Here is a 341807-nt window from a genome sequence, read left to right on the forward strand (position 1 = left end):
CCCGGATACCGAGGCCGGTGTACCAGGACATTCGCTCCTTCATCCAGTACTGGTGCCACTCTTCGTCCGTGCCGGGCTCCACGAAGAACTCCATTTCCATCTGCTCGAATTCACGGGTGCGGAAAATGAAGTTTCCGGGGGTGATCTCGTTTCGGAAGGACTTGCCGATCTGGCCGATACCGAACGGCGGCTTCTTCCGCGAGGTGGTAAGGACGTTGTTGAAGTTCACGAAGATGCCCTGGGCCGTTTCCGGGCGGAGGTAGTGGAGGCCTTCGTCGTTGGCAACGGGGCCCAGGAAGGTCTTCAGGAGTCCTGAGAACTCCTGGGGTTCGGTCCATTGACCGCGCGTGCCGCAGTTGGCGCAGGCGATGTCCTTCAAGCCGTTTTCCGCCGGGCGGCCCTTCTTTTCCTCGTACTCTTCCTCGAGGTGGTCTGCCCGGTAGCGCTTGTGGCATGACAGGCATTCAACCAGCGGATCTGAGAAGACCTCCACGTGGCCGGAGGCTTCCCAAACCTGGCGGGGAAGGATGACGGAGGAGTCCAGGCCCACGACGTCATCGCGTCCGCGGACCATGGACTGCCACCACTGACGCTTGATGTTTTCCTTCAGCTCCGCGCCCAGGGGCCCGTAGTCCCAGGCAGAACGCGAACCACCGTAGATTTCACCGGCCTGGAACACGAAGCCCCTGCGCTTGGAAAGGGAAATGACCTGGTCGAGAACGGATTTTGCTGCCATGGTGGAACTCCAATTTCTACAGGGCCGCTGGGTGCGGTCCGCGGTTTCTGGCCCCGATGACACCATTGGTGTGGCACCACTGGTTGCCGGGCGGGGCGGGCGAAGGAAGTAGATGCAGAAAGCTGCGTGTCCTAGCCTACCGGCCACTACCTCCGGAAGGCGCCCCGCGGCCACGGCAAGGTTGCCAGAATGATGGCCGCCAGGGTGAGCAGGGTGCCCAGGACGGTGGCCGGCGCCACAATGGAGCCCGGGGCGGGCACCAGCAGGTCAAGGCCAAGGGACCCCAGAAGCTGCCCGGCGATCATGCCTAATCCGGTGACCAGCACGCCGAGGCTCCGGACCAGCATTGCGCCCAGCCCAATAAACACACAACCCATCGGGCCGCCGAGGTAGTACCACCACTCCCCTGGCAGGGCATTACCGGCCCCCAGCCAGGCCACCTTGAGGGCCCAGGCAATCCACAGCACCACACTGCCCGCCACAAAGTTCACCAGCGTGGCGGCGATGGGCGTCCCGTAGGTGACAGTCGCGGTGCCGTTCATGGCCTGTTGGAAACTCATGAGGAAGCCGGCCAGGATGGGAAGCAGGAGTGGAAGAATCAGCGTCGCCGGCCCGCCGGACCCGGCGCCATCCGGGCCGGCTGAAGCACCAGCGCCGTCGAACCTGGGCGAAACCGCCCAGGCCACGGCGGCAATGGTGAGCACGCAGCCGATGACCCTGATGCCGGTCACGGATTTCTTGCCGGCCGGGCCGATTCCCAGCCGGTCAACCAGCAGCCCGCTCACCGTCTGGCCCGTCACCGTCGCGACAGTGAACAGCGCCACCCCCAGCAGCCCCACGGTGAAGGATTGCGCGAAGACAAACAGGGCACCGATCCCGCCGGCCAGGACGTACACACGGGGGAAGGCGCGGCTGCGGACCGCGGGAACGATCCGGGCCAGCCCGGCACGGCCCGCGGGGAGGATCAATGAGATCAGGATCATCAGGACCAGGCCGGTGCTGAAACTTACTACCGCCGCGGCAATGCCATCGTTGAGACGGGCTCCCAGGGCACCGTTGATACGCCCCTGGACCGGGATCGCGAGCCCTGCTCCTACCGCCAGCGGGAGCCCCGCGAGCAGCGGCAGCCGTGGGGTGTGGGTCATTGAATTCACCTTACGTCAGGCATCATTGGTTGTATGAGCAACCAGGACATTGAAGAGATCCCGATCCGCGACAGCATGATCCGGCTTGGCCAGCTCCTGAAGCTCGCCAGCCTCGTGGAGGACGGCGTCGAGGCCACCGATCTCATCAGGAACGGGCTCGTCAAAGTCAACGGGGAGATCGACGACCGCCGCGGCCGCCAGCTGCACAACGGCGATACCGTCACCGTCAACGGGCAGACCGTGAGGGTCGTGGCGCCGGCAGCCTGATCCGCAGCGGCCTCCCCCTGACTGGCCTCCTCTGACCGGCCTCCGAGGAGCGGTGTGTCCGACGGGCTTTTACTTCTTCAGCACCTCATGGGTCAGGAACTCGGAAACATGCCCGATCTCCTGCTGATTGATGCCGTGCCACATTCCGGTGTACAGCACCTTGGTGAGCTTGACGTGTTGGCGTACCCAACCCATGGTGTAGTCAATCTTGTCCGGCGTAATGACCGGGTCCTGCTGGTCCCTGCCCCAGAACAGAGGGACGGAGCCATCCAGTTCATGGTCCCGGAAGGTGGGATCGTCGCCGGCATCCACCACAAACCCCGACAGTCCGACGACGGCGGCAAAGTCCGTGGGCCGCTGCCGGAGCAGCGTGGTGGCCATCGCCATTCCCATCGAAAACCCGAGCAGCGTCACCGACGGGTGTCCGGCTTTGATGGTGTCGATCCAGTCCAGCACGTAGCCGGAAGCCTTCTTGACGCCGTCGAGTGAATAGTCGATGGACGCCGTCAGCGGGAACCAGGTAAATCCCGGGCCCATCGCCAGGGGTGCACGGACTGAGGCCACGGCAAAGTCCCCGGGCAGCATGTCCGCCAGGCTCAGCAGGTCCTGTTCGTTGGCGCCGTAGCCGTGCAAGAGCACCAGCAGCGGCTTTCCGGCACGCTGGTTTTCAGGCTGGGACCACAAAACAACGGGGGCGGGAAATACAAGGGCATCAGTCATGGTTTCCATTGTTACAGTTACTGGCGAGCAGGAAGGGGCAGGAACCTACGGTGGCGTAGCTTGCGACAGGGAAGGCAGGATAGGACCGTGAGTGAAGCAAGAGCCATGCAGAATCCCACGGCAGCCGTGGAATCCCACCCCTGGAGCCGGTATGTAGCCCTCGGGGATTCCTTCACGGAGGGCATCGGCGACCCCGAGCCCTCAAGCCCCGGCGGCTACCGCGGCTGGGCGGACCGGGTGGCGGAAGAACTGGGCCGCGGGCAGAGCGATTTCGCGTACGCGAACCTCGCGGTCCGCGGCAGGCTCCTTCAGCAGATCGTGGACCAGCAGCTCGCCCCGTGCCTGGCTCTGAAGCCGGATCTGGTGACCCTTTCGGCTGGCGGCAACGACCTTATCCGGCCCGGCGGCGACCCCGATGCCCTGGCGGAAAAGCTCGATTCGGTGGTCCAGATCCTTGGCATGGGCGGCGCCACCGTGGTGCTGTTCAACGGTCCCGATACTGGTTCCTCCGTGCTGGGCCGGGTCCGCAGTAAAGTGGCCATCTACAACGAGAACCTTCGGACAGTTGCCGCCCGTCACGACGCCGTCATCGCGGACATGTGGTCCCTCCGGCAGCTCAGCGATCCGCAGATGTGGGACGAGGACAGGCTGCACTTCTCACCACTGGGCCATCACACCATCGCAGCCATGGTCCTCGACTCGCTCAACGTGCGCCACAGCCTTGAACCGCTGGTGCCCAAGCCTTTGCCGCAGCGGACCTGGCGGGAAGCCCGCACCGGCGACCTGGTGTGGGCGCGTGAATACTTCGTCCCCTGGGTGGTACGGCGGCTGCGCCACCGCTCGTCGGGTGATGGGATCACGGCAAAGCGTCCGACGGCGGGGCCCGTGTTCGGCCCCGGTGTCCCGATGGGATCCGGCGAAGGTCCGCTGGGCACTACCGACGCCCACCGCTAGCGCGGACCTCAAGGCAGGAAACCACATGACGCGGAGTATGGATCCGGACGAGCCCGGTATGGATCCGGATGAGTTGGTACGGCTCCGGCTCCGGGCCCAGATGCTCCGCGGGCCAGCGGCGGCCTCCCCCGAAGACTCCCTCCGGAACCTGCTTGCCGTGCAGGCGCAGGAATTTCCCTATGCCCGCTGGAGCCTGGCCCAGCGGACATCGTCCGCCACCGCGGCCGATGTGGAGCAGGCTGTAGCCGACGGGCGGATCCTGCGCACGCATATCCTGAGGCCCACCTGGCATTTCGTCCACCGGGATGATCTGCGTTGGCTGATGGCGCTGTCCGCACCCCGGCTTCACCGGGGCAACGCAGGTATGTACCGGCGGACCGGTATTGACGCGGCAGCCGCCTTCCGGGGAGGGCAGGCCATGGCCGAGGCTGTCAGAGGCGGACGCCATCTGACCAGGGAGCAGCTCGCGGCCACTCTGCAGGACGCGGGTTTCGAAGCGAAGGGGCTCGAACTGGTCTACCTGATCATGCATGCGGAGATCACCGGGGTCCTTGCCAGCGGCTCACCTGTGCGGAGTGCGGGCGGAGCGCTGAAGCAAACGTACGCCCTCTTCGAAGAGCGGGTGCCGGCCGGGCCGGCGGTGCCCATGACCCGGGCGGAAGCCCTCGCCGAACTGGTCCGGCGCTACTTCACCAGCCGCGGTCCGGCCACCATCAAGGACTGTGCCGACTGGTCGGGGCTGACCATGGCCGATGTCCGGCAAGGCCTGCAGCATGCCTTGGACGCCGACCCGGCTGTACTGGCCACTGCGGTGATTGACGGCGTCGGGTTTTATTTCGGACCGGGGATGGATGCTGGCGATCCCACCGGCCAGGCACGGCCCCGCATCGACCTGGTCCAGTGCTACGACGAATACGTCATGGGGTACTCCGCCACCAGGCACTACTTGGGCGGCAGGGCACCGGCCTTGCCCGTGGCTGACGCCCCCATCCATGTGGTGCTGCTGGACGGACGGATGATCGGATCGTGGCGGCATACCCTGCTGCCCGGCCGCTGCGAAGTGGATGTCCGGCTGTCCGCGTCCGCTGAGCCGCTCAATGCTGCGGTGGAATCTGCGGTGGCAAGATACGCGGCCTTCCTGGGAATGCCGGCCGTGCGTGTGCAGCCCGGGGCTAAGCTGGAGGCACACATATGAGAGGCGCGGCACCGTGAACAGTCTGTTTTTCTGGATCATCGTTTTGTCGTTCGTGATTCCCATGGCGATGCGGATGTACCGGAAATCCGTCCACCGCCGGAACCAGGAACAGAGTTTTTCCGGCCGCTATCCGGAACAGTTTCCGGGTGCGGACCGCGGGCCGCAGAGCAGCCAGCCCCGTGACGGCTACACGCAGCAGGACTACATGGCGGGCGGCTTCCGCCAGATCGGAAGCCCCCAGCCGTTGCCGCCCGCCCAGCCCCTGCCGCCGTCAAATGAGCCGTTTCCGCCGTATGACCAGCCGATGACTCCCCAGGAGCAGGCACCAGAGCAGGGAACGCCGCAGCAGCCGGCAGCCCCCGTGACTCCCCCGCCGCCGTCGGCGCCGCAGGGCTACCGCGCCCGGAAGCTCGCCGAACTGGACCAGCAGTACAGCAACGGCGAACTGGCGATGGAAGACTACATGGCCCGCCGCGCCGAAATCATGAACGGCTAGTTCCTTGCTACGGCAGGGGCCTTATGACAAAAAGGGCTAAACCAGGAATGTCTTCCGGAGCTGGCCGCCGAGCTGTCCGATCTCGGTGAGGAACCCGTCGTGGCCGATCGGCGCTTCAATCAGGTGCACGTCCACGTCCCCCGGCAAGGCAGCAGCGAGCTCATGTGACTGGGACGGGAAGTACAGCCGGTCACTGTCTACGGCAGCCACGAAAAACCGTGCGGTGGCCCGGCCGAGCGTCTCGTCCAGGGAACCGCGCCCCCGGCAGACGTCGTGGCTCATGAGGGCCTCTGTGATGGCGATGTAGCTGTTCGCGTCAAAGCGCCGGACAAGTTTCGTGCCCTGGTGGTCCAGGTAGCTTTCCACTTGGTAGCGGCCACGGTCCGCCAGGGACCCGGCCTGCAGCGGCGTTTCCGTCGGCTGGGCCGACCGTCCGAAGCGCCCGTCGAATTCCTGGGCCGAGCGGTAGGTGATATGGGCGATCCGCCGCGCCAGCGCCAGGCCGTCCTCCGGGAAGGGACCGCCGTAGTAGTCGCCGTCGTTGAAGTTGGCATCCTGCCGGATCGCCAGGGTCTGCGCCTGAGCAAACGCGATCTGTTCGGCGGTGCTCGCGGCTCCAATCGAAATCACGGCGCAGCGCCGCACCCGCTCCGGATAGGTGACCGCCCACTCCAGGGCCCGCGCGCCGCCCATCGAGCCGCCCAGGACCGCGAACCAGCTCTGGATGCCCAGCTGGTCAGCCAGCCTGGCCTCGGCCACCGTGCTGTCTCGGAGGGTGACCAGGGGAAAGCGGGAGCCCCAGGGCCTTCCGTCCGGCGCAGGCGATGACGGCCCGGTGGATCCGTAGCAGCCACCCACGATGTTAATGGAGACGACGAAGAACCGGTCCGTGTCCACGGGAGCCCCGGGGCCGGCCAGCTGCTCCCACCAGCCGGGCTCGTCGCTGTCGCCCCGGGTCACGTGCGTGCTGCCTGTGAGGGCGTGCTCAACGAGGACGGCATTGGAACGGTCGTCGTTGAGCGTGCCCCACGTTTCGTAGGCCAGTGTGACGTCCGGGAGGTAGCCGCCGGCTTCGAGCGACAGCCCCCCGATGGTGGCATAACGGAGCACGCCGTTTTCGGGTACGGCGGTGCGGGAGACGGTAATCGTCATATGAGGACCTTTTCTACGCGCTTGCCTGCCGTCAAATGACCGGCAGGCCAGGTCTTCACCCGGGGCACCCCACCGCGGAAGGAGGGTTGCCGGCCAGCAAGCCGGGGCTGTCACTGGCACTCATGACCTCCCTTGAGTGTACGAAACAGCCGACGCCTATGGCCAAGAATGTGACTGGTTTATGACTTTCCGGCCTTTGGAAACGTCGACCGGTCTTTTGTCAGCATCCACGCTGCAGTTTCATTGGATTCGCGCAGGTTCCGCAACATCCGCGCAGGATCTTCTGAAATCCGTCCGCAGCATGCCGCCCCCGCTAGATTTAGGTCTGGGAAATCATTGCCCAGCTTCATCCTGACCGCACAGAAAGACCGAGATTCCCTTGCCCCAGTTTCTGCGTCTGGCCCGTCATGCTGTCGTTCTCCTGTCCTCCGCTGCCGTTTGCTCCACCTTGCTGGTAGTGGGGACCGGAACCGTAACTGCGGCATCCGCAGCCCCTCAGGTCAGTGCGAGCGGGCGCTACCTCGTCCGGTTCGCTCCTGGGGCGGATGTCCCAGGCGAGGCGAGGGCGCTGCGAGCCCAGGGGATCGGCGTCACCCGCACGTTTGAAACGGCGGTGCAGGGTGCCTCCATCAAGGCGAACGCGGCGCAGGCTGCTGCCCTTGCCGGCTCCGGAAGGGCTCTATCGGTGGAGCCGGACCTGCCGGTCACGGTTTCCGAAACCCAGCAACCCGCCCCCTGGGGACTCGACCGGTCCGACCAGCGGACCCTGCCCCTTTCCGGGTCCTACACGCCTCCGGCGTCCGGACTGGGCGTCAGCGTTTACGTTCTCGACACCGGAATCCTCTCCTCACACGCCGACTTTGGAGGCCGGGTTGCCTCCGGGTGGTCTGCGATTGCCGACGGTACCGGGTGGAGCGACTGCAACGGGCATGGGACGCACGTGGCAGGGATCATCGGTGGAGCTGTCTACGGCGTGGCCAAAGCCGTCACCCTCATCCCCGTGCGCGCCTTGGGCTGCGACGGTACGGGCCTTTATTCTGATGTCATAGCCGGGCTGGACTGGATTGCCGGTAACCACAAAGCCGGAACTCCGGCGGTGGTCAACCTCAGCATCGGCGGCCCAAGCAGCAGCACCCTTGACGCCGCAGTCCAAGCCGTCATCGACGACGGCGTCACTGCAGTCGTCGCCGCAGGCAACAGTGCTACCGACGCCTGCACAGCATCCCCGGCAGACACGCCGAACGCCCTGACGGTTGCGGCCAGCGATTCCTCCGATCGGCAGGCCTCATTCTCCAATTTCGGTACATGCGTGGACATCTACGCTCCAGGAGTAGGGATTAGTTCCGATTGGAACACCTCGTCGTCTGCCACGGCATCACTCAGCGGTACGTCAATGGCCACCCCCCATGTGGCTGGCGCTGCAGCGCTACTTTTGTCCCAAAACCCCCTCCTGACCCCTGCCCAGGTAACGGACGCAATACTTTCTTCTGCCGACACGGGAATGATCACAGGCGCCGGTAACGGAACCCCTAACCGGCTGCTTTACATTGCCCCAACGGCGGGAGGAAGCGACTCCCCTGCTGCCGGAGCGTTTTCATCCCAGGCCCCGTTCCGGCAACTGGACACCCGCGACGGCACCGGCGGCGTCACCGGAGCCGTCGGACCCGGGGCGACCATCCGCGTCCAGGTCACCGGCCGCGGCGGGATCCCCGCCACCGGCGTCTCCGCCGTCGCCGTGAACATCACCGCCACCCAAGGCCAAAAACTCGGATACATCACCGCCTACGCCAGCGGCACCGCCCAACCAGGAACCTCCAACCTGAACTACCTCCCAGGCCAGGACATCCCCAACCTCGTCATCGCCCCCGTCGGCGCAGACGGAAAAATAGCCCTCACCAACACCTCCACCGGCACCGTCCACCTCATCGCCGACACCGCCGGCTACTACCTCGCCGGAACACCCACCGCCGCCGGAACCTATGACGCACTAGCCCCGTTCCGGCAACTGGACACCCGCGACGGCACCGGCGGCGTCACCGAAGCCGTCGGACCCGGGGCAACCATCCGCGTCCAGGTCACCGGCCGCGGCGGGATCCCCGCCACCGGCGTCTCCGCCGTCGCCGTGAACATCACCGCCACCCAAGGCCAAAAACTCGGATACATCACCGCCTACGCCAGCGGCACCACCCAACCAGGAACCTCCAACCTGAACTACCTCCCAGGCCAGGACATCCCCAACCTCGTCATCGCCCCCGTCGGCGCAGACGGAAAAATAGCCCTCACCAACACCTCCACCGGCACCGTCCACCTCATCGCCGACACCGCCGGCTTCTACCTCGCCGGATGAAGGCCTCCTGTGATGCTGCCGCCGCACCCGCATATGCCGCACCCGCATATGTTGACAAGAAAGGGCCCCCATCCAGTAAGGCAACCCTTAGCTGAGAGCCCGATCACAAAGTGCCAAGATGTTGGCATGCGCATGGATCACGTCTCTTACGCCTGTGAACACGATGGCCTCGCGGCCACTACCGAACGTATATCTTCTGCCCTCGGAGTTGAGGCAGTGAAGGGAGGGGTGCACCCACGTTTCGGAACCCGGAACATGATTATCCCGCTCGCCGGCCACAAATATCTTGAAGTGGTCGAGGTGCTCGACCACCCCGCCTCGGACAAGGCCCCGTTCGGACAAGCCGTCCGGGCACGCTCCGCGGCCGGCGGCGGATGGATGGGCTGGTGCGTCGAAGTAGACAACCTCGCCCCCTTCGAACAGCGGCTGGGACGCGCGGCAGTCAACGGCAACCGCAAGTTCCCTGACGGCCGCGAACTCGTCTGGAAGCAGATCGGAATCCTGGGTCTCATTGCTGACCCGCAGGTTCCGTACATGCTGAAGTGGGAAGGCGACCCCGCCCTCCACCCGTCCAACGCCTACACGAGCAACGTTAAGATGTCCTGCCTCACCATTGCCGGATCGGCCGAACGGGTCACCGAATGGCTGGGCGAACCTGTCGAAAAGCCCCTTGAGGACGTGGCCGTTGACTGGGTGGCTCCGCATGGAACACCTGGCATCCTGTCCGTCACGTTCGAAACCGCCACCGGAGCAGTCACCATCTGATTCTTTCTCCGGGCGGATTCCCAGCGGGACTCCGACCATCCCGGGCGACGATGCCCGGATAGCCGTCCAATCTTCGGCCGCCATCAGCGGGTGCCAACGACGTCACCTACCGATGGCGGCCGAATTACTTTAAGACAGCCGCGAAGCCAAACCCACTGGCATCGAACCCACGGCCGTCAACCCAGGCCAACGGACTTGCCAAAGAGGCTGAAGCCCACGAAGGCCACGATGTCCAGCAGGGAATGCGCGATGACCAGCGGCATGACGCGCTTAGTCCTGGTGTAGATCCAGGCGAAGACCACACCCATCACGGCATTGCCGATGAACGGTCCGAAGCCCTGGTAGAGGTGGTAGCTGCCCCGCAGCATGGAACTGGTAAAGATCGCCAGGGGCATGCTCCAGCCGAATTTCCCAAAGCGGTCAAGGAGGTAGCCCACCACTATGACTTCCTCGACCACAGCATGCCGCACCGCCGACAGGATCAGCACCGGAATGGTCCACCAGTAGGAATCAAGCGCGCTCGGGATGATGGCGGTGGTGATCCCCAGCGCCCGGCCGGCGGCATACAGTCCCAGGGACGGAATTCCGATCGCGGCGGCCAGGCCAATACCCTGCAGGAGGTCACGCCCCGGCCTGGCGAAGTTAAAGCCCAGCTTCCGGAAGGCCGAACCGCTGTGGGCTCCGTCCCCCGCACCTGGCTGCCGCTGATCCGTGAGGAAATAAATGACCAGCAGCACCGGCACCAGGGCGAAGATGATGTCCAGCAGCTGGTACGTGAGGTCGAAGTATTCACGGGTGCTTTGCGACGGGTTCAGCGTAGACGTGCCTTGCGCGAGCGGAGCGCGCGTCATCTTATCGAGCAGCTGAACCACGGAGTAGACAGCGGACTGCCCCAGTGACAGTCCCAGTACTATCCAGACTTCGATGCGCAGCCGACGGCGTGAGGGAACCAACATGTTCCCATCTTGCCTGCAGTTTCTGGTTCTTTGCTGAGGCTCCGCCTTTTGGCAGGCTTCAGGCGATGTGGGGCGCCACGATGACTTCCGTACCTGAAGCCTCGAAGGCCGCCTTGTCCTTGGCGGATATGCCGGCATCCGTAATCAGGCGGGTGAATTCATAGCCGTCCATCGTGGCGAAGGCCCGGACGCCCACCTTGGATGAGTCGGCCAGCACGTAGGAGACCCTGGCCCGGCTGGCCAGGAGGGCGTTCACGGAGGCCTCGCCTTCTCCTGTGTTGGTGGGCCCCACCTCGGGGTCGATGCCGTTGACACCGATGAACGCTATGTCCAGGACCACCTTCTGCATAATGATGTCGGTATACGGCCCCACCAGTTCATAGGAGCGCGGATTGAGGATGCCGCCGGTCACCATGACTTTGATGTTGGGGCGTACCGCCAGTTGGGCCGCGATGTTGATGGCGTTGGTAACCACTGTCAGTGTGGGCTGGTTGGACGGTGAATTGAGGTCTTCACGGGTCGCCAGGATCTGGGCCAGGGCCGTGCTGGTGGTGCCGCCGCAGAGCCCGATCACCGAGCCGGGGGCGATGAGCTCGGAGGCAGCCCTGGCAATGTCTTCCTTGGCCTGCCCATGGTCGTCCCTGTTGTACCGCCCGGGGAGGTCGTAAGCCAGGGCGCCGGTTGTGGCGCCGCCCCGGGTCCTGGTCAGGAGGCGCCGTTTGGCGAGGCTGTCCAAGTCCCGCCGAGCGGTGGCCGGTGAAACGCCGAGGCTGCCGACGATCTCCTCCACTTCGACCTGGCCGGTCTTGGCCAGGAGGTCCAGGATGGCGGTCAGGCGGTCGGTGCGGGTCATGCGGGCCTCTCGGGTTTCAAGAGTCACCAGGGAAGTGACGTTTTCTGATCATAACAGAGGTCAAACAATCAAGTAACGTCATATAGCCGGTTGGCGTCAGCGCGCCCGGACTCCTGCCCGCCACACAGCGTACGTGAGCGGCATGCCCGGACGGTAGGCGAGGTGCGTAGCGGACGGAGCATTAAGCATGTGCAGGTCCGCGCGGTGTCCGACGGCGAGGGAGCCCACCGCCCGTCCGCCGTCGACGTCGTTCCCGGTGTCGCGGTGCAGCGCCAGCGCGCCGCCGTACGTCGCGGCCCGTACCGCCTCGTGGACGGTGAGCCCCATCTGCAACACTGCCGTGGCCACGCAGAATGCCATGGAGCTGGTGTAGGAGGTGCCGGGGTTGCAGTTGGAGGCGAGCGCCACCTGCACCCCCGCGTCCAGGAGCCGGCGTCCGGGAGCGAGCGGCTGCCTGGTGGAGAGGTCGCAGGCCGGTAGGCACGTAGCCACCGTGCCACGGGGTCCAGCGCCCGTGCCGGGGTTCCAGCCGGACCAGCTGCCGGCGAGCGCCGCCACGTCGTGGTCAGATAAGTAATTCACATGGTCAACGCTCGCGGCGCCGAACTCCACAGCAAGCCGTACCCCGGGGCCTTCGCCCAGCTGGTTGCCGTGGACGCGCAGGCGCAGCCCGGCGTCGCCGCAGGCCTGCAGGACCTGGCGGGATTGTGCTTCGCTGAAAGCACCCTCCTCGCAGAACACGTCCGCCCAGCGCACATAGGGCCGGACGGCGTCCAGCATTGGCCCGCAGACCAGTTCCGTGTACGCATCCGCATCCCAGCCTGCCGGGACCAGGTGTGCTCCGAGGTAGGTCACGTCATCCGCAACGGTGGAAGCGATGCGGGCACTCCGGGCCTCGTGCTCGACGTCGAGTCCGTACCCTGTCTTTGTTTCGACATAGGTGGTTCCCTGGGATACCGCCTCTGCCACCCGGCCCATCGCCAGGCGCGTCAGCTCAAAATCCGACGTACGGCGCGTGGCGTCCACGGTCACGGCGATGCCTCCCGCCGAGTACGACTCGCCTGCCATTCGCGCCTCGAACTCAGCGGTCCGGTCTCCGGCGAAGACCAGGTGGGTGTGGGAGTCCACCCAGCCGGGCAGCAAGGCACGGCCTCCCGCGTCCACTGCGTCATCAGCGGCCGGGGCACTGCTGGCCGCCCCGATCCAGGCAATCCGTTCGCCCTCGACCACCACGGCGGCGTCCTTCAGGATCCGGTGCTCCAGGTCCTGGGTCATCAGCTCGGCAATGTTGGTGATCAGGGTGCTCATGAAACCATTCTTCAGCGCCGGATGGACCAGCGGGTGGCGGCGAGGGCCTGCTCTGTCCGGGATGCCGGACGGTTGGCCGCATCCGTGGTCTGTCCCGCCAAGATCTGGGCTGCCGCCAGCTCCGCCATGGCCGCGGAAGTCTGGAAGCCGTAGCCGCCTTGGCCGGCGAGCCAGTAGAAGCCGGGAGCCTCGGCGTCGAATCCTGCCACCGGGATGCCGTCGGCCGCCTCGGTCCGGAGCCCGGTCCACGCCGTCCGGACGCCGCGGATCCCGAGCGTGGTCACCTGGTTGAGCTTCGCCACCAGCCGCTCCACATCCCCGGGGCGGGGCCGCGCGTCCTCCGGCCCGCTGGGAACCGCCTCCGACGGCGATATCAGCACATCGGCGCCTTCGCGGCGGAAATAGAAGGAGTTGTCCGCAGCAGCCACCATGGGGCTATGCTCCGGCAGCGGATGTTCGACGTCGACAATCGCCGCTGTGCGCCGGTACGGCTGCAGGCCCAGCTTCTCCACTCCGCTGGTCACCGCGAGTTCGTCCGCCCAGGCACCGGCTGCGTTGACCATCACGCCGGCCTGGAATGCTTCCGGCCCTGCCCCGATCTCCCAGCCGGAACCCAGCCTTTGGCCCGAGTGCACGCGGGCGCCTGTGATGATGTCGGCTCCCGCTGCTTCCGCCCGCTGCCTGTGGTCAGCCAGGAGCAGCGGCGCGTCGCAGCCAAAGGAACCGGTATCCAGGCCGGCCGCAGAGAAAGACTCAGGAACCAGCTCGGGGCACAGTTCCAGGGCTTCGGCATGGGTGATGATGCGCATCTGCCCACTGGCCTCCGACCGGACTGTTTCCTCGGTGCCGATGAGCATGAAGCTCCGCGGGGCCAACACGGGTTGCGGCAGTTCCGCGTCCCGGGCGGCAATCAGTTCCAGGGTCCGGGCTGTCAGCTCCTGGACCACAGCGGGGCCAAAACTGGGGATCAGCTGGCGGGCGGAGCGCGAGGACGTATGGTAGCCGAGCTCCTGCTCCGCTTCCACGAGGGCCACACTGCAGCTGCCTGCGAGCGCCGAGGCAAGGGACAGGCCGGCAATGCCGCCGCCCACGATCAGGACATCGTACCGTGCTGTCATGGCTCCATCCTCGCAGAGTCCGCGCTGGCAGAGCCGCCGCGTGAGCAGTTGCCGCCCAGCGGCGTCGGCGGATTAGGCTGCCACTGCCGCCCGGCTGGCGACGAAGGCATTCACGCACGCTTCGACGTCGTCCGCCGAGTGCGACGCCGAGAGCTGCACCCGGATGCGGGCGGCACCACGCGGAACCACAGGGAAGCTGAAGGCGGTGACAAAGACGCCATGCTGGAGCATTTGGTCAGCCACCTTGGCGGCCTGCACAGCGTCGCCGAACATCACCGGAACGATCGCGTGCTCGCCGTCCAGGAGTTCAAATCCTTCCTCCGTCATCCGCCGGCGGAACAGCCCGGCATTCTCGAAAAGCCGGCTGCGCAGCTCGCCGGAGTTTTCCACGAGGTCCAGTGCCTTGATGGTGGCAGCCACGATGGCCGGGGCCAGGGAGTTGGAGAACAGGTAGGGGCGTGCCTTCTGGCGGAGCATTGCCACCACCTCACGGCGACCGGAGACATAGCCGCCAGACGCACCGCCAAGCGCCTTGCCGAACGTTCCCGTGTAGAGGTCCACCCGGTGTGACACTCCCGCGTGTTCGGGCGTCCCTGCTCCGGTTGGGCCCATGAAGCCGACCGCATGCGAATCGTCCACCATGACCAGGGCGTCGTGCTTTTCCGCGAGGTCGCAGATGGCTTCCAGCGGGGCGAGATATCCGTCCATGGAGAAGACGCCGTCGGTCACGATGATCCTGCGCCGGGTATCCTTCGCCGCCACCAGTTGGGCCTCAAGGTCCGCCAAGTCCCGGTTGGCGTAACGGAACCGCTGCGCCTTGCAGAGGCGGATGCCGTCAATAATCGATGCGTGGTTCAGGGCGTCGGAGATGATGGCATCCTCCGGCCCAAACAGCGACTCGAACACTCCCCCGTTGGCGTCGAAGCAGCTGGAGAACAGGATGGTGTCCTCGGTGCCCAGGAATGTCGAGACCCTGGCTTCCAGTTCCAGGTGCAGGTCCTGGGTGCCGCAGATGAAGCGGACGCTCGCCATGCCGAATCCCCGCTCGTCCATCGCGGACTTGGCGGCAGCAATGATGTCCGGGTGGTCGGCCAGGCCCAGGTAGTTGTTGGCGCAGAAGTTCAGAACATTGGCGCCCGGGCGGCCGATCTGCCCTGCCGTGATGTGGCTGGACTGCGGTGAATTGATGCTTCGTTCGGTCTTGAAGAGTCCGGCGGAGCGGATCTCTTCGAGCTCTGCCTGCAGTTGGTCCTTGATCGAGGTGTACATGGTGCTCCTTAGAATTCGGTCCAGTCGAGGACAACTTTGCCGCCCAGGCCGGCGCGGGCGATGTCGAAGCCCTTTTCCCACTCGGCGGCCGGCAGCGTGTCAGTGACCACCGCCGAGACGGCTGCGTGCAGCACCGGATTGGAGGAGAGCATGGCGCTCATGGCGTACCAGGTCTCGAACATCTCGCGGCCGTAGATGCCCTTCAGGGTCAGCATATGGGTGACAACCTTGCCCCAGTCGATGGTGATGGACTCGCTGGGCAGGCCGAGCATGGCGATGCGGCCGCCGTGGTTCATGTTGTCGATCATCTCAGGCAATGCGGCGGGGTGGCCGGACATCTCCATGCCGATATCAAAGCCCTCACGCATCCCGAGTTCCCGTTGCGCATCCCGGACCCGAGTGGTGGACACGTCAATGGCAAGGTCCACGCCCAGCCGGCGGGCCAAGTCCAGGCGCGGCCGGGAAACGTCCGTGATGGCGATTTTGCGCGCGCCCGCGTGGCGGGCCACGGCAATGGCCATCAGGCCGATGGGGCCGGCACCGGTGATGAGGACGTCCTCGCCCACGAGCGGAAAGCTCAGGGCGGTGTGGACGGCGTTGCCGAAGGGGTCGAAGATGGCACCGAGCTGCGGAGTGACCGACGCGTCGTGGTGGACCCAGACGTTGGTTTCGGGGATCACGACGAACTCCGCGAACGCGCCGTCGCGCTGGACGCCCACGCTCACCGTGTGGATGCACATCTGTCTGCGCCCGGCGCGGCAGTTGCGGCAGATTCCGCAGACGACGTGGCCCTCACCGGACACCCTGTCGCCTACCTTGACGTCGCGGACGTCCGCGCCTGTTTCCACCACTTCGCCGTAAAACTCGTGGCCGGCAATGAGCGGGGTTTCGATGATGCCCTGGGCCCAGGCATCCCACGCCTGGATGTGGAGGTCGGTTCCGCAGATGCCGGTGGTCATGACGCGGATTTTTACTTCGGCGGCGCCTGCCTCGGGCTCCGGACGGTCCACCAGCTCGAATCCCGCTTGCGGGCCGGCCTTGTACAGAGCCTTCATCGGCTTCCTCACTCTAGAAACGCTAAACCTTCGGCAACGTGCTGCCCGTCCCATTACAACGAGTAGAAGGCATTAGCACAACGGCAATCTTCTCAATCGACGATGTAGAAACAGCTAAAGGATAGGCTGGTCCGATGGAAATTCATCAGCTGGAGATTCTTCGGGAGCTCGGCGCCCTGGGGAGCGTTAAGGCGGTGGCGGAAACCCTCATGGTCACGCCCTCGGCTGTGTCCCAGCAACTGGCCCTGCTGCAGCGGAGTGTGGAAGTTCCACTGACCCGGAAGGACGGGCGAAACCTGGTTCTGACCGAAGCCGGCCGGGTACTCGCCGACGCCGGTGCCGCCGTCGTCAGCGCCATGGCGGATGCCAGGACGGCGATCGGCGCGTATCACGGCTCCCCCGTCGGCCCGGTGAAGGTCAGCGGCTTCCACAGCGCCGGGCAGGCGCTTTTCGCTCCGCTCGCCAGGATGCTCGATGCCCCCGGCCAGCCTCGGCTCCAACTGTCCGACGAAGACGTGGCACAGCACGACTTCCCCGCGCTCACGGCCAGGTACGACCTGGTGCTGGCGCACCGCATGGACCACAGCCCGCGCTGGCCTGTGGAAAGGGTGGCGGTGATCCCGCTGGCCCACGAGCCGCTGGACGTGGCCCTGCCGGCCGGGCACCGGCTGGCAGGCCAGGCTGCAGTGACCGCTGACGACGTCGTCGGCGAACCATGGGTGACCAGCCACACCGGTTACTCCCCCGCGGACGTATTGTCCGCCGTCGCCGCCGTCTCCAGTAAGGAGCTGAACATCGTCCATCGGATCAACGACTACTCCACCGTTGCTGCCCTGGTGGCGGCCGGGGGCGTGGTGGGTCTGCTGCCGCGGCACACGGCGCGGCCTGTTCTCAATCCGGACATCGTGTTGCGTCCCCTGGAGGGCATCAGCACCCGCCGGCGCATCGATATCCTGGCACGGCCGGAGAACCTGAAGCGCCGCTCGGTCACGATCGTCTGTGAGGCGCTGCAGGCAATCATGACCGGACTCGTCCACGACAGCTGAAAGGGGTGCGCGGACCTCGCCCGGAATACGGAGCCGGTTCAGTCGTCCGTATCGCTTTCCTTGGGCTTGTCCGGTCCGTGGCCTTGCCCCTTCCCGAGGCCCAGCCCCTTGCCGAGGCCCTTGCCCAGTCCAAAGCCGTTGCCGGGTCCCGCAGCGGCACCCTCCACCAGCCGGCGGGCGGTGACGTCGCTGCCGTTCTTGACTCCGGAAACCCTGACAGTGTCGCCGGTGGCGATGTCCTTGATAGTGGCCTCTGAGGGCTTAAGCCGCTTGCCGTCGTCGCCCTTTGCCGGGGAGCCGTCCGCTGCCGCAGCCGGGACCTTGACGATCCTGGTGTCGGCGTTGACGGCGTAACTCTGCGTGAACCCATCCTCGCTCTTGACGGTCACGGAAGTTTCGCTGACTGCATCCACGGTCCCTTGCTGGCTGAGCTCCGTCTCGAACGTGCCGTCGGCCTTCTTTACGGCGCTCTCGCCGTGCAGGTGCTGCGGGCGCTGTGCCTTGTCTTTGCCGTTGGCCTTTCCGGAGGCGGATTCCGATGGTGAAGGTGAAGGTGAGTCCCCGGCGGACCAGGCAATGGCCACCCCTGTCCCGGATAGGGCAACGGCCACAGCACCGGCCAGCAGTGCTTTGCGGATTCTCAGCGGCTCTCGGACTGACATGGCGATCCCTCTCGCACGGCAGGGCACCGGTGCCCTGGAATTTCAGTGTACGGCCGGCAGCGGCCCCTGCACACGAGTACTTTGCGGGGCCGGATGTGAGTACTTAAAGCCCAACTGGGTCGCAGTTGATGTCGTATGAGCGCTCAAAACGACATTAACTGCCACCCAGGTGGGTTAAAACAGGTATTCAGGCGTTGACGCCGAGCCTCTCCATGATCAGTTCACGGACGCGCCCGGTGTCGGCCTGCCCGCGGGTTGCCTTCATCACGGCGCCCACAATGGCACCGATGGCCTGGACCTTGCCGCCGCGGATCTTGTCGGCCACGTCCGGCTGCGCCGCAAGGGCGGCATCGATGGCTTCCAGCAGGGGGCCGTCGTCTGACACCACGGCCAGGCCACGCTTCTCCACGATCTCCGCCGGCGTGCCTTCTCCGGCAAGCACATGGTCCAGCACTTCCGTGGCCATCTTGTTGTTGATCTTGCCGTCTTCCACCATCTTGGAAAGCTCCACGATGGTGGCCGGCTCCACGCCAAGCTGGCCGGGATCCACGTCCGCGTTCTTGGCGCGGCCCACGATCTCGCCCATCCACCATTTGCGGGCCACCGACGCCGAGGCACCGGCGGCGATGGTTTCCTCGATCTCGTCCATGACGCCGGCGTTGACCACGTCGCGGAATTCCAGGTCCGAGTAGCCCCAGTCGGCCTGCAGCCGCTTGCGGCGGGCGGCCGGCGGTTCGGGCAGGGTAGCCCGGAGTTCCTCGACCCATTCGCGCGACGCGACCACGGGAACCAGGTCAGGCTCCGGGAAGTACCGGTAGTCATCGGCGTCGGACTTGGGACGCCCGGACGTGGTGGTGCGCGTGTCCTCGTGCCAGTGGCGGGTTTCCTGGACCACCGGGATGCCGGAGTCCAGCACGGCGGCGTGCCGCTGGATCTCGTACCTGACGGCATGCTCGACGGCGCGCAGCGAGTTCACGTTCTTGGTCTCGGAGCGGATGCCGAAGCGTTCGCGGCCGTGCGGCCGCAGCGAGACGTTCGCGTCGCAGCGCACGTTGCCGCGTTCCATCTTCGCGTCGGAGACGCCCAGGTTCTTGACGATCTCCCGGACGGCAGCCACGTAGGCCTTGGCCAGTTCGGGCGCCCTGGAACCGGCACCCTCGATGGGCTTGGTGACGATTTCCACCAGCGGCACACCGGCGCGGTTGTAGTCCACCAGCGAGAAGTCCGCGCCCTGGATTCGGCCGGTGGCCCCACCCATGTGGGTCAGCTTGCCGGCGTCCTCTTCCATGTGGGCGCGTTCGATCTCTACCCGGAAGACCGTGCCGTCCGAGAGTTCGACGTCCAGGTAGCCGTCGTACGCAATGGGTTCGTCGTACTGGGAGGTCTGGAAGTTCTTGGGCGTGTCCGGGTAGAAGTAGTTCTTCCGGGCGAAACGGCAGGCTTCGGCGATCTTGCAGTTCAATGCCAGGCCGATCTTGATGGAGGACTCCACCGCGGCCCTGTTCAGCACAGGCAGGACGCCGGGCATGCCCAGGTCAACCTCGTTGACGTTGGTGTTGGGCTCGTCCCCGAAGACGTTCGGCGCGGAGGAGAACATCTTGGTCTTGGTGTTGAGCTCCACGTGGACCTCGAACCCCAGGACGGGATCGTACTTCTCCATCGCCTCTTCGAAGGTCAGGATTGCGTCTGTGCTCATTATTTTGCCTCCTGGGTATCAAGGGCCGGTGAACCGGCCAGTTCGGGGGCCTGGGCAAGGAGCGGGCCGCCCCACTTGGCCTCGAGCAGGGACTCCAGGACGGCACCCACCCGGTAGAGGCGGGCGTCTTCGCGGGCTGGAGCCAGCAACTGGATGCCGACCGGCAGCCCGTCCTCGTCCGCCAGGCCGCCCGGCAAGGACAATCCAGGGACGCCGGCAAGATTGGCCGGGATGGTGGCAACGTCGTTGAGGTACATCGCCAGCGGATCGTCCAGCTTCTCCCCCAGCCTGAAGGCCGTGGTGGGCGCCGTGGGCGAGATCAGGACGTCGGCCACGGTGAAGGCGGCGTCGAAGTCGCGCTGCACCAGGGTGCGCACTTTCTGGGCCGAACCATAGTAGGCGTCGTAGTAGCCCGCACTGAGAGCGTAGGTGCCCAGGATGATGCGGCGCTTGACCTCGTCACCGAAGCCTGCGGCCCGGGTAGCTCCCATGACGCGTTCGATGGTCATGGGCCCGTCCTCGGGCAGGACGCGCAGTCCGTACCGGACGCCGTCGAACTTGGCCAGGTTGGAGGAGGCCTCGGAAGGCATGATCAGGTAGTAGGCGCCCAGGGCGTACTGGAAGTTGGGGCAGGAGACCTCGACGATTTCCGCGCCGGCCTCCTTGAGCAGCGCCAGGGCATCGTTGAAGCGGTTCTCGACGCCGGCCTGGTAGCCCTCGCCGTGCAGTTCCTTGATGATGCCGATCCGCATTCCCTCGACATTGCCAGTGCGCGCGGCGGCCACGAGGTCGGCGAGCGGTTCCGGCAGCGAGGTGGAGTCGCGGGGATCATGCCCGCCGATGACCTGGTGCAGCAGCGCCGAGTCCAGGACAGTCCGCGTAACAGGGCCGATCTGGTCCAGCGAGGAGGCCATGGCAATGGCGCCGTAGCGCGACACGCTGCCGTACGTGGGCTTGACGCCCACGGTGCCGGTGACGGCGCCGGGCTGGCGAATGGAGCCGCCCGTGTCGGTGCCGAGCGCCAGCGGCGCCTCAAAAGCGGCCACGGCCGCGGCGGAACCGCCGCCGGAGCCACCGGGGATCCGGTCGAGGTCCCACGGGTTGCGGGTGGGACCATAGGCGGAGTGCTCCGTGGAGGAGCCCATGGCGAATTCGTCCAGGTTAGTCTTGCCCAGGATGGGCATCTTTGCGGCCCGCAGCCGGGCCACCACGGTGGCGTCGTACGGGCTGTGCCAGCCCTCGAGGATCTTTGATCCGGCCGTGGTGGGCTGGCCGACCGTGACAATGAGGTCCTTGACCGCGATGGGCACACCGGCGAGTTCGTGAAGGGCTTCGGCTTCTGCACCGCCGGCGGCACGGATGGCGTCCACCTCGGCGGCGACGGCGAGCGCTTCCTCGGTGTTGACGTGCAGGAACGCGTTGATGCCGCGATCACCGCCGTCCACCTGGGCAATCCGGTCCAGGTAGGCCTGGGTGACCTCCACGGAGGTAACTTCGCGGGCGGCCAGTTTCGCGGCAAGCTGTGCCGCCGACAAACGGATCAGGGTTCCGGCGTCGGTTCCGGCGGGGTTCAGTTCAGTCATGGTTATGCCTCATCCAGGATTGCCGGGACCTTGAAACGGGACTCGATCGAATCCGGGGCCCCTGAGAGTGCCTGTTCCGCGGTGAAGGTGTGGCCCACGACGTCCTCGCGGAACACGTTGTTCAGCGGGATCGGGTGGGAGGTTGCCGGGACGTCGTCACCGGCGGCTTCACTGACGGATTTGACCGAATCGACGATGACGGCAAGTTCGCCGGCCATCCTGTCCAGCTCTTCAGCACTCATCTCGATGTGAGCGAGCCGCGCGAGGTGCGCGACGTCGTCACGGTTGATCGCAGCCATGGATCTCCCCTGCAAGTTCGAATTGTTTTCCGAACCAGTCTAGTGGGGAAACGTCGGTGCCCGTCTGACGACCCCCAGCGGGCGTCAGACGGGCACGTCGGTGCCGTGGTCCCGGCCACGAGGGCCAGCCACAGGCAGATCCAGACTAGCCGATGCCGATGGCTCCAGTCAGCATCCCCACGCCGAGCATGACCAGGGAGATCACCGCGGTACGCCACAAGACCTTCTTGTGGTGGTCGCCGAGGTCCACCTTGGCAAGGGAAACCAGCAGCAGGATGGCCGGAACCAGCGGGCTCTGCAGGTGGAAGGGCTGGCCCGTGATGGAGGCCCGGGCCATTTCGGCGGCGCTGATGCCATAGTGCCCGGCGGTCTCGCTCAGGACCGGAAGGACGCCGAAGTAGAAGGCATCATTGCTCATGAAGAACGTCATGGGGATGCTGAGCACGCCGGTGATGACGGCCATGAACGGACCCATGCTGGACGGGATGATCTGGACCAGCCATGCGGACATGGCCTCCACCATCCCGGTGCCCTTCAGGACTCCCGTCAGGACCGCGGCGGCCATGACCATGCTGACCACGGCAACGATGGACGGCGCGTGGGCAATGAGCTGCGCACCCTGTTCCTTGACCCTGGGGAAGTTCACCAGGAGGGCGATGGCGGAACCCACCATGAACACAAACGGCAGGGGCACGAGGTTGGCGACGAGCATAACCATCATCGCGATGGTCAGTCCCAGGTTGAACCAGAGGAGCTTGGGCCGGAGGGTGCTGCGGTTGGGATCCAAAGCTGTGTCGGCCATGGCGGTGTCCCGCTCGTCAACGAGCGTTTCGGTGCGTTCGAGCAGGGCGAGTGGTGAACCGGCAATTTCGGCTCCGCCGACGGCGGGAACTCCCGTGACGGGAGAAGGCGTGGGGCCGGAACCCTTGCGTCCGCGGCCCGCACCGGATGTGCCGGCGGCAGTGCCGCCGTCGAACTCTCCAGCGGCGAACTGCTCAGCCGTCGACGGCGTTCCCCAGATCTCGGGAGCGGCGGCGCGGAGGCGGTTGCGTTCCTGCAGGCCCAGCAGCCAGGCGAAGACAAACACCACAACCAGGCCGGCAATCAGTGACGGGACCATGGGAACGAAGACGTCGTTGACGTCGATCTTCAGGGCGGTGGCGGCGCGGGCGGTGGGACCGCCCCACGGCAGGATGTTCATGGTGCCGTTGGCCAGGCCGGCCACGCAGGTCAGGACCACGGGGCTCATCTTCAGCCGGAGGTACACGGGAAGCATGGCGGCCGTGGTGAGGATGAAGGTGGTGGAGCCGTCGCCGTCCAGCGACACGGCCGCGGCCAGGATCGCAGTCCCCAGCACCACCTTGGCGGGGTCATTGCCCAGCTTGCGGAGGATGAACTTGACCAGCGGGTCAAACAGCCCGACGTCGATCATCAGGCCGAAGTAGATGATGGCGAACATCAGCAGGGCCGCGGTGGAGGTCATGGACTTCATCGAATCCAGGACCATGTCCCCGATGCCAAGTCCGGCACCCGCAAAGAGACCAAAAACGGTAGGGACGATGATGAGCGCCAGCACTGGCGTCAACTTCTTCGTCATGATCAGCACCATGAATACCGCGATCATGGCGAATCCAAGTAATACCAGCACGGCCGGCTCCTTCTTGTGAACAGCGCCACAACGGTGTGACGCGTGCTACAGACGTTATAGTGGCGCCCGTCACGGCAGTGCCTTTGGTTCAATTGATTGGCATACTGCTTATTGGGAGCATTTTGCGCATTGTGCTCACGCTGGCCCAAAGCACTGAATCAAGGAGGATCATGCAGCGTTCCGCGCCCCGGACGCCCCTGCGGTTCTCCACCCAGACCCTGCTCCTGCAGCTCGGGGTGGTCCTGCTGGTGGTTCTGCTCAGCGCGGCCGTCCACGCTTGGCTGACCTACGACAGGGTGGGCCGGGAGGCTGAAAGCCAGGCATTGACACTGGCCCGGGCCGTCGCCTCGGATCCGTCCGTGCAGGCTGACGTCCTGGCCGTCAGTGAACGGCAGGGCACTCCCCCGCCGTCTGAGCTCCGCGCCGGGCCCCTGATGGCGGTGGCCGAGGGAGCCCGGATCCGGACCGGAGCGCTTTTCGTCGTCATCACCGACGAAACCGGCCTGCGGCTGGCGCACCCCGATCCGGCGCGCCTGGGCGAGAAAGTCAGCACTGATCCTTCGGAGGCCTTGTCCGGCCAGGAGATCACCACCCGGAACACCGGGACCCTGGGACCCTCCGCCGGGGCCAAGGTGCCGGTGTACGCGCCGGGCACCGGCAACGTGGTGGGCGAGGTCAGCGTCGGCTACTCCATGGAAACCGTGGGCCAGAGTGTGGCCCGGGACATCGGTCCGGTGGCGCTGACCGCCGCGGGTGCCCTGCTGGCCGGCGTCCTGGCGTCCTTCCTGCTGCGCCGCCGCCTGCAGCGGCTCACCCTGGGACTGGAGCCAGAGGAGATCAGCACCCTGGTCCACGACCAGGTGGCCGTGCTGCAGGGCGTTGACGACGGCGTCATCGGCGTCTCCGCGGATGGCCGGATCAGTGTATTCAACGCCGCGGCGCAGCGGCTCCTGGGGCTGCCGGACCTGTCCGGAACGCCATGGGCTGACGCTCCGGTGCCGGAGCAGCTGAAGTCCCTGACACGGCCCGACGCGGGCGAGGCAGACGCGCAGGAGCTGGTGGCCGGGGCACGGGTGCTGGTGGCGAGCGCGCGAAAGGCCCTGCACCGGCGTGAGGACCTGGGCTGGGTGGTGATGCTCCGCGACCGCACGGAGCTGCAGCAGCTCACCCGGCAACTGGATGCCGTGGGGACCATGTCCACCGCGCTGCGTGCCCAGCGCCACGAGTTCGCCAACCAGCTGCACACCATCGCCGGCTTCATGGGCATGGGCCAGCATCAGCAGGCGCGGGACTACCTGGCACGCCTGGCCGCCACGGGCCCGCTGAAGTTCCCGGTGGATCAGGCAGAGCTGCTGCAGGACCCGTACCTTCAGGCCTTCGTGGGCGCCAAGGGCGTGGAGGCGGACGAACGCGGCGTCACGCTGCGCATCGGCCCCGAGACCCTCGTCCGCGGCCAGGTCACAGAACCCCAGGACGTGACCACCGTGCTGGGCAACCTGATCGACAACGCGGTGAACGCCGCCGTCGCCGGCTCCTCGCCCGACCGCTGGGTTGAAGTGGAAGTCCTGGATGAGCAGGCCGACGGCGGCGGGACCCTGCACATCGTCGTCGCGGACTCCGGCGATGGATTGGGAAACGCAACGGACCCCGAGGCAATATTTGCCGAAGGATTCACGACCGCGTCCGGTCCGGTGGCAGCAGGTCCCCTCCGGGCCGGCGGCCAAGGGCTTGGGCTGGCACTTGCCCGGCAGCTTGCCCGCCGCCGCGGCGGGGACGTCCGGGTTCTGGAGCCCGGCTCGGCCGGCGGACCGGGGGCTGTCTTCATGGCATCGCTGCCGCGTACGACGGCCGCCAATTTAGCTGGAAAGGACAACGATGCCTGAGGATTTCAGGGTGCTGATCGTGGACGACGATTTCCATGTGGCCAAGCTGCACGCCGCTTATGTGGACTCGGTGGCAGGATTCCTGGCCCTGGCACCGGTGGGCTCGGCGTCCCTGGCGCTGCAGGCCATTCACAGCCTGCGCCCGGACCTGGTGCTGCTGGATGTCTACCTGCCGGATGCGTCGGGACTGGACCTCCTGCAACAGCTGGACGTGGACACCATGATCCTCAGCGCGGCATCCGACGCGGCCTCGCTCCGGACAGCGTTCCGCAGGGGTGCCCTGGGATACCTGCTTAAACCCTTCACGGCCGAGTCCCTCTCGCAGCAGTTGCGGTCCTACGCCCGGTACCGCCGCATCCTGGGCCAGCCCGGAGTACTGGACCAGGACTCGGTGGAGCGCGCTAAGCGGGCACTGATCCCGGGAGACGTGACGCCGTCGGCCAAGCCCCGTTCCGCCACGGAGGCTGCGGTACTGGAATCACTTCTTCCCGGCGAGCAGTACTCGGCGGTGGAAGTGGCCACTCGGGTGGGCGTCTCCCGGGCCACGGCGCAACGGTATCTGTCCTCGCTGGCCGATGACGGCGCCGTCGACATCCAGCTGCGCTACGGAACCACCGGACGCCCCGAGCACCGCTACGGCCTCCCCGCGCAATAACCTGCCGCCCCCTGAGCCACCAACCCCCCGGCGCGAACTGGCACGTAATCCCCTCAAAATGCGGATTTGAGGTCATGACGTGCCAGGTCGCGCGGGAGCGGGAGTGGGAGAGGAACTAGCTGGCGCTCTTGTGGGCCACGACCTCGATCTCCACCAGCATCTTCGGGTCCAGGAACGGCAGCACGTGCACCAGAGACAGGGTGGGGCGGGTTTCGCCGAAGACCTCTCCGTGTGCCCGGCCGGCCTCTTCCCACTTGCTGATGTCCGTCAGGTACAGCTTTGACTGCACGACGTCGGACAAGCTGAACCCGGCATCGGCCAGCACCGCCCCGAGCTTCTGCAGAATGTACTGGGTCTGCGTATAGAAGTCATCGCCCACGATGCCGTCCTCACCGCTGGCTGCTGTGGCGGAGATGTAAAGCGTGTTGTCCACCTGGACTGCCCGCGAATAGCCTAGGGTCTGCTCCCACACGGAGCCGGTGCCGAACGTTTTGCGCATGATGGGCCTTTCACTGCCGAAATGAGTCGGCACCACTTTAGGGTGGCTAAACCTCCAGCCGGTAAACCAGCAGCTTTATGTCGGTACCGGGAACAAACCAGTCACGCTCCGGGACACGCTGGAACCCGGTTTTCCGGTACAAGCCATGGGCACTCTCCCAGGTCTTGCCTGTGGTGAGGGCCACCGCCTTGGTGCCCTTGAGCGACTTAGCGTGCTCGATGATGGCACCCACCATGGCCCTACCGGCTCCGCTGCGCTGAACCTCGGGATCCACCACGAGCATGCGGAACTCCAGCTCATCTTCAAGGGCAATGTCCGCATATGGCTCTCCGGCCACGGCCAGCGTCACCGAACCCACCACCTTGCCTGCGCGCTCGGCGACCCAGATGGTCGCCATAGCCGCCCGGCGGGCAACGTCCTGGACCTGCACCATATAGGGATGGTCCGGGCTCTCGAAGTAGCCGGCAGCCAGGTAGGAGTCCCGGGTGATCCTGGCAACGGCGTCGAAATCGGCTTCAACAGCGGGACGGATGGTTATCTGCGGCAGCACCAGACAATGCTAGCGGCGGCCACGGCAGGCGCCGCGTAAAAGAGCGCTTTCCGTGACTGAACTATCACTCCGGACGCAGCCAAGAGCGATCAGAGCGGAAAACGGCCGGAGAACTCGATACTGCCGGCACAGGTCCAGGACGCCAACCGCTCGGCATCCGGAGGGCCGCCGTCCAGAGGGCTGGTGAGCCGGGGCCTGCGGACCCAGCAGCCGGCTTCCTCCGCGATCAGGGCGCCGGCGGAAAAATCGTGTTCGTTGAGTCCGCGCTCGCCAAAGGCATCGTGGGTTCCGTCCGCCACCATACACAGGTCAAGCGCGGCGGAGCCCAGACGCCGGACATCGGCGAAACCGTCCATCAGGCCGCCGAGCAGCAGCGCCTGCTCGGCGCGGACTTCCGGATCGTAGCTGAAGCCTGTGGCCAGTATCTGCCCGGTGCGCCCGGTCACCGGGCCGGTGAGCCGGGCCTGGTTGCCCTGCTGTTCCAGCCAGGCGCCGTGTCCCCTGGACGCATAGTAGACGCGTCCGAGCGCAGGGGCGTTCACGACGCCGGCAAGCCAGGCGCCGTCGGGATCGACGACAGCAACTGACGTGGCGTAGTAGACGATGTTACGGATGAAGTTGGTGGTGCCGTCCAGCGGATCAATGGACCAGCGGTAGCCGCTGGGCTGCTCCGGGAGCGTGGTGCCGTGTTCCTCGCCGGTGATGGTATCCCTCGGCCGTGCGGAAGTGATGACTTCCCTGACGGCGTTCTCGGCGGCGATATCAAAGGCTGTAACCCAGTCCCCTGCTTCACCCTTGTTACTTGCGTCCAGCGCAGCGCTGTTCCGGGCGGCCAGGACGGCGGCGCCGGCAGCTGCCGCCGCCTTGGCCAGGTCAAGCAGCTCTAATGGATCCGGTTTCATGCGGAACCCTCCGCGGCGTCGGTGATGGCTTCAACGTCCAGGGACCCACCGGAATCCGGGGTCTTCGCCGGCCCGTTGGCCAGAAGCTCGCGGAACCCGTCCTCGTCCAGGACAGGCACGCCCAGCTGCTCCGCCTTGTCCAGCTTGGTGCCAGCGTTCTCACCGGCCACCACATAGTTGGTGTTCTTGGATACCGAGCCGGCCGCCTTGCCGCCCCTCATCAGGATGGCCTCCTTGGCTTCATCCCGGCTGAAGTTCGGCAGCGAGCCCGTGACCACGACAGTCAGGCCCTCAAGCGTGCGCGGCATGGATTCGTCGCGCTCGTCCGCCATGCGGACCCCGGCTGCCTCCCAGCGGTCGATGATCTCGACGTGCCAGTCCTCGGCGAACCACTCCTTGAGCGCCGCTGCAATGGTGGGTCCTACGCCGTCGACACCTGCAAGCTCCTCCTCGGACGCCTGCCGGATGGCATCCATGGTGCCAAAGGCGGTGGCCAGCGCCCGGGAAGCGCGGGGGCCCACGTGCCGGATGGACAAGGCCACCAGCACGCGCCAGAGTGGCTGGGTCTTGGCTTTCTCAAGTTCCCTGAAAAGCTTCTCGGTTGAAGCCGTGGGCTTCGACGGTGACTTGGCGGTGCCCTTGCTGTAAAAATACGGGACCAGTTCGTACTCCCCGGTGGCCACGCCCTTGGAGCGCTTCTCCCGTCGGATCCGGACATCCGCCAGCCGGTCCGGGGTGAGGTCGAACAGTGCCGCCTCCGACGTCAGCGGCGGCACCTCCGGCTCGGCAGGCTGGGTCAAGGCGATGGCCGCTTCCCAGCCCAGTGCCTCAATGTCGAAGCCCCCGCGGCCGGCCAGGTGGAAGACCCGCTCACGTAGCTGTGCCGGGCACGAAAGGGCATTGGGGCAGCGGATGTCCACATCCCCTTCCTTTGCCGGAGCCAAGGGGGTGCCGCAGGAAGGGCACACGGTGGGCATGACGAAATCCCTTACCGGCGGACTCTGCTGGTCCCGCAGGGCGAGCACGGGACCAACGATTTCGGGGATAACGTCGCCGGCTTTGCGCAGGATGACGATGTCGCCGATTTTCACGCCTTTGGCCTTGACAACGTCCTGATTGTGGAGCGTGGCCATCTCCACGGTGGAGCCGGATACCTTTACGGGCTCCATCACCCCATACGGCGTCACGCGTCCTGTACGTCCGACGTTGACAGCGATGTCCAGCAGCTTGGTGTGGACTTCCTCCGGCGGGTACTTGTAGGCCACCGCCCAGCGCGGCACCCGGGACGTGTAGCCAAGGGCGCGTTGGGTGGCGAAGTCATCCACCTTGACCACAATGCCGTCGATTTCGTGCATGAGGCTGTGCCGCTTCTCGCCGTACCGCGCGATGAAACTGAGGACCTCCTGCAGACTTCCGAGGACCTCGAAATACGGGCTGACGGGCAGGCCCCACTTTTCGAGTTGCTCATACGTCCCGGACTGGCTCACGGTTCCGAGGCCTTCACGGGCACCGATTCCATGGACGAACATCCTCAGCGGCCGCTTGGCTGTTTCGGCAGGGTCCTTTTGCCGGAGGGAGCCGGCCGCCGCGTTGCGCGGGTTGGCCAGCGGCGCCTTTCCTGATTCAATCAGGGCGTCATTGAATTCCGCGAAGGCCTTCGAGGGAATGAACACCTCGCCCCGGATCTCCATTTCGGCGGGAAATCCCGTGCCGCTGAGTTCCTGCGGGATTTCCTTGATGGTCAGCACATTGTGGGTGATGTCTTCGCCTGTGGTGCCGTCACCGCGCGTTGCTGCCCGGACAAGTTTCCCGTCACGGTAGAGCAGGTTGACGGCAAGGCCGTCGATTTTCAGCTCGGTCAGCCAGGCCGGCTCCAGCGCGCCGTCGCCCAGCCTGCCGATGCCGGCCGTGGCCTTGTTGATCCAGGCTTCCAGTTCTTCCAGGGAAAAGACGTCCTCAAGGCTGTACATCCGCTGCAGATGTTCGACGGCGGCAAACGCCGACGAGACTTCGCCGCCCACTTCCTGGGTGGGCGAGTCATTGGCCACCAGTTCCGGGTGCAGCGCCTCGATCTCCTCCAGGCGCCGGAACAACGCGTCAAATTCTGCGTCCGAGACCAGGGGATCGTCCTCCTGGTAGTACGCAAACCTGTATTTCCTGACGAGGTCAACCAGGTTCTCGTATTCCTCACGCACCGACTCAGACGGCACCACTTCCGGTCCCGTGAATTCCTCTGTGCGGGTTGCTGTCTCTTCTGCGGGGCCGGGTGCTGTGCTCACAGACCTATCTTGCCCTACACCCCGGACATTGTGCTGGCTCTTTGCGGAGCTGGTGTGGCCAGCCGGTGTCAGTGGGAGGAGAGACGGTTTCGGCTCCACCAGGCAAAGGACAGGCCTCCGATGCCAACAAGCAGCAAACCCGCAGTGACAGGCAGCAGCCGTCCGTTTCCGAACCCTGGTCCGTCACCTGTGGACGAGGCGGCCGCCTGGGTGGGCTTTGAGGACTTGGTGATCGGCTTGTTCCAGTTCGATTCCGCTGACGGGCTTGCGGGGGGCGACGTGGCACTCGGGGCGCTCGCGGTCGCCTCAGCCGATGGCATTGCGGCATCGATGCTAGGTTCCGGAACGAGACTCGGGACAGGCACAGGGGCGGGAGCCGCGGGTGGCCGAGCTGCCGGAGGCGCGGGCGGTGCCGGGGCGGGGACGGCGGGCTGCCCGGAGCCTGGAGGATCGGGCGGTGGTTTCGGCTCGGGTTTTCGCTGGACGTCGGGGACGCCAGGATCAGTCGGGCCCTGATCAGGCGAGGGTTCGCAGGACCCTGCGCATGTTGGAGTGGGGTCAGTCGTGGGCGATTCCGCACGCACCTCCCCCGCCGCTGAAAGGCCAATCGAGAGCGCCAGGACCGCAGCTCCGGCCGTCGCCGAAACAGCGCGGAGTACGGACGCGAGCAGGGTCATGGGTTACCTTTTCGACGGCGGGCGGCCCCCCTCCGCAGTGAACTGGTGTTCCACGGTAGTCTGCTACAACACGCCCGGAAGCCGCAAATCCCCCGGACTCACCGCCCCGTGCGCATGTACCCGCACCCGCCTGTCTTCGAGGGCGGCGACCGCGGCTTTCCTTAGTGCATGAAGTGGCGGTTCCGGCTCCACCAGGCGAAGGCCAGGCCGCCGAGGCCCACCAGCAGCACCCCTGCCATGATGGCCAGCAGCCCGGGGTTGCCGAAGCCCGGACCGTCTCCCGTCGAAATTGCGGCGGCCTGGCTGGCCTTTGCGGATTTGGTGATCGGCTTATTCCAGTTCGATTCCGCCGACGGGCCCGCCGTGGACGCAGTGGTGCTGGGAGTAGCGGTTGCGTCCGGGGAAGGGGTCGCCACAAAGGCGGCGTCGCTGGATTCCTGGGCAGGCGGAGGGACCGGGTCAGCGGCCGGCGGCCGTGGCGGTGCGGGGGCCTGCGTCGGCGGTTTCACCGGCGCGGAAGGTTCCTGCGAGGTGGGCTTCGGGCTGGGACTGTGCGGAACCTCGGGTTGGGGTTCCGCTGGAACCGGAAGGCAGATCAGTCCGCAGGGCGGTGGCGGTTGGGATGTTTCCGCGTTGGCTGGCGCCACTCCGGAAAGGTTGGTCGAGACCGCCAGAACCGCTGCTGCAGCCGTCGTTAACATGGCACGGAGCACGTACGGGGATCGGGTCATGGATACCTTTTCGAGAGCGCGCGGCCCCCTCCGCACCGAACTAGTGTCCACGGTAGTCTGCTACACGTGTCCCGGCTGGCCCGCCCCAACACGCCGAGGGGCCGAAAATCCCGGATTCACGGCCACCCGGCCCGGGCCCGCTCAGTCCCTGTTTTCGGGCGGGAGCGCGATCTGCAGTTTGCGTGCTTTGCCGCGGCCCACGATGTAGCCACGACCCGGGATGAAGTCAGGGCTGACCCGCCCCAGCGAGGTGTTGAGCAGGCTGTCCCCTTCGATATCGCCGGGGTTGATCAGCAGGCCGCGCCTTCCGGATTTGAACGGCTGCGACAATGACCATGCGGACGACCAGGTGGACGTTTCGGATTCCCCGATGACCCACTGGTCGGCCTTGATGGAGGCCGCTACAAGCTGGGCCACCCCCGATTCAGCGACCGTGTCCGTGAACTCGGTCAGGCCTTCGATGAAGATCGCCAGTCTGCCGGGATTTCCGGAAGAGTGCTCAGTCAGGTCCTCGATGACATCGGACACGTCATCGGCTCCCACTACCGAGCGGTTCCAGATGGGCAGCGAGGCGACCGCGGACCGCCGCGAGCCTACGTAGATCAATTCCGTCTCCGGGTTGGATTTCCGCAGCGCGTACGCCAGGGTCACCAGCGCCACGGTCCGGCCCGCTCCCGGCGGACCGGCCAGGAGCAGCGTGCCCTTGGCCATGATCTCCGCTGGCCGCAGGGTTTCGTCGTCGACGCCGATCACCGGCAGGTCCGGCCTGCCGGCAGGAAGTACGTCGAGCTCCACCTGTTCCGGCAGCCGTTCGATCCCCGGTGCCCTGTCCAGTCCCTGGCGCAGCATCGCTTCGCTAAGTTTGTGGACCTCACGGGCCTGCAGTGCCAGGTTTGAGTTACCCCCTAGCACCGCCAGCTGGACTTCAAAACCGCCCAGCAGTCCGCGGCCGGGAGGCGACGTCGTGCTGAGGACATCTTTGGGCACGTCCATGGAGAGGTAGTCGTCTTCGGACGAGAGGCGCAGCACCAGCCTGCGCTGAATGGACGCAAGCAACGACGCCGGAACAGAGTTGGGGCGGTCACCGGTCACCACGAGGTGGATACCGAGGGGACGTCCGTCGGTTGCCAGCTGCAGGAAGATGTCCCACAGCGCGGACAGGCGGCTGTATTCGTACGTCTCGCGGAAAGCGGACATGCCATCCACCAGCACAAAGATCCGCTTTTCGTCAGGCCGGTCCGCGAGCGTCCGGAAGTCGACGATCGTCGAGGCCCGGACCTCGGCGAAGCGGGCGGAGCGTTCGTCGGCGATATCCCGCAACAGGCGCAGGAGACGCCCGACGCGTTCCACGTCGTCTCCGTTGATGATCTCGCCGACGTGTGGCAGCTCCTCAAGCATCTTGAGCCCTGAGGATCCGCAGTCGATGCCATAGACATGGACGGGGCCGCCGCGGGGCGTGACCGCCGCGGCAATCGCAATTCCGCGCAGCGCTGCCGATTTACCGGACCCGCCGGTGCCGTAGATGGCCATGTTGCCGTCTCTGTCCGGTTCGTAGAACACCGTGGGCTGGTCCTGGCGGCCCGGATCGTCCGCAACTCCCAGGAGCAGCCGCTCATCGGTCCGCGGATTGGGCAGCTTCGACAGGTCATAGGTCTTGGCGAGCTCGTCCAGCCAGGGCTTCCGTGGTGGCTCGATGTTAAGCGAGTCCGCCGCCCTGACGATGTTGGTGGTCATCCTGGCGATGTCGTTAGGGCCGGCCGGTTCTTCCTTTACCGGTTTTTGCGGAGCAGGCGGCTCCCAGCTCGGCCCGGACCCGAACGCCATTTCCACAATGTCCATCTGCGGCCGCTGCGGTTTCTCCGTGGTCCAGCCGCCGGCATATCCGGTCTGGAATCCCTGGATCCTGCCGGGGCCTGTCTTTGCGGCTCCGCGGCCGGGGATGGACGGATCAAAATACGCCGCGTCAGGTACTCCCAGGATGTCCGTCGCATCCTCTTCGTCCGCCATCCGCAGGGCCACGCGGAGGTTGGTGTTGGCACGGAGGCTGTCCTTGATCACGCCCGCGGGGCGCTGGGTGGCCAGGATCAGGTGGAGCCCGAGTGACCGTCCCCGGGCAGCCACGTCCACAACGCCGTCGACGAATTCTGGCACTTCTGTGGCCAGCGCTGCGAACTCGTCCACGATGATGACCAGGTACGGTGGTGCGTCCGGATCAGCCTCACGTTGCAGTGCCAGCAGGTCCTTGGCCTTTTTTCGGTTCAGCAGGTGCTCGCGGTAGCGGAGTTCAGCCCTGAGCGAGGTCAGGGCCCGGCGGACCAGGTGCTGGGAAAGGTCCGTGACCAGGCCTACGGTGTGAGGCAGGTGGAGGCAGTCGGCGAACGCCGCTCCGCCCTTGTAATCCACAAACAAAAAGCTGACCCGGTCCGGGCTGTACGCGGCGGCCATCCCCATGACCCAGGACTGCAGGAACTCGGATTTTCCGGCGCCGGTGGTACCGCCCACCAGGGCGTGCGGGCCCTCGTTCTTCAAATCAAGGTAAAGGGGTTCGATGCCCTTGGATCCCACCAGGGCGCGGAGCGTTCCGTTGTCCTTGCGGTTGGCCACCGCCGTCGCGTGCACAGAGTTGTTCTCTGTCCAGCGTTCCGCGACAGCCTGGGGGTTGTCCAGGAAGTCCTTGCCGATCAGGGTGGCGTAGGACACCGCCCGGGGCAGGTCCGAGTCGTCACTCATGGGCTTGCCGACGTCCACCACCGGCGCGAGCATCCTGGCCAGCTGGGCAGCGAGTTCGGCATCGAGGCTTTCGCAGCTCACCGGATAGCTGTGGCGGCCCAACCGGACGTGGCCTGTGGTGGTGCCATGATCGCCGTCCACCACCATGAAGTCCCGGCAGGCGGCGGGAAGTGCCTGGATGTGGGTGGCCACCCACATGACGTGGACGCCCGAATCCGGACCGCGTTCCGCGAGCCGCGTCAGCCTGCCGCGGTCAACGGGGGCGTCGTCCTCCACGATGACCAGGACGGCAGGAACCACCGGTCCCGGGATTGCATCCTTGGCGGGGTCAATGTCCGGCCTGAGGTCCGGCCCGGACCGCCGGGCTGACGCTTCCCTGACGTCAAGCAGGTCCTCCAGGCGGGCCAGCAGGGACGACCCGCTGGCGGAGCCAGCGGCCAGATGGTCGCCGCTGAGCGGGGTGTGGCCGGACCCTACGTGGGGCAGCCACTGCAGCCAGTTCCACCGTTCCCTTGACTGGGCGGAGGTGATGGCGGTGACAACTGCCTCGGCCGGCGAGTGGAGTCCCACGAGCTGCAGGACCATGCCACGGGCAACGTCGTCAACGAGCCCCCGGGCTCCTGCCACACCGAACGATCCGGCCGTGCGCAGCTGGGAGACCACAGGCACGCCCTCGATGTCCTTGAACTGCTTCAGGCAGTCCTGGATCTCGCGCATGTGTTCAACTTCGGTTTCGTTACTTGCCGGCTCCTCGAGGATGATGCGGGAGGGGGCCGTGCCCACCCCGAACCGCAGGCCCAGGAAGCCGGTGTGCTCGGGGCGGTGGGTCCAGAGCAGCGGCCCGAGTTTGTAGATGGAATCAACGGTGTCGCTCACTGACGGCGCTTCCTGCAGGCGGACGGCGCGTTCCACATGCTGCAACTCAGTGATGTCCTGCCGGAAAGCGGCCATGGATTCCCGGAAGTGCTTAAGTTGTTCTTTCTGCTGGCGCTTGGTCTGCATTTTGTGGTCTACGTAATGGCCCACAATGAAAAGTGGCATCATCATCATGAACACGACGGACAGCAGGTTCGCGGTGACGGCGAACATGATGCCGCCCATGAGCAGAGGCGCCATCAGCATGATGTACGGAAATGGCTGGTGGTCCGGGCGCTTCGGTCCCGCAGGCAGCACCCGCTTGGGCGAATCGAAGCGGGGCACCACGCGCGGCGACCTGTTGAAATCGACAAGGGGCGACGACGGCGCTGCCGCGTGGTTCCGCGCCAGCGGAACCACCGTGACAGTGGTGTCGCCAAGGGTCACCGTGTCTGAGGAATTCAGCGTGGCCCGGGTGACCGGGAGGCCGTCCATCAGCAGGCCGTTGGCCGAGTTGGTGTCCACGATCTCCACGCTTTCGCCCACCGTGATGCGGGCGTGGCGTTTTGACGTCATGGGATCGGAGAGGCGGATGTCCACGTCACGGTCCCGGCCGATGTAACTGGTGCCGGATGGAAGCGAGAACTCCTGGCCGACGTCGGGCCCGGAAAGGATCCTCAAGGTGGCAGCGGCGGGGCCGCGGTTGGCGCCGGGGACGTCAAAGTGGTCGCTGATCTGGGTCAGCGACACCACGGAGCCGGGGCGCAGTCCCGATTCCAGTAGGTTGTCAGTGCGGGTCAGGACGTTGCCACGCATCCCGCCGGCCACAAAGGCTTCGTCAATGCGCAGGGAGAGGTTCTCCGGCACGGGCGTCCCCTTCCGGTCCGGGTCCGCGGCCCAGAGCTGGGTGGCGATGTCCGCCACGGTCGCAAGTCCATCCACGGTGACCGCAAGGTCCTTCGTTTCTGCCGGGTCCCGGCGCAGTGTCAGCCGGATCCTCATCCTTCGTCCGCTCCCCGCATCTTTTCGAGCAGGTGCAGGTCATCAGCGGTGACCAGGTGGGACGTGACGGCATGTTCCACGAGTCTGGCTCGGCGGTTGGTGGCCAGCTTTCCGCCGCCGCCGCGCAATCCCACAACGCCTACCCGGTCCAGCTTGTCGCAGACGTTGTCCAGCTTCCGGTTGAAGCGCGTGAGCGCCCAGCCGAGGGTTTTGGCGGCAGCCGCGGAGGACGGGATGGCGCTGAACCCGGTCCCTTCGCGCCGGAGCATGGGTTCGGCGAGCGCGACGATCAGGGCCTTCTGGGAGTCAGTGAAAACCACTGGGCCGATGGTGGTGTCCCCGTTGCTGTCGTCGTCCCGCGCCCCCTGGCGGAAGGCCGGAGTCTTGAGGTGGACCGCGAACTCGTATGTGGTGGGGCCCGCGGTGAAGATGACGCTGGTATGGCTGAACACCAAGGGTATCCGTGCCCCAGGCGAAAGCCAGGCCTGCATGCCGCCCGAGCCGTCCGCCACGGTGGCCGAGAGCATGCTGCCCACGTTGCTGAGCCACCAGATCCCGTCGTACCGGGCCACCTGCAGGAACTGCCGGTGCAGATAGGGGTTGTCATCCACTTCGAGGTCGCCTTCGCGGCCGATGTTGAACACATCCTCATCCGACGGTTGGTACCACTCACCACAGAAATCTATTGCTAGATCCCCCATTTTCCGTGCCTCCTTGTAGGGCAGTTACCCATGCGTTTTGCGTGCCTGCTGTGCCGTGCCGTCCTCAGTTACGGATGCAGCCGATCGAGTCTTTCTCCAGGGGCGAGGACGATCCGTCGCTCCTGATGATCATCACCTGGATGCAGGTGGGTTCGGTCGGGTTCACGGCCACCTGGGCGGTGGGACTGGGCGTGGATTGGTACTCGCCGCTTCCGCCCACTGTGTAGACCCGCCACTTGTAGGCGTCGCCGGACTTCGGCTGAGGGTTGGTCCACGTGAAGGTCGCCTTGCCGTTTCCGTCGATCTTGCCCGCCAGGCCGGCGACGTCCGGGACGGTCCCGTTGTCCAGGGCATCCGCCGGAGCCTTGCTGACCTGGTCGGTGGCCACCGCCTTCGGCGGCGGGGCTGACGTTCCCAGCACGATGCCCACGATGATGGCAAGCACCAGCAGGGTGCCGCCGGAGATGGCAAGCCACAGGTTCCGCCTGCCGTGGTCCGCAGCGGTTTCAGGCGTGGCCGCTTCGGCCGCTTCGGCACGGGCCGGCCGGCTGACGGTGGCGTCCAGTTCCGGTTCGGCACGGCCAGTCAGGCTGGCCGGCGCTTCCTGCCGTCCAACCTGACGCAGCGCGTCCGGAGGCAGGGCAGGTCGCTGAACTGTTGCGTCCTGAATGAGTGCGTCCTGGATGACTGCGTCCTGAGCACGGGCATCCTGAGCCGAGGCATCGTGAACCGGGGCATCGTGAATGGGTGCGTCCCGGACCAAGCCGTACTCTGCAGCCGGTGCGCTGCCCCGGAGCATGGTGGCCTGTGCCCACTCCCCTGAGGTGTTCCCGCCAGACCTGTGCGCGCCGGGCTGCTCTTCCGTGAAGGGTTGGCCTGTGAAGACGTGGCCCGGGAGTTGCGGCCTGGTCCTTGCGGGGAAGGTGGGGGCGCTGCCGGTCCGCTCCGGATCAATGGCGGCAATGTTCCGCACGCGGGTCTCTTCGAAGCCATCGTCGGGGTGGTTTTCCTCGTGGCGCGGTTCTTCGAGTACCTCAAACGGGGTGACGGACAGGTTGAGTTCGGCCTGGGTCCTCTGCAGGGCAAGGGCGAAGGCATGGGCGGACGAATACCTGGACACTGCGGACTTTGCCATGGCCGTGGATAGTGCCAGTTCGAGTGACTCCGGAACGTCCGGCCGGCCCAGTCGCGGCAGCGCCATGGTGGTGATGCGGGAGATGAGCTCGCGCTGGGAATTATCGGCGCCGGGCATCACAAACGGGGAGCGGCCTGCCAACAGTGTGTAGAGCGTGGCCCCGAGCGCCCAGACGTCCACCAGCACGCCGTCGATGGCGCCGCCGGTGAACTGTTCCGGAGGGGACCACGGAATGGACATCCCGGCGTCCTCGTCGGCATCGCTCCCCAGTGTTCCGGAAATGCCGAAGTCCGTCAGTGCCGGGCGGTTGTAGTCGGTGACCAGGATGTTTGCCGGCTTGATGTCCCGGTGCGCAATACCGGCCCTGTGGGCGGTCTCGACGGCGGACGCCACCTGAATGCCCACGGCCAGGACCTCATCCACGCTGAAGCGCTGCCGCCGGTAGCGGACATCAAGGCTGGGGCGGGAGCAGTACTCCATCGCCAGGTAGGAATGGCCGGCTTCGGTCACCTCCGCCTCGAAGATGGTCACAATGTACGGGTGGGAGGAGAGCTGGGCCATCAGGTTGGCCTCTGACTCGAACCTGCGCCGGGCGCCCTCTGTCTTGAGGTCGGACAGCAGGACCTTAACGGCCACCTTCCGACGCGGCCGGTCCTGCTCATAAAGGTAGACGTCGGAGAACCCGCCGGAGCCGAGCAGGCTGACGTAGGTGAACCCCGGGAGGTGGGGCGGCGGGGCGGCCGGCCGTTTGAAACTCAAAGAATCTCCTCAAAACGCAATGAGATGTCGTCACCCAGTTCGGCGATGTCGCCGTCGAGCAGGATAGCCATTTCATTCTGGGCCAGGCGCCGGGGCGGCTGGCCTTCGCGCACGAGGACGGTGCCGTTGGTGGCTTTGAGGTCGCAAAGCATCACGTGCCAGCCCTCGAGCCGGACCTCCACGTGGGACCGGGAAATATCTCCGCTGGGACTGGATACCTGGACGAGCCTGGGCATCACGCCGCCCTGTACGCGGGACACGGATGGCTGCCGTCCGATGACCAGTGACTGGTCAAGGTCCACCAGTTCGCCCGTGGAAACCCGCATCCGGCCCAGCCGCGGCCGCGCCACCTGGACCGCATCGGACGGTAGGGGCAGCCCGCACGTGGCGCACTTCGCATGGGTGGGCGGACTGGCGTGGCCCTGGCCGCATATACGCGCCAACACCAGGGGGCCCCTGGCGGCATCCCCATTCGGCGTTGCCACCGATACGGGTCGAGCGGTCAATCCGGCGAGGTCGGCCTTCATGACCGTTTGACCGTCATGGTCTCCGTCGAATCCGGAGGGTTCCCCGGCCACAGGCTCCCCTCTTGCCTGCTCCACGGCCGCAGCCTGGGACTGGCTTCCGGGACTTTCGGCCGGGCCGGGGACAGAAACGCTGAACGACGGCGGAGTCTTGGCATTCGGAGCTCTCTCACCCCCAGTCCGCCACGGGATTGAGTCGATGAGTCCGCCACCGGTCACGCCGCCGGTTGGCGGCGCCGCTGCTGCCTGAGCCGCTACACCGGGCATCGGGGGCGTCGTGGGCGTCGGGAGGACGGTCATGCCAGGTAGGACACTACCTGTCTGTGGCTCCGCTGCTGCGGGCGATTCAAGTGCTCCCTGCTCGTCTGCGTCTTCCCGGGCCGACGCAGGCACAGCTGGTGCGTCGGCGTCCGGGGCCTCCGGATCCTCGCGCACTGCGGCATCTTCGATGTTACGGACCACGGTGCGTTCCCAGAGGTGGTCGTAGGTTCCGGTGAGTTCGTGCGCAGGTACTTGGTCGGAATCAGGCAACTGGTCCGGCTGCGACGCGGGTTCCCCGTCCTGGGGGGATTCAGGCATTTCGGTTGTGTGGCTGGACTCGTCATCAAGAACACCGATGACCGTCTCCGCAGAAGCACCGTGTTCATCTGTTGCCTTTTCCTGTTCAAGCACAGGCTCCGGTTCAACGGGCTCCGGTTCAAGCACAGGCTCCGGTTCAAGCACAGGCTCCGGTTCAACCAGCTTTCGTTCAACCGGCTCCGGTTCAACCAGCTTTCGTTCAACCGGCTGTGGGTCAATGGGCTGCAGTTCAGCAGCAGGGCGGGTCAGGGCCATGGTCAGGGACTGCAGCAGGACCACACCGTCCCCAAGGGGCAGCTCCGGGGCGGGCCGCATGCCTTCCGGGACGGTGAGGCGGAACCATTCAGGCCCCACAAAATGGCGCTCCGTCCACGTGGTCACGTCGCGTCCATTCAAGTCCACGGATGCGCCGGGCAGGCGGACCGTCAGATCCAGGTCGCCGCGCAGGAAGACCCGGAGCGGACCACGGAAGTCCACTATTCCGAAACACGGAATGTTCGCAAGTGAAACACCAAAACTGCTCGTGACCGCGGACAGTACTTCGTGCGCTTCCGCCCCGTTTTCGAGGAGTTCCCACAGTGAGTGGACCATTGCGGGTGGCGTATCGGATCCTAGAATGACGGCAGTCCGGGACCGGACAATCCCGAGCCAGGTCCCGGGCACGTAGCTACCGGCTGCCATCTCCGGGCTCCCCGCTTTCTTCGTCGTCGGATGATGAGTCGGAGGAGGACCGGTGCACGTCCGCAACCTGCGCCCGGGGCAACGTCGTTTCTTCTTCCGCGTCCGCGGCGGTGCGCGGGGCGGTGGTGGCGATGCCGCCGTCGTTCATCACGTTCCTCGCGTCCACCACAATGACGGTGACGTTGTCCCTGCCCCCGTTACGGAGCGCAGCCTGGATCAGAGCATCCACGGCTTCCTGGGGGTCCAATACCGTGCTGAGGATGCGGAACATGTGTTCGTCCGTCAGTTCAGCATTGAGTCCGTCAGAGCAGACAAGGATGCGGTCACCTTCCTGGACAGGCAGCAGCCAGTAGTCGGCTTCCGTCTCGTCGCCGGTCCCCAAGGCCCTGGTCACAACGTGGCGCCGGGGATGGACGGCTGCCTCCTCAGGCCTGATTTCGCCAGCGTCCACCAACTCCTGGACCTCGGAGTGATCCACGCTGACCTGGACCAGCTCTCCCTGGCTCAGCAGGTACGTCCGGGAATCGCCAATGTTCATGACCAACCAGTACGGCATGCCCATCTGTTCAACTACCACGGCTCCGGCCAGGGTGGTTCCGGCGCGTGCCCCGGTGGCCTGCCGGATGGAACTGTCGGCCCGGACCAGGTATTGCTGCAGGACCGCGGCCGTGACGTTCCGCTCGCCGGTGGCCACCTGTGGCATCGCCGCCAAGGCGCGGACGCACATGCCGCTGGCGATCTCGCCGGCTTCGTGGCCCCCCATGCCGTCAGCGACGGCAAAGACAGGGTCTGACGCTATGAAGGAATCTTCATTGAGTTCGCGGCGCAGGCCCCGGTCCGTTCCGTAGCCGTAACTCAGGCTTAGCCCGGGTTCATGGCCGGCGGCAGGGGAAATACTGGCGGGCTGGGAATTCATGCCTGTCCTAGGTGGAAGGAGCGGTCACCAAAATGAACAGTGGATCCCGGGTTGACAAAAGCGGGCACGCCCGGCAGCAAGGGCGTTCGGAGCCCGTCCGGCGTGGTGACGGCGCTCCCGTTGGTGGAGTTCCTGTCAGTCACCCAAATCCCGGGGCCGTCGGTCAGAAGGTGGAGGTGTGTTTTGGAGATCGTGCGGCCGGGGTCGGTGACAGCCAGGAGTTGGGCCTGCTGCTCACCTGCCCGCCCTACCGGGTTCCTCCCCAGCAGGACGTTGCGGTCGAGCTGGAAGTCCCGGCCGTCGTCGAGCTTTATCCGCAGGACCGCGACTGGAACGGGCTCGCGGCCGCCTCCGCGCATCTGCGTGCGGTCGTGATCGTCGTCGGGATGGACCAGGCTCAATGGCGCAGGGGCGCTAACAAGCTGCGGCGCCTGGGCATGAATAACCTGCCGGCCGTCGATAACCTGCGGCACGTCACTAACTTGCGGCGCGGCACTGACCTGCGGCTTGGCGGCACCGACCTGCGGCTTGGCGGCACCGACCTGCGGCTTGGCGGTACCGGCCATGGGTGAGGCCACCTGCTGGACCGGCGGCAGGTCAAGGGGCGCAAAACTGTACGGGCCCTGGATGCCGCCGGAGGTGACGGGATTGCGGCCGGCATTAATGTCGAACACCAGGGTGCCGGGGGCGGTATCGTTCCAGCCGCGGAGGCCGCCGTTCTTGTCCCAGGCGTTGGATACCACCACAAGGATCGCCCACACGGCGCCGAGTAAGGCCAACGGCCCAAGGATTATGAAGGCCACGTCGAACCACTTGAAAATGACCACGACGATTGCTGCCACTATCGCCAGGAGGATTCCTGCGCCGGTAATGAGTCCCCGAAGGAAGACGGCCCCGACGCCTGGTGCGTAGCCGTCCTTGTCGGCGCTGCGGATGCCCATGAGCCGGTTGCCGATGGAGTTCCCGGAGCGGCCCTCCATACCCAGCAGGACAAACACGTAAACCAGTGTCAGTCCGGTACCGATGCCGCCGAACAGGACCAGCGATCCGGTGTCATAGACGATGAACCCGCCACTTTGGGTTCGGGTGACGCCAGCGAGGCCGATGGTAAAGGCCACCACCAGGACGGCGACGGGAGCCAGCCAGTCGAGCACTGCTGCGCCGAGCCGCTTCCCGGCAGAGGCCGGAACCAGCTCAAGCTTTACTGCCATTCCTGTTCCTCCCCCTGGACCCTGACCCGCCAGCTGTTCAGCCGCCGGAGCCCGTTGTACTACCGGGATAGTACCGGGAATCTGCTCCACATGCTCAGCCCCTCCACCCATCAGCGCCCTCTGCGTGTGATCAATATTGCGGACAGTGCGGGCGGCCCTATTGGGCAGCGGAGCTCCGCAAGCCAGGCAAAACGTAGCCCCCTTGCGGATCTGTTGGTGGCAGCGCTGGCAGCGTTCGGCGTCGTGTGTCATGGTTCGCTGTGGTTCTTCCTGCCGGGGTTGCCGGGGTTCTCGGGGTTGCCGGGAGCAGTGGGCCCGCCAGGCTCAACGGTTCCCCGGCCGGTCTCCACACTACCGACGGCTCGTAGCCCAGGCCGGGCGCCCCGCAGCTTAAGGGCGTTACGGCCGTCAGCCAGCAGGGACCGGGGCGAAAACCGTGCCTGCTGCCTGCGCCAAAAGCCCACAGTCGCGGTCATTTCCTTCAGTGAGCCGTCCACGATCGTCCAGTACTCCTGAACCTCTTCCTCACTCGGCTGGCCGGCGCCGAAGATGGAGGCATCCGCCCGCTGGGCAAGCATGACGGTGGTCGGCCCGGACCGGGGGAAGGCGTCAGCAACCACCGTCGCGCTTTCACGCCTGGTGGAGCGGGTGTCGATTCCGGCTCCCATGTCCGTCGCCAGGCTTACCACTTCATTCCAACCGCCTCCCACGCGCTGGGCAGGGTGGCCCTCGGTGAAACGGGCCTTCCGACGTCGGGATTTGAGCAAGGCGATGAGCAGGAGCGGTAAGGCAAGGATCGACAGCGGAACAAGGGCAACTCCCAGGGCTCCGAGCAGTGCTCCCCAGAAGAGCCAGGGATTGTTCTTCTTCTGGTCGGCGTCCAGGGCGTCCGGGGAGGAGTCCGGCGGCAGGTCCGCCGGCTCCTGGGGCGGGGGCGGCGGCTGGAGTACCTGTGGCTTCGGCTTGGACTTGGTTTCGGGATCCGGCGGGATGGGGACATTGTCCTTTGGCGGAGTGGGATCGAAGTTGACCCAGCCCACCCGCTCGAAGGCCACTTCCACCCACGCATGGACGTCCTTGCCCGTGATCTTGACTTCGCCTGCACCGTTTTCCGGACTTGTGGGCTCCGGGTAGAAGCCCATCACCACGCGCGATGGGATGCCCAGGTGGCGGAGCATCAGGGACATGGCCACGGCGTACTGCTCGTCGTCGCCCAGCATTTGCTTGGCGGTCAGCAAGCTCTTGATCCTGGCGGAGCCGTGCCCGGAGACGCTGGGCAGCTGCCCTTCGGTGACCAGCCCGTTGCTGAAGGCGCCGGTCTTCTGGAAGTGGGCCTCGATCTGGCGGACGCGGTCAATCGCGGTGGGGGCATCGGCCGAGAGGTCATTGGCCTGGGAGTCCACAACCGGGGGAACGTCCTGCGGGTCCGGAAGGATGATTTTTGCGAAGTCGTACTGTGTCAGCTGCCCGTGCTCAAGCTTGACGGGGTCGGAGACCTGGACGCTGTAGGAATCTCCTTTGGACAATCCCTTGGTGGTGACGGCTGTGTCCGTGCCCGAATTGAAGTAGAGCCCGGAAGCAGCTGTCGAGGAACTCTGGTCGAAGCTGATGCCTGTGGTCTTCCGCCCCCCGGGGACGAAGTAACCCTGGTAATCCTCGATGGTGATGTCCAGCGAATAGTCGTGGGTCGGCACGATGCCGGAGGTATCCGCGAGAGTGTTAATGGACTTGGTGTCCCCCACCTTGCTGAAGTTGCCGGAGCCTTTGGGGTCCATGTTGTAGTTGGTGCCGTTGAAGGCGTCCAGTGCACCCAGCCTGACGCGGCCGTCCCGGGGCAGGCCGTTGACAACGAAGAGGGTGTCGTCTTTCTTGTCCTTGACGAAAGTCCGGAAGCTCGCCAGCGGCGTGACGTAGTCCTTGGGATCGAACGGTGGAACCACCAGGTTTCGGAGGACCTTACGGTCGTCACTGGCTGTGACCAGCGGTGCTGCCACCGCCGTGATGGCCACGCTTGCCGCGATGACGGCCGCTGCCGTACCGAGCCGGCGGACCCTGGCACGTCTTGCGGTGGCGGTATCACCCTGGGGACGGTTGACAGACACCTTCCGGGTGTCGCTGCGCCGGAGTGCATCCCGCCGGAAGGTTGCCCAGGCGATGGCCACGACCGTGAGGCCTATGCCGCGCTCGACGGTCAGGAAGGCGGCGTTGGTACTGAAGGCGATGCCGGTGACAAACAGCGCCAGCACCGGCAGCAGCGGCCAGTAGGGTCCCTTCAGCCGCCAGATCAGGATCCCCGCGACGAGCGAGGTGAGCAGTGAACTCAGGAACGGGACAATCAGGACCCCGCCTGAAGTTCCCACGGGCACGCCGACAGTAAGCATGTCCTTCCAGGCCAACACCACACCCAGGAGCAGGGTCCGCAGCGAGTCGAGGCTGGGAAGGAATCCGGCGATGGCCGAATCAGGCACGGCCAGTGCTGTCCCGAACACCAGATACGCCGCCAGGGCCATTGCCGTGGTGATCAGGAGCCCCAGCCGCAGATGAGCGTTGCAGGCGGCTACTGCGAGTCCCAGGAGGATGCCTCCGAACCCGGAGACGAGGTAGTAGGGATCGCCGCCGAAGCTGAGGCTGAAGCCCAGGACACCCAGCCCCAGCAGGACGGTGAGGGCGCCGGCGTCGAGCATGAAATGCCAGATGGGCTGGCCATCAGCAAACGCTGATTCTTGCTGCAGGCGCTGCGTCCGCCGCGGGCGGAGGCCGGATGCGGAGCTCATGCGGCCGCCTTTCTCAGGACGATGGCAAGATCGGAAAGATCGCCAAGCGTCAGGACGGTCAGGTCGCCGATGTTGGCACGGGCCGGGGCCGCGCCGGGCTGGAGCCGGACGGCAAGGCTGCGGACCCCCATCGGCACCGAGGCCGAGGCGGAGCGAAGCTGGGTGGGCGTCACATAACTGCCCACCACCATGAAGACCACCGAGGCGTTGGGTACGGCGTCAGTGAGTGTCCGGGCAAGGTCGACGGCGGTCCGGCGCATGGGTGCTCCCACGATTCTGGTCATGTCGTCCAGCATGGTGCGGCCGGTTTCGCAGCGCAGCGGGCCCTTTTGGGTGAGGATGTCCAGCTCGCGCTGGTCACGGATGGCCTGGCGTCCGATCGAGGCGGCCGCGGAGATAGCCATCTCGAATTCCTGCTCGGAGCCGTATTCATCTGTGTTGATGGAGAGGGAGATTGCCAGGTGGGCGCGGCGGGTTTCCTCGAACTGGCGGACCATCAGTTTGTTGGTCCGCGCTGTGGTCTTCCAGTGGATATGCCGCCGGTCGTCCCCCGGCACGTAGTCACGCAGGGCATGGAAAGAGACGTCGGCGCTGGAAAGGTCCGTGGTGGGCATGCCTTCAAGGTCGCGAATGAAGCCCGCGGCTGATCCGGCCAGGGCCACGGTGCGTGGATGAACATAGAGATCTTCGGGCTCCGTCCACAGAACCTGGCGCCGGAGCAGGTGCAGGGGGTCTGCCCGGACGGAGCGGACCGGCCCCACCACGATCACGGCCCGGCGGGCGGTGGGAATAGTGAAGAGGTCCTCGTGGACCTGCTGCGGCTTCATCCGTGGCAGGTGGAAGATAGCGGTCGCGGTGCCGACCGGAAGTTCCAGGGCGGCCGGGAGCAGCGGCCGGGCAGAGGTGTTGGCGACGGCGATGCTTCCGACGGCGGTGTCCCCCACTGCCACCCTGGTCCGGGAGAGGTCCAGGACCACGCCGTAGGAGGAACGGCCCAGGATGAAGCCGATGGCAATGACGAAGAGCACAAAGGCCGCTATTGCCGCAGCCTTGGCTTCCTGCCAGCCGAAGGCCTGCCCGGCTGTCCACAGCAGGACAGCCGCGCCCAGGACCGACCAGCCCAGGACGCTAACCACCGAGAAGACCGGCCAGGCATACCGCAGCCAAAGGTCGCGGGTTTTCTGCCAGGCCGGGGCTAGTGCGAGGCCGGCGGCGCTGGTGGCTTCGGCCCAGACGGCCGAGGGCTGGAGCCTGCCGGAGCGGAGCGCGCTGGGCCGGCCGGCCCGGAGGAACGGCTGCCGGAGGCGGTCAGCAAGCCGGGTCAGCGGGGTGCCGGTTGACATATGGGTGCCTTCGATCGAGCTGGTGGTGGTCTGATTAAGCCCGGGGTCAGGCGTTGGCCCGCTGCTGCGGCGCGGCAACGTCTGACAGAACCCGGGCCAGGACCGCCTCTGCTGTGGCCCCGGAGAATTCGGCTTCGGGGTCCATGACGAAGCGGTGGGTCCACACCACCGGGGCGAGCTCCTTGACGTCATCCGGCAGGACAAAATTCCTCCCCTGGCCGGCCGCCCAAACCTTGGCGGCCCGGACCATGGCCAGGGCACCACGCACGGAGACCCCCAGCCGGGTTTCAGTGGCGTTCCGGGTCTCCTCGCAGAGCCGGGAGATGTACTCAAGCACAGCAGTGTCCACGTGTGCGGTGGCGGCGAGGTCAGCCATGTCCGCGACGGCCTGGGTGGTGATGACGGCTGAGATTTCCTTGGAGCGGTCCTTCAGATTGGCCCCGCCCAGCAGCCTGACCGTTGAGGCATGGTCCGGATAGCCGATGGAGGTCTTGATCAGGAACCGGTCCAGCTGCGCCTCGGGTAGCCGGTAGGTACCTGCCTGCTCGATCGGGTTTTGCGTGGCCATCACCATAAAGGGCCTTCCGGCCTCATATGTCACGCCGTCAACGGTCACGCGGGATTCCTCCATGACCTCCAGCAGGGCCGACTGCGTCTTGGGCGAAGCGCGGTTGATTTCGTCGGCAAGGACGATGTTGTTGAAGATGGGTCCCTTGTGGAACTCGAACTTCTGCGTCTTCTGGTCATAGATGGTCACACCGGTGACATCCGAGGGCAGCAGGTCAGGAGTGAACTGGATGCGGTTGTTGGATCCTTGGACGGTGGCGGCCAGGGCGCGGGCCAATGATGTCTTTCCGGTTCCGGGGGCATCCTCGAACAGCACGTGGCCCTCAGCGAGCATGGCGGTGAAGGTCAGGCGGATGACGTGTTCCTTGCCGAGCACCGCCTGCCCCACGTTGGCAACCAGCGTGTCTAAGGTGCCTGCAAACCATACGGCCTGCTCGGTTGTCATGGTCATGGAGTGGGTCCTGTTCTGTGTTCGGGTGAAATGATCGGGATGCGCCAGTTTCATCCGGCAATTAGTTCAACTGCATCCGCCGGGCTTCGGGCCCTTGAGAGTGACGGTCGTGGACTTCACGTACCAGCCGCTTTTTGCCGACTCAGTGAGCCTGTACCAATCGGTGCCGTTGCCGTAGATCTCTTTGGTGCAGTCAACGTTTAGCCAGCCCCAAGAGCGTTCGACCCAGCCGACGCCACATGTCGGGCCGCTCGGATTGTAGGTATCCGTCTGGCCGGGCTTGCCGGGGCACGTGCTGTTGTCCGCTTGGATCTGGGACAGGGGCGGGGCGGGGTCCGCGCCGGACGTGGAGCGGGCCGACCCGTCAGCACCGTAGACCACTGTGAACGCCCTGACTTCGAGAGTACGCGTGTTGCTCCAGCCACCACCCGAGGCGTCGAAGCTGTTCGCCTTGCCCACGTCCCGCCACGCTCCGCCGTCAACCCGGACTTCATAGTGGTTCAGCGGGCGTCCGTTGGTATTGGGGTTGTTCCAGGTCCAGTGGACTTCACCGTCACCCTTCGAGGACGTGCCGCCGTCCACGTTGGGCGCGCTTGGCGGACCGTACGGGTTGCCGGTGCCGATCGCACTGGCGTCACCGGAGATGTTGTTCTTGGTGGACGTGGCAATGATGGTCACCGTAATGTCCCGGCCGTTTGTCATCCCACCTATGGTGGCGCCGCCGGCCGGGATACTTCCCGTTTTTCCGTCCGCGTTGTAGCTGTAGCGGATTTCGTTTTCGGTGGAACCATTGCGCTGCGCCTGCGTCAGCGGCGTGAACGTCACCTTCAGTTGGCCGCTGACTCCTGTGTCCGCCACCGTCCCGCTGCTCACCCGGTCCGGCTTTCCGGCGGCGCGGATGGGTGCCGACGGGTTACTGGTCCCGCTGGTTCCCGCCTTGTTGGTCGCGGACACCGTGAACGTGTAGTCGGCCTCCGAGTTATCCACCGTAATGTTCTGCGAGGTTCCGCCAGTCACCGTCTGTGTGGCGACGACAGCGCCGCCCCGGATCGTGTTGAGCGTGTACGACGTAATTCCGTCACCGTTGTTGTTCGGCGCCGCCCAGCTGACCTTCAGCTGGCTTTGGGGTCCGACGGGCCCGGCTTGGGAGGCCGCCGGTGCCGCTGGCGTGGCGGGAGCACCCGCCGGCACCTCCGCCGCCGAATAGGCGCTCCACTCGGAAGGTTCCGGGGCATTGCTCCGGGCCAGGACACGCACCTTGTAGGACACCCCGTTCTGAAGCCCCTTCCAGACGTAGCTGACCGCTGTCAGATTCTGGATCTGCGCGTTCTGGCCGGCGGGAGCGGGAGAGATTTCAAGGTCGTAGGACTTGACCGGTGATCCCTTGGTGGCAGGGGTCACCCAGTTGACTGCAAGCTCCTTGTCGCCGAACTTCAGCGTGGGTGCCAGCGGCGTATCCGGCTTGGCGTCGGGCCTGACTTCCGCCGAGGCGGGGGACCTGTCGGACTCATCTATGGCGTTGGTGGCCGTGACCTGGAAGTGGTACTTGGTGTCGTTGGTCAGGCCGTTCAGGGTGCAGGTGTTTGCCGGGCAGTCCTGCCGGAAACCGGCTTCGCCGAACACCGTGTACTTAGTGATCGGCGAGCCCCGGTCTGCGGGGGCGGCCCAGGTCAGCAGCGCCGTACCGTCCCCCACACTCTGCGCCTGGGGGGTCGTCGGTGCCACCGGCTTGTCCTTCACGGTCAGCCGGATCCGGGCCGTAGCGTTGCGGGACTCGTCCCCCGTCTTGTCCGCTACGGTGTAGGCCACAATCATGCTTCCGGTGAATCCCGCGGCAGGCGTCACGGTCACGGAATCCCCTGTTACTTCGGCGCCTCCTTGCCCTGTTTCGGTGGACGCCGAAAGGATCTTCAGGGCGGACTCGGGGAACGGGTTGGAGTCGTTGGCCAGGACTTTGACGGTGACCGGTTTCCCGGCCGCAGCGTCAGGCTCCAGGTCATCGTTGGCCACCGGTTTTGGCCGGTTGGAGGCTGTGACGGCCAACTGGTAAGTGGCCGTTGCCTCCAGTCCGCGGGAGTCCTTGGCCTTGACCTGGACCGCCCCGGTCGTCCCGGAGCCGGTGCCGTCGGCAACGGAAACCTTCAACGATTTGCCATCGATGGTCGCGTTGAAACCCGAGGGCGCTCCCCCTGTCACCTCGTACTTCATTTTCTCAAGATCGTCGCGGTCCGGGTCTGCCGTCAGCTTGCCCAGATCGGTGCTGGCCGTATCGCCCTTAGGCACGTCGATATTTGCGCCCAGCAACGTCGGCGGGTTGTTGCGGTTGGGATCGGGCAGGACCTTGGTGCGGATGCTCAGGGTCGATTTCAGGCCGGCCGGATCATCCGGGCCGGTGCCGTCTGTCACTTCGAAACTCAATGAGCCAGGACCCACATAATCCGTTCCGGCGGTGTACTTGAGGGCGGCGCCGCCCCCGGAAACGGGGTCGCTGCCGTCCGAACCGATGAGCTTGATGTGGTCTGCCTGGCTCAGCCGGGGTGAGCGCCCTTCACGGACCTTCACCCACTCGTTCAGGTTCACCGTCACGGACTGCCCGGCAATGACCTCAATGACGTCATTCTTGGCCAGGGTGGGCACCTGTTGCCCGATGCCCGGTACCCAAATGATGGCCGTGGACTTCTGACCGTCCACGTCTTCCACGGCGTACGGGATCAGCTGGGGCTGTTCGGTCAGGTCCACGATCATGTTGCCGTCGGCGCCGGGACGGGCCGTAGCGGACTCAGTGCTGATCTTGAGGTTCTCGCCCACGCCGTCGGGATCCTCATCGTTCTTCAAAACAGGAACATCCACGGCAGTTTTACCGAGCGTCTGGGCAGACGTCACCCTGTCGTCACGGGCAATGGGGGCCTGCAGCGGAACGTCGTTGTCCACCACCACGCGGATGGTGGCCTGGGCCGAAGCGTCCCGGTCATCGGCGACGGTGTACCGGACATTGACCGTTCCGGCTGCGTCCGGGGCCAGCAGGATGATGCGTCCACTTGCTTTGCTGACGGTGGCTTGCAGGGCCGGGTCCGCGTCGATGCCGTCGCTGAGGATCCTGATCAGGTCGCCGTCCGGATCAGTGTCGTTACCCGTCGCGTCAACAGCGATCTGCCGGCCGGGACGGACTTTCACCTCGTCGTCCACAGGCGTGGGTTTCTGGTTCGTGTCACCGCGCGGGGCGATGCCCACCGTCACTGTTCCGGTGTTCACAGCGCCCTGGCGGTCCACCACCTTGTAGCGGAAGGAGTCAGTTCCGGCGCCGTCCCCAGCCGCGGTGAAGTCAATGAAGCTGCTGCCTACAGTGGCAGTTCCCATGGCGGGCGTGCTGTCGATTCCTGTGAGCTGCACCGAGTCGCCGTCGGGATCGATGCCGTCCAGCGGAACCGGGATGCGCACCGTTCCGGCAGCCACGACGCGGGCAGTCAAGTTCCTTGGCTGGGGCCTGGAGTTCTCGGCTCCCTCAAGCGGCAGAATGTGGATGGTCACTGCGGCGGCGCTCTTCTGCCCCTGCGGGTCCACCGCGTTGTAGATGGCCCTGACGGTCTTGGGCTGCGGTCCGGCAATGAACCGCAGGGTGTTCTCCGACACGAAGCTCTTGCCGTCGGCTTCGTCCACAGCCTGCGGCAGGACGGGGTCGACGGTCAATTTCTGACCCTGCGGGTGCGTGTCGTTGTCCAGCACCGGAATGGTCACGACGTCGTTGACGCGGACGTTCACTTCGTCGGGTTTGGGCTGCGGTGCTTCGACGACGGCGGGCGCGGGGACGGGGACCACCGACACGCTGCCGGTGGCCGACTTCTTGCCGTTGGACATGGTGTATTCGAAAAGGAAGGGATCCTTGGTGCCCAGGATGTCGGTAATGCGCAGCACGCTGTGGTCGATGACGCTGACCGACGCCGTGGTGTTGTCCGGAAGTTTCACAGACTGCAAAACCAGCACTCCTCCGGACGGATCGGAGTCGTTGGCCAGCGGATCCAAGAGAACGCTGCCGCCCACCGGCATCAGGGCGACGTCGTGCACGGCAACGGGGTCGCCGGCATCATTACCGGATTCCACATCGACGCGGATGAGGCCTTGGCTGCTTTGCGGGCCGTTGCTCGCGATGTAGGTCAGGTACACGGGGCCGGGGGTGATGCTGCGGAACGTGAAGGTCCCGCCGTCGGTGACGGGTCCGAGCTCGGCCGGCCCGCTGGCTTCCACCTGGGCGAGGCGCAGGGCACCGCCGTTGGGGTCGACGTCGTTCTTCAGGGGCGCGATCACCATGTCCTGGCCCACCACGGCTGTCACATGGTCGGCGTTGACGACGGGTGCCAGGGCCCCTGGCGGCTGGACGTTCACCACAACTTTGCCGGTCACCGTGGCGCGGCCGTCCCAGATCGTGACGGTGACGTTCTTCTTCCCCGCGGTCGCGCCGGAGTCCTGGAAGGTCAACAGTCCATCGCGCCGGACTTTCACCTGGTCCTGCTCATTGTCCGCCTTGGCATCCATCAGGACCAGGTCGTCGCCGTCGGGATCCACCCAGTCGGTGAGGATGTTCTGGCTGACGGTCTTGCCTTGTTCGACCAGCATGGTGGTGGCATTGCCACCGCGCTTGAACTGCGGCGGACGGTTTTCATCCGGGCCCACCACGCTGAGGGTGACTTGTCCGCCGGCGGACAGGCCCCGGCCATCAGCCGCGTTGTAATCGAACGTCTCAGTGCCCGGCTTCGCATCCGCCGGGACGGAGATCTGGAAGGCCGTGCCCCCGTAGATGCTCTCAAGGCTGCCTGCCTTGGGCCCGGCGTTTCCGACGGCTGCCGTCAGGACATCGCCGTCGGGATCGGAGTCGTTGTCCAGCACGCTGAGGACGGTGGTGCGTCCGGGCCGCACGCCGAGCGCATCCGGTTTGGTTTCCGGCGGCCGGTTCGGTTTGGTGCGGTCCGGGAGGACATTGATGGTGTTGTTGTCCGCCGACTCCTGGTCCTGTTCATCGGACTGGTTCTTCGGCGGGATGACGTCGTCCCAGTTGTCCACGAGCTGCATGTTCTGGTTCACCAGCCACACGTTCCCGGAATTGACGTCGTTCAGGACCACCAGGTCACGGTTGACCCGGAAGACATACGACGGCGAGGCGCTCGCCTTGGGAACGTCCACGTTCTTGTCATCGGCGTCGTTCTTACAGTCACGCACATACTTATTCGCGCCGGACCACGCCGCATGCACACAACCGCCCAGCTGCACCGGCGCCGCCGGCACACCCTCCCCGCCGAACGTCACTGTCTTCGCAGTGGAACCGTCCAACGGCTGTTCCAGCAGCGCCTTTTTGGTCGAGATCGCCACGAAGTCACTGGCGGGGCCGCCCTGCTGCAGTTTCGCGTCCCCTGCGCCGTCAAGCTGCAGGCGCTTGCCGCCAGGCAGGAAGAGGCTTCCGTTAGCCGCGTCAAGGACCACCGGCTTATCCCCCACCACCGCCAGTTGAAGATCTCCTGCGCCTTTGAGCTCCCCCCAGGTGCTGGACTCCGACGACGTGACCTCGCCATTGGCATCCACGGCCGTCACCGTCACCGCTCCGGACTTCGGATCGGCAGAGTAGATCCGGTTGTCCGCGCCCACTCCCGAGACCAGGCCCTCCGAGCCCACCATCACCGGTTCGCTGGATTCCTGGTCAAAACCGTTCACCGTGGACGGTGACACTGCCCAGACCTTCCCCGACGCCGGGTCCGTCACCGAAATGACCTGCGAACCGAAGCTCACTTCCGCCGCTCCCGGCAATTGCTTATCCCCGCCCAGGCGCATGTTCGCAGGAGACACCTGGTTCAGCGTCGAACCCGTCTCATCATCGACAAACACATTCCCGGCGTTCTGCAAAATGTCGAACGTCGTACTGGCCGGGGTCACCGCACCGTCCAGAACGCGCGACGGATAGTTCAACCGCCCCACAGCATTCCTTGACTTACTGACAACCCACACACCGCCGTCGTTCAGGTCCACCTCTGTGGTCTTGAACCCGGGGTACAACACCGCGGCAGTAGCCAGCACCACCGCTGCTGCCCCAAAGGCAGTACCTGTTATGAGTTTGTTGTGTCGCTTCTTCAGCCCAAGCTTCCCCAGCAGAGTTGTCACAGCGTTACTTTTCCCCTGAAATCACCGCTGCCCGGACGGCAGCTACTTCGCCCCCGGCGCACGCCGCGGACCGTAAAATTCCGCCACTCCCCCATAGAGACGCCGGAACACTCCTGATCGGCAGCTTACCCAGCCCCGCGTCCTCCCGCGATGGGGAGCACTCCCCACCGGGGGCACTACCGTTCGCCACCACATCGAACTATATCGCTGCACACCAACAACTGGATAAACCCACTAGGCCCGAAAGCCCAACGCCGCCGCCCCACCAGCAGTTGACTGGTCCTTTAGCCGGTACGCCGCCCCCGCCACAGACCTGCACCCTAGGATTAGGGGCAATAAAACCTTGACTGGGAAACCTTGACCCAACGGGCAGCCTTCAAGGCGCGCAGTTCATCCCGCGACAGGAAACCTCAATAGGTAGCCTTCGAAAAGGCCTCAGCGGAAGGCACGGGAAAGAACCTGGCTTTTTCATTTGAGGACAGCTAGGCTCCTGACAAACTATGGGGGCTAAAATGGTAAACCGATTAAGCATGATGCCGTCCTGGGCTCGCGTTATTTCAACGATTACCGCTGCAGGTAGCATCTTTTTCATTTGTTCGGCCATATTGTCATTGTTCGTTGGAGCTGGCGTGACAGATGTCTTTTTCGACCTTATTGCAGCGGGGGCATTGTTCTTGCTGACCGCGGCAGTCGCTTTCAAGGGTAATCCATCCGTATTTAGGAGTGGCAATAGCTCTTATAAGCGCCAGGGTCCATTGCATTTTTAGCACCCTCATCCGTAAGAAGCGGCCGGGTGACTCTCGATGAAAAGATGGCAGCTGCCTATGATCACACTGCTTTTCGTCGCGGCAGTTGTGATTCTCTATTTCAACGGGCTTTTAGGAAATACGGCGGTTCCCTAGTCGGCACCTGCCCGTTCCGTTTGCTCCGAAAAGATCCTTTCTCTACGCGACCACTTGCGCTGGATGCGCTATTGACTTCCGTCTTCCCATCCGGATGCGGGTACCTCCGGTCGCGCACCAGAAATCTCCACCTTCATGTCGACCGGCCCTGAATACAGTCCGGTGGAAACTAGCGGAATCCTCAGCGACAAGTCCGGCCTCTCGCCACGCATCGACGCCTGCAGGCCAGCTAAAGGGTCTACCGGGGGAAAAGGCTCCATCACGAAATCCACGACGCGGCCCGACGCACTGATGACGAAGGCTGCCGCGTCGATCACAGATCCTGCCTAGGGCGCGGAGTCCACCACGGACGTCCGCACGGAAGTCCAGGACATGACGGTTCCGGCGGGTTCGCCTGGGTAATCTTTCACAAGGATGTCCCGTTCTCCGATCACGAGGCCCGAGGTGGGATCGATGATGATGTCCTGCCGGGAACCTCCTCCGGGAATGTCCATGCCGATGGCTATCCCGGTCCTGCCGTCGACTGTAGCCTGTTTGTCTGCCACTATGACGCCGGTGATGAGCGCGGCCGCCTTGTAGAGGGCGGCGCGCAGATCTGCGGGGACAACACCTGTGCGCAGGCCATCCGCGATCGTCACGAAGGCCTCCATTTCAGGAGACTTCCCGGCCCCCTTCGTCCGCTCAAAGATGAGATCCAGGAGGGCCCGCGGATCCCGGGGCAGGCTGCCGGCCTCGCTCAGGGGCGTGCCGATAATGACTGTTGGCTCGTTGCCGTAGAAGGCGCCCTTTAAGGCTCGCTGATCCTCGTACGGAGACCGCCCTTCCGGTCGTGCCTTCCGGATTTCGGCTTCTGCGGCCTTGGCGGCTTCACTGGAGAACTGAAAAGGGACGCTATCTTCGCGGTTCCAGAACCATTCCCCATCCCGGTCTGCCGGGATATAGACCTGGCTACCGGTCTTCTCCAGCCACGATGCGTGGCTTCCGTCCGCCGCATCGGTGCTTGCGCCGTAGACGGCCGTCGTTTCGATCTTCAGGTACTGGCCGGGTCCCACCACCGGGTCGGAGGTCCGGATGGTTGCAGCCGCGGCGTCGTTCAGGAACTCGGCAGCCTCGGCGGTTGCTCCCGGACGGTCGGGCATGATGACGTCAGCGGCCACGATGACGCCCACGAGAAAAGCCGCAGCCGCCGATCCCATCACAATACGGCGCCGGATGCGCATCGGGTTGGCTTTGAATGAGGTGTGCAGCGGAGTGACCAGGTCGAGATGAGAAGCTGAATCGACCTTGGACTCGGCATCTGAATTCAGGAATGAAAGCGATCTGGCCCGGCTCTTGGCCAGTTCAGACTCGCTGACGGAGTCTGCGGGATCGACAGCTGAAAGCAGACGTCCGATGCCACCTGACGTGTTGGTTTTACTCATCTTTCTGCTCCCTCTGGCTGTGGCTCTGTGTTTAGCAGGCGGCTAAGTGCCTTGCGGGCTCGGTGTAAACGCATCCTGACCGCGGTGGCGCTGGTGTTGAGCAGGTCCGAGACCTCGCTGGAGCTAAAGCCGTCCCAGTAGGTCAGGAGGAGGACTTCGCGGTCGTCGGGACCGAGTTGCCTCAGTGCCTCACGGATCGGGGATTCATCTCTGTGGCTCTCCTGGTCTCGTTCGAGCTGAAGAGCACCGAGGAGACTGGCGAAGCGAAGGGCTGACCGGTCATGGTTGCGGAGCACGTTTTTCGCAATACCGAAGAGAGTCATGACCGAAAGGCCGTCGTTGTCCCCTGTCTTTTCCCAAGCGATCCTGAAGACTTCGGCACAAAGGTCCTCAGCGGTAGCGGCGTTTTCTGTTCGACGGCGGAAATAGCGGTAGATGCGGTCGTGGCCGGCGGCATGGGTGGCCAAGAAGCATTTCTCCCTCTCCAAGTCCCCTCGTTCCTTCCGGACAGTTTGTAAGCTCATGCCCTGTTAATGTCCGGCAGCCCCCAAAGTGTAACCAAGCGACCCAACTAGACTTTCGCTGTCCTTCTTATCGGACGTTCCGCAGCGTCGACGCCAGACCGGATTCCTAAGCTCTGACGTCTGTTGGCTACCTCTCGGCGGTGATCGCTTCGAAGCAGGTATTTTGGGTCCGGAGCAGAGTCCCTTTGAACGGACCCTGCACCGTGCAACGAACCTCACACGACGAAGGACCGGGCGCTATGGCTTCTTGGAATCAAAGCCACCGCACCCGGTCCCTCTTTCGGACTACTTACGATCGAAGTCGGTCACTCACTCAGATTTGCGTCGCTTTGCCGAGCGTGCCATGAAAGCGATCACGATACCTGCGAGCAACGCGATACCGGCCCAAATGGCCAACGACTCAACACCACCGGCACCGGTGTAAGCCAACGCCTCCTGGTTGCCACTATCGGAAAGGGCACTCGCTGGAACCGGCAATAGCGAAGCAGCGGTTGGGTTCGCGTTCGCCGGCGTTCCAGTATTGACGCTGTTTGCGGCAGGGGTGTTGATGTTCAGTGATGCGGTGATGTCTGTCGGGGAGAACCCGGCCGGTGAGTAGCGGAATACGCCGCTGCCGCCGGTAAGGGCGGCTCCGGCGGGTGCGGCCGCGTCGACCGTCACCGTGGGATTAAACCGTTCCAGTACTGTCGGGTCCCAACTAAGGTTGTTATAGCCGGCCGCACAGGTCAGCGTGTGACCGGCGTTCGAAACCGTGCAGCCACTCACCACGATGTTCGACAGACCCCAGGTGGCGCCGTCATCGGAAGAAAACTGTGCAGGCACACTCGCCTGCACCGGGAACGTCGTATTCACGGGAGCGGTAAACACCACCGTGTCGCCGACAACCCCGCTGCCGTAGCTGTTGACGGACGTGTTCTTCAGCGTCCAGGGCACCACAACAGACTGCCCCGGAGCAGCTGTCACCGCGGACGGAACGTCCACCAGACCTGAGACAGGTTGAAGATCCTGGACGTTAAGGGCGAACGGATCCGACACCACCGTGTTATCGGTCTGAGTGACCGCCGCCGTCCCGGAAATTGTTCCCGAAGCCGCCGAATTGCCGACACTGACACCCAGGGTGATCGGACCGTTGTAGATCGATGGTCCGAGGCAGGTAACGCTGGAGGTTGGCACGACAGCGCCTGGACAACCATCGGCACTAGTAATCGTCACACCCCCCGGGGCGTCAAAGGTTTGCGAATTCACTGCCCCTGTTGGGACGGGGTTGAATGTCACGGATCCGGTTCCGCCGCGAACCAGGTTCGGAACGGACTCCTGCACCGAATGAACAGGGTCCGTTACCGCGTTGGCCGCTACTGTACCCGACAGCGTCAGCCCGACAGCGAGCAACGCAACTGCCGTGAATCTCAGATCTTTGAATCTCAAATGCCACCTCTTTCAGTCTAAATTCAACAAAATGCGAACGGTCCCACATGAAACTCCTTCAGGCTCCAAAGACCAGGGCATACCAAACAGTTGCGCGTCGAGGTTCTCCTCCTGCATCGGAGAATCACCGTGTCCGCGCAACCCTCTCCCCTGGCCTATGGCAGACCTGCAATCACAGGTGAAGGGCGGGACCTCCCGGCCCCGCCCTTCACCGCTATGCATGATCCCGCGGAACCGAAACGGACCATCTAAGGGAGTCAGTTCTTAAACCGCCGACATCGGGAATCGTGACGCGGGTCTCCAGCCCGCTGCTGGCTTCGGTCCCCATGAAGCAAGGGTGAGTCTTCAAGCGCCAGGAGCCCGGGTAATGGCCTTGACGCTCACGACGTGACCAGGCAGGAGATCGCAGACTTTGCTGCCGGATCTTCTGCGAGGATTTTGCAACCACCCACGTTATCCGGCAGGCCTGCGCGATGGACCCCTTTTGATCCCCGCCTTGACCTGATCCCGCCAGTGCTCTTCCTCGGGTGGACCCTTGGTTTAGACGGTTGGTTCGGCGTTCCGTTTGCTGTTGCGGCGCCGGGTGATGGCCGTGAAGATCAGTCCGAGTGCGAGCAGGGCAGCGGCGATCCAGACGAGCGGCTGGGAATTTACTCCGGTGTACGCCAGGGCCGCCTCGGGTGCCACTGCGGGACTCGCGGCTTGGCTGGAAGTCGCAGTCGGAACCGGAGCCGCCGTCGTCGCAGTCGCAGTCGGAACCGGAACCGGAGCCGCCACCGTCGCAGTCGGAACCGGAGCCGCCGTCGTGGCCGGCGCAGTCGGAACCGGGGCCGCCGTCGTGGCAGTCGCAGTCGGAACCGGAGCCGCCGTCGTCGCAGTCGGAACCGGAGCCGCCGTCGTCGCAGTCGGAACCGGAGCCGCCGTCGTCGCAGTCGGAACCGGCGCAGGCGTGATCGTCGCGCACGTCTCAATGAATCCGCCGAACGGGAAGTAGTGTTCTTCGGAGCCGCCGAGAATGGCATCGCCTACGATTGCGGTCCCTTGAAGGTTCGCGCTGGTCTTGGTGTAGGCGGCGCGAGGAGCGAGCAGCGATCCGTCGATTGAATCTCCCCCCTGTGTGATGGATGAGGCATCGGGGAAGTTGTAGAGAATTCCTCTGGGATCCCTTGCGCCCGCCAGTGTGAGGCTAAGGTCGGCCGGTCCGTTACCCGAGACGTTGATGATCAGGGGGTTTTGCGGGCTGGGAGTGACGGGCCCGCCGAAGGTGACCTCGTCCAGGGATGACAGTTCGGCTGTCGTTAGATTCCAGTAGTTCGCACCCGGCGCCATCGCCAGCGAGACACGACCATTCACGATGGGGGTGGTGAGGACGTGTTCAGCGTTACAGGTTCCGGTCGCTGCTGCCGAGACGAGGGCCGCGGCGGCGATCGCGTCAGACTGTGCGAAGGTCCCTGCGAACTGCCCGGGAGCTGAGACCGTCGAGGCCGCCTGGCGGTGGTTGGAGACGACGGCGGGGTTGCTCCCGTAAGGGCTGCCGGCTTCTACGACCTGTGTGTTGACGGCGGCGTTGTTCTGGTCGGTGTCGAGCACGGTGGTTCCGGTGAGATCGCCGATCCTGATCGCGCCTTGGCTGAGGACCTGCAGCGTTCCGGTGGACTGGGAAAGATCTACTTTCCCTCCGACCAGCAGCGCGACTGCAGTGCTGGTCTTGAACGCCACATTGGTTCCGGAGAAGCTCAGGTTGCCGCCGACGGCGACGGGTCCTTCGCTCTCCGCGTTCATGGTGACATCGCCAAACGAGACCACATTCCAGTCGGAATAGGCGGCCAGCGGATTAATGGGTGTTGTCGCGGGGCCGGCGACCGCGGGGCTCATGGAGAGCAGGCCAGCGGTGAGAGCGGATACGCCTGCTAGGGCGAATGAGATATTGCGGAGCCGTCCGTTGCGGTCAGCGTGGGTTGAGGGGGCAAGGGTACGCAAAATATTTATCCTCTTGTGAAAAGTGTGTTTTGCTCCATCCTTGGGCCGCGGTGTGACCTATTCGATCGGTGCGGCTGTGAAATGGAGCCGGGAATGCCGGCCGGGCAAGGACTAGGTCCAGCTTGATAACGGGGCCGGACGGTTTCATGACGCGGCGAGCAGAAACTTTTTTTGGCGGGGCGAAGGACTTGCACATCGAGTGAGGGTCTGGGGGCGCCGGAGTGTTCGCCGGGCCAGTCAATGTTGATGGCCCGGGCCTGTCAGGGCAGCGCCCGCTGGCCCGCTCGTCCTTACTTGTTTGCCGTCCGGTGGCAGGAGGTCATCCGCCACTGCGCGAGGCTTATCCCGCCGAATATCTTCGCGGCACTAGAGATTCCCTTACCCGGATTCGAAGCACCGTCTGGCTAATTGTCAGCCTTAGTCGTTGGGACCGTCGCTGCCGGCGAGTACTCACTTCGTCCCCCTATGACACGAAGCCCCGCAGCGGCTAAGGCCACTCCCCGGGCGGATGTGAACGTTACCTGTTCCATCGAGTAACGGACGCACGCATCGTGCGGAAATCTGTCAAGAACAGTGCATCAACAACGCTGAATCAACATCCGAAGAGAAAGGAGCAGCTGGGGCTAGCCGTGGCCGTCGCTGTCGGGGCGCTGCTCGCGCCCGGACTTGGGGTCGGCGATGAAGTCAGGGTGGATGTACTACTCGGGACTGGCGTCGTGGCGGAGGGTGTTGGCGTGGCGGAGGGTGTTGGGGTTGGCATCGGTGAGATCAGGGTCGTCGCAGGATTGGGCGTCTGGCCGGTCGTGGGGGTTAGCGTGGGGAAACCCGGAATGCGGATGCTTGGCGGAGCTGCCGGCGTGATGGTTTTGGGCCTGCCGACGCTAGGGCCCTGGATGGGCACTCGGATGGGTCCGGCAGGAAGCGTCAAGGGTTCAGCTTCTGAGGATGCGGCAGGGAGCGTTTGAACCTGTGGCGCCGTTCCGGGTGCAGAGGGTTCCAGCGAGGCGAGAGCAGCGGGCGGTTCCGCGGCAGGGGCCGATGACGATTGATTCGGCGTAATGGAACTCGAAGTCCCGGCGGGCGTGAGCACCACGATCCCGCCAACGGCCGCGGCCGCCACTAGTGCGACGCCGGCGAGCCACAGCCCGGAGGAGACTGACACCGTTGCGTGTGATCCGCGACGGTTCAGCCAGGAGTAGACCCCTTCCAGCATGGAAACCGGAACGGACCCGGGAACAGGAGGGAACAGGGGCAGGCCAAGGAACAATGGTGCGATGGCCTTGCGCATGGTGGAACGGACATCTTGAAGCTCCAGCAGGGCTTTGGTGCATTTGAGGCAACCGTCCGTATGCGCCTCGAGGCGGGCCCTATCCCGCGAAGCCAAGCGTTCCGTGGCGGATTTGGACAGCAAGGGCAGGGTCGGCTGGCACTCGGGGTCCAAGGACCCGGCTACATATGCCTGCAGATAGGCCTGACGCAAACCCTTCCGTGCGCGCACTGCGACGGCGGAAACAGCGTTCGGTTCCAGGCCCAGCAGGGGTGCCACACGACGGGGCGGCTCGCCTTCGACGTCCACATGCCACAGCACGGTCTGCCAGCGCACGGGCAGACTCGCGAACGCGGACCCTGCGAGGGAGTGGTCATCTGCGTTTAGGACGGCAGCAAAGCCTGCATCTTCGTGTGGCGGGGCTTCGATCTCCTCGGTCGGGGTCTGCCTGGATTGCGCGACCCAGTGATCGGTGGCGCAGGTCCGCACGGCCCGGAACAGGTAAGGGCGGAACGGGCCCTGGGGTCCTTTGCCCCGGCGGATGGCCGAGACGACCTTGACGAACGCCTCGGACGCGATGTCCTCGGCGTCAAAGGTATTGCCCACGAGCCTCTTGGCGAACCTCAGACCAGCTTCCCAATGCCTGGTGTAGAGCAGCGCCATCGACTGGGACTCTCCATCCTGGGCCGCTGCCAGGACCAGGTCTTCGTCAGATATTTCCAGGCTTTCAACACTCACGGGCACCGCATCCTTGGCAACGAAGGATGCCGCCCGTGCCCCGCGGGAGACCCAACCTGAACAGTGGCAGCAGCTTGCCCCTGACACCCCAAATTGCCATCATCTAAAGACCTCACGTCTCGATACACCCCGACCCCGTTGTCACTGCCCGCCCGGCTCAGCAAAAACCTGATACGAATCTCTCGACAGTCGGCTTCCTATGACTATTACCGGCGAGATCGTAAATCGTGACGCGGTTTGAACGCAGGGAGGTTTGCCGGCCGCGACGTCGATAGTCCAGCGGGACCTTGCCGCGCCGAGGAATTGCCCTCCGGCCCACGGTCAACTGAAGTGCAGGGCCGTTTGCACGTCACGAAATACCGAATGGGCTGTTAAGCACATATGCAGGAGAACAACCGCCCGGACTCATATTCCCCGGCCCCGGTCACCCTGGAGCGCACGGAGCCAACAACCGCCGAAAGGATCAGGACCACCATGCGGTTTGACGAGATTGTGACCCCGGTCTACAGAAGAGGGGATCTTGGGTCACGGGCCAGTACTCGTCCACTGGCAGGAGAGTCGCGTGAACTGCTTGAGACGGATTTCATCCCCGACCGGAAACTACTGGCCAAAGTCCTGGCCAGCAATTTTGGTGACTATATGAGCCTTGCGCTGTTCAGCCACCTCGTCTCCGGCCCAGCCCCCGTGTCGGCTCCCCGTCACCGCACCAAAGCCCTGGACTACTTGGGCCATATGCTTAGCGAAGGCTATCTGACCATCGGTGACGTGCACGAAAACGGATTCGTTCCGTGGGATTGCGGGGCTGCCGAGGCCTTGTCATGGGTCTGCATTCAATGGGGGCCGGGCCAAGGAGCGCGCACCCGCGATAACCTCCGGGAGATCGCATGGCTTGGCAACACACCCCATGGGAACGACCTCGCCACCTCGCTGAATCGGCGGCGGAACCGGCGATTGTTCTGACACAAGCCCTGCCGGATGCGGCGCCCCAGTCCTGGCCGGGGTGAAGGAAAGCGCACTAGGTTCCACATGCACTCCGGCCTCGAAGAGCGCCCTGGCCGGGATCTCGGTCTTCCACCCAGTCGTTGCGGCTTTACTCAGGCCCACCGGGTACCGCAGGGGAGCCGCTGTTTCCGCACATGGTGGCATGCACTTCCCGCATGGACTCCAGGGTGGCTGGGCAGTGCGCGCACGTAACCAGGTGCCTTTCCAGGGACTTCGCGTCGCGGGTCCCGGCTGTGCCGGTGAGAGTACGTGCCATGACCGAACTGTACTGACGGCATTCCTCATGGTGACCGGTTGCCGTGTATTCGGTCAGGTATGCCTCCCGCAGGCCCGTCCGGGCCCGCCTGAGCAAAGCAGAGACCGCGTTCGCCGCTATCCCTAGAACCGGAGCGAGCTGCCGGGGCCGCAGCCCCTCGACGTCGGCATGCCAGATGGCCCGCTGCCACCTTTCGGGCAGGGAAGCCAAAGCCCTGGCAGCCAATTGCATGTCCCATGCGTCCTCGACTCTTGCCAACCCCGGGTCCTCAACGCCGGTCTCCGGAAGCTCGTCGGTGGATTGCTCGCGCCTGGCACGCACCCAGTGATCTGCCGCGCAGGTCCTGATGCTTCGGTACAGGTAGGGCCGAAACGGTCCCACAGGTCCCTTCCCTGCCTTGATCGCGGCAAGAATTTTCACGAATGCCTGCGCTGTGATCTCCTCAGCCACGAGCTGGTCCCTGACCACCTCGTAGGCAAATCGGACACCGGCGTCCCAGTGCCACCGGAAAAGATCCGCATCAGAGCCGCCGTGAGGCTTGTCATGATCAGCTACGGGAACTGCAGCATAGGTCCCATGTTCGAAAGCAGTCCCGGGATCACGTAGAAGCTGGCGGGATGCAGCATCTGTCCCCCTGTTCACCACGCTCACTTCAGCCCAAGGCCTGATTCTGCTTAGCGGCGGGAGCAGGAAAGCCCAGGGTGCGGCTGGCTTCTGGTATGGACGGACGACAGACGGTGTTCATATGGATCCCAGCGGTGAGAGGCGTGTCTTTTTCCAGCACCTATAGCCGATTGTTATCGCTAACAATTTGAACATACATGTCGGTTCGTTTATCTGCAAGACCGGGTTCGGGTCGTCAGAACGCAATGACCGGGCATTGAATGAGCATGTCCCGCCACTGACAGTCGCCGGAGCAGGAGCAGGAGCAGGAGCAGGCGTGCGGTGAGGCACTCGAGAACCAAGGCCCGTAGACATGCAACCTCAGGCATGCGGCTGGCTTCGCCGATTCGCCGGAATGGCGGAACCGGCGAAGCCAGGTGCATCTTCTATTGGCGCGTCCTGCGGCGCCTTCCGAAGATCAGGAACAATGATCCTCCCAGGAGCAGGGCCAGTGCCAGTGGGACCCCGATTAGCGACGCACCGGTGGAGGCAAGATCAGCAGGTGCACCCGGTGCCGGTGCTGGTGCCGGACTTGACGGCGACGGCGTCGGAACCGGTGTGGCTTGCAATTCGACTACGGCTGTACTCCTTTGCCTCGTCAGATCGTTAGGCTCCGCGCTGGACGCCACTGCCGTGTTGGTGACGTGTCCGGCATCAATATCGGCCTGGGTGATCGCGTATGTGGCGGTAGCGTTCACGGTCTGTCCGGGCAGGAGGGTTCCCGCGGTTCCGGGCCAGGTGTAGACCAGGGGCGAGAGTCCGGCCATCGTGTCGGTGATGGCCACGTTCGTCAGTGTGACGTTGCCCGTGTTCGAGGACGCGAAGTTGTAAGTGATGACCTGCCCGGCCTGGGCCGGGGATGTCACCGCCGACGCGTCAGCAGTCTTCGTCAACGTCTGTCCCGGTGCCGGGGGCAGCGGGGTGTCCGTAGTAGGCGGTGCCGGCGGGATGACCGCCGGTGAGTTCGGCGGAACATCAGCCTCCACCATGGCGGTGTTGGTGACGTGTCCGGCATCAATATCGGCCTGGGTGATCGCGTATGTGGCGGTAGCGTTCACGGTCTGGCCGGGCAGGAGGGTTCCCGCGGTTCCGGGCCAGGTGTAGACCACAGGCGAGAGTCCGGCCATCGTGTCGGTGATGGCCACGTTCGTCAGTGTGACGTTGCCCGTGTTCGAGGACGCGAAGTTGTAAGTGATGACCTGCCCGGCCTGGGCCGGGGACGTCACCGCCGACGCGTCAGCAGTCTTCGTCAACGTCTGTCCCGGTGCCGGGGGCAGCGGGGTGTCCGTAGTAGGCGGTGCCGGCGGGATGACCGCCGGTGAGTTCGGCGGAACATCAGCCTCCACCGTGGCGGTGTTGGTGACGTGTCCGGCATCAATATCGGCCTGGGTGATCGCGTATGTGGCGGTAGCAGTTACGGTCTGGCCGGGCAGGAGGGTTCCCGCGGTTCCGGGCCAGGTGTAGACCACAGGCGAGAGACCGGCCATCGTGTCGGTGATGGCCACGTTCGTCAGTGTGACGTTGCCCGTGTTCGAGGACGCGAAGTTGTAAGTGATGACCTGCCCGGCCTGGGCCGGGGACGTCACCGCCGACGCGTCAGCAGTCTTCGTCAACGTCTGTCCCGGTGCCGGAACCACAGGAACCAGCGCTTGCGAGGGTGGGCTAGTGACCGACGGGCTACCCGGCGGAGTGCCGGTTGCTGTCGCCGTGTTGCTTACCTGACCGGCGTCAACATCCGCCTGAGTCAGCGTGTACGTCGCCGTACAAGAGACCTGACCGCCGACCGGGATGGTGTCCGCCCCGGCCGGGCAGTCGATCGGGGACAACGTTCCCGTCCCCGAAAAAGTAGAGTCATCAATGCTGACCGCGGCCACTGGCACGTTGCCGGTGTTCGTTATGACGAATGTGTACGTCACGACCTGGCCGGCGTTGAACGATGCCGGATCCGAAGGCGATGCCGACTTCACGAGCGACAGACCCGGCGCAGGCGCCGTCGTCGAGGTGTGCGTGACCGACGGGGAGGACGTAACCGTGATGTTCGTCCCGGTCGCGGTACCAGATACGGTAGCGGAGTTATCCACGCCGCCCGCTGTCACATCCGCCGCAGTGATCGTATAAACAGCCACCGCTGTGCAGGTGATCGAGGCCCCGGGAGCCAACGCTCCTGGCGCGCACGTCACCGCGCCAATTTTCGGGTCAGTCACTCCGGGATTCGTGATTGGCACGTCACCGGTGTTGCTAACAGTGAAGGTGTACAGGATGGTGTCACCGGCATCGGTGACTCCGTTGCCGTTCACATCGGTAGGTGCGGCATTCTTCACGAGAGTAAGTTGGGGGTTCACCACGGTTACGGGGTAGTCCTCAACTTCACCGCCGACAGCGTTGCCGGTGGGTTGCGGGTCAGCAACCACAGCGCCATAGACGCGGAATCGGGCATGGGAGGCCGAGGTGACTGTGCCGGCAGGGAAGCTAAGCGTGTAGCTGGCCGTTCCGGAATTCGGCGGCACCGTAGCGGTGGCCCGCTCGGCGCCCTGGAACTGTCCGTCCCCATTCAGGTCTATCCAGCCAGCGAGGGTTAGGGCCTGGCTGGTGTTGTTGGTAGCGGCAACAGAAACGCTTGACGCCGTACCCTGGGCGATCACTATCGGTGTAGCGACACCGTCCTCATCGGCGCCATCGCCGGAGGCACCAGCGTTCGGCTGCCCATCCGCTTCGATGTCAACCGTGGATCCGAGCATGACCGGCGCGGTTTTCGTCGCCGGGGCGTAACCCGAAACGACATGGCGTGCCCCATCAGCAGCAAACGTCGTGCCGTAAGTATCGGGCGCATCGCCGAAGTCCTGGCACGGTCCACTTCCGGCGAAGGTGAAGTTATCGATAAACAACCCCGTGTTTTGTGCCGCCGGCGCGACCACATTTTGCAGTCGAATTGTTGCCGATGTGCCTATCGCAGTAAAGGTGTTCGTGTACGTCGACCAGGTGACCGTGTAATCCCTCGTCGAAGGCAGTCCATTGGTGCCGTTGAAAACGGCGTCCACCGGCGGAGTCAGCGAGGCCAACGAGGCGAAAGGCCCACCCTGGCTGAGTAACACGGAAGCACGAGAGGCCCCCGCTTGGAGGCCGCTGTAATCGATGGAGAACGTGTACTGGTTGCCAGGGGTGAGCCCTGTGAACGTCTGCTGCATCGTTGCGGGCGAGCTGCCCCAAAGATCGATGCTTTGATCTCCGTCGCTGGCATTGCTGTAATAGCGGAGAATGTCGACCGTGCCGGCGATCGTGCTCCAGCCGCTGATCGTGGGTTGCCCAGTGCGAAACATGTTGTAGTTGCCGATGTAGGCGTCGGACGCCGTCCGGTTTGCCGGGTCTTGAATATCCGGCGACTCGAAGGAGCCGTTGCTAGCCACGCTGCACTCACTCTGCGCGCTGACCGCCGCCTGCACAGGGGCAGCAAAGGCCAACGACGTCAGTCCACTGACCATGAACCCTAATACCAGCGCCAGGACCAGCGACCCGGCTATTGTGGCGTTGACACCGAATTGCCTCAGCAAAAAGCCGCCCAGCGGTGGTGCCAGGGACCGGTTTCGCCCCGTTTGCACTTTTGTCAATTTGTTCCCCTCATTTTCGTCCGGCTCAGGGAAAGCGAGACCTCGACCGGGAAAAGGAGCCGGCCGCCGGATCAAGACGCCATCAAAAAGACGCCTCGAGCAAACCCTGGAGCCGTAAGTTCAGACGCAAAGACTTCCCCTGCGCCGTGTCTCACACCCGGATAACCTGCGCGGCCTTAATTCGTGACGCGGGGTCTAGCTGGCCCTAGGGTTTACGGAACCGCAGGACAACCAGGACAACCAGGACAATTCTTGGTCGCCGTGTCGCGAAGGGCGGACCGGATACTTACGCTCACTCGCTTGCCCTTGTGCATCAGGAACGGCCGCTTGACGAATACAGAAGCATCCATAGGAACCGAGCCCGTCAGTCCAGGACCAAGCCCCTGCCGCGCCCCCGTGCGAGCAGGACCGGGTGGATCTCACCGAAGCCGCGGACGTTTTCCGCCGGCTGCGGGAGCAGCACAAACCTGTCATCCTGGTCGAGTGCCGAAGCAGTCATCGAGTCCACCAGGACAGTTCCCGGGTCCGCGAGGGTGGTGAGCCGCGCTGCGAGGTTCACTGTGGGCCCGTAGATGTCCCCGAGCCGGGACAAAATCCTGCCCCAGACCATGGCCACCCGCGCCTCCGGGAGGATCTCATCCTCTGTGAAGGCCTGTGCCAGGGCCAGGGAAATCTCAGCGCCCGCGGCAGGAGTCTCGGCGATGTAGAGCACTTCATCGCCTACGGTCTTAACCAGCCGGCCGCCGCCCACGGAGATGATCTCGGCGCACTTGTTCTCGAAGCGCTGGACCAGCCTGGCGAGCGTCTTTTCGTTCATCCGGCGGGACAGGCTGGTGTAGGACACCAGGTCTGCGAAGCCCACCGCACGCGCCAGTGGCAAGGGGGCGTCATCCTCGTCGCCTTCGCGGCCCTCTTCGCTGGCCTGCAGGCCCGCTTCGGCCCGGACGGCCAGCCGCTGGACGCCTGCGTTCAGCTGGCGCCGCCATGAGTAGACCAGCATGTCCTCCAACGCGTCCACCAGGGCGGGAAGTTCATTGACGAGTCTCTTGCGCGCCACGGCATCACTGACACCCTGCTCATGGACCATGTCCTCAACTAACGCCTCAATCTGCCAGACCACCATGCGGTCCGTCATCTGGCCTATGGACCGGGTCACGGAAATCGCCGCCTCTTCGGTCAGCATCCCAGACCGGACCAGGTCAACCACGGTGGAGAGGGCAGCCTGGTCACGTTCGGTGAAGGCGACATCCTCATCGCCGAAATTGGGAAATCCGAGGGCACGCCAGAGCTTGCGCGCTGAAAGGAGGGAGAGACCGGCGCCAGCCGCAACTTCCCGACGGCGGAGCTTCCGCTCGCCGCCCAGCAGCCTTGTTTCAAGGGCCTTGGCAGCCAGCCGTTCAGTGGACAAGGTGCCAGTTGCGGGGTGGGCAGAGCCAGGGTTGGCAGGCGCAGGGTAGGCGGGCGGCGGGCTGGCAGGCTCAGCGGCGGTGGGAGCAAGGGTTCCCTGGTGCTCCTGCGGGTCCTCATCGTTCATCTCGTCCACCTTCTCTCAACTCCCACGGAAAAGCTTCGTCGGTGTAGTCCGACATGTCGTCCGTCCCCGGTTCCGCATGCTCAGGAAGTTCGTCGATCGCATCCAGAACGAAGCCCCGGAACCGCACGGCCTCCGGCACGTCCTGGAGCGTGACAACAGCCTGATATCCGGTCTCCAAGGATATATTCCCTGACCGCAATATGCGTTGCAGGACCGACTGGTGGACCGTGACTCCGCGCACAGCCGCCAGGTTCACCTGCTGGTCCCGCCGCCTCAACATGCCGTACCGGGCAACTATCCTGTGGCTAGTAAGCGTGTAGCGGGTGCCCTGCCACCGCAGCAGCCGTGGAAGGCAATATGCCAACCATATCCACGCGGCGGCGAGGACGCACCCCGTGACCAACCAGGGTGACCAGGCTGTGGACACCGCAGGCACCAGACGGGCGGCCTCACCGCGGATGATCCACGCGCTGGTAAACGCCGCGGCGGCCGGGGCTGCTACGAAGGCTAGTGCGGCGCCAACCAGCTTCCTCGGCTGCGGGCGGGTGGTCACGATGACCTGCTCACCCGGCGCGAGGTCTTTACGCATAACCGCCTTCGCCGCCCTGGCCCGGCGGGGTCCAGGGCCGCAGGTGGACCACGTCGCCGGCCGTCACCACATGTTCGCGCCCGTCACCGTCCACCACCAGGAGCGAACCGTACTCATCGAGTCTGGAAGCATGTCCGATAATCTCGTGGTCGCCGGGCAACTGGGCTCGGACCGGTTTGCCCAGCGTCACCATGACTGCCTCGACCCGCTTGTGCAGGGACGGGCCGCCGGCCAGCCCGGCGGAGGGGTCGCCGTCGGCATTGCAGAAACTGCGGTAGAGGACTGTGAACTGAGAGAGATAACTCTTGAGCAGCAGGGTGCGGTCAATGGTACGTGGCTGTTCCAGGGCCACGGACGTGGCCGTGGGGACTGGAAGTTCAACCGAACTAAGGGTTACGTTCAGGCCGGTACCCAGGATCACCGGGGGCGCCAAGCCGTCGACCATGGGTCCCAGCTGCGCCAGGATTCCGGCAATTTTCCGGCCCCGGACAAGGACGTCGTTGGGCCATTTGAGCTCCGCCGGGATGCCTGCCGTTTCCAGCAGCATCTCCCTCAGCGCCAGAGCAGCCAGCAGGGACAACCAGGAGTAGCTCTGGGTGGGAAGCGGCCTGCCCTCGGCATTGGCGGGCCGTAGAACAAGGGAGACCGATATGGAACTCAGGGGAGGAGCTTCCCAGCGCCGGTCCAGGCGGCCGCGGGCAGCCGTCTGGTATTCCGCCGTCAGCACGGAAAGATCCGGCCACGACGCAGGTTCCACCGACGCAGAGCGCAGGAGATCGGCATTGGTGGAGCCGGTGGAGTCCACAACTTCGAGCTTGGAGATGCCTGTGGCAGAGAGAAAATCCTGATCCGCCAGGGCTCCGCGGTTTAACGGGGCTCCTTGGGCTCCTTGGGCGTGTGCGTCATCCATAGTTGAATCCTATCGACTTGCACCTGAGTGTCTGCTGACCTCCGCGTTCAACTTCTCCCGTCCAAAGCGCTTAGCCACGGCCCGGGGCGGCTCAGAGAAAGATGTCCGGAACCAGCTCGTCCTCGGAAGCTCCAAGGCTGTAGGGACGGAAGTCGGTGACACCCGCGGCCGCCAGCACCTGCTCGTCTGTATAGAAGTTGCCGGTGGGTGAACCGCCGGGAGCAGGGTTCCCGGCCAGGTTGCTGCCCGTGAGTACGGCGTGGGCAGCGTCCGCCATGATCTGCGGCCCACGGGCAGCCTGGACCATGGCCTTGCCGCCGGGCATGTTGCGGATCGCCGCGGTATCAATCAGGGTGCACGGCCAGAGCGAGTTCACGCTGACTCCGTCCTCCCTGAGCTCCTCGGCCAGGCCAAGGGTGGTCAGGCTCATCCCATACTTCGCCATGGTGTACGCCAGGTGCCTGCCGGCCCATTTTGGATCCAGGTTCAGGGGCGGAGACAGCGTCAGGATGTGGCCGTTGGCCGACTTGCGCAGAGCCGGCAGCGCAAGCTTGGACAGCAGGAACGTGCCCCGGACGTTGATGTCCTGCATGAGGTCGTAGCGTTTCATGTCCACGTCGTCAGTCTTGGACAGGTCAATAGCTGACGCATTGTTAATCACGACGTCGATCCCTCCGAAGCGCTCGGTTGCGGCGGCAACAGCGCCGGCAACGTCGTCGTCGTTGCGGACATCGCCCACCAGGGGAAGCGCCTGCCCGCCCGCCGCTTCCAGCTCTTCGGCCGCACTGTAAACAGTTCCGGCGAGCTTTGCGTGCGGCTGGCCCGTCTTGGCCATCAGCACAATGTTGGCGCCATCGCGGGCGGCCCTGGCGGCGATGGCCAGCCCGATGCCACGGCTGCCGCCGGACATCAGGATGGTGCGGCCCTGAAGGGAACCGGCGGCCTGGTACGGCGCTGCAGCGGCACCCGAAGCATCGTTGCTCGAAGTCATGGGACAACTGTAGCCGAGTTATGTTACTGGCGAGTAACTTTGTGCTCTCCGTCGCGGGAGGCACCGAATATTGTAGGTTTTCTACAGCTGTCCCCGTCACAAGCCTCACTAGACTAGCCAGCAGGGTTCGTCCTTTGTGTGGAAGCTACTTAATTCCGCGCCGGGCGGACCGACCACGAACGCAGCACCCAAGTACGAGCATTACATTCTTAAAGCGCCAATCTGCTACAGAGCCGGAGACACTTGATGAGCCACGATCTGACAACGACAGCGGGAAAGATAGCCGATTTCCGCGACCGCCAGGCCCGTGCAGAGCAGCCCTCCGGCCCCGAAGCCATCGAAAAGCAGCATTCGCGCGGCAAGAACACGGCACGCGAGCGCATCGAGCTCCTGCTCGACGAGGACTCTTTCGTGGAATTCGACGCGCTGGCCGTACACCGCTCCACCGCCTTCGGGATGGACAAGAAGAAGCCGCTCGGCGACGGCCTGGTCTCCGGCTACGGAACCGTGGACGGCCGCCCGGTGGCCGTCTACAGCCAGGACTTTACGGTTTACGGCGGCTCCCTGAGCCAGGTCAACGGCGAGAAGATCGTCAAGGTCCAGGAGTTCGCCCTGCGCAACGGGTGCCCGGTTGTGGGAATCCTCGACGGCGGCGGCGCCCGGATCCAGGAAGGCGTTGCCTCGCTGGCGATGTTCGCGGACATCTTCCGGAACAACGTCCATGCCTCGGGCGTAGTGCCGCAGATCTCGCTGATTATGGGTCCGTCCGCCGGCGGCGCAGCCTACTCCCCCGCCCTCACCGACTACGTGGTGATGGTGGACAAAACTTCCCACATGTTCATCACGGGCCCGGACGTCATCAAGACAGTCACCGGCGAGGACGTGGACATGGAAACACTCGGGGGCGCCCGCCAGCACAACGCCACCACGGGAACGTCAACCTATCTGGCCTCGGATGAAGCGGACGCCATCGAGTTCGTGCGCGAACTGCTGGACTTCCTCCCCTCCAACAACCTGTCCGAGGCGCCGGTGCTGGAGCACCAGCAGGAGCTGGAGATCGACGACGACGACCTGGCACTGGACACACTCATCCCGGACTCCGCGAACCAGCCGTACGACATGCGCACCGTCATTGAGCAGATCGTGGACGACGCCCACTTCCTGGAGATGCAGGCGCTCTACGCCCCGAACGTGATGATCGGCTACGGCCGGGTTGAAGGCCACACCGTAGGGATCGTGGCGAACCAGCCACTGCAGTTCGCCGGCACGCTGGACATCGCCGCCTCCGAAAAGGCCGCACGCTTTGTCCGGCACTGCGATGCGTTCAACATCCCCATCATCACCCTGGTTGACGTTCCCGGGTTCCTGCCGGGCAAGGACCAGGAGTTCCAAGGCATCATCCGCCGTGGCGCCAAGCTGCTGTACGCCTATGCCGAGGCGACAGTTCCCAAGCTGACAGTTATCACGCGGAAGGCCTACGGCGGCGCGTACATCGTGATGGGTTCGAAGAAGCTTGGCGCGGACCTGAACCTCGCCTGGCCCACCGCGCAGATCGGTGTCATGGGCGCCCAGGGCGCCGTCAACATCCTCTACCGGCGCGATCTTGCCGCCGTGGCGGAGGCAGGCGGCAACGTGGAAGCCCGGCGGACCGAGGTCATCCGGCAGTATGAAGAGGAACTGCTGAACCCCTACCAGGCCGCCCAACTGGGATATGTGGACGCAGTCATCGCCCCATCGGAGACGAGGCCCCAGATCATCAAAGGGCTCAGGGCGCTGCGGGACAAGCGGGCCAGCCTACCCACCAAGAAGCACGGGAACATTCCGCTGTGACCGAGCCGACCAGCGACGCAGTGCAGCCCGAGGCGCCACTGTTTTCTGTTGTCAAAGGGCAGCCGTCAGCCGAGGAGCTCGCAGCCCTGACCGCCGTCGTGCTTTCACTCGGAGGTACGGAAAGTGCGGAAATCCGGCAGCCAACCGTCCGCGACTGGGTGCGCCGCCAGCAGCTGAGGCTGGCACCCACACCTGGACCCGGGGCATGGAAGCGGAGCGGCCGCTAGCGAAACGCGCCGCCTCCATGGTTTCAAACCAGAACAGCCGCCGTTAGTCTCGTTGGGTGACTACAGAGATTGCACCTGCCGCCCGACCGCACACCCGCATCGACGCCGTGGCGGATGACTACACAGACACGCTCATCCGCCTGAATCCCTCATTTGCAACGACCCTCGGTCTGCCGGGGCACGAGACCGAGTACCCGGACTACTCCCCCGCCGGAATTGCGGAATTCGCCGAGGCAGCGCGTGGAGCGCTTACCGCCCTTGACGGCCTCGAACCCCAGGATGACGTCGACGCCGTCACACTGGATGCGATGCGCGAGCGGCTGGGCCTTCAGTTGGAAATCCACGACTCCGGCTGGGATGAAGCAGAGCTCAACAACATTGCATCGCCGGCGCAGGACATCCGCGCCATCTTCGACCTCATGCCCACCGAGACCGGCCAGCACTGGGAACACATCGCCGGCCGCGCCCTCAACGTTCCCGGCGCACTCAGTGGCTACATCGACTCGCTGCGGCAGGCCCGCGACGCCGGTCATGTTTCGGCAGCGCGCCAAGTGTCCATCGTCATCGAGCAGGCCACCAAGTACGCTGCCGCTGACGGATTCTTCGCCAAGCTGGCATCCGGAGCGAAGACTGCCAACGGACCCCTCGACGCTGCCATACAGGAAAGGCTCGACGCCGGCGCTGCCGCCGCCCGGAGGGCCTATGCGGAGTTGGCCGGTTTCCTCCGGGCGGAGCTGCTGCCCGCCGCGCCACAGAAGGACGCTGTGGGCAGGGAACGTTATGCCCTGGCCTCGCGGTCCTTCCTGGGTGCCGCCGTTGACCTTGAAGAAACGTACGACTGGGGTGTGCAGGAACTCGACCGGCTGATTGCCGAACAGGAACAGGTGGCAGCCGCCATCAAAGCCGGTGCCACCATTGCCGAAGCCAAGGAGATCCTGAACAACGATCCCGCCCGCCAGCTCAAGGGCACCGACGCGCTCCAGGCCTGGATGCAGGAACTCTCGGACAAGGTGGTAGCCGAGCTTGCAGGAGTGCACTTCGACGTCCCGGACGTCATGAAGAAACTGGAGTGCCTGATCGCCCCCACCGACGAGGGAGGCATCTACTACACCGGCCCCTCCGACGACTTCAGCCGACCCGGAAGGATGTGGTGGTCGGTCCCCGCTGGCGAGGACACCTTCACCACCTGGGCCGAAACAACCACCGTTTTCCACGAAGGCGTCCCCGGCCACCACTTGCAGGTGGCCACGGCGACCTACAGGCGGGAGCTGCTCAATAACTGGCGGCGCAACGTCTGCTGGACCTCCGGCCACGGTGAGGGCTGGGCCCTTTACGCGGAAAAACTCATGCAGGAACTGGGCTACCTGTCCGACCCGGGTGACCACATGGGCATGCTCGACATGCAGCGCATGCGTGCCGCCCGGGTGGTCTTCGACATCGGCGTCCACCTGGAACTGGAGCTCCCGGAGCGTTGGGGATCCGGAACGTGGACTCCGGAGAAGGGCTACGGATTCCTAAGAGAGAACCTGCCCATCAGCGAAGGCCAGCTCAACTTCGAGTTCACCCGTTACCTCGGATGGCCGGGGCAGGCCCCCTCCTACAAGGTGGGCCAGCGGCTCTGGGAACAGATCCGCGCCGAACTCGAAACCCGGCCGGGCTTTGACCTCAAGGCTTTCCACACCAGCGCCCTGAACGTCGGCTCCGTAGGGCTCGATACCCTCAGGCGGGCGCTGCTTTCCTAACAACCCTCGAGCAAGGGAGGGCAGACGCCCTCGGCGAGACATTTGCCACACCCCGGCCGGGAATACTTAACAATGGTCTCGGAAACTGTTGATTCTGCGCGGATCGTGGTCCCATCTCGAACCAGTGGCCACGTAACATTTCTCAATGTTCGTTCGCGGTGGTATATGCGATGCCTCTAGCGTAGTCAGGTGACCACTCAAACCCGCACCCCCGATTCCGCAGGAAAGACCGGTTTCCAGCTGCCCAAGTGGGCTGGCTCTTTCGGCTTCCAGATCATCGCCGCCCTCATTGTTGGCCTGGGCCTCGGCCTGCTGGCCAAGTACACCGGCAGCACCAAGGCCAGCCCGAACGGCCTTGGGGCCACTCTCCAGACCATCGGCTCCAGCTACGTGTCGTTGCTGCAGACCGCCGTGGTGCCGCTGATCTTCACCGCCGTCGTCAGTTCAATCTCCAACCTGCGACAGGTGTCCAACGCCGCGAAGCTGGCCTGGAACACCCTGCTCTGGTTCGCCATCACGTCACTGATCGCCGTACTGATCGGCATCGGACTGGGCGTCCTCCTGCAGCCCGGCGCGAATACGGGAATCACCGAGCAAGCCAAGTACGCCGGCAAGTCCGGTGACTGGTGGTCCTTCCTGGTCGGACTCTTCCCAAAGAACTTCCTGGGCCTGGGCGCCAGCACCACCGTGACCGAGGGCGTGGCCACCACTTCCGTCAGCTTCAACGTGCTCCAGATCCTGGTAATCGCCATCGCCGTCGGTGTTGCAGCGCTCAAAGTGGGCAAGGCAGCCGAGCCGTTCCTGAACCTCAACGCCTCAGCCCTGGCCGTCATCCAGAAGGTCCTGTGGTGGATCATCCGGATCGCACCGTTGGGGACCGTGGGCCTCATCGGCAACGCCGTGGCCGTGTACGGCTGGGACACCATCGGTTCCCTGGGGAAGTTCGCCGTCGCCATCTATGTAGGCCTGGCCCTTGTCCTCTTCGTCGTCTATCCCGTGCTGGTCCGCACCCACGGCCTCTCCGTGAAGCAGTACTTCTCCGGTGTGTGGCCAGCCGTTCAGCTGGCCTTCGTGTCCCGCTCTTCGGTGGGAACCCTCCCGCTGACCCAGCGGGTGACTGAACGCAGCCTGGGTGTTCCCCGCGCCTACGCATCCTTCGCGGTACCCCTTGGTGCCACCACGAAAATGGATGGCTGCGCCGCGATCTACCCCGCTGTCTCCGCGATCTTCGTGGCCCAGTTCTTCGGCATCCAGCTGGACTTCAGCCAGTACGTGCTCATCGCCCTCGTCTCGGTTCTGGGTTCCGCGGCAACTGCGGGCACCACCGGCGCCGTCGTCATGCTCACGCTGACCCTCTCCACGCTGGGACTGCCGCTGGCCGGCGTCGGACTTCTCCTGGCGATTGATCCGATCCTGGACATGGGCCGTACTGCAGTCAACGTCGCAGGCCAGGCGTTGGTCCCCACCATCGTGGCCAAGCGTCAGGGCATCCTGGACGAGGCGCTTTACAACGCGCCCCGCAACGGGACCCCCTTTGTGGATGACGACGCCGATTCCGCCGCTGCTGATCCCTCAGCGGCCGCGGCTCCCGCGGCAGGCCGCGAGCTGGCCGACGCGAAGTAAGGTCACGGCCCAACACGCCACAGCGCAGGAAGTCCCCGGGAATTTCCCGGGGACTTCCGTGTTTGTGGCGGCGTTCGACGGCGGCGGGCCAAGGTTCCGCCTTAGCTCTTAGCGGCCGCCTCCCCCGATCACCCCGCTCTGCACGGCTTTGGTCACGGCGTCGGCTTCAGCCTGGGTCAGCTTGCCATCCGTGACTGCCTTGTCCAGCCTGGTCTTCAGGGCCGCGGCCCGCTCTGCCTGTTCAGCGGTGCGCAGCTCATCCAGCGCTGCGGTGACTTTGGCTTCGTCGATGCCCAGCGAGGCTGCGAGCGACTTTGCCAGGGCAGCCTGGGTGGCTGCCGGGTCTGGCCGGGTTCCTTCCGCCGGACTAGCCGGTGGAGTAGCTGGCTTGTTGGCATCGCGGAATGCCTTGAGTGCGTCGGTGACCTTACTCTCGTCCACTCCAAGCTTGGCGGCCAAGTCTGCTGCCTTTACACCGCCGAAACCGCCGCGGCCGCCGTGCCTGCCCCCGCCGTCGGCCGGAGCGGTTCCATCCGGTGAGGCAGTGGAGCTTGCGCTCGGGGCAGGCGTAACGGTGGTGGTTGCCGAGGCCATGCCTGCAACTCCGATCCCGGTGCCCAGGGCGAGGGCCGCGGCCGAGAGGCCGAGGGTGATTCTCTTTTTGCGTGACATACCTTGTCTCCTGGATCTGCCGTCTGGTGACGGCGGCTCGTCGTGACGGACCCTTTCGGGATAGTCCAAGTCTTCAACGGCAGGATTTCGAGGAGCTGTCGGGAACCTTTCATCTTCCTGTGAATGCGGGCGCCTACACCTAGTCCACCCAGCAAGAATTGCGCATCGTGCAAAATTGCACATAGTGTAAGAAAATGCAGTCAGACTCACTGGAGTCCGGAACTCCCGGCACCTCACCAACCCCGCCGTCGCGTCGGGAAAAGAACAAAGCGGCCACCCGCCAGGCCATCACTGATGCAGCCCTGGCGCTGCTTCGCAGCAAGGGCGCCGGAAACTTCACCGTGGAGGACATAGCGGACTCCGCGGGCATCTCCCGGCGAACGTTCTTCAACTACTTCGGCAGCACCGATGCTGCACTCGCGTCCATGACTTATGGCTTTCTGGACAGCGCCCTCCAGCAGTTCCGGCGGCGCCCGTCCCGAGAACCCATCCTCGAGTCCGCCCGGGCCGCACTGCTGGAACTGGCAGACCCCATGACTGTTGCCCCCCTGGCGGAGCTGTTTACCCTCATCCAGCAGAACCCGCAGCTGTCCCGCTCAGAATTGGAGGCGTGGGACCACTGCACCGAACAGATCATCACCGCTGCACGGGAACGCTTCGCTGCAGCTCCGGGCGCCGTGATCGATGAACTGTATCTGCGCGCCCTTGCAGGGTCAGTGATTTCCTGCGGCAAGGCCGCTATGGACGTGTGGTTTGCGCGCGGGGGTGCTGACATGTCGCCAGCATCACTCTCCGTGCTCCGCCAACTGCTGATCGATGCCATCGGCCACCTTGGCTCCGGCTTCGACGGCCACGCACTCTCCGAATCCACTCCCCTCGAAGATCGGCACTGACATGGCTCTATTGCTGTACCGCCTCGGCAAGTTCTCGTACCGCCACCGGTGGCTGGTCGTTTCAGCGTGGCTGGCCGTGCTCGTCGCCGCCGGAGGCTCAGCGGCCGCCTTCCATGGCACCTTGTCGAACAGTTTCCAGATCCCTGGTACCGAGACCCAGCAGATGGCGGACAAGCTCAAGAAGGAGCTGCCCTCATCCTCGGGCGGGTCCGCCAGCATCGTGTTCGAAGCCAACGGTGCGCAGTTCACCCAGGCCGGCAGGGATGCTGTATCCGCGGCCCTGACCAAGCTCAAGACCATCCCAGATGTGCAGGGGACTGTTGATCCGTTCACCACCCAGGCCCAGCTGGACGAGGCCGGCCAGGGTATTACCGACGGCGAGCAGCAGATCGCGGCCGGCCAGGCGCAGCTTGACGCGTCGCGCGCCCAGCTCGAGGCCGGAACAGCTCAACTCACGGCCGCCGAGCAGCAGCTTGCGGCCTCCGGCGCCCCGCCGAGCGTCATCGAAGCCCGGCTCGGACAACAGAGGACCGCGCTCGCGACGGGACAGCAAAAGCTCGACGCCGGAACGCAGGAGCTTGCAGCCGCCAAGGCCCAGCTGGAGCTCGGCAAGCGCCAGGCCGGGTCGTCTGCCGGGTTGCGGTTCGTCTCCGAGGACGGCAAGGCGGCCATCGCGCAGGTCCAGTTCAAGACCTCGATCAACGGCCTCACGCCAGAGGTCCGCCAAGAAGTCCAGGACATCGTCAAGGAGGTCTCCTCCGCGGACGTCACCGCACTGCCCAGCAAGGAGATCAGCGAGGACATCTCCGAGCTCTTCGGCACTGCAGAGATCATCGGCATCGCCGTCGCGGCCCTGGTCCTGGTCCTCATGCTGGGTACCCTGATCGCCGCCGGGCTTCCGCTGCTGATGGCCATCGTCGGCGTCGCCGTGGGGGTTGGCGGTACCTTCGCCCTGAGCGGCGCCGTGGACATGAGCTCGATCTCCCCGATGCTGGCCCTCATGCTCGGCCTGGCCGTGGGCATCGACTACTCCCTGTTCATCGTCAACCGGCACCGCGGCCAACTGCTCGCCGGTATGGACGCGGAGGAATCGGTGGCGCTGGCCACCGGAACCTCCGGCAATGCAGTCCTTTTCGCCGGCCTGACCGTCATCATTGCACTCGCAGCCTTGGTGGTTCCCGGCCTGCCCTTCCTGGCCGTGATGGGTCTATCTGCCGCCGCCACGGTGGCTGTCGCCGTCGTCGTCGCCCTGACCCTGACGCCAGCCATCCTCTCATTCGTGGGCCGGAAGCTGATTTCCAAGCGGGCGTGGGCCAAGGCGGAGAAGCACAACGCCAGGCCTTCCCATGACGAGGAAGACCGTGCCAAGGACGAATACCGCAGCAGCCACGGCTGGGGCGGCATGGTCACCAACCACCCCTGGCTGGCATTGCTTGCCGGCGTTGTCCTGCTCGGCGTCATGGCCCTGCCCGCCAGCCAGCTGCGCCTCGCCCTGCCGGACGCCAGTTCCGAGCCGGTCGCCTCGCAGGCGTTCCAGGCCTACGACGTCACGAAGCGCAGCTTCGGCGAGGGCATGACCGGACCGATCATCGTCGTCGGGGGCCTCCCGGAGGGCCTGAGCGCAACCGAGGCGCAGGCCAAGCAGTTCGACGTCGCGGACATACTGCGCGGGACGGAGAACGTCGCAGCCGCGGTGCCACTGGCACTCAGCCAGGACCGCCGCACTGCGGTCTTCCAGGTCATCCCTCGAGAGGGCCCAGCCAGCGCCAGCACCGTCCAGGTGGTTTCCGAACTGCGCGCCGAGAAGGGGCAGATCAAGGACACCACTGGCGTCAGTATCGGCCTGACCGGCCAGACCGCCGGCAACGTGGATGTCTCCACCAAGCTCGGCAACGCCCTGCCGCCGTATTTGGCGATCGTCGTCGGACTCTCCCTGCTCCTGCTGCTGCTCGTCTTCCGTTCCATCTGGGTGCCGCTGTTGGCCACCGGTGGCTTCCTGCTCTCGCTCGCCGCCTCCTTCGGCGCCGTCGTCGCGGTCTACCAGTGGGGCTGGCTCGGAGCCATCTTCGGCGTGGAAAACCCGGGCGCCGTGCTGAGCTTCCTGCCCATCATCCTGATCGGAGTGCTTTTCGGACTGGCCATGGACTACCAGGTGTTCATCACGTCCGGCATGCGCGAGTCCTATATGCACGGCGAACTGGCCAGGCACGCCGTCCGGACGGGCTTCAGCCACGCATCCGCAGTAGTCACAGCCGCCGCGATCATCATGGTCAGCGTGTTCTCCGGCTTCATCTTCAGCCATCTGAACATGGTCCGGCCGCTGGGCTTCGCGATGGCGTTCGGTGTGCTGATCGACGCTTTCGTGGTCCGGATGACCATCGTGCCCGCCGTGATGTACCTGCTGGGAAGCAAGGCCTGGTGGCTGCCGAAGTGGCTGGAGCGGATCCTTCCGGACGTCGACGTTGAAGGCGCCAAGCTGCGGCAGGGCACCACCGCCGCACAGTCATCGACGGAGCTGGTCCACTAGGCTGCAGCAGGCCTATTAAGCTGGAGCCGTGACCCGCCTCATCCTCGCCTCCCAGTCTCCCGCCCGCACCAAGCTCCTGGCCGACGCCGGTATCAGCCACTCCGTTCTGGTCTCCGACGTGGACGAGGACGCAGTCCAGGCCCGTTACGGCGTCACGGATCCGCACGATACCGCACTGCTGCTGGCCCGGGCCAAGGCGGAGGCCGTCGCGGCGCTGCCGGACGCCGAGGGCGCCCTGGTACTTGGTTGCGACTCCGTGTTCGAGTTCGGCGGCGAGGCGCACGGCAAGCCCTACACTGCCGGCGTCGCACGCGAGCGGATGCTCAGGATGAGCGGCAACAGCGGCGTGCTGCACACCGGGCACTGGCTGGTGGACTGCCGGGACACCATGCCCGACGACGGCGATGCAGCGCCGGGGTCCGGCGCCACTCTGGGGGCCGTCACCTCAGCCGAAGTCCACTTCACCGAGATGGAGCCGGACGAAATCGACGCGTACATCGCCACAGGCGAGCCGCTGCACTGCGCGGGGTCGTTCACCATCGACGGCCTGGGAGGTGCGTTCATCAGGAAGGTGGACGGCGATCCCCACGCCGTCGTCGGGCTGTCCATCTCCACGCTCCGCAGTCTCCTGGCCCAGGCGAACGTTCGCATCACGGAGCTTTGGCCCGCCCGATAAAGGACCCAATTTCGAAGACATTTGTAGCTTCCCTACAAAGCCTTCGCCGTTTACACGCGGAATCCGCAAGTAAAATCGGCTGAACCCTCAAAATCGCGCTAGGCTCCCACAAGGAAAGAAGGAGACGCCTTGTCAGCAAATTTGGAGCAGTCCGCAAGTCCCGTGCAGTCGAACCTCACAAAGGTGCTGATCGCCAACCGTGGCGAAATCGCAGTGCGGATCATCCGCGCAGCACGTGATGAAGGCATCGCCTCAGTGGCTGTCTACGCTGATCCCGACCGCGATGCACTGCATGTCCGGCTTGCCGACGAGGCCTACTCCCTGGGTGGCAACACTGCTGCCGAGTCATACCTGGTCATGGACAAGATCATCGACGCTGCCCGACAGTCCGGCGCCGACGCCATCCACCCCGGCTACGGCTTCCTCTCAGAGAACGCCCAGTTCGCCGCCAAGGTCATCGACGCCGGCATCACCTGGATCGGCCCTTCCCCCGAGGCGATCTCCGCCCTGGGCGACAAGGTCCAGGCCCGCCACATCGCCGAGAAGGTGGGCGCACCGCAGGTTCCCGGCACCGCCGACCCGGTGGAGTCCGCCGAGGAAATCCTCGACTTCGTGGACAAGTTCGGCCTGCCCGTGGCCATCAAGGCTGCCTTCGGCGGCGGTGGCCGGGGAATCAAGGTCGCCCGCACCCGCGAAGAAATCCCCGAACTGTTCGAATCTGCCGTCCGTGAGGCCGTCGCCGCCTTCGGCCGGGGCGAATGCTTCATCGAGCGCTTCCTTGACGCGCCCCGGCACGTCGAAACCCAATGTCTGGCAGATGCGCACGGCAATGTGGTGGTCGTATCCACCCGTGACTGCTCGCTGCAGCGCCGCAACCAGAAACTCGTCGAGGAAGCCCCCGCACCGTTCCTCACCGAGGAGCAGAACCGCCGCCTCTATGAATCCTCCAAGGCGATCCTGAAGGAAGCCGGTTACCTGGGCGCAGGCACGTGTGAATTCCTGGTGGGCCAGGACGGCACCATCTCCTTCCTGGAGGTCAACACCCGGCTCCAGGTGGAGCACTGCGTCTCCGAAGAGGTCACGGGAATCGACCTGGTCCGCGAGCAGTTCCGGCTGGCCCGCGGCGAGGAACTCGGCTATGACGACCCCGAGGTCCGCGGCCACTCGTTCGAATTCCGCATCACCGGTGAGGATCCCGGCCGCAACTTCATGCCGGCACCTGGCACCGTGCGTGTACTGAAGAACCCCACCGGCCCCGGAATCCGCATCGATTCCGGGATCGAGCAGGGCGATGTCATCAGCGGCAACTTCGACTCCATGCTTTCCAAGCTCATCGTGACCGGAGCCAGCCGCCCCCAGGCGCTGCAGCGCGCCCGCCGTGCGCTCCAGGAAATGGTGGTGGAAGGGATTCCCACGGTCATCCCCTTCGACCTCGCCGTCGTTTCGGACCCGGCCTTCGCCCCGGTGGAGGGACCGTTCAAGGTCCACACCCGGTGGATTGAAACCGAATTCGTCAACAACCTTCCCGCCTGGACCCCGGACGGAGCCGGACACACAGATGACGACGCCGGGTCGCGGCACCGCGTGGTGGTTGAAGTCGGCGGCAAGCGCCTCGAGGTCGTGCTGCCTGCCTCCCTGGGCTCCCTCGGGTCGGGTTTCGGCGCCGCTGCAACGAAACCCGGAAAGTCCAAAAAGCGCGCGCGCTCGGGCGGGCCGGCCGCCACTGCAACCGGTGACGCCCTCACCTCACCCATGCAGGGCACCATCGTGAAGGTGGCCGTGGCCGACGGCGATGTTGTCTCTGAAGGCGATCTGGTGGTGGTGCTCGAGGCGATGAAGATGGAGCAGCCCCTCACCGCCCACCGATCCGGGACCATTACCGGACTCAGCGCGCAGGCCGGTGAGACGGTTTCGGCCGGCGCCGTCATCGCCACGATCGAAGACTGATTTACTGCCGGAGGCACCCATGATTGCACCAAGTTTTGAAGAAGAAGTTGACCGTTACCACCTGGCCGTTCCGGAGATCACCCGAGGTAATCCCGCCCCGGTCAAGGAACTTTATTCCCGGCTCGACGACGTGACCCTGGCCAACCCGTTCGGCGGCATCGCCCGAGGGTGGGCACAGGTGGAGGCCCGGCTTGACCAGGCTTCCCGGCACTATCATGAGGGCGAGATGCTCGGCTTCGACACCGTCACGTCCTACACGGCCCGTGACACTGCCTACCTCGTTGAGACGGAGCATTTCCGCGCACGCCTCGACGGTGCCGCGGTCGCGGAGGAGTTCGCACTGCGGGTGACCAGCATCTTCCGGCGCGAAGAGGGTTACTGGAAGCTCGTCCACCGGCACGCGGACCCGGCTGCCCAGCCGCAGTCGCGGCGGTCACTGGCACCAGCTGCCGCTCTCTGATCGCCGCTGTTGTTCCGGCACGGCCCTGGGTCTGCCGTCGGGCCTCGGGCGTCGCCCTCTGGCATCCCGACGGGGCCCCGGGCAGACTTAGCGTGTGAAGCCTTTCCTGCTCCTGGCATCCCGGGCCGAAGACGCCGCCGCCGAGGATGAGTACGCGGCATACCTGAAGTACGGTGGCCTGGCGCCGGCGCAGTTGCGACGCATCAGGCTGGAGGCCGCTCCCCTGCCCGAACTGGAGCTGTCTGACTATGCGGGCGTGATCGTGGGCGGCAGCCCCTTCACGTCCAGTGACTCGGACGATCATAAGAGCCCTACCCAGCACCGGGTGGAAGGCGAGCTGTCAGGTCTGCTGGACCGAATCGTGGCCGCGGACTTTCCCTTTCTGGGCGCATGCTACGGCGTGGGGACGCTCGGGGCGCACCAGGGAGCCGTTATCGACAGGACGTTCGGAGAGCCGCTGGGCGGAGTGGAAATTGAACTGACGGAGGCCGGGCTCGCCGATCCTCTGCTGCAGGGGATGCCCCGCCGCTTCACGGCCTTCACCGGACACAAGGAGGCATGCACCTCGCTGCCGTCCCACGCCGTGCTGTTGGCAACATCCAAGGCCTGCCCCGTGCAAATGTTCCGGATCAGGGAGAATCTGTACGCAACCCAGTTCCACCCAGAGCTGGATGTGGGCGGCCTGGTGACCCGGATCGACATCTACCGCCATGCCGGGTATTTTCCGCCGGAGTCCGCCGAGGAACTCATGGAGAACGCGCGGCAGTTCACGGTCACGGAGCCCACCAACATCCTGAAGAATTTCGTGGCCAGGTACGCCGTCGGCTGAAACTGCGGTGCGTTCCTGCCCGGTTACCTGGCCCCGGACAGCCAAATGCCCGGCGTACTCCCCCGAATCACAGAGAGAACGCCGGGCACTTTGGCCACTAACCGGGCTGGAACGTACAGACTGTCAGTAACAGGATAAAGCGTCAGGCGACGTTGTTCTCGTAGTCCAGGTCCCTGGTTTCCTTGCTGACGAACAGGGCGATAAGCGTCAGCACGGCCATGACAGTGAGGTAGACGCCCACCAGCACCGGGCTGCCCTTGGCCGATTCCCACAGCCAGACGGCGATGAAGGGGGCAACCGCTGCACCCAGGATGCTGGACACGTTGTAGCTGACGGCGGAGCCTGTGTACCGGACGTTAGTGGGGAACAACTCCGGCAGCAGGGCACCCATGGGTCCGAACGTCAGTCCCATCAGGGAGAAGCCGATGATCAGCAAGGCCATGGTGCCGACGAACCCGCCGCTGAACAGCGGGACGAACAGCAGGCCGAAGGCGAAGATGCCCGGAGTCACGGCGATCAGCATCTTCCGGCGGCCATACTTCTCGGCGAGCGGACCCGAGACCAGGGTGAAGATGCCGAAGAAGACGACGCCTGCAATCAGCATCCAGAGGAAATCGTTGCGGGTGTAGCCCAGGCCGGGCACGAACGTGGCGACGGCCGCCTCGGTCATGGGCTTGCCGGACTTCTCTGCCGCTGCCTTGGCGGCGTCCAGGCTGGAGGCGCGGGTGCCGTAGGTCAGCGTGAACGTTGTCATCAGGTAGAAGAGCACATAAGTGGCAAGCATGATGAATGTACCCAGGATGAGCTGGCGCCAGCTGGACCTGAAAACACGGCCCAGGGGCAGCTTGGCCACCTCGTTGGATTCGATCACCTTGGTGAACGCGGGAGTCTCGATCAGCTTGAGGCGGACGTAGAGGCCGATGATGACCATGACGGCGCTGAGCAGGAACGGCACGCGCCAGCCCCAGTCCGCGAAGGCGGCCGGTGAGAGTGCGTAGCTGAAGACCAGGAAGATCACGTTGGCGATGATGAAGCCGATGGGAGCGCCGAGCTGCGGGAAGGTGCCGTAGATGGCCCTCTTGTTCGCCGGAGCGTTCTCGGTGGCCAGCAGGGCAGCACCGCTCCATTCGCCGCCGAGGGCGAGGCCCTGTGCGAAGCGCATGACCACCAGCAGTGCCGGAGCCCAGAATTCCCAGCCCGGGACAAGCGCGGTGGGCAGGCAGCCGATGAGGAAGGTGGCAATACCCATGGTGAGCAGCGACGCCACCAGGGTGCCCTTGCGGCCGAACTTGTCTCCGAAGTGGCCGAAGACGATGGAGCCAACGGGACGGGCAACGAAGGCGACGCCGAAGACCGCGAAGGAGCTCAGCAGCTGGGTGGTTTCGTTCTGGCCGGGGAAGAACAGCCTGGGAAACACCAGGACGGCGGCCGTGGCGTAGACGTAAAAGTCGTAGAACTCAACGGTGGTGCCTATCAGGCTGGCAACAATCACGCGTCCGCGCGAGTTCACCGCCTTGGCAGAGCCTGGCTCCGCCGAAGTTTCAATGGATGGCATGTGGGGCACTTTCGTGAAGACCGGCCGGACACAGCAATGCCGTGTCTGGAAAGGAATAGTTAGAGTTCAATATTAGTTCCGGACGTCCAGTCAATGGACAAAAGGTCCGCTATTTGGACCCGAGCGATCCGTCTCATTTTCGGCTCCTCACGCCGTCCCGGAGCCTCCGATAGGCAAATGTCACAGCGCGTTAACAATCCGCGACCATCCGCGAAACGCGCCTTCCCTACCGTGGTAGTACAACATCCCCCCAGAGGAGGTACACCGTGACTGTTGACCGCACCGCAGATGCCGGCACCGGCAATTCCGTAGATCTTGACGTTGAACCCTTACACGGAGGCGTGCCTGCATCCGCCAGCGCCCAGCTCGGCTCCACCGGTACAACCACCGCCCCCGCCCTTGAATTCCGCCCCGGCCGCTGGATCGCCAACTGGGATGCCGAGAACAAGGAGCAGTGGGAATCCGCAGGGCGCTCCATCGCCCGCCGCAACCTTAACTGGTCCATCTTCGCCGAGTTCCTCGGCTTCGTGGTCTGGCAACTGTGGTCCATCGTCGTGGTCCAGCTCCCCGGGGCCGGCTTCAAGATCGACACCAACCAGATCTTCTGGCTGATCTCCATGCCCAGCCTGGTAGGCGCCACGCTCCGCATCCCGTACACCTTCATGGTTCCGCGCTTCGGCGGACGGAACTGGACCATCGTGTCCGCCCTCCTCCTCCTGATCCCCTCGATCGGACTGGCCCTCTGCGTCTCCAACCCGGAAACCCCGTTCGGCGTCATGCTGCTGGTGGCGGCCCTGGCCGGCTTCGGCGGCGGCAACTTCGCCAGCTCCATGGCCAACATCACCTTCTTCTACCCGGCCCGCGAGAAAGGCTGGGCCCTGGGCCTGAACGCCGCCGGCGGTAACATGGGTGCGGCCATTGCACAGCTTGCCGTCCCCATCGTTATCACCCTGCTGGCGGCAGGAAGCGTCAACCTGCCCATGGCAGGCTGGATGTGGGTGCCCTTGATCCTGATCGCAGCATTCGGCGCCTTCAAGTACATGGACAACCTCTCCAGCGCCAAGGGGGACGTTGCCGGCTCGGTGGCTGCCCTCAAGGAACCGCATCTGTGGATCATGGCCCTGCTGTACATCGGCACCTTCGGCTCCTTCATCGGCTTCGCCGGCGTGTTCCCCAAGCTCATCAAGGACTACTTCCCCGCGTTCTCCTCCATCGGAGTGGGCACCGTGGCGCTGTCCCTGGCCTTCCTCGGCCCGCTGGTCGGTTCCCTCGCACGGCCCTATGGCGGCCGCATGGCTGACCGCATGGGCGGCGCCCGGATGACCGTTGCAGCCTTCGCTTCCATGGCCGTGATTACCCTGACCATGATCTGGACCCTTCCGCTGAAGAACTTCTGGCTCTTCCTGGTCTTGTTCCTGCTCCTGTTCACGGCGAGCGGCTTCGGCAACGGCGCCACATACCGGATGATTCCGATCATCTTCGCCACCTCCAGCCGCGCCGCCAAGTCCGGTGCCAGTACTGTAGCCACGCAGCGCCTGGCATCCTCGGCACTCGGCCTCATCTCCGCCATCGGCGCCTACGGCGGGTTTGTTATCCCGCAGGTGCTGAACGCGTCCAACACCGCCAGCGGATCCTACACGCCGGCCTTCTACGGATTCGTCGGAGCCTATGTCCTGATGCTGGTTGTCTGCTGGGCCTTCTACATCCGCAACGCCAACCGAAATGCGATGGGACACGTCTAACATGACCAAAAGCGCCGACACGCACTGCCCTTACTGCGCCCTGCAGTGCGCCATGACGCTCAAGTCTCCAGCGGAACTGACCCCGGCTTCCCAGCCGGGGTCAGTCCCCGTGCCGGCTGAATCCGCCGCAAACGGCACTGCCCTTGAGGCGCCGCTCCTGGAAGTCAGCGGGCGGGAATTCCCCACCAACCGTGGCGGTCTCTGCCGCAAGGGCTGGACCTCAGCCACCCTCCTGAACCACCCCGGCCGCGTCACCGAACCGCTCCTGAAGGGGCCGGACGGGATCCACCGGCCCATCGGCTGGGATCAGGCCCTGGCACTGGCCACCACTGCCGTTAAGGCCGCCCGCGCGAAGTACGGGGCGGACGCCGTCGGAGTTTTCGGCGGCGGCGGCCTCACGAACGAAAAGGCCTACATGCTGGGCAAATTCGCCCGCCTGGCCCTGGGCACGTCCCGGATCGACTACAACGGCAGGTTCTGCATGTCCTCCGCTGCGGCCGCCGGTATGCGCGCCTTCGGTGTGGACCGCGGACTCCCCTTCCCGCTTCAGGACCTGGACAACGCCAGCACCATCATGATGCTCGGCTCCAACGTCGCCGAAACCATGCCCCCATTCGTCCAGCACCTCAAAGGTGCCCGCGACGCCGGCGGGCTGATCATCGTCGATCCCCGCCGCTCCGCAACCGCTGCCTTTACGTCCGACGGCGGCGGCATCCACCTGCAGCCCCAGCCCGGCACCGACCTCACCCTCCTGCTGGGCTTGTCCCACGTCGTCGTCCATGAAGGCCTGGCCGACACCCGCTTCATCGAAGAACGGACCTCCGGCTACGAGGCCGTGGTCCGCAGCGTGAACTCCTTCTGGCCCGAGCGTGTACAGTCCCTCACTGGTGTCCCGGCAGAGCTCATCCGCGAAGCCGCCCGCAGGCTCGCCGACGGAGCCAGCAAAGGCGGCAGCTACATCCTCACCGGCCGCGGGGTGGAACAGCATGTGGACGGAACAGACACCGCCACCGCAGCCATCAACCTCAGCCTCCTCCTCGGCCTGCCCGGTTCGGGCCGCAGCGGCTACGGCACGCTCACTGGCCAGGGCAACGGCCAGGGCGGCCGCGAACACGGCCAGAAGGCCGACCAGCTTCCCGGGTACCGCAAAATCACCGACCCCGCCGCGCGCGCCCACGTGGCCGGCGTCTGGGGCGTCCCGGAGGAATTGATCCCGGGCGCTGGCCTGCCCGCCGTGCAGCTCCTGAAATCACTCGGAAAGCCCGACGGCGTCCGTTGCCTCTTCGTGCACGCCTCCAACATCGCGGTGGCCTCCCCCGACGCAAACTCCGTCATCGAAGGTCTCCGCAGCCTGGACTTCCTGATGGTTTGCGACTTCTTCATGTCCGAGACGGCTGCCGAAGCCGACCTCATCCTGCCCGTGCTCCAGTGGGCGGAGGAGGAAGGCACGCTGACCAACCTTGAGGGCCGCGTCCTGCGCCGCCGCCGTGCCCTGCAGCCGCCGTCCGGGGCACGCAGTGAGCTGTGGATCATGGCGCGGCTGGCCGAAGCCCTGGACGCCCCGTCCACCTACAGCGAGGACCCGGAAACGGTGTTTGAGGAGCTGCGGCTCGCCTCCGCAGGCGGGCTGGCCGACTACTCCGGGATCGACTACGCGATGCTGGACCGGGGCGAGGCCGCCTACTGGCCGTACCCCGCGGGCAGCACCGGGACCCCGCGGCTCTTCCTGGATGCCTTTGCGCACGGCGACGGCAAGGCGGTCATGACCCCGGTGACCCCCCGCCGCCGTCGTACTCCTGCCGCCAACCCCGACCCCGCCGCCAAAACCATGACCCTGATCACCGGCCGCCTCCTGGAGCACTACCAGTCCGGGGCGCAGACCCGACGGGTAGCCGAGCTGCTCGCCACCCAGCCCGAGGCGAAGATGCAGATCCATCCTGCGGCCGCGGCCGGAATGGGCATCACGGAGGGGTCCTTTGTCTCGGTGGCCAACGAGCGCGGGGAGGTGGTGTGCCGGGCGGAACTCAGCACGGCCATCCGACCCGAAACAGTCTTCCTGCCCTTCCATTTTCCTGAGCTGGAAAGCGCCAACCGCCTGACGGAGGCCGCCACGGACCCCATTTCCGGGATGCCCGAATTCAAGTTCAACAAGGTGTGGGTGCGGCTGGCCGCGAGCCAGACCCAAAATTCGCCCCAGAACAGTGTTCTTCAGACGACGGAGGCCTCATGAGTGAGCAGATTGTCATTGTGGGCTTTGGCCCGGTTGCCGCCCGCCTGGTCGATGAGCTGATGCCCGCGGTCCGCGACGGACAGGTCCAGCTCACGGTTGTGGGTGAGGAACCAGAGGCAGCGTACAACCGCGTCCTGGTGGCCGACCTCGGGGTCGGACGCACCACCGCCGATGCCCTGGCACTGGCCGATGCGGAAGCGCTGGCAGCCGTTGGCGTCGACGTCCGGCTCGGGGTCCGTGTGCGCCGCGTCGACCGTGCGCGCCAGCAGGTGGTCCTCACCGACGGCTCCGCGGTCCACTACGAGCGCCTGGTGTTTGCCACGGGGTCGCGTCCAGTCATCCCCAACCTCACAGGCATCAACCCCGACCCCACCTCCCCTGTGCTTCCGGCAGGGGTCACGGCTCTCCGCGACCTGCGCGACGCCGGGTTACTCCGGCAGGCCGTCGACGGCGGCAAGCGCGTGGTGGTGCTGGGCGGTGGCGTCCTGGGCCTTGAGACAGCGCTGGCCGCGGCCGAAGAAGGCGCCACCGTGACGGTGGTCCATAACGGCCCGCACCCCCTGGGCCGCAACATCGACCGCGGCGGGGGCGCGGTGCTGGCCGCCAGCCTGCGCCAGTGCGGTGTGCGGATGGCCGGCAACGCCAGGTCCACCGGCGTCGAACATAACGCTCCCGACGGCGGGTTCTCGGCTTTGCTGCTGGACGACGGTTCGGCGATCGACGGCGATCTCCTGGTCATCTCCTGCGGCGTCCGGCCACGAACCGAGCTCGCCGAAGGCTGCGGCCTCTCCACGGCCACGGGCATCCTGGTGGACCACCGGCTCCGCGCCCACCACGAGCCGCACATCTTCGCTATCGGCGACTGCGCCGAGGTCCGCTGCCCTGATGCGGCGTGCCCCGAATGCCGCACCGCCAAGGGCCCGTCAGGCCTGGTGGGGCCCGGCTGGCGGCAGGCCGAATGGCTTGCCGAGTACCTCACCCTGCTGGCCACCGGAACGCAGGAGGAAGCGGACACCCTGCCCGCACTCCCGCAGGAGCAGGCCGGCGTGATTGTGCTCAAGGCCCGGGGCCTGAACATGGCCGTGGCCGGCGAGAATGGCGCCGAGCCGTGGGACGAAGACGCCCTCACAGCGGGCGCCGTTAATGGCCGCGCCCGGCTGCAGGTCGCCCAGTGGTCCGATCCCGAACACGGCCGCTATGTGAAGATGACCACCCGCGGAGGGGTGCTGGAAGGCCTCGTGTCCGTCGGCATGCCCCGTACTGCTGCGGAACTTGTGGGCCTCTTCGAACGAACAGCGGAGCTGCCGGCGGACCGTTCGCTGCTGCTCCGCCTGGACGGCCCGGACCAGCTGGTCTCCGGCCCCGCCGACCCGCAAGGTACTGTCTGCCGGTGCGCGGGAATCAGCGGGGCCAAGATCCAGGGCGCGGTCGAGGAAGGCTGCTCCACGGTGGCGGAGGTCTCCAAGGCCACCCGTGCCGGAACAGGCTGCGGCAGCTGCCATGAGGACATCAAGGGGCTCATCGAAAAACACTTCCAGGCGGCTCCTGCCGCCTGAGTGAGGCTAAATAAGTCTTGCCACGACCGGGGTCTGCCCTACTCCCGAGCTCTGGCCTCCACGCCGGTTCCGGGCCTGGTCAGCGGTGGATGGATCGGACTCCGCGTGGCTGTGAAAAGAGCTGCAGGCGCCCCGGTTGCAGCTCTAGACTTCCGTCCGGTGTCCTGAAGGTGGGGCATCATCTTCCGTGTGAAGTTACCTGCTGCCAGGCGCGTATTCCATGTTGCCTCGTAGACCGTGCGGAGCTGTGTCATCGTGAACTCTTCGGGCACCAACTGGGCGGCTACGGTACTGTATTCCATCTTGCCTGAAAGCCGGTCCAGGCCATCCCGGAGGATTATGGCGTGGTCGAACGCCATGGTGCTTTCAAGTACCTGATGGACGGGGTGCCACGCGGCGGCAGCTGCGTCTGAGCCCGCCGACAATGCCGGCAGGATCCGGCCGTCGGTTGCCAGCAGGGCCAGATGGGCGACGGAGACTACCCGCATCCGCGGGTCCCGGTCCGGGTCGCTGTATGTAGCCAACTGCTCGACGTGCACAGGCATCCGGCCAAGGTCCAAACCGGTTTCTTCTGCGAGCTCCCTGTATGCCGCCTGCCCTGTGGACTCACGTGGGCCGACGAACCCTCCAGGCAGAGCGAGACCGCCCATGAACGGGTGCATGCCTCGGTGGACCAGAGCCGAGTGCAGCGCTCCCTCCGCCACGGCCAGAACCACCAGGTCCACCGCCAATGCAACGGAAGGGTAATCGTTCGGCGCATAAGCCTGGAGGAAATCCTGCTCTGCATCCCAGTCCCTACTCAAAGTGGCGCTCCTTCCAGGACGGTACGCCTGGCCCATGGCGGCGAGTCGAAAGCGTGCCTTTGGGCCAGAATGGCGTCGATGACGTCGATCGATGTGCGCATGCGCCGGTCCGGGGTTCCCGTGACCAGGATCCACGAGTGCCCTTCCTTAGTGAGGGTCTCCTTGCACCATTCGGTCATTTCGGCCCGGCGCCCTACGCCTTCGCGCCAGCCGTCGTCTTCGAAGTCCACTCCCTCATGATCGGTGACCAGGTAAAGGTCGCGACGAGGCAGGCGGCCAGCTGCGGCATAAGAGCCATAGCTTCGTTCGCCCATGTAATAACGTTCCCACAGCGTAGTCGCCAAGGCGTCGGTGTCGGCGATAACCAGCGGACAGGCATCGGCCGCGTCATTCTCCATCTCGTTTTGCCGTGCCCCGATGAGTCCAAAATCCGCCGCAGTCCAGACCATCTCCGCCAACACGGCGTTCGGCCTGTCGGCGCGGAGGGCATCGAACTTCTCATAGGTGTGCTGTCGTCCGTATTCCGGCACGTCGGCGATGTGAGGGAACCTGTGCCGGTAGTGGTCTGTCAGCGCCCTTGCCAGAGTTGTTGTGCCGGTGGATTCGGCACCCACAACGATGATGCGGGTGCACATGTCCTGCCTGGCAGAGGGAATGATGGCGGGCCACGCAGCGCTAAGATCCTCACGGCATAGGGTCCCGCTGACCGGGTAGGTGGACCGGGCAGGGTCCACGGAGACATGCTCGGCGCCGAAGGCGGCAGCCAGCCGGGGTCCATACTCCTCGGAGCTGAACACCGCGTCGATGTGGTTAACGCCGCGACTCTTTAGAGCAAGGCGCATCAGCTCGGTTTCTGCTTTCCAGATCTCGTCAGACCCGTAGTCCTCCGGGCAATCATTGCGCATGCTGAGTACCTGTATCGCAGCGTGGCCAGATAGTTCTTCCTCAAGCCACCGGGTGCGTTCCGCCACATCCAAGGATTCGAACCTGCTACCGAGGACCACGACAGAAACCCGCTTTGCCTGTGCTGCGGCCGTTGCGATGAGATGGACGTGGCCAGCGTGGGGCGGGTAGAACTTTCCGATGACCATGGCGTTCGTGTACACGTCAGGCTCCTGCGGTTACCGGTGCAGGAAAAGGAGCCGGAGCTTCGGCCGCATAGGCGCGCTTCCAGCCAATGAGCCCGTAAATGCACAGGAAAAGGAATCCGATATAGAGGACAGCGGTCAGCGTAAGCCCGCGGCTGAAGTACAGCGGGACTGAGACCACATCGATGAGGATCCAGACGTACCAATGCTGGAAAATCTTCTTTGCCTGCCCGTAAGTGGCCACTAGGGAGGCAGTTAGGACAAAGGCGTCAGGCCAGGGAACCGCGGAGTCTGTGCCATGGGTGAGCACCATTGCGACGGCGGCGGTGCCCGCGGCTGTTGCGCCGAAACCAACGAAGGCCTCTGTCCATGAGGCGTGCCGGATAGGCAGGTCGTTCTTACCGGCAGTCCTCGCGTTACCGCGGATCCAGTTGTACCAGCCGTAGCATGCGATGGCAGCAAATATCACTTGGAGAACTGCCTCACCGTAGAGCGCAGCGCCCAGGAACAGAATCATGAAACAAGCGTTGTTCAGGATACCTACGGGCCAGTTCCAAAGTTCTTGCCGGGCGACTCCGTACACACAGGCCGCGCCGGTGAGGAAGCCTATGACCTCGATCCAGCTGACCGGAGCGTTGAAAAGTGTGAATGCTGGGGAGTTCATCCACGCGATCAGGTGGTCCATAGCGGTTCCCATCGTTATTATCAAACTGATAACAGCACCATAGCAGGCTTTTTATCAGTCAGACAATAACCGGTAGGTCCCCGGCGGTTGACCCTTATTTTCGGGCCTTTGGGGCCCAGTCCAGGGTCTAAGCAGGAGCCTTGGGGATCATGATCCACAGCGCAATGTAGACGAGCTCACCAACGCCCACCACGCCAAAGATCACAAAGCCCAGCCGGACGAGGAACTTTGGAACCCCGAACCGTGCTGCCAGCGCTGCACACACGCCACCGATGATCTTTCCACTGCGCGGCCGCTCAAGAGCTGTAGTCATGCCGCCACGGTACCCCGATGAGCCGGCTGCCACCAGCGCTCTTGGCACCGGCTCACAGAAGGCTACAAGTGGACGTGCAGGCGCCGTGCTGCCTCGGAGATCGAACCGCTCAGCGACGGGTAGACAGTGAAGGTGCTGGCGACGTCGTCGACGTGGAGTTTCTGCTTCACGGCGATGGAGATAGCGAAGATCAGCTCGGACGCGTTCGGTCCCACCACGACACCGCCGATCACGGTGCCCGACCCCTTGCGGGCGAAGATCTTGATGAAACCGTCCTTGTGGTTGCGCATCTTGGCCCGGGCGTTGCTCTTGAGGGATAGCTTGACGATGTCACCCTGGTACTTGCCGGAGTGGATGTCGGCCTCGGAAACGCCCACCGTGGCGATCTCCGGCGAGGTGAAGATGTTGGACGCCACCTGGTGCAGCTTAATGGGCGTTACGCTGTCGCCCAGGTAGTGCGCGATGGCGATCCTGCCCTGCATCGCGGCGACCGAGGCCAAAGGCAGCACGCCGGTGCAGTCGCCCGCGGCGTAGATGTTCGGCGCAGTGGTGCGCGAAACGCCGTCGACCTTAATATGGCCGCTTTCGGTCAGCGCCACCCCGGCTTCCTCCAGGCCAATGCCGGCCGTGTTGGGGATGGAGCCCACGCAAACCAGGCAGTGGCTGCCGGTGACCTTGGAGCCGTCACTCAGCGTGACCACAACGCCGTCGTCGGTGCGCCCCACTGTCTCCGCGCGTGAGCGGGACAGGACGGTCACGCCCCGGCGTTCGAAGACCTCTTCCAGCACCACCGCGGCGTCGGTGTCGGAACCGGGGAGCACCTGGTCTCGGCTTGAAATCAAGGTGACCTTTGAGCCCAAACCGTTGTAGGCGGAGGCGAACTCTGCACCGGTAACGCCGGACCCCACCACGATGAGTTCCTCTGGAAGCTCGTCAAGGTTGTAGATCTGGGCCCAGTTCAGGATGCGTTCCCCGTCGGGCCGGGCGGTGGGGAGCTCACGTGGGTGCGAACCGACGGCAAGCAGAATGGTGTCCGCTTCGATGGTTTCGGTGCCGTCCACAGTCAGCACCTCGATGGTGTGGCTGTCGATCAGCTTGCCTGAACCGATCAGTATCCGGACGTTCTGGTGTTCCAGGGCGGTGGTGATGTCCCTGGACTGTTGGCGTGCAAGGCCCAGCAGGCGGTCGTTGATGTGCTTGAGGTCCGCGCGCATCACGGGAACAAAGTCGCCGCCGTCGACGTCGAACTTCACTCCCAGCTCCCCCGCCTCACCGACGCGGGTCATCAGGTCCGCTGTCGCGATGAGGGTCTTGGAAGGAACGACGTCGGTCAGCACCGCAGAGCCGCCCAGCCCGGCGCGTTCGATGATGGTGACCTGCGCTCCCAGAGAGGCGGCGACCATGGCGGCTTCGTAACCGCCCGGGCCACCTCCGAGGATTGCGAGCCGGGGTGAGCTGAAATCAGGATGCGTAGTCACAATCATCCATTCTCGCCTATCCGGCGCCGCACCACCAATAAGGGAGTGCAGCTCCGGTCCCGCTGCCGGTTCGTCCGGCACTGTATCCGGCGCTGTGCACAATGGCAGCGGCACGATAGCTTGTACCAGTGAGTAATACAGATTTCCTGACCACAGATCCTTTCGCCGCCGCGCGCGCCGCCGCCGACTACATCGCCGAGGAGACGGGGGTGGACAGCCATGACGTCGCCCTGGTCCTGGGCTCGGGCTGGGGTGAAGCGGCAGAGCTGATCGGTGACACCACCGCCACGCTCTCCGCGGACGAGGTCCCCGGCTTCCACGCCCCGGCGGTGGAAGGCCATGTGGGCACCATCCGCTCCGTCCTCACCAAGGAGGGCAAGCGTGCACTCGTGCTGGGGGCCCGCACCCACTTCTACGAAGGCAAGGGCGTTCGCGCCGTGGTGCACGGCGTGCGAACCGCCGCCGCTGCCGGCTGCAAGACCCTGGTCCTCACCAACGGGTGCGGGGGCCTCAATGAGAGCTGGACTCCGGGCACTCCGGTACTCATCAAAGATCACATCAATCTCACCGCCGCGTCGCCGCTGGAGGGCGCCACGTTCGTTGACCTGACAGATCTTTACTCCTCCCGGCTCCGTGAGCTGGCCCGTGAAGTGGATTCCTCGCTGGACGAGGGCGTCTACGCGCAGTTCACCGGCCCGCATTATGAGACCCCCGCCGAGGTGCAGTACGCCAAGCGGATCGGCGCGGATCTGGTGGGCATGTCCACTGCATTGGAAGCCATCGCCGGACGTCACGCGGGCATGGAGGTGTTCGGCATTTCGCTGGTGACCAATCTGGCCGCGGGCATCAGCCCCGTACCGCTCAGCCACCACGAGGTCATCGAGTCAGGCCAGGCCGCGGGCCCTCGAATCTCCAAACTGCTGGCGGAGATTATCGCCAGGCTTTAGATCCAACGCGGGGTGAAAAGGTAACCCGCCCGGCCCGATCAGCAGGTTTTTATGGATCGAAACCCATCCGCCGGCTTCCAGATCGTGCTTGTCGAACTGGTCCGGAACCAGGAGCGCCTCCCGGCCAGAGGGATCTGAAAGGCGGGTCACCTCGTCCCTCCCATCGACGAGCGGCGCACAGGAGGCTCGCCACGAACCGCCGCCGTTAACTGGTTCGGCAACGAGGCAGAAGGTTCGCTTGGCATCGGAGCTCGGCGACGCGTAATAGTTGGTGTTCCCATACATGGCAAGAAACCGGGCATTCTCCGGCTCCACGTGCCCGGCTGTCTTCGAATATTCACCGGTCAGCACGTCCTGCTCGGACCCGGCCCGGTTCAATACGTCCAGGGTGCCCGGCTGCACGATGAACATGGCACTGAAGAAGCCGAGGGCGACGCAGGTACCCACACCAAGGACTGCAGCGAAAGCGATGACCAGCTTCCAGGTGCCGGTCAAGGGGGCCACCTTGTGCGCGGTCATCTCTTGTGGGTCATGGTTCATGCTGGCCCCTCAGGCTGATTGATTTTTTTGAAGGCTACACTGTGATCCCCTTGGGCCCGCTATTGGGCGCATACATTCGGAGTTTCGGCTGTATTGGGCGCCCATGCCGCTTGCTGTTCCAGCGGTATATTCAAGCGATGAACTCTCAGGTACGCGCGGCTACCTTGGCGGACACGTCAGGCTGTCTAGAGCTGGCGGCCGAGGTTGAGGATCTCTTTGGGCCGATGCCTCACTTCGACAAGCAAGTCCGCAACTCAATCGGGCGCGGCGTCGTCCTGGTCGTTGCCTGCGAAACCAAAGTGCATGGTGCTGCTTTACTCAGCCGTGACGATCAGCCTCACCACATCAACTGGCTGAGCGTGCGATCAACGTCGCGCCGCACAGGCATCGCTTCACTCCTCATGGAGGGTATTTTGAATCGGTGGCCTACTGATGCTATCGAAGTAGTGACATTCGGATCAGATGTCGCCGGTGGTCTGCCGGCGCGCCGGTTCTACGAGCGCCACGGATTTCGGAGCCTGGGACCTGCGCAACCAGCGGAGGACGGAAGCCCGCGCGATCGTTTCGTTAGGCCCGCAGAATTTTTTATGGACTGACTCCCGCGATGCACCACGCATTGGCCTAGATGGTCCGGGCTTCCTGCCGGCCCCTGACCCCGGTGAGCTGCCTAACGGTTTCCTCACGGGCGTCCGGGAAGCGCCGTTCGATGGACTGGGCGATCCCGGCGATGGTTTGCCGGGAAAGCTCCGTCCGCCAGGTCACCTCGGCGTGGCGCATGGTCTGCGAAATGAGGCAGGAGCGGGCATAGTCGGCCTCCATTGCGCCGTCGGGGGCGTCCTTAAGGATGCCCCCGCACCGGAAGGCGTCGTCTTTTCCTTCGATTGCAAGGACCACATCCAGAACGGAAATCCTGTCCGCCCGCCGGGCGAGCTGGAAGCCGCCCCTTGGTCCTGAAACGGAGGCCAGGATTCCGGCACGCACCAAGGCCTGCAACTGCTTGTTCAGGTACGCTGCCGGAAGCTTGTAGAAGGCGGCCAGGCGGACGCTGCTCACAGCCTCCCCCACTGGTGTCCAGGACATGTTGACACAACTGTGCAACGCCCACTCCACACCCTGCCCCATCTTCATATCCGCGACATTACTTGTCCAGAAAAAACCATGTCAAGGAATCGGCGCGCTTTTCCGGGTCACGGCGGTGTTCGAAGGAGTTTTCAGGGAGCAATAACGATAGCGTTGTGCCCATGACCTCCTCCGATGCCGATTTGCGACTCTTCAGCCAGGCCCGCGAATGGGCTGCCCACGACCCGGACTCGGCGACCTCCGCTTCCCTCACGGAACTGCTCCGGCGCTCGGAGGACGGCGTCCCGGCGGCGCTGCAGGAACTGGCCGACAGCTTCAATGGAACCCTGCAGTTCGGCACCGCAGGGCTCCGCGCAGCATTGGGTCCAGGCCCGAACCGGATGAACCGTGTGGTGGTGCGCCGCGCTGCGGCCGGGTTGTCTGCATTCCTGCTCGAGGCGGTCGGTGAGGCAGCGCCAGGAACCCGGCCTCGCGCCGTCGTCGGCTATGACGCCCGTTATAACTCGGACATCTTTGCCGAGGAAACTGCGGCGATCTTCACAGCCGCCGGGATCGAAACGTTCCTGATGCCTGCCGCGCTGCCCACGCCGCTGCTGGCTTTTGCGGTGCGGGCACTCGATTGCGATGGCGGCGTGATGGTCACCGCGAGCCACAATCCCCCGCAGGACAACGGGTACAAGGTCTACCTCGGCCGCCATGCGGTGGAGGAAAGTGGCAGGGGTGCGCAGATCGTCGCCCCGTACGATGCGAAGATTGCCGGCAAAATCGACGCCGTGGGCTCCCTGGACTCCGTCAGCCTGGCGGCCGGAGGCTGGACCGTCCTGGACCCCTCGATCGCCGCGGACTACAAGCGCGCGACGGCGGCACTCGCCTTTCCCGCCGGCTTTCCCGCGCGTCACCTGCAGATTGTCCTCACGCCCATGCACGGCGTCGGCGGGGAAACGGCGGTGGCTGTGCTGAATGAAGCAGGCTTTGCCGATGTCACGCTCGTGGCCGAACAGGCCGCGCCGGACCCTGATTTTCCCACCGTAAGTTTCCCCAACCCGGAAGAACCCGGTGCGCTGGACCTTGCGCTGGAAACGGCCGCCGGCGTGGGTGCGGACATCGTGCTGGCCAACGATCCGGATGCGGACCGGGCTGCCGTTGCCGCTAAGGATCCGGACTCGGGCACATGGCGCATGCTCCGCGGTGACGAGGTGGGGGCTCTTCTGGGGGCTCACATTGTGGCGCGGCTTGCGGCCCAGGATAAGGACAAGGCTGGCGGTGAGGAAAAAGCCGCTGGTGTGTTCGCTAATTCAATAGTTTCCTCGCGGCTGCTCTCGCGGATAGCCGCCTCGGCCGGTTATGAGCACAAGGAAACGCTGACAGGGTTCAAGTGGATTTCCCGGGTGCCCGGGCTGCTGTACGGCTATGAGGAAGCGCTGGGTTACTGCGTTGCGCCTGAACTGGTCCGGGACAAGGACGGCATTTCAGCGGCCGTCCTCATCGCGGAACTGGCTGCCACAGCCAAGGCGGAGGGTAAAACCATCTTCGACACCTTGGATGAGCTCTATCTGCAACATGGCCTGCATGCCAGCGACCAACTCAGCATCCGGGTGGCCAACCTGGGCCTGCTGGACGCCATGATGAACCGGCTCAGGGTCAGTCCGCCGGAGTCATTCGGTTCATCCGCCGTCGAGACCCTGGTGGACCTGGCCAAGGGCAGCGACCATTTGCCGCCGACCGACGGACTTCTCTTCTTGACCAGGGACTTGACCCGGGTGATCATCCGGCCCAGCGGGACAGAGCCCAAGCTCAAGTGCTACCTGGAAGTGATACGTCCGGTGGAGTCCGCAGCCCAGCTGCCGGAAGCAAGGCAGGCAGCCCGCGCCGCCCTGGACCACGTGCTGGAAGACGTCCGCGAAGCGCTGGGTCTTTAGGGGTTACAGCTCGACTTCGACATAGCCGTCGGAAATGCGCGTGCTGAAGGTGTCCAGGCTGAGCCCTGCAGTTCCAAAGCATTCACCGGTTTCAAGGTCGTAAACCTCTTTGTGCAGGGGTGAGGCGATGGTGGGACGGGTGCCACGCGAACCGATGATGCCGCGGGCCATAACATGGGCCCCTGTGGCCGGATCCTCATGTGCCACCGCAAAAACCTCACCGGGACCGGTGCGGAAGAGGGCTACCTGGCGGCCCCCGATGAGGGCTGCCTCGCCCCAGGCGAGCTCCAGCTCGTCGAGTGCGCAGACGCGGTGCCAGCCGGTAACGGTTCCGGTTGCCAGTTCCTCAAGTTCCACTGTTGCCGTCATGTCGGCTCCTCTCCCTGTGCTTCAAATTGCCTGTGCTTCACATACTTCGCAGGTGCTCACTTGCCACCTCCGTGGCCGTATTACCAAACTAGGCGGCAGGTGTTTCATCGGCATGCAGTGAATGTGTCCGGCGCGTAAAAGAGACCTCACCCGCCCGGAAATGCGTTCGTGATGCAGAAGTTAAGTTCACGAAACAATTGGGAAACTGAAGCGAAACTGCGGCTGCCTAGTCTGGATGTACACCTCGTCAAAGAGAAGGTCGCGGAGCACCGTCTGCGGCCCATGCGAAAGGCCCACAGTGACCGAACAGACTTACAGCACAGAGAACCCGCGCCGCATTGTCGTCGCCGGCGGCGGCCCGGCAGCCCACCGCTTTGCGGACGCGATGCATGCCCGTGGCCTCGATGGCTGGCACGTCACGGTCCTCACTGAGGAGGCTCACCTCCCCTATGACCGCGTGGCCCTGAGCAAGGCCCTCACGGAGACGGACTACGACCTCACCCTGGGCGAGGCGTCCATGTGGGACCACGCGGCCCTGGATCTGCGCACTGGAGAGCGTGTAGTAAAGGTCAACGTCGAAGCCAAGTCCGTGGAGACCGCGGCCGGCAACAGCTATGCCTATGACGCCCTCGTGGTCGCGACGGGTTCGAATGCGGCCCGCCTGCCGATCCCCGGCGCAGAGCACACACACGTCTACCGCACGCTCGAAGACGTGTGGGCCATCAATAAGGCCATCGCCGAACTCACGGAAAAGCTTGGCCGCAAGGTCAAGGCAGTCACCATCGGCGGCGGCCTCCTGGGACTGGAGTCGGCTGCCGGCACGGAGCAGTTGGGTGCCAGCCCGATCGTCATCGACGGCGCACAGTGGCTGATGGCCACGCAGCTTGATGAGGGCGCTGGCCAGGCGATGGGCCGTCTCATCAAAGCCAAGGGCTTCGAAGTCCACAGCGGGGTGTTCCCCTCAGAAGTACTGTCCGACGACGAAGGCCAGGTCACCGGCGTCCTCATGGCCGACGGCCGCATCATCGACGCTGATCTTGTGATCGTCGCGATCGGCGTCAGGCCGCGCGATGAGCTCTTCCGCGCCGCAGAGGGCGAGGAACAGATCTTCTCGCTGGGCCAGCGCGGCGGCGTTGTAGTTACCGACGGTTGCGAAACCGAGATCCCGGGCATCTTCGCCATTGGTGAAGTGGCCAACTTCGGCGGCATGTGCCTGGGCCTGGTTGCCCCGGCCAACACCATGGCGGAGATCGTCGCTGACCGCCTCCACGGCGGTGAGGCCACCTTCCCGGGCTTCGACACCGCGACCAAGCTCAAGCTGTCCGGCGTCGACGTGGCGAGCTTCGGTGACGGATTCGCCAAGACCGAGCACGCCCTGGAAATCGTCTACGCCGACCCCGCCCGCGGCGTTTACCAGAAGATCGTCACCACGGACGATGCCAAGACCTTGCTGGGCGGCATCTTCGTCGGTGACGCGGAGCCCTACACTAGCCTGCGCCCGCTCCTGGGCCGCGAACTCCCAGCCGAGCCCGGAGCGTACCTGACGGCAGCCGGTGGCGGCGACGCCCCGGACACTGAACTCCCGGACGACGCAACCCTGTGCTCCTGCAACAACGTGACAGCAGGAACCATCCGCGACACAATCAACGGCTGTGGCGCCTGCGACGGCAATGCGCCCGTCCGGGAACTCGGCGAGCTCAAGGGCTGTACCCGTGCCGGAACAAGCTGCGGTTCCTGCGTGCCGATGCTGAAGAAGCTGCTCGAAGGCGAGCTGACCAAGTCCGGCATCGAGGTCTCCAAGGCTCTTTGCGAGCACATTGAGCTGTCGCGCCAGGAACTCTTCGACGCAATCCGAGTTCTGGAGCTGACCTCCTTCGAGGAGATCATGGCCAAATACGGCACCGGCGCCGGCTGCGATATCTGCAAGCCGACCATCGCCTCCATCCTGGCCTCCCAGCACAACGCCTACGTCCTCGACGCCGGCCGCGGCACCCTGCAGGACACCAACGACCGCGCCCTCGCCAACATGCAGAAGGACGGCACCTACTCGGTGGTCCCCCGCATCGCCGGCGGCGAGATCACCCCGAAGAAGCTTGGCGTCATCGCCGCGGTCGCGGAGAAATACAACCTGTACACCAAGATCACCGGCGGCCAGCGCATCGATATGTTCGGTGCCCGGCTGGAACAGCTTCCGGAAATCTGGAAGGAACTGGTTGACGCCGGCTTCGAGTCCGGCCAGGCCTACGGCAAGAGCCTGCGCACCGTGAAGTCCTGCGTCGGTTCCACGTGGTGCCGCTTTGGCGTCCAGGACTCGGTTGCTATGGCCATCCAGCTGGAACTGCGCTACCGCGGGCTGCGCAGCCCGCACAAGCTCAAGATGGGTGTTTCCGGCTGCGCCCGTGAATGCGCCGAGGCCCGAGGCAAGGACGTCGGCGTGATCGCCACCGCGGACGGCTGGAACTTGTATGTCGGCGGCAACGGCGGTGCCACCCCGGCGCACGCCCAGCTGCTGGCAAAGGACCTCGACGACGAAACCCTGCTGAAGTACATCGACCGCTACTTCATGTACTACATCCGCACCGCCGACCGCTTGCAGCGCACCGCGCGCTGGCAGGAAGAGCTCGACGGCGGCATCAAGCACGTCGAGGACGTCGTGGTGCACGATACCCTGGGCATCGCCGAGGAGCTCGAGGCCGCCATGGCCAAGCACGTTGACACGTACGTGGACGAGTGGGCGGACACCCTGAAGGACCCCGAGCGCCTGCGCCGGTTCCGCTCCTTCGTCAATGCCCCCGATCAGAAGGACGATTCCATCACCTTCGTTTCGGACGAGCGCGGCCAGTTCCGTCCGGCCACGGCCGAAGAGAAGGCGACAGCCGTTCAGCAGCCAGTACTAATCGGGGCTTCCATCCCGATGAGGCCCCGCGATGAGAACGAGGTATAGGCATGCAGCTCAGCATTGATCTCACCGGCCGCGAAGTCCTGGTCACGGGTTCGGACCACGCCGCCCGCCAGGCGGTCCGCCGCTACCAGGCCGCCGGCGCCGTCGTCTACCGGCTCAGCACGCCTCAGGGTGCCGCGCATGACGGCGCGCTGCCCGAGCGCCCTTTCCTGGTGGCAGCGGTTGACGACGGCCAGCCCGGCTGGGGAGCCCTGCTGGACCGGTGCCGTGAAACCGGCATTCCAGTTTCCAATGAGCCGGCAGCCGGACCCGTCGGCCATGTGACCCTCGTTGGCGGCGGCCCGGGCACCACCGAACTGCTGACCGTGGCGGCCGTCAAGGCTCTGCGCGATGCCGACGTCGTGTTCTTTGACCGGCTGGCGCCCTACCAGGAGCTGCCTTCCCTGACGTCGGCCGAACTGGTGGACGTGGGCAAGAAGCCCGGCCATCACAAGGTCGGCCAGGCCGACATCGAAAAGCTCATGGTGGAAAGTGCCCTCGCCGGGAACAACGTGGTCCGGCTCAAGGGCGGGGACCCTTACGTCTTCGGCCGTGGCGGCGAGGAAGTTGCCTCCTGCGTCGCGGCCGGCGTGCCCGTACGCGTGATCTCCGGCGTGACGAGTGCCATCTCCGTTCCGGCGGCCGCCGGGATCCCTGTGACGCACCGGGAAGTCAGCCACATGTTCACCGTGGTTTCCGGCCATGCCCCCCTGACAGAGAAAGAGCACATGCATCTGGCCGGCCTCGGCGGCACCATCGTGGTGCTGATGGGCATCGGCACCCTGCACCAGCTGGCAGCCGGCCTGCGCCGGGCAGGGATGCGTGCGGACATGCCCATGGCTGTCGTTGAACGTGGCTACCGGCCCGGCCAGCGCACCACCATCGCGGACCTGGGCACCATCGCTACCGCGGCCGCTGGCTGCAGTAACCCCGCCGTCCTGGTTATTGGCGAGGTGGTTCGGGTGGCTGAAGCCAACCGCGGGCATGCTGAGGCCGCCGCCGACCTGGACAGGCTGGCGGCCTCGCTGCTGGGTTCGTGAAAGGATTGAACCCCATGAATGCACTTGCACCGGCCGAAACGCCGCAGCTTGAAGAGGTACCGGGGCAGGAGGCATCGGACTCTCCGCTGGAAGGTTTCCGCATCGGAGTCACCTCACACCGGCGCTCCCGGGACCTCATCGAGGCGCTCGAACGCCGCGGCGCGGAGGTCCTGCATGCCCCCGCACTGAAGATCGCCCCCGTGCAGGAGGACATCCGCCTCATTGAGGACACCAGGGCCATCATCGCTGCCCGCCCGGATCTCTGCATCGCCACCACCGCCTACGGCATGCGCCGCTGGTGCGAGGCCGCTGATTCATTCGGCATCGGCGAGGAACTTTTGGAGACCCTTGGGGCCTGCCGGATGTTCGTCCGCGGGCCCAAAGCCCGTGGGGCCGTCCGCGCGGCGGGCCTTGCCGACGTCGGAATCAGCAGTGACGAAACCACAGCGACTCTCGTGGACATGCTGCTCGCCGAAGGCGTGCGCGGCAAGACCGTAGCCGTGCAGCTGCACGGCTACACGGACGTCCGCCAGCTGGAGCGCCTCCGCATGTCCGGGGCCACCGTCCTCACAGTCACCCCCTATCGCTGGGTCAAGCCCGACGGCGAGGACCGGCTTCCCCGGCTCATCGAAGCGGCGTGCAGCGGCAACTTGGATGTGCTCACCTTCACGAGCGCCCCCGCCGTGGATGCCATGTGGAGCACCGCCCACGAAATGGGCGTCTACAAGCAACTGATCGAGAGCCTCAAGACGACGGTGACCACCGCCGTGGTGGGCCCGGTAACGGCACAGCCGCTGCTCGACGCCGGTGTGACGCCCCTGATACCCGAGCGCTTCCGGATGGGCGCGCTCATCCGGCTGGTCTGCGAGCACCTTGCCCTCAACCACGTCCGCCGCCTCGATACCAGGTCCGGCAACATCGAGCTGCGCGGTCGCAGCCTCAGGATCGACGGCCAGCCCGTGGAACTGGCGCCCGCGCCGCTTCTGCTGCTTCGTGCCCTGCTGGGCGCGGGCGGGGCCGTGCTTTCCCGGGAGTCGCTCTCCGATCTGCTGGAGCTCAGGGGCTCAGTCCATGCCCTGGACATGACCGTCAGCCGGCTTCGCTCCTCCCTGCCGGACGGCCGGCTGGTGGAGACGGTGGTCAAGAGGGGTTACCGGATTCGGGTCTAGCTGTCTTAGCACGCAGCCAGGGACCGGACAGGCTCCCCCGTGTCATTAGCCGTCGGGATGAGACGCAGGTCACCGGATCTGTTACCGGCCGGTAAACGTTGGCGAACAAGGACCGTCCTGACGGCAACAGCGGGGAAACACCACGGAAAAGGCGGACGCCTACGCTGGGTTCATCACGAACTTCCCGGCCCGTGCACCACACACGGCCGCCAGCGAAAGGGCCAGCACATGTCCGCTCCGGCACCATCCACTTCCTCCTCCCCCGCTACCCGCATCGTCATCGCCGGCGCCGGGCCGGCGGCGCAGGCCCTGGTCAGGCACCTGGAGCGTGCCCGCTTCAGCGGGCACATCACCGTGCTGAGCAACAGGGACGACGCGCCCGAGGAGCTGCTGGAACTTTCCGGCCTGCCCCAAGTGTCGGTCCGGTTCGGCCAGCCGGCCAGCTTCATCGATTCAGACAACCGCCGAGTGATCACCGCGGATGGCATGGAGTTCAGCTACGACCAACTGGTGATCGCCACCGGCTCCACGCCTGTTGCGTCCCCCGTCGAGGGCGCAGGCCGGTGCCTGAGCTATTCCACGATCGATGACGCCACCCGCATTGGTGAGGCAGTTCAGGAAATCACCAAGGAACTTGGCCGGCGTCCCCTGGGAATCCTTGTGGGCACCGGCGCATCAGCGGGTCAGGCAGAAGCGGTGCTCCGCGCCGGCGGTGTCCGGCCGGTCCGCACCACCGTCCGGCCCACCGCGGTTGTCCCGGCCATTTCAGGATCAGGCCTTGCAGCGTCCGGCATCGTCTTTGAAGACGGCAGCAGCATGAACGGTGACCTGGTGGTGTTAGCAGAGGAGAGGGTTTCCCGCGACAGCCTGGCTGCCAGCGGCGGCCTCCGGACCGCGCCCAACGGCGGGATCGAGATCGGCCAGGACTTCCGGACCTCGGTCCCGGGCATCTGGGCCATCGGCGATGCAGCAGCTTTCGACGGCGTCCGGCTGGGACTGCTGGTGGCGGCCGCCTCCGCCGCCGGTGCCTGTGCCACCCAGCTGATGACGGCATCCTCGGCCGGGCAGCCTGTGCAGGTTGCCGCCTGAGCCCTGGCTCCAGGGGGCCAGGGCTCAGGCGGCACCATGCCTGCCGCGACGTGGCAAGATGGTCATCTGAAGAGCCATGGACGTCGTGGCGCCTGCGGCCCACAAGGCCCAATGAAAGGCCTCCTGAGAGGCCGCCCGGAAGGAACAATATGAGCAACGAAGCCACTCCCGCCGTGCAGCCGGCCGCCGGAACCGAGCCCGTGCCCGGCGACATCGCCTCCTTCATCGACCACACGCTGCTGAAGCCGGAGGCCAGTGAGTCGGATATCCTCAAGGTCTGCGCGGAAGCTGCCGAGTACCACTTCAAGTCGGTGTGCGTGAACCCCATCTGGGTAAAAACCGTCCAGACGGCCCTCAAGGGAACCGGCGTGCTGGCCTGTTCTGTTGTCGGCTTCCCTCTGGGTGCAACGCCCAGCGACGTGAAAGCCTTCGAAGCCCGGGGCGCCGTGCTGGACGGTGCGGATGAAATCGACATGGTCATCAACATCGCCGCGGCCCGCGCCGGAGACAAGGGTGCCCTCGTGGAGGACATCGCTGCTGTGGCGGAAGCCGTCCACGCGGGCGGGGCCATCCTGAAGGTCATCATCGAAACGGCGCTCCTGGATGATGCCCAGAAGGTCCTCGCCTGCGAGGCCGCAGTGGAGGCGGGCGCTGACTTCGTCAAGACCTCCACCGGCTTCAATGGCGGCGGTGCGACTCCTGAGGACGTGGCGCTCATGCGCCGCACCGTGGGACCCGGCCTGGGGGTCAAGGCCTCCGGCGGCGTACGGTCCCTGGCCGACGCTCAAGCTATGATTGCTGCAGGTGCAACACGTATTGGTGCCAGCTCCGGGATTGCCATCGTCAAGGGTGAACAGGGTTCATCCGCCTACTGACCGCAGCCCCATGCCGCCACAGTTTGAGCCCCGCGGGGCCGAGGAGGAACGAATGTCCAGCAAGACCACAGCGACCAGCACAAACACTGTGCAGACACCGGAGAACGAGAACAGTCCCGTAACGAGCATCGTCCTGTTCGTCGTCATGATGGCGCTGTTCCTGGGCGCCATCTACTCCCTCTCCTTCCTCACCCTGGGCAACCCCTGGCCCATGGCCGTTTGCCTGGTTCTCTTCGCCCTCGCGTTCTGGATCCCGCAGACCATCCTGGGCCGCTCCGACTCGGCCGGCGAGCACTAGGACCAGTCACTAGGACCAGTCAGGACGTCAAGAAGTCTGACGCCCCGGATATTCCGGGGCCTCAGGTCTTTAAGTCCGCATTATTTGATGCCGCTCCGGTTCAGCCCGAGCGGAACAGGCTGCTGACCAAGGTGCTGCCGAGAGCAAGGGCGGACGGAAAATGCGCCTTGGCCAGTGCCCACACCGCGAGGGACATCCCCACCATGGCGTAGGCGCTCACAGGAATCAGCACGAGCCACTCACGGCGGGAGCCGGCTTTTCCCAGCAGCGGCAAGGAAAAGGCACCGTTGGCCTTCCAGACATCATTGAACACCGGCAGTTTCCGCAGGAACCTGGGTGGCTTGATCACCAGTGGCCACAGCAGCGGCACCCCTCCGGTGGTGATCATGTCCCCCACGATATGAACCACCACCCCGGTCAGCATCGAGACAGGGAGCCAGGTCCACTGGTCCGGCGCGAACCAGGTGACCAGCCCGGCCATCGTCAGGGCGAAGATCCAGTTGCTGACAAAGCCTGATTTTGGAAACAGCTTCAGGGCCTTGGCCGCGATGTTGATCATGAACATGCACAGCAGGCCGGCACCCACCGACAACAATCCCCAGTCCGTCTGGAGCTGGAATTGTCCGGCCATGGTGGCGAGCACCACGAAAAAGGCAGCCCCGAGCACGGAGTGGGTTCCTTGCCGGTGCCCTCCGCTCGCGTTCTCGATCCCCACGGCTATGGCATTGGACAATGGCGGCAGAGAGTGGGCGACCGTGCTATGGCGGTGGTCCCAGTCGCATACCAGCGCCGTTCCGGCCGTGGCCATCCCGCCGATCAGGATGCCGGTGGCGTCCAGCGGATACCAGCCCAGGGTGTACGGCCCCGTCGACGCGACAGCCACCCACGCCGCGGCTCCCGACGCGGCGTGGTGTCCTCCCATCACGTCAGTTCACCGAGGGTGAGACGGCAATAGGCGCGTCGGAGAAGATGTTGCGGATGACCCCATTGGCCCACTCCAGGATGTCGGCGTCCTGCAGGTCCCGGCCGCCGATTTTCGCCGTCTTCGGCTTGGGGATCAGCACGGCGTCCAGCGCAGGCTTGGACTGGGCACCGGGGTACATCCGGGCCAGGCGCATGAGCTTGGACTCCGGGAGCTGCGCCGGAGAGAACTTGATGAAGTTCCCCTGCAGTGCGACGTCGGACAGGCCTGCCTCCCGGGCACCAACCCGGAACCGTGCCACGGAGATGAGGTTCTGTGCCGGGAGGGGAAGCTCGCCGTAGCGGTCCACCAGTTCGGCCAGCACCTCGTCGATGGCCTCGTAGGTCAGCGCCGAGGCGAGCTTCCGGTAGGCCTCCAGCCGCAGCCGCTCCCCCGGGACGTAGTCGTGTGGCAGGTGCGCGTTCACGGGCAGCTCGATCTTCATTTCGGCGGCCTTCTCTTCGGCATCGCCGCGGTAATCGGCCACGGCCTCGCCCACCAGCCGGATGTAAAGATCAAACCCCACCCCCTGGATGTGGCCCGACTGCTCGCCGCCCAGCAGGTTGCCGGCCCCGCGGATTTCGAGGTCCTTCATGGCCAGCTGCATGCCCGCCCCGAGTTCATTGTGCGCGGCCACGGCCTTGAGGCGCTCCAGGGCCACCTCGCCCAATGGCTTCTCGGACGGGTACAGGAAGTAGGCATAAGCCCGCTCACGCCCACGGCCCACACGCCCGCGGAGCTGGTGAAGCTGGGACAGCCCGTACTTGTCCGCTCCGTCAACGATAAGGGTATTGGCATTGGAAATATCCAGGCCGGTTTCGATGATGGTGGTGCACACCAGGACGTCAAAGCGCTTCTCCCAGAAGTCCACGATGATCTGTTCCAGCCGGCTTTCGGACATCTGTCCGTGGGCCACTTCCACCCGGGCCTCGGGGACCAGCTCGCGGATCTTGGCGGCGGTTCGTTCAATGGTAGACACCCGGTTGTGGACGAAGAAGACCTGGCCTTCGCGCATCAGTTCACGGCGGATGGCCGCCGACGTCTGCTTGTCCGTGTACGGCCCCACGTAGGTGAGGACCGGATGCCGTTCCTCCGGCGGCGTGGCCAGGGTGGAGGTTTCGCGGATACCAGTCAGGGACATCTCCAGGGTCCGGGGAATCGGCGTGGCGCTCATGGCCAGCACATCCACGTTGGTGCGCATCTTCTTCAGGGCTTCCTTGTGCTCCACCCCGAAGCGCTGCTCCTCGTCCACGATCACCAGGCCAAGGTCCTTGAACTCAAAGTCCTTGGACAGCAGCCGGTGCGTCCCGATCACCACATCCACGGAGCCGCTCTTCACACCCTCCACCGTCTCCTTCGTTTCCTTTGAACCCTGGAACCGGGACAGTGGCTTGACCCGGAGCGGGAATCCAGAGAAACGCTCAGTAAAGGTCTCATAGTGCTGCTGCGCCAGCAGGGTGGTCGGCACCAGCACGGCCACCTGCTTCCCGTCCTGCACCGCCTTGAACGCAGCGCGGACGGCGATCTCGGTCTTGCCGTAGCCCACGTCTCCGGAGACCAGGCGGTCCATGGGGATCTCACGCTCCATGTCAGCCTTGACCTCGTTGATGGTGGTGAGCTGGTCAGGCGTTTCCACGTAGGGGAAGGCCTCCTCCAGTTCACGCTGCCACGGCGTGTCCGGCCCGAAGGCGTGGCCCCGGGAGGCCATCCGTGCCGAGTACAGCCGGATGAGTTCGCCGGCGATCTCCTTGACGGCCTTGCGGGCCTTGGATTTGGTGCTGGCCCAGTCGGAGCCGCCCATCTTGCTGAGCACCGGCGTATCTCCGCCAACGTAACGCGTCACCTGGTCCAGCTGGTCGGTGGGGACAAAGAGCCTGTCGCCTGGCGCACCGCGCTTGGACGGGGCGTACTCCAGCACCAGGTACTCCCGCACTCCTTCGCCACCGCCAGCTACCTTTCGCTGGATCAGTTCAACAAACCGCCCGATGCCATGCTGCTCGTGGACGACGTGGTCGCCTGCGATGAGCTGCAGCGGGTCCACGGCGTTCCGCCGCTTGGACGGCATGCGGCGCATATCCTTGGTGGACCCTGCGGATGTCCGGCCCAGCAGGTCCGCTTCCGTCAGCAGCCCCAGTTTGAGGTTGTCCAGGACAAAACCGCGTCCGACGGCGGCGGTAGTGATCTCGATGATGCCCGCCTGGGGTTCCTGATCCAGGGTGTCCACCCGGGCGCATGGGATATCGGCGTCGTGGAACAGTTCGGCCAGGCGCTGCGCGGGCCCGGGGCCTTCGGTGGCTATCACGATGCGCCACTGGTCGCGGACGTGCGTGCCGATGAAGTCCATCATTTCGGCCACATCGCCCTGGTAGCCGCGGGGTTCGCGGGCGTGGAGGGTCAGGACGTCGATCTCCGGGAGGAGTTCCTCGTCCTGGGCAAGCGAGGTGATGGACCACCACGAAACGTCATGCGCAAGGGAGGAGCTGCGGGTCTCGGTCAGGGAGCGGAAGCTGGCCGAGTGGAGGGCCGCAGAGGCCTGGGAGCTCAGATCCAGGGGCGCGGTGCCCCCGTTAGACGCCGTGGACCACGCAGCTTCCAGGAACTCCTCGTTGGTGGCGGCAAGGTCGTGCGCGCGGGTGCGGACCTTCTCGGGCTCGATCACCACGGAAATAGATCCGGCAGGAAGCTGCTCCACGAAGGGGACCATCGAGTCCACCAGCACGGGCGCCAGGGATTCCATGCCTTCCACGGCGATGCCGCCCGCGATCTTTTCCAGCATGTCCGCCGCCGCGGGCAGCTGCGACTTCAGTGTGGCGGCGCGGGACATGACCGACGGTGTGATCAGGATTTCGCGGCATGGCGGGGCGTGCAGCTCGGTGGGATGATGGACGCCCGGCGCGGACAGCGAGCGCTGGTCAGCCACGGCGAACCAGCGCATCTGATCCACCTCGTCGCCGAAGAAGTCCACCCTGATGGGGTGGTCCTCAGTGGGCGGGAAGATATCGAGAATCCCGCCGCGCACCGCAAACTCGCCCCGGTGAGTGACCATGTCCACGCGTGAGTAGGCTGCGTCCGCAAGGCTCCGCACCACGTCCGAGAAGGGCACCTCCTGGCCTACTTTCAGCGTGACCGGAACCAAGTCCCCGAGCCCTGCCACAATCGGCTGGACCACGGCGCGGACGGGAGCAACAACCACCCGCAACTGACCCGCCGTCGAGCTTTCCGGGTGCGCCAGCCGGCGCAGGACGGACAGCCGCCGGCCCACCGTGTCGGAGCGGGGCGAGAGCCGTTCGTGCGGAAGGGTTTCCCAGCTGGGAAATTCTGCTACCGAATCGGCGGGCAGGTAGGCCCGGAGAGCCGCTGTCAGGTCTTCAGCCTCACGCCCGGTGGCGGTGACGGCCAGCACCACAGCCGGCGTCCCGCCGTCGGGCGTCCGGCCGTCCCCCACCTGGTCCGCGGAGAAGGCCGCCAAGCCTTCTGCCATTTCCGCGAGGAGCACGGCCCGTAGTCCGGCGGGCGCGCTGATCTGGTAGTCCTGGCCGCGAACGGCAAAGCCGCGGGCAGCCTCTGCTTGGACGCGGGCGAAGGTCTGGTCCGCGGCGAGGACGCGGCGCAGTCCGTCAAGCGATGGACCGTGTTGGGACTGGCCGTTGCGGCTCATGGCAGAAGCTCCTGTGGTGTTCATGGGGATCGCAGGCAACACGAAAACCCGAAATCCGCAAGAATTCCAGGTGCTTCCAGCCTACCCCTGCCTCGGGGAAGCCGGTTCCAAGAAGATGCTGACGTCCCCGTAGGATGTGGGAAGCAAAAAGCGTACTGACCCCGAATCACTGGAGGATCCATGGCACTGAGTGCAACCACCACCCTTCCCCACGCCGTCGGCAGCGTCGCAGCTGTCTTCGCCGACGAGGATTTCCAGCGGCACACGAGTGAGCTGGTCGGGGGGACGCTGGAGTCCTTCGCGGTGGACGGGGACACCACCGGGGCCTTCAGCACCACGTCCGTCCGTACACTTCCCACCACCCGCCTGCCGGAAATTGCCCGCAAGTTCGTGGGGGAAAAGCTCACCGTGACGCAGGTCGAGAACTGGGACGCCCCGGCGGCCGACGGGTCCCGCCAGAGCAACATCACCCTGAAGATCGCCGGCGCCCCCATCGATGTGACAGCGGTCCAGCGGCTCGTGGCCGAGGGCGGGAGCACCCGCGTTGAGCTGGAGGGCAACGTGACCTCGTCAGTGCCGTTCCTGGGCGGCAAAATCGCCGAGGCAGCGGAGCCCATGGTGGCCAAGGCCCTGAACATCCAGTCCCAGCAGGCCCAGGCCTGGCTGGAAAGCCACTGAAACCATGCAGCTTCCCTTGTTCGCATCCTGGATCCTGATCATCGCCGGGGCGTGGTCGCTCGTGGTCTGGCCGCAGTTCCTGCGCCGCGTCATGAAGGACCCGCGGGCCCGGGACTCAGCCGGCAATGCGACTAGATTCCTCACGGTGCACATGGTGCTAGTGGGCATCTCGATGCTGCTGGGGGCCGCCACCGCTGCCATCGGTCTTATCGCCCTGATGGGCTGACCTGCGGCACGTCCCGGCTAGACTGGGGGCAGGTGCGCCGGGAAGTCTGGTCGGCAAGAGTTTTGACGACCCCTCAGATACCAGGAGCCCACATGGTCAAGCGCCCTGCCCGTCCAGCCCTCACCGCCAGGGTCCTCAGCCGTTCGAGCTACCCCGAGTACCTCCGGATCACCGAAATCCTCCGCTTGGAGACCGTCGGCGGCGCCCTGCTCCTGGTTGCCACCGCGGCAGCCCTCATCTGGGCCAATTCTCCGGCGGCGGGAGCCTACTTCGGGCTGCGCGACCTCGAACTGGGGTACGAACCGTGGCACCTCAGCCTTTCGCTGGGACACTGGGCCTCGGACGGGCTGCTGGCCGTCTTCTTTTTCATCGCCGGCCTGGAACTTAAGCGTGAGTTCGTCTCTGGCGAGCTGCGCAGCTTTTCCAAGGCCGTGGTGCCGGTGGCAGCGGCTGTCGGGGGTGTGGCGGTTCCGGCGCTCATCTACACCCTGGTCAACGCTGGCCAAGGCGCGGAAAGCCTGCGAGGCTGGGCCATCCCCACCGCGACCGATATCGCGTTTGCCCTGGCAGTGCTGGCTGTCATCAACACGCACCTTCCTGCCGCCCTCCGGACCTTCCTGCTGACGCTGGCCGTCGTGGACGATCTCCTGGCGATCGGCATTATCGCGTTTTTCTACTCATCGGGGCTCCAGCCCCTCCTGCTCCTGGCAGCGTTGGTGCCCCTGGGCGTCTTTACGGTGCTCGTCCAAAGGAGGATCCGGACCTGGTATCTGCTGCTCCCGCCGGCCGTGGCAACCTGGGCCCTTGTCCATGCCTCCGGGATCCACGCCACGGTGGCCGGAGTGCTGCTCGGTTTCGCTGTCCCAGTGCTGGCCTCCCGAAAGCGGGGCGAAACGGGGACAGGCATGGCCGAATCCCTGGAGCACAGGCTCCGCCCGTTGTCGGCCGGGTTCGCGGTGCCGGTGTTTGCCTTTTTCTCGGCCGGCGTCGCCGTGGGCGGCTTCGAGGGCTTCCGCTCGGCGCTGGCGGATCCAGTGGCACTGGGGATTGTGGCCGCACTCGTGGTCGGGAAGACGCTGGGAGTGTTCGGCACCACCTATCTGGTCACCCGGACAACCCGTGCAGAGCTCGACGACGGCCTGGCCTGGATCGACGTCGCGGGCCTGGCGCTGCTGGCCGGAGTGGGCTTCACCGTCTCGCTGCTCATCGCGGAACTGAGCTTCGGCTCCGGTTCAGTCCATGATGGGCACGCGAAGGTGGCCATCCTGGCCGGTTCGCTGACCGCGGCACTGCTGGCCGCCGTCGTACTCCGCCTCCGGAACCGGCACTACCGTGCCCTAGAAAAGGCAGAACAGCGTGATGCCGACGGCGACGGCGTTCCGGACCTATTTGAAAGCAAGCCCTGAGGACGCGAGCCTGAATCCGCCGCAGACAGAGCCTGGCTGCGCCGTTTGTCTACGAGGCCTGGTTCAGGGCATCCTCGGCCGCAACCCACGAGATCATGGCACATTTGACCCGCGCCGCGTAACGGGCCACGCCTTCGAAAGCCGCGGCGTCGCCCAGGATCTCAGGGTCGGCGTGGATCTTTCCACGCGAACGCAGGACTTCCCGGAATTTCCCGATCACCTCATGGAGTTCTGCGACCGACATTCCTTCGGCCAACTCGCTCAGGACGGAGGCCGACGCCATGGAGATGGAACAGCCCGCGCCGTCCCACGAAATCTGCGCAACTTTGCCGTCCTCAACAGCCACCCGGAGGGTGACTTCATCCCCGCAGACGGGGTTGAGCTGGTGCGACTGCCCCGTTGAAGCGCCCTCAGGGGCAGCGATCCCGGCGAGTCCACTGCCGTGACGGGCCTTGGAGTGGTCAAGGATAATCTGCTGGTACAGCTGGTCAAGACTCATTGTTCACACACTTCCAGGGCCGCGTTACACGCGGAAGTAGGAGCGGACGCCGGCCACGGCATCCAGGAACGCATCGACGTCGTCGGTGGTGTTGTAGAGGTAGGCGCTCGCCCTGGTGGTTGCGGTGAGGCCCAGGCGGCGGTGCAAGGGCTGGGCGCAATGGTGCCCCACCCGGACGGCGATGCCCTGCGCGTCCAGGAACTGCCCGACGTCGTGGGCGTGCACCCCGTCCACGTCGAAGGCCGCCAGCCCGATCCTGTCCAGCCCGGCTGCAGGCCCGAGGACCCGGATTCCTGGAATGCTCTCCAGCCCTGCCACCATCCGCTGGCCGAGGTCCGACTCCCAGCGATGCACGCGCTCAAGTCCCGTTTCGGCGAGGTAGTTCACGGCGGCGGCCAGGGCAACCGCCTGGGAAATGCGCTGGGTGCCCGCCTCGAAGCGTTGCGGCGCCTGCAGATACTCGGCCCGCTCCATGGTCACGGTGGTGATCATGGACCCGCCTGTGAGGAACGGCGGGAGGACGTCCAGGAACTCCTGCTTCCCGTACAGCACTCCGATGCCGGTGGGCGCGAGCATTTTGTGGCCGGAGAGGACGGCGAAGTCGACGTCCAGCTCCTTGACGGCCAGCGGAAGGTGCGGGGCGGACTGGCAGGCGTCGAGGACCACGAGGGCGCCAACCTTCCGGCCCAGTGACACCAGTTCCTGCACGGGGTTGATGGTTCCCAGCACGTTCGAAGCGTGGGTAAAGGCCAGCACCTTTGTCCGCTCCCCCAGGATGTCCGGGGCGAGGTCCATCCGCAGGGCGCCGGAATCATCGACGGGGATGTAGCGAAGTGTAGCGCCGGTCCGGAAAGCGAGCTCCTGCCAGGGAATCAGGTTGGCGTGGTGCTCCATTTCCGTGACCACAATCTGGTCACCTGGACCAACGGCAAGGTCCTTCAGCCTGGCATCACCGCGTCCCTGCGCAGCCCACAGCGCCGCGTTGGACAGGGCATAGCTGATGAGGTTGAGGCCTTCCGTGGCGTTGGACGTCCACACTGTCTCGGCAAAGTCCGCCCCGATGAAGTCCGCTACCGTCTGGCGGGCGTCCTCGAAGACCTCCGTGGCTTCGACGGCGAGGTAGTGCGCGCCGCGGTGCACGGCCGCGTTCCGCTGCTCATAGAATTCCTGCTCGGCCTCGATCACGCTGACCGGGTTCTGCGACGTCGCGCCGGAATCGAGGTAGACAAGAGGCCGCCCGTTCACGAACTGGTCCAGCACCGGGAAGTCGTTCCGGATCCGCAGGACTTCAGCGTTATCCATGGCCGGCAGTGCGCGTTCCAGGGTGGCAGGCGTTGATACTACAGCCAAAGCTAACTCCTTGAGATGCCAATGGATTGACACTCAATTGTCCCACAGCACGGCTGTGGCGGCGTCCCCGGGGGGAGCCGCCACAGCCGCTCCGGGCTTCAGCCGTCGGAGCTGAGGGCCGGCGACGGCTGGGGGGAGAGCCTCGGTCTCAGAAGACTCTGACGTCGCCGGCCCCGTCTGGCATCCGGCCCTTGCGGACCGGAAGTTGAAATACGAGGAGGCCTGTTATGTTCGGGTGGCTTGGTCTTCAGCCCCTTGGACCGCTTCCTTTTGCCTCTCCTAGTAAATCGCGTGTGGCAGCTGAGTACACGAGTAGGCGGTACTCGTCTTTAATGCCCCATAGCTACGGGGGTACCCACCCCGCATACGCGTATTTGGACTGCCACCACTTGGAGGTGCCCTCCGGACGCCGGGCAGCGCCGTCGGCGGGTTGTCAGGAGGGCAGGAGTGACAGCACAGAGGGCAGTGCCGCAGGGCTGGTGCAGGGCTGGTGAGGGCTCGAAACGGGGCTTGCCGAGGCTACTTCGGCAGCGCGGAGGAGAGCTCGTCGCGGCTCCGTACCCCGAGCTTGACATAGGTACGGTACAGGTGGCCCTCCACCGTACGCACCGAGACCATCAGCCGCTGTGCAATCTCGCGGTCCGTCAGTCCCTGCAGTGCGAGTTCCACGATGTCCTGCTCACGGCGGGTCAGATGCACAGCAGGCGCGGCGGCGATGAAGTGTCCCTCCCGGAAGCGCTCGCCCAGTTCATGGTCGCATTTCTCCCGCAATGCGACTGCCTGCCTGGAGCGGCGGCGTTCACCGGCCTGCTCCAGCAGGGTGCTTGCCTTGGCGTATGCCTCCCTGGCCAGGTTGACGAATCCGGAGGCCTCCAGGTCGGCAGCCGAAATCATCAGGTCATCGGCGTCCTCGGACTCCCAGTTCTTCGCCAGCGCCAGCATCGCGGCCGCCCAACGGCCTTCGACGTCCCTCGCCAGGGAGTGCACGAGTGAAATGACCGAGTGATCGCCCAGGTCCCAACAGAGGGACAGGAACTCGAGCAGGGTTCCCGCCCTGGCGGATACCTCAGGGGTAGTGGCCAGGGTGTGAAGCGAAGCCAGGCCTTTTCCGTCGCGTGCAAGGTACTCTGACGCCGCCGCGGCATAGGCCGCCGACAGCAGTTCGTAGGCTGGCCCGTGGGTTGAGTCCTTATAGTCCTGCTCCAGCCGTTTCGCCTGGGCGGAGTCCCCTAGCCTCGCCGCCACGTAGAAGCCCAAGGCCGAGCCGAAGCGTAACAGCTGCTGCGGGTCGTTGAGCCTTAGTGCTTCCACGGCCGGCAGGATCATCTGGTAGGCGCGTTCCATCCGGCCTTGGCGCAGCAGCGAGTAGCCGCGCAGGATCTGGACGCTGCCGCCGAACGTGGCGGCTGCCTGCGTCTGCTCCGCGGCGTAGTTGGCCAGCTCCCGTTCGGCGGACTCCCACTCGCCCATGGACAGGTAGCCGGTGACGAGCCTGCCCAGCACGTATTCGTTGAAAAAGAACAGGCCATCCCGAAGCGCGGGAAGTTCGGAGGCCGCCAGAAGCGCGGCATCCAGCCCCTGGACGGATCGTCCGGCGGCTGAGAGTGTGTGTGACAGCAAGGCCATCCCAACAGCCCTGAGGGCGTCGTCGGCGGGTCCTCCGGGGTTGCGGTTCCTCAGGTCGTGGACTTCGGTTGCGAGGGTCTCGTGGTCGCCGGCTGCTCCGAGTTCCAGCAGGTAAAGCATCTGGTCCTGCCAGGACCTGGCTCCCGCCCCGGCGGGGTGGCTGTCAGTTCCGCCGGCAGAAGAGCCAGGCGCCTGAACAGTGAGCCCGGCACGGTGGAGGAGCTCCCGTGACTCTGCCGCGAGCGCTTCGAGGGATTTGCCAAGGGCTTGATGGCACGAGGCCCTGAGCATCAGCACGTGGGCAGCGTCGGGGCTGTCCGCAAGCTGCAGCCAGGCTCCGTCCAGGATCGTTGCCGCCTCCTCGTACTCGCCCTGGTTGAACAATGCACGGGCCTGCACGGCCCGGGCGTGCGGTACGAGGTCCGGATCGTGCACTCTGGCCGCCATCGTCCTGGCACTCAGGTTTCTCAACCGCCCGACGGCGGCGCGTGCTGCTTCGAGCAGGTCGGCGTCCGGGACCCGCTGCCCACATTCGAGCGCCCATTCCACAGCCCTCAGCCGGCCATCGGCCCCAACATGTGCAACTTCACCCTGGCTGCGGATCCTTTCCAGAAGCTGAAGGCTTCGTGAGACGGACACATTTTTCCTCAGCGCCTCGCCGATCAACGCGTTCCACATCCGGAGCTCGGCGGGGTGCCCGGAGCTCTCAACGATCATTTGCTGGTCCAGCAGGGACCTGACCACGTCGGCTCCGTTGATGTCCTCGATGACCTTGCGGGCTACGGGTTCGGCCAGGGCAATGAGTTTGAGGGCATCCTGTTCCTGGGGACGGCGCCGGAGGAGGTCCTTTGTGAGAACCGCCGTGAGCCTGGCGCCGTCAGAGGGCAACGGTCCCAGCAGCACCCAGATACCATTCCGCTTGGCCAGCACTCCCAGCTCGGCTGCGTCATGGAGCAGCGCGTCGAGGATCCGCGGGTTACCGCCGGAAGCGATCCAGATTGTGTCAACCGTGCCGGAAGGAACCGTTCCATCAAGAACATGGGAGAGGACTTCCTCGATCTGTTCCCGGTTCAGCGGCCGAAGGTCCACCCGGTCCGCCAGGCCGTCATACCAGAGCTGAGCCAGCGGCTGTGGCAGTCCCGGACGTGGCCTGCCGGCCGCGACCACGCTGACCCAGCCAGCCGAAATCATGTCCGCCACGATGCTCGCTGTTGCTTCGTCAAGGTGGTGGGCGTCATCAACCACCAGAAGGAGCGGAGTGTCTTTGCCGGCCTTGAGCTTCTCAAAGTAGGCCCACACGGACCTCAGGACTGCCACCGGGGAAACTGAGTCCTCAGCAGTCAGCTCCGCCGTGTAGGGGGCCAGGACACCGAAAGGGACCGCCGACAAGGATGAGCTTCCATGCATCTGCACGACGATCATTTCCGCTGAAAGGCGCTCGGTAATTGCTTCGGCCAAGGCGGACTTCCCGACGCCGGGCCCTGCCATCAGGAAGACGGCCTGGCTCGTCCGGCTGCGGATGATGTTGCAGGTCCGGTCCAGCGGCTCGCGCCTGCCGGTGAGCAGACGCGATGCCGGTCCCGCTTTCGGGTTGTGGCCGTTAGACGAGTCCAGTCAGATCACCCCTGGAAGTTACACCTAGCTTGGTGAAGACCTGGTACAAATGGCCTTCGACTGTCCGGACCGAGACGCCCATCTCCAACGCGATGTCCCGGTTTGATGCCCCGCGGCCTGCGAGCCGTGCGATCTGCCGCTCCCTGCTGGTCAGGAGAGGGCTGCCGCTGCTGGGCACGATCGGCAGGCTGGCCACGGTGGCAGCCAGCACATCGAGCCGTGCCTGGGCTGTCCTGGCGGAGGCGGAATCTCCGGCCTGGCGGGCGTAATCCACTGCCAAGGCCATACATCTGGCCTCCACAGCATCGAGTTCAAGCGTCGCGGCGAGTTCCCCGCCTGCCAGGAGGGTTTTGGCGTCCTTGGTCCTGCTGCCCACGGCGATCAGTCGCGAGATTTCCGCGAGCGGGCCCTGACGGTGACCCGCGACGTCCTCCATGAGCCGGAAGTCGGCCTCACTACCGTTGACGGTGGCCCCGAGCAGGCTGATCCCGGCCAGGGTGTATCTTCCAGCCGCGATGTTCCGCCGCGCCGACTCTTTCAGGCGGGCCGCGGCGTCGGCCTCACCCAGCCAGCGGCCGGCCATGTCCGCGCAGAATTCGATGATGCTGCGGGTGGGGAAGCTGCAGGGCCCGACGGGCCTCCGGAGCTTCTCCAGATACTTGCGGGCCTGCCCGGCATTGCCGATCTGCGCATAGGCCAAAGCGGTGGCGGCATAGGCTGCATGAAGCGAACTATGGACGGGCCGAAGCTCCAGTTGCGCTGCTGCGGACAACAGGGAATCCAAGGCGGCCGCACCACGGCCGGAGTAGACGTAGGCGATTCCCGCTGACAGCTCGGCAGCGGAGCTGCGGTACGGCAGCCGGTGCGCTTCCCGGGTAGCCGGCGGATCCAGGAGGTCGATGCACCGGTGCCATTGTCCGGCCGTCAGCAGAACTGAGTATGCCTCGGCAGCAAAGTGCTCACGGAGGCCTACGATGTGGCCGGCGTCCGAGATTTGGCCTCCGAGCTGCCGCATGAGGCGCAGCGCGTCCATTTCACGTCCGGTCAGGGACAGGGCGGTCATCAGAATCACAGCGGAGTTCATCCGGAACCTGGTGTCCGGGTTCCGGACGGGATCCGCGGCGGCTTCGAGGGCTGGAATCATGGAGGCGTAGTCCCCGACGAATGCCTTGTACTCGAACTCGCTAAGACTGATGCGGTTTGCGGCCACAGCCAGCGGGGCCGGCCAATCCTCGGCCACCCCCGCGTTTGCTCCAAGCCGGCTCCTTGCCTCCCCCAGCAGGGCGGGAACCCGGTCGGTGTGCTCCGGCAGCCACACCATCACCCGGGACTTCGCGGCTATGACATGGGCGTATTCGTCCACGCCCAGGCTGTCCAGCTGCGGCCGGGAGATGTCGTCGAGGGCCGCCATCGCCTGGATGGGAAGGTCGAGCAGCAGGTACGCCGCCGCTTTCTGCCGCTGGGCGGGCACCCACTGGGGGGCATCCCGCTTGAGCGTGTCTGCGTAGGTGAGGGCGAAATTCGGGTCAAAGAGCTGTACCGCAGCCTCGGCGGCGGCCAAAGCCATGTCCGGGCTCAGTTCAGCTTCGCATTCGTGGGTCCAGGCAGCGAAGGCCATGAGCTCGTCCACCGTCATGGACGAAGGATCCGGCTCCGCGCCCTCCAGGAGCAGGTTCCGAAGCTCCCGGCGCCTGGCGATGCTGAGCCAGGAGCGGACCACATCCCCAACGTACTTTTCCCGGAGTGATACCCAACGGCTGTCCGAATCGTCGATGTCGAGCAGGCCGGCGTCCTCCATGTCAGCCACGATCCCGGCACCGTAAAGCGTGGTGAGCCTGGAAAGCTCCACGCTCCTGGCGCAGGACAGCATCTCGATGACTTCCCGGGTCTCGGGAGATTTCCTCGCCCAACGAGACCGCACGATATCGTCCAGGCTGGCCGCTCCGTCGAGCACCACCTTGTCGCGGAGGGTCCATACCGAGTCCGCGAGCACCAGGTTTCCGGATTGCTGCTGTTCGGTCACCAGCGCCTTCAACAGCAGAGGGTTTCCGCCGACAATGCTGTGATAGGTGCTGACCAGGGAGGCGGAGACGCGGTGCCCCAGCAGGGACAACAGCACCTGGCGGGTCTGAAGCTCGTTCAGATTGTCCAGCCTGACTTCGGTCAACCGGCGGTCTGTAAGGAGCCAGTGGAAATCGGCGGGAAGGTCGCTGCTCTTCGGTGCCACTGCCACGATGCGTGCTGTACCGGTGAGGAGGACGTTCAGGAGTACACCGGCGCTCATGTCGTCGATGCTGCCGGCGGTGTCCAGGGTGATGATGCACTGGCGTCCGGCTGCATCGCTCTTAATCAGGGATGTGATACCGCGAAGAATTGCCGTGGGGGAACCCATGTATGCCTGGGGAAGCCGTGCCAGCAGGAAAGCGAGGCACCCGTAGGGGGTTGTCGCAGCGGCGGGCCCGCTGCGCAGCTGCAAGGTCCAGACGTCGGCGCCAAGTTCAGCAACAGCGGTCCGCGCCAGGGAAGACTTGCCGACGCCGCGCCCCCCGGTGATCACCACGCCCAAAGATTCCTTGCTGGTGAGTGCTGTGCGGACGGCTTCCAGGTTGGCGCTTCGGGCTGGAACAGACCAGCGCTGAAGCTCTGACGTGCCGGAGGTGTCCGTGTTCGACTCAACAGCGTTGAGCGTTGACCCACGTCCCCAGCTGAGTGGCTCGATTGACATGAACTTATCCCCTACATCCCGCTATAACGGGATAAAGCCCCATCGCTCCCCCGCTTACGAAGAAGACTACCCCTTGGCACAGACAGTAAAACAGGGAAGCCGGGTATTAAGTTTTTTCCTAGAGCTCTGACTTCGCGGGATGGAACTTCTGCTGGGCCGCCGTCAGCCCGTCCCGGACCAGTACGTCTACGGCGTCCGCCGCCTCGTCCAGCAGGAACGGAAGTTCCTTCCGCTCGGTCGCCGCGAAATCGCGCAGTACATAGTCAGCGGTGTCCATGCGTCCCGGGGGCCTGCCCACCCCGACCCGCACCCTCAAATAGTCCTTGGTAGCGAGGGCCTTGGATATGTCCCGGAGCCCGTTGTGGCCGCCTTCCCCGCCGCCGCTCTTCAATTTCACAGTGTTAAAGGGGATGTCAATTTCATCGTGCACAGCCACGATGTGGTCGGGCGCGATGCCATAGAAGTTGGCCAGGGCCGACACCGGGCCGCCGGAGACGTTCATGTAGCTCATCGGTTTGGCCAGCACAACCCGGGGTCCGCCGATCCCCAGCCGTCCTTCAAGTACCTGGGCGCGGGCTTTATGGGTCTTGAAACTGGCGCCCAGCCGGCCCGCGAGTTCATCCAGAACCATTTGGCCGACGTTGTGCCTGTTGCCTTTGTATTCTGCTCCGGGGTTTCCGAGGCCAACGATCAGCCAGGTGTCAGTCATGGGTTAATCCTAAGGTGGTGCTGAAAACGGCAGCGGCCGGACCCCAACAGGGATCCGGCCACCCAGCCAGCGGCTGTGGATACTCGCGTGATTACTCGGCTGCGGCTTCGGCGCCAGCTTCAGCGTCTTCTTCAGCCGACTCGTTGGCCTCGGAGATGTTGACGACAAGTGCCTCGGGCTCGGCGAGCAGGATGGAGCCCTTCGGAAGGACCAGGTCGGAAGCGTGGATGTGCTGGCCAGCGCTGCGGCCCTCGATGTCGACCTCGATGGCGGTGGGCAAGTGGGTTGCCTCGGCCTCAAGGGAGATGACGGTGAGTTCCTGGTTGTAAACGTTGCCCGGAGCAAGTTCGCCGACAATATGGACGGGGATGTCCACCGTGACCTTCTCGCCCTTGCGGACGGTCAACAGGTCGACGTGCTCGATGATCTGCTTGACGGGATCGCGCTGGATGTCCTTAACCAGGGCAAGGTGGTCTTCACCGTTGATGTCCAGGGACAGCAGCGCGTTGGCGACGCGCACAGCCAGGGTGGTGGACCTGGCCGGCAGGGTGATGTGGATCGGCTCGGCTCCGTGGCCGTAGATGACAGCCGGGATCTGGCCGGCGGCACGGGCGCGGCGAGCAAAACCCTTGCCGAATTCGGTGCGTACTTCTGCTGCGAGCTTCTGCTCAGACATGTGTATCTCCTCGGAACTAAAACGGTGTTCAGCAAGGGCGGAGGTCTGTTTGCGACCTTCAACGCCGGACGGCCCGCAGGCTGTCCTTCACGAAGGGAGATTCAGACCCAGTCGATAACGGAGACCTGCAATCCGGTTTCCGTGTGTGCGGCAACCAGATGCTCTCCCTCGCCAAGGTATCGTCAAGTAGCTTACCAGCGCCCGGCCTGATTACTGAAAACGGGCCGGGGCGCCGGAGCTGCGGGTCGTCGTCCGGAACGGTTCAGGCGTTGCCATCGAACAGGCTCGTGACGGAGCCGTCGTCGAACACTTCACGGATGGCACGCGCGATCAACGGCGCGATGGAAAGCACGGTCAGCTGCCGGAACTGCTGGGATGAGTTGATGGGCAGCGTGTTGGTGACTACGACTTCCCGTGCCCCGGATTCTGCGAGCCGCTGGGCGGCAGGATCGGAGAACACGGCGTGCGTCGCAGCGATGATGACATCCTTGGCTCCGGCGTTCTTGAGCACCTGGACGGCACCGGAGATGGTTCCACCGGTGTCAATCATGTCATCGATCAGGACGCAGGTGCGTCCTTCGATCTGGCCCACCACGGTCTTGGAGATGGCCTGGTTGGGAACGGTCAGGTCGCGGCTCTTGTGCACGAACGCCAGCGGCGCGCCCCCCAGGCGCTCAGCCCACTGCTCCGCGACGCGGACCCGCCCGGTGTCCGGAGAAACCACGGTGATGTTTTCAGCGTCCACTCGGGTGCGGATGTAGTCCGCCAGGAGCGGGATGGCCATGAGGTGGTCTACGGGTCCATCGAAGAAACCCTGGATCTGCGACGTGTGCAGGTCAACGCTCATGATGCGGTCGGCGCCCGCCGTCTTGTAGAGGTCCGCCACCAGGCGGGCCGAAATCGGCTCGCGCCCGCGGCCCTTCTTGTCCTGGCGGGCGTACGGGTAGAACGGCGACACCACCGTGATGCGCTTGGCGGAAGCCCGCTTCAGCGAATCGATCATGATCAGCTGTTCCATGAGGTGGTTGTTCAGCGGCGCAGGGTGGGCCTGGATCACGAAGGCGTCCGTGCCTCGCACGCTCTCCCCGGCCCGGACGTAAATCTCGCCGTTCGCGAAGTCGTAGGCATCAATGGGCAGCAGTTCTGTTCCGAGCTCTTTGGCGATCTCCCGCGCAAGCTCAGGATGGGCCCGCCCAGCGGCAAGCACCAGCTTCTTCTCGCCGCGCGCCGTTATTTCGGTCATTATTGCTTGCCCTCTTCTGTAGGTGCGTGTTCTGTGGGTGCATTGTTACGTGAGGAATCCGTGGAGGCAGCCTGGGCCAGTTCGGCAGAGCGGGTGCCGGGGCGGTTGGCCTGGACCCAGCCCTCGGCATTGCGCTGGGCGGTAAGGGACAGGGCAAGGGCACCGGCCGGGACATCCCTGCGGATCACTGCGCCGGCGCCGCTGTAGGCGCCGTCCCCAACGGTGACCGGCGCAACAAAGACCGTGTTCGAACCCGTGCGGACGCCCGAGCCGATCACCGTGCGGTGCTTCTTCTCGCCGTCGTAGTTGGCAGTGATGTTGCCGCAGCCGATGTTGGTGTCCTCGCCGATTTCGGCATCCCCGGCATAGCCGAGGTGTGAGAGTTTGGAGCCGCGGCCGATGGTCACGTTCTTGGTCTCGTAGAACGCACCGATCTTGCCGGTCTCACCCAGCACGGTGCCGGGCCGGAGGTACGTGAAGGGTCCGACGGCGGACTCCGCGCCGATGACCGCCCCGGAGCCGTGCGTGCGGGTCACCGTGGCTCCCGCGCCGATGCGGACGTCGGTCAGCGTTGAGTCGGGTCCGACGACGGCGTCCCTGGCCACAGTGGTGCTGCCGTGCAGCTGTGTGTTGGGGAGGATCCGGACGTCTTCCTCGAGGGCCACCGTGGCGTCGATCCAGGTGGTGGCCGGGTCCACCACGCTAACGCCCGCGCGCATCCAGGCCTCCACGATCCGGCGGTTCAGCTCGGCGCCCAGGGCGGCCAGCTGCACCCGGTCGTTGGCGCCCTCGACCTGCCAGCGGTCTTCGGTGACGACGGCGGCGACCCGCCCGCCTGCCTGCCTTGCCAGTCCGAGGACGTCTGTGAGGTACTTTTCGCCCTGCGAGTTGTCGGTGGTCACATGGACCAGCGCGTCACGGAGGACGCCTGCGTCGAAGGCGTAGATGCCGGAATTGACCTCACGGATAAGGCGCTCCGTTTCTGAAGCGTCCTTGTGCTCTTTGATGCCGGTCACTGAGCCGTCTTCGCCGCGGAGGATCCGGCCATAGCCGGTGGCGTCATCGAGCAGGGCGGTGAGCACCGTGACCGCGTTGGCTTCCCGCTCGTGGGTGGCCACGAGTTCGGCCAGCAGGGCGCCGGTGAGCAGCGGAACGTCGCCGTACGTCACCACGACGGTACCTATGAGAATTTCCTGTGCGTCCAAGGCGTGGAGCGCGACTTCCACTGCCCGGCCCGTACCGGGAACGTCGTCCTGATCGACGATGATGGCGCCGGGGTCAAGCTCGGCGACGTGGCCGGCCACAAGGTCACGCTCATGACGGACCACCAGGGCCAGCTGCTTCGGATTGATGCTGCGGGCCGCCAACAAGGCGTGTCCCACCATGGAGAGCCCGCCGATCTCGTGGAGGATCTTGGGGGTACGGGATTTCATCCGGGTACCGGCACCTGCTGCCAGAACGATGACGGCGGCTGGGCCGGTAGTCTCGGGGATCACGTACGGCCTCTCCTTGCATGGTTGCGCATTGCGCCGGGCGCTGTGCCATCCGGACCAGCTGCCCGGCGCGGCACCGCATCAATCCTACTTGACGCTCATCGCACAGCAGTTCCGCCCATAGGATTCGAACCTATACTCCACGGCTCCAAAGGCCGGGGTGCTGCCGTTACACCAGGGCGGACCATGCCGCTGGCACGAGGCCCGGGCACAAGTACCTATTTTGCCACGGGTTCAGGCCAGGAAGCGACACGGAAGGGAATCGGGCCACGTCAGCCCCTGCGATGTCCTTCAAACTCAGTAGGGCATGATGGAAATGTGAGCAACAACGTTCCTCGGACCCGGATGACAGGCATGCAGCGGCGCAGCCAGCTGATCGAAGTGGGACGTGGCCTCTTCGCCGTCCGTGGGCTCGACGGAACCACCATTGAGGAAATCGCCGCCTGCGCCGGCGTCTCCAAGCCCGTGATCTACGAACACTTCGGCTCCAAGGAGGGCCTCTACACGCAAGTGGTGGACTTCGAGTTCCGGATCCTGCTCGACGCCATCAACGCCGCCCTTGCCGAGGAGGCCAAGCCACGTGTGCTGGTGGAACGCGCGGCCCTGGCACTGCTCACCTACATTGAGGACCGTACGGACGGCTTCCGGATCCTGATGCGGGACGCGCCGCCCTCCCAGCCGGAAGGCGCCTTTTCTACGCTGCTGTCGCACGTCACTGCACGGGTGGAGCACATCCTGTCGGACGAGTTCCAACGGCGTGGCTTCAGCTCCGAGGACGGCGCCATGTACGCCCAGATGCTGGTCGGCATGGTGGCAATGACCGGCCAGTGGTGGCAGGACAGCCGCATGCCCGACAAGCACACCGTCGCGGCGCACCTCGTGAACCTCGCATGGAACGGCCTGACCGGGCTCAAGAAGGATCCGGAGCTTAAGAGCGAGGGCTAGCTACTCCCTGTGGTTCCGTTCGCGGCGGAGGGCCGTCCTTCGAAGATGAGCTTTACTCGCCCAGAACCTCCAGGGCTTCGAGCCATTCGAGTTCCAGGGCCTCCCGTTCGCCCGCGAGGTCCTTGAGCTTTTTGTTCTGCTCGGCCAGGGCGTCGAAATTGCCGTCAGCGGTGCTCTTCACCATCTGGTCGTGGACCTTCTTTTCCTGCTGTTCAAGTTTGCCCAGCTGGCGTTCGATCCGGTTCTTGGCCTTGCGGGCATCGCGCTTTTCGGCTTCGGATGCTCCCGTAGCAGCTGGAGCGGAACTCCCGCTCGCAGCGGTGACCGGGTTGCCACCTCCGGTGACGGTGGAACCAGCGAGGGCGGATTCGCGCAATTCAAGGTACTGGTCCACGCCGCCGGGCAGGCCGCGGATCTTGCCGTCGCCCAGCAGGGCCATCTGGTGGTCCGTGACCCGCTCCAGGAGGTAGCGGTCGTGACTCACCACCACCAGCGTGCCGGGCCAGCCATCGAGCACGTCCTCCACGGCGGCGAGTGTGTCGGTGTCGAGGTCGTTGGTGGGCTCATCGAGCATAAGCACGTTGGGCTCGCCCACCAGCAGGCGCAGCAGCTGGAGGCGGCGGCGCTCACCGCCGGAGAGGTCCTTGACCGGGGTCCATTGTTTCTGGTTGGTGAAGCCAAGCTGCTCCACGAGCTGGCCCGCCGTGAATTCCTTGCCGCCCACGTTGAAGGACCGCTTTTCGCGCTCGATGACCTCGATCACCCGCAGGTCCGCCACGTCGTCGAGCTCTTTCACCTCTTGCGTGAGCACGGCGGTGACAACGGTCTTGCCGCGCTTGACTTTGCCCGAGCTCGGCTGGATCTCGCCGTTCAGGAGCTTGAGCAATGTGGTCTTGCCTGCGCCGTTGACGCCCACGAGGCCTAGCCGCTCGCCCGGTGCAAGCCGCAGCGTGATGTTGTCGAAGAGTTTCTGCCCTTCGGCGCCGCCGAGGAAGTCCAGCGAGACGTTTTCAAGGTCCAGGACGTCCTTGCCCAGGCGCGCGGTGGCCATCTTGCTCAGCGCCATCGAATCGCGTGGAGCCGGGACATCGGCAATGAGCTCGTTGGCTGCTTCAATACGGAACTTCGGCTTGGCGGTCCGCGCCGGTGCGCCACGGCGGAGCCAGGCCAGCTCCTTCTTCACGAGCTGCTGCCGCTTGGTTTCCATGACGGAGGCCGAGCGGTCACGCTCCGCCCGGGCCAGCACGTAGGCGGCATAACCGCCGTCGAACGGGTCCACGATGCCGTCGTGGACCTCCCACGTCTTGGTGCACACTTCATCCAGGAACCAGCGGTCGTGGGTGACCACCAGAAAGGCTCCCTGGTTCGCGCGCCAGCGGGTCTTCAGGTGCCGGGAGAGCCAGGCCACGCCTTCGACGTCGAGGTGGTTGGTGGGCTCATCAAGCATGATGACGTCGTGGTCCTCGATCAGGAGCTTGGCCAGGGCCACCCGCCGTTTCTGGCCGCCGGAAAGGGCATGGACGTTTGCGTGCCAGTCGACGTCGGAGACCAAGCCGCCCATCACCTCGCGGATCTGCGGGTTTCGGGCCCATTCGTAGTCTGCCTGGTCGCCAACAATGGCGGCGCCAACCGTCAGGTCGCCGTCGAGGACGTCACTCTGGTCCAGGTACCCCACGTTGACGTCACCGCGCTTGGTCACCCGGCCGGAATCAGGGGTGGCGCGCAGGGACAGCAGCCGCATGAGCGTTGACTTGCCATCACCGTTCCGGCCTACCATGCCGATCCGGTCACCCTCCTCGAGCCCGAGGGTGATGCCGTCCAGGACGGTGCGCGTTGCGTACGAGACGGTGAGGTTCTCGCCGCCAAGAAGGTGTGCCAAGGAGACTGCTTTCTGCTGCTGAAGATGTACCGGGGATCTTAAAGGAGGGTATCGGAGATGATGCGGGCCCCGTGCACCGGCCCGTGAACGGCGATGGCCGTCAGCCCGTAGTGCAGCAGGTCCTCGGCGAGGCTTTCGGCGGCCGCAGGGCTGTGCGTCAGCAGCGCCACAGTTGGCCCTGAACCGGAGACGATGCCTGCGATGGCTCCGTGGGATTCGCCGATTCCCAGCGTATCGCGGAGCGCCGGTGCAAGTTCAATGGATGCCCGCTGGAGATCGTTCACCAGGACGCGGCTCAGGGCATCGGCGTCCCCGCTCCGCAGAGCCTGCAAGATCTTGGGATCCACTGCCTCCGGCTCGGGTGCGTCCACGCCTTCGGCATCGCGGAGACGGTCGAGGGTGTGGTAGACCTCGGGCGTGGGCAGCCCATAGTCGGCCGCCACCAGCACCCAGTCCGTCTGGGCCTTCGCCAGGGCGGGTGAAAGCTCGTCGCCCAGTCCGAGCCCCACCGCGGTTCCCCCGAGCAGGGAAAAAGGGACATCAGCGCCGAGTTCAGCGGCCAGGTGCGCCAGCTCGTCCCGGGAGAGTCCGCTGTTCCAGAGCGCGTCGCACGCCACGAGTGTGGCCGCCGCGTCCGCCGAGCCTCCGCCCATTCCGCCGGCCACCGGAACGCGCTTGGTGATCTCCAGGTGGACGCCGGTGGGGTGTTCTGACACATCTGCCATGATTGCTGCTGCCCTGTACGCAAGGTTTTTTTCATCCAGCGGGATGTCCACGCCGTCAAGGTCCAGCGTGCTGTCCTGGCTGATGCTGATCGTGATGCCGGGGGCCTCCGTGCTGGTTGCCGCCACTTCCTCGTAGAGGGACACAGCCAGGTAGACACTGGCCACGGAGTGGTACCCGTCAGGGCGCAGCGGGCCCACGTCCAGGGAAACGTTAACCTTGCCGGGCGCCTTCACCCGGACGGTCCGGGCGGCAAAACGGCCGGCCAGTGCATTCATGCCCTGGCCTCGTGGGCTTCGGCAATCCGGGCGAAGGCCGCAATGTCAATGACTTCACCCCGGGCCGTGGGATCGACTCCTGCTGCAAGCAGGCACCGTTCGGCCTCGGTGGCGCCACCGGCCCAGCCGGCAAGGGCGGCCCTCAGGGTCTTGCGGCGCTGGGCAAACGCAGCGTCAATCACGGCGAACACCTGCTCGCGGGTTGCCGTGGTCACGGGCGGTTCCCGCCGTGTGAAGGACACGAGCCCGGAATGGATCTTGGGCGCCGGCCAGAACACGTTCATGCCAATCACTCCGGCCTTGCGCATGCTGCTGTACCACGCCGCCTTTACGGACGGCACCCCATACGTCTTCGATCCGGGGCCGGCGGCCAGCCTGTCTGCCACCTCGTCCTGGACCATCACCAGTCCATGCCGGAGGCTGGGGAAATGCTGGAGCAGGTGGAGGACCACCGGAACGGCCACGTTGTAGGGGAGGTTCGCCACGATCGCTGTGGGCTCCACCGGCAGGGCTGTCACTTTCATGGCGTCGGCCTGGACGAGGTGGAAATCCCCTGCGGCCTCCGGTCGCCATTCGTTCACTGTTTCGGGCAGTTTGGCGGCCAGGACGGGATCGATTTCGACGGCGACCACCGCCTTGGCGGCGTCAAGGAGCCCCAGGGTGAGCGAGCCGAGGCCTGGCCCAACTTCCAGGACGGTCTCATCAGGGCCGATGTTGGCGACAGAGACAATCCTGCGGATCGTATTGCCGTCGATGACGAAGTTCTGGCCCAGCGTCTTGGTTGGGCGGATGCCGATTTCCTCCGCCAGCCGGCGTATGTCGGATGCACCGAAGAGGGGCGCGGGCGCGGCGGAGTTCGGTTCAGTCACCTAGGTATCCTATCCCGCCCGCCCTCACGGGCCGCGCGGGTTAACGGCAGCGGCCGGACCCGGAAATTCCCGGGTCCGGCCATTTATGCCCTTGATCATTGCCCTTGCGCGGCCGTCGTCAGCTGCCACGGAAGGCGGACTGCTTGCCTTAGCTGCTGGCAGCCCAGCCGCAGCCCCAGGGCTGCAGTCCACGCTGGGCGTACACGCGGTTGGCGATGTCGATCTGCTGGGCTTTGGTGGCAAGGCTGGCGTTCGGGGCATAAGCGCCGCCGCCTGAGCCGATCCAGGTCCTGACATCGAACTGCAAGCCGCCGTAGTAGCCATTGCCCGTGTTAGCGGCCCAGTTTCCGCTGGACTCGCACTGGGCGATCTTGTCCCACATGGCCTCGTTCATCATGGCAGGAGCAGCAGCACCGGTGTTGGTTCCCGCCGGGCTGGCCGCAGCCTCGGCCACGGGCTTTGCCTTGGTGCCCACCGTGACTTTCTCCGTCACAGGCTGGACTGAAACTGTTTCGGCAACCAGGGTCCGGGAAGCTTCGCGTCCGTCCACCAGCACCAGCTTGAAGGTGCGGTCCACCTTTCCGGGTGTCCCGGCCTGGGTCACTTTCTTATCGCCCTTGAACAGGTCGGCGCTTTCGGTCGTCAGAGTCTCGAACGGGACGTTCTCGGAGGTGGCGTCAGTCTTGCCTGTGTCCACGCGGGACACCTTGACCACCATGTTGTTGACCACATTGGCATTCCCCGGCTGGGAGGTGCGGTCGTTGGCGCCGAGCGTCACACCGGCGTCCTCAAGCACCTGGGCGACTGTTCCCGCCGTCGTGGTCGCCGTGGATGCCTTGCCGTCGGCAATGATGCTGACGGTCTTCGGCGTCGAGATGGACACAAACGATCCATCCACTGCCAGCTGTGCGTCTTTCGGGACCGAAACGGCTGAGGCGCTGGCCACGCCGAGTTCGGTCACCAGGCCGGCAACATCCGGGGCCGTTGTGCTGACGGTCTTTTCCGAACCGTCGAGACTTACCTTCACAGCCTTTGCCATGTTGACGTTGATGACTGTGCCGTTCTCCAATGTGGCGTCCACCGACGGCGATACCCGGTCAGCGGGCTTCAGGTCCAGCTTGGCGCTCTTCACCACTTGGCCCACAGTGCCGCCAAAGGTCTGGACCGAAGTCACTTTCCCGTCGACGTTGAGCGTGATGGTTTTGTTATTTCCGACGAAGGCGACGAGTCCGACAACCAGGGCGCACAGCACCACCAGCTGGGTACCAACCTTGACGAAGCTGAGCTTGCCGTCCGATGTGAAGAACTTGACCACGATTGCCCGTAACTCTAGGACCATCCGGGCACGGGGAAAAACACAGTGAAATGCCCGGGGCATGACCCACGAAGGGGCAGCTCCGGGCACCATTGCGCCGCCACACTCGTCGCGCAGGCGCGCAGGGCCAAAGCCCTTGCACAGCCTGCTGCGATGAAGTGAAATTCTCCGAAGGCCTTCCCCGACCCCGGCTAATAGTTCTCCACTGTAACCGTAGCGTTATAAACTGGCCAAGAATTCTACATACCGGGTATTTCGCCGCGGCCTGGCCTCACGCCCCTCAGGAGTCCCAGGAACCGTATGCCTTCACGGTATTCTCACTGATCCTGCTGCACAGCTCCGCCAGGTCCGTGCCTGTCAATTCGGCCATGGCGCGCACGGTATACGGCACCATGTAGCTGGCATTGGGGCGCCCCCGGTGCGGGTGGGGCGTCAGGAAAGGCGCGTCGGTTTCGACCAGCACGAGGTCAGGGTCCGCCATTGAGAGCGCCGCACGCAGGTTCGCAGCATTCCTGAAGGTCAGCGTCCCGGCGAAGGACATGTTCCAGCCCGCCTCATTGCAGATCTTCGCGAGTTCCTCATCGCCTGAGAAGCAGTGGAAAACCACCCGTTCGGGCGCCCCTTCTTCGCGCAGTACCTTCACAACGTCCTCGTGGGCGTCCCTGTCATGTATCTGCAGGGTCAGGTCCAGCCGCTTGGCAATGTCAATGTGCCGCCGAAAAGAGTACCGCTGGGCTAGCAGGCCCTCCCCTTCTGTGCGGAAGAAGTCCAGCCCGGTCTCGCCGATGGCACGGATCCTGGGATGGGCGGCCAGCTGCTCAATCTCCGCCAACGCGTCGTCCAGCTCTCCGCGTAAGGCGTACTCCGGGGCGTCATTGGGATGAAGAGCCACGGCTCCCAGCAAACGGCGGTCCAGGCCAACGGCCTCGACAGTGAAACGCGAGGATGCCAGGTCGCAACCCACCTGTACAGCTCCCTGGACCCCCACGGCCTGGGCTGCGTCAAGCGCCGCGGCCACTCCCACCGGCGCCTCGCCGTCGGGGAAGTCGAGGTGCGTGTGGTTGTCCATCACGGGTACCGGCAACGGCTCGGGCGCAGGCGGAAAATCCCGCTGTCCCGGACGCCCGGCTACGGCAGTGCCCTCCGTCCGCGAATCGCGATAGGCGGCGGGAATCAGCGAATTGCACATCCCCCTAGCCTAGCTTCGGCGGATGCCCGCAGAATTACTGGAACTCTCTGTCAGGCATGGCAGTTGTGTTAGTAGTCTGGTTACGAACAGTATGCGAACGCCCACCGACGGGCGAAGGCAGGCCTGCTGTCCCGTCCCAGGTGATACCCGGGCTGAAAGGTTGCCGATGGATACCCAGCGACGTACCGCCGTCAATGAAATTGAACCTGCCAGCCGCAACTTCGCCGAGGTCACGGAACCGGTCAGCCAGTTGAACGGGCACAAGGCGCCGGCCATGGACGCAGCATCATTCCATTCGGCCAGCCAGCGCATCCTGGACGCGGTCAACACCGTGATAGACGGAAAATCGGAAGCAGCCCGGCTGGCCCTGACCGTCCTGCTGGCACAGGGCCACCTGCTGCTCGAAGACGTACCCGGCGTGGGCAAGACCCTCCTGGCCAAGACGTTGGCAAAGACCATCGACTGCACGGTCAGCCGCATTCAGTTCACCCCAGATCTGCTGCCGTCCGATGTCACGGGCGTTTCCATCTACAACCAGTCATCCCGGTTGTTCGAGTTCCGTCCAGGCGCGGTGTTTGCCAACATCGTCATCGGGGATGAAATCAACCGTGCCTCGGCCAAGACGCAGTCAGCCCTGCTTGAGTGCATGGAGGAGCACCAAGTTACGGTGGACGGCAACTCCTACAAGCTTGACGAGCCCTTCATGGTGGTGGCCACCCAGAACCCCATCGAGATGGAAGGCACGTATCCGCTCCCCGAGGCCCAGCGTGACCGTTTCATGGCACGGATTTCCATGGGCTATCCGGATAGAGACTCGGAAATCGAAATGCTGGAGACCCACCAGGCAACGTCGCCTCTGGCCAAGGTCTCAGCGGTGGTCACAGCGGCCGACGTCGCCGCAATGATTGCCACGGTCCAGCAGATTTACGTGTCACAGGCAGTCAAGGAGTACACAGTGTCCGTGGGCAGGGCCACGCGTCAAAGCCCCCTGCTCCGTCTGGGCGCCAGTCCACGCTCCATGCTTCAGCTGCTCCGCGCCGCGAAAGCCACCGCGGCACTTGACGGACGCGACTTCGTGCTCCCGGACGACGTCTCCAATGTGGCCGAATCCGTGCTGGCCCACAGGATCATCCTGGACCGCAAGGCTAGCAGCGCAGGTGAGACCCCGCGCAGCGTGCTCCACGGCATCCTGTCAAGGCTTCCAGTGAGCCAGGACCTGGCGGATGCCCCTGCCCGGTCTGCACCCCGGACGCCTCCCGCTTCCCGGCTGCGCGGGAACCACTAGGCAAGAAACCCCATGGCGCTCCTGGACCGGCTGCCTAGGCACATCTTCAGCCAACGTGGTTGGGGACTCCTCGCTGCCGGCGCTGTGTCCCTTCTGCTGGCCCAGGTCATGGGCCGGCGGGACCTGCTAAGCCTGAGCGTCCTTCTCATCGCCCTTCCCCTGGTTTCGTTGGCCGGAATCCGGCTTGTCAAGCCCCGCTTCCGCGTTTTTCGCGAGTTCAACCCGTCACCTGTGGAAACGTCATCTGCCACCAGCGTGCGGCTGGCGGTGGCAAGGACCGGGAATGGTGCGGGCCGGGCGGCGATGGAGGAGCGGCTTCCCCCACGGTTCGGGGAATCTCCGGCGTTCCGGTTCCCGGCACGGTCGGCCACCGGCGGCACCAGCAGGTATGAATACCAGCTGCGCTCGGCAAAACGCGGCCAGTTCGTCATCGGCCCGGTAACGGCAGAGTTCACGGACCCCTTCGGGCTCGCCCTGCATCGCCAGGCCATCGACGACGGCGATGTGCTCACCGTCACACCGGCCGCCGTCGAGCTCCCCGTCACGGGCCTCGCCGGAGCGCGCGGCAACGACGGCGTCACAGCCACCAGGATCCGGGCAAACCCCAGCGACGACGACGTCATGACCCGGGAATACCGCCACGGCGACCCTATGCGCAGGGTCCACTGGGCTGCGACCGCCCGGCACGGTGCGCTGATGGTCCGGCAGGAAGAATCCGTGACTACGCCTGAAGCCACCATCATCCTGGACCAGAGGTTCATGGCATTTTCCGGCGGGTCCGCGTCCGGCTTCGGTGGATACGCAGGGGCGGATGGCCACGAGATGGTCAGCAGCGACGACTTTGAGTGGGCCGTGGTGGCCACCATGTCCATCAGTGCCCACCTGGCGGAGCGCAACTATGCACTGCGCCTGCTGGATGTCCGCGGCGATGCTGCTTTCCTGCGGTCGCCGTCGGCGCCGGAACCTGAGACCGAGGAGTACTCGGGCACGGGAGGGCTGCAGTCAATTGCAGAAAGCCTTGCGGCCATCCAGCTCTCGGGACCGCATCATGGGCGCCGCGGCTCCGGCCACAGGGACGCCAGTGGTTCCGGCCGGGAGCACGGCGGTGCGCAGGACTCCGGTCCCGCGCCGTTCGACGACCACCTGATGGACAAGCTCTCGGCGCACCGCATGCGCGGGCCACTCATCGCCGTCCTCGGCCAGATCCCGCTGGCTGAAGCCACCGCGCTTGCTCCGGCGGCCGGCTACGGAGCCAACGCCTTCGCCATTATTGTTGCCGAGCGGCCTTCGGAATTCGAGGATGTGCTGGAGGCGCTGCGGCAGGGCGGCTGGCGTGCCGTCGCGGTGGCACCGTCCGTTTCCGTCCCCACGGCGTGGAGCCACTTTGACCAGGGCGGACCGGCCCTGGCCGCGGCTGCGGCTGACGTCCGGCGTGGTGCGGGGGTGGCGCGGTGACACTTGCACCTGAACGGAATGCGTCCCGGACACAGCCTGAACCTACCGTCGGCACTGAATTGGCGGCCAGCCGCGGGCGGGTGGGGGCGTACCCGTGGGCCATGGCCGGGGCCATCGCACTGTCCGTATGCGGCGCCGCGCTGTCCCTCAACGGGGTCCTCAGGGGCTGGGCATGGTACTTTCCGGTCCTGACCACCGTCTTGGTCGTCTGCCTGGTCATGGCTGCCCTGCGCGCCGTCAGGGCTCAGCCCCTGATGGTCACCGCCGGAGGTTTCGCCTCCCTCGCAGCCATCCTGACCTTCACCTTCTTCCGCGGTTCCAGCATCGCCGGGTTCATCCCCTCCGGGACTACCATCGAGGACCTGCAGCGTTTCATCCGCCGTGCCAGCGAGACGGTACTGGCGGAAAGCGCACCGGTAGCCCCGAACGCAGGGATAGTGATGGTGACGTGCGCCGTACTGGGCCTCGCCGTGATCCTGGTCGATGCCCTGGCTGTCCCACTGGGCATGCCTGCAACCACAGGGGTGGGACTCCTGGCCATCCTTGTGGTTCCCGCGATGGTTAAGCCGCAGAGTGCTGGCTTCTGGGGCTTCAGCGCCACCGTGGCCGGCTACTTGCTGATCCTCGCGTGCAGCCAATGGTTTACTCCCGATGCCCGGACCCCCGCGGACACCGCCCGCAACCCCGGCCAGCTGAAGCGTGCTGTACTGACCGGGGCAGTAGCGCTCGTTGCCACCCTCATTGTTCCCCTGGCCATTCCGGGCTTTGACCAGGGAACATTTCCGCAGGGCTCACGGATGAATCCTTGGGGTACATCCACGGGCCTTAATCCCATGATCACGCTGGGTAACAGCCTGCGCACTCCATCAGGGAGCGGACGGATCACCTACGCCACAAACGCTGCCACTCCGCTGTACCTGCGGTCAGTCACTGTGGACAATTTCGACGGCGACTCCTGGGGCCCGGACGACCGAGACGGGACACGGTTACCCCTGGCGGGACAGATCGAGACCGGTTACGAGATCCTCGCCGAGGAACAGCTCCGCCAGGTCACGGCGGTGGACACCGGAACCTTCACGAGTCCCTATCTTCCGGCGCCTTACGCGCCCGAATCCGTGGGCGGGCTCAACGGCCGCTGGACCTGGGACCCGGCGACCCTGAGCATCAAGGCAACTGACACCAATTCAAGGAGCCAGCAGTACATCGTGGTGTCGTCCGTCCCCAAGCTCACGGCAGCGCTCCTCGCGCGTTCCTCCGGGGCGGTGCGCGGCATCTCCGAGGACTTCACCAGGATTCCAGGCAACATGCCGGATATCGTCCGGACCACCGCCGATTCGGTGACCAGCACCAGCGGGACGTCCTATGCGAAGGCAATGGCCATCCAGAGATATCTGCGATCTGCTGAATTCAGCTATTCCCTCCAGTCCCCCGTCCAGGGCGGCTATGACGGCAACGGCCTGTCGGTACTCGCGGACTTCCTGACACAAAAAAGCGGGTACTGCATCCATTACGCGTCTGCCATGGCAGTGATGGCGCGGCTCGAAGGCATCCCCAGCAGGATCGCGGTCGGCTACGCACCGGGCAGGCTGACCGGAGCTACCGTCACGGTAGCCGGGCAGGGAGCTCTCAAGGAGTTTGAGGTAGATGCCCGGGACGCGCACGCGTGGCCGGAGCTCTATTTCCAGGGCCTCGGCTGGGTTCCTTTTGAACCCACGCCTTCACGGGGCGTGGTTCCGGACTACGCTACCGAGTTGTCCGCGCCGGATTCCACAGCAATTCAAAACAACGACGACCTGTTCCTGTCGGACGCAGCTTCCGCGAGTCCGGCACCGAGCACTACGCCGCTCCCCGTGCCTGGCGCCGGCGGCGGCAGCGCCGCAGGGCCGTCCCAGCTGCTGCCTTGGCTGCTGGGGACGGCAGGCTTCCTTGGCCTGATGCTTGTTGCGGCATCCCCCCGACTGGTCCGGGTGGGTGTGCGTGCCAGGAGGCTGAGACGCCGGGACCCTGGCGCCAGCGACCCGGTTCCGCCGGCCTGGTCCGAACTCCTGGACCTTGGCGCCGACTACGGACTCCCGCCGGGCCCCAGCGAGACGCCGCGAAGGTACTCCGAGCGGCTCCGCAGCTCGTCGCTCCTAGGCGAAGCCCGCGGAATTGACGACGCCGGGCACCAGGCTGTGAGGTCGCTCACCGCCGAGTTCGAACGCCGGAAGTATGGCCCGCCTTCCCGGCAGGATGCACCGCCGGCCGGTGGGACAGCAAGTGACGGGGCAGCAGCTGGTCCGGCGACAGGCCGGCAGGCTCCAGCTGTCGCCTCCGGCGGGGAAGAAAGCATGGCCCTCCGGATCGCAGCGGTGCAACAGTCTTTGCGGGGCAATGTCCCGCTGTCCCGGCGGCTCCGTGCCGACTGGCTTCCGCCGTCGATCATGGGCCGGTGGGGACGGATCCTGACCGCACCGTTAAGGGCGCTGGGCCGGCAGTCCCGGCGTACGGCGCAAGCCGCCGCGCGGGCGTGGTCCAAAGGGCTCAACGGGTTACGGCACTTGAGTGAAGGCTAGCCTGATGTTAGGGGCCAGCAGTGATGGACCCCTTGCTGCGGTCAGCCAGCGTACGGGTCGGCGATGCCGATGTACTGGGTGTAGAGGTATTCCTCAATGCCTTCGAGTCCGCCCTCGCGCCCCAGGCCGGACTGCTTGACGCCGCCGAACGGTGCGGCAGCGTTGGAGATCACGCCGGCGTTGAGGCCCAGCATGCCGGTCTCGAGCCTCTCGCCCATCCGCAGTCCCCGGTTGAGGTCCTTGGTGAAGACGTAGGCCACCAGCCCGTACTCCGTATTGTTGGCCAGCCTGATGGCCTCCTCCTCGTTGGTGAAGGTGGTGATCGGGGCGACGGGGCCGAAGATTTCCTCGGACAGGATGCGGGTGCCCTCGGCCACGCCGGCGAGGATGGTTGGCTGGTAGAAGTAGCCCGGCCCGTCCACGGGTGCGCCGCCCAGGACGGCCCGCGCGCCGGAGGCCACGGCGTCGGAGACGAGTTCGTGGACCTTGTCCCGGCTCTTGGCATCGATCAGCGGCCCCACCTTGGAGTTTTCCTCCGTGCCACGGGCGGTGGTCATTGCCGCCATTTTCGCGGCGAACTTCTCCGCGAACTCTTCTGCCACGGACTCATGGACGACGAAACGGTTGGCGGCGGTGCAGGCCTCTCCCATGTTCCGCAGCTTCGCCAGCATCGCGCCGGCGACGGCGGCGTCAAGGTCGGCATCCTCGAACACGACGAAAGGGGCGTTGCCGCCGAGTTCCATCGAGGTCCGCAGGACGGTCTCCGAGGCGTCCGACAGCAGGCGCCGGCCCACCTCGGTTGAACCGGTGAAGGACAGCTTGCGGAGACGCGAATCCTTGATCAGCGGGCCCGTGGTGGCGCCGGCGGTGGAGGTGGGGATGACGTTCAGGACACCGGCGGGCAGCCCCGCCTCCATCATCACCGCTGCGAAGAGCTGCGAGGTCAGGGGCGTCAGGTTCGCGGACTTAAGGACCATGGTGCAGCCAGCGGCCACGGCCGGGGCGATCTTGCGGGTGGCCATCGCCAGCGGGAAGTTCCACGGCGTAATCAGGAGGCAGGGGCCAACCGGCTTCTTTGTCACGAGCAGCCGTGACTTCCCGTCCGGGGACACGGAGTAGCGGCCGAAGGCGCGGACGGCTTCCTCGGAAAACCAGCGCAGGAACTCGGCGCCGTAAGTGACCTCACCGCGGGCTTCGGCCAGCGGTTTGCCCATCTCGAGGGTCATCAGGAGCGCGAAATCCTCGGCCCGCCCCGTAACCAGCTCAAACGCCCGGCGCAGGATCTCCCCGCGCTCACGCGGCGGGACCTTCGCCCAGGACTCCTGCGCGGCGGCGGCGGCGTCGAGAGCAGCAGCGCCATCTTCCGGGCCGGCGTCGGCAAGGCTCAACAGGACCTTGCCCGTCGCTGGGTCCTCAACCTCGAAGGTCTTCCCCGAAGCAGCGGGCCGCCACTCGCCGTTGATCAGCAGGCCGGTGGGAACGGAGGCCAGCAGTTCGCTCTCGCGCTCTGCGGTAACAGCTGGCAGTGCAGTGACAGTCACGATGACTCCCTCGTCAGTAAGGTTAATTGCAGCCTCGTGTCGTGGACCGAATGGTCCGCCAAGTGGCTGATTAACTGCCAGACTACTGCCGCACCCGCTCAGGGTCTACGCCTGGACGCACTACGGAATCCCGGGACCTTTGTGCAGCTGCACAGTAACGGCGGGGGTCTTGCGGACGGTTTGTCCCACGGTTTTCAGAGGTGAGTCAACGCTGATTTCAGCGCGCCGCCAGCACCGCCGAGTAGAGCTCACGCTTGCTCACGCGGACGTCTTCCGCGACGGCGGCCACCGCTTCCTTGAGCCGGATTCCCTGTGATACCAAGTCATTCACCGCCGCGACATGGTCTTCCGGCGTGCCGGGGGCCTGCTCGGGTGCACCGCCGAGGACCACTGCGATCTCCCCTCGGACCTCGTTGCCTTCTGCCCATAGCAGCAGGTCACCCACGGACCCCCGGATGACCTCCTCGTAGGTCTTGGTCAGTTCACGGCAAACTGCGATCCTCCGGTCCGTGCCGAAGCGCTCCCGCAGTGCCCGCAGCATTGATTCAAGGCGGTGTGGCGCTTCGAAAAACACCATCGTCCGGCGCTCCGCGGCGAGATCCGCGAGACGCGCTGCCCGCTCCCCTGCTTTGCGCGGAAGGAATCCTTCGAAACAGAACCGGTCGGTGGGCAGGCCGGACAAGGCGAGGGCAGTCAGCACAGCCGACGGGCCGGGGACCGCCGTCACAGTGAGCCCGGCAGCCACGGCGCCCTCCACCAGCCGGAAGCCGGGGTCCGAAACTGAGGGCATGCCGGCGTCGGTGACCATGACCATCGTTTTGCCGGTCCGCACCTGGTCCAGCAGTTCCGCCGTCTTGGTGGCCTCGTTGTGCTCGTGGTAGCTGATCACGCGGCCGCCTACGGTTACTCCCAGGCTTTGAACCAGCCGATGCAGGCGCCGGGTGTCTTCCGCTGCCACAATGTCCGCAGTGGCCAGCAATTCAATAAGGCGGGCGGACGCATCCCCGGTGTTCCCGATCGGTGTAGCCGCCAGCACAATCCGGCCGGGGCCGGAAGATCCTGTTGCACTGGAGGAGTTTGTTGCGCCGGAATCGGGGGAAGTGCTCGGGTTAGGTTCCACGCCACCAGCCTACTGCTGGCAGGCGGTACCAGTTGCAAAAGGTAGCATGGGGCACGTGACGCAGACCTCCACGCGGCCTGCCGAGGCCGGCCAAGCCGCCCCGGCCGCATCCCCCGGCTCACGGGAAACGGCAGCCCAAGGAGGCAGCCTTGGCAGCCGGCCCTGGATCAGCCGCCCGGACCAGGCTTTCTCCGCCGAAGCCCTCCAGGAGCGGCTTGTCGGTTGCATCCGCAGCTGGCGCGACTATCCGCCGTCGTTGCGGCTGTGGTTCTGGCTGGTGCCCGTCCTGACCACGGTGATAGGCGGAATTCTCCGCTTCGTCAGACTGGACACACCGCACAGCCTGGTCTTTGACGAGACCTATTACGTCAAAGATGCGTATTCGTTCCTTATCAGCGGTTATGAACGGAGCTGGCCCGACAAGGCCAACGACTCCTTCAACGCCGGGAATCCGGCCGTCCTCTTGAACACGCCCGAATACGTGGTCCACCCTCCAGTGGGCAAGTGGATGATCGCCGGCGGCATGTGGCTCTTCGGCGCCGACAATCCGTTTGGCTGGCGTTTCGCTGCGGCGCTGGCGGGCACTGTGTCCATTCTCCTGCTCACCCTCATCGCGCAGAAACTCTTCCGTTCGCTTCCGCTCGCCGCCGCTGCAGGCCTGCTGCTGGCCGTTGACGGCCATCATGTGGTGATGTCCCGGACGTCGCTGCTGGATATCTTCCTGATGTTCTGGATCCTGGCTGCGTTCGGCGCACTGCTCATGGATCGCGACGACGGGCGCCGCCGGCTCGCCGTCCGGCTGGGCCGGCAGGCGGCTGCAGCCAAGGACGGGCGACCCTCCCCCAGACAACTGCTGGCCGGCCCGTGGCTCGGCGTCCGGTGGTGGCGGATTGCGGCGGGTGTCTGCCTTGGCCTTGCCGTGGGTACCAAATGGTCCGGGCTGTTCTTCCTCGCCGGGTTCGGGCTCCTCACTGTCCTGTGGGATCTCAGCGCCCGCCGCGTCGCGGGCATCCGAGGCTGGACCAGTGGCGGCATCATCAAGGACGGGCTACCGGCCTTCCTGAGCATCGTGCCGGTGGCCGCGTTGGTGTACATGGCAAGTTGGACGGGCTGGTTCCGTTCGGACGGTGCCTACTTCCGCCACTGGGCCGAAAGCAACCCCTCGGCCGAGTGGGGGTGGCTGCCAAATTCTCTGCGCTCCCTGGCCCACTACCATCTTGAGGCGTACAACTTCCATCAGGGGCTCAGCGCGGACCACCCTTACAAGGCCAGCGCGTGGACTTGGCTGGTGATGGGCAGGCCGACCTCGTTCTTCTACGAATCGCCGCAGCAGGGAACCCCGGGCTGCAACGTAGCCAACTGCACGTCTGCCATCCTCTCAGTGGGAAACCCGATCGTCTGGTGGAGCGCAGCGATCTCCCTGGTGGTGCTCCTCTTCTGGTGGGCCGGGCGCCGGGACTGGCGGGCCGGGGCGGTGCTGGCGGCCGTGGGCGCCGGCTACCTGCCGTGGTTCATGTACCCCGAACGCACCATGTTCTACTTCTACGCCGTGTCCTTTGAACCATTCCTGGTCCTGGCCCTGGTGTATTGCCTGGGCCTTGTCCTGGGCCGGGATACTGATCCGCCCTGGCGCCGGCGCTCCGGGCTCTACCTCGTGGTGCTTTTCGTGGCCGGCGCGGTCCTGCTGTCCGCCTTCTTCTACCCGGTATGGACCGCCGAAGTCATCCCCTACCAGGACTGGCGATACCGGATGTGGATGCCATCGTGGATCTAGGCCAGGACGGCATCAGACCGCGGGCACGGCCGTACGGTCGATAACCAGACCCCGCCGGCGGCGCGTGGGCCACGTGAGGATCAGTGTCAGCACTGAGGCAAGGAACACCAGCGCGCCGATGACGATTCCCGCGTCAACCCAGAACTGCCCCGGGAACAGCCTGATGAGCGTGTCGTCCAAGGAGAACGTCCATGTCCCGTTGGCGAAGAAAATATGGTGGAAGTCCGTGAAGAACTGCTGCCAGCCCAGAACAGCCAGCGTGCCCAGGCCCAGGATGACCACCAGGGTAACGATGGAACCTGCGAACAGTCCCCGGCGCACTCCGCCCGTGCTGCGGCGGTGAAGGTAAACGATGGCCACGATGCTTAACAGGATCAGGACCGCACCGGCGCCGAAGGTGGACAGGATCACAGACTTCACGTCCGCCATGTGGCTGACTTCGCCATCCTTGAAGAGCTTGTCGCCACTGCGGTTGACCAGTTCGCCGAGGTAGCGAGGCCCTGCCCAGTTGCTCAGGTAGTCAACGGAGTACGAGCCGTAGGTCATCCTGTCATCGGTGCTGAAGCCATAGCCGTCACCGGGAAATCCGGGCCGGGTGTATTCCGCCCAGAGAAACAGCGGGCTGGTCACCGCCCGGACCGCCAGCACCAACAGGATGACCGGATAGAACACGGCCAGGAGGATCTGCATGATGCGCGGGGCGATTGGCTTGGCGTTCGCAGCACTTTCACGCTGGGCATTGCGCCGCTCCACTTCCTCCTGTGGGGGACGTACCTGCAAAGCCGACGTGGGGAGCGGCTCGTTGAACGGCTTACTTCCATGCCTGGCAGGTCCGGGAGCGCTGCCAAGTCCGGTGGTGCCGGAAGGTTCAGAGGCGCCGGAAGGTTCGACGGCGGCCTCCGCCGCTTTCCGGTCGGCCCGGCTTTCAGACTGCTGGAGCGTGGCAGAGTCTGCATCGGACACTGCGTCGGAAGGGGCGGCTCCCTGTGAGGCGCGGGGGCTGCCGGAGCTGCTGGTGGCGTTCATCCAGGCGAACGCGGGCTCTTCCGTGTCCGCCGGGTTGTCCTGGTCGGGATCCGGCTGCGGTTCCGCGCGTTTGGCAGGTGTCGAAGAATTGTCGTTCACTGCAGCGTCACTTCCGTTGGGGTCCGCGCCCCGGCTCAAGTCCGGCAGCGCCAAGTATCTGTTGACGAGCCTACCGTCCGGCCCTCGGGGACGGCGAGGTGCCACACCCGAGGCTTCGGATTCAGGCAGCTATTTCGGTGTAACCGGCGTCCCCGGCGCCAAGGTCCCCGCGGGCACCGGCCAGGTAGGCACGTCTGCCCCAGACCAGGACATAGAGCCAATACACAGCGAGCACGATGGAGCCAATGCCGATTTTCGCCCACACCGGGAGCGGGCTGGGCGTGACGAATCCTTCAACGAGACCCGAGACGAACAACACGAGTACCAGCCCCAGTGCCACGGTGATCAGGGATCTGCCTTCCTCGGCCACGGCCCGGCCCCTGGTGCGCGCACCGGGCGAGACCATGGCCCAGAAGATCCGCAATCCGGCAGCGCAGGCAATGAATACTGCGGTCAATTCCATCAGCCCATGCGGCAGGATGTAACTGTAAAAAACATCAGATTTGCCTGTCGCAGCGAAGATCCCGGCAGCGATCCCCACGCCCTTGGCGTTGCTAAACAGGATCATGGGCACCCATATCCCCGTGATGCCCAGGGCGACCGCCTGCGCGCTGATCCACGCATTGTTAGTCCACACCGCACCTGCAAAGGACGCCGCCGGGTTTTCCGAGTAATAGCCGATGAAGTCCTCCTCCACGTACTGCCTGACGGAGGAATCGGAAGCCAGGGAGCGCAGGGCATCCGGGGAGCTGCCTATCCACAACGCATAAGCGCTGCCGACCAGGATGAACACGGTTCCACAAGCCAGCGTCAGCCAAGTCAGCCGGTACAGCGCAGCCGGCAGCGCGACCACGAAAAAGCGCGCCAGGTCCGCCGTGAAATTCGATCGGGCACCCGTGAAGCGGGTCCTCGCCTGCGCGAGGGTAGCTGACAGCGACGCGGACAGGCCGCTTTCCGGTTCGAGCGACCTGATGAGAGACAGATGCGCTGATGTCGCCTGGTACAGCCGGAGCAGTTCGTCGGCGTCCGGGCCGCTGAGCCGCCGTTTGAAGGCGAGTTCACGCAACCTGGACCATTTGTCCGCGTTCACTGCGGAGAAGGCATCCATATCCACGGCATCAGCCTAGCCGCACCCCACTAGACTGTGAGCGTCCGCAGGATGAATCGCGAGGAATGGGAACCTGCCTTGAGTTCAATCGTCACGGGCGAGGCCGTTGTCCTGGAACTGCGCCCCGCGTCTTTCGCCGCCCGCGCCTTAGGCCTTCTGCTGGATGTCCTGGTCAACGTCGTGCTGCTGGTGCTGGTCCTGATAGGCCTTGCCGCTGCCGGCCCGGAACTTGATGACGCCGCTGCACGCGCCCTGGCGCTGGTCAGTATCGTGTTCTGTTTCGTGATCATCCCGGTGGCCGTAGAGACCCTGAGCAGGGGGCTCTCGCTTGGAAAACTGGCGGCCGGGCTGCGGGTTGTCCGTGACGACGGCGGGGCCATTCGCTTCCGGCATGCCGTGATCCGTGGGCTGACGGGCTTCCTGGAAATTTACCTCACCCTCGGCGGCCTGGCCATTGCAGTGGCTCTTTTCAACGACAGGTCCAAGCGGCTGGGCGACATCCTCGCCGGAACGTACGCGCTGCGCTCCCGCGTGCCGGTCGAAGCTGCGGTGCCGGTTTTTGTCCCGCCGCGGCTGCGGCCATGGGCAGCGGCCGCGGACATCGGGCGGATTCCTGATACGACAGCCCGTCAGGCCTCCCAGTTCATTCGACAGGCGAGCCGGATGTCTCCGCTGTCGCGGGCGGGAATGGCCAACTCCATTGCCTCCGAGCTCGCCCGGCATGTGGCACCGCCCCCGCCGCCGGGAACGACCCCGGACGACTATCTGGCGGCTGTCATCGCGGAGCGGCGCAACCGCGAACTGACGAGGCTACAGCATGCCCGCCGCCGTAATTCCGCAACGGGTGAACGGCTGGACCGCCTGCCGTTCGGATCCTGACGCTAGTTGTCGTGCCCGGTCTCTAGTTGTCGTACTGAGCCCAGGGGATGTTCCAGTCGCCGTAGCCGTCGTCATAGGCGGCGTAGTCGCCCTCGGTATTGATGACCTGAACAACGTCACCTGTGGTCATGGCGTCGAAGACCCAGGCCGCCCCGTCCGGGGCGAAGCCGATGCAGCCGTGCGAGACATTCGTGTTCCCGATGTAGGGGAACGCAGAGTCCAGCGCTTGGTGGATATAGGCCCCGCTCAAGGTGAGACGGATGGTGTACTGCACGTCCACTTCGCCATAGTAGGCAGGGTCACCTGGCTTGAGCCCGATACTGTCGGCCACGAAGTGGTCGTACCGGTGTTTGTCCATCAGCACCAGGTAGCCGCGGGCCGAGGGAAAGCGTGTGGACCCCATGCTGACAGGGACTGTCTTGACCACCTGGTCATTGACGCTCAGGGTAAAGGTGTGCGCCGCGGCGTCGGCAACGGCCACCCGTTTGTCCCCGATGTGGACGTTGACTTTCTTGTTGAAGTTGGCGATCTGTCCGTTGCCGAGGTCAACGCCGAAAAGCTGCATGTCCATGGTAACGGTGGAGTTTGCCGCCCAGAATGCCTCCGGACGGTAGCGGACCATGGTGTCGCTGAACCAGTGGAAGGCACCCGTCTGGCCGGAGGTGGAGGTGATCTTGATGGCATTTTCCACCGCGGCCCGGTTCACCACGGGTTCGCTGAAGATGACCTGTAGCGGCTGGGCAACTCCCACCTTCATGCCGTCAAGGGGGTAGATGGCGGCGTCTGCTTCGTGGGTGCTGGAAACGGTGCTGAATTTGCGCGTGGTGCTGGTTTCACGCGCCGCGCCGTCCGTTACGACGTAAGTGAAGCTGTAGTCCGCGTTGAACTTCAACGGGCCGGCCGCCGACCAGGTGGTGCCGTCTGCACCGAAGGCACCTTGAACCGCTTCCCCGGCCATGCTGGTGAGGGTCACACGTTCAATCTTGCCGTTCGCCACTGTGAGCGATACCGGCGCCGCCGGGTTGACCTGCTTTGCGCCGTCCGCCGGCGAGACGTCCAGCTTGACTGGCGCAACTACCGGAGACGCCACACCGGGGGCCGAACGGACGGCAGACCCTGCTTCCGACTCCATGGACCCGCGCGCAAACCCGGGGGCGACGGCAGCGAACACGCCACCGCCGGCAGCAAGGATGCAGACCGCGGCCAGGAGGGCAATCTTCTTGAAAGTTCCCCTGCGGCGCGGTGCTGGCCCGGACGTTGACCCGGGCTTAGACTCAAACTCCATGCAATGATCTTAAGCCTTGCTGCAGGGCGCCCCGCACCGGCCTGGGTCCTGGGGCGTCACGCCTCAATAACGATAGTGCTCCGGCTTGTACGGGCCGGCCACGTCGATATCGAGGTAATCCGCCTGATCCTTGGACAACTCAGTGAGCTCAACACCCAAGGCATCGAGGTGCAGCCTGGCCACTTTTTCGTCCAGGATCTTGGGAAGCACGTACACCTGGTTGCCGTACTCGCGGTCGCCGTCGGGCTGGTCTTTCTTGGTCCACAGCTCGATCTGCGCGATGGTCTGGTTGGCAAACGAGTTGCTCATCACGAAGGAGGGGTGGCCCGTTGCGTTGCCCAAGTTCAGGAGGCGGCCTTCGGAAAGGACGATGATGGACCGCCCGGGGCCTTTCGCGGCGTCCCCGTCGAATACCCATTCATGGACTTGCGGCTTGATCTCCACCTTCCGGATCCCGGGGATCCTCGCCAAGCCGGCCATGTCGATTTCGTTGTCGAAATGGCCGATGTTGCCCACGATGGCCTTGTTCTTCATCGCGGCCATATGCTCGGCCATGATGACGTCCTTGTTGCCAGTGGTGGTGATAAAGATGTCGCCCTGTGCGAGCACTGACTCAAGTTTGGCGACCTGGTAGCCGTCCATGGCGGCCTGCAGGGCGCAGATGGGATCAATCTCCGTGACGATGACACGTGATCCCTGTCCGCGCAGGGCCTCTGCCGCGCCCTTGCCAACGTCGCCGTAGCCGCAGACCACCGCGACTTTTCCTCCCATCAGGACGTCGGTGGCCCGGTTCAGTCCGTCTGGCAGGGAGTGGCGGATACCGTACTTGTTGTCGAACTTGCTTTTGGTCACGGAATCGTTGACGTTGATGGCAGGGAACAGGAGTTTCCTCTGCTCGGCCAATTGGTAAAGGCGGTGCACGCCTGTGGTGGTTTCCTCGCTCACGCCCTTGATGCTGCGGGCGGCTCGGGTCCACTTCTGCGGGTCCTGCGCGATGGACTTGCGCAGGACTTCCAGAAATATCGCGTATTCCTCGGAGTCCGCCTCGTCTGTTGCGGGGACTGCCCCTGCGGCCTCGAATTCGACACCCTTATGGACCAGCATCGTGGCGTCTCCGCCGTCGTCCAGGATCATGTTGGGACCAAGCTCCGGATTGGTCGCGGCACCCGGCCAGGTAAGGATCTGCTCGGCCGTCCACCAGTACTCTTCCAGCGACTCACCCTTCCAGGCGAACACCGGCACACCCTGGGGATCTTCGATGGTTCCCTTGCCGACAACGACGGCGGCGGCCGCTTCGTCCTGGGTCGAGAAAATGTTGCAGGAGGCCCAGCGGACCTCGGCTCCAAGGGCCGTGAGGGTTTCAATGAGCACTGCGGTCTGCACCGTCATGTGCAGCGAACCGGCGATACGAGCGCCCTTGAGCGGCTGGGTTGGGCCGAATTCCGCACGGAGGGACATCAGGCCTGGCATCTCGTGTTCGGCTAGACGGATCTGGTGGCGGCCAGCCTCTGCCAGCGAGATGTCGGCGACCTTGTAATCAAAAGTCATGGGTAATCCTTTGCTCTGTCCGATGGAGGCGACGTCATTAAACGTCGGCGGTAAGTCGTGGAGGTAGCGCTCAGGCGGTTTCGGCCGGACGGGCAACAGCGTCGTGCTGGGCTGGGTCGTGCTCGGCAGAGCTGGCAGCGTTGGCAGCCTGCAGCAGTTCCGGAGGCAGGAGCAGTGGTATGCCGTCCTCGATCGCGTAGCGCAGTGGGACGCCCGACTCCCCTGCCGCCGTCGAGACGAGTTCGTCGCCCTCCTGGACCAGGGGCGAGCCGGTCACGGGGCACCGCAGGACGGACAACAGTTCAGGACTGATCTTTGGCATGGATGATGCTCCCTGACGGGCGCGATTGCGCCGGTGGCTGACTTATTAGCAGCTTCCAGCCTACCGCCAGAGGGCCTCAGGACGGTTCACGCAGGACGCGCAGGTGGCCGCGACGGGTGCCTTCGGTCCCTGCGGGCGCTTCCAGGACTGAGTGGACGGAGCGCTGGGTCTGCGAGGGCTGGGCGTCCGCGGGAAGGGCGGCCGCTTCACGCACTGCGTTGGCGAGGGCAAGGAGGTCATCAGGCCCTGGCTGCTGGGGTGTGGTCGGCAGGGCAAGGCGCAGGACCTCCCACCCCCGCGGCACGGTCAGGGACCCGGCATGCTGCTCGCACAAATCGTAACAATGCGGCTCAGCGTAAGTGGCCAGGGGCCCCAGCACGGCTGTGGAATCGGCATAGACGTACGTCAGGGTAGCCACCGCCGACTGGCGGCAGGCTGACCTTGAACATTCACGGATAGCTCCCACGACATCCCAGACTACTCGGTGTCCCTTCAGGTTCGGCGTATTTGCCCGCCTTACGCCGCGCCACTGTGTGTACGTGGATTGTGTCGCGTAAATCTTCCGCCGGGTTTAGAGTCAATGTATGCAGTCATCGAACCACGATTCAGCTTTTTCGGTCCGGTTGGCTGACCCGGGTGTCCCCAGTGACGGCACCGGTTCGGGCACGTTGGGCAAAAGCTTTGCGATGCGCCGCCGCAACCGGCACGGCCGTGGCCTGCGTGGCGAACTGATGCTGCCGACGCATCCCGGCTACCGCACCCGCTCAGACCGCTTTGACGACATGGTGCTGGACTCCGCACAGCGCCTGCACGATATCTGGGGCAAGACACTGGACGGCGTACGGTTTGCCGTCGACGAAATTCCGCCGCAGCTGGAACAGCTCGTGGCCGATGCCCAGGCGGCTCCGATGGGTTCCTACACCCCGGCAACCGCCGACGAAGGACCGGTCATCACCTTGTACCGCAGGGTAGTGGAACAGGGCTGCGCCAGCCGCGAGGAACTGCAGGACCTCGTCCATGACGTTGTCGTGGAACACACCGCCGAGATGCTCGGCGTGGCGCCGGAAACGCTGGATCCGGTCTACAGGCGCCGTTACTGACGCAGTTGCAGCGGTATTCACATCTCGAGCACGAACTGCTCTATAACCCGGAGCCCCACCAACCCAGCGCCTCGGTAATGCCGGGACTCAGTAACCCAGCGTGACGGGGACCTTCTCCTGGCCTGAAGCCGCGGGCATGAATGCAAGTGACGAGATGTCCTCCCGTCCGCCTTGCTCAAGGAGCAAGGCGCCGTAGGCGGCGTCGCCGGAAGCGGACACCACGTACCCCACCACCACTGACTCATCTACCTTTTCCGGCACTGTGATGGACGTGGTGGTTTCCCCCGCGATGTCCGCTGATGCAGCGGGGTGGATCTTGCCATCCGCGGTGATGGCTGCATACGAGATGGTGGCCCGGCTGTCCAGTGCACCGAATACCAGGATGCGTTCCCCGCCCTGCGGCACCGGCACCACATGCTGGCTGCCCAACCTGCCGCCGGATGCGGACCAGGCGACGTCGGAAGGCCCGTCACTCTTAACTCCGCGCGTGACCCGTGCCGCAGCCACAAATGACACGTCAGAGCTCGCGGAAACCGTGTAGTGGCCTGCTGGAACTCCGGCGAGGGAAATCTCAGTCACCGCCCCTGCCTTTGCCGTGACCACACCGCCGCCAGGAAGGGCCTCCTGGCCTGCCCGTCCGAACATTTTGACCTCCACTACAGCGTCCGAGGGCCCCGGGACGGTCAGCTGGAGAGCAGGACCGGCATCCGCAAAGCCTTTCTGTCCGGTCATTGCAGCGATACCGCCGGCATCCTGGATATCCACTCCGGTCATCACCTGGCGAGCGGCCGGGCCTGTCCCGGGCGCGATGAAGTCAACGCCGCCGGCCGTGAGTCCCCGCAGGACGCTCTGTTGGATGGTTGCAGCAACCGGACCGCCCGTGCTGCGCACATGGACACTGAGCTGGGCCTCTGCTGGTGCCAGGCCGGCCAGGACAACGGACCGGGTGGTCCCCGGGGCAACCAGCAGACCCCGGCTTCCGGGAGCCTGGACCTGGCCTTTGCTTCCAAAGAGTTCCAGGCTGACGGTGGCCGGGGTACTGGAAGCGTTGCTGAGGACCAGGACCGAGGTCCGTCCCACCGTGGTGCTGGCACCGGCGAGCCACAGGTCGTTGGACGGCTGCTGGCAATTGGCGGCCGCCGAACCCTGCAGGTCCCCGTCGGTGGCTTTGTATTCCATCAGGGCGGCAGCAGAGGGTTTCTGGTTCGACTGGGGATCGGCCCTCAGGACGCTGACGCCGTTTACGGCTTGCCCTGCGACCACCCCGGCAAGCATCTCCTGCGGACCGGCAGCCGCGCTTTGCTGGCCGTTGTCCTTGGCGATTTCGACGGCGGTTGTGCCGTCCAGTGCAGACAGCCGGCTGCCCGGCAAGGTGCCACCGGCGGCGCTTAGGACGGCGCCCGTGACGGCGCTGGCGGCCGTCGCGGACACAGGACTGAATTGGGGATCAGTTCCTGCCTCGGTGCCTTCAAGCAGCCTGGCGGGCCCGGGACAAACGCCCACGCTGGAGCCCGCCGGCACTGCGGCCAGCGCGGGCTGGATGCTGCGGTTTCCAAGCGGCTGCGGTGCAAGCGATCCAGCAATCGCCACTCCCCCGGCGGCAGCCAGGATCGCCACAGCCGACAGGAGGCCCGTGAAGACCCCCCTGCGCGCGGCCGTGCGTCCTGCCGGACGGTTCTTTGCCCGGGCATCCGTGTCTCCAGCGTCCGTCTGAGTTCCATCGATCTGGGACTCATCAGTGCGGGCGGTGTCCTTATGCATTCTGGTGTTCCTTACGCAAGGAGCCCTCGTCCCTTGACAGGCCTGTATTGGGCCTGCGGGCAGGCATCGGGATCGCGAGCATGACCGTGAGTGCGATTACGGTTACCTGCACGATTCCGGACCACAGCGCCCATGGGTTTTCGTAGCGGATGGTCAACTGGCCGGCGGAGGGTGGCAAGGTGAATGCCTGGGCCCAGCCGGACGTTGTGGCTGTGAGCTTCCGGCCGTCAAGCCAAGCGGTCCAGCCGGGATCGGCCCGTTCGGCAAGCACAACCAGCCGTCCGTCCGATCCCGCCGGAACCGCTGTGTCGACGTCGTCATATCCTGACGGGAGCAGCGCGACCGGAGCTCCCTTGCCATCGACTATCCGTACACGATGGGCCACGTCGGCGGCCTGGAGCACCGGCTGCTTCAGGGGCGTTATCCGCCAAAGCCAGCCGACATCCGTCAGCCCCACGGCGACGAGCCCGGGCACGGCGTCCATCCTGCTGGCAGTCAGCTGGGCGGCGGTGTCAGCCGAGCGAAGGACGACAAACCCAATGCCCAGCTGTTCAAGCTCGGGCCTGGGGTCAACGCCCTGCCCAGCTACCAGGGTGGCAACGACAGTACGGATGGCGGACGTTGCGTCGTCATCCTCCCTGACCGTTTCATTTCCCGGTTCCCCCAGGATGTTCCGGGCGGCTGCAATGGCAGACAGGCTGTCCAGTGTGGTTCCGGCGCCGCGCATCAGGGCCGCGTCAAAGGTCCCGTTTTCCCTCGTGGTGATGATCAGGGTGCGGGTCTGCTCAGGTCCGGTTCCGCGGTCAATGGCCGTGGCAGGGAGGGTCCGGCTGCCGCCGGCCTGAACCAGCCGGGGCGTGCCGAGTGCTTCCTGGCCCGCTGCCTGCGCCGGAGGGTCCGCGACGGCTGAACGTAACAGATTCTGCGCGGACCAGGCGGCCATACCGGCCAAAGGCCCGGCCAGCAGGAGGACCATGGACAGTGCGACGGCGGAACGAAGCAGAACGTTCCGCCGCGAGCTTGTGGAGGAGGCACGGTCCGCGAAGCCGAGCAACCGTTCGGCACCGATGAGACCGGCTCCGAGCAGGGCGAATCCGGCGGCGGAGACCGCAGGTCCGGTGAAGGGCGTCACCAACGTATCCGCGCTTGCGCCGGTGGCAACATGACCGGCCAGCCAACTGCCCGTGAGGATGATCAGCGCGGCGACCCAGAGGGCCCGTGCGGTCCGGATCCGTTTGCCGGGGATAAAGAGGGCCACGGCTGCGAGGAGCAACACGGGAACCCCCACCAGCAGCGCCAGCAGGAGGGCCCAGGGTACTGGCTGGCCGCTGAAATACGGCAGGCCCGCCAGGCCGCCGTCGGGGGTGAAGGGAAGGGGCCGGCCCAACATTTGCTGCCACAGCGGCGCGGCGTCGAACCCGAGCGGAACGCCGGGATCGGCAAGTACCGCACGCGGCCTGTCGAGAACGGACAGCGTAAAGGGGATGAACAGCGCTGCCGCGGGAAGTAGCGCCCACCACACCGTTCGGCCACGGCGGCCAAGCGTGACTCCGCACAGGACGATGATGACAGCCGAAGGGATCAGTAGCGATGGCGCCGAGGCGCAGACAACAGCCAGGGCCAGGCCGGCAGCTGCAGCCGCGGTCCAGGACGGCATGCCGTTGATTCCCGGCCTGGCCGGCGGCTTATCGGCAGATCTCCGGTCTGCGGGGGAAGGCAGCACAAACCTGCCGTGGCCCACCGCGGTCCCCGTAGCCCGCAGCAGCGCCAGTACCAGAAGGGGAAGCATGATGTGGGCCAGCATTGCCCCCACGCGGCCCTGGTTCAGCGAAACCTGCAATGCGGGTGCCGCAGCCCAGAACAGAGCGGCGACCAAGCGCAAACGGCGCCGCACGGTCAGCGCCCCTGCTGCGAACCAGGCCGTAAGCGCGGCCAGTGGCGCAGCAAGCAGGAGCAGCCAGGCCATGGCGCTGTTGGCGTCGCCTCCTCCGACGAGGCCTAAGATCCACAGCACATAGCCAAACGGGTCTCCGCGACCGGGAAGCCCGGCACCCAGGCTGATCCACCAGCTGGAGGCATGGTGCCAGATTTCACCGAGCGTTGACGAGACCGGGATGAGGGCACCGCCGGACACTGCCTCGGCCCGGAACAATCCGGAGAGCCCGAGGAGGGAGGCAACGGAGGCGATGAGGAGGGCAGCCAGCGCACCGTTCCCCACCCAACCCCGCTCGGTGGTCGTCAGGGCCGCGAAGTCATCGGCCGAATCGCCGCTGGGCTGGTCTGCGAGGGGATCCTGCTCCAAGTCATCGGACGAGTCATCGGCCCCCAGCGCTTCGATCAGCGACCGGCGGTGGTTCCAGACATCGCGCCTGGGGGTCTGCAACTTCCTGATCACGGAGCGCCGGATCCGCCGCGTCCTCGCGGCTGCGCGCCTGGCCCTCGCCACGGCCGCGGGACGCCCCAGAGCCGCGAAGGTGGCAACCAACTGGGTGAAGCCATGCCCGGGATCCTTGACCGCGATGCTGAGCACGAGTTTGAAGATACTGCCCAGCAGCGCCCCCACGGCATGGAGCGGAACCTTCCATAGTGGCGCGTGCTTGAGCCGGAGATGGACCTGCGCCTTCCGGGCTGCCGAGGCGCTGCCCAAGGCATGGGGCCGGTGCGCAACATGGAACATCCGCGCCGTGGGCACCACCACCACCCGGTGTCCGGCCAGTCGGTTTCGCCAGCAGAAATCGACGTCGTCGCCAGTCCCGGGCAGGGCCGGGTCAAAGCCCTGCAGGTGCTCCCAGACGTCCCTGCGGACCAGCATGCCAGCTGAATTCACGGCGAATGTGTCACTGCGGCCGTCGTATTGACCCTGGTCAAGCTCATCGGCATCTATCAGGGTGAGGCGTTCGGCCCAGCCGCTGGTGGAGAGGCCGACATCGATGAGCCGGCGTCCGGCGTGCCAGTCCAGCTGCTTGCAGCCGGCGACGGTCACAGAGGGTGCGCGCTCGACTGCGCCCAAAAGCTCAGCGAGAGCCTCCGGGGCAGGGGCGGCATCGTCATGGATAAGCCAGATCCACTCGGAGACGGCAAGCTCGGATTGACCGGTCCAAGGCGCAAGCGCGTCAAGACCGGCGCGGACAGCGCCTCCCATACCGCCTTTGCCGTGCGCGACGTTGATGACGTTCGCTGGGCCGAGAGCCTGCTCAAGGAGGACCGCGGAATGGTCACGGGATCCGGTGTCAATACCGATGACAGAGTCGGCCGGCCGGGTCTGGCCGGCCAAAGCAGCCAAGGTTCTGGGGAGATAGCCACTGCCGTTGTGGGATACCACAACGGCAGTAACGTGCACTTCCTGAAGAATCAGATCGCTCGCTTCCTTAGCCGCCGGCGCTCGCGCTCGGAAAGGCCTCCCCAGATGCCGAACCGTTCGTCGTTTGCCAGCGCGTACTCAAGGCATTGTGACCGCACGTTGCACGCCCCGCACACCTTCTTGGCATCGCGCGTCGATCCGCCCTTTTCGGGGAAGAAGGCTTCCGGATCTGTTTGTGCGCACAGCGCGTCAGTCTGCCAGCCGAGTTCGCCCTCGTCGTTAAAGTCCTGCCCGAAAGGCAACCCGATCCACACCGGCTGGGAGGTCCCGGCGTTGCGGGTCTGCAGTTCCATGGGCGGATCCAGGTCGTCCTCGTCCGGATCATGTCCGCCATCAAGGAGGGCTTCGTGCGCCGCGAGGAAAGCCGTAGCCTGATCCTGGAGGGAGTCCTTGTTGCGGTTGTACCGCTCCGCAGCGTCAGGATCCGCGGGATCCACGTACCAGTCGCTGGGCACTCCCCGTGCACGGTATTTTGCTGTTGCCTGTCCGGCAACGACAGCATCTTCATGGATACGCTCTACGTGCCCCAATGCGACCCTCCTGATGTTGCAGCCCTTGCCTGAATACTTCGACGCTCGGTTGTGTGCCGGTTCTGCGCAATGGCCTTCGATGTCTAATTACACGCGTGTAACTAGCGGTGAGTCAAGCCGTGGCCGGAATAATAATCAACTTCTCCGGCCAACAGGGGCACGCCACGCCCGAATATTTTTCCGCGGCCCCCGCATTCCGGCCAGCCGAACTCTGGTCGTCGCCGCCGAAACCTACGGATAGCGGGGGAAACTACAGCCCCGGTGACTATAAGGCAAGCGAAAGGAGAAAAGTCTGTGACTAGAATCACAAGGTTTTCGTGAAGCCATGGAGTCTCAGGGCGGCCCCCTGTGAGCGATGGATGCCGGTGACCGCCGGCGGCCACCGTGGCAAGATGTAGCCATGAGCATCCCGGCGATCGAACTGATGACAACCCTGCGCTCCGGCCACTCCACATCGCCCCGCTTAACCTGGTACGGGCCCGAGGCTGAGCGGGTGGAGCTCTCTGGCAGGGTGCTGGACAACTGGGTGGCTAAGACCAGCAACCTACTGCAGGACGAACTGGATGCCGAACCAGGGATGCGGGTGCGCCTTGACTTGCCCGTCCACTGGAAATCGTTGATCTGGGCCCTTGCTGCCTGGCAGGTGGGCATGGAAACAGTTCTCGACGGCGGCGAGGCGGATTTTCTTGTCACTGATCAGCCCGGCTCCACGGAAGGAGACTACGACGCCGTCATTGCGGTTGCGCTGCCTGCCCTCGCCATGCGGTGGCCTGGAGATCTGCCGGCCGGCGCGATTGACTATGCCTCCGAAGTGCGCTCCCATGGCGACGTGTTTATGGCCCACGCCGAGCCTGCCGCAACCACCTGTGCCGTGACCGGCCGTGATGGCCAGCAGCACCTCCACGAGGAACTGCTGGATGGGTTCGCTGCGTCCCACGAGGAAGGAGTCCGGCTCCTTGTCCCCGCGGCAGACGGCCTGGAAGCGGCCCTGTCCGACTCACTGGGCGCCTGGCAAAGCGGCGGTTCAGTGGTCCTTGCCCACCCCGACGTCCAACTGACGGACAAACTCCTCGCCGCTGAACGGATCCATGGCGACTAAGCCTTGAACGCTAAGCCTTGAACGCTACGGGCGACCGGGGCCTTCCGGTGCACCTTCGCGCGCACCTTCAGGCGACCGCACGTCCTGGCCCGCTGTTGCGGCTGGGTGATGGTGATGGAGCTCGATGAGCTCGTGGTCGTGGGAGAACTCCGGTTCCTGGTCCAGCTCCTCGTTGAAAACCCAGAACCGGTAAGCGAAGAACCTGAAAATGGTGCCAAGCACAAGGCCCACCACGCTGCCGGCAACAAACAGCGAAGGCTTGTCGTTGAGGTCCAGGATGTACTTCGCGAACCAGACGCAGCCTGAAGCGATGAGGAGCCCCACCAGGTTCATCACGGCGAACAGGACCGCCTCGCGAACCACATTGGCCTGCTTCCGGTGGCGGAAGGTCCAGAACCGATTGGCCACCCACGAGAAAATGCTGGCCACGACGGTGGCCAGGGCCTTGGCCCAGACTTCGCTGCCGTGCATGGGCCCGGTGAACAGCCAAATGTAAACGGCAGAGTCGATGACAAAAGCCACACCGCCCACGGCTCCGAATTTGGCCACCTCACGCCAAAAAAGTGAGGCAAGCCCCCGGATACGATCTGCAAGTGCGCTAAACATGACCCTCCATGGCCGTACGAGTTGTGGGCCACACGGCCACAGGCCATTTTAGCCCTGATTTCTGTGGACCAGCCCATGGACTCCCTGTACTCCAGCCCCATAAACCGGGAAGTAAGGGGCCGGACTACCGGAAAAACGGCCCGGATGGCGGGCGAAAGCAGGGAACGCGTGAGCTTTTCGGTAGGCTGGCTCTTGTGACTTTTCCAGTAATCGGTGTGGTTGGCGGCGGCCAGCTCGCGCGCATGATGGCCCCCGCCGCCACCGCCCTTGGCTTTGAACTCCGCGTCCTGGCTGAAGCAGAGGATGTTTCAGCCGTTTCGGCCGTTTCCACCTCTCCAGTAGGCGACTACAAGGATCTCAATACCCTGCTTGAGTTCGCCGAGGGCCTGGACGTGATGACCTTCGATCACGAACACGTGCCCACCGGCCACCTCCGCGCTCTTCAGGAAGCAGGGGTGAACGTCCAGCCCGGACCGGATGCCCTGGTCAACGCCCAGGACAAGCTGGTGATGCGCGCCGCCGTCGACAGGCTGGAACTTCCCAACCCGGTTTGGGCTTCAGTTGCCGATGTGGAAGCCCTCATCAGCTTTGGCGACGAGACCGGCTGGCCCGTCGTCCTGAAGATGCCCCGCGGCGGCTATGACGGCAAGGGCGTCCGGATCGTCGGATCCGCGCAGGATGCCGCCGCCAGTGCAGAATGGTTTGAGGCCATGAGCCCTTTGCTTGCGGAGGCCAAGGTTGAGTTCAGCCGGGAGCTGTCAGCGTTGGTGGCTCGAACGCCCGACGGTGAAGCCCGCGCCTGGCCTGTCGCGCACACCATCCAGGTTGACGGAGTGTGCGATGAAGTGATCGCACCTGCCTTGGATATCCCCGTGGAAGTGGCCGCGGCCGCTGAGGAAGCGGCACTACGAATCGCCAATGAACTCGGCGTCACCGGAGTCATGGCCGTGGAACTTTTCGAAACTCCAGGAAAAGGTGCCGGATTCCTCATCAACGAACTCGCGATGCGCCCGCACAACACGGGCCACTGGACGCAGGACGGCTCGGTGACAAGCCAGTTCGAGCAGCACCTCCGGGCCGTCCTCAACCTCCCCCTGGGTGCCACGGATATCCTCGGCCCGGTTGTGGTGATGAAGAACTTCCTGGGCGGGGATAACCAGGACCTGTTTTCGGCCTATCCCGCCGCATTGGCCAGCGAACCGGCCGCCAAGGTGCACTGCTATGGCAAGTCCGTGCGCCCGGGCCGGAAGATCGGCCACGTCAACCTGGTGGGAACTTCAACAGCAGACGTCGACTCCCTGCGGGAACGCGCCACCCGGGTAGCGGGCATCATTCGGGACGGCCGGGTGCCGGCCGAAGAATCACCACGGATTTCAGAGGAGAACGCATGACCGCCGGACCCACCCCCGCCAGCAGTTCTCCCCCCAGCCCGATAGTGGGACTGGTCATGGGCTCCGATTCAGACTGGCCTGTGATGGAAGCGGCCGCAGAAGCGCTGGCCGAATTCGGGATTCCTTTCGAAGCCGACGTGGTTTCGGCGCACCGGATGCCCACCGAGATGATCCGTTATGGCCAGACGGCGCACCAACGTGGCCTGCGGGTCATCATCGCCGGAGCCGGGGGTGCTGCCCACCTGCCCGGCATGCTCGCCAGCGTCACCCCGCTGCCTGTCATCGGCGTCCCCGTCCCCTTGAAGACCCTGGACGGCATGGATTCGCTCCTGTCCATTGTCCAGATGCCTGCCGGGGTTCCTGTCGCCACCGTTTCAATCGCCGGCGCACGCAACGCCGGTCTCCTCGCGGTGCGCATGCTCGCTTCAGGGACTGACGAGCTGGCGGCCTCCCTTCGCGCGGACCTCCTCGAGTTCGCCCAGGACCTCAACGACGTCGCAACGCGCAAGGGCGCCAGCCTACGGCAGAAGGTCAGTGAAGTCTTCGCGGACGGCAACGGCGTCTTCCGGGGCAGCCGCTAAGGCCCGCGACATGTCCAGAAGCGAACTGCAGAAGGCCAGCCCCGTCAATGCCATGACCGACCCCGTCAGGTATCCTGCGGGCGCCTCCTTCCCTGTCAGGACGAAGCGCGCCTTCGTCCTGCTGCTCATGACCCTCGTGGTTCCGGGCAGTGCACAGATTGTCGCCGGCGACCGCAAGCTGGGACGAATTGCACTGCGGGTCACCCTGTGCGCCTGGGCGCTGCTGCTGCTGGCCCTGCTGCTGCTGGTGGTTAACCGGCCGCTGCTCATCAACATCGTTACCAATCCCTTCGCCTCGCTGCTGATTGTCCTCCTGCTGACCGCCCTGGCCGTCGGCTGGGCAGTCCTGTTCATCAACACCCTGCGGCTCATCCGCCCGGTACTGCTGGCACCGCCGATGCGTCCCGCCGTCGGCATTGCACTAATCCTGGCGCTGGTACTGAGCAGCGGATCGCTGGGCTACGCTGCCTACCTGCTGAACGTGGGCCGGAACGCTATCGGCAGCATATTCAACGCAACCGGGCCCTCGATCGAGCCCGTTGACGGACGTTACAACTTCCTCATGATGGGCGGCGACGCCGGCGCAGACCGCACCGGCCGGCGGCCGGACAGCCTCTCGGTGCTCAGCGTGGATGCCAAGAGCGGGCAGACCGCGATCATCGCCGTCCCCCGGAATCTCCAGAACGCCCAGTTCAGCGAAAACTCCCCCATGCGCAAGATTTATCCCGATGGCTACAACTGCGGCGACGACTGCCTCATCAATGCCATCAACACAGAGGTCACGAACGAACACTCTGACCTGTACCCGGGTGTTGCGGACCCGGGGGCGCAGGCCACGCTTGAAGCGGTGTCCGGAACCCTGGGCATCACGGTGCAGGCCTACGTCCTGGTGGACATGGACGGTTTCGCCAAGCTCATCGACGCCATGGGCGGCATCAGGATCAAGGCCGGTGGCTGGGTGCCCATCAGCGGACCCACGGTGGATGAGGCCAACGGTATCCACGGCATGCCTGAGGGTTGGATTCCCGCCGGCGAACAGAAGCTGGACGGCTTTCACGCCCTCTGGTATGGCCGGTCCCGGGAATTCGTTGACGACTATTCCCGCATCCAGCGCCAGCAATGCGTCCAGCAGGCCATGCTGAAGCAGCTCGATCCGGCCACGCTCCTGTCCAAGTTCGAGGACATCGCCAATGCCGGCACCAAGGTCGTGGAGTCGAATATCTCCGCCACCCAGCTGGGAAGTTTCGTGGACCTGGCCATCAAGGCTAAAGGCCAGGACATCAAGCGGCTCACGATTGGGCCGCCTGATTTCCCAGCCGCCTTCTCCACTGTCCCTGACTTTGACGTCATCCATGACCGGGTGGACCAACTGCTTGCCTCGGCATCGTCGGCCCAATCGGCGGGTGCCCCGGCAGATACTGTCGTGACGCCCTCTGTCTCCGCCGGCCACCTTCAGGCGTCAGGACCGCGGCAGCCTGCTTCCCTTTCGGCAACCGTCGGAAGCCAGACGCCTGCTCCGCCGTCGTCGTCGGACTTCACCCCGGTGACCACCACGCCGGACGGCGAACCGATCACCGAGGCCATGCTGAACCAGCTCAAGAGCCAAGGCAACGAACAGGCGATCCGGGACCTCGTGGCCACCAATGGCCAGTGCGCTCCCCTCTAGGCCCTGAGAGCCCGCCCGTTGGACCAGTAACCTGCAGACCTGCAGACCTGCAGACCGAAGAAATGGACATGGCTGTGTACGAGATTGAGAACGTCCTCCGCGATTACGCCTGGGGTTCGACGACGGCGATCGCCGGGCTCCTTGGCCGGACGGAGTCTGGACGGCCGGAAGCCGAACTCTGGATCGGTGCCCACCCTGACTCCCCCTCCGTCGTCCGCCGGACTGACGGGTCCGAAATCCCGCTGCACGCCTTGATCGCCGAAGACCCGCAGCATTACCTGGGCGGAGCATCTGTTGCCGAATTTGGGCCCCGGCTCCCGTTCCTGGCCAAGATCCTGGCGGCAGCGCAGCCCCTGTCGCTGCAGGTTCATCCCAGCATCGGGCAGGCTAGGGCCGGCTTCGCACGGGAAAATGCTGACGGTCTCGCACCGGACGCCACCAACCGGAACTACCGGGACGATAACCACAAGCCGGAGATGATCTTCGCCCTGACACCGTTCGAGGCCCTGTGCGGGTTCCGTCCTCCGGCCGAGACCAGGGAGATCCTGCTGCACCTGGCCGCTTGTCTTGATCTGGTGGAATCAGAAGTCCCGCAACTCGTCAAAGACGTGCTCGAAGACCTCGCTGATGCCGACGAAAGTGCCGGGCTGCGGAAGGCCTTCGAACGGCTCATCGCCGGCGGCCAAGCCGTTTCCGAGGCCACCGCACTGGTAGCGGCCGCTCTGATCTCGGGTGCCCAGCTGGCCCCGTACCAGGCCGAGCTGTCCACCGTGGTCAGCCTCAACGAGAAATACCCGGGGGATCCGGGTGTCCTTATTTCGCTGCTGCTCAACAGGATTTCGTTGTCACCAGGCGAAGCGGTCTACCTGCCTGCGGGCAACGTGCACGCGTACCTGCATGGGCTGGGGGTGGAGGTCATGGCGTCGTCGGACAACGTCCTGCGCGGCGGGCTGACGCCGAAGTTCATCGACGTTCCGGAACTCCTGCGGACCATTGAGTTCGAGCCGGTCGGCGTGCCCATGGTGTCCCCGGAAGTTTCGGGCCTGGGCCAGGAGCTGTACAAGCCGCCCTTCCGTGAGTTCCAGTTGCAGCGGATTGAGCTGGTGCCTGGGGCGGCTCCGGTTCCGTTGGCGCAGTCAGGGGCCGCCGTCGTGATTGTGGTTCAAGGATCCGTGTACCTGGACTCACCCAAAGGCGACCTGCAGCTGTCCCGGGGCCGCAGCGCCTTCCTGCCCGCGTCCGAAGCACCAGTCAACGTCCATCCTGTCGCCGGTGCCCCGGATCCGGCCGTGGCTTTTGCCGTGACCACCTCCATGAAGGGCTGAGCGGTGGAATATTTCCTGCAGACGCAAGCGTGGGCGGACTTCCAGGCGTCGCTTGGCCGCAGGGTCCACCAGGAGTCGGGGCCCGGGTGGAGTTTCCTGGCTGTGGAGGAAAGGAACCCGGCCGGCAAGGTGCTCTACTCGCCCTACGGCCCGGTGGCCTCCTCCCCCGAAGCGTTCGACGCCGCCCTTGCCGCCCTTGCAGGAGTGGCACGGTCCTGCGGTGCGGTGTTTATTCGGATCGAACCGGCCTCCGCCGGTTTGTCGATGCCTGGTGTAACGGAGGAGCTCCGGCGCCGTGGCCTGCAGCCGGCACCCGTCAACCAGCAGCCCGAGCTCAGCTGGGTTGTTGACCTGGACGGGGATTTCAAGGACGTCCTGGCGGCTATGAAGCCGGTGAACCGGAACCTGTACCGGAACATCCACAAAAAGGGTGTCACCTTCCGCAAGTCGCAGGATCCCGATGACATCCGGATCCTGCTGAACTTCCTGCACATGACCGCCAGGCGCAACGGGTTCAAGCCCCAAAGCGACGAATACCTGACCAAGGTGGCCGCTTCGCTGATGCCTGCCGGCGCCGCCACGCTCTTTGTCGCCGAACTGCACGGCGGCCCCATCGCCGCCGCCCTGGCCTACGATTCAGCCGACACGCGCACCTACGCCCATGCAGCCATGGACGATTCCCACCGGAAGCTCAGTGCCGGGATCCCGCTCCTCGTTACCCTGATGGCCGACGCCAAAGACCGCGGCCTCAAGCATGTCGACCTCTGGGGTGTTGCGCCGGCGGACCAGCCGGACCACAAATGGGCAGGCTTCACCGCGTTCAAGAAGTCCTTCGGCGGCAGGGAGGTCTCTTATCCCGGGACGTGGGACCTGCCGGTCAAGAAGCTCCGGTATGGGGCGTACCAGCTCGCCCGCAAGCTGCGGACCAAGCTCCTTCCCCTCCGGTCGCGAACTGGCAGCTAATGCCCTCAAATTCGCTTCCTGGCGTCAATAGCTGCCAGTTCGCTGCGAATCTGTCAGCGCGGACACGCCGCTGACAAATGCCCTCACCTCGATATTCCGGGTAAGCAGCATCAGGCCACACCACCGGATGGCCGAGCCCGTTGCGTAAGGCACCGTTCAAGAGAGGCTCAGGAAGCCCAGCCTGCACCAGCGCCAGCCTCATCATCGTCTCTGGAGCCGAATCCTCCCCCACGCGGATCAGTTCCAAGGCCAGCCCGGCCTTTTTCACACCACGCATGCCCGGGTGCTGACCGACCATCCTCCGCAGATCGGCGATCGAAGCCAACTGTTGCCGTGGCGCCGGAAAATCATCCCCGTGTTCAACGACGATCGAATCACCGGCCGCAACGAGTTCTTCGAGGCTCAACATCGCGGCAAGGTCGAGCCAAGTGCGCGCAGGCGAAGTGATGCGAACGCCGTCACCTACCATGACCTCCCCACGCTTGAACGACAGTTGGTGACCCACCACGTTCCGGCGGCGCGGCTTAGAACTGTCGGCGGGGCGGGAAATATGAATGCGCCAGTCCTGATCCAGCCAGGAAGGCAGGCAGATGCGACATATTCTGGCGCTGGTAGAGTGCGTCAGAATGCAGCCTGGGTCCAGCTGGCTGTAGGCGCGAACGTTATCTGCCACGCTTCCCTTGCTGTTCAGCGGCAGCCTGATCCCGCGCGACGGCGTAAAGATCCCCTCACGGCTGAGCTGTTTTCGGGTCAGGCCCAGCACGTCTGCATCAGCAACGAGAAATGATCCATGCGGTATCTGGGGAGGCAATTGCGTCCGGGACATGGTTCATTCTGGACCGGGATCGTATGCTCTGGCGGGTTATCCACAGGACCGATTGCGGAGTAAACGCGAACTGGCAGCTAACGACGCCAAACCTGGGATTTGGGGTCATTAGCTGCCAGTTCGCGCCAAACTAGGGGACTAGTTCTTGCGGGCGTAGCCTTCCCACTTGCTGGCCTGGTGCTCGCCGTCCACAAAACGGATGGTGCCGGACTTGGACCGCATCACGATGGACTGGGTCAGGACCTTGTCCTTGGAGTACCGCACACCCTTGAGGAGGTCGCCGTCGGTGATGCCGGTGGCGGCGAAGTAGCAGTTGTCACTCGTGACGAGGTCGTTCGTGGAGAGCACACGCTCGAGGTCGTGGCCGGCGTCGATCGCCTTCTGCTTCTCGTCGTCGCTGGTGGGCCACAGACGGCCTTGGATCACGCCGCCGAGCGACTTGATGGCGCATGCCGCGACGATGCCTTCCGGGGTGCCGCCGATGCCCATCAGGGCGTCGACGCCGGTGCCGGAACGGGCAGCCGCGATGGCACCCGCGACATCGCCGTCCATGATGAACTTGGTGCGCGCACCGGCTTCGCGGATTTCCTCGACCAGGGGGCGGTGACGGTCGCGGTCAAGGATCATGACGTTGAGCTGGTTGACCTTGACACCCTTGGCCTTGGCAATGAGGTGCAGGTTCTGCTTTACGGGCAGGCGGAGGTCAACCATGTCGGCTGCCTCGGGGCCGGTGACCAGTTTCTCCATGTAGAACACTGCGGAGGGGTCGAACATGGAGCCGCGCTCGGCCACGGCCAGGACGGCAAGGGCGTTGTTGATGCCCAGGGCAGTCAGGCGGGTGCCGTCGATCGGGTCCACGGCGACGTCGCATTCGGGGCCCGTGCCGTCGCCGACGTGTTCGCCATTGAACAACATGGGGGCTTCGTCTTTTTCGCCTTCGCCGATGACCACAATGCCGTTGAAGTGGACCGTGTGAAGGAAGGAGCGCATAGCGTCAACGGCTGCACCGTCGGCCTTGTTCTTGTCGCCAAAGCCAACCCAGTGGCCGCCGGCAATGGCCGCGGCCTCGGTGACGCGGACGAGTTCGAGTGCAAGGTTGCGGTCCGGCTCGTCGAGGCCGACAGCCAGTGACGGGGAGAGTGTGGAGTACTTCTGGGTCATGGACGCTGGTGACACGTGAACCTCTTCTTTGAGTGGCGATCATTGAACCCGCTCCGCCGGATTCAGCAGGCGGGGTGATTCCTCTGCTACTGATCATAGTCGGGGTGCCGGCGTCCGGTGATGGGATGACGCGGCCGCGCAATCTGGCTGCCGGTCCCGTGGGCTGCCCCCGAATGTGAGTAGGAGCCCCGCATGGGCGACTATAGAGGGGTGAGTGATATGCAGGAAAAGAGCAGCCAGGGGCCTGAACCCTCTGATGGCGAACGACACGGCAGCCCCTCCGGGACCGGCGGCCAACCCCCCGTACGGCCTGTTATTGCGGCGGCGGCCGCGAAGCGTGCCAATGCCTCGGTGATCGGCATGATCATTGCGCTGGTGATCAGCATCGCTGCTTTTTTGCCCATCATCCTGATGAATCCCTCGCCCAAGAGCGACGGTTACAGGCCGAATATTGACGTCGCTGCCGTGGCCCGGAACGCCACCGATGTGGCAGGATTCACACCCGTAGCGCCGGACATGGGAAGCACGTTCACTTCCAACTACGCCCGTTGGGAGTCCGGGAGCGGGAGCGGCGTGCCCGCCTGGGAAGTCGGATACCTGACGCCCAAGGAGTCCTTCATCGGGCTGGTGCAGACGAGCCAGGCCAATCCCACCTGGCTGCTGCAGCAGACCAAAAGCGCCCCTGTCACGGGAACCCGCAGCGCCGGCGGCCGGGAATGGGAACTGCGCGATACAGGCAAAGGCGAGAAGAGCATGGTGCTCGCCTACCGGGGCACCACCGTTGTCCTGACTGGAACAGCTCAACTGGACGAGTTCTCCGTCCTGGCAGCCGCCGTCGTCAAGTCTCTTGACAGCAATCCGGCCGTAACGATTTCCCCCTCACCCAGCACCTCACCGTAAAGTAGCGGCGTGGCTACTTACCTGACTCCCGCCCTCGCCTGGCGTCGTATGCGCGACGGCAACGAACGCTTCGTTGCCGGAACATCCTCGCACCCCAACCAGGACGCCTCCCGCAGGTCCTCGCTCGTGGAAAACCAGCACCCGTTTGCCGTGATCTTCGGCTGCTCGGATTCCCGGCTCGCTGCAGAGATCATCTTCGACCTTGGCCTTGGCGACGCCTTTGTGGTGCGCACCGCCGGCCAAGTCATCGACGACGCCGTGCTTGGCTCGCTGGAGTACAGCATCGGTGTGCTCGGAGTGCCGCTGATCGCCGTCCTGGGACATGACAGCTGCGGTGCTGTCAGTGCCGCCAAGGCCGCAGTGGACACCGGAGAGATGCCGAAGGGCTTTATCCGCGACCTGGTGGAGCGCATCACACCGTCCGTTCTGAGCTCCATGCGACAGGACAAGCACGAGGTCAACGACATGGTAGTGGAGCACGTCAAGCAAACTTCCCAGCGGCTCGTGGACAGCTCGCGTGTGATTTCCGACGCAATTGAGAGCGGACGCACCGCCGTTATCGGTCTCTCGTACAGCCTGGCCGAGGGCCGCGCCAACGTTGTTTCCGGGATCGGCGAGCTCTAGGTTCAGCCCCGAACACAGCCCGTAGCATGCGGTTCACGGTTTTCGATGGGGTGCCGAATCGCCCTAAGCTAGCCCCATGACTTCCACTGAAGAATTCCGCATTGAACACGACACGATGGGCGAAGTCCGCGTCCCCGTGAACGCACTGTACCGCGCGCAGACGCAGCGGGCAGTGGAAAACTTCCCCATCTCCGGTAAAACCCTGGAACGCGCGCACATTGAGGCGCTGGCCCGGGTCAAGAAGGCTGCCGCCCAGGCCAACGCAGAACTGGGTGTGCTCGACGGCGAGCTTGCCAAGGCAATTGCCGATGCTGCCGATGAGGTGGCTGCCGGCAAGTACGACGGCGATTTCCCCATCGACGTCTTCCAGACAGGTTCAGGCACGTCCTCGAACATGAACACCAACGAGGTGATCGCCGAACTGGCCTCGCGTGCCCTCAAGGCCGCCGGAAGCGACAAAGTTGTCCACCCGAACGACCACGTCAACGCCTCGCAGTCCTCCAACGACGTTTTCCCCACATCGGTCCACGTCGCCGCCACCTCCGCCCTGATCAACGACCTTATTCCCGCGCTGGGCTACCTTGCCGAGTCGCTGGAGCGCAAGGCCCTGGAGTTCAAGGACGTCGTCAAGTCCGGCCGGACCCACCTCATGGATGCCACCCCGGTAACCCTGGGCCAGGAGTTCGGTGGCTACGCGGCGCAGGTCCGTTACGGCATCGAGCGAATCAACGCCTCACTCCCCCGTGTGGCCGAGGTGCCGCTGGGCGGAACGGCCGTGGGAACTGGCATCAACACCCCGGCCGGGTTCCCTGAACGCGTCATCGAGCTGCTGGCCACCGACACCGGACTCCCCCTGACCGAGGCCCGCGACCACTTCGAGGCACAGGCCAACCGCGACGGCCTCATCGAGGCCTCCAGCCAGCTGCGCAACATCGCGATCTCCTTCATGAAGATCAACAACGACCTCCGCTGGATGGGCTCCGGTCCAAACACCGGCCTGGGCGAAATCGCCATCCCGGACCTGCAGCCGGGTTCCTCGATCATGCCAGGCAAGGTCAACCCCGTGATCTGCGAGGCGTCCATTATGGTGGCCGCCCAAGTCATTGGCAACGACACCGCCATCGCCTGGTCAGGCACCAACGGCGCCTTCGAACTGAACGTCGGCATCCCCGTCATGGCCGCGAACCTGCTCGAGTCAGTGCGCTTGCTGGCCAACACCAGCCGCGTGATGGCAGACAAGATGATCGACGGCATCACCGCCAATGTGGAGCGCGCCCGCTTCCTGGCCGAGGCTTCCCCGTCCATCGTGACGCCACTGAACAAGTACATCGGCTACGAAAACGCAGCCAAGATCGCCAAGAAGGCCGTGGCCGAGGGCCTGACCATCCGTGAGACCGTCGTCGCCATGGGCTTCCTGGAGCGCGGCGAAGTCACGGAGGAACAGCTGGACACCGCCCTGGACGTCATGTCCATGACCCGCCCCCCGCACAAGGCTTAGTTTTACTGAACGCACGACGGCGGCCGTCCACCTTCCCAGCGAAGGCGGGCGGCCGCCGTCGTGCTCGCGGAAGCGGAAACCAAAAGTTGCACTTTATGTAAGTAAGTGCAAAACTTTACTTTGTGACTCAGAGTGCAACTTCAGAAAGCGGACTTCGCGAGCGTAAGCGAGCCGCCACCCGCATGGCCATTACCGCCGCCGCGCGCACGCTTACGGCAGAGCGAGGACTGAACGGCTATACCGTTGAGGAAGTCTGCGAAGCCGCAGGGATCTCCCGCCGCACGTTCTTCAATTACTTCCCCGCCAAGGAGGACGCCATCATCGGCCACGTGGACGATGATGTTCCGGAAGACATCCTGGCCGAGTTCATCGCCGGCGGCGCTTCCTCACCAGCCGGGGAAATCTCCCCCACCCTGTTCCAGGACCTGATCCGGTTCTCCCTCCGGCTCTCGGAACAGATGGTCGCCTCCGAGGAAGAGACACGGCTGCTGATCCGCGTGATCCGCAAGGAACCGCAGCTGATCCTTCGCATCATCGGGGCCACGGAGCAGCGCGAAAAGCAGTTTGCCAAGGACCTGGCCCGCCGCGAGGGTGTGAAACCGGACCACCCCGTAGTGCAGATGGCAGTGGTACTGCTCACCAACATCGCCCGGAAAAGCAGCATGACCTACTTTTCGGACGGCAACACCCGCCCCTACAAGGACCTGCTGATGGAGAACATCTCCGCGGCCAGCCAGCTTTTCTCCCAGCCTTTTGAGTTTGAAAAACCCTTATCCAGAGAAGGAAGCCGATGAGCACCACTATCAGCCCCAAGGCAGCCGGCGGCCCGCTGCTGCTGACCCAGAAACGCATCTGGATCATTTTTTCGGCGCTCATTGCAGGAATGCTGCTCTCCAGCCTTGACCAGACCATTGTCTCCACGGCCATGCCCACCATCGTGGGCAAGCTTGGCGGGGTGGAAGACCAGGCGTGGATCACCACCGCCTACCTGCTGGCCACCACCATCGTGATGCCCATTTACGGCAAGTTCGGTGACATCCTGGGCCGCCGCAACCTTTTCCTGGTCGCCATTGCCCTGTTCACGCTCGCCTCCGTGGGCTGCGCGTTCGCCACCGATTTCTGGGGCTTTGTCATCTTCCGCGCCATCCAGGGCCTGGGCGGCGGCGGCCTGATGATCCTCTCGCAGGCCATCATCGCGGACATCGTGCCCGCGAAGGACCGCGGCAAGTACATGGGTCCACTCGGCGCTATCTTCGGCCTCTCGGCGGTGGCCGGGCCCCTGCTCGGTGGATTCTTCGTGGACCACCTGACGTGGGAATGGGCTTTCTACATCAACATCCCCATCGGCATCGCTGCGTTCGCCATCGCTTGGTTCACGCTGACGCTGCCGAACAAGAAGGCAGAGAAGCGGATCGACATCCTGGGCGTGCTGCTGCTGTCCGCCGCTACCACGTGCCTCATCTTCTTCACGGACTTCGGCGGGAAGAAGGATGAGGGTTGGGATTCACCGCTCACCTGGGCCTTCGGGGCCGGCCTTGTGGTCGCGGCGGCAGCATTTGTCATGGTGGAACGCCGCGCCGAGGACCCGATCATCCCGCTCAGCCTTTTCAGGAACCGGATCTTCGTCAACGCCACGGCCATCGGATTCACCCTGGGCCTGGGCATGTTCGCCGCCATCGCCTTTGTCCCCACCTTCCTCCAGATGTCCTCCGGGACATCCGCCGCCGTGTCCGGGCTTCTGATGCTGCCCATGATGGTTGGCCTGATGGGCACCTCCATCTACTCCGGCATCCGGATCTCCAAGACCGGCAAATACAAGATGTTCCCCATCCTGGGCGCCGCCCTGACCATCGCTGCCATGCTGTGGCTGACCACGCTGACTGCGGGCACGCCCATCTGGGTTATCTGCGTCCAGCTGTTCATCTTCGGCTCGGGGCTTGGCCTGATCATGCAGGTCATCGTCCTGGTGGTGCAGAACTCCGTCCCGCCGGAACAGATCGGGACGGCGACCAGCACGAACAACTACTTCCGCGAGGTGGGCGCCTCCCTGGGCGTCGCAGTCTTCGGCTCGATCTTCACCAGCCGCCTGGCAGAGTCCCTAACGAGCGCCTTCACGGGTGCCGGGGCCTCTGCCGAGCAGGCGTCACAGTCAACCAGCACGCTGGACCCGCAGGCCCTGGGCCAACTGCCGGAGCAGCTGCGGGACGCAATCGTGAATGCCTATGCTGAGTCCCTGGCTCCCGTCTTCTGGTATCTGGTCCCGTTCATCGCGGCGGCCCTGATCCTCGCCATTACCCTCAAGCAGATCCCGCTCTCGGACACGGCCGGAATGGTGGCCCGCGGAGAAGCCGTGGGAGGCGAAGAGGCCGAGCGTCTTGAAGCCAAGCTGCAGGCCGGAACGGCGGAACAGAATGCGGAGGCAAATGTGGACGGCAGCATCAAGAACGACGACGGCGAACTGGTCTCCCAGCGCGGCTGACCGCCGCCGCGACCACGGCAGAACCTGTCTGCTCGCCGACATAAGTCGGCAGGGGTGCCGCAACCTTGGGGGTTGCGGCACCCCTGTTGCGTCCGGGTCAGGGCTCGAAGTGCGCGGCCGCCTCGGGTGCCAGGGCACGTCGGATGGCGGTGAGGTGGCCCGGCATGAGTACCGGCAGCTCGTCCGGGCCAAACCATCCCACGGCGAGGGATTCGTCGTCGTTGACCCTTGCTGAACCGGACACGTAGCGGCAGCGGAAGACGACGTCCAGGAATTCGCAGACGTCCCCGTTCGGGTAAGTGAACGGTCCGACCGCACCTACCGACACCACGCGCTCCGGCTCCGCGACGACGGCTGTTTCCTCAAAAATCTCACGTACGAGTCCCCGCGCCGGGTGTTCACCGGGCTCCAGCATGCCCGAGATGAGGGCCCATTGGCCGTTGTCAACACGCCGGGCCAGCAGTACGCGGCCCTTGCCATCCACGACCACCCCGCGGACGCCAGGGACCCACAACGGGTCGTTACCGATTTTTTCGCGGAGTCGAAGGATGTAGTCAGGAGCCGGCATGCTGCCAGCCTATCCGAGGTTCTCCGGCGGGTAAGGTCTACAACGCCCCGGACGTGTGGCGCTTCCTGGATCTCACGCGGGCAGCAGCATGGCGGCGGCAGCGCCTGCGAGCATGAACGGGCCGAAGGGGATGGAGGACTTCAGGGTGCCGCGGCGGGACGCCAGGAGAGCCAGGGACCACAGTCCGCCCAGCAGGAAGGCCGCGAATGTCCCGGCAAACACGTGAGCCCAGCCCAGGTAGCCAAGGTACATGCCCAGGACCCCGGCCAGCTTCACGTCGCCGAAGCCCATCCCCGGCGGATAAACCAGCCGGAGGACGAAGTAGAACGCCCAGAGGACGGCACCTCCCGCGAGGATACGAAGGGCAGGAACGCCCAGGAATTCGGCGGCACCCTCCGGCATGGCCCGCAATGCTCCTGGCCCCGCGACACCGTGTACGATGACCGCCGCGAGCAACAGGACTCCCGCCACTGCATAGGAGGGGAAAACGATCCGATTGGGCAGCAGATGGTGGCGCACGTCGATAACAGCGAGACGCACCGCCATGACGGCAAAGTAGGCACATGCTGCCAGCACCAGCCAAAAAGCCAGCGGCGTGGCGCCCCAGAGTTCATCCAGTCGTCGGATCACACCTCGGATGCTACTGGATTTCGCGTCGGCGCCGCAGGGCCCACGCGTAAACTGTGGATATGGCGACATGGGACACCAGGCACAGGCCGGATCCGGACAGCAGTGCCGGCTCCCCGGAGCTAACCACCGTGTTCCGGAACCTTTGCAGATCCTCCCCGTGGAAATGGCAGTCCCTGCGGTTCGAATACTGGGATGAACCATTCGCGGAAGCCCCCGATCCCGCAGCGCCGCTGGTCCGGGCCTGGCTGCGGCGTCCGGGGGCACTACGACTGGAGACCGCGGAGGGACTTGTCCTCCACAGCACCACGGGGATCAATGACTCCAAGGACGGGTTCTACGTCAGTGCCACCCGGAAGTCATGGCTGCTCCCGCCGCATTTGGTGGCGCCCGTCTACGACGGCGGCCTGGTCAGGCGCCGTCCCGAGGCCGCCTATGGGGAGCCGGGCTTCGGCAACGGCCGTTTTTCCGCCGCCCTCGACCCCGTGGAACTTGCGGGGAACGCCCCTGTCCCGCTTGAGTTCCCTGGCAGCAATGCCGTGGAGCTCGACGGCGTGCGCCGCGTTGACCACGACGGCCGGCCGGCGCTTGAGGCAGTTGTCATCCCTACGGCTGCCTACCAGCCCGCAGACTCCGGCGCGCCGCTGTGTTTACCGGGCAGCAGCCGTGTGCGGATAGACCTTGGAACCGGGGTCTGCGTGTCCAGCCAGTCCCTTGAGCCGCCCACGCAGGACCACGGGCACTGGCTGAGGATCATTGCAGTGGATGAGTACATGCTGGATGACCTCTTCCTGGCGGAATCCATGAACCTCACTGACGTCCGCCGGCACATCAGCTGGGACATCCCCGCCTGATCCGGAGTTGTGACGGAGTCTGAGGCGGGGGGCAAGCCCCGAGCTCGGCTAGGCTTCCCTGATGACCGAACTGACTTCCATCTGGCCCCTCTTCGACCTCACCCTGACCACGCCACGGCTGGTCCTCCGGCCCCTCGCCGACGAGGACTTCCCTGCGGCCGTGGAGGCGGCCAAGAGCGGAATCCATGATCCTGGGAAAAGTCCGTTCAGCACACCCTGGGCAGAGGCGCCGTCGGATGAGCTCGCGCCGAACATGGCCCGTTGGTACTGGCGCTGCCGGGCCGAGTGCACCCCGGAGTCCTGGATGCTGCTCCTGGGTATCTGGCATGAGGGCGAATTCATCGGCTGCCAGGACATCGGCGCCAAGGGCTTTGCGACGCTGAAAACAGTCTCCACCGGCTCCTGGCTTAAGCAGTCCGTGCACGGCCAGGGACTCGGCAAGGAGATGCGCGCCGCCGTCGCGCTTTATGCTTTCGACTGGCTCAACGCGGAGGTTGCCGAATCAGAAGCAGCGGTCTGGAACGCGGCCTCCCTGGGCGTTTCCCGTTCGCTGGGGTACGAGCTCAACGGCGTCACCCGTACGGCATGGGGCAAGAAAGTCGAGGACGTGCAAAAGGTCCGCCTCACCCCAGAAACCTTCAAGCGTCCGGACTGGACCCTAAAGGTAGAAGGCCACGAAGCAGCAGCGAAGTTCCTGGGCGTCGAGAGCTGAGTGCAGTGGCTGGGCTCGTGCCCGGGTCAGCCTTCCGGCAGCGTGCGTAAAAGCGAGGAGCGAGCTAGCACGCAGAGGAAGGGTGACCCGGGCGCCGCTGCTCCTAGATCTCCGCCCCTTCGAGCAGCTCCGTCACCAGGGCGGCGATGGGCGAACGCTCCGAGCGGGTCAGGGTGATGTGGCCGAAGAGCGGGTGTCCTTTCAGGGTTTCGACGACTGCGGCGACGCCGTCGTGCCGTCCGACGCGCAGGTTGTCACGCTGGGCGACGTCGTGGGTAAGGATGATCTTGGAGTTCTGGCCAATGCGGCTCATCACGGTGAGGAGCACGTTCTTCTCCAGTGATTGTGCTTCGTCGACGATCACGAACGCGTCGTGCAGGGAGCGTCCGCGGATGTGGGTCAGCGGCATAACTTCCAGCATGCCGCGGTCCATGACCTCCTCCACGACTTCCTGGCTGACCAGCGCGCCCAGGGTGTCGAACACGGCCTGCGCCCAAGGGTTCATTTTTTCGGCTTCGGAGCCGGGCAGGTAGCCGAGTTCCTGGCCGCCAACGGCGTAGAGGGGACGGAACACGATCACCTTCCGGTGTTCCCGGCGCTCCAGGACAGCTTCGAGTCCGGCACACAGTGCCAGAGCGGACTTGCCCGTCCCGGCCCGGCCGCCAATGGACACGATTCCGACCGCGGGATCCATCAGCATGTCGATGGCCAGCCGCTGCTCGGCGGAGCGCCCATGCAGTCCGAAGACGTCGCGGTCGCCCTTGACGAGCCGGACCTGCTTGTCCGCTCCCACGCGGCCGAGGGCTGATCCCCTGTTGGAGAGGAGCACCAGGCCGGTGTTCACGGGCAACTCCGCGGCCGCCGGGATGAACACGGGCTCGTGGCCGTACAGCGTGGAGATCTCCTCCTCTGTTGCCTCCACCTCCGCCACCCCAGTCCAGCCCGAGTCCTTCACAAGCTCGTTGCGGTACTCATCGGCCGTGAGCCCCATGGCTGAGGCCTTTACGCGCATCGGCAGGTCCTTGGAGACAACCGTGACGTTGCGTCCTTCGTTCGCGAGGTTCTTGGCCACTGCCAGGATCCTGCTGTCGTTGTCGCCGCTCCGGAATCCCAACGGAAGCACCTCCGCGGAAATGTGGTTCATCTCCACGAGGAGCATGCCGCCGTCGTCGCCGATGGGGATGGGGCGGTCCAGGCCTCCATGTTTGACGCGGAGGTCATCGAGGAGCCGGAGTGCCTTGCGCGCAAAGTAGCCCAGTTCGGGGTCGTGACGTTTCGCCTCCAGCTCGCTGATGACCACGATCGGAACAATGACGTCGTGCTCAGCAAAGCGCAGGAGCGCCCGCGGGTCCGAGAGCAAGACTGAGGTGTCAATCACGAAGCTGTGAATGGTGGCTTCCCTTCCGGAGACAGCAAAACCGGCCGCAGCTTGTTCATCTGCCGGACCGGTCTTTGAGGTGGCTCGCGTGGCGCGAGAGGTAGCTTTCTGTCCCTCGTCGTAAACGACCTCGGGCAGTTGTTCAGAAATAGCCACATCGACTCCAGCCCCGGGCGCACCCGGAATTGTTATTGGTGAGGCGGCTCGGCCCGAAGGCCGGACTCGGCCTCCCATACAACCGGCGCGAAAATTCGCTCCATGTACTGGCCTCCCCGATCAGCCGGCGGTTTGCCTGCTGATAAATACAACGTAAATCCACGGCCGGTAATTTCCAATTCCCTCACCCGGCGATTCCTGTTGCGGCGTTGTGAATTTGGTGTGAACGTACCCTGAAAAAGGTGGGTTCAGGCGCCGAAGCGCCGCTGCCTGCCGGCGTAGTCGCGCAGGGCGCGGAGGAAATCCACTTTGCGGAAGGCAGGCCACAGTGCTTCGCAGAAGTAGAACTCGCTGTACGCGCTCTGCCACATGAGGAAGCCGGAGAGCCGCTGCTCCCCCGAGGTCCTGATCACCAGATCCGGATCCGGCTGGCCCCTGGTGTACAGAAAGCGCGAAATGTCATCCACCGACAGAGTGTCCGCCAGCTCGCCGATGTCCGAGCCTTTGGCGACAGCGTCATGGAGCAGCTCCCTCACTGCATCCACGATCTCGCGCCGTCCGCCGTAGCCGACGGCCACGTTCACATGGATTTTCTCGCGCACCGGGGTGCGGGCGGTGAGCTTGTTGAGCCGCTCAGCCAGGTAGTCCGGCAGCAGCTCAGGGGCGCCCATGGCATGGACGGAGATGTTCGCGTCATCGTCCAGCCGGTCCAGGGTGTTTGCGATGATCCCCATCAGCAGGTCGAGTTCCTCGCTGGACCGGTTCATATTGTCCGTGGACAGCATGTACAGCGTGACCACCTTGACGCCCAGTTCCTGGCACCAACCGAGGAACTCGTGGATCTTGTCGGCGCCGGCCTGGTGGCCCTGGCTGGTGGGCGCGTTGAACTGCTTGGCCCAGCGGCGGTTGCCATCCACCATCACACCGATATGTCTGGGGATGCGGTCTCCGGCCAGGCCCCTGAGCAGCCGGCGCTCATAGAAGCCGTAGAGGAACCCGGGCAATTCCACGCGGAGACTCACCTGACTTCCTTGCTGTACGACGGCATTGCACATCCTAGGCTACCGTCCGCAGTCGGCGGGAGCGCGCCAGCGGAATCAGCGAGAGGTGGCAAGGGACATTACCAGCAAGTAACTTAGTTGGACGTAGGTTATTCTGGGTCCATGACCGGCGAGACTCCCAAAGGCCCCAAAACCGGAGCGGAGCCCGGGCGCGGCGCAGTCGAGGATGCGGCGGTACGCCTGGCCGAACTCCTGATGATCAAACCCAAATGGCGGGGATGGATCCATACTGTCACGGCGCCGCTGGCACTTATTGCGGGCATCGTCCTGGTTGTCATCGCGCCGTCAACGGACCGTAAGATCACTTCCGCCATTTATGCTGCCACCGGCATCCTGCTCTTCGGTATTAGCGCCATCTACCACCGTGGCAACTGGTCCCCGGGCGTGAAGATTGTCCTGAAGCGCCTGGACCATACCAACATCATGCTGGTCATCGCGGGCAGCTACACACCCCTTGCCTGGTCGCTGCTGGACCGGCCCAAAGCCGTCCTGCTGCTCTGGATCATCTGGTCCGGAGCAATTCTGGGAGTCCTGTTCCGACTTCTGTGGACAGACGCCCCGCGCTGGCTTTACGTGCCCATCTACATAGCCCTTGGCTGCGGCGCCCTGTTCTACCTCCCGGATTTCTTTGCGGCCAGCGTTCCTGCGGCCATCCTGATCTGCGTGGGCGGCGCCCTTTACATCGCCGGCGCCGTTTTCTACGCCCTCAAGAAGCCCAACTTCAGCTACGAACACTTCGGCTTCCATGAGCTGTTCCACGCCCTCACCGTCCTGGCCTTCGGCGCGCATTTCACGGCGATCTCCATCGCCGTCCTCAGCTGACAGCTCCTTCCCCCTGGTAGCCGACAGCGGTTAGCTAGTCATGGCTTCCAGCCGCTCCCGGAGCTTTTCCGGCGTGCTGACAGGAAGGTCGCACACCATGTTCCGGCACAGATACACCAGCGGGTCACCACCACGTCCCGGCGGCCTCTCCCTCAGCAGGGGAACGCGTGTATCCCCGAAAGGCGCGGCCGACGGCGGTACCGACGAAACGCCGTCGTCCTCCACCGCTATCACCAGCCCGGGGCTGGGCGAGTTGAGCAGTTCGCGGTGCAGCGCAGTCCTTTCAGGACTGTCAGGCCCGACGACGGCGGCCTCCACGGGTCCCGCCAGGGCAGCCTGCGCGGTGGCCAGCAGCCAGCCGGCCACGCGGGGCGCCCGGCTGGCGACAGGAGGCAGCAGAGCCAGGATATGGGCGGCCAACGCGCGGTGTTCTGCCGATCCCGAGAGGGCTGCGTAGCTGAGGAGAACGCCCGCGAACGCCGCGGCACCGCTCGGGGTGGCATTGTCAAAGGGGTCCAGGCCGGGCTCCCCGCCCTGCGCGGAGCGGACCTGACCGGAACTGTCGGAAGTGTCCGCCAGCCTGCCCGCCAGGACGAACCGGCGGCATGCCGCCTGAACCAATTGTTCGGCGAACTCATACCAGTGGGTCCTGCCGGTGACGGCATAGAGGGCGAACAACCCTTCGGCACAGAACGCGTAGTCTTCCAGGAGGCCGCCGATCCCCCGTGCCGTCCCGGCGTGTGATACACGGACCAGCACCGGCGAACCGTCGTCCGCCGCTCCCGGGCCTGTGGTGCCGGCGGGTTGCCAATGGACCCGCTCCAGGTAGGCAGCGATGGACCCGGCTGCGGCGACAAAGTCTTCGCGGCCCAGCACAGCGCCGGCTTCGGCAAGCGCCGCGACAGCCAGCCCGTTCCAGCCGGCCACGATCTTCTCATCCCTGGCCGGCTGCGGGCGCTCCCGCCGCGCCGCCAGCAACACGGGACGGGCGTGGGCCCACAACTCAGCTTCGGCGCTGTCCAGGGCCCTGGCAGGGTGCAGCGGCGAGCCGTAGTCAGACACGGTTCCTTGCACGCCCACGTTCATCATGCGGGCAACCGCAGCCCCGGCGTCAGCACCCAGCACCTCCTGGAGCCCCGGAATGGTCCACAGATAGGCGGCACCCTCATGGTGTTCGCCGTCCACCACCGAATCCGCATCCAGTGAGGACGCCAGCGCGCAGGATCTTTCGGGCGTGGCCGGTTGGCCGGCCTGGTCCGAACATGCCAGGCCCAACGACCCCATCATCCACTCCGCGGTGAGGGCGGCCACCTCCGCCGCCTCGGCCGCCGAGAAGATGCCGTTCCCGCCGAGCCGTACCCAGTGAACGTAGACGCGCAGCAACTGGGCGTTATCATACAGCATCTTCTCGAAGTGCGGAACAGACCAGTCGCCGGTGACGGAGTACCTGGCAAAACCGCCATCCAGCTGATCGAACAATGCGGACCGCGCCATGGCGGCCAACGTCCTCCCGGCCATGTCCCCGGCCACGCCTGCAGTGCCTGAATCGTTGCCGGCATCTCCGGCGGCAGCATGCCGGATCAGGAATTCCAGCACCGCCGACGGCGGGAATTTGGGGGCGGCCCCAAACCCGCCGTCGGCCTGGTCTTCTGAACGCGCCAGGGACTGCACAGCCAGCGGCAGGAGGTCCTGATCACCGAGTGGAGCGGGACCGTCCACCGTGACGGCCGCAGCCAGCTGGGCTTCGCCCATGCTTTGCGCCAGCGCATGGGCGTTCTGCTCGACGGCACCCCGACGCTCCTGCCACGCTTCCGTCACCGCCTCAAGGACCTGGCGGAAGGAAGGCCTGCCGGGCATCGGGCGCGGCGGGAAGTACGTACCCGCATGGAAGGCCCTGCCGTCGGGAGTCAGGAACACGGACATCGGCCAGCCACCCTCGCCACTGATGGCCTGGGTGGCCGCCATGTAGACAGCATCGACGTCCGGACGCTCTTCCCTGTCCACCTTGACAGCCACGAACTGGGCATTCAGGTAGTCCGCAGTGTCCGGGTCCTCAAAGGATTCGTGTGCCATGACGTGGCACCAATGACAGGCCGCATAGCCGATGGACAGGAACACGGGCACGTCACGGGCGGCAGCGGCAGCGAAAGCCGGGTCGCCGAACGGCTGCCAGTGAACGGGATTACCGGCGTGCTGGCGAAGGTACGCCGACGGCTCCCGCCCCAGCAGGTTCTGCGCCCCCAGGTCCGGCCGCTCGGATCCGTTTTCGGCTGAGGCGTCCCCGGCAGCTTCTTCAGCCCTGGGTGCGTCCTGCATCGCCGTTCGATTCGCTGTGGGATGGCTCAGCATTTCCGGAGGTTCGGCCGTAGCCCTGACCTGGGCCGCCGTCCTCTGCCTCGACGTCGGCCGCTGCGGCCGCTGCCATCCGTTCCTCCTCCACCTGGGCCCGGTAGCGGACACGCCGGATTCGCCGCACCATATCAACGATCAGCAACGTGGTGGCCAGAACAAAGAAGGCGGTCATGATGAACCCCCACAACCCCGGCGTGATCTGGTCCTCGGACATACCGTCACGCAGTGCGGGCGTGGGCAGGGGCGACGGCGTGGTGGCCAGTGACAGGAGCAAGTGGTGCACAGTTCAAACCTTCTGTGGAAAATGATGGCAGCCGGCCGTTGATTCCGGGCACGGGCCACGGACCCGGCTCATCTTCTACGTGGCATAGAAATTGCCTGCATTATCTATCTTAGCCCCGCGAAAAGATCCCTCTCCGGTAGCTGGGCGGGGACCCTTGACTGGATCAGGGAGTAGTCCTCCCAAGGCCAGGCGCGGCGCTGCATTTCAGGCGAGACGGCGAAGAAGAACCCCAGCGGATCCACTTGGGTCCGGTGTTCGCGGAGAGCGTCGTCGCGGACCTCAAAGTAGTCACCACAGTCCACCTGGGTGGTGGTGGGGTGCCCGGCAGGAGGCGGCGTATGCCCCTCGGCGTCGGTCTCCAGCCAGGCGGCGAGCCGCTCCGCATAGGGCGACTGCAACCCCGCCTCTGCCAGGGCAAAATGGAGTGCCCGGAAGCGCTCGGGACTGAAGGCCCGGTCGTAGTAGAGCTTGCCGGGCTCCCAGGCTTCGCCCGTTCCGGGATAGCGGTCAGGATCCCCCGCCGCGTCGAACGCCTCTACAGCCACCCGGTGCGCCATGATGTGGTCCGGGTGCGGGTACCCTCCGTTTTCGTCATAGCTGATCATCACGTGCGGCTTGAAGCTGCGGACAAGCCGCACCAGTGGCGCTGCTGCGCGAGCCAGGGGCTGCGTGGCGAAGGAACCGTCGGGCAGGGGCGGGAGCGGATCGCCCTCGGGAAGCCCGGAGTCAACAAAGCCAATCCAGCGCTGCTTGATGCCCAGTACCTTGGCAGCCCGGTCCATCTCGAGCCGCCGGGCGCCCGCCATGTCGCGCTTTGGATGCGGTTCCCCCTCCACCGCAGGGTTCTGGATTCCACCCCTGGATCCGTCCGTGCAGGTAGCCACCATGACATCCACGCCGGCAGCGGCATACATCGCCATCGTGGCCGCACCCTTGCTCGACTCGTCATCAGGATGCGCGTGCACGGCGAGCAGCCGGAGCGGGGCCGGGGGTGTGCTGGACGCTGTCATCTCGGACGGCTCCTTTTTCTCGTGTAGCTGCCGTCCGGCAGCTTTGGCCGGGCGGTCATATAGGGGTACGGCATTGAGCGGGGCAGGGAATCCGTAGCCCGGAGAACCGTCTCCCGGATCCGCACTAAACTGAACTGGTGACTTCCCAGGATCAGCCGGCCGTTTCCCCGCCAGCAAGCACTAGCCTAGCCAATCGTTATGGCGGCCAAAAGCGCCGGCTGTCCGGCAAGGCAAAGCGTGCCATCGGAATTGGGGCGCTAGCGGCGGGAATCGGCTTCATGGCCTGGGTTTCCACGTCCTCAGCCACCGGCGGCGTGACGTCCAAGGACATTGGCTTCAGTGTTACGGACGCCACCCAGACGGAAGTCGATTTCCAAGTGACCCGGGACCCCGGTGTGGCAGTCAAGTGCGCCGTGAAGGCGCTGGACTCCAAGTTCGCCATCGTTGGCTGGAAAGTGGTGGATCTCCCGCCAGAAGAGGCGGACGGTACGGCCGACAACGGGCGCACCATTTCCCGGCGGGTGGTCCTGCAAACGGAGTCACTTGCTGTCTCGGGACTGGTGGACAGCTGCTGGATTCCTGACGGCTCCAAATAGGGGAATGTGATCTGCACCGCTTCCTTGTTGGGTTTAATCCACAGGATTGACTACAATGGAGCAATACCTTTACCCCGCTGAGCTGGTTACTGAGTTCCACAAGTGGCCACCGTGGCGGGGTCTTTTGCTGTATGACCCACAAGAGGAGAAGTCCGTGTCTACCACCAACAGCGCGCCTGCAGCCTGGCTCACCCAGGAAGCTTTTGACCGCCTGAAGGCAGAGCTGGACCACCTTTCCGGCGCTGGCCGTGCGGAGATTGTCCAGAAGATTGAAGCAGCCCGCCAGGAAGGCGACCTCAAGGAAAACGGCGGCTACCACGCAGCCAAGGAAGAGCAGGGCAAGATCGAGGCCCGGATCCGCCAGCTGACAGCCCTACTGCGCGATGCCCATGTAGGCGAAGCTCCCGCGGATGACGGGATCGTAGGGCCCGGCATGATCGTGGTGGCCAGGATCGCCGGGGACGAAGAGTCCTTCCTGCTCGGATCCCGTGAAATTGCCGGTGATTCGGACCTCGATGTCTTCAGCGAAAAGTCGCCCCTCGGCGCTGCGATTTTGGGCCACAAAGAAGGCGACAAACTCAGCTATACGGCACCCAACGGCAAGGACATCACGGTGGAGATCCTCTCTGCCAAGCCCTACGCCGCCTAGGGCACCTGCCCTATCGGAACACTTGCCACAACGGAAACACCGGTTGCCTTCAGGGGCGGCCGGTGTTTCCGTTACGGCGTCTTAGCAGCATGGCGGCGGCCACGCCACCCAAAGCTCCGCCCAGATGTGCCTGCCAGGAAATGTACCCCGCCACGACCGGCAACACACCGAGAAGGATGCTGCCGTACACCATGAACAGCACGATCGACAGCAGTATCTGCCCCCAGTTGCGATTCAAGAATCCCCTCACCAACAGGAAAGCGAACAGCCCGAAAACGAGCCCGGAAGCGCCAACTGTGATGCCGCCGTCGCCGATCAGCCAGACAGTCAGCCCGGAGCCCAGCCAGCTGAAGCCCAGCGCGGTCAGGAAGACCCTGAGCCCGGAAAGGAACACCAGGAACCCGAAGATGATCAACGGCAAAGTGTTGGACAGCAGGTGGTTGAGGCCGGCATGGAGCAGGGGGAACGTGAAAATATCCAGCAGGCCGTCGGCGCTGCGCGGCCGGAGACCGAAGGTCCTGTTCAGGGCGTGCAGCGTGAGCATGTTGACGATCTCGATCGCAAACAGCACCAGCACGAATCCGCCAACCACCAGCAGCCCGCCCTTTGCACGCGAGGCAGTGGTCACCCGACTTCTTGGACTCCCGTCCCCCATGGCGTCGAACATTACCGCCCCTAATGGACCACGATGGGCTGGAAGCCCTCGGCACGGAGCGCGCTGAGGACCTGCTCGCAATGTTGATGGCCCTTGGTTTCGAGGTTCACGGTGATGGAGACGTCCCCCATGCTGATGGAGCCTCCGACGCGGGTGTGGTCCAAACCCGTTACGTTCGCATCGTTCTCGGCGATGATGCGGGCGATCGTAGCCAGTGATCCCGGACGGTCATCAAGCATCATCCGTACTGTCATGTAGCGGCCGGCGGCCGACAGGCCCCGCTGGATGACCTTGAGCATAAGCATCGGATCGATGTTGCCTCCGGAGAGGATCACGGCGGTGGTGCCCGGATTCTCGATTGTCCCGTCCATCAGGGCCGCCACTCCGACCGCGCCGGCAGGTTCGACAACCAGTTTTGCCCGTTCCAGCAGGAAGATCAGGGCCCGCGCAAGGGAATCCTCGCTGACGGTCACCACATCGTCCACGAGTTCCCGGATGATGCTGAACGGCAGTTGCCCCGGACGCCCGACGGCGATGCCGTCCGCCATGGTGGACACCTTCTTCAGCGGGACCAGGGCGTCCGCCGCCAGCGACGGCGGATAGGCGGCGGCGTTCTCGGCCTGAACGCCGATGATGCGGATTTCCCGTCCCAGTTCCTTGGCCCGTGCCTTGACCGCGACGGCAACCCCGGCGAGCAGGCCGCCTCCGCCAACGCCCATGAGGATCGTGTCCACGTTGGGGATCTGTTCGAGAATCTCGAGGCCTATGGTTCCTTGGCCTGCCACGACGTCCACGTTGTCGAACGGGTGGACAAAGACCGTGCCGGATTCGTTGGCGTAGCGCTGCGCCTCCGCAAGCGCCTCATCGACGTTGTGGCCGTGCAGAATCACCTCCGCACCGTGGCTGCGCGTGGCCGCGAGCTTGGGGAGGGCCACGCCCAGCGGCATATAGATGCGGGCTTTGATGCCCAGGCTCTTGGCGGCGACGGCCACGCCCTGGGCATGGTTGCCGGCGGACGCGGCAACAACGCCGCGCTTTTTCTCCTCGGGGGAAAGCCTCGCCATCCGGACGTACGCTCCACGGACCTTGAACGACCCGGCCCGTTGCAGGTTTTCGCACTTGAAGTAGACGTCCCCGCCGACCAGTCCGCCCAGGGCCCGCGACGATTCCACCGGTGTCCGCGCAATAATCCCCTCGAGCAGCTTCTGCGCCTCCAGGACATCGTCCAGCGTGACGGGAAGGGTTTCAAGGATGTTCACGAACTATTCTCCTTTGGCGGATTCGGCTCCGGCGCCCGGTCCCGCAGGTCCGGTCCGGGCGTCCTGATTGTATGCATCTGTGCTGGGCGGGGCACCCTTGCCGCGCCAGTACTTGGCGCGTGGCAGGCTGACGTCCTTGAAGGTGTCGTCGTGGCCCGCGCCGACTGTCATCGCCGCTCCGGGAGCTGCCAGCACCTGTTCATGTTCCCACGTTCTGCCAGCGATGTAGCGAATTGCCGAGTTTGCTACGGCAAGGATGGGTACCGAGAACAGGGCCCCCGGGATTCCCGCCAGGTATGAGCCTGCCGCCACGGTGAGGATCACCGCCACCGGATGCAAGGCGACAGCTTTGCCCATCACCAGGGGCTGCAGGATGTGGCTCTCCAACTGCTGGACCAGCAGGACGATGGCCAGCATGATCAGGGCGTTGACCGGCCCGTTGGCCACGAGGGCCAGGAGGACAGCGATGGCACCGGTCACCAGGGCACCTACCACCGGAATGAACGAGCCGATGAACACGAGCACGCTCAGGGGCAGCGCCAGAGGCACCCCGATGATGGCGGCGCCGACGCCGATGCCCACCGCGTCAACAAATGCGACAAACATCTGGATCCGGGCGTAGCTGACCATGGAGGTCCACCCCCGGCGCCCGGCGCCGAAGGTTGCTGCGCGGGCCTTCTTAGGGAGCAGCCGGACCAGGAAGGCCCAGATCCTGTCCCCTTCAAGGAGGAAGAAAATCAGGATGAATAGAGCCAGCACCAGGCCGGCGGCAAAGTGTCCGGCAGTGCTGCCGAAGGACAACGCACCACTAAGGATGCTGCTGCTGTTGTTCTGCAGGGCGGCGGTAGCATCCTTGAGGTACTGGTCCATCTGGTCCGCGGTCAGGTGCAGCGGGCCGTCCGCCAGCCAGCCCTGGACCTGCTCCACGCCCTCCAGCGCCTCGGTCCAGAGTTCTCCGAAGCCGGAAACCAACTGTCGGCCCACCAAGGCAAGGGACCCGGCAATCAGGCCGATGAAGGCCAGCACGGTGATTGCCACGGCAGCACCGTTGGGCAGCCGGCGGCTCCGTAGCCAGCCCACCACGGGATTGAGGAGCCCGGCCAACAGTGCGGCCACCATGACCGGGATAATCAGGAAGCTGACCCGGCCCAGCAGCCAGATCAGTGCACCGCCAACCACGAGGATCAGCCCAAGCCTCCACGCCCAGGCCGCGGCGATGCGGACGCCATAGGGGATGTCCTGTTCAAGCTCCCTGTCGCCCATGACCGGCAACGGCGCTGCCTGTCCTGCCGTCAGTGCGGTCTCAGCAGTCAGGGCAGTCTCGGCAGCACGGGAGGCCGCGGCTGCTGCGTCAGCATGCGGGTTGGTGGCAGGTGGGACCGTGGCAGGTGGGACCGATGGTGTGGCGTCCTTGGCTGGCGTCATAGCCTAATACTTCCCCAGCGGCGGCCTTATGGGAAACGGCACGCTGCGTCTCCCAGCGTCGCCTCGATCCCCCACGACATGGTGAAGGAGTCCCCAGGTGCAAGCCACCGGAGCCCGTCTCCTGAATTGAAGGCATTGGCAGGTCCGGTCATCGGCTCTATCGCCACCGCCCTGGCCCTGTCCGGAAATTCCGTCGTTACAAAAACGTGCACGAAGGTGCATGCCTCGTCCTGCCACAGCGAGACGGTCCGGCCGGCCGGGGCGCTCAGCGTGTGACGGGCCACGCCGCCGTCGAACCTAATATCTGTGAGGGCAACGTCGACGGCGAGGCCTCCCACTCGCCGGCCGGCGCGCAGATCTGTGTCTCCGCTGACGGGTTCCGAACTGCGTGGGATCAGGCGTTTGTCCGCCACGAGCCTTGTCTCCGCCGCAACGGTCAGCGTCAGCTCGTCCATGTCGAGGTCCCCCAGCCTCAGGTAGGGATGTGCACCCAGGACGAAGGGTGCCGGCGTCGGCGAGTCGTTGATGAGGGTCTGGTGGACCACCAGGCCCTGGTCCTCGGCCAGGAGGTACTGCACGCGGTGGCGCAGCAGGAAAGGGAAGCCGTGCTGCGGAAAAATGGTCGCCTCGAGGGTCACGGAGTGCTGGGACTCGTCGACCAGCCCATACGCGGCGTTGCGCAGCAGTCCGTGGCTCGCGTTGTTTCTCGAGACTTCCGTGATGTCCAGCTGCTGTTTCTTCCCGTCCAGATACCAGACCCCGTCCTCCACCCTGTTTGCCCACGGCGCGAGGGTGATGCCGGCAGCTCCCGGCGGAATATCCGCGTCCCCGTATGTCTCGGTGAGCAACACGCCGGAACGGCTGTATAGCCGCAGGCCTGCCGCGAGCTCGGTGACCACGGCGAGGGCGTCTCCGCGCCGGATTTCATACTGCCGCCCTGTGGCGTAGGTCCTGAATCCGTCGGGAAGGCCTGCTGTCGGGTCTGGGCTGGAAGTCATGAGCACCACCGTACATGGCCGGAGGACGGCGGAGCCATCAACCTCCGACTGTTGTCTTTTGTTTGAATCTATTCTTTTCTGAGCGGAATATGTAACAATTGGATGGCCGCAGTCATCACTATCGAAGGAGGAATCCGTGCTGGCAGCCCAACGGCAGCACCTGATCCTCCAGGAGGTCCAGGCCCAGGGAACGGTCCGCGTGGCTGTCCTCGCCGAACGCCTCGAAGTCTCCGAGATGACCATCCGCCGGGACATCGATGCGCTGGACGCCGACGGCCTGCTGCTCCGGGTCCATGGCGGGGCAGCACGCACGGACAGCCTAAGTGCATTGGAGCCTGCTTTTGCCAGCAAGTCGGCCCGGCAGCTCGGAGCCAAGAGGGCTATTGCGGCGGAAGCCGTGCGCCTTGTCGAACCTGGGATGACTCTACTCATCTCGGGCGGCACCACCACTTTTGAACTTGCAAGGATCCTGCCCCGGAACATGGGCCTCACCGTGGCCACGAACTCCATCATGGTGGCCAATTCGCTGGCGGCAGGGAGCTCAGCCGACGACGACGGCGGTATCCGGACCCTGATTCTGGGCGGGGAACGTACTCCCTCCGAGGCCCTGGTCGGCCCGCTGGCAGCCGAGGCCGTCAGAACAATGGACGCGGACCTGTGCTTTATGGGCGCCCACGGTATGGATCTCCAGGCCGGGATCACGTCTCCGAATCTGCTTGAAGCCGAACTCAACACAGCAATGATCGAAGCCTCCAGGAAACTCATCGTCCTCGCCGACGCCACCAAATACGGGCTGGTGGGCCTGGCCGGTATCTGCGCCGTGTCCGACGTCGATACTTTGATCACCGACAGCCGCATCAAGGAGCTCCCGACAGGCCGCCTGGCCGCCCTCCGTGAGGCGGTCACCGACGTACGCGTGGCCGCGGTCCCCGCTGGCCGGGACGGGCCAACCGAACACACCGCCGTAGCCACAAGCCCGCCAGAAGCCCTGAAGCTTCCCGTACCAGCATCCAAAGGACAAAAGCCATGACAGGTATCACCAGCACCAAGCTTGCCGACGGCCGGGAGCTGATCTATTTCGACGACGCGGAAACACCCAAGTCCCGCACCGCCGAAACAACCACTGACCACCGCGACCTCCCGGAACGCGGAGAGCCCGGTGAAGTCCGGTTCGATGCGCTGACGGGAGAATGGGTGGCGGTAGCCGCACACCGGCAGACCCGCACGCACCTTCCGCCCGCGGACCAGTGCCCCATCTGCCCCACTACGCCAAACAACCCGTCGGAAATTCCCGCGCCCGACTACGACGTTGTCGTGTTTGAAAACCGCTTCCCATCGCTCGGACCAGCCACGGGCACTGTTCCCGAAAATCCCGCCTGGGGCACCACCGGCCCCGCCTACGGACGCTGTGAAGTAGTAGCCTTCACCCCCGAGCACACCGGATCATTCAGCGGCCTGAGCGAAGCCAGGGCCCGGACCGTGGTGGAGGCCTGGGCCCAACGCACCGAAGCGCTCAGTGCGCTGCCTGGCATCAAGCAGGTCTTCCCGTTCGAAAACAGGGGAGCCGACATCGGGGTCACCCTCCACCATCCCCACGGACAGATCTACGCCTACCCCTATGTCACGCCCCGCGCTGGCGTGTTGGGCGCGGCTGCGCGGAAATTCTACGATCAAGCAGACGGTGCGCAGACCCTCACGGGATCGCTGCTGCGTGCCGAACGTGAGGACGGCAGCCGGATGGTGATGGAAGGGGAGAACTTCAGCGCCTATGTGCCCTTCGCCGCGCGCTGGCCGCTCGAAATCCATCTGGTGCCGCACCGCCAGGTTCCCGACCTTGCTGCCCTGAGCGGCGACGAAAAGGACGAGCTCGCCCATGTTTACCTGGATCTGCTCAAGCGTCTTGATGCCTTATACCCCACCCCAACTCCGTACATCTCGGCCTGGCATCAGGCTCCCCTGGATGACGTGCTGCGGCCTGCAAGCTACCTGCACCTGCAGCTGACATCGCCGCGCCGGGCAGCGGACAAGCTCAAGTTCCTTGCCGGTTCCGAGGCCGCCATGGGCGCGTTCATCAACGACACCACTCCGGAAAGCGTGGCTGAACGCCTCCGCGCCGTCGTGGTCCCGGATTCCACCCCCTCCCCCGCCGCCACTAAGGCGGCCATACCCGAAGGAGCACGCGCGTGAGTGCCGCACCCGACCCGCTGACCTCCCAGGCAGTCCCGCCCACCACGGCGGAGCTTACCGCCCGCTTTGAGCGTGAATTCGGCCGGGTCCCGGACGGCGTGTGGCAGGCGCCGGGTCGGGTCAACCTGATCGGCGAACACACGGACTACAACGAGGGCTTTGTGCTTCCGTTCGCCATCGACAAGACCGCCCGGGTGGCTATCGCGGCCCGCCCGGACTCCACCATCCGGCTGCTGTCCACCTACGGCGACCAAGGGGTCTTCAGCACAAACCTCCGAACGCTGGAGCCGGGGGCCGCCAAAGGCTGGACCAAGTATCCGCTCGGCGTCATCTGGGCCCTTCAGCAGCGTGGAATCACCGTTCCCGGGCTGGATCTGCTCCTTGATTCCAGCGTGCCGCTGGGTGCCGGGCTGTCCTCCTCCCATGCGATCGAGTGCGCGGTGGTGTCAGCACTGAATGAGCTGACGGGAGCTGACCTGCGAGCTGAGGACATGGTCCTGGCCACTCAGCAGGCGGAAAACGACTTTGTGGGCGCCCCCACGGGCATCATGGACCAGTCGGCCTCGCTCCGGGGGGCAAAGGGCCACGCCGTTTTCCTCGACTGCCGGGACCAGAGCGTGCGCCTGGTCCCGTTCGAGGCGGAACCTGCCGGGCTGGTGATGCTGGTGATCGACACCAAGGTTTCGCACTCCCATGCCGACGGCGGCTACGCGTCGCGCCGGGCCGCCTGCGAACTGGGCGCAGAGGTGCTTGGCGTCAAGGCCCTCCGCGACGTCCAGGTGGGCGAGCTCGGAGAAGCCAGCGGGCTCCTGGACGAGGTGACCTTCCGGCGGGTCCGTCACGTGGTCACCGAAAACGACCGCGTACTCCAGACGGTGGACCTGCTGGCCGGTGAAGGCCCCGGGTCAATCGGTGCGCTGCTCGACGCCAGCCATTTGTCCATGCGCGACGACTTCGAGATCTCCTGCCCGGAGCTTGACCTGGCCGTGGAAACCTCCCGCGCCAACGGCGCCATCGGAGCCCGGATGACCGGCGGAGGCTTTGGCGGGTCGGCGATCGCACTGACTCCGCTGGCCGCTGAGCAGCAGGTGCGCGCCGCCGTCGAACGCGCCTTCGCGGAAGCTGGCTTCACTGCTCCGGACATTTTCACGGTGACCCCCGCTGCAGGAGCCATGCGGATCTCCTGAGGACAGAAACGCACAAAAGAAGAGGACCCCCGCCTGTAACTGCATGTGGCGGGGGTCCTCTTCCGTTTCGAAAGTATGGCCCGGTTTCGAAGTACGACGGCGGAGGCCGGCTTGGGTGCTAGTCGTCTCCCCGCAGGATAGCCAGCAGGCGGATCATCTCCACATACAGCCAGACCAGCGTGACGGTGAGGCCGAATGCCGCGGTCCAGGAGAAGCGCTGCGGCGCCCCGCTCCGGACGCCTGCCTCGATGCTGGTGAAGTCCATGATCAGCGAGAAGGCCGCCAGGCCGATCGCCAGGACGCCAATGGCGACCCCCACAATGCCGTGACGCAGCCCGAACGGTTCAGTCTGCAAACCCGTCATCATCATGACGAGGTTGACTACTGAGAACAGGGCGTAACCGACCATGGCGATCATAAAGAACTTCATGGCCTTAGGGGTTGCGCGCACCTTGCCGCTCTTGAATAGGAGCAACGTCACGGTGAACACGGACAACGTGCCGATGACAGCCTGCAGCCCAACTCCCGGATACATCAGGTCGAGGACGCGGGTGAGCCCACCCAGGAACAGTCCTTCAAGCCCGGCATAGGCCAGGATCAGAGCCGGGGATGGCTGCTTCTTGAACGTGTTGACCAAGGCCAGCACGAAGCCGCCCAGGGCGCCGACGATCATCAGCATCATGGCGAGGCTTTGGCCGACGAAGAGTGTCACGGCCGCGCCGGCAACCAGGACGCCGAGGCATGCTGCGGTCTTGACAATGACGTCGTCAAAGGTCATCCGGCCGGTATCGGCGGGGCCCGCCGCCGGCTGGTTGTACATCTGCTGCAGCTGCTCATTGGTCATGTTCTGCTGCTGGGGCGCCCAGGCTCCCTGGCCATAGGGCTGCTGCCCGTAGGGAGCCTGGCCGTAGGGCTGCTGCCCGTAGGCAGCCTGCGGTACAGGCGGGGCCTGGGTGGCTCCACGGAAATTCTTTCCGTTGAAGATCGGGTTTCCGCCAAGTGCCATTGCGGGTGTCCTCCAAATAAAGGGATGGATACTGAACTTAAGGTTCACGTTACCAATTTCCACGCCCCGGGGCCGCTGAAAGTTCCCGCTCCGGGAGTCGCAACCCAACTGTGACATGGCGTTTTGCGGTTAGCCCACTCCCAGGTAGGCCTCCTTGATAGCCGGGTTTGCCATCAGTTCCTTTCCGGTGCCGCTGTGCGTGATTTCACCAGTTTCCAGGACAAAGGCCCGGTGCGCCCCCGCCAGGGCCTGGTTGGCGTTCTGTTCGACCATGAGCACCGTGGTGCCCTGCTTGTTGATCTCCTTGATGATCTTGAAGATCTGGCGGATAAATTGCGGAGCGAGGCCCATCGACGGTTCGTCCAGGAGCAGCAGTTTCGGATTGGACATCAGGGCCCTGCCGATGGCGAGCATTTGCTGCTCCCCACCTGACATGGTGCCGCCGTACTGCTTCTCCCGTTCCTTCAGCCGCGGGAAGAGGTCGAACACGCGCTCCAAATCCTGCGGAACACCGTTTCTGTCCTTGCGGCCGAAAGTACCCATGTCCAGGTTCTCCATGACCGTCATGCCCGGGAAGATCCCCCGCCCTTCCGGAGCCTGGGAGATGCCCTGGACCACCCGGATGTGGGCCTTCATTTTCGTAATATCGTCCCCAGCGAACGTGATTTTGCCGCTGGTGGGGTTTAGCAGCCCCGATATCGTCTTCATCGTGGTGGTTTTGCCGGCCCCGTTGGCACCGATCAGGGAGACAACCTCCCCCTCGTTGACGGTGAAGGACATGTTCCGAATGGCCTGGATCCGTCCGTAGTGGACGGATACGTCTTCGAGTTCAAGCAACGTCATCTTCGGGCTCCCCCAGGTAGGCCGCGATCACGCGCGGGTCTTCACGGATCTCGCGTGGCAGCCCATCAGCGATTTTCTTGCCGAACTCCAGAACAACGATCCGGTCGGTCACCCCCATGACCAGCTTCATGTCGTGCTCGATCAACAGCACCGTATAGCCTTCATCGCGGATGGTGCGGATCAGCGCCATCAGATCTTCCTTCTCAGCCGGGTTGAACCCCGCTGCGGGCTCGTCCAGGCACAGGACCTTGGGATCCGTCGCCAGGGCGCGGGCAATCTCCAGGCGGCGCTGGTAGCCATACGGCAGGTGCCGGGAGAGGAAGTGCGCGTGATCCGCGATGCCCACAAAGTCCAGCAAAGCCATGCCCCGCTCTATCGCCGATTTCTCCTCCCGAATGTGGGTCGGCAGTCGCAGCAAAGCTCCGCCCACACTGGTGCGGTGCCGGGCGTCAAGGCCGACGACGACGTTCTCGAGGGCGGTCATCTCGCCAAAAAGCCGGATGTTCTGGAACGTGCGCGACAGTCCCAGCCTGGTGATCTTGTGCTGCTTCAGGCCGTTAACGGACTGGCCTTCCAGGACCACCTTCCCGCTGGTGGGCTTGTAAACCCCGGTCATGGCGTTGAAGCATGTGGTCTTGCCTGCACCGTTAGGTCCGATGAGGCCAAGGATTTCGCCGCGCTTAATGTTGAAGCTGACGTTGTCCAGGGCAACGAGGCCGCCGAACTTGATCGTGAGGTTCTGCACCTCGACGAGGTTGTCTCCCACCTTGACCGCAATGTCACGGTCAGGGGCCACCTTCTCGGCCAAGTCCAGGTCCACGCCGGCTTCCGCCAGTGCCGCCACGTCGATTTCAGCGGGTTCAGCGGTGTCGCTGCCAACTTCCGTGCCTGGATTAGCCCTTCTGCCTGGCTTAGCAGATGCTGTGTCGTCGGTAGTCATGCCTGGACTCCCTTCCCGTTGCCTTTGCCCAGCCCGGAACGGCCGGCCGGCGGCACTTCGCCTCCTGGGATTGCGCTGGATTCCTTCTTGGCGACCTTGTTGTAGGCGGTCCGCCCATAGGCCAGCAGGCGCTGGCGTGCGGGCAGCAGGCCCTGGGACCGGAATATCATGATCAGCACAAGCGCGATGCCGAAGATGAGGTACTTGTACTCGGCGATGGCCGTGAAGCGCAGGGGAATGTAGCTGACCAGCGCTCCGCCGACGATGGCCCCGACTTTATTGCCGGCTCCTCCCAGCACCACGGCCGCCAGGAACAGGATGGAGGTGGTGACGTCAAACTTCTGGTTGTTTACGAAGCCCACCTGCCCCGCGAACAACGCCCCCGACATGCCGCCGATGGCTGCTCCGATGGCGAAGGCCCAGACCTTGTACTTGAAGGTCGGAACGCCCATGATCTCGGCGGCATCCTCGTCTTCCCTGATGGCGATCCAGGCGCGCCCCACGCGGCTCCGCTCAAGGTTGCCGACGAGGAGGGTGATGACGATGATGATGGTCAGCGTCAGCCAGTACCAGGGCACTCCGTTGGAATTCGAGAAGATGGGAGTGCCGTCCGCTTCGGTACCGGGCGGGTGGCCCACGTTCTGGAAACCCACCTGGCCTTTCATGGCGGGGATGATCGTGGCGAGGATGCGGACAATTTCACCGAAGCCGAGCGTCACGATCGCCAGATAGTCGCCCCGCAGACGCAGTGTGGGAACTCCCAGCACCACGCCGAAAAACATGGTGACGGCCATCGCCACCGGGATGGTCCACAGGTAGGGAATGTGCAGGAACGGGGAGTCCGGGCTCGTCAGCATCGCCGCGCAATACGATCCCACGGCGAAGAAGGCGACGTAACCAAGGTCCAACAGGCCGGCGTATCCCACCACCACGTTCAGTCCGACGGCGATCAGTGCGAAGCGGGCCATGTCGAAGCACGCGAGGGCAAAGTTGTTGCCGGGCTCCGTGGTGATAATGGGCGGGTTGATCAGCGGCAGCATGTAGGCAAGGACCACAACGACAATGAGGAAGGCCCATTGCTGCTGGCGCGGCAGGGCGTTCCAGCGCTCGCCAAGGGATCCGAAGATCCCGCGGCCGCCCCGTTTTTCCGGAGTGACGCTGGTGCCGGGCCCCGTGGACTTGGCTTCACGGTCCTCGGCCGCTTGTTCAGCGGCGGCCTCGGGAAGCGGCGTGGGTCCATCGACCATGCTCATGCTTTGCTCCTTCCAAGGGAGGTGCCCAGAATACCCTGCGGACGAAGCAGGAGAACCAGGACCAGGACGACGAAGGCGACGACGTCCGTCCACTGTGAGTTGCCCAGCAGGATCTGCCCGTAGTTGCCGATAAGGCCCAGGAGCAGTCCGCCCAGGAGCGCGCCGCGGACGTTGCCGATACCGCCCAGTACTGCTGCCGCAAAGGCCTTAATGCCCAGGACGAATCCGCCGCTGTACTGGACGCCGGAAGGAATTTTCATGACATAGAACAAGGCAGCGGCGCCTGCGAGCACGCCTCCGATCACGAAGGTGGTGATGATGATCCGCTCTTTGTTCACGCCCATCAACGTGGCAGTGTCCGGGTCCTGGGCTACGGCACGGATTCCGCGGCCGGTCCGGGACTTGCTGATGAACCGCTCCGTGGCCACCATCATGATGATGGCCGCGATGACGATAACCACCTGCTGCGAGTCAATGATGGTGCCGAAAACGTCAAAGATTGCCAAGGGGCGGAACATGGTGATGGCAACTTCCGGGCTCGGCCCGCGGACGAGGTAGATGATGTACTGGATGGTGAAGGATGCACCGATGGCGGTGATCAGGAAGACCAGCCGCGGAGCGTTGCGCTTCCGCAAGGGCTTATAGGCCACCCGTTCCAGCAGGAAAGCTGTTGCTGCGGACGCCGCCATGGCCAATACGAGCGCCAGTACAAGGTTTAGGATGATCGCCGTCAGCCCCAGCCGCGGCACTGAGGGGCCAAAGCCCAACGAGGTCAGTGTGAAGACAACGGCGTAGCAGCCGACGATAAAAACCTCGGAGTGGGCGAAGTTGATGAGGTTGAGGACACCGTAGACGAGGGTGTAGCCCAAGGCCACCAGCGCGTAGATGGCGCCGAACGTCAACCCGTCAAAGGTGGCACTCCAGAAATTCTGCATGAGGGAGGGTACATCGAAGGAAATCCAGTCGTTTTCCATCGGAGGCAAGGGGACAAGCAGGGGAAGCATTGGCACATCCTGATCCAGTCGGGCCCGTCAGTTGGGGGCGGTGCCGACACTCGTACTTTGGTGCTCTGTCGGTTGCAATAGGGCCGCTATGCATAGCCGCCCGGTCAAGAAGGAACCCGGTCAAGAAAAAGCTGTGGGGTCCGCGTTAGCTGACCCCACAGCCTGTTCTGTTCGGGCCCGCTACTCGCCGACGGGGCCGATCGGAACTATCTTCGCATTTTCTACCTTGTAGCCATAGACCGTGGGCGCCTGAAGTTCGCCCTTGGCGTCCCACTTGTAGTGCTTGCTCAGGCCGTCCTTGTCGTAGGTCTTGACCCAGGACAGCAGGTCAGCCCTGGTCTGCTTGCCTGCATCGATGCCGGAGAGGAGAACCGTCGCGGCATCGTAGCCCTCGATCGAGTAGGTTCCGGGCTCAACCCCCTTTGACACCTCTTTGTAGGCGGACGCGAAGTCAGGAATCAGTTCGCCGGGGATGCAGGGGCAGGTGAAGTAGGCGTTGCTGGACGCATCGCCGGCCTGCTTGATGAACTGGTCATCCTTGACACCATCCGGCGCCACAAACGTACCGGTGAATCCCTTGCCCGAGAGCTGCTGGTCGAAGGGCGCTGCCTCAGCGTAGTAGCCCGAGTAGAAGACCGCATCGGCCTTCGAGTTCATGATCTTGGAGATGACGGCGGAGAAGTCCTTCTGGCCGGTGGTGACCTTGTCGGAGCCTGCGAGGGCGCCGCCCAGGGCAGCCGTTGTTGACGTGCCCAGCCCGATGCCGTAGTCCGAGTCATCCTGGACCAGGTAGACCTTTTTCGCGCCGAGCTTGCCGGTCAGGAATTTGGCGGCAGCCGGTCCCTGGACCGCGTCGTTGCCCAGGCCACGGAAGAATGTTGTCCAGCCGTTTCCGGTCAGGCCCGGGTTCGTGGCAGAAGGAGTGATGTGTACCAGCCCCTTCTGCTCGAAGATGTTGCCGGTGGCCTTGGACTCTCCCGAGAACGGAAGGCCGATGACGCCGATGGTGTCTGGCTCGCTGACAACCTGCGTTACCGGACCGGTGGCCTTGTTCGGATCACCTTCGGTATCAAACTTCTTGAACACGACCTGGCACCCCGGATTGGCCGCGTTGTGCTGGTTGATCGCAAGTTGGATGCCGTTGAAGATGTTGATCCCGAGCTGGGCGTTGGGCCCGGTTTGGGCCCCGGCGTAAGCCAGCGTCGTCGTTGCAGGGCAGGTTGCCTTGCCGTCGCCCTTCGGAAGGACTGCCCCGGAAGGCACATCGATCTTGGAAACTGCCGGGATGTTCACTTTATTAGTGGCCCCCGACGTGTCATTCGTGGTGGGGCCGGCCTGATTGGCGCAAGCCGACAGCAGCAAGCTAAGTGTGGCTGCCGCTGCCAATGAAGTGAGGACGTTCTTTCGGTACATTTATTTGCCTTCCGAGCCGGATCCGTAGCGTGGTGCGACCCGGTGGGACCGGGTGACCACGCCTGCTTCCGAATATGTTTCCTGAGACTACTACCAACTCTGTGTCATGGAGCACACGCCTTTATTCAGGGCTTGGCCAAAACATGCGATGCGAGGGATGGATCAGGAGTTCCTGATTCAACCTTCAAGCTAATGCAAATCCGGGCGGAAAATAAGTGACTATGGTCACATACTTATAACAGTCGTTGCATATTCGGAATCAGAGACCAGGACGCATCCCCATGGATCGGCGCGATGCGGTCGCCACGGGTCTGCAAGGTGGACGCTGTAGCGACTCAGGAAGCGGCGAAGGAGAGTTTTGTGCCCCAGGCGAGACTCGAACTCGCAACACGCGGATTTTAAGTCCGCTGCCTCTGCCAATTGGGCTACTGGGGCGCCGGGTCAATGGTATCCCGTCACATCCGCGCCAGTGGTCCGGCATACCGGAAGGTGCCATGAATTCCCCCCGCCCACACGGCGAGCGGCAAAAGCTGGAAGTGCTCAGCCCAGCCATCTTGCGGAGGCAACACGCCCATCGACGAGGCAGGGACGAAGCCGAACCGGGAATAGTAGACCGGGCTCCCGAGCAGGGCTATCCCGTACTCCCCCGCGGCGTTGGCCCGTGAGATCGTTTCATTCATCAGCGCCGTGCCAATGCCGTGCCGCTGCAGCCTGGGAGCCACGCTGATCGGCCCGAGCCCGAGCAACTCGTGGTCCTCCACCCACGCCCGGGTGCTGATGACGTGGCCCACCACTTCGCCGTCGATAACCGCAACGACACTGAGCTCCGGCAAATACTCCTCGCAGTCAAACAACTCACGGAGCATCTTCACTTCCACCGGCTCGCCGACCGCTGGCTGCCCGGTGGCAGGAGAAATGGCGAAGGCCTCGGCTGTCAGGCCAAGGATTTGTTCCCGATCGGCCGGCGACTCCGTGCGGAGAACCAGCTCAGGCCGGGGCTCATGTCTGCTCTCCGCGGACAGCTCGGCCAGGGCCTCAAGCGCTCGGGCAGCATCCGCCACTGGCACCAGCAGATGGTCATGGTGGAAACCCGCCAGTACATTGCAGCTGATCCTGGCATCGGTCAGGGCCTTGCTCACGGCAGCGGTCAACCCGACAGCCTCCAATGCGGAATGGACCTCGAGCGTGATCCAGGCGGCCACGAAGTCATAAGGGAGGCCCAGGTTGTCAGCTTCCGCCCGGGGCAGGACTACCGTAAGCCCCTCAGCCTCGCGGACTGCAGCCTCGATCCCAGCTTCAAGCGGCCTGCCGTGCGGCCACAGAACGTAGACGTACTCCCCCTCACGCAATACCGGATGGATAGAGGCCAGCAGGGTCTGGAGGTTCATTTCGCCCGTCATTGTGCCAGTCTAGGATGCTTCAGCCCGCGGTTAGGGGCATTACCGCCACCGGTTGCCACACCCAACACAAACGGCGGCCATCCCGCTCAGGGGATGGCCGCCGCCGGCGTTACTGCAGGTCAGGCTTAGGAACCAGACTACTTGGCGTGCGCCGTGACCGATTCCTTGGGATCGAAGCTCGTAGCGGCCGCCGATCCCGGCTTGGCAGACTCAGGAGCCTCGACGGGCTGGGCCGCGGCTGCCGGCTTGGGCGCCGGAGTGGCCGCGGCCACGAAGGCGCCGCGGGGATTGTCGAGGTCGATCAGCTGAGTGGTGTCCCGGCCCAGGAAGAACGCCAGGATCCAGCCAAAGATCACACGGATCTTGCGCTCCACGGTAGGCATGGCCATGCCGTGGTAGCCGCGGTGGGCCAGCCAGGCAAGCGGACCCTTGAGCCCGATGCTGCCGATCAGGTTGATGTTGGCAACACCCTTCCATTCACCGAAGCCGGCTACCGCACCGAGGTTCTTGTGCTTGTAGTCCTTGAGCGGCTTGTCCCAGCGGGAAGCCCACAGGTTCTTGGCAAGGCGCTTGGCCTGGCGCAGTGCGTGCTGGGCGTTCGGGACGCAGGTCCCGTCCGGGAGCCCGTTGCCGGTGAGGTCCGGAACGGCCGCAATGTCGCCGGCAGCCCACGCGTTGTCGATGATGCCTTCGTCCCCGGCGATGCGGAGATCAGAGAGGACCCGGACCCGTCCGCGCGGCTCCAGCGGGAAGTCCGACGAGCGGATCATCGGGTTGGCCTGCACGCCGGCGGTCCAGACCAGGGTGTCGGCTTCGAACTCCTGGGCAAGCGTCTTGTCCGGGAGGTTGATGAGCTTGAGGGAGCCCTCGGCGCTGTCCAAGGAGGTGTTCAACAGGACTTCGATGCCGCGGCTGCGGAGGTGCTCCACAACCCATTCGGCCTGCTTGGCCGTGACCTCGGGCATAATCCGGCCCATAGCTTCGACCAGGACGAAGCGGACATCTTCCTGCCTGACGCGCGGGTTGTTCCGGACTGCCGCGCGGGCGAGGTCTTCCATCTCGGTGATGCATTCGATGCCGGCGAAACCGCCGCCGACCACTACGAACGTCAGCGCCTTGGCGCGTGCCGCCGGATCGGTGAGCGTGGACGCGGCTTCAATGCGGTCCAGTACCTTGTTCCGCAGTGCGACAGCTTCTTCAATGGTCTTCAGGCCGATGCCTTTGTCCGCCAGCCCCTTGATGGGGAAGGTGCGGGTGATAGCGCCCGCGGCAACCACGACGTCGAAGTATGGAATTTCGATGTGCTCGCCGCCATCGGCGGGAGCCACGACGGCAGTGCGGTTGGCGTGGTCGATGGACGTAACGCTGCCCTGGATGAGTTCCGTCTGCTTCAGGTGCTGGCGGTGCGAGACCACTGCATGGCGAGCCTCGATGTTGCCGCCTGCAACTTCCGGCAGGAATGGCTGGTAGGTCATGTAGGGCAGTGGATCCACGAGAGTGACGATGCCACCGGCGTTCGCGATCTTCTTCTGCAGTTTGAGTGCTACGTACAGGCCGACGTACCCGCCGCCGACGACGAGTACCCGGGGACGGTCCTGGAGCTCTGGGGTGGTTGCCATGTTTTAAGAGTACAGCACTTTGTGAAAATCTTCACTAACTACCCGTTGGCACCCAAATCGACCGTATCTAACGTCCCGGTGTCAGGCTCTTCGCGGGCCAGACGGGGGTTCCGCGCGGCCCTGCGGAGCTGGACGACAGCAGCCGCAATGATGGCCAAGAACAGGACGGTAAAGCCAATAACGACGGCGGCGCCGAGGGCACTGTCACGCTGCGAGGGCGGCTCTGCCGCCGGCACGGTGGCGTCGGGCAGCGTAGCGACGGGGCTGGGCACTTCGGTGGCAGGAACAGGCACGGGCGGCGCTGCCAGGTTGCCGCGGCGGTGGACTCGGATCCAGTCCGAGATGGACCCCAGGGGGTTGCTCGCGGCCTCGGGTACGGGATCCTTCAGGGCACCTTCGGCGTTGAGCACCCCGAAGCCGTAGAGCGGGTCCTTTCCCGAGGCACCGGCGTCCTTTGCGGTGCTGACGATCCGGTTGATGACCTGCTTCGCACTCATATCGGGCCATTTGGACCGGATGAGGGCGGCGACACCGGAAACGATCGGGGCAGCTCCGGAGGTGCCTGCCCATTCCGCATAGCCGCCGCCGGGAGTTCCGCCGAGCAGGTTTTCCGCAGGAGCCGCCACGCCGATGCTGATCCCCTGGGACGACGCGTCAATGCTGGCGACACCTTTCCGATCCAGGCCGGCAACGGTGAGCACGCCCGGGATGGTCGCCGGGGCGCCCACCTGGACGTTGCCCCCCACCCTGTTTCCGGCGGCAGCAACAATCACCACGTCCTTCTGCTCCGCGTAAAGGAAGGCTGCGTCCCAGCTTTGGGGCCACTGCGGGGTGGTGCTTCCCAACGAAATATTGATGACCCCGGCACCGTTGTCCACCGCCCAGCGAACAGCCTCCGGGATCTGGTCCTGGTCGCTCTTGCCAGCAGGGTTCGGCGAGCCAAGCCACGTGGAGACAGACAGAATCTGGGCCTCGGGAGCCACTCCCACAATGCCATCCGGGCCTGGGCCCGATGCACCGGGGCTGGGCGAGGCCGTGGATCCAGCAGGCTGGTGGCCGCGGCCGGCCAGCATGGTGGCCACCAGTGTGGCGTGTTCCGGCTTTCCGCCAATGCTCTTCCGTCCGTCCGGGCTCCCGGAGCCCGACACATCGAAGCCTCCCACCACGGCGCCCTTGAGGTCGGGGTGCTGGGCGTCCACGCCGCTGTCGATCACGGCAACCTTTACGCCGGCCCCCTTGGAGACCTCCCAGGCCTTGGTGATGCCTGACTCGGCCAGCCAATACTGCTTGTCCCGCCAGGAGTCTGCTTGCGCCGGCGGCGCCGCCACCAGGCCGGCAGCAAGGCTGCCACCGGCCAGGACCATCGCCAGAAGAGCGGAGGCGGTCCGGCGGAACCGGGCTGTTGCTCTGGTCATTTGGGGTCCCATGGTCGGCTAGCTGATGCTCAGGGCAATGCCATCAAGAATATCGTGTTCACTGGCTGTGGCGGTGACGATGCGTCCGTCGGTGAGCTCGTTCAGGCGCTCCAGGATGCGGCGCCACACGAGCCCGCCTGCGCCGATCACGTCCACCCGGCCAGGATGCATATACGGCAGCTCCGCGCGTCCTGCCTTTGTCATTTCCAGAAGGTCAGTGCCGGCCCGGCGGATCAGGTCGATGGACAGCTCGGTTCCGTGGATGGCGTCGGGGGAATATCGCGGCAGTCGCAGCGCATGGGCCGTGATGGTGGTGACCGAACCGGCTACGCCGACGACGGCGGTGGCACGTTCCAGCGGAACGTCCAGCTCCACGAGGGCGATGGCGGCGTCGACGTCGGCTTCTGCGGCGGCGATCTGTCGCGCCGTTGGCGGGTCGTCCACGAGATGGCGCTCCGTCAGCCGGACGCACCCGACGTCGACGGATTTGGCGGCGGTCACGCCGTCGGCCGTGCCAAGGACGAATTCCGTGCTCCCGCCGCCGAGGTCAACCACCAGCACCTGGTGCCCGTCGAGAATGGGCAGGACGCTGCTGGCCCCGGCAAATGACAACGCGGCTTCCTCGTCGCCGGTGATGACTTCCGGTTCAACGCCGAGCAGGTCCCGGATCCCGTCCACAAAGGCCTCGCGGTTGCGCGCATCCCTGCTCGCGGACGTGGCAACAAAGCGCACAGCACCGGCACCATGTTCGCGGATCAGCCGGGCATAGTCGGCAGTGGCGGCGAACGTGCGTTCCAGCGCCTCAGGGGCCAGTTCACCGGTGGCATCCACACCCTGACCCAGACGTACCACGCGCATTTCGCGGACAACGTCCCTGAGCTTTGCCGCCCCGCTGCTGCGGTCGACGTCGGCAATCAGCAGGCGGATGGAGTTGGTACCGCAGTCAATGGCAGCAACACGGGTCATTCGCGGGCCTCCACATTCACAGCCTCTGCCGTGCCGGCGGCCTTGCGGACGGGAGCGGGCCGGCCCACGATCTCCGGCAGGCCCTGCGGACCGTGCCGGCTCAGGTCCTTGGACGGGGCCTCCCCTGCGGTGTCCCAGGCGCCGTCGCAGTAGCAGCGCTCGGCGGTCCACCACTCGCTAATGCCGGCGATTGCCTCGTCTCCCAACGGATTGACCCCGGGCCCGGCAGCCAGGGAGTGCCCCACCAGGACGTGCAGGCATTTAACCCGGGTGGGCATCCCGCCAGCGGAGATGCCGTCAATCTCGGGGACCGCACCGATGCCGGAACGCTCGCCGATGGCTGCCCGGGCTGCGAGGTAGTCATCGTGTGCTGAACGGTAGGCGGCAGCGAGCCGCTCATCAGCGACGAGGCGGTCGTTCATGTCGTTCATGACTCCGGCGGCCTCCAGGCGGGAAACCGCTGAGGTGATGACGGGATGGGTCAGGTAAAACGTGGTGGGGAACGGCGTGCCGTTGCCCAGGCGTGGCGCCGTGGCGGCCACGAGGGGGTTGCCACAGATGCAGCGCGCCGGGATCTCCACCACGTCGCGGACCGGCCGTCCCAGTTGCCGGCTCAGTACGTCGAGATCATGCGCTGATGGCTGGCGGGACATCCCCGGCGCAGTTGCCGTGTTTTCTTCCACTGGCGGCCATCCTTCCTCTAGGGTTCAGTCTGTGGCCGCACGCCTGATGGACTCCCACAGGGAATCCACCCACGGCAGGTCGGCGGGGTCTTGTGCTGCTGCGCCGGTCTGGCTACTGGTTGTTCCGGCCGGCAGGTCGCCGCCGAATACCCAGTAGCCGGTTTCCCCCGGCATAACCATGTTAATCCGGTCGCGGGCCTGCTGTTTCACATAGTTAGGGTCCTGCCAGCGCGAGATTTGCTGCCTCAGGCCGTCCTGTTGGGCCTGGCTGGCGGCGATATCGGCGTTGAGGGCGTCAATCTCGGCTTTTTTGTCGAAGAAGATCTTGACAGTGGGCGCCAGCATAATAGTGATAGCAATCATGACGACCGCCAGCGCCAGCATGCGGCCCGAGAAAGCCTTGGCCGGTACCGGGTGGGCCATTTCCTCGGCTTGGGCGTCCCGGGACTGCCCGGCGGGCACCGCCTTTTGCGTGCTGGCTCTTCCTGACCCGGCCCTGTCCCGGGCGGCCTTGTCCCGGGCGGCCTTGTCCTGTGCGGCCTTGTCCTGCGCGGAATTTTGCCGGGCTGCATTTTCCTTGGACAGGTTTTCCCTGCCCCCGCCAAAATCGGGGCGGATGACGTCGGCGCTGTCGAGGGCTGGCTTCGCTGTAGCTTCCTGCCTGGGGGTGGCCCTGGGAACTTTTGGACGGCGGGTAGCCATGTCACTCCTGAAAACGGCCGGCCTGCCTGTGGCCGAACCTGTCTGCGCTGAAACACATCTGCGTTGAACAAACCAGCCTGTAACAGACCAGGCTGAAACAGAAAACCGGTGGCTATGGTCTTTCAACCATAGCCACCGGTCAGCTGTTTAAGTGGCTACTAGCCCTTGAAACGCGGGAACGCGCTGCGGCCGGCGTAGCGTGCGGCGTCGTCGAGTTCCTCTTCGATCCGCAGCAGCTGGTTGTACTTGGCAACACGTTCGGAGCGGGCCGGGGCACCGGTCTTGATCTGGCCGGCGTTGGTGGCAACGGAGATGTCGGCGATGGTGGTGTCCTCGGTCTCGCCGGAACGGTGCGAGGTGATGGTGGTGTAACCGGCGCGCTGCGCCAGGCTGACTGCATCCAGCGTCTCGGTCAGGGACCCGATCTGGTTGACCTTCACAAGCAGCGAGTTAGCGGTCTTGGTCTCGATACCGCGCTGCAGGATGGACGGGTTGGTCACGAAGAGATCGTCGCCGACCAGCTGCACCTTATCGCCGATGGTGTCGGTAAGGGTCTTCCAGCCGTCCCAGTCGTTCTCGTCCAGCGGGTCCTCGATGGAAACCAGCGGATAGTCGGCAACGAGCTCGGCGTAGTAGGCGCTCATCTCTGTGGCGCTGAGTGCCTTGCCTTCGAACTGGTAGGCGCCGTCCTTGAAGAACTCGGAGGAGGCTACGTCCAGGGCCAGGGCGATGTCCGTACCCGGGGTGTAGCCCGCATTCTTGATGGCTTCCTGGATCAAATCCAGGGCTGCGCGGTTGGACGGCAGGTTCGGCGCGAAGCCGCCTTCGTCGCCGAGGCCGGTGGAGAGGCCCTTTTCCTGGAGTACGGCCTTGAGTGCGTGGTAGACCTCCACGCCCCAGCGGAGGCCCTCGGAGAAGGTTTCCGCGCCGAGCGGAACAACCATGAATTCCTGGATGTCGACGTCGGAGTCGGCGTGGGAGCCACCGTTGAGGATGTTCATCAGCGGCACGGGGAGCACGTGGGCGTTCGGGCCGCCCAGGTACTTGTACAGGGGCAGGTCGGCGGAGGCGGCAGCGGCGTTGGCCACCGCGAGGGAAACGCCCAGGATGGCGTTGGCGCCGAGCTTGCCCTTGTTGGGCGTGCCGTCCAGGTCGATCATGGCCTGGTCGATGCTGCGCTGGTCGGTGGCGTCAAAGCCGGTCAGGGCCGGAGCGATCTGGTCGATGACGGCGTCGACGGCCTTTTGGACGCCCTTACCGAGGTAACGGCCCTTGTCACCGTCCCGGAGTTCAACGGCCTCGTGCTCACCGGTGGAGGCACCTGAGGGAACTGCAGCGCGACCGATCTGGCCGTCGGAAAGCAGTACTTCAACTTCTACGGTCGGGTTGCCACGGGAATCGAGGATCTCGCGGGCGTGGATGGCATCGATAAGCGCCATGGATGTGCTCCTTATGGTGAAGCGATTTACTGGGAAACTTGCGGAAAGAGTTGACGTCCTCGTCAGGGTCTAGCGTAGTCGAGAGTGGCACAGGTTACGGAAACCTATCCGTCCCCCGGACGTCATGATGGCGCTATCCGGCCCTGTCGTTGGTCGGGCCTGCGCTCCTGCTACCGCTCCTGGCACCGCCGGACAGCACCGCGGAGGGCACGTTCGGCGTCGAAACCCCTGGCACGTGCGGAGCCGACGATGGCGAGCAGCAGCTCACCGAGCTCCTCTTCAGTGTCCGGAACCGGCACGCTTCCCGTTGACAGGCCACCGGTAAGCTTGACGCCGGCCCGTTCGGCGCGGTCCAGTGACTTCTGCGCCCGGGCCAACGCAGGCAATGCCTCCGGGATCCCTTCAAACGGGTGCTTCCGTTCCGGACGTTCTGCCTGTTTAACGGCGTCCCATTTCTGCACGATCTCCTCCACCGTGGCGGGGAAGCTGTCCTGCAGGGTGCCGTCCGGCCGGAAGACGTGCGGATTGCGCCTGACCATCTTGGCACTCAGCCCTCGGGCGACATCGTCGAAAGCGAACGACCCCCGCTCCTCGGCGAGCCGGGCGTGCAGCACCACTTGGAGCAGCACGTCACCCAGCTCGCCTCGAAGTTCGGCGTCATTCCCTCCGGTCTCGATGGTTTCCGCAACCTCGTAAGCCTCCTCGAGGAGGTATTCCACAAGGGAGGCGTGGGTAAGTGCACCCATCCAGGGGCAGTGCTCGCGGAGGGAGGCGACAACGTCGACCAGCTCCTGGACGGGAGGCCGGTTTGCATCGAGGGACTGTTGGTTAGCCAAGGTTGGCGTAGGCGTCGTTGATGTACTCCACCAGGGCTTCCTTCTCCTCGAGCGGAAGGAAGGATGCCTCGGCGGCGTTGAGCGTGAGCTCGAGCAGGTCATCGAGATCGTAGTCGAACGTCTCCACGAGGAGTTCGAACTCGTCCGTCAGGGTGACACCGCTCATCAGCCGGTTGTCGGTGTTGATGGTCACGTTGAAGCCCAGCTGGTAGAGCATGTCCAGCGGGTGGCTTTCGATGCCCTCACCGAAGCCGGCGATGGCGCCGGTCTGGAGGTTGGAGGATGGGCAGATCTCCAGGGCGATGCCGCGGTCCCGGATCCAGCTGGAGAGGTCGCCCAGGGTGACCAGGCCGATGCTGTCCTCATCGCCTTCGGCACCAGCGTTGTCGTCTTCGTCGTCGAATTCCACCAAGATGTCCTCCGCGATCCTGACCCCGTGGCCCAGGCGCAGCGCGCGGCCGTCCACCAGGGCGGACTGGATGCTCTCCAGCCCGGCGGCCTCACCGGCATGGACGGTGGCCGGGAAATTGTGCTGGGCCAGGTAGGTGAAGGCATCCTTGAAACGGGCGGGCAGGAAACCGTCCTCGGCACCCGCAATGTCAAAGCCGACGGCACCCTTGTTGCGGTGACGGACGGCCAGTTCGGCGATCTCCTGGCCGCGGTCGGCATGCCGCATGGCCGTGATCAGCTGGCCCACCTGGATCTCGCGGCCGCTTTCGGTTACGGCGTCGACGCCGGCGTCAAGGCCTTCCTGCACAGCCTCCACTGCCTCGTCCAGGGAGAGGCCCTTCTGGAGGTGCTGCTCAGGTGCCCAGCGCACTTCGCCATACACCACGCCGTCATCCGCCAGGTCCTCCACAAATTCCTTGGCGACGCGGAACAATCCTTCTTTGGTCTGCATGACCGCAACGGTGTGGTCGAAAGTCTCCAGGTAGCGAACCAGCGATCCGGAGTCAGCCGACTCGCGGAACCACTCCCCCAGGGCCACCGGATCGGAGGAGGGAAGGGTATGTCCAGCGGCCTCGGCCAACTCGATGATGGTAGCCGGCCGGAGCCCGCCGTCCAGGTGGTCGTGGAGGGAAACCTTGGGAAGGCTCTTCAGGTCGAAATCGATGGCAGGGGCAGCGTCAACAATAGGCTCAGTCACGTTCCAACCTTAGGGTTGGCGGGCGCCTAACGCCAGCCGCTACTTTGCCCCGGGCTCGCTGTCTCCTGCTGCGGACGCCAGGATCGATGACGGTCCTGATCCGGGGGCGCTGGCAGCAGCAGGGCCGCCGTCCAGCCAGTCATCAGCGCGCTCGGCGTCCTTGCGGGCGAGGTGCTTGTGCCACAAGCGCAGGCCATGGTCGAGGAGGACTCCCAGCACGATGGCGAACACCACGGCGATGCCAGCACTCAGCAGCGGGTTGTGGTGCAGCCACGGGAAGGAGCTGGCCAGGAAGCCGATGCCGATCGAGTACCCCACCCAGGTGAGGCAGGCGAAGGCATCCAGCAGGAAGAACCGGCGGTGCGCGAACCCGCTGGTGCCGGCCACGTAGTTGACGGCCACCCGGCCCCAGGGAATGTACCGGGCGGTGAAAATCAGGACCGCACCGCGCTTTTCAAGCTCATACCGGGCCCAGCCAAAAGCTTTCTGGACCTTGGGACGGCGCATCCACTTCCACCGCTCCAGGCCGATCTTGCGGCCCAGCAGGAAAGCCATGTTGTCACCTGCCATGGCGCCGACGAGGGCGGTCAGGCCCAGGATCCAGAGGTTCGGCTCACCGCTGTGCCGGGAAAATGCCGCCAGCGCAACGATCAGGGTCTCACTGGGCACCACCATGGCGAAGCCGTCCACAAAGAAGAACACCAGCAAGACGGGGTAAATCCACCACTGACCAGCTGCATGGAGCACAGCCTCATTAATAAACTCCACGCGGTCTTGCTCCTAGACGAAAATGACGCAGCCAAAAGTGACGAAAGTCGCTCTTCAGTGTCCCACGGCCGGGGCGTGGTCCGCTACGCCCCGGCGTCGGGATCCTTCAGCCGCTCCACCACCGGAACCTTGCCGCGGATGCGGTTGATGACCAGGTCCACGACGATTCCCAAAGCGACGGCGCAGACAATAGCGATGACCGCGCCCAGAAAGTGATTGTTTTCGAACCATTGGCCGAAAAACAGGCCGATCGCCACCGAGTATCCGGCCCAGAGAGTGGCGGAGAGGACCGTAAGCCCCATGAAGCGAAAGTGGTGATAGTGCGTCACTCCCGCCGTGAGATTCACCGCCACCCGTCCGATCGGAATGAACCGGGCCACGAGGATAAGGGACGCGGGACGCTTCCGCAGTTCGTCGCCGGCCCAACGGAAGGCAGCCTGCATCCGTGGACCACGCATCCAGCGCCAGCGGCGGATCCCCACCCTGCGCCCAATCAGATAGGCGATATTGTCCCCCGAAAAAGCCCCCAACGCCGCAACAAGCGCCAGCAGCCACGGATTGGGAACATCCGCGGTGGCGGCGACGGCGGCCAGGCCCACCACCACGGACTCGCTCGGGATCGGCGGAAAGAACCCGTCAATGACGCAGCAGGCAAGCACCAGGAAAAGCACCCAGGGCTGCCCGGCGGCAGCGAGGATGAAATCGTTGATGGCCTGCATGGCCCTATGCTATGCGGTCTATGATCAGTTGCTGGGCAGGCCGCGAGCCTTCCGGCGCTATCACCACGGCGTGCTCCAGCGATTCTTTGGCACGCGCGAACTTCTCCGGAGTATCGGTCAGCAATGTCATCAGCGGTTCACCGGCGCGGACCACCGCACCGGGCTTCGCATGCATTCGGATCCCGGCGCCCGCCTGGACTGCATCCTCCTTGCGGGCACGGCCGGCGCCCAAGCGCCACGCCGCCACGCCCACGGCCAGGGCATCCAGTTCGACCAGTACCCCGTCAGCCGGCGCATAAATGACATCGGATTCCTTGGCCACCGGCAGCTCGGCGCGCGGGTCGCCGCCCTGCGCCTCAATCATCCTGTTCCACACATCCATGGCCCGGCCATCTTTCAGGGCGGCGCGGGGATCGGCGTCGTGAACGCCGGCGCAAGCGAGCATCTCCTCGGCCAGCCGCACCGTCAGCTCCACCACGTCGTCAGGGCCGCCGCCGGCCAGGACCTCTACGGATTCCTCCACTTCGATCGCGTTGCCGGCCGTGAGCCCCAGCGGGGTGCTCATGTTGGTGAGCAGTGCCACCGTATTGACCCCCGCATCCTTGCCCAGCGCCACCATGGTTTCGGCCAGTTCCCGGGCGCGGGCCTCATCCTTCATGAACGCCCCGCTACCCACCTTGACGTCCAGGACCAGGGAGCCTGTGCCTTCCGCGATCTTTTTGCTCATGATGGACGAGGCAATGAGCGGGATTGCCTCCACCGTGCCGGTGACGTCGCGCAGTGCGTAGAGCTTTTTGTCCGCCGGAGCCAGGCCTGCGCCTGCCGCGCAGATCACGGCTCCCACGTCCTGCAGCTGCGCCATCATTTCGTCGTTGCTCAGGGCTGCACGCCAGCCTGGGATCGATTCCAGCTTGTCGAGGGTGCCGCCGGTGTGGCCCAGGCCGCGTCCGGACAGTTGGGGGACCGCGACGCCGAATACGGCCACAAGCGGTGCCAGCGGCAGGGTGATCTTGTCCCCCACACCCCCGGTGGAGTGTTTGTCGCTGGTGGCCTTCGCTCCGCCGTCGGGCCGCCGGAGACCGGAGAAGTCCATCCGCTCGCCCGAGGCGATCATGACGGCGGTCCAGCGCGAGATCTCGGTCCGGTCCATGCCGTTCAGCAGGATGGCCATATTGAGGGCGGCCATCTGCTCGTCGGCAATGACGCCGCGGGTGTAGGCATCGATGGTCCAGTCGATCTGTTCGGGACTCAAAACGCCTTTGTCCCGCTTGGTGCGGATGATGTCAACGGCGTCAAAGGCTTCGGTTTTTCTTGTATTTCCAGTCATCGGGGCTCCTCCAGGTGTTGGGGACCGAATGCGTCAGGAAGCACCTGGTCCATGGTCTTTATGCCCTGAGTGGTCATCAGCTCCATGCCCGGGGCGCGGAATTCATAGAGCAACTGGCGGCAGCGACCGCAGGGCATCAGGACGTTTCCGGCAGCGTCAACACAGTAGAACGCGCGCAGCAGTCCCCCTCCTGTCATATGCAGGTTGCCCACCAGCGCGCATTCGGCGCAAAGAGTCAGTCCATAGCTGGCGTTTTCCACGTTGCAGCCACTGATGATCCGGCCGTCCCCGGTGAGAGCCGCGGCCCCCACCGGGAACTTCGAATACGGGGCATAGGCGTTCTGCATCGCGGCAACGGCGGCAGTCTTGAGCGCTTCCCAGTCGACGGCGCTCTCAGCGCCGCCCGCGCCTGAAGCCTTGGCTTGTTCCACTGCCGTCACCCCTTGACGTACGGTATGCCGCTCGCCGCCGGCGGCCGGGAGCGGCCCACGAGTCCGGCCACAGCGATCACCGTCAACGCGTAAGGCAGCATCGCCATGAACTGGCTCGGGACCGGTGAGCCGATGATCGTGATAATGCTCTGCAGGTTATCGGCGAAACCGAACAGGAGTGCGGCAAGGAACGCCCCGATCGGATTCCAGCGGCCGAAGATCAAGGCCGCCAGGGCAATGTAGCCTCGGCCGCCGGACATGTCCTTGCTGAAGGCATCCACGGAGACCAAAGTGAAGAAGGACCCGCCGATGCCGGCGATCGCACCGCCCATGAGCACATTGCGAAAACGCGTACGGTTCACGTTAATGCCAACCGTGTCCGCCGCCTGTGGGTGCTCACCCACGGCCCGCACGCGCAGGCCCCACTTGGTGTGGAAGAGGCCGACATAGACCACGATCACTGCGGCGTACATCAGGTACCCGACGAGAGACTGGTGGAACAGGATGGGGCCGATGACAGGGATGTCAGCCAGGAAGGGGATGTCCACGGGATCGAGCCGTCCGGGCTTGTTCAGGTGCTCCGGGTCAGCTGTCAGCAGCGTGGAGAAAAGGAAGCTGGTCAGTCCGCTGATCAGGACGTTCAGTACCACGCCGACAATGATCTGGTTCACCAGGTATTTGATGCTGACGACGGCGAGGACCAGTGACACCAGAGCCCCGGCTACCCCCGCGGAGATCAGGCCGAAGTAGACATTGCCGGTCACGGTAGCCACAACGGCTGCCGAGAAGGCTCCCAGCAGAAGCTGCCCCTCAATGGCAATGTTGACCACACCGACCCGCTCGCACAGCACGCCCGACAGTGAACCGAAGACGAGGGGCACGGCGAGGGTCACTGAACCTGCCAGCAGTCCGCCGAGCGAGATCGACGGCTCACTGTCGCGCCCGCCGGCAACGATCCAGACCAGGAAGCCGACGAGGAATACGACGGCGAAGACTCCCCCGACCCAGCGCGGTGCGGGCCGGCGCTGGGTTGTCAGGAAGATAGCGTAGCCCGCCAGGGCCAGGAGGACTGCCGAGCAGATCCAGCCCACGGCCATCGACGGAGCGGCAACTTTTTCCAACCGGGCGACACCCAGGGCAGCCAGTCCAAGGACCACGACGGCCGCCAGCGCAGCCGCCGGAATCCAACGGTCCACTGGTCCGCCCTGTCGTCGCCGCGCCGCCCAGAGGTAGGCCAGATAGGCGGAGGCCGCGAGTGCTACCGCCAGCGTCACCCATGCGGCCACGGTTGAGGCATTCGGGTCGCGGGCCTCCGCGATCCTGAAACCGGCCAGCTTGTCGTTGGCAAGCAAGCCAAACAGGACGGTGCCCAGAACAGCCAGCAGCCCGAGTCCGATGCCGGCCTTCCAGCTGACGAGTTCGGAGGCTGCTTTGGCATCGCCTTTCGACAGGGCAGCGTCGGCGTCCCGCTGGCTGGCCGGAGGTTGGATCGTGGCGCTCATGCTGCCGCTCCGCTCTTCACGCCGCTGGCCTTTGAACCGGCGGTCCCACCCTGGGTGGGCTTCTTCTTACGGGGGTTGAGTCCGAATATCGCCCGGACCAGCGGAGGCGCCGCGATGAACAGCACGATCAGCGACTGGATCACCAAGACAATGTCGATCGGCGTCTGCGTCTGGGCCTGCATGGCCACGCCGCCGGCGCGGAAGGCACCGAAGAGGAGACCGGCGAAGAAGGTCCCCCACGGCGTCGACCGGCCCAGCAGCGCAACGGTTATGGCGTCAAAGCCGATGGAGGCCGCGACACCGCCTGAGAGGTACTTTTCCGTGCCCGATACCTGGGTGATGCCAGCCAGGCCGGCCAGGGCCCCGGCGATCGCCATCACCAGGATGGTGCTTCGGGCAACGTTGATGCCCGCGGTCTGGGCGGCGCTGGCGTTGGCACCGACAGCGCGGAATTCAAAGCCGACTGTGGAACGGTTGAGCAGCCACCACACGAAGGCCGTGGCCAGGACCGCGACCAGGAAGCCGGCGTGCAGCCGGAACTGCGGACCGAGCAGTTCGGGGAACAGCGCATTCTGGTCCAGGAAGGGCGAAATCGGGTTCGTGGAGCCCTTGCGCTGGAAGGCCGGTGTGGTCAGCAGGAACAGCAGCAGGAAGTTTGCGATGTAGTTCAGCATGATCGTCACGATCACCTCGTGCGCGCCTGTGCGCGCTTTGAGCAGGCCCACAACACCACCCCAGACGGCCCCGCCGATCAGTCCGGCAACAATCACCACGAGCAGGTGCAGCCCCACCGGAAGGTGCCACGTAAATCCGATGTACGCCCCGAAGAGGGCACCGAAGATGATCTGGCCTTGGGCGCCGATGTTGAACAAGCCCGCGCGGAAGGCGAGGGCAACACCCAGGCCAGCACAGATAAGCGGGGTGGACACGGTCAGCGTCTCCGTAATCGGATACAGCTGTGCGGCGGTATCGGTGCCGGCCCAGTTGAAGATCGAGCCCTGCACCAGGGCGGCGTAGGGCCGGAAAACTTCCGTCAGCAGGTCGCCCGGCTGGGCGAAGAAGTACCCTGCCGTCGCAGCGACCTTGGGGTTCGTGACGGCCATCAGGATGCCGCCCAGGACTATCGCGAGGACCACGGACAACAGCGAGACCATGGCGTTGCCGGTGAAGATCTGGCGCAGCAGGGAATCGCCTGGGCCGGGCCGGATGCTGCCGCTCTGGCTGGAACTCGGGACGGCCGACGGCGGGATATTGCCGCCGGCGGTGTCGATGACCACGCCGGAGGCCACGTCCTCCACCGGGGAAGCCTGCATTGGGCTGTCCGCGGCTGGTTCCTTCGCCGCATGTTTACCGGCGGGTGCGGCCGGTTCCGGGGTCGTCTTCTCAGACATCTGATTCTCCTTCTCGGCCGGCGGCTTCCGGGACGGCATGGGGGTTCGTCCCCGCGTGCGCTTTGACACTGGCTTCCGCTTCTTCGGCCGGGACCCCGGCCATCATCAGGCCCAGGACGTCACGGGACGTTGTCGCAGGCACAATGCCCACGAGCCGTCCCCGGTACAGCACGGCGATCCGGTCTGCCAGCTGCACCACCTCATCGAGTTCCGTGGAGACGATCATCACCGGCGTTCCATGGTCACGTTCGGCAATGACGCGTTTATGCACAAATTCAATGGAACCCACGTCGAGGCCGCGGGTCGGCTGGGAAGCGATGAACAGCCGCAGCGGCCTGGACAGTTCGCGGGCCAGCACGACTTTCTGCTGGTTGCCGCCCGAGAGCGTACCGACGGCGGCCGTAACCGACGGGGTGCGGACGTCGAATTCTTCAACTTTCTTCGCAGCGTTTTCCGAGATCACCGACGGCTTCATGCCCAGTCCGCTGGCGAAGGGTGCCTTGTCGTAAAGATCCAGGATCATATTCTCGGAGATCGAGAAGGTGCCCACGAGCCCGTGGACCGTCCGGTCTTCGGGCACGAACCCCACTCCGGCGCCGAGGACCTGCTTGACGCTGCGGCCCAGCAGTTCCTCGCCGTCGAGCGTTACCGAGCCTGAGGCATGCGGCTGGACGCCGAGAATGGCTTCGGTGAGTTCGGTCTGGCCATTGCCCTGGACGCCGGCAATGGCCAGCACTTCACCCTTGGCGATGTCAAAGGAAAGGCCGTCCACGACGCGCTGGCCATTGGGGTTGACCACCGTCAGGTTGCGGACCTTGAAGGTGACGTCCCCGGTCCGGGGCGCTCCCTTCTCAAGCGTCAGCCTCACCGCGCGTCCCACCATGGCGGAGGCAAGCTCAGTGGTGGACGCCGTGGGCTCCGCCTGGCCGACAACCTTGCCCCGGCGGATAACCGTGATGATGTCCGAGATCTCCTTGACCTCGCGGAGCTTATGCGAAATGAAAACAATCGACTTACCGTCCCGCTTGAGCTGGCGGATGATGTCCAGGAGCTCGTCGGTTTCCTGAGGCGTGAGCACCGCGGTGGGTTCGTCCAGGATCAGGATCTCCGCGTCCCTTACCAGGGCCTTGATGATTTCCACCCGTTGCTGAACTCCCACCGGGAGGTCTTCGACCATGGCGTCCGGATCGACGTCGAACCCGTACTGGTCAGAGATCTGGCGGATCCTGCGCCGGGTCGCTTCCACGTCCAGGAAACCCCCGGTCTTGGTGGTCTCGTTGCCCAGGGCCACGTTCTCGGCCACGGTGAAGACCGGGATCAGCATGAAATGCTGATGGACCATCCCGATGCCGGCGGCCATCGCCTGGCCCGGGTCTTTGAACACCACGGGCTTTCCGTCGATCAGGATTTCGCCCTCGGTGGGGTCGTAAAGGCCGTAGAGGACATTCATCAGCGTGGACTTACCGGCGCCGTTCTCCCCCAGCAGGCAATGCACCTGCCCCGGCTCGACCACCAGGTCGATGTGGTCATTGGCTACCAGGGACCCGAATCGCTTCGTGATCCCTCTCAGTTCGAGTTTCAAAACCCCAACCAATCTGTGTGTGTATGGATCTGCCCCGGAGTTGTTGGCGGCAGGGCAACGGGTGGTCCCAGCCTAGTGTCCGCCGTCGCGCTTGGGCAGTATGCGCTGGTGGAACGCGACAAGGCGCACTGCCCTTCAGCCGATGTACCGGCGGAAGGGCAGCGCGCCCCGAGGTGTGGTCCTACTTCGTCGGGCTGGACTTCGATTCAACCTTGACGGTTCCGGAGACGATGTCCTTCTTCAGCTGGTCCAGCTCACTCTTCATGTCTGCCGGGACTGCCGGGTCCAGATCGTGGAAGGGCGCCAGTGCCACGCCGCCGTTCTCCAGGGTGCCGACGTACGGAGTGGCGTCGAATTTGCTGTCCTTGTCGTCTTTGATGACCGTCTCAACGGCTGTCGCCATCGTCTTCTGGACAGAAGAAAGGATGACCGACTTGTAGTCGGGGGCCGTGACGTAGCCATCGGAGTCAACCCAGATGAGTTTGGCATCCGTTCCCTTGGCCTTGGCCTCGAGGATGGCGCTGCCTGCACCGGCTCCGACCGGCCCGGCCACGGGCAGCACGATGTCAGCGCCCTGGTCCAGGAATCCTTGGGTCAGGACCTTGCCCTTGTCCACCTGCTTGAAGTCGCCGACGAAGGTGCCGTCCTGCTTGTCCTTGTCCCAGCCGATGAGCTGGACGTTCTTGCCCTTCTTCTGGTTGTAGTACTTCACGCCGTCGGAAAAGCCGTCCATGAAGATCGTGACGGTAGGGATGTTGACGCCGCCGAAGGTCGCGACCTTGCCGGTCTTGGATGTTCCGGCAGCCAGGTAACCGGCCAGGAACGCCGCCTGGGCGGTGTCATAGACGATCGGCTTGACGTTCTTGGGGAAGGTGGGGTCGTTGTAGTCGATGATCGCGAAGTGGCTGTTCGGGTTTGCCGTGGCGATAGCCTTCGTGGCGTCGCCGAGCAGGAAGCCGACAGTAACGGTGAGCTTGCAGCCCTGCTGGACCATGGAGCGCAGGTTGGGATCGTAGTCGGTGTCAGCCTTGGACTGGACGTGCTTCTCCTGGATGCCCAGGTCCTTGACGGACTGCTGGAGACCTTCATAGCCGGACTGGTTGAACGACTTGTCGTCGAATCCACCGGAGTCGGACACCATGCAGGCGGTGTAGTCCGACTTCGCGGCGCCGCTTGAGCTGCCGGATGAGGATGGGGCTGCGCCACAGCCGGTCAACAGGAGTGCCGTCGCACCCACAGTGGCCACGCCGGCCATTGAACCGCGCTTGAAATTAGCACGCAGTGATTTCTTCAATTTTCCTCCAGGATGAAGAGAGTGGCGCTGCGATTCGATTCCAATGAGTGTCCGTTTCTGCACTGAAATTCTGTTTTCACTGACGGCTTCGCAGCACTGCGCCGAAGCGCACTGATGTAAGCAACATTAGTGGTCTGCGACACGCCCCTACGCCGGATCCTGAACATCGTTGAGAACTTGTTACCAATCAGTAGGGCGGCGGCCCATCGACCCGGTCTGCACCGCTTGCGTGGTTAGAGCCGGACCAGCATCTTGCCGGTGTTCGCGCCGTCAAGAAGGTCCATAAACGCCCGCGGTGCGTTCTCCAGCCCGTCCACGACCGTCTCGTCGTAGCGAACCGAACCGTCGGCGAGCCAGGCTGCCATTTTTTCGGCAAACTCGGCGCTGTGCTGGCGCTGCCCTCCCACGAGGAAGCCGCGAAGGGTCAACTGCTTGCCGATGGCGAGCATGAGGTTCCGCGGAGCCGGGGTCGCTTCGGTGGCGTTGTACTGGGAGATGGCTCCGCACATGGCCACCCGTCCGCCCACGTTCAGTTCGGCGAGGGCGGCCTCGAGGTGGTCGCCTCCGACATTGTCGAAGTAGACGTCGATCCCCTTGTCACCGGCGGCAGCCTTGAGCTGTTCCCGGACAGGGGCGTCGCGGTAGTTGAAGGCAGCGTCAAAGCCCAGCTCCAGGAGCCGGGCAACCTTCTCCGGCGTGCCGGCACTGCCGATCACCCGGGACGCACCCATGGCCTTGGCGATCTGCCCCACCAGGGACCCGACGGCACCGGCCGCTCCGGAGACGAAGACGACATCGCCCGGCGTGAATTCGGCAACCTTGAGCAGTCCCGCGTATGCCGTCAGCCCGGTCATGCCCAGTGCGCCGAGGAACGCCGACGCCGGTGCCAGATCGGTCCGGGCCACCGTGGTGGCATTGGCATCCAGGACGGCGTATTCCCGCCAGCCCAGTGAATGGACGACGGCGTCCCCCACCTTGCGTGCGTCCGACCTGGACGCAATGACCTCGCCAACCGCGCCGCCGTCGAGCGCTTTATCCAGGGCAAAGGGCGCTGAGTAGGACTTGGCATCGTTCATGCGGCCCCGCATGTAAGGGTCAACGGAGATGTAGAGGTTACGCACCAGGATCTGGCCGTCCTGGAGTTCGGACAGCGGTGATTCGGCCAGCCTGAAGTTCTCCTGGGTGGGACGTCCCTCAGGGCGGGATGCGAGGCGGATCTCCCGGGTGGTTGTCGGCAAGGCGGTTACGGTGCTCATGCTGCGAACTCCAGGATCTTGATGTCCACCGTCATGTTCCCACGGGTGGCGTTGGAGTAAGGGCAAATCTGGTGGGCCTTGGCCACGAGCGATTCGGCAGTTGCGAGGTCCAGGGCCGGAACAGCGATTTCGAGTTCCGCAGCGAGGCCGTAGCCTTCACCGCCGTCCAAGGCGCCGAAGTGGATGCGGGCTGCTACCGCTGAATCCGTGAGGTCGGCCCTTTCCTTTCGTCCCACGAGGCGCAGTGCCGAGTGAAAGCAGGCTGCGTAGCCGGCGGCAAAGAGCTGCTCAGGATTGGTGCCGTCGCCGTTACCGCCCAGTTCCACGGGGCTGGCGAGATTCACGTCCAGCTTGCCGTCTTTGGTGCGTGCGTTGCCGTCGCGGCCTTCGCCCGAAGCCAGGGCCTCAGCAGTGTAGAGGGTCTTCACGGTGTGTCCGTCCTGTTGGAATGTATAAGGAATATGGGTTTGTCTCAGTGCACGCTGGTCAGTGCGAGTCGTGGAGGGCGGCCGTGAGCCTGCCCAGGGTTGTGCGGAGCTGCTCGAGTTCGTCTGGCGAGAGCCCTGCGGCATCCGCCAGATGCTGGGGAATCCCGGTTGCCCTGCTGCTGAGGGCCCGCCCGGCTGCTGTCAGGTGGATGGCCACCCGGCGTTCGTCCTCCCCCGACCGGCGCCGCTCCACCAGGTCCAGGGCCTCAAGGCGCTTCAGCAGGGGCGAGAGTGTGCCGGAATCCAAGCCCAGCTCCTCCCCCAGTTCCTTGACGCCCCGCGGCTCGTTTTCCCACAGGACCAGCATCACCAGATACTGCGGGTAGGTCAGGCCCAGCCCTTCGAGCATGGGCCGGTAAACCGCCGTCGCCGCGCGCGATGCCGAGTAGAGGGCAAAGCACACCTGGCGGTCAAGGCGGGGAGCGTCGGTCATGACTAACACGCTAGTGCACAATTCAGTTGTGCACAACTTACCAACCCTAAGACAAGCGCGAACTGGCAGCTAATGCCCTCAAATTCGAGATTTGCCGGTGTTATCTGCCAGTTCGCGCCGGGCTGGGTGGTGCGTTCGGGTGGTGGGACTCAGAGGTCTCGGATGGTTCGAAGCGCTGCTGCCGTGAGCACCTGGACGCCGAAGCCCAGGGCCCGCTCGTCCACGACGTAGTCGCCGCGGTGCAGGTCATACTCTTCGCCGCCCGGGGTCTTGGTGCCAAGGCGCATCATCGCTCCGGGACGCTCAGCCAGGAACCAGGCGAAGTCCTCGCCGCCCATGGACTGGGGTGTAAGCATGACGGCGCTCTCCCCGATTTCGGCTCGGGCCGCAGCCTCGATCAGGGCCGTCTCATGCTCGGAGTTCACCACGGGCGGGACTCCCCTGATGTGCTCCAGGCGGACCTCCACACCGTAGGGAGCCGCGACCTGATGGACCACTTCGTCCAGGAGTTCGCCGGCATCCTTCCAGGCGTCGCGGTCCAGGCACCGCATGGTCCCGGCCATGAAGCCGGTACCGGGGATGGCGTTTGGTGCCGAACCGGCGGAGATATGGCCCCACACCACCGAGACGCCGCTGCGCACGTCAACCCGGCGGGACAGCACTGCCGGCACATTCACGGCGATCTGCGCCAGCGCGAAGACGAGGTCTTCGGTGAGGTGCGGACGGGAGGTATGGCCGCCACGGCCGCTCAGCTCGATCCTGATGGTGTCCGAGGCAGAAGTGATGGCGCCGATGCGCGTCCCGATACGTCCGACGTCGATCCTTGGATCGCAGTGCAGCGCCAGGATGCGGGGCACACCGTCCAGGACGCCCTGCTCGATGCAGGACAACGCACCGCCGGGCATGGTCTCTTCGGCGGGCTGGAAGATGATCCGCACGGTGCCGGCCAGCCTGGATTCCAGGTGCATGCTCTGGAGGACCAATGCCACGCCAAGCATGGTGGCCGTGTGGATGTCATGGCCGCAGGCATGCGTGACGCCGTGGTTCTTTGAGGCAAACGGAAGGCCCGTCTCCTCGATGATGGGCAGGGCGTCGATGTCCCCGCGAAGGGCCGTGGCGATGGGCCCTTCACCGATGTCCACCGTGAGGCCTGTGCCCTCAAGCCTGCGGGGCTCGAGGCCCGCTGCTTCGAGCCGTTCCACGAGCTTGTCTGTGGTGCGGAACTCCTTGAAGGAAAGCTCCGGGTGCGCATGCAGGTCCCGGCGGAAGTCGATCAGTTCCGGAAGGAGCGGCTCCAGCCACGGCCCCACCAACGCGGTGGGCTCAGCTTCAGTAGTGTAATTACGCACAGATTTACTCTAGCGAGGCTCCACGGAATAGCGGCATCACAGTCGGCGCGTTACGGATTTGCCCGGTTTGCCAGCCACTCAGGTTGCTAGAGAACGTCAAAATCACCGCTGGCCTTCAGCGCATCCACGGCGGCCTTGACCCGCTGGGAGTGCTGCTTGGTGGTTACCAGCAGGGCGTCCCCGGTGTCCACAATGACCACATCCTTGATGCCGATCAGTGCAATCACGCGCTTTGTGTCTGAAACGACCACTCCGCTGGCGTTTTCGGTGAACACGCGGGCGCCGTTGCCGATGACGGTGACGTCATCCACTTCCCGCGCACTGTTGAGCCGGCCCACAGAGGCGAAGTCCCCAACGTCGTCCCACCCGAAAGTGCCAGGCACGACGGCGACATCGCCTGCCGCGGCCGCGGGCTCAGCCACCGCATAGTCAATGGCAATCTTGGGCAGGGTGGGCCACACACGGGCAGTGACCTCGTCGCGCTCAGGGGTGTCCCAGGCACGGGCGATCTCCTGCAGTCCTTGGAAAAGCTCAGGCTGGTTGGCCTCCAGGTGCTTCAGCATCAGGGCCACGGGTGCCACGAACATGCCGGCGTTCCAGACATACTCGCCGCTGTCCACATACTGCTGGGCAACTTCTTCGTCCGGCTTCTCAACAAACTCCACCACAGCCTGCGCACTGGGGGCGCCGTCGATGTGGAGCCCGCGCCCGGCACGGATGTAGCCGAAGCCGGTGGAGGGGTGCGTCGGCTTGATGCCAATGGTCACGATCTTTCCGGCGGCAGCGGTGTGGATGGCCTCCCGGACCGCCTCCTGGAAAAGATGGTCCGGGCTGATCACCTGGTCGGCGGCGAAGGAGCCCATGATGGTGTCCGGATCGCGCTCATGCAGGATGGCCGCGGCCAGGCCGATGGCGGCACCGGAATCCTTGGGTTCGCTCTCGAGGACCAGGTCCGAGTCCTGAAGCTCAGGCAGTTGGCGGCACACGGCAGCGCGGTGTGCGGTCCCGGTGACCACCAGGACGCGTTCGCCCGCGAGGGGCTCCAGCCGGTCATATGTGGCGCGCAACAAAGTGCTGCCCGAACCCGTGAGGTCGTGAAGGAACTTGGGAGCTGCTGCACGTGACAGTGGCCAGAGGCGGGTCCCCACTCCGCCTGCCGGAATGACCGCCATAAAACGGTTCAAGGGTGAATCCGGGCTTGTCACTTTGTCTGTACTCATCACCGCTACTTTAGCCGAACCGCCGCAGAGTGACCTCTTGGGACGGTTCGGCACCCCCCGAACAGCCAGATCGTGTGGCGTTCGTCTCAAACAACCGAAAATCCGCCACTGAGAGGGTCACCAAGGAACTCCTAAATTGAATAAGCTGTGAGCGAAGCCTAGATTTAGGCCTGAGTCATGAGTGCTCTCGCAGCAGGCGTTCCCCCCGCGTGGATCCCATGCCAGCGCCGCTGTGTTGCAGGGAGGTTTATTCAGTGCCGACAAAACCAGCTGGCACCTTGTACCGCGGCCGTGAAGGCATGTGGTCTTGGGTAGGACACCGTATTACCGGTGTTGTGATCTTTTTCTTCTTGTTGGTCCATGTGCTGGACACCTCATTGGTGCGCGTGTCCCCCGAGGCCTACACGGCTGTTATCGGTACCTACAAGAACCCCCTGATGGCCCTGGGTGAAACGGGCCTTGTTGCCGCGATCGTGTTCCACGCCTTTAACGGCCTGCGCATCATCGCCGTCGACTTCTGGAAGAAGGGCGCGAAGTACCAGCGGCAGATGCTCTGGGTGGTCCTGGCTCTCTGGATCGTCACCCTGGCGGCTTTCGCAATCCGCCACCTGTCCCTCGCCTTCGGAGGTCACTAAGTTATGACTGCAACGATCGACTCCCCGCGTAGCGGACGAAACAGCAGCGGGAAAAACAGCAGTGGACGAAACAGCAGTGGAAAAATCGCGCCCCAGTACCGCCGTACCGGCGGATCCAGGGGCAACTTCGAGATGCTGGCCTGGCTGTTCATGCGCCTGTCCGGCGTGGTCCTGGTGGTGCTGATCTTCGGCCACCTCTTTGTGAACCTCATGGTGGGCGAAGGTATCCACGCCATCGACTTTGGCTTTGTGGCCGGCAAGTGGGCCGACCCGTTCTGGCAGGTCTGGGACCTGGCCATGCTGTGGCTGGCCATGCTTCATGGCACCAACGGTGTGCGCACCATCATCAACGATTACGCCGAGAAGGACTCCACCCGTCTCTGGCTCAAGATCGTCCTCTACGCCGCCACCACCGTGATCATCGTCCTGGGCACCCTGGTGATCTTCACCTTCAACCCGTGCCCCGTGGTGGACGGTGTCCCGCTGCCCGGCGGCTTCTGCCCTGCTGCGTAACAGATTCATCCACAGCCCGCGGCGGATCGCGGAAAGAGTTTTGCGGAGCAGGCTTCGCCGGCCCGTTGTTTTATAGCGAATTTTGAGAGAAAGAGCGTCTGGTATGCAGGTCCATAAGTACGACGTCGTCATCGTCGGTGCCGGTGGCGCTGGCATGCGCGCCGCGATCGAATCCGGTCAGCGCGCCCGCACAGCAGTACTGACCAAGCTCTACCCGACCCGCTCGCACACCGGTGCGGCGCAGGGGGGCATGTGTGCGGCCCTTGCCAACGTCGAGGAAGACAACTGGGAATGGCACACGTTCGACACCATCAAGGGCGGCGACTACCTGGTAGACCAGGACGCCGCAGAGGTGATGGCGAAGGAAGCCATCGACGCGGTGCTGGACCTTGAGAAGATGGGCTTGCCGTTCAACCGCACGCCCGAAGGCAGGATCGACCAGCGCCGTTTCGGCGGCCACACCCGTGACCATGGCAAGGCCCCGGTCCGCCGGGCCTGCTACGCGGCAGACCGTACTGGCCACATGATCCTGCAGACGCTCTACCAAAACTGCGTCAAGCACAACGTTGAGTTCTACAACGAGTACTACGTCCTGGACCTCCTGACCGTCGAAGAGGACGCGGTCCGCGAGGACGGCACCCCGTACAAGCAAAAGCGCGTGGCAGGTGTGGTCTCCTACGATCTCGCTTCGGGCGAACTGCACGTCTTCCAGGCCAAGTCCGTCGTGTTCGCTTCGGGTGGCGCGGGCAAGGTCTTCAAGACCACCTCCAACGCCCACACGCTGACCGGCGACGGCATGGGCATTGCCTTCCGCCGCGGCATCCCGCTGGAGGACATGGAGTTCTTCCAGTTCCACCCGACAGGCCTCGCCGGCCTGGGCATCCTCCTCTCGGAGGCGGCCCGCGGTGAGGGTGCGATCCTCCGCAACTCCGAGGGTGAGCGTTTCATGGAGCGCTACGCCCCGACCATCAAGGACCTGGCGCCGCGCGACATTGTGGCCCGCTCCATGGCCAACGAAGTCCGCGAAGGCCGCGGCTGTGGCCCCAACAAGGACTACGTCCTCCTGGACCTGACCCACCTGGAGCCGGCGCACATCGATGCCAAGCTCCCCGACATCACCGAGTTTGCCCGCACGTACCTTGGTGTCGAGCCCTATACGGAGCCGGTCCCCGTGTTCCCGACGGCGCACTACGCCATGGGCGGCATCCCCACGAACATCACCACGGAGGTGCTGCAGGACAACGACACCATCGTGCCCGGCCTCTACGCGGCCGGTGAGGTTGCGTGCGTGTCCGTCCACGGTTCCAACCGGCTGGGCACCAACTCGCTGCTGGACATCAACGTGTTCGGCAAGCGCGCTGGAATCGCCGCCGCCGAGTACGCCAAGACGGCTGACTTCGTGGAACTCCCGGAAGATCCGGAGGCCTACACGATCCAGCTGCTCGACATTGCCCGCAACGGCAGCGGCGACGAGAAGGTGGCTGTGATCCGCAAGGAACTGCAGGACACCATGGACGCCAACATGCAGGTGTTCCGCACGGCAGACACGCTGAACCAGGTCCTCAAGGACATCGCGTCCTTCGAGGAGCGGTACCGGCGTATCAGTGTTCAGGACAAGGGCAAGCGCTTCAACCTTGACCTGCTCGAAGCCGTTGAACTGGGCTTCCTCCTGGAGCTCGCCAAGGTCATGACCGTGGCGGCGCTCCACCGGGAGGAATCCCGCGGCGGCCACTTCCGGGAGGACTTCCCCGAGCGTGACGACGAAAGATTCATGAAGCACTCGATGGCGTACAAGGACTACCACGCCCCGGCCGACGGAACTGTAGCTGCGGACGCCGCAGTTACAGCCGGAATCCGCCTGGCCACCAAACCGGTTGTCTTTACCCGCTACGAGCCGATGGTGAGGAAGTACTAAGATGTCCGCCGAACTTGCTGAGCCAGCCTCAAAGATCGAGCTGCCCGCCCATGTGGGAGGCGGCGGCGAAATCCCCACCTTCGACATCACCCTGCGCGTCCGCCGCTACAACCCCGAGGTCTCCGAGGACGCCACCTGGGATGACTTCAAGCTGACCATGTACGGTACTGACCGTGTGCTGGACGCCCTGCACAAGGTCAAGTGGGAGATTGACGGCAGTGTTTCATTCCGCCGCTCCTGTGCCCACGGAGTCTGCGGCTCCGACGCCATGCGCATCAACGGCCGCAACCGCCTCGCCTGCAAGACCCTCCTCAAGGACCTGGACACGTCCAAGCCCATCACCGTCGAGCCCATCAAGGGTCTGCCGGTGGAGAAGGACCTCATTGTGGACATGGAACCGTTCTTCCAGTCCTTTCGTGAGGTCATGCCGTTCCTGATCAACAAGGGCCATGAGCCCACCAAGGAACGCCTGCAGTCCGCCGAGGACCGTGAACGCTTCGACGACACCACCAAGTGCATCCTCTGCGCCGCGTGCACCTCCTCCTGCCCCGTGTTCTGGACCGATGGCCAGTACTTCGGGCCGGCGGCGATCGTCAACGCCCACCGCTTCATTTTCGATTCCCGTGATGACGCGGGCGACATGCGCCTGGAGATCCTGAACGACAAGGAAGGCGTCTGGCGCTGCCGCACCACCTTCAACTGCTCTGAAGCATGCCCCCGCGGCATCCAGGTCACGCAGGCCATTGCCGAGGTCAAGCAGGCAATTCTTTCCCGCAAGATCTAGCAGCCGTTCCCAACGGACGTTACAGCCGACGACGGCGTCAGTCACCACCGCGGTGAATGGCGCCGCCGTCGTTTTTCCGGCAAGACCCGCACCCACGAAAGGGGCGTCCCGTGTCACGTTCCGAAAAAGTCACCTTTGAAGGATCCACCGGCGAAGCCCTCTCAGGCATCCTGGACGTCCCGGAAGGGCCCGTGAGGGGCTGGGGGGTCTTCTCCCACGGCTTCACCCTGGGCAAGGACAGTCCCGCCGCCTCACGGATGTGCAAGGCCCTGGCGGACACCGGCATTGGCATGCTCCGCTTCGACAACCTGGGGCTGGGCGATTCCGCAGGCCGCTGGTCCGAGGGATCCTTCAGCCACAAGGTGGCGGACACCGTGAAGGCCGCCGAGTTCATGCGCGCCCAGGGCAAGGGGATCTCCCTGCTGGTGGGACACTCCTTCGGTGGTGCCGCCGTGCTTTCAGCCGCCCGGCAGATTCCCGAGCTCGACGCCGTTGCCACCGTCGCTGCCCCCTTCTCGCCCAAGCATGTGGCGCACGTCTTCGACGCCGCCCTGGACAAGATCCTCAGCGAGGGCAGCGCCGAAGTGGATCTCGGCGGCAAGCGGGTGGAGATCCGCAAGCACTTTGTGGAGGACCTGGAGAACGCAGACCTCACTGACTGCATCAGGCAGCTCCACAAACCACTGATGGTGCTGCACTCCCCCACGGACAACACCGTGGGCATCGAGAACGCCAGCACCATTTTCCAGACGGCCCGTCATCCGCGGAATTTCGTTTCCCTCGAAGGCAGCGATCACCTGTTGACCGGGAAAGGCCAGGCAGTACGGGCAGCCCGGATCATCTCTGCCTGGGCCGAGCAATACCTCGACGCCGGGAAGTAGCCGGCCGGGGTCCCTCAACGTGAGGCGGTACCTTGCCCGGCTGGACCTGGCGGGCCCCCCACCGCGCCTTTTCCTGAGCCGCGGGGGCGATCTTCAGGTCTCCCTCGCGGATAGTGGACCAGCCACACGCCACCAGGTACACCTGGCTGACCAGGTTGAACCAGATCAGCAGGCCAATGATGATGGCGAACGGGGCCAGGATGGGGTTCCGTCCGGCGCCCGCCAGGAGTTCAGTGCTGAAAACCTGCAGCACTGTAGTGCCCACCGCGGCGAGAATGGTCCCCTCCAGGAGTGCCTGCCGGGGCAGTTTGAGGCCTCCGGCCAAGCGGAACATGATAACGGCTGTAGCCCAGTTGAGCGCCAGCGGGACACCGATTTTGATGAGCGTGGTGAGCGGCCCCGCCACAGCCGGATCAAGATGCAGGAAATCGGAGACCCAGCCCGCCGCGGTGCCGAAGACCAGTGAAGCGCCGGCGCTGATCACCAGGGCGACGCCCAGCAAGAGCAGGGTACCGGCGTCGCGCAGCTTGAGCACCAAGGGATTCACCTTCAATGGCGGCAGCTGCATGACGCCGCGGAGGCCGTCCCGCAGGCCGCCGATCCAGCCCAGCGAGGTGATGACTGTGACTATTGCCGCGATCACCGCGGCCCAACCCAGCCCGTCCGGATCCAGCAGGTCCTTCGGGTCGATCAGGCCTTCACCGCCGTCCACTTTCAGCAGACCGGGTGCGCTCCGCGCCACGCTGCTGACGATCGTGTCCAGGAGGGCGGGCTGGCTCCGCAGGACCAGGCCCGCGACCGAGAAGCCGGTGGCCAGGAGGCCGGTGACGGAGAAAAACATCCTGAAGCCGATCCCGGCGCTCAACAGGGGCCCGTGCTGGAGGTTGTAGTGCTGCCAGGCACGCATCGGACGCAGGACGTTGAGCCTTGCCTGCAGCCATTGGAACATCGCCGGAATGCTGGCTATGGGGCCGCCGTCGGATCTCCTGGCCTTACCCCAGTCCATCCTCTTCTGGATGACGGCGAGCTGGAGGCCTGCACGGTCAGTGGGGAGCGGTGGCTCCGTCTGCCCTGGCGTCGGCGTCCGCGGCCCAGGTGCCGGCGTGGTTATCCGTTTCGCTTCCAAAGTCCAGCTCTTCCCGTAGCTGCCATATGCCGTTGGCATCGTGCTCGTAAAGACCCATGCTAACCACAGGGAACGTTGCTCTATAGTCCTTGAGCACCGTTTCGGCTTCGTCGAGGCTTTCCGGGGCAACATCGTGGGCGATGGTCACGTGGGGGTGGTAGGAGAATGGCAGGTCCCGCTCAAGCGGGCCGGCCTGGAGCTTCTCGTGGAGATCCACGCAGGCACCGAAACCGTCTTCCACGTTGATGAACACCACGGGCGAGACCGGGCGGAACGTTCCGGTTCCGGCGATGGTGACCATGAACGGTGTCTGCTTGCGGGCCACCTCACGGACGTGGGCGCGCGTCGCCTCCCAATCCTCCGTGGGCGTGGTGGTCACCAGCGTGATGTGGGCAGGAATAACGCCCGCCATGGGGTCCCCGAAGGAAGCCCGCCATCGCTGGAGTTCCTCGGAGATGGCAGGGGGGAATCCCAGAATGACGCCTACGCTCATTCCTTCGCTGGCCTTGCGGGAAACCGGCATTGGGCTAGCGGACTCCGGCAGCGCCGCCGTAGGGCAGGAACCCTACCCTGGCATAGACATCACTGAGGGTGGCCGCGGCGATCTGCCGGGCCTTGTCCGCCCCGTGGGCAAGGAGCCGGTCCAGTTCTGCGGGATCTCCGAGCAGTTCGTTGGCGCGGTCCCTGATGGGAGACAGGTGGGCCACGACAGCGTCCGCAAGATCCGTCTTGAGGTGGCCGTACATCTTGCCCTGATAAGCCGCCACGAGCTGCTCCACAGTCTGGCCGGTGATCCCGGAGAAGATGGTCAACAGGTTGGAGACGCCGGGCTTGGCCTCACGGTCGAAACGGACTTCCGTCTCGGCGTCGGTGACCGCTGACTTGATCCTCTTGGCCGTGACCTTCGGGTCGTCCAGGAGGTTGATCAGGCCGGCCGCTGATTCCGCCGACTTGGACATCTTGGCCGTCGGGTTCTGCAGATCGTAGATCTTGGCGGATTCCTTCTGGATAAAGGGCTGGGGAACAGTAAAAGTCTGGCCGAAGCGGGAGTTGAACCGGGTTGCGAGGTCGCGGCTGAGCTCTACATGCTGCCGCTGGTCCTCGCCAACGGGAACGCCATGCGGCTGGTACAGGAGGATGTCCGCGGCCTGCAGGATGGGGTAGGTGAAGAGCCCCACGCTGGCGAAATCGGAACCCTGTTTCTGCGCCTTGTCCTTGAACTGGGTCATCCGCGAGGCCTCGCCGAAACCAGTGATGCAGTTCAGGACCCAGGCCAGCTGGGCGTGCTCGGGCACCTGTGACTGGACGAAGAGCGTGCATTTTTGCACGTCAACGCCGCCTGCGATGTACTGGGCTGCGGTGACGCGGGTGCGGCGCGCCAGCTCCGCGGGATCCTGGGGCACGGTGATGGCGTGCAGGTCCGGGATGAAGAAGATGGCGTCGTACTCGTCCTGCATCCGGACCCAGTTCACCAGCGCGCCCAGGTAGTTTCCCAGGTGCAGCGAGTCTGCGGAGGGCTGCATGCCGGACAGGACACGGTGCCGTACACCGATGGCGGGCTGGCCGATCACTGACAGTTCCGCCTCGGCAGAGGCCTCGGCGGGGGCGTCGGCAGGGACATCGGCAGCCGCCGAAGAGGTCCCGGTCACGGTGGAAGAAGTGGTCATTCGTTGAACGCCTTAAAACTAGAGCTGGTAATCCACTACCAGCGGGGCATGGTCGGAGAAGCGTGTGTCCCACGAGGCCGCGCGGTCCACGACCGCCGAAATGGCGGCAGCAGCCAGGGCCGGGGTGGCGAGGTGATAGTCGATGCGCCAGCCAGTGTCGTTGTCGAAGGCCTGGCCACGCTGCGACCACCAGGTGTAGGGGCCGTCGACGTTGCCCGCCAGGCCCCTGTGAACATCCTTCCAGCCGATCTCTTCACCGAAGAAGCGGTCGAAATACGCCCTCTCCTCGGGAAGGAAGCCGGCCTTTTTAACGTTGCCCTTCCAGTTCCTGATGTCCACCTGGGTGTGGCCGACGTTGAGGTCACCCACCACCAGGGCGTGGTCGCTGTGCTTTGTGAGCTCAGGCAGGCGCGTGCTCATGACATCCAGGAAGCGGAACTTGTCCTCCTGCTTTGGCGTGCCGACGTCGCCGGAGTGCACATAGGCACTGGCCACCGTCAGCTGGACGGGGTTGCCGGCGGCATCGGGGAACCGGAAATCCGCCTCCACCCAGCGGCCAGCCATGGCGAAGTAGTCATGACCGATGTGGGCGCGGGTGGCAAGTGGCTCCTCGCGGGAGGCGATGGCCACCCCCGCGCGGCCCTTGGCTTCCGCCTCAGCGTGGAGAATGTGCCAGTCGTCACCCAGGAGCTGGCGGACAATAGCGTCCGGCGCGCGGACTTCCTGGAGGCAAAGGATATCCACCCCGCGCGGCTCCAGCCACTCCGCCATGCCTTTTTTGTAGGCAGCGCGGAGGCCGTTGACGTTTACCGATGCGATGCGAAGGTGGTCCTTCTTCAATGCCGAGCTCACCCGCTCCACTCTAGTCGATGATGGTTCCGCTGACCGGGTCCCCTGCCCCGTCTGAGGACTTGATCATGTCGCGGGCGTTGGTGGCAGTGATTTCGATGGTCTCCAAGGCGCGGCGGATGGTGTCCTGGTCAGCCGCCTCTCCTTTGGCGCGCTCCTGCTCCACCACGCGGATCTGCACCTGCACGATCTTGAAGGAATGGTCCAGCTTGAGGTCGCGGACTTCGTCCGCTTCGGTCCGCTCGGACACGATGCGGGTGCCGCCATGATCGGCGGAGGACGACGACGGCGCCCGGCCGGCCGCTGCGTTGAAGGCGTTGTGTGCCTCGCTGAGTTTGGCCCCTGCCTTCTTCGCTGCCCTCTGGATGCTAAACACCACGAAGGCTGCGAGTGCGAGCCAGAAGGCGGCGATGCCAGCGACAACCCAGCCGACGACGTCGTTCTGGTTGGCTGCAAAGATGACCGCCACGACAAAAGCGATGACAAACACCATCATTCCCGGGCCGCTGATGCGGAGCATGGAGAATCCGCCCTTTCGGGGGAGGGAATGTGACGACGACTTGGAGCTGCCCAGAGATTGCATGAGGCTATTGTCTCAAACGCCACGGCCGGCCGAGGAACCTTCCACCCGCGGCGAACAGCTTGCCCTCCCCATGTAACTCGCAGTTAACGCGCTCAGGGCCGTTTTCCCGACGTTTAACTGCGACCTCGTTGGGCGAGGGCCCTATTTGAGGAAGAGTTTGCGCAGCCTCATGGTGGTCAGCAGCATCCCGAGGACCGTCATCACCAGGTAGTAGCCAATGTGGATCACCGTGGCCGCAGTGAACGTGCCCACGCTGATCTGGCGCAGCAGCTCAACCGCGTGCCAGAGCGGCATGGCCTGGATGAGCCACTGGATGTACTCGGGGTAGACGCTGAGCGGGTAGAACGTGGCGCTGAACAGGAACATGGGCAGCATGATGAAGTTGATCCAGTCCATCTGCTGGAACGTCTTCAGGAAGCTGGTGATGCCCATGCCGATGCTGGCGAAGCCAAAGGCTATCAGCACGGACGCCGGGATCATCAAAATGGCCCAGGGAGTGGTGATCAGGCCCATCAGACCCATCACGGCCGTGAATCCGGTGGCATACAGGAGCCCTCGCAGGAGCGCCAGGAAAATCTCCCCCAAGGCAACGTCCAGCGGCCCCAGCGATGTGTAAAGCATGCCCTGGTACAGCTTGGCGAAGTTCATCTTGAAGAAGACGTTCCACGTGGAGTCATAGACTGCTCCGTTCATGGCGGAAACAGCCAGCAGCGCGGGGGCGATGTAGGCGGCGTAGCTGATTTCTTCCCCGCCCGGTCCCTGCACAGCTCCGACGATGGCACCCATCCCCACACCCATGGAGAAAAGGAACAGCACGGGCTCGAAGAAGCCGGAGAGCATCACCAGCCAGTTGCTGCTCCTGGTGGCCATGAGGCCGCGGGATATCACGGCTTTGGCGTTGCCGGAATACAGAGGCCCGAACGTCCTGTTGCGGGCCTGCTCCGTGACGCTGTGGTCGCCAGTGAGCACGCTCATTGGCCCATCCTTTTAACGAACTGATGCTTGGTAAGGAACCAGCCCAGGACGGCGAGCGCTACCAGCACAAGCACATGCACAACGGTGAGCAGCAGCGGTTCCTGGTAGCCGTAGGTAAAGACGCGGCCGAGCTGGGTGCCGTGCCAAATCGGCGAGATCCAGCCGATCCAGCGGACGGCCAAGGGAAGTGTTTCAAGTGGGAAGAACGTGCCCGAGAAGAGGAAGAGCGGCATGACGACAAACCGCATCACCAGCGCGAATTGCCCTTTGTCCTCGGTGATCGACGCGGAGTAAGCCATCAGCGGCAGGCCGAAGGACAGCCCTGCCAGCGTTGCGACGAGAATGCTGACCCACCCCCAGCCGCCAGGCGATGCTCCGAACAACGCCACGGCCGCAAAGTAGATGGCAGCCTGCAGGAGGAGACGCACCGTCACCGCAATGATGTGCCCGGCAGCGATTTGCTCCGGCGTCAGGGGCGAAGCGTGCGGACCGTAGTAGGTCCGGCGCCACTTGAAGCCCCCCATCACCGGGAACGTGAACTCATTGGCCGCTGTCATGACGCCGGCGGACACCAGTAGTGCCGGGGCGATGAAAGCCAGGTAGCTGACACCGCCGAAAGCCGCTGCGCTGTCAACCAGCGTTGCCAGTCCCACCCCCATGGCGAACAGGTAGGCCACAGGCTGGCCCACGCTGTACATCAGGATGGAGAAACCGTAGCCCCACAGCACCCTGAGCACCTGTTCCGCGTAGTAAAAAGCACCCCAGCGGCGGGCTTTCGCTGCGGAGGTTTCGGGGCTGTGCGCCCGGGAAGCAGTTTCGGTCAACCCGGCAGTCTCACTCAACGAGGCTCCTGCCCGTCAGCCGAAGGAAGACGTCCTCCAGCGAGGACCTGCGCACCAGCGATGTCAGTGGCCGCAGGCCGCGGGAAGCCACCTGCTCAAGGGCCGCCTCGCCGTCGTGCGCGTAGATCAGCACCCGGTCCGGCAGAGCTTCGAGGCGTTCGCCGATTCCCCCCAGCTCAGCTCCGATGGTGGTATTGCGTTCAGAGCCGAACCTCAACTCGAGGACCTCCCGGGTGGAATATTCCCTGATCAGCTCTGCAGGGGAACCTTCCGCCATGATCCGGCCTTTGTCCACCACGATGAGCCGGTCGCAGAGTTGCTCGGCTTCGTCCATGTAGTGCGTGGTGAGGATGAGCGTGACGCCCTGCTCCTTGAGCCGGAACAGCCTGTCCCAGAGGATGTGCCGGGCCTGCGGGTCCAATCCGGTGGTGGGTTCGTCCAGCAGCAGGATGCGTGGTTCGTTGATGAGCGAGCGCGCGATGGTCAGGCGCCGCTTCATGCCGCCGGAAAGGGCATCAACTTTGGCCTTCGCCTTGTCCGTCAGCTGTGCAAACTCGAGCAGCTCGTCGGCCTTCGGCTTCAGGTAGCTCATGGGCAGGCCGAAGTAGCGCCCATAAACCAGGAGGTTCTCCCGCACCCTCAGTTCCTCATCCAGGTTGTCCTGCTGCGGCACCACGCCCAGGTGCGCGCGGACCTCAGGCCCGTGGCTGTCCGGATCCAGGCCCATGATGCTGAGGGTTCCGGACGTCCGCTGGGTAGTGCCGCCGATCATCCTCATGGTGGTGGACTTGCCGGCCCCGTTGGGACCGAGCAGCCCGAAGGATTCCCCTGCGGGAACACTGAAGGAAATTCCGTCGACGGCGGCAATGTCGCCGTAGCGCTTGGTCAGGTTCTCCGCCGAGATCACTGTCTGCTGCTTCATCTGATTGCCGGCTGACGCGGTTGAGGACAGGATGGCTTCATTGTGCACCTCAGCAGACTAGTGCAGCACTCCGGAATGTGGAAGAGGTTTGTGTGAACGTTCACGAGACGCACGCCCTGCCGCCGGTTTATCAGTTCGAATTCAAGGGTTAAAGTCTGGCGGCGGCACCCACGCGGGTGCCGCCGTCGGACTTGTTACTCCTCAAGGAGACGTTAGGCGATGCCTGACGCGTTTTTCTCCGCCACCTGGCGTTCTGCGGCTTCGACCACGTTGGTCATGAGCAGCGCCACGGTCATCGGTCCGACACCGCCGGGGTTCGGCGAAATCCAGCCGGCTACCTCGGCAGCGGCGGGATCAATGTCTCCGTGGACCTTGCTTTTGCCGGTCTCGGGGTCGGTCTCACGCGTAACCCCGACGTCGATCACCGCGGCGCCCGGCTTCACGTCTGCAGCCTTGACGATGTGCTTGGCGCCCGCCGCGCCCACAATAACGTCCGCCTGACGCAGCAGCTCCGAAAGGTTCTCGGTTCCGGTATGCGTCAGGGTCACGGTAGCGTTCACGGCCCGCCGGGTCAGCAACAGGCCGATCGAACGGCCGATCGTGACGCCGCGGCCCACCACGACGACGTGCTTGCCCGAAAGGCTGTAGCCGTTGCGCTCCAGCAGCTCGATGACGCCGCGGGGCGTGCACGGCAGCGGCGAGGTGATCTCGTCATTGACGTTCAGCACCAGCCGGCCAAGATTGGTCGGGTGCAGGCCGTCGGCATCCTTGGCCGGGTCGATCCGCTCGAGGATGGCGTGCGTGTCCAGATGCTTGGGGAGCGGCAGCTGGACGATGTAGCCGTGGCAGGCGGGGTCCGCATTGAGATCGTCAATGAGGGCCTCAACCTGGGCCTGGGTGGCATCCGCCGGAAGCTCACGCTGGATCGAGTTCATCCCGATCTCGACAGACTGCTTGTGCTTCATGGACACGTACAACTGCGAGGCCGGGTCCGCACCCACAAGCACTGTGGCAATGCCCGGAGTCACGCCGTGGGCCTTCAGGGCGGCGATACGCTCAGTCAGTTCGGACTTGATCGCGGCAGACGCTGCCTTGCCGTCAAGGATCTGTGCGGTCCTAGTGATTTCCGTCATGGATTACCACTGCTCGTGCTGCGGGTACAGCGGGAAGTCCGCGGCGAGCTTGTCCACCCGGGCCTGCAGGGCGTCCACATCGGTGGCAGAGCCGGACTTCAGCGCGGTGGCGATGATGTCCGCTACTTCGGTGAACTCCTCGGCGCCGAAACCACGGGTGGCAAGGGCCGGGGTGCCGATGCGCAGGCCCGAGGTGACCATCGGCGGGCGGGGGTCGAACGGCACCGCGTTGCGGTTGACGGTGATGCCGACCGAGTGCAGGAGGTCCTCTGCCTGCTGCCCGTCCAACTGTGAGTTGCGCAGGTCCACCAGCACCAGGTGCACGTCGGTGCCGCCGGTGAGGACTGAGACTCCGGCGTCAGCGACGTCGGCCTGGTTGAGGCGGTCGGCAATGATCTTGGCACCTTCCAGGACACGTTCCTGGCGCTCCTTGAATTCCTCGGTGCCGGCGATCTTGAAGGCCACGGCCTTGGCGGCGATGACGTGCATGAGCGGGCCGCCCTGCTGGCCCGGGAACACGTTGGAGTTGAGCTTCTTGGCCCATTCCTGCTTGGCCAGGATCACGCCGGAGCGGGGACCGGCGAGGGTTTTGTGCACGGTGGAGGTGACGACGTCGGAGTGCGGCACCGGGCTCGGGTGCAGGCCTGCTGCCACCAGTCCGGCGAAGTGCGCCATGTCGGTCCAGAGCAGTGCGCCCACTTCATCGGCGATGGACCGGAAGGCAGCGAAGTCCAGGTGGCGGGGGTACGCAGACCAGCCGGCAATGATGACCTGCGGCTTTTCGGCGATGGCCTGCTCACGCAGCTTGTCCATGTCCACGCGGAAGTTGTCCGGCTCAACCTGGTACGCGGCAACCTGGTAGAGCTTGCCCGAGAAGTTGAGCTTCATGCCGTGGGTCAGGTGGCCGCCGTGCGCGAGTGACAGGCCCAGGATCTTGTCGCCCGGAGTGATCATGGCTGAGAGGGCTGCGGCGTTGGCCTGGGCACCGGAGTGCGGCTGAACGTTGGCGTACTCGGCGCCGAACAGTTCCTTGACGCGGTCGATGGCCAACTGCTCGGCGACGTCCACGTATTCGCAGCCACCGTAGTAGCGGCGGCCCGGGTAGCCCTCGGCGTACTTGTTGGTCAGGACGGAGCCCTGGGCTTCCATGACGGCACGCGGGGCGAAGTTTTCGGAAGCAATCATTTCCAGGGTGCCGCGCTGGCGGCCAAGTTCCTGGTCGAGGACTGCGGCGATCTCGGGATCGAGCTCGGCCAGCGACTGGTTGCTGACGGCGGCTGTTGTGGTGGCGGTAGTAGTCACGGAAAACTCCTGGCTAGGGATACGGGCACTGCTAAGGTCAGGTTACCGGCTGGCGCACCACACAGCCTGTTGATGACAGGGCGTGAGACTGCGCAGAAAGTCGCGACGCCACAGGGGCGGGCAGCTCATTGCCGGCAAAACATGACCCTCGGCCCAGGCGTACGATCCGTGGTCTTCGTGATTGCCGCTCCCTGGTGGTAAGCCACCCAACGCCAGTTGCGACCCCACAAGACTACCAAACGCCGGCGCCTGGCGCGGGTAGGCTGGTAGGCGTGAATGAAGAGCAGCCGAACCAAGCGTACGTAGTAACCCTGTCCTGCCCGGACCGCCCCGGTATCGTCCACGCAGTGGCCGGAGCCCTCTTGGCGGCGGGCTGCAATATTACGGATTCGCAGCAGTACGGCAGCCCCTCAACGGGGAACTTCTTTATGCGGGTGGAAGTCACGACGACGGCATCCAAGGCCGAGCTGCAATCCGCGCTGGAGCCCGTGGTCCAGTCCTTTGGAATGCGATGGAGCCTCAACGCCGTCGGCCAGAAGGTCCGCACACTGCTGATGGCCAGCACGTCCGCGCACTGCCTCAACGACATCCTGTTCCAGCAGCGGTCCGGCACGCTGCCCATCGAGATCCCCGCCATCGTCTCGAACCACCAGGACCTGGCCGCGCTGGCCGAGTTCTACGGAATCCCTTTCCACCACATCCCGGTTACCCCGGACACCAAGGCCCAGGCGGAAGACAAGCTGCGGGCCATCATGGCGGAGCACGACATTGAACTAACGGTCCTGGCCCGCTATATGCAGATCATTTCCGACGATCTCTGCGCCGAACTGACCGGTAAGGCCATCAACATCCACCACTCGTTCCTGCCGTCCTTCAAGGGTGCCAAGCCGTACCACCAGGCCCATGCCCGCGGTGTGAAGCTGATCGGCGCCACCGCCCATTACGTCACGGCAGCCCTGGACGAGGGCCCCATCATCGAGCAGGAAGTGATCCGAGTGGACCACGCGCGGACGCCTGAACAGTTCGTCCAGATGGGCCGGGACGTGGAAGGCCGCACACTCGCCCAGGCAGTCCAGTGGCACGCCGAGCACCGGGTCCTGCTGGACGGCAACCGCACCGTGGTATTCAACTGACGCACCATGGAAGCTGCTTCGCGGGACGGTGTGGAGGAGCAGGGCAGCGAGGCGCGCCTCGCGGCATTCTACAACCGCCGCGCGGCTTCGGGTACGGAACATCCCTTGGCTCCCCGACGGGCGGAACAGCGCGAGCGTTTCATTAGCCTGCTCAAGTCTGAGGGCCGCCACGACGTCCTGGAGATCGGTTCGGGCACGGGCCAGGACGGCCTCAGGTTCGTCCAGGCCGGCATCCGCTACACCGGCGTCGACCTGTCCGAGGGAAACGTCAGGCTCGCCAGGACCAAGGGACTGGAAGTCTCGGTTGCCAGCGCCCGGAGGCTGCCCTTCCCCGACGGTGCGTTCCCCTCGGTGTGGTCCATGAGCACGCTGGTGCACATCCCCGCCAGCGACATCGACGGCGTCCTGCGGGAGCTCGTGCGGGTGGCGGCACCCGGGGCACCCATCGCCGTCGGCCTCTGGTCCGGTGAGGACGAAGAGCTGCTCAACCCCGAGGACGACGTCGAACCCCGGCGCTTCTTCAGCCGGCGAAGCGATGAGACGGTACGGCGCGTCTTTGGCCGCCATGGTGCCATCGAGGACTTTGTCATCTGGCCCGAAGGCCCGGGGCCCGAATCCGGACCGGGCGCCGGGAACTGGACCCAGCATTACCAGTTCCTCATCCTCCGGACCCCCGCTTCACCCAACTGACCAGCAATTAACGTCGCGAAGTGGCGATTTCACAACATTGACTGCCAGTCACCTGGGTGGGGCGTGGTCGGCCGGGGATGGCCCTATTTAGTCGGGCAGGCCGTCTGGTTCGGGATGTCCTAGGCTGGGCCCATGGCACCTCTCTACTCTTTCGCCGGCAGCACCCCGGCCGTCCACGACACCGCCTTTGTCGCTCCCTCGGCGTCGATCATCGGCAACGCCAGCCTTGCCCAGGACTCCAGCGCCTTCTACGGCGTCTCAGTCCGGGCCGACACCGCTGCCATCACGGTGGGTGCGGGAAGCAACCTGCAGGACAACGTGGTGCTGCATGCTGACCCCGGCTTCCCCTGCAGCGTCGGGGCGCGAGTCAGCGTGGGCCACGCCGCCGTCGTCCATGGCTGCACTGTGGAGGACGACTGCCTGATCGGGATGGGCGCCACAGTCCTGAACGGGGCGGTCATCGGCACCGGCTCACTGGTCGCGGCGGGGGCAGTGGTCCTGGAAGGAACCGTCGTCCCGCCCCGTTCGCTGGTTGCCGGAGTACCCGCCAAGGTGCGGCGGGAACTCAGCGACGACGAGCTTGAGGGCGTGAAGCAGAACGCCGCACGCTACGTGGACCTGGCCCGCGCACACCGGGAGCTGCACGGCATCGGGGCCAGCGGCCAGGCGGTCTAGTCGAGGCTGACCGGACCAATCGCGTCCAGTAGTTCGCCGGGCCCCGGGTTGCCCGGCGCAGACGAACCGCCCAGATGGTTCACGACGCCCCACACAGCATTCAGGCCGGTGGTCACGGCGCCTTCAGCCCAGCCCGCCGTGAAGGACACGTCATCCCCCGCAAGGAAGATCCCACGCTGGCCCTCCGGCAGCCTGTCCTGCTTGAAGTGCGTGAACAGTCGCTGCTGGTAGCGGTAGTGCCCCGGCAGGTTGGCTTTGAACGCCCCCATAAAGTTGGGGTCCGCTTCCCAGGAGACCGTGATGGGCTGGCCGACGATGTGACTGGCGATGTCCACACGGGGGTAGATCTGCTCCAGCGAATGCAGCATCAGCTCAACGCGCTCGTCCGCGTCCAGCGCCAGCCACTTGAGGGCGTCGTCGTTCCAGGTGTAGGACAGCAGGATCACCGCAGGCTTGTCCGGGCCGTTGTCCAGGAGGTACGTGGCCCGGTTGAGGCGGTCCGTCAGGGTCATGGACAGCACTTCGCGGCCGGTCTCCGGATCGATGTCCTTCCAGAACGGCCGGTCCACCATCACGAAGGTCTTGGAGGACTGCATGTAGTGAGAGCGCTCGATGGCGGTCCACAGTTCGGCGGGGAACAGCGCCTCCTCGGTGTGGATGCGGGTGGACAGCAGCCAGGACTGGCACGTGGCTACCACTGCAGGGTAAGTCGCTTCCCGGCCCCAGCGCTCACGGATGCGCAGGTCGCCCCCGGGATCGCGGCTGATTTTTCCTACCGCGCCGCGGGGCGAGCCCGCATGGAGCGAGGCCAGTGATGTCCCTTCCGGCCAATGCGCCATGCCCGACGGCGTGTGCTGCCAGAGCGCCTCGGGCAGCCGCTGCGCTCCCCCGCTGATGAGCCGGTGCTGGTCATCGGCGTCTGTGTAGACAACGCGGAGGATTTCGAGGATGGAGTTGGGGAAGTCGGTGTCCCAGCCGCCCGTGCCGAAGCCCACCTGGCCGAAGGCCTCCCGGTGCGCGAACCCCGCCTCCTTGAAAGACTCGCTTGCGGCGATGAAGCCGTAGAACGTCTGTTCGTCCATCAGGGGCAAGAGTTCGTTCCAGATTTTTTTGATCCTGGCGGTGTCCCGTGCCCGGATGGCGTCCTGCATCTCGCGGAACTTTGCGCCGTCGTTCACGGCGGCCTTCCAGGCATCCGCCACCTCGCGGAAGAACGGCGGCAGATCCTGGGCAGTGGCGGCGTAGTGCTTCTGCCCGGCAAGTTCGATCACAGTGCTGGAGGTTACGGGTGCCAGCGGGTTGGGGAAGTCCTGGGTCTCCAGGCCCAGCAGATCCACGTAGTGGTAGAACGCCTTGCCGGACACCGGGAACCGCATCCCGCCCAGGTCCGCCACGACGCCCGGGGCCGAGGGAAAGCTGGCGGTGCGCAGGCGTCCGCCGATCTGGTCCGCCTCGTAGACCACCGGGCGGAGCCCCAGCTTCATGAGCTCGTACGCCGTCACCAGCCCCGAAAGCCCTGCCCCGACCACCGCAACCTCGGTGCCGTAGAGCTCAGGCGGCACAGCACCCATGCCGGCCGGGTGGGCAAGGTAGTGGTCGTAGCTGAACGGGAAATCCGGATTCAGCATGCTGATGGGGCCGGCCTGGCCGTCAAGAGGTACGGGTGCTTCCAGTACTGCAGCAGAGGTGCTGGAGGGATCGGAGGCCGGCAGTTCGGTGGCGATGGTCATAAAATCTCTGCCTTCGTCGGTTCGGGGGTGGACAGTGCTGAAGATTCCCGCCCGCTCAGTTCACGGTATTCCTCGTTGCTCAACGCCGCCACCCGGGAGTTGCGGCGTCCAAAGCCGAAGTAGGCTGCGAACCCCACCAGCATCCAGATGCCGAAGGTCACCCAGGTGTCCAGACCGAGGTTGGCCATCAGGTATGCACACATGAGCGCCCCGAGGATGGGTGTGAGGGGGAACAGGGGAACCCGGAAGGTCCGCTTGAGCTCTGGCCGGGTGCGGCGCAGGTAGATGACGGCGATGTTCACCAGCGCGAAGGCGAAGAGGGTTCCGATGCTTGTGGCGTCAGCCAGGGCGCCGAGCGGGACCAGGCCCGCGGTGAGTGCCACCAGCGTGCCAACTATGAGGGTACCTGCCACCGGGGTGCCGGTCCTCGGGGACACCCGGCTGAAGATCCTGGGAATCAGTCCGTCCCGGGCCATGGAGAGCAGGATGCGGGTTTGACCGTACAGGACGGTGAGGACGATGCTGGCGATCGCAAGAACCGCTCCCACAGCGAAGACCAGGGCGATCCACGGCTGTCCCGTGGTTTCCTCGAGGATCTTGACCAGGGCGGCTTCATTGCCGTCGAACCATCCCCAGGGCCGGGCGCCGACGGCGGCCACGGCCACCAGGACGTAAATGGTGGTGACGATCAGCATGGACAGCATGATTGCCCGCGGGAGGTCCCGCTTGGGGTTGCGGGCTTCCTCGCCGGCAGTGGAGGCGGCGTCGAAGCCGATGTAGGAGAAGAAGACGCTTGACGCTGCGGCTGAAACACCGGCGGCGCCCATGGGAAGCAGTGGCTCGAAGTTGCCTGCGTTGAACGCCGTGAAAGCCACGGCGCAGAAGAAGACCAGGATGCCTATCTTGATGAGGACGATGGCGGTGTTGATCCAGGCGCTTTCCTTGGCGCCGCGTACCAGCAGGACCATGGCCAGCACCACGATGACCATGGCTGGAATGTTCATGACGCCGCCGTCACCGGGCGGCTGGGAGATGGCATCGGGAAGCACCTGGCCAAACACGGAGAGCGTCTCGTTGACATATTGCCCGGCGCCCACTGCGACGGCCGCAACGGAGACCGCGTATTCGAGCACGAGGCACCAGCCGCAGATCCAGGCCATGCCCTCGCCCAGGGTGGCGTAGCTGTAGGAGTAGCTGGATCCGGCCACCGGAACAAGGCCAGCCATTTCGGCGTAGGACACCGCGGACAGCAGGGCGGCCACACCGGCGATGGCAAACGAGATCCAGATCGCAGGGCCGGCCATCGGCACGGATTCGCCCAGGATCACCAGGATGCCGGTGCCCAGGGTGGCGCCGACGCTGATCATTGTCAGCTGCAGGACTCCGAAGCTGCGGACCAGCTTGGTGCCGCCGTGGCCTTCCTCAGCCTCGATGACCATCTGGCCGATCGGCTTGCGGCGGAGCAGTTGCGCGGTCAGTCCCGGACGGCCCGCGGCTGCCGGGGGCCGCTGTCCGGTGAGGGTTGGCACAGTCATCGTTGACGTCCGTTCAGAAGTAGTTGTCAGTTTCCCCGAGAGTCAGCTTAGGCGTGTGAGACATCTCTCATAGGGTGCAAAATGACCTATAGTGTTCTGGCATGAGACATTTTGCACAAGCCACCAGCATTGCTGGCAAGGTGCTTTCAGGGCAGGTCGGCGTGGACCTGTCTGCATCTTTAGGGAACGTCCGCCGGCTCCGGGAACTCTTCCAGGACACCCCTGAAGGCGAACACCATGTCGCCTGAGGCGGCAGCGGAGGGGCTGGGCGCTGTCACACTGCAGCAGTTCCTGGAGCAGTTGCCGCCGGAGCTGAAGGTCCTGCATGACGGCGGCAACCGCACCCGGGCCCTGCGATGGGTGGAGCCAAGCGAGCTGGAGGACCCAACGCCATATCTGCTCGACGGCGAGTTTCTCCTCACATCCGGGCTGCCGTTCGCGGGCAAAGGGGGCACAGCGGCTAAAAGGGTTGACGCCTACGTCGAACGCCTCGTTAACGCCAGGGTCGCGGCTCTTGGTTTCGGCCTGGAGCCCTACTTCCAATCGGTGCCCGACGCAGTGCTTGAAGCATGCGCACGCCACAACCTGACCCTCGTGCAGGTTCCGGACACAGTGCCGTTTGCGGCGCTGGGGCTCAAGTTCTCACAGCTGCTGGAATCGGACAAGGCCAAACTGCTCAGGCACCTGGCGGACACCAACCGGCAATTGATGCGGGCAGTCCTCTCGGCCCGGCCCGAGCACGAGCTCCTGGCCGTACTGGTAGAGCGTGTTCCCGTTTGGGCCACCTTGGTGGGGGCAGACGGACGCGTACGCACGCGCGCCGGAACAGGCCCCGAATCGGCCAGCCTTCAGCCTCTGCTCGCACGGCTCCTGGCTGGGAGCGGTCCGCGCGTTGAAACGGATGCGCTGGACCTGCCGGGCTCGGCCCTGGTCATTGGCCATCCCCTCCGCAGTACGAGGGATGCAAACCTGGGCGCCCTGGTCCTTGGCAGTGACGCCGCCCTGACTCCTGCGCAGAACAGCGTGGTGTCATCCGCCGTCGGGCTCCTGGAACTGCTGGCACGCCAGCGCACCAGCGGCTCCCTTGCTCCGAGCCAGTTGGCCACTGCCCTGCTGCTGCACCCGGACAGCATGATGTCGGGAGGAACGGGGCACGTCAACGCCCTGAGGGACCTGCTGGCGCAAAGTACGTCCTCCTCCCGTTCCGCGCCGCTCCGAGTGGTGCAAGGAATCAAGGCCGATGCTCCCGCGTGGCCAGCCGGCGATAGCCCTGTGCGGGAACTGCTGCAGTGGCGGCGGATGTTTGACAGCAAGCTCGTGGAGATCACGGACTATGGTTTTGCGGCAATTACCCGGCTCAAGGTTGACGACGGATTGCTGGCCGAGGTTGAAAAGATGGGGTGGAGTCTGGCCGTCGGGGATGCCACCGAGCTAACCGGACTCGCGGCCGCATACCAACGAGTAACCTCCCTCCGGTCCCGGGTCAGGGCAACGGGCAAGAGCGCCAGGGTGGACGAGGTCAGCTGGTCGGTAACCGGCCTCCTGGGCCGGGACGCCGGAACCATGCTGGCTGCCCGGCTCCTGGAACCTGTCCTCCAGCAGGACGCAGGGCGCCGGGACGCCCAGCTCGAGGTACTCCGGACATGGCTCGGCGAGAACGGCAGCTGGGACGCGACGGCGAAGTCGCTCGGCCTGCACAGGAACAGTGTGCGCCGGCAGATCAATGCCCTGGCGGAATTGCTGGAGATGGACCTCAATGAGGCCCAGGTGCGCGCGGAGCTCTGGTTTGCTCTGCAGTTTGCCGCTGACGTTTCCGCGGTTACTGCTGCTTCTGCTTCAGTTCAGGCTTCAGTTCAGGCTTCCCAGGAGCGGTAAAGATCAGGCCTGCGCTCGGCCAGGTAGGGGACCGCATGCCGGGCCTGCCGGGCGGCGTCGGCGCCGACCTCCGCGAAGAGGAGATCCGGGCCGGTGCCGGCAGAAGCGAGCAGCGATCCGTCGGGGCCCGCAATGACGCTGCCGCCGAGGAATGCGCAGCCGTCCTCGACCCCGGAGTGGTTGGCGTAAGCGATCGTCAGCTGGCTTTCCAGTGCGCGCGCCCGGAGAAGGACCTGGGGAACGGCGTCGAAACCGTGTGCCAGCGCGGTGGGAACCAGGAGCAGCTCCGCCCCGCCCACCGCCGCAGCCCGGACCGTTTCCGGGAACTCCACGTCGTAGCAGATCACCATGGACGTCCGGATTCCGTTGAAATCGACGACGGCGGGTCGCGCCTCACCCGGACTGAACGCCGCGCGCTCCTCCGGGCCAAACAGGTGCACTTTGGCGTAGGTCAGAAGCTCGGCGCCCGCGGGATCCACCAGAGTGGACGTGATGTGCCAGGCACCATGGGCTGTCACGGCAGGAAGGCTGTAGACCAGCCCGATGCCGTGGCGGCGGGCGATATCGGCGAGGCGCTTCCGGAGGGGTGGAAGCACAGCGGGATCGAGCTCCGCACGGAGCCGCAAAGGGGCGTAGCCCACCGGAAAGAGCTCAGGCGTCACGAGGACGGACGAACCGGCTGCGGCCGCAGAACGGGCGGCGGCCTCGAGTGCCACACAGTTGGCGTGGACATCAAGGACCGCAGAGTTTGCCTGCATCAGCGCCAGCAGCACCATTACCACCTCACAACATCGGGGCGTCCGCCGGAATCAGCGTCCGCTTTTTCCAGCCTAGCCATCCGAGCATCCGCCGCGCGGGTGCATTTGCACCGCAAAACAGCCCTGTCCGGACGGTTCGTCCTCCAACGCGGCGACGCAATAGTACGATGTTTGCGTTAACTTCTTGACGACAAGTGGCAACATAAGGCAATCTTCTTTGCATGTCCGCAACGCCGAGCTCGACGAGGAGCAAGCCCAAAAATCCAGGTTCCCAATCCGCCCTGAGGCAGCTTAATCAGCAGCGGATCATCGAGACCCTGATGAGCGGCCCCTGCACCCAGGCCGAGCTCGCCCGCCAGACCGGCCTCTCAACTGCAACGGTCTCCAACATCGTTCGCATCATGCAGGACGCAGGCCTGGCATCCACCGAACCCATCACTAGTTCAGGCCGCCGGGCGCTCAATGTCAGGCTCAACAGCAATGGCGCCGTAGCCGTGGGGATCGACTTCGGCCGCCGGCACCTCCGGGTAGTGCTGGCGTCCCTGAGCTACCACGTGATAGCCGAAGAGTCCGTCATGCTGCCGCTGGGCCACCAGTCCGAGGAAGGCATCCAGGCGGCGGTGGTGCTGCTGGAAAAGCTGCTGCGCGAAAGCGGTGTGGACCGGACCGCCGTGGTGGGTGCCGGCGTCGGAATTCCGGGCCCCATCGACCGACGGACCGGCACGGTGGCGCAGGGCGCCATCCTGCCGGAATGGGTGGGTATCAACATCCTTCCCCACCTTGAGGACACCCTCAAAATCCCCGTGTTTATTGACAACGACGCCAACCTGGGGGCTTGGTCCGAAGTGACCTGGGGCCAGCATTCAGGTGTCAGCAACTTGATGTTCCTGAAGATCGGATCGGGCATCGGCGCGGGCCTGATCCTCAACGGCGCCCCTTACTACGGCAACGTCGGAATCACCGGCGAGATCGGCCACGCCACCATCCATGAGCAAGGGCTGGTGTGCCGCTGCGGCAACCGCGGGTGCCTGGAAACCATCGCCTCCACCACCACCATGATCGAGCTCCTGGGCCGAGGTGAGGACCGGCCGTCCACACCCGCGGACATTGTCCGCAAAGCCCTGGCGCGGGACTCCGCGACCCTTCGCGTGGTAGACGATGCAGGCCTGGCCGTGGGGCGCGCACTGGGCAACGTGGCCAACCTGATCAACCCCGAGGTCATCGTGGTCGGGGGTCCGCTGGCTGGACTCGGCAACCTCCTGCTGGACCCCATCAGGCGCGGCCTGGTCAGGCACGCCGTGCCAGTCATCGGCGAGACCACCACACTCACCATGTCCTCCCTGGGGGACCGCGCCGAAGCACTGGGAGCGGCCGCCCTGGTGTTTCAGCACGCCGGCATCCGCCGCACCTAGACCATTTCGTTATCCAGTAATTGCGTTAAAGACTTGACGACAACATCTGTGATCCAGTTTACTTTTTCATCAGACGGCCTTGCGTTTTGCAGGGCGGACAACGAAGTCATGCATTGGAGGCGTAAGGGCAAATGACGGTCCCCACCACGCAAACCGACCCGGTCATATTGGAGATGCGTTCCATCACCAAGGAGTTTCCCGGCGTCAAGGCACTGTCGGAAGTGAGCCTCCGGGTCAAGGCAGGCGAGATCCACGCAATTTGCGGCGAGAACGGCGCCGGAAAGTCCACGCTGATGAAAGTGCTCTCCGGCGTATACCCGTACGGCAGCTACGACGGAGACATCGTGTACCAGAACGAAATTCAGCAGTTCAGGGACATCCGTGCCAGCGAGCACGCGGGCATCGCGATCATCCACCAGGAACTGGCGCTCATCCCCGAACTGTCCATCATGGAGAACATTTTCCTGGGCAACGAACCCACCAAGCGCGGTGTAATCGACTGGGCGGAGGCCCGGCTCCGGTCCACGGAACTGCTGGCAAGGGTAGGCCTAAGGGAGAACCCGGACACTGCCATCAAGGAAATCGGCGTGGGCAAGCAGCAGCTGGTGGAGATCGCCAAGGCCCTCAACAAGTCAGTCAAGATCCTGATCCTGGACGAGCCGACGGCTGCGCTGAACGAGTCCGACTCACAGCACCTGCTGGATCTGATCCTCGGGCTGAAAGGCCGCGGCATCACCTCGATCATCATCTCGCACAAGCTGAATGAGATCGAGCAGATCGCAGACTCCATCACCATCATCCGGGACGGCAAATCCATCGAGACCCTGGACGTGAAAGCCGACGGCGTTGACGAGGACCGCATCATCAAAGGCATGGTGGGACGCACCCTCGAATCCCGCTTCCCGGACCACACGCCGAAGATCGGTGAAGTGTTCTTCGAGGTCAAAAACTGGAATGTGGCACATCCGCAGATCCAGGACCGGATGGTCTGCAAGAACTCGAGCTTCTTTGTCCGCCGCGGGGAGATCGTCGGGTTTGCCGGGCTGATGGGAGCAGGCCGCACAGAGCTTGCCCGCTCCGTGTTCGGACGTTCCTATGGCCACTTCGTCTCGGGACAGGTTTACAAAAACGGCAAGGAGCTCACTCTCAGGAGCGTTCACCAGGCAATCGACGCCGGCCTCGGCTACGTTACCGAAGACCGGAAATCCCTGGGTTTGAACCTCCTTGACGACATCAAAACCACCACCGTCTCGGCCAACCTCGAGAAAATCAGCAAGCGCAGCGTGGTGGACACAGACAAGGAATTCGCGGTTGCGGAACACTACCGGAAGTCTCTCCGAACGAAGGCCCCCTCGGTGCAGGAAGGAGTGGCCAAGCTCTCCGGCGGCAACCAGCAAAAGGTCGTCCTTGCCAAGTGGATGTTCACCGATCCGGAGCTCCTGATCCTGGACGAGCCCACCCGCGGGATCGACGTCGGAGCCAAGTTCGAGATTTACGGCATCATCCAGGAACTCGCCAACCAGGGGAAGGGCGTCATTGTGATCTCGTCCGAGCTACCTGAACTGCTGGGGCTTTCGGACCGCATCTACACCATCTTCGAGGGCACCATCACCGGCGTTCTCGACAAAGAGGAAGCGAGCCAGGAAGCCCTGATGAAGCTCATGACCTCCACTCGGAAAGCCGCATAACTCCTCTGGTGCTTTCCAGAACCTTCCAGAACAAGGACTGAAACAAATGAACGCGCTCAAGAAGCTCTTCGGTGGCGACACCCGCCAGTTCGGCATGATTTTTGCCTTGGTGGCTCTGATAGTTCTCTTCCAATGGCTCACAGGCGGCATCACGCTCACGCCGGGCAACGTCATCAACCTCTTCAATGGCAACTCGTACATCCTCATTCTGGCCATCGGCATGGTGCTGGTCATCATCGCCGGCCACATCGATCTTTCGGTGGGCTCGGTGGCGGCTTTCGTCGGGATGGTAGTTGCCATTGCCATGCGGGACTGGGGCATTCCGTGGTACCTCGGGATACTGCTCGGTCTCGGCCTGGGCGCTTTGATCGGCGCTTGGCAAGGCATGTGGACGGCTTATGTCGGCATTCCCGCCTTCATCGTTACGCTGGCCGGCATGCTCATCTTCCGCGGCGCTCAGCAGTTCGTTGGCCAGTCGAATTCGATCCCTGTCCCCCGGTCGTTCCAGTACATCGGTGCAGGCTATCTTCCGGAAGTCGGGCCGAGCACCGGGTATAACAACCTCACGCTCCTGATCGGTCTCGCGGCCGTTGTCTACGTAGTCTTCAGCGAGGTCCGCCGCCGCCGCGCCGCCAAGGCGCTGGGAGCTGAAGTTGCCGAAACCTGGGTGGTTGTCCTCAAACTCGTCCTGATCTGCGCTGCCATCCTCTATGCCACCTACCTGTTCGCCACGGGGCGACCGGGAACCTCTTTCCCCATCCCGGGCCTCATCCTGGCTGTGATGGTTCTGATCTACGGCTTCATCTCTTCCAAAACAGTTGTAGGACGCCACATCTACGCAGTCGGCGGCAACCGCCACGCGGCGGAGCTCTCCGGTGTGAAGTCAAAGAAGATCAATTTCCTGGTCATGATGAACATGTCCATCATTGCCGGACTGGCTGGCATGATCTTCGTCGCCCGCTCAACGTCCGCGGGTCCGTCGGATGGCACCGGCTGGGAGCTGGACGCAATCGCGGCAGTCTTTATCGGCGGCGCCGCTGTGACGGGCGGTGTGGGTACCGTCATCGGATCCATCGTGGGTGGCCTTGTCATGGCCGTGCTGAACAACGGCTTGCAGCTCCTGAGCGTTGGTGCCGACTGGCAGTCGATGATCAAGGGTCTGGTGCTGCTGGTCGCCGTAGCCATCGATGTGTACAACAAGTCGCAGGGGAGGGCATCGATTATCGGGCTAATGATGAAGAACTTCAGCCGTCCATCCGGTGGACCCGGCACACCGCTGCAGCCGGACGAAGTCACCTCCACAAAAGAGACCATTTCCAGGGAAGCCTGACGGCAACAGGATCCTGACCTAACCCCGAAGAAGAAAGTGGACAACAATGTTTGGTAAAGCAGGAAAAGCAGCAGCGATTGCTGCAATCGCGGCATTGGCCCTGACGGCCTGCGGGCGGTCCGACACCGGCACCACCGGCAGTTCAAGCGGCGGTGAAGCGTTCCCGAAGGACTCCGCCATCGGCGTCGCACTTCCCAAGAAGACCAGCGAAAACTGGGTTCTGGCGGAGAAACTGTTCAACGATGGTCTGACCAGCGCCGGTTTCAAGCCCACCGTCCAGTTCGCCAACAACGGCGTGGCCGAGCAACAGAACCAGATCAGCGCCATGATCTCTAAGGGCGCCAAGGTGATCATCGTGGGAGCCCTCGACGGTTCCCAGCTGGGAACCCAGCTCCAGCAGGCCAAGGATGCTGGCGCCACCATCATCGCTTACGACCGCCTTTTGCTGAATACCGCGAACGTGGACTACTACGTGGCCTACGACAACTTCAAGGTTGGCGTACTCCAGGGCCAGGCACTGCTGGACGGGATGAAGGCCAAGAAGCCCTCGGGCCCGTACAACATTGAACTTCTGGCCGGTTCGCCGGACGACGCCAACGCCAAGGTATTTTTCGACGGCGCCATGAGCGTCCTGAAGCCGAAAATCGACGACGGTACCCTGAAGGTCCTCTCCGGCCAGACTTCTTTCGAGAAGGCCGTTACCCAGGACTGGAAGGCTGAGAACGCCCAGCGGCGGATGGATACCCTTCTGACCGGCTCCTACGGAACCGCGCCACTGGACGGCGTCCTGTCTCCGAACGACACCCTCGCCAGGGCCGTCATCACGTCCGTCAAGGCGGCCGGCAAGCCGCTTCCCGTGATCACGGGCCAGGACTCTGAGGAGCTGTCGGTGAAGTCGATTCTGGCCGGCGAGCAGTACTCCACCATCAACAAGGACACCCGCAAGCTCGTTGAGCACGCGATCGTGATGGTCAAGGATCTCCAGGCCGGCAAGAAGCCTGAGATCAACGACGACAAGTCCTACAACAACACGGTGAAGACCGTCCCGGCCTTCCTCTTGCCCCCTGTCATCGTGACCAAAGACAACGTGAAGACGGCCTACGTGGACGATCCGGTCCTCGGCCCGCTGACCAAGTAGGACCTGCCACTAAGTAGGACCTGCCCACCAGGCAGCGCCGAAAGAATGCCCCGGCTCCCTCAACAGGGAGCCGGGGCATTCCGCATTAACTCACTACGACTCAATTACGACGCCGGATTCGCCACCCTCAGGACGCCGGGTCCTGTGAAGTGCAGGGCATGGTTCCGCACCGACTCGGGCGTGGTGAAAGCCTTGTAGCTGTAAACACCGGCGGGGTTCCAGCCGACGTCGGTGGTGAAGTCCCTGGCACTCCAGTCGGGAGCCGTGGTGCCACTCCCCTGCGCCTCGGCCAGTGCTTCCGCCTTATGCCGCTCGAAGGAAGCCTGTGCCACAGAGTCCAAGTCAGCCTCTGCACCGTTGAACCATGAGCCGGTGTCACTGAAGCGGTTGCCGTTGTAGCTGCTCACGGTGACCGTCTCATCCGCTCCCGGCCCCGTGTAGTCAAAGGCGTTGTACTCGGAGTAGATCCTGGACTCGTACCCCGCCCCGAGGAAATAGCTGCTGCCACCCTGGGCCTCGCTCACCATGGGATACCGGGGGTCATCGGTGCTGCCCACGAAGTAGTTGTTCACCACGTGGACCTGGCCAAACCTGACCCGCGGCCCGCGCTGCTGGATGTTCTCCATCAGGTTGCCTACGTACGTTACCCGCAGTTTGCCGCCGTCCTTGTCCACGTGCTCGTCGCCAGAACCGAGGAGCATGGTCTTGTCGTGGTCGTGGAGCCTGCTGTTGGAGATAGTGACGTAGTCGGTGCCGTCCTTCAGGTCCAGCAGGCCGTCGTGCCGGTTGGCGTGTTTGCCGCGGAAGCCCACCGGAGCGTCTGTGTCCGGGAAGCGTCCGTCTGTCAGGTCGACGTGGTCGATCCAGAGGTGGTTGGAAGTCACCGAGGACAGAGCGTCGAAGCGCGCGTTCCAGGCGCCGTCGCCGTCGTCCGGGGACCAGGAGGTGAAGAAATCCACCGGTGCTTCGACGCTCAGGTTCCGCACCACCACGTTCTTGGCGCTCAGGAATACGATGTTGGCGCCCACAAACCCAGCATCGTCGCCGAGGCCGATCAGTGTGGTGTTGCTGGGCAGACTCACCTCGATCTGGCGCTTCATGGCGTTGCTGCCCGTTTGCCTGAGCTGGCGCATGGACTTGCAGTAGTCGAAGGTCTGGTCGCTCCAGGTCTTTCCCTCCGGCCCGAAACAGGACATGTACTTGTTGATGTCGTAGCCGGGAGCGTAGTCCTGCTCGCCCAGGATCCTCCCGTCGAGCGTCAGGTTGCCGTCCACCGTTCCGCGGACGTAGATAATCTTGGGCGCCGTGGGTTCGCCGTGGTTGGCCAGAGCAGTTTTCAGTTCGGCGAGGTTGCCCACTTCGTATTGGTTCTCATCCGGCGCTCCGGCACCGCCGTTGGTAACGCCGTCGACGGCGGCCCACCCGGTGGGTGCCGCATCATCCGGGTGGATGACGCCTCCCCCGATAAGGGAAGGACCGGCCGTTCCTGGGCCCGCCCCCGCCAAGCAGACTGCCAGTGTCAGTAGTGATAAAGACGCAGCCATGCTGGTAATCCTGCGGAGGCGGTTGAATAGTTGAATTCGGTTTCGGGACGTCATTGGCCTTTTTCCCGGCATGCCAAATAGACCACATGCCTTGTCGCGGTGCGGGTAATAATTGGAGGATCTTTTGCTGAGAAAGCGTTTTCTGAGCCGCTACTATTCTTACGTCGACGGCTACTAGGCTGTCAAGAGCCTCTGCGCGGACTTCACAGCGGAAACATAGCTTTGGCCCGTTTCCTGCACAGCCAATGAGGCGAGCCTTGGATCAATAGCCAGCCTTTCCGCTGGCCTAGATCCCTAGGAGTACAGTTGAGCGTCCTCGCCCGGAGTGTAGGCAATGCCTTCAGAAACAAGGTCCGAACGGCCGCAGTGGTCGCGGTGCTGGCCGTCGCCATCGGACTAGCACTGGCCATGCTTGTGGCCAACCAGGCAGTTGCAGCGAAAGTCCAGGAGCTGAACGCGTCCGTTGGCACCGTGCTGACCGTCAACCCGGCGGGCGGCCAAGGCTTTGAAGGGGGCGGCGAGCCGCTGACCTCCGCCGAGGCCGCCACCGCGGCCGCCGTACCCAACGTCACCGGCGTGGTGGGCACCAAGGCCCTCCGGCTCAGCAACGCAGCCGAGACCGCCGCAGGACAGACGGGCGCAGGACAGGGCGGCCCGGGAGGTGGCCAGGGTGGCCCCGGCGGGACCTCGGCCACAAGCGTCACCACCAGCCTTACCGCCGCAGTCGACGCCGGCACGCTGGGCAACCGGAACCAGGCCGCCAGCGGTTCCTCGACTACCGCCCAGGCAGCACCGGCAAGGTCCCTGCCCATCACTGCCACCGGAATCGGTGCGGAAGTGGACAGCACCGGCAAGGCCCTGGTCCTCACTGCTGGCGCAGGCCTCGGAGACTACACGGCGGCCTCCACCAACGCGCTGCTGGGGACCACGCTCGCGGAAAAGAACAACCTCACAGTGGGGTCCACGTTCACTATCAAGGACCAGACCTTCACCGTGGCCGGCCTGTTCGACGCCGGGACCGCCTTCGGCAACAACGCCCTCTACGTGACCCTGCCCGCCGCCCAGACGCTCGCCGCACTCCCCGATGAGCTGTCATCCATGATTGTCACGGTCAACAGCATGGAGAATGTGGACGCTGCCAAGACCGCACTGCAGGACGCGCTCGGTACGGACAAGGCAGATGTCACGCAGGGCCAGCGCAACCTGGAAACGGCTGTCAGCTCCCTGGACAGCGTCAAGAACATCTCCCTCATCGCCTTCGTGGCTGCCCTTGGCACCGCTGGCCTGATCATCCTGCTGATCATGGTCATGCTTGTCCGTGAACGCCGCCGGGAAATCGGGGTCCTGAAGGCGATCGGCGCCCCTAACCGCACCATCGGCACACAGTTCGTCCTCGAGGCCCTCGTGCTGGTGGCCATGGGCAGCGCAGTAGGCGCCGCCGTCGCGTCCTTTGCCAGCGGCAGCATCGCGACCGCCCTGATCAGCACCAACAGCACGACGGCAGCCACAACCGCTGCCGGCCGCGGCGCGGGCGGAGCCGGCTTCCCCGGAGGCGGTTCAGGCTTCCCTGGCGGGAACCCCCTCGGCGGGGCCTCACAGCTCCTTACTTCTGTCACCGCCAGCGCCTCCCCCAGCGTCATTGCTGCCGGCATTGCGGCGGTGTTCGGCGTGGCCATCATCGGAGCCCTGGTCCCTGCCCTGCTCACGGCCCGCATCCGTCCCATCGAAGTCCTGCGAGGAGAATAGCCATGATTGAAGTCAAGAACCTGGTCCGCACCTTCAACTCCGGTGACCGCACCATCAAGCCTGTGAACGACGTCAGTTTTGAACTGGAGCAGGGCACCCTGGCGTCCATCGTGGGAAAGAGCGGCAGCGGCAAGAGCACGCTGTTGTCCCTCCTGGGTGCGCTGGACAAGCCCACCAGCGGAGACGTCGTCGTCAACGGCGTGAGCGTGGCCAGCCTGCCCGACGGCAAGCTGACCGAATACCGGCGGCGGGACATCGGGTTTGTTTTCCAGCAGTTCAACCTGATCCCCAACCTCACAGCCGTGGACAACGTGATGCTGCCCATGGAGTTCGCGGGAGTGCGCAAGGCCCAGCGGGTCACGCGTGCCAAGGAGCTTCTGGAGCAGGTGCAGCTGGACCCGGACAAGCATGTGCGGCGGATCAACAGGCTCTCTGGCGGTGAGCAGCAGCGCGTGGCGATCGCCCGGGCACTGGCCAACGAACCCCAGCTGATCCTCGCCGACGAGCCCACCGGCAACCTGGACGAACAGACAGGCGACCACATCATCGAGCTCCTCAGCTCGCTCAGCCGGGACCACAACACCACCATCCTGGTGGTCACCCACGACAGGGCGCTGGCGAACAAGACGGAACGCCGCTTCAGGCTCCAGCAGGGCAAGCTGACCGAGGATCCGGTGCGCGCCAAAGCCGGTGTGGTTGCAGCCTCGGCCTAGGCCACCAGCTGAGGGAGGGCTCCCCAAACCCTCTCTCAGCTTTCGCACTCTTCTTCCAAACGCTCTCTCACCTCCTGCAGGTAATATCCAAGCGCTCTCTCACCTCAATGAGAAGATGGGCACCATGAGTGCGCCCATTGCCAAGCCATGGCTGTCCAGCCAGTCCGATCAGGACCCCCGTTCCGCTACCGGAGCTCCCTTGCGCTGGGGCGTCATCGCCACCGGCGGGATTGCCCGGTCTGTAGCGCAGGACCTGTCCCTGCTGGCCGATGCGGAGCTTTACGCGGTAAGTTCCCGCGGTCAAGCCACCGCTGATAATTTCGCCGCAACCTACGGTTTCGCCAAGGCTTACGGGGACGACGACGGCGTGCACGGCTACCAGCGGCTCCTCGCCGATGACGCCGTGGACGTGGTGTACGTCGCCACTCCGCACGCCCAGCACCACCAGATCGTGCTCGCTGCGCTCAATGCAGGCAAACACGTCCTGTGTGAAAAGGCCTTCACCATCAACGCCAGAGAGGCCGCTGAGCTGATTAACCTCGCCCGGGAGCGGAACCTCTTCCTGATGGAGGCCGTGTGGAGCCGCTTCCTGCCGAGCATGCAGCGGGCTTTCGAGATTGCTGCCTCCGGAGAACTCGGCGAAGTCCACTGGGTGGCCGCTGATCTCGGATTCCCCGCACCATACTCGCCGACCGCCAGGCTCTGGGCGCGGCAGGACGGCGGCGGCGCACTGTTGGATCTCTCCGTCTACCCGCTGCTGTGGGCCCTCGGAACATTGGGATTCCCGCAGATCGTCAGCGCTACCGGCTTTGTCAACGACGACGGTGTGGACGCACAGAATGCCATGACACTCGGGTACCGCCACGGCGCACAGGTGCAGCTCACGTCCTCCTTGTTGGCGCACGGTCCGCGCACGGCAACGGTAGCGGGAAGCCTGGGCTACCTGCAGAGCGTCGGGTCAATCAACAACCCCCGCGAGCTGGCGATAGGCATCGGCCGAGAGGAGCTCCGCAAGGAGGTGTTCGACGTCGTCGGCCTGGGCTATACCTATGAGCTCCGCGAGGTGACGCGCTGCATCCAGCAGGGTCTGACGGAGAGCCCGGTGATGCCGTTGGAGGATTCACTGAACACCATGCGCCTCTTCGACGGGGTACGAGCCCAACTGGGTGTCAGCTACCCCAACGACGCGCACTGACAACAGAGCTATATCAGTCACTTTTATCCAAAACGGCATCTGTAAAGGCTGACCAGTAATTACAGGGTTTGTTCCGCCCAGTGACAGTGTAAGTAAATTTGATGGCTTTATCTTCATTTCAGTAGACGTGCTGCGCAACCCAGTCCTACGCTGTAGAAGCTGAGATCTCAACTGTTGCTGGGGGTGGTACGCATGGCTAAGGCTCGTCTGCCAAGGCGTCTGCTCCGGCCGGTTTTGCTGGCTGCTGCCGTTACCCTCACGTGGTTGACGCTTTCCACCTCTGCCGCCATAGCTGACTCTTCGACAGACTCTTTGCTCCGCGGAGACGTTGACTGGGACAGGGGACCCCGCGCCCGTTGCCGCAATCCCGGTCCCCAATCCAGGGTCTCCCTCCTCTGGACTTCTTCAGCCCGTCGTAGGAAGCCTCGCAGGTCCGGCCGATCAGTTGGTTGCCAGGCTTCCGATAGCCAACCGCGTGGCACCGTCGGACACAGTCTCCACAGTCTCCGACCTCGTGGCCGCGCTGGTCGACGATGCCGCCGCGGGCTTGGTGGACGCCATGACCCCTCCGCTCGTCGAAGCGATGCCGAAGCTTGAACCCGTTCTGCAACCAGTGGCGGAGCTCGTGAACGGCAATGTGCCGCCAGTGTCGTTGCCTGAGCTCGAATCCGCTAGTTTCAACCCCGCAAGTGCGCTTGCAGGAGATCCAGCCGGATCCCCCGCTAGCCAGGGCGGGGAAGCCTCTGTCAGCCCTGCCGCTGGTGCAATGGCGCCCCAGCAGGACCGGTCTGGTATCGCCTTTGGCGATTCTCTGGCAAACACCGGTTTGGCGTCATCGTGGGCGGGGATGCTCCTGCATGACGATCCTTCGCCCGTCCCTGCCCCCGCGCCTCCAGGTCCGTCTTCAGGATCCGGGAGTGGCGCCTCGCCAGCAGGCTCCCCCGGTTCAGCCGCCTGGCTGGACACGTTTGATTTTTACCTTCCGCTTGCTGGCGTTGTCCCGCTCGGCGGTTCCTCTGAGCATGCCCCTTCGCCGGTCTCGTTCGACCCCGGCTCTTCCCCTGACTAGTTGAGCCCTTTTCTGCCCCTTCGTTGGCAGACAACGGCCATCCGGGCTGCTCTCGTGCGCCCAACATCAACTTCTCAGGAGACAACATCATGCATTCCAATCTTCGCAGGGGGCTGCTTAGCACCCTCTTCGCCGGAGGGCTACTTGCTCTCGGCGCCACTGCAGCAAGCGCTGCGGATACAACAAGCGGAACGGATCTCTCCGCCTCCGCCATGGTCTCAGCGGCGACATCCGCTAATCCCACGTCGTTGAGCCTGCTGGGTGGCTCAACGCCGTCAGGAAGGGCGGATGTTGCCGCTGCAGTAGACGTCGCCCTGGGCACTGCCGGCACCGGAACCGGAGCCGGCAACACAGTTCTCGCCGCGGCAGCCGACGTCGCAGTCGGGCTCGGCAACGTGACCGGCACCAACGGGACTGAGGGCACAGCTGCCGGCCTTGCTGTCGCAGCCGACGTCGCAGTCGGGCTCGGCAACGTGACCGGCACCACCGGCAACCCCGCCGCCGACCTCGCAGCCGCTGTCGACGTCGCAGTCGGGCTCGGCAACGTGACCGGCACCAACGGGACTGAGGGCACAGCTGCCGGCCTTGTTGTCGCAGCCGACGCCGCAGTCGGGCTCGGCAACCTGACAGGCACTGGCACCAACGGCAACCCCGCCGCCGACCTCACAGCCGCAGTCGACATCGGGCTGGGACTCGACACCTCCGCTCTGCTGGAAGACGTGACCACCGGTATCGGTGGATCCGTCGTCATCGGCGGTGGCGCTGACGGAACCGGCACCCCTGGCACAGACAACCCGGGCACCGAGACTCCGGGAACCGGAACGGGCAACAACGGGACAGTTGGCGGCACCGACCCGACCGGCACCACCGGAACGGGAACCAACGGAACCGGAACGACCGGAACCAATGCGGTGATGGGCACCGGCAATGGTGCTGCTGGCATCACGGTTGTTCCTGCTGGATCAACGACGGCGCTTACAGTATCGGCCGCGGGAACCACACTGGCCAACAGAGGCTCCACTCCTGCCCAGGGCAACAACAACGCGCTGGCTAAGACCGGTGTGGACATGAGTCTGGTCACCGCAGCCCTGCTCGCCATGGTTGCCGGACTGCTGCTGCTTCTCATCCGGCGGCGCAGGACGTCCTGAAATGGCCTGACGCTGGACCTGCAAGACATCAGCTAGCGCTCTGAGCCCCTGCCGTTCGCGGCAACCGGCCACACTCTCAGGGAAGGGAGGTGGGCTCCCCGAACATCCACGTACAACCAGCACCTGTCCATGTGTCGGTGGTCCGGCCCGAAGGTCTCATCTGACTTCGGCGCCGGGCCGCCGGTGCGGCTGCTCGGGCAGTTCCGGCCGTTGCGGCCGTTGCGGCGACCCGTCCCCCACCGCCGTATCAGAACCGGTTCAGGCCCGCGCCCACAACGTGCCCAACACACCCTCTCGCCCGTATAATTTGGGTAGAAAGTGCCGCAGCGCACCGGGAGGAACAGGTCATGGTAGCGGATTCGCCCAGCTCCATCAGGAATGAAGTGGTTGGCGGACGCTACCGGCTTGGCGAGGTGATCGGCCGTGGCGGAATGTCGTCGGTCTACTGCGCCCGTGACGAAAATCTGGGCCGCGACGTGGCCTTGAAGCTCTTCGCGCCCCAAGCTCCGGATGCGGACGAGCTTAAGCGCCAGGAAGCCGAAATCCAGCTGCTCGCAACGCTCAACCACCCCGGCCTGGTCACGCTGTTCGACGCCGGAATCGACACACGCATCCCGGATGAACCCCGTCCGTTCCTGACCATGGAACTCGTCGACGGACAGGATCTGCGGACCCGGATCGGGCTCGGCCCAGTTCCGTTGGATGAGCTTGCCGTCATCGGGGCCGGCATCGCTGATGCGCTTGCCTACGTGCACGGCCTGGGCATCATCCACCGCGATATCAAGCCTGCGAATATCCTGCTGGTGCGGATCCGTCCCGGTGAGCCACTGCGACCCAAGCTGACAGACTTCGGGATCGCCAGGATCGCAGACTCAACGCGCCTCACCGCCACCGGGACCCTCGTGGGAACGGCAGCGTACCTTAGCCCTGAACAGGCCATGGGTTCACCACTTACGCCGGCCTCCGACATCTACTCGCTGGGACTTGTCCTGCTCGAATGCATCAAGCGCGCGGTGGAATATCCGGGAAACGCCGTGGAGTCGGCTGTCGCCCGCCTGCACCGTGCCCCGGAAATCCCAGATGACGTCCCTGCTGAATGGGCAGACCTGATCCGGTCCATGACTGATGTCGAACCGCTGCTGCGTCCGGAAGCAGGCGACATTGAAATCGCCCTGCGCCAGGCCCTGGTCTCGCCGGCGTCCACGCCGGGCGAGCTGTCGCCGGAACCAACTCTGGTGCTTCCCGCCATGCCTTTCCGGCCCCCGTCCATCTCTTCCGCCGAACCTGCCCGGGAGGCCGCCGTCGCCTCCGGCGGGGATACCCTGACCATGACCGACCAAAGGACGTCTTCCCGGCTCCCGGCAAAAAGCCATTCCAGGCCACGGCTCCCACGCAAGCGGAGAGGCAAGGGCAAAAGCAAAGGCGTCGCCGTCTGGATCTGGCTCGCCGCGATGCTGGTGACGCTTGCCATACTGGCCGGGGCAGCGGCACTGACAGCAAGCCTGTCCAGATCCTCAACACCCGACGTCGTCCCTTACCCGACCGTCACCGGCACCTTGGGTGATCACCTCAAGGAACTTCAGAAGAGCGTGCAACCGTGACCCGGCCGAAGGACAACCACCCGCGATGGGGGCGGCTGGTCGTGGCTATTGTGGCTGCAGTGCTGATGCTCACATCAGCTCTGGTAGCTTGCGCTCCCGCAGATTCCGGCCTGCATCGCGACGCTGCCCGCCACCTTCAGGCACGCGTTCTTGGCGTGAGCCAGGCGGCGGCAGGCAACGATCCGGCTGCAGCCTTGGCGGCTCTGGACAGCCTGGAAGCTGACCTGGCTGCGGCATCGTCCAGCGGCCAGGTGTCCGAGGACCGCCGGCGAACAATCATGACCGCAGTCGCCGCCGTTCGGGCCGATCTGACAGCATCGAAGGCCGAGGCCGACGCCGCAGCCGCCAAAGCGGCAGAGGAAGCAGTTGCCGCCGAAAAGGCCGCCGCGGACGCGGCAGCAAAAGCCGCCGCGGATGCCGCAGTGCCCCCGATGCCCGCCGCGCCAGCGCCAGCGGACAACGGCAAAGGCGGCAAAGGAAAAGGCAAAGACGGCTGACACAAGGTATTAGCCGCCTACTTACAAAGCGGCATAAAGGCGGCGCCCCGGTTGCCCGGGACGCCGCCTCCAGGATGGCCGGCCGGTAAGCGGCCAGCCGTGAACCCCTAGCTCAGGGTCCCAATGACCTTGTTCAGTGTGGCGGAGGGACGCATCACCGCGGAGGCCTTGGAATCATCCGGGCGGTAGTAGCCTCCGACGTCCACCGGAGAGCCCTGGACTGCAGCCAGTTCATCCACAATGGTTCCCTCGTTGGACGCCAGCGCCTCGGCCACCGCTGAGAATGACGCTGCGAGCTCCGCGTCCCCGGACTGCTTGGCCAGCTCCTCCGCCCAGTAGCGGGCCAGGAAGTAGTGGCTGCCGCGGTTGTCCAGTTCGCCGGCGCGGCGGCTCGGTGATTTGTTCTCCAGCAGGAAAGTACCTGTGGCCCGGTCCAGGGTGTCCGCCAGGACCTGGGCGCGGGCGTTGCCCGTGGTGGTGGCGAGGTGCTCGAAGCTCACGGCCAGGGCCAGGAATTCACCCAAGCTGTCCCAGCGGAGGTGGTTTTCCTTGAGCAGCTGCTGGACGTGCTTGGGTGCGGATCCCCCGGCACCGGTCTCGAAGAGTCCGCCGCCGTTCATCAGCGGAACAACAGACAGCATTTTGGCGCTGGTGCCCAGCTCCAGGATGGGGAACAAGTCCGTGAGGTAGTCGCGCAGCACGTTGCCCGAGACCGAGATAGTGTCCTCGCCCTTGCGGATGCGCTCCAGGGTGAACGCGATCGCTTTGACCGGGGACATGATCTCGATCTGCAGTCCCTCGGTGTCGTGCTCCTTGAGGTACTCCTTGACCTTGCCGATCAGCGTGGCATCGTGGGCGCGGTCCTCGTCCAGCCAGAACACGGCCGGCATCTGCGAGGCCCGGGCGCGTGTGACGGCCAGCTTTACCCAGTCCCGGATGGGGAGGTCCTTGGTCTGGCAGGCGCGCCAGATGTCGCCCGGTGCTACCTCGTGTTCGACCAACACAGCACCTGAGCCGTCAACGATCTGCACCGTTCCGGGTTCCTGGATCTCGAAGGTCTTGTCGTGGCTGCCGTACTCCTCTGCGGCCTGTGCCATGAGCCCTACGTTGGGGACCGTTCCCATGGTGGTGGGGTCGTAGGCGCCGTTGGCGCGGCAGTCATCAATGACGACCTGGTAGATGCCGGCGTAGGAGCTGTCCGGAAGGACTGCCAGGGTGTCGGCTTCCTCGCCGTCCGGTCCCCACATGTGGCCGGAGCTGCGGATCATGGCCGGCATCGAGGCATCCACGATGACGTCGCTGGGCACGTTCAGGGTGGTGATGCCCTTGTCCGAGTCGACCATGGCCAGGGCCGGACCGTCTTCGAGGCCCTTCTTGATGAGAGCCTGCACGCCTTCGCGTACATCCTCCGGCAGGTCCTCGAGGCCGCTCAAGATGGCGGCAAGGCCGTTGTTGGGGCTGAGGCCGGCGGCGGCGAGCTGCTTGCCGTAGGTCTCGAACAGCTCAGTGAAGTAGGCCTTCACCACGTGGCCGAAGATGATGGGGTCCGAGACCTTCATCATGGTGGCCTTGAGGTGGGCGGAGAAAAGGACGCCTTCCTCTTTAGCGCGCGCAACCTGGGCTGCCAGGAACTCGTCCAGGGCTGCGGCGCGCATCACGGTGCCGTCGATGACTTCGCCGGCCAGGACGGGGAAGGCCTTCTTCAGGACCTTCACGGAACCGTCTTCGCGGACCAACTGTATGGCGATGGTGCCCTCTGACTCGATGACCACTGACTTCTCGTTGGAGCGGAAGTCGTCCTTACCCATGGTGGCCACGTTGGTCTTGGAGTCCGGGGTCCAGGCGCCCATGGAGTGCGGGTTCTGGCGCGCGTAGTTCTTGACCGACAGCGGCGCACGGCGGTCCGAGTTTCCTTCACGAAGGACCGGGTTCACCGCGGAACCCTTGATTTTGTCGTAGCGGGAACGGACGGCCGTTTCCTCGTCGGAGGAGGGGTTGTCCGGGTAATCCGGCAGGCTGTAGCCCTTGCTCTGCAGTTCGGCGATGGCCGCCTTCAACTGCGGGATGGACGCGCTGATGTTGGGAAGCTTGATGACGTTGGCTTCGGGCGTCTTTGCCAGTTCACCCAGTTCAGAAAGGGCGTCACCGATCTGCTGCTCGGGCGTGAGGTAGTCACCAAACACTGCGATGATGCGGCCGGCGAGCGAGATGTCACGGGTCTCTACCTCCACACCTGCGGTCGAAGCAAAAGCCTCGATGATCGGCAAGAACGAATAGGTAGCCAGCATCGGCGCTTCGTCGGTGTGGGTATAGATAATCTTGGACATGCGCGGGCGTCTCCCTGGAGGTCGGCTTATTTTGGAAATCCGGTCTTATTTCACCACGTCTAACTTACCTGAGGACGAGGCTCCGGACCCTACCCAAAATGCCTGGACTCCCTTGCGTTACCGCCCGATTACAGCAGAGCGCGCCCGACGGCGGTGCCCACCTCAGGGCGGCCAGCCGCCGTCGGGCTTTGCCTCCGGAGAAATGGCCGGCGACGTTACTTGCTCAGTCAGCGGCGCTTGTGGGGAATATCACTGGGCCATACCTGGACGTATTTGGGGTCCTGGCGGCGCAGTTGTGACGTATCGGTGAACGCGTGGACAGGATCCACGTCACTCTCCTCGGAGCGGCTGCAGCAAAGGGCCCACTGTTCCGCCCCAGAATGCCTCGGCTGGACCCGCCCGCGGGCCCCTACATGAGTGGTCACTCCTATTTACAAAGCTGTCATATCCGGATAAATTCTAGGGGTCACCATGCGGGCCCAGGAGCCCTCCCCAACCCGTTTAGACAGGACAACGATGACACGTACCAGGTCTCTGGCTGCCAGCCTTTTGAGCCTCTCGGCAGCAGCCCTTCTGGCACTTGGTGCCGCTGGTGGAGCCACGGCTGCCCCTGCAGGACCGGACGACCATAAGGTCCCCTCAGTGACGAGCGTCACCGTGGACAGCTCCGGGGTCGCAGACTACTGGACCGCTGATCGCATGCTCAATGCCATCCCCGGTGATGTCCTGGCCGGAAAAGCCCTTGGACGTGACAGAACCACAAGCGCCGCCCCAGTGGAGAGGGGCTCCAACACCAAGGTCACGGCTTCGAAGGCCAAGCCCACCATTGCCGTTAGCGAGTCCCCGGTGGACCACATTGGCAAAGTATTCTTCACCCTGGCCGGGGTGAACTACGTCTGCTCCGGCAACGCCGTGACGTCAACCAACAAGAGTACGGTTACCACCGCAGGCCACTGTGTCAATGAGGGGCCGGGCGCCTTCGCCACCAACTTCGCATTTGTACCTGCTTACCTCAATGGCACTGCGCCCTACGGCAAGTGGACCGCCAGAGCCCTGTACGCACCCACGCAGTGGAGTTCGAACGGTGACATGCAGTATGACACCGGCTTTGCGGTGATGAACCAGCTGAACGGGAAGTACCTCTCCGACGTCGTCAACGAATCCGGAGTGCAGTTCAACGCCCCGCGCGGCCTGGCCTACAAGTCCTTTGGCTACCCCGCGGCGTCGCCCTTCAACGGCGAAAGCCTCAAAAGCTGCACAGGCACAGCCACCAACGATACGAACAACCCGCAGTTCAACACCCAGGGCATCCGGTGCGACATGACCGGCGGATCATCCGGCGGCCCATGGCTCATCCAGGGCAGCACCCCGGAAACGAGCGGTTCGAACGGCCTCCAGAACTCCATCAACAGCTACGGCTACAGCGGGTCATCTGTAATGTATGGCCCCTACTGGGGGTTGGTCATCCAGCAGACCTACTCAAGTGCCGCGGCATCCTAAGGAGCCCTCGCACGGCGAGGAATCCGTCAGCCACAGCGACCTTGCCCGGACGCACGATGAGATCCTCGAGTACTGGACTCACCAGCGCATGGCAGACGCCAGGCCCCGGGAGCTTCGGTTTCCGGAGGAGGGTCCGCGTCTCAAGCAGCGGGGCGCGGACAATCAAGCAGCTGAGTCATAGGTAGCACGTTAAAGCCCGACGGCGTCTCTCCCCTCAGGGGACAGACGCCGTCGACGTTTAACCGCCTAGTGGAAGAAGTGGCGGGAACCAGTGAAATACATGGTGACGCCCACCGCGTTGGCTGCGGCGATGACTTCCTCATCCCGCACAGAGCCGCCGGGCTGGACCACCGCGCGGACTCCGGCGTCGATCAGGATCTGGAGGCCGTCAGCGAACGGGAAGAACGCATCGGAGGCTGCCACGGCGCCGCTGGCACGCTCCGGCGCATCGCTCGGGTCAGCGCCGGTAGCACCGCCTGGGGCATCGCCCCCAACAGCATCATCGGACGTTACGGTAACACCCAGCGTGTTGGCCCGCTCCACCGCCAGGCGGCAGGAATCGAGCCGGTTCACCTGTCCCATGCCGATCCCCACTGCTGCGCCCTCGGAGGCCAGCAGGATGGCGTTGGACTTGGCGGCACGGCAGGCGGTCCACGCAAAAGCGAGGTCAGCCAGTGTGGCTTCGTCAGCGGCTTCGCCGGCGGCAAGGGTCCAGTTGGCCGGGTTGTCGCCGTCGGCGTCCACCTTGTCCGTTGTCTGCACCAGCACGCCGCCGGAGACCTGGCGGATTTCAGCCGGGTAGCGGTCGTAGCCTTCGGGCAGGGCCAGCAGCCGGATGTTCTTTTTCTTGGACAGGATCTCCACGGCCTCGGGCTCGAATCCGGGGGCAATGACCACCTCGGTGAAAATGTTCGCCACGGTCCGGGCCATGCCAGCAGTGACCGTGCGGTTGGCCGCGATGACTCCGCCGTACGCGGAGACAGGGTCGCAGGCATGGGCTTTGGCGTGGGCGTCGGCGATCGGGTCCGCGGCGTCCGCTGAACCCACTGCGATCCCGCACGGGTTGGCGTGCTTGACCACGGCAACGGCAGGGCCGGAGAAGTCGTAGGCCGCGCGGAGGGCGGCGTCTGCGTCAACGAAGTTGTTGTAGCTCATGGCCTTGCCGTGCAGCTGGTCCGCCTGCGCGATACCCGCGGGGGCTGCCTTGTCTACGTAGAGCGCGGCCTGCTGGTGCGGGTTTTCGCCGTAACGGAGGACCTCCGAGCGTTCCAGCGCCAGGCCGGCGTAGGCTGGCCAGTCAATCACGCCGTCGCCGTCTTCGTCGAGGAACTCACTCGCCGTCCAAGTGGCCACGGCGTTGTCATACGTGGCGGTATGGGCAAACGCCTTGGCGGCCAGCCGGCGTCGGGTCTTCAGGTCAAAGCCGCCTTCGGCAGCCGCCGTGACCACCTCGCCGTAGAAGGCCGGGTCAACAACGATGGTGACGGCGGCGTGATTCTTCGCAGCCGAGCGCACCATGGCGGGGCCGCCGATGTCGATCTGCTCGACGACGTCGTCCTGCCCGGCGCCGGACTTCACGGTCTCGACGAACGGGTAAAGGTTCACCACCACAAGGTCGAAGGTCTCGATGTCCATGTCGGCAAGGGTTTCCATATGCGCCGGGACGCGGCGGTCAGCCAGGATGCCGCCGTGGACGCGGGGGTGGAGGGTTTTCACGCGTCCGTCCAGCATTTCCGGGGAGCCGGTGACTTCCTCGACTTCCTGGACCGGGATGCCGGCCTCGGCGATCTTCTTGGCCGTGGAGCCGGTGGAAACAATCTTCACACCGGCTTCGTGCAGGCCCTTGGCGAGCTCCTCCAGACCGGTCTTATCGTAAACCGAGATCAACGCCCGGCGGATGGGAACACGGTCTATGGATACACGGTCAAGCTGCGTGAAGCTCACAAAAGTCTCCGTCTTATCGCGCGGTTCAAGCCGCGGTTGGTGGGGATACGGCCAGTTTATCGTGTTGGCGGGGCTGATCCTCCAGCGGGCTGTCTACAGGCCGGAGTGTGAACGCCCTTCCGGCAAGGCTAGAGTTTTTGGCAGGAGGCTGAGATGAACACATATACCACTGTGCCCAGCGGCGAACAGGTGGTCCAGGAACTGCCATGGCGCTGGAAAGTCCAGGGCAGGATCTTTGTGATCGGAGGCCTGGGCTTCATGTTCGATGCCTGGGACGTGACACTCAACGGCATCCTGATCCCCCTGCTCTCCACGCACTGGGCCCTTACCCCGGGCGAGGCGGGCTGGATCGGCACCGCAAACCTGATCGGCATGGCCTTGGGCGCGTTTGCCTGGGGTACCATCGCGGACACTATCGGGCGCAAGAAAGCGTTCACGGCCACGTTGCTGATCTTCTCCCTCTTCACCGTCCTGGGCGCGTTCTCTCCCGACTTCATCTGGTTCTGCGTGTTCCGCTTCATGGCCGGCTTCGGTTTGGGGGGCTGTATTCCCGTGGACTACGCCCTGGTGGGCGAGTTCACCCCGCGGAAGCAGCGGGGCAGGGTCCTCACTGCCATGGACGGCTGGTGGCCCGTCGGTGCTGCGCTGTGCGGTTTTGTCTCCGCCGCACTTGTGGCAGCGTTCGCCGACTGGCGGCTGACCATGCTGGTGATGGTGCTGCCCGCGCTCCTGGTGTTCTGGATCCGCCGCAGCGTGCCCGAATCCCCGCTCTTCCTCATCCGGAAGGGCAGGCGAGAGGAAGCCGCAAAGGTCATCGATGACCTGGTGACGGCCACCGGCGCCGAGCCCCGGGCGTACAGCCTGCCCGACGCGCAGACCGTCCCACGCCTGTCAGCCGGCAGCGCCTGGCAGCAGCTGCGCCTGGTGTGGCAGTACAACTGGAAGATCACCACGGCGGCCTGGTTACTGTTCTTCAGCATCCTGCTGGTGTACTACCTGTCACTGACCTGGATGCCGAGGATCCTCATCGGCGCCGGGTTCGCTGAATACAAGGCGTTCGTAACCACCGCGTCGATGGCCGCCGTCGGCCTGCTGGGCGTGATCGTGGCGGCGCTGCTGGTGGAACGGGTGGGCCGCAAATGGATCCTTGCCATCACTGGTCCGCTGTCCGCCCTGACGCTGGTGATCGTGGCCTTTGTGGTGGACATTCCCACGGCTGCCGTGTTCTGGCTCCTGGTGTTCGGCTTTGTGGTGCAGGTGGCCATCCCCGTGCTCTACGCCTACGTGTCCGAGCTCTATCCCACCGAGCTGCGCGGTACCGGCTTCGGCTGGGCCTCGACGTTTTCGCGGCTGGGGGCCGGCTTCGGCCCGCTCATCTTTGCCAGCTACTTCTGGCCGGAGCTGGGTCTCGCCACGTCCTTTGCCCTCGCCGGCGGGCTGGTCCTGGTGTCCGTGCTCTGGATGGCCCTGTTCTCCCCGGAGACCAAGCAGCGCCGTCTCGAGTAGCAGGTTGGAGGCGGGCGGGGGCAGACCGGAGGGGCGGGAGCGTGGGCTAGGAGTGCGAGGCAGCAGCGAGGGATGCCAGGGTGGAGACCAGAAGGCGTCGCTCTACCGCCTTGATGCGTTCGTGCAGGGATTCCTCGGTGTCCGAGTCCTCGATGGCCACGGCTTCCTGGGCGATGATTGGACCCGTGTCCACACCGGCGTCCGCCCAGTGCACCGTGCACCCCGTGACCTTGACGCCGTAGTCCAAGGCGTCCCGCACTCCGTGGGCACCAGGGAAGGCGGGCAGCAGGGCGGGGTGGGTGTTGATGTATTTGCCGTTGAACGCGTTGATGAACTCTGGGCTGACAATCCGCATGAACCCCGAGGACACCACAAGGTCCGGCTCAAACGCCGCCACGGCCTCGGTCAGGGCGGCATTCCACTCAGCGCGGTTGGTGTACGCCTTGAAGTCCACCACAAACGTGGGGATGCCTGCTGCGGCGGACCGCTCGAGCCCGTAGGTGCCCGGCCGGTCCGCGCCCACGGCAGTGATCTCCACGTCCAGCTCCCTTTCCTTCACGGCGTCGATGACTGCCTGGAGATTGGAGCCGGTACCGGAAACGAGGACTACGATGCGCATGGGTCTAGCTTAGGGTCAGGCTCGCGTAGGCTGGAAAACATGAACACCACACCGGGGCCTGCTGGGCAGCAGCGGACTGATACGCCGCTCAGCGAAGCAGCCAAGAGCTCCCTGAGCACCACACACAATCTGTTCAGGATCTTCGTTCTCACCGTGCTGGGCTCGTTTTTCGTCCTCCAGCTGGACCTCAATTACCTCTGGCTGACGGCTATCCTGACCACCGCGAGCTTTGTCCTGGGCATCCTGCTGCTGATCAGGGCCGCGCAGCTGAAAGAATCCAGGATGGTCCTCTTCGGCACTATTTCTGGGCTGGTGGTTTCGCTCGTCATGGTGCTGGTGATCCTGGCAGTTTCGGCGTTCTTCAACGAGTTCCGTGATTTCCAGGATTGTACGCGAGTGGCCCTGACGGACCAGGGCATGTCCCAGTGCCGTATCCAGCTGGAGAAGTCCGTGCCGATGCAACTGCGCTGATCCGGTGTGATTTTGCGCAGAATGACGCCGCGCTAGCGCGCCAGTTCCACTTCCTCCTCCACCTGCGGCTGGCGTTCCAGCCAGGGCCCGGCGGCGTAACCGATCACGACGCCGATGCCCACTTCCGCGGCCACCCATACGGCCGTCCACAAAGGGTCAGGACCGATGTCAGTGAGGCGGCCGAGCCCGGCCGAGCCGCGGGCAACCCACGCCAGACCCGCAGCCAACAGGCCGGCGGCGATGCCCGCCAGCACACCCAACGCCAGCGTTGATGCCGGGGCCGTAAACCAGCGGGCGGGTATCTTGATGGCGAGCCATTCGTCGAAATGGTTTTCCCCTTCGCGCAGGAACCACCACCCCGCCAGCACGCCGGCCAGGACCGGGACCACGAGTGCCACGAAACCGTAGTCCAGTGACCCTGGGGGGATGGCCGCGAAGACGGGGATGGACGGCAGCGGCCCGGTGGCGGTGCCCAGCGGGCCCACCTGTGAACCCACACCAAGGTGGAACCCGGCCCCGGAAACCCAGGCCAGGGCAAACACGGCGAGGTTGGGGAGGAAGCCCAGCTGTGCGATGGTGAGGGCAGCACCTCCCACAGCACCGGCGTCGAGCGCTTCATAGACGGCGATCACCAGGTTCCAGTGGATGAAAAAGTCCACCGCCAGCAGCACGCAGGACAGCGCCAGCGCGGACATCACAGCCACAAAACCGGCCTTCGCGGCGGAGGCGAGGTACGATCCGGCCCAACGCGAGTGCTGGCTGGTGCGGGCGATCCAGGCCACAGCGTCCACGCCGATGAGCCGGCTCCAGGAGCCTGCCTCGCGCCGGGCGCCCGTCACCATGCCGAGGGCAAACGGGATCAGCGGTATGAGCATGGCGTACCAGAGATTGATCACGACGTCGGCCGTGCGGCATACGAAGCCGGTGGCCGCCCCAAAGGCGGCGTAGACAACCCAGGACCCCAGGAGCGCCTGCCATAGCTGGTCGGTGTAGGAGGCGCGCGCAAGCCGTCGGCCAGCTCGCCAGGCGAGCAGGAACGGGATGAGGGTGAGTCCCAGCGGAGTCAGCGTCAGTATGGCCGACCCCGCGCTGCCCGCCGCTCCGGATCCGGCGGCGGCCAATTGCAGCGGCACACCGTGGATCAGCAGCCACGCCTGACCTGCGAGGCGTGCCAGGACGTCGAAGGCGGAATTCTGGAAGCCAGCCGTTGCCCACACCGCCGCGATGGGAGCCATTACCACCAACGCGGAAATGATGGCTGCCTGTGCCGTTTCCAGCGCCCCCTGCAACCACAAGGGCATGGGAAGGCCACGGTCTCCGGTCTGATCAGCGCGCAGTTTCATCGCTTTCCATGGTGTCACGGCCGGGCCCTCTACCCTGTCCGCGACAGGCTCAATGGGCCCGGGAGACTGATCATCCGTCGCCGCGAATGGCGCGGTGCCCAGCGCCCCACCCCGGCGCTTTTTCCACACGTCCGCCGTAAAATTGGAATGTCCGTAATCAGTGGTTGGAGGCAGAAAATGACTACCGCGTCCCCACATGCACACGGCGTTCACTTCGGGCGTGCAGACGTTCAGAACGCTGGCATGGGTGTGGGAATTGTCTTGATGGTGGTGGGTGTCCTGGGCTTTGTCCCCGGCATCACCACCCGCTACAGCGAATTGATGTTCCTTGGGCCTGATTCCCACGCCATGTTCCTTGGCTTGTTCCAGGTGTGCATGCTGCTGAATATTGTGCAGCTGGCCATCGGCGCAACCGGCTGGGCCATGTCCCGCACCGAACATGGCGCACGAAACTACCTCATGGGCGCCGGGGCGCTGTACATCATCCTCAGCATTTTCGGGCTCAGTGTCGGAGTTGATTCGGCGGCCAATTTCCTGTCGCTGAACATGACGGACAACTGGACCCACCTCGTGCTGGGTGTCCTGATGATTGCTGCTGGCTGGCTGTTTTCACGGAACATGGCCGGCGAGAGGGAATAAACCCGGACATAACACGCCGGGAAATAGGAGCCGCGAATGAGGAAAGATACATAAGTTCTGAATATTCGTCCTACTGGCTGGTGCAGTTGACGCGATCCCGCGAACAGCTGCACCGGCTTTTTCGTGCCGGGGCTTTCAACTGCTAGCGCCGGGTGTCGTCGATACCGTCCGTTTCGATGCGTTCCTTGCGGACTTCCTCATTAATGGTGACGTCATCCGCGACGGTGTCCTTGTCCAGGCGTACACGCTCCACAGGCACGGTTTCCTTGTCGACAACAGGGCGCTCCTCGTGGAGAACCACCTCGTGCTCCTCGTCGCTGAGATCTGGCCCGGCCATTGCTGCCCCGCGGTTCTCGTCGGTGATGGGCTCGCGCTCCAAGCGGACTTCCTCCCGCTGCACCGGCACAGTCTGCTGGACGTTCTCTGTGGTGACGTACTTGCGCAACCGCACACGTGCCATGGCCTGCCGCTCGGTGCCCACATTCAGGCGTTCCTCTGAGCGGGTCATGGCGTCATCGGTGGTGGGGCCCGAAGTGTCCCGTCCTGCTGCTCCCGCAGCCGCACGTCCGCCCGCGTCCTCCTGGTAACCGGCGTCGGTCCGTGCCTCGGAGTACGTCCGGCTTCCTTCGCTCTCGTAGTGGGCGTACAGGCGGTCCTCTTCCTCCGGCTCCAGATGCCCGTCCGCGTCCACCCGAGGGCCATCCTTGACGAAGTCCTTGGTGTACGGAACCACCAGGTCGTCGCCTTCTATCCGGGCTGCCTCGACCGGAACGAAGGATTGCGAGGCTCCGAACAGTCCGGTCTTGACAGTTATCCAAGTGGGCTCGCCGGTGTCATCGTCGGCGTACAGCTGGCCGATGGAGCCGATCTTCTCGCCATCCAATCCAATGACATTTCCGCTTCTGTTGAGCACGCCTTCAATGTTTTCCCTGTTGAGCATGGCTTCTCCCTTGATGCGCCTTTGCGCTGGGCTGGGCTAGCGGTGGATGCGACCGTGCTGCCGGAAAATCTCCTCCGGCACGTCGGCAACCGCCCCATTTTCTTGAGGTTCCGCTATAGCTGCCTCTACATACTAAGGTTGCTTAGCATTAAAGAGAAGGGTGATTCTCTTGTCGCCCGGTGAGGGTTGGCGAGAACTGACTCTGGACGAACAGGAACGCCAGGCGTACCGTGATGTCCCATCGGCGAAGGGGTGTGCACAGGATGGGAGCAGGACTGCTGAAACCGTGCCTTCTTCCCGCCCGCCCTGTGTTGCTGGCGCTCATGACGGTTTTCGCCTGGCTTATCTGGGGCGCCGCAACAGCTCAGGCTGCCGTTCCTGCACTGGACACCGGTGCTCTCCTGCAGCCTGCGGCTTCGTCCCCATATGCTCGGTCTGTCCCACTCCCCGGGCTTCCACCGCTTCCGACGCCGGCACCTGGCTCTGTGCCGATGGCGGCACCCAGCGTACTGGCGTCGGACGTGGCGCCCGAAGGCGATTCAGCCCTGGGGCCAGCTTTGGACCCCGGGCAGGGCACGCTGGCCGCCTTCGTTGCAGGTGTCCCACTGCCGACCGACGACGCCGGTGCCCCAGGCTCCGACTCGAGGTTCGGCTTCGCTCCCGCCCGTGATCTGCCCGGCTCTGGCGCCCGTCCCGCAGCAATGCGTGGGCCGTCCGTGCCTTTCGACGTACCGGCTCCGCAAGACTCCCCCCGCATTTCGGCGCTGCCCGCCCATGCAGGGCATGGCCATTCCGTATCCTCCGGCGGATCCGGGTCCGGGGATATTGCCGAACTCTGGCCAGGACTCCCGGCCACCACCGGTGCAATCATCCCGCCGTTGATAGCGGCACTTCCCGCCGGCCCCTCCTTCGATCCCGGGTCTTCTCCCGACTGAACAGGTCGCCCCTGCCCTTTTGAGGCAGGCCATGACTACCGTGCGCCGCCGGCGTATGGACGCAGCATTCAGCCAGGAGAAACAGCCATGTCCCTCAAAATCGATGAGTTACACCGTGCCCCCACCTCTTGCGTGGGCAACTGGCCCGACCCCGTGCGGGGGGTCCGCTAAGGGGCGCCGGATTTAGTTGGCGGGGAGGGCTGTGGTGGTATTCCACCGCCCTCCCCGCCCAACCCTGAGGTGGCTTTGGGACGGCTCCGTCCACGGCTATGCAATGCGTGCCACCGTCGGGTGTCAATACCGTTGCCACAGGCAAATATCGCCCAGACTCTGGACTCTTTGGAGGGAGCCAATCAGACTGACTACAGCAGCTGGCCCGACGGGGCGGAAATTCCGCGTTCAAGCCGGCAGGGATTGAACAGCTGCATTAATTGGGGTGTGGCCGCGATGCCTGTTCCATAACCTTGAAAGGGCTTGGTCATGCCGGACTTCTCAGCTTTCTTCCCGTTCATTGCCGTGATAATCGGGGCAATTGCCGTCATTGCCTTTATTTGGGTGGCGGTAAGACTGACGTGGAAAGTGGCCGAGCCAAATGAGGCACTCATCATTTCCGGTCTGACGCGCGGATCCCTGGAAACCCGCGAAGGCATGGACTTCAAAATCGTCACGGGCAAGGGTGCCCTGGTTTTCCCAGGGCTCCAGACTGTCCGGACGCTGTCGCTCACGCTGAACGAAACGGAGCTCAAAGTCTCGTGTGTGACATCACAGGGCATCCAGGTGATTGTGGAAGGCGTGGTGATCTACAAAATTGGTGATGCTCCGCCCTTTATTGCAAATGCGGCCAGGCGCTTTCTCGGCCAGCAGCCCAAAATGGAAAGCCAGGTGTACAACGTCTTCGAGGGGCACCTGCGGTCCATCATCGGCAGTATGACCATGGAAGAAATCATCCGCGAGCGGGACAAGCTGGCTTCGCAGGTCCGTGGCGCCAGCGGCGTCGAAATGGAGAAGCTTGGCCTCGTGGTGGATTCGCTCCAGATCAAGGACCTGCAGGATCCCACAGGGTACATCCAGAACATCGCCAAGCCCCATATCGCCCAGGTGAAGATGGAGGCCCGCATCGCCGAGGCCACGAGGAACCGGGAGGCCGCGGAGAAGGAGGCGGAGGCCGCGGCGCTCATCGCCGACGCCCAGAGCGTCTCGGCTATCAGGCAGTCCGTGGCACAGGCCAACGCCGAAAGGGCTAAGGCGAATGCCGCCCAGGCCGGTCCGCTGGCCGATGCAACAGCACGCCAGCAAGTGGTGGTCCAGGAAACGGAAGTGGCCAAGCTTGAGGCTGACCGCGAGGAGCAGAAACTCCAGACCACCGTGCGGAAGCCTGCCGATGCCAAGGCCTACGCCAAACGCACCGATGCCGAAGGCCAGAAGGCTGCCGACATCAGTGCCGCCGAGGCCCTGGCGCGCCGCACAGAACTTGAAGCCCAGGCCAACGCCCGGCGGACGGAACTGCAGGCCCAGGCGAATGCCACCGCTGCGGCAGCCGCTGCCGGAGCCACCAAAGTCACAGGCGAGGCGGAAGCCGCAGCCACCAGGGCCAAGGGTGATGCAGCGGCATCCGCCATCAAGGCCAAGGCCCTGGCCGAAGCGGATGGCATCAAGGCGCGGGCGGAAGCCCTGGGGACCAACCAGGACGCGGTCATTTCGCAGCAGCTGGCCGAGAACATGCCGGCCATTATCGCCGCTGCCGCAGAGCCGTTCTCCCACGTGGGCCAGATGACCGTGCTGAACGGCGGCGACGGCGTGAACCAGATGCTCGGCGGAATCCTGGCGCAGGCGGGCGACTACCTGCCGACCCTCGCCTCCGCGCTGAAGAACGGCAGGGAAGCGAAGCGCCCACCGAAAGCTCCAGAGGCCTGAGACTGGCATGCCTAAAAACGCCGATGCACACGGCCTGCATGCATAGGGACTCGGATGCATAGGGACGTCGACCGAAGCCTGACCGGCAAGATCGGGCGCGTGACGGGCCGCATCGGTCCCGGCACCATCGGCGAAGTGATGCTGCCCTACCTGGGCGGGACCAGCGCTTTCCACGCCCACCCGTTCGACAAGACAAGCGTGTTCGCTGTGGGTGAGGAAGTGCTGGTTATCTTCTTTGAGCCGCCCCAAACCGTTTATGTGGATGAACTGCCGGAGGTGCTGCAGCACCGCGAGGGCAGCTCCCGCTGACGCCAGCCCTGGCACGCCCTTGGATCGGTTTCCCTCGATCAACCAGCATGTGCAGGCGGGCGCTGCCCTCCCTGCTTTTCCCCAGATTGCCCGTCTAGGCTCACGGTAGCCGCGCCGCACGGGGCGCACCATATCGGAGGATTATGAGCACCTCACTGCTTGTACCCGGCGCCGAGCTGCCCATCTCCGGAAAGCCCTTTGGCGACATCCCTGCCCTTGATATCGATTACCTCCGCCGCCGTATACGGCGCAAGGCCCTCAACGCCACTCTCGTTCTCCCTGTCCTCTTTGCGCTGGCGTTCGCCATCTTCTGGCATGTGGGCCAGCCCTTTTGGGGTAACTGGCCGCAGGTCGATGCCACGGTGACAAGCCATTACGAATATGTCACCAAAGGAGTCCGCTGCAGTCTGGGGCTCGATTACCTCGTGGATGGACAGCGACTTCACGGCGACTTCTCCGTCACACTTCCCTGCGACGGGGCTCCGGCGGTGGGCTCCGTGGTCAAACTCGGCGTCTCTCCGGAGGACCACGGGTGGGTGGCGGTAGCCGGATATCCCGGGCTCCCGACCTTCCAGCTGCTTCTGACCGGAATGGGCCTCGGATTTCCCGTGTCCGGCTGTGCACTGTTTACCTTCTTCGCGATCCGGCGGCTCCGGAGAGTGGTGCGGCTCGGTGCCGGTCCATGGCAGGCGGTGACCGGCACAGTCCTGGCGTCGTTGCCGAGCTCCAACGGGCTGTGGCTCGCCCTGACGCTGGCCGTTTCCGGGTCACCTGACGTCGAAGTGGGTTTTGGCCTCAAGGGCATTGAATTTTTCCCGCTCCCCGCGGCAGGGAGCACTTTTACACTTCACCTGGCAGGTGACGGGAAGGGCAGGGTCCTGGTCGGTATCCCCGGACACTGGGGAGAGTCTGTCGGCACGATCAGGGCACTGCCCGCTCACAAGCTGGCCGCAGAATGAACACGGTACTGCTGGCACCAGGACTCGAACTGCCGGTCACCGGCATGCCCTATGGCGAGACCCCGGTCCTGGACGTCGATCATCGTCGCAGGCGCCTGATTCGCAGAGTCTTTGTTCGCACGGGAATGCTGATCACGATGTTCGTTGCGGCCGCCTCGTTGTTCTGGCACCTTGGCCAGCCATTGTGGGGCAATTGGCCACAGATGGATGCGACCGTGACCAGCCAGGACGAATACGTATCCCGGGGTACGCACTGCAGTCTCGGTCTCAGCTACACCGTCGACGACCAATACTCCACACCCATTACTCCGAGTTCGACCCGTGCGGCGAGTCATTGGCCATCGGTTCCGTGGTCAAAGTCGGCGTCGACCCCGGCGACCACGGGCAGGTAGTCGTGGCCGGTGTTCCTGACCCGATCATCGCGCAGCTGTTCGCCACAGGTGCGGGGTCGTTCGTCCCTTTGTTCTGGATGAGTATCTTCGTCGGCTTCACCTGGCTGCACTACCGTACCGTCACCAAGCTCGGGAGCGGTCCGTGGCACGAGGTGACGGGCACCGTTGTGACCAGCTCGATCACCAGCAACAGGCGCAAAGCGGTCATCAAATCCACCGAGGGCCCTGCCTTCCGGGTCAACTTTGGGCTCAGGGGGATCACCTACTTCCCCGTACCCCGCGCCGGCAGCATCACGACACTTCGACTGGAGGGAGATGGGGCCGGCGGGGTGATGGTCGGCGTCAAAGGGCTCGTCGGCGACAACCTGGGCGTTATCGGACCGGTCGGGACAAGGCAGGAGGCAACCCGAGTTAAATTGTGAGGGCATCGACGGCGGCCGGCTGCTTCTCCACCCACTCTCGGGGCGCGCCTCGATGGCAGATCGCCGTCAATCATTCCGGAGACGTTCCCGGAGGCAGATACTCCCCCTGACCCCCGACCCCGCTGTTAACCCAACCTTTCACTGCGCGTAACACCCCCTCCCCCGTCACGTCAGGCACGGCGCCCACCGTGGAGGTGTGAGGATCGCAATTGTGGCCGAATCATTCCTGCCCTTGATGAACGGGGTGACGCACTCCATCCTGCGGGTGCTGGAGCATCTTCAGGACCGCGGCGACGAGGTGCTGGTGATCGCGCCGTCGATGCAGGCAGCGACGGAGCCCGCAGGTCCTGAAGTGGTCCACGGTGCGCAGGTCCACCGGCTTCCTTCTGTGCCGCTGGCCGGCTACACCAATGTCCGCGTGGCGATGGGAGGTGTGTACCGGGTCAAGCGAATCCTTGCCGAATACGCACCGGACGTCGTCCACCTTGCCTCCCCGTTTGTGCTCGGCTGGCGGGCTGCGCAGGCAGCCTACCAACTGGGGATCCCCACCATTGCCATCTACCAGACAGAGGTCCCCAGCTACGCCGCACGCTACGGGGTGCCGTTCCTGGAGAACTGGGCGTGGAACCGGGTTGAGAACATCCACCTCCTGGCGACCAGGACGTTGGTGCCGTCCACGTTCGCCCTGAACCAGTTGCGCGGCCGCGGGATTCCGCGGGTGGGGATGTGGCGGCGCGGGGTGGACACCACGCGGTTTTCGCCCGAAAAGCGCGACGCCGGCTGGCGGGCCTCCGTCGCTCCCGGCGGTCAGAGGATCATCGGCTACGTAGGCAGGCTCGCCATCGAAAAGCAGGTGGAGGACCTGGCTGTCCTCGCCGACGTGCCTGACACCAGGCTGGTGATAGTAGGCGACGGCCCGCAGCGTGCCGCTCTGGGGGAAGTTTTGCCGGAGGCTGTGTTCACGGGATTCCTCGGCGGCGAGGAGTTGGCCCGCGCCATGGCGTCCTTCGATCTCTTTGTCCATCCAGGCGAGTTCGAGACGTTCTGCCAAACCATCCAGGAGGCCATGGCATCGGGGGTGCCGGTGGTGGCCACGGGGCGCGGCGGCCCCTTGGACCTGGTGGAGAACTCCCGCACCGGCTGGCTCTACGAACCCGGGGACCTGGCCGGACTGCGCGCGCGGGTCATGGACCTGATGGGCGACGACGCCAAGCGCCGCGCGTTCGGAGCAGCAGCCCACGCTTCGGTCCAAGACCGGACCTGGCCGGCGCTGAGCGCCGAACTAGTGGAGCACTACCGCGACGTCATCACAGCTCCCAGGCTGGCGGAAATGCGTAACTCTTAAGGGACCGGGTGCGGCAGGAGTCCGTAACCCCGCAGATACGAAAGCCTTGCGGACGCTAAACTTACGCCTTTCCGCTGCCGGCAAAGAATCGGCACCTTTCGTATCCGGAATCCTTGCGAAATAGTAAGCACACTGATTGAATTGGATCACCGGGGTGACATCGGCACCAATTATCGACAAGGAAGTGTGATCATGGGAATTCTCGGATTTCTCATTTTGGGTCTGATAGCCGGAGCTATTGCGAAGGCCATCCTGCCCGGAACGCAAGGAGGAGGCTGGCTTATCACCCTCGTCCTTGGCGTCGTCGGAGCGGTCTTGGGTGGATGGATCGGATCCCTCATCTTCGGCGGAGGACTTGCCGAATTCTTCGACCTCCGCACCTGGCTGCTGGCGATCCTGGGCTCGATCATTGTCCTGCTGATCTACGGCGCAGTGGCGGGCCGTGGCCGAAGCCGGGTCTGACGCACAAAGAGCTATCAGCCAAAGCGCCGTCCCCGTTCACGAGGGGCGGCGCTTTTGCCTGCGCCTGACATAGTCCGGTTGTCCAGGACCCGAATAGTAAACGATTCCTCCCGGCCGCATTGATATCGCGCAACTGCACTTTATGATGTGCCTGGGGGGTGGTTGCGTTATGGGGGATTCTCGTCACAACGACGAGCTGGCGGCACGCGAGTTCGGCACTGACGCTGGCGCAGCGGGGACATCCGATGCGGGGTCCTCCGTTCGTGCGCGGGGCGATGGGGTAAATGATGCACTCCTTGACGCAAGCCCCGATGCGCTGCTTGGCATTGCACCTGACGGCACCATCAGTATGGCCAACGCGGCAGCCACCCGCCTGTTCGGCGTCGCCCGGGATCAGCTGATCGGCAGCGATCACCGGAGACTGCTGAAGAAGGGCTTCAGGAACGAGATCGTCCAGATCTACAGGCACCTGAAAGAGCGGCAGGAGGAACCCGTGCCGCCGCGGGAAGTGTACGGCGTGCACAGCAACGGCACCGAGTTCGCTGCCGAAGCTGCCGGTGCCTTGCTGGAATCCGGCAATGAGACTCAACTGCTGGCTTCCATCCGGAGTATCTCCCACAGAAAAGCGGATACCGATCTGCACGAGGCACTGTCCCTGCTCACGGCAACACTTGAATCAACTGCGGACGGCATCCTGGTCATCAGCAGGGACGGCAAGCTCTCCGGGCTCAACGAACAATTCCTTAAGATGTGGGGCATTCCCCCGGAACTCGTCCAAGGCTCCGAGGCCGCGCCTGTCATTCGCCTGGTTCTGGAGCAAGTGGCCGACCCGGACGCCTTTCTGGCCAGGATCGCCGAGATTGATAACGATCCCGCCTCTGAGAGCCACGACGTCCTGGATTTCAAGGACGGCCGGACGCTTGAAAGGTACTCGCGTCCGCAGAGGGTGGGCGACCGGATCGCGGGCAGGGTATGGAGCTTCCGCGACGTCACGCCCCGCCGTCTCGCCCAGGAGCAAGCCCAGCAGGCCATGACGGACCTCGCGGCGCAGGCTGAACAGCTACGGGCCCTGGCCTTTCGGGACCCGTTGACGGGGCTAGCCAACCGGGCGGTGTTCAATGACGGGTTGGCTGCTGCTCTGGGCGCGCCCCGGCTCAAGTCAGTCGATGTCCTGCTGATCGACCTGGACGACTTCAAGGAAGTCAACGACATCCTTGGCCATCAGGCGGGAGATGACATGCTGGTTGAGGTGGCCCGGAGGCTCCGCCGCTGTGTGCCCACTGCCGATGTCGTTGCCCGGCTCGGCGGCGACGAGTTCGTCGTGTTGTTGACGGACTGCCCGGACGCCGACGACATCGCTGCCGACATTGTCCGCTCCCTGCACGTACCTGTGACCATCAGCGGCACCGTTCTGCGTCCCAGCTTGAGCATGGGCCTTGCTTCCATGGGCCACGAGGAAATCGGCACCAACGAGCTGCTGCGGCACGCGGACATCGCCATGTACGCGGCCAAGGCGGCGGGAAAGAACCGGTTCATTCGGTTCCACCCGGACATGATGACAGCCCTGGTGCAGCGGACGGACATGTTGACCGGGCTGCAGCTGGCGGTGGCCAGGCGTGAGATCTCCGTGGCGTTCCAGCCCATCGTGTCTCCGAGGATGGGCCAGGTGGTCCAGTTCGAAGCCTTGGCGCGCTGGAACCGCGACGGCGAACGCATCCCGCCGTCCGTCTTCATTCCCATGGCGGAGCGCAGCGGCCTGATCGGGGAGATCGGGGCGGAAGTGATGGCGCGCAGCCTGGTGCGGCTCGCGCCGTGGCTGAGCGAAGACCCGTCGCGGTCCCTCGCGGTGAATGTGTCCGGAGTCCAGCTGCAGGAGCCAGACTTCGCCGAGGGTGTCCTCGCCCTCGCCGAGGCCAGCGGAGTAGGCGCCTACCAGTTGGTTCTGGAGGTCACCGAAAGTGTATTTTTCGACCCCGACAACAACTTGATCAAGCAGCTCGCCAGCCTGCGGGAGACTGGAGCCCGGGTGTCGCTCGATGACTTCGGTACCGGGTACTCGTCCCTGGGCAGGCTGCAGGACCTGCCGGTGGACGAGGTGAAGATCGATAAGACCTTTGTCTCCATGGTACGGACCGGCCGGGAGCGGCTGCCGATTCTGAGTTCCATGATCAACATGGCCCATAGCCTGGGGCTGAGGGTTACTGCTGAGGGTGTCGAGACCGCCGCGCAGGCCGATTACCTGACCGCACTCGAGTGCGATTCGTTGCAGGGGTACCTGTTCTCACTCCCCGTCACAGGCAGCCGGATGGAACTCGCCATCCAGCAGGCGAACGAGGCCATCCAGGCGCTGAAGGGACGTTAGCGTCCGGCGCGCTTCAAATCGAGGACAAAACAGCCAGGAACGCGGCGGGCGAGGACAATGGCTTCTATGGACGTCGTCGTCATTGAAACACCGCCGCTTGGGGACCGCAGCTACCTGGTCCACGACGGGCAGGTGGCGCTGGTCATCGATCCGCAGCGGGATACGGACCGGGTGGAGAGCGCCGCCGCGGAGGCAGGCGTGCGGATCACGCACGTTGCCGAGACGCACCTCCACAACGACTACCTCAGCGGCGGCCTGGTGCTGTCCCGGGCCCATGACGCGGCCTACTTGGTGAACGCGGCCGACGCCGTCGGGTTTGAGCACCAGCCAATAACTGACGGCGCCACGGTCCAGGTGGGCCGGCTCACCGTGAAAGCGCTGGCCACGCCGGGCCACACCCACCATCACCTCTCCTACGTGGTCACCGATGGCCAGCAGCAGGCAGTGTTTTCGGGCGGAAGCCTGCTGTACGGATCCGTGGGCCGCACGGACCTCGTGGACCCGCACGACACCGAGCAGCTCACGCACGACCAGTATGCCTCCGTCCGCCGCCTTGCTGAGGAGGCCGGGCCGAATGCTGCCCTCTACCCCACGCACGGATTCGGCTCCTTCTGTTCGTCAGGGCCCGCGTCGGGTGCCCACAGGTCAACCATCGGCCAGCAGTTGGAAACCAACCATGCGCTGACGGACCCGGATGAGGACCACTTCGTCCGGGAGCTCATCGCCAACTTCACCGCGTACCCGTCCTACTACGCGCACATGGCCCCCGTAAACAGGAACGGCCCGGGCCCAGTAGACCTCACGGTCCCGGAATCAGTGGACCCTGCCGAGCTCGCGAGAAGGCTGGAGGACGGCGAGTGGGTGGTGGATCTGCGCAACCGGGTGGCCTTCGCCAGCAGCCACCTGCAGGGCTCGGTCAGCTTCGAATACGGCCGCGGCTCCAGCTTCACCTCCTACCTGGGCTGGGTACTCCCATGGGGCCAACACCTGACGTTGGTGGGCGCACGGGCCGACGTCGAGAAGGCCATCCGGGACCTCTCGCGCATCGGCATCGACTCCCCCGACGCTGCGCTCGGAACTGAACCGGCGGCGCTTGCCGCCGGCACCGCCGTCGTGCATTATCCCCGGGTGGGCTGGGCTGAATTGCTGGGCCAGCGCGGTGCCGGGGACGTGGTGCTGGACGTGCGGCGGACGGACGAGTACGACGACGGCCACCTCACGGGGGCTGTGAACGTCCCTCTGCATGAGCTGCTTTTCCGGATGGACGAGGTCCCCGCCGGGAAGGTCTGGGTCCACTGTGCGTCGGGCTACCGGTCGGGGGTGGCAGCGAGCCTGCTGCACCGGGCCGGAAGAGACGTGGTCCACGTGGACGCGAGGTACCAGCCCACCGCTCCTTCTTGAGGCGTGAGGGATATCATAGCCTTGCGTCTGCACCCAGGTCTCGGGTAACTCAAGTCCGGTATCCCGGCTTTGGGTGAACGGCGTACTTTGGGGGAGGACTCGCATGTCTCAGACTGGTCTCGTTGAGCAGCGGCACGCCATCGGTAGCAGCAAGGCCCCCCTGGGGTGGCTGATCTTGCTGGGTGCTGTTGTGGTAGCCGCGCTCGGACTGTTTTTCGCTGCCAACAGCGGCACAACCCCGGCCCTCGTGACCAGCGACTTCTCCGTTCTCGTGTCCGTTCTGTTGGCTGGCGCCAGCTGCGCCCGGGCGGCGCTGCGTAATGGAGGCGATGCCAGGGCATGGGCGTTCATGTCCGGGGCCGCTTTCACCTGGGCGGCGGGCCAATCCGTCTGGACCTTCTACGGGCTGGCCTACGACCACGTTTACCCCTTCCCGTCCCTGGCGGATGCCTTCTTCCTTATGTATGTGGTACCGGCCACGGTTGCGCTCTTTAGCTTCAAACGGCGCGGTGGGACCCGGGTGGCCATGTTCAGGACATTGACGGACCCCGCGGTCATCGCCGGCTCGGTCCTGGTCATCAGCTGGTACGCCGCACTGGGGCCCGCGCTTAGCTCCGATGGCGGCGACCTCCTCACACATCTGACGGGATTGGCGTACCCCGTAGTGGACGTGATCATCACGTCCCTCGTGCTGGTGCTGGCGATGCGCCGGCAGCCGGGTGAGCGGCTGCCATGGCTGTGCTTCGGCGGCGGGCTGCTGATCCTCACCATCACTGACAGCATCTACGTGCGGCTGACGTTGGAAGGCGTTTCCGGGGTGACCGGTTCGCCCCTGGCACTGGGCTGGGTCGTGGCATTCCTCCTGATTGCCCTGGCACCACTGGTGCCGTTTGCAGAGAATCCACATCCGGACCGCAAAGCCTTTGCGCTGGGGCTGGAACTCCTGCCGTACGTGCCGATCCTGGTCTGCGTCTACTTAATCGCAGCACCGCACGCTGACGAACTGGGTCCCTTCCTGCTGGTGGTCACAACGGTAACGGGCATTATTCTGCTGGTGCGGCAGGTGCTGATCATTATAGAAAACATCACCCTCACCACCGGCCTGGAGCTGGAAGTCGCGGCCCGTACTGCCCAGCTGGAGGGACTGGGGGCGATCGTTAACTCTTCGTCCGACGCGATCTTTGCCACCACTCCGGTCGGTGTCATCACGAGCTGGAATCCGGGCGCGGAACGGCAGTACGGGTACACGGCCGGGGAAGCGCTCGGCCGCGATGGGCGGTTCCTCCTTACGCCCGGCAATCTGGACCGGGATATGGAGGCGTTCGGGCGGCTTGATGACACGGATGCCATGAGCTACGAAACGGAGCACCTGAAGAAGGACGGGAGCGTCATTTCCGTATCCCTGACCGTTTCCGCAATCCGCGAGGGCGGGCAGCTCCGTGGCACGGCTACGATCGCCCGGGACATCACCCAGCGCCGGGCCGAGGAGAAGGAACTGCAGGCGGCCCGGGAGGCGGCGCTGGAATCCAGCCGGCTGAAGTCGGAATTCCTGGCCACCATGAGCCACGAGATCCGGACGCCTATGAACGGCGTCGTGGGGCTGACGGCCCTGTTGCTGGAGACGCCCCTGAACGAGACGCAGCAGCAGTACGCCCAGGGCGTCAAGAGCGCCGGTGAGGCCCTGCTGGCGCTCATTAACGACATCCTGGACTTCTCGAAGCTGGAAGCAGGAAAGGTGGACCTGGACGTCAGGCCTTTCGACCCGCGGCTCCTGGTGGAGGAAGTGGCAGGCCTCCTGGCCGAGGCGGCGCAGGCCAAGCAACTGGAACTCATTGCCTACTGCGATCCGGCTGTTCCGGCACTGCTGCAGGGCGACGCTGGCCGGATCCGCCAGATCGTCCTGAACCTGGCGTCCAACGCGGTGAAGTTCACGGCGTCCGGGGAGGTCTCCATCCGCGTGCGGGCGGACCACAGCGATGGGGACGGCCCCGGGAAGGGCACCAAGAAACAGGGCACGGCCAACGTGCACTTCGAGGTCCGCGACACCGGCATCGGCATCGATCCGGCCGATCATTCGCGCGTGTTCGAGTCCTTCTCGCAGGCGGACGCCTCTACCACCCGGCGTTACGGCGGCACGGGCCTGGGTCTGGCCATCTGCAGCCGGCTGACCGAGGCCATGGGCGGAGAGATCGGGCTGGAAAGCCTCCCACAGCAAGGCAGCACGTTCTGGTTCCAGATCCCGCTGCCGGTCGCCCCGCATTCCACCGCCCCTATCCCCGCCGCCGGCCTCCTGAACGCGCTCCGGGTGCTGGTGGTGGACGACAACGCCACCAACCGGCTGGTCCTGGAATCTCAGCTCCGCGGCTGGCGGCTCCAGCCGGAAGCCGTACCTGACGCCCGGTCCGCCCTGGCCCGGGCGCGCGAGGCAGCCGCTGCCGGCGAGTCCTTCGACATCGCAGTCCTGGACCTCTGCATGCCCGACGTTGACGGCCTGGAGCTAGCCCGCGAGATCAAGGCCGACGCCGGGCTGGCGGACCTCGAGCTTATCCTGCTGACCTCCAGCATGGAGGTCAATGCGGCGGAAATGGCCGACGCCGGTGTGCGCGAATGGCTCATGAAACCTGTCCGAAGTTCCGAGTTCTACAACCGCCTGGTCCGACTGATGTCCACCCGGGTACCGGCAGTTCCGGCCGCGAAGGCACCAGCCGCGGCTCCCTTGGAGGCGGCCCAGACTGAGCCGTCCCGCGGCCGCATCCTGGTAGTGGAGGACAACGAGGTGAACCAACTCGTGGCACGTGCAACGGTGAAGAAGTTCGGCTACGCCGTGGATGTCGTGGCGAATGGCGCGGAAGCGGTGGCCGCCACGGCGTCCGCAAGTTACGCGGCAGTGCTGATGGATTGCCACATGCCGGTGATGGACGGCTTCGAGGCCACGAGGGTCATCCGGAGCCGGGACGTAAGGCACACCCACCTTCCCATCATCGCCATGACCGCCGGAGCGTTGGACGGCGACCGTGAACGCTGCCTCGCCGCGGGCATGGACGACTACCTCTCCAAGCCGGTGGACGCGGCGGAACTTAAGGCGGCGCTGGCCCGCTGGATTCCCGAACAGGCCGATGCAAGGGAGCGCCCGCCCTCAGTGGATCCGGCGCGGCTGGCCATCCTGCGCGAGCTGGGTCCCGAGGATGGCATGGGTCTGCTGCGCGCGACGGCCGAGGCGTTCCGCCGGGACGTTCCCGCCCGCCTGGCGGCACTGCGCAGGGCAATCGACGACGGCGGCGGGCTGGCTTTGTCGCAGGCAGCCCACGCGCTGAAAGGGGCCGCGGCCAACATCGGGGCCACGGCTTTGGCCGGTCTGTGCGGCGAGCTTGAATCGATGGGACACAACGGAAACCACGACGGCGGCCCGCAGCTGGTCGGCCGGCTGGAGCGGGAGCTGGAACGGGTGGACGCGGAACTGGACGAAGCCCTGACGGTGGTGCGGTGAAAGTCCTGGTCGCGGACGACGATCCTGGCTCGCTCCTGGTGGCCAGGGCCGCCGTCGAACGTTACGGCCATGACTGCATTGCGGCCGCGGACGGCGACGAAGCGTGGGCGCTGTACCTGGAGCACCAACCCGATGTGGTGGTCACGGACTGGATGATGCCAGGGATGGACGGGCTGGCGCTGTGCCGGGCAATTCGGGCGCGGGAGGCGGACCTATACACGTACATCGTCATGCTGACCTCGCAGGGGTCCCGGGACGATGTGCTGGCCGGGCTCGAGGCCGGCGCGGACGACTACGTCACCAAGCCGCTAGACCCCTTCGTGCTGCACGCACGGCTGCTGGTGGCCCTGCGGGTGACCACGCTGCATGCCGATCTGGCGCATTACCGGAAGGTGCTCTCGCAGCAGGCGCGGACGGATCCGCTCACAGGCCTGCTGAACCGGCTGAAGCTCTCCGAGGACCTGGAGCAGCTGCATGCCCGCAGTGAGCGGTACGTCGAGGAATACTGCCTGGCCATGTGCGATGTGGACAACTTCAAGAGCTATAACGACATTTACGGCCATCAGGCGGGCGACCTCGCGCTGCGGGCAGTGGCGGCCGCCTTGGTGAGCCAGGCGCGGAAGAGCGACGGTGTGTACCGGTTCGGCGGAGAAGAGTTCCTGGTGGTCCTGCCCAACCAGACGCAGGCCGACGCCAAGGCGTTCATGGAACGGGTGCTGGGCAGCATCCGGCAGCTGGAGATCGAGCACATAGGCGACCCGGCCGAGTATCTGACGCTCAGTGCCGGGATTTCGGCGTTCACCGCCGGGCACGCAGTGGAGGCTGAGCAACTGCTGGGTGAGGCCGACGCCGCTTTGTACGCGGCCAAGGCGGCCGGCCGGAATCGCGTGGAACTGTCGCTCTAGCTCCTTGGCTCTACCTTTTTGGCACTAGCTTTTGCCAGCGCGGCTACGCTGCTTCTTTGCGGGCCTTTGTCTGGGCAGGGTGGTTCTGCGTGGGCTTTTCCTGTGCGGTTTCGGGAACCGGCGTGTCCTGGGCAGCTTCCTGTGCCCACTCAATCTCGACCGCGTGGCGGTTTCGGTGCCAGCGGCGGACCAGGTCGACGGTGGCCATGAGGCCGGCGAGTGGCGTGAGGACGGCTGCCGCGTAGACGAACAACATCCATGTCAGCGTGGCGATGGGCGGATTGTTGTCGTTGAGCATGGACAGGCCGCCCAGCAGGCCGGCGGCCCAGAAAAGCAGGACCGCCGCCAAAACCGCAGCTGCGGGGAAATACTGGTTCTTCACGATTTTCTTCAGGGTTTCCATGCAAATCCTCCTGCCTGTCCGGGGGCGGTCACCGTTCAACACCAGTATGCGGCTGCGGGGACCCATGGACCGTGCAACACGCAGGGGGTTGTGATGAACCTAACTCAGCCCGGCGTTTTGGTCTTCCCCATAGCAAGCCTTCGGAATACGGTGGAACTGTCCCCTTACTGCCCGGTAGCTTGATCCAGGTCTGCCGGTCCATATGCCTTGGAGATCCTTATGCGCAAAGTTACCGCTGGCCTGTTCCACTCCGTCGACGGCGTGGTATCCGAGCCGAATCTGTGGCAGTTCGACAGCTTCGACCAGGAAATGGGCCAAGGCATGACGGCATTCATGGAGCGGTCAGACACTGTCCTGCTGGGCCGGGTCAGCTACCACGAGTGGGCTGGCTACTGGCCGAACGCCGCGCAGGACGACGACTTCGCCGGCTTCATCAACCCGGTGGAGAAGTTCGTGGCCTCCCGCACCCTGACGGGCCCGCTGGAGTGGCAGAACTCGCACCTCATGGACGGTTCCCTGGAGGACTTCGTGGCAGGGCTGAAAGAGCGCGACGGCGGCGAGATCGCTGTGTGCGGCAGCATTTCCTTGGTCCGCCAACTGCTGTTCGCCGGGCTGCTGGATTCCCTGACGCTCATGACCCACCCGGTGGTGGCCGGGAGAGGCCGGCGGCTGTTCGAAAGCGACGACCCGATTACGCGGCTCAGCCTGCAGGACCAGTACCGGACCAGCAAGGGCAACGTCATCAGTACCTACGGGCTGCTGGCCGAATAGCTGCTGAAAACTGTGGTGCCGCTACTGTCGGCGATGCTTAGGACCGGTTCCGTTCCAGTGCCTGGCCGATAATCCGGGCGCCTTCAGGGAAGGCCCCCGGGTTGGACCCGGAGTAGTTGAGGCGGATGAACGGGCCAGCAGGTTCGGCCGGGAACCACTCGTCGCCAGGGGCGATGATGACCCCTGCGGTTTCGCAGTCGCGGGTCAGCCGCCCAAGATCCGTGCCATCAGGCAACCGCGCCCACAGGTTCAGGCCGCCCTTGGGCACCTGCTCGAGGTGCGCCTGAGGCGCGTGCTGGCGCAAGCTGGTGACCAATAGGTCGCGCCTGGACTCGAGCTGATGGCGGAGGGTGCGCAGGTGCGTCTGCCACCCGGGCTGCGTCACGACGTCGAGCGCTGCCGCCTGGAGCAGCCCGCTGACATACATCGACTCGGCGGCCCGGTTTGCGAGGATGCGCTCCCGCGCCGGACCGCAGGCGATCACCGCGGCGACGCGGATCGACGGCGACACACTCTTGGTCAGCGAGCGCAGGTAGACAACGTGGCCGGAGTCGTCACGGGAGGCGACGGGTACAGGGTTGGACGTGATGCCGAAGTCGTGGGCCCAGTCGTCCTCCACCAGGAACGCACCCTTCGCACGCACCACGTCCAGGACCTGTTCACGCCGATCGGTGGCCCACTGGGCACCGGTGGGGTTGGCGTAGTTGGGCTGGGCGTAGAACAGCCGCGCGCCGGACTCTTCAAATGCGCGGTCCAGCTCCGCCGGGTCCGGTCCGTCAGGACCGCTGGGCACCGGGACAACCCGCACACCAGCCTGCGCGGCGGCCAGGATGGCGCCCCAGTACGAGGGCGATTCCATCAGCAACGGCTGCCCGCTGCCGGCGAGAGCGCTGAAGATGGAGCTCAGCCCGCTCTGGCTGCCAGGGAGTACGACGACGTCGCTCGTGTTCGGAGGGGTGGTCCCGGCCGGCGTCGAAGCGCCGAGTTCGCGTGCGAACCACGACTGCAGTTCCGGCAGGCCCGCGGCGGGCGGACGGCACAGGGCTGCGTCGCCGCGGGCCGCGCGGGTGAGGGCGGCCCGCACCAGCCGCTCGGGCAGGAGCTCGCGGTCCGGGTAACCGGAGTGGAACCCGATGGCATCGTTGGCCACGTTCCGCATGGTGCTGGAGGCCAGGGGCAGCGGCGCCAGCGGGGAGCGGAGAGCCGCCGTCTGCCAGCCATAGTCCGACGGACGCGCGGTCCGAACGGCCCGCACGAACGTGCCGACGCCGGGCCTGCTCTCGATGAGCCCCTGTGCCGTCAAAGCCTGCAGGGCCTTCTGCACCGTCACCGGACTTGCCCGGTATTCGGCCACCAGTGACCGGGTGGAGGGCAGCTTGGATCCCGGCGCTGCTTTGCCGATCCATTCGCGCAGTCGCACTGCAATCCGTGAACTGCTATCGTTGTTCATGAGAGACAACAGTAGCGCTACTACGCTAATTCGGCCAGTGATACCGTCACGTCGGCCTACCGGGCTCTGGTGGGGGCTTCTCGGAGTAGCGGCATTCTCGTTTACCATTCCATTCACCAAGCTAGCCGTCGCCAGCCTGTCCCCGCTGTTCATCGGGTCCGGCCGCGCTGTCGTGGCCGCCGTACTGGCCGCGTCCGCACTGGCACTTGCCCGGCAGCGCCTCCCCCACGGCCTGCAGTGGGCGCGCCTCGGGATGGTGGCCGCCGGCGTCGTCGTCGGGTTTCCCCTTCTCACGTCCTTCGCGCTCTCCACTACCCCGGCCAGTCACGGTGCCGTGGTCGTTGCCCTGCTCCCGGCCGCAACGGCGACGGCGGCAGTCCTCCGGGGGCGCGAGCGTCCCCGGCTGGCGTTCTGGTTCATCACCGGAGCGGGCGCGCTGGCGGCCATCGCCTTCGCTTCCATGCAGTCCGGCGGTTTCGGGCAGCTGCACTGGGCGGATGTGCTGCTCCTCGGCGCCGTGGTGGCTGCTGCCATCGGCTACGCGGAGGGTGGCCTGCTGGCCCGCGAGCTCGGCGCGTGGCAGACCGTGTCCTGGGCGCTGGTGCTCGCGTCGCCGCTGATGGTCTTCCTGACAGCCATCGCTATGGCCCAGCAACCACCGTCAGCCACACCGGTCCAGTGGGCGGCGTTCGGCTACCTGGGCGTAGTGAGCATGTTCCTTGGCTTCTTTGCCTGGTACCGCGGCCTCGCCATCGGTCCCATGGCCCAGGTCAGCCAGATCCAGCTTACCCAGCCGGTACTCACCATCTGCTGGGCAGGCCTCCTGCTGGGCGAGGCCCTGACCTGGACCACCATCATCGGCGGCTTCGCGGTCATCCTCTGTGCCGGAGCGGCGGTGCGGGTCCGGCTGAAGCCGGCCCCGGCTGAGCCCTCACGCCTCCCCGTTAAATCCCTCCAGTCTGCAGAGGATTAGCACCATGTACATGCCAGCCCATTTCGCCGCAGGCCCCGAAGCCATCCGGAGCCTTCTCACCCGGCCCGGCGCAGCCAACCTGGTCACCATGACATCGCAGGGGCTCCTGGCCACCCTGCTCCCCTTCGCCTACGACCCCTCGGTGGGCGAACACGGCGCCCTGCACGCCCATGTGGCCCGGAACAACACGCAGTGGTCCGAGCCGGCCATCGGAGAGTCACTCATGATCATCCAGGGGGCCGACGCCTACATTTCGCCGTCCTGGTACGCATCCAAGGCCGAACACGGACGCGTTGTGCCCACGTGGAACTACTCGACGGCGCACGTGTACGGCACCCTTGTTGTCCACGATGACCCGGAGTGGGTTGCCGGCCAGGTCAGGCGGCTCACCGGCATAAACGAAGCCGCCTTTGACCACCCGTGGAGCGTCGAGGATGCGCCGGAACGCTACGTCGAAGGCCAACTGCGCGCCATCGTGGGACTGGAACTGGTCATCACCAGGATCGAGGCGAAGGCGAAACTCAGCCAGAACCGGCCCGACGCGGACATCGAAGGCGTGGTGGCAGGGTTGAGCGCCCGGGGGTTAGTGGAGAGCGCCGCCGACGTCGAACGGGCCAGGGCCGACGGCGATTAGCGCGCCACCAGCGCTTCGCTGGCCTCCCATAGGCCGCGGGCCAGTTCGGCGTCGTAGGCCTGCGGGTTCGCCTTTGCCAGGGCACGCTTCGCGTAGTAGGCGCCGGAGACCCAGTCAGTGACGGCGGTTCCGTTGATGAGCCACAAAAGGGTGTCGGCGCCCTGGTCCGGGCTGAGCATGAAGCGGTTCACGACGGTCTTGTAGGCATGGCGCCAGGGACTGGTGGAGTCCGCCGCGAAGTTGGTGGCCACCACGCCTGGGTGGAACGCCGCCGTCGTGATTCCGGCATCACCGAAGCGGCGGTGCAGTTCGTTGGTGAAGAGGATGTTGGCGAGTTTGGCCGTACCGTAGGCGCGGTTGGTGGAGTACTTGTGCTCCGCGTTGAGGTCGAAGAGGTCCAGCTTGCCGAAGCCGTTGGCGCCGCTGGAGGTGTTGATGATCTTGGCGCTGCTGGCGGTGAGGACGTCCATCAGTTCGCTGGTGAGCAGGAACGGGGCCAGGTGGTTGACCTGGAAGGTGGACTCGTTCCCGTCCACGGTGAGCCGGCGCGTGCCCATGATGCCGCCGGCGTTGTTGGCCAGGACGTCGATCCGCGGGTAGTTTTCCTTGAGCTGCGCGGCGAGGGTGCGGACCTGGGCCAGTTCGGCGAAATCGCTGACGAAGTAGTCGGCGTCGAGCTCCTTGGCGACGGCGCGCGTCTTCTCCGGCGAACGGCCGACGACGACAACCCGCTCCCCTGCCTTTGCCAGTGTCCGCGCGGCTGCTGCGCCGATGCCGTCACTGGCTCCGGTGATCACGATGGTGCGAGGGGTCAAGGGGTGTCCTTTGGTAAGGGAATCGGGGCGAAGTTTTCCGATGGGCTGCCGCTTGGCACAACGACGGCGGGGCGTCAGGTGTTCCCGTTCAGGCGTAGGGCGCTCCGCTACCCAAGCCCTTTCCCGAACCGGTATTCATGGGTAATCTGAAGGAAATCACGGCCTCGGAAAAGGTCATTCCGGGTTGATGATAGGTGCTCATGCAAAGGGCCCAATGGCGCCGTCCGGACGAGGTGAAAAATGGCCATCACAGGACGTTCATCTGAAGGGGTAGCCGCCACGGCCGCGCCCGCAGTGGCGCCGCGGCGCAAAGGCAGCCTCATCGTCACCTGGATCACCTCCACTGACCACAAGGTCATCGGGTACATGTACCTGATCGCATCGTTTGTGTTCTTCATGATGGCTGGGGTGATGGCCCTCCTCATCCGGGCTGAACTCTTCGAACCCGGCATGCAGATCCTGCAGACCAAGGAACAGTACAACCAGCTGTTCACGATGCACGGCACCATGATGCTGCTGATGTTCGCCACCCCTCTCTTCGCCGGCTTCGCGAACGTCATCATGCCGCTGCAGATCGGTGCCCCCGACGTCGCTTTCCCGCGGCTGAACGCGCTGGCCTTCTGGTTCTTCCTCTTCGGCTCAAGCATTGCCGTCTCGGGTTTCATCACGCCGCAGGGCGCGGCGTCCTTCGGCTGGTTCGCCTACGCGCCACTGAATAACACCACGTTCACCCCCGGAATTGGCGGGGACCTGTGGGTGTTCGGCCTGGCGCTTTCCGGGTTCGGCACCATCCTTGGCGCCGTCAACTTCATCACCACCATCATCTGCATGCGCGCCCCCGGGATGACGATGTGGCGCATGCCGATCTTCACCTGGAACACCCTGGTCACCGCGATCCTGGTGATCATGGCGTTCCCGCCGCTGGCTGCCGCCCTGTTTGGCCTTGGTGCTGACCGGCGTTTCGGTGCCCACATCTATGACCCGGAGAACGGCGGGGCCGTCCTGTGGCAGCACTTGTTCTGGTTCTTCGGCCACCCGGAGGTCTACATCATCGCACTGCCGTTCTTCGGCATCGTGTCCGAGATTTTCCCGGTCTTCAGCCGCAAGCCGATCTTCGGCTACAAGGGCCTGGTCTATGCGACGATTGCCATCGCTGCCCTGTCGGTGACCGTGTGGGCACACCACATGTACGTGACCGGCTCGGTGCTGCTACCGTTCTTCGCCTTCATGACCATGCTGATCGCGGTACCCACCGGGGTGAAGTTCTTCAACTGGATCGGCACCATGTGGGGCGGTTCGCTGACGTTCGAGACGCCCATGCTGTGGAGTCTTGGCTTCCTGGTGACGTTCCTCTTCGGCGGCCTGACCGGCATCATCCTGGCGTCGCCGCCGCTGGACTTCCACGTGTCTGACTCCTATTTCGTGGTGGCGCACTTCCACTATGTGGTGTTCGGCACCGTGGTGTTCGCGATGTTCGCCGGCTTCTATTTCTGGTGGCCAAAATTCACCGGAACCATGCTCAACGAACGCCTGGGCAAGATCCACTTCTGGATGCTGTTCCTGGGCTTCCACGGAACGTTCCTGATCCAGCACTGGCTCGGCGCAATGGGCATGCCCCGCCGGTACGCGGACTACATGCCGCAGGACAACTTCACGTGGATGAACCAGTTCTCCACCATCAGTTCCTACCTTCTGGGAGCCTCGCTCATCCCGTTCCTGTGGAATGTCTACACCACCTGGCGGGCCGGCGAGAAGGTCACCGTTGACGACCCGTGGGGCTTTGGTGCCTCGCTGGAGTGGGCCACGTCCTGCCCGCCGCCGCGGCACAACTTCACGTCGCTGCCGCGCATCCGTTCCGAGCGCCCGTCCTTGGACCTGCACCACCCGGAGATCCGGGTCCGTGAACACGAGCCCGTGCACAGCGCGGCCGCCTCAGCCCTGGGTGCCGCCGACATCGGGGAAAAGGACGTGCGGGACCCCAACCCGGACAAGTAGCCGACCGGCGCCCCGTGCAGTGGTGCGTTAGTGGCCCCGGGGACTGGCGGTGGTGGCAGATCCGGAACGTACCGCAGGGCGCCAGGTGCTGAGGAGGGCAAGGCCTGCCGCTGTCGCTGCGCTGAGTACCACCGCCCCCATCCAGAGCGAAATGGGCCAGCGGATCCCGTCCACCAGCGCGAAGGCCACCAGCTGACCTGTCCACACCAGCGCCGCCAGTCCGGCTGTGACTGCTGGTAACCGCCGGCCCAGCCAGACTTGTGGCAACAAGGCAAGGAGCACATCTGCCACCACCGCCGCCACCGTGGCTCCGGCCGCTCCGGCGATCGTCGTGGGGCGGAAGCCCACCATCCCGGCGGGCAGCCAGGCGACAGTTGCCACCAGCATGGTGACTATCCCGCGGGCGGGATGCCTCGCCACGGAGAGCGTGAAGAGAAAGGGAGCTACGATCAACGCGGTGGTCAGCAGGTAACTTGCAAGGGTGATGATTACCGGCATCTCCGACTGTATCCGGCCAGGGCTGCCGATCGGCATCGGAATGAAAAAGGCAGTCGGCCCTGGCCGGACGAAGGCCGAGCAGTAAATGAGAAAGAATGCACCCAGCCCGGTCATTAGGACCACGGCCAGAAGCCCCGCCGTCGTCAATTCAAAGTTGCCGGCCCCGCTGGCAGAGCGTGCGCTCCGGACAGCAGTGCCCAGGATGAGGAAGAGGCTGAACCCCAGCAACAGGTGGGTCGGGCTGACCAGGGCATCGAGGGAGATTTCGATCCCCAGAAGTTCGTGCCATACCAAGTCCAGACCGCCGGCAACGGCAAAAAGGGCAATACCAACCACCGTCCCCCGGTAGCCGGCCGGAATGGCCTCCGCGAGCGGCTGCCGGGTACCCGGTTCCTCCAGATCACCGCAGCCGTCCACAGCGCCATAACGGCCAGGCCGGAGTAGAGGGCCCCGTGCCACGGCGTGAAAAACGTCTCCAGCCCGGGGAGGTTCAGGTGTGCCCAGCCGTCCAGGAAGACGGCCAGCAACAGCCACAGACCTAGCAGCTGCGTCACCAAGTCCCGGAATCGGTTGGTCTTAAGGTCGCCGCGTGTCATGTCAATCATCGTCGTCTTCACCCCGGACTATTGCTGCCAATCATCTACAGCTTGACCCTCAATTCGTCCGGCCGCCAGAGCCCCTTTGGAAGCAGGTGTCTACCCCTGCCGCAGACCCTAGCCGAGCGGCTGCGGGTGAATGTGCGTCCAGTCCCGGGTGCTCCGACCCGGGCACGGGTAGGTGTGGATCACGCCCTTCTTACTCCCGGTTCATCCAGCTTGCTGGCTTTTCCCCCAACTTGCCAGTCCGGCCCGTGACCCAACTGCCAAATGTCTGGAAGCACACCTGGGTTAACAAAAGCAGGACCGGTCAATGACCGGTCCTGCTTTGAAAATGAAACCCTAAGGCCCCAGAATCTCTAATGAATTAGAGTGCCTGGATGTTGACGGCCTGGGGACCCTTGGGGCCCTGCTCGGTTTCGAAGGAAACCTTCTGGTTCTCTTCGAGTGAGCGGAAGCCGGAAGAGGCGATCGCGGAGTAGTGAGCGAAAACGTCCTGTGAGGAGTCATCGGGGGAAATGAAGCCGAAGCCCTTTTCAGCGTTAAACCATTTGACGGTACCAGTAGCCATTATTTTTGTCCTTCGTGAAGGTGGAGGAAAAGTCCCGACTTTCGGGTCCTCCGGTGTGGGGTGTTCAAAACCGCTACTTCAGAAGAACGCGGACTTTCGACCGCGCGTACTGCCTGAACTACGAACTGCTAAAAACACAACAACAGAAACGACTCTACACGAGATTTAGCGGCCGTCTGACCATCACCCCCGTCTGGGCCCATTGTGAGTGGAACTGCCCCCGCGTATCGTGACAAATGCTGGGGTCTTTTCAAAGGAGAACAGATCATGAGCAGTGGCAAATTCATCCGGATCAGAAGCCTCGCAGCACTCGCCGCAGTGGCCGTACTTGCCACAGGAAGTGCGGGCATCGTCACGGCGGCCCCGCCGGGAGTTCCGGCCATCCCCCTGAATGCCGGACAGGAAACGCCCAAACCGAATTCGGGCGCCAACGGTTTCTTCAGCTACACCGTCGACGGCACCTGGTTCTGCTACACCCTGGAGGCACAGAACCTCTCGACCCCTGCGGTTGCCGCCCATATCCACCTGGCACCCCGGAATGTTGCCGGCCCCGTTGTCATTCCGCTCACCGTGGGCTCCGGAACCACCTGGAGTGTCAGCGACTGCACCACCGCCACTGCCTCCCTGCTTGAGTCGGTAGCCGACAGCCCGGGCGACTACTACGTCAACGTGCACACCACCGCCCACCCGAGCGGCGAGATCCGGGGGCAACTCAAATAGCGACGACGGGCCGGGATGGTGCCACCCCAGGGACTCGCCTAGGGCTGTCCGGAACAGCTGACCGGGCGTAGGGTTCGTTTCATGGATCGGATACGGGCCATCCTTCTCCCCGGGAGCGTGCTCCCCGCCCAGCCGGCGTATGGCGCCCTCATTGCGGCACTGGGATCCGACGTCGACGCTGTTGCCAAGGATTTGGAACTTTACGCGGGCGACGAGCCGCCGCCCGGCTGGAGCCTGGACACAGAGATCGACGGCGTGCTGCGCGAAGCCGACGCGCGGGGATGGGAGTCGTTCCATCTTGCGGGCTATTCGGGTGGGGGCGCGGCGGCGCTGGCATTCGCCGCCAAGCATCCGGACCGGCTGCTGAGCCTGGCCCTGTTGGAGCCTGCCTGGGCCGGGAACTGGGACTGGAGTCCCGCGCACACTGAGTTGTGGAAGGTTTATGACCAGCTGGAGGACCTGCCACCTGAGCAGTTCATGCCCGCCTTCATGAGGCTGGGAGTTAAGCCCGACGTCGTCCTTCCGCCACCGCCGCCGGGTCCCCCGCCGCCGTGGATGGCCAAACGGCCAGCGGGCATCAGGGCGTTCCTGCGGACCTTCAAGAGCTATGACCTGGAGAGGGCGCGTTTGGCGGCGTTTCGGCAGCCGGTGTTCTTCGCCCTCGGCGGCCTGAGCAACCCGGATGACTACGGCGAGATTGCCGGCCGGCTGTCCAGGGTGTTCTTCCCGGACTTCCGCCTGGAGGTGTTCCCCAAGCGGCACCACTTCGACCCGCCACACCGGATCGAGCCCGAGCGGCTGGCTGAGCTGCTGCGCGGTCACTGGGAGCGGGCGCAACGGGCGGCGGTGAAAGGCGGGATGCCCGCCTCGTGAGGGAACGCAGAGTGCCAGGCCTCTTCGAATGCACCCCTAAAACCCGTCAGGGAGCAAGCAGTCCGTCCGCGACGACCGCGAGCATGGGTGCCACCGACTCGGGGGGAAGCTCACTGTTGTCTGCCACTGCAGCCAGGCCGCCCACCAGCCGGCTGATCTGCATTGCCTCGACGCCGGGGCGCAGGGCTGAGTCCAGTCCGTCAATCAAGCGCTGATTCGCATTGACGTAGGTCCTGCATTTTCCTGCGAATGGAGACCCGGGATCGCCCAGCGCAGCAGTGATCCGCGCGGCTGCACCCTTGTTTTCTGTCAGCATCGCCGCATAGTCGGTCAGCCACGTCATCAACTGCTCCCGCGCGGAGCCGTTGAGCGAAAGCGCCCGGTCGACTGCTGCATTGACCTTCTCAGCCCAAGACTCCAGGACCGCGTCGTACAGCGACTCTTTGGTCGGGAAATGCCGGTACAGCGTGCCGGGGCCCACCTCCGCCCCTTTGGCCACCTCGTCCATCGAGACGGCGTCGAAGCCTTTGGCACGGAAAAACGCACGTGCAACCTCCACGATCTTGTCGCGGTTGCGTTGAGCGTCAGCGCGCAAAGTAACACCTCTCAAAAACTTGTTGCCAAACGGAGAGTGTCTCCGTATAGTTCTAACCGGAGCATCTCTCCTCTTAGTGTACGTCAGCCCTTCGGCTAGAACAGGACACCACCCCATGACATCCACCATCGCCACACGGGCGACCGCCGGGATCGCGACAACCGGCAGCCGCGCCGGCAGCATCGGCCTCTGGCTGGTCATGCTTGCCCAACTCATGCTTGTCCTCGACGCGACAGTTGTGAACGTCGCGCTCCCCCACATCGCCGCCGACCTCCATTTCTCCCGGGCTGAGCTCAGCTGGGTCCTGAACGGCTACGCCGTCGCCTTCGGCGGACTCCTGCTGCTCGGCGGACGGATCGGAGACGTCTTCGGCCGCCGCCGCACTTTCCTGGTGGGCGTGGCCGCCTTCACGCTCTTCTCGCTGCTCGGCGGCCTGGCCACCTCACCTCTTCTCCTCGTCATCGCACGCGCGCTCCAGGGCCTCGGTGCCGCATTCGCCGCCCCGAGCGTGCTCGCGCTCATCACTACTACTGCAAAGGACGACGGCGCACGGAACCGGGCGCTGGCATTGTTCTCTGCCATCGCCTCGATGGGCGGCGCGCTCGGACTCATTCTTGGCGGCCTGCTCACCGACATGGCCAGCTGGCGGTGGACCCTCTTCATCAACGTGCCGATCGGCGTCGTCGTGCTCCTTGCGGTGCCGCGCCTCGTCGCCGAAACTCCCCGCAGGCCCGGGCGCTTCGACGTCCTCGGAGCGGTGACCGCTACGGGCGGCGCCGTCGCCATCGTGTGGGCCCTGATCCAAGCCGGCGACGTCGGCTGGTCCAGCCCCCGCACCATCGGCGGCCTCCTGGTCGGCGCAGCGCTGATCACCGTTCTCGCCTTCACCGAGCGGAGAGTTGCCCACCCCCTGCTCCGCCCGCAGCTGCTCCGCAGCCCGAGCCGGGTGGCGGCTCTGGCGGCGATGGCGGCCACCTACGGCGGGATGCTGGCAATGTTCTTCCTCATGGTCCAGTACCTCGAAGACGATCTGCACCTCTCGCCAATGGTGACGGGACTGGCGTTCCTGCCCATGCCCCTGAGCATCTTCGCAATGTCGCGGATTGTACCGCGGCTGGTGGAGCGATTCGGGGCCGTGCGCCTTGTCATCGTGGGCGCAGCCCTCCGCGTCATCGCCTTCCTGCCGCTCACGCAGCTGGGTCCGGACACGCCCTTCGTGGTGGTCCTGATTGCCCTGCTGTTGACCGGAATCTCAGCCGGCATGACGTTCATGCCGCTCACGACCCTCGCGCTTCGCAACGTCGAACCCGAGCACGCAGGGTCCGCCTCCGGGCTTTTCCAGACAATGCAGCAACTGGGCGGCGCCGTCGGACTGGCCATCGTGGCTTCGACCTATGCGGCCTTCGCTACCCCTGGCGACTTCCTGACCGGCGGACGGGCCGGGTTCTGGTCGGCGACCATCCTCTCCGCCGTCGCACTGGCAGCTGTTCTGTCGCTGGTCATGAGAAACCGGAAGGTGGCATGAGGGCATCCGTTCGCTGAGCGCCCTTACTCCTGCCCGGCGCCGTCCAGCGCCGGGCTGTAGGCCGTGAATCCTTCCCGAAGCCGCACCGATTTCTCGCCGATCATCGCGATGTCCTCCCACATAACCAGGAACGAGCCCCGGTGCCGCCACTCCAGCATCTGGGCCAGCGGCCAGGGCTGGTTGACGCCCGTCCGCTCGTAGCCGAGGAACGAAGATACGCTGTGCGGGCTGACAACCAGCCCCAGCAGGCGGGCTTCGGCCATGAGCTGCTGCGGGGCGCCGTCCACCACGAACCGTGCGTCGGCAACCCGGCCCAGCCGCCCTCCGTCGCTGTCGTACACCGGGGTGCCCAGGAGGTCACCGAGGATCATGGCGGCCTCCCGGGATGCGGGCGATGATCTTGTCCCGGATCCAGCGCTCCACCCAGCCGGCGTCCAGGCTGTCGCCGCTAACGCCGAGCTTGATGACCACGCCGACGTCGGCAACGTCCTTCCAGGGGATGCGGATCAGCCGGGACGACGGCGGCCTGCCGCCGAAGATCCGGGTGCCCAGCACCGGTCCGGTGAGCAGTGCCGTCAGAATAGGGGCGGGGGTCCCCTCAGGTATCTCTGTTTCCAGGGCGGGTCCGCTGAGTTCGAGGTCGTCCACGGTGGTGACCGGGACGCCGTCGTTATCCAGTGCCTGCCGGTCCATCAGATGGAGCTGGGCGTCCAGGGTGCGGCCGGCGATCGGGGGAACCGGCGCCAGCGTGCTCGGGAATGGGCGATTCATGATCCGGCTCCTGTCACGATCATCAGGGGTATTGCGGCGATGGACGCCACCAGGATGACCACCAGGTAGACCATCGACAGCACGTTGACCGCCCGGCCGTTGACGTGTTCACCCATGTATTGCGGATCGTTGGACACAATGAGGATGGGCAGGTACGTCAGCGGCAGCGCGATCGCAGAGAACACCACGGAGTATTCGGTGACGAGCACGGGATCCACGCCGGTGGACAGGACTGCGATGCCGATCAGCAGGCAGATGATCATGGACAGGTGGAAGCGGGCGGCCTGCGCGGGGCGGCGGAACTTGCCCCAGGACCAGCCGAAGAACTGCGCCAGGGTGTAGCCGCTGGAGAGGGTGGTTTCCAGGGCTGCGCCGAAGGTCGCGGCCACGATGCCCACCAGGACAAAGGCGAGGCCGAGTTTTCCTGCGCCCTCCGCGACAGGCAGGATCACCTGGGACAAAGAGGTGACGGCGATTCCGGCCGGAAGGAGCACGACGGCGGCGCACCCGGCGATCGCCACGGACAGTATCCCGCCGAGGGGGAAGCCGACCAGGACGTTGATCCGTGACTGCACCAGGTCCTTGACGGACCAGCCTTCCTCCACGGCGCCGGAGGAGAAGAAGAATACCTCGTACGGTGTCATGGCGGCGCCGAAGAGGGCGATGGCGTAGTACCAGTAGGAGGAGGCGGTTTCCTCGCCCGGGATGGCTGGTGCCAGGGCCTGCCCGGCCAGGTTGCCCCAGTCGGGTTTGAGCAGGAAGAGCGCGACGACGAACACGATCAGCGTCAGCCCGAGCATCCCGGTGACGTTTTCCATGATGGAGAACTTGACCCGCCAGATGACAAGCCAGACGGCGACCACCGCCACCGGGATCCACAGCAGGTAGTGGACGCTGCTGGCCAGCTGCAGTGCCAGGGCGATGCCGCCGAGTTCCGCGGTCACCGTCATCAGGTTGATGAGGAAGGATGCGGACAGGTTGGCGAGCCCGGCCCGGGGGCCGAGCCGTTCGCGGATGACCTCGAAGGTCGCCCGGCCGGAGGCTGCGGCCACCCGTCCGGACATGTTGGCGAACAGGCAGATACCGACGACGCCGACCCCCACCACCCAGACCAGGGACAGTCCGAAGCGGGAGCCGACGACGGCGTTGGTCACCAGGTCCCCGATGTCCACGAACCCGCCAATGGCGGTGAGGACTCCGAGCGCGACGCCGAGAAGCCGCTTCACTTGTCCCCCACCTTCGCCTTCAGGTTTTTCAGGGCGTCCTCCGCCGTTGCAAGGGCGTGGTCGCCGTCGGACAGCGAGGGGCCGCCGTCGTCTGTGGAGACGGCGTTGCGGGCGGTGTTGAAGCCGGCGGAGCAGCTGTCCAGGGCTGCCAGGGCTTCCTGCTGTGCGTCGCGGTCTTCAGGCGTGGCAGGCGATAGCTTCAGGACAGTGTCCCGGCTGGTCTGCACCTCCTTGAGGGCGTCGTCCAGCGCGGTGGAGGTGGCGGCCCGGGTCAGTTTGCCGGCCATATCCTGTGCCATGGCCAGGCGGGCGGTGGCGACGGCCGACGCGCTGTCCTTGACAGCGGTGGTGACGGTCTCTGTGACGCCACCGCTGCAGGCGGTGAGGACTGCGAGCGCTGCGACGCACGCGGCGAGCAGTGGTCCTCGTCGGGCGGGCCGGGCCGTGGCCGCCCGTGCTCTGCCTGGTCCGATCAGCACTGCGCCTCCAGCCTCCGGGAGGTCCCGGTGGTTGCCATCGCCCTTCTGCAGACAGGCGAAAATTTAGTTGCCTTGAGCTATATATAGCACTACCCATGGCTGCTGTCTTGGAAACCGGCGAAGGTATTTCCTCAGGTGGTAGCCCGGATTGCCCACCGGGCGTATGATCCCGGCAAGGAACGGCCCCGCCCGTCCCTGCCCTTTGTGTCGTCCTGCTTTCTGGAGAAGATCACCATGGAAATGCCCAAGCCGTCCGAGGCCGACAAGGAACGCTTCCGGTCGGTGGTGCCGGACCGTCCCGACGTCGTCATCAAGCCGATGTTCGGCAACCTCGGAGCCTTCGTGAACGGCAACATGTTCGCCGGGCTGTTCGGCCCCACCATCGGCATCAAGCTGTCCGGTGAGGACCGGGAACTGCTCGAATCCTCTGAGCGGACCGTGCCGTTTGGCCCTGCGGAGCGGCCCATGGGCGGGTACACCGGGCTGCCCGAGGTGTGGAACGAGGAGGGCGACGGCGACGACGCCCGGGCACGAGCGTGGACGGAGAAGGCGTTCAATTACGTCGCCACGCTGCCGCCGAAGGAGCCGAAAGCGCCCAAGGCCAAGTCCTCACAATAGGGCCGGCGCCGCGTCAACCCATCCCGATCCCCCCGTGATCCGAATCACTGTTGGCCAAAGAGATCCCCTCCTTGGCCAATGACAGAGGAGTGGACCGTGAAAAGGTATTCAATGGTGGCCCTAGGGGCTTCCGCCGTGGCTTTGATCGCAGCAGGCACCCTGGGGGCAGCGCCTGTACTTGCGCAGGGCCAAAAGACGGCTGACAAGAGCGTCACCCTCCGAGCGACACTGTCGCAACTAAACGGATCGGGCGCCTCAGGCACCGCAACCGCCATCGTCAAGAACCAGAAAATAGAGCACATTGAAGTGCACGCCCATGGCCTGACCCCCAACGCACCCCACGCCCAGCACATCCATTACGGCGAGCAGGCCCTCAACGAGTGCCCCACCCTGGCCTTGGACAGCAATATGGACGGACGGCTCAGTACCGTGGAGGGAATTCCGGCCTACGGACCCGTTGTGGTGTCCCTGAACACCACCGGCGATACCACCCCCGCCAGCTTCCTGGACGTGGCACGCTTCCCGGTATCATCGGCTGGCAGCTATGACTACAGCCGCAACAACATCGAGTTCACCGACGTTGCGGGTACCGGTTACCCGGGCAACGGGGGCACAGGCACAGCCAAGCAGATTGCTGATGCCATCCGTGACGGCGAGGGCGTCGTAGTGATCCATGGCCTGGACTATGACGGTAACGGCACCTACAACTTCAGTGATCCCGAAGGCGCCAGCGAGCTCACCCCGAACCTGCCGGCGGAGGCTACGGACCCCGCCGCCTGCGGAGTGCTTGAGCTTCACTAACCCAGGCTTCGTTGCATCTGGTATGCATGTCCGCTTGCCTGCTGAACAGGCCAGCCCCGGCCGATGACCCGCCTCTGAGAGGCGGGTCATCGGTATTTCGGGCTCCAGACTGACGAAAACCTGAATGGGGCACCTGTACCGGCGTTAGGCTTCAAGCCGCTTGCGCAGGAGGCAGAACTCGTTGCCCTCAGGGTCGGCCAGGACGTGCCATTGCTCGTAGCCGGTCTGCCCGACGTCGGCGGGACGGGCGCCGAGGGCGAGCAACCGTTCCAGCTCGGCGTCCTGGTCCCGGTCGATAGGGTTGATGTCGATGTGCAGAGGAGGCTTTGCGGCCCGGGGGTCGCTGCTGGGACTCAGAATGATGGTGGGCTGCAGGCCACCGAACCCGGCGACCGGCGGACCTATCTCGATCGCACCATCCTCCCTGTCGAGCTCGACGTAGCCGAGGACCTCGCTCCAGAAATGTGCGAGCCGTTCGGGGTCGGAGCAGTGGAGGACCAGTTCACTGATACGGGATGCCATGGAACTCATGGTACAGAGACGCTCGGCGAGGACGTGTGAGTCAACACGGCCGTTCTGTCTTAAGTGTTCAGCGACCGTGGGGTGTCTAGTGGGCTACCGACTCGGGCGCCTGTGCACTAACCCGCGTGTCGGCCTGACGGTGGACAAGCAGCCATTCGTTGCCGTCCCGCCGGTAGATATTCGTCGTGCGTAGGGCCACGTCGTCCAGGTCGGCCCGTCCGGAAACCCGAACCCTGAACCGCTCGATCAGTACCACGTAGGCAAGGTCTCCGACCACGGCGGTGGCACAGTTCTCCAAGGACACAACTTCACCGTCCCGGTAGATCGCCGCTGCCTTGGCGATGCTGGCCGCGACGTTGTCCCACCCTTGGGAGACACCGCCGAGGGGGTTGGCCAGGGTCACGTTGTCGGTCTTTGCGAACAGCGCTTGAGAGGGCGCAGGATCACCCTTCATGAGCTCGGCAAGTGCGGCACGCAGACGCTCCACCACGCCGTCGAAGTTTGAACCAACCATCACCCTCACCACTCCCATGGGATCACGCGTTCTGGCGCTGCCCCCAGTATGCGCCCCGCGGTTCCGGATGGCGCCTCGAACAGGAACTGATCAGCTGGGACTGGGCGTCCGAGCGGCTGCCTGATCGGGCCAGGGTTGTTGTGCCCATCGCCAAATGCAGCGCAGCTGTGAAAGCATTCCGTGTGGGCCGGTCACCGAGGCCCTTCATGAAAACTGGGGGCAACATGGATCGCCGAACGAAACCGCAGTGGCTGCCACATGTGCCGGCGGCTCTCCTGGTGATGGGGGCGACTGTCATGGCTGGCTGCACAGCACCCGATGGCCCCGTAACGAAGCCAAGCAATGCCCCGGTTGTCACCGTGGCCCCCGTGTCGGTGGCGGAAAGCTTCCCTAAATACGATGCCCTGCGAGCGGAGATTATCGCCGCCCTGGAAGAGAAAATGCCTGATATCAGCTGGACCGTGGACGAGCCGGCCACCCTGGCCAGGCTGAAGGATGGCAGATGCATGCTCTACCCGCAGACCATGAAAAGCAGCGCCGACATCGTGGAGCCGTCAAACCACTTCGCTGACATCTTCTCCGCAGGCGACCCCGTCCTGGCGCAGCACGGCTTTCCCGCGTTCGACGGAACAGACCCTGTTCCCGGCGGCTGGATGGTAACCCGCAGCACGGACCCGGCCGGAGCCACCCTGACCGTCGAGTCAAAGAGTCCTGCCTATATGCGCATGAGCGTCCCGGTGGATTCCCCGGCCTGCGATCCGAAAGAGATTCCCGCAGGCTGACGGGGAAGTTCTCCCCATCGCGGCACGCACGGCAACCGGAATAGCATGACCTTGGCTTGAAGCTCAACTAAAGGGGGACGAACGGATGCCTGGATTCTATGGCGGCGACATTGAACAGCTGCGGGCACTCGCAAAAACGATGGCGCAGCATTCCGAGAAGATGACCTCGCTGTCCATGGACCTCGGCCAGCTGCTTTCCCGTGCTCCCTGGGATGGGCGCGACGCCGCCAGGTTCCGGGCGGCCTGGGATTCGGAACACCGGCCGATGCTGAAGCGCATCGCCGCAGAACTCCAGAGCCAGGCACAGGAACTGACCCGCAACGCGGATCAGCAGGACAAGGCCAGCTCGGGGGCAACGGGATCTGACAGTTCAGGAAAGCCGGACTCGAACCCTCCCGGAGATCCAGGGCCGCTGGATCCGGACCGCCCCGACGTCGTCGTACCTGGCGACGTCCGCGAGGACCCCAACGCCGGCGATCCCGGCGATATCCAGCAGGGGCAGATCGGCGACTGCTGGCTCCTGGCAGGCATCGGCTCCGTTGCCCAGACGCTCGAGCAGCAAGGCAAACTCGATGAATTCCTCGCCGAGCACATGCGCCCTGTTGGCGATCCGCCAACGCATTGGGTGGTGACCCTGTACGAAGACGGCGAGCCCGTGGACGTCACCGTCGAGGCCAAGTCCACCGATGGCGGGGTCCGGGGTGCGGACGGCCAGCCAAACTGGCTTTCCATCTACGAACGCGCGGCGGCGGAGCAGCGGGGCGGTTCTTATGACGACATCGACGGCGGATACAGCAGCGACGCGATGGAGCTCATGACGGGGAAGTCCGCGGACAAGGACGGGGAGCTGGACCTGGATGAGATCGAGGAAAAGCTCGGTGATGGCCAGGCCTTGTCCGTGGGCAGTGAGGACACCAAGGACGACGATTTTGACTGGGTCTGGGAGTCAGACGAAGTCAACCGTACCGATGTTGTCCCCAACCATGCGTACATGGTGGTGGACGTGAAAACCAACGACGACGGCGAGAAAGTGGTTGTTCTGGCCAACCCCTGGGGTCCAGCCGGTGGTCACATGGCCGGCGACGATGACCTCAAGTCCGGCACGCTGGAACTGACCGAGGATGAGTACAAGGAAAACTTCGACTCCGTGTACTCCGTGGACACGAAGTAAGGATGGCCGTGGAACAGCTCGTAACAGTCAAGCAGGGCATGCAGCCCAGGTTCGGCGGTGTCCTGGTGGGCATCGTGAAGATCGGCGTGGCCGACGGCGCCCCGGCCATTCAGGTCTGGATCCGGACCGCTGAGCAGGAGCGCAAGCAGGCCTTCCGTGAGGGCCAGTCCGTCGCCCTGCCAGGCGCCGGAACGTTACGGATTGATTCAATCCGGCCTGCTGAGGCCAGCACCGCGGCGTCGGCCGTCCTGGCCTACGACGCCGGCAAGGACTGACTTCCGTACTGCAGTCCCCCTCCTGACGCAGTACCAACCGCCGTGAGTACCGCACTCTCGGCAAGCCCGGAATTACCAGTTCCGAATTTGTCACTCCATAGACCCATCCGAAATGCGATGGCGCCCGAATAAATGGCGTAACCCCTTGGGTCAGCAGGCATACGGCCGATCCATAAACAGATCCCGCATTCAGGAGAGCATCATGGCAACACACACCAGCACCGGCAACGCAACCCGCACCAACGTCCAGAAGGCAGCAATGCTGGTGGGCGCAGTGTTCCTCCTGGTCGGTGTCCTGGGCTTCGTCCCGGGCATCACCAGCAACTACGGCGAGCTGCAGTTCGCCGGCCACCATTCCGAGGCCATGCTGCTGGGCCTTTTCCAGGTCTCAGTGCTGCACAACATCGTCCACCTCCTCTTCGGCGCCGCCGGCCTGCTACTGGCCCGCGGCGCCACCGGGGCCCGCTCCTTCCTCCTCTACGGCGGAATCGTGTACCTGGTCCTGTTCGTCTACGGCCTCGTGTTCGACCAGGAATCGGCAGCGAACTTCGTCCCGCTGAACGGCTTCGACAACGGACTGCACCTGCTGCTCGGCGTCGGGATGATCGCCCTCGCACTGGTGCTCACCAGGGGCCACGCGAAGGCCCGGGCTTAAGGAGCTCCCGCGGCGGCGGGTACGGGCGCTGATTCGACAACTTGTCACGCCGTTAATCAATCATTCACGCCCTCCTCAGGACCCGTCCAACCGGCTTCCCTAAGTTCGAAGCCATGGACAACATCACCCGCAGATCCCTCATTTCAGCCGGCCTCGGGGCTGGCCTCATCGCCGCAATGCCCAGTGCCGCCGTCGCGTTTTCCACAGCGGACGACGCCGGTCTCCGCACCGATCCGTTCATGCTGGGCATCGCCTCCGGCGAGCCGTGGCCGGATGGCTTCGTCCTGTGGACCCGTCTGGCCGTGGACCCGGTGGCCGAGGACGGGCTGGGCGGCATGCCGTCCCGGCAGGTACCAGTCGCCTGGGAAGTGGCCGAGGACGCCGGCATGCGCACCGTGGTGTCACGCGGCGTGGAGCAGGCCCGGATCGAGAACGCCCATTCCGTCCACGTGGAGCTGCGCGGCCTGAAGCCGGGCCGCGAGTACTTCTACCGGTTCCGCAGCGGCCGGCACCTCAGCCCGGTGGGCCGCACCCTTACCAGCCCCGCACCGCACGAGACGCCAGCCGCGCTGGCCATGGCGTTCGCCAGCTGCGCCCAGTACGAGCACGGCTACTTCACCGCCTACAAGCGCCTGGCCGAGGACCACCCGGACCTGGTCCTGCACCTGGGCGACTACCTGTACGAGTACAAGAAGGGCAGCTACGTGATCGGCGGCGGCAACCCGCGGGACCACGAGGGCCCGGAGACCGTCACGCTGGACAGCTACCGGCAGCGGCACGCGCAGTACAAGGCCGACGCCGATCTGCAGGCCGCGCACGCCATCGCACCGTGGCTGGTGGTCTGGGATGACCACGAGGTGGACAACAACTGGGCGGACGACGTTCCGGAGAACACCGACCCCGCGCAGCTGAATGACACCACGGAACATTTCCGGCAGCGCCGCGCCGCCGCGTTCCAGGCGTACTACGAGAACATGCCGCTGCGGCCGTCCTCGGTGCCGGCCGGGTTCGACATGAAGATCTACCGGAAGGTCCAGTGGGGCCAGCTGGCCAACTTCCACATGATGGACACCCGCCAGTACCGCGACGACCAGCTCGCCGGCGACGGTTGGAAGAAGAACGTGGCCGAACGGCTGGCCGAGGACCGCACCATCACCGGCGCCGAGCAGGAGAAATGGCTGCTGGACGGCTTCCGGAACTCCACCCAGCGCTGGGACATCCTTGGCCAGCAGGTCTTCTTCGCCGAACGGGACCGCGACGCCGCACCGGAGATCGACGACGTCTCCATGGATGGTTGGGATGGCTACGCCGCGTCCCGCCGTCGCATCACCCAGGGCTGGGTGGATTCGAACGTCCGCAACGCCGTCGTCCTCACCGGCGACGTCCACCGCAACTGGGCCAACGACGTCAAGGTCGACTACAAGGACCCCGCCTCACCGGTGGTCGGCTCGGAGCTGGTGTGCACGTCCATCACCTCCACCGGGAACGGCACAGGCTCCACCACCGACCCCACCATGGCATGGAACCCGCACCTGAAGTTCTACAACGACAACCGCGGCTACGTGAACACCCGTATCACCAAAGCCTCCCTGCAGGCGGACTTCCGGGTGCTGGACCGCGTCACGACGCCGGGCGCACCGGCTGCGACGAAGGCTTCCTTTGAGGTCCGGGACGGCGTGCCGGGGCTGCAGGTCCGTTCCTGACGGTGCAAGTACCACGACGACGGCGGGGTGGCCGGCTTTCCACTGCCCACCCCGCCGCTGTGGTCAATTCGAGCGCGGGTCAAGTCGAGCGCGCCCCTAGATGCAGCTGGGCTGGTAGGCCGGATCGGCCGGGCCGGAAGCCTGCCCCAGTGCGTTGGCCACGAGCCGGTGCACCACGGGGTCGTTCGGCGTCTGGTCGTGTTCGAAAAGATCGGCCGGGCACTTGTCCTGGATGGTGATGTTGGTGACCTGCCGTGCCGGGCCGTTGAGGAACTGGCTGTTGTAGGGGATCACCACTTCGTCGTGGACCGTGGAAATGACGGTGTAGGAAGGTCCGGCTACGGTGTCGCCGATGGAGTTGAGTTTCTGCATGAATGCCGATCCTGCCTGCTGGTCGGAGCAGGCAGCGCAGCCCAGGCCGGTGTAGGGCGGATCAGGGACAAAACCCGGCGGCGGGACGATCACACCTTCCGTGCCGTGGTTGGAAGGTGCGATGCCGACCAGTTGGTGCACATACTTAGCTCCGCCCAGGAAGCCCATGTAGTAGCGGGGCATCATGCCGCCCTGGCTGTGGCCCACCAGATCTACTTTCTTGGCGCCAGTTGCAGAACGAACCGCGTCCACGAACGGGGCAAGTTCCTTCGCTGAGTCGGTCACTGGCGCGGTGGCGTACACGCCGTTCGTTTCGCCGTAGTTGAGGGTGAAGACGCAGTACCCGGCGCTTTTGAGGTAGGGCGACAGGGTGGACCAGTTCTTCGCCATGCTCTCGAAGGTCCCCGGGACCAGGACCACCGGATAGGGATGCGCGGCGCTTGGCTTGCAGGACCAGTCGTTGGCTCCGGGCGGCGAAATCCCGACGACGTCCGCCTGGGCGGGAGCTACAGCCAGGGAGCCGGCGAGGAGGAGTGCGGCCGCAGAGATGGACAGGGTTCGGGTGAGCAGTGACATAGAAACCTCATTGTTCGTGTGTCAGCAGGATGGGTCCGGCCTGAATGCTGGTCGCTTGGGCCAGCCAAGCCCGGGGGTTCCAACATGCTAGGCACCGCGAACGCACTTGCGACACCGTTTGCACGGATGTGCGCATGAAAAAGGGCTCCTCAGCGGAGCCCTTTTTCCTTGCCGGACGTTCTCTTCACAACATTGTTACTGGTGAGTAGCTTTTAGGGTTCGGGGGGCCGGAAGGACGCCCGGAAGGGCCTGCACAAATGTGCACTGCCGCCGGACCGGCCCTACGTTACCGTTTGGCGTAGTCAGCAAACCCCTGCCAGTCGATCACCACACAGGGTTCATCTCCCACCACCCATGCGTCATGACCCGGGGCCATGGTGGCGAAATCGCCCGGTCCATACTCCATCTCTTCCCCGTCGTCCATGACCACCTTCATTCGGCCCGAAACGAAGTACCCCATGTGGGAGGCCTGGCAGCTCTCCGTTTTGGCGATCGGTTTTACGTGCTGGGACCAACGCCATCCGGGCAGGAATGTGGCGCGGCCCACGGGGCCTTCTTCCATATTGACGAGCTGAAGCTGGCCGGTATCGCCTTCGAACGGCCGGGTCTCCTCGGGCGAATCCAGGCTTTTGCGAACTAAACTTGGCATGTCAGTTTCCTATGGTCGGTAATGCTGCGGTTGCGGCGGTTGCGGGGCTGCTCGAAGGCCCCCACGAGCACGTGGGAAGTTGGGGGCTGCAGCCTCGGCTAATGCGGAGACACCCCGGACAAGGCACCCCCGATATGGCGGCGGAGGTGCGTTGATGTTCATGGATATCTCCTGAAATGGGGTTACTGAGAGGCCCCGATATCCACGACGGAGATATGGAACCCCGCCAGTGATTGACATTCTCCGCTTGCCCAGTGCCGCCCGCAAGAGGGCCGGGAAACTCCCGAAATGCACGCGGGCAATGCCCTGCATTGCCCGCGTTTTATTCGACCAGAAGTGGAATTCCCCCTGTCATGGTCCGGCTACAAATATTTCCTCAATGGCATCTTCGCAACCTGGCATGTGCGTGCCAGCATGGACCTTCGCGAATCGGCTGACAACTTGGCCGGAGTTATCGAAACCAAAGAATGCAGCAGCGTCCTTGAGCTCGTTAATGATGTCGGGAACTGCCCCGGGGCCGTCCAGGACGGCGGCGTGATCCGAGATGCCAAGACCGGTGCAGGCAGCGTGGTGGTTGGCAACATCGGCTGATGCAGGGACAGCCCCTGCATAAAGAACGACCAGTACGGCGGCGGCAACGGTAGCGGAAGTGCGCTTGATGTTCATGGATATCTCCTAAATTTGGGCTACGGCGAAGCCCGATATCCACGGCGGAGAAGGATATGGAACCCCGCCAGTGAGGACATTCTCCGCTTGCGCGATGGCGCCCGCAAGAGGGCCGGGAAACTGCCGAAATGCACGCGGGCAATGCCCTGCATTGCCGTGAAGTCTCCAGAACCGAAACAGTCAGCGGGACGCCGTCGTGACTCGTGGGGCCTCAGAAAATACGCCTAGGTTCCGGTCGCAGAAGACTTACCTGGTACGGCACGGCGCAGGGTGACGGCGTCCCCGATCCGCAACGTTCCCGTATGGACAGTGTGGGCTTGCAGGCCGAGCTCCGTGTTGTTGTGTGCACCGAGGAGCTTCAGGGTCTTGGGCTCGGCAGAGACCTTGGTCTGAGGCTGATCGACCATGACGCACCGGGGCATGCCCTGCCCCAGGCGTATGACCACCTCGCCGCCGATGGCCAGTACGGCGCCGGCCCAGTCCTCCTCGTGGAACATCGGTTCGGTCCCGGTGTCGATGACGATGTTGGCGCGGAAGCGCCGTTCGTCCACGGCCGCACCGGAGAGGCTCTCAAGAGCGGCGAGGGAGGATGTTGTCACCAGGTGCAGCGGCGTCTGGTCGTAGTGCTGCACGGTGGTTTCACGCCGCAGGGTCAGTTCCCGGCCGAAGGCCGCGGTGAGTGCCTGCGATGCGCCGGGGCTGTCGGCTCGGTATCGGAGGCCTTCAGGACTGACGAGCACAGGTGTGTCACCGCTATCCTCAACGCTTGAGGCCCATTGCATCAGGCCGGCGTTTCCTCATGTGGCATTCCGGCATCGTCTCACGCGCCAAGCGTAAATCCGCTAATCAGGCTGCTGGTTGCAGCTCTAAACGTAGGCTGACTGGATGAAGCAGCAGACTGAGGTGGTGCTCGTCCATGGCTTGTGGCACCAGCCGGCCCATTTCGACAAGTTGGCAGACGGTCTGCGCCGCCTCGGCGCCAATGTCCATGTTCCTCGTCTGCATAGGGGTTCGCTGGCTGCGGACACTGCAGTAGTCCAAGAGACGGTCGATGGATGTTTGGTATCGCCAGTCGTCCTGGGCCATTCGTATGGCGGATCTGTCATTACGGGCCTGGAACGGGTCCGGCACCTCATGTATGTTGCGGCGTTCGTTCCGGCAGCGGGTGAAAGTGGCGCCATGCTGGGTGGTCCCTCGGCACTGGTCAACGACGCCGTCCGGCACCACGACGATGGGTCAACCAGTATTCAGCCGGAACGGGCTCGCGAGGTTTTGTACGCAGATTGCTCCGCCGCCGATATTGCATGGGCCACCTCGCTCCTGGTACCTCAACAACCTGGTCATGGTCGCGGGGTGCCCAGCCGCATTGCCTGGGAAACCACCGAGAGTACCTATATCCACTGTGAACGGGACAAAGCGCTTAGCCCTGTCCTTCAGGAACGGATGGCTGGCCGATGTACCAGGGCTGTCCGTTTGAGCTCGGGCCACTCACCCTTCATCAGCCAACCTCAGTGGCTCACGAATCGAATCGTGGAGATATAGACGCCTCGTCGGCCGAAACCAGGCACCCGTGAGCCGAAATCGCTGCGGCAATATGGGACGTTTCCCTTGATGACGCACGGGTGGGCATGGCGTCCAGCACGCTGCTGGCCGGCCAAGTCGTGCCCGACCCATGTGATCCGGTCGCAAGTACCGTTGAGTAATGACGATAAATTTTGACGTGCGTCGGGCTGAGCCCGCGGACGCGCCAAGCATGGCTCGAGTCCACGTGGACACCTGGCGCGAAAGCTACCGGGGGTTGATGAGCGACGATGTGCTGGACGACCCCGCGCTCCTGAGCCGGCGCGAGTCATTCTGGGCCGCGGCCCTGACCGATCCAAGGTACAACCAGAACTCCGTCGCCGTCGCGTCGTCTGAAGGCGCGCTTATCGGCATTGCAATGTCGGGCCCCTCCCCTGAGGACGCCGACGGGCCGCGGCAGTTGTACCTCCTCTACGCATATGCCGCATACCACGGTTCGGGGGTGGGTACGGCGCTCCTCAATGCAGTCATCGACCGGACGGCATCTGCTGCGCTCTGGGTTGCCGACCCTAACCCGCGCGCACAAGCCTTCTACCGGAAAAATGGCTTTGTCGCCGACGGGGCGGTAAAAATCGAAGACGAGGTGCGGGCCGTTCGAATGATCCGAACGATCAGATAAGCGCGACGCGGTTGAGTTTCACACGGCGCGGCAGCCACGGCTAGCCATTAGCCAATGCGTCAGCTCGTCAGTGACATGGACTTGCGCCGGACACGATCCAATCGCGTGCCGAAGTTCACCGGCACTTGAGATGGCAACTCGTTGATCGGAAACCAGCTGACGTCCTCGCTTTCATCACTTACCGCGATCTCGACGTCCGGGGCGATGACCGCGGCGAACCCCACATCCCAGTGGGCGGTACATGAGAATCCCGCATGCAGATCGTGCCGGTCAAGATCCAGAATTCCGGTAGAAAGCAGGACAAGGTCGCCAACTCCGGACTCCTCGCGGGCCTCCCTCTGCGCTGCTTCCGCCACCGATGCGTCCTTCGACTCGATGTGACCGCCGAACTGCACCCAGAACTGCCCCTTGCGATGGAAGCACAGGAGGACATGATCGAATGCAGGCGAAAAAACGAAGCAGGACCCTGTGACATGCTCCGGGCCGCCATCTCGACGCAATGCCGCGTCCCGCGCTGATTTCACGAACCGGAGATATGCGTCTCGCGGTCCTGACTCAGGAAGTTCCCTGAGGGTGGTAAGCAGATTTTCAACAGGCATCCTGCCATCTTGCCGCACGCGGCAACGAACAGCTCAACGCCTCGACTAAGAGCCCTAGTGCCCCTGCCGATCCGCGGCGTTAGCAAGTCCTCAGCGCCACGTCGGCGTGCGTACCAGCGGCTGCAGCCGCACGACCGGCAGCGCGCCCAGCCCGGCGGCGTAGGGCCAAGTTAAGTTTGGCAGAATGAGGGCATGACGGAACCAGTAGTGCGAGTAACTCTCCTCGAGCAGGCCCTTGACGACAAAGTCACTGCAGGAATGCACATCCGCCGCATCACCATGCAGCCGGATGTTATTGGCGGTCCGCATCATCACAACGGGCCGGTGTTCGGAGTCATTGAAACTGGTTCGGTTCTGTTCCAAGTCGACGGAGGGGATGAGACGATTTTGCGCGCTGGTGACGTGTTTTACGAGCCTGCTGACGTCCTGATCGATAAATTTAATGCCACGTCTGAGGGCGTAACCTTCCTCGGCTATTTCCTTACCGGTCCAAATCAGAATCCAGAGCTGATCCCGGGACGCCCGAACGTCTGAGCTGTGAGAGGCCGATGCACGGTCAGCGGTCGGTTGTGCGGGCGTGGAGTGGTCTCTGACCGGCTGATCCCCCGCCGTCACCCGGACAGGCAGGCGTTGTCCAACAAACACGTCAGACCTTCCAGTAGGCTGGAAATCCCAGACCCACTAAGCGAGGCATATCGTGCACGAGGACGCCGCCCGGTTCCTGTCCCAGCCGGTGGCCGCCCAGCCCGGCTCACCCCTCCGCGTGGCCGTGTACTCACGGATCGCCGAAGCCATCCGCAACAACCTCCTGACGCCCGGCTCCATGATCCCCACGGAGGCCGAGCTCGGCGCCGACATGAAAGTCAGCCGGACCGTGGTCCGCGAGGCACTGATGCTCCTGGAAGAAGACGGCCTGATCAGGGCACGGCGCGGTGTGGGCCGGTTCGTCTCCGATTCCCTCCCCCGCATCGGCATCGAACGCATCCGCCCCTTCGAGGAAGTCCTCGGCAGCCCCGGCCAGCAGGTGGAAGTCAAACGCATCCTGGTCGAACGGCAGCCCGCCTCGGAATTCGTCGCCCCAGGCATCGGGATCGAACCGGGCAGCGACACCTGGCTCTGGGAATCGGTCCTGATGCGGGACGGCGAGGCCATCGCCCACCTGCAGGAAAACGTCTCCGCCCAGCCCGTCAGCCTCGGCGGCAGCTCCGCCGTCGAACCCCTGGAAGTGAAGGACGACGGCGGCGCCACCTTGCTTGCCGTTCTCACCAGAATGAGCGGCCGCGTGCCCGGCCCGGGTGAGTGCCAGATCAGCCTCAGCCAGGTGGGGCCCACCCGCGCGAAGCTGCTGGACCTACGGCCGTCGGACCCGGTGCTGGTCCTCACCCAGTACGTCCGCCACGGCAACCGGCCGTTCTACCTGGCCAAGTGCCTGATCGCCGCCCGGGCGGGCCACCTCTCGATCATGCAGTCGTTCCAGTCCTGACGCCCCGCCCCCGGCAGGGGCAACCCCGTTTCGCTCCCCCACCAGCGAACGGGCCACTTCAAATTCAAGATTCCAGGCCGTCGTCACAGCATCGACCAGCATCTGACTTCCCCCCCCGGATGCCGCCTCTTTCCTGTACTCACGGAATCATCTTTGTCGATGTCCAGGTTCAGATGCCCTGGAGACTGCTGGTCTTCAATCTACTGACGCCTGACGGGGTTCGTGAGCGCCAGCTGATGTTGGTGTTCGTGGAGTTGGGAGGCACGTGTAGCCCGGACGAATGGCAGGACGTGCTTGGGGTTGCTAGCCGGGCCGAACCGCGGCGTCATGAAATGCCACCTCCGAGGTTATGCAGGAGTGAGGAGTGCGCACAGGCGCCCTTTTTGCGCAAACGAACTTTTCGCGGGATGGCCTTCCGCGCTGGATTAGGGTTTGCGCCGCTCACTTGGGTTGGCGAATTGGAGAAGACATGATTTGGGACCGAGCAGGGCGTCGAAGGGTGTCTGAATCAGCCGGGAGTTCCGTTCCTCGTGAGGGAGGACGGAGGAGTCTCCGCGCCTCCGCACGTCAGGAAAGCAGCTTCGCGGCCTTGCTGTCGTTGATGGCCGGGGTCTTTCACAGCTTTCGTGGTCTCAGGTCTCTCATCTCCGCGCTGGTCGCAGCCCTGATCCTGGGCTTCAGGTCCTTTGTGGCTCGATTTTCTGTCCGCTCCCGGAACGCCCGGGCGGCAGCCCAACGGGCTGGAACCGGGACGTTGAGTGCTCTGATGTCAAGGACGCGGCATAGGCTAAGCCGGCGCCGCGCCTTCCGGGTGGTTGCGGGAAGTCTTGCGCTGGTGACCGCCATCGGGGTGCTCTCCACTGGTGGGGGGGCGTTTGCCGCTACCACGTCAGTGCATGAAATCACTGCCAACTGGGGTGGGTCCCCGGCCCCGACGTCGGCGCCGTACGGGCAGGCGTTGACTTCTGAGTGGCACATCAGCACGAATGATGCGGCGAATCCGCAGGCCAATAGTCCAGTGAGCAACGTGCGGGCCACCCTCGTCGCCACCAACGGCGTCTTCGCGAGCATTCCCGCCGTCTGCAAAACGACTGGTGTCACGCCCGTTTCGTCGATCTCGTCGAACGGTTCGACCCTGGTCTGCAACCTCGGCACGATCACCGAGGGGACGGCGTCGGTGATTCAGGCGCCGGTGCGCGCTACCGGGCCGGTCGGATCGAAGATCTCCGTGTCGGGAACCGCCACGTCGGATTCGGCCACCGCTCCGACAGCGCCCGCGGCCACGCCCCAGCTGCCGATCTCCGGCAGCCACGGCATGGACCTGGTACTGAGCGCCCCGAACCAGAACTACCAGCAGGCCACCATCGCCAGCCGCAGCGGTGGAAACCGCCCCTCGGTGGTGGTCGACTACGGTGTCGCCATGACGACGGGGAGCATCCCGGGCCCGGCCACGTACACTTTCACGGTAGACATTGCCGTGTCTGTTGCTGGCCAGTTGCCGGGCCTGCAGTGGGAGGGGTGTGCCCCGGTCGACGAATCCGCGCAGGCCACCGGCATTCCCTACTCCGCGTCCACGGTCACCAACCGTACGAATGCCCCGACGTGCTCGATCAGTGGCAGCGGCACGCACTACACGGTTACCTTAAGTGGCCTGGACTACTCCCTGAAGAACGTTCCGACCGTTGACAGCCTCGGCAACGCGATTCCGTCGACGAGCACCTTCATCGCGTCGGGAAAACTCAACTTCAGCTACACCACACCGATCACGGCGAGCACGGGTGTGACGTTCGGGGCGACCCCGAGCCAGTTCACCTTCATTGATGGTGTCACCCAGCCCGAGACGAACGCCACCAACGATGTCTCGGGCACCTCCCTTGTTCTGCCGGGGGTGTTCGCAATCAACTGGCAGGGCGGCCCAGCCGCCGGACGCACGCCGTGGGATGCCAACCTGTGGGCCGCGCCCGGAACGGCACAGGACAAAACCTTTCCGTGGCCGGCCGCCGGATCCTCGACCAACCCCGGCCCTTACACGATCAATGATCAGCCCCTGGTGAGCGTGTCCGATAGCGTGACCTGGTCGACCTACACCGGCCCGGGAGGAGCTGACATGGCCGGCTCCTGCAACATGATCCAGAACCCCGCCGCGTTCACGCCGCGGTATGCGGACTTCGTAGCACAGGACGGCGCTTCCCAATCCAACATGACCACCGCGCACCTCTGGTACCGCACAGATGCGCTGAACACCAAGACCGAGACCTGCGGGCAGCCGGTTGGTGTGGCAGGCAGTCCCTGGATCTCGGCCCCGCTTCCCGCTGGTTGCAGCACGCAGACAGCTAACATCTCACCGGCGTATTCCGATGACAAGTGCATCGTGAGCCTTCCCGCCGGCGTCACGGCCGTGAAGATGACCTGGAACCCGGCCGTGGACAAGCAGTTCCATCACATGCTGCGGGTGTGGGGCTACGTACCCCCGACCGCACCCATCGGGGCCGAGTCGTGGACGGTCGGTGCGTTCAACGCGCCCTACAACACCGCCACGGCTTTCCCGGGTTTCCCGACGCTCAACAACTACATCAACATCAGCACCAACCCCAACGTCATCGCGGTGATCCCCGGCAGCACCTACGGGCCGAACACCAACGGCCAGCGTGACGCGATGCGGATTCAGGGCCCGACGGGCGTCATCACCAAAACCACGCCGAGCACGACGGCGCAGCCGGGCGTGCCGGTGACATACAACATCAAAGCCGAATCCGACCTTGCCGTGCAGAGCCCGCCGAACCAGACCTTCACCGTCACCGACACCCTGCCGACCGGCATGAGCTACGTCGCCGGTTCCGGCACGCCAACGCCGCTGATCACAGTGAACGGCTCGGGCCAGCAAGTGCTGACCTACACCTTCACGAACGTGCCCGCGAACACCCCGCAGCCGATCACCTATCAGGCGCAGATCCCCGCGAACAGCCAGGTCGCGCCCGGCACCGTCCTGACGAACACGGCGCAGGTTGATGTGCCTGGCGACAACCGCCCGGTCGCTGCCCGGCAGGCGGCCGCGAGCGTGAGGGTTCCGAACAACGGCGCAACCAACCTGGGTAAATCTGTCGAGGCGAACGTGCTCTCGTTCTACGGCGACAGCTCGGCGTGGAATCTGACAATCAATTCTCAGGACCCCGTCTCGAACTCCTTCACTGACACCATCGACATCCTTCCCGCCGTCGGCGACGGGCGTGGCACCAACGTGGATGGTACCTACTCGATTACGGGGGTGACCGCTCCTGCCGGTTCCACCGTTTATTACTCCACTGCACCGCTGGGGTCGCTGAGTAACGATCCGAGGGCGTCCTCCAATGGTGGAACGCCGGGCAGCACCACGGGGAACACTGTGGGGTGGTCGACGGTGAAGCCGGCGAACCCGACGGCGATCCGGATCATCGGCCCGGCACTGGCGCCGGGCGCGACGCAAACGATCCGTGTTGCGTTCACGACACCGGCCGGAACGAGTTGCACGGCACCGGCGACCACCGATAACAAGCCGGGACAGGTTCTGGTGAACTCGGCCCTCTCCTTCGCCGGTCACACCGCGTTGCCGATGCTCTCCAGCGCGACGACGACCATCGGTGACTGTTACGCCCTGGACCTGAAAAAGTACGTGCTGGCCAAGGGCGGCAACCCGGTCCCGTCCGACCCGGCAACCAACCCGTCCTGGTTGGATGCGAACACGGTGGCGCAGTATGCCCAATACGCCGCGGGAGACACGGTTCCGTTTGAGGTGATTGCCTCGAACAAGGGCACCGGTGCGTTGACCAACGTAACAGTCTCTGACCCGCAGGCTCCCGGCTGTGGGGGAACCATCCTCAGCCTCGCACCGGGCGCGACCCAGGTCTTCACATGCCAGCTCACCGCCGGAGTCGGAACCACGGTGAACACCGCATCAGCCTCCGTGAATCCGCCGTCCGGTCCGACACTGACCGCGACCGACCCGGCCGGTTTCGTCGTGCCGGCACCGTACACCGTCGCCAAGACTTCGGATGCCGGCGCCGCTGTCTCACAGGGCGCGGTCGTCCATTACACCGTGACCGTGACCGAACCCGCCAACAGCGCCGCTCCGTCCCTAAACCCGTCGATCAGCGATGACCTCTCCAGCGTGCTGGATGATGCCACCTACAACAACGACGCTGCGGCGTCAGCGGGAGGAACCCCCACCGTTACCGGGAACACGCTTGCATGGTCCGCGGCGAGCATCATGCCCGGGCAGAGCATCACCATCACCTACTCGGTGACCGTCAATACCCCCGACACTGGTGATAAGGCACTGAAGAACACCGTCGTCACCCCACCGGGAGCCAGCAACTGCCCCGATGGAAGCACCGACCCCGCGTGCACCGTCAATGTCCCGGTGCAGATTCCCGGAATCGCCCTGGTGAAGTCGGTGGCTGAGACGGAGCTGACGTTGGGTGAGACCCTGCATTTCAGCTTCGTTGTGACGAATACCGGTAACGTGAGCCTGGCCAACGTTTCGGTGGCCGAGACCGCGTTCACTGGCTCGGGCACGGCACCGGCGGTCACGTGCCCTGCGGGTGCTGGGTTGCTGGCTCCGGGCGCCCAGCTGACCTGCACCGCGACCTATGTCGTGACCCAGGTTGACGTGGACGCCGGGAAGATCAACAACACTGCCACGGCAACCGGCACCCCGGCCTCGGGCCCGGCTGTCACCTCACCTCCATCGAACGCGGCTGTTCCCTCGACCCCGGCACCGGGCCAGTCCTTCACTAAGACAGCTGATGCCTCCGCGGTGGGGAACCCGGCCAAGGTCGGAGACGTGATCACCTATCAGTTCTCCTCTACGAACACCGGGAACGTGACGCTGACGAACGTGGGCATCACCGATCAGCTGGCTGGTCTGTCGGCCCTGGCCTACACCTGGCCCGGAACCCCCGGCACCCTGTTGCCGGGCCAGAGCGTCACCGCGACCGCGACCTACGCGATCACCCAGGCAGACATTGACGCCGGGCACGTGGCCAACACCGCACTGGCCGCCGGCACCGACCCGTCCGGGAAAACCACCAACACACCCCCATCCCAGACAGACACCCCCCTACCCCCCGCACCGGGCCAGTCCTTTACTAAGACGGCTGATGCTTCGGCGGTGGGGAACCCGGCGAAGGTCGGGGACGTGATCACCTACCAGTTCTCCTCCACGAACACCGGGAACGTGACGCTCACGAACGTCGGCATTACCGACCAGCTCGCTGGTCTGTCGGCCCTGACCTACACCTGGCCCGGAACCCCCGGCACCCTGCCACCGGGTCAGAGCGTCACCGCGACCGCGACCTACGCGATCACCCAGACAGACATTGACGCCGGGCACGTTGCCAACACCGCACTGGCCGCCGGCACCGACCCGTCCGGGAAGAGCACCAACACACCCCCGTCCCAGACGGACACCCCGCTGCCCCCGGCACCGGGCCAGTCGTTGACTAAGACGGCGGATGCCTCCGCGGTGGGGAACCCGGCGAAGGTCGGAGACGTGATTACGTATCAGTTCTCCTCCACGAACACCGGGAACGTGACGCTGACGAACGTGGGCATCACGGACCAGCTCGCTGGTCTGTCGGCCCTGACCTACACCTGGCCCGGAACCCCCGGGACCCTGCTGCCGGGCCAAACCGTCACCGCGACCGCGACCTACGCGATCACCCAGACAGACATTGACGCCGGGCACGTGGCCAACACGGCACTGGCCGCCGGCACCGACCCATCCGGGAAAACCACCAACACACCCCCGTCCCAGACAGACACCCCACTGCCCCCCGCACTGGCGTTGTCTTTGGTGAAGTCGGTGGCTGAGACGGAGCTGACGTTGGGTGAGACCCTGCATTACAGCTTCGTTGTGACGAATAGCGGTAACGTGAGCCTGGCCAACGTTTCGGTGGCCGAGACCGCGTTCACTGGCTCGGGCACGGCACCGGCGGTCACGTGCCCTGCGGGTGCTGGGTTGCTGGCTCCGGGCGCCCAGCTGACCTGCACCGCGACCTATGTCGTGACCCAGGTTGACGTGGACGCCGGGAAGATCAACAACACTGCCACGGCAACCGGCACCCCGGCCTCGGGCCCGGCTGTCACCTCACCTCCATCGAACGCGGCTGTTCCCTCGACCCCGGCACCGGGCCAGTCCTTCACTAAGACAGCTGATGCCTCCGCGGTGGGGAACCCGGCCAAGGTCGGAGACGTGATCACCTATCAGTTCTCTTCTACGAACACCGGGAACGTGACACTGACGAACGTGGGCATCACCGATCAGCTGGCTGGTCTGTCGGCCCTGGCCTACACCTGGCCCGGAACCCCCGGCACCCTGTTGCCGGGCCAGAGCGTCACCGCGACCGCGACCTACGCGATCACCCAGGCAGACATTGACGCCGGGCACGTGGCCAACACCGCACTGGCCGCCGGCACCGACCCGTCCGGGAAAACCACCAACACACCCCCATCCCAGACAGACACCCCACTGCCCCCCGCACCGGCGACCACTCCGCCTGCGACCACCGCCCCTCCGGTTACCGCCCCGGCATCAGAGCCGCCGGCACCGGCCGGACCGGCGAGCCTGGCGTACACGGGGGCGTGGATGCTGGGGCTGCCGCTTGGTTTGCTGCTCCTGCTCGGTGGCGGATTGTTCCTGATCGCGGCTAAGAGGAGGCGTGCCAGCCACTAAGGATTGATCGGTGGGTACTCAGGTTCCTCTGAACCTGAGTACCCACCACCCGGGCCCACGCCTATAGACCAGATCTGACCCGGTACGGCGCAGCCACGGGTCGCGACGGGTTAACTCGGCTAGGGCCTTTTGAATGCCGTTCCTGGTAGCGCAGGCCCGAACCAGGAAAGAAGAACGGGCGTCCGCTTCGCGGCCGGCTGTTGGGTCCAATGCCGTCCGTCGCAGAGCTTCGGCCGTCCCTGGCAGCTAAAGTATCAGGCGGCCAAACCCGCCAAACCGAATGCCGCCGTCGTGTGTTCCGGGAAGGTAAGCAGCGTCTCCACCCTGTCCCGCAATCGGGCTCCTCCTATGAATTAGCTTTCTGTCCGCTGCCTGGGTTTTGTGCTTGGTCCTCTGCGGGTGCGCGGCTTCCTCAGGACTACGGTGCGGAACGCGTACCCGTGTCCGTGCTCGGCCCCGACGTTGGAACGAAGTTCCAATCGAAAGACCCGTCGTGCCGCAATGTCAGGCGCAGGAAACCGTAAGTGTCGCTGAACCGTTTCACGATGTACGCCGACTTGCTGGTGAAGGAGCGCAGACCGGTGCCTCCCGTGGATACCTGGAACGCTGTCATCCCGTCACCGACGCACTGGTCGGCGTTGTTCAACGGACAGGACCGTTCGTAGTTATGCTGAGACCCCGAAAGGGTCAGCCGGACCCGGTGCTTCCACATCACGTCGATCCACGGCTTGTGCTCAATGGCCCGCGTATGTTCGTCGGTGTCTGACGTGAAGTAAAGCTCGTGGTACACCACTGCCAAGTGCTTACCAGCCGATTTGGCACCGGCCAGGTCGTTGTCGAGCCACCCCGTCAGCTCCTGGGCCCGCTCGGGATCGAAACGCCAGAGTGCGGACGGTAGGAAGGCGAAATGCCAGTTCCCGAAGTCCTTCGAGTATGGTGCCCCGTTCCTGATGAAGCCGCGCTCCTGGTTGATCGCAGACTTTGCTGAAGACCCAGGGCATTGGCCATTCATGAAGTTGTCGAGTACTTCGTTGCGGCCCGGTTCCCAGTCGTGGTTTGGGGCGGACACCCAGTACAACTTTGGTTTCGTACCACCCCACAGCCGCTCCCAGTACCTTACGTAGTCTTCGCAGCGCGCCGTGGAGTACTGGAAGTCCCCGAGCCCCATGAATTCGTCAATCTCGTTCTTCTCCACGAGCTGGGTAATCGCCGCACCGTTCCTGCCGGACGGGCTGTCGGGGCATCGTTCTTGGGGTTGTTCATGTCACCCACAGCAGCGATCCGGACTTCCGGAGTGCTGCTGCAACCCGCGGCAGAGAGCGCCAGGAGGGTCGCGGCGATGGGGGCAAAAATCCGGAAGAGTCTCAGACTTGAGAGGGCTGACTGCATCCGATACCCCCTTCAAGAAAGCCGGACGGCTTGTCGGCCTGCGAGAGACAGCCGGGCACGCACCGGCCCCCTTGATACTCCTGAGGACAGAAGAGGCTGTCAAGGGTGCGATGCTTATGCAACCGGCCATCTGCCTCGGCAAACGCCTGATCGCGGACCGGGCAAGGCACCTGTCCATCATGCGGTCGTTCCAGACCTAACCTCCCGCCTCACGAGGCCAACCAAAAATGTCAGGCGGCCGAGCCCGCCAAACCGAGTGCCGCCGTCGTGCTTTCCGAGAAGGTAAGAAGCGTCTCCACCAGGTGCGCCGCGAAGTCGCCCTCCACTTCCAGCACCACCCGGCAGCGAGCGCCGGGCTGTTCCGGGTAGCCCATGTGCACGCCGCGCAGGTCGCAGATGGTCTGCCCGCGTCCGGGCCCTGAAGAGGTATCGACGGCGGCACGCACCACGGGCGCAACTGTTGCCTTAACAGCACCCACCGCGAGCGCCGCCGCCAGCGGGTCGTGCATGGCGGAGCATGGCCGGCCGAAGATGCCCTCGTAGAACCGGAAGTAGTAGCCCAGCATCTCCCCCAGCGCCCGCGGCACAGGAGCGGAAGAGGACAAAAGCTCCTGCCGGTGGTGCTCCTCCAAAACAGACGCCATGGTCGCGTCCAGCGGCACCAGGGTAACGTTCCAGCTGGCGGCGAGGACCTCGGCAGCGGCCTCGGGGTCGTTGTGGATGTTGGCCTCGGCCACCGGGGTGATGTTGCCCGGGGCGAACGCGGCGCCGCCCATGATGGTGATCTCCTCCACCAGCTGCGGTAGCGCAGGTTCCAGCCGCAGGGCTTCGGCGATGTTGGTCAGCGGGCCGATGGCCAGCACCCGCAGCGTGCCGGGGTGTTCGTGGGCGAGCCGCACCAGCATTTCGGCCGCGGTCTCGGGCGCCAGCTCCGCAACAGCAGGAGCAAGCGAAACGCCGCCGATCCCGTTGTCCCCGTGCACCCACGGCGCCCCTCCCCCGAACGAGCCCGCCTGGGGATCGTGCGCGCCCAGCGCCACGGGGATGTGTGCGTGGCCGGCCAGCTGCAGCAGATCCAGGGTATTGCGGGCGCCGACGGCGGCACTGACGTTCCCGCTGACGGTCCCGATCCCCGCCACCCGGGCGGTGGGCGCGGCGAGCAGGTAGGCCAGGGCGAGGGCGTCGTCGATGCCGGTGTCGCAGTCGAGGTAGAACGGGTGGCGGGGAGGGACGGTCATGGTTCTTCTTTCAGTTGGTGCAGGGACGGGGGTCAGAGGGTTTCGCCCTTGGGGGCGGCGACGAAGAGGCTGACGATGAACGCGGCCGCGGTGATGGCCACCGAGATCCAGAGGGCGGTGGCGTAGCCGGCGGAGGTCGCCTGCGCGGCGAAGGGCGCCACGAGGACGACGCCGAGGCTCGCGCCGAGGCCGAAGGAGGCACCGTTGATGCCGGGCAGGGCTGCCGGGGCTTCCTTGGGTGAGAGCAGCACGGAGAGCCCGTTGATGGCGGTGAGGAAGAAGCCGTTGTAGAAGATGCCGAGGGCAGCGACGGCGATCAGCACCGCCACCTGGTTGTCGGGGAATGTGGCCGCCACGATGGCGCAGGCCAGGCTGAGGCCGGTGCCGGCGCGGAGGGTCTTGATCCAGCCGCGGCGGTCGGCGAGCCAGCCGGCGAGCGGTGCCGCGAAGACGCCGATGAGGGCGGCCGGGGTGAGGAACAGCAGGGCGGACAGGGAGGCGCTTAGTCCGAAGCCGTGGAGGGTGTCCTGGCTGAGCAGCACCACGGTGAAGTTGATGATGGCGAAGATGCCGGCCAGGGTCAGGACGGTGGTGGCGATGACCGGCCAGACCTGGCGGGAGCGCAAGTGGTGCACGGCGATGAGCGGGTTGCTGCGCCGCTTCTCGATGATCCAGAACACGGCGAAGGAGGCGATGGTGGCGGCCAGCAGGGCCAGGGTGCTTGGCGCGGTCCAGCCCGCGGCGGATCCGCCGGAGACGAAGTAGGTGGCGAACACCAAGAACAGCGACAGGGACCCGGCTCCCCACCAGTCCATGGCGCCCCGGACGCCGTCGGGCTTTCCCTTGGGGACGATCTTGATGATGCAGGCGGCGGCGATGGCGGTCAGGACGAGCACGACGACGAAGATGGACCGGAAGCCGAGGGTCTCGGCCATCAGGCCGCCCACGTAGCCGTCCACTCCCCCGATGCCGCCGTTGATGGCGGCGATGATGCCCACGGAGGTGCCGAAGACTTTGGCGTGCAGGTTTTCGCTGAGGACGATGTAGGCGAGCGCGAAGACGGCGCTGGAGACGCCCTGCAGGAACCTGCCGGTGACCAGCAGCGGCAGTGTGGGGGCCGCGATGCAGAGGATGGTTCCGGCGCCCATGATGCCGAGGACCAGCAGGAGTGCGGCGCGGCGGCCGATGAAGTCGCTCCACCTGCCGATCACGGGCCCTGCGATGGCGCCGGCCAGGAAGAACATGGACTGGACGGGGGCGGCGCTGTCGGCATTCAGGCCGAAGCTTGAGGCAATCTGCGGCAGGGCGGGGGTGACCATGCTGGCGTTCAGCTGGAAGGACAGCACGCCGAGCAGCAGGGTGGAGATCAGTAGGGCGGCGCGGCGGCCGGACAGCTTCGCGGCCTCCAGGCTTGCTGCGTGGGCCGGTTCGACGGCGGCGGAGGCCGGAGGCGCTACGGGCGCCGGGGCTGGGGTGTTCACATCAAACTCCTTTGTTCGAGCAGGATCGCTTCAATGGCGATTCGAGTTGTTATACAACCATGTATGACTGACAAGTACAACCATGGCGTACACTATTTCCTAATCCAGCCGCGTCCCGGCTCCACTCCGATAGGACTTTCATGAGCAATCGACTTCCTGCCGTCACCGTCGTCGGCAGCATCAACCTGGACCTGATCGCCACCGCCGAAAGGCTCCCCACCGCCGGCGAAACTATCGGCGGCGCCGTGCTCTCCGAACAGCCGGGTGGCAAGGGCGCCAACCAAGCGGCGGCAGCTGCGAGGCTGGGAGGCAGCGCCCGGATGGTCGGCGCGGTGGGCAGCGACGCGCAGGGGCGGCAGATGCTGGATGCGCTGGCGGCGGCCGGAGTGGACACCGCCGACGTAGCAGTTCTGCCGGAGGCGACCGGGACTGCACTGATCGTGGTGGACCGCGATGGCGAGAATCAGATCGTGGTGTGCCCGGGCGCCAACTCCCACCTGTCGCTGGACAGGGTGGAATTTGGCCCGGACGAGACGGTGCTGTGCCAGCTGGAGGTGGGCCTGCCTGTCGTGCTGGAGGCCGCCCGGAAGGCGCAGGGCTTCTTTGTGCTCAACGCGGCGCCGGCCATGGACCTGCCCGCGGAGCTGCTGGAGCGCTGCGACCTGGTGATCGTCAACGAGAGCGAGTACGCTCTGATCCCTGCCCTCGCGCAGGCCAAGCTGGTGGCGGTGACGTACGGCGGGGACGGGTCGGCGATGTTCGAACACGGGCAGAAGGTGGCCGAAGCCCCGGCGTCCGCCGTGACTGTAGTGAACACCGTCGGCGCCGGCGACGCGTTCTGCGCCGCCCTGGTCCTGGCCCTGGGCGCCGGACTCGACTACTCCGTGGCGCTTGCCGTGGCTAACGCAGTAGGTGCGGATGCCGTGGGAGATCCGTCGTCCCAGCCGGCGCTCGCTCCGCTGGAGGAGTATGTTGCCCGAGTGGCTGAAGCCGGGGCCGTCAGGCAGTAAATCTGGTTGTCAGGTGAGCAAGTCCGCCTGATTGGTCAAGAACTATGGCGACCCCCTGATCCTGGAACATCCCCGGCGCAACGATAGATCATGGCCAGCACGTTGACCGGCCGGCCGTTGACGTGTTCGCCCATGTACTGCGGATCGTTGGCCACGATCAGGATGGGCAGGTAGGTCAGCGGCAGGGCGATCGCGGAGAACACCACGGAGTACTCAGTGACGAGCACGGGATCCACACCGGTGGACAGGACCGCGATGCCGATCAGCAGGCAGATGATCATGGACAGGTGGAAGCGCGCGGCCTGCGCGGGGCGGCGGAACTTGCCCCAGGACCAGCCGAAGAACTGCGCCAGGGTGTAGCCGCTGGAGAGAGTGGTTTCCAGGGCTGCGCCAAAGGTCGCGGCCACGATGCCCACCAGGACAAAGGCCAGGCCGAGTTTTCCTGCGCCCTCCGCGACAGGCAGGATCACCTGGGACAGCGAGGTGACGGCGATTCCGGCCGGAAGGAGCACGACGGCGGCGCAGCCGGCGATCGCCACGGACAGTATCCCGCCGAGGGGGAAGCCCACCAGGACTCCGCAGGCGGGAGATGACCGACGGAAAACCCCCAGACACGGTTCTACGCGAGGTTTCCATTAGGGACGCCGGCCCCCTTGACAATGCCGCCTGGGAGCCATAAAGCTTGGTAATGGGCCCATTTGCCCTCAGATTTTTCGATCCCGAATTTCCCTTCGCGGGACCCCTGCGCTGACTGCTGAAGTGCACTGGTCGCCGTCCTCCATACGGCTAGAGCTTGGGCCAGCCGCCTCACCCTTACCGTGGCCATCCACGTCCATGGCCACCAAGGAACGTGCCATGTTTAGACATCTCCGGCTGTTTTTGGCGTCCCTGCTTGCCCTGGCGACCATCGGCGCTTTTGCCTTTCTCAGCGGCGGCCCTCGGGTAGCCGCCCTTTCCCCCACAAGCGTCACTCTCAATGCGGTGGCCGACTCTTATCTTTCGGCTGCCTCCCCGAACAGTAACTTCGGCGCTGCGACATCTTTGGCCGTATCCCACAGCAAGTACCGTGCGCTCATGCGGTTCGATGTTTCGCTCCCTGCCGGCAGCATCATCACCAGCGCGAGCCTAAGGCTCTATGCCACAACGTCTGTCAATGCGAGCGCGATTGTGCACCCTGCGAGCAGCGCTTGGACCGAGACCACGTTGACATACGCCAACCAGCCTCCCTGGCAAACATCAGAACTAGCACGTACAGGGCTCCTGCGCGGCGGCCAGTATGACAGTGCATCATTGCCCACCGGCTCCGTTCCCAGCTCCGGCAGCGTAAGCTTCGGAATCAATACGACCACTGGTGCGCAGGCCAGCCTGTCCTCGCGTGAAAGTGCGTACCAGCCGCAGTTGCTCATTTCCTATGAATCAGCGTCCAGTACAACGAGTACTCCAACGGCAACGGCGACAAGCACCTCAACCACAACCGCAACGCCCACGGCAACGCCCACCGCACTTGGTGTCCCCGCCTTTGACCACATCGTTGTGGTGATGGAAGAAAACACCAACTACACCAACATCATTGGCAGTACCAACGCCCCGTATATCAACAGCCTTGCCAATACGGGGGCGAACCTGACCCAGATGTACGCGGAGACCCACCCTTCCGAACCCGACTATCTGGCCTTGTACGCCGGCAGCACCTTCGGCATCAGCAATGACAACTGCCCGCAACCGCTCGCTGCCGCCAACCTCGGCGACCAACTGAAGAACGCCGGAAAGTCCTTCATCGGCTACTCGGAGAACCTGCCGTCCGATGGCTGGACCGGTTGCATTTCCCCGGATAACCAGTACAAGGCCAAGCATGCGCCATGGACCAACTTCCCCGGCGGCTACGCCTACGGGCACATGTTCAGCGAGTTCCCAACCGACTACTCCACCCTGCCCGCGGTTTCCTTCGTGATCCCGAACATGTGCGACGACATGCACGACTGCTCCGTGAGCATCGGGGACACGTGGTTGAAGGACAATATGGACGGCTACGCCCAGTGGGCGAAGACACACAACTCCCTGCTGGTGGTCACGTGGGATGAGGACGACACCACCGGCGGTAACCATATTCCTGCAATCCTTTACGGTGCCAACGTGGTTCAGGGAAGCTACTCGCAGATAACCAACCACTACGGCCTGCTCGGGATGATCGAGGACGCAAACATGGTTCCCCGCATCGGTAACGCTGTAGGTGAGCTGGCGGTTCTTGCGCCCTTCGGGCAGTTGACAGGCTAGGTTCAGCCCGGAACCGGACGGAGGGCACGAAGCTCCTCCTTCAAGAATGCCGCGCTCCCGCTGGCTCACACAGGTCAGCCACCGGAGGGCCGCCGGCGCAAGTGCCGCCGCGGGGCCACCTTGCCGAGGACCAACCCGCCACTTTAACCAGACTGAAGGATGGCGGAACGCGTACCCGAGTCCGTGCCCGGCCCGGTTGTTGGGACAAAGTTCCAGTCGAAAGACCCGTCATTTCGCAGTGTCAGCCGAAGGAACCCGTGAGTGTCGCTGAACCGCTTTTCGATAAATCGCGGGCTGCTGGCGAAGGAGCGGAGCGGGACACCTCCCGTGGAAACCTGGAATGCCGTCATCCCGTCATGGACGCAGGTGCCGGCGCTGTTCACCGGACATGACCGTTCGTAGTTGTGCTGTGACCCTGACAGGGTCAGCCGGACACGGTGCTTCCACATCACGTCGATCCACGGCTTGTGGTCGGCGGCCTGCCCATGTGCGTCAGTGTTGGACGTGAAGTACGGCTCGTGGTGCACCACTGCCAGGTGCTTGCCCGCCGCCTCGGCGGCAGCAAGGTCCTTGTCCAGCCACGCCGTAACTGCCCGGGCTTCGGCAGGGTTGTACCGCCAGAGTGCTGACGACAGGAACGCGAAGTGCCAGTTCCCGAAGTCCTTTGAGTACGGTTCCCCGTTCGGGATGTACCCACGCTCCTGGTTGATCGCAGCCTTCTCCGGAGACCCCGGGCATTGACCGTTCATGAAGCGGTCGAGGTCTTCGTTGCGGCCGGGTTTCCAGTCGTGGCTCGGGCCGGACACCCAATACAACTTGGGCATCGTGCCTCCCCACTGGGGCCTCCAGTAGTTCACGTAGTCGTCGCAGTGTGCAGCGTCGTACTGGAAGTCCCCGACCCCCAGGAACGCGTCAATCTCGTTGTTCTGCACGAGCCGCGTAATCGCCGCACCGTTCCGGCCGGACGGGCTATCAGGTTCAAGGTTGTTCGGGGGGTTCATGTCGCCGACGGCGGCGATCCGGACATCAGCCGCAGGAGAGCCGGACTCGTGCGGTTCCGGCGTGCTGGTGCAACCCGCGGCAGGGACCGCCAGAAGGACAGCCGCGGTGGCTGCCAGGATCCGGAAGGGTCTGAGACGAGGGAGTGCTGACTGCATCCGACAACCCTTCGAGAAGCAGGACGGCATGATCGGCCAGCGGGAGACAGCCGGGGCGCACCTGTACCTTTGATATTCCTAAGGGCTGGGCGTGCTGTCAAGGATGCGCCATGTTCACGAAAGATAGCCACCACCGGCCTGGCTAATTTTGCGTCAAGTTGCCTAGGACTCGGATGGTCGTAGCCATCGCATCACCGTACTTGTCCACCAGTCCCACGATACGGTCCAAGTGATTCTGCCTGTTCTCGGGTGACATGGGGTCCTCAAGCTCTTGCTCAAGCAAATCGGCGTGCGTCTTAAGGCGAGCAGCTACGCGGGCGTCGGCGGCAAGTTCTGAGTCCAGTCTGAGGGCACGTAGCAGTGTATGCAGCTGCTCAACATCGGTGGTGGAATTTTGTTGCGCGACGTCCTGAACTTTCAGCTTCACGTCGCGTCCGCCCTGGGCGACGCCGAGTACATTGCCCCCGCCCGTGCTGATGGAGTTATTCGTATCATGACTGTCCACTGTCAGTATCATCCTTTCAATCAAAATCTGACGACCGTCCATTCTGCTGTTAACCATGAGAAGCCAATCCCGGTCACTCAGGACCAGGACCTTAGGTGGCAGGCAAAAGAACGCTTTCCAAGCCTCACCTATGAAGGAGAGGAAGTCATTCGAGTATGTTGGAGCAACTTCTCCAACGACGCGGGCATCAATGAGTTCGCTGATGAGGGCCGTTCGGACCGGCCTCGGTACATTCCTGCCCTTCCAGAAGCCTGCTGTGCTCACAGGTTGCCTCTGATTTTCACTGAAGAATTGAATGTGTTCGAGCAGTTTGGCCTGGAGTGCGTGAGCATGATCCTCGTCCAGTGCGATCTTCTCCCAGGCACGCTTCAATAGCCGGCGCCGGCGGAGTTTACTCACCACAACGATGAGGACAAGCACTACTGCGGCAGCGATGACTATCCCCGCGATAGTTATCGCCGCGCCAGAAAACCCTGTGGGCAGATCCTTCATTGATGACTCCATTCCGTTGGTTTCAAGCTTTCAGATAGCGATTTAGGGTCAGTGGGACGGCCCTGACCTTTCCTGGAATGGCCCCGCAGCAGCGGAACGGAACACCTCTTCTGCTTTACTGCATTCGCTGGACAAACCCCAGTAGACCATGGGTCCTGCCTTCTCGCCACTTTTTGGGGGCGTGACGTATATTTTTTGTTCGGATGCACGACCGCGGCCAGGCGGAGTAGCCACCCGTATGACTTTGGATGTCAATAAAGATGTGTTAGCTTCCTCGCGGAGGACGATGCAAGGTTGTCCTCATTAATTGATTGGGGAAATTAATGCAGCTCAAGATCGAAAAGCCCAAGGAACAGAAGATCGACTTCGCCGTTCTTTATGGCGGAAAAGCAACCACCATCTAGGTCCCTTTGCAGGGGTGCCGGTCATGGGCCGGCACCCCTGCCTTGGCTACATTTAAGGGATTGTTCTGCGTTAGCGCCTCACCCCACTCCCCCATTTCATTCGGCGTTGTGAAAGCCGTCCTGCAACATTTCGGCGTGACTCCGGACGCGCACCCGGACGACCTATCCCTGAGCCTTCGGCTTCTCTATCCCCTGGACACCAAACTGGCAGCCAAAGTACGGGCGGGTTCGACCAGCCTTACTGATGCTGCGACGTCCAACGAGCAGATCCGGTTCTTCCAGCATCAGCGAGCACGACGAAGCTACATCAAAATTGCTCAATACGTCCGGCGAACCTTTGGTCCCATTGAAATCCAGGTGACAGATGCCCTCGCCTTGGACCGGCCCAGCCGCGATTTCCTGGACGCAGCAGTTCGCGTAGGTGGCTGGTCAGTACAGCTCCGTTTCGACAGCGATGTCCAAGCGTCAGGTCCTCTTTTCCTGGCCGAGGAACAGGCCTTGCTGGGCATGCTGCCATCGTCATCGAGGGGGGACCATACGGGACAGATCGCCTCTTTGGCGTTCGATTACGTGAACTCAGGAGATGCATGGACAGCGCTCAATCTCGGGCAGCTGTTGCAGGAGGTTGAGCAGTCACCTCGGGTGTGGAACCTTATGGCCCTTGCCCACGCCATGGTGGATGAGACAGTCCAGGCCGAGTTCTACTACGACCGTTGGAGCACGTCCGGAGAGCCTCTCGACGCAATCCGGGCCCTCTACGGAAAAGCCATGCTTTATGCCCGCCACCACCCTGCCGGCCTTCGGAGCCTGGACCGCAGCGATGAGTTGCTGAACGAGGCCTATACGCTCATTCAGCAGCTGGATCGCCAAGACCGCGACGACGACGCCGTCGTCTTTGACGAGGTCTTCAACAGGAACGGCTACGCACTCATACTTTTTCGCCGTGGCAACGTAGACGAGGCCATCCGGCTCCTTCGCTGGGGCATCGAAACCCTCACCCAAACCGGCGAAAAGGTGGCGATCCACCGGTCCGTACTCATCTACAACCTTGCCCAGTGCTATAAGCAAATCGGAAATCTGCCCGCGGCCATTGCAACCTACCTTGAGCTCCTGGACGTCGACCCCCATATGCCCGAGTACCACTTGGAAGCAGCGAAATGCCTCGCCTCGGGCGGCGAGTTCACTGCTGCTCTGAAGGCCTGCCGGCGGGCCGTGGAACTGGATGACACCTTGGCTTCCGCATGGGGCCTGATCGGAGTGTACGAAGGGGAACTCGGTTCACACGAGGCAGCCGCACAGGCCCATGCACGGGCAGCTTCGCTGGATCCCGCGTCTTACGCGCATCCCACTAACCTTGTCTACAGCCTCATCCTGGCGGAGCGCCTGGATGAAGCCGTCCATCACATTGACGGCTGGATCCACAGCGCCCTGCCAAGGGAAGAGGCCGAACGCAGGGCATCGCTGAGCGCCGAGATCTCAGTCCGGCAAGGCCGCTACACTGACGCTTTGAAACCGATAGAGGTAGGACTGGCATTGTTCCCGGACTCCGACGTTCTGGCAGCGAACCGTGAAGCAATTCTGAGCATTCCCGCATGACGCTCGGATTGCGGCGACAGCTCGGGGTCTTCACCGTTCTCTTTGCTGGTGGAATGTGGATGTCAAAGGTCGCACAACCACTCTATTTCGAACAACTCGATGCATTGGTCGCATTCGGCATCGGCTACGCTGTTATGGCAGTCGTCGGGGGATTCTCATTCGCTTGGGGTGCCTTTGCAGATCGCTTTGGCGGGCTCAACTCAGTTCGTCTGGGCACGCTTGTTTATGGAATTGGAATTACCGGTCGCCTGTTTACGGATGTTATTCCAGTGGTTATCTTCTCCGCTGTTGCAGGTGCAGGCGCCTCCCTGGTTCTCGTAGCGATCAGGCCGTGGGTGCGGGCCACGGCATCCGATGAGGAGATCCCCCAGATCGTGGGAGCACGGAGCCTCGGGAACCAGGCGGGCCTGCTGCTTGGCACGGTCGGGGCGGCATCGATCTTCGCGCTGGCGGCAACCCAAGGGGATGGGGCGAAGACGGCTTTGCTGATTGCCCCCGCACTCGTGGCAGCAGCATTTGTGTGGGTGCTGCTCTCGCCGAAACCCGCGGCGGCCAGCAGTCTCCCAAGTTCCGTGCCACCGGCGGTGGACGTGGCCGCCGATCGGCGGCGCTACAAGGCGTTGGCCTTAAGGCTGGCCATCATCGGCTTGCTCTCCGGCTTTTATGTCAGCCTGGTGGCACCCTATTTGCCACTGATCCTGACCAACGGTGGCGCCACCGCAGCACAGGCGGCCTTGATAATGGCGTTCATGAGCGTCGCTCAAATGGGTGCCACCTGGCTCTTCTCCCGCTATAGCACCGGCAGCCGGCCGTTCGCGCTGTTCGCTGTGTCTGAAGTCCTTACCGGAGTCATTACGCTGGCGGCTGCTCTCGCTTTGGGGCTCGGAGCTCCGTGGATAGCGGTCATTTTCATCGTCCGGGCGGCTTTTGTGTCGCTTGCGATCGCATCTGAGGAAACGATCCAGTACGCCGTTATCCCCGCCCAGGCAACAGGTTTGATATTCGGGATCTCACAAACTGCGTTCCTGGTTGGAGATACGCTTGGTGGCGTGCTCGGCGCACCTCTTTGGCTCAACGTGGGTCCGGAGGGGCTGCTGCTCACCGCTGGCGCCATTACGCTGCTCAACGCCGTACTTCTGCCCGTGCTGCTCCGCAACGTCCGGAGCGAGTCGATGGTGAAGGTAGCGTGACCATGCCTGTCGCGTCCCTCTTCGATGAGGATCACCTCATCCCCATCGCACTTGCAGACACAACCCTCTTTGCCTTCAGCCAACTCGAGGGCTGCCTATACCGCATTTCGGGCCAGGGACGGGGTGGCACCGGCACGTATGACCCGGTGCCGCTCACCGGCTTTGAGGCACCCTTTTGTGTACCTGGCCGCCCTTTTGTCTACGACCTCATCCATGCTTTTCCCACCATGACTGTGAAGGAGTTTCCCCTTGTCGCGACGGGCCTGGGCCAACCCCGCGAGCGCGCCCACCCGTCGCCACCAGAAGGGACCCACCATATTGCCAGCCTCATCCCAGATGCGGAAGAAGCCACACTCTGCCTGGTTTTCGAATCGCTGACAGCGGCGGGGCCCACTCTCCTCATGGACATGCGGTCCGGGAATCTGCGGCCGGCAGCGCCCGTCCAAGGCACACCCAAATGCATCCTCACTGACGGGACCCTTGTTGCTGAATCGGAGTTCGGCTGGAGCATGGTCCGCGATGGGAAGCAGGTAAGGCATGGCGTCGGTTCGATCATTGCCGCCGCATCGGAGTTCGTTGTGGTCAAGCGGTCAAATAAGTCCGGAGCCCGATTTTCCATAGTCCGCAGCACAGGAGAAGAGGATATCTCCTCCCCCAACGGCTGGTCCCTGATTTCTCTTGCCGCGTCCGACACACGCATAACGGCCTATGGCATCCATGCCGAACTGGGACAACGGCTGCTGCATATGGAACCCGGCGGCGAGTCCTTCACGTTCATGGACACTCCCTGCGGAACGTCCCAGGTTTTCGCCATGGGGGCCGCCGTTGACCCGGTGGTCCGCTCCGCAGGTCTGGTGATCGGATCGTCCTGGCGGACCCAGTGGGGCGTCATTGCCGGGATCGCCGCTGAAAGGAGTGATCTAAGGGCCGATCACATCACCCCGGCAGGCTTGCCGTGCATTTATGTGCACGGTCACCAGCCGCGGGGCCAGGAACTCGTGGTCTGTCTTCACGGTGGCCCAGACAGCCATGAGCTCGACGACCTCAGATACGGCGGCACTTACCGAGCTGTTCTTGACGCCGGCTTTGACTTGCTCATCATCAACTATCCGGGCTCCGCAGGCTTTGGCTCCTCCTTCCAGGAGCGTGCATGGCAGAACTGGGACACCGCGGTCCGGGAAACGGCAGAGGCGATCGCTGGGGTTTCTGCCACGCGCGGAACGTCCGAGGTCTCCATCTTCGGCGTCAGCTTCGGCGCTTGGGTGGGACTTCAGCTTGCCGATCACGTCGACGCGAGGCAGGTGGTCGCCATGTCTCCCATACTCGACCTCCCAAATCACATCCAGCTACACAAGGACGACCCGGAGTTCCGAATGTGGGCTGCAGCTCGGTTCACGCTTGCCGAGGGAGGTTCCGACGACGGCGAACAACAGGTCCGGAACTGCAATACGCCTGTGGTGGTCATCGCTCCGGATGAAGACGAAGTGGTAGTACCGAGTTCCACCCGGAATTCCACGAGTGTTGCAACAGGGCTGGGACGGAAATGGTCCATAGTGCCGGTCCCAGGGAATCACTATCCCAAAACCTCTGCCGCAGCCGAGCATCGTTGGGGTGCGTTGTTCAATGCCATTGTTCACCGTCCTCGTTAACTGCCGCTCAGCGCCATCGCGTCAGTGCCGGCCAAACTTGGCGGAGGAACCTTGGTGCGACAGCCCGGATGCACCACTCCCGTTTGAGGGTGTCCCTATGCTCATCGTCACGCCGCCTGAGCAACAACACGGCCTTGTATGAGGGAGTCCACTCCCCCGGCCTGTGCACAACGCCCCAATGTCCGGCTGACTGAAGCACAGCCACAGTGAGGTAGAGCCATTTCGCTTTCCTCGAAGGGCCCCGCGCAAGCTAGGTGTCGGCCGCAAGGCAAGGAAAACGAAGTTGAATCGTTGGTTCATGTTCCTGCGCCAAAGCTGGGAAGAAACTGCGGAGGCATTGAGGCAGGAGGATCAGGATTGCTCCCATGGTCCTGCTCTTCCTGCGCTCAGACAAAGCACTTCCCGTGCTGACTCAACGACATACTTGGCCAGGAATTTCACACGGACTCCACCGCTGGTCGCAGCTAACAGCCGGTACGTGGCGATGATCAGATCCCGCAGCATGACAACGGAGTGCATCTCAGATGATTTTGGGAAAGCTCATGACCCCTTTTGCTTCAGGCTACGGGGTTGCACTCGGCGAGCAATTCGCATCTATCTAAATAATGGGGCAATAAGTGAATACACATTCTCGAAGCAATCAACCGCGAAAGCCGGTCAACAATGAGGTTGACGACGTGGTCGGGACCTCGCTGCGTACATGGATTTCTCGACGTCGGCTGGCTGGTGCGGCTGTAGCTGTCGCCGTACTCATTTCAGCGACGGCATGCGGCCAATCGGCCACCTCGTCCAAGGCTGCTGTTGCCAGCGAGTCCCCCTCCTCGATGGCTACGCCAACACCCACTCGAACTGCTCCGGCGTCTTCCTCCTGCATCACCGAAAGCGCGACCGAGCCGTACCCGCCCAAGGTCTTCATCTGCACTAAGAGCGACGCAGGGACTCTGCTGTGGATGGAGCAGTCGGAATCGAAACGGGTGTTGGATGCCCGAGCGGCGGCTGCGAAGGTGGCTGCTGAGAAGGCAGCTGCGGACAAGGCAGCGCAAGACGCTGCGGCGAAGGCAGCCCAGGAACAGGCCGCTGTGGAGGCGGCCCGCCAACAGGCTGCGGCCGAGGAGGCGGCGCGCCAGCAGCAAGCCGCCGCAGCGGCGGCAGCGGTAGCGGCGGCGGCGCCAGCGCCGAAAGTCCAGGCGCCCGTACAGCCTGCCGCCCCCGCGGCTCCTTCCGGATGCGATCCAAACTATGCGGGCCCCTGCGTGCCGATTGCCTCCGACGTCGACTGCGCCGGAGGAAGCGGCAACGGTCCCGCGTACGTGAGGGGACCCGTCACCGTCGTCGGATCTGACATCTATGGTCTCGACAGGGATGGCGACGGTGTGGGATGCGAGTGATGACCTGCCATCGAGCAGGTCCGTCTCCCCGCGCTCGCTGTGCTTAGAGCCGGATCTGGCAGTAACGCTTGACGATACTTACTGATGCTCCAAACGATATGGGGGACGACTCGATGGTGGAACTGGGCCGCATATATTGGACGCGTCAGGGCCTACGCCTGGCGTACTCTGCGGTGATGGTGTGGCTCGCTCTCTCCTTGGTAACCGCACTCATGCCACAGGCCATACACATCCCTGGTACAAGCCCCTCCACTCCCGGGGAGGTTCTGCGGGGCTTGGCGGACGGCGTCGTCGCCGCGGTCACGCTCCCCGGTCTGGCCGTCGTTGTGCTCGGCATTCTGGCCGCCGTCGTCAACAGCCGGGACGTCCGACGCCGGGATCCCGTCCGGCGCTTCACCCGCCAGCAGCGCCGCGAGGGGATGGTGAGGGCCGGCGGCGGCTGTGAACTGGAGGTGGGGTTCGGCCGCCGCTGTGGCCGTCCCGCCGAGCATGGTGACCACTTTTATCCATGGTCCAAGGGCGGCTCCTCCAGCCTGCAGAACTTCGTGGCTGCCTGCGCCAGGTGCAACCGCACGAAACGCGCCCGGATCCCGTCTCCGGGGCAGCAGCAGAGGCTGGAACGACGACGGCGGGAGTACGTCACGTCCGCCACTTCCGTCAGCGTCGGCGAACGGCAGCCGCTCCCCTAGTTAGCTGTACCCAACGTCCGGATGACGCTGGCCCGGCTCAGCGCCTTTCGGTACCACCTGATCCAGACGAGCAGGTAGCCACCGAGCAGAACGACGAGCACGCCCACCCCTATCAGCCTGCCGTTCAGCTGGCCCTGGACGTTTGCGTAGTCAGGGTGCCCGGGAACAACGTCACCGGACATCAGCCATGCGGCAAGCAGGGAAATTTCCCAGCCGAAGGTGATGAGCAGGAAGATCAGCGGCAAACAGATGGCAAGGGTTGGCAGCCAAAACATCCAGTGGACCCGCCGGCGCACCCGGGCGCACGCGCCTCCTGATTGATCCGCGCCGGCAGTTATGTCTGTAATCATTCTTGTCCCCCAAGTGATGCCCGAGGATTCTGGCCCCGGCTTCTGGCAGCCTAGTCTCGCAGACTGCCGCAGACCATGATCGCTGCCGCCACAGCCTCCACGGCGGAGCGAGGGCTAGTAAGGACGGGTGTTGCGAGGCCGGTCAGGAGGGCCACAGCGGGTTCCATGCTGGCTTGGGCTAGGACGACGACGTCGGAGCGGCTAGCGAGCGTGTCCGCCGCCTGCGCGATACTAGGCTCCCCACCGCGGGCGAAACCATCGGCGGCGCCGTGCTGTCCGAACAGCCGGGCGGCAAGGGCGCCAACCAAGCTGCCGCAGCTGCGCGGCTGGGCGGCGGCGCCCGGATGGTCGGCGCCGTGGGCAACGATGCTCAGGGACAGAAGATGCTGGACGCCCTGGCGGCTGCGGGCGTCGACACCGCAGGTGTCGCGGTCCTTCCGGAAGCCACGGGAACGGCACTGATCGTGGTGGACCGCGACGGGGAAAACCAGATCGTGGTGTGCCCGGGCGCCAACTCGAGCCTCTCTCGACGGGGTCGAGTTCGGCCCGGACGAGACGGTGCTGTGCCAGCTGGAGGTGGGCCTGCCGCTGGTGCTGGAGGCCGCCCGGCGAGCGAAGGGCTACTTTGTGTTGAACGCGGCGCCGGCCATGGACCTGCCGACGGAGCTGCTGGAACGCTGCGACCTGGTGATCGTCAACGAGAGCGAGTACGCCCTGATCCCTGCCCTCGCGCAGGCCAACCTGGTGGCGGTGACGTACGGCGGGGACGGTTCGGCGATGTTCGAACACGGCCAGAAGGTGGCCGAAGCACCGGCGTCTGCTGTCAGAGTCGTGAATACGGTTGGCGCCGGGGACGCCTTCTGCGCCGCCCTGGTCCTGGCCCTGCGGAGCGGACTGGACTACACCCGCGCCCTCGCCGTGGCCAACGCCGTCGGAGCCGACGCCGTGGGCGACCCCTCATCGCAGCCGGATTTGGCACAGTTGAGCCATTACGTGGAGCGGACCTCGCCGGCCACGGGCGTTCGGTGACCGTCCACTGAGGCGGGCGGCGCCGTTGGATTTTCCCGAGGTCCGCCGCGTCACCCGCGATGCGTACCTCGGCGCCGGTCACTTCCAGGCAGACCATCCCTACATGAGGGTGCTGGAGGACGTGGAGCACCGCGCCGAGCATCCAAGGGTGTGGGTGGCGGAGCCTGCGGGGAAGGTGGTGGCGGCGGTGGCGCTGACGTTCGCCGGCCAGTCGTACAGCAAGATCGCCGCGGACAGGGAGCTGGAGTTCCGGATGCTGGCGGTGGACCCGGCGTACGCACCAGGCAGCGGAGTGGGGCGGGCCGTGGTGCGCATGGCGGTGGAGCACACCCGGCAGCTGCGCGTCATCGAGGCGACCAGCATCACCAACGCCACGTTTTATGGAGCGTGCGCACGGCCTCTAACGGTCGGTGGTTGATAAACTTCAGAGCGCAACTTCGGTCAGCATCCCGGGTATGGTTTATAACAAAGGCAAGGACGAGCCGTTCGCGGCATCGCAACTGTCGGCCAGGCTGGTCCGGATGATCCCTAAAGCGTTCGAAATGTCCTGGGGTCTCCACGGCGCAGCAAGTATTTCAACTCTACTGACACCAAATGTCTGAACGAGCACAAGGTCGCAGGAATCAGCCCGTTGCCGGAACAGGGAGTATCCCGGATTTAGGGCCGGTAGGGTTTGAGGATGTTCTGCTCTACTATGCAAAGCCCCGGGTGTGGCTCCGGAATCAAAGACTCCCGGCATCTATGACGGGGCTGAAGCGGTCGGCTCCGGATCCCGAATGGGTGCAGATGTACCAGCAAGGCATCACGACCGGGAAGATCGCCGCCGGCGCCGGGGTGGCTGAAACTACCGTCCGCTATCACCTGGCCCTTGCGGCCGGGCTGGAGCCTTCCATCAGGGACGAGCACCGCGATGCCGTCCCCACCTCTCCACGGATCACCTCCGCAGGGCGGCAGAATCTGGAAGACGTCCTCGCCCTGTATAGGGCAGAGGGCCGCCTCCCTACAACCTCAGGTTCCTCAGCCCGAGAACGGGCATTGGGTGTCTGGCTCCACCGGCGGCGGCAAGAAGCCGTGCGGGGGATCCTCTCCCCTATCTACAAGGAAGCTCTGGACGGCATCCCTCGATGGCAACAAAACCCATCGACGAAAAAGGCCGATGACGAGGCGCGCTGGAAGCAGCGCCTGACCGAAGTGGCCGACTACCTGGCTGCCGGAAACGATTGGCCCCGGCACAACAAAACCGATTTGAAGGAAGAACGCGTCCTGGGCGTGTGGCTCCACGGCCAGCGCATCGACCGCCGGGCGGGCCGGCTCGACTCGGCGAAGGAAGCCCGACTGGACGCTGTTATCCCCGGCTGGAGAGAGGGCCGGGCCCGCGGTCGCAGACGCCGCCAAGAGACGAACCAGCCCGAGGGAACTTGAGTAGACCGGCATGGGATGAAGAACACTCACGATGGCTGGACCTATGCTTCCATTCCGTGACGAGGCCGATCCTTACCCCGGGACGCAACGTTTGCCCGTAGCTTGTTTTAGTATCGCGTGCGGTGGCACCGGCCTAGGGTCGAGGAATAGAGAAGGAACAAACCCCGCGAGCTAGAGGGGCGGACCTCGGTCAACGGCTTGCTAGACACGCCAACCGGAAACCCATTCATATGGCCGTACCGCTCCTGGTACCAGACCCGGCCCGGTGAATTCAGGCGCCCCGTCCTGACCGCATGCAACGGCGGTGACGGTGGGATCTGAACTTTCGCAGAAGCACAGGCGGCAGAGCGAAATCGTTGAAAAGTCGCGCATTTTGATGCTCCCTAGGCGCCAAAAATATCTGCTGATCACATCAGATTGCGCTCATCGATCACGCACTAGATCTTCACCCAGCGGGTGCCCATCTTCACATTGGCCATCCAGAAGTTCATCCTGGCCTCGGGGTTAGCAGCTCCTGAACGAAGTGGTCCCATGTGATGGTCTCGGAGCCCCCATTCAGGGCACAACTGCTTAGTTGTCTTGGATTCGATATTCATTGGAGAAGACTACAAACTCGTGAACCCGTGTATCTCAGGCGCAGCGTGTTCATTTTTGGTCCGTGGCGCGGGGTCGTTCTTGCTAGGCCATATTCAGCGGGTTTAGACCCCGGAAATTCCAGGCGACAGACCGAACCCATGTAACCCACTGAACTCGTGTGAGAACGGGTTGCAAACCCGTGTACCCGTTACACATATACGGGTACGGGGTGGTAGCGAGAATGGAAGCTACTGTACATCTATGGACTTACAGCCGTGGATGCCCTTGTTTGCCCTGCTCGGAGGAGCCGTTGGTGCCGCGGTCATCAATGGCTTTTTCGGCTTCAAGAAGCAGAAGTCCGACCGAAATGAGGAACACGCACGGTGGCTGAGAGACAAGAAACAAGAATCTTATGTCGAGTTCTTTGAGACTTCGCGTGTAGTCCTCAACCTCGTGTATCACACCGAGTCTGAGAAGAACCGATCACGGCTGACTGATGCCGCCGACGTCGTGAAGGGTTCGCCCATTCGACTTCTTGCCCCTCGGGAAATAGTCGACCTGTTCGACAAGGCGCAGGAGGGCATGGGGAAATGTTTAGCCGTCGCGCTTGATGAGGATATATCGCCTGAGGCGCGGGCCGCTAAACTTGACGGGCTTCGTGGCGATGTTGAAGGAACTCGCATCGATTTGGCAGCCATGTGCCGGGCTGACCTTATTGAGAGCGAACAAGCAGTGAAGGAGCTCATGCGAAAGCCACCCACGCAGGTAGTGCGGGTAAGCCTTCGAACTCTCGACTTTCCAACTCCGCAAAGAGATCCCAAATCGGACGAAAGTGAATGATTATCGTTTGCCCAGACTCGTGCATTTGCGAGCACCCGAACGCACCGGGAGGAATTAGGTGCCCGGAGGGAGGGGGTGTCGACCCCATGTCGTCGTGACGATGCAATGGCACGGGCGGCGGTCAACAGCACGCGGCAGACACGGGAGACAAAGCATCAGACGATCGTTCACGCGTCGTGCACGATCACGCGTCGACGCATCGGCAAGGCACGTCAGGGCGCATCAGTCTGTTAGCGGCCATGAAAAACT

The 341807-nt window shown here is 64.7% G+C and carries 290 protein-coding genes, 2 tRNA genes, 2 pseudogenes and 1 riboswitch (1 of these 295 cut by a window edge); of the genes and pseudogenes, 128 read left to right on the forward strand and 166 right to left on the reverse strand.

The features are described from left to right. Positions 1–736: the 5' portion of a glycine--tRNA ligase gene (locus J7E83_RS00830; RefSeq protein WP_214958523.1), read on the reverse strand. Its footprint begins 650 nt before the window's first position; the window shows 736 of its 1386 coding nt (coding positions 1–736); it begins with the start codon at positions 734–736; its stop codon lies off the left edge, out of view. 146 nt (positions 737–882) lie between these two features. Then, positions 883–1881, reverse strand: coding sequence for a DMT family transporter (locus J7E83_RS00835; RefSeq protein ID WP_214958524.1), 999 nt, complete (start codon positions 1879–1881; stop codon positions 883–885). Between the two features lie 33 nt (positions 1882–1914). Here J7E83_RS00835 and J7E83_RS00840 point away from each other — a divergent pair, with 33 nt between their 5' ends. Beyond that, positions 1915–2148, forward strand: coding sequence for an RNA-binding S4 domain-containing protein (locus J7E83_RS00840; RefSeq protein WP_214958525.1), 234 nt, complete (start codon positions 1915–1917; stop codon positions 2146–2148). A gap of 69 nt (positions 2149–2217) precedes the next feature. Here the strand turns inward: J7E83_RS00840 and J7E83_RS00845 are convergent, their stop codons facing one another. Continuing rightward, positions 2218–2868 carry an alpha/beta hydrolase gene (locus J7E83_RS00845; RefSeq protein WP_214958526.1) on the reverse strand — a complete coding sequence of 217 codons (651 nt, stop codon included), beginning with the start codon at positions 2866–2868 and terminating at the stop codon, positions 2218–2220. 105 nt (positions 2869–2973) lie between these two features. Here J7E83_RS00845 and J7E83_RS00850 point away from each other — a divergent pair, with 105 nt between their 5' ends. From J7E83_RS00850 to J7E83_RS00860, 3 genes are read left to right on the forward strand one after another with little or no spacing between them, the layout of a single operon-like run. After that, on the forward strand, positions 2974–3822 hold the full coding sequence (locus J7E83_RS00850) for an SGNH/GDSL hydrolase family protein (protein WP_214958797.1): 849 nt from the start codon (positions 2974–2976) through the stop codon (positions 3820–3822). A 25-nt stretch (positions 3823–3847) separates the two neighbouring features. After that, a complete protein-coding gene (locus tag J7E83_RS00855; protein ID WP_251043268.1) occupies positions 3848–5017 on the forward strand; it encodes a winged helix DNA-binding domain-containing protein in 1170 nt (389 codons plus the stop codon). Between the two features lie 13 nt (positions 5018–5030). Further along, positions 5031–5513, forward strand: coding sequence for a hypothetical protein (locus tag J7E83_RS00860; protein ID WP_214958527.1), 483 nt, complete (start codon positions 5031–5033; stop codon positions 5511–5513). Positions 5514–5549: 36 nt separating this feature from the next. Here J7E83_RS00860 and J7E83_RS00865 read toward each other — a convergent pair whose 3' ends face one another. Further along, positions 5550–6665 carry a homoserine O-acetyltransferase gene (locus J7E83_RS00865; RefSeq protein ID WP_214958528.1) on the reverse strand — a complete coding sequence of 372 codons (1116 nt, stop codon included), beginning with the start codon at positions 6663–6665 and terminating at the stop codon, positions 5550–5552. A gap of 12 nt (positions 6666–6677) precedes the next feature. Beyond that, a riboswitch (SAM riboswitch) is annotated at positions 6678–6793 on the reverse strand. A gap of 251 nt (positions 6794–7044) precedes the next feature. Here J7E83_RS00865 and J7E83_RS00870 point away from each other — a divergent pair. Then, positions 7045–9012, forward strand: a complete 1968-nt coding sequence (locus J7E83_RS00870; RefSeq protein ID WP_251043269.1) for a S8 family peptidase — start codon at positions 7045–7047, stop codon at positions 9010–9012. A gap of 126 nt (positions 9013–9138) precedes the next feature. Continuing rightward, positions 9139–9777 carry a VOC family protein gene (locus J7E83_RS00875; protein ID WP_214958529.1) on the forward strand — a complete coding sequence of 213 codons (639 nt, stop codon included), beginning with the start codon at positions 9139–9141 and terminating at the stop codon, positions 9775–9777. Between the two features lie 176 nt (positions 9778–9953). On the opposite strand, the gene J7E83_RS00880 is transcribed toward J7E83_RS00875, so the two are convergent. From J7E83_RS00880 to tdh, 6 genes are all read right to left on the reverse strand, one after another. After that, complete coding sequence (locus J7E83_RS00880; RefSeq protein WP_214958530.1) at positions 9954–10733, reverse strand: CPBP family intramembrane glutamic endopeptidase; 780 nt, start codon at positions 10731–10733, stop codon at positions 9954–9956. A 58-nt stretch (positions 10734–10791) separates the two neighbouring features. Next, complete coding sequence (locus J7E83_RS00885) at positions 10792–11586, reverse strand: DeoR/GlpR family DNA-binding transcription regulator (protein WP_214958531.1); 795 nt, start codon at positions 11584–11586, stop codon at positions 10792–10794. Positions 11587–11682: 96 nt separating this feature from the next. Further along, positions 11683–12894: an imidazolonepropionase gene (gene hutI / locus J7E83_RS00890; protein ID WP_214958532.1), complete on the reverse strand. Its 1212-nt coding sequence runs from the start codon at positions 12892–12894 to the stop codon at positions 11683–11685. Between the two features lie 11 nt (positions 12895–12905). Further along, positions 12906–14012 (reverse strand): FAD-binding oxidoreductase, encoded by a 1107-nt coding sequence (locus tag J7E83_RS00895; RefSeq protein WP_214958533.1) that lies wholly within the window; start codon positions 14010–14012, stop codon positions 12906–12908. A 72-nt stretch (positions 14013–14084) separates the two neighbouring features. Further along, entirely contained in the window at positions 14085–15281 is a 1197-nt protein-coding gene (locus J7E83_RS00900; RefSeq protein WP_214958534.1) for a glycine C-acetyltransferase, read from the reverse strand. 8 nt (positions 15282–15289) lie between these two features. Further along, positions 15290–16336 carry an L-threonine 3-dehydrogenase gene (gene tdh, locus J7E83_RS00905; RefSeq protein WP_214958535.1) on the reverse strand — a complete coding sequence of 349 codons (1047 nt, stop codon included), beginning with the start codon at positions 16334–16336 and terminating at the stop codon, positions 15290–15292. Between the two features lie 134 nt (positions 16337–16470). Between tdh and J7E83_RS00910 the strand changes: the two genes are divergently transcribed. Beyond that, complete coding sequence (locus J7E83_RS00910; protein WP_214958536.1) at positions 16471–17382, forward strand: LysR family transcriptional regulator; 912 nt, start codon at positions 16471–16473, stop codon at positions 17380–17382. A 38-nt stretch (positions 17383–17420) separates the two neighbouring features. Here the strand turns inward: J7E83_RS00910 and J7E83_RS00915 are convergent, their stop codons facing one another. The 5 genes from J7E83_RS00915 to J7E83_RS00935 all read right to left on the reverse strand — a co-directional run bounded on the left by J7E83_RS00915 (position 17421) and on the right by J7E83_RS00935 (position 23270). Beyond that, entirely contained in the window at positions 17421–18044 is a 624-nt protein-coding gene (locus J7E83_RS00915; protein ID WP_214958537.1) for a hypothetical protein, read from the reverse strand. Between the two features lie 187 nt (positions 18045–18231). Beyond that, positions 18232–19740, reverse strand: a complete 1509-nt coding sequence (gene gatB / locus J7E83_RS00920) for an Asp-tRNA(Asn)/Glu-tRNA(Gln) amidotransferase subunit GatB (protein ID WP_214958538.1) — start codon at positions 19738–19740, stop codon at positions 18232–18234. After that, positions 19740–21323 carry an Asp-tRNA(Asn)/Glu-tRNA(Gln) amidotransferase subunit GatA gene (gatA, locus tag J7E83_RS00925; protein ID WP_214958539.1) on the reverse strand — a complete coding sequence of 528 codons (1584 nt, stop codon included), beginning with the start codon at positions 21321–21323 and terminating at the stop codon, positions 19740–19742. The genes gatB and gatA overlap by 1 nt, the downstream gene beginning before the upstream one ends. A 2-nt stretch (positions 21324–21325) precedes the next feature. Further along, positions 21326–21622, reverse strand: a complete 297-nt coding sequence (gatC, locus tag J7E83_RS00930; protein ID WP_214958540.1) for an Asp-tRNA(Asn)/Glu-tRNA(Gln) amidotransferase subunit GatC — start codon at positions 21620–21622, stop codon at positions 21326–21328. 145 nt (positions 21623–21767) lie between these two features. Next, on the reverse strand, positions 21768–23270 hold the full coding sequence (locus tag J7E83_RS00935) for a CitMHS family transporter (RefSeq protein WP_214958541.1): 1503 nt from the start codon (positions 23268–23270) through the stop codon (positions 21768–21770). A 170-nt stretch (positions 23271–23440) separates the two neighbouring features. Between J7E83_RS00935 and J7E83_RS00940 the strand changes: the two genes are divergently transcribed. Together J7E83_RS00940 and J7E83_RS00945 are read left to right on the forward strand one after the other, a co-directional pair. Then, a complete protein-coding gene (locus J7E83_RS00940; protein ID WP_214958542.1) occupies positions 23441–25153 on the forward strand; it encodes an ATP-binding protein in 1713 nt (570 codons plus the stop codon). Further along, entirely contained in the window at positions 25146–25808 is a 663-nt protein-coding gene (locus tag J7E83_RS00945) for a response regulator (protein WP_214958543.1), read from the forward strand. Before J7E83_RS00940 ends, J7E83_RS00945 begins: the two co-directional genes overlap by 8 nt. A 115-nt stretch (positions 25809–25923) precedes the next feature. On the opposite strand, the gene J7E83_RS00950 is transcribed toward J7E83_RS00945, so the two are convergent. The 20 genes from J7E83_RS00950 to J7E83_RS01045 form a co-directional block, all read right to left on the reverse strand. Beyond that, positions 25924–26307 carry a RidA family protein gene (locus J7E83_RS00950; RefSeq protein WP_214958544.1) on the reverse strand — a complete coding sequence of 128 codons (384 nt, stop codon included), beginning with the start codon at positions 26305–26307 and terminating at the stop codon, positions 25924–25926. A gap of 46 nt (positions 26308–26353) precedes the next feature. After that, complete coding sequence (locus tag J7E83_RS00955; protein WP_214958545.1) at positions 26354–26857, reverse strand: GNAT family N-acetyltransferase; 504 nt, start codon at positions 26855–26857, stop codon at positions 26354–26356. A gap of 89 nt (positions 26858–26946) precedes the next feature. Further along, a complete protein-coding gene (locus tag J7E83_RS00960; protein ID WP_214958546.1) occupies positions 26947–27759 on the reverse strand; it encodes an inositol monophosphatase family protein in 813 nt (270 codons plus the stop codon). Next, positions 27756–30038, reverse strand: a complete 2283-nt coding sequence (ligA, locus tag J7E83_RS00965; protein WP_214958547.1) for an NAD-dependent DNA ligase LigA — start codon at positions 30036–30038, stop codon at positions 27756–27758. Before ligA ends, J7E83_RS00960 begins: the two co-directional genes overlap by 4 nt. An 838-nt stretch (positions 30039–30876) precedes the next feature. After that, entirely contained in the window at positions 30877–31446 is a 570-nt protein-coding gene (locus tag J7E83_RS00970; RefSeq protein ID WP_214958548.1) for a hypothetical protein, read from the reverse strand. 141 nt (positions 31447–31587) lie between these two features. Continuing rightward, the gene (locus tag J7E83_RS00975; RefSeq protein ID WP_214958549.1) at positions 31588–36033 is read right to left on the reverse strand and encodes an FtsK/SpoIIIE domain-containing protein; all 4446 of its coding nucleotides are present in this window, start codon (positions 36031–36033) and stop codon (positions 31588–31590) included. After that, positions 36030–36734, reverse strand: coding sequence for a hypothetical protein (locus J7E83_RS00980; protein WP_214958550.1), 705 nt, complete (start codon positions 36732–36734; stop codon positions 36030–36032). Before J7E83_RS00980 ends, J7E83_RS00975 begins: the two co-directional genes overlap by 4 nt. A 64-nt stretch (positions 36735–36798) precedes the next feature. Continuing rightward, on the reverse strand, positions 36799–38628 hold the full coding sequence (locus J7E83_RS00985) for a serine/threonine-protein kinase (RefSeq protein ID WP_214958551.1): 1830 nt from the start codon (positions 38626–38628) through the stop codon (positions 36799–36801). Continuing rightward, the gene (locus J7E83_RS00990) at positions 38625–40322 is read right to left on the reverse strand and encodes an FHA domain-containing protein (RefSeq protein ID WP_251043270.1); all 1698 of its coding nucleotides are present in this window, start codon (positions 40320–40322) and stop codon (positions 38625–38627) included. The genes J7E83_RS00985 and J7E83_RS00990 overlap by 4 nt, the downstream gene beginning before the upstream one ends. A 76-nt stretch (positions 40323–40398) precedes the next feature. Continuing rightward, complete coding sequence (locus tag J7E83_RS00995; protein ID WP_214958553.1) at positions 40399–41328, reverse strand: PP2C family serine/threonine-protein phosphatase; 930 nt, start codon at positions 41326–41328, stop codon at positions 40399–40401. Next, positions 41325–42791 (reverse strand): RDD family protein, encoded by a 1467-nt coding sequence (locus J7E83_RS01000; RefSeq protein ID WP_214958554.1) that lies wholly within the window; start codon positions 42789–42791, stop codon positions 41325–41327. Before J7E83_RS01000 ends, J7E83_RS00995 begins: the two co-directional genes overlap by 4 nt. Continuing rightward, positions 42788–45313 carry a transglutaminase family protein gene (locus tag J7E83_RS01005; protein WP_214958555.1) on the reverse strand — a complete coding sequence of 842 codons (2526 nt, stop codon included), beginning with the start codon at positions 45311–45313 and terminating at the stop codon, positions 42788–42790. Before J7E83_RS01005 ends, J7E83_RS01000 begins: the two co-directional genes overlap by 4 nt. Continuing rightward, positions 45310–46656, reverse strand: a complete 1347-nt coding sequence (locus J7E83_RS01010; RefSeq protein WP_214958556.1) for a DUF58 domain-containing protein — start codon at positions 46654–46656, stop codon at positions 45310–45312. The genes J7E83_RS01005 and J7E83_RS01010 overlap by 4 nt, the downstream gene beginning before the upstream one ends. Before the next feature lie 46 nt (positions 46657–46702). After that, positions 46703–47674 (reverse strand): MoxR family ATPase, encoded by a 972-nt coding sequence (locus J7E83_RS01015; RefSeq protein ID WP_214958557.1) that lies wholly within the window; start codon positions 47672–47674, stop codon positions 46703–46705. Between the two features lie 66 nt (positions 47675–47740). Then, positions 47741–53818 (reverse strand): Ig-like domain-containing protein, encoded by a 6078-nt coding sequence (locus J7E83_RS01020; RefSeq protein ID WP_214958558.1) that lies wholly within the window; start codon positions 53816–53818, stop codon positions 47741–47743. 1228 nt (positions 53819–55046) lie between these two features. Then, positions 55047–56141, reverse strand: coding sequence for a CU044_5270 family protein (locus J7E83_RS01025; RefSeq protein WP_214958559.1), 1095 nt, complete (start codon positions 56139–56141; stop codon positions 55047–55049). Continuing rightward, positions 56138–56608: an RNA polymerase sigma factor gene (locus tag J7E83_RS01030; RefSeq protein ID WP_214958560.1), complete on the reverse strand. Its 471-nt coding sequence runs from the start codon at positions 56606–56608 to the stop codon at positions 56138–56140. The genes J7E83_RS01025 and J7E83_RS01030 overlap by 4 nt, the downstream gene beginning before the upstream one ends. Before the next feature lie 366 nt (positions 56609–56974). Beyond that, the gene (locus J7E83_RS01035; protein WP_214958561.1) at positions 56975–57910 is read right to left on the reverse strand and encodes a hypothetical protein; all 936 of its coding nucleotides are present in this window, start codon (positions 57908–57910) and stop codon (positions 56975–56977) included. A 720-nt stretch (positions 57911–58630) separates the two neighbouring features. Then, positions 58631–60070 (reverse strand): choice-of-anchor A family protein, encoded by a 1440-nt coding sequence (locus J7E83_RS01040; protein WP_214958562.1) that lies wholly within the window; start codon positions 60068–60070, stop codon positions 58631–58633. A gap of 592 nt (positions 60071–60662) precedes the next feature. Beyond that, positions 60663–62075 carry an RNA polymerase sigma factor gene (locus J7E83_RS01045; RefSeq protein WP_214958563.1) on the reverse strand — a complete coding sequence of 471 codons (1413 nt, stop codon included), beginning with the start codon at positions 62073–62075 and terminating at the stop codon, positions 60663–60665. A 381-nt stretch (positions 62076–62456) separates the two neighbouring features. On the opposite strand from J7E83_RS01045, the gene J7E83_RS01050 reads away from it, so the two are divergent. Beyond that, entirely contained in the window at positions 62457–63035 is a 579-nt protein-coding gene (locus J7E83_RS01050) for a hypothetical protein (RefSeq protein ID WP_214958564.1), read from the forward strand. 130 nt (positions 63036–63165) lie between these two features. Here the strand turns inward: J7E83_RS01050 and J7E83_RS01055 are convergent, their stop codons facing one another. The 6 genes from J7E83_RS01055 to J7E83_RS01080 form a co-directional block, all read right to left on the reverse strand. Then, the gene (locus J7E83_RS01055) at positions 63166–63975 is read right to left on the reverse strand and encodes an RNA polymerase sigma factor (RefSeq protein ID WP_214958565.1); all 810 of its coding nucleotides are present in this window, start codon (positions 63973–63975) and stop codon (positions 63166–63168) included. Positions 63976–64382: 407 nt separating this feature from the next. Beyond that, entirely contained in the window at positions 64383–67592 is a 3210-nt protein-coding gene (locus J7E83_RS01060) for a GEVED domain-containing protein (protein ID WP_214958566.1), read from the reverse strand. 373 nt (positions 67593–67965) lie between these two features. Continuing rightward, entirely contained in the window at positions 67966–69135 is a 1170-nt protein-coding gene (locus J7E83_RS01065; protein WP_251043272.1) for an adenylate/guanylate cyclase domain-containing protein, read from the reverse strand. After that, on the reverse strand, positions 69125–69724 hold the full coding sequence (locus tag J7E83_RS01070) for a PH domain-containing protein (protein WP_214958567.1): 600 nt from the start codon (positions 69722–69724) through the stop codon (positions 69125–69127). The genes J7E83_RS01065 and J7E83_RS01070 overlap by 11 nt, the downstream gene beginning before the upstream one ends. Beyond that, a complete protein-coding gene (locus tag J7E83_RS01075; RefSeq protein WP_214958568.1) occupies positions 69717–70634 on the reverse strand; it encodes a biotin--[acetyl-CoA-carboxylase] ligase in 918 nt (305 codons plus the stop codon). Before J7E83_RS01075 ends, J7E83_RS01070 begins: the two co-directional genes overlap by 8 nt. A gap of 91 nt (positions 70635–70725) precedes the next feature. Continuing rightward, the gene (locus tag J7E83_RS01080) at positions 70726–71625 is read right to left on the reverse strand and encodes an NAD(P)-dependent oxidoreductase (protein ID WP_214958569.1); all 900 of its coding nucleotides are present in this window, start codon (positions 71623–71625) and stop codon (positions 70726–70728) included. Between the two features lie 246 nt (positions 71626–71871). Here J7E83_RS01080 and J7E83_RS01085 point away from each other — a divergent pair, with 246 nt between their 5' ends. From J7E83_RS01085 to J7E83_RS01100, 4 genes are all read left to right on the forward strand, one after another. Continuing rightward, the gene (locus tag J7E83_RS01085; RefSeq protein ID WP_214958570.1) at positions 71872–73455 is read left to right on the forward strand and encodes an acyl-CoA carboxylase subunit beta; all 1584 of its coding nucleotides are present in this window, start codon (positions 71872–71874) and stop codon (positions 73453–73455) included. After that, the gene (locus tag J7E83_RS01090; protein ID WP_311379549.1) at positions 73452–73682 is read left to right on the forward strand and encodes an acyl-CoA carboxylase subunit epsilon; all 231 of its coding nucleotides are present in this window, start codon (positions 73452–73454) and stop codon (positions 73680–73682) included. The genes J7E83_RS01085 and J7E83_RS01090 overlap by 4 nt, the downstream gene beginning before the upstream one ends. A 56-nt stretch (positions 73683–73738) precedes the next feature. Next, positions 73739–75424: a DUF885 domain-containing protein gene (locus J7E83_RS01095; protein ID WP_214958571.1), complete on the forward strand. Its 1686-nt coding sequence runs from the start codon at positions 73739–73741 to the stop codon at positions 75422–75424. Positions 75425–75613: 189 nt separating this feature from the next. Next, entirely contained in the window at positions 75614–77047 is a 1434-nt protein-coding gene (locus tag J7E83_RS01100; protein WP_214958572.1) for a dicarboxylate/amino acid:cation symporter, read from the forward strand. Between the two features lie 108 nt (positions 77048–77155). On the opposite strand, the gene J7E83_RS01105 is transcribed toward J7E83_RS01100, so the two are convergent. Beyond that, on the reverse strand, positions 77156–77719 hold the full coding sequence (locus J7E83_RS01105; protein ID WP_214958573.1) for a hypothetical protein: 564 nt from the start codon (positions 77717–77719) through the stop codon (positions 77156–77158). Between the two features lie 194 nt (positions 77720–77913). On the opposite strand from J7E83_RS01105, the gene J7E83_RS01110 reads away from it, so the two are divergent. From J7E83_RS01110 to J7E83_RS01135, 6 genes are all read left to right on the forward strand, one after another. Further along, entirely contained in the window at positions 77914–78612 is a 699-nt protein-coding gene (locus J7E83_RS01110) for a TetR/AcrR family transcriptional regulator (protein ID WP_214958574.1), read from the forward strand. Between the two features lies 1 nt (position 78613). Next, the gene (locus J7E83_RS01115; RefSeq protein WP_214958575.1) at positions 78614–81139 is read left to right on the forward strand and encodes an MMPL family transporter; all 2526 of its coding nucleotides are present in this window, start codon (positions 78614–78616) and stop codon (positions 81137–81139) included. A 28-nt stretch (positions 81140–81167) separates the two neighbouring features. After that, positions 81168–81815, forward strand: coding sequence for a nucleoside triphosphate pyrophosphatase (locus tag J7E83_RS01120; protein WP_214958576.1), 648 nt, complete (start codon positions 81168–81170; stop codon positions 81813–81815). A gap of 129 nt (positions 81816–81944) precedes the next feature. Next, on the forward strand, positions 81945–83762 hold the full coding sequence (locus J7E83_RS01125) for a biotin carboxylase N-terminal domain-containing protein (RefSeq protein WP_214958577.1): 1818 nt from the start codon (positions 81945–81947) through the stop codon (positions 83760–83762). Positions 83763–83781: 19 nt separating this feature from the next. After that, positions 83782–84222, forward strand: coding sequence for a DUF4440 domain-containing protein (locus J7E83_RS01130; RefSeq protein WP_214958578.1), 441 nt, complete (start codon positions 83782–83784; stop codon positions 84220–84222). A 94-nt stretch (positions 84223–84316) separates the two neighbouring features. Next, positions 84317–85051 (forward strand): glutamine amidotransferase, encoded by a 735-nt coding sequence (locus J7E83_RS01135; protein WP_214958579.1) that lies wholly within the window; start codon positions 84317–84319, stop codon positions 85049–85051. Positions 85052–85193: 142 nt separating this feature from the next. Here the strand turns inward: J7E83_RS01135 and J7E83_RS01140 are convergent, their stop codons facing one another. After that, positions 85194–86606 carry an MFS transporter gene (locus J7E83_RS01140; RefSeq protein ID WP_214958580.1) on the reverse strand — a complete coding sequence of 471 codons (1413 nt, stop codon included), beginning with the start codon at positions 86604–86606 and terminating at the stop codon, positions 85194–85196. A 266-nt stretch (positions 86607–86872) separates the two neighbouring features. Between J7E83_RS01140 and J7E83_RS01145 the strand changes: the two genes are divergently transcribed. The 3 genes from J7E83_RS01145 to J7E83_RS01155 are packed head-to-tail and all read left to right on the forward strand — an operon-like array spanning position 86873 to position 92134. Then, complete coding sequence (locus J7E83_RS01145) at positions 86873–88348, forward strand: MFS transporter (RefSeq protein ID WP_214958581.1); 1476 nt, start codon at positions 86873–86875, stop codon at positions 88346–88348. Position 88349: 1 nt separating this feature from the next. Continuing rightward, on the forward strand, positions 88350–90578 hold the full coding sequence (locus tag J7E83_RS01150) for a molybdopterin oxidoreductase family protein (RefSeq protein WP_214958582.1): 2229 nt from the start codon (positions 88350–88352) through the stop codon (positions 90576–90578). Next, positions 90575–92134, forward strand: coding sequence for an FAD-dependent oxidoreductase (locus J7E83_RS01155; protein WP_214958583.1), 1560 nt, complete (start codon positions 90575–90577; stop codon positions 92132–92134). Before J7E83_RS01150 ends, J7E83_RS01155 begins: the two co-directional genes overlap by 4 nt. Positions 92135–92172: 38 nt before the next feature. Here the strand turns inward: J7E83_RS01155 and J7E83_RS01160 are convergent, their stop codons facing one another. From J7E83_RS01160 to J7E83_RS01180, 5 genes are all read right to left on the reverse strand, one after another. Next, positions 92173–92937 (reverse strand): NUDIX domain-containing protein, encoded by a 765-nt coding sequence (locus tag J7E83_RS01160; protein ID WP_214958584.1) that lies wholly within the window; start codon positions 92935–92937, stop codon positions 92173–92175. Further along, a complete protein-coding gene (locus tag J7E83_RS01165) occupies positions 92934–94043 on the reverse strand; it encodes an AAA family ATPase (RefSeq protein WP_214958585.1) in 1110 nt (369 codons plus the stop codon). The genes J7E83_RS01160 and J7E83_RS01165 overlap by 4 nt, the downstream gene beginning before the upstream one ends. A 1-nt stretch (position 94044) precedes the next feature. Further along, positions 94045–94710 carry a nicotinamide riboside transporter PnuC gene (gene pnuC / locus J7E83_RS01170; RefSeq protein ID WP_214958586.1) on the reverse strand — a complete coding sequence of 222 codons (666 nt, stop codon included), beginning with the start codon at positions 94708–94710 and terminating at the stop codon, positions 94045–94047. A gap of 127 nt (positions 94711–94837) precedes the next feature. Then, positions 94838–95023: a PspC domain-containing protein gene (locus tag J7E83_RS01175; protein WP_214958587.1), complete on the reverse strand. Its 186-nt coding sequence runs from the start codon at positions 95021–95023 to the stop codon at positions 94838–94840. A gap of 62 nt (positions 95024–95085) precedes the next feature. Next, positions 95086–96501, reverse strand: coding sequence for an NAD(P)H-quinone dehydrogenase (locus tag J7E83_RS01180; RefSeq protein ID WP_214958588.1), 1416 nt, complete (start codon positions 96499–96501; stop codon positions 95086–95088). 128 nt (positions 96502–96629) lie between these two features. On the opposite strand from J7E83_RS01180, the gene J7E83_RS01185 reads away from it, so the two are divergent. Beyond that, entirely contained in the window at positions 96630–97448 is an 819-nt protein-coding gene (locus J7E83_RS01185) for a purine-nucleoside phosphorylase (RefSeq protein ID WP_214958589.1), read from the forward strand. On the opposite strand, the gene J7E83_RS01190 is transcribed toward J7E83_RS01185, so the two are convergent. Continuing rightward, positions 97386–97988 carry a hypothetical protein gene (locus tag J7E83_RS01190; protein WP_214958590.1) on the reverse strand — a complete coding sequence of 201 codons (603 nt, stop codon included), beginning with the start codon at positions 97986–97988 and terminating at the stop codon, positions 97386–97388. The two genes, J7E83_RS01185 and J7E83_RS01190, sit on opposite strands and share 63 nt — an antisense overlap. A 137-nt stretch (positions 97989–98125) precedes the next feature. Between J7E83_RS01190 and J7E83_RS01195 the strand changes: the two genes are divergently transcribed. Further along, positions 98126–98584, forward strand: a complete 459-nt coding sequence (locus J7E83_RS01195) for a GNAT family N-acetyltransferase (RefSeq protein ID WP_214958591.1) — start codon at positions 98126–98128, stop codon at positions 98582–98584. 25 nt (positions 98585–98609) lie between these two features. On the opposite strand, the gene J7E83_RS01200 is transcribed toward J7E83_RS01195, so the two are convergent. Beyond that, a complete protein-coding gene (locus tag J7E83_RS01200; RefSeq protein ID WP_214958592.1) occupies positions 98610–99116 on the reverse strand; it encodes an Rrf2 family transcriptional regulator in 507 nt (168 codons plus the stop codon). A 113-nt stretch (positions 99117–99229) separates the two neighbouring features. Between J7E83_RS01200 and J7E83_RS01205 the strand changes: the two genes are divergently transcribed. Further along, a complete protein-coding gene (locus tag J7E83_RS01205; protein ID WP_214958593.1) occupies positions 99230–100987 on the forward strand; it encodes a phospho-sugar mutase in 1758 nt (585 codons plus the stop codon). Positions 100988–100990: 3 nt separating this feature from the next. Here J7E83_RS01205 and nirD read toward each other — a convergent pair whose 3' ends face one another. After that, the gene (nirD, locus tag J7E83_RS01210; RefSeq protein ID WP_214958594.1) at positions 100991–101356 is read right to left on the reverse strand and encodes a nitrite reductase small subunit NirD; all 366 of its coding nucleotides are present in this window, start codon (positions 101354–101356) and stop codon (positions 100991–100993) included. Positions 101357–101654: 298 nt separating this feature from the next. On the opposite strand from nirD, the gene nirB reads away from it, so the two are divergent. The 6 genes from nirB to J7E83_RS01240 all read left to right on the forward strand — a co-directional run bounded on the left by nirB (position 101655) and on the right by J7E83_RS01240 (position 108768). Beyond that, entirely contained in the window at positions 101655–104300 is a 2646-nt protein-coding gene (gene nirB / locus J7E83_RS01215) for a nitrite reductase large subunit NirB (RefSeq protein ID WP_214958595.1), read from the forward strand. A 2-nt stretch (positions 104301–104302) separates the two neighbouring features. Then, entirely contained in the window at positions 104303–105337 is a 1035-nt protein-coding gene (gene cobA, locus J7E83_RS01220) for a uroporphyrinogen-III C-methyltransferase (protein WP_214958596.1), read from the forward strand. Positions 105338–105351: 14 nt separating this feature from the next. After that, the gene (locus J7E83_RS01225; RefSeq protein WP_214958597.1) at positions 105352–106506 is read left to right on the forward strand and encodes a uroporphyrinogen-III synthase; all 1155 of its coding nucleotides are present in this window, start codon (positions 105352–105354) and stop codon (positions 106504–106506) included. A gap of 228 nt (positions 106507–106734) precedes the next feature. Then, positions 106735–107595: an FAD-dependent oxidoreductase gene (locus J7E83_RS01230; RefSeq protein ID WP_214958598.1), complete on the forward strand. Its 861-nt coding sequence runs from the start codon at positions 106735–106737 to the stop codon at positions 107593–107595. Positions 107596–107744: 149 nt separating this feature from the next. Continuing rightward, on the forward strand, positions 107745–108470 hold the full coding sequence (gene deoC, locus J7E83_RS01235) for a deoxyribose-phosphate aldolase (RefSeq protein WP_214958599.1): 726 nt from the start codon (positions 107745–107747) through the stop codon (positions 108468–108470). 52 nt (positions 108471–108522) lie between these two features. Next, positions 108523–108768: a hypothetical protein gene (locus J7E83_RS01240; protein ID WP_214958600.1), complete on the forward strand. Its 246-nt coding sequence runs from the start codon at positions 108523–108525 to the stop codon at positions 108766–108768. A 100-nt stretch (positions 108769–108868) separates the two neighbouring features. Here the strand turns inward: J7E83_RS01240 and J7E83_RS01245 are convergent, their stop codons facing one another. After that, positions 108869–109690, reverse strand: a complete 822-nt coding sequence (locus tag J7E83_RS01245; RefSeq protein WP_214958601.1) for a metal-dependent hydrolase — start codon at positions 109688–109690, stop codon at positions 108869–108871. A 4-nt stretch (positions 109691–109694) separates the two neighbouring features. Continuing rightward, positions 109695–113387 carry a transcription-repair coupling factor gene (gene mfd, locus J7E83_RS01250; RefSeq protein WP_214958602.1) on the reverse strand — a complete coding sequence of 1231 codons (3693 nt, stop codon included), beginning with the start codon at positions 113385–113387 and terminating at the stop codon, positions 109695–109697. A gap of 180 nt (positions 113388–113567) precedes the next feature. Here mfd and J7E83_RS01255 point away from each other — a divergent pair, with 180 nt between their 5' ends. The 3 genes from J7E83_RS01255 (at position 113568) to nhaA (ending at position 115697) form a co-directional block, all read left to right on the forward strand. After that, complete coding sequence (locus J7E83_RS01255; protein ID WP_214958603.1) at positions 113568–114065, forward strand: DUF2505 domain-containing protein; 498 nt, start codon at positions 113568–113570, stop codon at positions 114063–114065. Positions 114066–114069: 4 nt separating this feature from the next. After that, positions 114070–114291: an SCO4848 family membrane protein gene (locus J7E83_RS01260; protein ID WP_214958604.1), complete on the forward strand. Its 222-nt coding sequence runs from the start codon at positions 114070–114072 to the stop codon at positions 114289–114291. A gap of 92 nt (positions 114292–114383) precedes the next feature. After that, positions 114384–115697: a Na+/H+ antiporter NhaA gene (gene nhaA / locus J7E83_RS01265; protein WP_214958605.1), complete on the forward strand. Its 1314-nt coding sequence runs from the start codon at positions 114384–114386 to the stop codon at positions 115695–115697. A gap of 49 nt (positions 115698–115746) precedes the next feature. Here nhaA and sufU read toward each other — a convergent pair whose 3' ends face one another. The 9 genes from sufU to J7E83_RS01310 all read right to left on the reverse strand — a co-directional run bounded on the left by sufU (position 115747) and on the right by J7E83_RS01310 (position 127816). Further along, on the reverse strand, positions 115747–116196 hold the full coding sequence (gene sufU, locus J7E83_RS01270; protein ID WP_214958606.1) for a Fe-S cluster assembly sulfur transfer protein SufU: 450 nt from the start codon (positions 116194–116196) through the stop codon (positions 115747–115749). Between the two features lie 24 nt (positions 116197–116220). Further along, entirely contained in the window at positions 116221–117546 is a 1326-nt protein-coding gene (locus tag J7E83_RS01275) for a SufS family cysteine desulfurase (protein WP_214958607.1), read from the reverse strand. A gap of 519 nt (positions 117547–118065) precedes the next feature. Further along, entirely contained in the window at positions 118066–120786 is a 2721-nt protein-coding gene (locus J7E83_RS01280; RefSeq protein WP_396020469.1) for a LuxR C-terminal-related transcriptional regulator, read from the reverse strand. Continuing rightward, on the reverse strand, positions 120773–123511 hold the full coding sequence (locus tag J7E83_RS01285) for a LuxR family transcriptional regulator (RefSeq protein WP_214958609.1): 2739 nt from the start codon (positions 123509–123511) through the stop codon (positions 120773–120775). Before J7E83_RS01285 ends, J7E83_RS01280 begins: the two co-directional genes overlap by 14 nt. A 118-nt stretch (positions 123512–123629) precedes the next feature. After that, positions 123630–124220 (reverse strand): aminoacyl-tRNA hydrolase, encoded by a 591-nt coding sequence (pth, locus tag J7E83_RS01290; RefSeq protein ID WP_214958610.1) that lies wholly within the window; start codon positions 124218–124220, stop codon positions 123630–123632. Positions 124221–124311: 91 nt separating this feature from the next. Further along, positions 124312–124896 carry a 50S ribosomal protein L25/general stress protein Ctc gene (locus tag J7E83_RS01295; RefSeq protein ID WP_214958611.1) on the reverse strand — a complete coding sequence of 195 codons (585 nt, stop codon included), beginning with the start codon at positions 124894–124896 and terminating at the stop codon, positions 124312–124314. A 262-nt stretch (positions 124897–125158) separates the two neighbouring features. After that, entirely contained in the window at positions 125159–126139 is a 981-nt protein-coding gene (locus tag J7E83_RS01300; RefSeq protein WP_214958612.1) for a ribose-phosphate diphosphokinase, read from the reverse strand. Continuing rightward, positions 126139–127635 carry a bifunctional UDP-N-acetylglucosamine diphosphorylase/glucosamine-1-phosphate N-acetyltransferase GlmU gene (gene glmU / locus J7E83_RS01305; RefSeq protein WP_214958613.1) on the reverse strand — a complete coding sequence of 499 codons (1497 nt, stop codon included), beginning with the start codon at positions 127633–127635 and terminating at the stop codon, positions 126139–126141. Before glmU ends, J7E83_RS01300 begins: the two co-directional genes overlap by 1 nt. Before the next feature lie 109 nt (positions 127636–127744). Next, positions 127745–127816: transfer RNA gene (locus tag J7E83_RS01310), tRNA-Gln, on the reverse strand. A gap of 134 nt (positions 127817–127950) precedes the next feature. Here J7E83_RS01310 and J7E83_RS01315 point away from each other — a divergent pair. Then, positions 127951–128577 (forward strand): TetR/AcrR family transcriptional regulator, encoded by a 627-nt coding sequence (locus J7E83_RS01315; protein WP_214958614.1) that lies wholly within the window; start codon positions 127951–127953, stop codon positions 128575–128577. A gap of 52 nt (positions 128578–128629) precedes the next feature. On the opposite strand, the gene J7E83_RS01320 is transcribed toward J7E83_RS01315, so the two are convergent. The 5 genes from J7E83_RS01320 to J7E83_RS01340 form a co-directional block, all read right to left on the reverse strand. After that, positions 128630–130456 (reverse strand): ABC-F family ATP-binding cassette domain-containing protein, encoded by a 1827-nt coding sequence (locus J7E83_RS01320; protein WP_214958615.1) that lies wholly within the window; start codon positions 130454–130456, stop codon positions 128630–128632. A 38-nt stretch (positions 130457–130494) separates the two neighbouring features. Then, the gene (locus J7E83_RS01325; RefSeq protein ID WP_214958616.1) at positions 130495–131457 is read right to left on the reverse strand and encodes a 4-(cytidine 5'-diphospho)-2-C-methyl-D-erythritol kinase; all 963 of its coding nucleotides are present in this window, start codon (positions 131455–131457) and stop codon (positions 130495–130497) included. After that, the gene (rsmA, locus tag J7E83_RS01330; RefSeq protein WP_214958617.1) at positions 131454–132326 is read right to left on the reverse strand and encodes a 16S rRNA (adenine(1518)-N(6)/adenine(1519)-N(6))-dimethyltransferase RsmA; all 873 of its coding nucleotides are present in this window, start codon (positions 132324–132326) and stop codon (positions 131454–131456) included. The genes J7E83_RS01325 and rsmA overlap by 4 nt, the downstream gene beginning before the upstream one ends. Before the next feature lie 148 nt (positions 132327–132474). After that, the gene (locus tag J7E83_RS01335) at positions 132475–133641 is read right to left on the reverse strand and encodes a transglycosylase family protein (RefSeq protein ID WP_311379550.1); all 1167 of its coding nucleotides are present in this window, start codon (positions 133639–133641) and stop codon (positions 132475–132477) included. Between the two features lie 280 nt (positions 133642–133921). Beyond that, positions 133922–134830, reverse strand: a complete 909-nt coding sequence (locus J7E83_RS01340; protein ID WP_214958619.1) for a TatD family hydrolase — start codon at positions 134828–134830, stop codon at positions 133922–133924. Between the two features lie 166 nt (positions 134831–134996). Here J7E83_RS01340 and J7E83_RS01345 point away from each other — a divergent pair, with 166 nt between their 5' ends. From J7E83_RS01345 to J7E83_RS01355, 3 genes are read left to right on the forward strand one after another with little or no spacing between them, the layout of a single operon-like run. Next, a complete protein-coding gene (locus tag J7E83_RS01345) occupies positions 134997–136115 on the forward strand; it encodes a MoxR family ATPase (protein WP_214958620.1) in 1119 nt (372 codons plus the stop codon). 12 nt (positions 136116–136127) lie between these two features. After that, positions 136128–137570: a DUF58 domain-containing protein gene (locus J7E83_RS01350; protein WP_214958621.1), complete on the forward strand. Its 1443-nt coding sequence runs from the start codon at positions 136128–136130 to the stop codon at positions 137568–137570. Then, complete coding sequence (locus J7E83_RS01355; RefSeq protein WP_311379552.1) at positions 137567–140125, forward strand: DUF3488 and transglutaminase-like domain-containing protein; 2559 nt, start codon at positions 137567–137569, stop codon at positions 140123–140125. Before J7E83_RS01350 ends, J7E83_RS01355 begins: the two co-directional genes overlap by 4 nt. A 41-nt stretch (positions 140126–140166) precedes the next feature. Here the strand turns inward: J7E83_RS01355 and J7E83_RS01360 are convergent, their stop codons facing one another. Both J7E83_RS01360 and rsmI read right to left on the reverse strand, forming a co-directional pair. Then, positions 140167–141666 carry an NAD-dependent succinate-semialdehyde dehydrogenase gene (locus J7E83_RS01360; RefSeq protein ID WP_214958622.1) on the reverse strand — a complete coding sequence of 500 codons (1500 nt, stop codon included), beginning with the start codon at positions 141664–141666 and terminating at the stop codon, positions 140167–140169. A gap of 217 nt (positions 141667–141883) precedes the next feature. Then, positions 141884–142786: a 16S rRNA (cytidine(1402)-2'-O)-methyltransferase gene (gene rsmI, locus J7E83_RS01365; RefSeq protein WP_214958623.1), complete on the reverse strand. Its 903-nt coding sequence runs from the start codon at positions 142784–142786 to the stop codon at positions 141884–141886. A gap of 46 nt (positions 142787–142832) precedes the next feature. Between rsmI and J7E83_RS01370 the strand changes: the two genes are divergently transcribed. Beyond that, positions 142833–144560, forward strand: a complete 1728-nt coding sequence (locus tag J7E83_RS01370) for a dolichyl-phosphate-mannose--protein mannosyltransferase (RefSeq protein ID WP_214958624.1) — start codon at positions 142833–142835, stop codon at positions 144558–144560. 12 nt (positions 144561–144572) lie between these two features. Here J7E83_RS01370 and J7E83_RS01375 read toward each other — a convergent pair whose 3' ends face one another. Both J7E83_RS01375 and J7E83_RS01380 read right to left on the reverse strand, forming a co-directional pair. Then, a complete protein-coding gene (locus J7E83_RS01375; RefSeq protein WP_311379557.1) occupies positions 144573–145685 on the reverse strand; it encodes a TIGR01906 family membrane protein in 1113 nt (370 codons plus the stop codon). A gap of 121 nt (positions 145686–145806) precedes the next feature. Next, positions 145807–146799 (reverse strand): stage II sporulation protein M, encoded by a 993-nt coding sequence (locus J7E83_RS01380; RefSeq protein ID WP_214958625.1) that lies wholly within the window; start codon positions 146797–146799, stop codon positions 145807–145809. Between the two features lie 72 nt (positions 146800–146871). Between J7E83_RS01380 and J7E83_RS01385 the strand changes: the two genes are divergently transcribed. Next, positions 146872–147672, forward strand: a complete 801-nt coding sequence (locus J7E83_RS01385; RefSeq protein WP_214958626.1) for an RDD family protein — start codon at positions 146872–146874, stop codon at positions 147670–147672. A gap of 22 nt (positions 147673–147694) precedes the next feature. Here the strand turns inward: J7E83_RS01385 and J7E83_RS01390 are convergent, their stop codons facing one another. The 4 genes from J7E83_RS01390 to J7E83_RS01405 all read right to left on the reverse strand — a co-directional run bounded on the left by J7E83_RS01390 (position 147695) and on the right by J7E83_RS01405 (position 151293). Then, entirely contained in the window at positions 147695–148957 is a 1263-nt protein-coding gene (locus J7E83_RS01390) for an Ig-like domain-containing protein (protein ID WP_214958627.1), read from the reverse strand. Between the two features lie 63 nt (positions 148958–149020). Then, positions 149021–150505: an adenosylhomocysteinase gene (ahcY, locus tag J7E83_RS01395; RefSeq protein ID WP_214958628.1), complete on the reverse strand. Its 1485-nt coding sequence runs from the start codon at positions 150503–150505 to the stop codon at positions 149021–149023. A 70-nt stretch (positions 150506–150575) separates the two neighbouring features. Further along, positions 150576–150827, reverse strand: a complete 252-nt coding sequence (locus tag J7E83_RS01400; protein ID WP_214958629.1) for a Trm112 family protein — start codon at positions 150825–150827, stop codon at positions 150576–150578. 76 nt (positions 150828–150903) lie between these two features. Further along, on the reverse strand, positions 150904–151293 hold the full coding sequence (locus J7E83_RS01405; RefSeq protein ID WP_214958630.1) for a DUF3499 domain-containing protein: 390 nt from the start codon (positions 151291–151293) through the stop codon (positions 150904–150906). A 118-nt stretch (positions 151294–151411) separates the two neighbouring features. On the opposite strand from J7E83_RS01405, the gene J7E83_RS01410 reads away from it, so the two are divergent. Then, positions 151412–151927, forward strand: a complete 516-nt coding sequence (locus tag J7E83_RS01410; protein ID WP_214958631.1) for a metallopeptidase family protein — start codon at positions 151412–151414, stop codon at positions 151925–151927. An 87-nt stretch (positions 151928–152014) separates the two neighbouring features. Here J7E83_RS01410 and J7E83_RS01415 read toward each other — a convergent pair whose 3' ends face one another. Genes J7E83_RS01415 through J7E83_RS01425 form a run of 3 tightly spaced genes read right to left on the reverse strand, consistent with a single transcriptional unit; the run spans position 152015 to position 157579 of the window. Further along, the gene (locus tag J7E83_RS01415) at positions 152015–153688 is read right to left on the reverse strand and encodes a DUF5719 family protein (protein ID WP_251043276.1); all 1674 of its coding nucleotides are present in this window, start codon (positions 153686–153688) and stop codon (positions 152015–152017) included. Next, positions 153681–157010 (reverse strand): glycosyltransferase, encoded by a 3330-nt coding sequence (locus tag J7E83_RS01420; RefSeq protein WP_214958803.1) that lies wholly within the window; start codon positions 157008–157010, stop codon positions 153681–153683. Before J7E83_RS01420 ends, J7E83_RS01415 begins: the two co-directional genes overlap by 8 nt. 29 nt (positions 157011–157039) lie before the next feature. Further along, on the reverse strand, positions 157040–157579 hold the full coding sequence (locus tag J7E83_RS01425; RefSeq protein ID WP_214958632.1) for a WhiB family transcriptional regulator: 540 nt from the start codon (positions 157577–157579) through the stop codon (positions 157040–157042). A gap of 400 nt (positions 157580–157979) precedes the next feature. Here J7E83_RS01425 and J7E83_RS01430 point away from each other — a divergent pair, with 400 nt between their 5' ends. Further along, entirely contained in the window at positions 157980–158678 is a 699-nt protein-coding gene (locus tag J7E83_RS01430) for a TIGR03089 family protein (RefSeq protein ID WP_214958633.1), read from the forward strand. A 24-nt stretch (positions 158679–158702) separates the two neighbouring features. On the opposite strand, the gene J7E83_RS01435 is transcribed toward J7E83_RS01430, so the two are convergent. After that, positions 158703–159284 (reverse strand): GtrA family protein, encoded by a 582-nt coding sequence (locus tag J7E83_RS01435; protein WP_251043277.1) that lies wholly within the window; start codon positions 159282–159284, stop codon positions 158703–158705. A gap of 194 nt (positions 159285–159478) precedes the next feature. Between J7E83_RS01435 and J7E83_RS01440 the strand changes: the two genes are divergently transcribed. From J7E83_RS01440 to J7E83_RS01460, 5 genes are all read left to right on the forward strand, one after another. Next, positions 159479–160675 (forward strand): 5-(carboxyamino)imidazole ribonucleotide synthase, encoded by a 1197-nt coding sequence (locus J7E83_RS01440; protein ID WP_214958634.1) that lies wholly within the window; start codon positions 159479–159481, stop codon positions 160673–160675. Continuing rightward, positions 160672–161256, forward strand: a complete 585-nt coding sequence (purE, locus tag J7E83_RS01445; protein WP_214958635.1) for a 5-(carboxyamino)imidazole ribonucleotide mutase — start codon at positions 160672–160674, stop codon at positions 161254–161256. Before J7E83_RS01440 ends, purE begins: the two co-directional genes overlap by 4 nt. Positions 161257–161266: 10 nt before the next feature. Next, positions 161267–162922, forward strand: a complete 1656-nt coding sequence (locus J7E83_RS01450) for an LCP family protein (RefSeq protein ID WP_214958636.1) — start codon at positions 161267–161269, stop codon at positions 162920–162922. Positions 162923–162996: 74 nt separating this feature from the next. Continuing rightward, on the forward strand, positions 162997–164247 hold the full coding sequence (manA, locus tag J7E83_RS01455; protein ID WP_214958804.1) for a mannose-6-phosphate isomerase, class I: 1251 nt from the start codon (positions 162997–162999) through the stop codon (positions 164245–164247). 3 nt (positions 164248–164250) lie between these two features. Continuing rightward, complete coding sequence (locus J7E83_RS01460; protein WP_214958637.1) at positions 164251–165210, forward strand: lipid II:glycine glycyltransferase FemX; 960 nt, start codon at positions 164251–164253, stop codon at positions 165208–165210. On the opposite strand, the gene J7E83_RS01465 is transcribed toward J7E83_RS01460, so the two are convergent. Further along, on the reverse strand, positions 165125–166036 hold the full coding sequence (locus tag J7E83_RS01465) for a hypothetical protein (protein ID WP_214958638.1): 912 nt from the start codon (positions 166034–166036) through the stop codon (positions 165125–165127). The genes J7E83_RS01460 and J7E83_RS01465 overlap by 86 nt on opposite strands. 138 nt (positions 166037–166174) lie before the next feature. Beyond that, a complete protein-coding gene (gene glpX, locus J7E83_RS01470; RefSeq protein ID WP_214958805.1) occupies positions 166175–167197 on the reverse strand; it encodes a class II fructose-bisphosphatase in 1023 nt (340 codons plus the stop codon). Positions 167198–167416: 219 nt separating this feature from the next. Here glpX and J7E83_RS01475 point away from each other — a divergent pair, with 219 nt between their 5' ends. From J7E83_RS01475 to J7E83_RS01495, 5 genes are all read left to right on the forward strand, one after another. Next, entirely contained in the window at positions 167417–168097 is a 681-nt protein-coding gene (locus J7E83_RS01475) for a DUF4245 domain-containing protein (protein WP_251043354.1), read from the forward strand. A 9-nt stretch (positions 168098–168106) separates the two neighbouring features. Further along, positions 168107–168721 carry a carbonic anhydrase gene (locus J7E83_RS01480; protein WP_311379560.1) on the forward strand — a complete coding sequence of 205 codons (615 nt, stop codon included), beginning with the start codon at positions 168107–168109 and terminating at the stop codon, positions 168719–168721. Positions 168722–168797: 76 nt separating this feature from the next. Continuing rightward, positions 168798–170219 (forward strand): class II fumarate hydratase, encoded by a 1422-nt coding sequence (locus J7E83_RS01485; RefSeq protein WP_214958640.1) that lies wholly within the window; start codon positions 168798–168800, stop codon positions 170217–170219. A gap of 122 nt (positions 170220–170341) precedes the next feature. Next, entirely contained in the window at positions 170342–171013 is a 672-nt protein-coding gene (locus J7E83_RS01490) for a TetR/AcrR family transcriptional regulator (RefSeq protein WP_214958641.1), read from the forward strand. Then, positions 171010–172698 (forward strand): MDR family MFS transporter, encoded by a 1689-nt coding sequence (locus J7E83_RS01495; RefSeq protein ID WP_214958642.1) that lies wholly within the window; start codon positions 171010–171012, stop codon positions 172696–172698. Before J7E83_RS01490 ends, J7E83_RS01495 begins: the two co-directional genes overlap by 4 nt. A gap of 97 nt (positions 172699–172795) precedes the next feature. Here the strand turns inward: J7E83_RS01495 and J7E83_RS01500 are convergent, their stop codons facing one another. Continuing rightward, a complete protein-coding gene (locus tag J7E83_RS01500) occupies positions 172796–173266 on the reverse strand; it encodes an NUDIX domain-containing protein (protein ID WP_214958643.1) in 471 nt (156 codons plus the stop codon). A 72-nt stretch (positions 173267–173338) separates the two neighbouring features. Then, entirely contained in the window at positions 173339–173896 is a 558-nt protein-coding gene (locus J7E83_RS01505; RefSeq protein ID WP_214958644.1) for an A24 family peptidase, read from the reverse strand. Between the two features lie 59 nt (positions 173897–173955). Between J7E83_RS01505 and J7E83_RS01510 the strand changes: the two genes are divergently transcribed. Further along, positions 173956–174747, forward strand: a complete 792-nt coding sequence (locus J7E83_RS01510; RefSeq protein WP_214958645.1) for a hypothetical protein — start codon at positions 173956–173958, stop codon at positions 174745–174747. Positions 174748–174808: 61 nt separating this feature from the next. Next, a complete protein-coding gene (locus J7E83_RS01515) occupies positions 174809–175459 on the forward strand; it encodes a GNAT family N-acetyltransferase (RefSeq protein WP_214958646.1) in 651 nt (216 codons plus the stop codon). Between the two features lie 103 nt (positions 175460–175562). On the opposite strand, the gene J7E83_RS01520 is transcribed toward J7E83_RS01515, so the two are convergent. Both J7E83_RS01520 and J7E83_RS01525 read right to left on the reverse strand, forming a co-directional pair. Further along, a complete protein-coding gene (locus tag J7E83_RS01520; protein ID WP_214958647.1) occupies positions 175563–176993 on the reverse strand; it encodes a PhoH family protein in 1431 nt (476 codons plus the stop codon). A gap of 248 nt (positions 176994–177241) precedes the next feature. Next, on the reverse strand, positions 177242–178003 hold the full coding sequence (locus tag J7E83_RS01525) for an isoprenyl transferase (protein WP_311379564.1): 762 nt from the start codon (positions 178001–178003) through the stop codon (positions 177242–177244). Positions 178004–178234: 231 nt separating this feature from the next. Here J7E83_RS01525 and J7E83_RS01530 point away from each other — a divergent pair, with 231 nt between their 5' ends. Then, positions 178235–178876, forward strand: coding sequence for a hemolysin III family protein (locus J7E83_RS01530; protein ID WP_251043359.1), 642 nt, complete (start codon positions 178235–178237; stop codon positions 178874–178876). 30 nt (positions 178877–178906) lie between these two features. Here the strand turns inward: J7E83_RS01530 and J7E83_RS01535 are convergent, their stop codons facing one another. The 3 genes from J7E83_RS01535 to mca form a co-directional block, all read right to left on the reverse strand. Then, complete coding sequence (locus J7E83_RS01535) at positions 178907–181192, reverse strand: thioredoxin domain-containing protein (protein ID WP_214958650.1); 2286 nt, start codon at positions 181190–181192, stop codon at positions 178907–178909. Beyond that, positions 181170–181511, reverse strand: a complete 342-nt coding sequence (locus J7E83_RS01540) for a hypothetical protein (protein ID WP_214958651.1) — start codon at positions 181509–181511, stop codon at positions 181170–181172. Before J7E83_RS01540 ends, J7E83_RS01535 begins: the two co-directional genes overlap by 23 nt. A gap of 104 nt (positions 181512–181615) precedes the next feature. Then, complete coding sequence (mca, locus tag J7E83_RS01545) at positions 181616–182521, reverse strand: mycothiol conjugate amidase Mca (RefSeq protein ID WP_214958652.1); 906 nt, start codon at positions 182519–182521, stop codon at positions 181616–181618. A 137-nt stretch (positions 182522–182658) separates the two neighbouring features. On the opposite strand from mca, the gene J7E83_RS01550 reads away from it, so the two are divergent. Both J7E83_RS01550 and greA read left to right on the forward strand, forming a co-directional pair. Continuing rightward, on the forward strand, positions 182659–183117 hold the full coding sequence (locus tag J7E83_RS01550; RefSeq protein ID WP_214958653.1) for a DUF4307 domain-containing protein: 459 nt from the start codon (positions 182659–182661) through the stop codon (positions 183115–183117). A gap of 154 nt (positions 183118–183271) precedes the next feature. Continuing rightward, positions 183272–183766: a transcription elongation factor GreA gene (greA, locus tag J7E83_RS01555; RefSeq protein WP_214958654.1), complete on the forward strand. Its 495-nt coding sequence runs from the start codon at positions 183272–183274 to the stop codon at positions 183764–183766. Positions 183767–183815: 49 nt separating this feature from the next. Here greA and J7E83_RS01560 read toward each other — a convergent pair whose 3' ends face one another. The 4 genes from J7E83_RS01560 to J7E83_RS01575 are packed head-to-tail and all read right to left on the reverse strand — an operon-like array spanning position 183816 to position 188103. Further along, positions 183816–184433 carry a rhomboid family intramembrane serine protease gene (locus J7E83_RS01560; protein ID WP_214958655.1) on the reverse strand — a complete coding sequence of 206 codons (618 nt, stop codon included), beginning with the start codon at positions 184431–184433 and terminating at the stop codon, positions 183816–183818. An 8-nt stretch (positions 184434–184441) separates the two neighbouring features. Next, positions 184442–185680, reverse strand: a complete 1239-nt coding sequence (ilvA, locus tag J7E83_RS01565) for a threonine ammonia-lyase (RefSeq protein ID WP_214958656.1) — start codon at positions 185678–185680, stop codon at positions 184442–184444. A gap of 3 nt (positions 185681–185683) precedes the next feature. Beyond that, a complete protein-coding gene (locus tag J7E83_RS01570; RefSeq protein ID WP_396020464.1) occupies positions 185684–187105 on the reverse strand; it encodes an AI-2E family transporter in 1422 nt (473 codons plus the stop codon). A 26-nt stretch (positions 187106–187131) separates the two neighbouring features. After that, entirely contained in the window at positions 187132–188103 is a 972-nt protein-coding gene (locus tag J7E83_RS01575) for an aldose 1-epimerase family protein (RefSeq protein ID WP_214958657.1), read from the reverse strand. Between the two features lie 136 nt (positions 188104–188239). Between J7E83_RS01575 and J7E83_RS01580 the strand changes: the two genes are divergently transcribed. The 3 genes from J7E83_RS01580 to galK are packed head-to-tail and all read left to right on the forward strand — an operon-like array spanning position 188240 to position 191477. Then, positions 188240–189133 carry a DeoR/GlpR family DNA-binding transcription regulator gene (locus tag J7E83_RS01580; RefSeq protein ID WP_214958658.1) on the forward strand — a complete coding sequence of 298 codons (894 nt, stop codon included), beginning with the start codon at positions 188240–188242 and terminating at the stop codon, positions 189131–189133. Continuing rightward, complete coding sequence (galT, locus tag J7E83_RS01585) at positions 189130–190290, forward strand: galactose-1-phosphate uridylyltransferase (RefSeq protein ID WP_214958659.1); 1161 nt, start codon at positions 189130–189132, stop codon at positions 190288–190290. Before J7E83_RS01580 ends, galT begins: the two co-directional genes overlap by 4 nt. After that, positions 190287–191477 (forward strand): galactokinase, encoded by a 1191-nt coding sequence (gene galK, locus J7E83_RS01590; protein ID WP_214958660.1) that lies wholly within the window; start codon positions 190287–190289, stop codon positions 191475–191477. Before galT ends, galK begins: the two co-directional genes overlap by 4 nt. 118 nt (positions 191478–191595) lie before the next feature. Here the strand turns inward: galK and J7E83_RS01595 are convergent, their stop codons facing one another. The 29 genes from J7E83_RS01595 to J7E83_RS01735 all read right to left on the reverse strand — a co-directional run bounded on the left by J7E83_RS01595 (position 191596) and on the right by J7E83_RS01735 (position 221903). Continuing rightward, on the reverse strand, positions 191596–192483 hold the full coding sequence (locus J7E83_RS01595) for a Bax inhibitor-1/YccA family protein (protein WP_214958661.1): 888 nt from the start codon (positions 192481–192483) through the stop codon (positions 191596–191598). Positions 192484–192612: 129 nt separating this feature from the next. Beyond that, positions 192613–193320, reverse strand: a complete 708-nt coding sequence (locus J7E83_RS01600) for an ABC transporter ATP-binding protein (protein ID WP_396020470.1) — start codon at positions 193318–193320, stop codon at positions 192613–192615. Continuing rightward, on the reverse strand, positions 193313–194266 hold the full coding sequence (locus J7E83_RS01605) for an ABC transporter ATP-binding protein (protein ID WP_251043279.1): 954 nt from the start codon (positions 194264–194266) through the stop codon (positions 193313–193315). Before J7E83_RS01605 ends, J7E83_RS01600 begins: the two co-directional genes overlap by 8 nt. Continuing rightward, the gene (locus J7E83_RS01610) at positions 194263–195519 is read right to left on the reverse strand and encodes a branched-chain amino acid ABC transporter permease (RefSeq protein ID WP_251043280.1); all 1257 of its coding nucleotides are present in this window, start codon (positions 195517–195519) and stop codon (positions 194263–194265) included. Before J7E83_RS01610 ends, J7E83_RS01605 begins: the two co-directional genes overlap by 4 nt. Beyond that, on the reverse strand, positions 195516–196523 hold the full coding sequence (locus J7E83_RS01615) for a branched-chain amino acid ABC transporter permease (RefSeq protein WP_214958663.1): 1008 nt from the start codon (positions 196521–196523) through the stop codon (positions 195516–195518). The genes J7E83_RS01610 and J7E83_RS01615 overlap by 4 nt, the downstream gene beginning before the upstream one ends. A gap of 180 nt (positions 196524–196703) precedes the next feature. After that, positions 196704–197936, reverse strand: coding sequence for a branched-chain amino acid ABC transporter substrate-binding protein (locus J7E83_RS01620; protein WP_214958664.1), 1233 nt, complete (start codon positions 197934–197936; stop codon positions 196704–196706). A gap of 361 nt (positions 197937–198297) precedes the next feature. After that, positions 198298–198371, reverse strand: a tRNA-Leu gene (locus J7E83_RS01625). 20 nt (positions 198372–198391) lie between these two features. Beyond that, the gene (locus tag J7E83_RS01630) at positions 198392–199336 is read right to left on the reverse strand and encodes an N-acetyltransferase (RefSeq protein WP_214958665.1); all 945 of its coding nucleotides are present in this window, start codon (positions 199334–199336) and stop codon (positions 198392–198394) included. A 137-nt stretch (positions 199337–199473) separates the two neighbouring features. Beyond that, positions 199474–200955 carry an NAD(P)/FAD-dependent oxidoreductase gene (locus J7E83_RS01635; protein ID WP_214958666.1) on the reverse strand — a complete coding sequence of 494 codons (1482 nt, stop codon included), beginning with the start codon at positions 200953–200955 and terminating at the stop codon, positions 199474–199476. Positions 200956–200993: 38 nt separating this feature from the next. Beyond that, a complete protein-coding gene (locus tag J7E83_RS01640; RefSeq protein ID WP_214958667.1) occupies positions 200994–202370 on the reverse strand; it encodes a S8 family serine peptidase in 1377 nt (458 codons plus the stop codon). A gap of 18 nt (positions 202371–202388) precedes the next feature. Further along, on the reverse strand, positions 202389–203336 hold the full coding sequence (locus J7E83_RS01645; RefSeq protein WP_214958668.1) for a Ppx/GppA phosphatase family protein: 948 nt from the start codon (positions 203334–203336) through the stop codon (positions 202389–202391). Further along, positions 203333–204019 (reverse strand): DUF501 domain-containing protein, encoded by a 687-nt coding sequence (locus J7E83_RS01650; RefSeq protein WP_311379561.1) that lies wholly within the window; start codon positions 204017–204019, stop codon positions 203333–203335. Before J7E83_RS01650 ends, J7E83_RS01645 begins: the two co-directional genes overlap by 4 nt. Positions 204020–204043: 24 nt before the next feature. After that, the gene (locus tag J7E83_RS01655; protein WP_214958669.1) at positions 204044–204721 is read right to left on the reverse strand and encodes a septum formation initiator family protein; all 678 of its coding nucleotides are present in this window, start codon (positions 204719–204721) and stop codon (positions 204044–204046) included. A gap of 158 nt (positions 204722–204879) precedes the next feature. Continuing rightward, a complete protein-coding gene (gene eno, locus J7E83_RS01660; RefSeq protein ID WP_214958670.1) occupies positions 204880–206160 on the reverse strand; it encodes a phosphopyruvate hydratase in 1281 nt (426 codons plus the stop codon). 170 nt (positions 206161–206330) lie between these two features. Next, on the reverse strand, positions 206331–206906 hold the full coding sequence (locus tag J7E83_RS01665) for a MazG nucleotide pyrophosphohydrolase domain-containing protein (protein WP_214958810.1): 576 nt from the start codon (positions 206904–206906) through the stop codon (positions 206331–206333). A gap of 82 nt (positions 206907–206988) precedes the next feature. Continuing rightward, entirely contained in the window at positions 206989–208143 is a 1155-nt protein-coding gene (locus J7E83_RS01670) for an adenosine deaminase (RefSeq protein ID WP_214958671.1), read from the reverse strand. A 39-nt stretch (positions 208144–208182) separates the two neighbouring features. Then, positions 208183–208911: a DedA family protein gene (locus tag J7E83_RS01675; RefSeq protein WP_214958672.1), complete on the reverse strand. Its 729-nt coding sequence runs from the start codon at positions 208909–208911 to the stop codon at positions 208183–208185. Positions 208912–208994: 83 nt separating this feature from the next. Continuing rightward, positions 208995–209630 carry a DedA family protein gene (locus J7E83_RS01680; protein ID WP_214958673.1) on the reverse strand — a complete coding sequence of 212 codons (636 nt, stop codon included), beginning with the start codon at positions 209628–209630 and terminating at the stop codon, positions 208995–208997. A 4-nt stretch (positions 209631–209634) separates the two neighbouring features. Then, positions 209635–210957, reverse strand: a complete 1323-nt coding sequence (locus J7E83_RS01685) for a thymidine phosphorylase (protein ID WP_214958674.1) — start codon at positions 210955–210957, stop codon at positions 209635–209637. Further along, positions 210954–211388, reverse strand: a complete 435-nt coding sequence (locus tag J7E83_RS01690) for a cytidine deaminase (RefSeq protein WP_214958675.1) — start codon at positions 211386–211388, stop codon at positions 210954–210956. Before J7E83_RS01690 ends, J7E83_RS01685 begins: the two co-directional genes overlap by 4 nt. A gap of 5 nt (positions 211389–211393) precedes the next feature. After that, positions 211394–212890 (reverse strand): ABC transporter permease, encoded by a 1497-nt coding sequence (locus J7E83_RS01695; RefSeq protein WP_214958676.1) that lies wholly within the window; start codon positions 212888–212890, stop codon positions 211394–211396. Beyond that, complete coding sequence (locus J7E83_RS01700; RefSeq protein ID WP_214958677.1) at positions 212887–214281, reverse strand: ABC transporter permease; 1395 nt, start codon at positions 214279–214281, stop codon at positions 212887–212889. The genes J7E83_RS01695 and J7E83_RS01700 overlap by 4 nt, the downstream gene beginning before the upstream one ends. Next, positions 214274–215863, reverse strand: coding sequence for an ABC transporter ATP-binding protein (locus J7E83_RS01705; RefSeq protein ID WP_214958678.1), 1590 nt, complete (start codon positions 215861–215863; stop codon positions 214274–214276). The genes J7E83_RS01700 and J7E83_RS01705 overlap by 8 nt, the downstream gene beginning before the upstream one ends. Positions 215864–216044: 181 nt before the next feature. After that, positions 216045–217157 carry a BMP family protein gene (locus J7E83_RS01710; protein ID WP_251043281.1) on the reverse strand — a complete coding sequence of 371 codons (1113 nt, stop codon included), beginning with the start codon at positions 217155–217157 and terminating at the stop codon, positions 216045–216047. 233 nt (positions 217158–217390) lie between these two features. Beyond that, positions 217391–218413, reverse strand: coding sequence for an NADP-dependent oxidoreductase (locus J7E83_RS01715; protein WP_214958679.1), 1023 nt, complete (start codon positions 218411–218413; stop codon positions 217391–217393). Further along, the gene (locus tag J7E83_RS01720) at positions 218410–218841 is read right to left on the reverse strand and encodes an organic hydroperoxide resistance protein (protein WP_214958680.1); all 432 of its coding nucleotides are present in this window, start codon (positions 218839–218841) and stop codon (positions 218410–218412) included. Before J7E83_RS01720 ends, J7E83_RS01715 begins: the two co-directional genes overlap by 4 nt. Before the next feature lie 58 nt (positions 218842–218899). Beyond that, positions 218900–219334, reverse strand: a complete 435-nt coding sequence (locus tag J7E83_RS01725; RefSeq protein ID WP_214958681.1) for a MarR family winged helix-turn-helix transcriptional regulator — start codon at positions 219332–219334, stop codon at positions 218900–218902. A 149-nt stretch (positions 219335–219483) separates the two neighbouring features. Next, positions 219484–220683 carry an amidohydrolase gene (locus J7E83_RS01730; RefSeq protein ID WP_214958682.1) on the reverse strand — a complete coding sequence of 400 codons (1200 nt, stop codon included), beginning with the start codon at positions 220681–220683 and terminating at the stop codon, positions 219484–219486. Positions 220684–220769: 86 nt separating this feature from the next. After that, complete coding sequence (locus tag J7E83_RS01735) at positions 220770–221903, reverse strand: mannose-1-phosphate guanylyltransferase (RefSeq protein ID WP_214958683.1); 1134 nt, start codon at positions 221901–221903, stop codon at positions 220770–220772. Between the two features lie 254 nt (positions 221904–222157). Between J7E83_RS01735 and sdhC the strand changes: the two genes are divergently transcribed. From sdhC to J7E83_RS01760, 5 genes are all read left to right on the forward strand, one after another. Further along, a complete protein-coding gene (gene sdhC, locus J7E83_RS01740) occupies positions 222158–222538 on the forward strand; it encodes a succinate dehydrogenase, cytochrome b556 subunit (protein ID WP_214958684.1) in 381 nt (126 codons plus the stop codon). 3 nt (positions 222539–222541) lie between these two features. Beyond that, the gene (locus J7E83_RS01745; protein ID WP_214958685.1) at positions 222542–223051 is read left to right on the forward strand and encodes a succinate dehydrogenase hydrophobic membrane anchor subunit; all 510 of its coding nucleotides are present in this window, start codon (positions 222542–222544) and stop codon (positions 223049–223051) included. Positions 223052–223154: 103 nt separating this feature from the next. Then, positions 223155–224966, forward strand: a complete 1812-nt coding sequence (gene sdhA, locus J7E83_RS01750) for a succinate dehydrogenase flavoprotein subunit (RefSeq protein WP_214958686.1) — start codon at positions 223155–223157, stop codon at positions 224964–224966. A 1-nt stretch (position 224967) separates the two neighbouring features. Then, complete coding sequence (locus J7E83_RS01755; protein ID WP_214958687.1) at positions 224968–225750, forward strand: succinate dehydrogenase iron-sulfur subunit; 783 nt, start codon at positions 224968–224970, stop codon at positions 225748–225750. A gap of 110 nt (positions 225751–225860) precedes the next feature. Beyond that, entirely contained in the window at positions 225861–226631 is a 771-nt protein-coding gene (locus tag J7E83_RS01760; protein ID WP_214958688.1) for a S9 family peptidase, read from the forward strand. Here J7E83_RS01760 and J7E83_RS01765 read toward each other — a convergent pair. The 10 genes from J7E83_RS01765 to glyA all read right to left on the reverse strand — a co-directional run bounded on the left by J7E83_RS01765 (position 226588) and on the right by glyA (position 236030). Beyond that, positions 226588–227637, reverse strand: a complete 1050-nt coding sequence (locus J7E83_RS01765) for a YihY/virulence factor BrkB family protein (RefSeq protein ID WP_214958689.1) — start codon at positions 227635–227637, stop codon at positions 226588–226590. The genes J7E83_RS01760 and J7E83_RS01765 overlap by 44 nt on opposite strands. A 37-nt stretch (positions 227638–227674) precedes the next feature. Beyond that, the gene (locus J7E83_RS01770; RefSeq protein ID WP_214958690.1) at positions 227675–228280 is read right to left on the reverse strand and encodes a 2'-5' RNA ligase family protein; all 606 of its coding nucleotides are present in this window, start codon (positions 228278–228280) and stop codon (positions 227675–227677) included. A gap of 4 nt (positions 228281–228284) precedes the next feature. Continuing rightward, positions 228285–229424, reverse strand: coding sequence for a tryptophan--tRNA ligase (trpS, locus tag J7E83_RS01775; RefSeq protein WP_214958691.1), 1140 nt, complete (start codon positions 229422–229424; stop codon positions 228285–228287). An 18-nt stretch (positions 229425–229442) separates the two neighbouring features. Further along, positions 229443–230276 carry an exodeoxyribonuclease III gene (locus tag J7E83_RS01780; protein ID WP_214958692.1) on the reverse strand — a complete coding sequence of 278 codons (834 nt, stop codon included), beginning with the start codon at positions 230274–230276 and terminating at the stop codon, positions 229443–229445. Positions 230277–230286: 10 nt separating this feature from the next. Continuing rightward, positions 230287–230856, reverse strand: coding sequence for a hypothetical protein (locus tag J7E83_RS01785; RefSeq protein WP_214958693.1), 570 nt, complete (start codon positions 230854–230856; stop codon positions 230287–230289). Positions 230857–230997: 141 nt separating this feature from the next. Then, positions 230998–231831 carry an ABC transporter permease gene (locus tag J7E83_RS01790; protein WP_214958694.1) on the reverse strand — a complete coding sequence of 278 codons (834 nt, stop codon included), beginning with the start codon at positions 231829–231831 and terminating at the stop codon, positions 230998–231000. Beyond that, positions 231828–232655 carry an ABC transporter permease gene (locus tag J7E83_RS01795; RefSeq protein ID WP_251043283.1) on the reverse strand — a complete coding sequence of 276 codons (828 nt, stop codon included), beginning with the start codon at positions 232653–232655 and terminating at the stop codon, positions 231828–231830. The genes J7E83_RS01790 and J7E83_RS01795 overlap by 4 nt, the downstream gene beginning before the upstream one ends. A 10-nt stretch (positions 232656–232665) precedes the next feature. Beyond that, complete coding sequence (locus J7E83_RS01800; RefSeq protein ID WP_214958812.1) at positions 232666–233595, reverse strand: ABC transporter ATP-binding protein; 930 nt, start codon at positions 233593–233595, stop codon at positions 232666–232668. Between the two features lie 212 nt (positions 233596–233807). After that, positions 233808–234728 carry a bifunctional methylenetetrahydrofolate dehydrogenase/methenyltetrahydrofolate cyclohydrolase gene (locus tag J7E83_RS01805; RefSeq protein WP_214958696.1) on the reverse strand — a complete coding sequence of 307 codons (921 nt, stop codon included), beginning with the start codon at positions 234726–234728 and terminating at the stop codon, positions 233808–233810. A 3-nt stretch (positions 234729–234731) separates the two neighbouring features. Further along, positions 234732–236030, reverse strand: a complete 1299-nt coding sequence (gene glyA, locus J7E83_RS01810) for a serine hydroxymethyltransferase (RefSeq protein WP_214958697.1) — start codon at positions 236028–236030, stop codon at positions 234732–234734. A gap of 272 nt (positions 236031–236302) precedes the next feature. Here glyA and purU point away from each other — a divergent pair, with 272 nt between their 5' ends. The 3 genes from purU (at position 236303) to J7E83_RS01825 (ending at position 238528) form a co-directional block, all read left to right on the forward strand. After that, on the forward strand, positions 236303–237163 hold the full coding sequence (purU, locus tag J7E83_RS01815; protein WP_214958698.1) for a formyltetrahydrofolate deformylase: 861 nt from the start codon (positions 236303–236305) through the stop codon (positions 237161–237163). 6 nt (positions 237164–237169) lie between these two features. Further along, positions 237170–237853 carry a class I SAM-dependent methyltransferase gene (locus J7E83_RS01820; RefSeq protein ID WP_214958699.1) on the forward strand — a complete coding sequence of 228 codons (684 nt, stop codon included), beginning with the start codon at positions 237170–237172 and terminating at the stop codon, positions 237851–237853. Between the two features lie 132 nt (positions 237854–237985). Next, positions 237986–238528: a gamma carbonic anhydrase family protein gene (locus J7E83_RS01825; protein WP_214958700.1), complete on the forward strand. Its 543-nt coding sequence runs from the start codon at positions 237986–237988 to the stop codon at positions 238526–238528. Here J7E83_RS01825 and J7E83_RS01830 read toward each other — a convergent pair. Next, positions 238525–240258 carry an NAD(P)/FAD-dependent oxidoreductase gene (locus J7E83_RS01830; RefSeq protein ID WP_214958701.1) on the reverse strand — a complete coding sequence of 578 codons (1734 nt, stop codon included), beginning with the start codon at positions 240256–240258 and terminating at the stop codon, positions 238525–238527. The two genes, J7E83_RS01825 and J7E83_RS01830, sit on opposite strands and share 4 nt — an antisense overlap. After that, positions 240255–241793: an amino acid permease gene (locus tag J7E83_RS01835; protein WP_214958702.1), complete on the reverse strand. Its 1539-nt coding sequence runs from the start codon at positions 241791–241793 to the stop codon at positions 240255–240257. The genes J7E83_RS01830 and J7E83_RS01835 overlap by 4 nt, the downstream gene beginning before the upstream one ends. A gap of 101 nt (positions 241794–241894) precedes the next feature. On the opposite strand from J7E83_RS01835, the gene J7E83_RS01840 reads away from it, so the two are divergent. After that, positions 241895–242041, forward strand: coding sequence for a hypothetical protein (locus tag J7E83_RS01840; protein ID WP_214958703.1), 147 nt, complete (start codon positions 241895–241897; stop codon positions 242039–242041). Next, positions 242031–243668: a PucR family transcriptional regulator gene (locus tag J7E83_RS01845; RefSeq protein ID WP_214958704.1), complete on the forward strand. Its 1638-nt coding sequence runs from the start codon at positions 242031–242033 to the stop codon at positions 243666–243668. The genes J7E83_RS01840 and J7E83_RS01845 overlap by 11 nt, the downstream gene beginning before the upstream one ends. Here J7E83_RS01845 and J7E83_RS01850 read toward each other — a convergent pair. Beyond that, positions 243647–244444, reverse strand: coding sequence for a carbon-nitrogen hydrolase family protein (locus J7E83_RS01850; protein WP_214958705.1), 798 nt, complete (start codon positions 244442–244444; stop codon positions 243647–243649). The genes J7E83_RS01845 and J7E83_RS01850 overlap by 22 nt on opposite strands. Positions 244445–244647: 203 nt before the next feature. Between J7E83_RS01850 and J7E83_RS01855 the strand changes: the two genes are divergently transcribed. From J7E83_RS01855 to J7E83_RS01870, 4 genes are all read left to right on the forward strand, one after another. Beyond that, complete coding sequence (locus J7E83_RS01855) at positions 244648–245838, forward strand: ROK family transcriptional regulator (RefSeq protein WP_214958706.1); 1191 nt, start codon at positions 244648–244650, stop codon at positions 245836–245838. Between the two features lie 131 nt (positions 245839–245969). Beyond that, positions 245970–247526 carry a multiple monosaccharide ABC transporter ATP-binding protein gene (gene mmsA / locus J7E83_RS01860; RefSeq protein WP_214958707.1) on the forward strand — a complete coding sequence of 519 codons (1557 nt, stop codon included), beginning with the start codon at positions 245970–245972 and terminating at the stop codon, positions 247524–247526. A 46-nt stretch (positions 247527–247572) separates the two neighbouring features. Next, positions 247573–248856, forward strand: coding sequence for a multiple monosaccharide ABC transporter permease (mmsB, locus tag J7E83_RS01865; protein ID WP_214958708.1), 1284 nt, complete (start codon positions 247573–247575; stop codon positions 248854–248856). 46 nt (positions 248857–248902) lie between these two features. After that, positions 248903–249994 (forward strand): sugar-binding protein, encoded by a 1092-nt coding sequence (locus J7E83_RS01870; protein ID WP_214958709.1) that lies wholly within the window; start codon positions 248903–248905, stop codon positions 249992–249994. A 104-nt stretch (positions 249995–250098) separates the two neighbouring features. Here the strand turns inward: J7E83_RS01870 and J7E83_RS01875 are convergent, their stop codons facing one another. After that, positions 250099–251538, reverse strand: coding sequence for a polysaccharide lyase family 1 protein (locus J7E83_RS01875; RefSeq protein ID WP_251043284.1), 1440 nt, complete (start codon positions 251536–251538; stop codon positions 250099–250101). A 306-nt stretch (positions 251539–251844) separates the two neighbouring features. Between J7E83_RS01875 and J7E83_RS01880 the strand changes: the two genes are divergently transcribed. The 7 genes from J7E83_RS01880 to J7E83_RS01910 all read left to right on the forward strand — a co-directional run bounded on the left by J7E83_RS01880 (position 251845) and on the right by J7E83_RS01910 (position 259507). Beyond that, positions 251845–253284 carry an ABC transporter permease gene (locus J7E83_RS01880; protein WP_214958711.1) on the forward strand — a complete coding sequence of 480 codons (1440 nt, stop codon included), beginning with the start codon at positions 251845–251847 and terminating at the stop codon, positions 253282–253284. Positions 253285–253286: 2 nt separating this feature from the next. Next, positions 253287–253997: an ABC transporter ATP-binding protein gene (locus J7E83_RS01885; protein ID WP_214958712.1), complete on the forward strand. Its 711-nt coding sequence runs from the start codon at positions 253287–253289 to the stop codon at positions 253995–253997. Positions 253998–254121: 124 nt separating this feature from the next. Continuing rightward, positions 254122–255192, forward strand: a complete 1071-nt coding sequence (locus J7E83_RS01890; RefSeq protein WP_214958713.1) for a Gfo/Idh/MocA family protein — start codon at positions 254122–254124, stop codon at positions 255190–255192. Between the two features lie 475 nt (positions 255193–255667). After that, complete coding sequence (locus J7E83_RS01895) at positions 255668–256261, forward strand: hypothetical protein (RefSeq protein WP_214958714.1); 594 nt, start codon at positions 255668–255670, stop codon at positions 256259–256261. A gap of 89 nt (positions 256262–256350) precedes the next feature. Then, positions 256351–257409, forward strand: a complete 1059-nt coding sequence (locus J7E83_RS01900; RefSeq protein WP_214958715.1) for an LPXTG cell wall anchor domain-containing protein — start codon at positions 256351–256353, stop codon at positions 257407–257409. Between the two features lie 347 nt (positions 257410–257756). Continuing rightward, on the forward strand, positions 257757–259010 hold the full coding sequence (locus J7E83_RS01905) for a serine/threonine-protein kinase (protein ID WP_214958716.1): 1254 nt from the start codon (positions 257757–257759) through the stop codon (positions 259008–259010). Continuing rightward, entirely contained in the window at positions 259007–259507 is a 501-nt protein-coding gene (locus J7E83_RS01910; protein WP_214958717.1) for a mucin-associated surface protein, read from the forward strand. Before J7E83_RS01905 ends, J7E83_RS01910 begins: the two co-directional genes overlap by 4 nt. A 107-nt stretch (positions 259508–259614) precedes the next feature. Here J7E83_RS01910 and J7E83_RS01915 read toward each other — a convergent pair whose 3' ends face one another. Continuing rightward, complete coding sequence (locus tag J7E83_RS01915; RefSeq protein ID WP_214958718.1) at positions 259615–261834, reverse strand: NADP-dependent isocitrate dehydrogenase; 2220 nt, start codon at positions 261832–261834, stop codon at positions 259615–259617. 516 nt (positions 261835–262350) lie between these two features. On the opposite strand from J7E83_RS01915, the gene J7E83_RS01920 reads away from it, so the two are divergent. Then, positions 262351–263334: a serine protease gene (locus J7E83_RS01920; RefSeq protein ID WP_214958719.1), complete on the forward strand. Its 984-nt coding sequence runs from the start codon at positions 262351–262353 to the stop codon at positions 263332–263334. 246 nt (positions 263335–263580) lie between these two features. Here the strand turns inward: J7E83_RS01920 and purH are convergent, their stop codons facing one another. After that, positions 263581–265278, reverse strand: a complete 1698-nt coding sequence (gene purH / locus J7E83_RS01925; protein WP_214958720.1) for a bifunctional phosphoribosylaminoimidazolecarboxamide formyltransferase/IMP cyclohydrolase — start codon at positions 265276–265278, stop codon at positions 263581–263583. Positions 265279–265431: 153 nt separating this feature from the next. Between purH and J7E83_RS01930 the strand changes: the two genes are divergently transcribed. Continuing rightward, positions 265432–266784 (forward strand): MFS transporter, encoded by a 1353-nt coding sequence (locus J7E83_RS01930; protein WP_214958721.1) that lies wholly within the window; start codon positions 265432–265434, stop codon positions 266782–266784. A 46-nt stretch (positions 266785–266830) separates the two neighbouring features. On the opposite strand, the gene purN is transcribed toward J7E83_RS01930, so the two are convergent. Next, positions 266831–267403 (reverse strand): phosphoribosylglycinamide formyltransferase, encoded by a 573-nt coding sequence (gene purN, locus J7E83_RS01935; RefSeq protein WP_214958722.1) that lies wholly within the window; start codon positions 267401–267403, stop codon positions 266831–266833. 39 nt (positions 267404–267442) lie between these two features. On the opposite strand from purN, the gene J7E83_RS01940 reads away from it, so the two are divergent. Further along, a complete protein-coding gene (locus J7E83_RS01940) occupies positions 267443–267874 on the forward strand; it encodes a hypothetical protein (RefSeq protein WP_214958723.1) in 432 nt (143 codons plus the stop codon). Between the two features lie 32 nt (positions 267875–267906). Here the strand turns inward: J7E83_RS01940 and J7E83_RS01945 are convergent, their stop codons facing one another. Continuing rightward, positions 267907–269217 carry a DUF6350 family protein gene (locus J7E83_RS01945; protein WP_214958724.1) on the reverse strand — a complete coding sequence of 437 codons (1311 nt, stop codon included), beginning with the start codon at positions 269215–269217 and terminating at the stop codon, positions 267907–267909. A gap of 177 nt (positions 269218–269394) precedes the next feature. Here J7E83_RS01945 and J7E83_RS01950 point away from each other — a divergent pair, with 177 nt between their 5' ends. After that, entirely contained in the window at positions 269395–269856 is a 462-nt protein-coding gene (locus J7E83_RS01950) for a DUF4383 domain-containing protein (RefSeq protein ID WP_214958725.1), read from the forward strand. A gap of 142 nt (positions 269857–269998) precedes the next feature. On the opposite strand, the gene J7E83_RS01955 is transcribed toward J7E83_RS01950, so the two are convergent. Then, a complete protein-coding gene (locus tag J7E83_RS01955; protein WP_214958726.1) occupies positions 269999–270796 on the reverse strand; it encodes a DUF2382 domain-containing protein in 798 nt (265 codons plus the stop codon). A gap of 491 nt (positions 270797–271287) precedes the next feature. Here J7E83_RS01955 and J7E83_RS01960 point away from each other — a divergent pair, with 491 nt between their 5' ends. After that, a complete protein-coding gene (locus J7E83_RS01960) occupies positions 271288–271731 on the forward strand; it encodes a hypothetical protein (protein WP_214958727.1) in 444 nt (147 codons plus the stop codon). 362 nt (positions 271732–272093) lie between these two features. Here J7E83_RS01960 and J7E83_RS01965 read toward each other — a convergent pair whose 3' ends face one another. After that, a complete protein-coding gene (locus tag J7E83_RS01965; protein WP_214958817.1) occupies positions 272094–272273 on the reverse strand; it encodes a hypothetical protein in 180 nt (59 codons plus the stop codon). On the opposite strand from J7E83_RS01965, the gene J7E83_RS01970 reads away from it, so the two are divergent. The 11 genes from J7E83_RS01970 to J7E83_RS02020 all read left to right on the forward strand — a co-directional run bounded on the left by J7E83_RS01970 (position 272212) and on the right by J7E83_RS02020 (position 285689). Next, on the forward strand, positions 272212–273645 hold the full coding sequence (locus J7E83_RS01970; RefSeq protein WP_214958728.1) for a flotillin family protein: 1434 nt from the start codon (positions 272212–272214) through the stop codon (positions 273643–273645). The genes J7E83_RS01965 and J7E83_RS01970 overlap by 62 nt on opposite strands. Before the next feature lie 54 nt (positions 273646–273699). Next, on the forward strand, positions 273700–273954 hold the full coding sequence (locus J7E83_RS01975; protein WP_214958729.1) for a hypothetical protein: 255 nt from the start codon (positions 273700–273702) through the stop codon (positions 273952–273954). Positions 273955–274097: 143 nt separating this feature from the next. After that, entirely contained in the window at positions 274098–274913 is an 816-nt protein-coding gene (locus J7E83_RS01980; protein WP_214958730.1) for a hypothetical protein, read from the forward strand. Further along, positions 274910–275305 (forward strand): hypothetical protein, encoded by a 396-nt coding sequence (locus J7E83_RS01985; protein WP_214958731.1) that lies wholly within the window; start codon positions 274910–274912, stop codon positions 275303–275305. Before J7E83_RS01980 ends, J7E83_RS01985 begins: the two co-directional genes overlap by 4 nt. Beyond that, complete coding sequence (locus J7E83_RS01990) at positions 275248–275727, forward strand: hypothetical protein (protein ID WP_214958732.1); 480 nt, start codon at positions 275248–275250, stop codon at positions 275725–275727. Before J7E83_RS01985 ends, J7E83_RS01990 begins: the two co-directional genes overlap by 58 nt. A gap of 196 nt (positions 275728–275923) precedes the next feature. Beyond that, complete coding sequence (locus tag J7E83_RS01995) at positions 275924–277072, forward strand: glycosyltransferase family 1 protein (RefSeq protein ID WP_214958733.1); 1149 nt, start codon at positions 275924–275926, stop codon at positions 277070–277072. Between the two features lie 192 nt (positions 277073–277264). After that, positions 277265–277534 carry a GlsB/YeaQ/YmgE family stress response membrane protein gene (locus tag J7E83_RS02000; RefSeq protein WP_214958734.1) on the forward strand — a complete coding sequence of 90 codons (270 nt, stop codon included), beginning with the start codon at positions 277265–277267 and terminating at the stop codon, positions 277532–277534. Between the two features lie 169 nt (positions 277535–277703). Further along, positions 277704–279896, forward strand: coding sequence for a bifunctional diguanylate cyclase/phosphodiesterase (locus tag J7E83_RS02005; protein WP_214958735.1), 2193 nt, complete (start codon positions 277704–277706; stop codon positions 279894–279896). A gap of 66 nt (positions 279897–279962) precedes the next feature. Next, complete coding sequence (locus J7E83_RS02010) at positions 279963–281297, forward strand: MBL fold metallo-hydrolase (RefSeq protein ID WP_214958813.1); 1335 nt, start codon at positions 279963–279965, stop codon at positions 281295–281297. Between the two features lie 103 nt (positions 281298–281400). Further along, on the forward strand, positions 281401–284784 hold the full coding sequence (locus J7E83_RS02015; RefSeq protein WP_214958736.1) for a response regulator: 3384 nt from the start codon (positions 281401–281403) through the stop codon (positions 284782–284784). Then, complete coding sequence (locus J7E83_RS02020) at positions 284781–285689, forward strand: diguanylate cyclase (protein WP_214958737.1); 909 nt, start codon at positions 284781–284783, stop codon at positions 285687–285689. The genes J7E83_RS02015 and J7E83_RS02020 overlap by 4 nt, the downstream gene beginning before the upstream one ends. Before the next feature lie 43 nt (positions 285690–285732). Here J7E83_RS02020 and J7E83_RS02025 read toward each other — a convergent pair whose 3' ends face one another. Continuing rightward, positions 285733–286092: a hypothetical protein gene (locus J7E83_RS02025; protein ID WP_251043285.1), complete on the reverse strand. Its 360-nt coding sequence runs from the start codon at positions 286090–286092 to the stop codon at positions 285733–285735. 219 nt (positions 286093–286311) lie between these two features. On the opposite strand from J7E83_RS02025, the gene J7E83_RS02030 reads away from it, so the two are divergent. Further along, positions 286312–286863 carry a dihydrofolate reductase family protein gene (locus J7E83_RS02030; protein WP_214958738.1) on the forward strand — a complete coding sequence of 184 codons (552 nt, stop codon included), beginning with the start codon at positions 286312–286314 and terminating at the stop codon, positions 286861–286863. Between the two features lie 37 nt (positions 286864–286900). Here J7E83_RS02030 and J7E83_RS02035 read toward each other — a convergent pair whose 3' ends face one another. After that, a complete protein-coding gene (locus J7E83_RS02035) occupies positions 286901–288313 on the reverse strand; it encodes a PLP-dependent aminotransferase family protein (RefSeq protein WP_214958739.1) in 1413 nt (470 codons plus the stop codon). Here J7E83_RS02035 and J7E83_RS02040 point away from each other — a divergent pair. After that, entirely contained in the window at positions 288312–289286 is a 975-nt protein-coding gene (locus J7E83_RS02040) for a DMT family transporter (RefSeq protein WP_214958740.1), read from the forward strand. The genes J7E83_RS02035 and J7E83_RS02040 overlap by 2 nt on opposite strands. A 4-nt stretch (positions 289287–289290) precedes the next feature. Then, positions 289291–289920: an FMN-binding negative transcriptional regulator gene (locus J7E83_RS02045; RefSeq protein WP_214958741.1), complete on the forward strand. Its 630-nt coding sequence runs from the start codon at positions 289291–289293 to the stop codon at positions 289918–289920. Here the strand turns inward: J7E83_RS02045 and J7E83_RS02050 are convergent. Further along, positions 289917–290735 carry an SDR family NAD(P)-dependent oxidoreductase gene (locus J7E83_RS02050; RefSeq protein WP_214958742.1) on the reverse strand — a complete coding sequence of 273 codons (819 nt, stop codon included), beginning with the start codon at positions 290733–290735 and terminating at the stop codon, positions 289917–289919. The genes J7E83_RS02045 and J7E83_RS02050 overlap by 4 nt on opposite strands. 240 nt (positions 290736–290975) lie before the next feature. On the opposite strand from J7E83_RS02050, the gene ctaD reads away from it, so the two are divergent. After that, on the forward strand, positions 290976–292730 hold the full coding sequence (gene ctaD, locus J7E83_RS02055) for a cytochrome c oxidase subunit I (RefSeq protein WP_214958743.1): 1755 nt from the start codon (positions 290976–290978) through the stop codon (positions 292728–292730). Positions 292731–292757: 27 nt separating this feature from the next. On the opposite strand, the gene J7E83_RS02060 is transcribed toward ctaD, so the two are convergent. Continuing rightward, a complete protein-coding gene (locus J7E83_RS02060) occupies positions 292758–293687 on the reverse strand; it encodes a hypothetical protein (RefSeq protein ID WP_251043286.1) in 930 nt (309 codons plus the stop codon). 504 nt (positions 293688–294191) lie between these two features. Then, positions 294192–294395: a cold-shock protein gene (locus J7E83_RS02065; RefSeq protein ID WP_024365339.1), complete on the reverse strand. Its 204-nt coding sequence runs from the start codon at positions 294393–294395 to the stop codon at positions 294192–294194. Between the two features lie 267 nt (positions 294396–294662). Between J7E83_RS02065 and J7E83_RS02070 the strand changes: the two genes are divergently transcribed. Together J7E83_RS02070 and J7E83_RS02075 are read left to right on the forward strand one after the other, a co-directional pair. Then, a complete protein-coding gene (locus tag J7E83_RS02070) occupies positions 294663–295115 on the forward strand; it encodes a CHRD domain-containing protein (protein ID WP_214958744.1) in 453 nt (150 codons plus the stop codon). An 81-nt stretch (positions 295116–295196) separates the two neighbouring features. Further along, on the forward strand, positions 295197–295988 hold the full coding sequence (locus tag J7E83_RS02075) for an alpha/beta fold hydrolase (RefSeq protein ID WP_214958745.1): 792 nt from the start codon (positions 295197–295199) through the stop codon (positions 295986–295988). 46 nt (positions 295989–296034) lie between these two features. Here the strand turns inward: J7E83_RS02075 and J7E83_RS02080 are convergent, their stop codons facing one another. Continuing rightward, positions 296035–296583 carry a TetR/AcrR family transcriptional regulator gene (locus J7E83_RS02080; protein WP_214958746.1) on the reverse strand — a complete coding sequence of 183 codons (549 nt, stop codon included), beginning with the start codon at positions 296581–296583 and terminating at the stop codon, positions 296035–296037. 115 nt (positions 296584–296698) lie between these two features. Between J7E83_RS02080 and J7E83_RS02085 the strand changes: the two genes are divergently transcribed. Next, on the forward strand, positions 296699–298108 hold the full coding sequence (locus tag J7E83_RS02085) for an MFS transporter (protein ID WP_214958747.1): 1410 nt from the start codon (positions 296699–296701) through the stop codon (positions 298106–298108). A gap of 23 nt (positions 298109–298131) precedes the next feature. On the opposite strand, the gene J7E83_RS02090 is transcribed toward J7E83_RS02085, so the two are convergent. Genes J7E83_RS02090 through J7E83_RS02105 form a run of 4 tightly spaced genes read right to left on the reverse strand, consistent with a single transcriptional unit; the run spans position 298132 to position 300584 of the window. Beyond that, complete coding sequence (locus J7E83_RS02090; RefSeq protein WP_214958748.1) at positions 298132–298479, reverse strand: PRC-barrel domain-containing protein; 348 nt, start codon at positions 298477–298479, stop codon at positions 298132–298134. After that, positions 298466–298879, reverse strand: a complete 414-nt coding sequence (locus J7E83_RS02095; RefSeq protein WP_214958749.1) for a hypothetical protein — start codon at positions 298877–298879, stop codon at positions 298466–298468. The genes J7E83_RS02090 and J7E83_RS02095 overlap by 14 nt, the downstream gene beginning before the upstream one ends. Continuing rightward, entirely contained in the window at positions 298876–300105 is a 1230-nt protein-coding gene (locus tag J7E83_RS02100) for an Nramp family divalent metal transporter (RefSeq protein WP_214958750.1), read from the reverse strand. The genes J7E83_RS02095 and J7E83_RS02100 overlap by 4 nt, the downstream gene beginning before the upstream one ends. Beyond that, a complete protein-coding gene (locus tag J7E83_RS02105) occupies positions 300102–300584 on the reverse strand; it encodes a hypothetical protein (protein ID WP_214958751.1) in 483 nt (160 codons plus the stop codon). The genes J7E83_RS02100 and J7E83_RS02105 overlap by 4 nt, the downstream gene beginning before the upstream one ends. A gap of 234 nt (positions 300585–300818) precedes the next feature. Between J7E83_RS02105 and J7E83_RS02110 the strand changes: the two genes are divergently transcribed. Both J7E83_RS02110 and J7E83_RS02115 read left to right on the forward strand, forming a co-directional pair. Then, positions 300819–301202: a TfoX/Sxy family protein gene (locus J7E83_RS02110; RefSeq protein ID WP_214958814.1), complete on the forward strand. Its 384-nt coding sequence runs from the start codon at positions 300819–300821 to the stop codon at positions 301200–301202. A 96-nt stretch (positions 301203–301298) separates the two neighbouring features. Then, positions 301299–302003 (forward strand): hypothetical protein, encoded by a 705-nt coding sequence (locus tag J7E83_RS02115; RefSeq protein WP_214958752.1) that lies wholly within the window; start codon positions 301299–301301, stop codon positions 302001–302003. Between the two features lie 144 nt (positions 302004–302147). Here the strand turns inward: J7E83_RS02115 and J7E83_RS02120 are convergent, their stop codons facing one another. Together J7E83_RS02120 and J7E83_RS02125 are read right to left on the reverse strand one after the other, a co-directional pair. After that, positions 302148–302525, reverse strand: a complete 378-nt coding sequence (locus J7E83_RS02120) for a VOC family protein (protein ID WP_214958753.1) — start codon at positions 302523–302525, stop codon at positions 302148–302150. A gap of 85 nt (positions 302526–302610) precedes the next feature. Next, the gene (locus tag J7E83_RS02125) at positions 302611–303039 is read right to left on the reverse strand and encodes a nuclear transport factor 2 family protein (protein WP_251043380.1); all 429 of its coding nucleotides are present in this window, start codon (positions 303037–303039) and stop codon (positions 302611–302613) included. Positions 303040–303263: 224 nt separating this feature from the next. Between J7E83_RS02125 and J7E83_RS02130 the strand changes: the two genes are divergently transcribed. The 5 genes from J7E83_RS02130 (at position 303264) to J7E83_RS02150 (ending at position 307625) form a co-directional block, all read left to right on the forward strand. Next, entirely contained in the window at positions 303264–303821 is a 558-nt protein-coding gene (locus J7E83_RS02130) for a hypothetical protein (protein WP_214958755.1), read from the forward strand. A gap of 85 nt (positions 303822–303906) precedes the next feature. After that, complete coding sequence (locus J7E83_RS02135) at positions 303907–304992, forward strand: C2 family cysteine protease (protein WP_214958756.1); 1086 nt, start codon at positions 303907–303909, stop codon at positions 304990–304992. A gap of 8 nt (positions 304993–305000) precedes the next feature. Then, positions 305001–305267 carry a hypothetical protein gene (locus tag J7E83_RS02140; protein WP_214958757.1) on the forward strand — a complete coding sequence of 89 codons (267 nt, stop codon included), beginning with the start codon at positions 305001–305003 and terminating at the stop codon, positions 305265–305267. Positions 305268–305469: 202 nt separating this feature from the next. Then, the gene (locus J7E83_RS02145) at positions 305470–305922 is read left to right on the forward strand and encodes a DUF4383 domain-containing protein (RefSeq protein WP_214958758.1); all 453 of its coding nucleotides are present in this window, start codon (positions 305470–305472) and stop codon (positions 305920–305922) included. Between the two features lie 113 nt (positions 305923–306035). Next, a complete protein-coding gene (locus J7E83_RS02150) occupies positions 306036–307625 on the forward strand; it encodes an alkaline phosphatase (protein WP_214958759.1) in 1590 nt (529 codons plus the stop codon). 96 nt (positions 307626–307721) lie between these two features. Here the strand turns inward: J7E83_RS02150 and J7E83_RS02155 are convergent, their stop codons facing one another. The 4 genes from J7E83_RS02155 to J7E83_RS02170 form a co-directional block, all read right to left on the reverse strand. Next, complete coding sequence (locus tag J7E83_RS02155; RefSeq protein ID WP_214958760.1) at positions 307722–308573, reverse strand: triacylglycerol lipase; 852 nt, start codon at positions 308571–308573, stop codon at positions 307722–307724. A 286-nt stretch (positions 308574–308859) separates the two neighbouring features. Further along, complete coding sequence (locus J7E83_RS02160) at positions 308860–309222, reverse strand: cupin domain-containing protein (protein ID WP_214958761.1); 363 nt, start codon at positions 309220–309222, stop codon at positions 308860–308862. 351 nt (positions 309223–309573) lie between these two features. Then, complete coding sequence (locus J7E83_RS02165) at positions 309574–309888, reverse strand: hypothetical protein (RefSeq protein ID WP_214958762.1); 315 nt, start codon at positions 309886–309888, stop codon at positions 309574–309576. Between the two features lie 224 nt (positions 309889–310112). Further along, entirely contained in the window at positions 310113–310670 is a 558-nt protein-coding gene (locus J7E83_RS02170) for an MOSC domain-containing protein (protein ID WP_214958763.1), read from the reverse strand. 103 nt (positions 310671–310773) lie between these two features. On the opposite strand from J7E83_RS02170, the gene J7E83_RS02175 reads away from it, so the two are divergent. Further along, entirely contained in the window at positions 310774–311430 is a 657-nt protein-coding gene (locus tag J7E83_RS02175) for an alpha/beta hydrolase (protein ID WP_214958764.1), read from the forward strand. Between the two features lie 160 nt (positions 311431–311590). Then, positions 311591–312088 carry a GNAT family N-acetyltransferase gene (locus J7E83_RS02180; RefSeq protein ID WP_214958765.1) on the forward strand — a complete coding sequence of 166 codons (498 nt, stop codon included), beginning with the start codon at positions 311591–311593 and terminating at the stop codon, positions 312086–312088. 59 nt (positions 312089–312147) lie between these two features. Here the strand turns inward: J7E83_RS02180 and J7E83_RS02185 are convergent, their stop codons facing one another. Then, entirely contained in the window at positions 312148–312687 is a 540-nt protein-coding gene (locus J7E83_RS02185) for an NUDIX hydrolase (RefSeq protein WP_214958766.1), read from the reverse strand. A 192-nt stretch (positions 312688–312879) separates the two neighbouring features. Between J7E83_RS02185 and J7E83_RS02190 the strand changes: the two genes are divergently transcribed. The 3 genes from J7E83_RS02190 to J7E83_RS21480 all read left to right on the forward strand — a co-directional run bounded on the left by J7E83_RS02190 (position 312880) and on the right by J7E83_RS21480 (position 320879). After that, positions 312880–313221 carry a cupin domain-containing protein gene (locus tag J7E83_RS02190; protein WP_214958767.1) on the forward strand — a complete coding sequence of 114 codons (342 nt, stop codon included), beginning with the start codon at positions 312880–312882 and terminating at the stop codon, positions 313219–313221. 163 nt (positions 313222–313384) lie between these two features. After that, positions 313385–314170 (forward strand): GntR family transcriptional regulator, encoded by a 786-nt coding sequence (locus tag J7E83_RS02195; RefSeq protein WP_214958768.1) that lies wholly within the window; start codon positions 313385–313387, stop codon positions 314168–314170. An 835-nt stretch (positions 314171–315005) separates the two neighbouring features. After that, on the forward strand, positions 315006–320879 hold the full coding sequence (locus J7E83_RS21480) for an isopeptide-forming domain-containing fimbrial protein (RefSeq protein WP_214958769.1): 5874 nt from the start codon (positions 315006–315008) through the stop codon (positions 320877–320879). Between the two features lie 418 nt (positions 320880–321297). On the opposite strand, the gene J7E83_RS02205 is transcribed toward J7E83_RS21480, so the two are convergent. The 3 genes from J7E83_RS02205 to J7E83_RS02215 all read right to left on the reverse strand — a co-directional run bounded on the left by J7E83_RS02205 (position 321298) and on the right by J7E83_RS02215 (position 324987). After that, a complete protein-coding gene (locus tag J7E83_RS02205; RefSeq protein WP_251043287.1) occupies positions 321298–322074 on the reverse strand; it encodes a metallophosphoesterase in 777 nt (258 codons plus the stop codon). Positions 322075–322498: 424 nt separating this feature from the next. Beyond that, positions 322499–323506 carry a nucleoside hydrolase gene (locus J7E83_RS02210; RefSeq protein WP_214958770.1) on the reverse strand — a complete coding sequence of 336 codons (1008 nt, stop codon included), beginning with the start codon at positions 323504–323506 and terminating at the stop codon, positions 322499–322501. 32 nt (positions 323507–323538) lie between these two features. Beyond that, positions 323539–324987 carry an MFS transporter gene (locus tag J7E83_RS02215; RefSeq protein ID WP_214958771.1) on the reverse strand — a complete coding sequence of 483 codons (1449 nt, stop codon included), beginning with the start codon at positions 324985–324987 and terminating at the stop codon, positions 323539–323541. 140 nt (positions 324988–325127) lie between these two features. On the opposite strand from J7E83_RS02215, the gene J7E83_RS02220 reads away from it, so the two are divergent. Next, positions 325128–325997, forward strand: coding sequence for a ribokinase (locus tag J7E83_RS02220; RefSeq protein ID WP_214958772.1), 870 nt, complete (start codon positions 325128–325130; stop codon positions 325995–325997). 83 nt (positions 325998–326080) lie between these two features. Here J7E83_RS02220 and J7E83_RS02225 read toward each other — a convergent pair. Next, positions 326081–326572, reverse strand: a pseudogene (locus tag J7E83_RS02225) (divalent metal cation transporter); the annotation flags it as partial. 280 nt (positions 326573–326852) lie between these two features. Here J7E83_RS02225 and J7E83_RS02230 point away from each other — a divergent pair. Continuing rightward, the gene (locus J7E83_RS02230; RefSeq protein ID WP_214958773.1) at positions 326853–328271 is read left to right on the forward strand and encodes an alkaline phosphatase family protein; all 1419 of its coding nucleotides are present in this window, start codon (positions 326853–326855) and stop codon (positions 328269–328271) included. Positions 328272–328414: 143 nt separating this feature from the next. Here J7E83_RS02230 and J7E83_RS02235 read toward each other — a convergent pair whose 3' ends face one another. Together J7E83_RS02235 and J7E83_RS02240 are read right to left on the reverse strand one after the other, a co-directional pair. After that, on the reverse strand, positions 328415–329428 hold the full coding sequence (locus J7E83_RS02235; RefSeq protein ID WP_214958774.1) for a metallophosphoesterase: 1014 nt from the start codon (positions 329426–329428) through the stop codon (positions 328415–328417). 142 nt (positions 329429–329570) lie between these two features. Further along, a complete protein-coding gene (locus tag J7E83_RS02240) occupies positions 329571–330425 on the reverse strand; it encodes a hypothetical protein (RefSeq protein ID WP_214958775.1) in 855 nt (284 codons plus the stop codon). Between the two features lie 539 nt (positions 330426–330964). On the opposite strand from J7E83_RS02240, the gene J7E83_RS21485 reads away from it, so the two are divergent. The 5 genes from J7E83_RS21485 to J7E83_RS02265 all read left to right on the forward strand — a co-directional run bounded on the left by J7E83_RS21485 (position 330965) and on the right by J7E83_RS02265 (position 337341). Beyond that, a complete protein-coding gene (locus J7E83_RS21485; protein WP_214958776.1) occupies positions 330965–332425 on the forward strand; it encodes a tetratricopeptide repeat protein in 1461 nt (486 codons plus the stop codon). Then, complete coding sequence (locus J7E83_RS02250; protein WP_214958777.1) at positions 332422–333615, forward strand: MFS transporter; 1194 nt, start codon at positions 332422–332424, stop codon at positions 333613–333615. The genes J7E83_RS21485 and J7E83_RS02250 overlap by 4 nt, the downstream gene beginning before the upstream one ends. 2 nt (positions 333616–333617) lie before the next feature. Then, on the forward strand, positions 333618–335264 hold the full coding sequence (locus tag J7E83_RS02255) for an alpha/beta fold hydrolase (RefSeq protein ID WP_214958778.1): 1647 nt from the start codon (positions 333618–333620) through the stop codon (positions 335262–335264). A 617-nt stretch (positions 335265–335881) separates the two neighbouring features. Next, positions 335882–336652 (forward strand): hypothetical protein, encoded by a 771-nt coding sequence (locus tag J7E83_RS02260; protein WP_214958779.1) that lies wholly within the window; start codon positions 335882–335884, stop codon positions 336650–336652. Positions 336653–336720: 68 nt separating this feature from the next. Then, on the forward strand, positions 336721–337341 hold the full coding sequence (locus tag J7E83_RS02265; protein ID WP_251043288.1) for an HNH endonuclease: 621 nt from the start codon (positions 336721–336723) through the stop codon (positions 337339–337341). Here the strand turns inward: J7E83_RS02265 and J7E83_RS02270 are convergent. Next, positions 337338–337691: a hypothetical protein gene (locus J7E83_RS02270; RefSeq protein ID WP_214958780.1), complete on the reverse strand. Its 354-nt coding sequence runs from the start codon at positions 337689–337691 to the stop codon at positions 337338–337340. The genes J7E83_RS02265 and J7E83_RS02270 overlap by 4 nt on opposite strands. Positions 337692–337741: 50 nt before the next feature. Continuing rightward, complete coding sequence (locus tag J7E83_RS02275; RefSeq protein WP_214958818.1) at positions 337742–337999, reverse strand: hypothetical protein; 258 nt, start codon at positions 337997–337999, stop codon at positions 337742–337744. On the opposite strand from J7E83_RS02275, the pseudogene J7E83_RS02280 reads away from it, so the two are divergent. The 4 genes and pseudogenes from J7E83_RS02280 (at position 337913) to J7E83_RS02295 (ending at position 341558) form a co-directional block, all read left to right on the forward strand. Next, positions 337913–338720, forward strand: a pseudogene (locus J7E83_RS02280) (PfkB family carbohydrate kinase). The gene J7E83_RS02275 and the pseudogene J7E83_RS02280 sit on opposite strands and share 87 nt — an antisense overlap. A 25-nt stretch (positions 338721–338745) precedes the next feature. Further along, positions 338746–339138: a GNAT family N-acetyltransferase gene (locus J7E83_RS02285; RefSeq protein WP_251043289.1), complete on the forward strand. Its 393-nt coding sequence runs from the start codon at positions 338746–338748 to the stop codon at positions 339136–339138. A gap of 323 nt (positions 339139–339461) precedes the next feature. Continuing rightward, positions 339462–340142, forward strand: a complete 681-nt coding sequence (locus tag J7E83_RS02290) for a helicase associated domain-containing protein (RefSeq protein WP_214958781.1) — start codon at positions 339462–339464, stop codon at positions 340140–340142. An 837-nt stretch (positions 340143–340979) separates the two neighbouring features. Continuing rightward, positions 340980–341558, forward strand: coding sequence for a hypothetical protein (locus J7E83_RS02295; protein WP_214958782.1), 579 nt, complete (start codon positions 340980–340982; stop codon positions 341556–341558). Positions 341559–341807 lie beyond the last annotated feature (249 nt).

Source organism: Arthrobacter sp. ISL-48, from assembly GCF_018613805.1.
Classification (GTDB): domain Bacteria; phylum Actinomycetota; class Actinomycetes; order Actinomycetales; family Micrococcaceae; genus Arthrobacter.

Coding starts and splice junctions, on each gene's coding strand:
- J7E83_RS00835 (WP_214958524.1), bottom strand. CDS start 1,881: ATGACCCACACCCCACGGCTGCCGCTGCTCGCGGGGCTCCCGCTGGCG.
- J7E83_RS00840 (WP_214958525.1), top strand. CDS start 1,915: ATGAGCAACCAGGACATTGAAGAGATCCCGATCCGCGACAGCATGATC.
- J7E83_RS00845 (WP_214958526.1), bottom strand. CDS start 2,868: ATGACTGATGCCCTTGTATTTCCCGCCCCCGTTGTTTTGTGGTCCCAG.
- J7E83_RS00850 (WP_214958797.1), top strand. CDS start 2,974: ATGCAGAATCCCACGGCAGCCGTGGAATCCCACCCCTGGAGCCGGTAT.
- J7E83_RS00855 (WP_251043268.1), top strand. CDS start 3,848: ATGACGCGGAGTATGGATCCGGACGAGCCCGGTATGGATCCGGATGAG.
- J7E83_RS00865 (WP_214958528.1), bottom strand. CDS start 6,665: ATGACGATTACCGTCTCCCGCACCGCCGTACCCGAAAACGGCGTGCTC.
- J7E83_RS00875 (WP_214958529.1), top strand. CDS start 9,139: ATGCGCATGGATCACGTCTCTTACGCCTGTGAACACGATGGCCTCGCG.
- J7E83_RS00880 (WP_214958530.1), bottom strand. CDS start 10,733: ATGTTGGTTCCCTCACGCCGTCGGCTGCGCATCGAAGTCTGGATAGTA.
- J7E83_RS00885 (WP_214958531.1), bottom strand. CDS start 11,586: ATGACCCGCACCGACCGCCTGACCGCCATCCTGGACCTCCTGGCCAAG.
- hutI (WP_214958532.1), bottom strand. CDS start 12,894: ATGAGCACCCTGATCACCAACATTGCCGAGCTGATGACCCAGGACCTG.
- J7E83_RS00895 (WP_214958533.1), bottom strand. CDS start 14,012: ATGACAGCACGGTACGATGTCCTGATCGTGGGCGGCGGCATTGCCGGC.
- J7E83_RS00900 (WP_214958534.1), bottom strand. CDS start 15,281: ATGTACACCTCGATCAAGGACCAACTGCAGGCAGAGCTCGAAGAGATC.
- tdh (WP_214958535.1), bottom strand. CDS start 16,336: ATGAAGGCTCTGTACAAGGCCGGCCCGCAAGCGGGATTCGAGCTGGTG.
- J7E83_RS00910 (WP_214958536.1), top strand. CDS start 16,471: ATGGAAATTCATCAGCTGGAGATTCTTCGGGAGCTCGGCGCCCTGGGG.
- J7E83_RS00915 (WP_214958537.1), bottom strand. CDS start 18,044: ATGTCAGTCCGAGAGCCGCTGAGAATCCGCAAAGCACTGCTGGCCGGT.
- gatB (WP_214958538.1), bottom strand. CDS start 19,740: ATGAGCACAGACGCAATCCTGACCTTCGAAGAGGCGATGGAGAAGTAC.
- gatA (WP_214958539.1), bottom strand. CDS start 21,323: ATGACTGAACTGAACCCCGCCGGAACCGACGCCGGAACCCTGATCCGT.
- gatC (WP_214958540.1), bottom strand. CDS start 21,622: ATGGCTGCGATCAACCGTGACGACGTCGCGCACCTCGCGCGGCTCGCT.
- J7E83_RS00940 (WP_214958542.1), top strand. CDS start 23,441: ATGCAGCGTTCCGCGCCCCGGACGCCCCTGCGGTTCTCCACCCAGACC.
- J7E83_RS00945 (WP_214958543.1), top strand. CDS start 25,146: ATGCCTGAGGATTTCAGGGTGCTGATCGTGGACGACGATTTCCATGTG.
- J7E83_RS00950 (WP_214958544.1), bottom strand. CDS start 26,307: ATGCGCAAAACGTTCGGCACCGGCTCCGTGTGGGAGCAGACCCTAGGC.
- J7E83_RS00960 (WP_214958546.1), bottom strand. CDS start 27,759: ATGAAACCGGATCCATTAGAGCTGCTTGACCTGGCCAAGGCGGCGGCA.
- J7E83_RS00970 (WP_214958548.1), bottom strand. CDS start 31,446: ATGACCCGATCCCCGTACGTGCTCCGTGCCATGTTAACGACGGCTGCA.
- J7E83_RS00975 (WP_214958549.1), bottom strand. CDS start 36,033: ATGAGGATCCGGCTGACACTGCGCCGGGACCCGGCAGAAACGAAGGAC.
- J7E83_RS00980 (WP_214958550.1), bottom strand. CDS start 36,734: ATGGGGGATCTAGCAATAGATTTCTGTGGTGAGTGGTACCAACCGTCG.
- J7E83_RS00990 (WP_251043270.1), bottom strand. CDS start 40,322: ATGGTCCACTCACTGTGGGAACTCCTCGAAAACGGGGCGGAAGCGCAC.
- J7E83_RS00995 (WP_214958553.1), bottom strand. CDS start 41,328: ATGAATTCCCAGCCCGCCAGTATTTCCCCTGCCGCCGGCCATGAACCC.
- J7E83_RS01000 (WP_214958554.1), bottom strand. CDS start 42,791: ATGACACACGACGCCGAACGCTGCCAGCGCTGCCACCAACAGATCCGC.
- J7E83_RS01005 (WP_214958555.1), bottom strand. CDS start 45,313: ATGAGCTCCGCATCCGGCCTCCGCCCGCGGCGGACGCAGCGCCTGCAG.
- J7E83_RS01010 (WP_214958556.1), bottom strand. CDS start 46,656: ATGTCAACCGGCACCCCGCTGACCCGGCTTGCTGACCGCCTCCGGCAG.
- J7E83_RS01015 (WP_214958557.1), bottom strand. CDS start 47,674: ATGACCATGACAACCGAGCAGGCCGTATGGTTTGCAGGCACCTTAGAC.
- J7E83_RS01025 (WP_214958559.1), bottom strand. CDS start 56,141: ATGAGTAAAACCAACACGTCAGGTGGCATCGGACGTCTGCTTTCAGCT.
- J7E83_RS01050 (WP_214958564.1), top strand. CDS start 62,457: ATGCAGGAGAACAACCGCCCGGACTCATATTCCCCGGCCCCGGTCACC.
- J7E83_RS01065 (WP_251043272.1), bottom strand. CDS start 69,135: ATGAACGATGAGGACCCGCAGGAGCACCAGGGAACCCTTGCTCCCACC.
- J7E83_RS01070 (WP_214958567.1), bottom strand. CDS start 69,724: ATGCGTAAAGACCTCGCGCCGGGTGAGCAGGTCATCGTGACCACCCGC.
- J7E83_RS01075 (WP_214958568.1), bottom strand. CDS start 70,634: ATGGATGACGCACACGCCCAAGGAGCCCAAGGAGCCCCGTTAAACCGC.
- J7E83_RS01080 (WP_214958569.1), bottom strand. CDS start 71,625: ATGACTTCGAGCAACGATGCTTCGGGTGCCGCTGCAGCGCCGTACCAG.
- J7E83_RS01085 (WP_214958570.1), top strand. CDS start 71,872: ATGAGCCACGATCTGACAACGACAGCGGGAAAGATAGCCGATTTCCGC.
- J7E83_RS01105 (WP_214958573.1), bottom strand. CDS start 77,719: ATGTCACGCAAAAAGAGAATCACCCTCGGCCTCTCGGCCGCGGCCCTC.
- J7E83_RS01110 (WP_214958574.1), top strand. CDS start 77,914: ATGCAGTCAGACTCACTGGAGTCCGGAACTCCCGGCACCTCACCAACC.
- J7E83_RS01115 (WP_214958575.1), top strand. CDS start 78,614: ATGGCTCTATTGCTGTACCGCCTCGGCAAGTTCTCGTACCGCCACCGG.
- J7E83_RS01130 (WP_214958578.1), top strand. CDS start 83,782: ATGATTGCACCAAGTTTTGAAGAAGAAGTTGACCGTTACCACCTGGCC.
- J7E83_RS01140 (WP_214958580.1), bottom strand. CDS start 86,606: ATGCCATCCATTGAAACTTCGGCGGAGCCAGGCTCTGCCAAGGCGGTG.
- J7E83_RS01150 (WP_214958582.1), top strand. CDS start 88,350: ATGACCAAAAGCGCCGACACGCACTGCCCTTACTGCGCCCTGCAGTGC.
- J7E83_RS01155 (WP_214958583.1), top strand. CDS start 90,575: ATGAGTGAGCAGATTGTCATTGTGGGCTTTGGCCCGGTTGCCGCCCGC.
- pnuC (WP_214958586.1), bottom strand. CDS start 94,710: ATGGACCACCTGATCGCGTGGATGAACTCCCCAGCATTCACACTTTTC.
- J7E83_RS01175 (WP_214958587.1), bottom strand. CDS start 95,023: ATGACTACAGCTCTTGAGCGGCCGCGCAGTGGAAAGATCATCGGTGGC.
- J7E83_RS01190 (WP_214958590.1), bottom strand. CDS start 97,988: ATGAACCATGACCCACAAGAGATGACCGCGCACAAGGTGGCCCCCTTG.
- J7E83_RS01195 (WP_214958591.1), top strand. CDS start 98,126: ATGAACTCTCAGGTACGCGCGGCTACCTTGGCGGACACGTCAGGCTGT.
- J7E83_RS01200 (WP_214958592.1), bottom strand. CDS start 99,116: ATGAAGATGGGGCAGGGTGTGGAGTGGGCGTTGCACAGTTGTGTCAAC.
- J7E83_RS01205 (WP_214958593.1), top strand. CDS start 99,230: ATGACCTCCTCCGATGCCGATTTGCGACTCTTCAGCCAGGCCCGCGAA.
- nirD (WP_214958594.1), bottom strand. CDS start 101,356: ATGACGGCAACAGTGGAACTTGAGGAACTGGCAACCGGAACCGTTACC.
- cobA (WP_214958596.1), top strand. CDS start 104,303: ATGCAGCTCAGCATTGATCTCACCGGCCGCGAAGTCCTGGTCACGGGT.
- J7E83_RS01225 (WP_214958597.1), top strand. CDS start 105,352: ATGAATGCACTTGCACCGGCCGAAACGCCGCAGCTTGAAGAGGTACCG.
- J7E83_RS01230 (WP_214958598.1), top strand. CDS start 106,735: ATGTCCGCTCCGGCACCATCCACTTCCTCCTCCCCCGCTACCCGCATC.
- deoC (WP_214958599.1), top strand. CDS start 107,745: ATGAGCAACGAAGCCACTCCCGCCGTGCAGCCGGCCGCCGGAACCGAG.
- J7E83_RS01240 (WP_214958600.1), top strand. CDS start 108,523: ATGTCCAGCAAGACCACAGCGACCAGCACAAACACTGTGCAGACACCG.
- J7E83_RS01245 (WP_214958601.1), bottom strand. CDS start 109,690: ATGGGAGGACACCACGCCGCGTCGGGAGCCGCGGCGTGGGTGGCTGTC.
- mfd (WP_214958602.1), bottom strand. CDS start 113,387: ATGAGCCGCAACGGCCAGTCCCAACACGGTCCATCGCTTGACGGACTG.
- J7E83_RS01255 (WP_214958603.1), top strand. CDS start 113,568: ATGGCACTGAGTGCAACCACCACCCTTCCCCACGCCGTCGGCAGCGTC.
- J7E83_RS01260 (WP_214958604.1), top strand. CDS start 114,070: ATGCAGCTTCCCTTGTTCGCATCCTGGATCCTGATCATCGCCGGGGCG.
- nhaA (WP_214958605.1), top strand. CDS start 114,384: ATGGTCAAGCGCCCTGCCCGTCCAGCCCTCACCGCCAGGGTCCTCAGC.
- sufU (WP_214958606.1), bottom strand. CDS start 116,196: ATGAGTCTTGACCAGCTGTACCAGCAGATTATCCTTGACCACTCCAAG.
- J7E83_RS01285 (WP_214958609.1), bottom strand. CDS start 123,511: ATGTCAATCGAGCCACTCAGCTGGGGACGTGGGTCAACGCTCAACGCT.
- pth (WP_214958610.1), bottom strand. CDS start 124,220: ATGACTGACACCTGGCTGATCGTTGGCCTCGGAAACCCCGGAGCAGAA.
- J7E83_RS01295 (WP_214958611.1), bottom strand. CDS start 124,896: ATGTCTGAGCAGAAGCTCGCAGCAGAAGTACGCACCGAATTCGGCAAG.
- J7E83_RS01300 (WP_214958612.1), bottom strand. CDS start 126,139: ATGACCGAAATAACGGCGCGCGGCGAGAAGAAGCTGGTGCTTGCCGCT.
- J7E83_RS01325 (WP_214958616.1), bottom strand. CDS start 131,457: ATGAATGCACTGGCCGGCCGTTTTGCCGCCCGGACCGTCCGGGTGAAG.
- J7E83_RS01340 (WP_214958619.1), bottom strand. CDS start 134,830: ATGTGCAATTCGCTGATTCCCGCCGCCTATCGCGATTCGCGGACGGAG.
- J7E83_RS01345 (WP_214958620.1), top strand. CDS start 134,997: ATGGATACCCAGCGACGTACCGCCGTCAATGAAATTGAACCTGCCAGC.
- J7E83_RS01350 (WP_214958621.1), top strand. CDS start 136,128: ATGGCGCTCCTGGACCGGCTGCCTAGGCACATCTTCAGCCAACGTGGT.
- J7E83_RS01370 (WP_214958624.1), top strand. CDS start 142,833: ATGGGGCACGTGACGCAGACCTCCACGCGGCCTGCCGAGGCCGGCCAA.
- J7E83_RS01390 (WP_214958627.1), bottom strand. CDS start 148,957: ATGGAGTTTGAGTCTAAGCCCGGGTCAACGTCCGGGCCAGCACCGCGC.
- ahcY (WP_214958628.1), bottom strand. CDS start 150,505: ATGACTTTTGATTACAAGGTCGCCGACATCTCGCTGGCAGAGGCTGGC.
- J7E83_RS01400 (WP_214958629.1), bottom strand. CDS start 150,827: ATGCCAAAGATCAGTCCTGAACTGTTGTCCGTCCTGCGGTGCCCCGTG.
- J7E83_RS01410 (WP_214958631.1), top strand. CDS start 151,412: ATGCAGTCATCGAACCACGATTCAGCTTTTTCGGTCCGGTTGGCTGAC.
- J7E83_RS01415 (WP_251043276.1), bottom strand. CDS start 153,688: ATGCATAAGGACACCGCCCGCACTGATGAGTCCCAGATCGATGGAACT.
- J7E83_RS01430 (WP_214958633.1), top strand. CDS start 157,980: ATGAGCATCCCGGCGATCGAACTGATGACAACCCTGCGCTCCGGCCAC.
- J7E83_RS01435 (WP_251043277.1), bottom strand. CDS start 159,284: ATGTTTAGCGCACTTGCAGATCGTATCCGGGGGCTTGCCTCACTTTTT.
- purE (WP_214958635.1), top strand. CDS start 160,672: ATGACCGCCGGACCCACCCCCGCCAGCAGTTCTCCCCCCAGCCCGATA.
- J7E83_RS01450 (WP_214958636.1), top strand. CDS start 161,267: ATGTCCAGAAGCGAACTGCAGAAGGCCAGCCCCGTCAATGCCATGACC.
- J7E83_RS01465 (WP_214958638.1), bottom strand. CDS start 166,036: ATGTCCCGGACGCAATTGCCTCCCCAGATACCGCATGGATCATTTCTC.
- glpX (WP_214958805.1), bottom strand. CDS start 167,197: ATGACCCAGAAGTACTCCACACTCTCCCCGTCACTGGCTGTCGGCCTC.
- J7E83_RS01475 (WP_251043354.1), top strand. CDS start 167,417: ATGCAGGAAAAGAGCAGCCAGGGGCCTGAACCCTCTGATGGCGAACGA.
- J7E83_RS01485 (WP_214958640.1), top strand. CDS start 168,798: ATGACTTCCACTGAAGAATTCCGCATTGAACACGACACGATGGGCGAA.
- J7E83_RS01495 (WP_214958642.1), top strand. CDS start 171,010: ATGAGCACCACTATCAGCCCCAAGGCAGCCGGCGGCCCGCTGCTGCTG.
- J7E83_RS01500 (WP_214958643.1), bottom strand. CDS start 173,266: ATGCCGGCTCCTGACTACATCCTTCGACTCCGCGAAAAAATCGGTAAC.
- J7E83_RS01510 (WP_214958645.1), top strand. CDS start 173,956: ATGGCGACATGGGACACCAGGCACAGGCCGGATCCGGACAGCAGTGCC.
- J7E83_RS01515 (WP_214958646.1), top strand. CDS start 174,809: ATGACCGAACTGACTTCCATCTGGCCCCTCTTCGACCTCACCCTGACC.
- J7E83_RS01535 (WP_214958650.1), bottom strand. CDS start 181,192: ATGCAGGACGCACCCAGGGCTGAAGAAGCTGCCGGGGACGCCTCAGCC.
- mca (WP_214958652.1), bottom strand. CDS start 182,521: ATGACAGCGTCCAGCACACCCCCGGCCCCGCTCCGGCTGCTCGCCGTG.
- J7E83_RS01560 (WP_214958655.1), bottom strand. CDS start 184,433: ATGTTCGACGCCATGGGGGACGGGAGTCCAAGAAGTCGGGTGACCACT.
- J7E83_RS01570 (WP_396020464.1), bottom strand. CDS start 187,105: ATGACGCCAGCCAAGGACGCCACACCATCGGTCCCACCTGCCACGGTC.
- J7E83_RS01575 (WP_214958657.1), bottom strand. CDS start 188,103: ATGACTTCCAGCCCAGACCCGACAGCAGGCCTTCCCGACGGATTCAGG.
- galT (WP_214958659.1), top strand. CDS start 189,130: ATGACAGGTATCACCAGCACCAAGCTTGCCGACGGCCGGGAGCTGATC.
- J7E83_RS01595 (WP_214958661.1), bottom strand. CDS start 192,483: ATGGCACTTGGCGGAAACCCGATCTTCAACGGAAAGAATTTCCGTGGA.
- J7E83_RS01605 (WP_251043279.1), bottom strand. CDS start 194,266: ATGACTACCGACGACACAGCATCTGCTAAGCCAGGCAGAAGGGCTAAT.
- J7E83_RS01610 (WP_251043280.1), bottom strand. CDS start 195,519: ATGAGCATGGTCGATGGACCCACGCCGCTTCCCGAGGCCGCCGCTGAA.
- J7E83_RS01615 (WP_214958663.1), bottom strand. CDS start 196,523: ATGCTTCCCCTGCTTGTCCCCTTGCCTCCGATGGAAAACGACTGGATT.
- J7E83_RS01620 (WP_214958664.1), bottom strand. CDS start 197,936: ATGTACCGAAAGAACGTCCTCACTTCATTGGCAGCGGCAGCCACACTT.
- J7E83_RS01630 (WP_214958665.1), bottom strand. CDS start 199,336: ATGACGGGCGAAATGAACCTCCAGACCCTGCTGGCCTCTATCCATCCG.
- J7E83_RS01635 (WP_214958666.1), bottom strand. CDS start 200,955: ATGGCAACCACCCCAGAGCTCCAGGACCGTCCCCGGGTACTCGTCGTC.
- J7E83_RS01640 (WP_214958667.1), bottom strand. CDS start 202,370: ATGACCAGAGCAACAGCCCGGTTCCGCCGGACCGCCTCCGCTCTTCTG.
- J7E83_RS01645 (WP_214958668.1), bottom strand. CDS start 203,336: ATGACCCGTGTTGCTGCCATTGACTGCGGTACCAACTCCATCCGCCTG.
- J7E83_RS01655 (WP_214958669.1), bottom strand. CDS start 204,721: ATGGCTACCCGCCGTCCAAAAGTTCCCAGGGCCACCCCCAGGCAGGAA.
- eno (WP_214958670.1), bottom strand. CDS start 206,160: ATGGCGCTTATCGATGCCATCCACGCCCGCGAGATCCTCGATTCCCGT.
- J7E83_RS01665 (WP_214958810.1), bottom strand. CDS start 206,906: ATGGGTGCACTTACCCACGCCTCCCTTGTGGAATACCTCCTCGAGGAG.
- J7E83_RS01680 (WP_214958673.1), bottom strand. CDS start 209,630: ATGCAGGCCATCAACGATTTCATCCTCGCTGCCGCCGGGCAGCCCTGG.
- J7E83_RS01685 (WP_214958674.1), bottom strand. CDS start 210,957: ATGACTGGAAATACAAGAAAAACCGAAGCCTTTGACGCCGTTGACATC.
- J7E83_RS01695 (WP_214958676.1), bottom strand. CDS start 212,890: ATGAGCGCCACGATCCAACCTCCGGCCAGCCAGCGGGACGCCGACGCT.
- J7E83_RS01700 (WP_214958677.1), bottom strand. CDS start 214,281: ATGTCTGAGAAGACGACCCCGGAACCGGCCGCACCCGCCGGTAAACAT.
- J7E83_RS01715 (WP_214958679.1), bottom strand. CDS start 218,413: ATGAGCACCGTAACCGCCTTGCCGACAACCACCCGGGAGATCCGCCTC.
- J7E83_RS01725 (WP_214958681.1), bottom strand. CDS start 219,334: ATGACCGACGCTCCCCGCCTTGACCGCCAGGTGTGCTTTGCCCTCTAC.
- J7E83_RS01735 (WP_214958683.1), bottom strand. CDS start 221,903: ATGAGTACAGACAAAGTGACAAGCCCGGATTCACCCTTGAACCGTTTT.
- J7E83_RS01745 (WP_214958685.1), top strand. CDS start 222,542: ATGACTGCAACGATCGACTCCCCGCGTAGCGGACGAAACAGCAGCGGG.
- sdhA (WP_214958686.1), top strand. CDS start 223,155: ATGCAGGTCCATAAGTACGACGTCGTCATCGTCGGTGCCGGTGGCGCT.
- J7E83_RS01755 (WP_214958687.1), top strand. CDS start 224,968: ATGTCCGCCGAACTTGCTGAGCCAGCCTCAAAGATCGAGCTGCCCGCC.
- J7E83_RS01765 (WP_214958689.1), bottom strand. CDS start 227,637: ATGGACTGGGGTAAGGCCAGGAGATCCGACGGCGGCCCCATAGCCAGC.
- J7E83_RS01770 (WP_214958690.1), bottom strand. CDS start 228,280: ATGCCGGTTTCCCGCAAGGCCAGCGAAGGAATGAGCGTAGGCGTCATT.
- trpS (WP_214958691.1), bottom strand. CDS start 229,424: ATGACCACTTCTTCCACCGTGACCGGGACCTCTTCGGCGGCTGCCGAT.
- J7E83_RS01785 (WP_214958693.1), bottom strand. CDS start 230,856: ATGCAATCTCTGGGCAGCTCCAAGTCGTCGTCACATTCCCTCCCCCGA.
- J7E83_RS01790 (WP_214958694.1), bottom strand. CDS start 231,831: ATGAGCGTGCTCACTGGCGACCACAGCGTCACGGAGCAGGCCCGCAAC.
- J7E83_RS01800 (WP_214958812.1), bottom strand. CDS start 233,595: ATGAAGCAGCAGACAGTGATCTCGGCGGAGAACCTGACCAAGCGCTAC.
- J7E83_RS01805 (WP_214958696.1), bottom strand. CDS start 234,728: ATGACGGAAATCACTAGGACCGCACAGATCCTTGACGGCAAGGCAGCG.
- J7E83_RS01820 (WP_214958699.1), top strand. CDS start 237,170: ATGGAAGCTGCTTCGCGGGACGGTGTGGAGGAGCAGGGCAGCGAGGCG.
- J7E83_RS01825 (WP_214958700.1), top strand. CDS start 237,986: ATGGCACCTCTCTACTCTTTCGCCGGCAGCACCCCGGCCGTCCACGAC.
- J7E83_RS01830 (WP_214958701.1), bottom strand. CDS start 240,258: ATGACCATCGCCACCGAACTGCCGGCCTCCGATCCCTCCAGCACCTCT.
- J7E83_RS01835 (WP_214958702.1), bottom strand. CDS start 241,793: ATGACTGTGCCAACCCTCACCGGACAGCGGCCCCCGGCAGCCGCGGGC.
- J7E83_RS01840 (WP_214958703.1), top strand. CDS start 241,895: ATGAGACATTTTGCACAAGCCACCAGCATTGCTGGCAAGGTGCTTTCA.
- J7E83_RS01845 (WP_214958704.1), top strand. CDS start 242,031: ATGTCGCCTGAGGCGGCAGCGGAGGGGCTGGGCGCTGTCACACTGCAG.
- J7E83_RS01850 (WP_214958705.1), bottom strand. CDS start 244,444: ATGGTGCTGCTGGCGCTGATGCAGGCAAACTCTGCGGTCCTTGATGTC.
- J7E83_RS01855 (WP_214958706.1), top strand. CDS start 244,648: ATGTCCGCAACGCCGAGCTCGACGAGGAGCAAGCCCAAAAATCCAGGT.
- mmsA (WP_214958707.1), top strand. CDS start 245,970: ATGACGGTCCCCACCACGCAAACCGACCCGGTCATATTGGAGATGCGT.
- mmsB (WP_214958708.1), top strand. CDS start 247,573: ATGAACGCGCTCAAGAAGCTCTTCGGTGGCGACACCCGCCAGTTCGGC.
- J7E83_RS01870 (WP_214958709.1), top strand. CDS start 248,903: ATGTTTGGTAAAGCAGGAAAAGCAGCAGCGATTGCTGCAATCGCGGCA.
- J7E83_RS01875 (WP_251043284.1), bottom strand. CDS start 251,538: ATGGCTGCGTCTTTATCACTACTGACACTGGCAGTCTGCTTGGCGGGG.
- J7E83_RS01885 (WP_214958712.1), top strand. CDS start 253,287: ATGATTGAAGTCAAGAACCTGGTCCGCACCTTCAACTCCGGTGACCGC.
- J7E83_RS01890 (WP_214958713.1), top strand. CDS start 254,122: ATGAGTGCGCCCATTGCCAAGCCATGGCTGTCCAGCCAGTCCGATCAG.
- J7E83_RS01900 (WP_214958715.1), top strand. CDS start 256,351: ATGCATTCCAATCTTCGCAGGGGGCTGCTTAGCACCCTCTTCGCCGGA.
- J7E83_RS01905 (WP_214958716.1), top strand. CDS start 257,757: ATGGTAGCGGATTCGCCCAGCTCCATCAGGAATGAAGTGGTTGGCGGA.
- J7E83_RS01915 (WP_214958718.1), bottom strand. CDS start 261,834: ATGTCCAAGATTATCTATACCCACACCGACGAAGCGCCGATGCTGGCT.
- J7E83_RS01920 (WP_214958719.1), top strand. CDS start 262,351: ATGACACGTACCAGGTCTCTGGCTGCCAGCCTTTTGAGCCTCTCGGCA.
- J7E83_RS01930 (WP_214958721.1), top strand. CDS start 265,432: ATGAACACATATACCACTGTGCCCAGCGGCGAACAGGTGGTCCAGGAA.
- purN (WP_214958722.1), bottom strand. CDS start 267,403: ATGCGCATCGTAGTCCTCGTTTCCGGTACCGGCTCCAATCTCCAGGCA.
- J7E83_RS01940 (WP_214958723.1), top strand. CDS start 267,443: ATGAACACCACACCGGGGCCTGCTGGGCAGCAGCGGACTGATACGCCG.
- J7E83_RS01945 (WP_214958724.1), bottom strand. CDS start 269,217: ATGAAACTGCGCGCTGATCAGACCGGAGACCGTGGCCTTCCCATGCCC.
- J7E83_RS01950 (WP_214958725.1), top strand. CDS start 269,395: ATGACTACCGCGTCCCCACATGCACACGGCGTTCACTTCGGGCGTGCA.
- J7E83_RS01955 (WP_214958726.1), bottom strand. CDS start 270,796: ATGCTCAACAGGGAAAACATTGAAGGCGTGCTCAACAGAAGCGGAAAT.
- J7E83_RS01960 (WP_214958727.1), top strand. CDS start 271,288: ATGGCGGCACCCAGCGTACTGGCGTCGGACGTGGCGCCCGAAGGCGAT.
- J7E83_RS01970 (WP_214958728.1), top strand. CDS start 272,212: ATGCCGGACTTCTCAGCTTTCTTCCCGTTCATTGCCGTGATAATCGGG.
- J7E83_RS01965 (WP_214958817.1), bottom strand. CDS start 272,273: ATGACGGCAATTGCCCCGATTATCACGGCAATGAACGGGAAGAAAGCT.
- J7E83_RS01975 (WP_214958729.1), top strand. CDS start 273,700: ATGCATAGGGACGTCGACCGAAGCCTGACCGGCAAGATCGGGCGCGTG.
- J7E83_RS01980 (WP_214958730.1), top strand. CDS start 274,098: ATGAGCACCTCACTGCTTGTACCCGGCGCCGAGCTGCCCATCTCCGGA.
- J7E83_RS01985 (WP_214958731.1), top strand. CDS start 274,910: ATGAACACGGTACTGCTGGCACCAGGACTCGAACTGCCGGTCACCGGC.
- J7E83_RS02000 (WP_214958734.1), top strand. CDS start 277,265: ATGGGAATTCTCGGATTTCTCATTTTGGGTCTGATAGCCGGAGCTATT.
- J7E83_RS02005 (WP_214958735.1), top strand. CDS start 277,704: ATGGGGGATTCTCGTCACAACGACGAGCTGGCGGCACGCGAGTTCGGC.
- J7E83_RS02010 (WP_214958813.1), top strand. CDS start 279,963: ATGGACGTCGTCGTCATTGAAACACCGCCGCTTGGGGACCGCAGCTAC.
- J7E83_RS02015 (WP_214958736.1), top strand. CDS start 281,401: ATGTCTCAGACTGGTCTCGTTGAGCAGCGGCACGCCATCGGTAGCAGC.
- J7E83_RS02025 (WP_251043285.1), bottom strand. CDS start 286,092: ATGGAAACCCTGAAGAAAATCGTGAAGAACCAGTATTTCCCCGCAGCT.
- J7E83_RS02030 (WP_214958738.1), top strand. CDS start 286,312: ATGCGCAAAGTTACCGCTGGCCTGTTCCACTCCGTCGACGGCGTGGTA.
- J7E83_RS02040 (WP_214958740.1), top strand. CDS start 288,312: ATGAGAGACAACAGTAGCGCTACTACGCTAATTCGGCCAGTGATACCG.
- J7E83_RS02035 (WP_214958739.1), bottom strand. CDS start 288,313: ATGAACAACGATAGCAGTTCACGGATTGCAGTGCGACTGCGCGAATGG.
- J7E83_RS02045 (WP_214958741.1), top strand. CDS start 289,291: ATGTACATGCCAGCCCATTTCGCCGCAGGCCCCGAAGCCATCCGGAGC.
- ctaD (WP_214958743.1), top strand. CDS start 290,976: ATGGCCATCACAGGACGTTCATCTGAAGGGGTAGCCGCCACGGCCGCG.
- J7E83_RS02065 (WP_024365339.1), bottom strand. CDS start 294,395: ATGGCTACTGGTACCGTCAAATGGTTTAACGCTGAAAAGGGCTTCGGC.
- J7E83_RS02070 (WP_214958744.1), top strand. CDS start 294,663: ATGAGCAGTGGCAAATTCATCCGGATCAGAAGCCTCGCAGCACTCGCC.
- J7E83_RS02075 (WP_214958745.1), top strand. CDS start 295,197: ATGGATCGGATACGGGCCATCCTTCTCCCCGGGAGCGTGCTCCCCGCC.
- J7E83_RS02085 (WP_214958747.1), top strand. CDS start 296,699: ATGACATCCACCATCGCCACACGGGCGACCGCCGGGATCGCGACAACC.
- J7E83_RS02090 (WP_214958748.1), bottom strand. CDS start 298,479: ATGATCCTCGGTGACCTCCTGGGCACCCCGGTGTACGACAGCGACGGA.
- J7E83_RS02095 (WP_214958749.1), bottom strand. CDS start 298,879: ATGAATCGCCCATTCCCGAGCACGCTGGCGCCGGTTCCCCCGATCGCC.
- J7E83_RS02110 (WP_214958814.1), top strand. CDS start 300,819: ATGGAAATGCCCAAGCCGTCCGAGGCCGACAAGGAACGCTTCCGGTCG.
- J7E83_RS02120 (WP_214958753.1), bottom strand. CDS start 302,525: ATGGCATCCCGTATCAGTGAACTGGTCCTCCACTGCTCCGACCCCGAA.
- J7E83_RS02125 (WP_251043380.1), bottom strand. CDS start 303,039: ATGGTTGGTTCAAACTTCGACGGCGTGGTGGAGCGTCTGCGTGCCGCA.
- J7E83_RS02130 (WP_214958755.1), top strand. CDS start 303,264: ATGGATCGCCGAACGAAACCGCAGTGGCTGCCACATGTGCCGGCGGCT.
- J7E83_RS02135 (WP_214958756.1), top strand. CDS start 303,907: ATGCCTGGATTCTATGGCGGCGACATTGAACAGCTGCGGGCACTCGCA.
- J7E83_RS02145 (WP_214958758.1), top strand. CDS start 305,470: ATGGCAACACACACCAGCACCGGCAACGCAACCCGCACCAACGTCCAG.
- J7E83_RS02150 (WP_214958759.1), top strand. CDS start 306,036: ATGGACAACATCACCCGCAGATCCCTCATTTCAGCCGGCCTCGGGGCT.
- J7E83_RS02155 (WP_214958760.1), bottom strand. CDS start 308,573: ATGTCACTGCTCACCCGAACCCTGTCCATCTCTGCGGCCGCACTCCTC.
- J7E83_RS02160 (WP_214958761.1), bottom strand. CDS start 309,222: ATGCCAAGTTTAGTTCGCAAAAGCCTGGATTCGCCCGAGGAGACCCGG.
- J7E83_RS02165 (WP_214958762.1), bottom strand. CDS start 309,888: ATGAACATCAAGCGCACTTCCGCTACCGTTGCCGCCGCCGTACTGGTC.
- J7E83_RS02170 (WP_214958763.1), bottom strand. CDS start 310,670: ATGCAATGGGCCTCAAGCGTTGAGGATAGCGGTGACACACCTGTGCTC.
- J7E83_RS02175 (WP_214958764.1), top strand. CDS start 310,774: ATGAAGCAGCAGACTGAGGTGGTGCTCGTCCATGGCTTGTGGCACCAG.
- J7E83_RS02180 (WP_214958765.1), top strand. CDS start 311,591: ATGACGATAAATTTTGACGTGCGTCGGGCTGAGCCCGCGGACGCGCCA.
- J7E83_RS02185 (WP_214958766.1), bottom strand. CDS start 312,687: ATGCCTGTTGAAAATCTGCTTACCACCCTCAGGGAACTTCCTGAGTCA.
- J7E83_RS02190 (WP_214958767.1), top strand. CDS start 312,880: ATGACGGAACCAGTAGTGCGAGTAACTCTCCTCGAGCAGGCCCTTGAC.
- J7E83_RS02210 (WP_214958770.1), bottom strand. CDS start 323,506: ATGACCGTCCCTCCCCGCCACCCGTTCTACCTCGACTGCGACACCGGC.
- J7E83_RS02220 (WP_214958772.1), top strand. CDS start 325,128: ATGAGCAATCGACTTCCTGCCGTCACCGTCGTCGGCAGCATCAACCTG.
- J7E83_RS02230 (WP_214958773.1), top strand. CDS start 326,853: ATGTTTAGACATCTCCGGCTGTTTTTGGCGTCCCTGCTTGCCCTGGCG.
- J7E83_RS02235 (WP_214958774.1), bottom strand. CDS start 329,428: ATGCAGTCAGCACTCCCTCGTCTCAGACCCTTCCGGATCCTGGCAGCC.
- J7E83_RS02240 (WP_214958775.1), bottom strand. CDS start 330,425: ATGAAGGATCTGCCCACAGGGTTTTCTGGCGCGGCGATAACTATCGCG.
- J7E83_RS02250 (WP_214958777.1), top strand. CDS start 332,422: ATGACGCTCGGATTGCGGCGACAGCTCGGGGTCTTCACCGTTCTCTTT.
- J7E83_RS02255 (WP_214958778.1), top strand. CDS start 333,618: ATGCCTGTCGCGTCCCTCTTCGATGAGGATCACCTCATCCCCATCGCA.
- J7E83_RS02270 (WP_214958780.1), bottom strand. CDS start 337,691: ATGATTACAGACATAACTGCCGGCGCGGATCAATCAGGAGGCGCGTGC.
- J7E83_RS02290 (WP_214958781.1), top strand. CDS start 339,462: ATGACGGGGCTGAAGCGGTCGGCTCCGGATCCCGAATGGGTGCAGATG.
- J7E83_RS02295 (WP_214958782.1), top strand. CDS start 340,980: ATGGACTTACAGCCGTGGATGCCCTTGTTTGCCCTGCTCGGAGGAGCC.